The organism is Pantoea sp. RSPAM1 (assembly GCF_038816185.1).
GTDB lineage: Bacteria > Pseudomonadota > Gammaproteobacteria > Enterobacterales > Enterobacteriaceae > Pantoea > Pantoea ananatis.
This window is the reverse complement of record NZ_CP046137.1, coordinates 1,609,221-2,070,593: the sequence shown is the minus strand read 5'-3', so window position 1 is coordinate 2,070,593 and position 461,373 is coordinate 1,609,221. Positions and strand designations below refer to the sequence as shown.

408 protein-coding genes, 7 tRNA genes, 5 other RNA genes, 11 pseudogenes and 1 other annotated feature (2 of these 432 running past the window's edge) are annotated in these 461,373 nt (G+C 52.7%); of the genes and pseudogenes, 157 read left to right on the top strand and 274 right to left on the bottom strand.

Translation table 11 applies throughout. The features are described 5' to 3' along the window. A protein-coding gene (locus GKC68_RS10205; RefSeq protein WP_342656794.1) for a septation protein A crosses the window boundary here: on the top strand, window positions 1–196 show its final stretch. It extends 344 nt beyond the left edge of the window; only the last 196 of its 540 coding nucleotides appear in the window; the start codon falls outside the window, past its left edge; the stop codon is at window positions 194–196. Window positions 197–251: 55 nt separating this feature from the next. After that, entirely contained in the window at window positions 252–674 is a 423-nt protein-coding gene (gene yciA, locus GKC68_RS10200; RefSeq protein WP_028722854.1) for an acyl-CoA thioester hydrolase YciA, read from the top strand. A 115-nt stretch (window positions 675–789) separates the two neighbouring features. Here the strand turns inward: yciA and tonB are convergent, their stop codons facing one another. Then, a complete protein-coding gene (gene tonB / locus GKC68_RS10195; RefSeq protein WP_028722855.1) occupies window positions 790–1,542 on the bottom strand; it encodes a TonB system transport protein TonB in 753 nt (250 codons plus the stop codon). Window positions 1,543–1,739: 197 nt separating this feature from the next. Between tonB and GKC68_RS10190 the strand changes: the two genes are divergently transcribed. Together GKC68_RS10190 and GKC68_RS10185 are read left to right on the top strand one after the other, a co-directional pair. Then, entirely contained in the window at window positions 1,740–2,036 is a 297-nt protein-coding gene (locus GKC68_RS10190) for a YciI family protein (protein ID WP_014605725.1), read from the top strand. 70 nt (window positions 2,037–2,106) lie between these two features. Further along, window positions 2,107–2,280, top strand: coding sequence for a hypothetical protein (locus tag GKC68_RS10185; protein WP_013025956.1), 174 nt, complete (start codon window positions 2,107–2,109; stop codon window positions 2,278–2,280). Window positions 2,281–2,309: 29 nt separating this feature from the next. Here GKC68_RS10185 and GKC68_RS10180 read toward each other — a convergent pair whose 3' ends face one another. Beyond that, window positions 2,310–2,483 (bottom strand): YciY family protein, encoded by a 174-nt coding sequence (locus tag GKC68_RS10180; RefSeq protein ID WP_006119368.1) that lies wholly within the window; start codon window positions 2,481–2,483, stop codon window positions 2,310–2,312. A gap of 162 nt (window positions 2,484–2,645) precedes the next feature. Here GKC68_RS10180 and cls point away from each other — a divergent pair, with 162 nt between their 5' ends. Both cls and GKC68_RS10170 read left to right on the top strand, forming a co-directional pair. Beyond that, window positions 2,646–4,106 carry a cardiolipin synthase gene (cls, locus tag GKC68_RS10175; RefSeq protein WP_028722856.1) on the top strand — a complete coding sequence of 487 codons (1,461 nt, stop codon included), beginning with the start codon at window positions 2,646–2,648 and terminating at the stop codon, window positions 4,104–4,106. A gap of 38 nt (window positions 4,107–4,144) precedes the next feature. Then, window positions 4,145–4,474 (top strand): HI1450 family dsDNA-mimic protein, encoded by a 330-nt coding sequence (locus tag GKC68_RS10170; RefSeq protein ID WP_196247059.1) that lies wholly within the window; start codon window positions 4,145–4,147, stop codon window positions 4,472–4,474. 46 nt (window positions 4,475–4,520) lie between these two features. On the opposite strand, the gene oppF is transcribed toward GKC68_RS10170, so the two are convergent. The 7 genes from oppF to GKC68_RS10135 form a co-directional block, all read right to left on the bottom strand. Next, window positions 4,521–5,522 carry a murein tripeptide/oligopeptide ABC transporter ATP binding protein OppF gene (gene oppF, locus GKC68_RS10165; protein WP_047714988.1) on the bottom strand — a complete coding sequence of 334 codons (1,002 nt, stop codon included), beginning with the start codon at window positions 5,520–5,522 and terminating at the stop codon, window positions 4,521–4,523. Next, entirely contained in the window at window positions 5,519–6,532 is a 1,014-nt protein-coding gene (locus GKC68_RS10160; protein WP_028723500.1) for an ABC transporter ATP-binding protein, read from the bottom strand. The genes oppF and GKC68_RS10160 overlap by 4 nt, the downstream gene beginning before the upstream one ends. An 11-nt stretch (window positions 6,533–6,543) precedes the next feature. After that, window positions 6,544–7,452: an oligopeptide ABC transporter permease OppC gene (gene oppC, locus GKC68_RS10155; RefSeq protein ID WP_028723499.1), complete on the bottom strand. Its 909-nt coding sequence runs from the start codon at window positions 7,450–7,452 to the stop codon at window positions 6,544–6,546. 14 nt (window positions 7,453–7,466) lie between these two features. Beyond that, window positions 7,467–8,387: an oligopeptide ABC transporter permease OppB gene (oppB, locus tag GKC68_RS10150; RefSeq protein WP_013025963.1), complete on the bottom strand. Its 921-nt coding sequence runs from the start codon at window positions 8,385–8,387 to the stop codon at window positions 7,467–7,469. Window positions 8,388–8,473: 86 nt separating this feature from the next. Beyond that, the gene (gene oppA / locus GKC68_RS10145) at window positions 8,474–10,114 is read right to left on the bottom strand and encodes an oligopeptide ABC transporter substrate-binding protein OppA (protein ID WP_058705679.1); all 1,641 of its coding nucleotides are present in this window, start codon (window positions 10,112–10,114) and stop codon (window positions 8,474–8,476) included. Between the two features lie 158 nt (window positions 10,115–10,272). Further along, on the bottom strand, window positions 10,273–11,889 hold the full coding sequence (locus GKC68_RS10140) for an ABC transporter substrate-binding protein (RefSeq protein ID WP_342656793.1): 1,617 nt from the start codon (window positions 11,887–11,889) through the stop codon (window positions 10,273–10,275). Window positions 11,890–12,471: 582 nt separating this feature from the next. Then, complete coding sequence (locus GKC68_RS10135; RefSeq protein WP_342656792.1) at window positions 12,472–13,119, bottom strand: YchE family NAAT transporter; 648 nt, start codon at window positions 13,117–13,119, stop codon at window positions 12,472–12,474. Between the two features lie 437 nt (window positions 13,120–13,556). Between GKC68_RS10135 and adhE the strand changes: the two genes are divergently transcribed. Next, window positions 13,557–16,244: a bifunctional acetaldehyde-CoA/alcohol dehydrogenase gene (adhE, locus tag GKC68_RS10130; RefSeq protein ID WP_342656791.1), complete on the top strand. Its 2,688-nt coding sequence runs from the start codon at window positions 13,557–13,559 to the stop codon at window positions 16,242–16,244. Between the two features lie 234 nt (window positions 16,245–16,478). On the opposite strand, the gene tdk is transcribed toward adhE, so the two are convergent. Beyond that, window positions 16,479–17,102, bottom strand: coding sequence for a thymidine kinase (tdk, locus tag GKC68_RS10125; protein WP_028723495.1), 624 nt, complete (start codon window positions 17,100–17,102; stop codon window positions 16,479–16,481). Between the two features lie 416 nt (window positions 17,103–17,518). Here tdk and hns point away from each other — a divergent pair, with 416 nt between their 5' ends. Next, window positions 17,519–17,926: a histone-like nucleoid-structuring protein H-NS gene (hns, locus tag GKC68_RS10120; protein ID WP_028723494.1), complete on the top strand. Its 408-nt coding sequence runs from the start codon at window positions 17,519–17,521 to the stop codon at window positions 17,924–17,926. A gap of 93 nt (window positions 17,927–18,019) precedes the next feature. Here the strand turns inward: hns and GKC68_RS10115 are convergent, their stop codons facing one another. From GKC68_RS10115 to rssA, 5 genes are all read right to left on the bottom strand, one after another. Next, window positions 18,020–19,027, bottom strand: a complete 1,008-nt coding sequence (locus GKC68_RS10115; RefSeq protein ID WP_028723493.1) for an NAD-dependent epimerase — start codon at window positions 19,025–19,027, stop codon at window positions 18,020–18,022. A 14-nt stretch (window positions 19,028–19,041) separates the two neighbouring features. Next, window positions 19,042–20,382: a UDP-glucose/GDP-mannose dehydrogenase family protein gene (locus tag GKC68_RS10110; RefSeq protein WP_013025970.1), complete on the bottom strand. Its 1,341-nt coding sequence runs from the start codon at window positions 20,380–20,382 to the stop codon at window positions 19,042–19,044. 21 nt (window positions 20,383–20,403) lie between these two features. Further along, the gene (gene galU / locus GKC68_RS10105) at window positions 20,404–21,312 is read right to left on the bottom strand and encodes a UTP--glucose-1-phosphate uridylyltransferase GalU (RefSeq protein ID WP_028723492.1); all 909 of its coding nucleotides are present in this window, start codon (window positions 21,310–21,312) and stop codon (window positions 20,404–20,406) included. A gap of 195 nt (window positions 21,313–21,507) precedes the next feature. Continuing rightward, the gene (gene rssB / locus GKC68_RS10100) at window positions 21,508–22,524 is read right to left on the bottom strand and encodes a two-component system response regulator RssB (RefSeq protein WP_064367004.1); all 1,017 of its coding nucleotides are present in this window, start codon (window positions 22,522–22,524) and stop codon (window positions 21,508–21,510) included. Between the two features lie 99 nt (window positions 22,525–22,623). Next, window positions 22,624–23,535: a patatin-like phospholipase RssA gene (gene rssA, locus GKC68_RS10095; RefSeq protein WP_024471782.1), complete on the bottom strand. Its 912-nt coding sequence runs from the start codon at window positions 23,533–23,535 to the stop codon at window positions 22,624–22,626. A 97-nt stretch (window positions 23,536–23,632) separates the two neighbouring features. Between rssA and GKC68_RS10090 the strand changes: the two genes are divergently transcribed. From GKC68_RS10090 to xthA, 8 genes are all read left to right on the top strand, one after another. Then, window positions 23,633–24,088: a YchJ family protein gene (locus GKC68_RS10090; protein ID WP_028723489.1), complete on the top strand. Its 456-nt coding sequence runs from the start codon at window positions 23,633–23,635 to the stop codon at window positions 24,086–24,088. 56 nt (window positions 24,089–24,144) lie between these two features. Further along, window positions 24,145–24,993 (top strand): formyltetrahydrofolate deformylase, encoded by an 849-nt coding sequence (gene purU / locus GKC68_RS10085; RefSeq protein WP_013025975.1) that lies wholly within the window; start codon window positions 24,145–24,147, stop codon window positions 24,991–24,993. A gap of 144 nt (window positions 24,994–25,137) precedes the next feature. After that, window positions 25,138–25,222, top strand: a tRNA-Tyr gene (locus GKC68_RS10080). A 35-nt stretch (window positions 25,223–25,257) separates the two neighbouring features. Then, window positions 25,258–25,342, top strand: a tRNA-Tyr gene (locus tag GKC68_RS10075). A gap of 42 nt (window positions 25,343–25,384) precedes the next feature. Beyond that, window positions 25,385–25,512: non-coding RNA, RtT sRNA (locus GKC68_RS10070), on the top strand. Window positions 25,513–25,553: 41 nt separating this feature from the next. Further along, a non-coding RNA gene (locus GKC68_RS10065) (RtT sRNA) lies at window positions 25,554–25,681 on the top strand. A 41-nt stretch (window positions 25,682–25,722) separates the two neighbouring features. Beyond that, window positions 25,723–25,844: non-coding RNA, RtT sRNA (locus GKC68_RS10060), on the top strand. A 103-nt stretch (window positions 25,845–25,947) separates the two neighbouring features. After that, window positions 25,948–26,754 (top strand): exodeoxyribonuclease III, encoded by an 807-nt coding sequence (gene xthA / locus GKC68_RS10055; RefSeq protein WP_047714982.1) that lies wholly within the window; start codon window positions 25,948–25,950, stop codon window positions 26,752–26,754. A gap of 35 nt (window positions 26,755–26,789) precedes the next feature. Here the strand turns inward: xthA and GKC68_RS10050 are convergent, their stop codons facing one another. The 3 genes from GKC68_RS10050 to GKC68_RS10040 form a co-directional block, all read right to left on the bottom strand. Beyond that, the gene (locus GKC68_RS10050) at window positions 26,790–27,053 is read right to left on the bottom strand and encodes a YnjH family protein (protein WP_085980251.1); all 264 of its coding nucleotides are present in this window, start codon (window positions 27,051–27,053) and stop codon (window positions 26,790–26,792) included. Window positions 27,054–27,085: 32 nt separating this feature from the next. After that, the gene (locus GKC68_RS10045; protein ID WP_342656790.1) at window positions 27,086–29,002 is read right to left on the bottom strand and encodes a DNA topoisomerase III; all 1,917 of its coding nucleotides are present in this window, start codon (window positions 29,000–29,002) and stop codon (window positions 27,086–27,088) included. Window positions 29,003–29,250: 248 nt separating this feature from the next. Then, complete coding sequence (locus GKC68_RS10040) at window positions 29,251–29,802, bottom strand: NAD(P)H nitroreductase (protein WP_047714996.1); 552 nt, start codon at window positions 29,800–29,802, stop codon at window positions 29,251–29,253. Between the two features lie 173 nt (window positions 29,803–29,975). On the opposite strand from GKC68_RS10040, the gene sppA reads away from it, so the two are divergent. The 3 genes from sppA to pncA all read left to right on the top strand — a co-directional run bounded on the left by sppA (window position 29,976) and on the right by pncA (window position 33,562). Further along, window positions 29,976–31,838, top strand: a complete 1,863-nt coding sequence (gene sppA, locus GKC68_RS10035) for a signal peptide peptidase SppA (protein WP_342656789.1) — start codon at window positions 29,976–29,978, stop codon at window positions 31,836–31,838. An 85-nt stretch (window positions 31,839–31,923) separates the two neighbouring features. Then, complete coding sequence (gene ansA / locus GKC68_RS10030) at window positions 31,924–32,937, top strand: asparaginase (RefSeq protein WP_013025982.1); 1,014 nt, start codon at window positions 31,924–31,926, stop codon at window positions 32,935–32,937. A gap of 16 nt (window positions 32,938–32,953) precedes the next feature. Then, complete coding sequence (gene pncA, locus GKC68_RS10025) at window positions 32,954–33,562, top strand: bifunctional nicotinamidase/pyrazinamidase (RefSeq protein ID WP_047714980.1); 609 nt, start codon at window positions 32,954–32,956, stop codon at window positions 33,560–33,562. Between the two features lie 83 nt (window positions 33,563–33,645). Here pncA and GKC68_RS10020 read toward each other — a convergent pair whose 3' ends face one another. After that, on the bottom strand, window positions 33,646–33,927 hold the full coding sequence (locus GKC68_RS10020; RefSeq protein WP_013025984.1) for a DUF1315 family protein: 282 nt from the start codon (window positions 33,925–33,927) through the stop codon (window positions 33,646–33,648). Window positions 33,928–33,929: 2 nt separating this feature from the next. Continuing rightward, the gene (gene msrB / locus GKC68_RS10015; protein WP_206114817.1) at window positions 33,930–34,340 is read right to left on the bottom strand and encodes a peptide-methionine (R)-S-oxide reductase MsrB; all 411 of its coding nucleotides are present in this window, start codon (window positions 34,338–34,340) and stop codon (window positions 33,930–33,932) included. A 340-nt stretch (window positions 34,341–34,680) separates the two neighbouring features. On the opposite strand from msrB, the gene gapA reads away from it, so the two are divergent. Both gapA and GKC68_RS10005 read left to right on the top strand, forming a co-directional pair. Beyond that, window positions 34,681–35,679, top strand: coding sequence for a glyceraldehyde-3-phosphate dehydrogenase (gene gapA / locus GKC68_RS10010; protein ID WP_014593833.1), 999 nt, complete (start codon window positions 34,681–34,683; stop codon window positions 35,677–35,679). 72 nt (window positions 35,680–35,751) lie between these two features. Continuing rightward, window positions 35,752–36,630 carry a D-hexose-6-phosphate mutarotase gene (locus GKC68_RS10005; RefSeq protein ID WP_028723481.1) on the top strand — a complete coding sequence of 293 codons (879 nt, stop codon included), beginning with the start codon at window positions 35,752–35,754 and terminating at the stop codon, window positions 36,628–36,630. A gap of 8 nt (window positions 36,631–36,638) precedes the next feature. Here GKC68_RS10005 and GKC68_RS10000 read toward each other — a convergent pair whose 3' ends face one another. After that, window positions 36,639–37,490: an aldo/keto reductase gene (locus tag GKC68_RS10000; RefSeq protein WP_247103127.1), complete on the bottom strand. Its 852-nt coding sequence runs from the start codon at window positions 37,488–37,490 to the stop codon at window positions 36,639–36,641. Between the two features lie 70 nt (window positions 37,491–37,560). Then, window positions 37,561–38,310, bottom strand: coding sequence for a MipA/OmpV family protein (locus GKC68_RS09995; protein ID WP_047714977.1), 750 nt, complete (start codon window positions 38,308–38,310; stop codon window positions 37,561–37,563). Between the two features lie 420 nt (window positions 38,311–38,730). Between GKC68_RS09995 and yeaG the strand changes: the two genes are divergently transcribed. The 6 genes from yeaG (at window position 38,731) to GKC68_RS09965 (ending at window position 47,473) form a co-directional block, all read left to right on the top strand. Beyond that, window positions 38,731–40,665 carry a protein kinase YeaG gene (yeaG, locus tag GKC68_RS09990; protein WP_014593835.1) on the top strand — a complete coding sequence of 645 codons (1,935 nt, stop codon included), beginning with the start codon at window positions 38,731–38,733 and terminating at the stop codon, window positions 40,663–40,665. Between the two features lie 92 nt (window positions 40,666–40,757). After that, window positions 40,758–42,032, top strand: a complete 1,275-nt coding sequence (locus GKC68_RS09985; protein WP_013025992.1) for a YeaH/YhbH family protein — start codon at window positions 40,758–40,760, stop codon at window positions 42,030–42,032. A gap of 245 nt (window positions 42,033–42,277) precedes the next feature. Further along, window positions 42,278–44,005, top strand: coding sequence for a potassium/proton antiporter (locus GKC68_RS09980; protein ID WP_028723478.1), 1,728 nt, complete (start codon window positions 42,278–42,280; stop codon window positions 44,003–44,005). Between the two features lie 76 nt (window positions 44,006–44,081). Then, on the top strand, window positions 44,082–44,315 hold the full coding sequence (locus GKC68_RS09975) for a DUF1480 family protein (RefSeq protein ID WP_013025994.1): 234 nt from the start codon (window positions 44,082–44,084) through the stop codon (window positions 44,313–44,315). A gap of 376 nt (window positions 44,316–44,691) precedes the next feature. Continuing rightward, on the top strand, window positions 44,692–46,158 hold the full coding sequence (wbaP, locus tag GKC68_RS09970) for an undecaprenyl-phosphate galactose phosphotransferase WbaP (protein WP_047714976.1): 1,467 nt from the start codon (window positions 44,692–44,694) through the stop codon (window positions 46,156–46,158). A 121-nt stretch (window positions 46,159–46,279) separates the two neighbouring features. Then, window positions 46,280–47,473 carry a multidrug effflux MFS transporter gene (locus tag GKC68_RS09965; protein WP_028723476.1) on the top strand — a complete coding sequence of 398 codons (1,194 nt, stop codon included), beginning with the start codon at window positions 46,280–46,282 and terminating at the stop codon, window positions 47,471–47,473. Here the strand turns inward: GKC68_RS09965 and dadX are convergent. Next, window positions 47,466–48,536, bottom strand: coding sequence for a catabolic alanine racemase DadX (dadX, locus tag GKC68_RS09960; RefSeq protein WP_028723475.1), 1,071 nt, complete (start codon window positions 48,534–48,536; stop codon window positions 47,466–47,468). The two genes, GKC68_RS09965 and dadX, sit on opposite strands and share 8 nt — an antisense overlap. 18 nt (window positions 48,537–48,554) lie before the next feature. Then, window positions 48,555–49,856 (bottom strand): D-amino acid dehydrogenase, encoded by a 1,302-nt coding sequence (locus GKC68_RS09955; protein ID WP_028723474.1) that lies wholly within the window; start codon window positions 49,854–49,856, stop codon window positions 48,555–48,557. 503 nt (window positions 49,857–50,359) lie between these two features. Between GKC68_RS09955 and GKC68_RS09950 the strand changes: the two genes are divergently transcribed. Continuing rightward, window positions 50,360–51,895, top strand: a complete 1,536-nt coding sequence (locus GKC68_RS09950; protein WP_028723473.1) for a SpoVR family protein — start codon at window positions 50,360–50,362, stop codon at window positions 51,893–51,895. Between the two features lie 39 nt (window positions 51,896–51,934). Here the strand turns inward: GKC68_RS09950 and fadR are convergent, their stop codons facing one another. Further along, a complete protein-coding gene (fadR, locus tag GKC68_RS09945) occupies window positions 51,935–52,654 on the bottom strand; it encodes a fatty acid metabolism transcriptional regulator FadR (RefSeq protein ID WP_028723472.1) in 720 nt (239 codons plus the stop codon). 380 nt (window positions 52,655–53,034) lie between these two features. On the opposite strand from fadR, the gene dsbB reads away from it, so the two are divergent. After that, on the top strand, window positions 53,035–53,565 hold the full coding sequence (gene dsbB / locus GKC68_RS09940; protein ID WP_064366996.1) for a disulfide bond formation protein DsbB: 531 nt from the start codon (window positions 53,035–53,037) through the stop codon (window positions 53,563–53,565). A 41-nt stretch (window positions 53,566–53,606) separates the two neighbouring features. On the opposite strand, the gene GKC68_RS09935 is transcribed toward dsbB, so the two are convergent. The 3 genes from GKC68_RS09935 to GKC68_RS09925 all read right to left on the bottom strand — a co-directional run bounded on the left by GKC68_RS09935 (window position 53,607) and on the right by GKC68_RS09925 (window position 55,356). Beyond that, window positions 53,607–54,053: a YcgN family cysteine cluster protein gene (locus GKC68_RS09935; protein WP_058705666.1), complete on the bottom strand. Its 447-nt coding sequence runs from the start codon at window positions 54,051–54,053 to the stop codon at window positions 53,607–53,609. 63 nt (window positions 54,054–54,116) lie between these two features. After that, window positions 54,117–54,776: a fumarylacetoacetate hydrolase family protein gene (locus GKC68_RS09930; protein WP_028723469.1), complete on the bottom strand. Its 660-nt coding sequence runs from the start codon at window positions 54,774–54,776 to the stop codon at window positions 54,117–54,119. Between the two features lie 304 nt (window positions 54,777–55,080). After that, a complete protein-coding gene (locus GKC68_RS09925; RefSeq protein ID WP_013026005.1) occupies window positions 55,081–55,356 on the bottom strand; it encodes a YcgL domain-containing protein in 276 nt (91 codons plus the stop codon). Window positions 55,357–55,510: 154 nt separating this feature from the next. Between GKC68_RS09925 and minC the strand changes: the two genes are divergently transcribed. The 3 genes from minC to minE are packed head-to-tail and all read left to right on the top strand — an operon-like array spanning window position 55,511 to window position 57,328. Then, complete coding sequence (gene minC / locus GKC68_RS09920) at window positions 55,511–56,209, top strand: septum site-determining protein MinC (RefSeq protein WP_013026006.1); 699 nt, start codon at window positions 55,511–55,513, stop codon at window positions 56,207–56,209. A 33-nt stretch (window positions 56,210–56,242) separates the two neighbouring features. Then, a complete protein-coding gene (gene minD, locus GKC68_RS09915; RefSeq protein ID WP_014593844.1) occupies window positions 56,243–57,055 on the top strand; it encodes a septum site-determining protein MinD in 813 nt (270 codons plus the stop codon). A 3-nt stretch (window positions 57,056–57,058) separates the two neighbouring features. Continuing rightward, window positions 57,059–57,328, top strand: a complete 270-nt coding sequence (gene minE / locus GKC68_RS09910) for a cell division topological specificity factor MinE (RefSeq protein ID WP_010616394.1) — start codon at window positions 57,059–57,061, stop codon at window positions 57,326–57,328. Window positions 57,329–57,379: 51 nt separating this feature from the next. On the opposite strand, the gene rnd is transcribed toward minE, so the two are convergent. From rnd to GKC68_RS09880, 6 genes are all read right to left on the bottom strand, one after another. Further along, the gene (rnd, locus tag GKC68_RS09905) at window positions 57,380–58,501 is read right to left on the bottom strand and encodes a ribonuclease D (protein WP_110145575.1); all 1,122 of its coding nucleotides are present in this window, start codon (window positions 58,499–58,501) and stop codon (window positions 57,380–57,382) included. Window positions 58,502–58,600: 99 nt separating this feature from the next. Next, window positions 58,601–60,277, bottom strand: coding sequence for a long-chain-fatty-acid--CoA ligase FadD (fadD, locus tag GKC68_RS09900; protein WP_342656883.1), 1,677 nt, complete (start codon window positions 60,275–60,277; stop codon window positions 58,601–58,603). A 204-nt stretch (window positions 60,278–60,481) separates the two neighbouring features. Then, complete coding sequence (locus tag GKC68_RS09895) at window positions 60,482–61,075, bottom strand: Slp family lipoprotein (protein WP_028723466.1); 594 nt, start codon at window positions 61,073–61,075, stop codon at window positions 60,482–60,484. 60 nt (window positions 61,076–61,135) lie between these two features. Beyond that, complete coding sequence (gene tsaB, locus GKC68_RS09890; protein WP_028723465.1) at window positions 61,136–61,834, bottom strand: tRNA (adenosine(37)-N6)-threonylcarbamoyltransferase complex dimerization subunit type 1 TsaB; 699 nt, start codon at window positions 61,832–61,834, stop codon at window positions 61,136–61,138. Between the two features lie 45 nt (window positions 61,835–61,879). Then, window positions 61,880–63,790 (bottom strand): ATP-dependent DNA helicase, encoded by a 1,911-nt coding sequence (locus GKC68_RS09885; protein ID WP_028723464.1) that lies wholly within the window; start codon window positions 63,788–63,790, stop codon window positions 61,880–61,882. A gap of 112 nt (window positions 63,791–63,902) precedes the next feature. Then, entirely contained in the window at window positions 63,903–64,178 is a 276-nt protein-coding gene (locus tag GKC68_RS09880) for a hypothetical protein (RefSeq protein ID WP_342656912.1), read from the bottom strand. 44 nt (window positions 64,179–64,222) lie between these two features. On the opposite strand from GKC68_RS09880, the gene GKC68_RS09875 reads away from it, so the two are divergent. Then, entirely contained in the window at window positions 64,223–64,567 is a 345-nt protein-coding gene (locus GKC68_RS09875; protein WP_342656882.1) for a RidA family protein, read from the top strand. Window positions 64,568–64,581: 14 nt separating this feature from the next. On the opposite strand, the gene GKC68_RS09870 is transcribed toward GKC68_RS09875, so the two are convergent. Continuing rightward, window positions 64,582–64,767, bottom strand: a complete 186-nt coding sequence (locus tag GKC68_RS09870; RefSeq protein WP_028723463.1) for a YoaH family protein — start codon at window positions 64,765–64,767, stop codon at window positions 64,582–64,584. Between the two features lie 109 nt (window positions 64,768–64,876). On the opposite strand from GKC68_RS09870, the gene pabB reads away from it, so the two are divergent. From pabB to GKC68_RS09850, 4 genes are all read left to right on the top strand, one after another. Beyond that, window positions 64,877–66,235, top strand: coding sequence for an aminodeoxychorismate synthase component 1 (pabB, locus tag GKC68_RS09865; protein WP_342656788.1), 1,359 nt, complete (start codon window positions 64,877–64,879; stop codon window positions 66,233–66,235). After that, window positions 66,236–66,799: a CoA pyrophosphatase gene (locus GKC68_RS09860; protein ID WP_028723461.1), complete on the top strand. Its 564-nt coding sequence runs from the start codon at window positions 66,236–66,238 to the stop codon at window positions 66,797–66,799. Between the two features lie 186 nt (window positions 66,800–66,985). Continuing rightward, the gene (locus tag GKC68_RS09855; protein WP_028723460.1) at window positions 66,986–68,350 is read left to right on the top strand and encodes an L-serine ammonia-lyase; all 1,365 of its coding nucleotides are present in this window, start codon (window positions 66,986–66,988) and stop codon (window positions 68,348–68,350) included. 212 nt (window positions 68,351–68,562) lie between these two features. Further along, window positions 68,563–70,125 (top strand): cyclic diguanylate phosphodiesterase, encoded by a 1,563-nt coding sequence (locus GKC68_RS09850; protein ID WP_028723459.1) that lies wholly within the window; start codon window positions 68,563–68,565, stop codon window positions 70,123–70,125. A gap of 82 nt (window positions 70,126–70,207) precedes the next feature. Here the strand turns inward: GKC68_RS09850 and GKC68_RS09845 are convergent, their stop codons facing one another. Continuing rightward, a complete protein-coding gene (locus tag GKC68_RS09845) occupies window positions 70,208–71,776 on the bottom strand; it encodes a TerC family protein (RefSeq protein ID WP_028723458.1) in 1,569 nt (522 codons plus the stop codon). A 21-nt stretch (window positions 71,777–71,797) separates the two neighbouring features. Here GKC68_RS09845 and GKC68_RS09840 point away from each other — a divergent pair, with 21 nt between their 5' ends. From GKC68_RS09840 to GKC68_RS09820, 5 genes are all read left to right on the top strand, one after another. Continuing rightward, window positions 71,798–71,926, top strand: coding sequence for a hypothetical protein (locus tag GKC68_RS09840; protein WP_258378975.1), 129 nt, complete (start codon window positions 71,798–71,800; stop codon window positions 71,924–71,926). A gap of 351 nt (window positions 71,927–72,277) precedes the next feature. Beyond that, the gene (gene manX, locus GKC68_RS09835; RefSeq protein ID WP_342656787.1) at window positions 72,278–73,252 is read left to right on the top strand and encodes a PTS mannose transporter subunit IIAB; all 975 of its coding nucleotides are present in this window, start codon (window positions 72,278–72,280) and stop codon (window positions 73,250–73,252) included. A 44-nt stretch (window positions 73,253–73,296) separates the two neighbouring features. Beyond that, window positions 73,297–74,097 (top strand): PTS mannose/fructose/sorbose transporter subunit IIC, encoded by an 801-nt coding sequence (locus GKC68_RS09830; protein WP_028723456.1) that lies wholly within the window; start codon window positions 73,297–73,299, stop codon window positions 74,095–74,097. A gap of 15 nt (window positions 74,098–74,112) precedes the next feature. Further along, window positions 74,113–74,958 carry a PTS mannose transporter subunit IID gene (locus GKC68_RS09825; RefSeq protein WP_013026024.1) on the top strand — a complete coding sequence of 282 codons (846 nt, stop codon included), beginning with the start codon at window positions 74,113–74,115 and terminating at the stop codon, window positions 74,956–74,958. Window positions 74,959–75,047: 89 nt separating this feature from the next. Further along, complete coding sequence (locus GKC68_RS09820) at window positions 75,048–75,506, top strand: DUF986 family protein (RefSeq protein ID WP_028723455.1); 459 nt, start codon at window positions 75,048–75,050, stop codon at window positions 75,504–75,506. Here GKC68_RS09820 and rlmA read toward each other — a convergent pair. The 5 genes and pseudogenes from rlmA to GKC68_RS09795 form a co-directional block, all read right to left on the bottom strand. Next, on the bottom strand, window positions 75,503–76,312 hold the full coding sequence (gene rlmA / locus GKC68_RS09815) for a 23S rRNA (guanine(745)-N(1))-methyltransferase (protein ID WP_028723454.1): 810 nt from the start codon (window positions 76,310–76,312) through the stop codon (window positions 75,503–75,505). The genes GKC68_RS09820 and rlmA overlap by 4 nt on opposite strands. A 137-nt stretch (window positions 76,313–76,449) precedes the next feature. Then, window positions 76,450–76,659 carry a transcription antiterminator/RNA stability regulator CspE gene (cspE, locus tag GKC68_RS09810; protein ID WP_001062678.1) on the bottom strand — a complete coding sequence of 70 codons (210 nt, stop codon included), beginning with the start codon at window positions 76,657–76,659 and terminating at the stop codon, window positions 76,450–76,452. 21 nt (window positions 76,660–76,680) lie between these two features. Further along, window positions 76,681–76,815 (bottom strand): annotated as a pseudogene (locus tag GKC68_RS09805) (DUF2627 domain-containing protein). A gap of 520 nt (window positions 76,816–77,335) precedes the next feature. Next, a pseudogene (locus GKC68_RS09800) lies at window positions 77,336–78,339 on the bottom strand (MBL fold metallo-hydrolase). Window positions 78,340–78,357: 18 nt separating this feature from the next. After that, window positions 78,358–78,681, bottom strand: coding sequence for a YebO family protein (locus GKC68_RS09795; protein WP_028723452.1), 324 nt, complete (start codon window positions 78,679–78,681; stop codon window positions 78,358–78,360). A 170-nt stretch (window positions 78,682–78,851) separates the two neighbouring features. On the opposite strand from GKC68_RS09795, the gene GKC68_RS09790 reads away from it, so the two are divergent. Beyond that, window positions 78,852–79,088 (top strand): YobH family protein, encoded by a 237-nt coding sequence (locus tag GKC68_RS09790; RefSeq protein ID WP_013026030.1) that lies wholly within the window; start codon window positions 78,852–78,854, stop codon window positions 79,086–79,088. Between the two features lie 31 nt (window positions 79,089–79,119). On the opposite strand, the gene kdgR is transcribed toward GKC68_RS09790, so the two are convergent. Beyond that, window positions 79,120–79,914 carry a DNA-binding transcriptional regulator KdgR gene (gene kdgR / locus GKC68_RS09785; protein ID WP_028723451.1) on the bottom strand — a complete coding sequence of 265 codons (795 nt, stop codon included), beginning with the start codon at window positions 79,912–79,914 and terminating at the stop codon, window positions 79,120–79,122. Between the two features lie 185 nt (window positions 79,915–80,099). Between kdgR and GKC68_RS09780 the strand changes: the two genes are divergently transcribed. Continuing rightward, entirely contained in the window at window positions 80,100–81,461 is a 1,362-nt protein-coding gene (locus GKC68_RS09780) for an MFS transporter (RefSeq protein WP_028723450.1), read from the top strand. Between the two features lie 48 nt (window positions 81,462–81,509). On the opposite strand, the gene htpX is transcribed toward GKC68_RS09780, so the two are convergent. The 4 genes from htpX to GKC68_RS09760 all read right to left on the bottom strand — a co-directional run bounded on the left by htpX (window position 81,510) and on the right by GKC68_RS09760 (window position 86,004). Beyond that, entirely contained in the window at window positions 81,510–82,391 is an 882-nt protein-coding gene (htpX, locus tag GKC68_RS09775) for a protease HtpX (protein WP_028723449.1), read from the bottom strand. 249 nt (window positions 82,392–82,640) lie between these two features. After that, the gene (gene prc, locus GKC68_RS09770; protein WP_206114807.1) at window positions 82,641–84,686 is read right to left on the bottom strand and encodes a carboxy terminal-processing peptidase; all 2,046 of its coding nucleotides are present in this window, start codon (window positions 84,684–84,686) and stop codon (window positions 82,641–82,643) included. Between the two features lie 19 nt (window positions 84,687–84,705). Beyond that, window positions 84,706–85,407 carry an RNA chaperone ProQ gene (gene proQ, locus GKC68_RS09765; protein ID WP_013026035.1) on the bottom strand — a complete coding sequence of 234 codons (702 nt, stop codon included), beginning with the start codon at window positions 85,405–85,407 and terminating at the stop codon, window positions 84,706–84,708. Between the two features lie 96 nt (window positions 85,408–85,503). Further along, window positions 85,504–86,004 (bottom strand): GAF domain-containing protein, encoded by a 501-nt coding sequence (locus tag GKC68_RS09760; protein WP_013026036.1) that lies wholly within the window; start codon window positions 86,002–86,004, stop codon window positions 85,504–85,506. 211 nt (window positions 86,005–86,215) lie between these two features. On the opposite strand from GKC68_RS09760, the gene yebS reads away from it, so the two are divergent. The 3 genes from yebS (at window position 86,216) to rsmF (ending at window position 91,573) form a co-directional block, all read left to right on the top strand. After that, window positions 86,216–87,460, top strand: a complete 1,245-nt coding sequence (yebS, locus tag GKC68_RS09755; RefSeq protein ID WP_064366988.1) for a membrane integrity lipid transport subunit YebS — start codon at window positions 86,216–86,218, stop codon at window positions 87,458–87,460. Beyond that, entirely contained in the window at window positions 87,429–90,068 is a 2,640-nt protein-coding gene (locus tag GKC68_RS09750) for a PqiB family protein (protein ID WP_064366987.1), read from the top strand. The genes yebS and GKC68_RS09750 overlap by 32 nt, the downstream gene beginning before the upstream one ends. A 77-nt stretch (window positions 90,069–90,145) precedes the next feature. Next, window positions 90,146–91,573, top strand: a complete 1,428-nt coding sequence (rsmF, locus tag GKC68_RS09745; RefSeq protein WP_028723444.1) for a 16S rRNA (cytosine(1407)-C(5))-methyltransferase RsmF — start codon at window positions 90,146–90,148, stop codon at window positions 91,571–91,573. A gap of 148 nt (window positions 91,574–91,721) precedes the next feature. Here the strand turns inward: rsmF and GKC68_RS09740 are convergent, their stop codons facing one another. From GKC68_RS09740 to GKC68_RS09730, 3 genes are all read right to left on the bottom strand, one after another. Then, the gene (locus GKC68_RS09740; RefSeq protein ID WP_028723443.1) at window positions 91,722–91,940 is read right to left on the bottom strand and encodes a DUF1272 domain-containing protein; all 219 of its coding nucleotides are present in this window, start codon (window positions 91,938–91,940) and stop codon (window positions 91,722–91,724) included. Between the two features lie 94 nt (window positions 91,941–92,034). Beyond that, window positions 92,035–93,432, bottom strand: coding sequence for an MFS transporter (locus GKC68_RS09735; RefSeq protein ID WP_288426928.1), 1,398 nt, complete (start codon window positions 93,430–93,432; stop codon window positions 92,035–92,037). A gap of 258 nt (window positions 93,433–93,690) precedes the next feature. Next, entirely contained in the window at window positions 93,691–95,721 is a 2,031-nt protein-coding gene (locus GKC68_RS09730) for a choline transporter (RefSeq protein WP_028723441.1), read from the bottom strand. Between the two features lie 258 nt (window positions 95,722–95,979). Between GKC68_RS09730 and betI the strand changes: the two genes are divergently transcribed. The 6 genes from betI (at window position 95,980) to GKC68_RS09700 (ending at window position 101,167) form a co-directional block, all read left to right on the top strand. After that, window positions 95,980–96,573 carry a transcriptional regulator BetI gene (betI, locus tag GKC68_RS09725; protein ID WP_342656786.1) on the top strand — a complete coding sequence of 198 codons (594 nt, stop codon included), beginning with the start codon at window positions 95,980–95,982 and terminating at the stop codon, window positions 96,571–96,573. Between the two features lie 16 nt (window positions 96,574–96,589). Continuing rightward, window positions 96,590–98,062 carry a betaine-aldehyde dehydrogenase gene (gene betB, locus GKC68_RS09720; protein WP_028723439.1) on the top strand — a complete coding sequence of 491 codons (1,473 nt, stop codon included), beginning with the start codon at window positions 96,590–96,592 and terminating at the stop codon, window positions 98,060–98,062. 23 nt (window positions 98,063–98,085) lie between these two features. Beyond that, entirely contained in the window at window positions 98,086–99,768 is a 1,683-nt protein-coding gene (gene betA / locus GKC68_RS09715) for a choline dehydrogenase (RefSeq protein WP_058705652.1), read from the top strand. A 398-nt stretch (window positions 99,769–100,166) separates the two neighbouring features. After that, on the top strand, window positions 100,167–100,517 hold the full coding sequence (gene mdtJ / locus GKC68_RS09710) for a multidrug/spermidine efflux SMR transporter subunit MdtJ (RefSeq protein ID WP_047714955.1): 351 nt from the start codon (window positions 100,167–100,169) through the stop codon (window positions 100,515–100,517). Beyond that, window positions 100,504–100,833 (top strand): multidrug/spermidine efflux SMR transporter subunit MdtI, encoded by a 330-nt coding sequence (gene mdtI, locus GKC68_RS09705; protein ID WP_058705650.1) that lies wholly within the window; start codon window positions 100,504–100,506, stop codon window positions 100,831–100,833. Before mdtJ ends, mdtI begins: the two co-directional genes overlap by 14 nt. A gap of 121 nt (window positions 100,834–100,954) precedes the next feature. Continuing rightward, window positions 100,955–101,167: a hypothetical protein gene (locus GKC68_RS09700; protein WP_058707425.1), complete on the top strand. Its 213-nt coding sequence runs from the start codon at window positions 100,955–100,957 to the stop codon at window positions 101,165–101,167. A gap of 8 nt (window positions 101,168–101,175) precedes the next feature. Here GKC68_RS09700 and GKC68_RS09695 read toward each other — a convergent pair whose 3' ends face one another. Continuing rightward, window positions 101,176–101,922: an SDR family NAD(P)-dependent oxidoreductase gene (locus GKC68_RS09695; RefSeq protein ID WP_058705648.1), complete on the bottom strand. Its 747-nt coding sequence runs from the start codon at window positions 101,920–101,922 to the stop codon at window positions 101,176–101,178. Between the two features lie 181 nt (window positions 101,923–102,103). Here GKC68_RS09695 and GKC68_RS09690 point away from each other — a divergent pair, with 181 nt between their 5' ends. Both GKC68_RS09690 and GKC68_RS09685 read left to right on the top strand, forming a co-directional pair. Next, entirely contained in the window at window positions 102,104–103,237 is a 1,134-nt protein-coding gene (locus tag GKC68_RS09690; protein WP_028723433.1) for an acyltransferase, read from the top strand. Window positions 103,238–104,019: 782 nt separating this feature from the next. Beyond that, window positions 104,020–105,564: a methyl-accepting chemotaxis protein gene (locus tag GKC68_RS09685; protein ID WP_058705646.1), complete on the top strand. Its 1,545-nt coding sequence runs from the start codon at window positions 104,020–104,022 to the stop codon at window positions 105,562–105,564. Window positions 105,565–105,602: 38 nt separating this feature from the next. Here GKC68_RS09685 and GKC68_RS09680 read toward each other — a convergent pair whose 3' ends face one another. The 3 genes from GKC68_RS09680 to GKC68_RS09670 form a co-directional block, all read right to left on the bottom strand. Next, on the bottom strand, window positions 105,603–106,076 hold the full coding sequence (locus tag GKC68_RS09680) for an MEKHLA domain-containing protein (protein WP_033778020.1): 474 nt from the start codon (window positions 106,074–106,076) through the stop codon (window positions 105,603–105,605). A gap of 272 nt (window positions 106,077–106,348) precedes the next feature. Next, window positions 106,349–107,671, bottom strand: coding sequence for a 6-phospho-alpha-glucosidase (locus GKC68_RS09675; RefSeq protein WP_272843149.1), 1,323 nt, complete (start codon window positions 107,669–107,671; stop codon window positions 106,349–106,351). Continuing rightward, window positions 107,668–109,290: an alpha-glucoside-specific PTS transporter subunit IIBC gene (locus GKC68_RS09670; RefSeq protein WP_047714949.1), complete on the bottom strand. Its 1,623-nt coding sequence runs from the start codon at window positions 109,288–109,290 to the stop codon at window positions 107,668–107,670. The genes GKC68_RS09675 and GKC68_RS09670 overlap by 4 nt, the downstream gene beginning before the upstream one ends. Before the next feature lie 281 nt (window positions 109,291–109,571). Here GKC68_RS09670 and GKC68_RS09665 point away from each other — a divergent pair, with 281 nt between their 5' ends. Both GKC68_RS09665 and GKC68_RS09660 read left to right on the top strand, forming a co-directional pair. Then, window positions 109,572–110,276, top strand: a complete 705-nt coding sequence (locus tag GKC68_RS09665; protein WP_342656785.1) for a GntR family transcriptional regulator — start codon at window positions 109,572–109,574, stop codon at window positions 110,274–110,276. A 492-nt stretch (window positions 110,277–110,768) separates the two neighbouring features. Then, window positions 110,769–112,313 (top strand): methyl-accepting chemotaxis protein, encoded by a 1,545-nt coding sequence (locus GKC68_RS09660; protein WP_047714947.1) that lies wholly within the window; start codon window positions 110,769–110,771, stop codon window positions 112,311–112,313. 351 nt (window positions 112,314–112,664) lie between these two features. Here the strand turns inward: GKC68_RS09660 and GKC68_RS09655 are convergent, their stop codons facing one another. The 3 genes from GKC68_RS09655 to copC are packed head-to-tail and all read right to left on the bottom strand — an operon-like array spanning window position 112,665 to window position 114,294. Then, complete coding sequence (locus GKC68_RS09655) at window positions 112,665–113,012, bottom strand: YebY family protein (RefSeq protein WP_028723425.1); 348 nt, start codon at window positions 113,010–113,012, stop codon at window positions 112,665–112,667. Window positions 113,013–113,039: 27 nt separating this feature from the next. Further along, complete coding sequence (gene copD, locus GKC68_RS09650; protein WP_081046471.1) at window positions 113,040–113,915, bottom strand: copper homeostasis membrane protein CopD; 876 nt, start codon at window positions 113,913–113,915, stop codon at window positions 113,040–113,042. Window positions 113,916–113,919: 4 nt separating this feature from the next. Then, window positions 113,920–114,294 carry a copper homeostasis periplasmic binding protein CopC gene (copC, locus tag GKC68_RS09645; RefSeq protein ID WP_028723423.1) on the bottom strand — a complete coding sequence of 125 codons (375 nt, stop codon included), beginning with the start codon at window positions 114,292–114,294 and terminating at the stop codon, window positions 113,920–113,922. A gap of 150 nt (window positions 114,295–114,444) precedes the next feature. On the opposite strand from copC, the gene GKC68_RS09640 reads away from it, so the two are divergent. Then, window positions 114,445–114,675: a DNA polymerase III subunit theta gene (locus GKC68_RS09640; protein ID WP_019105100.1), complete on the top strand. Its 231-nt coding sequence runs from the start codon at window positions 114,445–114,447 to the stop codon at window positions 114,673–114,675. Beyond that, a complete protein-coding gene (gene exoX / locus GKC68_RS09635) occupies window positions 114,675–115,346 on the top strand; it encodes an exodeoxyribonuclease X (RefSeq protein WP_014593875.1) in 672 nt (223 codons plus the stop codon). Before GKC68_RS09640 ends, exoX begins: the two co-directional genes overlap by 1 nt. On the opposite strand, the gene GKC68_RS09630 is transcribed toward exoX, so the two are convergent. Further along, complete coding sequence (locus tag GKC68_RS09630) at window positions 115,330–117,402, bottom strand: prolyl oligopeptidase family serine peptidase (RefSeq protein WP_110983047.1); 2,073 nt, start codon at window positions 117,400–117,402, stop codon at window positions 115,330–115,332. The two genes, exoX and GKC68_RS09630, sit on opposite strands and share 17 nt — an antisense overlap. 116 nt (window positions 117,403–117,518) lie before the next feature. Next, window positions 117,519–118,163: a DUF533 domain-containing protein gene (locus GKC68_RS09625; protein WP_047714943.1), complete on the bottom strand. Its 645-nt coding sequence runs from the start codon at window positions 118,161–118,163 to the stop codon at window positions 117,519–117,521. Window positions 118,164–118,333: 170 nt separating this feature from the next. On the opposite strand from GKC68_RS09625, the gene purT reads away from it, so the two are divergent. Continuing rightward, window positions 118,334–119,512, top strand: coding sequence for a formate-dependent phosphoribosylglycinamide formyltransferase (gene purT, locus GKC68_RS09620; protein WP_058705641.1), 1,179 nt, complete (start codon window positions 118,334–118,336; stop codon window positions 119,510–119,512). 53 nt (window positions 119,513–119,565) lie between these two features. On the opposite strand, the gene GKC68_RS09615 is transcribed toward purT, so the two are convergent. Beyond that, on the bottom strand, window positions 119,566–120,204 hold the full coding sequence (locus tag GKC68_RS09615; RefSeq protein WP_028723418.1) for a bifunctional 4-hydroxy-2-oxoglutarate aldolase/2-dehydro-3-deoxy-phosphogluconate aldolase: 639 nt from the start codon (window positions 120,202–120,204) through the stop codon (window positions 119,566–119,568). Between the two features lie 186 nt (window positions 120,205–120,390). Continuing rightward, window positions 120,391–121,866: a glucose-6-phosphate dehydrogenase gene (zwf, locus tag GKC68_RS09610; protein ID WP_288426898.1), complete on the bottom strand. Its 1,476-nt coding sequence runs from the start codon at window positions 121,864–121,866 to the stop codon at window positions 120,391–120,393. A 370-nt stretch (window positions 121,867–122,236) separates the two neighbouring features. On the opposite strand from zwf, the gene GKC68_RS09605 reads away from it, so the two are divergent. The 3 genes from GKC68_RS09605 to GKC68_RS09595 all read left to right on the top strand — a co-directional run bounded on the left by GKC68_RS09605 (window position 122,237) and on the right by GKC68_RS09595 (window position 126,155). Further along, a complete protein-coding gene (locus GKC68_RS09605) occupies window positions 122,237–123,100 on the top strand; it encodes a MurR/RpiR family transcriptional regulator (protein WP_047714940.1) in 864 nt (287 codons plus the stop codon). Between the two features lie 294 nt (window positions 123,101–123,394). Continuing rightward, a complete protein-coding gene (gene pyk, locus GKC68_RS09600) occupies window positions 123,395–124,837 on the top strand; it encodes a pyruvate kinase (protein ID WP_013026070.1) in 1,443 nt (480 codons plus the stop codon). An 85-nt stretch (window positions 124,838–124,922) separates the two neighbouring features. Further along, window positions 124,923–126,155 carry an MFS transporter gene (locus GKC68_RS09595; protein WP_058707423.1) on the top strand — a complete coding sequence of 411 codons (1,233 nt, stop codon included), beginning with the start codon at window positions 124,923–124,925 and terminating at the stop codon, window positions 126,153–126,155. A gap of 29 nt (window positions 126,156–126,184) precedes the next feature. Here GKC68_RS09595 and lpxM read toward each other — a convergent pair whose 3' ends face one another. The 3 genes from lpxM to znuA form a co-directional block, all read right to left on the bottom strand. Beyond that, on the bottom strand, window positions 126,185–127,159 hold the full coding sequence (gene lpxM, locus GKC68_RS09590; protein WP_028723415.1) for a lauroyl-Kdo(2)-lipid IV(A) myristoyltransferase: 975 nt from the start codon (window positions 127,157–127,159) through the stop codon (window positions 126,185–126,187). A gap of 113 nt (window positions 127,160–127,272) precedes the next feature. Continuing rightward, on the bottom strand, window positions 127,273–128,604 hold the full coding sequence (mepM, locus tag GKC68_RS09585; protein ID WP_047714938.1) for a murein DD-endopeptidase MepM: 1,332 nt from the start codon (window positions 128,602–128,604) through the stop codon (window positions 127,273–127,275). 14 nt (window positions 128,605–128,618) lie between these two features. Next, window positions 128,619–129,578: a zinc ABC transporter substrate-binding protein ZnuA gene (gene znuA, locus GKC68_RS09580; RefSeq protein ID WP_342656784.1), complete on the bottom strand. Its 960-nt coding sequence runs from the start codon at window positions 129,576–129,578 to the stop codon at window positions 128,619–128,621. A 77-nt stretch (window positions 129,579–129,655) separates the two neighbouring features. Between znuA and znuC the strand changes: the two genes are divergently transcribed. Together znuC and znuB are read left to right on the top strand one after the other, a co-directional pair. After that, entirely contained in the window at window positions 129,656–130,411 is a 756-nt protein-coding gene (gene znuC, locus GKC68_RS09575; RefSeq protein WP_089527970.1) for a zinc ABC transporter ATP-binding protein ZnuC, read from the top strand. Continuing rightward, a complete protein-coding gene (znuB, locus tag GKC68_RS09570) occupies window positions 130,408–131,193 on the top strand; it encodes a zinc ABC transporter permease subunit ZnuB (protein ID WP_028723411.1) in 786 nt (261 codons plus the stop codon). Before znuC ends, znuB begins: the two co-directional genes overlap by 4 nt. Here the strand turns inward: znuB and ruvB are convergent, their stop codons facing one another. The 6 genes from ruvB to aspS all read right to left on the bottom strand — a co-directional run bounded on the left by ruvB (window position 131,194) and on the right by aspS (window position 136,707). Then, window positions 131,194–132,198 carry a Holliday junction branch migration DNA helicase RuvB gene (gene ruvB, locus GKC68_RS09565; protein ID WP_028723410.1) on the bottom strand — a complete coding sequence of 335 codons (1,005 nt, stop codon included), beginning with the start codon at window positions 132,196–132,198 and terminating at the stop codon, window positions 131,194–131,196. Window positions 132,199–132,206: 8 nt separating this feature from the next. Next, window positions 132,207–132,821, bottom strand: a complete 615-nt coding sequence (gene ruvA / locus GKC68_RS09560) for a Holliday junction branch migration protein RuvA (protein WP_028723409.1) — start codon at window positions 132,819–132,821, stop codon at window positions 132,207–132,209. Window positions 132,822–132,917: 96 nt separating this feature from the next. Then, window positions 132,918–133,445: a crossover junction endodeoxyribonuclease RuvC gene (gene ruvC, locus GKC68_RS09555; RefSeq protein ID WP_028723408.1), complete on the bottom strand. Its 528-nt coding sequence runs from the start codon at window positions 133,443–133,445 to the stop codon at window positions 132,918–132,920. A 36-nt stretch (window positions 133,446–133,481) separates the two neighbouring features. Beyond that, the gene (locus GKC68_RS09550; protein ID WP_047714935.1) at window positions 133,482–134,225 is read right to left on the bottom strand and encodes a YebC/PmpR family DNA-binding transcriptional regulator; all 744 of its coding nucleotides are present in this window, start codon (window positions 134,223–134,225) and stop codon (window positions 133,482–133,484) included. A 269-nt stretch (window positions 134,226–134,494) separates the two neighbouring features. Beyond that, window positions 134,495–134,926 (bottom strand): dihydroneopterin triphosphate diphosphatase, encoded by a 432-nt coding sequence (gene nudB / locus GKC68_RS09545; protein ID WP_047714934.1) that lies wholly within the window; start codon window positions 134,924–134,926, stop codon window positions 134,495–134,497. Continuing rightward, the gene (aspS, locus tag GKC68_RS09540; RefSeq protein WP_047714933.1) at window positions 134,926–136,707 is read right to left on the bottom strand and encodes an aspartate--tRNA ligase; all 1,782 of its coding nucleotides are present in this window, start codon (window positions 136,705–136,707) and stop codon (window positions 134,926–134,928) included. Before aspS ends, nudB begins: the two co-directional genes overlap by 1 nt. A 220-nt stretch (window positions 136,708–136,927) precedes the next feature. Here aspS and GKC68_RS09535 point away from each other — a divergent pair, with 220 nt between their 5' ends. The 4 genes from GKC68_RS09535 to cmoB all read left to right on the top strand — a co-directional run bounded on the left by GKC68_RS09535 (window position 136,928) and on the right by cmoB (window position 139,971). After that, window positions 136,928–137,749 (top strand): DUF72 domain-containing protein, encoded by an 822-nt coding sequence (locus tag GKC68_RS09535; RefSeq protein WP_247103170.1) that lies wholly within the window; start codon window positions 136,928–136,930, stop codon window positions 137,747–137,749. 52 nt (window positions 137,750–137,801) lie between these two features. Next, window positions 137,802–138,197: an MAPEG family protein gene (locus GKC68_RS09530; RefSeq protein WP_028723404.1), complete on the top strand. Its 396-nt coding sequence runs from the start codon at window positions 137,802–137,804 to the stop codon at window positions 138,195–138,197. A gap of 80 nt (window positions 138,198–138,277) precedes the next feature. After that, entirely contained in the window at window positions 138,278–139,006 is a 729-nt protein-coding gene (cmoA, locus tag GKC68_RS09525) for a carboxy-S-adenosyl-L-methionine synthase CmoA (RefSeq protein ID WP_047714993.1), read from the top strand. Beyond that, window positions 139,003–139,971, top strand: coding sequence for a tRNA 5-methoxyuridine(34)/uridine 5-oxyacetic acid(34) synthase CmoB (cmoB, locus tag GKC68_RS09520; protein WP_028723402.1), 969 nt, complete (start codon window positions 139,003–139,005; stop codon window positions 139,969–139,971). The genes cmoA and cmoB overlap by 4 nt, the downstream gene beginning before the upstream one ends. Window positions 139,972–139,974: 3 nt before the next feature. Here the strand turns inward: cmoB and GKC68_RS09515 are convergent, their stop codons facing one another. After that, window positions 139,975–140,598: a LysE family translocator gene (locus tag GKC68_RS09515; protein ID WP_058707419.1), complete on the bottom strand. Its 624-nt coding sequence runs from the start codon at window positions 140,596–140,598 to the stop codon at window positions 139,975–139,977. A 147-nt stretch (window positions 140,599–140,745) separates the two neighbouring features. Here GKC68_RS09515 and GKC68_RS09510 point away from each other — a divergent pair, with 147 nt between their 5' ends. Beyond that, the gene (locus GKC68_RS09510; RefSeq protein WP_089527972.1) at window positions 140,746–141,843 is read left to right on the top strand and encodes a glycerol dehydrogenase; all 1,098 of its coding nucleotides are present in this window, start codon (window positions 140,746–140,748) and stop codon (window positions 141,841–141,843) included. 3 nt (window positions 141,844–141,846) lie between these two features. On the opposite strand, the gene GKC68_RS09505 is transcribed toward GKC68_RS09510, so the two are convergent. Next, complete coding sequence (locus GKC68_RS09505) at window positions 141,847–142,692, bottom strand: hypothetical protein (protein WP_028723399.1); 846 nt, start codon at window positions 142,690–142,692, stop codon at window positions 141,847–141,849. A gap of 242 nt (window positions 142,693–142,934) precedes the next feature. Then, window positions 142,935–143,687, bottom strand: a complete 753-nt coding sequence (gene cutC / locus GKC68_RS09500) for a copper homeostasis protein CutC (protein ID WP_028723398.1) — start codon at window positions 143,685–143,687, stop codon at window positions 142,935–142,937. Window positions 143,688–143,773: 86 nt separating this feature from the next. On the opposite strand from cutC, the gene GKC68_RS09495 reads away from it, so the two are divergent. Beyond that, window positions 143,774–144,916 carry a PatB family C-S lyase gene (locus GKC68_RS09495; protein WP_047714931.1) on the top strand — a complete coding sequence of 381 codons (1,143 nt, stop codon included), beginning with the start codon at window positions 143,774–143,776 and terminating at the stop codon, window positions 144,914–144,916. On the opposite strand, the gene GKC68_RS09490 is transcribed toward GKC68_RS09495, so the two are convergent. Beyond that, on the bottom strand, window positions 144,913–145,473 hold the full coding sequence (locus tag GKC68_RS09490; protein ID WP_342656783.1) for a VOC family protein: 561 nt from the start codon (window positions 145,471–145,473) through the stop codon (window positions 144,913–144,915). The two genes, GKC68_RS09495 and GKC68_RS09490, sit on opposite strands and share 4 nt — an antisense overlap. A 628-nt stretch (window positions 145,474–146,101) precedes the next feature. On the opposite strand from GKC68_RS09490, the gene argS reads away from it, so the two are divergent. Continuing rightward, on the top strand, window positions 146,102–147,832 hold the full coding sequence (argS, locus tag GKC68_RS09485) for an arginine--tRNA ligase (RefSeq protein ID WP_342656782.1): 1,731 nt from the start codon (window positions 146,102–146,104) through the stop codon (window positions 147,830–147,832). A gap of 312 nt (window positions 147,833–148,144) precedes the next feature. Further along, on the top strand, window positions 148,145–148,840 hold the full coding sequence (gene aqpZ, locus GKC68_RS09480; RefSeq protein ID WP_028723394.1) for an aquaporin Z: 696 nt from the start codon (window positions 148,145–148,147) through the stop codon (window positions 148,838–148,840). Window positions 148,841–148,945: 105 nt separating this feature from the next. Here aqpZ and GKC68_RS09475 read toward each other — a convergent pair whose 3' ends face one another. The 17 genes from GKC68_RS09475 to otsB all read right to left on the bottom strand — a co-directional run bounded on the left by GKC68_RS09475 (window position 148,946) and on the right by otsB (window position 168,436). Continuing rightward, the gene (locus GKC68_RS09475) at window positions 148,946–149,338 is read right to left on the bottom strand and encodes a flagellar protein FlhE (protein WP_342656781.1); all 393 of its coding nucleotides are present in this window, start codon (window positions 149,336–149,338) and stop codon (window positions 148,946–148,948) included. After that, window positions 149,335–151,428, bottom strand: coding sequence for a flagellar biosynthesis protein FlhA (flhA, locus tag GKC68_RS09470; protein ID WP_028723392.1), 2,094 nt, complete (start codon window positions 151,426–151,428; stop codon window positions 149,335–149,337). The genes GKC68_RS09475 and flhA overlap by 4 nt, the downstream gene beginning before the upstream one ends. Continuing rightward, window positions 151,421–152,572, bottom strand: coding sequence for a flagellar biosynthesis protein FlhB (flhB, locus tag GKC68_RS09465; protein WP_047714992.1), 1,152 nt, complete (start codon window positions 152,570–152,572; stop codon window positions 151,421–151,423). Before flhB ends, flhA begins: the two co-directional genes overlap by 8 nt. Window positions 152,573–152,774: 202 nt before the next feature. Further along, on the bottom strand, window positions 152,775–153,416 hold the full coding sequence (gene cheZ, locus GKC68_RS09460; RefSeq protein ID WP_014593904.1) for a protein phosphatase CheZ: 642 nt from the start codon (window positions 153,414–153,416) through the stop codon (window positions 152,775–152,777). 9 nt (window positions 153,417–153,425) lie between these two features. After that, window positions 153,426–153,815 carry a chemotaxis response regulator CheY gene (cheY, locus tag GKC68_RS09455; RefSeq protein ID WP_028723390.1) on the bottom strand — a complete coding sequence of 130 codons (390 nt, stop codon included), beginning with the start codon at window positions 153,813–153,815 and terminating at the stop codon, window positions 153,426–153,428. Between the two features lie 40 nt (window positions 153,816–153,855). Beyond that, complete coding sequence (locus GKC68_RS09450) at window positions 153,856–154,905, bottom strand: chemotaxis response regulator protein-glutamate methylesterase (protein ID WP_014605660.1); 1,050 nt, start codon at window positions 154,903–154,905, stop codon at window positions 153,856–153,858. Continuing rightward, a complete protein-coding gene (gene cheR / locus GKC68_RS09445) occupies window positions 154,905–155,777 on the bottom strand; it encodes a protein-glutamate O-methyltransferase CheR (RefSeq protein ID WP_013026103.1) in 873 nt (290 codons plus the stop codon). Before cheR ends, GKC68_RS09450 begins: the two co-directional genes overlap by 1 nt. A gap of 82 nt (window positions 155,778–155,859) precedes the next feature. Beyond that, window positions 155,860–157,536: a methyl-accepting chemotaxis protein gene (locus tag GKC68_RS09440; RefSeq protein ID WP_028723389.1), complete on the bottom strand. Its 1,677-nt coding sequence runs from the start codon at window positions 157,534–157,536 to the stop codon at window positions 155,860–155,862. A 110-nt stretch (window positions 157,537–157,646) separates the two neighbouring features. Next, the gene (locus GKC68_RS09435) at window positions 157,647–159,209 is read right to left on the bottom strand and encodes a methyl-accepting chemotaxis protein (protein WP_028723388.1); all 1,563 of its coding nucleotides are present in this window, start codon (window positions 159,207–159,209) and stop codon (window positions 157,647–157,649) included. A 268-nt stretch (window positions 159,210–159,477) separates the two neighbouring features. After that, entirely contained in the window at window positions 159,478–159,975 is a 498-nt protein-coding gene (gene cheW / locus GKC68_RS09430) for a chemotaxis protein CheW (protein ID WP_013026106.1), read from the bottom strand. A 23-nt stretch (window positions 159,976–159,998) separates the two neighbouring features. After that, complete coding sequence (cheA, locus tag GKC68_RS09425; RefSeq protein WP_173647311.1) at window positions 159,999–161,993, bottom strand: chemotaxis protein CheA; 1,995 nt, start codon at window positions 161,991–161,993, stop codon at window positions 159,999–160,001. An 11-nt stretch (window positions 161,994–162,004) separates the two neighbouring features. Then, the gene (gene motB / locus GKC68_RS09420; RefSeq protein ID WP_064366964.1) at window positions 162,005–163,279 is read right to left on the bottom strand and encodes a flagellar motor protein MotB; all 1,275 of its coding nucleotides are present in this window, start codon (window positions 163,277–163,279) and stop codon (window positions 162,005–162,007) included. After that, window positions 163,276–164,163, bottom strand: coding sequence for a flagellar motor stator protein MotA (gene motA / locus GKC68_RS09415; protein ID WP_028723385.1), 888 nt, complete (start codon window positions 164,161–164,163; stop codon window positions 163,276–163,278). Before motA ends, motB begins: the two co-directional genes overlap by 4 nt. A 130-nt stretch (window positions 164,164–164,293) precedes the next feature. Next, on the bottom strand, window positions 164,294–164,872 hold the full coding sequence (gene flhC, locus GKC68_RS09410; RefSeq protein ID WP_028723384.1) for a flagellar transcriptional regulator FlhC: 579 nt from the start codon (window positions 164,870–164,872) through the stop codon (window positions 164,294–164,296). Continuing rightward, the gene (gene flhD, locus GKC68_RS09405) at window positions 164,872–165,222 is read right to left on the bottom strand and encodes a flagellar transcriptional regulator FlhD (protein ID WP_006120236.1); all 351 of its coding nucleotides are present in this window, start codon (window positions 165,220–165,222) and stop codon (window positions 164,872–164,874) included. The genes flhC and flhD overlap by 1 nt, the downstream gene beginning before the upstream one ends. 992 nt (window positions 165,223–166,214) lie before the next feature. Then, a complete protein-coding gene (otsA, locus tag GKC68_RS09400) occupies window positions 166,215–167,651 on the bottom strand; it encodes an alpha,alpha-trehalose-phosphate synthase (RefSeq protein WP_028723383.1) in 1,437 nt (478 codons plus the stop codon). Then, complete coding sequence (gene otsB / locus GKC68_RS09395) at window positions 167,648–168,436, bottom strand: trehalose-phosphatase (protein ID WP_342656780.1); 789 nt, start codon at window positions 168,434–168,436, stop codon at window positions 167,648–167,650. Before otsB ends, otsA begins: the two co-directional genes overlap by 4 nt. Before the next feature lie 880 nt (window positions 168,437–169,316). Between otsB and pmrA the strand changes: the two genes are divergently transcribed. The 6 genes from pmrA (at window position 169,317) to GKC68_RS09365 (ending at window position 172,762) form a co-directional block, all read left to right on the top strand. After that, on the top strand, window positions 169,317–169,994 hold the full coding sequence (gene pmrA, locus GKC68_RS09390) for a two-component system response regulator PmrA (RefSeq protein WP_047714921.1): 678 nt from the start codon (window positions 169,317–169,319) through the stop codon (window positions 169,992–169,994). 5 nt (window positions 169,995–169,999) lie between these two features. Next, window positions 170,000–171,067, top strand: coding sequence for a two-component system sensor histidine kinase PmrB (pmrB, locus tag GKC68_RS09385; protein WP_028723380.1), 1,068 nt, complete (start codon window positions 170,000–170,002; stop codon window positions 171,065–171,067). A 362-nt stretch (window positions 171,068–171,429) separates the two neighbouring features. Next, window positions 171,430–171,969: a peptide-methionine (S)-S-oxide reductase MsrA gene (msrA, locus tag GKC68_RS09380; RefSeq protein ID WP_028723379.1), complete on the top strand. Its 540-nt coding sequence runs from the start codon at window positions 171,430–171,432 to the stop codon at window positions 171,967–171,969. Between the two features lie 206 nt (window positions 171,970–172,175). After that, a tRNA-Ser gene (locus GKC68_RS09375) sits at window positions 172,176–172,263 on the top strand. Window positions 172,264–172,305: 42 nt separating this feature from the next. After that, window positions 172,306–172,430, top strand: a non-coding RNA gene (locus GKC68_RS09370) — RtT sRNA. Between the two features lie 208 nt (window positions 172,431–172,638). Continuing rightward, window positions 172,639–172,762, top strand: a non-coding RNA gene (locus GKC68_RS09365) — RtT sRNA. Between the two features lie 140 nt (window positions 172,763–172,902). On the opposite strand, the gene GKC68_RS09360 is transcribed toward GKC68_RS09365, so the two are convergent. After that, complete coding sequence (locus tag GKC68_RS09360; RefSeq protein WP_264238378.1) at window positions 172,903–173,850, bottom strand: sulfonate ABC transporter substrate-binding protein; 948 nt, start codon at window positions 173,848–173,850, stop codon at window positions 172,903–172,905. A 94-nt stretch (window positions 173,851–173,944) separates the two neighbouring features. After that, window positions 173,945–175,831, bottom strand: a complete 1,887-nt coding sequence (locus GKC68_RS09355) for an aliphatic sulfonate ABC transporter substrate-binding protein (protein WP_058706195.1) — start codon at window positions 175,829–175,831, stop codon at window positions 173,945–173,947. Between the two features lie 278 nt (window positions 175,832–176,109). Between GKC68_RS09355 and ssuD the strand changes: the two genes are divergently transcribed. The 5 genes from ssuD to GKC68_RS09330 all read left to right on the top strand — a co-directional run bounded on the left by ssuD (window position 176,110) and on the right by GKC68_RS09330 (window position 183,077). After that, window positions 176,110–177,282, top strand: coding sequence for an FMNH2-dependent alkanesulfonate monooxygenase (gene ssuD, locus GKC68_RS09350; protein WP_047714919.1), 1,173 nt, complete (start codon window positions 176,110–176,112; stop codon window positions 177,280–177,282). A gap of 15 nt (window positions 177,283–177,297) precedes the next feature. Beyond that, window positions 177,298–178,710 carry an FAD-dependent oxidoreductase gene (locus GKC68_RS09345; RefSeq protein WP_247103206.1) on the top strand — a complete coding sequence of 471 codons (1,413 nt, stop codon included), beginning with the start codon at window positions 177,298–177,300 and terminating at the stop codon, window positions 178,708–178,710. A gap of 68 nt (window positions 178,711–178,778) precedes the next feature. Beyond that, window positions 178,779–180,188, top strand: a complete 1,410-nt coding sequence (locus GKC68_RS09340; protein ID WP_342656779.1) for an LLM class flavin-dependent oxidoreductase — start codon at window positions 178,779–178,781, stop codon at window positions 180,186–180,188. A 233-nt stretch (window positions 180,189–180,421) separates the two neighbouring features. Then, complete coding sequence (locus GKC68_RS09335; RefSeq protein WP_028723373.1) at window positions 180,422–181,882, top strand: MFS transporter; 1,461 nt, start codon at window positions 180,422–180,424, stop codon at window positions 181,880–181,882. Further along, on the top strand, window positions 181,875–183,077 hold the full coding sequence (locus tag GKC68_RS09330; RefSeq protein WP_028723372.1) for an acyl-CoA dehydrogenase family protein: 1,203 nt from the start codon (window positions 181,875–181,877) through the stop codon (window positions 183,075–183,077). Before GKC68_RS09335 ends, GKC68_RS09330 begins: the two co-directional genes overlap by 8 nt. A gap of 68 nt (window positions 183,078–183,145) precedes the next feature. Here GKC68_RS09330 and phoH read toward each other — a convergent pair whose 3' ends face one another. From phoH to putP, 5 genes are all read right to left on the bottom strand, one after another. Beyond that, a complete protein-coding gene (gene phoH / locus GKC68_RS09325) occupies window positions 183,146–183,934 on the bottom strand; it encodes a phosphate starvation-inducible protein PhoH (RefSeq protein ID WP_013026125.1) in 789 nt (262 codons plus the stop codon). A 577-nt stretch (window positions 183,935–184,511) separates the two neighbouring features. Further along, a complete protein-coding gene (efeB, locus tag GKC68_RS09320; protein WP_110957364.1) occupies window positions 184,512–185,801 on the bottom strand; it encodes an iron uptake transporter deferrochelatase/peroxidase subunit in 1,290 nt (429 codons plus the stop codon). Beyond that, complete coding sequence (efeO, locus tag GKC68_RS09315) at window positions 185,801–186,922, bottom strand: iron uptake system protein EfeO (protein ID WP_089527987.1); 1,122 nt, start codon at window positions 186,920–186,922, stop codon at window positions 185,801–185,803. The genes efeB and efeO overlap by 1 nt, the downstream gene beginning before the upstream one ends. A gap of 49 nt (window positions 186,923–186,971) precedes the next feature. After that, window positions 186,972–187,799, bottom strand: coding sequence for an iron uptake transporter permease EfeU (gene efeU, locus GKC68_RS09310; protein WP_028723369.1), 828 nt, complete (start codon window positions 187,797–187,799; stop codon window positions 186,972–186,974). Window positions 187,800–187,989: 190 nt separating this feature from the next. Next, window positions 187,990–189,474, bottom strand: a complete 1,485-nt coding sequence (putP, locus tag GKC68_RS09305) for a sodium/proline symporter PutP (RefSeq protein ID WP_089527989.1) — start codon at window positions 189,472–189,474, stop codon at window positions 187,990–187,992. A 443-nt stretch (window positions 189,475–189,917) separates the two neighbouring features. On the opposite strand from putP, the gene putA reads away from it, so the two are divergent. Together putA and narI are read left to right on the top strand one after the other, a co-directional pair. After that, window positions 189,918–193,862 carry a trifunctional transcriptional regulator/proline dehydrogenase/L-glutamate gamma-semialdehyde dehydrogenase gene (putA, locus tag GKC68_RS09300; RefSeq protein ID WP_342656778.1) on the top strand — a complete coding sequence of 1,315 codons (3,945 nt, stop codon included), beginning with the start codon at window positions 189,918–189,920 and terminating at the stop codon, window positions 193,860–193,862. Between the two features lie 74 nt (window positions 193,863–193,936). After that, window positions 193,937–194,170 (top strand): annotated as a pseudogene (gene narI, locus GKC68_RS09295) (respiratory nitrate reductase subunit gamma); the annotation flags it as partial. Between the two features lie 94 nt (window positions 194,171–194,264). Here the strand turns inward: narI and GKC68_RS09290 are convergent. Continuing rightward, window positions 194,265–195,344 carry an acyltransferase family protein gene (locus tag GKC68_RS09290; RefSeq protein WP_342656777.1) on the bottom strand — a complete coding sequence of 360 codons (1,080 nt, stop codon included), beginning with the start codon at window positions 195,342–195,344 and terminating at the stop codon, window positions 194,265–194,267. Between the two features lie 907 nt (window positions 195,345–196,251). Here GKC68_RS09290 and GKC68_RS09285 point away from each other — a divergent pair. Continuing rightward, window positions 196,252–196,860 (top strand): annotated as a pseudogene (locus GKC68_RS09285) (NUDIX domain-containing protein). 172 nt (window positions 196,861–197,032) lie between these two features. Here GKC68_RS09285 and GKC68_RS09280 read toward each other — a convergent pair. From GKC68_RS09280 to GKC68_RS09245, 8 genes are all read right to left on the bottom strand, one after another. Next, complete coding sequence (locus GKC68_RS09280) at window positions 197,033–198,118, bottom strand: acyltransferase family protein (protein ID WP_342656776.1); 1,086 nt, start codon at window positions 198,116–198,118, stop codon at window positions 197,033–197,035. 236 nt (window positions 198,119–198,354) lie between these two features. Next, window positions 198,355–199,107, bottom strand: a complete 753-nt coding sequence (tcyN, locus tag GKC68_RS09275; RefSeq protein ID WP_013026135.1) for an L-cystine ABC transporter ATP-binding protein TcyN — start codon at window positions 199,105–199,107, stop codon at window positions 198,355–198,357. Then, the gene (gene tcyL / locus GKC68_RS09270; RefSeq protein WP_013026136.1) at window positions 199,104–199,772 is read right to left on the bottom strand and encodes a cystine ABC transporter permease; all 669 of its coding nucleotides are present in this window, start codon (window positions 199,770–199,772) and stop codon (window positions 199,104–199,106) included. Before tcyL ends, tcyN begins: the two co-directional genes overlap by 4 nt. Next, window positions 199,772–200,572: a cystine ABC transporter substrate-binding protein gene (gene tcyJ / locus GKC68_RS09265; RefSeq protein WP_014605583.1), complete on the bottom strand. Its 801-nt coding sequence runs from the start codon at window positions 200,570–200,572 to the stop codon at window positions 199,772–199,774. Before tcyJ ends, tcyL begins: the two co-directional genes overlap by 1 nt. Before the next feature lie 133 nt (window positions 200,573–200,705). Continuing rightward, entirely contained in the window at window positions 200,706–201,692 is a 987-nt protein-coding gene (locus GKC68_RS09260) for a D-cysteine desulfhydrase (RefSeq protein ID WP_264227894.1), read from the bottom strand. A gap of 201 nt (window positions 201,693–201,893) precedes the next feature. Beyond that, window positions 201,894–202,397: a flagella biosynthesis regulatory protein FliZ gene (gene fliZ / locus GKC68_RS09255; RefSeq protein WP_013026139.1), complete on the bottom strand. Its 504-nt coding sequence runs from the start codon at window positions 202,395–202,397 to the stop codon at window positions 201,894–201,896. A gap of 51 nt (window positions 202,398–202,448) precedes the next feature. Beyond that, entirely contained in the window at window positions 202,449–203,171 is a 723-nt protein-coding gene (locus GKC68_RS09250) for an RNA polymerase sigma factor FliA (RefSeq protein ID WP_006118887.1), read from the bottom strand. A 143-nt stretch (window positions 203,172–203,314) separates the two neighbouring features. Beyond that, complete coding sequence (locus GKC68_RS09245; protein ID WP_110957360.1) at window positions 203,315–204,283, bottom strand: HNH endonuclease signature motif containing protein; 969 nt, start codon at window positions 204,281–204,283, stop codon at window positions 203,315–203,317. 572 nt (window positions 204,284–204,855) lie between these two features. On the opposite strand from GKC68_RS09245, the gene rfbD (GKC68_RS09240) reads away from it, so the two are divergent. After that, window positions 204,856–205,704 (top strand): dTDP-4-dehydrorhamnose reductase, encoded by an 849-nt coding sequence (rfbD, locus tag GKC68_RS09240; RefSeq protein ID WP_058706194.1) that lies wholly within the window; start codon window positions 204,856–204,858, stop codon window positions 205,702–205,704. A gap of 454 nt (window positions 205,705–206,158) precedes the next feature. Here the strand turns inward: rfbD (GKC68_RS09240) and GKC68_RS09235 are convergent, their stop codons facing one another. The 6 genes from GKC68_RS09235 to GKC68_RS09210 all read right to left on the bottom strand — a co-directional run bounded on the left by GKC68_RS09235 (window position 206,159) and on the right by GKC68_RS09210 (window position 216,020). Next, complete coding sequence (locus GKC68_RS09235) at window positions 206,159–206,941, bottom strand: dTDP-4-amino-4,6-dideoxyglucose formyltransferase (protein ID WP_342656775.1); 783 nt, start codon at window positions 206,939–206,941, stop codon at window positions 206,159–206,161. Window positions 206,942–207,138: 197 nt separating this feature from the next. Next, complete coding sequence (locus GKC68_RS09230; protein WP_342656774.1) at window positions 207,139–210,690, bottom strand: glycosyltransferase; 3,552 nt, start codon at window positions 210,688–210,690, stop codon at window positions 207,139–207,141. A 42-nt stretch (window positions 210,691–210,732) separates the two neighbouring features. Then, window positions 210,733–211,860: a DegT/DnrJ/EryC1/StrS family aminotransferase gene (locus tag GKC68_RS09225; RefSeq protein WP_058707052.1), complete on the bottom strand. Its 1,128-nt coding sequence runs from the start codon at window positions 211,858–211,860 to the stop codon at window positions 210,733–210,735. A 180-nt stretch (window positions 211,861–212,040) separates the two neighbouring features. Beyond that, entirely contained in the window at window positions 212,041–212,946 is a 906-nt protein-coding gene (locus GKC68_RS09220) for a flagellin (protein ID WP_047713998.1), read from the bottom strand. An 858-nt stretch (window positions 212,947–213,804) separates the two neighbouring features. Continuing rightward, on the bottom strand, window positions 213,805–214,737 hold the full coding sequence (locus tag GKC68_RS09215) for a flagellin (RefSeq protein ID WP_047715009.1): 933 nt from the start codon (window positions 214,735–214,737) through the stop codon (window positions 213,805–213,807). A 344-nt stretch (window positions 214,738–215,081) separates the two neighbouring features. Continuing rightward, window positions 215,082–216,020, bottom strand: coding sequence for a flagellin (locus GKC68_RS09210; protein ID WP_342656773.1), 939 nt, complete (start codon window positions 216,018–216,020; stop codon window positions 215,082–215,084). Between the two features lie 253 nt (window positions 216,021–216,273). On the opposite strand from GKC68_RS09210, the gene fliD reads away from it, so the two are divergent. The 5 genes from fliD (at window position 216,274) to GKC68_RS09185 (ending at window position 220,896) form a co-directional block, all read left to right on the top strand. Continuing rightward, on the top strand, window positions 216,274–217,671 hold the full coding sequence (fliD, locus tag GKC68_RS09205) for a flagellar filament capping protein FliD (protein WP_110957355.1): 1,398 nt from the start codon (window positions 216,274–216,276) through the stop codon (window positions 217,669–217,671). 14 nt (window positions 217,672–217,685) lie between these two features. Continuing rightward, a complete protein-coding gene (gene fliS / locus GKC68_RS09200) occupies window positions 217,686–218,096 on the top strand; it encodes a flagellar export chaperone FliS (RefSeq protein WP_047715012.1) in 411 nt (136 codons plus the stop codon). Further along, window positions 218,096–218,455: a flagellar protein FliT gene (gene fliT / locus GKC68_RS09195; RefSeq protein WP_342656772.1), complete on the top strand. Its 360-nt coding sequence runs from the start codon at window positions 218,096–218,098 to the stop codon at window positions 218,453–218,455. Before fliS ends, fliT begins: the two co-directional genes overlap by 1 nt. A 104-nt stretch (window positions 218,456–218,559) precedes the next feature. Then, window positions 218,560–220,041, top strand: coding sequence for an alpha-amylase (gene amyA / locus GKC68_RS09190; protein ID WP_342656771.1), 1,482 nt, complete (start codon window positions 218,560–218,562; stop codon window positions 220,039–220,041). Window positions 220,042–220,221: 180 nt separating this feature from the next. After that, window positions 220,222–220,896, top strand: coding sequence for a class I SAM-dependent methyltransferase (locus GKC68_RS09185; RefSeq protein WP_264227898.1), 675 nt, complete (start codon window positions 220,222–220,224; stop codon window positions 220,894–220,896). Window positions 220,897–220,951: 55 nt separating this feature from the next. Here GKC68_RS09185 and GKC68_RS09180 read toward each other — a convergent pair. Beyond that, window positions 220,952–221,831, bottom strand: a pseudogene (locus tag GKC68_RS09180) (transposase domain-containing protein). Between the two features lie 107 nt (window positions 221,832–221,938). Beyond that, complete coding sequence (gene yedD, locus GKC68_RS09175; RefSeq protein WP_342656770.1) at window positions 221,939–222,397, bottom strand: lipoprotein YedD; 459 nt, start codon at window positions 222,395–222,397, stop codon at window positions 221,939–221,941. Between the two features lie 243 nt (window positions 222,398–222,640). Between yedD and GKC68_RS09170 the strand changes: the two genes are divergently transcribed. Next, window positions 222,641–222,964 carry a DUF6388 family protein gene (locus GKC68_RS09170; protein ID WP_047715016.1) on the top strand — a complete coding sequence of 108 codons (324 nt, stop codon included), beginning with the start codon at window positions 222,641–222,643 and terminating at the stop codon, window positions 222,962–222,964. Between the two features lie 134 nt (window positions 222,965–223,098). On the opposite strand, the gene iraP is transcribed toward GKC68_RS09170, so the two are convergent. Continuing rightward, window positions 223,099–223,395 carry an anti-adapter protein IraP gene (gene iraP, locus GKC68_RS09165; protein ID WP_014605567.1) on the bottom strand — a complete coding sequence of 99 codons (297 nt, stop codon included), beginning with the start codon at window positions 223,393–223,395 and terminating at the stop codon, window positions 223,099–223,101. Between the two features lie 175 nt (window positions 223,396–223,570). On the opposite strand from iraP, the gene GKC68_RS09160 reads away from it, so the two are divergent. Beyond that, on the top strand, window positions 223,571–223,810 hold the full coding sequence (locus GKC68_RS09160) for a DinI-like family protein (RefSeq protein WP_013026169.1): 240 nt from the start codon (window positions 223,571–223,573) through the stop codon (window positions 223,808–223,810). A 38-nt stretch (window positions 223,811–223,848) separates the two neighbouring features. Here the strand turns inward: GKC68_RS09160 and GKC68_RS09155 are convergent, their stop codons facing one another. Next, a complete protein-coding gene (locus GKC68_RS09155) occupies window positions 223,849–224,115 on the bottom strand; it encodes a hypothetical protein (protein WP_013026170.1) in 267 nt (88 codons plus the stop codon). A 285-nt stretch (window positions 224,116–224,400) separates the two neighbouring features. Here GKC68_RS09155 and GKC68_RS09150 point away from each other — a divergent pair, with 285 nt between their 5' ends. From GKC68_RS09150 to GKC68_RS09135, 4 genes and pseudogenes are all read left to right on the top strand, one after another. Further along, on the top strand, window positions 224,401–224,601 hold the full coding sequence (locus GKC68_RS09150) for a hypothetical protein (RefSeq protein WP_047715017.1): 201 nt from the start codon (window positions 224,401–224,403) through the stop codon (window positions 224,599–224,601). A gap of 428 nt (window positions 224,602–225,029) precedes the next feature. Continuing rightward, window positions 225,030–227,135 carry a sulfatase-like hydrolase/transferase gene (locus tag GKC68_RS09145; protein ID WP_058707402.1) on the top strand — a complete coding sequence of 702 codons (2,106 nt, stop codon included), beginning with the start codon at window positions 225,030–225,032 and terminating at the stop codon, window positions 227,133–227,135. A gap of 300 nt (window positions 227,136–227,435) precedes the next feature. Beyond that, a pseudogene (locus GKC68_RS09140) lies at window positions 227,436–227,513 on the top strand (hypothetical protein); the annotation flags it as partial. A 57-nt stretch (window positions 227,514–227,570) separates the two neighbouring features. Next, a pseudogene (locus GKC68_RS09135) lies at window positions 227,571–227,972 on the top strand (integrase core domain-containing protein); the annotation flags it as partial. A gap of 504 nt (window positions 227,973–228,476) precedes the next feature. On the opposite strand, the gene fliE reads toward GKC68_RS09135, so the two are convergent. Continuing rightward, window positions 228,477–228,788: a flagellar hook-basal body complex protein FliE gene (fliE, locus tag GKC68_RS09130; protein WP_028722752.1), complete on the bottom strand. Its 312-nt coding sequence runs from the start codon at window positions 228,786–228,788 to the stop codon at window positions 228,477–228,479. 234 nt (window positions 228,789–229,022) lie between these two features. Here fliE and fliF point away from each other — a divergent pair, with 234 nt between their 5' ends. The 15 genes from fliF (at window position 229,023) to GKC68_RS09055 (ending at window position 242,880) form a co-directional block, all read left to right on the top strand. Continuing rightward, a complete protein-coding gene (gene fliF / locus GKC68_RS09125) occupies window positions 229,023–230,741 on the top strand; it encodes a flagellar basal-body MS-ring/collar protein FliF (RefSeq protein WP_047714083.1) in 1,719 nt (572 codons plus the stop codon). Continuing rightward, entirely contained in the window at window positions 230,738–231,730 is a 993-nt protein-coding gene (gene fliG, locus GKC68_RS09120; RefSeq protein ID WP_013026175.1) for a flagellar motor switch protein FliG, read from the top strand. Before fliF ends, fliG begins: the two co-directional genes overlap by 4 nt. Beyond that, window positions 231,723–232,421, top strand: coding sequence for a flagellar assembly protein FliH (gene fliH, locus GKC68_RS09115; RefSeq protein WP_028722750.1), 699 nt, complete (start codon window positions 231,723–231,725; stop codon window positions 232,419–232,421). Before fliG ends, fliH begins: the two co-directional genes overlap by 8 nt. Further along, the gene (gene fliI, locus GKC68_RS09110) at window positions 232,421–233,782 is read left to right on the top strand and encodes a flagellar protein export ATPase FliI (protein WP_014593947.1); all 1,362 of its coding nucleotides are present in this window, start codon (window positions 232,421–232,423) and stop codon (window positions 233,780–233,782) included. The genes fliH and fliI overlap by 1 nt, the downstream gene beginning before the upstream one ends. Window positions 233,783–233,810: 28 nt before the next feature. Then, entirely contained in the window at window positions 233,811–234,254 is a 444-nt protein-coding gene (gene fliJ, locus GKC68_RS09105) for a flagellar export protein FliJ (RefSeq protein ID WP_013026178.1), read from the top strand. Next, window positions 234,251–235,519 carry a flagellar hook-length control protein FliK gene (locus GKC68_RS09100; protein ID WP_047714082.1) on the top strand — a complete coding sequence of 423 codons (1,269 nt, stop codon included), beginning with the start codon at window positions 234,251–234,253 and terminating at the stop codon, window positions 235,517–235,519. Before fliJ ends, GKC68_RS09100 begins: the two co-directional genes overlap by 4 nt. Before the next feature lie 129 nt (window positions 235,520–235,648). Beyond that, entirely contained in the window at window positions 235,649–236,134 is a 486-nt protein-coding gene (fliL, locus tag GKC68_RS09095) for a flagellar basal body-associated protein FliL (protein ID WP_013026180.1), read from the top strand. A 4-nt stretch (window positions 236,135–236,138) separates the two neighbouring features. Next, on the top strand, window positions 236,139–237,146 hold the full coding sequence (gene fliM / locus GKC68_RS09090; RefSeq protein ID WP_013026181.1) for a flagellar motor switch protein FliM: 1,008 nt from the start codon (window positions 236,139–236,141) through the stop codon (window positions 237,144–237,146). Beyond that, window positions 237,139–237,552, top strand: a complete 414-nt coding sequence (gene fliN / locus GKC68_RS09085; protein WP_047714081.1) for a flagellar motor switch protein FliN — start codon at window positions 237,139–237,141, stop codon at window positions 237,550–237,552. The genes fliM and fliN overlap by 8 nt, the downstream gene beginning before the upstream one ends. Window position 237,553: 1 nt before the next feature. After that, window positions 237,554–237,952, top strand: a complete 399-nt coding sequence (gene fliO / locus GKC68_RS09080) for a flagellar biosynthetic protein FliO (RefSeq protein WP_058706870.1) — start codon at window positions 237,554–237,556, stop codon at window positions 237,950–237,952. Next, on the top strand, window positions 237,952–238,683 hold the full coding sequence (gene fliP / locus GKC68_RS09075) for a flagellar type III secretion system pore protein FliP (protein WP_033765984.1): 732 nt from the start codon (window positions 237,952–237,954) through the stop codon (window positions 238,681–238,683). Before fliO ends, fliP begins: the two co-directional genes overlap by 1 nt. A 25-nt stretch (window positions 238,684–238,708) precedes the next feature. Then, entirely contained in the window at window positions 238,709–238,978 is a 270-nt protein-coding gene (gene fliQ / locus GKC68_RS09070) for a flagellar biosynthesis protein FliQ (protein ID WP_014605563.1), read from the top strand. After that, complete coding sequence (gene fliR / locus GKC68_RS09065) at window positions 238,978–239,763, top strand: flagellar biosynthetic protein FliR (protein ID WP_028722749.1); 786 nt, start codon at window positions 238,978–238,980, stop codon at window positions 239,761–239,763. The genes fliQ and fliR overlap by 1 nt, the downstream gene beginning before the upstream one ends. Before the next feature lie 628 nt (window positions 239,764–240,391). After that, window positions 240,392–241,027 carry a transcriptional regulator RcsA gene (rcsA, locus tag GKC68_RS09060; protein WP_058706871.1) on the top strand — a complete coding sequence of 212 codons (636 nt, stop codon included), beginning with the start codon at window positions 240,392–240,394 and terminating at the stop codon, window positions 241,025–241,027. A 140-nt stretch (window positions 241,028–241,167) separates the two neighbouring features. Further along, the gene (locus tag GKC68_RS09055; RefSeq protein WP_028722747.1) at window positions 241,168–242,880 is read left to right on the top strand and encodes a methyl-accepting chemotaxis protein; all 1,713 of its coding nucleotides are present in this window, start codon (window positions 241,168–241,170) and stop codon (window positions 242,878–242,880) included. Window positions 242,881–243,010: 130 nt separating this feature from the next. On the opposite strand, the gene dsrB is transcribed toward GKC68_RS09055, so the two are convergent. Beyond that, window positions 243,011–243,205, bottom strand: a complete 195-nt coding sequence (gene dsrB, locus GKC68_RS09050; RefSeq protein ID WP_014593953.1) for a protein DsrB — start codon at window positions 243,203–243,205, stop codon at window positions 243,011–243,013. A gap of 62 nt (window positions 243,206–243,267) precedes the next feature. Then, entirely contained in the window at window positions 243,268–243,426 is a 159-nt protein-coding gene (locus GKC68_RS09045; RefSeq protein WP_014605562.1) for a YqaE/Pmp3 family membrane protein, read from the bottom strand. Window positions 243,427–243,734: 308 nt separating this feature from the next. Between GKC68_RS09045 and GKC68_RS09040 the strand changes: the two genes are divergently transcribed. The 3 genes from GKC68_RS09040 to GKC68_RS09030 all read left to right on the top strand — a co-directional run bounded on the left by GKC68_RS09040 (window position 243,735) and on the right by GKC68_RS09030 (window position 246,362). Beyond that, window positions 243,735–243,959: a YodD family protein gene (locus GKC68_RS09040; RefSeq protein WP_264253509.1), complete on the top strand. Its 225-nt coding sequence runs from the start codon at window positions 243,735–243,737 to the stop codon at window positions 243,957–243,959. Window positions 243,960–244,312: 353 nt separating this feature from the next. Continuing rightward, complete coding sequence (locus GKC68_RS09035; RefSeq protein ID WP_342656769.1) at window positions 244,313–245,101, top strand: mannosyl-3-phosphoglycerate phosphatase-related protein; 789 nt, start codon at window positions 244,313–244,315, stop codon at window positions 245,099–245,101. 40 nt (window positions 245,102–245,141) lie between these two features. Next, window positions 245,142–246,362, top strand: coding sequence for a glycosyl transferase (locus GKC68_RS09030; RefSeq protein ID WP_028722743.1), 1,221 nt, complete (start codon window positions 245,142–245,144; stop codon window positions 246,360–246,362). Window positions 246,363–246,445: 83 nt separating this feature from the next. Here the strand turns inward: GKC68_RS09030 and GKC68_RS09025 are convergent, their stop codons facing one another. From GKC68_RS09025 to vsr, 5 genes are all read right to left on the bottom strand, one after another. Beyond that, complete coding sequence (locus GKC68_RS09025; RefSeq protein WP_019106597.1) at window positions 246,446–246,628, bottom strand: DUF2158 domain-containing protein; 183 nt, start codon at window positions 246,626–246,628, stop codon at window positions 246,446–246,448. Between the two features lie 171 nt (window positions 246,629–246,799). Further along, on the bottom strand, window positions 246,800–246,931 hold the full coding sequence (locus GKC68_RS09020; RefSeq protein ID WP_014605559.1) for a hypothetical protein: 132 nt from the start codon (window positions 246,929–246,931) through the stop codon (window positions 246,800–246,802). Between the two features lie 44 nt (window positions 246,932–246,975). Beyond that, window positions 246,976–247,878, bottom strand: coding sequence for a DUF808 family protein (locus tag GKC68_RS09015; protein ID WP_342656768.1), 903 nt, complete (start codon window positions 247,876–247,878; stop codon window positions 246,976–246,978). Between the two features lie 97 nt (window positions 247,879–247,975). Continuing rightward, complete coding sequence (locus tag GKC68_RS09010; RefSeq protein WP_013026197.1) at window positions 247,976–248,251, bottom strand: hypothetical protein; 276 nt, start codon at window positions 248,249–248,251, stop codon at window positions 247,976–247,978. A 65-nt stretch (window positions 248,252–248,316) separates the two neighbouring features. Then, the gene (gene vsr / locus GKC68_RS09005; protein ID WP_013026198.1) at window positions 248,317–248,796 is read right to left on the bottom strand and encodes a DNA mismatch endonuclease Vsr; all 480 of its coding nucleotides are present in this window, start codon (window positions 248,794–248,796) and stop codon (window positions 248,317–248,319) included. A 237-nt stretch (window positions 248,797–249,033) separates the two neighbouring features. On the opposite strand from vsr, the gene dcm reads away from it, so the two are divergent. Then, on the top strand, window positions 249,034–250,413 hold the full coding sequence (gene dcm / locus GKC68_RS09000; RefSeq protein ID WP_028722741.1) for a DNA (cytosine-5-)-methyltransferase: 1,380 nt from the start codon (window positions 249,034–249,036) through the stop codon (window positions 250,411–250,413). A gap of 111 nt (window positions 250,414–250,524) precedes the next feature. After that, window positions 250,525–252,141 (top strand): methyl-accepting chemotaxis protein, encoded by a 1,617-nt coding sequence (locus GKC68_RS08995; protein WP_028722740.1) that lies wholly within the window; start codon window positions 250,525–250,527, stop codon window positions 252,139–252,141. Between the two features lie 73 nt (window positions 252,142–252,214). On the opposite strand, the gene GKC68_RS08990 is transcribed toward GKC68_RS08995, so the two are convergent. Next, entirely contained in the window at window positions 252,215–252,469 is a 255-nt protein-coding gene (locus tag GKC68_RS08990; RefSeq protein ID WP_028722739.1) for a hypothetical protein, read from the bottom strand. 73 nt (window positions 252,470–252,542) lie between these two features. After that, window positions 252,543–253,247 (bottom strand): phosphohydrolase, encoded by a 705-nt coding sequence (locus tag GKC68_RS08985; protein ID WP_028722738.1) that lies wholly within the window; start codon window positions 253,245–253,247, stop codon window positions 252,543–252,545. Window positions 253,248–253,858: 611 nt separating this feature from the next. Here GKC68_RS08985 and GKC68_RS08980 point away from each other — a divergent pair. From GKC68_RS08980 to GKC68_RS08970, 3 genes are all read left to right on the top strand, one after another. Beyond that, the gene (locus GKC68_RS08980; RefSeq protein ID WP_028722737.1) at window positions 253,859–254,536 is read left to right on the top strand and encodes a hypothetical protein; all 678 of its coding nucleotides are present in this window, start codon (window positions 253,859–253,861) and stop codon (window positions 254,534–254,536) included. A 171-nt stretch (window positions 254,537–254,707) separates the two neighbouring features. Beyond that, on the top strand, window positions 254,708–255,475 hold the full coding sequence (gene mtfA / locus GKC68_RS08975) for a DgsA anti-repressor MtfA (RefSeq protein WP_233516647.1): 768 nt from the start codon (window positions 254,708–254,710) through the stop codon (window positions 255,473–255,475). A 112-nt stretch (window positions 255,476–255,587) separates the two neighbouring features. Then, window positions 255,588–255,663 (top strand) — tRNA-Asn (locus GKC68_RS08970). Window positions 255,664–255,687: 24 nt separating this feature from the next. On the opposite strand, the gene GKC68_RS08965 is transcribed toward GKC68_RS08970, so the two are convergent. The 3 genes and pseudogenes from GKC68_RS08965 to hemH form a co-directional block, all read right to left on the bottom strand. Then, window positions 255,688–256,068 carry a type II toxin-antitoxin system PemK/MazF family toxin gene (locus GKC68_RS08965; protein ID WP_050598390.1) on the bottom strand — a complete coding sequence of 127 codons (381 nt, stop codon included), beginning with the start codon at window positions 256,066–256,068 and terminating at the stop codon, window positions 255,688–255,690. After that, a pseudogene (locus tag GKC68_RS08960) lies at window positions 256,069–256,176 on the bottom strand (PbsX family transcriptional regulator); the annotation flags it as partial. A 192-nt stretch (window positions 256,177–256,368) separates the two neighbouring features. Then, window positions 256,369–257,331: a ferrochelatase gene (gene hemH, locus GKC68_RS08955; RefSeq protein WP_028722735.1), complete on the bottom strand. Its 963-nt coding sequence runs from the start codon at window positions 257,329–257,331 to the stop codon at window positions 256,369–256,371. 743 nt (window positions 257,332–258,074) lie between these two features. Between hemH and GKC68_RS08950 the strand changes: the two genes are divergently transcribed. Continuing rightward, entirely contained in the window at window positions 258,075–259,313 is a 1,239-nt protein-coding gene (locus GKC68_RS08950; RefSeq protein WP_206116581.1) for an MFS transporter, read from the top strand. Between the two features lie 290 nt (window positions 259,314–259,603). On the opposite strand, the gene GKC68_RS08945 is transcribed toward GKC68_RS08950, so the two are convergent. The 57 genes and pseudogenes from GKC68_RS08945 to GKC68_RS08665 all read right to left on the bottom strand — a co-directional run bounded on the left by GKC68_RS08945 (window position 259,604) and on the right by GKC68_RS08665 (window position 327,283). Further along, entirely contained in the window at window positions 259,604–260,221 is a 618-nt protein-coding gene (locus tag GKC68_RS08945; RefSeq protein ID WP_236709029.1) for a pentapeptide repeat-containing protein, read from the bottom strand. A gap of 11 nt (window positions 260,222–260,232) precedes the next feature. After that, on the bottom strand, window positions 260,233–264,369 hold the full coding sequence (locus GKC68_RS08940) for an RHS repeat-associated core domain-containing protein (RefSeq protein ID WP_081046468.1): 4,137 nt from the start codon (window positions 264,367–264,369) through the stop codon (window positions 260,233–260,235). Between the two features lie 10 nt (window positions 264,370–264,379). Further along, on the bottom strand, window positions 264,380–264,508 hold the full coding sequence (locus GKC68_RS08935; protein WP_110145474.1) for a hypothetical protein: 129 nt from the start codon (window positions 264,506–264,508) through the stop codon (window positions 264,380–264,382). Next, window positions 264,505–266,055: a hypothetical protein gene (locus tag GKC68_RS08930; protein WP_110957220.1), complete on the bottom strand. Its 1,551-nt coding sequence runs from the start codon at window positions 266,053–266,055 to the stop codon at window positions 264,505–264,507. Before GKC68_RS08930 ends, GKC68_RS08935 begins: the two co-directional genes overlap by 4 nt. Window positions 266,056–266,067: 12 nt before the next feature. Continuing rightward, window positions 266,068–268,281 carry a type VI secretion system tip protein TssI/VgrG gene (gene tssI, locus GKC68_RS08925; RefSeq protein ID WP_110957221.1) on the bottom strand — a complete coding sequence of 738 codons (2,214 nt, stop codon included), beginning with the start codon at window positions 268,279–268,281 and terminating at the stop codon, window positions 266,068–266,070. 322 nt (window positions 268,282–268,603) lie between these two features. Continuing rightward, window positions 268,604–269,614: an iron ABC transporter permease gene (locus GKC68_RS08920; protein WP_028722732.1), complete on the bottom strand. Its 1,011-nt coding sequence runs from the start codon at window positions 269,612–269,614 to the stop codon at window positions 268,604–268,606. Beyond that, a complete protein-coding gene (locus GKC68_RS08915; RefSeq protein WP_173647310.1) occupies window positions 269,611–270,543 on the bottom strand; it encodes an ABC transporter substrate-binding protein in 933 nt (310 codons plus the stop codon). The genes GKC68_RS08920 and GKC68_RS08915 overlap by 4 nt, the downstream gene beginning before the upstream one ends. Window positions 270,544–270,574: 31 nt before the next feature. Then, the gene (locus GKC68_RS08910) at window positions 270,575–271,375 is read right to left on the bottom strand and encodes an ABC transporter ATP-binding protein (RefSeq protein WP_064366910.1); all 801 of its coding nucleotides are present in this window, start codon (window positions 271,373–271,375) and stop codon (window positions 270,575–270,577) included. A gap of 258 nt (window positions 271,376–271,633) precedes the next feature. Next, entirely contained in the window at window positions 271,634–271,930 is a 297-nt protein-coding gene (locus tag GKC68_RS08905; RefSeq protein ID WP_028722729.1) for a hypothetical protein, read from the bottom strand. A 79-nt stretch (window positions 271,931–272,009) separates the two neighbouring features. Continuing rightward, on the bottom strand, window positions 272,010–272,498 hold the full coding sequence (locus GKC68_RS08900) for an Hsp20 family protein (protein WP_252294722.1): 489 nt from the start codon (window positions 272,496–272,498) through the stop codon (window positions 272,010–272,012). Window positions 272,499–272,716: 218 nt separating this feature from the next. Further along, complete coding sequence (locus tag GKC68_RS08895) at window positions 272,717–273,889, bottom strand: carbohydrate porin (RefSeq protein WP_252294720.1); 1,173 nt, start codon at window positions 273,887–273,889, stop codon at window positions 272,717–272,719. Between the two features lie 42 nt (window positions 273,890–273,931). Beyond that, window positions 273,932–275,839 (bottom strand): PTS sugar transporter subunit IIA, encoded by a 1,908-nt coding sequence (locus GKC68_RS08890; protein ID WP_342656767.1) that lies wholly within the window; start codon window positions 275,837–275,839, stop codon window positions 273,932–273,934. Between the two features lie 2 nt (window positions 275,840–275,841). Further along, window positions 275,842–278,475, bottom strand: coding sequence for a mannosylglycerate hydrolase (gene mngB / locus GKC68_RS08885; protein ID WP_064366906.1), 2,634 nt, complete (start codon window positions 278,473–278,475; stop codon window positions 275,842–275,844). A 25-nt stretch (window positions 278,476–278,500) separates the two neighbouring features. Beyond that, window positions 278,501–279,604 (bottom strand): PTS fructose transporter subunit IIC, encoded by a 1,104-nt coding sequence (locus GKC68_RS08880; protein ID WP_058706887.1) that lies wholly within the window; start codon window positions 279,602–279,604, stop codon window positions 278,501–278,503. A 13-nt stretch (window positions 279,605–279,617) separates the two neighbouring features. Then, window positions 279,618–279,941 (bottom strand): fructose PTS transporter subunit IIB, encoded by a 324-nt coding sequence (locus GKC68_RS08875; protein WP_342656766.1) that lies wholly within the window; start codon window positions 279,939–279,941, stop codon window positions 279,618–279,620. Further along, complete coding sequence (locus GKC68_RS08870) at window positions 279,938–280,399, bottom strand: fructose PTS transporter subunit IIA (protein ID WP_013026224.1); 462 nt, start codon at window positions 280,397–280,399, stop codon at window positions 279,938–279,940. The genes GKC68_RS08875 and GKC68_RS08870 overlap by 4 nt, the downstream gene beginning before the upstream one ends. A 635-nt stretch (window positions 280,400–281,034) precedes the next feature. Then, a complete protein-coding gene (locus GKC68_RS08865; RefSeq protein WP_089529183.1) occupies window positions 281,035–281,355 on the bottom strand; it encodes a hypothetical protein in 321 nt (106 codons plus the stop codon). 43 nt (window positions 281,356–281,398) lie between these two features. After that, window positions 281,399–281,662, bottom strand: a complete 264-nt coding sequence (locus GKC68_RS08860; protein ID WP_089529182.1) for a hypothetical protein — start codon at window positions 281,660–281,662, stop codon at window positions 281,399–281,401. A 544-nt stretch (window positions 281,663–282,206) separates the two neighbouring features. Beyond that, window positions 282,207–282,455, bottom strand: a complete 249-nt coding sequence (locus GKC68_RS08855) for a hypothetical protein (RefSeq protein WP_022623320.1) — start codon at window positions 282,453–282,455, stop codon at window positions 282,207–282,209. A 331-nt stretch (window positions 282,456–282,786) separates the two neighbouring features. After that, window positions 282,787–283,401: pseudogene (locus tag GKC68_RS08850) on the bottom strand (RHS domain-containing protein); the annotation flags it as partial. 148 nt (window positions 283,402–283,549) lie between these two features. Further along, the gene (locus tag GKC68_RS08845) at window positions 283,550–283,876 is read right to left on the bottom strand and encodes a hypothetical protein (RefSeq protein WP_342656765.1); all 327 of its coding nucleotides are present in this window, start codon (window positions 283,874–283,876) and stop codon (window positions 283,550–283,552) included. 4 nt (window positions 283,877–283,880) lie between these two features. After that, a pseudogene (locus tag GKC68_RS08840) lies at window positions 283,881–288,318 on the bottom strand (RHS repeat-associated core domain-containing protein). Window positions 288,319–288,321: 3 nt separating this feature from the next. After that, window positions 288,322–288,762, bottom strand: coding sequence for a DcrB-related protein (locus tag GKC68_RS08835; protein ID WP_028722720.1), 441 nt, complete (start codon window positions 288,760–288,762; stop codon window positions 288,322–288,324). A 12-nt stretch (window positions 288,763–288,774) separates the two neighbouring features. Then, window positions 288,775–289,560 carry a hypothetical protein gene (locus GKC68_RS08830; protein ID WP_342656764.1) on the bottom strand — a complete coding sequence of 262 codons (786 nt, stop codon included), beginning with the start codon at window positions 289,558–289,560 and terminating at the stop codon, window positions 288,775–288,777. Window positions 289,561–289,634: 74 nt separating this feature from the next. Beyond that, window positions 289,635–290,186: a hypothetical protein gene (locus GKC68_RS08825; RefSeq protein WP_193373565.1), complete on the bottom strand. Its 552-nt coding sequence runs from the start codon at window positions 290,184–290,186 to the stop codon at window positions 289,635–289,637. A 901-nt stretch (window positions 290,187–291,087) separates the two neighbouring features. Continuing rightward, window positions 291,088–291,330: a hypothetical protein gene (locus tag GKC68_RS08820; RefSeq protein WP_155301437.1), complete on the bottom strand. Its 243-nt coding sequence runs from the start codon at window positions 291,328–291,330 to the stop codon at window positions 291,088–291,090. A 395-nt stretch (window positions 291,331–291,725) separates the two neighbouring features. Next, the gene (locus GKC68_RS08815; protein WP_162287081.1) at window positions 291,726–291,986 is read right to left on the bottom strand and encodes a hypothetical protein; all 261 of its coding nucleotides are present in this window, start codon (window positions 291,984–291,986) and stop codon (window positions 291,726–291,728) included. After that, complete coding sequence (locus tag GKC68_RS08810; protein ID WP_028722717.1) at window positions 291,979–293,250, bottom strand: PAAR domain-containing protein; 1,272 nt, start codon at window positions 293,248–293,250, stop codon at window positions 291,979–291,981. Before GKC68_RS08810 ends, GKC68_RS08815 begins: the two co-directional genes overlap by 8 nt. Before the next feature lie 3 nt (window positions 293,251–293,253). After that, window positions 293,254–294,048 carry a DcrB-related protein gene (locus GKC68_RS08805; protein WP_028722716.1) on the bottom strand — a complete coding sequence of 265 codons (795 nt, stop codon included), beginning with the start codon at window positions 294,046–294,048 and terminating at the stop codon, window positions 293,254–293,256. Window positions 294,049–294,062: 14 nt separating this feature from the next. Then, window positions 294,063–296,000 (bottom strand): type VI secretion system tip protein TssI/VgrG, encoded by a 1,938-nt coding sequence (gene tssI / locus GKC68_RS08800; RefSeq protein WP_342656763.1) that lies wholly within the window; start codon window positions 295,998–296,000, stop codon window positions 294,063–294,065. 11 nt (window positions 296,001–296,011) lie between these two features. Continuing rightward, a complete protein-coding gene (locus GKC68_RS08795) occupies window positions 296,012–297,475 on the bottom strand; it encodes a protein kinase (protein ID WP_342656762.1) in 1,464 nt (487 codons plus the stop codon). A 29-nt stretch (window positions 297,476–297,504) separates the two neighbouring features. Next, a complete protein-coding gene (tssH, locus tag GKC68_RS08790; protein WP_015700022.1) occupies window positions 297,505–300,114 on the bottom strand; it encodes a type VI secretion system ATPase TssH in 2,610 nt (869 codons plus the stop codon). A gap of 53 nt (window positions 300,115–300,167) precedes the next feature. After that, window positions 300,168–301,217, bottom strand: a complete 1,050-nt coding sequence (tssG, locus tag GKC68_RS08785) for a type VI secretion system baseplate subunit TssG (protein ID WP_028715272.1) — start codon at window positions 301,215–301,217, stop codon at window positions 300,168–300,170. Continuing rightward, entirely contained in the window at window positions 301,214–303,091 is a 1,878-nt protein-coding gene (tssF, locus tag GKC68_RS08780) for a type VI secretion system baseplate subunit TssF (protein ID WP_028724763.1), read from the bottom strand. Before tssF ends, tssG begins: the two co-directional genes overlap by 4 nt. Window positions 303,092–303,093: 2 nt before the next feature. Further along, entirely contained in the window at window positions 303,094–303,669 is a 576-nt protein-coding gene (gene tssE / locus GKC68_RS08775) for a type VI secretion system baseplate subunit TssE (protein WP_013026236.1), read from the bottom strand. Next, complete coding sequence (locus tag GKC68_RS08770) at window positions 303,659–304,486, bottom strand: type VI secretion system accessory protein TagJ (protein ID WP_028724764.1); 828 nt, start codon at window positions 304,484–304,486, stop codon at window positions 303,659–303,661. The genes tssE and GKC68_RS08770 overlap by 11 nt, the downstream gene beginning before the upstream one ends. Window positions 304,487–304,502: 16 nt before the next feature. After that, entirely contained in the window at window positions 304,503–305,516 is a 1,014-nt protein-coding gene (locus GKC68_RS08765; RefSeq protein ID WP_033778159.1) for a hypothetical protein, read from the bottom strand. A gap of 10 nt (window positions 305,517–305,526) precedes the next feature. Next, on the bottom strand, window positions 305,527–306,318 hold the full coding sequence (locus GKC68_RS08760; protein WP_013026239.1) for a protein phosphatase 2C domain-containing protein: 792 nt from the start codon (window positions 306,316–306,318) through the stop codon (window positions 305,527–305,529). Further along, on the bottom strand, window positions 306,315–308,210 hold the full coding sequence (tagH, locus tag GKC68_RS08755) for a type VI secretion system-associated FHA domain protein TagH (RefSeq protein ID WP_028724766.1): 1,896 nt from the start codon (window positions 308,208–308,210) through the stop codon (window positions 306,315–306,317). Before tagH ends, GKC68_RS08760 begins: the two co-directional genes overlap by 4 nt. 134 nt (window positions 308,211–308,344) lie before the next feature. Beyond that, on the bottom strand, window positions 308,345–308,746 hold the full coding sequence (locus GKC68_RS08750; protein ID WP_047713451.1) for a lysozyme inhibitor LprI family protein: 402 nt from the start codon (window positions 308,744–308,746) through the stop codon (window positions 308,345–308,347). A gap of 94 nt (window positions 308,747–308,840) precedes the next feature. After that, window positions 308,841–309,392 carry a hypothetical protein gene (locus tag GKC68_RS08745; RefSeq protein ID WP_141240228.1) on the bottom strand — a complete coding sequence of 184 codons (552 nt, stop codon included), beginning with the start codon at window positions 309,390–309,392 and terminating at the stop codon, window positions 308,841–308,843. Between the two features lie 89 nt (window positions 309,393–309,481). Then, the gene (locus GKC68_RS08740; RefSeq protein WP_252294669.1) at window positions 309,482–309,646 is read right to left on the bottom strand and encodes a lysozyme inhibitor LprI family protein; all 165 of its coding nucleotides are present in this window, start codon (window positions 309,644–309,646) and stop codon (window positions 309,482–309,484) included. After that, window positions 309,643–309,876, bottom strand: a complete 234-nt coding sequence (locus tag GKC68_RS08735) for a hypothetical protein (RefSeq protein WP_230624163.1) — start codon at window positions 309,874–309,876, stop codon at window positions 309,643–309,645. The genes GKC68_RS08740 and GKC68_RS08735 overlap by 4 nt, the downstream gene beginning before the upstream one ends. Window positions 309,877–309,987: 111 nt before the next feature. Beyond that, a complete protein-coding gene (locus tag GKC68_RS08730) occupies window positions 309,988–310,797 on the bottom strand; it encodes a lysozyme inhibitor LprI family protein (RefSeq protein ID WP_342656761.1) in 810 nt (269 codons plus the stop codon). 155 nt (window positions 310,798–310,952) lie between these two features. Next, complete coding sequence (locus tag GKC68_RS08725) at window positions 310,953–311,504, bottom strand: hypothetical protein (protein WP_272843087.1); 552 nt, start codon at window positions 311,502–311,504, stop codon at window positions 310,953–310,955. Between the two features lie 18 nt (window positions 311,505–311,522). Beyond that, on the bottom strand, window positions 311,523–312,380 hold the full coding sequence (locus tag GKC68_RS08720) for an N-acetylmuramidase domain-containing protein (RefSeq protein ID WP_263793920.1): 858 nt from the start codon (window positions 312,378–312,380) through the stop codon (window positions 311,523–311,525). Between the two features lie 69 nt (window positions 312,381–312,449). Next, window positions 312,450–312,932, bottom strand: a complete 483-nt coding sequence (locus GKC68_RS08715; protein ID WP_028724769.1) for a type VI secretion system tube protein Hcp — start codon at window positions 312,930–312,932, stop codon at window positions 312,450–312,452. Between the two features lie 577 nt (window positions 312,933–313,509). Then, complete coding sequence (gene tssC / locus GKC68_RS08710; protein WP_028724770.1) at window positions 313,510–315,009, bottom strand: type VI secretion system contractile sheath large subunit; 1,500 nt, start codon at window positions 315,007–315,009, stop codon at window positions 313,510–313,512. Continuing rightward, window positions 315,009–315,539, bottom strand: coding sequence for a type VI secretion system contractile sheath small subunit (gene tssB / locus GKC68_RS08705; RefSeq protein WP_014605521.1), 531 nt, complete (start codon window positions 315,537–315,539; stop codon window positions 315,009–315,011). The genes tssC and tssB overlap by 1 nt, the downstream gene beginning before the upstream one ends. 80 nt (window positions 315,540–315,619) lie before the next feature. Then, complete coding sequence (gene tssA / locus GKC68_RS08700; protein ID WP_342656760.1) at window positions 315,620–316,642, bottom strand: type VI secretion system protein TssA; 1,023 nt, start codon at window positions 316,640–316,642, stop codon at window positions 315,620–315,622. Window positions 316,643–316,652: 10 nt separating this feature from the next. Next, window positions 316,653–317,366: a type VI secretion system-associated protein TagF gene (gene tagF, locus GKC68_RS08695; RefSeq protein WP_013026247.1), complete on the bottom strand. Its 714-nt coding sequence runs from the start codon at window positions 317,364–317,366 to the stop codon at window positions 316,653–316,655. A gap of 14 nt (window positions 317,367–317,380) precedes the next feature. Beyond that, window positions 317,381–321,007 (bottom strand): type VI secretion system membrane subunit TssM, encoded by a 3,627-nt coding sequence (gene tssM, locus GKC68_RS08690; protein ID WP_047713887.1) that lies wholly within the window; start codon window positions 321,005–321,007, stop codon window positions 317,381–317,383. 3 nt (window positions 321,008–321,010) lie between these two features. Next, on the bottom strand, window positions 321,011–322,252 hold the full coding sequence (locus GKC68_RS08685) for a DotU family type VI secretion system protein (protein WP_028724773.1): 1,242 nt from the start codon (window positions 322,250–322,252) through the stop codon (window positions 321,011–321,013). Window positions 322,253–322,268: 16 nt separating this feature from the next. Further along, window positions 322,269–323,609: a type VI secretion system baseplate subunit TssK gene (gene tssK, locus GKC68_RS08680; RefSeq protein ID WP_028724774.1), complete on the bottom strand. Its 1,341-nt coding sequence runs from the start codon at window positions 323,607–323,609 to the stop codon at window positions 322,269–322,271. Window positions 323,610–323,630: 21 nt separating this feature from the next. Beyond that, entirely contained in the window at window positions 323,631–324,134 is a 504-nt protein-coding gene (tssJ, locus tag GKC68_RS08675; protein ID WP_013026251.1) for a type VI secretion system lipoprotein TssJ, read from the bottom strand. Window positions 324,135–324,157: 23 nt separating this feature from the next. Further along, a complete protein-coding gene (locus tag GKC68_RS08670) occupies window positions 324,158–324,754 on the bottom strand; it encodes a hypothetical protein (protein WP_047713917.1) in 597 nt (198 codons plus the stop codon). Between the two features lie 1,113 nt (window positions 324,755–325,867). Further along, on the bottom strand, window positions 325,868–327,283 hold the full coding sequence (locus GKC68_RS08665; protein ID WP_047713918.1) for an EmmdR/YeeO family multidrug/toxin efflux MATE transporter: 1,416 nt from the start codon (window positions 327,281–327,283) through the stop codon (window positions 325,868–325,870). Between the two features lie 393 nt (window positions 327,284–327,676). Here GKC68_RS08665 and GKC68_RS08660 point away from each other — a divergent pair, with 393 nt between their 5' ends. After that, window positions 327,677–329,131 (top strand): AMP nucleosidase, encoded by a 1,455-nt coding sequence (locus GKC68_RS08660; RefSeq protein ID WP_028724777.1) that lies wholly within the window; start codon window positions 327,677–327,679, stop codon window positions 329,129–329,131. 82 nt (window positions 329,132–329,213) lie between these two features. Here the strand turns inward: GKC68_RS08660 and GKC68_RS08655 are convergent, their stop codons facing one another. Both GKC68_RS08655 and GKC68_RS08650 read right to left on the bottom strand, forming a co-directional pair. Next, window positions 329,214–329,900 carry a hypothetical protein gene (locus GKC68_RS08655; protein ID WP_230624222.1) on the bottom strand — a complete coding sequence of 229 codons (687 nt, stop codon included), beginning with the start codon at window positions 329,898–329,900 and terminating at the stop codon, window positions 329,214–329,216. Window positions 329,901–330,302: 402 nt separating this feature from the next. Further along, the gene (locus GKC68_RS08650; RefSeq protein WP_014605517.1) at window positions 330,303–331,601 is read right to left on the bottom strand and encodes an NCS2 family permease; all 1,299 of its coding nucleotides are present in this window, start codon (window positions 331,599–331,601) and stop codon (window positions 330,303–330,305) included. Window positions 331,602–332,047: 446 nt separating this feature from the next. Between GKC68_RS08650 and GKC68_RS08645 the strand changes: the two genes are divergently transcribed. Further along, a complete protein-coding gene (locus tag GKC68_RS08645; RefSeq protein ID WP_047713890.1) occupies window positions 332,048–332,791 on the top strand; it encodes a response regulator transcription factor in 744 nt (247 codons plus the stop codon). Here the strand turns inward: GKC68_RS08645 and GKC68_RS08640 are convergent. The 6 genes from GKC68_RS08640 to GKC68_RS08615 all read right to left on the bottom strand — a co-directional run bounded on the left by GKC68_RS08640 (window position 332,728) and on the right by GKC68_RS08615 (window position 338,896). Next, a complete protein-coding gene (locus GKC68_RS08640) occupies window positions 332,728–333,780 on the bottom strand; it encodes a carbohydrate kinase family protein (RefSeq protein ID WP_047713891.1) in 1,053 nt (350 codons plus the stop codon). The genes GKC68_RS08645 and GKC68_RS08640 overlap by 64 nt on opposite strands. Next, on the bottom strand, window positions 333,781–334,641 hold the full coding sequence (locus tag GKC68_RS08635; protein WP_047713892.1) for a ketose 1,6-bisphosphate aldolase: 861 nt from the start codon (window positions 334,639–334,641) through the stop codon (window positions 333,781–333,783). It lies immediately after the preceding gene. Next, window positions 334,641–335,333 (bottom strand): D-lyxose/D-mannose family sugar isomerase, encoded by a 693-nt coding sequence (locus GKC68_RS08630; protein ID WP_047713893.1) that lies wholly within the window; start codon window positions 335,331–335,333, stop codon window positions 334,641–334,643. Before GKC68_RS08630 ends, GKC68_RS08635 begins: the two co-directional genes overlap by 1 nt. 47 nt (window positions 335,334–335,380) lie before the next feature. After that, entirely contained in the window at window positions 335,381–336,319 is a 939-nt protein-coding gene (locus GKC68_RS08625; RefSeq protein ID WP_047713894.1) for an ABC transporter substrate-binding protein, read from the bottom strand. A 71-nt stretch (window positions 336,320–336,390) separates the two neighbouring features. After that, a complete protein-coding gene (locus GKC68_RS08620) occupies window positions 336,391–337,371 on the bottom strand; it encodes a ribose ABC transporter permease (protein ID WP_028724785.1) in 981 nt (326 codons plus the stop codon). A gap of 10 nt (window positions 337,372–337,381) precedes the next feature. Beyond that, window positions 337,382–338,896 carry a sugar ABC transporter ATP-binding protein gene (locus tag GKC68_RS08615; RefSeq protein WP_342656759.1) on the bottom strand — a complete coding sequence of 505 codons (1,515 nt, stop codon included), beginning with the start codon at window positions 338,894–338,896 and terminating at the stop codon, window positions 337,382–337,384. Window positions 338,897–339,040: 144 nt separating this feature from the next. Between GKC68_RS08615 and GKC68_RS08610 the strand changes: the two genes are divergently transcribed. Then, window positions 339,041–341,641, top strand: a complete 2,601-nt coding sequence (locus tag GKC68_RS08610) for an ATP-binding protein (protein ID WP_342656758.1) — start codon at window positions 339,041–339,043, stop codon at window positions 341,639–341,641. Here the strand turns inward: GKC68_RS08610 and phnE (GKC68_RS08605) are convergent. From phnE (GKC68_RS08605) to GKC68_RS08530, 16 genes are all read right to left on the bottom strand, one after another. Beyond that, entirely contained in the window at window positions 341,595–342,479 is an 885-nt protein-coding gene (gene phnE / locus GKC68_RS08605; RefSeq protein WP_064365873.1) for a phosphonate ABC transporter, permease protein PhnE, read from the bottom strand. The genes GKC68_RS08610 and phnE (GKC68_RS08605) overlap by 47 nt on opposite strands. Window positions 342,480–342,481: 2 nt before the next feature. Further along, entirely contained in the window at window positions 342,482–343,336 is an 855-nt protein-coding gene (phnE, locus tag GKC68_RS08600) for a phosphonate ABC transporter, permease protein PhnE (RefSeq protein WP_028724789.1), read from the bottom strand. Between the two features lie 130 nt (window positions 343,337–343,466). Beyond that, a complete protein-coding gene (gene phnD / locus GKC68_RS08595; protein ID WP_028724790.1) occupies window positions 343,467–344,396 on the bottom strand; it encodes a phosphonate ABC transporter substrate-binding protein in 930 nt (309 codons plus the stop codon). A 25-nt stretch (window positions 344,397–344,421) separates the two neighbouring features. Continuing rightward, on the bottom strand, window positions 344,422–345,252 hold the full coding sequence (gene phnC, locus GKC68_RS08590; RefSeq protein ID WP_342656757.1) for a phosphonate ABC transporter ATP-binding protein: 831 nt from the start codon (window positions 345,250–345,252) through the stop codon (window positions 344,422–344,424). 200 nt (window positions 345,253–345,452) lie between these two features. After that, window positions 345,453–346,223, bottom strand: a complete 771-nt coding sequence (gene phnP / locus GKC68_RS08585; RefSeq protein ID WP_028724792.1) for a phosphonate metabolism protein PhnP — start codon at window positions 346,221–346,223, stop codon at window positions 345,453–345,455. Further along, window positions 346,220–346,756 carry a ribose 1,5-bisphosphokinase gene (gene phnN, locus GKC68_RS08580; RefSeq protein ID WP_028724793.1) on the bottom strand — a complete coding sequence of 179 codons (537 nt, stop codon included), beginning with the start codon at window positions 346,754–346,756 and terminating at the stop codon, window positions 346,220–346,222. The genes phnP and phnN overlap by 4 nt, the downstream gene beginning before the upstream one ends. Continuing rightward, entirely contained in the window at window positions 346,756–347,892 is a 1,137-nt protein-coding gene (gene phnM / locus GKC68_RS08575) for an alpha-D-ribose 1-methylphosphonate 5-triphosphate diphosphatase (protein WP_028724794.1), read from the bottom strand. Before phnM ends, phnN begins: the two co-directional genes overlap by 1 nt. Continuing rightward, complete coding sequence (phnL, locus tag GKC68_RS08570) at window positions 347,889–348,608, bottom strand: phosphonate C-P lyase system protein PhnL (RefSeq protein WP_033778130.1); 720 nt, start codon at window positions 348,606–348,608, stop codon at window positions 347,889–347,891. Before phnL ends, phnM begins: the two co-directional genes overlap by 4 nt. Continuing rightward, the gene (phnK, locus tag GKC68_RS08565) at window positions 348,608–349,369 is read right to left on the bottom strand and encodes a phosphonate C-P lyase system protein PhnK (RefSeq protein ID WP_047713898.1); all 762 of its coding nucleotides are present in this window, start codon (window positions 349,367–349,369) and stop codon (window positions 348,608–348,610) included. Before phnK ends, phnL begins: the two co-directional genes overlap by 1 nt. Beyond that, entirely contained in the window at window positions 349,359–350,207 is an 849-nt protein-coding gene (locus GKC68_RS08560; RefSeq protein WP_028724797.1) for an alpha-D-ribose 1-methylphosphonate 5-phosphate C-P-lyase PhnJ, read from the bottom strand. The genes phnK and GKC68_RS08560 overlap by 11 nt, the downstream gene beginning before the upstream one ends. After that, the gene (locus GKC68_RS08555) at window positions 350,200–351,276 is read right to left on the bottom strand and encodes a carbon-phosphorus lyase complex subunit PhnI (RefSeq protein ID WP_252294645.1); all 1,077 of its coding nucleotides are present in this window, start codon (window positions 351,274–351,276) and stop codon (window positions 350,200–350,202) included. Before GKC68_RS08555 ends, GKC68_RS08560 begins: the two co-directional genes overlap by 8 nt. Continuing rightward, window positions 351,267–351,851: a phosphonate C-P lyase system protein PhnH gene (gene phnH / locus GKC68_RS08550; protein ID WP_014594010.1), complete on the bottom strand. Its 585-nt coding sequence runs from the start codon at window positions 351,849–351,851 to the stop codon at window positions 351,267–351,269. The genes GKC68_RS08555 and phnH overlap by 10 nt, the downstream gene beginning before the upstream one ends. Then, window positions 351,848–352,297, bottom strand: coding sequence for a phosphonate C-P lyase system protein PhnG (phnG, locus tag GKC68_RS08545; protein ID WP_028724799.1), 450 nt, complete (start codon window positions 352,295–352,297; stop codon window positions 351,848–351,850). The genes phnH and phnG overlap by 4 nt, the downstream gene beginning before the upstream one ends. Beyond that, window positions 352,297–353,010: a phosphonate metabolism transcriptional regulator PhnF gene (phnF, locus tag GKC68_RS08540; protein ID WP_028724800.1), complete on the bottom strand. Its 714-nt coding sequence runs from the start codon at window positions 353,008–353,010 to the stop codon at window positions 352,297–352,299. The genes phnG and phnF overlap by 1 nt, the downstream gene beginning before the upstream one ends. 164 nt (window positions 353,011–353,174) lie before the next feature. After that, on the bottom strand, window positions 353,175–353,864 hold the full coding sequence (locus tag GKC68_RS08535; RefSeq protein ID WP_028724801.1) for an isochorismatase family cysteine hydrolase: 690 nt from the start codon (window positions 353,862–353,864) through the stop codon (window positions 353,175–353,177). Then, window positions 353,857–355,161 carry a cytosine permease gene (locus GKC68_RS08530; protein WP_028724802.1) on the bottom strand — a complete coding sequence of 435 codons (1,305 nt, stop codon included), beginning with the start codon at window positions 355,159–355,161 and terminating at the stop codon, window positions 353,857–353,859. The genes GKC68_RS08535 and GKC68_RS08530 overlap by 8 nt, the downstream gene beginning before the upstream one ends. A 492-nt stretch (window positions 355,162–355,653) precedes the next feature. Here GKC68_RS08530 and GKC68_RS08525 point away from each other — a divergent pair, with 492 nt between their 5' ends. Further along, window positions 355,654–357,579 (top strand): phosphatase PAP2 family protein, encoded by a 1,926-nt coding sequence (locus tag GKC68_RS08525; RefSeq protein WP_342656756.1) that lies wholly within the window; start codon window positions 355,654–355,656, stop codon window positions 357,577–357,579. A 67-nt stretch (window positions 357,580–357,646) separates the two neighbouring features. Here the strand turns inward: GKC68_RS08525 and GKC68_RS08520 are convergent, their stop codons facing one another. From GKC68_RS08520 to GKC68_RS08430, 19 genes are all read right to left on the bottom strand, one after another. Beyond that, the gene (locus GKC68_RS08520) at window positions 357,647–358,159 is read right to left on the bottom strand and encodes an Lrp/AsnC family transcriptional regulator (protein ID WP_019106483.1); all 513 of its coding nucleotides are present in this window, start codon (window positions 358,157–358,159) and stop codon (window positions 357,647–357,649) included. Window positions 358,160–358,410: 251 nt separating this feature from the next. Further along, a complete protein-coding gene (gene gabT / locus GKC68_RS08515; protein ID WP_252294637.1) occupies window positions 358,411–359,724 on the bottom strand; it encodes a 4-aminobutyrate--2-oxoglutarate transaminase in 1,314 nt (437 codons plus the stop codon). Window positions 359,725–359,837: 113 nt separating this feature from the next. Then, window positions 359,838–360,971 carry a M20 aminoacylase family protein gene (locus GKC68_RS08510; protein ID WP_252294635.1) on the bottom strand — a complete coding sequence of 378 codons (1,134 nt, stop codon included), beginning with the start codon at window positions 360,969–360,971 and terminating at the stop codon, window positions 359,838–359,840. 1 nt (window position 360,972) lies between these two features. Next, window positions 360,973–361,899, bottom strand: a complete 927-nt coding sequence (locus GKC68_RS08505; protein WP_047713906.1) for a glyoxylate/hydroxypyruvate reductase A — start codon at window positions 361,897–361,899, stop codon at window positions 360,973–360,975. Beyond that, window positions 361,899–362,741 carry a GNAT family N-acetyltransferase gene (locus tag GKC68_RS08500; protein WP_047713907.1) on the bottom strand — a complete coding sequence of 281 codons (843 nt, stop codon included), beginning with the start codon at window positions 362,739–362,741 and terminating at the stop codon, window positions 361,899–361,901. Before GKC68_RS08500 ends, GKC68_RS08505 begins: the two co-directional genes overlap by 1 nt. A 10-nt stretch (window positions 362,742–362,751) precedes the next feature. Beyond that, window positions 362,752–364,083, bottom strand: a complete 1,332-nt coding sequence (locus GKC68_RS08495; protein ID WP_252294631.1) for an FAD-binding oxidoreductase — start codon at window positions 364,081–364,083, stop codon at window positions 362,752–362,754. Between the two features lie 93 nt (window positions 364,084–364,176). Further along, entirely contained in the window at window positions 364,177–365,841 is a 1,665-nt protein-coding gene (locus GKC68_RS08490; RefSeq protein ID WP_028724809.1) for an ABC transporter ATP-binding protein, read from the bottom strand. Then, window positions 365,838–366,686, bottom strand: a complete 849-nt coding sequence (locus tag GKC68_RS08485; RefSeq protein ID WP_028724810.1) for an ABC transporter permease — start codon at window positions 366,684–366,686, stop codon at window positions 365,838–365,840. Before GKC68_RS08485 ends, GKC68_RS08490 begins: the two co-directional genes overlap by 4 nt. After that, window positions 366,686–367,639 (bottom strand): ABC transporter permease, encoded by a 954-nt coding sequence (locus tag GKC68_RS08480; RefSeq protein WP_028724811.1) that lies wholly within the window; start codon window positions 367,637–367,639, stop codon window positions 366,686–366,688. Before GKC68_RS08480 ends, GKC68_RS08485 begins: the two co-directional genes overlap by 1 nt. 27 nt (window positions 367,640–367,666) lie before the next feature. Then, the gene (locus GKC68_RS08475) at window positions 367,667–369,274 is read right to left on the bottom strand and encodes an ABC transporter substrate-binding protein (RefSeq protein WP_028724812.1); all 1,608 of its coding nucleotides are present in this window, start codon (window positions 369,272–369,274) and stop codon (window positions 367,667–367,669) included. Window positions 369,275–369,423: 149 nt separating this feature from the next. Next, complete coding sequence (locus tag GKC68_RS08470) at window positions 369,424–370,701, bottom strand: FAD-binding oxidoreductase (RefSeq protein WP_028724813.1); 1,278 nt, start codon at window positions 370,699–370,701, stop codon at window positions 369,424–369,426. 10 nt (window positions 370,702–370,711) lie between these two features. Next, window positions 370,712–371,380 carry a haloacid dehalogenase type II gene (locus tag GKC68_RS08465; RefSeq protein ID WP_342656755.1) on the bottom strand — a complete coding sequence of 223 codons (669 nt, stop codon included), beginning with the start codon at window positions 371,378–371,380 and terminating at the stop codon, window positions 370,712–370,714. 32 nt (window positions 371,381–371,412) lie between these two features. Then, entirely contained in the window at window positions 371,413–372,882 is a 1,470-nt protein-coding gene (locus GKC68_RS08460) for an aldehyde dehydrogenase family protein (RefSeq protein WP_058705939.1), read from the bottom strand. A gap of 353 nt (window positions 372,883–373,235) precedes the next feature. Further along, window positions 373,236–374,693: an NAD-dependent succinate-semialdehyde dehydrogenase gene (locus GKC68_RS08455; RefSeq protein ID WP_029570234.1), complete on the bottom strand. Its 1,458-nt coding sequence runs from the start codon at window positions 374,691–374,693 to the stop codon at window positions 373,236–373,238. A 151-nt stretch (window positions 374,694–374,844) separates the two neighbouring features. Then, window positions 374,845–375,804 carry an HTH-type transcriptional regulator Cbl gene (gene cbl / locus GKC68_RS08450; RefSeq protein ID WP_028724817.1) on the bottom strand — a complete coding sequence of 320 codons (960 nt, stop codon included), beginning with the start codon at window positions 375,802–375,804 and terminating at the stop codon, window positions 374,845–374,847. Window positions 375,805–376,014: 210 nt separating this feature from the next. After that, entirely contained in the window at window positions 376,015–376,932 is a 918-nt protein-coding gene (gene nac / locus GKC68_RS08445) for a nitrogen assimilation transcriptional regulator NAC (protein ID WP_028724818.1), read from the bottom strand. 745 nt (window positions 376,933–377,677) lie between these two features. Continuing rightward, window positions 377,678–378,703, bottom strand: a complete 1,026-nt coding sequence (locus tag GKC68_RS08440; protein ID WP_028724819.1) for an ABC transporter permease — start codon at window positions 378,701–378,703, stop codon at window positions 377,678–377,680. Between the two features lie 23 nt (window positions 378,704–378,726). Then, window positions 378,727–380,211, bottom strand: coding sequence for a sugar ABC transporter ATP-binding protein (locus tag GKC68_RS08435; RefSeq protein ID WP_028724820.1), 1,485 nt, complete (start codon window positions 380,209–380,211; stop codon window positions 378,727–378,729). Window positions 380,212–380,241: 30 nt separating this feature from the next. Beyond that, a complete protein-coding gene (locus tag GKC68_RS08430) occupies window positions 380,242–381,165 on the bottom strand; it encodes a sugar ABC transporter substrate-binding protein (protein ID WP_028724821.1) in 924 nt (307 codons plus the stop codon). Window positions 381,166–381,668: 503 nt separating this feature from the next. Here GKC68_RS08430 and GKC68_RS08425 point away from each other — a divergent pair. Both GKC68_RS08425 and GKC68_RS08420 read left to right on the top strand, forming a co-directional pair. Then, window positions 381,669–381,744, top strand: a tRNA-Asn gene (locus GKC68_RS08425). 794 nt (window positions 381,745–382,538) lie between these two features. Then, window positions 382,539–384,083, top strand: a complete 1,545-nt coding sequence (locus GKC68_RS08420; protein ID WP_342656881.1) for a methyl-accepting chemotaxis protein — start codon at window positions 382,539–382,541, stop codon at window positions 384,081–384,083. Between the two features lie 261 nt (window positions 384,084–384,344). Here GKC68_RS08420 and GKC68_RS08415 read toward each other — a convergent pair whose 3' ends face one another. Together GKC68_RS08415 and GKC68_RS08410 are read right to left on the bottom strand one after the other, a co-directional pair. Further along, window positions 384,345–384,557 carry a 2Fe-2S iron-sulfur cluster binding domain-containing protein gene (locus GKC68_RS08415; protein ID WP_318528927.1) on the bottom strand — a complete coding sequence of 71 codons (213 nt, stop codon included), beginning with the start codon at window positions 384,555–384,557 and terminating at the stop codon, window positions 384,345–384,347. Between the two features lie 39 nt (window positions 384,558–384,596). Further along, complete coding sequence (locus tag GKC68_RS08410; RefSeq protein ID WP_342656754.1) at window positions 384,597–386,396, bottom strand: DNA/RNA non-specific endonuclease; 1,800 nt, start codon at window positions 386,394–386,396, stop codon at window positions 384,597–384,599. A 289-nt stretch (window positions 386,397–386,685) separates the two neighbouring features. On the opposite strand from GKC68_RS08410, the gene GKC68_RS08405 reads away from it, so the two are divergent. From GKC68_RS08405 to GKC68_RS08390, 4 genes are all read left to right on the top strand, one after another. Beyond that, window positions 386,686–386,761 (top strand) — tRNA-Asn (locus tag GKC68_RS08405). A gap of 392 nt (window positions 386,762–387,153) precedes the next feature. After that, entirely contained in the window at window positions 387,154–387,792 is a 639-nt protein-coding gene (locus GKC68_RS08400; protein WP_028724824.1) for a TetR family transcriptional regulator, read from the top strand. 73 nt (window positions 387,793–387,865) lie between these two features. Then, a complete protein-coding gene (locus tag GKC68_RS08395) occupies window positions 387,866–389,263 on the top strand; it encodes a D-arabinono-1,4-lactone oxidase (protein ID WP_342656753.1) in 1,398 nt (465 codons plus the stop codon). 1 nt (window position 389,264) lies between these two features. Further along, entirely contained in the window at window positions 389,265–390,092 is an 828-nt protein-coding gene (locus GKC68_RS08390) for a glycosyltransferase family 8 protein (protein ID WP_342656752.1), read from the top strand. A 79-nt stretch (window positions 390,093–390,171) separates the two neighbouring features. Here GKC68_RS08390 and GKC68_RS08385 read toward each other — a convergent pair whose 3' ends face one another. Then, window positions 390,172–391,293: a Gfo/Idh/MocA family oxidoreductase gene (locus GKC68_RS08385; protein ID WP_047714357.1), complete on the bottom strand. Its 1,122-nt coding sequence runs from the start codon at window positions 391,291–391,293 to the stop codon at window positions 390,172–390,174. 320 nt (window positions 391,294–391,613) lie between these two features. Between GKC68_RS08385 and GKC68_RS08380 the strand changes: the two genes are divergently transcribed. Then, a tRNA-Asn gene (locus GKC68_RS08380) sits at window positions 391,614–391,689 on the top strand. A 513-nt stretch (window positions 391,690–392,202) separates the two neighbouring features. Here the strand turns inward: GKC68_RS08380 and GKC68_RS08375 are convergent. Beyond that, a pseudogene (locus tag GKC68_RS08375) lies at window positions 392,203–392,316 on the bottom strand (transcriptional regulator); the annotation flags it as partial. Window positions 392,317–392,784: 468 nt separating this feature from the next. Here GKC68_RS08375 and GKC68_RS08370 point away from each other — a divergent pair. Together GKC68_RS08370 and GKC68_RS08365 are read left to right on the top strand one after the other, a co-directional pair. Beyond that, a complete protein-coding gene (locus tag GKC68_RS08370) occupies window positions 392,785–393,267 on the top strand; it encodes a type VI secretion system tube protein Hcp (RefSeq protein WP_342656751.1) in 483 nt (160 codons plus the stop codon). 20 nt (window positions 393,268–393,287) lie between these two features. Beyond that, complete coding sequence (locus tag GKC68_RS08365) at window positions 393,288–394,226, top strand: hypothetical protein (protein WP_028724828.1); 939 nt, start codon at window positions 393,288–393,290, stop codon at window positions 394,224–394,226. A gap of 322 nt (window positions 394,227–394,548) precedes the next feature. Here the strand turns inward: GKC68_RS08365 and GKC68_RS08360 are convergent, their stop codons facing one another. Beyond that, window positions 394,549–394,767: a SymE family type I addiction module toxin gene (locus tag GKC68_RS08360; RefSeq protein ID WP_028724829.1), complete on the bottom strand. Its 219-nt coding sequence runs from the start codon at window positions 394,765–394,767 to the stop codon at window positions 394,549–394,551. Window positions 394,768–395,402: 635 nt separating this feature from the next. Next, window positions 395,403–396,425: an LLM class flavin-dependent oxidoreductase gene (locus GKC68_RS08355; RefSeq protein ID WP_014594042.1), complete on the bottom strand. Its 1,023-nt coding sequence runs from the start codon at window positions 396,423–396,425 to the stop codon at window positions 395,403–395,405. Window positions 396,426–396,694: 269 nt separating this feature from the next. On the opposite strand from GKC68_RS08355, the gene GKC68_RS08350 reads away from it, so the two are divergent. Beyond that, entirely contained in the window at window positions 396,695–397,609 is a 915-nt protein-coding gene (locus GKC68_RS08350; protein ID WP_342656750.1) for a ketopantoate reductase family protein, read from the top strand. 92 nt (window positions 397,610–397,701) lie between these two features. Beyond that, entirely contained in the window at window positions 397,702–398,760 is a 1,059-nt protein-coding gene (locus GKC68_RS08345) for a LacI family DNA-binding transcriptional regulator (protein WP_342656749.1), read from the top strand. Window positions 398,761–398,859: 99 nt separating this feature from the next. Here GKC68_RS08345 and tmaR read toward each other — a convergent pair whose 3' ends face one another. From tmaR to dacD, 3 genes are all read right to left on the bottom strand, one after another. Next, window positions 398,860–399,186 (bottom strand): PTS system regulator TmaR, encoded by a 327-nt coding sequence (tmaR, locus tag GKC68_RS08340; RefSeq protein WP_013026330.1) that lies wholly within the window; start codon window positions 399,184–399,186, stop codon window positions 398,860–398,862. A 160-nt stretch (window positions 399,187–399,346) separates the two neighbouring features. Continuing rightward, the gene (locus tag GKC68_RS08335) at window positions 399,347–400,402 is read right to left on the bottom strand and encodes an FUSC family protein (RefSeq protein WP_028724833.1); all 1,056 of its coding nucleotides are present in this window, start codon (window positions 400,400–400,402) and stop codon (window positions 399,347–399,349) included. Between the two features lie 213 nt (window positions 400,403–400,615). Beyond that, window positions 400,616–401,773 carry a serine-type D-Ala-D-Ala carboxypeptidase DacD gene (dacD, locus tag GKC68_RS08330; protein WP_342656748.1) on the bottom strand — a complete coding sequence of 386 codons (1,158 nt, stop codon included), beginning with the start codon at window positions 401,771–401,773 and terminating at the stop codon, window positions 400,616–400,618. Between the two features lie 197 nt (window positions 401,774–401,970). Here dacD and sbcB point away from each other — a divergent pair, with 197 nt between their 5' ends. Continuing rightward, entirely contained in the window at window positions 401,971–403,392 is a 1,422-nt protein-coding gene (sbcB, locus tag GKC68_RS08325; protein WP_058705950.1) for an exodeoxyribonuclease I, read from the top strand. Between the two features lie 47 nt (window positions 403,393–403,439). Here the strand turns inward: sbcB and GKC68_RS08320 are convergent, their stop codons facing one another. The 5 genes from GKC68_RS08320 to ltnD all read right to left on the bottom strand — a co-directional run bounded on the left by GKC68_RS08320 (window position 403,440) and on the right by ltnD (window position 408,497). After that, window positions 403,440–404,795: a GntP family transporter gene (locus GKC68_RS08320; protein WP_047714364.1), complete on the bottom strand. Its 1,356-nt coding sequence runs from the start codon at window positions 404,793–404,795 to the stop codon at window positions 403,440–403,442. Window positions 404,796–404,925: 130 nt separating this feature from the next. After that, window positions 404,926–405,711, bottom strand: a complete 786-nt coding sequence (locus GKC68_RS08315) for an HPr family phosphocarrier protein (protein ID WP_058705951.1) — start codon at window positions 405,709–405,711, stop codon at window positions 404,926–404,928. Further along, window positions 405,711–406,337: an aldolase gene (locus GKC68_RS08310; protein ID WP_342656747.1), complete on the bottom strand. Its 627-nt coding sequence runs from the start codon at window positions 406,335–406,337 to the stop codon at window positions 405,711–405,713. Before GKC68_RS08310 ends, GKC68_RS08315 begins: the two co-directional genes overlap by 1 nt. Further along, complete coding sequence (gene otnK / locus GKC68_RS08305) at window positions 406,330–407,592, bottom strand: 3-oxo-tetronate kinase (protein WP_028724839.1); 1,263 nt, start codon at window positions 407,590–407,592, stop codon at window positions 406,330–406,332. Before otnK ends, GKC68_RS08310 begins: the two co-directional genes overlap by 8 nt. Next, entirely contained in the window at window positions 407,592–408,497 is a 906-nt protein-coding gene (gene ltnD / locus GKC68_RS08300; protein WP_028724840.1) for an L-threonate dehydrogenase, read from the bottom strand. Before ltnD ends, otnK begins: the two co-directional genes overlap by 1 nt. A gap of 264 nt (window positions 408,498–408,761) precedes the next feature. On the opposite strand from ltnD, the gene ygbI reads away from it, so the two are divergent. Next, the gene (ygbI, locus tag GKC68_RS08295; protein WP_089528754.1) at window positions 408,762–409,532 is read left to right on the top strand and encodes a DNA-binding transcriptional repressor YgbI; all 771 of its coding nucleotides are present in this window, start codon (window positions 408,762–408,764) and stop codon (window positions 409,530–409,532) included. 50 nt (window positions 409,533–409,582) lie between these two features. On the opposite strand, the gene GKC68_RS08290 is transcribed toward ygbI, so the two are convergent. Next, window positions 409,583–410,941, bottom strand: coding sequence for an APC family permease (locus GKC68_RS08290; protein ID WP_028724842.1), 1,359 nt, complete (start codon window positions 410,939–410,941; stop codon window positions 409,583–409,585). Window positions 410,942–411,316: 375 nt separating this feature from the next. Beyond that, window positions 411,317–412,735, bottom strand: a complete 1,419-nt coding sequence (locus GKC68_RS08285; RefSeq protein ID WP_196247068.1) for a glutamine synthetase family protein — start codon at window positions 412,733–412,735, stop codon at window positions 411,317–411,319. A 209-nt stretch (window positions 412,736–412,944) separates the two neighbouring features. Here GKC68_RS08285 and puuD point away from each other — a divergent pair, with 209 nt between their 5' ends. The 3 genes from puuD to GKC68_RS08270 are packed head-to-tail and all read left to right on the top strand — an operon-like array spanning window position 412,945 to window position 415,565. Further along, a complete protein-coding gene (puuD, locus tag GKC68_RS08280) occupies window positions 412,945–413,706 on the top strand; it encodes a gamma-glutamyl-gamma-aminobutyrate hydrolase (RefSeq protein WP_342656746.1) in 762 nt (253 codons plus the stop codon). Then, window positions 413,703–414,260: an HTH-type transcriptional regulator PuuR gene (puuR, locus tag GKC68_RS08275; RefSeq protein ID WP_058705954.1), complete on the top strand. Its 558-nt coding sequence runs from the start codon at window positions 413,703–413,705 to the stop codon at window positions 414,258–414,260. The genes puuD and puuR overlap by 4 nt, the downstream gene beginning before the upstream one ends. 27 nt (window positions 414,261–414,287) lie before the next feature. Beyond that, window positions 414,288–415,565 (top strand): FAD-binding oxidoreductase, encoded by a 1,278-nt coding sequence (locus tag GKC68_RS08270; protein ID WP_028724846.1) that lies wholly within the window; start codon window positions 414,288–414,290, stop codon window positions 415,563–415,565. Window positions 415,566–415,598: 33 nt separating this feature from the next. Here GKC68_RS08270 and GKC68_RS08265 read toward each other — a convergent pair whose 3' ends face one another. Beyond that, window positions 415,599–416,426: an SDR family oxidoreductase gene (locus GKC68_RS08265; RefSeq protein WP_089528751.1), complete on the bottom strand. Its 828-nt coding sequence runs from the start codon at window positions 416,424–416,426 to the stop codon at window positions 415,599–415,601. A gap of 179 nt (window positions 416,427–416,605) precedes the next feature. Between GKC68_RS08265 and hisL the strand changes: the two genes are divergently transcribed. From hisL to GKC68_RS08195, 14 genes are all read left to right on the top strand, one after another. Continuing rightward, window positions 416,606–416,653 (top strand): his operon leader peptide, encoded by a 48-nt coding sequence (gene hisL, locus GKC68_RS08260; RefSeq protein ID WP_100396937.1) that lies wholly within the window; start codon window positions 416,606–416,608, stop codon window positions 416,651–416,653. Beyond that, window positions 416,629–416,749: a sequence feature (His leader region), on the top strand. (Overlaps the previous gene by 25 nt.) A 52-nt stretch (window positions 416,750–416,801) precedes the next feature. Then, window positions 416,802–417,701, top strand: a complete 900-nt coding sequence (hisG, locus tag GKC68_RS08255) for an ATP phosphoribosyltransferase (protein ID WP_013026346.1) — start codon at window positions 416,802–416,804, stop codon at window positions 417,699–417,701. A 3-nt stretch (window positions 417,702–417,704) separates the two neighbouring features. Next, window positions 417,705–419,012: a histidinol dehydrogenase gene (gene hisD, locus GKC68_RS08250; protein ID WP_058705956.1), complete on the top strand. Its 1,308-nt coding sequence runs from the start codon at window positions 417,705–417,707 to the stop codon at window positions 419,010–419,012. Further along, on the top strand, window positions 419,009–420,079 hold the full coding sequence (gene hisC, locus GKC68_RS08245; protein WP_110957134.1) for a histidinol-phosphate transaminase: 1,071 nt from the start codon (window positions 419,009–419,011) through the stop codon (window positions 420,077–420,079). The genes hisD and hisC overlap by 4 nt, the downstream gene beginning before the upstream one ends. Window positions 420,080–420,081: 2 nt before the next feature. Further along, on the top strand, window positions 420,082–421,149 hold the full coding sequence (gene hisB, locus GKC68_RS08240) for a bifunctional histidinol-phosphatase/imidazoleglycerol-phosphate dehydratase HisB (RefSeq protein WP_047714375.1): 1,068 nt from the start codon (window positions 420,082–420,084) through the stop codon (window positions 421,147–421,149). Next, complete coding sequence (gene hisH, locus GKC68_RS08235) at window positions 421,149–421,739, top strand: imidazole glycerol phosphate synthase subunit HisH (RefSeq protein WP_014594059.1); 591 nt, start codon at window positions 421,149–421,151, stop codon at window positions 421,737–421,739. The genes hisB and hisH overlap by 1 nt, the downstream gene beginning before the upstream one ends. Further along, window positions 421,739–422,476 carry a 1-(5-phosphoribosyl)-5-[(5-phosphoribosylamino)methylideneamino]imidazole-4-carboxamide isomerase gene (gene hisA / locus GKC68_RS08230; RefSeq protein WP_047714376.1) on the top strand — a complete coding sequence of 246 codons (738 nt, stop codon included), beginning with the start codon at window positions 421,739–421,741 and terminating at the stop codon, window positions 422,474–422,476. Before hisH ends, hisA begins: the two co-directional genes overlap by 1 nt. Then, a complete protein-coding gene (gene hisF / locus GKC68_RS08225) occupies window positions 422,458–423,234 on the top strand; it encodes an imidazole glycerol phosphate synthase subunit HisF (protein WP_028724852.1) in 777 nt (258 codons plus the stop codon). Before hisA ends, hisF begins: the two co-directional genes overlap by 19 nt. Further along, window positions 423,228–423,839, top strand: a complete 612-nt coding sequence (gene hisIE / locus GKC68_RS08220; protein WP_028724853.1) for a bifunctional phosphoribosyl-AMP cyclohydrolase/phosphoribosyl-ATP diphosphatase HisIE — start codon at window positions 423,228–423,230, stop codon at window positions 423,837–423,839. The genes hisF and hisIE overlap by 7 nt, the downstream gene beginning before the upstream one ends. Before the next feature lie 113 nt (window positions 423,840–423,952). After that, the gene (locus tag GKC68_RS08215) at window positions 423,953–425,269 is read left to right on the top strand and encodes a HipA domain-containing protein (protein ID WP_028724854.1); all 1,317 of its coding nucleotides are present in this window, start codon (window positions 423,953–423,955) and stop codon (window positions 425,267–425,269) included. Beyond that, a complete protein-coding gene (locus GKC68_RS08210; protein ID WP_014594063.1) occupies window positions 425,266–425,601 on the top strand; it encodes a helix-turn-helix domain-containing protein in 336 nt (111 codons plus the stop codon). Before GKC68_RS08215 ends, GKC68_RS08210 begins: the two co-directional genes overlap by 4 nt. After that, on the top strand, window positions 425,588–426,064 hold the full coding sequence (locus GKC68_RS08205) for a YbaK/prolyl-tRNA synthetase associated domain-containing protein (protein WP_080687779.1): 477 nt from the start codon (window positions 425,588–425,590) through the stop codon (window positions 426,062–426,064). The genes GKC68_RS08210 and GKC68_RS08205 overlap by 14 nt, the downstream gene beginning before the upstream one ends. Window positions 426,065–426,130: 66 nt before the next feature. After that, window positions 426,131–426,928 (top strand): ABC transporter substrate-binding protein, encoded by a 798-nt coding sequence (locus GKC68_RS08200; RefSeq protein ID WP_047714377.1) that lies wholly within the window; start codon window positions 426,131–426,133, stop codon window positions 426,926–426,928. A gap of 104 nt (window positions 426,929–427,032) precedes the next feature. Continuing rightward, window positions 427,033–428,331, top strand: coding sequence for a succinylglutamate desuccinylase/aspartoacylase family protein (locus GKC68_RS08195; protein ID WP_047714378.1), 1,299 nt, complete (start codon window positions 427,033–427,035; stop codon window positions 428,329–428,331). 189 nt (window positions 428,332–428,520) lie between these two features. Here GKC68_RS08195 and wzzB read toward each other — a convergent pair whose 3' ends face one another. The 28 genes from wzzB to wzc form a co-directional block, all read right to left on the bottom strand. Further along, a complete protein-coding gene (gene wzzB, locus GKC68_RS08190) occupies window positions 428,521–429,528 on the bottom strand; it encodes an LPS O-antigen chain length determinant protein WzzB (RefSeq protein WP_342656745.1) in 1,008 nt (335 codons plus the stop codon). Window positions 429,529–429,623: 95 nt separating this feature from the next. Further along, window positions 429,624–431,033, bottom strand: coding sequence for an NADP-dependent phosphogluconate dehydrogenase (gene gndA / locus GKC68_RS08185; RefSeq protein WP_047713434.1), 1,410 nt, complete (start codon window positions 431,031–431,033; stop codon window positions 429,624–429,626). Between the two features lie 184 nt (window positions 431,034–431,217). Continuing rightward, entirely contained in the window at window positions 431,218–432,594 is a 1,377-nt protein-coding gene (gene cpsG / locus GKC68_RS08180) for a phosphomannomutase CpsG (protein ID WP_342656744.1), read from the bottom strand. 4 nt (window positions 432,595–432,598) lie between these two features. Further along, window positions 432,599–433,342, bottom strand: a complete 744-nt coding sequence (locus tag GKC68_RS08175) for a glycosyltransferase family 2 protein (RefSeq protein WP_342656743.1) — start codon at window positions 433,340–433,342, stop codon at window positions 432,599–432,601. A gap of 2 nt (window positions 433,343–433,344) precedes the next feature. Further along, window positions 433,345–434,760 carry a mannose-1-phosphate guanylyltransferase/mannose-6-phosphate isomerase gene (locus tag GKC68_RS08170; RefSeq protein ID WP_058705962.1) on the bottom strand — a complete coding sequence of 472 codons (1,416 nt, stop codon included), beginning with the start codon at window positions 434,758–434,760 and terminating at the stop codon, window positions 433,345–433,347. A 4-nt stretch (window positions 434,761–434,764) separates the two neighbouring features. Continuing rightward, the gene (locus GKC68_RS08165; RefSeq protein WP_058707397.1) at window positions 434,765–435,229 is read right to left on the bottom strand and encodes a GDP-mannose mannosyl hydrolase; all 465 of its coding nucleotides are present in this window, start codon (window positions 435,227–435,229) and stop codon (window positions 434,765–434,767) included. A 1-nt stretch (window position 435,230) separates the two neighbouring features. Beyond that, the gene (locus tag GKC68_RS08160) at window positions 435,231–436,196 is read right to left on the bottom strand and encodes a GDP-L-fucose synthase (protein WP_152997022.1); all 966 of its coding nucleotides are present in this window, start codon (window positions 436,194–436,196) and stop codon (window positions 435,231–435,233) included. Then, entirely contained in the window at window positions 436,196–437,302 is a 1,107-nt protein-coding gene (gene gmd / locus GKC68_RS08155; RefSeq protein ID WP_110957143.1) for a GDP-mannose 4,6-dehydratase, read from the bottom strand. Before gmd ends, GKC68_RS08160 begins: the two co-directional genes overlap by 1 nt. Continuing rightward, window positions 437,299–438,336 carry a glycosyltransferase family 1 protein gene (locus GKC68_RS08150; RefSeq protein WP_342656742.1) on the bottom strand — a complete coding sequence of 346 codons (1,038 nt, stop codon included), beginning with the start codon at window positions 438,334–438,336 and terminating at the stop codon, window positions 437,299–437,301. The genes gmd and GKC68_RS08150 overlap by 4 nt, the downstream gene beginning before the upstream one ends. 36 nt (window positions 438,337–438,372) lie before the next feature. Further along, on the bottom strand, window positions 438,373–439,557 hold the full coding sequence (locus GKC68_RS08145; protein ID WP_342656741.1) for an EpsG family protein: 1,185 nt from the start codon (window positions 439,555–439,557) through the stop codon (window positions 438,373–438,375). Further along, entirely contained in the window at window positions 439,554–440,462 is a 909-nt protein-coding gene (locus tag GKC68_RS08140; protein WP_342656740.1) for a glycosyltransferase family 2 protein, read from the bottom strand. The genes GKC68_RS08145 and GKC68_RS08140 overlap by 4 nt, the downstream gene beginning before the upstream one ends. After that, window positions 440,449–441,747: a flippase gene (locus GKC68_RS08135; protein WP_342656739.1), complete on the bottom strand. Its 1,299-nt coding sequence runs from the start codon at window positions 441,745–441,747 to the stop codon at window positions 440,449–440,451. Before GKC68_RS08135 ends, GKC68_RS08140 begins: the two co-directional genes overlap by 14 nt. Beyond that, window positions 441,695–442,258 (bottom strand): dTDP-4-dehydrorhamnose 3,5-epimerase, encoded by a 564-nt coding sequence (rfbC, locus tag GKC68_RS08130; RefSeq protein WP_110957148.1) that lies wholly within the window; start codon window positions 442,256–442,258, stop codon window positions 441,695–441,697. Before rfbC ends, GKC68_RS08135 begins: the two co-directional genes overlap by 53 nt. A gap of 72 nt (window positions 442,259–442,330) precedes the next feature. Beyond that, window positions 442,331–443,209, bottom strand: coding sequence for a glucose-1-phosphate thymidylyltransferase RfbA (rfbA, locus tag GKC68_RS08125; protein WP_058706241.1), 879 nt, complete (start codon window positions 443,207–443,209; stop codon window positions 442,331–442,333). Between the two features lie 55 nt (window positions 443,210–443,264). Then, window positions 443,265–444,161, bottom strand: coding sequence for a dTDP-4-dehydrorhamnose reductase (gene rfbD, locus GKC68_RS08120; protein ID WP_047713523.1), 897 nt, complete (start codon window positions 444,159–444,161; stop codon window positions 443,265–443,267). After that, the gene (gene rfbB, locus GKC68_RS08115) at window positions 444,161–445,246 is read right to left on the bottom strand and encodes a dTDP-glucose 4,6-dehydratase (RefSeq protein ID WP_110957149.1); all 1,086 of its coding nucleotides are present in this window, start codon (window positions 445,244–445,246) and stop codon (window positions 444,161–444,163) included. Before rfbB ends, rfbD (GKC68_RS08120) begins: the two co-directional genes overlap by 1 nt. 156 nt (window positions 445,247–445,402) lie before the next feature. Continuing rightward, window positions 445,403–446,479, bottom strand: a complete 1,077-nt coding sequence (wecA, locus tag GKC68_RS08110; RefSeq protein ID WP_047714095.1) for a UDP-N-acetylglucosamine--undecaprenyl-phosphate N-acetylglucosaminephosphotransferase — start codon at window positions 446,477–446,479, stop codon at window positions 445,403–445,405. Between the two features lie 498 nt (window positions 446,480–446,977). After that, window positions 446,978–447,991: a UDP-glucose 4-epimerase GalE gene (gene galE / locus GKC68_RS08105; protein WP_342656738.1), complete on the bottom strand. Its 1,014-nt coding sequence runs from the start codon at window positions 447,989–447,991 to the stop codon at window positions 446,978–446,980. A 45-nt stretch (window positions 447,992–448,036) separates the two neighbouring features. Beyond that, entirely contained in the window at window positions 448,037–448,933 is an 897-nt protein-coding gene (gene galF, locus GKC68_RS08100; RefSeq protein ID WP_028724871.1) for a UTP--glucose-1-phosphate uridylyltransferase GalF, read from the bottom strand. A 267-nt stretch (window positions 448,934–449,200) separates the two neighbouring features. Next, entirely contained in the window at window positions 449,201–450,541 is a 1,341-nt protein-coding gene (locus GKC68_RS08095; RefSeq protein ID WP_047714097.1) for a lipopolysaccharide biosynthesis protein, read from the bottom strand. Continuing rightward, window positions 450,538–451,761 carry a glycosyltransferase gene (locus GKC68_RS08090; protein ID WP_047714098.1) on the bottom strand — a complete coding sequence of 408 codons (1,224 nt, stop codon included), beginning with the start codon at window positions 451,759–451,761 and terminating at the stop codon, window positions 450,538–450,540. The genes GKC68_RS08095 and GKC68_RS08090 overlap by 4 nt, the downstream gene beginning before the upstream one ends. Before the next feature lie 4 nt (window positions 451,762–451,765). Further along, window positions 451,766–453,028, bottom strand: a complete 1,263-nt coding sequence (gene wcaK / locus GKC68_RS08085; protein ID WP_028724874.1) for a colanic acid biosynthesis pyruvyl transferase WcaK — start codon at window positions 453,026–453,028, stop codon at window positions 451,766–451,768. Between the two features lie 149 nt (window positions 453,029–453,177). After that, window positions 453,178–455,388 (bottom strand): phage tailspike protein, encoded by a 2,211-nt coding sequence (locus tag GKC68_RS08080; RefSeq protein ID WP_206115158.1) that lies wholly within the window; start codon window positions 455,386–455,388, stop codon window positions 453,178–453,180. A gap of 86 nt (window positions 455,389–455,474) precedes the next feature. Further along, on the bottom strand, window positions 455,475–456,509 hold the full coding sequence (locus GKC68_RS08075; RefSeq protein WP_058706237.1) for a glycosyltransferase family 4 protein: 1,035 nt from the start codon (window positions 456,507–456,509) through the stop codon (window positions 455,475–455,477). A 45-nt stretch (window positions 456,510–456,554) separates the two neighbouring features. Beyond that, window positions 456,555–457,307 (bottom strand): glycosyltransferase family 2 protein, encoded by a 753-nt coding sequence (locus GKC68_RS08070; RefSeq protein ID WP_047714101.1) that lies wholly within the window; start codon window positions 457,305–457,307, stop codon window positions 456,555–456,557. 81 nt (window positions 457,308–457,388) lie between these two features. Further along, a complete protein-coding gene (locus tag GKC68_RS08065) occupies window positions 457,389–458,306 on the bottom strand; it encodes a glycosyltransferase family 2 protein (protein WP_047714102.1) in 918 nt (305 codons plus the stop codon). 130 nt (window positions 458,307–458,436) lie between these two features. Beyond that, window positions 458,437–459,573, bottom strand: a complete 1,137-nt coding sequence (locus GKC68_RS08060; protein WP_058706235.1) for an EpsG family protein — start codon at window positions 459,571–459,573, stop codon at window positions 458,437–458,439. Between the two features lie 256 nt (window positions 459,574–459,829). After that, window positions 459,830–461,373, bottom strand: the 3' portion of a protein-coding gene (gene wzc / locus GKC68_RS08055; RefSeq protein WP_028724880.1) for a tyrosine-protein kinase Wzc. The gene runs 634 nt beyond the window's last position; the window shows 1,544 of its 2,178 coding nt (coding positions 635–2,178); the start codon falls outside the window, past its right edge; the stop codon is at window positions 459,830–459,832.

Below are 461,373 nucleotides of genomic sequence, written 5' to 3'. Positions count from 1 at the left end.
CTGGCGAAATCTCAACATTGCCTGGGCGCTGTTTTTCTTTATCTGTGGCCTGGCAAACATATATGTTGCGTTTTGGTTACCTCAGTCAGTCTGGGTTAACTTCAAAGTGTTTGGACTGACCGGCCTTACGCTGCTGTTTACGCTGCTGAGCGGCGTCTATATCTGGCGTAAGATGCCGCAACAAGAACAAAAATAAACCTGTTGTCCGCTCAGGCGGGCAACGTCTCTCTCGGACTTAAGAAACCAGAGCAATGGACGATAAACATAAATTGCCCAAGGGCGAAATGGTAATGCGCACCCTGGCGATGCCAGCGGATACAAATGCTAACGGCGATATCTTCGGTGGCTGGTTAATGTCACAGATGGATATGGGTGGCGCGATCCAGGCTAAAGAGATAGCTGAAGGCCGCGTCGTCACCGTACGCGTTGATGGTATGACCTTCTTAAAACCCGTCGCAGTGGGCGATGTCGTCAGTTGCTATGCGCACTGCATCCGCACCGGCAACAGCTCAATGACGATCAACGTTCAGGTATGGATCAAGAAGGTGTCATCTGAACCTATCGGGCAGACGTATTGTGCTACCGAAGCCGTGTTTATTTACGTCGCGGTGGACAACGAGGGGCATCCTCGCCAGCTGCCAGCAGGACGGGATAACCAGTCCTACCCTGACTGATAACAGGCTTTTGGTGCTGAATCTGCCCTGCAGATAACGACGTGTTACCGTGAGCGACGCGCAGGTTGCGATCGCTCACGGCGCCATAAGCGCGCTTCAGACAGCCTTTCTCCGGCTATTCGATGCTGGCCCCGCCGTTAATTTTGAATACGATATTCATCGTCAGGCCGCTGCCCGGTTTTCCACTCTGGTAACGCCACGTTCGCATGGCCTGCTTAACGGTACGTTCGAACATATTGCGCGGTTCGGCAGAAAGGATTTCGATATTATCGACCCGGCCGTCACTGTCTACATCAAATTTTACCCTGACGCGTCCTTCAATGCGCAAAGCCGCCGCCCGTGGCGGATAAGACGGCTTGCTGATAGTTAGCGCTTTGGGCCCGGAAGAAACACGTTGCGTGGGTGCTGCCGACGGCGTACTTTTCGGCGCGGTAGTCGGCTTGCTTTGGGTGGCGGCCGTATCATGGCTGAACGGATTGGCCTGCGGTTTCACGTCCTGACGCGGTTTCACTTCGCGCTTAGGTTGTTCACGCTTAGGCTCGTGACGGGGCTTAGGCTTTGGCTTAGGTTCAGGCTTAGGGATCGGCACCGGTTCAGCTTTTGGCGGCTCAGGCGCAGGTTGAGGCTCCGGCGCGGGTTCCGGTTCTGGCTGAGGCGTCGGTTGCGGCGCGGGTTGGGCGATTGCAGGTTCTGGCTGAACGGCCGGTGCAACCATCGTCACGCTAATCGGCTGTGATGCTTTAGGTAATTCAATGGTCTGATGAAAAGACGCATAAAGAACACCCGCAATGACTGCACCGTGCAGTGCAACAGACAAGATCATGGCGACAGGCGTGCGTTTCGGTAAGGGCATAGTCAGCGTGGTCATAGCAATCGCAGTAGTGAAATCAAGTCACGATTTTAAATGCAAATAGCAATCAGTTTCAATAACCTCCTTGTTTTGCGGCTAAAAAAGCCTGTTTAGCCCAATATGCTGCAGAGGTCATTGACGCAAGGTTTCGTTTGCACTCTACTTAACTATCCCTTACCGTGTTGCCAAATTTAAGAGTTAATGGGAGCGCCCAATTGCTTTACGTCATTTATGCTGAAGATAACGCCGATTCTCTGGAAAAACGCAACGCCGTGCGCCCCGCTCACCTGGCACGTCTGAAGCTGTTACATGAAGAAGGTCGGTTAATCGTCGCTGGTCCTATGCCTGCGGTCGACAGTAACGATCCGGGCGTTGCGGGCTTTACCGGTTCCACCGTCGTTGCCGAATTCCCGTCGCTGGAAACGGCGCAGGCCTGGGCTGCAGACGACCCCTACATCGCCGCCGGGGTTTACAAGCAGGTTAGCGTTAAGCCGTTTAAGCGCGTCTTCTGATTTAACTCCTCAGCCAAAAAAAGAGCTTCCGGGCAGCCGCTCAGAAGCTTTTTTTTCGAGATGATATTTTATGCAATCGATTATTATCACCCTGTTGCTGGTGATTATGCTGTTGGTAGGTGCGGCGCTTTATCTGTGGCGAAAACACGGCTGGCGGAATAAAAAGCACCTGATCGTCATGCTGATCGTCCTGGCCGCTGCGGTACAGCTGGTGAACGTCAAGTTATTGATGACCGGGCATTAATGTTTCAGCCGCGCCGGGCGGCTGATCGATTACAGATTTTGCGTGATAAACAGAATTGAACGACGCTGCTGCTGCGCCAGTTGATGGCGAATTCCGTGAATCCGTTTATAGCGACGTGACTGCCCCTCGAGCCAGCGTGAACGTCTGCGCTGTACCTGACGTAACATTCTCCAGCGGGCCACTTCGTTTCTGCTGCGTCTCATCACTTCCTCTCTTGCATCAAACTCACGCGCACGCATTATAAAGATCTCTGAGCGAATGCCAAATCGGATCTCTCATCGAAATGCCGCTATTATTAAGGGTTTCGCTCCCCCTCATCTCCACGTAAACTTCTCTGACTCAAGCGCGAACAGGATGTCCACTTAATGACCACGTTTTACACGCTTATCAGTTGGTTGCTGTTGTTTGGTTACTGGTTACTGATTGCCGGGATCACGCTGCGCATCCTGATGAAGCGACGGGCCGTTACCTCAGCGATGGCATGGCTGCTGATTATCTTTATTCTGCCGCTGGTTGGCATCATCGCGTATTTGTCCTTTGGCGAATTACATTTGGGCAAGCGCCGCGCTGAACGTGCACGTACCATGTGGCCTTCCACCGCTCGCTGGCTGAATGATTTAAAGAAACGCAGCGAAATTTTTGCGACAGATTACAGCGACGTCGCACGATCGCTGTTTCAACTGTGCAACAACCGCCAGGGCATTGCGGGCGTAAAAGGCAATCAGTTGCAGCTTCTGACCAGCTCTGATGACGTCATGAAAGCCTTGATTCGCGATATCCAGCTGGCTCGCCATAACATCGAGATGGTGTTCTATATCTGGAATCCAGGCGGTCTGGCGGACGAAGTCGCCGAGTCGTTAATGGCCGCGTCACGCCGCGGCGTGCACTGCCGCCTCATGCTGGATTCAGCGGGCAGCGTGGCGTTTTTCAGAAGCGCCTGGGTAGGCATGATGCGCAACGCAGGCATTGACGTCGTCGAGGCGCTCCAGGTGAGCCTGCTGCGCGTATTCCTGCGCCGTATGGACCTGCGTCAGCATCGTAAAATGGTGCTAATCGACAACTATATTGCTTACACCGGCAGCATGAACCTGGTTGATCCGCGCTTTTTTAAACAAGAGGCCGGCGTAGGTCAGTGGGTTGATCTGATGGCGCGCATGGAAGGTCCGGTTTCCACCGCCATGGGGATTGTCTACAGCTGTGACTGGGAAATTGAGACCGGTAAACGTATTTTGCCGCCGCCACCAGACCGCAATATCATGCCGTTTGAACAGGAAAGTGGGCACACGGTGCAGGTTATCGCCTCCGGTCCCGGTTTTCCGGAGGATTTGATTCATCAGGCCCTGCTCACCGCGGTGTATTCAGCGCGCGAGCAGCTTATCATGACCACGCCCTATCTGGTACCGAGTGACGATCTGCTTCATGCCATTTGCACGGCGGCCATGCGGGGCGTTAACGTGAGTCTTGTGGTTCCCCTTCACAATGACTCTTTGCTGGTCGGCTGGGCGAGCCGCGCCTTCTTTGGCGAGCTGCTTGAGGCAGGCGTAAAAATCTACCAGTTTGAAGATGGCCTGCTGCATACCAAAAGCGTGCTGGTGGACGGTCAACTGAGCCTGGTGGGAACCGTTAACCTGGACATGCGTAGCCTGTGGCTGAATTTCGAAATTACCCTGGCTGTCGATGATGCCGGATTCGGCAGCGATTTGGCCTGCGTGCAGGATGACTATATTGCCCGTTCGCGTCTGCTCGATCCCAAACGCTGGGCAAAACGTGCCTGGTGGCAGCGGATTGTCGAACGACTGTTTTACTTCTTCAGCCCTTTACTGTAAAACGAGCGAAATTACGAACTGCCCTTAGATAAACTGGACTGAGCATGGATTTGAACAACCGCCTGACAGATGACGAAACGCTGGAACAGGCCTATGACATTTTTCTTGAACTGGCTGGCGATAATCTTGATCCGGCCGATATCATTCTTTTCAACCTGCAGTTTGAAGAGCGTGGTGGCGCAGAGCTGTTTGACCCTTCCGATGACTGGCAGGATCATGTGGATTTCGATTTAAATCCCGATTTTTTCTCAGAAGTCGTGATCGGTCTGGGCGAAGCGGATGGCGAACCTATTACTGATGTTTTTGCGCGCGTACTGTTGTGTCGCGAAAAAGATCACAAGCTGTGCCATATTTTGTGGCGTGAATAGCGCAAGACATTAAATATAAAGCCGGGCGATTGCCCGGCTTGTTGTTTTACAGCGGGTCCACTTTCAGGCAGGACACCGCATGGCGGAAACTGCCCTCAAGCAGCGGTCGGGTTTTCGCACACTCAGGGCCGGCAATCGGACAGCGCGTTCTGAACACACAGCCGGAGGGCGGATTAATCGGTGAGGGTAATTCCCCTTCCAGGAGCTGGATTTGCTTATTTTTTTCCAGGTCCGGATCGGGAATCGGCACCGCCGACATCAGCGCTTTGGTATAGGGATGCTGCGGATTGGTATACACCTCGTCGTAGGTGCCCAGCTCAACGGCGTGTCCCAGATACATCACCAGCACGCGGTCGGAAATGTGTTTAACCACTGCAAGGTCATGGGCGATAAAAATCAGCGACAGGCCCATTTCACGTTGCAGTTGCTGCAGCAGGTTAACGACCTGAGCCTGGATGGACACGTCCAGGGCTGACACCGGCTCGTCGCAGATAATCAGCTTAGGCTCAAGTATCAACGCGCGCGCAATACCGATACGCTGGCACTGCCCACCCGAGAACTCGTGGGGATAGCGGTTGATCAGGTTAGGCAGAAGCCCTACCTTCATCATCATGGTCTTGACGCGATCTTTGACATCCTGACGCGACAGCTCCGGATGATAAGTGCGTAACGGCTCTGCAATGATGTCGCCGATGGTCATACGCGGGTTCAGCGAGGCCAGCGGATCCTGAAAAATCATCTGGATATCGCTTCGTGCCTTACGCCACTCTTCTTCACTCTGGCCCAGCAGGTTACGCCCGAGCCATGAAACGCGGCCGTCGGTGGCTTTTACCAGGCCAATAATGGCGCGCGCCAGCGTAGACTTGCCGCAGCCGGATTCCCCGACGACGCCGAGGGTTTCGCCTTCATACAGGCGCAGGCTGACACCGTCCACCGCCTTGAGGGATTTTGGCGGCTGCCAGAACCACTGCCTGCCATCCCTGATATCAAAATGGACTTTCAAATCGGCAATTTCGAGTAACACTTTCTTTTCTGCCAGGCTGCTCATACGAGTTCCTCCACCGGCTTAAAGCAGGCGCGCAAACGCCCTTCTGCAAAAGGTAACAGCGGCGGTGCTTTGGAGCAGATATCCATGGCGTGCGGGCAGCGCGGCTGGAAAGGACAACCCTGTGGCAAACGCAGCAGGTTAGGCGGATTACCCGGAATCGTCGTCAGACTTTCCCCTTCCGCATCCAGTCTGGGTACGGCGTTCAGCAAACCAATAGAATAGGGATGTGCGGGATGATAAAACACATCACGGGCGCGGCCATATTCCATGGTGCGTCCGGCATACATCACCAGAACTTTATCGCAAATGCCCGCAACCACACCCAAATCGTGGGTGATCATAATGATCGCGGTATTAAACTCGCGCTTGAGCTCATTCAGCAAGGTCATGATCTGCGCCTGAACCGTTACGTCCAGTGCGGTCGTCGGCTCATCAGCAATCAGCAGCTTAGGCCGGCACAAAAGGGCCATCGCAATCATCACACGTTGACGCATCCCACCCGAAAACTCGTGGGGATACATTTTCATACGTTTACGCGCTTCCGGCATTTTAACCGCATCCAGCATTCTTACTGACTCTTCAAATGCCTGTGCATTGCTCATCCCTTTATGCAGCTTCAGCACTTCCATCAGCTGCTCGCCGACCCGTATATAGGGGTTAAGTGACGTCATGGGATCCTGGAAGATCATGGCGATTTGCTCGGCTCGCAGTCGGTTCAGCTGTTTCTCGGGCAGATTCAGGATCTCTTTACCGTTGAACAACGCCGAACCACCGATGCGCCCGTTGCTGGCCAGTAGCCCCATTAACGCAAAGGCGGTCTGGGATTTACCTGAACCCGACTCGCCTACAATCCCCAGGGTTTCACCTGCCCGCAGTGAAAAGTTGAGATCGTTAACGGCGGTGACGTCACCATCGTGCGTGCCAAAGGTTACGCGTAAATCTTTCACTTCAAGCAGCAGTTCGCTTCCCGCGCGCGCAGCCTGAGCAGGCTGAAATTCATGAATAGTCATCGGGAAACTCCTTAACGATCTTTGGGGTCGAGGGCATCACGCAGGCCATCGCCAATAAAGTTGAAACAGAACAAGGTGACGACCAGGAAAGCCGCCGGAAACAGTAACAGCCACGGCGAGACTTCCATGGAGTTCGCACCATCGCTGAGCAGTGCGCCCCAGCTACTCAGTGGCTCCTGCGTTCCCAGCCCCAGAAAGCTCAGGAAAGATTCAAACAGAATCATACTGGGCACCAGCAGCGAAGCGTAAACCACCACAACGCCCAGAACGTTAGGGACGATATGGCGCGTCACAATTTTCCAGGTGGAAACACCGCCAACGTGTGCCGCTTCAATAAACTCTTTACGCTTCAGGCTTAATGTCTGCCCGCGCACGATACGCGCCATGTCCAGCCAGGACACCATGCCGATAGCGGCAAAGATCAGCAGAATATTGCGGCCAAAGAAGGTCACCAGCAGGATAACGAAGAACATAAACGGGAAGGAGTTAAGGATTTCCAGAATACGCATCATCACGGAATCGATTTTGCCACCCAGATAACCCGCGATTGAACCGTATAAGGTCCCCACGATCACGGCGATCAGCGCGGCAGCAATCCCGACCATCAGTGAAATGCGCCCGCCAATGGCTACACGCACCAGCAAATCGCGCCCTGAGGAGTCGGTGCCAAACCAGTGTCCCGACGTGGTATCGGGCGGTGATGACATCATTCCCCAGTCGGTATCGAAATAGGAGAATTGCGACAGCATAGGCGCGAAAATCACAAACAGCGTGATGAGCAGTAGCACCATCAAGCTGATTAATGCGGCGCGGTTATGAATGAAACGACGACGGGCATCCTGCCACAGGCTTCGCCCTTCGACTTCCAGTTTTTCACTGAATGCATCAAGAGCTTCGCTATTTTTCTTACTTAACATCATGGCGAACTCCAGAATCAGTAGCGGATTTTCGGGTCGATGACGGCATACAGCACATCGACGATCGCATTAAACAGGATGGTCAACAGCCCTACCAGGATGGTCAGGCTCAGCACCAGTGAATAGTCACGGTTAAGTGCACCGTTCACGAACAGCTGACCAATACCCGGCAGTCCGTAAATCGACTCGATGACCATAGAACCCGTAATGATGCCCACAAAGGCCGGCCCCATATAGGAAATGACCGGCAGCAGCGCAGGCTTCAGTGCATGTCGTAACACGATACGACGCAGCGGCAGCCCTTTCGCACGCGCGGTACGAATAAAGTTGGAATGCATAACTTCAATCATCGAGCCGCGAGTGATACGCGCAATACTGGCAATATAGGCCAGTGAGAGCGCCACCATCGGCAGCAGCATGTAATTCCATTGACCGCCATTCCAGCCGCCACCCGGCAGCCACTTAAGCGTGATTGCGAACACCAGAACCAATAGCGGCGCTACCACAAAACTCGGTATCACCACGCCGGTCATTGCCACCCCCATCACGACGTAATCCCACAGACTGTTCTGCTTCAGCGCCGCAATAACGCCCGCCGTGACCCCCAGAACCACCGCCAGGATAAATGCAGCAAGGCCGAGTTTGGCTGAAACCGGGAAAGCATGGCCGACCAGGTAATTGACCGAATAGTCTTTGTACTTGAACGAGGGCCCGAAATCGCCATGCGCCAGTTGAATCAGATAATCAACGTATTGCTTACCGATAGGATCGTTGAGGTGATATTTCGCCTCGATATTCGCCATGACCTCTGGCGACAGGGTGCGCTCGCTGGTAAAAGGGCTGCCGGGCGCCAGTCGCATCATAAAGAAGGAGATGGTAATCAGAACGAAAAGCGTCGGAATTGCTTCAAGCAATCGACGCAGTATGAATTTTAACATTGCCGTACCTACCAGGCTGGTGCTTCACATTGCATTAAAAAAGTACTGGCGGCGCGTAACGCGCCGCCGCTGTTCTTGCTGTTGTATTAGTGCTTGATGATGTACAGGTTTCTGTCTGCAACGTTATCCAGCGGATCCTTACCGGTATAACCGCCAACATAAGGTTTCACCAGACGGGTGTTAACGTAGTAGTAAAGCGGCACGATTACAGAGTCTTTATCCAGCTGCTGCTCTGCCTTCTCGTAATCAGCCGAACGCGCTTTATCATCTGTAGTGGCCAGCGCATCTTTCATCAGCTTGTCGAACGCTGGGCTCTTATAGTGCGCGGTATTGTTGCTGCTGTCAGACAGCATGGTGTTCAGGAACGATGTCGGTTCATTGTAGTCTGCACACCAGCCTGCACGCGCCACATCAAAGTTGCCCTGGTGGCGGGTATCCAGGAAGGTTTTCCACTCCTGGTTCTCCAGCTTCACTTTCACACCCAGGTTTTTCGCCCAGATAGACGACGCAGCAATGGCCAGTTTCTTATGCAGGTCAGAGGTGTTGTACAGCAGATTAAAGGTCAGCGGTTTTTCTGGCGTATAACCGGCTTCAGCCAGCAGTTTTTTCGCTTCGGCATTACGTTTTTCCTGTGACCAGGTAAACCACTCCGGCTTCACCAATTCCATACCATCTGTCGCTGGCGGCGTGTAGCTGTAAGCCGGTTTCTGGCCCTGAGCCAGGACTTTGTCCACGATAATGTCGCGATCGATGCCGAGTTTCAGCGCAGCGCGAACGCGCGGGTCGTTAAATGGCGCTTTCTGGTTGTTGATTTCGTAGTAGTAGGTACACAGATACGGGTCAACATGCAGCTCTTTACCGTTGTCACGCTGCAATTTTTTAAACAGCTCGATAGGCAGGTTGTTATAGGTCATGTCACTGCCGTTATCAGAGAAGTAACGGTTTACATCGCTGACTTCGGACGAAATCGGCAGGAAAGTGACTTTGTTCAGCACGGTATGTGCGTTATCCCAGTATTCAGGGTTACGCACAACGGTGATACGTTCGTTGATGACGTGTGATTCCAACTTAAAGGCACCGTTACCCACCCAGTTTTCTGGCTGAGTCCACTTGTCACCGAATTTTTCGATTGCAGCTTTATTAACTGGCGACATTGAGGGGTGAATAAGTAATTTATAGAAATAAGGAACCGGCTCACTTAAGGTCACTTGCAAGGTATGATCGTCAATCGCCTTTACGCCCAAGTCTGTAGCGGGCTTCTTGCCGGCGATAATATCATCGACGTTAGCCAGATGGCCGTATTGCAGATAGCTGGCATAAGGCGATGCGGTTTTTGGATCGGCCAAACGCTCCCAGCTGTAGACGAAATCCTGAGCAGTGACAGGTTCACCATTTGACCATTTGGCATTTTTACGCAAATGGAAAGTCCAGACTTTAAAGTCTTTGTTATCCCAGCTTTCAGCCACACCAGGAATGGGATGACCATCCGTATCGCTGATGACCAGACCTTCCAGCAGATCACGACTCACGTTAGATTCCGGAACGCCTTCGATTTTATGCGGATCCAGTGACTGAACCTCGCTACCGTTTCCTTTAACCAGCTCCTGCTTCGCGGCCAGTTCTACGCCGGCAGGTACTGTGGCTGCCATAACGCTATTCGCTGCGAGCGCACTCATCGCTGCAAAGACGCTGGCAGCAATCAAGGTTTTTTTCGTGATGTTGTTCATTCTTAACTCCAGTTTTTTTATTTTCACTGAGGGTGTTTGCGACCTCAGCGTTCCCCGTATTCGGGTCCCCGGTGTTTGCCACCTAGGGCGTATTGACCCTGTTGTGTGGTCTGCACGGCCACGCCCTTCCCGACTGTGCCGCCGGTTAAGCGCGTGACTCAGTGTTTTTTAATGAAATAGTATTTCAGGTCTGTCATGTCCTGCGGATCGTGGCCAGTAAACCCGCCAACCCAGGGTTTAACCAGCCGCACGCTGACGCGATAGTAAACTGGCACAATTGCTGAGTCTTTGTCGAGTTGTGTTTCTGCCTGCTGATACAATGATGCGCGGTCCGCTTCATTTTCAGCCGTTAATGTTGCGGCTAACAGACGATCGTATTCCGCACTGTGGTAAAACGCGGTATTAGTCGACGACTGGCTCTGGAACATATTCAGGAATGTTGAGGGCTCATTGTAATCTGCACACCAGGTGGCGCGCACGACGTCATATTGTGCCTGATGCCGGGTTTCCAGCAGGGTTTTCCATTCCTGATTCTGCAACGTAACCTGCGCGCCCAAATTGCGTTGCCACATAGACGCGGCGGCGATGGCCTGGGTTTTGTTTTGATCGGAGGTGTTATAGAGCAGCGTAAAGCGCAGCGGATTGTTATCGTTGTAACCCGCCTCGGCCAGCAGTTTTTTCGCAGCCGCGTTTCGCTGCGGCTGTGTCCACGCCATCCAGTCTGGAGAGGATAACGCAGCGCCTGCAATGTAAGGCGGCGTAAAGCTGTAGGCTGGAATTTGCCCTTGCCCCATGATCTTATGAGCGATGATATCGCGATCCAGCGTCATTTTGATCGCAGCGCGCACGCGGGCATCGGTGAACGGCGGTTTTTTGTTATTAATTTCGTAATAGAAGGTGCAGAGCAGCGGACTGACTTTAACCTCGTCCCCCCTCTCTTTGCGCAATTTTGCAAACAGGTCGGGCGGAACCGCGCTGTTGGTCATATCAATGTCACCGCTGCGATAGCGATTGATATCACTGTTTTCCGAGCTGATGGCCAGAAACGTTCCCTGCTCAATAACGGTCTGAGCATTGTTCCAGTAAAGAGGATTACGCTTCAGAACGATTTTCTCATTCACCACCCAGTTATTCAGCGTATAGGCGCCGTTACCAACATAGTGACCGGGTTGGGTCCAGCCCTCACCCCACTTTTCGATGGCAGGTGCGTAAACGGGTTTCATCGCGGTGTGCGCCAGCATGGCCACTAAATAAGGCACTGGCTCGCTTAAGGTGATTTGCAGATGGCGCTCGTCCAGGGCTTTCACGCCCAGCTGATCGGGGGCAACTTTACCGGCAAGAATCGCATCGACATTCGCAATATGGGCAGCCTGCAGATAGCTGGCATAGGGTGACGCAGTTTTAGGATCGGCAAGACGACGCCAGCTGTAAACGAAGTCTTGTGCCGTAACGGGCTCCCCATTGCTCCATTTCGCATTGTCGCGCAGGGTGAATGTCCAGATTTTGCCTTGCTGGTTTTCCCAGCGCTCAGCCACACCCGGCACCACATTGCCGTTATTGTCCGTGTTAACCAGCCCATCCAGCAGGTTGAGGATGATGTTTGACTCCGGTACACCTTCGACTTTATGCGGATCGAGCGAGGCAACTTCGGAACCGTTGTTAATCACAATTTGCTGTACGGCGGAGAGCGTGACGTCTGATGGCACGGTGGCAGCACAGGTGGGCAATGCGGTTAAGGTTAGTGCCAGACAAGCCAGGTAGTGCTGCGCGTTCATTTCCCACACCCTTGTTAAATGCCAATTTTTATTCTGATATCCCAGCATCAATAAGGAATAAATCTTTTGCTTTTGATGTTTGGGAAAACATTATTAATGCGCCGAAAATTAGCAGATGCTGCAAAGGGGCGCCAAAACTAAATCGCTAAAATGTTACCTGTTTCTCTTTTATCATGAGATTTTTCCCAGTGGAAGTGTTAATTTTTGCCCTAAAAATAGCTTAACAGACTGATTAATAAACAATCTCATCGCATTGATGCCAATTTAACCAAAAAACAACATTTATACCCTTGCGTTGCGTCGTTGTAGTGTAAATACACACCGTCACCTCATTTAAAAAACGGTTAAAGCGACGTAGACCAGCATTAATCATGCCAACTTGCGCTGTGGAAGCAGAATATAGTGTGATTAAAGTGACATGGCGCGATGCAGGCATTGGCGCCGTAGCAGAGGTTATTAGTGGAAGTGATAACAGAAGAAAGATGTGAAGAGAGACAAATAATTGCACTCAAATGGTGCAAAAAAACCGTCTTTTGCACCAAATGCGTTCATTTCTTTTTAAATGAGATTAAATAAGTGGGTTTATCCCACCAGACCGGGAAAAATTGCCTTGATGCCGGTTACCACAAATTCAATACCTAGCGCCATTAACAGCAATCCCATGATTCGGGTAATCACGTTAATCCCTGTCTGCCCTAACAGCCTGACCATTAAAGGCGCAGCGCGGAACAGCAGCCAACAGCTAAAGGCGAAAACAGCAATCGCAACGGTAAATCCCATAAGGTTGAGCCAGTTGTTATAACGTGTGCTCCAGACGATAGTCGAACTGATGGCGCCCGGACCCGCCATGAGCGGCAGAGCAAGAGGAACCACGCCAATACTTTCCCGAATTGCTGTTTCCGTTTTTTCCTGCTTATTTTGCTTATCCTCGCCCAGCTTGCCGCTAATCATCGACATTGCGATGGTCACCACCAGAATCCCGCCCGCAATGCGGAACGAGTCGATAGAGATCCCAAAGACATGCAGGATTGCATCGCCCAGAAACAGTGAGGTCCAGAGAATAATCGCCACCGCGAGGTTGGCCGTCAGGTTGGTTTTATTACGTTCCGCCACGCCCTGATAGCGGGTCATGCTAATAAATACCGGAATGATGCCAATGGGATTAACCAGTGCAAACAGGCCTACGAAAAACTTGATATAGCCAGACAGATCTAATAACGCAGGATTCACGGTTAACTCCCCATCCCAGATGAAAAACGCGCCTAATGTAAGTGAAAAAAGCCGTGGGCGCCAGAGGCCTAAGCAGTTATTTATGCTGTTATTTTACTTACAATTTGGTGGCATTAACCACGCATTAACTATCTTGTGGAAGATGTTACTTTTACCCCTCGTTAACTCTCCCCCACCCGGGCCGTCCTGAATGCAGGGCTGAAAGGTGTCAGCTTGGGCTTAAATTGATCCAAATCATCATTATTCTCCCCCAAACCCGATACTCTTTCTCTGTCAGTAACACAGGTCTCATTATTTCGAAACAGAGAGAAGCTCTTTTAGTAAACAATTGATAAAACGCTGCTTTATTCCCGTAAACCGTGCCGTTTGCACCATGGCTATACTCTGGGATTCAGGCTTGTTTACTAAAAAAAGTTTAACTTCCTCAGGAGAGCACAATGGCCGTTACTAATGTCGCTGAACTCAATGCACTGGTTGAACGTGTAAAAAAAGCCCAGCAAGAATTCGCCAATTTTTCTCAACAACAGGTCGATGCCATCTTCCGCGCAGCCGCATTGGCCGCCGCGGATGCCCGAATTCCACTCGCAAAAATGGCGGTGGCGGAATCGGGCATGGGCATTGTTGAAGACAAAGTCATTAAAAATCACTTCGCTTCTGAATACATCTACAACGCCTATAAGGATGAGAAAACCTGCGGCGTGCTGGACACTGACGATACGTTTGGCACCATCACAATCGCTGAACCCATCGGCCTGATTTGCGGTATTGTCCCCACCACTAACCCTACCTCAACCGCGATTTTCAAGGCGCTTATCAGCCTTAAAACCCGCAACGGGATTATCTTCTCCCCCCATCCTCGAGCCAAAGATGCGACGAACAAAGCGGCGGATATCGTCCTGCAGGCAGCGATTGCCGCTGGCGCGCCCAAAGACATCATAGGCTGGATTGATGCACCTTCTGTGGAACTGTCCAATCAGTTGATGCACCACCCTGATATTAACCTGATTCTGGCGACGGGTGGCCCCGGCATGGTCAAAGCCGCCTACAGCTCAGGTAAGCCGGCGATTGGCGTGGGGGCCGGTAACACGCCTGTTGTCATAGATGAAACAGCGGATGTTAAACGCGCCGTTGCCTCCATCCTGATGTCAAAAACGTTTGATAACGGTGTGATCTGTGCCTCTGAACAGTCGGTTATCGTGGTGGATGCCGTCTACGACGCCGTGCGCGAGCGCTTCGCCAGCCATGGTGGCTATCTGCTTCAGGGACAGGAGCTGAGTGCGGTACAAAATATCATTCTGAAAAACGGTGGGCTTAACGCCGCCATCGTGGGCCAGCCTGCGGTGAAGATTGCGGAGATGGCCGGCATCAGCGTACCCGGTGAAACCAAAATCCTGATTGGCGAAGTTGAACGGGTCGATGAATCAGAGCCTTTCGCTCATGAAAAACTGTCGCCGACACTGGCGATGTACCGTGCTAAAGATTATCAGGATGCCGTCAGCAAAGCGGAGAAACTGGTGGCGATGGGCGGTATTGGTCATACGTCATGCCTGTATACCGACCAGGACAATCAGACAGCGCGCGTGCACTACTTTGGCGACAAGATGAAAACCGCCCGCATTCTGATCAACACCCCCGCCTCTCAGGGCGGTATTGGTGATTTATATAACTTCAAACTCGCCCCTTCTCTGACACTGGGTTGTGGTTCCTGGGGCGGTAACTCCATTTCTGAAAACGTGGGACCCAAACATCTCATCAACAAGAAAACCGTCGCTAAGCGAGCTGAAAATATGTTGTGGCATAAACTTCCGAAGTCCATTTACTTCCGTCGCGGCTCTTTACCCATCGCGCTTGAAGAGATCGCCACCGAAGGTGCCAAACGCGCGTTTGTCGTGACTGACCGCTTCCTGTTTAACAACGGTTATGCCGATCAGGTCACCCGCGTTTTAAAATCTCACGGCATCGAAACCGAAGTTTTCTTCGAGGTTGAAGCGGATCCCACCTTGAGCATCGTACGTAAAGGTGCAGAACAGATGAACAGCTTCAAGCCCGACGTTATTATCGCCCTGGGCGGCGGTTCGCCGATGGATGCAGCCAAAATCATGTGGGTCATGTATGAGCATCCTGAAACCCATTTTGAAGAGCTGGCACTGCGGTTTATGGATATTCGCAAACGTATCTATAAGTTCCCCAAAATGGGCGTGAAAGCGCGCATGGTGGCCATTACGACGACTTCAGGCACAGGTTCAGAAGTGACGCCTTTTGCCGTGGTAACGGATGATGCGACCGGACAGAAATACCCGCTGGCCGATTATGCGCTAACCCCGGATATGGCTATCGTTGATGCCAACCTGGTGATGGATATGCCACGTTCACTCTGTGCCTTCGGCGGTCTGGATGCGGTGACGCACGCGCTGGAAGCCTATGTGTCCGTTCTGGCCAATGAATACTCCGATGGTCAGGCACTGCAGGCGCTTAAGCTGCTTAAAGAGAACTTACCGGCAAGCTATGCGGAGGGTGCAAAAAATCCGGTTGCCCGTGAACGTGTACATAATGCTGCCACCATCGCCGGTATCGCTTTTGCCAACGCCTTCCTCGGCGTTTGTCACTCCATGGCGCATAAGCTTGGCTCTGAGTTCCATATTCCTCATGGACTGGCTAACTCGCTGCTGATTTCCAACGTTATTCGCTATAACGCCAATGACAACCCCACTAAGCAAACCGCATTCAGCCAGTACGATCGTCCCCAGGCGCGTCGCCGTTATGCTGAAATTGCGGATCATCTTGGTCTCACCGCGCCGGGCGACCGCACTGCCCAGAAAATTGAAAAGCTGCTGGTATGGCTGGACGAAATCAAAACGGAACTGGGTATTCCGGCCTCGATTCGTGAAGCCGGTGTGCAGGAGGCAGACTTCCTGGCGAAAATCGATAAACTGGCCGATGACGCCTTTGACGACCAGTGCACTGGCGCGAATCCACGTTATCCGCTGATTGCCGAACTTAAACAGCTGATGCTGGACAGCTACTACGGACGCAAATTTGTCGAGCCCTTCGCCAGTGCCGCCGAGGCTGCCCAGGCTCAGCCTGTCACTGACAGCAAAGCGGCGAAGAAAGCTAAAAAAGCCTAATCCGCGCCGCGCCCGATGAACGGGCTGCCGAAACCCCTTGTCTGGCCCGTGCCTCAAGGGGTTTTTTATGGCGGGTTTATCGCTTGGATAAACACTGACGCCCGGTCAATCAGCGTAGTCAAGAGAATAGGGACCTGAGCCGGACGGGAAAAGGGACAGGATGCGTGATCGCATTGCCTTGCGCAGCCTTAACGAGCGCCATGGAAAAGCCGCCCGGCGCTCGCTGAGGACTCTTTATTCACCCACGGGCGTTTGCGCCCCATGGATGGCCTGCAAACAACCCTGCTCTATCGCCTTTTTATAATGCTTACGGCATACAGAGATATAGCGTTCGTTGCCGCCGATGACGACCTGCTCCCCCTCTTTGAAAGGTTTACCGTCACTGTCCAGACGCAGTACCATACTCGCTTTACGTCCACAATGACAAACCGTTTTCAGTTCAACCAGCTTATCCGCCCATGCCAGAAGATACTGGCTACCGCTGAAGAGTTCACCAAGAAAATCGGTACGCAGCCCGTAGCACAATACGGGAATATCCAGATTATCTACCACGTCAGATAAGGCTTTGACCTGCTCACGCGTCAAAAACTGGCTTTCGTCCACCAGCACACAGTGAACGGGTTGCCGCGCATGCTCCTGGGCAATTTCCACATCAAGCTGGCTGGCTGCACTATAAAGCATCGCAGGGGAAGATAATCCAATACGCGAGCTCACCTTGCCTGCGCCGAAGCGATTGTCGATCTCAGCGGTATAGACGAGCGTGCGCATCCCGCGTTCCTGATAATTGTAGGATGACTGCAATAATGCGGTTGATTTACCGGCGTTCATTGCCGAATAGTAGAAATAGAGTTGAGCCATTTGCGCCGATTCTCGGATACGATGAAAAAACAGGGCCGATTTTACCATATCTACAGGTTGCTGCTGGGGGGATTTTCACCTTCTGCTGTTCAGATTAGCACCACGCATTGATGATGCAGCAGTTAATATGGTGCGGCACTGGGTCTTAAGGTCAGGATAAATATTAAAGTACATGAGCGATTAAACATTATTTTTATACCGATAATGTGTCTGCGCTTTTTTCAGCTAAGGTCTGAATTTTTTCATTGTTTCAACCCTGGTGTCATCACAGGTTATCGGGGTAAATTAATAATTTATTAAATTTCTCGCTTACTCTTTTTAAGCTAAAAAATAATTTAATGTTGAACTTATTTTTCTCCACCACTACTATTAGCGGGCAGAACAACTCTCCTATTAATTATTCAGAGATCAGGACAATGAGCGAAGCACTTAAAAATCTTAATAACATCCGCACGCTGCGTGCCCAGGCCAGAGAGTGTTCTTTGGAAACGCTGGAAGAAATGCTGGAAAAACTGGACGTCGTGGTAAATGAACGTCGCGACGAAGAGTCAAACTCTAAAGCTGAAAACGAAGCGCGTGCGCGTAAACTTGAGCAATATCGCGAGATGCTGTTAGCAGATGGTATCGATCCCAACGAATTATTCAACACGCTGTCAGAATCAAAAACGGCTGGCAAAGCCAAACGTGCTGCCCGCCCGGCCAAATATCAGTTTGTTGATGAAAATGGCGAAACCAAAACCTGGACGGGTCAGGGTCGAACGCCAGCCGCAATCAAGAAAGCCATGGAAGAACAAGGTAAGCAGTTAGACGACTTCCTGCTGTAATGCATAGCCTGTTTCGCTTATTGTTGGCTTTACTTTAGCTTTACGATTATCCGCACCAGAAAAAAAAGGAAGCGATCGCTTCCTTTTTTATTTTCAGATCGAATAGAAATTTCGATACCAGTCTACAAAGCGCCTTACGCCTTCATCGACACTGGTCTGAGGTTTAAATCCAATGGTATTAAATAATGCGGTTGTGTCCGCACTGGTTGCCAGTACGTCCCCCGGTTGCATAGGCATCAGATTCTTATTTGCCTTCACACCCAGCGCTTTCTCAATCGCTTCAATGTAGTGAATCAGACTCACCGGCTGGCTATTGCCAAGATTATATATACGATAAGGGGCAGAGCTTGATGCGGCAGAACCCGTTTCCACGGTCCAGTCCGCGTCCACCTGCGGGATAACATCCTGCAAGCGAATAACTGCCTCCACAACATCATCGATATACGTAAAGTCGCGCTTCATTTGCCCCTGGTTATAAACATCTATCGCCTCGCCTGCAAGCATTGCGCGAGTGAATTTAAACAACGCCATGTCCGGACGTCCCCACGGGCCATAGACCGTGAAAAAACGTAAGCCAGTAGTAGGCAATTGATAGAGATGTGAATAGGTATGCGACATCAGCTCATTGGCTTTTTTCGTTGCGGCATACAATGAAACAGGATGATCGACGCTGTCTTCTGTTGAGAATGGCATCTTGTTATTCAGACCATAAACCGAACTGGATGAAGCATAAAGCAGATGCTCGATTTTATGGTGGCGGCAGCCTTCAAGAATATTCAGGTGCCCAATGACGTTTGCATCGGCATACGCATGGGGGTTTTCAAGTGAGTAACGCACCCCTGCCTGAGCAGCCAGATGAATAACGCGCTGAAAATTGTGCTGTTCAAAAAGTGTGGCAATAGCCTGACGATCGGCCAAATTGGCTTTGATAAAGGTAAAGGATGGATTGTCACCGATGATATCAAGGCGAGCTTGTTTAAGGTTTACATCATAGTAGTCATTCAGGTTGTCAATACCGACAACCTGGTGACCGGCGGCCAGCAGGCGTTGACTGACATGAAAGCCAATAAAGCCTGCTGCGCCGGTTACCAGAAAATTCATAAATCCCTCGTTAATCACACAGCCTGGATAGATGCTCCGCGGCCGATTGCATAATAAACGAAGCCGCGTTTGCTGATACGCTCTGGATCATACAGGTTACGTCCATCAAAAATCACGGGTTCTTTCAGTGCGCTCTTAATCACGTCAAAGTCAGGTGCACGGAAATTTTGCCATTCCGTACAAATTACCAGGCCGTCTGCACCGTGCAACGCCGCCTCTTTGGTTCCCATTAGCTTCAGATCATCGCGATGACCATAGATGCGCTGCGCTTCGTCCATCGCTTCCGGATCGAACGCCTGAACAGAGGCACCCGCTTCCCACAGCGTTTCCATCAACACGCGACTGGAGGCTTCGCGCATATCATCTGTGTTGGGCTTGAATGACAGGCCCCACAGCGCAAACGTTTTACCTTTCAGATCGTCACCGAAGTGGCGTTTAATGAAGGTGGGCAGCTTTGTCTTCTGGCTGTCGTTAACGTCTTCCACCGCCTTCAACAGGCGCGGTGTATAACCAATAGACTCCGCTGTGCGGATCAGCGCCTGGACGTCTTTCGGGAAGCAGGAACCGCCGTAGCCGCAGCCTGGGTAGATAAAGTGGTAGCCGATACGTGAGTCAGAACCAATCCCCTGGCGCACTTTTTCGATATCCGCACCTAAACGTTCTGCGAGATTGGAAATTTCGTTCATAAAGCTGATTTTCGTCGCCAGCATGCAGTTGGCGGCGTACTTCGTCAGTTCTGCACTGCGAATATCCATCAAAATCATACGATCGTGGTTACGGTTGAATGGCTCATACAGCTCACGCAACAGTTCCACCACGTCATCATTGTCGGTGCCGACAACGATACGCTCAGGGCGCATACAGTCGTTAACGGCCGCGCCTTCTTTCAGGAACTCAGGGTTGGACACCACATCAAAGCTGATGTTGGCATCGCGCGCCTGCAGCGTTTCTGTCATGACAGCACGAACTCTGTCGGCAGTACCGACCGGCACCGTTGACTTATCAATCACGACTTTGTGGTCGGTCATGTGCTGCGCAATGGTACGCGCTACGGCAGTAACATATTTCAGATCGGCCGAGCCGTCCTCATCAGGCGGCGTGCCGACAGCAATAAACTGCATTACACCGTGGTTCACGCCCTGAGCAGCATCGGTGCTGAACTTCAGGCGACCCGATTCGTAATTTGACATAACCAGCGGCGTCAGACCCGGCTCAAAAATTGGGATCTTGCCTTTTTTAAGGTTCTCGACCTTGTTTTCATCAACATCAATGCAGAGAACGTCATGTCCGACTTCGGCCAACACCGCAGCCTGAACCAGACCGACATAGCCGATACCAAATACAGTGACTTTCATTGAGCTATCCTGTGTTTAAAATTACTTTTTATCGCTAACAGTATTGTTGAGCCATTCAGTGAACTCTTTACCCAATACCGGATGGCGGACACCGTATTCAACGAAAGCCTGCATGTAACCCAGTTTGTTACCACAGTCGTGGCTTACCCCTTTCAGGTGATAGGCTTCGACGGTTTCTTTCTCCATCAGCATGGCAATTGAGTCGGTAAGCTGAACTTCGCCACCGGCACCTGGAGGCGTTTTCGCCAGCAGTGGCCAGATATCCGCAGACAGAACATAACGACCGACAACCGCAAGGTTGGATGGCGCTTCAGACGCTTTAGGTTTCTCAACAACCCCGACCATAGGCGCGCTGTCACCAGGATTCAGCTCTGCACCCTGACAATCCACCACACCGTATGCCGTCACATCGCTGACGGGCTCAACCATGATCTGACTCCGGCCAGACTCTTCGTAACGGCTCAGCATTTCTGCCAGGTTATCTTTGGTTGGGTTAGATTCGTATTCGTCGATGATCACATCAGGCAGGATGACTGCAACAGGTTCATCGCCGACCAGAGGATGGGCACACATGACCGCATGGCCCAGACCCTTCGCAATGCCCTGGCGGACCTGCATGATGGTCACGTGAGGAGGACAGATGGACTGGATCTCGTCCAGCAGCTGACGCTTAACGCGTTTTTCCAGCATGGACTCCAGTTCAAAACTGGTATCAAAATGGTTCTCAATGGCGTTTTTAGAGGAGTGGGTAACCAGCACAATCTCATTAATACCCGCAGCAATACACTCGTTAACGACATACTGAATTAACGGCTTATCAACCAGCGGCAACATTTCTTTTGGAATCGCTTTGGTAGCAGGCAACATACGTGTACCCAAACCCGCTACTGGAATTACCGCTTTTTTTACTTTGGTCTTATAGGCAGACATCAAAATACCTCTCTTATAGGCCGTTCAAGTTTTAATGCTTGATATGTCGGTTTAAATTCGGAAATGAGTATATCAGTTAGTCGTGAACGGATTTATCCTGGAAGACCGCTATCCGTAGAATTTAAGACTATTACCCAAGTGTAAAGCTAACTTCTGGCCCTGTCTCCCGTCAGATAATAAACTATCCATTCGGGTTTACTGGTCAGACGATAACATCAGTCGTATGCGGCCTCCGGCCCCCCAAATATGGCATTGCCAGTCATCAGCGCGCTGGCTTATTTGGTTAGTATGTGTACTGCCCATAGTGCCAAGTGGCACACCGTTACTGAGTTGTATTTGATGGGCCTGAACGTGCAGCGTTGCATTTAATCCGGCAGAAACCAGTACCAGGTTTTTTAATCCGCGGTGATAGTAGCCCACCAGCAACGGGAACTGACCGGTCAGATCGGCCTGGCGCAGCAGCAAATTAACCTGTCTGAGCAGACTGCTCAGCTCAGGTAAGCGTTGTTTTTGGCCAGATAACTGTTCCTGAAGGAGCCCGTTAAATAAGGCGCGCAAAAGCAAGGCGGCCAGTACGCCGTTGTCGCCAGCGCGAGTAACGTCAAGACAATAAAAGGCGAGATCGTTGTCCGACAGCGCCGCGATATCCAGCACCAGACCCGGCTGCTCGGCCATCGTCAGTTGCCGATAGTTAATCCGACAGTTAGCAATGCGTTGCTGTACGGGTGGCTGAAGTTCTTTAAGGAGTTTTGCCGCCGCAGAGGGATCGCGGACCAAAGCGTCCCAGTCCTGAAAAAGCTGCTCGTCCTCCTCCACCTTTGAAGTAAACATCGAAGGATAGAGGCATTCATAAACTGCTTCACGGAAACGTTCAAAGTTTTTTAGCGGCTTAAGCAGCACATCCTGTACGCCAAGACGTAAAACCTGAGCGATATCGGACATATTTTCTGTGGCGGAAATAATCAAAATCGGGACGCTGTTACCACGGCTGCGCACATGTTCAACGAATTTGATGCCGTTCATGCGCGGCATCTCAAGATCACAGATTACCAGCTCCACGGAATGCTGCATCAGTTGCTCAATAGCCTCGAGGCCATCTTCAGCCTCAACTGTGACAGCCCCCATTGATGACAGAAATTGGTTTAAAAGCGAACGGAAAACGGCCTCATCTTCGACAATGAGTATCTTTTTGCCGATCAGTGGTTTTTCCATTCCATCCCCCTGCGTACCCGATAATTCAATAGTGGTTCATAAAACGCAGTTGCGCCTTTCAGAATAGACCGAAGTAACATCTGTGCGTGAACAACCAGATTATCTTCTACGGACCAGCGGTAATAATTCATCCATTTGTTTCTCAACGGCAACCTTCCCAGCCGCAATAGCTTCTTCTGCACGATGAAAATCCAACGTGGATATTTGTGGACAAAACGGCTGGATGAGCACATCGGGCGGATCGCCTGCCATCCTGTTTCGCTTCAGGCGATTTTCCAGCACCTGAATTGATGTTGCCATGATCTCCATCGCGCCCGGCACTTGTGATGCCCGGCGCTGGGTAAAACTGACCAATCTCTGGCGCAGCTTTCCGCGCCAGTCGAGATTCAGCGCGACAGCCGCGGCATGCTCTTCAGAACTCTGCGGCGTCAGTACCATTGAATCAGGCTGCATCAGGTGCGCATCGTGTTGGAGATCGACGGCAATAACCACATCAGCGCCCAGTGCGCGCGTTAGCGAAACCGGCACCGGATTTACTACGGCACCATCGACCAACCAATATCCATTGTAGCCGACCGGTGGTAATAAACCTGGCATACTGCAGGAAGCGCGAACCGCCTGATGCAATTCTCCCTCAGTGAGCCACAATTCACGCCCGGTGCTCAGGTTAGTCGCCACCACGCCAAAGGGCTTATCGCATGACTCAAGCGCATCATTCGTGATGAGCTGGCGGACATGGTTAAATACGCGTTCACCGCGAAGCAGTCCGCCGCGCTGCCAGGAGAGATCCATCAGGCGGATCACATCCCAGTAGCTAAAAGCGCTGACCCATTTTTTCATATGGGGCAAGCGGTGATTGACATAAGCTGCGCCGACCAGGGCACCGATTGAACACCCGGCGACGACGTCAATTTCAATGCCTGCGCTTTCCAACGCTTCGATGACGCCGATATGCGCCCATCCTTTGGCGGCACCGGAACCCAGAGCCAATCCAATCTTTTGCTTTCTCATCTTGCTCGGTTCCTGGCGTCAATACGTAGCGTCATAAGCATGGGTCAGATAAAGTAAACGATATCATCAACAACGACCGTGATTAACAGGAGAAAGTGTGTCCGAATCTTGCCCTTGCTGTAGCGGCAAGCAGTATAGCCTATGTTGCCAGCCCTTTGTTAAAGGAGCAGAAATTCCCTTATCGGCTGAACAACTTATGCGCTCTCGCTACTGCGCTTATGTCAAACATGACGTCAACTACCTGGTGTCTACCTGGCATCCTACCCGGCGCGATCCGGCACTTGCGGGGCTGTTGTCTGAAAGTTTTGCTGGTACTGAATGGTTGAGCCTGAACATCACGCAGCGTGAACCGGGGCGTGATGATGACGAATCGTTTGTGACTTTTTTCGCCCGTTATCGTGAAAACGGCGCCGATCGGGCACTGTACGAACGTTCACGCTTTCTTCGCGAGGATCAACGCTGGTACTATGTAGACGGAGAGACGCCCGCCATTGGGCGTAACGATCGCTGTCCTTGTGGCGCCGATAAAAAATACAAAAAATGTTGCGGCTAAGGCAGTTGCCTGCGTAACGGTTTTACCCTTAATGCTTTGACAGGACTCTGATTGAGATGCAAGCGCAAACCATGCAAAGAAAAGTTTTACGAACCATTTGTCCCGATGCAAAAGGTCTGATCGCCAAAATCACCAATATTTGTTACAAGCACGAACTGAATATCGTGCAAAACAATGAGTTTGTTGACCATCGCACCGGGCGTTTTTTCATGCGCACAGAGTTGGAGGGGATTTTTAACGACACCACCCTACTGGCCGATCTCGACAGTGCCCTTCCGCAAGGTTCCGTGCGTGAACTGCATAGCGCAGGCCGTCGCCGTGTTGTGATTCTCATTACCAAAGAAGCACACTGCCTTGGCGACCTGCTGATGAAGAGTGCATTTGGCGGCCTCGATATGGAGATCGCTGCCGTTATCGGTAATCACGACACGTTGCGTTCGCTGGTAGAGCGTTTCGATATTCCGTTTGTTCTGGTCAGCCACGAAGGCTTGTCGCGCGAAGAGCATGACAACCGTATGGCGGACGAGATTGATCGTTATCAGCCCGACTATGTGGTGCTTGCCAAATACATGCGCGTGCTGACGCCGGGCTTTGTGCAGCGCTACCCAAATCAGATTATTAACATTCACCACTCTTTCCTGCCGGCCTTTATCGGCGCACGGCCTTACCATCAGGCTTACGAACGTGGTGTAAAAATCATTGGCGCAACCGCACACTACGTTAACGATAACCTTGATGAAGGCCCGATCATCATGCAGGACGTGATCAATGTCGATCACAGTTACACCGCCGAAGAGATGATGCGGGCCGGACGCGACGTCGAAAAAAACGTGCTGAGCCGCGCGCTGGATAAAGTATTAGGCCAGCGTGTTTTTGTTTATGGTAACCGCACGATTATTCTTTAAGCGTAAACGGCGCTGGATTGGCTGACATTCCAGCGCTACGGGCAAAAAGTGGGCAAACGATTTACCTTTTGCCAGTCGTCGCTTTACAGTCATGGCGCATTTGGTATGATGCGCCCCGCTTCAGAGCACAACAATTCAGTCCCTGGTGGGATTCCCGAGCGGCCAAAGGGAGCAGACTGTAAATCTGCCGTCACAGACTTCGAAGGTTCGAATCCTTCTCCCACCACCATCTGAACCTGCTGCCTGAACACACAGATTATCCCCGGTGGGATTCCCGAGCGGCCAAAGGGAGCAGACTGTAAATCTGCCGTCACAGACTTCGAAGGTTCGAATCCTTCTCCCACCACCATCATGAAAATTCTGCCCTTCTGCCCAAACAAAACCAAACCATCATAGTACTTCGGGGAGAGGGATGAGAACCTTCGATCAAGGTTCGAGTCGAGCAGAGCGAGACAACGCGCGTCAGCGCGGCCCGCAGGGTGAGGCGCAACGCGCCGAATCATCCTTCTCCCACCACCATCTCGTATATTGCACTCCCTCCCAAATAAAGACATTTATTATCATCTTCTTCGGGGAGAGGGATGAGAACCTTCGATCAAGGTTCGGGTCGAGCAGAGCGAGACAACGCGCGTCAGCGCGGCCCGCAGGGTGAGGCGCAACGCGCCGAATCATCCTTCTCCCACCACCATCTCGTATATTGCACTCCCTCCCAAATAAAGACATTTATTATCATCTTCTTCGGGGAGAGGGATGAGAACCTTCGACTAAGGTTCGGGTCGAGCAGCGCGAGACAACGCGCGCAAGCGCAGCCCGCAGGGTGAAACATTCTTCTAAACCTGCTTCCCGCTTTTCTGACTGAGCCTGTCCACCACTCGCTGAAATTGCCCTGCACTGCCATGACTTTTCCTGTAAAAATCGCTACCATCCTGCCTATCATTCGCTGAAGGTCATCTCATGAAATTTATTTCATTCAACATTAACGGCTTGCGGGCTCGCCCTCACCAACTTGAAGCGCTGGTAGAAAAACATCAGCCGGACGTCATCGGACTGCAGGAGACCAAAGTTCATGACGATATGTTCCCCTTAGAAGACGTGGCTAAGCTGGGCTACAACGTGTTCTACCATGGCCAAAAAGGCCACTACGGCGTGGCGCTGCTGACCAAAGTCCAGCCGGTATCCGTACGACGCGGCTTCCCGGGAGATGACGACGATGCTCAGCGTCGGTTGATCATGGCGGAGATCCCCAGCCCGATTGGCGATATTACGGTAATTAACGGCTATTTCCCTCAGGGCGAGAGCCGTGACCACCCGACAAAATTTCCGGCGAAAGAGAAGTTTTATCGCGATTTGCAAAGCTACCTGAGCGACAGCCTGGCGGCCGATAAACCGGTACTGATCATGGGTGATATGAATATCAGCAGCACCGATCTTGATATCGGTATCGGAGAAGACAGTCGCAAGCGCTGGTTGCGTACCGGTAAATGTTCTTTTCTGCCGGAAGAACGTGAATGGATGGAGCGCCTGCTCAGCTGGGGCCTTGTTGATACCTGGCGGGCACAAAACCCTGAGATTAACGATCGGTTTTCGTGGTTCGACTACCGTTCAAAAGGCTTTGATGACAATCGCGGTCTGCGTATCGATTTGCTGCTGGCCAGCACCGGGCTGGCCTCACACTGTATTGAAACAGGCATCGATTACGAGATTCGCGGTATGGAAAAACCGTCCGACCATGCGCCGGTCTGGTCAACCTTCCGCTTCTGACAGGTTCCTGACGCGTGGTGAAATGCCACGCGTCCTTATTTCACTATTTTCCAAATCAGATTATTGGTTCCCAACGACTTCTCATCGCGCGCGCACTGTAGCAGAACACCTTCCGATTTCACCACTGCGCCTTCTGTGTAATTTCGGTTTTCAAAAATACAGCACTGCAGACAATTTTGCTGTCGGTTTTGCCCCTGCGTCCAGACTTCCGGTGGCATATCCACGATCACATCGGTATTGGTGCCACCTGCTGCGCCCTGCTGATGATAGTTAGCATGCGCGGGGCTGCAGGCAGCCATTGCAACCAGAATTAGCCAGGCTGATTTACTCATTATTCAGTTTCCTTCGTTTTACGCCCTGCTTTACGCGGTGGACGTTTTTGGCCGGTGGACGGTAAACCACGAAACGCCTGTCCCGAGGGCTGCTGTCGCGCCTGCTGAATAAGCCCGCTCAGCGTCTGCACCAAGGGTTGCATAAATTCATCATAGCGACAGGCCTTTTCACTGATACGCGTCAGGGTTGATTCCCATTGCGCCGTCATATCGGGCCTGGCAGCGAGATCCGGTAGCGAGTGGATCAGCGCTTGGCCTGCCTCAGTAGAATGAATATAGCGCCCTTTCTTATGCAAAAACGAACGACGGAACAGTAATTCAATAATGCCTGCGCGCGTGGCTTCCGTTCCTAAACCATCGGTCGCACGGAGCACTTTCTTTAATTCTTTATCCTGCACAAAGCGCGCAATGCCGGTCATGGCCGACAGCAAGGTCGCGTCGGTAAAGTGGCGCGGCGGTTGAGTCTGTTTCGCCAGCACCTCACCCCGCTCGCACAGCAGCTCATCGTCTTTCGCCACAACAGGCAGCGGCATGCCATCGTTTTCTTCATCGCGCTCTTTGCCCCCCAATAGCGCACGCCAGCCCGCTTCCGCCAGAAAGCGCGCTTTAGCCACGAATTTACCGCCCGCGATATCCAGATCGATGGTGCATTTGCGGTACACGGCATCCGGACAAAACTGCATCAAATACTGACGCGCAACCAGTCCATAAATCTGCTGTTCGTTTTCATTAAGTTTTACTGCGCTGGCGCGCGCGGTAGGAATAATGGCGTGGTGCGCATCCACTTTTTTGTCATCCCAACAGCGATTTTTTCGGTCTGCATCAAAGTCCGCTGGCGGCGTAAGATCGGGTTGATGGGACTGGATCGCATTGAGCACCGCATGACGGCCGGCAAAATGCTCATCGGGTAAGTAACGGCTATCAGAACGTGGATAGGTGATCAGCTTGTGAGTTTCATATAACCGCTGGCAGATATCCAGAACCGCCTGCGCACTCAAACCAAAGCGCTTTGCCGCCTCGATTTGCAGGCTGGAGAGTGAAAACGGTAACGGCGCAATGTCGTTTTCTCGCTTGTCACTGTAGGCGGTAACCAGGGCGGGCTGACCGCTGATGCGCGCCACCACATGTTCCGCCAGTGAGCGTTTCAGCAGGCGACCTTCTTCATCCTGCCAGGGTTCACAGGCTTCACTGGGGATCCAGTTGGCGGTAAACCGGCTCTCATCCGGCGTGACGATGTGCGCTTTCACTTCAAAATAGTCCTTCGGGATGAAATTCGCGATCTCTTCATCCCGTCGCACCACCAGCCCCAACACCGGCGTTTGTACTCGTCCAACGGACAGCACGCCATCATAGCCCGCATTCCGGCCCAGCAGCGTCCAGGCGCGGGTCATATTAATACCGTAAAGCCAGTCGGCACGTGCTCGCGCCAGAGCGGACACGCAGAGGGGAATAAATTCGCGATTCTCACGCAGCCGGTTGATAGCCCGCTCCACAGCCTGTGGGTTGAGGTCGTTAATCAGACAGCGCTGCACTTTGCTGCGTTTCTCGGCGGGAAGCTGCAGGTAATCCAGCACTTCATCCACAAGCAGTTGGCCTTCCCTGTCCGGGTCGCCAGCGTGGACCACTTCATCGGCTTTGGCCAGCAAGCCCTCCACCACTTTGAGTTGTTTTGCCACCGAAGGGCGTGGCTGCAGACGCCATTTCTCAGGAATAATCGGCAGATCGACCAGCGACCAGCGCGCATAGCGGCTGTCGTATACATCAGGCTGCGCCTGCTCCAGTAAATGCCCCACGCACCAGGTGACAATCTGGTCATTGCCGCAGGCGATAAAGCCCTCACCACGCCGGTGCGGTTTCGGCAGTACATCGGCAATGGCCCGTCCAAGGCTGGGTTTCTCTGCAATAAACAAACGCATTAAATCGGGTAATCCTTAACGTCAGCAAACAACAATGATGACAACGCACTACCGGTCAACGAACAGTCGGCAACATGATGCCTGCGCCTTAGCCTCAGGACCGGTTACATCATGCGCACAGGCTGGAAAAGCGTATGCGCTGCCAGATGAAGCAGCGCTATGGTAGCCTGGCAGCACGCTGCTGATAAGCGCGCCGGGTACAATGCTGAACTGTTCGCACAATAACCGCGCAAAGCCGCTCAGGGCGATCAGAAATAGCGCACAAACGGCGCAGTGTCGGGATGAATTACGGTGGTGCTGGATTTCAGCTGGGGCGTGCCTAAATAGAGAAAGCCCACAATCGCATCCTGCTCGCGGCAGCCAAAGGCATCGCGGACCTGGGGATCGTCAGTCCAGGCGCCACTTCGCCAGATACCATTGAATCCCTGTGCGACCGCGGCCATTTGCATGGCCATCACGGCACAGCTAGCAGAGGCAATTTGCTCCCAGCGTGGCACCTTGTGGTTCAGTTCACAGTGGGCCACAACCGTGATGATCATTGGGGCACGATATGGAGCCTGGCTGGCTTTATTAATGGCCTTTTCATCCAGTTGATTGTCACGTGCCGCCTTTTCCAGAAGCTGACTTAAGCGATCGCGGCCACTGTTTTCAACTATGATAAAGCGCCACGGTTGTAAGGTGCCGTGATCGGGCGCGCGCATGGCTGCGCGCAGAATGTTATCCAGCGCCTCGCCGCCGGGAGCCGGATCCGCCAGACGGGAAGCCGAACGGCGATTAACCAGTAATTCAAGTGCATCCATGTTTTTCTCCAGTGGGGTAAAAGCATGCATAATCCTGGCACAGGTGGATTTTTTGTAACAGTCCAGGGTGATTTCCTGCTGACTTTTGTTGCGCCGCTCTTTAGGATGAGGTCGTCAACGGAGACCTGGACCGCTAGGCGGCGATTTCCGGTTATATCAATATGGAGAGTGTGATGCGCACATTGTGGCGAATAATTGCTGGCCTGTTCCGCGGGATCTGGCGAGTGCTAAACTTTATCAGGGAATTAATTCTTAATTTATTCCTGATTTTTTTAATTGTCGTGTGTGTCGGGATCTGGCTTCAGGTCAGTGGCTCAGGCAGTCATTCTGCTCCTGTACAGCAAGATGCGTTAAAAGTTGACCTGACAGGTGTGCTGGTCGATAAGCCTTCCGTCAGTAATCGCCTGAGCAAAATTGGCCGTCAGCTGTTAGGCACCAGCAGCGACCGGCTGCAGGAAAACTCCCTGTTTGACGTGGTCGATGCGATTCGTCAGGCAAAGGATGATAACAATATCAAAGGTATGGTGCTGGACCTGCGGGACTTTGCCGGTGGCGATCAGCCCTCGCTGCAGTATGTGGGCAAAGCGCTGCGCGAATTCAGGGAAAGCGGTAAGCCGATTTATGCGTTGGGCGACAGCTACAGCCAGGCTCAGTACTACCTTGCAAGCTACGCAACAAAAATCTACCTCTCGCCTCAGGGTACGGTTGACCTGCATGGTTTCGCCACCAACGGGTTGTACTACAAAACGCTGCTTGAAAAGCTGAAAGTCAATTCACACGTCTTTCGTGTTGGAACCTATAAGTCTGCCGTTGAGCCTTTCCTGCGCGACGATATGTCACCTGCAGCGCGCGATGCAGATACCCGTTGGGTTGGTCAACTCTGGCAAAATTACCTGAACACCGTATCGGCTAACCGTCAGATTACGCCTGAGCAGCTGTTCCCCGGCGCAACGGCCATTATCGCCGGTCTGCAGGCCGTTAAAGGTGACACGGGTCAATACGCGCTGGATAACAAACTGGTCGACGTTCTGGGTTCACGGGCCGATGCCGATCAGATGTTAATCAAAACTTTTGGTTTCGATAAGCAGAGCAGCGATTATCGCAGCGTCAGTATTTATGACTACAACGTGAAACCGGACGCCACCCAGCAGAAAGGCAATATTGCCGTGATCCTGGCCAGCGGCGCCATCATGGATGGCGATGAAACGCCGGGCAACGTCGGGGGCGATACCACGGCGGCGCAGATTCGTGATGCACGTCTGGATCCGAAGATCAAAGCGATCATTCTTCGGGTCAACAGCCCGGGCGGTAGCGTGACGGCTTCGGAGGCCATTCGTGCCGAACTGGCTGCAGCGAAAGCGGCCGGGAAACCGATAGTGGTGTCAATGGGCGGCATGGCGGCATCCGGTGGATACTGGATTTCAACACCAGCCAGCTACATCATCGCCAGCCCAAATACCCTGACCGGCTCTATTGGCATCTTCGGCGTAATTAATACCCTGGAGAACAGTCTGGCCAGTATTGGTGTGCACACGGACGGCGTAGCGACATCGCCGCTGGCGGACGTCGCCAGCACTAAGGCGCTGCCCTCCGAAGTTCAACAGCTCATGCAGTTGACCATCGAAAACGGCTATCGCAACTTTGTTGGTCTGGTTGCCGCCTCGCGCCATAAAACGCCAGAGCAAATTGACGCTATCGCCCAGGGACATGTGTGGACCGGCAGTGATGCCAAAGCCAATGGCCTGGTCGATGCGCTGGGGGATTTTGATGACGCGGTGAAAAAAGCCGCCGAACTGGCAAAGGTTTCCCAGCCGCAGCTTGACTGGTACCAGGAAGATCCCGGCTTTATTGATTTGATGCTGAATCAAATGAATGCTTCCGTTCAGGCTGTTCTGCCTGACCCGCTCAAAGCCTGGCTGCCTGCGCCGATGTTCGACGTCATGAGTGCAATGCGACGCCAGCCCGGCCTGTTCGACCATATGAACGATCCACAAAACCGTTATGCCTTCTGCCTGACCTGCGGCGAAGTGCGATAAACCTCTCAGCCCGACCGCTGGTCGGGCTGCTTTTCCCTGCCATTGCCCTTATACTGCGCGTTTTACGGCAAGTCTGAGTACACCTATGCAAAAGAAAAACATTTACGTTGCCTATACGGGCGGTACTATCGGTATGCAACGTTCCGCTCAAGGGTATATTCCGGTTTCGGGTCACCTGCAGCAAGAGCTGGCAAAGATGCCGGAATTTCACCGCCCGGAAATGCCTGACTTTACGATTCACGAATATCAGCCCCTGATCGACTCGTCCGATATGACGCCTCAGGACTGGCAGTCAATTGCTGAAGATATCCGGCGTAATTACGATCGCTACGACGGTTTTGTGATTCTGCATGGCACAGATACCATGGCTTTTACCGCCTCCGCCCTGTCGTTTATGCTGGAGAACCTGGCCAAGCCTGTCATCGTAACGGGCTCGCAAATTCCCCTGGCAGAACTGCGCTCTGACGGTCAGCAAAACCTGCTGAATTCACTCTATGTCGCCGCTAATTATCCGGTTAATGAAGTGACGCTGTTTTTCAACAACACGCTCTATCGCGGTAACCGCACCACAAAAGCGCATGCCGATGGGTTTAATGCCTTTGCCTCACCCAACCTTTCTGCGCTGCTGGAAGCCGGTATCCACATTCGTCGTCTGAACACGCCACCCGCGCCTCAGGGCAAAGGTGAACTCATCGTGCATACCATTACGCCCCAGCCGATTGGCGTGGTCACCATTTACCCCGGCATTTCCGCCGATGTGGTGCGCAACTTCCTGCGCCAGCCGGTCAAAGCCCTTATTCTGCGCTCTTATGGCGTGGGGAATGCGCCGCAGAACGCAGAGTTTCTCTCTGAACTGCAGCAGGCCAGCGAGCGCGGCATTGTGGTCGTTAACCTGACGCAGTGTATTTCCGGCAAAGTTAATATGGGCGGCTACGCGACGGGCAATGCGCTGGAGCATGCAGGCGTGATCAGCGGGTTTGATCTGACGGTGGAAGCGGCCCTGACCAAACTTCACTATCTGTTAAGTCAGGATCTTTCAAGCGAGCAAATCCGTGCCAAAATGCAGCAAAACCTGCGTGGCGAACTGACAGAAGACTAAAACGGAGCAAACGGGAATGAAACGGGCACTGATCATTATCGATATTCAGAACGACTTTTGCCCCGGCGGCCCAATGGCCGTTAAAGAAGGCGATCACACTGTCGCGGTCGCAAATCGCTATGCCCGAGCCTTTCACGATAAAGGTGAATGCGTAGTGGCCCTGCAGGACTGGCACCCGGCCGATCATGGCAGTTTTGCATCTGTCTCGGGCGAGCCGGTTTATACCCAGGGTGAGCTCAACGGTTTGCCTCAAATCTGGTGGCCAGATCATGGTGTTCAGCATTCGGCGGGGGCTGATTTTCATCCTGGTCTTGATCGCAGCCTGTTTGATGCTGTTTTTCACAAGGGCCAGGATCAGGATGTCGACAGCTACAGCGCTTTTTTTGATAACGGTCATCGCCGTAAAACGGAGCTGGACAGCTGGTTACGTGAACGCGGCATCAGCCATCTGGTTATGCTGGGGCTGGCAACCGATTACTGTGTGAAATACAGCGTTCTGGATGCACTGGAACTGGGCTACCAGGTAGAGGTAGTCGCCGAAGGCTGCCGTGGCGTGAATTTGAATCCTGAAGACAGCGACATCGCACTGGCTCAGATGGCCGCGCAGGGGGCGGTCATTATCTGACGTGCGCCGGGCTGGCAGCGTGCCAGCCCGTTACACACGCTAAACGCTTCTGTCAGCCCCCTGGCAGAAGCACCTAATCAGACTCAATGCAGGTTGATACGCGTGACGTCGGGTTCGATACCAAACTCTTCTTTCAGCTGTCTTTTCGATTTAGTAACCATCTCACCATCTTTCCCGATGGTCATATGCTGAGGTGCATCGTTATGACGTGCCTGCCACATCATCACCAGTTGCAGGCTGTTATCACGCTGCTGCTGGGTAAGCGCTACGCCGTCCGGCCATTTTCCGGTTTCAACGGCCACAACCAGACGCTCATAAATTTCAGGCGTCAGGGCTTCAAGCATGGCTTCAAGTTGCTGTTTCATGATTATCCTTGGGTCTCCTCACCCTGCTGATCCGTAAAGTTCAGCGAGGCCGAATTGACGCAGTAACGCTCGCCTGTCGGCTGGGGGCCATCCGGGAAAACATGCCCCAAATGCGCATCACAGCTGCCGCAGCGGATTTCGGTACGCTGCATACCATGGGAATGGTCGTCCAGATAGCGAATCGCCTCGTCGCTGACTGGCTGATAAAAACTCGGCCAGCCACAACCTGAATCGTACTTGGTTTCAGACAAAAACAACGGCGCATTGCAGACCAGGCAGTGATAAATCCCTTCCTGCTTGTTATGCAGCAGGGCACCGCTGTAAGGCGGCTCCGTTCCCCTCTGCTGCGTCACATAGCGTTGCATCTCAGTCAGTTGGGCAATTTTTGCTTCGGGTGCGGTTTCTTTAGGCATTTGAGCAATTCCGGGGTGTCATTCTGTAAAAATCGACTAGTATTCTAACAAACGATCAACATTAATCGGGTCTTTTTTTGTGCTCAACCCTTCAGTCAGTATCTCGCAAGGTGGATTTGTGAACTTGATCACCTTTTCTCTGACATATCCCTATATATTCGGCGAAGGATTCAACAGAGCACGCCATTTGCCGATGAGCGCAAGCGGTTGCGCCTCAAATAATTCCTGTCTGGTGGATTGACCTGTCGCAACAATTGACACGATTCCGCTTGACGCCTGGTAAGGTTTTTGTAATTTTACAGCCAACCTTTTATTCACTAACAACTAGCTGGTGGAATATATGACTATCAAAGTAGGTATCAACGGTTTTGGCCGTATCGGTCGCATCGTTTTCCGTGCTGCTCAACAGCGCTCTGACATCGAAATCGTTGCTATCAACGACCTGCTGGACGCTGATTACATGGCGTACATGCTGAAGTACGACTCTACTCACGGCCGCTTCGACGGCACCGTTGAAGTACAGGACGGCGCTCTGGTTGTTAACGGTAAGAAAATCCGTGTTACTGCTGAGAGAGATCCGGCAAACCTGAAGTGGGATGAAGTCGGCGTTGACGTCGTTGCTGAAGCAACCGGTATCTTCCTGACCGACGAAACCGCACGTAAGCACATCACTGCAGGTGCTAAGAAAGTTGTTCTGACCGGTCCGTCTAAAGATGACACCCCAATGTTTGTTCGTGGCGCAAACTTCGACAAATACCAGGGCCAGGACATCGTGTCTAACGCCTCTTGTACCACTAACTGCCTGGCACCACTGGCTAAAGTGATCAATGACAAGTTCGGTATCGTGGAAGGTCTGATGACCACCGTTCACGCAACGACTGCAACGCAGAAAACCGTTGATGGCCCGTCTCACAAAGACTGGCGTGGCGGTCGTGGCGCGTCTCAGAACATCATCCCTTCCTCTACCGGTGCGGCTAAAGCCGTAGGTAAAGTGCTGCCTGAACTGAATGGCAAGCTGACGGGTATGGCGTTCCGCGTTCCGACGCCAAACGTTTCTGTTGTTGACCTGACCGTTCGTCTGGAAAAAGCCGCTTCTTACAAAGAAATCTGTGCAGCGATCAAAGCTGCAGCAGAAGGCGAAATGAAAGACGTTCTGGGCTACGTTGAAGACGACGTGGTTTCTACCGACTTCAACGGCGAAGTGCTGACGTCAGTATTTGATGCTAAAGCGGGTATCGCGCTGAATGACAACTTCGTTAAACTGGTTTCCTGGTACGATAACGAAACCGGTTATTCAAACAAAGTTCTCGACCTGATTGCGCTGGTTTCTGCTAAATAAGGCAGCCAGACACCAGATAATAAGGGTGACTTCGGTCACCCTTTTTTTGATCCCTTTCGAAAGGAGTCAGGCATGCAAGACAAACTTTTTTCTCTTCCCGTCATTAAACAGATTACGCCGTACCTGTCACAGCGCCAGGTGGGCGAACTTCCGGCTATCGTCGTCAGTCATCCCCGCGTGCGGGCAGCCATCACGTTACAGGGCGCGCATCTCATCGCCTGGCAGCCTAGCGGGGAGAAACCTGTCCTGTGGCTAAGTGACAAAAGCCCCTTCTCACCAGGCAAAGCGATTCGAGGCGGCATTCCAATCTGCTGGCCCTGGTTTGGCCCCGCAGGCGAACCCGCACACGGTTTTGCTCGTAACCAGTCGTGGACGCTTTCTGCCCATGACGAAAACGAAGATGGCGTTATCTTGACGCTGGTGCTGGAAAGCCAGCCGCAAACCTTAAAGCTATGGCCACATGAATTCACACTAATTGCCCGTTTCCGCCTCGGGCAGCACTGTGAGATCGAACTGGAAGCCTATGGCGACTACACGTCCACCGCCGCCCTGCACAGCTACTTTAACGTGGCGGATATCAACGGCGTAGAGGTATCGGGACTGGGTGAGCACTATATCGACAAGGTTAACGACAATCAGCCCGGCACGGGCGAGGGCAAACAGCGCTTTACCACCCGGGTTGACCGTATTTTCACCTCGGCTAATGACTGTTCGGTGATTAACGATCAGGCTGGAAAGCGCCAGATTGAAGTCTATCATCACCATCATAGTGACGTTGTCACGTGGAACCCCGGCGTGGAACTCTCCTGCAGTATGTCGGACATGCCCAACGAAGGGTATAAAACCATGGTGTGCGTGGAAACGGCGCGAATCAGCAAGCCGTTGCGCAGCGCGGGCGAAAAACCGGCCCGGCTGGCCACCACGATCCGTCTGAAAGGGAAAGCGAATTAACGCTTAATTCACACCACGTCCAGGGGCATTTTATGCCGCGGTGGCGGGAAAGCCTTGTCAATCAGGAAACGCGCCTCATCACTTAGGGTGATATCCAGTGCCGCGGCATTTTCCCGGACGTGCTGAAGGGAACTGGCTTTAGGAATAGCCATCACGCCGGGCACGCGGATGACCCATGCCAGAAGCAGCTGTGCAACCGTCACGCCTTTCTGCTCAGCCAATGCGACCAGCGTGGGCTCAGAAAAGAGCTGGCTGCGCAGCCGCCCTGCCTGGGCCAGCGGACAATATGCCATGACCGGCACAGCACGCTGCTGACACTGCGGTAGCAGGTCATACTCGATACCGCGAGAGCCGAGATGGTAAAGGACCTGGTTCGTCGCACAGGCTTCGCCACCGGGTTCAGCCCAGAGCGCGTCCATGTCATCGCTGTCAAAATTTGAAACGCCCCAGTGAACAATCTTCCCCTGCTGCTGAAGCCTTTGCATGGCGCGAATCGTCTCCTCCAACGGGACGCTGCCGCGCCAGTGCAGCAGATAGAGATCAATACGGTCGGTTTGCAAACGGCGCAGGCTGGCTTCGCAGGCCGCTATCGCATCCTCTTCACCGGCATTCCATGGGTAGACTTTCGATACCAGCAGCGCGCTATCGCGGCGCCCTTTTAAGGCCTCGCCGACCACCTCTTCCGCCCTGCCGTCGGCATACATTTCTGCCGTATCGATAATTTTCAGGCCCGCATCCAGACCCGCCTGAAGCGCGGTGACTTCCTGCTGACGGCGAGCGCTGTCCTCGCCCATATACCAGGTTCCAAGGCCAATAGCCGGGATACCCTGATGACCCGCAACATTGAGACGTTGTGCCATTTGACTCTCCTGCACTGTTGTAGAGCAGACAAACGTTCAGAGGGCAATGCCTGCCCTCTTAAGGTGCAAATCAGAAGCGGTAACTGACACCGGTCCAGATTGTAAACTGGCCACTTTTGTCGACCATAGGGCTGTCTTTGATTTCACTGGCAAAACGTGTGTAGCGACCGGACAGGTTGGCATTCCACTGCGGCGTAATACTGTAGCTGGCATTCAGCTCAGCATAGGGCGACCAGCTGTCATCTGGATGGTAGCGGCTGATGCCGGTGCGATCGCTCTCATTGCCGGAAACACCATAGTAGTAGCGGTTTTGGTTCGCGCTATTCCACATCGCCCCGATGCCCGGTGTCAGGGTAAAGTCACCGAAGTTGAAGCGGTAGAGATAGGTCAGGTCCCAGATGATCCCGTTGCTGTTGTTGAGCAGGTCGCCCAGCAGTGAGGTACGGATAATTCCCCAGTCTGCAGTATGTCGGTAGGTTGCCCCGCCCATCAGCGTCATACGGCGCTTATCCAGCCCTTTCATATCCCCCAGATCGTTATCACCTGGGTCATATTCCTGGGGCGAGCCGAGCAGGGTCAGAGACAGCTGATCCTGCGGGTCTTTCCACAGGTAATAGCCGCCCTGCAGCGTGTTAAACCAGAAGTTTTCGCCTTCATAATTGATGATGGGCACCGGCAAATAGCGGTCCTGCCCACCCCGGTAGGGCGACTGGGCATAAATCACTGATGCGCCAAGCGATAAAGGTGCGGCCTGTACTGAATGCCCCAGAAAATAACAAGGTATAAGCGCGATAAGCGTGTTAAGTTTGAATTGGTTCACAATTTATTCATTCCATAAATATAACAATCACACATACAGTCTAACCCTTTTTACAGACTGAATTAACCTTATATGAAAATCATCTACCGCATTTATGGCGGAATGTGGCATAACCGGGTTGGAGGCATCACAGATTCGCCATTACGCTGTCAAAAAGGTTTCGCAACAAAATGATTTTGTTATTGATATGTGGCTCACTAATCAAAAATCTATGATGAAATTTTCTGAATGCCTTCTACAGTTAAACTTAATACCCGAGGTTTTGTTGCAAGAGTGTCGTCATAAATGTTGTGCATCCCGATAACAATGATCAGGTTGGCATAAGGGTTGCTGTACTAACAGATAATATCTTCCGGGAGCTGTACGAGCACTGATTATTGCTCCTTTACCTGTGCTAAAAACGAAAGGACGGGCATCGCTATGAATATATTCGATCATTATCGTCAGCGTTATGAAGCTGCCAAGGACGAAGAGTTCACACTGCAGGAATTTCTGACAATCTGTAAACAGGATCGCAGTGCATACGCCAACGCCGCAGAGCGACTGTTAATGGCAATCGGTGAACCCGTGATGGTGGACACCGCTCAGGAGCCACGTCTTTCCAGAATCTTTTCTAACCGGGTAATGGGCCGTTACCCGGCGTTCGAAGAGTTTTACGGTATGGAAGAAGCGATTGAACAGATCGTCTCTTATTTGAAACACGCGGCACAAGGCCTTGAAGAGAAGAAACAAATTCTCTATCTGCTGGGTCCGGTCGGGGGCGGTAAATCCTCGCTGGCGGAACGTCTCAAATCCCTGATGCAACGCGTTCCTATCTATGTGTTGAGCGCTGATGGCGAACGGAGCCCGGTTAACGATCATCCACTGTGCCTGTTCAATCCTCAGGAAGACGCCAATATTCTGGAGAAAGAGTATGGCGTGCCGCGTCGCTACCTTGGCACCATTATGTCGCCATGGGCGGCTAAACGCCTCCATGATTTCGGCGGGGATATCACCCGCTTTAAAGTGGTGAAAGTGTGGCCGTCGATTCTGGAGCAGTTAGCCATTGCTAAAACAGAGCCGGGCGACGAAAACAACCAGGATATCTCCGCGCTGGTCGGCAAGGTGGACATTCGTAAACTGGAAAACCATGCCCAGAACGATCCCGATGCTTACGGCTACTCGGGCGCGCTGTGCCGGGCTAACCAGGGCATCATGGAGTTTGTGGAGATGTTTAAAGCACCGATCAAAGTGCTACATCCCCTGTTGACCGCCACTCAGGAAGGTAACTACAACGGTACCGAAGGCATTTCCGCCCTGCCGTTTAACGGTATCATTCTGGCCCACTCGAACGAATCGGAGTGGGTGACGTTTCGCAACAACAAAAACAACGAGGCGTTCCTTGACCGTGTTTATATTGTCAAGGTGCCTTACTGCCTGCGCGTGTCTGAAGAGATTAAGATTTACGAGAAGCTGCTGAACCACAGTGAGCTCTCTACCGCGCCTTGCGCACCAGGCACCCTGGAAACGCTGGCGAGATTCTCTATTCTTTCGCGACTTAAAGACCCGGATAACTCCAGTATCTACTCAAAAATGCGCGTGTATGACGGTGAAAGCCTGAAAGATACCGATCCCAAGGCGAAGTCCTGGCAGGAGTATCATGATTACGCCGGCGTTGACGAAGGGATGAACGGGCTGTCAACGCGTTTCGCCTTTAAGATTCTGTCCCGCGTCTTCAACTTCGATCACACTGAAGTGGCAGCTAACCCTGTTCACCTGTTTTATGTGCTGGAGCAGCAAATTGAACGCGAGCAGTTCCCACAAGAGCAGGCGGAAAAATACCTTGAGCACCTTAAAGGTTATTTAATTCCTAAATACGCTGAGTTTATTGGCAAAGAGATTCAGACGGCTTATCTGGAATCCTATTCCGAATATGGTCAGAATATTTTCGATCGCTATGTTACCTATGCCGACTTCTGGATTCAGGATCAGGAATATCGTGACCCTGACACCGGACAGCTTTTTGACCGCGAATCGCTTAATGCTGAACTGGAAAAAATCGAGAAGCCTGCGGGGATTAGTAATCCTAAAGACTTCCGCAATGAAATTGTCAATTTTGTGCTGCGTGCGCGTGCGCACAATAACGGCCGCAATCCAAACTGGACCAGTTATGAGAAACTGCGTACGGTGATTGAGAAAAAAATGTTCTCAAACACCGAGGAGCTGTTGCCGGTTATTTCGTTTAACACGAAAACCTCTACGGATGAGCAGAAGAAACACGATGATTTTGTCGATCGCATGATGGAAAAAGGCTATACCCGCAAACAGGTTCGCCTGCTGTGCGAATGGTATCTGCGCGTGCGTAAATCGTCCTGATCAGAGTCTGTAAGCAAACCGGTGCGGGATAGCACCGGTCTCTTAAGGTCGGGACAACCCGGCCTGCTTGCAATGTAGTTTGGGGGAACATCATGGCCTATTTTATCGATCGCCGACTAAACGGTAAAAACAAGAGCGCGGTCAACCGCCAGCGCTTCTTGCGTCGTTACAAGTCTCAGATTAAGCAGTCGATCTCCGAGGCCATTAACAAACGCTCGGTCACCGACGTCAGCAGTGGCGAATCCGTTTCTATTCCGATTGATGACATCAACGAACCGATTTTCCATCAGGGACGCGGCGGGCAGCGCCATCGCGTCCATCCCGGCAACGATCACTTTGTGCAAAATGACCGCGTGGAGCGGCCGCAGGGCGGCGGTGGCAGCGGTTCAGGCCAGGGCAACGCCGGTCAGGACGGTGAAGGTCAGGACGAGTTTGTTTTTCAGATTTCCAAAGACGAATATCTGGACCTGCTGTTTGAAGATCTGGCCCTGCCCAACCTGCGTAAAAACCAGCATCGTCAGCTGAATGAGTATAAAACCCACCGCGCCGGTTTTACGTCTAATGGCGTTCCGGCCAACATCAGCGTGGTACGCTCGCTACAGAACTCGCTGGCGCGCCGTACGGCGATGACCGCAGGTAAGCGCCGCCAGTTGCATGAGCTTGAGGATGCGCTGACGACGGTTGAAAAATCTGAACCGGCTCAGTTGCTCGAAGAGGAGCGCTTACGCAAAGAAATTGCCGAGCTGCGAGCACGTATCGATCGGGTGCCTTTCATTGATACGTTTGATTTACGCTATAAAAATTTTGAAAAACGCCCTGAGCCGTCCAGCCAGGCCGTCATGTTCTGTCTGATGGACGTTTCGGGTTCAATGGATCAGGCCACCAAGGACATGGCAAAACGTTTTTATATTTTGCTCTATCTGTTCCTGAGTCGAACCTATAAAAATGTCGAGGTGGTCTACATTCGCCACCATACTCAGGCGAAAGAAGTTGATGAGCAGGAGTTTTTCTATTCACAGGAAACCGGCGGGACTATCGTGTCGAGTGCCCTTAAGCTGATGGATGACGTGGTGAAAGAGCGTTACGATCCGGCACAGTGGAATATCTATGCCGCGCAGGCGTCCGATGGCGACAACTGGGCCGACGATTCCCCCTTGTGCCATGAGATTCTGGCAAAGAACATTTTACCGGTCGTCCGCTACTACACCTACATTGAAATTACGCGTCGCGCGCATCAAACACTGTGGCGCGAATATGAACACCTGCAGTCTGTATTTGATAACTTTGCGATCCAGCACATTCGCGAGCCGGAGGATATCTATCCGGTCTTCCGTGAACTGTTTCACAAGCAGGCGATGGAAGCCTGACACATCAAGCCGACGCTCTGTCGGCTTTTTTTTGCGTAATAACCTGTTAAAACATGGCCTTTCCTGCAACAACTCCTCCAACTCCTCTATTAATATCGTTTAACCGGATCAACCAAGGCATTAGCAATCGATATAAATTGCAAAATGACCATGACAACTCATTGATAAAACATTATCTTGCAAAGATAGCATGGATGTTTCTACACATTAGCTGACATTGACTGCCGAATCTCAGGAGACCGCGTTTGAACCACACTATTGTTTATAGTCTTTTTATTATTGGCTCCGTGCTGGTTGCGTCGAGTATCTTACTCAGCTCTTTTTCATCTCGTCTTGGCATTCCTATTCTGGTGATATTTCTGGCACTGGGCATGCTGGCCGGCGTGGATGGCATTGGCGGCATCGCCTTCGATAACTATCCCGCCGCTTACCTTATCTCTAACCTTGCGCTGGCGATTATCCTGCTGGACGGTGGAATGCGTACCAAAGCCAGCTCCTTCAAGGTGGCGCTGGGGCCGGCCCTGTCACTGGCAACGGTAGGCGTAATAATTACGGCTGGCCTGACCGGCCTGGTCGCAGCCTGGCTCTTCAGACTGGATATGATGCAGGGCTTTCTGATCGGTGCCATTATCGGCTCAACCGATGCGGCAGCCGTTTTTTCACTGCTTGGGGATAAAGGCCTTAACGAGCGCGTCAGCGCAACACTGGAAATTGAGTCAGGCAGCAACGATCCCATGGCCGTGTTTTTGACCATTACGCTGATTGAAATGATCGAACAGGGCAAAACCGGTCTCGACTGGATGTTTATCGTGCATCTCATCCAGCAGTTTGGCCTGGGCATCGTGCTGGGACTGGGCGGCGGCTGGGCCCTGCAGCAGCTCATTAACCGCATCAATCTGGCACCCGGCCTGTATCCCTTGTTGGCACTCAGCGGCGGAATTCTGGTGTTCGCCCTGACAACGGTGCTGGAAGGCAGCGGCATTCTGGCCGTATATCTGTGCGGCTTTTTATTGGGTAACAGCCCCATCCGCAACCGCTTTGGCATTCTGCAAACCTTTGACGGTATGGCCTGGCTCAGCCAGATAGGGATGTTTATCGTGCTGGGCCTGTTAGTCACGCCTTCCGATCTCTGGCATATTGCGGTTCCGGCAATGATCCTCTCCCTGTGGTTGATTTTGGTCGCGCGTCCCCTCTCAGTATTTATCGGCCTGTTGCCCTTCCGCGGTTTTACAGGGCGTGAACGGATTTTTATCAGCTGGGTAGGCCTGCGGGGCGCGGTTCCAATTATCCTGGCGGTATTCCCGATGATGGCCGGACTTGAAAACGCATCCCTCTATTTCAACATCGCCTTCTTTGTCGTGCTGGTCTCCCTGATGCTGCAGGGCACCTCTCTGGGCTATGCGGCAAAAAAAGCCAAAGTGGTGGTACCACCCACGGCATCGCCTGTCAGCCGAATTGGGTTAGATATCCACCCGGAAAATCCCTGGGAGCAGTTTGTTTACCAGCTCAGTGCCGACAAATGGTGCGTAGGCGCTGCGCTGCGTGATTTACAGATGCCGCGTGAAACCCGCATTGCTGCCCTGTTTCGGGATAATGTGCTGATGCATCCCAACGGGGCGACGCGATTAAAAGAAAACGACGTTATCTGCGTAATTGGACGTGAGCGTGACCTGCCTGCACTAGGAAAAATGTTCAGTCAGTCGCCGCCCGTCGCGCTGGATCAGCGCTTCTTTGGTGACTTTATTCTGGATGCCGACGCGCGCCTGAACGATGTGGCGCAAATCTACGGCCTTGAACTGGACGAACAAACCAATGCTCAACAATCGCTCGGGCAGCTGATGCTTGGCATGCTGGGTGGCACGCCCGTCGTGGGCGATCAGGTTGAATGGAATCAACTGACCTGGACCGTGGCGGAAAAAGAAGATAATCAGATTGTGAAAATTGGTGTGCGCCCAAGTGAAGACAAAGAATAATCTTACTTCGCTGGCGCGTTAAACAGGCTGAATTGCACTACGCTTTTATAACATTCAGTGAAAACGGGAGTTATCCATGGGTCACGTGGTTAAAATTGGTCGCTACGAAATTGTCGATGCAGAATTCAGCAGCGAAAAACCGCTGACAGTGAGTATTCCCTGCCACACCAACCCCGGTCTGAGCTATCAGCTCGACGGCTGGGATCACGACACCAGCGTGCCGGCATGGATCGACGATAAAGAGGTCATTTTACATATCGCTCACTACGACAAGCAGCAAGACCGGTGGGTATTAAAAGAACCGGCCTGAGCCTGAGTATTACCGCCAGTCAGTTGATTTGGCGGTAATTCCTAAAAAGTGGCCCTGGCCGTACTGCTTACAGGTTATACTTTTAAAATATTATTTTCCAAATCAGCCATTTAAGCCCATCCTGCGCAATTATCACCTGGTTTTTTAAGAATTCTTCCGTATTAACTCTGTCAAATATCTCCTGCATACTCTCTTTCAGTGCTGCAATTTTACGTGATTCAAATCACGCTTAGTAACGGTTTATTTGTAGCATCAATGGCTCTAATGACTGTAACAAACTGAAAACATCCCGGTTTGGGGTTTTCAGTCGTTAACCCCTGAACGCGTACTTGATTCTGGTCAGGCCATCTTTTACTTAATTAAGAGAGCAGGTTTTATGGCAAGTACAATGGTAATAAACAATGCGAGTCGCTCATGGAGCGGTCTTCGTAAGAATATTCTGGTAAAATTTGCACTGAGTTTTTCAGACCTTATTGCGCTGAATCTGGCGCTGTTTCTCTCTGCCGCTACCGTGCAGGGTATTTGGGGAGATTTGGATGCGTTTATTCCGCCGCATCAAATTGAAAACCGTTTTATTGCGCAGTTTATTATGTCGGTATTATGTACCGGCTGGTTTTGGATGCGCCTGCGTCACTACACCTACCGCAAACCCTTTTGGTTCGAACTGAAAGAAATTGTGAAAACACTGGTTGTTTTCTCCCTGCTCGATCTGGCATTAATCGCGTTTTCTAAATGGGACTTCTCGCGCATGGTGTGGGTGTTCAGCTGGAGCTATGCCTTGCTGCTGCTGCCGCTGCTGCGTGCAGGCGTGAAAAGTGCCATTAATAAAGCCGGTCAGTGGCAAAAAGAAACCATCATTATCGGCTCTGGCCGCAACGCTACCGAAGCCTATGCGGCCTTACAAAGTGAAGAAATCCTGGGATATAACGTTCAGGCATTTATTTCCGTAGAAGATGCGCCGCTGCAGCAAAGCGTGAATGGCGTACCGGTCATTTCTGCCAACGATATTAACTGGAGCACCATCGATCGCGACAACGTGCAGTTTATTGTCGCGATGGAGTACGAGCAGCAGCCGGAGCGCGATCGCTGGTTGAAGTTTCTGTCAAAAATGAACTGCCGTTCAGTATCGGTCATCCCGACCCTGCGTGGCGTTCCGCTTTACGGCACGGACATGTCGTTTATCTTTAGCCATGAAGTGATGATTTTGCGCGTCAGTAATAACCTGGCAAAGCATTCGTCACGTTTCCTGAAGCGCAGTTTCGATATTGTTGTGGCGTCGTTACTGCTGCTGTTCCTGGCACCGGTCTTTGCCCTGCTCTGCTATATGGTCAAGCGTGATGGGGGCAATGCCATCTATGGTCACGAACGTATCGGGCAGGATGGCAGAAAGTTCAAGTGTCTGAAGTTCCGCTCAATGGTGACCAATTCCAAAGAGGTGCTGGAACGCTTGCTGGCAACCAGTGAAGACGCGCGTCGGGAATGGGACAAAGACTTTAAGCTCAAGAAGGATCCGCGTATTACCCGCATCGGCGGCTTCCTGCGTAAAACCAGCCTGGATGAGCTGCCCCAGCTGTGGAACGTGATCCGCGGGGAGATGAGCCTGGTGGGGCCGCGTCCGGTGATTGAGGCTGAGCTTGAGCGCTACGCCGGCGATGTGGATTACTACCTGATGGCGAAACCGGGTATGACCGGGCTATGGCAGGTCAGCGGACGTAACGATATCGATTACGACACCCGCGTCTATTTCGACTCCTGGTATGTAAAAAACTGGGCGTTATGGACAGACATCGCCATCCTGTTTAAAACGGCCGGTGTGGTTTTCCGCCGCGACGGCGCGTACTGATTTAGCATTCGATGCCTGTTTCCGCAGGCATCGCCATTTCTCCAGGTAATTTGCTTTCCTTTTTCGCTGTTAATCATTACCCTTTTTCCTCGCCTTATCGAACGTTTACCCTCTGGTTGCTATGCAAAAATATACCTTATTGCTATTGAGCCTGGTGCTGCTGGCACCTTTAGGCATTGATCTCTATTTACCCACGCTGCCGCAGATCGCTGAAGGCTTATCGACGCCCGTCGCCCTGGTACAAACCACGATCCCGCTTTTCTTACTGATTATGGGGCTGGGACAATTGGTCAGTGGGCCGCTGGTCGACAACTATGGCCGTAAGCCTGTCGCCTTGCTGGGCCTGGCGCTCTACATCGTCGGCAGCGCCATCGCTGCCACGGCGACCGCCTTCCCGCTGTTTTTAATTGCCCGCCTGGTTCAAGGCTGCGCGGTCTGCTGCAGCGCGGTTGTGGCTTTTAGCGGCGTGCGTGACCGACTCAGTGGTGATGACGCCGCCCGGGCTTACGGCTTCCTGAACGGGGCACTGAATATTGTGCCGGCTCTGGCGCCGTTGCTGGGTGGCATTCTGGCCAGCGCCTTCGACTGGCGTGCGCCGTTCTGGTTCCTGTGCGCCTATGCGGCAGTCGTGATGATGATGGTCATCATCTGGCTGCCTGAAACACGTCCGGCGGATACGCTGCGCGTGAAGGGCCTTCCGGTAAACCAGTATGCCGCGATTCTCCGCCAGCCGCGCTTTCTGGCCTTTGCCTTTGCCAATGCTGGCGCGCTGGGGATGGTGCTGACCTATGTCTCGCTGGCCCCACAGGTGTTAATGACTGAAGGGGGACTTTCGCCTCTGGCCTTCTCGTTTGCCTTTGGTGCAAATGGTTTTTGGATCATGCTGGTCAGCGTGGTGGTGAATAAAGCGATTCGCAAAGCGGGCCGACCGTTTTGCCTTGCCATCGGTTTTATCACCATGTTGACGGGTGCCGTTCTGCTCGTGGCGGGAATGACCTTGTTGCCTGACAGCCTGCAATACCATTGGGCGCTGTATATGTTCCCGGTGGCGGTCTCCGTAGCCGGGCTGGCTTTCACCGTTGGGCCAGCCACCAGCTATGCGCTGGAACCCTATCAGCAGCAGGCAGGCGTGGCCTCGGCGCTGCAGGGATTTATCCAGATGGCGGGAGGCGCCGCAGGCAGCCTGCTCGTGGTGGCTCTGCCGGTAGCGGAGAAACTGTCATTAACGTTGATGATGCTGCTGGGCGCAGCGCTGGCCTTCCTGGCCTGGCGCTGCAGTAAGAAAATGCAAAGCCGGATTACCGCCGTTAACTGATTTTAACCGGAACGCGAGGGGCCAGCGCGCACATCAGCTCATAGCCCACCGTTCCGGCTGCTTTCGCCACCTGATCGATTTTGACATTTTCTCCCCATAACTCCACGGGCGAGCCAATGCCAGCCTGCGGGCACGGCGTGAGATCCACCGTTATCATATCCATCGAAACCGCACCGACAACCTGCGTCATCATCCCGTCAACGGCAACCGGGGTTCCTGTCGGCGCATGACGTGGATAGCCGTCTGCATAACCGCAGGCAACCACGCCGATACGCTGCGGCTGGGTTGCATGATAGCGATAACCATAGCCGACGCCATCACCGGCCTGCAGCTGCTGTACGCCGATAATCTCACTGCTCAGCGTCATGACCGGTTTGAGTCCGCTGCTGGCGATATCCTGCCAGTTCCCGCTTGGCGAAGCGCCATACAAAATGATGCCCGGACGTACCCAGTCGTAATGCGCTTCAGGATGCCATAACGTGCAGGCCGAATTGGATAATGACACCGGACTGTCCAGCCCTTCCGTGGCCTGGGCGATGCGCTTAAGCGGCTCGACGATACCGTCAGGATTTTCCGCATCGGCAAAGTGCGCCATCAGAGTAATGTCTCCGACATTTTCGAGCGCACGCAGCTTGTGCCAGATTCCGTTGACCTGTTCAGGACGAAACCCCAGTCGGTTCATGCCGCTGTTGATCTTGAGATAGAGATCAACGGGCGCAGAGAGCGTGGCGTTTGCCAGGGCATGAATTTGCCAGTTGCTGTGCACGCTGGTCGTCAGCCGGTAGCGATCAATCAATGCCAGATCGTCAGGGTGAAAAAAGCCTTCAAGCAGCAATATCGGCTTCTTCCAGCCCTGCTCGCGCAGCAAAATGGCCTCTTCCATGTTGAGTAGCGCGAAACCATCCGTGGCGGACAGGCTTTCCCACACGCGGGCAATGCCATGACCGTAAGCGTTGGCTTTTACCACTGACCAGACGCGTGACGTCGGGGCCGCCCGGCGCACAATCGCCAGATTATGTCGCAACGCCTGTTGATCGATGGTCGCGACAATTGGACGTGACATATTCCTCTCCCTGAAGGCTTAACGTACTGCGTTAACGTTACGAAGCGGCGATCGGGCTGCCGCAAATCCGGGTAAATAACGAAAGACGGTAAGATCGTCCGCGGCTATCGCGGATGAGGTACCGGATATGACGTCAGCCAGTAACTGACCGGAGCCGCACGCCATTGTCCATCCCAACGTGCCGTGGCCGGTATTCAGGAAAAGATTCGAAAGCGGCGTGGCACCGACCACCGGCGTCCCGTCTGGCGTCATGGGACGCAGACCGGTCCAGAAGCTGGCCTGACTGACATCTCCCCCTTCAGGATAGAGATCTGTGACCACCATCTCCAGCGTTTCGCGACGCGCCTCAAGCAGTTTGGTGTTAAAACCCACAATCTCCGCCATACCGCCGACGCGAATACGGTTATCAAAGCGTGTCACCGCCACTTTATAGGTCTCATCGAGGATCGTTGAAACCGGTGCTGCATCGGGATTGGTCACCGGTAGGGTCAGGGAGTAGCCTTTGAGCGGGTAAACAGGAATATCGACGATGTTTCTCATCAACGAGGTGGAGTAGGATCCCAACGCGACCACATAGCTGTCACCCTTGATCACCTCCTCACCGCACTTCACCCCATAAATACGATTACCATCACGCAGGAGCTGATCGATCGGCGTATTAAACCGGAAGACAACGCCAGCTTCCTCAGCCATTTTGGCCAGACGCTGCGTAAAAAGCTGGCAATCGCCCGTTTCATCGTTAGGCAGGCGCAAGCCGCCAGTAAGTTTATGCTGTGTGGCTGCCAGTGCCGGTTCCACGCTGGCCAGCTGGTGCGCCTCCAGCAATTCATACGGCACACCGGCTTCACGTAGCACCGCAATGTCTTTACTGGCGCTGTCGAACTGCTGCTGGGTTCGAAACAGCTGCAGCGTGCCGCCCTGACGGCCTTCATAGGCGATGCCGGTTTCCGCACGCAACGCTTTGAGACAGTCACGGCTGTATTCGGCCAGGCGGACCATACGGCTTTTGTTTTGCTGGTAGTGACGCATATCGCAATTGCGCAGCATGTTCCACATCCATTCGAGCTGGAAGCGACTGCCGTCCAGACGGATAGCCAGCGGCGCATGGCGCTGAAACATCCACTTCATCGCTTTAAGCGGCACGCCCGGCGCCGCCCAGGGGGCAGCATAACCGGGGGAGATTTGCCCGGCGTTAGCAGCACTGGTTTCCATCGCAGGCTGAGGCTGACGATCGATCACGGTGACCTGGTGTCCGGCACGCGCCAGATACCATGCGCTCGTTACCCCCACTACGCCACTCCCAAGAATCACTACGTGCATAAGTCCCCCGCGAAATTAAAAAGCATAATCCACTGTGCAATGGTTTACATTCAGTGTGATCACAAAGTGGAAACATCCTCTAAACAATTCAACTATTTCACCTCTTTTTTCACCCTCAGGTAACTAAAATCATTTCACGAACGTAAATTCAGAGAGTTATGCGCCAATAGTGAAAAAAGCAGGCATAAATGACATTGTCTACAGTTAATTCCACCGCTTTCAGGAGAATCCTTCAAAGCGCGCCCTTTAGCTCAATTACAGGATATTGTGCTAATAAATACCTGCAATATAGTCGGTAGAGCTATTTAATCCCAACCCCTTAAACCTGAAATGATTTTTCTGCCAAAGAATTCGTTTGAGTTCCCGGATCGGATAAGCGACAGTGAACTATCATTGATATGTTCACTCAGTTTTTTTGGGTTCCCTTTCTCAGGAAGAGCCTTAAATAAATCGCAACGGGCAACCCCACCGCGTGAGCCCGTTCGCCAAAACAGAGGTGCGCTATGACAACAATCTTTGACGATTCACTCATGGACAGCAAACGCATCAGCGATGGACCCGACTGGACCTTCGACCTGCTCGATGTCTATCTCGCTGAAATCGACCGCGTCGCCAAACTCTACGGTCTGGATACCTACCCGCACCAAATAGAAGTGATCACCTCAGAGCAAATGATGGACGCCTACTCAAGCGTGGGGATGCCCATCAACTATTCGCACTGGTCATTTGGCAAAAAATTTATTGAAACCGAGCAGCGCTACAAGCACGGTCAGCAGGGCCTGGCTTACGAAATCGTGATCAACTCCAATCCCTGCATCGCCTACCTGATGGAAGAGAACACGATGACCATGCAGGCGCTGGTGATGGCGCACGCCTGCTACGGGCACAACTCCTTCTTCAAGAATAACTACCTGTTTCGTAGCTGGACCGATGCCAGCTCCATCGTCGATTATCTGTTGTTTGCAAAGAATTATATTTCTGACTGCGAGGAGCGTTACGGGGTTGAAGAAGTGGAACGCCTGCTTGATTCCTGCCACGCGTTGATGAACTACGGTGTTGATCGCTACAAGCGTCCCCAGAAAATTTCGTTGCAGGAAGAGAAAGCGCGGCAAAAAAGCCGGGAAGAGTATCTTCAGAGTCAGGTGAACACGCTCTGGCGTACGCTGCCGCGAAAAGAGAAGGAAGCCACGCTGGTTGAAGCCGCGCGTTACCCTTCAGAGCCGCAGGAAAACCTGCTCTATTTTATGGAAAAAAACGCGCCCCTGCTCGAATCCTGGCAGCGGGAGATTCTGCGCATAGTCCGTAAGGTGAGCCAGTATTTCTATCCCCAGAAACAAACTCAGGTCATGAATGAAGGCTGGGCCACCTTCTGGCACTACACCATCCTGAACCACCTGTATGATGAAGGCAAAGTGTCTGAGCGCTTCATGATGGAGTTTCTCCACAGCCATACCAACGTCATCTATCAGCCACCCTATAACAGCCAGTGGTATAGCGGGATTAACCCCTATGCATTAGGTTTTGCGATGTTCCAGGACATCAAGCGCATTTGCCAGTCGCCAACCGAAGAAGATCGCTACTGGTTCCCGGACATCGCCGGCTCTGACTGGCTAAAAACCCTGCATTTTGCAATGCGGGAATTCAAGGATGAAAGTTTTATCAGTCAGTTCCTGTCGCCAAAGGTTATGCGTGATTTCCGACTGTTTACCGTACTGGATGACGATCGTAATAACTTTCTGGAGATCGCTGCCATCCACGATGAGGCGGGCTACCGTGCGATTCGTCAACAGCTCTCAGCTCAGTACAACCTGAGTAACCTGGAGCCCAACATTCAGGTGTACAACGTCGACCTGCGCGGCGATCGTTCCCTGACGCTGCGCTATGTCCCGCAGAGCCGTGCGCCGCTGGACAAAAGCCGCCGGGAAGTGCTTAAACACGTGCAACGATTATGGGGATTTGACGTTATTCTGGAACAGCAAAACGAAGACGGGAGTGTGGAGCTACTGGACCGTAATCCACCGCGTAACGCCCCACTTTAAGCGGAATAAAAAACCGGACGCCATGTCCGGTTTTTTTTATTAACGTTTGCTACCTAAATCGTCCGGCAGCGTTTTTTGCATCGAATGCCAGATATCGCCACTCTGACGACCATAGCGACGGACACATTCAACGATCTCGTCCTGGGTCGGTTCTTTGTCACACAGGTTAAGCAGCGTTTGATAAAAATCGCGTGCCACCTTACGCGCTTCCGGGTTGGAAAAGTAGTGGCGTCCAACGCGGGTGTAAAGCCCTTTCAGCCCGTTCAGGATCAGGCCGTAAATTGGGTTGCCGGATGCGAACGCCAACCCGCGAAACACCCTGTAATCGAGTTCAGTATAGGTGTCTACCTGATCTTCAGCACTGTTTACGGCTTCCAGTACCTCTCGAGCCTTCTCTGGATAATGGCGTAAGGCGCGGCTGATAAAGATCGAAGAAATATTGGTACGGACGGATAACAGGTTATCGATCAGGGCGGGTACGCTGTCATGATCGAGACGCGCCAGGGTTTCAAGAATATTAAGACCTGAGGTTTCCCAAAAATTATTCACGCGAGTGGGTTTGCCATGCTGAATGGTCAGCCAGCCGTCACGCGCCAGACGCTGCAGCACTTCACGCAATGTGGTACGTGTTACACCAATCAGTTCAGAAAGCTCACGTTCAGCAGGAAGAATGGATCCAGGCGGAAAACGGCTGTTCCAGATGCTTTCAATTATATACTCTTCAGCAAATCCGGCTGGACTCTGCGCCTTAATAACCATAACTGTGTGTTCTCGTTGCTTTCTGGATCGTAATGGGCACTCATCATACCAGACGCCCCATAGCGGATACAGACTGCACATCGATTAAAAGCGCGGTTTAGCACAAAATTAAGACAGAATACCGCGATTATTGCAGCTGTATTTACGCCGGCCTTCACTCAGGGTTTTGGGCTGGCGCATTGCTACATCAACGTTTCCCGCCCTGCGGGCTTTGACGCGCAAAAGAACATCAATATCACAGGCTTATCAGAATTTTCGTTAGGTCATTAATCTGGATCAGTGCCAGGTCATGTTTGTACATAATTTTTACCCAACGCAGGATGGCGCGCAGCGACTTTTGGTTTACACTGCGGGGCATTAACGTTTACAGGGAATGCAATATGTTGCGATATTTAAACCAATGTTCGCGTGGTCGCGGGGCCTGGTTATTACTGGCCCTCTCTGCACTGGCCCTGGAGCTTACGGCGTTGTGGTTCCAGTATGGTTTGGGCTTTAAACCCTGTGTGATGTGTATTTATGTGCGCTGTGCGCTGTTTGGCGTAGTGGCTGCAGGGCTTATCGGGTTTCTTCTGCCACGTTCGCCTTTACGGCTGGTGGCCATTCTGGTCTGGATCTACAGCGCCTGGGAAGGCCTGCGGCTGTCTTACGAACACACGATGATCCTGCTGCATCCCAATCCTTTTGTGACCTGTGATTTCGCCGCGCGTTTTCCGACGTGGTTGCCGCTGGATAAATGGCTACCTTCGGTGTTCGTCGCCAGCGGAGACTGCTCAGAGCGTGGGTGGGAATTCCTGTCGCTCAGTATGCCACAGTGGATGATCGGTATTTTCGCGGCCTATCTGCTGGTCGGCATTTTGGTTCTGATCGCGCAGCCGTTAAAACCTAAGCGCCGGGATTTATTTGGTCGCTAACGGTAAAAAGGCTGCTCCTCGCAGCCTTTAATTCATGTGCCTCAGCCGTTACGGTCCGGTCGATCAATGATATGATCTTCCCAGTCACGCACTTCACTTTCCCGCACCGCAATATAGCGCACCGAAATACGTTGAGCATGCATCTCGGTTTTGGAACCCGTGCGCAGCGGATGCCAGGCCGGGAGCGGTTTCCCCTCGCCCAGCAGCCGGTAGGCGCAGGTGCGGGGCAGCCAGTTGAAGGTAGTCAGGTTTTCGCGCGTCAGCTTGATACAGTCTTCTTCAAATTCAAACCGACGTTCGTAATTACGGCACTGACAGGTCTTTATGTTGAGCTGGTTACAGGCGACGTTGGTGAAATAGATTTCATCCGTATCGGCGTCCTGTAATTTGTTCAGGCAGCACTGACCACAACCATCACACAAGGACTCCCATTCCTCATCGCTCATTTGTGCCAGGCGCTTATGTTGCCAGAAAGGGGTTTCAGTCATGATGATTGTCCAGATTTAGCCTAAACCGCACCTTATAAAGATATTGACGCGACGATGCAAGTTTTAGAGTACTCGCGTGCTGATGCCGTGGCCTGCAACAGAAACCTCAAGCATATCGCCCGAACGCATCGGCCCCACGCCTTCAGGTGTGCCGGTCAGGATGACATCCCCCGCATGCAGGGTAAAATACTGACTCATATGGGCAATCAGCGGCAGAATTTTGTGGATCATATCGGCGGTGTTGCCCTGCTGGCGAACCTCACCGTTGACCACCAGCTTCAGCTCGGTATTCTGCGGGTCGCCTGAGAACTCAGCAACCGGAATAAATCCCGACACCGGACAGGCGTTATCAAAGGCTTTCGCTTTTTCCCACGGCTGCCCGGCTTTTTTTAAGCCTGCCTGCAGGTCACGCAGGGTTAAATCCAGCGCCACACCGTAACCGGCGATCGCTTTCGCCACGTGCGCTTCTGAAGCCTGCTTCAGGGTGGTGCCTATCAGTACCGCCAGCTCAACTTCGTGGTGCACGTCGCCGAACGCATCAGGAACAGATAAAGGCTGGCGCAGATCGCACAAGGCCGTTTGCGGCTTAATAAAGATAACCGGCTCGGTCGGTGTCGCACTGCCCATTTCTTTAATGTGTTTCGCATAGTTGCTGCCCACGCAAACCACTTTGCTCACGGGATAATCTAACAAAGCGCCTTGCCAGTTACGATGCTGATACATGCTAATCCCCTGCTTAGAGTGCCGAAATGCCAGTCATGTCGGCGGGTTGAGGTGACTGACAGACGGCACCTGTCGCCAGCCTGCCCGTCATCCCTGAGATGAGTAAACCTGACAGATGCGCGAGAATTGTCAATAAGTCAGCCTGGCTATTTGTGCGTCTTGTGCGTCGCCGCCTTCATCTGACCGGTCAGGTTGCAAACAGCGCGGCGCAGCGGCGCGACTGTGCAATTATTATTCAGCTTCACGGGAATATAAATCTGCTGATGACGGCCCTGCAAATTTTATATTAAAGGAACAATCCGAGTTAATCTTTTCTATCCAGTTCAAGATGCGTTTTTAACAAACTTTCGATGGGTGGTGGAATTTGCAAATAATATCCCTGCTCGCTTAACCCCTGCTTCACTTTATTGATGTCCGCATTGGCCAGTTTGTCGCGCTGGGCAAGGTTCACCACCATCGCTAACTGAGGCTTACCAAAGCCTTTCAGCAGGGCCTCAGGAACGCGCGAAAAATCGTCTTTTTTTTCAACATAAAGGTAAGTCTGGTCGCGAACGGGACTTCTGTAGATCACACAAAACATATTTTTTACTCGAATTAACCAGCCGTGAGGCTTGTTTGAATATAGCGGTAACTATAACATGCTTGCAGTACTTCGAATATTCGCCGATCGCGCTTTAACGATGCTTTTATGATCGCTTAGCACAGGGTAGTAAAACAGGACTGAGTCGGGACAGATGCCGCAATCGCCAATCGAATTTAAGGGAAGCAGTTTTACCTTGTCCGTTGTTCATTTGCATCACCATGAGCCAGAGGTGATCCGCAAAGCGCTTCAGGACAAAATTGACCAGGCTCCAGATTTCCTGAAAAACGCACCCGTGGTGCTGAATGTTGCGGCCCTTGATGCGGCCGTAAACTGGAAACAGATGCAGCAGGCCGTCAGCGCAACGGGGCTCCGTATTGTCGGCGTCAGTGGATGCAAAGACGAAGCACTGAAAAAAATGATCGCCCGCGTCGGTCTTCCGGTGCTGGCAGAAGGTAAAGAGAGCCACAAGCGCGAAGCGCCGGAGCCGGAGTCAAAACCCGTGGCGACGGAAGCGCTGGTGGCGAAAACACGCATCGTTAACACGCCGGTGCGTTCTGGTCAGCAAATCTATGCCCGCAATGCGGATTTGATTGTCACCAGCAGCGTCAGCGCCGGCGCGGAACTGGTTGCCGATGGCAATATTCATATCTATGGCATGATGCGCGGCCGCGCGCTGGCAGGTGCCAGCGGTGACAGAGATTGCCAGATTTTTTGCACCAACCTGGCAGCAGAGTTGGTTTCTATCGCCGGGGAGTACTGGATCATGGATCAAATCCCCGAAGCGTTTTTTGCTAAAGCGGCACGCCTCTGCCTTCAGGACGGCGCGCTGACTATCCAGACACTTAATTAGGCCCCTTTTCTTTCGTTAAGGAAATCAACATTTATGGCACGCATTATTGTAGTTACATCCGGTAAAGGGGGCGTTGGTAAGACCACGTCAAGCGCGGCCATCGCCACCGGTTTAGCGCAGAAAGGCAAAAAAACGGTTGTCATCGACTTTGATATCGGCCTGCGTAACCTTGATTTAATCATGGGCTGCGAACGCCGTGTGGTTTATGATTTTGTTAATGTCATTCAGGGTGATGCCACGCTGAACCAGGCATTGATTCGTGATAAGCGCACAGAACAACTCTATATTCTGCCTGCCTCGCAGACCCGCGACAAAGACGCCCTTACCCGCGAAGGTGTTGAGAAGGTGCTGAACGATCTGGCAGAGATGGCGTTTGATTTCATCGTTTGTGACTCGCCGGCCGGCATCGAAACCGGTGCGTTAATGGCGCTCTATTTTGCCGACGAAGCCATTATCACCACGAACCCGGAAGTTTCCTCTGTACGCGACTCTGACCGTATTCTCGGTATTATTTCTTCCAAATCCCGCCGTGCGGAAACCAGCCAGGAACCGGTTAAAGAGCATCTGCTGCTGACCCGTTACAATCCTGGCCGCGTGAATCGTGGCGATATGCTGAGCATGGAAGATGTTCTGGAAATCCTGCGTATTCCTCTGGTCGGCGTCATCCCGGAAGACCAGTCGGTTCTTCGTGCCTCCAACCAGGGTGAGCCGGTAATTCTCGATGGTGAGTCTGATGCTGGTAAAGCCTATGCCGATACCGTTGACCGGTTACTCGGTGAAAGTCGCCCCTTCCGCTTTATTGAAGAAGAGAAGAAGGGTTTCCTGAAACGCCTGTTCGGGGGATAAACCATGGCATTACTTGATTTCTTTTTATCCCGGAAGAAGAACACTGCCAACATAGCCAAGGAAAGGCTACAGATTATTGTGGCAGAACGGAGAAGGGGCGACAGTGAGCCCCACTATCTTCCGCAACTTAAGCGCGACATTCTTGAAGTGATTTGCAAGTACGTGAAGATTGATCCGGACATGGTGACGGTTCAACTCGATCAGAAAGGGGATGATATCTCCATTCTGGAACTGAACGTCACGCTACCTGAAACGGAAGACGTGCCTAAATGACGTTGACCGTTTCCTGATTTTCCCCTGCGCTGTACTGGCAGGGGAAATGTCTTACATCTCGGCAAGGATGGACATAATGCCGGGTTTCAGCACGTCGCCTCGCCAGCCTGTTAACAGTTCAGGTTCGCGGTTTTGTGGCTTCAGCCCCCAGTGCTGACTCAGTACCTGATTGATCTGTCGGCGCGATGCCAACAGCTCCTGACTAAATCCGCTCTGCTCACTTACCTGCAGCACCAGTGCTTTGATCGCTTTAAACGCCCGCTTATAGTTCACATGATCGACCAGATTGCTTAACGGCGGCGGCAGCTCGCTTTCAGCCAGTCCGGCTGCGTCTGCGACCTGCGCCAGCATCGCCCTGCCGTGAAAACGAATCTCATGGCCAGATAAGCCCAGGTGATCTAACTCACCCTGCGAGCCCGGCATGAAACGTGCGACTTTCCACAGGTTCTCTTCCCGCACCACAAAATTCACTGCCATGTCTTTTTCTCGGGCAACCCTGAGCCGCCAGGCAGCAAGGCGTTGCAGCGCAGCCAGCTGGCGCGGACGTAACTGCCAGGCATTGGTGATATCGCGCCAGGCATCTTCTGGCGCTAAGCTATCCAGCCGACGCTGGCACAGGTTTTCACATTCGCTCAGCGCCGCGCCCATATTCCCTGCCTGCTCAACCTGTTGCATGAGTTGATGCGCAATCGGTAACAGGTAATGCACATCGGCAGCGGCATACTGGCACTGCCGTTCCGTCAGCGGACGCGCCAGCCAGTCCGTGCGCGCCTCACTCTTATCTAATTCGACCTGAGTAAAGTGCGCCACCATGGAGGCAAATCCCCAGGAAAGCGGTTGACCGCTAAAGGCCGCCAGAATCTGAGTATCAATCATCGGCTGTGGCAGTACAGCAAAACGGTGCAGGAAGACTTCCAAATCTTCGCCGCCCGCGTGCAAAAATTTCGTGACGCGGGTATCCGTTAACAGTTCGATAAACGGTGACCAGTCACGGACAGGTAACGGATCGATCAACACCAGCTGTTCGCCATCAAACAGCTGAATCAGTCCCAGCTGTGGATAGTAGGTACGGGTACGGACAAATTCCGTATCCAGGGCGACGGCCGTATGCTGGCGTGCTTTGTTGCACACGTCGGCCAGGCGATCATCGTTATCGATCAGGGAATAGTTCACGTTCAGTTTTCACCGCAGCCGACAACGTGCGGTGCTCCATGTTAAAAGCAATAAAAACGCCGGACAGCGCCGGCGTACAACCTGAATCCTGACGGTGAATCAACCCCCGTGGGTTTTCACCTCGTCGCGCAATTCACGACGCAGAATTTTTCCTACATTCGTTTTGGGTAGTTCATCGCGGAACTCAACGATTTTCGGCACTTTGTAGCCGGTGAGCTGACGACGACAGTGATCGATCAGCTCTTCTTTGGTCAGCGAGGGATCTTTCTTCACCACACAAACCTTCACCGCCTCGCCCGACAGTTCGCTGGGCACGCCAATTGCAGCCGCTTCGCGCACTTTGGGATGCTGCATCAGAACGTCTTCAATTTCATTCGGATAGACGTTGAAACCTGACACCAGAATCATATCCTTTTTGCGGTCCACGATACGGATAAATCCTTCGTGGTCAACGGTAACAATATCCCCGCTGTGGAGCCAGCCATTTTTCAGGACTTCTGCCGTGGCCTCCGGATGCTGCCAGTAGCCATGCATCACCTGCGGACCACGGATGCACAATTCGCCGGGCTCTCCGGTTGGCACCTCATTGCCGTTTTCATCCAGAATGATCACGTCCGTAGAGGGCACCGGTAAGCCAATACTGCCCGTGTGGCAGCTGATATCATAAGGATTGACGGAGACCAGCGGCGAGCACTCGGTCAGACCGTAGCCTTCCAGTAAATAGTGGCCGGTGAGTTTTTCCCAGCGCTCAGCGACCGCCTTTTGTACCGCCATGCCGCCCCCGGCAGAGAGGCGCAGGGTAGAAAAATCGAGTTTGGTAAAGCCATCGTCATTAAGCAGTGCGTTAAACAACGTATTCACGCCGGTAATGGCGGTAAACGGATATTTCGCGATCTCTTTGACAAAACCAGGAATATCACGTGGATTGGTGATCAGCAGATTCTGCCCACCCAGCTCAACAAATAGCAAGCCGTTAACAGTCAGCGCAAAGATATGGTAAAGCGGTAACGCTGTAACAACACACTCCTTGCCATCCCGTAACAGCTTGCCGTAGGTGGCTTTCGTCTGTTCGAGGTTTGCCTGCATATTCCGGTGCGTCAGCATGGCACCTTTCGCCACGCCGGTCGTGCCGCCCGTGTATTGCAGAAACGCCAGGTCCTCATTACTGACTTCCGGGCGCTGATACGGCATTTTCTCCCCGGCTTCCAGTACGTGGCGAAACGCTATCGCACCCGGCAAATGGTACTTTGGTACCAGTCGCTTCACATACTTCACCACAAAGTTTACGAGGGTGGCTTTGACCGGTGCAAGCTGGTCGCCCATCCGGGTCAGAACAACGTGTTTGATCGCGGTCTCGCTGACGACTTTTTCTAACGTATGCGCAAAGTTAGAGACAATAACGATCGCGCTGGCACCGCTGTCATTAAGTTGGTGTTTTAATTCGCGCGGCGTATAGAGTGGGTTGACGTTGACCACGACCATTCCGGCCCGCAAAACGCCAAAGAGCGCAACCGGATATTGCAGCAGATTCGGCATCATCAGGGCAACACGGTCGCCCTGTTTCAGTTTTAACTCATGTTGCAGATAGGCGGCAAAGGCGCGACTTTTTTCGTCCAGTTGGCGATAGGTCATCTTTTGACCCATGTTGTAAAAAGCAGGTTGCACGGCGTATCGGGCAACGGCCTGCTCAAACAGATCAACCAGAGAGCGGTAACGATCAGCATTTATTTCGGCAGGGACGTCTGCCGGGTAGCGTTTTAGCCAAACCTTATTCAAGGATTCACCCCGATAATCTTGTTGTGTACTCATCGCCGCCTCGACAATCGCATTTGTTAACAATATTTTAACTGATTGTACCAGTTTGCTCTTCTTGTCATGTTGAGGTTGCGAAGTCCATCACTAAATTTCGTCTTTGCAGACAATACAAATAAAAAGCCCGGCAGCGAGCACCGCTACCGGGCTGAATAAAAAAGATGATGCTTACTGTGTCAGGATAGTTTCAACCTGTGCGGGCCCGCTGTTATACATTCCCCAGTACGGGTTGGGTCCCCAGTAGCCCCCACGATGGCGCGTCGGGCCATACCAAATCCACGGGTCAATGGGCTGCGGAGGTGCAACAATCTGGCGCGTCAGATGCCAGCGCTGATAGCCACGAACGTCAATGACCACAAACTGATAGGTGGCCTCGCCAATTTTGCCCTGCTCCGTACCCTTGATCGTACCGAGCACCGTAACGAACTGATCTTTGACATCCGTCGGATCGACGAAGCCGGGAATGTCGGCATAGATGCGACCCACAGAGCTGGCGCCCAGCACGGGACGCGCGCCCTCATCCAGCGGCTGCGTCGCTATTTCCAGCCGGGTTTTGCCGTTACGGTTGAACACGTTAACCACCTTGCCGCCAAAGCGCGATTCCTGACCGACATAGATGGCCGGATCTTTCATCACCCGCAATAAGTCCTGTTGGGGCATGGCGGAATTGCCCTTAATATTATCCGGCACTGAAACACAACCACTTAAAACCAGGGCGCAGGCCAGTATCAGACCGGCAACACCGTGACGACGAATTGACATGGGTATTCTCCTGAAAGTTGCTGTTTAGAGTGCTCCGATAACAATAAGTTGCGTCACGTTTCAGCGTCCAGGCAGTTTTTTCCAGGCCACCTCGTTTCTCAGATAGGTTGGCTCTGCGTTTTCAGGCAATACCGTCGCGCCCTGCTGCAAAGCAGCGACGGCCAGCGGCAACATATCTTCTGCCGCAGGCAGTTCCACATGGCTGTTAACCAGTTGAAGGGCATGGCCCTGCTGGAGATCCGGCCAGGCCTGCCAGCCGGTTCCGGCAGTAAACCATTCACCCTCCAGCGCCTGCATCCGCGTCAAGGCCGCGGCGGGCGACAGTACGCTCTCGCTCGCTTCACCCTGCCAGTGCCCCTGCTCATCACGCTGATACTCGGCCCAGTAGACTTCACCCATACGGGCATCTATCGCGGTTAATACCCGCGTGGCCCCCTGCAGCCGCCAGGCGCCCTGCGCCAGCGTGGCCAGTGTAGAGATCCCCGCCATGGGCAACGCCGCGCCCAGTGCCAGCCCCTGAGCGATTCCAATACCAATACGCACGCCGGTGAAACTGCCCGGACCACGGCCAAATGCCAACGCATCAAGTTCTGTGAGTTCCAACTGCTGAGACTGCAGCAGTTCTGCCACTAGGGGTAAAATTCGTTGGGTGTGATCGCGCGGCGCGATCTCAAAGCGCGCATCAATCTGCTGCCCGTTGAGCAGGGCTGCAGAACAGGCTTCTGTCGCTGTATCCAGCGCTAAAATTCGGACCGACATAACGACCTCAGAAGATTCAAAAACGGCGCGCATCTTAGCACAAAATTACGCGTCAGGTTGCTGACGAATAAAGGCAATAGCCTGCGCGATATCCCGCGTGCGTGGAGTAGGCGGCAGGCTGTTAAGAAACAGCGCGCCATAAGGCCGGGATACCAGACGCTGGTCGCAGATCACCAGCACGCCACGATCGTCGGTATCGCGAATCAAACGGCCAACGCCCTGTTTCAACGTAATCACGGCGTCGGGCAGTTGCACGTCACTGAAGGGATCGCCTCCCCGCAAACGGCAGTCTTCCATGCGGGCTTTTAACAGCGGATCCTCCGGTGAGGTAAACGGCAGCTTGTCGATGATGACCAGCGACAGCGCATCGCCACGTACGTCCACCCCTTCCCAGAAGCTGCTGGTCGCCACCAGCAGGGCATTGCCCTTTTCGATAAACTGTTTCAGCAGTTGCCCTTTACTGGTTTCGCCCTGCACCAACACCGGCAACGTCATGGAGGCCCGAAACTCGGCCGCCAGCTCACGCATCATCAGATGTGAGGTACATAAGAAGAAGCAGCGGCCTTTGTTTGCATCAATCAGCGGCTTCATCATTTTAGCCAGCTGACGTGCGCCACCGGGACGATTCGGTTCCGGCAGATTGCGGGGAACGCACAGTAATGCCTGCTGTGAGTAGTCAAACGGACTGCTGAGAATCAAACTCTTCGCCTTGCTCACGCCTAGCCGATCGGCAAAATGGTCCATCTTTTCATCGACGGCCAGGGTCGCTGAGGTGAAAATCCATGCCGCTTTGCGGTCATCCATCATTTCCCGGAAGCGTTCGGCCACGGATAACGGCGTGAGCGCCAGTACAAAGTGACGCGATGTGCATTCATACCAGTAACTGAATCCCGGTTCGCTGATGGATCGTATGCGCTTCAGACGCGTACGGTAAAGCGCTGCGCGTTCAAAGGCCGCATCAAGCAGCGCAGAACGCCCGAGGGAGAGTTTAATGACGTCATAGCACAGTTCCAGGGCATCATCGAGCAACGTGAACATACGCATGATGGTGTTATCACTGAGTAAGTCCCGCAGATTTCCGCGATAGCCGGGTTCGCCCAGCGCCAGCCGAAAATCCTGAGCGCACTGAGCCAGCCTGTCGGCCGATTTTTGCAGTTGCTGAACGTCACGCACTTCAGTGCGATACGCAATGATAATGTCTTTCGCCAGATCGGCTAACTGACGGCTGGAGATCTGCTGACCAAAATACTGGCTGGCGATATCCGGTAACTGATGGGCTTCGTCAAAAATCATGACGTCCGCTTCAGGGATCAGCTCACCGAAGCCCCCCTCTTTCACCACCAGATCGGCAAGAAAAAGATGATGATTGACCACGACCACATCGGCATCCATGGCCTTCTTGCGCGCTTTGACGACAAAACACGCTTTATACTGCGGGCAATCGCTCCCCAGACAGTTGTCGTTGGTACTGGTCACCAGCGGCCATATCGGACTGTCTTCCGTCACGTCTGCACAGGTGCTGATATCGCCGTCGACGGTGTGCGAGGCCCAGGCGCGCAGCGTCACCAGGTCGGTAAGCGACTGAACGCTCAGATCGCCGCCGGTGGCAGACTGCTGCTCCATCCGCTCCAGGCACAGGTAGTTAGATCGCCCTTTAAGCAGCGCCGTTTTACCGGTAAATTTTAGCGCGTTAGCGATGGTGGGCAAATCGCGAGCATAAAGCTGATCCTGCAGGGCTTTTGAGCCCGTGGACACAATCACTTTTTTATTGGCGCGCAACGCCGGCGCCAGGTAAGCATAGGTCTTACCCGTCCCCGTGCCCGCTTCAACAACCAGCTCACCGCTGCTCTGCACGGCCTCGGTGACAGCCTGGGCCATTTCACGCTGTGCTTCACGCGGTTTGAACCCCGTAATACGCTTTGCCAGCGCGCCATCTGATGCAAAATCGTCTGCCACGTATCCTCTCAACTCCGGCAAAAAACACTGTATATTATGTCAGTCTTTCCCGCCTTAAGGAAATTGCTGACGCGGGCGTCTCCCTCCTGCTGGCTGGATGCAGGGAATGCCGCTAATGGCTGATATAAAGCGCACCCGCCGCCAGGATCACCCATAAAACCGCCAGCGTAATAAACCCCTGTCTGGCCGAACGCGACATGCCCACAAAAGTTGACGCCACCACAGACAGCAGCGCCAGTGCGCCAAACATCACCCAAAACAGATATTGCGTATTCGCCATGCCTTCTTCCCAAGAGTCCTGAACCGGTAAGCGACGTTTTATACCATTTTTCTGGCCGCGATGCGCGACCGACGCCCGCAGGCGTTTTGCAATGGATGACAATGGCATCGGGAATATGCCAGGCTAGGCGTCCAAAAAAAAAGGAGAAGATGATGAGCATTACGCGCATTGATCCCGAACATCGTATGTCCGAAGCGGTTGTTCATAACGACACAATTTATTATACCAGCGTGCCTGAAAACCTTGATGCGGATGCCGAAGCGCAAACCGCCAATGCGCTGGCGGTGATTGACGCCCTGCTGGCACGCGTGGGCAGTGACAAAAGCAAAATCCTGGATGCCACCATTTTTCTGGTTGATAAAGCTGATTTTGCGGCAATGAACCGCGCCTGGGACGCCTGGGTTTCACCCGGCGATGCCCCGGTGCGCTGCACGGTTCAGGCAGCCTTGATGAATCCGAAGTATAAAGTCGAAATAAAAATTATCGCCGCGCGTTAACCCCTGTCCGGGCGTCAGCCTTCGTCGTCTTCATCTTCGAAGCGCGCCCGAATTAGTTCTCCTGTGTGGCTTTCACGAATTTCCTGTGCCACCAGGGTTATCGCCTCGCCGCTGGACATGCCCTCTGCCATTAACTGTTGAATGCGTTCTACCGCGCGTTGTTGCTGGTCGTGTGAAAGTGCGGGTAATCCTGTAAACATCTTTTACTCCTGCTTTAGGGCTGCCATTATTTCATGGGGAACAAACAGGTGCCAGTCAGGAAAAAATATGTCAGTCTAACGGCATTACTGATGTCAGATTTTGTGCTCAATGATCGTTCAAACTCATAACCTGCGTTATTCACCTGACGCCCTTACGCACTATTTTTCCCGTATTGCGCATCTGCCATGGGCAATGCTGCTGTCGTCGGGGCACGCCGATCACAGTGATAACCGTTTTGATATCCTGACCGCCGATCCCCTTACTACACTGACGACGCGTGGCAGGATAACAGAAATTCGCCATGGACATGGCCATGAAAACAGTGAGGACGATCCTCTCTCTCTCGTGCAGCACTACTGCAACGCGTTGGGTATCTCCCCAACACGCCATCCGGATTTGCCCTTTGTGGGCGGCGCGCTGGGGCTGTTTGGCTATGACCTGGGACGCCGCTTTGAGCAGTTACCTCAGATCGCCACCGCCGATCTGCAGACGCCGGATATGGCGGTGGGCATCTACGACTGGGCGTTAATTGCCGATCATCATCGTCAGACATTGACCCTGGTTGCTGTTGAGGATGTTGCGCAGCGGCTCAGTTGGCTGGAAGGCTGGCCACCACGCGAAAGCGCGCCATTTTCACTGACCAGCGAATGGTCCGCTAACCTCAGCGTTGATGACTACGCGGAACGTTTTCGCAAGGTACAGGCCTATATCCAGGCGGGTGACTGCTATCAGGTCAACCTGTCACAGCGCTTCAAGGCCGGTTATCAGGGTGACGAATGGCGTGCGTTCTGCTTGCTGAATCAGGCTAATCGCGCGCCTTTTAGCGCCTTTTTACGCCTGCCGGAGAGCGCCATTCTCAGCCTTTCCCCCGAGCGCTTTATGGCGCTGGATCAACACGTCATTACGACCCGCCCGATTAAAGGTACGCGCCCGCGTGACAGCGATCCGGCGCGTGACGCCGCCCAGGCCGAAAGTCTGCGAACGTCCGCCAAAGACCGGGCAGAGAATCTGATGATTGTCGATCTGCTGCGTAATGATATAGGTCGGGTCGCCGTGGCCGGTTCCGTAAGCGTACCCGAACTGTTTGTGGTGGAACCCTTTCCGGCAGTGCATCATCTGGTCAGCACCGTTCGCGCCACGCTGCCCGAAAACCTGCAGGCCTGCGATCTGTTACGCGCCTGCTTTCCCGGCGGTTCGATTACGGGTGCGCCAAAAATTCGTGCAATGGAAATTATCGATGAACTGGAACCGCAACGCCGTAACGCCTGGTGTGGCAGCATCGGATATCTGAGTTTGTGTGGTCGCATGGACACCAGTATTACGATTCGTACGTTGATTGCCGAAGATCATCACCTCTACTGTTCGGCTGGCGGCGGTTTAGTGGCCGACAGCGAGCTGGAATCGGAATATCAGGAAACCCTGGATAAGGTCAGCCGCATTTTGCCCGCGCTGGAAAAAGGGGCCTGAATGGCGTTGACGCTGGCGGATTTCCGCACCCGCTTTCTGCTGCAGCTTCCTCAGCAACCTGCGCAGCCGCTTTTCGGGCGCCATGCGGCGGTGTTAATTCCCATTGTTGCACGTCAGCAGCCCGGTCTTCTGCTGACACAACGTTCACACGGGCTACGTAAGCACGCCGGTCAGGTGGCCTTTCCCGGCGGCATGCAGGACCCCGAGGATGGTTCGCTGGTGGCTACCGCTTTGCGGGAGGCGCAGGAAGAGGTCGGCATTTCACCCGCTCAGGTGGAGGTTTTGGGCTGCCTGCCTGCGGTGACCAGCAGCACAGGATTTCAGGTTACGCCTGTGTTAGGCATCATCCCGGACCGCCTCGCGCTGCGCATCAACCCGGATGAAGTGGTGAGTACTTTTGAAATGCCCCTGACCGAAGCGTTGCGTCTCAGCCGCTACGCAGAGCTTGACTACTACCGCGCCGGTGTTCGCCATCCTGTGTGGCTGTCGCGCTATCAGGATTATCTGGTCTGGGGTATGACAGCAGGCATTATTCGTTCACTGAGTCAGCAAATTGCGTTTTAGTTGACACAGCTTTCATTTTTAAGCCTGTTTACGGGCTTCCGCGCGATATCACACTATAATTTTTTTTCGTGGTTTTAATTAGTTTATTTCATGCGAAAAGCAGCGCGTTCCCCCTGCTTCGCCGTTTACTATTAGCGCCATAAACTGCCACGGCAGGGTAAGTTTTTTTTGTGAGGAGTGTCACCCATGATTTCGGTTTTTGACATGTTTAAAGTGGGCATTGGCCCATCCAGTTCTCATACGGTCGGTCCGATGAAAGCGGGTAAGCAGTTTGTGGATCTGTTGTCTGAACAGGGCAAACTGCATGAGGTGACACGCATCGCCGTCGATGTCTATGGTTCTCTGTCATTGACCGGTAAAGGCCACCATACCGATATCGCTATCATCATGGGCCTGGCGGGTGAGTCACCTGACAGCGTAGACATTGACTCCATTCCTGCATTTATCAAAGACGTGCAGCAGCGGGAACGTCTGCTGGTTGCGAAAGGCGCGCATGAAGTCGATTTTCCTCGCGAAGGCGGCATGGTCTTCCGCAGTGAGAACCTTTCTCTGCATGAAAATGGCCTGCGCCTGCTGGCGTTTTCGGGCGATTTGCTGGTGTTGTCAAAAACCTATTACTCCGTTGGCGGCGGCTTCATTGTCGATGAAGAGCATTTTGGTCAGTCTGCGCTGGATGAAGTTTCGGTTCCCTGGCCTTTCCATTCGGCAAAAGAGTTGTTGTCACACTGCCGTGAAACCGGGCTTTCCCTGTCAGGGCTGGTGATGAAAAATGAACTGGCACTGCATTCGCGTGACGAAATTAACGCCTATTTCGCAACAGTCTGGCAAACCATGCAGGCCTGTATCGATCGCGGCCTGAATACCGAAGGCGTGCTGCCCGGTCCCTTGCGCGTGCCGCGTCGCGCCGCATCACTGCGCCGCCTGCTGATCGCCTCTGCCAAGCACTCTAACGATCCCATGGTCGTGATTGACTGGATTAACATGTTTGCCCTGGCGGTAAATGAAGAGAATGCCGCCGGGGGGCGCGTGGTTACCGCACCAACCAACGGTGCCTGCGGCATCGTGCCAGCCGTGCTGGCCTACTACGACCACTTTATCGAACCGGTCACGCCCGATATTTTTATTCGCTATTTTCTCGCCTCTGGCGCAATCGGCATTCTTTATAAAATGAATGCCTCTATCTCTGGTGCCGAAGTGGGCTGTCAGGGCGAAGTGGGCGTTGCCTGTTCTATGGCTGCAGCGGGTCTGGCGGAACTGTTAGGTGCTAGTCCAGAGCAGGTCTGTGTCGCTGCGGAGATCGGCATGGAGCACAATCTGGGTCTGACCTGCGATCCCGTGGCGGGTCAGGTCCAGGTGCCGTGCATTGAACGCAATGCCATTGCCTCCGTGAAGGCCATCAACGCTGCGCGTATGGCCCTGCGTCGTACCAGCGAGCCGCGCGTTTCGCTGGATAAGGTCATTGAAACCATGTACGAGACAGGAAAAGACATGAATGCCAAATATCGCGAGACCTCCCGCGGCGGGCTGGCGATTAAAGTTCAGTGTGATTAATATTTTTTGAGATTTGTTTCTAATTTTCTGCTTTTCAACCAGTGCATTAGTCAGCCCTGCCTGCTATAAATATTAACAATGCTAAAGCGACCTTCGGGTCGCTCTCCTTTTTTATGACCTTTCATTTTACGCTCAGGTCCTAAATTTGCTTCGGGCCGTGCCGATAACAACCCAGCTATATCTATTTTCTGGTTTTGGGAAGGTGATTCTTGATATTCATGGCCCAGCAATATGTTGGACAATACAGACGTAAGCGATTGCTTATTGCGCTGGTGATTGCTTCAATTGTTCTTACATTAACGCTGGCTTTTCGCTATTTTGAAGAAAAATCACGTATTCAACAGCGAGCAATCAGCTTTGCCGACACGGCGATCACGCGTTTCGATCGCATGTTTTCACCTCTCGACGTCTCAGCAAACAACATGCTGGGCCTGGTGGGTATGTCCTGCCAGGATGCCCGTTTTCCATTAATTGAAAAGATTTCATCACTACAAACGGTGCGCGCTGTTCTGTTGGTTGATGGGGACACGCTCTACTGTTCCAGTATTTTTGGCACCCGGGACATCTCATTTAGTCAGACCTACCCCGAACTGGCCCTTAACGGTCGGCGCATGGTGTTGTCCACCGATGACTATCTGCTTAAAGGTTCGCCCGTTTTATTACTGTGGACGCCAACGACGCTGGATAACCGTTCTGGCATTCTTCAGGCCATTAATATTGAATTAATGAGCAGGTACCTGCTGGAGCCGCAGGCGCCCTGGGTTGAACGGGCCATTTTCAACGTCAACGGTAAAAGCCTGGAATACGGTAATCCGTTGATTGAGTCCACGCAGCCTTCCGAGGATGAAGTCACCTATACCGAGGCCTCACTGCGTTATCCTTATACCGTGACGCTCTATGGTCCGTCACCTTCCCGCCTGGCGCTCAAATCTTTGCCCTCGCAGTTGCCGCTGGCGCTGATGCTGAGTTTATTGATTGGCTACGTGGTCTGGCTGGCGACCGCCAATCGCATGAGTCTGAGCTGGCAGATTAGTTACGGCATTACGGCCAGGGAGTTTATGGTGTACTGCCAGCCGTTGATCAATGCCCGCACGTCTGAGTGTGAAGGCATTGAGCTACTGTTGCGTTGGCACAATCCTCGACAGGGCTGGATTCCGCCTGACGTCTTTATCCCTCTTGTTGAGCGTCAAAATCTGATTAAGCCTTTGACCCGCTTTGTACTGAATCGCGTTGTCGAAGCCTTACCCGACCTTCCGCATAGCCCTCATTTTCATATTGCCATTAACGTGGCTGCCAGCCACTTCCGCGATCGCGCCATTCTGGAAGACCTGCAAACGCTTTGGTGGCCCGCCGAGCCCGTTCCCACGCTGGTTGTTGAATTAACCGAACGTGATGCGCTGCCCGTCGTCGATCAGGCCGTAATTTCTCAACTGCACAACATTGGTGTACGTCTGGCGATTGATGATTTCGGCACCGGGCACAGCTCTTTGTCCTACCTCAAAGATTTACAGCCAGACGTGTTAAAGCTGGATAAAATTTTTACCGCGTCAATTGGCACAGATGCCATCAACGCCACCGTGACGGATATGGTGATTTCTCTGGCACAGCGCCTGAACATTAGTCTGGTTGCGGAAGGCGTTGAAACCGAGGAGCAGGCCCATTACCTGCGGGATCGGGGCGTGGAACATTTACAGGGCTATTACTTTGCCCGCCCCATGCCGCTGGAGGATTTTCCGGAATGGTTACGTCAGCATCAGCTCTCTCTCGGGCTGTAATGCGTTAAAAGTGTGCCGTCACGTTTGTTCCGCGCAAAAAAAACGCATCACTCCGTGATGCGTTTTATCTTCAGGCGTGGCCTTAACCTTCTTCTTCGTCGTCGTCACGCTGATCTTTGGTTACACGCACCAGATCAATGCGGTACTCCGTCGCGTCGATAATCTGAAAGTGCAGCGGTTCGATATCGATCACGTCGCCGGGCTTGGGTAACTGCCCTTTTTGCGCAATCAACAAACCAGCCAGTGAAGCATGATCTTCCTCCGGCTTCACCAGCTCATGGAAGTCCAGAAGCTGCTGCAGAGAATGCAGGTCAGTGCCGCCTTTCACTAACCAGCCGTCGCCATCCATGATGATATCCGGCGTTTCATCTTCATCCGGGAATTCACCGGCAATCGCTTCCAACACGTCCAGCGGCGTAATTAAGCCCTGCACCACACCAAACTCGTTAGTCACGATCACGAAGCTACCTTTGGCACGACGCAGCACGCCAAGCAGGTTAATCGGGTCAAGCGTTTCCGGCACAATAATCGTCGGCGTGCTGGCGGCAAAGGTCGCGACGTCAACGCCGTGATCCAGTGCCACCAGCAGCTCTTTAGCCCTGACCACGCCGATGATCTCATCCAGTTCACCCCGACACACCGGGAACAGGCTGTGCGGCGTATCCAGAAGTTGAATACGAATTTCATCCACAGGACGGTTGGCATCCACCCACGAGATATCGCCGCGCGGTGTCATAATGCTGCGGATGGAACGTGACGCCAGCGTCAGTACGCCGTTAATCATGTAGCGCTCTTCATCTTTAAACGCTTCCTGCGGCATCGCGACGGCAATCGCCTGCTCTTCGGTGCTCGCAGGCGCGCTCTGCACCCGGTTACGTCCACCCATCAAGCGCAGAATGGCCTCGGCGGTGCGCTCACGCATGGGGCGATGGGACTGATGACGAAGGAAGTTGCGACGGGCAATCTGATTGAACAACTCGATAAGAATCGAGAAACCAATCGCCGCATACAGATAGCCTTTCGGAATATGAAAACCAAAGCCCTCAGCGACCAGTGACAGGCCGATCATCAACAGGAAACTCAGACACAGCACCACAACAGTAGGATGCGCGTTAACGAATTTGGTTAGCGGCTTGGAAGCCAGTAGCATCACCACCATCGCAATCACGACCGCAGTCATCATGACCGGCAGGTTATTCACCATCCCTACCGCGGTTATCACGGCATCCAGTGAGAAGACCGCATCCAGGATGACAATCTGGGTAACCACCGCCCAAAAGCTGGCGTAGCTACGGTTACCGCTGTTTTCCAGCTGACGGTTTTCCAGCCGCTCATGCAGTTCCATGGTGGCCTTAAACAACAGGAATATCCCGCCTGCCAGCAAAATCAGATCGCGTCCGGCAAAGCTGAAATCCCCCACGCTGAACAGAGGGCGCGTCAGGGTTACCATCCAGGAGATAAGCGACAACAGCCCCAGGCGCATCACCAGTGCCAGAGAAAGACCAATTAACCGCGCTTTATCACGCTGCTTAGGCGGCAACTTATCCGCAAGAATGGCAATAAAGACCAGGTTATCAATGCCGAGTACGATTTCCAGCACGATGAGCGTGAGCAATCCCGCCCAAATTGAGGGGTCGAACAGAAATTCCATTAGTGACTCCAGAAAAAGGATGTGATTACGCTAAGGCATGCCAGCGTCGAAAGACGTGACAGAGAGAAGCCCGGAAAAGCAGAGAAAACGCGGTTTGGCGTGAACTGGCGCGCTGAAGAGCGCAAAGACAAGGTTAAGCAACGTCGGTGACGATCCATAAGGGTGGGCTGCTGCCCGCTACTCCTGAATAATAAACAGATCGCTAATGTATCAGTTCGTACAACGAGGTCAAAAAATTTTCCTGTTTTTACATTTTCATCAGGCGGCATGGACGTGTCATAAAAAACCAACTTCCCTCTTTCATGCTGAAATAACCAACCAATATCACAAAATTTATTTTTTCGGACACTAAAATAAATCCGGCATCACGTAGTGAGTTAGTTATCCCTGCAATGTTGAAGTCAGGTTAAATCACATTAACAAGATTTGGATATTGTTAACGCGATAATTCTTAACGGTTCCTCAGGTTATGAGGAACTAACAAGCGAACGGAGGTAGCACGTGACCATTGCTCTTGTAATTGGTACACACGGCTGGGCAGCGGAGCAACTGCTAAAAACGGCAGAGATGCTTTTAGGCGAACAGGACAATGTGGGATGGGTCGATTTTGTCCCAGGAGAAAACGCGGACACGCTGATTGAGAAATATCAGGCAAGACTAACAGAACTGGACACCTCACAGGGCGTGCTTTTTCTGGTTGATACCTGGGGCGGCAGCCCTTTCAATGCAGCCAGCCGGCTGGTCGTTGATAAAACACATTATGAGGTGGTCGCCGGGGTAAACATTCCTATGTTGGTGGAAACCCTGATGGCGCGGGACGATAACCCGTCTTTTGACGAACTGGTGGCCGTTGCGGTAGAAACCGGTCGCGAAGGCGTCAGAGCGTTAAAAGCACAACCTGAAGAAAAACCCGCAACGGTTGCCGCCTCGCCTTCCACCCCGCCCAGCGCCCCGCCTGCCAGTCGTCCTCTCACCCCCGACGACCATATGATTATTTGCCTGGCGCGCATCGACGACCGCCTGATTCATGGGCAGGTCGCTACACGCTGGACCAAGGAAACCAATGTCAGCCGCATTATCGTTGTCAGCGATGAAGTGGCCAACGACAACGTGCGCAAAACGCTGTTAACCCAGGTGGCCCCGCCGGGCGTCACCGCGCATGTGGTAGGCGTCGATAAGATGGTGCGCGTCTGGAATAACCCCAAATATGCCCGGGACCGGGTCATGCTGCTGTTTACCAACCCGACGGATGTCCTGCGGATTGTTGAGCAAGGGGTTGATATCAAGAGCGTTAACATTGGCGGCATGGCTTTTCGCCAGGGTAAAACCCAGGTCAACAATGCCGTCTCGGTCGATGAAAAAGATATCGCCGCATTTCGCCAGCTCAACGCGCGCAACATCGAACTGGAGGTGCGTAAAGTTTCGGGCGATCCAAAACTAAAAATGATGGATTTGGTGGCAAAGGTGAGCGCATAACGCGCCAGCTGTCTTTTTCTATCCTGTAGAGGACAAGCAGTATGATGGAAATAACCACACTTCAAATTGTATTAATCTTTATCATCGCCTGTATTGCCGGGATGGGTTCTATCCTGGATGAGTTCCAGTTTCATCGTCCGTTAGTCGCCTGTACGCTGATTGGTATGGTGCTGGGTGATATGAAAACGGGCATCATCATCGGCGGTACGCTGGAGATGATTGCGCTGGGCTGGATGAACATTGGTGCTGCGGTAGCCCCGGACGCTGCGCTGGCCTCGATTATCTCCACCATTCTGGTTATTGCCGGTGGACAGAGCGTCGGTGCCGGTATCGCCCTGGCTATCCCGCTGGCGGCAGCCGGTCAGGTGCTGACTATCATCGTGCGTACGCTGACCGTAGCCTTTCAGCATGCGGCTGACAAAGCGGCAGAGAAAGGCAACCTCACGGCAATCTCATGGATCCACGTTTCTGCCTTACTGCTTCAGGCCATGCGCATCGCGATTCCGGCGCTGATTGTGGCTATCTCGGTAGGAACGGATGCGGTTCACTCCCTGCTCAGCTCTATTCCGGAGGTGGTCACCAACGGCCTGAACATCGCGGGTGGTATGATCGTGGTGGTGGGTTATGCCATGGTCATCAACATGATGCGCGCGGGCTACCTGATGCCGTTCTTCTATCTGGGTTTCGTTACTGCCGCGTTTACCAGCTTTAACCTGGTTGCGCTGGGCGTGATTGGCGTGGTGATGGCGGTGCTCTATATCCAGCTTAGCCCGAAATATAACCGCACCGCCGGCGCGCCTGCGGCATCGCCGTCAGCTAACGACCTCGACAACGAACTCGATTAAGGAACAGGTGACAACATGGTTGATATAACAAAAGTCGAAAAGAAACTGACGCCGGGTGACGTACGGGCTGTGTTTTTACGCTCAAACCTGTTTCAGGGCTCCTGGAACTTTGAACGTATGCAGGCGCTGGGGTTCTGTTTCTCAATGGTGCCGGTCATTCGCCGTCTTTATCCTGAAAATAATGACGATCGTAAGCAGGCGATCAAACGTCATCTGGAGTTTTTTAACACACATCCTTACGTCGCCGCGCCTGTGCTGGGCGTGACGATGGCAATGGAAGAGCAGCGCGCCAACGGTGCCGCGATTGATGACGGAGCCATCAACGGCATTAAAGTGGGCCTGATGGGCCCGCTGGCTGGCGTAGGTGATCCGATTTTCTGGGGAACCGTTCGTCCGGTGTTTGCGGCATTAGGCGCGGGGATTGCAATGAGCGGCAGTCTGCTCGGTCCGCTGCTGTTCTTTATCCTGTTTAACCTGGCGCGTCTGTTAACCCGTTATTACGGCGTCGCTTATGGTTACCGTAAGGGAATTGATATCGTCAGCGATATGGGCGGCGGCTTCCTGCAAAAACTGACCGAGGGGGCATCCATACTCGGCCTGTTTGTCATGGGGGCGTTGGTCAATAAGTGGACGCACGTCAACATTCCGTTGGTGGTTTCACGCATCACCGATCAAACCGGTAAAACCACGGTGACAACCGTGCAGTCGATTCTGGATCAGCTGATGCCGGGGATTGTACCGCTCCTGCTGACCTTCGCCTGTATGTGGCTGCTGCGTCGTAAGGTCAATGCCCTGTGGATCATTGTGGGCTTTTTTGCTATCGGTATTTTTGGCTACTGGATTGGTTTGCTCGGGCTGTAACCGGCATCACATCGGGAGCTGCGGCTCCCGATGTTTTCAGATTGTGGTCGCGTAATTCACGCCCGGCTTTACTCAGTAAAGGAAGAAGAATGTCATTGACCGACATCGTCATCGCCCTCTGTATCGCTGCCCTTCTGTTATTGGCTATTTACGTTGAAGCCGTGCTGCCACGTCGTCATGGCCCTGCGCTTTTACGTGTTCCGCTCCAACGCCAACACAAAGCAGACAGCCTGATTTTTATTGGCTTACTGTTCATTCTGTTGTGGAACAATCTGACCCATCAAGGGCCGAAACTCACGACTACGCTTTTGATGGTGCTGTGCTTTTTATCGTTCTGGCTTTTCTGGGTGCGCCGCCCCAAATTGCTGATGAAAAGTCAGGGGCTGTTTTATGCCGGCAGATGGACAGCGTATCCACAGATACAGAGCATCAATCTTTCCGAGGACGGTATTTTAGTGATGCAGCTTGAGCAGCGGCGATTGCTTATCGCCGTGCAACAGCTTGACGATCTGGAACGCATTTACCAGACCCTGGTAGAGGCACGCTAATCGCGTTGCCACAGGGTGATCATAAAGTCTGCATCGCAGGAAAACTGCGTACTTTCCGCTAAGCACTGCCATACATCAGGTCGCGCGCGCCAGGCAAAGGGCGTCATCTGCAACAAGGTGGTAGCAGCCTGCCCGCTCAACGCCATGGGATACGTTAAACGGTGTTGGGCCCGTTGACGAAAACCCTGGTAGCTTTTCTCTTCCGAGGCGTGGAGTTGAACGTCGCAGTATATCAGCGCCTTAAGCTGCTGAAGATGATGAGGGCCGGGCGTGACCGTGAGTAAAAAGCCGCCCGATTTAATGACCCGGCTGAGTTCAGTCTCGTTACAGGGCGCATAAATGCGGACCACCGCATCCAGCGAAGCATCACCAAACGGCAGGCGGTGGCTTGATGCCACGCAAAACAGAACCTGGGCGTAACGCTTTGCCGCCAGCCTGACGGCCAACTTCGCCACATCCAGACCATAAACCTGGCCCTCAGGCGCGAGCTCGCTGGCCAGTGCGCCCGTGTAGTACCCTTCGCCACAGCCGATATCCAGAATCTGCGCAGCCGGTTGGTTCAGATGCTCGTTAAGGACGGCAACCACGTTGTCCCGCAAAGGCTGATAGTGACCGGCCTGCAGAAACGCACGACGCGCCTGCATCATCTCTGCACTGTCGCCCGGTTCACGTGAACCTTTATGTTGAACGGGCAGCAAATTGACGTAGCCCTCTTTAGCCTGATCGAACTGATGGCGATTTTCACAGCGCCAGCTGCGGTCAGTCAGGGTCAGGGGGAAGTGACAAAGTGGGCAGTTCAAAGACATCAGGCGCTCCGGCAAAGATTAACGCGCGGAAGTGTACTTGACGGGAAACAATAGCGAAAGCGTAAAAAAAGCCTCGGCCAGTTGGCCAAGGCTTTAATATCTGAGACTGTGGTGCCTGGCACCCGTCTGAGGCGAAATCAGATAGCAGTAACGTTAACAGCTGCTGGGCCTTTCTGGCCGTCCTGAATTTCGAACTCAACGTTCTGGCCTTCGGCCAGCGTTTTGAAGCCGTTGCCCTGAATAGCAGAGAAGTGTACGAATACATCTTTGCTACCGTCAGCTGGAGTGATAAAACCGAAGCCTTTAGACTCGTTGAACCACTTAACCTGACCTTTAATCTTTGCCATTTTACTAATTCCTTAAAGTGTTTATTTTGCCCGGAGGCTAACCTACAGATAAAACAGAGACATTACTGAATGAGGCACTGATTAAAGTTCGGCAAGGAAGCGGTATTCAACGTCAACGTCTTTACTCGTAACTTCTTTACTGAAGATGCCATACATAAACAGAACTGTACCTCGTTTAACCCACGAATTGTTATCACATATCCGCTAAATAATGGCAAGCCATTTTTATAATCACGGCTGGCGCTTTTCACATATTTGCAAGACAGCTCCCAGAGAATGTACTTTCTGGTACATAAGCCTGTGTGCTGAACGCCATTAATAGTCACAACAACCCTATAATATAATGCTTTTCTGCCCGGACAGGGTGATATCTGACGCCGTCTCGGCCGTCCAGCCAGAGGGTTAACATTAAAAAAATAACATTGCACTAATATGGCAAAGTTGCACCAAATAAAGGAGCCAATAAGTGAAGCGCGGGTGAACTATTGCAGCAGGCTTGTACAATAAATCTTATTTCGTACAAATATAAATTTTATTTCCAGTAAAATCATAAGTTGAGCGTTAACGCAATCACTTACAGCTTGCATGCAGGCGTTTTTCGAATGACGGGCACCGGGAGTGAATATTGATTCAGCCAGAATACCGTCACGTCATAAGGCGAGATTATCACCCCGGACTACGTCTGGCCGATATCGCTCAGGCTGCGGCTCTCCCCTATTTGCCAGGGCGTAAAATGCCGGCTTGCTTCCCCACGTTGTTGTAAGACCCGCAGCAACTCTGCCGGGGGGCATCCAGCGATTCATCAGCCAGTTCAAAGACGCCCCAATGAACAGGGATTGTGAGAGGCTGCCCTATTGCATGCCAGAGCGACACCGCCTGTTGAGGATCCATATGTTGCCCCGCCATAAACCAGCGGGGTTCATAAGCACCGACCGGCAGCGCGGCAAGATTAAACGGCCCGAGACGCGCGGCAATTGCATGAAGGTTTTCAGTGTAGCCACTGTCCCCGGAGAACCAAAATCGCAGCGACGCGGTGTGAATGACCCAGCCGCACCACAATGACCGGTTGCGGTCTGTTAACGTGCGCATACTCCAGTGGCGGGCCGGAACCGCATGAAACTGAATGCCCTCGAAGGCTTTCTGCTGCCACCAGTCAAGCTGATGTATCTGCTTCACGCCACGGCGTTGACACCAGTCTGCCAGACCCAGCGGAACCACAAAAACCGCTTCTGGAAAGTGGCGTACGATCTGCTTAATGGTCGGCTTGTCCAGATGATCGTAATGGCTGTGGGAGATCAGCACGTAATCCAGATGTGGCAACTGGTCGATCGTCAGCGGCGAAGGGGTTTTGCGTTCCGGCCCCAGAAACGGTAATGGCGATGCCCGCCGGGAAAGTGCGGGGTCAATCAGAATATAGCGTTGATTCAACCGCAGCAGCAGCGCAGCATGGCCCAGCCACCAGATGCGATCGTCGTCACCGCTCAGGTCGGCAGGTTGCCACCACTGCGCCCTGAAACCATCATAGCCCTGCTGAGGCGGATGCGGTAATCCCTGCGCTTTACGTTCCTTACGCCAGCGCTTCAGGTCACCCTGTTGGCGCATATCAGGTTCAGGGTTACGAAACCCCGCCGGCGTATGATGAGCTTTACTGCTGTCATACCAGGGATTTTTCCAGGCCATCCGGCCTCCATGCAGGATTTAACGTTCCGGGATCAGGCGAATAAAATCGTTGCTTTCCGCCTGCGCTTCCGCTTTTTGCTCGGCGGCACCCGATTGCTTGTCGATCAGCCGCTTGAGCTGCGCGTTTTGTTTCTTTTGCTCTTCTAACAGTGACGCCAGCAACGCAATCTGTTCATTTGCCCGAACGCTGGCGCGGTTAACATAGAACCATAGCATCAATGCCACAATCAGCACGATTCCCATCACGCAAAAGATGACCACAGGACCCGCATTAGCGGCTAACTCATTCATAACTGCCTCAAGATACCAGGTGAAATCCCAATAAAGGGGACGACCCGCCATTCTACTCTGTGGCGCGGTAAAAGATAATGGTGACGTAAATGATGTGTATCAATCTGCTTCTTTCAGTTATCTCTGATCGCATCCCTTTTCAAAGCGAGGCATGCTGCCTCTGTACATCAGGTTAAGCAGCAGTCACCGGAACGCTGCGTTGGGTATCATAAGGAGATACAATGAAACTGTTCATTCGGGCAATTGTTGTTGTGGGAATTATCTGGCTGGCCATGCTGTTTACTGGCTATGGCGTGCTGGCCGGAAGTAACAAGAATGCCGCAGGTCTGGGCCTGAAGTGTAACTACCTCACCGCTCGTGGCATGATCACGGCACAATATCTGCATACGGACAGCGGCGTCGTGGGCGTCACCGACTGCCCGCTGTTGAAAAAGAGTGGCGATGTGATTGATAACTGATCGCACTGAAGAGCGGGCCACGGCCCGCTCTTCAGTTTACGGGGTAATCGTGATAACCAAGCTCAGCGGAAAGACGGCGTCCCGCCTCATGCAGCATTGCCACGTAAGTGTGCTTGTTCGATGCCGGGAAGCGCAGCGTAGGAAAAGAGAGACTCAGCCCCGCTACGGCCACGCCGAAACGATCGAAAATAGGCACGGCGATGCAGCAAACGCCCTCTTCCTGCTCTTCATTATCCTCACCGTAACCCTGCTTCCTGACCTGACTCAGGGCGTCAATAAGCGCGCCGGCGTCAGGAAGCGTATTCGCGGTATTAATGGTAAAGGTTATCCGCTGCAAAATGTCGTTAATGTCTTCCCGACTGCGCCATGCCAGTAACACTTTACCCAGCGCGGTTGAGTGCAGCGGATTGCGGCGGCCAATACGTGACGACATGCGCAGGTTATACAGCGAATCGATCTTATGGACATAGACAATACTGTCCTCGTCCAGCGCGCCCAGATGGATTGTTTCTTTGGTTAACCGTGAAAGTTCACGCATCTGCACATCGGCACTGCGGATCAGGTCAATGTTCTGCAGCGCTTTTGATCCCACCTCAAACAGTTTTAACGTCAGTGAGTATTTTTCGCTTTCCCCTTCCTGGGCGACATAGCCCAGTGATTTCATGGTTTGCAGAAAACGGTAAACGGTGCTTTTAGACATCATCAGCCGCTGAGCCAGTTCGGTAATACCGTGATCGCGCTCTTCGCTTAAGGCCTGCAAAATGCCAAACACCTTTTGTACCGAAGAGACAGAATCAGGTTGTTTATCCTTTGAATCTGGAACCATTGCTCACCTTGAATACGTGTTTCAAAAAAAATGGAACGGGGTTGCAGTATAGATTGCAGCGCCTCATCCCGGCAAACTTTCAAGGTCTGTAACATCTGTAAAATATATTTTTCACTCCGGCGCGGTGCATTTTGTCGGCCAATTGATTAGCATGATGATATTCACACTCTTTAATATTAGCCTCTATGTCACTCTCTTCTTCTGACGGCGGACTTCCTGTGCCAAAACGGTACTGGGCTATTCTGACGATCGCCATTGGCCTCATCATGGCGGTGTTAGACGGCTCAATTGCCAATGTGGCTCTCCCAACCATTTCACGTGAGCTGCAGGCCAGCCCGGCCCAGTCGGTCTGGATCATCAACGCCTATCAGATCGCGATTGTGGCTTCACTGCTGTCGCTGTCCTTTTTAGGCGATATCGTTGGATACCGCCGCGTTTATCAGTTCGGCCTGGTGGTGTTTGCCGCGACATCGGTGTTCTGCGCGCTGTCATCCACGCTGACGATGCTGACCGTGGCGCGTATCCTGCAGGGGCTTGGCGGTGCTGCGGTCATGAGCGTTAATACAGCGCTGATACGCATTATCTATCCTCCTCGCTATCTGGGTCGGGGCATTGCCATCAATGCACTGCTGGTAGCAATCTCAACCGCTGCCGGTCCTACCGTCGCGGCAGCCATCCTTTCTGTTGCCAGCTGGCGTTGGTTATTTCTGATTAACCTGCCGCTGGGTGCAGTGACCCTCTGGTTGGCGTTGCGTTATCTGCCCGATAACCCACAACGGGCGAAAACCCAGAAGTTCGATGTCACCAGTGCGGTGATGAATGCGCTTTTTTTCGGGCTGTTGATTTCGGCTCTGGGCGGCTTTGCGCAGGGACAGCCCCACTGGCTGATCGCCAGCGAAATTGTGGTGATCATCCTGGTCGGTTATTTCTTTATCCGCCGTCAGTTAAGGATGGAGGTGCCGCTGCTGCCGGTTGACTTGCTGCGTATTCCCATTTTCGCGCTGTCGATCTGCACTTCTGTCTGCTCTTTCTGCGCACAAATGCTGGCGATGGTCTCTCTGCCTTTTTATCTGCAAAGCGTACTGGGTCGCGATGAAGTCGCAACAGGTCTGCTGCTGACGCCCTGGCCTCTTGCCACCATGCTGCTTTCACCGATTGCGGGCCGTTTGATTGAGCGGGTCCATGCCGGTCTGCTCGGCGGCATTGGTCTGGCACTGTTTGCCAGCGGGCTGTTCCTGCTGGCCCGGCTGCCTGCCCAACCTGACGATATGGATATAATCTGGCGCATGATGCTGTGCGGAGCCGGTTTTGGCCTGTTTCAGTCACCAAACAACCATACCATCGTCACTGCTGCGCCGCGCAACCGCAGCGGCGGTGCCAGCGGTATGTTAGGCACGGCGCGATTACTGGGCCAGAGCAGCGGCGCGGCGCTGGTCGCATTGATGTTCAATCTGATGGGAAATGGCGGAACCCATGCCTCGCTGTTGTTAGCAGGAGGATTCTCTACCGTCGCCGCCCTTCTCAGCCTGTCCCGAATGAAAGCCTGAGTTCAGCGACAAAAAAAGGCGACGTTGTCGTCGCCTTTTTCGTCAGGGTTACTTCAGGTATTCACCGCTGCGCAGCGCTTCGATACGTTTATCTAACGGTGGATGCGACATAAAAAGTTCGCTAAATGATTTACCTTTTCCGTTAATACAAAACGCCATCATGCTGCTGGGTTCCTGCGGCTCATAGCTGGTTTTCAGACGCTGCAAAGCCGCAATCATTTTTTCGCGCCCCACCAGTTTGGCCGAGCCGGCATCGGCATGGAATTCACGATGACGTGAAAACCACATCGTAATGATGCTGGCCAGAATACCGAATACCAGTTCAAGCACCATCGATACAGCAAAGTAGACCAGCGGATTTCCGTTGCTGCTCTCCTCGCCATCACGGTTGCCGGACATAAAGCCCGCCGCAATCTGTGCCAGGATACGTGACACAAAGATAACAAAGGTGTTCACCACGCCCTGAATCAGCGTCATGGTGATCATGTCGCCATTGGCGATGTGCGCGACCTCGTGCGCCAGCACCGCCTCCGCTTCATCACGACTCATGTTTTGCAGCAGGCCAGTAGACACCGCCACCAGCGAGGCATTACGTCGCGCACCGGTTGCAAACGCGTTAATATCCGGCGCGTGATAGATAGCGACCTGGGGCATAGCAATACCGACCTGCTGTGCCTGTCGGCCAATCGTGTCAACTAACCAGCGCTCGGTTTCATTGCGCGGTTGCTCAATCACTTCACCGCCAACTGAACGTAGCGCCATCCACTTCGACATCAGCAGTGAGACAAACGCACCGCCGAAGCCAAACAAGCCTGCCATTATCATCAGGCCCTGAACACTGCTTGACTGGATTCCTGTCAGGCTGAGAATCAGCCCGAATACCAACATCACAGCCAGGTTGGTCAGCAGGAAAAGAGCAATACGCATCATAACGGTTAATCTTCCTCAGTAGTTCATGCGCTCATGCGCGGATACATATCCTATGAGCATTGTGCGTGTTTTCAAGCAACCTTAACGTTTAAGTGTCTAAAAAGACATAACTTTACAATATGACACAACCTTTGGCGTAACCTGTCGGAAACCGCTCAGACAGACACATTAACGACGCTAATCACTGCCAAATTAATAATAAAAAAAAGCACCGCGCTGGGCGGTGCTTTGGTAAACCAGGTTTTGCCGTTAGTGGGTTTTAGCGGCCGGTACCTCAGGTGAGGATTTTTCCAGCTGCGCCAGGTCATTGGCAATTTTTACCGTTTCATCCAGATAAGGATCGGGCTCTTTATAGTCTTTCGGCAAATCATCAAGGCTCTTCAGCGGCTTTTTACCTTCAGCCTGATAGCGCGCGTTAATGCGTTCCAGACGTAGCGCATCTTCCTCGTGGTTCTCTTTCTCGCGCTGGGCAAGATTGAGCGACACAATGTTGCGCTTGTCTTTCATGGCGTTAAAGCGGGCGATGTCCTTCATGATGTACTGGAACTCGCGATCGTTAGCGATGCGCTCAGCGTGCTCTTTGGTCAGCTGGGGCACCAGCGCTTTGACATCACCCGTTCGGGTATAGGTCGCCGCCGTAATGCTGTCCCACGGTAACGCATTGTCCTCGAACTTCTCGCCCGTTTCCGCCGCTTCAACACCGGTTGGCATCAGCAGATCCGGCGTCACGCCTTTGCGCTGCGTGCTGCCGCCATTGATACGATAAAACTTCTGAATCGTATACTGCACTGAGCCCAACGCAGGCCATTCCGGACGCAGCATCTGATCGTAAATGCGGTTCAGTGACCGGTACTGTTGAACGGTGCCTTTACCAAAGGTGGGTTCGCCGACGATCAGCGCACGGCCATAATCCTGCATTGCCGCTGCAAAAATTTCTGATGCAGAAGCACTGAAGCGGTCAACCAGCACCACCAGCGGGCCTTTGTAATAAACGATGCCGTCGTTGTCGCTGTCCTGACGCACGTGGCCATTATTGTCACGGACCTGAACAACCGGGCCACTTGGAATAAACAGGCCAGAAAGCGAAACCGCCTCGGTCAGTGCGCCGCCGCCGTTGGTGCGCAGATCGATGACGATGCTGTCAACGTTCTGCTTTTGCAGCTTCTGCAACTGCACTTTGACATCATCGGTCAGGCCAACGTAGAAGCCCGGAATATCGAGCACGCCGACTTTTTCTTTACCAACATTGTGAATGCTCATTTTAACCGCGCGATCTTCCAGACGGATTTTCTCGCGCGTTAAGGTCACAATGCGGGTCTTTGTGCCTTTGCCGGCAGGCAGGATCTCAAGGCGAACCTTGCTGCCCTTCGGACCTTTGATTTTGGCGACCACATCATCCAGGCGCCAGCCGATAACGTCTTCCATTGGCTTGCCTGGCTCACCGACGCCGACGATGCGGTCGCCAACGGTGATCGCTTTGCTCTTCGCCGCCGGACCACCGGCCACCATAGAGTTGATAACGGTATAGTCATCATCCATCTGCAACACGGCACCAATCCCTTCGAGCGACAGGCTCATTTCGGTATTGAACTGCTCTGTATTACGCGGTGAAAGGTAGTTGGTGTGCGGATCGATTTCGTGGGCAAAAGCGTTCATTGCCAGCTGGAATACATCTTCACTGTTGCTTTGTGCCAGACGACGGATGGCAAAGTTATAACGTTTGGTCAGCACTTCACGGATTTCTTTTTCGTCTTTACCGGCGAGTTTAAGGCTCAGCTCATCGTATTTGACCTTGGCGTCCCACAGCGCATTCAACTCACTCTGGTCTTTCGGCCAGGGCGCTTTAGCACGGTCAATATCGATGGTGTCATTGCCGGTAAAGTTCATCGGACGCGCCAGCACCGTAAGCGCATACTGATAGCGCTCAAAGCGGCGTTTTTGCGCCAGATTATAAAGATCGTAAAAAATATCCAGCTTACCGCTACGCAGCTCATCACCCAATTGGGTCTTCTTGCTGGCAAACTGTGCAACGTCCGACGCCAGCAACACGTTGTGACTGTAGTCGAGCATATTGAGATAGCGGTCAAAAATCTTGGCTGAGAAGGCGCCGTCAAGATCGAACTGACGATAGTGAGAACGGGTAAAACGTGACGTCACGCGCTCGCTTACCGTCGCATCCTGCGGATCTTCATGCAGCTGTGGAATTTGATCGGCACGTGTGATGTTTTCGGCCGCAAAGGAAGGGCCTGACAACAGCAGGCCCGCAATCAATCCAACTTTTAAAAGGGTGTTCATGCCGGGGTCAGCCTCCGTTTCAGAACTGCAAATGTTCTGCGCGCACAATCATTGCCATGCCGGAAGCGAGCTGTACCCGGACGCCGTCTTTCGACACTTCCAGAACGGTTGCGTCCATCGCACTTTTGCCTGCTTTAACTTTAATACTCTGGCCGGGTTGCAAAGTTGAGGTATCAGTGATGGGTTTAGCCTGCTGCTCCGGGCGTGGTGCCGGTTTGCGATTCTGCGATGCAGTGGGACGCTCAGCAGACTGTGGACGCGGCTTACGCGCGGCCTCACCTTCTGCCGGTTTACGCGGAGCAGGTTTGCGTGGGCGACGTGGTGCGCTGGCACCCTCTTCGCCTTCACCGGCTTCACGACGAGCGGCTCGCTGCTGGTCGCGCTGTGCCTGAACACGCGCTTTGGCATCTTCGAGTTGCTTACGGGCATGCTCCACGTGCTGCTCATCAAGAACACCACAGGGGTTTCCATCGAGATCCACACGGGTGGCACCCGCTTTGATACCGTACAGATAGCGCCAGCTAGAGGTATAAAGACGCAAGGCCGAACGCAACTGCGTTTTGCTCAGGTTCATTTCGCCCTGAACGCGCTCGACCAGATCCTGAAAGATACCGATTTTGAGCGGACGCGCTTCGCCTTCAGCGCTAAAGCAGTGCGGAAAGCGCTCCGCCAGAAAGCTAATGACTTCTTTACTGCTATTCAACTTAGGTTGATTTTCCATGAAATTTCCTGATTACTACGGGTTTGCCGACCAGAGCAGGCATGAACAGGCGACATTATAATGACAACATCGCCAAATGCCATGCAATCCAGTCGATTAGCTACGCGTCAGCTGCAAATATTTTTCTAAGTCACTGTTCGCGAGCACGTCGCAAAGCCCGTTAGTCAAGGCGACCAGCCCTTTTTCATCTTCACTATCAAAGCGATTGTATTCCACACTGTCGATATCCAGTACGCCGACAACCTGACCGTTTATTTTCAGAGGAATCACAATTTCTGCATTACTGGCGGCATCGCAGGCGATATGCCCCGGGAAAGCATGGACATCATCAACACGCTGCACCTGTTGTTGCGCCAGTGCGGTGCCGCAAACCCCTTTGCCCACGGGAATACGCACGCAGGCGATTTTCCCCTGGAACGGGCCCAGGACCAGCGTATCGGCTTCCGTCAGCAGGTAGAAACCTGCCCAGTTCACGCCTTCGAGACGTTCATACAACAGCGCGCTAAAATTACCCATTGCAGCGAGGAACGCCGTTTCTCCCGCCAGTAAGGCGCGCATATCGCGATCTAAATCGGCGTAAAAGGCAGTTTTGTTCATTATTCAACCGTTACCAGTGACATCCGAGCGGCTAACCACTCCGCTTGTTAAAAATAAGCACTAAAAATCCATAGCCATAAGGTGAATCATAGCGTTAGTTACTATAACCTTAACATTCTGTGGATCGAAGCGTGATACCCGAGACAGGTACCCAGGCGATGTCTTACTGACCCTTTGCGTTAATTACAATAAGCGAAACATACACTCATTTATGAAAATTCACGCTATCAGCCAGACATTGCCTCAGGCACGTTATCAGCGTTGTCCGCAATGCGATACCCTTTTTTCCTTACCAGATGTGAAATCGTATCAGTCAGCCCACTGTCCCCGCTGCAACGCGCAAATTGTGAGCGGCCGCGACTGGTCAATGACACGTTTGCTGGCGATGGCGGCCACGATGCTGGTGCTGATGCCTTTTGCTTTTAGCATGCCCCTTATCGACATTCGCCTGCTGGGCATGCGCATTGACGCCAGCGTACTGGAAGGTATCGTTCAGATGACGCTACAGGGCAATGTCCTGACCGCCTCGATGGTGGCGTTCTGTACTATCGGCGCGCCGGTGACGCTGGTGGCAGGCATTGGCTATCTGGCCCTGGGTGAGCGTTTAGGGATGAATCTGCGCCCGGTGCTGCTGATGCTCGATAAACTCAAAGAGTGGGTGATGCTGGATATTTTTTTGATTGGCATCGCCGTCGCCTCCATAAAAGTTCAGGATTACGCCGACCTTGAATTAGGCTATGGGCTGGTCGCCTACGTGGCGCTAACCGTGCTGAGCGTTATTACGTTGATTCATCTGAACATGGAGCAGCTTTGGGAGCACTTTTATCCCCAACCGCACCAGGTCACGCGGCGTGACGATCTTCAGGTCTGCCTTAACTGCCACTACACCGATATTCCTGACGCTCGCGGCCGCTGCGCACGCTGTCATACGCCGCTTGATTTTCGGCGCCGCCACAGCTTACAAAAGTCCTGGGCCGCCCTTATCGCGTCAATTGTGCTGCTGATTCCCGCCAATCTGTTGCCGATTTCGGTGGTGTACCTGAACGGATCGCGCCGTGAAGACACGATCTTCTCCGGCATCCTGTCTCTGGCATCCGGTAACGTGCCCGTGGCAGCCGTGGTGTTTATCGCCAGTATTCTGGTTCCCTTCACCAAAGTGCTGGTGATGCTGGCGCTGCTGCTCAGTATCCATTTCCGCTGCGAACAAGGCCTGAAAACCCGCATTCGTCTGCTACGTTTTGTGACCTGGGTTGGGCGCTGGTCTATGCTGGATCTGTTTGTCATTTCACTAACCATGTCGTTGGTCAATCGCGATCAACTACTGGCTTTTACCATGGGACCCGCTGCGTTTTATTTTGGCGCGGCAGTGATCCTGACCATTATGGCCGTTGAGTGGCTGGATAGCCGCCTGCTCTGGGATGCACATGCAACAGGAAACGCCGACTACACCGACTAATGCTACGCTGCGCAACAAGCGTAAAATTTCACCTTTTTGGCTTCTGCCCATTATCGCAATGCTGATTGCGGGCTGGCTGCTTTGGACCAATTTTCAAGAGCGCGGCACGACCATCACCATCAATTTCCAGACGGCCGATGGCATCGTGCCCGGCCGCACGCCTGTCCGCTATCAGGGCGTGGAAGTCGGTACTGTGCAGGGCATCAATCTTAGCGACGACTACAAAAAGATTCAGATCAAGGCCAGCATTAAAAGCGACATGCGCGATGCGCTGCGGGAAAATACGCAGTTTTGGCTGGTGACGCCAAAAGCCTCACTAGCCGGCGTTTCCGGTCTTGATGCGCTGGTGGGGGGGAACTACATTGGCATGATGCCAGGCGATGGTAAAGAAAGTGACACCTTTACCGCGCTGGATACCCAACCGAAATACCGCGTGAATACCGGTGAGCTGATGATTCACCTGCATTCATCCGACCTCGGCTCGCTGAACACCGGTTCGTTAGTGTATTACCGCAAAATCCCGGTGGGCCGGGTCTACGATTACAGCATTAACAATCAGAACAACGGCGTGTCGATTGACGTCCTGATTGAGCGGCGCTTCGTGAACCTGGTGAAAACCAACAGCCGCTTCTGGAATGTGTCAGGAATGAATGCAGACGTCAGCCTGAGCGGGGCCAGGGTACAGCTTGAAAGCCTGTCAGCCTTAGTCAACGGCGCTATCGCCTTTGACTCGCCTGAGGGCGCGGAAGCCGCAAAAACCGACCAGAACTATCAGCTCTATCCCGACCTGGCTCACAGCCAGCGTGGCGTGCTGATATCGCTGGATCTGCCCAGCGGGGATAATCTCTCAGCCAACCGTACGCCGCTGATGTACCAGGGCTTAGAAGTCGGCACCCTGACCAAACTGAACCTGCAGGATGGCGGTAAAGTGACCGGTGAGATGACGATCGATCCCTCTGTCGTGGGACTGATGCGTGAAGGCACCCGTATTGAGATGCGCAGCCCCAAACTCAGCCTCACGGATACCAGCCTGAGCAGCCTGCTGACCGGCAACACCTTTGAGTTGGTGCCTGGCGAGGGTGCACCGCAGCAGCATTTTACGGTGGTCGCACCCAATAAAACGCTGCTGCAGCAGCCCAATGTTCTCACCGTGAAACTGAGCGCCCCCGAAAGCTACGGCATCGATGCCGGCCAACCCCTGATGTTGCACGGACTGAAAATTGGTCAGGTGATTTCCCGGGATCTGGATGCAAACGGCGTTAATTTTGTTGTCGCGGTCAATCCTGACCAGCGCCACCTGGTCCACGGCGACAGTAAATTCATTGTAAACAGTCGCCTTGACGTGAAGTTCGGCCTGGATGGCATGCAGGTGCTGGGCGCCAGCGCCCGCGAGTGGGTCGATGGCGGTATTCGTCTGGAGCCGGGTAAGCAAGGCGCACCTAAGACGGCCTATCCCCTCTTTGCCGATGCTGAACGCGCCGAAGAAGGCATTACCGGCGATGGCCCATCTACAACGCTGATGCTGACGGCAAAAAGCCTGCCAGACGTTCAGGCCGGCTCGATTGTGCTCTATCGTAAATTCCAGGTCGGTGAGATTACGCAAGTCACCCCGCGTGCCGATGCGTTTGATATCGCGGTCCACATCAAACCGGAATACCGCAAACTGCTCTCTACTGAAAGTGTGTTCTGGGCCGAAGGCGGCGCACGCGTTCAGCTTAACGGCAGTGGGTTAACCGTTCAGGCTTCGCCGCTAAATCGCGCGTTGAAGGGCGCTATCAGCTTCGACAACCTGACGGGCGCGAAAATTGATAAAGGCGCGAAGCGGGTGCTTTATCCGTCTGAAACGGCTGCACGGGCCGTGGGCAGCCAGATTACGTTACATACCTATGACGCCAGCAAGCTGTCTGCCGGAATGCCAATTCGTTACCTCGGTATCAACGTGGGACAAATCGAGTCGCTGTCGCTGAGCGATGACAACAATCAGGTGGTGGCGAAGGCCGTACTCTACCCTGAATATGTGCAGAGTTTTGCCCGTGTCGACAGCCGTTTCTCAGTGGTATCGCCAGAAATTTCTGCCGCTGGTGTAAATCATCTGGAAACGATCCTTCAGCCTTATGTCAACGTCGATCCGGGTAAAGGCCGTGGCGCACGCACCTTCGAGCTGCAGGAAAGCACCATTACTGATTCACGTTACCTCAATGGCCTGAACATCTATGTGGATGCGACCGAAGCGGGTTCCCTGTCGTTAGGTACGCCGGTGCTGTTCCGCGGGGTGGAAGTGGGCACGGTGACCGGTACATCGCTGGGGAATATGGCAGACCGCGTACAAATCGCGCTGCGTATCAGTAAGAAATACCAGCACCTGGTCCGCAACAATTCGGTATTCTGGCTGGCCTCGGGCTATAACCTGGACTTTGGCCTGATTGGTGGCGTGGTGAAAACCGGCACCTTCCAGCAGTTTATCCGTGGCGGTATTCAGTTTGCTACGCCGCCGACCGTGCCGCTGGCACCTCAGGCAACGTCAAACAAACACTTCCTGCTGCAGGATGAACCGCCTAAAGACTGGCGTAACTGGGGCACGGCAATCCCCGACCCTAATCAACCTTAAGCCATACGGGCAGCCCAGGCTGCCCGTTTTCTTTTGGCGTGCTAAACTGCCGCCTTTGCCTCAAAGAGAACTTATCCGTGTCCGACTCCGCCTCACGCTTCCCTGCCGAATTCCTCAATCTGATACGCCAGAGCTTGCCCGATGATACCGACCTGCAGCAGTTTATTGACATCAGCCTGCAGCCATTACGTCGCAGCCTGCGCGTGAACACCTTAAAGATCGGCGTCAGTGACTTTCTGACTCAAACCGCGCATTACGGCTGGCAGTTGACGCCGGTTCCCTGGTGTGCGGAAGGATTCTGGATCAATCGCGAGGACGAAAGCCTGCCGCTGGGCAGCGTTGCGGAGCATCTGAGCGGCCTGTTTTATATCCAGGAAGCCAGCTCAATGCTGCCGGTGACAGCCCTGTTTGCGGCCCAGCCCGATGCCATGAGCGTCATGGATATGGCTGCTGCCCCCGGCTCCAAGACCACCCAGATTGCCGCCTGCATGCACAACCGCGGCGTTATTCTGGCTAACGAGTTTTCCGCCAGCCGGGTCAAAGTGCTTCATGCCAACATCACCCGTTGCGGCGTAACCAACAGCGCCCTGACCCACTTTGACGCCCGCGTCTTTGGGCCTGCGCTGCCGGAACAGTTTGATGCCATTTTGCTGGACGCGCCCTGCTCGGGTGAAGGCGTGATGCGTAAGGATGCGGACGCGTTAAAAAACTGGTCGCTGGCCAGCACGCACGACATCGCTCAAACCCAATGCGATCTGATCGACAGCGCTTTTCACGCTCTAAAGCCCGGCGGTACGCTGGTGTATTCCACCTGCACACTCAATCAGATTGAAAACCAGCAGGTTGTGGCCTGGCTACTGGCGCGTTACCCCGCTGCGGTTGAGGTGATGCCGCTGGCGTCACTTTTCCCGGGCGCTGAGCGGGCTGCAACGCCAGAAGGTTACCTGCACGTCTTCCCTCAGCGCTTTGACAGCGAAGGCTTTTTCGTCGCGCGATTACGCAAAACTGCCTCCGTTGAACGGCTGCCTGCGCCTACCTATAAAGTGGGCAAGCTGCCCTTTAGCCCTGTGAGCCGTAAGCTGGAAAACGACATTGTGCAGGCGGCAGCAAAGGTTGCGCTTCAGTGGGATGACAGCCTGCAACTCTGGCAACGTGACAAAGAGATCTGGCTGTTTCCCACCGACGTGATGCCGCTGTTGGGCAAGGTCCGCTTCTCACGCATTGGCCTGAAGCTGGCAGAAACCTTTGCAAAAGGCTATCGCTGGCAACACGAGGCCGTCATTGCCCTTGCCTCACCGCGTCCCGATCAGACGTTTGCGCTGAACGAAGCAGAAGCCGAAGAGTGGTATCGCGGTCGCGATATCTACCCTGAAAGCCTCCCAGCGCGGGATGAAATAATAGTAACCTATCAGGATCAGCCGCTCGGGCTGGCTAAACGTGTTGGCAGCCGTATTAAAAACAGCTATCCCCGCGAGCTGGTGCGCGACGGCAGGCTGTTCCGGTAACCGCCCCACCCGCCTTTTGTGACACTGTCACGCGACGATCCCACTTTTCACCTTGCAAAGGGGATGATTCGTGGAGGCGAGCGGGCAAGCCAGGCGGCAATAAGAACCGAAGAACGCCGGCAGAAGCCGGCGTTTTGATGTCATGACCTCAGACGGGACGCGTTTTGGCCGGATGCGTCAGCAGTTTAGCGGCAGGCCGGACAGGACGCCGGACCAGTTCCCCACCACAGTTCGGACACCGCCCTTGAAGGTGCTGCTCAGCACAGGCGGCGCAAAACGTGCACTCGAACGAACAGATGCGCGCATCATGGGATGCCGCAGGCAGATCAACATCACAACGTTCACAGTTTGGGCGCAGCTCTAACATGGCATCCTCCATAGCGGTAACGGCTTTCAGCGTGGCAAACCCCGCACAACTTGTCGAGGCTATTTAGCGTCCATGAGATAGCGGTTACCCGTGATTATGGGTTACGAGACGATGATCCGGGTGTGGCCTGACTGTCACGTTCATCATCCTGTGCGTCCGTCTCTCTGCCCTCGTCGTCGCCCTCATCCTCGTCGTCGCCCTCATCCTCATCGTCTTCGTTTTGCTCATCAGTGTTAACCATCGCTGCCTGAATGGCCTCATCTTCCAGTACCGGATTGAGCGCCGCACCCAAAGGCGAGGTGGCCAGGCTGTCGGGTAAAACCACATGGGGCAAGGGCACTTCGGTCGTGGGCAAAGGTAGCGGCGCTTTCTTCACGAAGCTCAGCGCAGCGATCAACAGGGTGCACACCGTAAAGAACAGATAAAGCATATTGCTGCCAAACGGCTGCATTAGCGCCCCCACCAGCAACGGACCCACACTGGCGCCAACGCCAAACGCCATCAGCAGACAGGCCGTCAGCGAGACGCGCTGTTCGGCAGCCACCTGATCGTTCGCCAGGGCTACCTGCAAGGGATAAAGGGCAAACTGCACCATGCTGGCCAGAAAGGCGATGCCCAGTACCCAGTCAAAGGACAGACTGGGCAGCAGCACCAGCGGCAAACACGTCAGCGCCAGCACTGTCGCAATGTAGAACAGCAGCCGCTGACGATCGTAGCGGTCAGACAGCCAGCTCAGAGGAAATTGTGCGACCAGCCCGGCAAAGATCGTCAGGCTCATAAAAATACCGGTTTGCCCGTCGCTGAATCCCTTACTACTGGCGTAAACCGGTGCCAGGCCGTAAAAGGCCCCCACGACCATGCCTGTTAATAAGGTGGTGCTCAGTAATTTAGGGATGGTACGCAGAAAATAGCCCAGCTCCATTGGCGCGGGTGACATGGCGCGGACGTTCGTGCGCGTCGTCAGCGCAATCGGCACCAGGCAGAGCGCAAAGCAAAGCGCCACAATTAATAATGTCTGGAGGCCAAAGTCACTCTGCAACGTCAGCACCACCTGGCCACTACTCAAGCCGAGGTAGGTCGCCACCATGTAAAAGCCAAAGATCAGGCCACGCTGTGAAGATTCAGCCTGATCGTTGAGCCAGCTTTCCAGCACCATATACTGGCACATCATGCATAACCCGATGATCAGGCGCAGGAAAACCCACAGAGGAATAAAATCTGTTAGCCCATGTCCGATGACTGACGCGGTGATAATGCCGGCACAGGCGACATAGGCACGAATGTGCCCTACGCGCGCAATCAGGTTGTGGCCGACCTTACCGCCGATCACCAGTCCGATGTAGTTTGCGGCAATGATGGCACCAATCAGTGCGCCATTTACCTGATCGTGGGCCAGACGCAGTGATACGTAGGTGGTCAGTAACCCCGAACCCAACAGCATCAAAAAGGTGGTGGTGTAAAGCGGCAGAAATGTTCTGAGAATTTTTCGCATACGACTCCCTGTCCACAACGGTCATCGGTGTCCTGTAAAATGTAAAGATAGCTGATTTTGCCACGCTTTAGGTCGGGAGGATTCCGACTGTAAACGTCACGTTTCACAGGTCGCGCCATGAGATGACGTGAATCTCTTTTACTGACACCTTAAGGGGTGACGCCAAACCGCCACGGACCGGCAGCGGTGCTCGCCGGGCACTCTTAGCCCGTCAGTGATAAAAAAGCCCGTCAACCTGGCGGTTAACGGGCGATGGGATCAGGCGTTAGGGAACGTAATGTTACTGCCTGGCGCCTCACGATGCAGATGGATAAAGTTCAGGTGGCGTTCATACTGATCGAGAATATCGATGATCACCTGCTCTTTACTGTAGTCCATCAGGTCATTGCCCTGGCTGCCTTCCAGCAGGAAGGTCTCCAGCCGGTAATAGGTTGATTTACCGCTGCGCGCGCGGTAGGTAAAGCCAGGAATCGAATACTGCTGCGGCCAGACCTGATAGAGGAAATCCTGCTCCTCGCCTAGCTGTACGCGCAGATCCAGATACCCCAGCGGATGCTCATCATCGGCGGTCACCCTGTCCAGCGAGACGCGCGCTCCGCGCAACTCCAGCTCTTTTGCCACGTCCTGCATGGCAGGAAAGATCGTTTCATCCATCATTTTTAAGGTGTAACGAGAACCCGGGTAGTTCATCAGGCGCGACAAGCGTTTTTTCCAGGTCAGTCGGTCAGTCGCATGAGCCAGATAAGGAGCCGTATCACGCGTGGCACTGACGCGACGATAGTCTTCTACCTTGAGCGATTTATACAGCCCTGCCATGACAAAGAAAATAACGAAACTAAACGGCAGCCCCATAATTACCGTGGTGTTTTGCAGCGCGGTAATGCCGTTGGCCATCAGCATGCTCAGCGTCAGCACACCGATAGCCACTGACCAGAAAATACGCAGCCAGTTGGGGGCATCACTGTTGATGTCTTTGAGTTTCGAGGTGAAGTTACCCAGCACCAGCGAACCGGAATCCGCCGAAGTAACGTAGAACAACATCCCGGTAATGGTTGCAACAGAGGCACTCAGCTTGAATGCCGGATACTGCGCCAGCAGGCTGTAGAAGCCGCGCTCCGCATGGCCCATCACTTCCTGTGCAAACCCCGCATCACCGTGGATGATTTCATACAGGGCGGCGTTGCCAAATACCGACAGCCACAGCAGCGTAAAGGTAAACGGAATAACCAGCGTGCCCAGCACGAACTCACGGATGGTACGGCCACGAGAGATACGCGCCAGAAACAGGCCGACGAACGGCGACCAGGCAACCCACCAGGCCCAGAAAAACAAGGTCCAGCTGTTCATCCACTCGGTTGGCCGGTCAAAGGCAAAGGTGTTCAGCGTCATGCCCATAAAGCGATTAATATAATCACCCACATTGAGCACCAGCGCGTTAAGCAGAAATTCGGTATTGCCGGCGAACAGGACGAACAGAATCAGGCCGAGGGCCAGCGCCACATTCAGTTCAGACAAAATTCGAATGCCTTTGTCGACGCCCGAAGTGACTGAAATGGTGGCAATGATGACCGACAGAATAATCAATGCCGTTTGCGCCGTTAAGCCTTCTGGAATATCAAACAGGACTTTCAGCCCGTAGTTTAACTGCACAACACCAATGCCGAGCGTGGTCGCAATACCAAAAATCGTTCCAATCACCGCGGCGATGTCTACGCTGTGCCCGATCGGGCCATTAATGCGTTTGCCAAAGATGGGATACAGGGCAGAACGAATGGTTAACGGCAGATTATAACGGTAGCTGAAGTAACCAAGTGCAATGCCCATCAGCGCATACATCGACCAGCCGGTTAAACCATAGTGGAACAGCGTCCAGACCATGGCCTGACGCGCCGCTTCCAGCGTTTGCCCTGCCCCTTCTGGCGGCTTCATATACTGCGAAACGGGTTCGGCTACAGAGAAGAACATCAGGTCTATCCCGATGCCCGCAGCGAACAGCATCGCTGACCAGCTCAGTATGCTGAATTCAGGTTTGGACTGCTCAGGCCCGAGTTTGATTGAGCCAAAGCGGGAACAGGCAATATACACCACGAATACGATGTAGAGCGTGGCGGCGAGCATGTAATACCAGCCAAACGCTTCGGATACCCAGTTAACTGCACTCAGTATCCAACCGGCGGCGTCTTTACTGAACAAAATAGTGATGAGTGAAAAGGCCAGAATCAATCCTGCGGAGGTGTAAAACACCACGGGGTTGATTCTGTCTTTTTCACTGGCAGGTGGACTCATCATCGTTTACCTCTGGTTGTTGGCTTATCAATTTTGCAAGGGTTCTATCCGGTATCGTTACCCGGCTTCCTGTCAGTACGTGTGCTTTGCGCTTCGTTTCCTGTTGTTACATTCTGGTCAAAACTAGCAAATCTGCCACACTTACCGCTTCACTTACTCAACTTTTAAGACACAGCATCCTAACAAGGTTTCTATTTATATTGAACATCCAATCAAAAAAAGACTAAAATAGATGCTCAGTTACAGGTTAGGGTGAACATCATGCCTAAAGTAGGGATGCAGCCAATACGGCGTCGGCAGCTGATTGATGCGACGTTGGCAACGATAAACGATGTCGGCATTAACGATGCCACTATCGCGCAGATTGCCCGACGCGCGGGCGTCTCGACCGGGATTATTAGTCACTATTTCAAGGACAAGAACGGTCTGCTGGAAGCTACCATGCGCGACATCACCCGACAGTTGCGTGAAGCGGTCGCACAACGCTTGCTGCCGTTGGTTGACGCCGCTGCCGAAGAACGACTGTGCGCCATCGTCGAGGGAAACTTCGATGAAAGTCAGGTCGAACGCGCCGTGATGAAAGCCTGGCTGGACTTTTGGTCGAGCAGTATGCACCAGCCGCAGCTTCGACGTCTGGAACGGGTTAGCCACCGACGTCTGTTTTCATCGCTGGCCGTCGAGTTTCGTCGCCAGTTACCTAAGGACAGGGCCCGACTCGCTGCTCACGGGCTGGCCGCAATGATTGATGGCCTGTGGCTTCGTGCAGCACTCAGCGGCAAGCCCTTTGACCCGACGACAGCGCACACCCTGACCACCCAATTTATTCGTCAGCAGTTAGCGGGCGAACATGCGTAACGAACCAGGAGAAATTATGTCCCGATTCAACGAGCAACAACTCTACATCAATGGTACCTACGTTGCCGCCACCTCTGGAGAAACCTTCCAGAGCATCAATCCGGTCAACGGTGAGGTTCTGGCTGATGTTCAGATCGCCGGACGCGAGGATGTCGATCGCGCCGTTGCCGCGGCCAGAAAAGGACAAAAGATCTGGGCAGCGATGACCGCAATGGAACGCTCACGTATTCTGCGTCGTGCGGTTGATATCCTGCGCGAGCGCAATGATGAGCTGGCTGAGCTGGAAATGCTTGATACCGGTAAGCCGTTCAGTGAAACCTCCAGCGTGGACATCGTGACCGGTGCCGACGTACTGGAATACTACGCTGGGCTGATCCCTGCGCTGGAAGGCCAGCAAATTCCGCTGCGTGATACCTCGTTTGTTTATACCCGCCGCGAACCGCTGGGCGTTGTTGCAGGCATCGGTGCCTGGAACTATCCGATCCAGATCGCGCTGTGGAAGTCGGCGCCTGCTCTGGCCGCCGGCAACGCCATGATCTTCAAGCCCAGTGAAGTTACGCCACTGACGGCCCTGAAACTGGCTGAAATCTACACGGAAGCGGGCGTGCCGGATGGCGTGTTCAACGTGCTGCCGGGAACGGGCGCGGTGACCGGTCAGTTGCTGACCGAACATCCCGGCATTGATAAAGTCTCGTTCACCGGCGGCGTCGTCAGCGGTAAGAAAGTCATGGCGAATGCTGCAGGCTCAACGCTGAAAGACGTCACCATGGAGCTGGGCGGTAAATCGCCGCTGATCATCTTTGATGATGCCGATCTCGATCTCGCCGCGGATATCGCCATGATGGCCAACTTCTACAGTTCCGGCCAGGTCTGCACCAACGGTACCCGTGTTTTCGTGCCCGCCGCATTGCAGTCGGCTTTTGAAGCCAAAATCCTTGAGCGCGTGGCACGCATCAAAGCAGGCGACCTGCGCGATTCAGAGACCAACTTTGGACCGCTGGTCAGCTTTAACCATCGTGACAACGTGATGCGCTTTATTGAGTCCGGCATTGCCGAAGGGGCTCGTCTGCTTTGCGGGGGCAAGCGCATGACGGGAGACGGGTTCGATCAGGGCGCCTGGGTTGAACCCACCGTGTTCAGCGACTGCCGTGATGACATGAAAATTGTCCGTGAAGAAATCTTTGGTCCTGTGATGTCAATTCTGAGCTACACCTCTGAAGACGAAGTGATACGTCGGGCCAATGACACCGAATTCGGTCTGGCTGCTGGCCTGGTCACGCAAGACCTTAACCGCGCACATCGCGTTATTCATCAGATTGAAGCCGGTATTTGCTGGATTAACACCTGGGGTGAATCTGCCGCCGAAATGCCGGTGGGTGGATACAAGCATTCTGGCGTGGGACGTGAAAACGGCCTGATGACGCTGCAAAATTACACCCAGGTGAAGTCGGTTCAGGTGGAACTGACGCGCTTTCAGTCTGTCTTTTAATCCCCCTACCTGAGGAGCGACGAATGGAATTTGATTACATTATCATTGGAGCCGGATCCGCAGGGAATGTCCTGGCCACCCGACTGACCGAAGACAGCAATGTGAATGTCTTACTGCTGGAAGCGGGCGGCCCCGATTATCGTTTTGATTTTCGAACCCAGATGCCTGCGGCGCTGGCTTACCCTTTGCAGGGAAAACGTTATAACTGGGCCTACGAAACGGAGCCTGAGCCTTACATGAACAACCGCCGGATGGAGTGTGGCCGGGGCAAAGGCCTGGGCGGTTCATCACTGATTAACGGCATGTGTTATATCCGCGGTAACGCCATGGATCTGGACAACTGGGCGACCATGCCCGGTCTGGAAAACTGGAGCTACCTGGACTGTCTGCCCTACTACCGTAAATCAGAAACCCGTGATACGGGTGCCAACGATTACCACGGTGGAGAGGGTCCGGTCAGCGTGACCACGCCGAAGAAAGGCAATAACGTTCTGTTTGAGGCGATGATTCAGGCAGGTGTTCAGGCTGGCTATCCGCGTACCGATGACCTTAACGGCTATCAGCAGGAAGGCTTTGGTCCAATGGATCGCTTCGTCACGCCGGAAGGCCGTCGTTCAAGCACCGCGCGCGGTTATCTTGACCAGGCAAAACGCCGTCCGAACCTGAAAATCGTGACCCACGCCACCACGGACCGGATTGTGTTTGAAGGAAAGCGCGCGATTGGCGTGGAATACATGATAGGTGACAGCAATACGCTGCATACGGTTCACGCCCGCCGTGAAGTCTTGCTGTGTGCAGGGGCCATTGCCTCCCCTCAAATCCTGCAGCGTTCCGGCGTGGGTTCAGCCGAGTTGCTGAACCAGTTCGATATTCCGGTGGTACATGACCTGCCCGGCGTGGGCGAGAACCTGCAGGATCACCTGGAAATGTACCTGCAGTACGAGTGCAAAGAGCCGGTTTCCCTGTATCCGGCTCTCAAGTGGTGGAACCAGCCTAAGATTGGCGCAGAATGGCTGTTTAATGGCACCGGCATCGGGGCCAGTAACCAGTTTGAAGCCGGTGGGTTTATTCGCAGCCGTGAGGAGTTTAGCTGGCCGAATATTCAGTATCACTTTCTGCCGGTGGCCATTAACTACAACGGGTCAAATGCGGTCGATGCGCACGGATTCCAGTGCCATGTGGGCTCTATGCGGTCGCCGAGCCGGGGTCATGTGCGCCTGAAATCGCGCGATCCACGTCGCCATCCTGCCATTCTGTTTAACTATATGTCTCATGAGCAGGACTGGCACGAATTCCGCGATGCCATCCGCATTACGCGTGAGATCATTAATCAGCCGGCCCTCGATAAATACCGTGGCCGCGAAATCAGCCCGGGCATTGAGTGCCAGACTGATGAAGAACTGGATGAGTTTGTGCGTAATCACGGCGAAACGGCCTATCATCCCTGCGGCACCTGTAAAATGGGTAACGACGAGATGGCGGTGGTGGACGGCGAGGGCCGCGTCCATGGGCTGGAAGGCCTGCGCGTAGTGGATGCATCCATTATGCCGTTGATCATTACGGGTAATCTGAATGCGACCACCATTATGATCGGTGAGAAGATAGCCGACTGCATTCGTGGTCGTCAGCCGCTGCCACGCAGCACCGCAGACTACTATGTCGCGGGGGATGCGCCCGTTCGCATTGAACCCGCGCGCCCTGCGTAAGGTTTTATTCGACTTCATAGCCGGACTGCTGTCCGGCTTTTTTTCTACCGAAACGCAACCGTGCCTAAATCAGAGCGATATTGACTTGATATTTGTCAAAATTCCAAACAAACAGGCTGTGTTCTGGCAGGTTTTAATGATATAACGCTACTGTGTTAATTACCGGAGGCTTTCCCCGTCCACTGAAGAGAAGCAATAACGTGGATGCATTGTTTAATTATGAGCAGGATGTTCATTACGCTTTTCAACCCCCTTTTTGCCCTCGCGCCTGTCAGCGTTAACGCCGTCGATCAGCACTGGCGCAGCGCCCTATAGTCCCCTTTCTGCCAGCCAATTTCTTTTCTGCCGTTGCGTTACGCATCACGGTAAATCATGACGTTGATTAATGGAGAAAACCCATGCGCGCCTGGGGATTATTAGTACTCGCTATTGTTACGGAAATTATCGGTACCCTGACCATGAAATGGTCCAGTCTCAATCAGAGTCAGCTGGGTTATGTGGTCATGCTGGGAATGATTGCCTGTTCTTATTTTTTTTTAAGTTTCGCCATCAAGCGCATTGCGCTGGGTGTGGCTTACGCACTCTGGGAGGGGATCGGCATTCTGCTGATCACCTTATTTAGCGTGCAGCTTTTTGATGAAACCTTATCGTTAATGAAAATCTGCGGTTTGATCACGCTGATTACCGGCATCCTGCTCATTAAAGTCGGCAGCGGTGAGGTGAAGGAGGCAGAACATGATCCTGCCTGATCTGATCCATTTTGCCTGGCTGGCACTGGCGGTCCTGTTGGAGATAGCTGCAAATATTTTGCTTAAGTACAGCAACGGCTTTAAAAAAATTCTCCCGGGGATGCTGTCTCTGGCCTGCGTGCTGCTGGCATTTAGCGCGCTGTCTCAGGCGGTTAACGGCATCGATCTGTCGGTTGCTTACGCCCTGTGGGGTGGTTTTGGTATCGTCGCGACCGTGGCAGCAGGATGGATACTGTTTGGTCAGCGGCTCAACCCCAAGGGCTGGGCGGGGCTGGTGCTGTTATTGCTGGGCATGGTCATTTTGAAACTGGCCTGATAACAGGGGGACGCTGACGTCCCCTTTTTCATCTTTACCCCTGGATTCGCAAAAACATGCCCGCACGTTCTGGCAGCAATGCCGGTTCGAAACCATAACGGGCATAAAAACCCGGCGAGCCATGACTGGCAATCAAACTGATGTAGGTATTGCGCTGTTTGCGCGTCGTAATCGGAAAGTCTGTCTGACAGAAGCAGGTGAACAGCTGGCTCATGCGGTCAGTCACGGCTTCGCCATGATCTTCCGCAGCGTAAACCGCTTGCGCGCGGGAACGCGCCAGCGCGTGCTGTCATGTGGACCCACGTTATTAATTGCGTTGTCGCCTCGCGCCTGAGCCGGCTCTTAGCTGTATTGCACCAGCATCTGCAATGCCTCATCAAACTGCCCTTTCGCTTCGGCCTCGCGAAAGTAGCGCACGCGTTCCACACAGACTTCGGTGGGCGTTGTGCCGCTATGCAATAACGTCATAACCTCATCGGCGAAGGCATCAAGCGGCATGCTGTCAGGATCCTTAGACTGCCCGGGTGCTAATTCGGTTTGTACCTGTGGCGGGACAATCTCAATCACCTCAACCTTCCCTTTTAACAGCGGCCGAAGGGCTGCGGTATAGGAGTGAAGTGCCGCTTTAGTGGCGCTGTAGGTCGGCGACGCCGGGAAAGGGACAAATGCCAGCCCGGACGAGAGGTTAATAATGGCCGCAGCAGGCTGAGCGCTCAGGTGATCGATTAGCGCATCGGTGAGCCTGACGGGCGCAATAAAATTGGTTTCCGTCATTCTCACAACATCGCTCATGTCGCGGCGAGAAGTGATGTCCTCCGGGCTAAAGACGCCAGCATTGTTGACTAAAACATTCAGGTGCGGATACGTCTGGATAAGCAGAGGAATGGCGTGACTGACGTCATCCGCATTGGTGACATCTAAAACCCAGGTCGCTATGCCTTCTCGTCCGGCCGCCGCTTCCTCCAGCACGTCCTGACGACGTCCGGTAATAATCACCTTGTTCCCGGCATCATGCCGGCGATGCGCCAGTGCGCGCCCAATGCCCGTTCCCCCATCGGTGATCAACATGGTATTGCCGTGCTTATTCATACTGCGTGCTCCCGTTTGAACCGCCATAAATAATCAGCAAGCATATTATCTCGCCGATCAATTATTAATCATGGTGTCAGAATCCTCTTACTTTTTTCTCAACGGGTGGACTTAACCACCACGTTAGGGCTTAGTTACCGCCTTAGTGCAAGTATAACTAACTGATTAACGGGGTTTTACCATGTCTGCGACACGAGGTTGGTCCACGGAACTGGAGGGGTTACGCGGCATCGCTTCTCTTTGGGTACTGCTGGGACACATAAGTCTGCTTATCCATTGCCATATTACCTTGATCTCCTCACCCGGCATTGGCGTGGATCTCTTTATCCTGCTATCGGGCTATCTGATGGCAAAAAACTATGTGGAACGCCAGCACAAGGAGCCCTGGCAACACGCGGAAACCATCAAAAAATTCTGGTTACGCCGTTTTTTCCGCATTGCCCCGCTTTATTATCTGCTGCTGGCGGTTGCCCTGATCTATGGCCCCTGGTTTGGTGAGATGCGCGATACCATTGCCCAGTTTTATTCCGGGACCGCAACAGAATCTTCACGCTATGCGGATCAGTCGTTCATGAACGTGCTGACGCATCTGTCATTCCTGTTTGGCGTGCTGCCCGCCTATGGATTCAATACCACGCTGCCCGACTGGAGCATTGGGCTGGAAATGCAGTTCTATCTGCTGTTTCCATTTATGATGCTGGCGGTGATGCGCTTCGGATACGCGACCGCCCTGCTGAGCATGATGGCGCTGAGTTGCGCAGGCCGTTACCTGCTGCCCGACTACTACGAAGCCTTTGAAATGCCGTCAATGATTCTGATTAAACTGAATATGTTTATTTCAGGCATGCTGCTGGCTGAAGCGGTACGTCGTAAATCCCTGCTGTACGTGCTGTTTGCTCTTGCCGGACCGGCCGTAAGCGTGCTGATTGGGCTGGGTGCCATTAAGCTGCAGGTGATGCTGGAAGCCTTTATGATTATCGGTATGGCGGCCGTACTCTGGCAGTATCAGGAAAGCAGCCTGATGGCAAAACTGATCCGCATTCCGCGTAAGGTGTTAAACAACCGTCTGAGCACATGGCTGGGCGATGTGTCGTTTTCGGTCTACTTGCTGCATCTGCTGATCGTGATCCCGGCCATTGCGCTGTTGCTCAATCAAACCGACATCGAGTATCAAAATGACCTGATGCGCTTTTTAATTGTTTGCGCCGTATCAATGCCAGTGACCTACGCGCTGGCATCATTACTGTTTAACTATGTGGAAAAACCGGGAATAAAACTGGGTAAGAAGTTTCTGGCGCCCAGAGCTGCACGCTGACGAAAAGATGGCTCGCACTGGCGAGCCATCTTATCACTTCACAATGCGTTACCCTCGTTATGCTGCCTCTCCCTTACATGCTCATCCGGTGATTCCGGCGTATCTGCGATGCTGGTGTGCGTCTTTAATCCCGCATAATGGGCGGGATCGGCCCTGCTGTGCGTCAGACTTTGCGCCGTTGCGCCGAATGAAATGATCAAAAACAACCAGGCCACTGCTAACGGTTTCCTCATTGTGCTTTCCCATGCTGTGAATGGAGTCGCTATAGTGAAGAAACTGGCGTAAGGAACTGTCTGATAAACTTAAAATTCATGTCAAGATTGTTACCCAGATCACATATTTATCGGCTGTACAGGCGCTGTGTTCGTCGCACAGGCATACCTTACCCAACACCGTATTTCAGGGTGTTATCTGTAGGGTAGCGAAACGGGATAACGAATGAGCAAGATAGTGGCGAGCGCATATCCCGTCTCACTACGAGGTCGTGCCTGCCCTTTGCTGCCAGCCGATCAGGGTTAGTGGCATCCACCATTTAAATTTATGATTTAATAAAAAATCCCGCCTAAACCCGACTCAAAACATCAACCCTTTGCATATTTTTCGGCCATTCCCTTGCGATATTCAAGACATAACAAAAATATCGTCATTTATTGATTAAGATCATTTTTTAAATTCAAAATAATAATATTAACGATACTTATGTAAATTTTGGTTTTTTTGTTAATCATTTTCCTGACTCGTGCCGATAGAGAACAAAACAGCAATCCATCGGGAACATATCCATGAAAATCTCCACTCGTCTTGCAACCGGTTTCGGTTTGTTAATTTTACTTTCCATTATTTGCACCTCTGTCTCAGTTAACTCGCTGCATCACGCTAAAACCGGAATGGATGAGGTCGTGAACGTTAAAATGCGGAAGTACCAGCTAATTCTCGATATGCGCGGCGAACTCAGGGATTTAGCAATAGCCGTGCGAAATCTGGCCTTGTTTAGCGACGTTAAGGAAATGCAGCCTGAATGGGAGCGTGTTGAAGCGCAAAAAAAACTGTTCACGGAAAACCGTGCAACGCTTGAGGTGATCATGCAGAGCCAGTCCACGGCTGAAGAACAGGCTGCCTTAAACCGCATTAAAGAACTTGAAGGCACGGTGATGAGTGCTTTCGAAGCTGCAGGACAACTGGGGCTGAAGAATGAGCGAGATGAAGCGACGCGTTATCTCATGGAGACCTTGCGCCCTTTGCAACGCAATATGCTGGATGCGCTAAACAAAACCTCAGACATTCTCATGCATAGCAGCCGTAACGCGGTGGAAGTTAACAGCGCGGCAACCAGCCGGGCGTCCTTGACGCTGGTGTTTTTATCCGTGCTTTCGGTGCTGTTCTCCATCGCCACCGGCTATGTCATCACCCGGGTGTTAATGCGCCAGTTGGGCGGTGAGCCTGCGCAGGCTCAGGAACTGGCGGCCGCGATTGCCTCTGGCGATTTGACCGCCAGCGTCACGCTCCGCCGTAATGATTCCACCAGCCTGCTGGCTTCACTGGATGATATGCAGGCTAAACTGCGTGCTCTGGTGTCGGAGATCAAACAGACCTCGGGTAACGTTGCGCTGGCAGCGGAAGAGATTGCCCAGGGGAACACGGAGCTGTCCTCACGGACCGAACAGCAGGCAGCCGCCCTGCAGGAAACCGCAGCCAGCATGGAACAGCTCACCGCCACGGTGAAAAGTAACGCCGCCGGTGCGCAAAGCACGGCATCAACTGCCCGAGAGACCGCCGTGCTGGCGCGCAGTGGCGAAAATGACGTACACCGGATGTCGGAAACCATGAACGACATTTCGCTAAGTGCATCTAAAATTCGCGATATCACCGGCGTTATTGAGGGCATCGCCTTTCAGACCAATATCCTGGCCCTCAATGCTGCAGTAGAGGCCGCGCGTGCCGGCGAACAGGGCCGGGGTTTTGCCGTTGTCGCAGGTGAAGTCCGTACCCTGGCCCAGCGCAGCGCGACTGCAGCAAAAGAGATTAAGTCGCTGATTGAGCAGGCGGTTAAACAGATTGGCAGCGGCGTCAACGTCGCCAACGGCACAGGTGAAAGCATCCTCAAAATCGTCAGCATGGTAGGCGACCTGGCCAGCGCGATGGATGAGATCTCACTGGCCTCCTCCGAACAAATGCAGGGCATTTCTCAGGTGAGCGTCGCCGTCAGCCAGATGGACAGCGTCACGCAGAACAACGCGGCGCTGGTTGAAGAGTCATCCTCTGCTTCTCAGTCCCTTTCTGAACAGGCGCACGCATTACGCGGCATGGTAGAAGCGTTCCGGGTATAAACCTGTCGGCACACGGCAGAAAGGCGTTGTCGCGCCGATCAGATCGCTGCCAACCCGTGACGGGGGCTGGGCCAGAACAGTGCGGCCTGGCCCCATCCCGCCTCATCCCGTCCGTCTGACTGCCACACTTCGCCATCGTAAATAATGAAGCTTTTGCCCTGCTTATCGACACGCGGTCCGCTGTAGCCGGTGGCAATGCCATCGCGTCTGACCATATCCAGCAGGTGCTGTCGTGCTTCCCTGTCGAAAGGCCCGGCACTGAGTCGTGACGGCAGTTGCCGTATCTCTTCCGCACTGTATTTGAAGCAGTTCAGCGCACAACGATTGGCATAGACAAACACGGGATCGGCTGCGCTACTGTGGGCAAGAATGCTGTACGGCGCCTGTTCATGCAGCCACTGATACCGGTCATCGATATCATGAGGACAGTAAAGCCCATGTCCGGTGAGCGATCGGTAGCGTTCATCAATGCGCTTCAGTAAGGTCAGTGGGGTGACAGTCGACACGATCATCTCCTTTGCAAGCGGCAGGATACGAGGTGCTAATGTGGCGGGATGCGCGCTGAAAATCAAGCATGCGCAACGGTGGAGAGGCATGACGCGCTGGAGTTTTTCCGGCACGCCGGGCTCAGGCGTGCACGGCCGCGCAATGCACCCTGGAATATTGACGACTCTCTCGCGGCATCCCCAGGGTTATCCCTCACGGCATTCGATTCTCCTGGTTTGCCCTGTTTGCGCTAAAGAGAGCCAGCCTGAACCCGAACCCAGGCTGGCTGACGGGCGGTCTAGCTCAACGGCGGCCAGAAGGCTTTGTTTGCCTCGATAAGATCGTCGAGAATCGCTTTTGCAACGGCGGCACTTGGTACCGTTTTAGATAAGGTAATAGCCTGCCATAACTTGTGCCGGGAGCGCTGTTCCCATGCCTCCACCACGAGTTTTTCGACCGCAACCTGCTGACTCATTAACCCCTTCTGGAAAGTCGGAATGTCGCCAACCTGAAGGGGTTCAGCACCGTTGCGCCCCACCAGACAGGGAATTTCCACCATCGCGTCCGCATCAAAGTTGGGGATAGCGCCCTGATTAGGCACAATGAGCAGCATACGCTCCTGGGTATTGAAGGCGATCGCGGTCGCCAGATCGACAATATAGGAAGCATGTTCGTCTGTCTCCAACTCCCCGGCGGATGAATGCCCGGCATCGGTGATTGCCCTGCAGGCGCTGAACACCTGCTTTTCACGATGCTCCATGACCTCATTCGCGCGGGTGCGTTCAGGGTTGGAATGCGCGACCACATAATCTGGGAACAAATAATATTTCAGATAGGTATTGGGCAACGTCTGGGGGTCCAGCGCTTGCACATCGCGCGCCTTCAGGAAGGTATCGTTCCAGCTGGACTCCACTGACGAGGATCCTGAGGGCGGAACATAGCCGTACTTTGCCACGTACTCGCGCAGTTGTGGCATCAAATCATTTCCCTTCAAATCTTCAACCGCGGTCCACCAGCCAAAATGATTGAGCCCGTAATAGCGCACCCGCATTTGCTTGCGGTCTTGCAGACCGACAATTTTTGCCATCCGATTTTCTATACCAATCGGCATGTCACAAATATTCAGGATTTTCGCCTCAGGTCGCAGGCGTCGCGTTGCCTCAGCCACGATGGCGGCCGGGTTGGAATAATTCAGCATCCAGGCGTCGGGTGAGTACTGTTGCATATAATCGACGAGCTCAAGAACACCGCCGATTGAGCGCATGCCATAGGCAATACCACCCGGCCCACAGGTTTCCTGGCCCAGAACACCATGACGCAAGGGGATTTTTTCATCTTGCTCACGCATGGGATATTTACCCACCCGAATATGCGCCATGACAAAATCGACATCGCTGAATGCTTCCTGCGGATCGGTGGTATAGCTGAACGCAATATCAGGTGCCTGTTCCTGCAAAATAATCTTACAGGCCCGGGCAATGGTTTCCTGACGGGCCGCGTCATTGTCGTAAAACTTCAGCTGGCGTAAAGGAAAGCGGTGTCGGTTCGCCAGGAGCATTAGCACAATACCCGGGGTAAAGGTGCTACCGCCGCCCGCAATTAAAACTGAGAATGTCTTCATAAAGGTTTCTCCATGGTAAGTGTTACTTCAGACCGGGCCGGGTCTTTCATTTGGCTTTCGAGTTGCTCGCGCACCTGGGGGACCTGTAAGCCCACAATGATCTGAATACCGTTGCCACGCCGGACGACACCGTGCGCGCCCAGCGCCATAAACGCGGCATCATTCTGCGTTTTGGCCTCATCGACCAGTGTTATGCGCAGGCGCGTGGCGCAGTTATTGATGCTGGCTATATTGCTGGCCCCACCCAGCGCATTCAGAAAACCCCAAGCCTGATCGCGTTGCGGGTTATGCCCGTCAGGGAAAGCTGGCGCTGCTCGCGCTGCCCGATAGTCGGCCTTGTTGTAAAGCCTGACTTCACTGTCGTCCCGACCGGGTGTTTTCAGGTTCAGCCGCAGGATGAGTTGGTGAAAAATCACGAAGTAGAGCCCCGTGAAAACCAGGCCTATACCGATTTGGGTAAAGATCATGCCGGCATGGTTAGGGAACATTGGGATCCAGTTTTGCGGCAGAAACTGGTCCAGTAAGCCGCCACCGTAGTTCCCCACCACGCCGCACATATACATTGCTGTCGCCATGCTGGCGGCCAGCACAGCGTGCACGGCAAACAGCAGAGGCGAAATAAATAGGAAGGTAAACTCCAGGGGTTCAGTAATGCCGACCAGGACGGCAGTCAACGTGGCCGGAATTAACAACCCTGCGACTTTGACCCGGTGACGCGCTGAGGCTGTCGAATAGAGCGCCAACGCAATCCCCACTGCGCCGAAGACTTTTGCGTTGCCATGAAGCGCGAAACCGCCCTGAGGAAACAGTTGCTTGAGTGGTTGCGTACTCTGGCTGAACGCCTGCAGATGCTCTGCCCAGTAAACCTGGATGCCGCCTTCAACCACTGCCGGGCCAAAAATAAAAGGCCCATAGATAAAGTGGTGCAGTCCGGTTGGGATCAGAATGCGTTCCAGAAAGGTATAAACCCACACGCCAATCGCGCCCGCTTCGCGTAAAAACTGTTGAAGCGACTCGATGCCCATTTGAATTTTGGGCCAGCCAAACAGCGTTAACCAGGCACAGGGGATCATCGCAAAGAAGGCAACAATGACGACAAAAGATGAGCCCTGAAAAATACCCAGGAAAACCGGAAGCGGCTTTTCAAAATAACGATTGTGGAGCGCCGTCACCAGACCGGCAATGACGATGGCACCGATGATGCTGGTATCCAGTGTTTTTATCCCCGCGATCATGGCCAGTCCGCTTCCGGCTTCTGTTCCTTTGGAAAAATCGACGGCAAAAAAATCGCCCCAGGTGCTCCCCATGGCATTAATTAAATAATTCCAGGTTAAAAAACTGACGACAACGGCCAGACATGCTCGTCCCTGAGCCTGTTTTGCCAACCCCACCGGGAGGCCAACCGCGAATATTAACGGCATGTTTCTAAAAACCGTCCATCCGCCCTCTTCAATAATGAAGATAATTTGGTTAAATAAACTCTCTGGATGCGTTAATGCTTCCCCTACAAATAAAGGGTTGCGTAACATAATGGAAACACCAACGATGATGCCGGCAAAGGGAAATAATAATACCGGCGTAAACATGGCGCCGCCAAAGCGCTGTATTTGACTGAGCATTTAAGTTCCTCACGTAACGATTCCAAGGATATATCGTTAAAGTCAATGTAAACGCAGCCAAAATAAGGCAATCATGCCTCTGGCGGAGGGGGGCATTATCGACTTCGTGAGCGCCCTCATGGTTTTAATTTTCATCATGACGTCTATTTTAATGGTAATAACTAGACATCTCACATGTGCAGCCATAGAAAATAAAAAATGTATTTATTACTCCCCCGTGCACGCATTAACTTTATGCTAAACCTGTTGACGGTGATGTCCCCCTCTCAGGAGGTACAAAAGTGATCTATAAATTTATCGCTGAAAAACTGCGTCTCCGACTCAATTCACCTTTTATCGCGGTCGGGAGTGCTATTCCGGCTGAAAAAGTGCTCGCCACCAAGTTTGGCGTGGCGAGAATGACCCTGCGTAAGGCAATAGACGTACTGGTCCGTGAGGGGTTGCTGGAGCGACGGCATGGCAGCGGAACCTACGTGTCAGCAAAGGATATCAGTCATGAAACCAGTTCGCTCACCGGGCTGGCAGAAGTCTTACGACTGCAGGGAAAGGAGGTGATCAGTAAGGTACTGACGTTCGAGTTAATCGCCGCGCCTCCTGCCATAGCAGGCCAATTACGCATAAACAGTGGTGAACGCCTCTTTTTCTCACGTCGGTTACGTTATGTTGATGAAAAGCTGCTAATGCTTGAAGAAAGTTATATGCCAGTAAAAACATTTCCTGACCTTAGCCTGGCCCATTTGGAAAAATCTAAATTTGACTATATCGAGCAGGAGTGTGGCATTATCTTGGAGGGCAGTTATGAGTCATTAAGACCGGTTTTATCCGATAAGCACCTGTCGCTTCTGATGGATATCGCTGAGAAAACCCTGCTACTCAGAGTCGACTCGCTTTCATACAGCAATACGGGTTCATTTATCAACTATGCCGTGATGTACAGAAACACCCACGATTATCAGGTTAACTACCATTTACGACGCACGGGCTGAATGTCCAAAGATGTGAGTACGCATCAAAAATGCCCCCTGGCGTTTCTCTCAGGTGTAATATCATCGCCCGTTCAAATCACAGGTGCCTTGCGTGAGAGTGAATCTGGCTAACACACTGCAGCATGGTGTTATATTTTTTGGGGAGGGGTGAACGTGTCGTCTTATCTGTCATTTACGAAAAGCGCCACACATCAGGAAAATGACAAGACTTATTTCAAATCCGGGTCAACGCGGTGCTGCTCTCGCCGTTCGTATATCGCGCCCAGCGCGCTGCTGTGTTAACTAAAAGCATTTGAAAATGCCTTTACCTCCCTCCTGATCACCTGCACTCAATTGATTAATTGAACTTATAAGTCCTTTTAAAGGACCATTACTCTGGAAACTTTTACCCTGCTTGCCAAATATACTATTTCAGAAATATGTCTGTTTTATTAATTTTTTACACGTCTTTTGCCGATAAGAAATCTGAACTTAACTTTCAGGAATTCTAAAATGAAAATCTCCACGCGTCTGGCAATTGGTTTTGGCCTGTTAATTCTGCTTTTTGTTATCTGTATTACTGTTTCTTTTAAAGCACTTCATTCCGCCAGCAACGGTATGGATGATGCGGTCAATGTTAAGATGCGAAAATATCAGCTCGCCGTGGATATGCGAGATGAACTGAGAGACATGGCGATTGCCGCGAGAAACCTCGCGCTTCTTAGCGATGTGAAAGCCATGCAGCCAGAGTGGGAAAGGCTAAAACTGCAAAAAGCAGCTTACTTAAAAAATCGTGAAGCGCTTGAAACAATTATGCGTACGGATTCCACGCCCGCCGGACGTGCTGCCCTGGAAAAACTTCAGGCTAATGAAGCGCTGGTGATTTCCGGTCTGGAAAAGGCCGGTCAGTTTGGCCTGGATAACCGCCCTCAGGAAGCCACAAATTATCTGATGGTGACGGTGCGTCCTGCTCAGCGTGCGTTACTCAGTTCACTCAGCGAAATGACCAACGTTCAGTTGAATAACAGTCGCAACGCGGTGGAAGAGAATAATCGTTCAACCCGAACCTCAACACTCGTTTTGGTTATCCTGGGCCTGCTTTCCATTGTTTTTTCTGTCGTCACCGGATGGATGATTACCCGTTTACTGATGCGCCAGTTAGGTGGCGAGCCTGCTCAGGCCCAAACCATTGCGGCGGCCATTGCTAACGGCGATCTGACCTCGGCGGTGCACCTGCGTCCTAAGGATACGTCAAGTTTGCTGGCATCCCTTGACGGAATGCAGGCTAAGCTTCGCGGCCTGGTTTCAGAAATCAAAGATTCTTCGGCTAACGTTGCGCTTGCCGCTGATGAAATCGCGCAAGGAAATACCGAATTATCTTCCCGTACGGAAGAGCAGGCTGCCGCGCTTCAGGAAACCGCTGCCAGCATGGAACAGTTAACCGCGACGGTGAAGAGCAATGCTTCCGGGGCACAGCTTACAGCTACATCAGCTCGCGAAACGGCCAATCTGGCTCAACGCGGCGAAGCAGATATGCAACGGATGTCGGCAACCATGAAAGACATTTCAGACAGTGCTGCGAAGATTCGTGATATAACCGGCGTCATTGAAGGCATTGCTTTTCAGACCAACATTCTGGCGCTCAATGCTGCCGTTGAGGCCGCGCGTGCCGGCGAGCAGGGGCGCGGGTTTGCCGTGGTGGCTGGCGAAGTCAGAAATCTGGCCCAGCGGAGTGCTACCGCAGCGAAGGAAATTAAAACCCTGATTGAACAGGCCGTTCAACAGGTTGAAACCGGCGTAACCGTCGCGAGTGGAACCGGGCAAAGTATCCTGAAAATCGTTAACATGGTGGGTGAACTGGCCACGGCTATGGATGAGATCTCGCTGGCCTCTTCCGAACAGATGCAGGGGATTTCTCAGGTGAGCGTCGCGGTGGGCCAGATGGACAGCGTTACTCAGAACAACGCCGCACTGGTTGAGGAATCATCGTCCGCTTCACAATCCCTTTCTGAGCAGGCGCACGCGCTACGCGGTATGGTTGAAGCGTTCCGGGTGTAAACGCCCTTTCGCACAGGGGGGAGAAACGCGATCGCGTCGGTTTCGTTTCTGCCATCCTGTTGCGTGAGCCGGGCCGGTACCGCGCGGCCTGGTGAACACCATCCCCGCTGTCTGGCCGTCATGGAGAACGCTGAAAGGCAAAAAAAGACCGAACACGATTCCTGTATTCGGTCCAGGGAAATGGCTCTCAAGGAGCCGTGCGCTAAAAGTTGGCATTGATAGAGGCTTTCGCCTTGCTTTTAAAGCGTAGGACAACGCGCCAGATTTTCCAGCCAGCGCCGCGGCTCAGACCATAAACCCGACAGGTTTGTGACCCGTAAGACAAATTTGCGCACTCTTACCTGCGTCGTCTTATTTTGTGCACAGCGCCTGTGCACGATCCACGACAGGTTGCAGACTCATCATCCGCTCCGGATGCGCTTTATCCGGCGCCTGAATCACGCTGATGGGCTGTGCCTTCACCCGCTTAGCGTTGACCTGAGCCTCCGCCTTCTCATTAAGCGGGTACTGCATCAGCGTGCTGGGATTGATGGCAAACAGCGATCCATCTTTCTCACAGGTCAGCATCACCTCTTCACGATTAAACGGCCACTTGTCTTTACCAATTTCGAAACGGCTGACGGTGATGATTTGTGCCGCTGCTGCCTGACCAGCCAGCGTTAATAACAGCAGTGTGGGGATCGCTTTCTTCAGCAACATAACTTACCTTTATGGGGTTTTCATCATTCAGGTTGGTGACAACGTAGCAAACACGCTGACCAACCCCACTACGCCGCATGCCAGCACAATTTCCAGCTGGGTCATGCGAATAAACAGTCGTTGTGCGGCAAGGCCCGCGATGTGAAAGCGCGGCACCAGCCAGTAACGATTCCAGAGCGCAATCAGTACCATAAGCATGACCAGCCCTGCTTTGCACACTAACAGTACAACATAATCGTTGAGATGCCAGTTAGCTGGCACCCCGGCAATCAGCAGGCTGTTAACGACACCGGTAATTATCGTTAAGGCGACGGCAACGTGACCATAACGGGAAAAACGCATCATGGTGCGGATTGCGGCTGTCCGGTATTCGATGTTACGCGCCATCCGCATCAACACCAACACAGGCACTAACCCGCCCGCCCAAAAAGCGGCGGCGAGGAGATGTAAGGCCTGGTTACTTTGTTGCAGGAGCCCGGCGATACCTTCGCGCATGGCGGCATGGCCCGTTAGTGCCAGACAGCCTGTCTGTAGCAAGCCAGTTAACAGCCAAACCTGCTGACGGGGGCGGTCACGCATGATAATCGCAGCCACGCTACACAGCGAAAAGAGGAGCTGCCATTGCCACACGGCGCCCCAGCGGGTTGAAAATACCGCCAGCCACACAGCCGTCTCTGACAAATTGTGCCAGTCACCGCTCATCATCACATTTTGTGTGGCCAGCATCGCCAGTGCCGACAGCAGGGCCAGCCATGTACTCCACTTCATTAGCGGAAACAATCGCGCGGCCAGCGAGGTTCGAAAGGCAACGGGTGCCAGCAACCTGCTGTAAATGGCACTGCCTACCAGCAACATTAATGCCGTAAAATGCAGTGCGCGCAGCACCAGCCACAACAGGGTCACGGTTTTATTTCACGGTGAAGGTATAGCTTCCGTGCGTTTTGTGCCCGTCAACGGACAGCACGTGCCAGTTTACCTGATAAGCGCCCTGCGCCAGCGGCTGGGCAAAATCAACCCGCAGGCGGTCGTGCTGCTTGCCATCCAGCCGGGCCTTTTCACCCACGGCTTTATGCTGTGCATTCATGACGTCAACGCCACTGAATGCGGCTTCAACGTCTTCGGTGAAGCTCAGCGTAATGTGTTGCGGCGCAGGCGTTACCGCCGCTTTAGCTGCCGGCACCGAAGACGCTAAGTGGGCGTGCGCCAGTGCAAGCTGACTAAACATCAGTGTGCTGGCGGCAATCAGAGCCAGCACCCCACGTGAAATCGCGGTTTTTTTCATCTCTTCATCCTGTTAACGGCGGCAAAGGCCACGAACGTGGCGCAAGAATACGCCGCTGAAATTTAACTGTCGAGGCCAGCAATGCTATCCTGTCCCTTGCGCCAGGAGGAGGAAAACATTACTTTTGGTCACGCTTATCGGGAGAATATCATGAGTCACAACCTTGCCTTGCTGTCGCAGGAAGAGAAAGACAAAGTCAATGTCGATCTGGCTGCAGCAGGCGTTGCTTTTAAAGAGCGCTACAACATGCCTGTCGTGGCAGAAATGGTCGCCAACGAACAACCTGAAGCCCTGCGGGACTGGTTTCGTCAGCGTTTAATGCATTACCGCCAGGCCTCTCTCAACCTGTCACGCCTGCCCTACGAGCCTAAACAGAAATAATGATGCTACGCGTAATTGATACGGAAACCTGCGGACTGCAGGGCGGCGTGGTGGAGGTTGCCTCGGTAGATGTGATCGACGGCCAAATCGTCAATCCAATGAGCGATCTTGTCTCACCCGATCGCCCTATCAGTCGTCAGGCCATGGCCGTGCACCGCATTACTGAAGCCATGGTGATGGGCAAACCGCCGATTGAAGAGGCCATCCTGCGCTACCACGGCAGTCCCTTTTACGTGGCCCACAACGCCAGCTTTGACCGCCGGATGTTGCCGGAGATGCACGGCGAGTGGATCTGTACCATGACGCTGGCTCGTCAGCTATGGCCCGGCATTAAATACGGTAATCAGGCGCTCCGGCACAGCCTCAAGCTGGATGTGACGCCGCCAGCGGATTTGCATGCTCACCGGGCGCTGTACGACTGCTACGTGACGGCCGCGCTGCTCATTCGGATTATGGATCTGTCCGGCTGGCGTGCGGACGAAATGAGTCTGCGCTCGCAGCCTGCCGCGCAGCGTGATGATGTGCTGCCGTTTGGTAAATATCGTGGTCAGGCGCTGGCCGTGGTGGCCCGAAAAGATCCGGGTTACCTGAAATGGATGCTGGATAACGTGAAAGATTTGCGCCCACCGTTACGGCAGGCGCTGCGCAAGTGTCTTAGTCAGCTTCCGTAAGCGCGGCCGGAGGCAAACTGCCCTGAGCAAGGGCGATGATGAAGGTGAGCTCCAGGGCAACGCCTTCATAGGCCTTGTAGCGCCCAGACTTACCGCCGTGCCCCGAGTCCATATCGGTGCAGAGCAGCAGCAGGTTATCATCGGTTTTATATTCACGCAGCTTAGCCACCCATTTTGCCGGTTCCCAGTATTGCACCTGTGAATCATGCAGGCCGGTTGTCACCAGCAGATGGGGGCAGGTTTTCGCCTCAACGTTGTCATAGGGGCTGTATTGCCGGATATAACGATAATACTCTGCGTCATTTGGATTACCCCACTCGTCATATTCCCCGGTCGTCAGCGGAATAGACTCATCAAGCATCGTGGTGAGCACATCAACAAAAGGCACCTGCGCAACCACACCGTGATAGCGCGTGGGCGCCAGATTCATGACTGCGCCCATCAGCAATCCCCCTGCACTTCCTCCCATCGCATAGAGCCGGTCCGGGTGCCCGAATCCACGCGCCACGAGCCCGTTTGTCACGTCGATAAAATCGGTGAAGCTGTTCATCTTGTTGAGCAGGCGACCACCGTCATACCACTGCTGCCCCATCTCCCCGCCGCCTCGCACATGCACCAGCGCATAGATGAACCCGCGGTCCAGCAGGCTGAGCCGACTGACGCTAAAGTCAGCGTCCATGCTACTGCCATAGGCGCCATAGCCATACACCAGCATGGGGTTCTGCCCTTTCTGAAAATGGGTGCGGTGATACACCAGCGAGACCGGCACTTCTGTGCCGTCAGAAACGGTGATCCAATGGTGCTCGCTTTTGTACTCATCCGGATTGAAGTCTTTGACCGCACTCTGTTTTAAGATGCGACGTTCCCCCGTATCCATATCCAGTTCAAACAGCGTGGCGGGCGTGGTCATGGACGAATAGCCATAGCGCAGCTTACTGGTACGCGGCGTAGGATTGTAAGCCAGCCAGGTAACGTAAGTGGGATCGTCAAACGCAATGCCGCTGGTTTCTCCCGTCTCCCAGTTGATTTGCCGCAGGCTGGTCAGCCCACGCTGGCGCTCCTCTACCACCAGCCAGTCACGAAAAAGCTGGAAATCCTCCATTACGATATGGTCGCGCGCGGGGATCACGGTTTGCCAGCGCGCTTCATCCAGATAATGGCTACGGTAGAGTCCGAAATTTTTTCCCTCGCGATTCGAGCGGATGAAGAACGTGTGATCATAATGATCGAGACTGTATTCATGATCGCGCCGCCGGGGCAAAAATACCTGCGGTAGGGCGTCCGGGAAATCCGCATCGATCAGCTGAATCTCGCTGCTGCTGGTGCTGTATAACACGATCAGGATGAACTGTTTTGACGTGGTTTTATGAATGCTGAGGTGGTAGGTATCGTCTTTTTCTTCGTACACGAGCCGATCGTCGTGCTGGGGCGTACCCAACTCATGCCGCCATAGCTGATAAGGCAGCAGGGTTTGCGGATGTTTACGAACGTAATAAAGGGTGCGTGAATCATTCGCCCACGCAAAACTGGACGAGGCATCGTTAAGCACCTCCGGATACCAACTCCCGCTGTCCAGATTGCGAAAACGAATGCCGTACTGGCGCCGGGAAAGGAAATCCTCTGCCACTGCCAGCACCCGGTTATCCGGGCTGATGTGCAGTGCGCCCATAGTATAAAAATCACTGTGCGATGCGCGCTGATTCGCATCCAGCAGCAGTGTCCACGGGTCGCTCTCATCGCTACCCGCGGGCTGTCGATAATAGGCGGCATATTCATTGCCGCTTTCATACCGGCTTTGATAGCGATAACCATTTTTCACATAGGGTACTGAGTGGTCCTGCGGCGGAAGGCGATCGATAATCTCATGCAGAATGCGATTCTGTAAGGGCTGCTGAGAGCCCATGATTTTCTGGCCGTAATTGTTCTCAGCGCGTAAATAGTCCAGCACCTCGCTGCTTTCACGCCTGTCGTCACGTAGCCAGTAATAATTGTCGATGCGCGTTTCGCCATGCAGCGATAATTCGTAAGGGATTTTTTTTGCGCTCGGTGCTTTCATGTCATCCGTCCCGCTGAATGTAATGAACACTAAGCGTGGCACTAATGTAAAGAGATGCCAAGTAAAGTGAAGGCAATGTGAGGTTGTGCAGGGCCATATCGCTGGCCCTGCGCGGATTAGCCCGCTTTCTGCTGCAGGATATCCTGCTGAATGCCGTCCCGCACATCCTGCGGGATTTTTAGCGCATCGCCCAGGGCAGAAAGATAGCTGCGCTCCATGAAGTGGTCTACATCAATGGCGGCACAGCTCAGAAAATAGAGTTCAAGCGCCTCTTCTTCATTTTTGACGTCCGCCGCGAGCCACTCGGGGTCCAGCGGTCGCTGCATGGCCTGCTGGATGAGTTTTTCGGCATCCTGACCATAGCCAGCCTCGTGAATATTATGCTCAATCGCTGCGCGTTCCCGATCGTCAATATGACCATCGCTTTTAGCAGCAAAAACCAGCGCGGTCACCAGCCGCTCCGCCCGCTGATCCACTGGCGTTTGCAACTCACCAAAGCCGGGATCGTGCTGATGTGTTTCGCGTACCCGCTGCTTGTATTTGTTCCACAGCACGGCACCCGCCGCGGCCCCGCCGCCGATAATCAAAGCCTGACCGCCATATTTCGTTAACAACTTTCGGGATGACTTACTGGCCACCAGCATGGCTGCCAGCCCGCCTAATGCGCCCGGTGCCAGCATATCGCTTAATCCTCCGCTGGATTTACCCTCGCTGCTTTTTTTAGCCAGTACCGATTGAATCTGTTGCAGCCAGTTATTCATCATCATCTCCCTTTACCATTCAGAAACAACATCATTACCAAAAAGATGTCAGGAAACGTCAGAGCAGGAAAAGTAGCGCAAAACCAGGCAAACAAGCTGAAGGGTGAGAACGCAAACGTTTTCGTATATACTGCGCGCGCATTTTGACTGCTTCGATTTTAGGGGAATTTATGACGACTCTTGGAACTGCGCTGCGCCCTGGTGCAACGCGTGTAATGCTGTTGGGCTCTGGTGAACTGGGGAAAGAAGTTGCGCTGGAATGTCAGCGCCTGGGTGTGGAAGTGATTGCCGTTGACCGTTACGCTGATGCACCTGCCATGCATGTTGCTCATCGCAGCCACGTAATTAATATGCTGGATGGTGACGCGCTGGCCGCGGTGATTGCGCAGGAAAAGCCTCACTTCGTCGTACCCGAAATTGAAGCTATTGCGACTGAAAAACTCCTGGAGCTGGAGCAGCAAGGCCAGCACGTCGTGCCGACCGCCCGCGCGGCGCGCCTGACCATGAACCGCGAGGGCATTCGCCGTCTGGCAGCAGAAGAGCTCGCGCTTCCCACTTCCCACTACCGTTTTGCGGACAGCAAAGAGAATTTCGTGTCTGCCGCCGCGGAAATTGGTTTTCCGTGCATCGTGAAGCCAGTGATGAGCTCTTCAGGTAAAGGTCAGAGTTTTATCCGGGATGCCAGCCAGTTGGAAAAAGCCTGGGACTATGCGCAGCAGGGCGGCCGTGCGGGTGCCGGGCGCGTTATCGTGGAAGGTGTGGTGAAGTTTGATTTTGAAATCACTCTGTTAACGATCAGTGCCGTTGACGGCATTCATTTCTGTGCCCCCATTGGTCATCGTCAGGAAGACGGGGATTACCGTGAATCATGGCAACCTCAGCAGATGAGTGAGCTGGCGCTGCAGCGTGCGCAGCACATTGCGGAAACCGTGGTGAAAGCGCTGGGTGGCTATGGGCTGTTTGGCGTAGAGCTGTTTGTCTGCGGCGACGAAGTGGTGTTCAGCGAAGTCTCCCCTCGCCCGCACGATACCGGTATGGTGACGCTGATTTCACAAGATCTGTCTGAATTCGCGCTTCATGTGCGTGCATTTCTTGGCCTGCCGATTGGCGCCATTCGCCAGTATGGTCCTTCCGCGTCAGCCGTCATCCTGCCGCAGTTAACCAGTCAGAACGTGCAGTTCGTCAATGTGGAGGCGGCGTTGGGGTCAGGATTGCAGCTGCGCCTGTTTGGCAAACCTGAAATCGACGGTCAGCGCCGTTTAGGTGTTGCCCTGGCCTGTGCGGATACAACTGAAGAAGCCGTAGCGCGTGCCGTTGCCAGCGCGGCGGCTGTCAGCGTTCAGGGATAGTGCCATTGCGGTGAGTCAGTGACTCACCGCTCGCGTTTGACTCTCGCCGGAGATCACTCCGCGCCAGCGACAGCGTCGCGCGCCAGTTGCGTGATTCGCTGCCAGTCGCCCGCTTCCAGTGCATCGTTTGGCACCAGCCAGGAACCGCCGATACAGAGCACGCTTTTGAGAGCCAGATAGTCACGGTAATTTGCCGGTGAAATACCGCCCGTCGGGCAGAAGCGTACCTGAGGGAAAGGCCCCCCGATGGCCTGCAACGCTTTGACTCCACCGTTCGCTTCCGCAGGGAAAAACTTGAATTCCCGTAAACCATAGTCCATACCGGTCATTAATTCTGACACCGTGCTAATGCCGGGAATCAGCGGAATCGGGCCTTCAACGGCGGCCTTAAGCAGAGGCTCGGTAATCCCTGGGCTAATGACGAACTGGGCACCCGCCTGCGTAACTTCCTGCAGCTGTTGGGTGTTAAGCACGGTGCCGGCCCCCACAATGGCGTCGGGGACGTTTTTGATGATGGCGCGCAGGGCATCCATCGCCACAGGGGTGCGCAACGTGACCTCAAGGACTTTGACGCCACCGGCGACCAGCGCCTGGGCCATAGGAACGGCATGTTCCAGCTTATTAACCACAATCACCGGCACGACCGGTCCGGTTTTCAGAATCTGTTCGGCACTCGTTTTCCAGTTTTTCATCACGTCCCCTGATGGATAACAATGGGAGCAGCACGGCGAGGACTTCGCTACGCCAGCCCGGTTAACAGCGCTACTACCATACAGGATCCGCCGTTTCCCCGTCTATGACCGGAAAAGATTTTTAAAACGGCAGTTCATTTTTGAGAGTTGGTGCAAAAAAAAGCCCGCTCGCGGCGGGCTGAGGGGTTATTCAAATTCGTTCCAGGAGCGGCCATCACGCGTAATCATTGCCACAGAGGCCACCGGTCCCCATGTTCCCGCCTGATAAGGCTTGGATGAGTCGCCGTCGGCTGCCCAGGCATCGATGATGGAATCCACATAGGTCCATGCCGCTTCCACTTCATCGCGACGAACAAACAGCGCCTGAATACCACGCATGGATTCCAGCAACAAGCGCTCATAGGCATCGGCCAGATGAGACTGATTGAAGGTTTCTGAGTAGCTCAGATCCAGCTTGGTGGTTTGCAGTTTGTGTTTGTGATCAAGACCCGGCACTTTGTTCAGGATCTCAATATCCACACCTTCATCAGGCTGCAGACGAATAGTGAGTTTGTTCTGCGGCAACTGGGAGTAGGAATCCTTAAACAGGTTCATCTCCGGGTTTTTGAAATACACCACGACTTCTGAGCATTTGGTCGGGAGACGTTTACCGGTACGCAGGTAGAACGGCACGCCTGCCCAACGCCAGTTATCGATGTCCACGCGAATAGCCACAAAAGTTTCGGTGGCGCTGGTCTTATTGGCCCCCTCTTCTTCCAGATAGCCTGGCACTTTCTTGCCCTGAACGAAGCCAGAGGTGTACTGACCACGCACCGTTTTCTCGCGGACGTTGGTTTGATCGATAGGACGCAGCGAGCGCAGCACTTTCACTTTTTCATCACGAATACTGTCGGCGCTGAGATCGGAAGGCGGTGACATGGCGATCATCGTCAGAACCTGTAACAGATGGTTCTGAATCATATCGCGCATCTGGCCCGCTTTATCAAAGTAGCCCCAGCGTCCTTCAATACCCACTTCTTCCGCCACGGTAATCTGCACGTGATCGATCGTGCGGTTATCCCAGTTATTAACAAAAATGGCATTAGCAAAGCGCAGCGCTAACAGGTTAAGAACCGTCTCTTTGCCCAGATAGTGGTCAATACGGAAAACCTGACTCTCATCAAAGTATTCGCCCACGCTGTCGTTAATTTCTTTAGAGGTTTCCAGCGAGGTACCAAGCGGTTTTTCCATGACAACACGCGCGGGTTTAGCGTTCAGCTTTGCCGTGCCCAGTCCATGACAGATCGCACCGAAGGTGCTGGGCGGCATGGCAAAATAGTTAATGGTGGTGCGGCTTTTCTGGTCCAGCATCTTACCCAGGCGTGGGAAGTGCGACGTATCGTTTACATCAAGGTTACAGAAATCGAGACGGTTGCTGAGCTTATCCCAGAGTGCTTCATCGATCTTTTCCTTCATGAAGGTTTCTAACGCCTCACGCACCACTTTGGTGTATTCGGCTTTATCCCACTCGGCACGACCCACGCCGATAATGCGGGTTTCTTCATGAATCTGGCCCGCTTTCTCTAACTGATACAGCGAGGGCAACAGTTTACGACGGGCGAGATCGCCTTTGGCGCCGAAAATTACCAGATCGCATGCCTGGGCTATTTGTGTTACCGCCATTTTCCTCTCCTCGTTGCAGGATTGTCCCGGTGGCGTTGCGTCCTGAGCACCGGGTCCAAGTTGTCATTTTCTTTCAGCACAATGTACTTTTTTCCCCAGGCCAGGTAAACCTGCCTACGGCGTCACGACGCTCACTCTGCACCCAATTAGCGTCTGAGGTATGTTGACACGTGCGCTTTCCGTTATTTTTCTGTGTCAAATATTGTCTGGCTAAAATCCAGTACGGGCCTGATTATCACAAAAAAAAGGGCCGCGGACTTATCAGACCTTGCGCCCACCTCGGTCAGGCGGGGTATATTCTCCGTTAATTTCCTGTAACAACAGTAGTTATTCATATTAACAGATATTCCACGCTTATCAGGTCAGGGCCATGTTGGATAAAATTCGGGTGCAGATGAATGCGCTCAGTAAGTCAGAGCGTAAAGTGGCACAACATATCCTTGCTTCTCCGGAGCAGGCGATACATTCCAGTATTGCTACGCTGGCACGGGCGGCGGAAGTGAGTGAGCCTACCGTCAACCGGTTTTGCCGCCATCTTGGCACGGCGGGTTTTCCCGACTTCAAGCTTCAACTTGCTCAGGCGCTGGTAAAGTCCCCTAACTGGCTCAGTCGGGACGTGCAGGAAGATGACAGCGTTGAGCGTTACAGTGAGAAAATATTCGATTCTGCCCTGGCCGGGCTTCAGCAGATGCGGGAGCGTCTCGATCTTGCCGCGCTGCAGCAGGCCGTGAACCATCTGACGCAGACCAATAAAATCACTTTTTTTGGTTTAGGTGCTTCCGCTGTGGTGGCACACGACGCCTTCAACAAGTTTTTACGCTTTAACCTGCCGGTTATCTGGTCAGATGATGTGGTGATGCAGCGAATGAGTTGTATCAACAGCCGCGACAACGAGGTGTTTGTTTTGATCTCTCATACTGGCCGTACCCGCAACATGGTTGAGCTAGCGCAGATGGCAAAGGCCAACGGCTCCACCGTTATCGCCATTACCTCAGCCGGATCGCCCCTTGCCCATGAGGCCTCGCTGGCGCTGCTCGTCGATGTGCCCGAGGATACCGATATCTATCTGCCGATGGTGTCCAGGCTGGCTCAACTCACCGTGATCGACCTGCTGGCAACCGGTTTTACCCTGGAACGGGGGCCCGCTTTCAGGCAGAACCTGAAGCGGGTAAAAGCGGCGCTAAAGTCATCTCGTTACGACAAACCCGCCATTGCCGATAACGATAGCGTCTGATCTCTTCGCCCTGGATTCACTTTCCTGATACCGCGTAAAAGCGATCGGAAAAGTGACATCCTATGCGCCTGGTCAATTAAGCTTTCGCTAATGCCGTGCGGGGGATGACTTCCTTGATGAGTCTCAGTATTGTATCTAACAAAATCGCCCTTTCTCGACAGGGTTATGGCGCAGTGCCACAGTTCTGACACACTCGAATGTATAATAATACCTCTGTGTGGTAAGCAGTATCTGATGGGCTAACACCTTAAAATGTAACGATTCAGCTTAGTTCCAAACTCCAAAGGAATCCCTATGTCTCGACGTTTAAGAAGAACCAAGATCGTAACTACTCTCGGCCCAGCCACTGACCGCGACAACAACCTCGAAAAAATCATTGCAGCTGGCGCCAACGTCGTGCGTCTTAACTTTTCCCACGGCACGGCTGAAGATCATCAGTTGCGTGCTGATAAAGTCCGTCAGATTGCCGCAAAACTGGGACGTCATGTTGCCATTCTGGGCGATTTGCAAGGTCCTAAGATCCGTGTATCGACCTTCAAAGAAGGCAAAGTGTTCCTGAACGTTGGCGATCGTTTCCTGCTCGACGCGGCGATGGGTAAAGGCGAAGGCGACAAAGAGCGCGTGGGCATCGACTATAAAGGTCTGCCTGAAGATGTGGTGCCCGGCGATATTCTGTTGCTGGATGATGGCCGCGTACAGTTAAAGGTGCTGGAAGTTCAGGGCGTAAAAGTCTTTACTGAAGTGACGGTAGGCGGCCCGCTCTCCAATAATAAAGGTATCAACAAACTGGGCGGCGGGTTATCAGCCGAAGCCCTGACCGAAAAAGACAAAGCAGACATTATCACCGCAGCCAAAATCAATGTGGATTACCTGGCTGTTTCTTTCCCGCGCTGTGGTGAAGACATGCACTATGCGCGCCGTCTGGCGCGCGACGCAGGCTGTGATGCGCTGATGGTGGCGAAGGTTGAACGTGCTGAAGCCGTTGCCTCGCAGGAGGCGATGGACGACATTATTCTGGCCTCAGACGTGGTCATGGTGGCCCGTGGCGATCTTGGCGTTGAAATCGGCGATCCCGAACTGGTGGGTATTCAAAAGGCGCTTATCCGCCGCGCCCGTCAGCTTAACCGTACCATCATCACGGCAACCCAGATGATGGAATCTATGATTACCAACCCGATGCCCACCCGCGCTGAAGTCATGGACGTTGCCAACGCCGTACTGGACGGCACCGATGCTGTGATGCTTTCTGCTGAAACCGCCGCAGGTCAGTACCCGGCTGAAACGGTCGCGGCGATGGCAAAAGTGTGTCTGGGTGCAGAAAAAATCCCCAGCGTGAACGTCTCTAAACACCGTCTTGACGTGCAGTTTGACAACATCGAAGAAGCTATCGCGATGTCAGCCATGTACACGGCCAACCATCTGCAGGGCGTGACCGCCATTATTACGATGACGGAATCAGGCCGTACGCCGTTGATGACCTCGCGCATCACCTCTGGCCTGCCGATTTTCGCCATGTCGCGCCACGAGCGCACGCTGAACATCACGGCGCTGTTCCGTGGCGTGACGCCGGTTTTCTTCGACAGCAATAATGAGGGCGTAGCGAACGCGCACGACGCGGTTAATCTGCTGCGTGATAAAGGCTTTCTGCTGTCGGGTGACCTGGTCGTGGTCACTCAGGGTGACGTGATGGGCGCAACCGGAACAACCAACACAGGTCGTGTGCTGCGCGTCGATTAATTCCGCCTTTTTCTCATCACCTGTATTACCATTGGAAACGCGACTGCCCTGCAGTCGCGTTTTTGTTTTTTCACAAGGAGGCCAGATGGCCCGTTACCAACCCATCAGCCAGCTTACGGGTCGCATAATGCTGTTCCCACTGGCTATGGTGCTCTACGAGTTTGCAACCTATATTGCGCACGACATGATCCAACCAGGCATGTTACTGGTCACCGCCGAATTCAACGTTGGCGCAGAATGGGTATCAACCTCTCTGACGGCCTACTTACTGGGTGGCGTCGTGCTCCAGTGGTTACTCGGCCCGCTGTCGGATAAATATGGCCGCAGGCCCGTGTTGCTATTCGGTATTCTCTTTTTTGCGTCCGCCTGCATTCTCACAACCTGGGTAAGTGATATTCAGCAGTTTGTCAGCCTGCGTTTTGTGCAGGGCATCAGTCTGTGCTTCATCGGCGCGGTGGGCTATGCCGCCATTCAGGAAGCGTTTGAAGAAGCCTTAGCGGTGCGAATTATGGCGCTCATGGCGAATGTTGCCCTGCTCGCCCCGCTCGCCGGACCGCTGGCGGGTGCAGCCTGGCTAACGGTAGGCAGCTGGCGCAGTATGTTTTGGCTGTTTGCCGCCTGCAGCGCCGTGGCGTTTCTCGTTTTATGGCGGGTAATGCCTGAAACCGCAGGCGATCGCACTCAGTCTGTTGCGCTGCCCGTGCTCGCACGTAATTACGGCCGTCTTTTGAAAGATCGCCAGGTGATGTATGGCTCCTTTGCTATCGGGCTGGTATTCATTCCCATTCTGACCTGGGTTGCCTTGTCACCCGTGATTTTAATGCGCGATGAGGGCCTTTCCCGCATGCAGTATGCCCTGCTTCAGCTTCCGGTTTTTCTGGCGATGATTGCGGGCAATGTAACGCTGAGTAAGGTGGTAGGCCGGATGCCGATTGAGCAACCGGTAAAGTTTGCCGCATGGCCGATCTTGCTGGGCCTGAGCCTCGCGCTGCTCGCCACGCTGATGAACAGCCATAGCTATTTATTGATGACCGCTGGCTTAAGCCTGTATGCGTTTGGCGGCGGAATGGTGAATGCCGGCCTTTACCGACTGACGCTCTATGCCAGCGATGAGGGCAAAGGCAGCGTTGCGGCCATGTTGGGCATGATCAGCATTTTGACGCTGGCTGTCGGCATTGAACTGGCTAAGCACTTCTATTTTAGCGAGGGTGTGATCTGGTTTAGCCTGATCAACTTTATGAGTGGTGTGCTGTGGTTTGGCCTGGTGCTGCTGTTCCTGCGGGAACGTCAGCGCCACGTTAAAGTGACGCCCGTTTGATATCAGAAAGGCCGCGATGCGGCCTTTTTTTATTTTCGTGGATAGAGCTCGTCACGCGAGTAGGGTTCGATGTCACCCTCTTTGCGCGTTTTTAGCAGCTTGAGTATCCAGGTGTATTGTTCCGGATGCGGACGCACAAACACTTCCACCTCCTCATTCATCCTGCGCGCCAGTTGGCGGTCATCCGCGTCAAGCAAGTCGTCCATGGGGGGGCGAACATAAATTTCCAGTTTGTGACGTTCACCGTTATAGACCGGAAACAGGGGAACAACCCGGGCACGGCAGACTTTCATTAATCGCCCTACCGCGGGCAAAGTGGCTTTGTAGGTCGCAAAGAAATCGACAAACTCACTGTGCTCCGGACCGTGATCCTGGTCAGGCAGATAATAGCCCCAGTAGCCCTGACGAACCGAACTGATAAACGGCTTGATGCCATCATTGCGCGCATGCATACGGCCGCCAAAGCGGCGACGGACACGGTTCCAGACATAGTCCACCAGCGGATCGCTCTGATTGTGGAACATGGCTGCCATCTTTTGGCCCTCTGAGGCCAGCAGCATAGCTGGAATATCGACAGCCCAGCCATGCGGTACCAGAAAAATAACGTTCTGCTTGTCGGCCTGCAACTGGTCAATAATTTCCCGACCGTGCCACTCAACACGCTGACGAATTTGTGCCGGATCGCGCATCCCCAACTCAGCCATCATGGCCATCGCCTGTGGCGCAGTGGCAAACATCTGATCAACGATCGCATCGCGTTGAGATTCGCTTAATTCAGGCAGGCAGTAATAGAGGTTGATTAGCGCACGACGACGCGCCCCTTTCGCCAGCTTTCCGGCCATTTTGCCCAGCCGCCCCAGAAGCGGATCGCGCACAGTGGCAGGCATCAGCGCGATGCCAGCCAGTGCACCAATACCCAACCAGCTGCCCCAGTATTTAGGCTTTAAAAAAGATCGTTCAAAAACGGGAATAAATTCGCTGTTATTTTTTTTACGGGTTTCCATGCACTCGCCTCAATCAATGACGGGCTAATGATAGTGGCGACGAGTAAATTTGCAATCATCCTGCGCCAGAGATAAAAAAATCGACGGCAATGCCGTCGATTTTAACGAAAAAATTACTTAAGCCCTAGCTGAGGTAACCAGCCTTTAACCTGGGTAAGGTACTGCGTCCGTTCTTTACCGGTGAGGCCTTCCATACGCGGTAGCTTAGCCGTCAAGGGATTGACCGCCTGGTTATTGATCCAGATCTCAAAGTGCAGATGCGGGCCAGTAGAACGGCCTGTGTTGCCTGACAGTGCAATGCGGTCACCACGCTTCACTTTTTCACCAGGCTTCACCAACACTTTCTTGAGGTGCATGTAGCGCGTCATGTACTGACGACCATGCCGGATAGCCACATAGTTTCCTGCGGCGCCGCCGTTTTTCGCCACCACGACCTCACCATCACCCACCGCCAGCACAGGCGTACCGATCGGTAAGGCGAAATCAACGCCTTTGTGCGGCGCGATGCGCCCCGTCACAGGATTAAGGCGGCGGGGATTAAAGTTTGAGGACACCCGATACTGTTTGACGGTGGGGAAGCGCATAAAGCCGCGCGCCAGCCCTGCACCGCTGCGGTCATAGAACTTGCCATCATCAGCACGGAAGGCGTAATAATCTTTACCGCCACTGCGCAAACGCACACCAAGCAACTGGCTTTGTGCGCTCTTGCCGTCCATCATTTCACGCGACATCAGCACGCTAAACTTATCGCCTGCCCGCAGCTTACGGAAATCCATCTGCCACTGCATCGCTTTGATCACACTGCTGGCTTCGCTACTGGTTAAACCGGCCCGACGGGCACTGGCGGCAAAGCTGCCGTGTATCTCACCCTGCATCACGCTATTGCGCCATTCGCCCTGCTGCATCTGCGACTGCATGTTAAAGCCACCGCTATCCGTGCGCGTATAGGTGCGGGTTTCACGGCGCGAAATTTCCCAGCTAAAGGTATTCAGCGCGCCATCATCGTTTAATGTCCAACTGAGCTGCTGCCCGACCTGCAAATTACGCAGATCGCGATCGCTGGAGACAAGGGCATTAATGTCGCCCATATCAATGCCGTACTGATTAAGTGCACTGCTCAGGGTATCGCCAGAAGAAACCGTGTATTCATGCGTGCCGGCACTGTCGGCGACGTCCTGATCGACATCATCTGCAGGGAGTTCTTCATCCGGTTCTGGGGTACTTTGGTCGATGGGTTCACTGGCTTCGGGAAGCAGTGTACGAAATTCGTTTTTGTCCAGTTCGATGGTTTTGACGATGGGCGTCACATCATTACTGGGATGGTAGACGTAAGGCCGCCAGACGGCGACGGCCAGAGTCACTACGGTTAACGATCCCAGCATAACGCGGTGGGGGCGCGGCAAATTATTAAATGCGAGGGCGACAGAGCGGGCTATCTGCTGCACGTTGAACTATTCCTCTATGCTCCTTTCAGGCAGGTCTCATACTGGCTCGACAGCTGTGAGAGGAATTTCACATAGCTGTCTTTTCCTAAGCTGATGTCTGTCCCCAGCGGATCAAGCGTGCCTTTACGCACCTCGGTTCCACGGGCAACAGCATCGATGACCGCCGGCCTGAATTGTGGCTCAGCAAAGACGCAAACGGCCTTTTTCTCAACCAACTGTGTTCGAATTTGATGTAAGCGCTGTGCACCCGGCTGAATCTCAGGGTTAACGGTAAAATGCCCGGTGGGCGAGAGACCGTAGTGTTTTTCAAAGTACGTGTAAGCGTCGTGAAAAACGAAATACCCTTTATCTTTAACGGGGGCAAGCTGTGAGATAATGCGCTTATCTGTGTCCGCTAATTCTGCCTCAAAATGCTGCAGGTTGGCGTCAAGTTTGGCTTTATCCTGCGGCATAAGTTCCAATAATTTTCCATGGATTGCAACCGCGGTTTTTTTCGCTATCTCTGGTGACATCCACAAGTGCATATTAAACTCACCATGATGATGATGATGGGCTTCATCATCATGGTGATCATGATTGTGCTCTGCTGCCTCATGGTCATCGTGATCATCGTCTTCACCGCCGCGCAGTAGCATTGTTTTTACGCCGGGAATTTGGACTATCTCAAGATTCTTTTTCGCGGGCAGGTCTGCGGCAGATTTGGTCATAAACGCTTCCATTTCTGGTCCCACCCAGACAACTAAGTCTGCGTTTTGTAAGCGTTTTACATCAGACGGACGCAGGGCATAATCGTGTTCGGACGCGCCATCAGGCAGCAAAATCTCCACGGGTGTGACGCCGTCAGCAATGGCCGAGGCGATAAACCCAACGGGCTTAATAGAGGCCACAATATCGGCGTGCGCGGGTAAGGCAGCAGAGGTGGCGAAAGCCATCGTCGTCAGGGTCAAAAAGACCCCTTTTTTATTATGTAACATAATGCGTCATTCCTTCGTCATCAACAGATTGGATGTGATATTATAACATTCGAAATTCTGTGCAACCTGTAAATCTTATGCCATCACTTGTCACACTTGAAAACGTATCCATCAGTTTTGATCAACGTCAGGTCTTATCTGGCGTGAGTCTGGAACTTCATCCCGGTAAAATTTTAACCCTGCTCGGCCCTAACGGCGCGGGCAAATCGACGCTGGTCCGGGTGGTGCTTGGCCTCCTGGCGCCCTCCTCCGGTCGGGTTAGTCGCAGTGCAGGCTTACGCATCGGCTACGTGCCACAGAAGCTGCATATCGATCCCACGCTTCCGGTCACGGTCGAACGTTTTATGCGTCTGTCGCGCGGTGCGCGCAATCAGGATATTTTGCCTGCCCTGAAACGCGTTCAGGCGGGTCACCTGTTGACATCGCCGTTGCAGAAACTGTCGGGCGGCGAAACGCAGCGCGTGTTACTTGCACGCGCCTTGCTCAATCAGCCTCAGTTGCTGGTGCTTGATGAACCAACGCAGGGTGTGGATGTCAACGGGCAGGTCGCGCTTTACGATCTGATCAATCAACTGCGACACGAGCTGAACTGTGCCGTGCTCATGGTTTCCCATGATTTGCATTTAGTCATGGCGAAAACGGATGAGGTCCTGTGCCTTAACCATCACATTTGCTGTTCAGGTACGCCTGAGGCGGTGTCGCAGCATCCGGAATTCATTGCCATGTTCGGCCCGCGCGGTGCGCAGGAACTGGCTATCTATCGTCATCACCATAATCACCGTCACGACCTTCAGGGACGTATCGTATTACGCAAAGGACCGGGTACATCATGATTGAATTACTGCTTCCGGGCTGGCTGGGCGGCGTGATGCTGGCGCTGGCGGCGGGCCCCCTGGGCTCTTTTGTCGTCTGGCGCAAGATGTCCTATTTCGGCGACACGCTGGCGCATGCCTCACTGCTCGGCGTCGCCTTGGGTTTGCTGCTCAACGTCAATCCTTACTATGCCGTGATTCTGGTCACGGTCTGTCTGGCACTGGGTCTGGTCTGGCTTGAGCGTCGCCCGCATCTGGCGATAGATACACTGCTGGGCATTATGGCGCACAGTGCGCTTTCGCTCGGGCTGGTCGTGGTCAGCCTGATGTCGAACGTCCGGGTAGATTTGATGGCCTACCTGTTTGGCGATTTGCTGGCGGTAACGCCCAGCGATCTCTGGGCCATGGCTGCAGGTGTGATATTGGTGCTGGCCGTTATGGCCTGGCAGTGGCGCGCACTGCTGTCGATGACAATCAGCCCCGAGCTGGCACAGGTCGACGGCGTGAATATTCAACGCACCCGGCTGATGCTGATGCTGGTAACCGCACTGACGATTGGTGTGGCGATGAAGTTTGTGGGTGCGCTGATCATCACATCGCTGCTGATCATTCCCGCTGCCACCGCCAGGCGCTTTGCGCGCTCCCCCGAAATGATGGCGGCGGTGGCCGTACTGATTGGCGTGATTGCGGTGACGGGCGGCTTAACCTTCTCGGCGTTTTATGACACGCCCGCCGGCCCTTCCGTCGTGCTGTGCGCCGCCATTCTTTTTCTCTTCAGCATGGTGCGCAAACCCGCACTGTAATTACGCTTCTTTGGTGATACCAAAGTGGCGATAAGCATGCTGCGTGGCCATCCGGCCGCGCGGCGTGCGTTGAATAAAGCCCTGCTGAATTAAAAACGGCTCAATCACGTCTTCGATGGTTTCCCGCTCTTCGCCAATCGCCGCCGCCAGGTTATCCAGCCCGACCGGCCCACCGGTGAATTTATCAATAATGGCCAGTAACAGTTTACGATCCATATAATCGAAGCCTTCGCTGTCCACGTTAAGCATATCCAGCGCCGTCACCGAGACATCACCACTCAGTAAACCGTTCGCGCGCACCTCTGCAAAATCCCGTACCCGACGTAGCAGGCGATTGGCGATACGTGGTGTTCCGCGAGAGCGGCGGGCGATTTCCAGCGCGCCCTCCTCGCTCAGCGCCAGGCCCAGACAGGCGGCGCTGCGTCCTACAATGTGCTGCAGATCTTTAACCTGGTAGAACTCCAGACGCTGCACGATGCCAAAGCGATCGCGCAGGGGTGACGTCAGCGAGCCAGCCCGCGTTGTAGCGCCAATCAGCGTAAAGGGCGGCAGATCCAGTTTGATGGAGCGCGCAGCCGGGCCTTCACCAATCATAATATCCAGCTGATAGTCTTCCATGGCCGGATAAAGTACCTCTTCCACGACCGGTGAAAGACGATGGATTTCATCAATAAACAGCACGTCGTGCGGTTCAAGGTTGGTCAGCATCGCGGCCAGATCGCCCGCTTTTTCCAGCACCGGACCAGAGGTGGTGCGCAGATTCACGCCCATCTCGTTGGCCACAATGTTGGCCAGCGTCGTTTTGCCCAGCCCGGGAGGGCCAAAAATCAATAAATGATCCAGCGCATCACCACGCAGTTGTGCCGCCTTAATGAAAATTTCCATCTGCTCACGCACCTGCGGCTGGCCGACATACTCGGTCAGCATCTTCGGACGAATGGCGCGGTCAAGGCCCTCTTCTTCGTTAATGCTGGCAGCGGAGATCAGGCGATCGGCTTCAATCATGAATTACCTCAAATAGCGGCGCGGAGCGCTTCACGGATTAACGTTTCGCAATCCGCGTCAGGACGGCCAACTTTACTGATCATGCGGCTCGCCTCCTGCGGTTTATACCCCAGCGACACCAGCGCTGCAACCGCTTCCGATTCTGCATCGTTGGTCTCTGGCTCCGGGCCCGGCGTGGTCAGCGTAAAGGCCGAATCGCCGCCAAACAGATCGCCATGCATGCCTTTAAAGCGGTCTTTCATTTCCACCACCAGACGTTCGGCGGTTTTCTTGCCCACGCCCGGCAGTTTAACGAGCGCGGCGATCTCTTCTTTTTCAACCGCCGTCACAAACTGCTGAGCCGACATGCCTGAAAGAATGGCAAGTGCCAGTTTAGGACCGACGCCGTTCACTTTGATTAACTCGCGAAACAGGGCGCGTTCCTGTTTGCTGTTGAAGCCAAACAGCAGTTGCGCATCTTCACGGACCACAAATTGCGTGAAGATGATCGCTTCGTGATTAAGCTCAGGCAGTTCATAAAAACAGGTCATTGGCATATGGATTTCATAACCCACGCCATGCGCCTCCAGCAGGACCAACGGTGGCTGCTTTTCCAGAATGGTTCCCCGTAAACGACCTATCACCTGATGCCTTCCTTATTCAACGTATGTGGCGGAATTTATATCATAAAAAAGGCTGGATGAATATCCAGCCTGACGGGCATTCTGCTGCAGTTGTCGTTAGCGCTGTCGCAACCGGCCGCGTGTCAGCACCAGCGTGCTCTCGCTCATGCGCGCAGCATTCTGTGCAACATGGCAGTGCGTGATGGCGATTGCCAGCGCATCGGCGGCATCGGCCTGAGGATTGGCTGCCAGTTTAAGCAAGGATTTAACCATGTGCTGCACCTGGCTCTTCTCTGCCCCGCCTGTCCCGACAACCGTCTGCTTGACCTGCCGGGCTGCATATTCAAACACCGGCAAATCATGGTTTACTGCCGCGACGATGGCAGCACCACGCGCCTGTCCGAGTTTCAGTGCCGAGTCGGCATTCTTCGCCATAAACACCTGTTCGATAGCGAAAAAGTCCGGCGAAAACTGCGTGATAATTTCGCTCACGCCCGCATAAATCAGCTTCAGGCGCGCTGGCAGCTCTGTTGTATTGGTTCGGATACAGCCGCTGCCCAGATAAGTGAGCTGGCGACCGATCTGACGAATAACCCCGTAACCGGTGACGCGTGAACCTGGGTCAATCCCCAAAATAATCGACATCACGCGTCTCCAGCCAGCGATGAACGCAATACAGCATTACAGCGTTTCCGCCACCTCGTCGGAGATCTCACCGTTATGATAAACCTCCTGCACGTCGTCACAGTCTTCCAGCATATCGATCAGACGCAACAGTTTCGGTGCGGTTTCCGCATCCATTTCTGCTTTGGTTGACGGGATCATGGCAACTTCAGCGGTATCGGCTTTCAGTCCTGCGGCTTCGAGCGCATCGCGCACGGTGCCCATCTCTTCCCAGGCAGTGAAGACATCCATCGCGCCATCGTCGTAGGCAACCACATCCTCTGCCCCGGCTTCCAGCGCGGCTTCCATTACGGCATCTTCGTCCTGACCCGGCGCATAAGAAATGACGCCTTTTTTACTGAACAGGTAAGACACGGAACCATCGGTTCCCAGGTTGCCGCCGGTTTTCGTGAATGCATGACGCACTTCACCTACGGTACGGTTACGGTTATCACTCAGGCACTCGATCATAATGGCAGAACCGCCCGGACCGTAGCCTTCATAAATGATGGTTTCCATGTTGGAATCATCTTCGCCGCCCACGCCGCGTGCAATCGCACGGTTCATCGTATCGCGCGTCATGTTGTTGGACAGCGCTTTATCCATGGCAGCACGTAAACGTGGGTTAGAGCCGGGATCGCCGCCACCCAGCTTCGCGGCGGTCACCAGCTCGCGAATGATTTTGGTGAAGATTTTACCGCGCTTGGCATCCTGAGCAGCCTTGCGATGCTTGGTATTCGCCCATTTACTATGTCCAGCCATCTTGCATATTCTCCGATCTTAACAATCGCCCAGGCTATCTGACTTACGATCCCCCGCCCGACAGTCCCTGCACCCGAAACGTCACCAGGGACGTTCCGGGTGCAGGGCACTGACGGTCAACGACGTCGCAGTACTAATGATGCCCGACTCTTCAATTTTAACGGTGCCGGTTTACCACCAGCACCGAGTTTAGGGAACGAAAGCTGCGCTTCGTCGAATGATTGAAATTTAGCGTAATTGCCGCCCAACAAACGCGTTACGGCGGGCATTCAGATAAATTCCTCTATTGCCTGGCGGTTACTCCAGGACTTTGTCAGGGCAGCGGCAACGGCGGGCTCTAGCCAGCGGGCAGCAAGATGCTCGCTAAGGAGCAGGTCACGTTCCGCGGGCAACGCCAACCGGAACCAGTGTTCGCGGTTATGCGTGATACCTGGTGCGTAACGGTGGCGATAGTGCGGGAAAATTTCAAACTCAATCTGTTTGTGACAATCTTCCAGCACTAACCCTTCGTCCGCAATATGGATGTCCAGCTCCTCTGACACTTCACGTTCAGCCGCCTGGCGCGGGGTCTCCCCAACTTCCAGGCTGCCCGTGACCGATTGCCAGAAGCTGTCATCATCACGTCGCTGCAGCATTAACACCCGGCCCGTATCTTGCGCATAAATGACGACCAGCACCGATACCGGATGTTTATTGCCCATTACTTGTTCTCTGACTTTTCTTTCTTCGGTGCCACCAAAATGCCCAGATCCAGTAACGCAGCCGGATTGGCTTCGCTCGGTGCTTCGGTCATCATGCACGCAGCGGCGGTGGTTTTCGGGAACGCGATAACATCGCGAATGTTATCGGTGCCGGTGAGCAACATGGTCAGACGATCCAGACCAAATGCCAGACCTGCATGCGGTGGCGTGCCGTATTTCAGTGCATCAAGCAGGAAGCCAAACTTCAGACGCTGCTCCTCTTCGGTGATACCAAGAATGCTGAACACCGTCTGCTGCATTTTGCTGTTGTGGATACGTACCGAGCCACCACCGACTTCGTAGCCGTTAATCACCATATCGTAGGCATTCGCAACGGCCTGAACCGGATCGCTGGCCAGCGCCTCTGCGGTCATGTCTTTCGGGGAGGTGAACGGATGGTGCATTGCCGCCAGGCCGCCTTCCTCGTCTTCCTCAAACATCGGGAAATCGACAACCCACAGTGGTGCCCACGCTTTTTCATCGGTGATTTGCAGATCGCGGCCCACTTTCAGGCGCAGCGCACCCAGTGCATCAGCAACCACTTTGGCACGGTCGGCCCCAAAGAAGATCAGGTCGCCATCTTGCGCACCCGTGCGGTTCAGGATCGCTTCTACGATGTCGGCACTCAGGAATTTGGCAACCGGACTCTGCACGCCCTCGAACCCTTTGGCGCGTTCGTTGATCTTCATCCACGCCAGCCCTTTGGCGCCGTAGATTTCAACAAACTTGCCGTACTCATCAATTTGCTTACGCGTCAGCGCCGCACCACCCGGTACGCGCAACGCCGCCACGCGGCCTTTGACATCGTTCGCCGGGCCAGCAAACACCTGGAATTCGACACTTTTAAGCAGATCACCGACGTCCACCAGCTCCATCGGATTGCGCAGATCGGGCTTATCCGAACCGTAACGATGCATGGCTTCAGCAAAAGTCATCTGCGGGAACTGGCCCAGGTCCACGCCTTTGATGTCCATCCACAGCTCACGGATCAGGCGTTCCATCTTCTCACGTACCTGCTCAGCGGTCATGAAAGAGGTTTCAACGTCGATCTGGGTAAACTCTGGCTGACGATCCGCACGCAGGTCTTCATCACGGAAACACTTAACAATCTGGTAATAGCGGTCAAAGCCCGACATCATCAGCAGCTGTTTAAACAGCTGCGGTGACTGCGGCAGCGCGTAGAACTTGCCTTTGTGTACCCGGCTTGGCACCAGATAGTCGCGCGCACCTTCCGGTGTTGCTTTTGTCAGCATGGGCGTTTCGATATCGAGGAACCCTTCGTCGTCCATGAAACGACGCACGAAGCTGGTGATTTTGGCACGGGTTTTCAGCCGCTGCGCCATCTCCGGACGACGCAGGTCCAGATAGCGATAAGTCAGACGCGCCTCTTCACTGTTGGTCTGGTTTGAATCCAGCGGCAGCGGTTCAGCACGGTTGATGATGGTCAGCGCGTGGGCAAAGACTTCAACGTCACCGGTCGCCATGTCGCTGTTTCTGTTTTTTTCGTCACGGGCACGGACGGTACCGGTGATCTGGATACAGAATTCGTTACGCAGTTCAGAGGCCAGCTGGAACGCCTCTTGATGATCGGCATCAAAAAACACCTGAGCGATGCCTTCGCGGTCGCGCATGTCGATAAAGATCAGGCTTCCCAGATCGCGACGGCGATTGACCCAGCCGCAAAGCGTAACTTGCTGACCCACATGAGACAGATTGAGCTGTCCACAATACTCTGTACGCATAACACTATCCTTTTAACTTCGCCGCTGCAGCAGACAACACCAGGCCGCGTAACCTTATCAGGTGCTGTCGCAAAAAAGGCCGCTATTATAATGGAAAAAGGCTGACAGGATAAGTGGAGCCATGCTAAAGCACGGCATTTCCTGTTCCCTTTTCACCGGGTTGCGTCAATATACTGCCTTACAGGATAATTACCATCACACTCAACGACGGGAGTCAGGCGTGACACTTCGTATTGGTTTGCCGCAATGGCACCATGCTCACTGGAAACGATGGGGCATTGAAACCCTGGCGGATTATGCCCGTTACTTTCAGACCGTTGAGGGCAATACCACGCTGTATGCGCTGCCGGATAACGAAACCGTGTTGCGCTGGCGAGACATGACGCATGACCAGTTTCGCTTTTGTTTTAAATTCCCCAGTACGATCAGTCACCAGGCTGCACTAAAAAACACCGACGACCTCGTGACGAATTTTTTTCGCCTGATGCACCCGCTTGCCGACCGCATTGGTCAGTACTGGCTACAACTGCCCGCCAGCTTTTCGCCTGCCCAGCTCAGCGACCTGTGGCGGTTTCTGGATAGCCTGCCAGCCAACTTTTCCTATGGTGTGGAAGTACGACATCCCGCCTTTTTTGCCAAAGGCGAAGCCGAACGCGCACTGAATCGCGGCCTGCTGCAGCGCGGCGTTAACCGCGTAGTGCTGGACAGTCGCCCGGTGCATACGTCTACCTCACAAAGCCCGGCGGCGCTTCATGCCCGCCAGCAGAAACCGCGCGTCCCGCCCCATGCCCTGTTAACAGGAATGCGCCCCATGATCCGCTTTGTCGGCAGCGACAGGCTGGAAGAGAGCCTGCCGCTGTTTCGCATCTGGCTGACTAAACTGGCTGAATGGCACAAAGAAAGCGAACCGTTTGTCTTTATTCACACGCCCGACATGGGCCAGGTTTTTCCACTGGTGCAGGCCTTGTGGCCTGAACTGCAAAAAATTGATGCCAGCATTGGTCCCGGACCCGACTGGCCGCAACAGGATTCGCTATTCTGATAGCGACAGACAACATCACACCTCTGGTACAGGTAATAATAAGGAATCAACGATGATAAGCGCGTTATATGCGGTGATCGGCGCCTTACTGATCATGAAATTTACACTGAATGTCGTGCGATTACGGCGTCAGCATCATGTGGCTTATGGCGATGGTGGCCGCCACGATTTGCACATGGCTATCCGGATTCACGGTAACGCCGTTGAAACTGTCCCACTGGCGTTATTACTGCTGATTGTGCTGGAGATGAACGGCGCGGCTATCTGGATGGTGCACCTGACCGGCATCCTGTTTTTTATTGGCCGTTTTTTCCATGCTTATGGTCTGCGCCACGATGCCATGAGTGGACGTAAATACGGCATGATGCTGACGTTATTTTCGCTGTTTGGCATGGTCGTTTTTAACCTGATTTATCTGCCCTGGCCGCTGTTGTTCGGCGTGCGTTAATGTTAACGGCTTAAAGGGTGCAGGCCGCGGCCGTTTCTGCCAAAATAGCGCCCTTTCCGCCGTCTCTTCGGATTTTCGTTATGTCTGATCGCGATCAACTCTTTTCTGCGCCCATCGAAAAACTGGGCGACTGGACGTTTGACGAGCGTGTCGCTGAAGTGTTTCCCGACATGATTCAGCGCTCGGTGCCAGGCTATTCCAACATCATTTCGATGATTGGCATGCTGGCAGAGCGTTTCGTCCAGCCCAACAGCCAGGTCTTCGATCTGGGCTGTTCGTTAGGCGCTGCCACGCTCTCGGTGCGCCGCAATATTCATGTGCCCGGCTGCGAGATTATAGCCGTGGACAATTCCCCGGCTATGGTGGAGCGCTGCCGCCGCCACATTGATGCCTTCCGCGCTTCGACGCCGGTGACTGTCGTCGAAGCGGATATCTGTGATATCGCGATTGAGAATGCCTCCCTGGTGGTGCTTAATTTCACCCTGCAGTTTCTCGAACCGCCCGCCCGTCTGGCCTTGCTGAGCAAAATCTGGCAAGGGCTGAATCCTGGCGGTGCACTGGTACTCTCAGAAAAGTTCAGCTTTGAAGATCGTGACGTCGGTGAACTGCTGTTCAACATGCATCACGACTTTAAGCGTGCCAACGGTTACAGCGAGCTGGAAATCAGCCAGAAACGCAGCATGCTGGAAAATGTGATGCTTACCGACAGCGTAGAAACGCATAAAGCACGCCTTAAGCAGGCCGGTTTCTCTCATGCTGAGCTGTGGTTTCAGTGTTTTAATTTTGGTTCGTTGGTGGCATTAAAATGATCGACTTTGGCCGTTTTTATCAGCAAATCGCCGTAGGTCCCCTGGCAAAATGGCTGGAGGTGCTGCCTGCGCAAATTAGCGAATGGCAGCGTGAAAATCTGCACGGGCACTTCCGTGACTGGTATAAATCGCTGGAATACTTACCTCAACTGGAACCTCAGCGACTGGATCTGCTGCACAGCGTCAGTGCCGATCGTGATGATGTCAGCGAACGTCATCGTCAGGGCATTGAGAAACTGTTGCGCAACCTGATGCCCTGGCGTAAAGGCCCTTATTCGCTTTATGGCACCGAAATCAACACAGAATGGCGCTCGGACTGGAAGTGGGACCGCGTGCTGCCGCACATCTCTCCGCTGGCCGGACGCACCGTGCTGGATGTGGGCTGTGGCAGTGGCTACCATATGTGGCGCATGATCGGTGCGGGTGCGCATCTGGTTGTCGGTATCGATCCCATGCAGCTGTTTCTGTGCCAGTTCGAAGCCGTGCGTAAGTTGTTAAATGACGATCGCCGTGCCCATCTGCTGCCGCTGGGTATTGAACAGCTGCCGGTGCTTCAGGCCTTTGATACCGTCTTTTCCATGGGCGTGCTTTATCATCGTCGTTCACCGCTTGACCACCTCCTTCAGCTTAAAAATCAGCTGGTCAGCGGCGGCGAGCTGGTCCTGGAAACATTAGTGATTGAGGGCGATGTGAATCAGGTGCTGGTGCCGGGCGAACGCTATGCCCAAATGCGCAACGTCTATTTTATTCCCTCTGCCGAGGCGCTGAAAAGCTGGCTGGAGAAGTGCGGTTTTGTCGATGTGCGCATTGTGGACTTTGCCGTGACGACCACAGATGAGCAACGCCGTACCAGCTGGATGACCAGCGAATCGCTGGCAGAATTTCTGGATCCTGCCGACTCTGGCAAAACCGTCGAAGGTTATCCGGCGCCGTTGCGCGCCGTGCTGGTTGCAACGAAACCCTAATGTTTAGCGGCGAGACAGCGCCAGTTTCGCCGCGAATCCAATAAACACACAGCCCGTTAACCGATCCATCACGGTTAACACGCGCGGTCTTTTGAGCTGCGCCGCAAAGTAGTGGCTGCTGCCTATGAGTACGCTGCTCCACATTAACCCTATCACCATATGTGTCAATGCCATCAGGCTGCACCAAATCGGCACCGATCCCCCCTGAGGAATAAACTGCGGTAAGAAGGTGACGTAGAAAACGCCGACTTTAGGATTTAGCAGATTTCCCAGCAACCCCCGCACAAAACAGGCCAGATGCGTTTGCTGCGTAGGGGGTTCAGTGGGTAATAATGCACGCTGGGTGCGCGGACGCCATAGCAGTTTACTCCCCAGACAGAGCAGATAAGCCGCCCCCATCCACTTAAGCAGGTTGTAAGCCATTTCAGAGGCCAGCAGCAGCGCACCTAAGCCCAACCCCACCGCAATGCCCCATAACAGACAGCCTGTCGCTACGCCCAGCGCCGTCGCGCTGGCGCGACGCCAGCCCTGCGCGGCTGCCGATCGCAGGATTAATGCCGTATCAAACCCTGGCGTCAGGGTCAGCACGGTGATCGCCAACAGAAAAGAGAGAACGGAAGCCGTCATGGGCGCACTCCTGATTAGGGACGCTTAACAATAACAAGCGTTTTTGTGGCTGTACAGGTACCCCGAGGCAATTCGCTGCTACGCTTTTTAATGGCTTTATTAGCGGGCCGGTAACGGCCTCGATTGAAGAAACCAGGAGCTACGATCATGAGTAAATTTATTTTCTCTTCGCCCCGCAAATATGTGCAAGGTGCGGGTGTGCTCGATGAACTGGGAAAGTATGTCAAGGAGTTAGGCAATCACGCTTTCGTGGTCGCTGACGATGTGGTCTGGGGACTCATCGGTGAACGCGCGCAGTCCACGCTGGAAAATGCGGGCATCACGTTGAGCCGTCAGCAGTTTAATGGCGAGGCATCCACGAATGAAATTACCCGCTTAAGTCAGCATGCGCAGCAGCAAGGCTGTAATGTGGTGATTGGCCTGGGTGGCGGTAAAACGTTAGATACCGTAAAGGCCGTGGCTGATGAGCTTAAACAGCCGGTGGTGATTGTGCCCACGATAGCCTCAACTGATGCGCCCTGTAGTGCACTGTCTGTCATCTATTCCGACAGCGGCGTTTTTGAAAGCTACCGTTTCTACAGTAAAAACCCCGATCTGGTGTTAATTGATACCGCCGTTTGCGCCGCTGCGCCTGCCCGCCTGTTTGCGTCAGGGATTGCGGATGGCCTGGCAACCTGGGTGGAAGCCCAGGCGGTGGCCCGCAGCCATGCAAAATCAATGGTTAATGGCGACCCGACCATTGCCGGCCTGGCGATTGCCCGTGCCTGTGAAGAAACGTTATTAACATGGGGCTACAGCGCCTACATTGCCGTTGCGGAAAAGCGCGTGACGCCCGCTGTAGAAGCGGTGGTAGAAGCCAACACATTGTTGTCAGGTTTGGGCTTTGAAAATGCCGGGCTGGCCGCTGCGCATGCTATTCACAACGGATTTACCGCGATTGATGGCGATATCCATCACCTCACTCACGGTGAAAAAGTGGCTTACGGCACGCTGACCCAGATGGTGCTTGAGCAACGACCCGATGAAGAAATTGCCCGCTACATCCGCTTCTACCGTTCCATTAACATGCCGACCACGTTAAAGGAGATGCATCTGGAAGGGGAAAGCTGGGAGAACCTGGTAAAAATTGGCGCACTGGCAAACAGCGAGGGGGATACGCTGAAAAACCTCAATCCTCACCTGGCACCGGAACAGATTGCCCATGCGCTGCTGGGTCTGGACGCATTCAGTAAAACGGTGAAATAGGGACTAGTCTGTCGCCTCGGTGGGTTTATCCCAGTACTGGTATTTATAAACCGCACTGAGGTGACGCTGTATCGTGCCTTTATCAAAGACTTCAGTTTCATTCAGATAACTCAGGGTACAGTTGCCCTTGTCATCCCAGAACTGGCATTCATCCACGGTGCGCAATGTGCTGACGTCTGTCGTTGCGCTGCCATTCAGGCGCAGCTCCCGCCACTGGTTATCATAGGTATAGGTATCTTTGCGGCGGGCAGAGGTCGAACGGGTGACAAGGCCTTGTGGATTCCACTCATAACGGTATTCCCCGTTACTGACGGGATCGGTACCTCGCGCGATACTTTTTAGTAAGCGGAAACGTTTATCATAACGGTACGTCGTATCCGTAAACCCGTCTTTACCCATGCTGATAAATTTATCCGATGCGCTGATGATGTTGCCGTTTTTGCCCTTCTGCCACTGAATAGTGCCCTGACGGTTATCGACCACCACTTCACTGCCCTGCCTGATGACTTTAACCAGATAGGCATATTCCGCAACCCAGCCGTTCTGAACCCTAACCAGGTGCTGTTCCATGCTCAGGATGACGTTGCGCTCATTTTTGTTATAGCTGATGTCCGCCACCAGCAGATCGCCACAGCGATCAAACTGCCCCAGTACCCGTTTCTGTGAGTTGACGTCTTTACCAAACTCGCCGGCAATCACCTGACGCACCTGACCTTTGGCACTGCCGCCCAGCAGGATCCAGTTATTGCTGTTGGTCACCGCTTTACTGTATGGCGGACATGAGGCTGCGGCCCAGGCGGCGGGAAAAGAGAACAACGTAATCACAGCGGACAGCAGAACGCATCGCATGGTGTGCACCTCGGACGTCAATGTCGTAAACGGTTTACCCGAAATAGCAGGAACCGACGGATGATGGAAAGCGGAATTCTTCTCTCAGCGCCAGCAGCGACTAAATTCAGTTTCGCAGGCACGACGATAAAGGTCGCTGAAGGAATTTTGGGCAAAAAATACCCCAGCAAATTTACTGGGGTTTGGTACTTGCAAACATCACGTCATCAATCGGCGTGCTGCGCGGCAAAACTGGTCATGAGTCAGGCCACCCGGGCGGTATTCATTTGCATCACACTTTTCATTGCCTCAACGACATCGCCATCGACGCAGTAGCGGCTGAACTCATCAATTTCGGCTTCGGAACACATGGAGACGCCCACTTTACGGTAGCGCATCGGGGATGCCACATGGTGGCTGGCCGAGCTGTGTACCTCGCGAATATCCGCATCCAGAAACTTTTGCAGGTTGCTGAGGCGAACGCCAGCACCGGCCATAATGATTGGACCTGCACTGTATTCATTAAGTTCCCTCAATAATGCAATTCCGCTTTCCGCGCTTTGCTGCTGGCCAGAGGTCAGGATGCGACTGACGCCAAAATCCGTCAGCACATCAAGCGAACGCTTGGGCCGATGGCACAGATCGAAGGCGCGGTGAAACGTCACCGCCATCCCGTCGCACAGGGCCATGATTTGTCGCATCTGACTGGCATGGATATTGGCATCTTCGTCCAGCATGCCCAGAACGATGCCGGGAAAACCCAGTTCACGGATACGCGCCACGTCTGACTTCATCGTTTCAAATTCACGGCTGGAATAGCAGAAGTCGCCACCGCGAGGGCGAACAATAGGATGCACCGGAACTGTGATGTCACGACGGGCGACCTCCAGCATGCCTGCAGAGGGCGTCAGCCCGCCTTCACGCGGCGCGGCGCAAAGCTCTATGCGATCGGCACCCGCCTGCTGGGCAGTTAATGCACAATCCACCCCATAGCAACAAATTTCCAGTGTCGTCATTGTCTTCTCCTTTACATGGCTTCCTGTTCACGCCAAATTCGTCAGGTACGCTTATCCCTTAGAACAGTTTACGTGGAAAACTAACAATGACATTCAATTTTGACCAACGGATAGACCGCCGTCACAGTGATAGTCTTAAATGGCACAAATATGCGGGTCAGGATATTCTGCCACTGTGGGTCGCCGATACGGATTTCCGATCGCCTGAGCGTATCATTGAAGCCATTAAAGCCCGCGTTGAACACGGCGTTTTCGGCTATGGCGATAAGCCCCAGGGATTGATTGCGGCGCTTATCGCCCGCTGTGCATCACGTTATCACTGGCAGGTCGATCCCGAATGGGTTGTTGTCTTGCCCGGCGTTGTCTGCGGCTTAAATCTGTCGGTCCGCGCGTTTACTCAGCCATCGCAAGGTACCGTCGCGCCCTTACCGATTTATCCCCCTTTTCGCTCGGCCGCTAAACTGGCGGAACGCGACCAGCTGAGTCTGCCATTAACATTACAAGACGGGCGTTGGGTCATGGACCTCAGCGCCGCCGAAGGGAAAATGCAGGACAAAAAGCTGTTGATGCTGTGTAATCCCCAGAATCCTGGCGGTACGGTTTATCGCCGGGACGAGCTGGAGGCCCAGCTGGCGTTTGCCCAACAGCATGACCTGATTGTCTGTTCTGACGAAATCCATTGCGACCTGCTGTTAACACAGGGCCTGCAACACATCCCGTTCGCCTCCCTGAGCGACGATGCCGCCCGGCGCAGCGTCACCCTGCTTTCGCCCTCGAAAACCTTTAACATCGCAGGCCTGGGCGCATCCGTCGCCATCATCCCTGACCCGGCACTGCGTGCACGTTTCAACGCCGTCCGCCAGGGTATCGTTCCCTCTGTTGATATTCTGGCGCTGGTAGCCGCAGAGGTTGCCTGGCGCGACAATGATGACTGGCTTGACGCACAGCTGGACTATCTGCGCGGTAATCGTGACTGGCTGGTTGCACAGGTCAATGCGCTCCCCGGACTCTCGATGGTGTCACCGGAAGGCAGCTATCTCGGCTGGATTGATGCCAGCGCATTACCGGTTGCCAGCCCGGCACTTTATTTTGAAAAATACGGGCTGGGTTTCTCACCGGGTCGCGATTTTGGCGATGACCGTTTCGTGCGCATCAATTTCGGTTGCCCACGCGCGCTGTTGGAAGAAGCGGTCAGACGGCTTAAACGCGCGGTTGACGCTCAGGGTTAAGACTGCTCACTGGCCACGATCTCTTCCAGGCTCCACGGGTGAAACTTTATCGTGGTTTCCCCGTCGGTTACAGCGAGAGTGGGATTAGGCAAACGTTCATTTTCCCCTTTTGGCGAGCTGGTTTTGAACGAAATACCGGGCTGAGACAGCGCATGGTCGGACAGCAACGCCATGGCCCGCATCCCAAGCGTTTCTGGCTCGCCCCTTAATACCACTTCCACATGCTCCCAGCCTTCATGGCGATAGCGTTTCTCGCCAGGCCAGGGTAACTCCACCACGTCGATCTGCCAGCCGGCAATCTGGAGGGGCTGATGCAGTTTGAACAGGCATACAGGACGACCATTGATCATCGCTGCCGAAAATTGCTGGCCCATTTTCGCCAGACCCTGCTGCCAACGTTCGGCGGTGGTGTTCTGGTGACAGCGAACCGCGACATGATCGACATCAAGCTCGGCATTATCTAAACCGAGTCGCTGAGAAAAAATTTGTAACCGTTGTTCGAAAGCGGTCAAATCTTCGCGTAAATCGTCCAGTTCTGGTGGAAAGGTGGTGCTCACGGTTGCCTCTGTCCTTCTAAAATTCACAGACTTAAATATCGTAACTCATTGTTAGCATTAAATCCTAAACGACATAATGGTAAGATTCATCTTATTTGGATGATTTTTTTCCATTAAGGCAGATAAATTACGCTTTTAATTCAGACTTATCTTCTTTTTAGATCCACAATTAAGTTGACAAAAACCACTTAACCATCTGTTTAAATTGATGTTAATTAATACAATAAGACAATTCTCATTTACCCACAACATGATTGCAGCCGCGTCACCTTTCTTATAAATTTGCATCAATACCATTATAAGGAACGTTTTTATGACTATGCTCATCGTAGTGGCAACATTAATCGCACTGATGGGATTTGCCCTTGCGCGCCACTGGAAGGTGCGAGAAGACAAGAGCGTTAAAAATGCGCGTCGCGCGCGCCGTCGCTAATCCTTTGGCAAACATCCTCGGCGCTGTTTCTCCGCGTTTATCCAGTTACTGACTCAGGCTGACAATTCACGTATACTTTTTCCCTCTTTTTTTCCGTTCTGCCTGGTGATGACGCTGGTCATCGCCTCCGGCAGAATGAGGATGAAGCACGCTGCGCTGTCAGCGTGCTTTTCTTAGCATATGTAAGGTAACCCGGTGAATATTCAGGCGCTTCTTTCCGCAAAAGTCAGTCAGGCTATGGTGCTGGCTGGTGCTCCCTCCGATTGCGAACCTCAGGTTCGCCAGTCGGCCAAAGTTCAGTTTGGTGATTATCAGGCAAACGGCATCATGGCCGTGGCCAAAAAACTGGGCCAGGCGCCGCGACAATTAGCTGAAACTGTTATTCAACATCTGGATCTTAGCGGTATTGCCAGTAAAGTTGAGATTGCCGGACCCGGGTTTATTAACATCTTTCTCGATCGTGGCTGGCTGGCAGAACATGCCAGGAATGCCCTGCAGCATCCGCGACTCGGCGTCGCCAGCGTTGAACCTCAGACTATCGTCGTGGATTACTCTGCCCCGAATGTCGCGAAAGAAATGCACGTCGGGCACGTCCGCTCCACCATTATTGGTGATGCCGCTGTCCGCACTCTGGCGTTTCTGGGCCATAACGTCATCCGGGCCAACCACGTTGGCGACTGGGGAACGCAGTTCGGAATGCTGATAGCTTTCCTTGAGAAACAGCAGAACGAAAACCATGCCGAAATGGCGCTGGCTGACTTAGAAGGGTTTTATCGTGAAGCCAAGCGCACCTACGATGAAGATCCGGAATTTGCAGAGCGCGCACGTCGCTACGTGGTGAAGTTACAAGGCGGCGATGACTACTGTCGTCAGATGTGGAAAAAGCTGGTCGATATCACCATGAGCCAGAACCAGCATATCTATGACCGCCTTAACGTCACGCTGACCCGCAAAGACGTCATGGGCGAGAGCCTTTACAACGACATGCTGCCGGGTATTGTTGCCGACCTTAAAGCGAAAGGGTTAGCCGTAGAGAGTGAAGGGGCGACTGTGGTCTTTCTGGATGAATACCAGAATAAAGAAGGTGAGCCTATGGGCGTCATCATTCAGAAGAAAGACGGCGGCTATCTTTACACTACGACTGATATTGCCTGCGCCAAATACCGCTACGAAACGCTGCATGCCGATCGGGTGATTTACTACATCGATTCGCGCCAGCATCAGCATTTACAGCAGGCGTGGACCATCGTGCGTAAAGCCGGTTATGTGCCTGAATCTGTGCCGCTTGAGCACCATGCATTTGGCATGATGCTGGGTAAAGACGGTCGTCCGTTTAAGACCCGCAGCGGCGGCACCATCAAACTTTCTGACCTGCTGGATGAAGCTTACGATCGTGCTTACTCGCTGGTTAGCGAAAAAAATCCGGAGATGAGCGAAGAAGAGCGGGCTGCACTTGCGGAAGTCGTCGGCGTCAGCGCGGTAAAATACGCCGATCTGTCAAAGAGCCGCACCACGGATTATATCTTTGACTGGGACAACATGCTGGCGTTTGAAGGTAACACCGCGCCTTATATGCAGTACGCTTATACGCGTGTCCTGTCGGTATTCCGTAAGGCCGGTATTGACGCCGACGCGATTCAGGCCGACATCACCCTGACGGACGACCGTGAAGCCCTGCTGGCTACGCGCCTGTTACAGTTTGAAGAAGTCATTACTCAGGTTGCCCGTGACGGCACGCCGCATGTGATGTGTGCGTACCTCTATGACGTGGCTGGCCTGTTCTCCGGCTTCTACGAGCACTGCCCGATTCTGGCGGCCGAAGATGAAGCGACCCGTCAAAGCCGGTTACAGATTGCTGCCCTGACCGCCAAAACCCTGAAACTGGGTCTGGACACGCTGGGTATCGAAACCGTCGATCGTATGTAACCTCTTCAGGCGCTGAGTGCCCACCGTGGCCCGGCGCCTGTCTCTCTGCCTTCCCCGCCTTCCCCGCTGCCGCGTCATGATTTTCGCGATCGCTGTTTTCGCCACCTGCTCTGCCCACGATATGAATCGGCCCGCTATCGCCTGAAAACCAGACATCATGATGCATAACAACGGACAAACTGTCCTGTGCAGCCATAATGTCCTGTTTATCTGCGTAAGATCATGGGGTTATTCCTTTCTGATGCGCGCGCTCTACTATAAGCCCGCATTTCATCAGGTCTTGACCTGTTAACGAGAAAGGAAACTAAGATAATGATTAAAAAAGCGTTTGCCGAATTCATCGGCACATTCTGGTTAGTATTGGCGGGTTGTGGAAGCGCTCTGCTGGCGGCAACCTTTCCGCAAACCGGGATTGGCTTTGCCGGCGTGGCTCTGGCTTTCGGCCTTGCCGTGCTGACGATGGCTTTTGCTGTGGGTCATCTTTCGGGCGGCCATTTTAATCCTGCCGTTACGCTGGGTTTATGGGCGGGCGGCCGTATCGGATATCAGGCCATTTTGCCCTATATCATTATGCAGGTCGCGGGCGGTATCGCGGCGGCGGCCGTGCTGTATGTGATTGCCAGTGGGCAATCTGATTTTGATGCCACCACCAGCGGGTTCGCGGCTAACGGCTTCGGCGAACACTCCCCCGGGGGCTACACCCTGTGTGCAGCAGTGGTCACTGAACTGGTACTCAGCGCCTTTTTCCTGATCATCATTCAGGGGGCGACCGATAAACGCGCGCCCGCGGGTTTCGCGCCCATCGCCATTGGCCTGGCCTTAACGCTCATTCATTTAATTAGCATCCCCGTAACCAATACGTCGGTAAACCCGGCACGCAGCACGGCGATGGCGCTGTTTCAGGGAACCTGGGCCTTACAGCAGCTGTGGGTGTTCTGGCTGGTGCCGATGGTGGGCGGTGTGGCTGGCGGGTTGATCTCTCGTTTTCTGCTGCGAAGTACGGACTGATTCAATACGGTAATAACCTAACCTGCCCGCTTCAGGCAGACCGGCTGCAATGCTCCACGCCTGCACGATTGCAGCCAGTCTGTCTTCGCAATGGAATCATCAGGCTTACTGGTAATTAACCGTCACGTCTGTGCTGACCACTTTCAGCCCGGGCGGTAAGCTGCCGCTCCCGGCGAAACCAAACACCATATGCAATGTTTCATCCGCGGTCACCCCAGTCAGCCCCCGCGTCGCACCGTTGGCACCGTCCAGTTCGGTACAGCGCTGCGCCGCACAAAGCCGGACCTGCAGGCCCGATGGCGCAGGCCGGGTAAGCTGATAGCGCCAGTTCACCACAGTCATTGCCCCTTTTACCTCGTCCGGCGGCGTTAAGGGCTGTGAGGATTGCCAGCTACCGCGATTGGCCATCAGCGGGCCCGCCGCGCTCGCGCTCCAGGCGCCGTCAGCGGCCTGGGCAAACAGCGGCAGGAACAGTGCAAACAGCATCATCGATCTCATTGTTTGCCTCCGATGGTGGCGGTCATGCGAATCTGACGATTGTCGCTTAATTCCATGTTAGAGAGCACCACCAGCTGCGGCATGTTACGACGCAGGAAGCGCGCCAGTAAGGCACGTAATGGATGGTTTACCAGTAAGACCGGCGGCGCGCCCATCATCTCCTGACGCTGTAAGGCTTCCTGCGTCTGGGCCAGCAGACGATCGGCAAGCCCCGGCTCCAGTCCACCACCGCCCTGCAGGGCCTGCAGTAACAGGCGTTCCAGCGTAGCATCCAGGCCAATGACCTGAACTTCACCGTTGCCCGGGAACCATTGTTGGGTGATGGCGCGACCCAACGCGACACGCACCACGCTGGTCAACTCCTGCGGATCGCTTTGAACCGGCGCGTGCTCTGCCAGCGTTTCAATGATGGTGCGCATGTCACGAATAGAGACGCGCTCCACCAGCAGGTTTTGCAGCACTTTATGCAGGGTTGTCAGGGTAATGACGCCCGGCACCAGATCTTCAGTCAGTTTAGGCATTTCGGACGAGACGCGATCCAGCAGCTGTTGCGCCTCCTGGCGACCAAACAGCTCGCTGGCATACTGACCAATCAGATGATTAAGATGGGTTGCCACCACCGTACTGGCTTCGACCACGGTAAAGCCTTGAATCTGGGCCTGTTCTTTCAGCGCGCCATCAATCCACACGGCGGCCAGGCCAAACGCCGGATCGACGGTGGCTTCACCCGGCAAGGTGCCCGCTGCGGTGCCGGGGTTGATCGCCATCCAGCGCCCCGGATACGCGTCACCACTGCCAATTTCTACGCCCTTCATCAAAATGCGATAGCGGGCCGGCGGCAATTCCATATTGTCACGGATATGCACCACCGGTGGCAGGAAGCCGACGTCCTGCGCCACCTTCTTACGGATACTGCGGATACGCCCCAGTAGTTCACCGTTTTGATTATGATCGACCATCGGAATCAGGCGATAGCCCACTTCCATTCCCAGGGTATCTTCCAGCTGTACATCGGTCCAGGACGCCTCGGCCGAGGCAGGTGTTTCCATCGATTTGGTGAGGCTGCTGGGTGATTCGACGCTCTTTTTCGGCTGCATTTCGCGGCCGCGTAACCACCATGCCAGCCCCAGTAAGGCCGCCGTAAACAGCAGGAAAACGAAGTTCGGCATGCCCGGCACCAGGCCCAGCAAACCGATTACGCCGCCGCTCAGCATCAGTACGCGAGGATCTTTAAACAGCTGGCCTACCATCTGCTCGCCGACGTCCTGATCGGTTGCCACGCGCGTCACAATAACACCCGCCGCCGTCGAGATAACCAGCGCCGGGATCTGGGCAACCAGACCGTCACCGATAGTCAGCAACGTATAGGTTTCTGCCGCCTGTCCTGCATCCATGCCGTGCTGCACGATACCGACCAACAGCCCGCCAATCACGTTGATGACCATGATCAAGATGCCCGCGATGGCATCACCACGCACGAACTTACTGGCACCGTCCATTGAGCCGTAGAAGTCGGCTTCCTGGGTGACTTCAGCACGGCGGCGTTTCGCTTCATCTTCACCAATCAGACCGGCATTCAGGTCGGCGTCGATGGCCATCTGCTTACCGGGCATCCCGTCAAGAACAAAGCGCGCGCCTACTTCAGCGATACGGCCGGCACCTTTGGTGATAACCATGAAGTTGATAATCACCAGGATGATAAACACCACAATACCGATGGCAAAGTTGCCCCCGACCAGGAAATGGCCAAAGGCTTCCACCACCCGTCCGGCGGCGGCAGCGCCAGTATGGCCTTCCAGCAAAATGATACGGGTTGAGGCAACGTTGAGCGCCAGGCGCAGCAAGGTCGAAAACAGCAGGATGGTTGGAAACGCTGCAAACTCCAGCGTGCGCTGGGTAAACATCGCCACCAACAGCACCATGATCGACAGGGCGATGTTAAAGGTAAACAACAGATCGAGGATGAATGGCGGTAACGGCAGAACCATCATCGACAAAATCATGATGATCAGCACCGGACCAGCAAGCACCTGCCACTGCATATCTTTGACGTTGCCCGGTAGGCGTAATTTAGCGGCCAGATTAGCCATCGTTTGTGTTCTCTCCTGCAAAGTCCATCTCTGCCGGGACCGGCAGGTCTTTAGGTTTTACGGGGATCAGGCCGCCTTCGCGCTTCCAGCGACGTAGCTGCCAGACCCAGGCCAGCACTTCTGCGACGGCGCCATACAGCGCGCCCGGAATGTGTTGTCCAATTTCAGTATGTCGATACAGCGCACGCGCCAGTGGCGGCGCTTCCAGAACCGGGATACGGTGTTCCGCGCCCAGTTCACGAATGCGTAAGGCAATATCCCCTGCGCCCTTGGCGATGACCTTGGGCGCGCTCATCTTTTTCTCGTTATATTGCAAGGCAACCGAGTAGTGCGTTGGGTTGGTGACGATAACGTCAGCTTTAGGAACATCGGCCATCATGCGACGCCGGGCGGCGGCACGCATCTGCTGGCGAATACGCCCTTTCACGTGCGGATCGCCCTCTTGCTGTTTGTGTTCGTCACGTATTTCCTGACGCGACATGCGCAGCTTTTTAAAATGGCTGTAGAGTTGCCAGAAAACGTCATAGCCCACCATGGGGATTAACCCGAGCATGACCAGCGAGCAGCAGATGGCAATCATATCCATGCCGTGAATCAGTGCCGTTGTCGGTGATTCGGCAATCAGACGCAGCATATCGGGCCAGTGGCTCCAGACGTACCAGCCGGCAACACAGCCGACAAGAATAGTCTTCAGGATGCCTTTAAACAGTTCGGTCCAGGCCTGAGCGGCAAACATACGCTTTAAACCAGACAGCGGGTTCAGTTTGCCAAAATCGACCTTAATGGATTTTCCACTGATTACCACGCCGCCCAGCAGCATTGGCGAGGCAATCGCGACCAGAACCAGCCCGCCCAGCAGCGGGAGCAGCGCCGCAATGGCCTGCATAATCAGATTGCCCACATGCGCAATGATGATTTTGTCATCGGTCACCATGGCATGGTCAAACCGCAATCCGGTTGACACCATCGCGGCCAGCCGGTGGGCCATCATGGCACCGCCGACCCATAAAATCATGATGCCGGCCAACAGCATCAGTAATGAGGTCAACTCGCGCGAACGCGGAATCTGGCCTTCTTCACGTGCTTTCTCAAGTCGGTGGGCCGTGGGCGATTCTGTTTTGTCTTCGTCGCTATTTTCTGACACCACAAACCTCGGTTGGCAGGAATTCTGAGCATAGAATGCCAAATTTGGGTTTGGTTAAAGCGTGGATAAAACGTGAAAAATGCGCGCTCTTTCACGGATGGCAAAAGAGAAAAGCGAAGTGGCCTGTCAGAAACAGGCCATCTTAGAAGGGGCGGCAATCGCCGACCGTTAACCGATCGGCGATGACCAGACAGACTGACGGTTAAAAACCCAGGCTGTCCAGCAGGTCATCAACCTGGTCCTGATTCGCCACAACGCCTGGCGCAGCGGCATTAACCTGAGGTCCGTTAAGCAGCGTGGTGCCAACCTGACGTTTCTCGGCGCTCACTTCTGGCATGTTTTCCAGCAGCACCATTAACAGCTGGCGCTCGATCTCCTGGATAACATCCATCATGCGTTTGATGACCTGACCGGTCAGGTCCTGGAAATCCTGCGCCATCATGATGTCGAGCAACTGCTTGTTGGTAAAAGAGGTGTGCGTAGGCACTTCCCCTAAATACTCACGCGTATCCGTCACCAGCTCGCGCGCGTCGGCAAGTTCAATTGGATTTTCAAACCACGCATCCCAGCGTCCTTTCAGCGCAATTGCGCCCGCTTCCATTTTGTCCTGGTGCGGTTGCGCTGCTTCGACGCTGTTCAGCGCCCTGTCGGCCGCCTGAGCGGTCTTTTGCACTACATAGTCCAGACGGTCGCGGGCGTCAGGAATGGCTTCAGCAGCTTCTGCAATGGCCTGATCCAGCCCCAGCTCACGCAGACTGTCACGCAGCATGCGGGTCAGTGAACCGATGCGGGAAATAATATCGTGTGCCGCGGCTTGCTCAGCTGATTTCGGAAGGTCGCTCATCACATCTCCTTACATACCCAGTTTTTCAAAAATTTTGCCCAGCTTTTCTTCAAGCGTGGCTGCCGTAAACGGCTTAACTACATAGCCGCTTGCACCCGCCTGAGCGGCAGCAATAATGTTTTCTTTCTTCGCTTCCGCCGTCACCATTAAAACTGGCAGGTTCGCCATGGCAGCATCGGCACGAATAGTCTGCAACAGTTGCAGGCCATCCATATTTGGCATGTTCCAGTCAGAGATAACGAAATCGAAACCACCTGCTTTCAGTTTGCCTAGCGCATCAACGCCGTCTTCCGCTTCTTCAACGTTATTGAAACCAAGCTCTTTCAGCAGGTTACGTACAATACGACGCATCGTATTGAAGTCGTCCACTACCAAAAAGCGCATGTTTTTATCAGCCATATCTACTCCTGTGTTATCTCGCCCGGCAGGACGGGCCTGGTTATATACGCAATGCCTGTCCGGCGCTAATTTTCGCCAGCATGTGCTGGCTGATGTTGCTTAAATCCACTACTTCGCTCACGCCGCCGCTGGCTATCGCCTCGCGTGGCATGCCAAAAACGACACAACTTGCTTCATTTTGCGCGATGGTCCAGGCGCCGGCACGATGCATTTCCAGCATGCCTGCTGCTCCATCGTTACCCATACCGGTCAGGATGACGCCGACAGCATTACGCCCGGCGTTAATCGCAACCGATTTAAACAAGACATCCACTGAAGGTTTGTGCCGGTTAACCGGTGGGCCTTCATTCAGCTTCACCACGTAGTTCGCCCCGCTGCGCCCCAGTTCCATGTGCATTGCGCCAGGCGCGATGTAGGCATGCCCAGGAAGAATACGCTCGCCATCTTCCGCTTCTTTCACTGTTATCTGGCACAGCTTGTTCAGCCGCTCGGCAAAAGATCGGGTAAAGCCCGGTGGCATATGTTGCGTAATCAGCAGTGCCGGACTGGTGGCCGGTAACGGCTGTAAAACGTGACGAATCGCCTCTGTGCCCCCGGTTGATGAACCAATGGCAATCAACTTTTCACTACTCAGCAACGGGCCGGCTTTCAGCGTGACCGGCGCGGGCATGACGTTACGAACATGCAGGCGCGCCCGGGCCGCCGCGCGAATTTTGTCACCAATCATCTGGCTGTAGGCCAGCATGCCTTCACGAATGCCTAACTGCGGCTTCGTCACGAAATCGATCGCACCTAACTCCAGTGCGCGCAGCGTGATTTCTGAGCCCTGTCCCGTCAGCGATGACACCATGACCACGGGCATAGGCCGTAAACGCATCAGTTTTTCAAGAAAGTCCAGGCCGTCCATGCGCGGCATTTCAACATCCAGCGTTAACACCTGCGGATTAAACTGTTTAATCAGATCGCGTGCCACTAACGGATCCGGGGCCGTAGCCACCATTTCCATATCAGGATGACTGTTGATGATTTCGGTCATCAGTTGCCGCATCAGCGCAGAATCATCTACGCACATCACGGTAATTTTGCTCATCATCTTTCCTTCGTCAGTCCATAAACGGTTTGCCCACGCAGCCAAAACTCTTTGCTAATCTGGCTGAAGTTCTCTGAGTGTCCGGCAAAGAGAATGCCGCCGGGCTTCAGCAGAGGAACAAAACGACGTAGAATTTTTTCTTGTGTTTCTTTATCGAAGTAGATCATTACGTTGCGGCAGAAGATCGCATCGAACGGTCCCGGTAAGGCCCAGTCATTTGCCAGCAGGTTAAGCTGGGTATAGTTCACCATGTTCGCCAGTTCGGAACGGACACGAACCATGCCAGCATGTGGACCTGTACCGCGTAAAAAGAAACGCTGTAACTGCGCGGGCGACAGCGTACGCAGCTCTTCCTGGCGGTAAACGCCCGCCACGGCTTTCTCCAAAACCTGGGTATCAATATCACTGGCATGTACCTGGAATTTACCCGGTCCCATGCCTAAGGTTTCAGCCAAGGTAATCGCGATAGAGTAAGGTTCTTCGCCGGTGGAAGCTGCCGTACTCCAGACGCTGAAATTTCCCTGACGTTTACGTGCATGCTCCGCAAGGATGGGAAAATGATGCGCCTCGCGAAAAAACGCTGTCAGGTTAGTGGTTAACGCATTAATAAACGCCTGCCACTCAGCACTGTTTGGATCATTTTCCAGCAGGGCCAGATAGCGACCAAAATCATCGATATTCAGCGTGCGCAGACGACGAACCAGACGGTTGTAAACCATCTCGCGCTTGTGATCGGCCAGCACGATCCCCGCACGCTGATAGATGAGCTGGCTGATACGGCGAAAATGGGTATCGGACAGGGGCAGGCGCTGCACCATTTGTGACAGCAGCGTCGTCGCTTCCGGTTGATCTAATAACGTCGATTTCTTCATCTTTGCACCTGGCCTGAACTAAACCTGTTGAACGTCTGCTGCTACGCCCAACCGCGTCTCAACGGCTGGGCTATCCAGGCAATTAAAAGGTTTCCCAGTTCTCGTCACCGCGCGGTGATGTCTGGCGAATGCCTTCTGACGGACTTTCTAAACGTAAACTTTTTGCCGCCGTAGTCTTGTTAACGGCCTGCGTGACAATTTCTTTACCAATATTAAAGGCAGAAACCGCTTGTTTTAAGTTACTGGCCTGATCTTCCAGCGCCGCAGCGGCTGCAGCAGACTCTTCCACCAGCGAGGCGTTCTGTTGTGTCACGCGATCCATCTCGGTCACCGCCTGACCCACCTGGTCAATGCCACGGCTCTGTTCGTCCGACGCAGAAGCAATTTCACCCATGATGTCGGTGACGCGCGTTACCGCACTGACGATCTCATTCATGGTATCGCCCGCGCTCTCAACCAGCACTGAGCCGGTGTTAACGCGACCAACGGAGTCTTCAATCAGGCCTTTAATCTCTTTTGCCGCCTGTGCGCTGCGCTGGGCCAGGTTACGAACCTCACCGGCTACCACGGCAAAGCCCCGTCCCTGTTCGCCCGCTCGCGCGGCTTCAACCGCTGCGTTCAACGCCAGGATGTTGGTCTGGAAAGCGATACCATCAATGACGCTGATAATGTCCGCAATTTTCCGTGAGCTGCCGGCAATTTCTTTCATGGTCGTGACCACGCCATCAACGACTTTGCCGCCCTGCTGTGCGGTTTCAGAGGCATTCAGCGCCAGCTTTGAAGCCTGACGGGCATTTTCCGCATTTTGTTTTACGGTCGCGGTCAGTTCTTCCATGCTGGCCGCCGTTTGTTCCAGCGATGCCGCCTGCTGCTCGGTTCGGGAAGAAAGATCGTTATTACCGACGGCGATTTCGCTGGCCCCGGTATAAATTGCATCTGCGCCGTCTCGCACGGTGCTGACGGTGCGCACCAGAGAACGTTGCATGTCCTGCAGCGAGGTCAACAGATCGCCAATTTCATTACGTACGCTAATGTTGATGGGCTGGGTGAGATCGCCGCCTGCGATGTGCTGAATATGTTCAATGCTCTCTTTGAGCGGTCGAATAAGCAGGCTGCGCATCAGGTTCCAGACCAGCACAATGACCAACAGCGTGACCAACAGCGTGCCTGCAACCAGCATAATCATGCGTTGATAGGCGGCATTGTTGGCATCCACGCCCTGCTGACTGAGTTGCAGGTTGTAGTTAAGCCAGGCATCGTAGTCTTTCTGGAATTTGTCCTGATAGCTCTGCGTCGGTTGGTCTACAAACCCTTTAAAGTTACCGTTGCCAAGAAATATGATCAGCTCCGCGAGTCCGTCATGGAATTGCTTATAGTTGGCCTGCAGCGTCAGTACGTTTTCAGCACTTTTACCTTTCTCAGAAAGATTGGCATTGAACATGGCATAGCCTTCTTCCGCACGCTTTAATTCACTATCTGCCAGCGCCAACAGCTCTTTAACGGTGGCACCTGAGCCGGCCATTTGCCCATCCTGCAAATAACGGATCCCGGCGCGGTTTAAGGTATTTCGCGCCTGTACCAGTGCGACCCAAGAGGTGCCCATGGCGCGTTGAAGCGTACTCAGACGTTGGTTATAGGCAAAATTTTCTTTATCTTCTGTCACCGTCTTGAAGAAGACGCCACCCGAAAAAATTTGCAGTAGCGCGAACAGTGCCAATACACAGAGAAGACCGGAGACAACACGTACTCGACTAAACATAGAAACCTCATTCATTAGCAATTCGATTCTGTTTATCGGCCCGGACGTGTGGAACTTTACGGCCAGCGTGAAGACAGGTTCACGCTGGCCGTAAAAAGAGATTGGAAAACTTAAACGCGCGAGATTTTGAAGACGGATACGGCCTGGGACAGCGCGCTGGCCTGTTGCTCCAGCGCGGCGGCCGCGGCGGCTGACTCTTCGACCAGCGAGGCGTTCTGCTGTGTCACGCGATCCATTTCCGTTACGGCCTGGCCCACCTGATCGATGCCGCGACTTTGCTCGTCAGATGCAGAGGCGATTTCACCCATGATATCGGTCACGCGTGTTACCGCGCCCACAATGTTATTCATGGTGCTGCCCGCGCTTTCAACCTGGAGCGAGCCGCTGTTAACGCGCGCCACCGAATCTTCGATTAACGCTTTGATCTCTTTTGCTGCCTGAGCACTGCGCTGTGCCAGACTGCGGACTTCACCCGCCACCACGGCAAAGCCACGTCCCTGCTCACCGGCACGCGCCGCTTCTACGGCAGCGTTAAGCGCCAGAATATTCGTCTGGAAAGCGATACCGTCGATAACGCTGATAATGTCTGCGATTTTCTTCGAACTGCCGGCAATCTCCTGCATGGTGGTCACCACGCCATCCACCACTTTACCGCCCTGAAGCGCGGTTTCGGATGCGGTTTGTGCCAGTTGAGAAGCCTGACGTGCGTTATCTGCGTTCTGTTTTACCGTCGCCGTTAATTGCTCCATGCTGGCTGCCGTTTGTTCAAGCGACGCTGCCTGCTCTTCCGTACGCGCAGACAGATCGGTATTCCCGGCCGCAATTTCACTGGCGCCGGTGAAAATGGCATCACACCCGCTGCGAACCTCACCCACGGTCGACACCAACGAATGCTGCATCTCATGGATGCCGGCGGCCAGTTGACTCATCTCATTGCGGCCTTCCACCAGAATGGGTTGCGTCAGGTCGCCAGAAGCAATGGTGCGAATGTCCACCAGCAGACGTTGAAGCGGTTGAATCAAGAGCTGACGCAGTCCAAACCAGCAGCCCAGAATAACCACAATCACCAGTACGCCCACCATGCCGAGCATCCACATCATCTGCGTGAAGGCCTGTTGATTCTGCTCTGCGCCGTGCGCGGACAGTTCGCTTTGCTTCAGACGCCATGCGGAATAGGTGGCCTGCATCGCCTGCTGCTTCTGTTCAATATTTTGTTTAAACATGCCTTCCAGATCTTTCGCTTTCAGGCTGGCGATCATGCCGCGCAGACCGGTCAGATAGGCCTTAAAATCGTTTTGCAGTCGATCGCGCATTTCCGTATCTGCGCCCGGTGTTTCCGGAATCGCGTTAAATTCTGCCAGATACTGCTCACCTTTAGTCGCCTCGTTAACGGCTTTCTCTGTCAGGCTGTCCAGCTGGCCGCCGTTCATTTGAGATGCCATGCTGGTTTGCAGGCGCAACATTGCGCGGTTGAGGGTGGTACGAGACTGGTTCAGCGCCATATAGGCATCGGTCATCGCCGCAACGTTCCGGGTGGAAATTTGTGACAGCGCAAAGGCTTCTTTATCATTATTCAGCGCTGACCAGAACAGGCTGCCTGACAGCAGCTGCATGGCACCAAAAAGCATCAGTACCGCGATAAGACTGGTCACGACTTTTATTCGTTTAAACATCTTTTTCCCCGAGCATAAAAAGTAAAGTGCAGGGGCTGTATCGGCGTGAAAGAGAGAGGGTTTAGTCAGCTTCAGTGAAAAAGCGGCAATCGGGACTTTTGTAATTATTGATATCAGTTGAGGGTGCTTTTTAGTGGCTCAGGTCACAGACAACAGGGGAAAAATGAGACCTGGAAGCGATGCGTGGCGTAAGCGGGTCACACTGATTCAGGCTGTACACAAGACACAGAATCTCACGGGCCAGCCTGCGCTGACCCGTGAAGATGAATTATGCCGTACGCAGGTTGTCGACCAGCGCCATCTCTTCGCTGCTGAGCAGCTTCTCGATGTCAACCAGAATCAACATGCGGTCGCCGAGTGCACCCAGACCGGTAAGGTACTCGGTAGACATTGTCACGGCAAACTCAGGTGAAGGACGGATCTGTTCCTGCGTCAACGACAGCACGTCAGACACGCCATCAACCACGATACCGACGACACGGTTTTCCAGATTAAGAACGATTACGACCGTATTCTCATTGTACTCAACGTCTGCCTGTGCAAATTTCACACGCAAATCGATGATAGGCACAATTACGCCACGCAGGTTTGTTACGCCGCGAATAAAATCCGGCGTGTTGGCAATGCGGGTTACCTGATCGTAACCACGAATTTCCTGAACCTTAAGGATATCGATGCCGTACTCTTCATCACCCAGCGTGAACACCAGGAACTCCTGGCCAACGGTTTCGCCAGCAATTTTTGTCACGGTTGCCATTCCACTCATGTTATTTACCCTTTCGTTATCAATCAGGCGGCAGCGCCGGCCACACGTTTTTCACGGTTAAGTGACTGCAACGCCGAAACGTCAACAATCAGCGCCACGCTGCCATCGCCGAGGATGGTGGCGGCTGAAATCCCTGGTACTTTGCGATAGTTGCTTTCCAGGTTTTTAACAACAACCTGATGCTGACCAATTAACTGGTCTACCAACAGGGCATAGCGTTTGCCCGCGCTTTGCAAAATGACCACGATGCCCTGCGTCGCTTCTGTTTTGGCATCTTTCACATCAAAGACGTTCCACAGTTCAACCAGCGGCAGATATTCGCCACGGACTTCCAGAACACATTCGCCACCCGCCAGCGGTTTCAACTCTTCTGCACGAGGCTGCAATGATTCCATCACCGCGTTCAGCGGCAGAATAAAGACTTCATCCGCGACGCGAACAGACATGCCATCAAGGATGGCCAGCGTCAGCGGCAGCAGGATACGGATTGTGGTGCCTTTGCCCTGTTTAGAGGCAATTTCGACATGACCACCCATTTCCTGGATATTCCGTTTCACAACGTCCATGCCCACGCCGCGGCCAGACACATCCGTGACCTGTTCTGCGGTGGAGAAGCCTGGCGCGAAAATCAACATGCCGACTTCTTCGTCGCTCATGTTTTCATGAACCGGCAGACCGGATGACAGTGCTTTAGCAAGAATACGCTCACGGTTCAGGCCCGCACCGTCATCGGAGACTTCGATACAGATGTTGCCGCCCTGATGTTCTGCGGAGAGCGTCAGGTTGCCCGTCGCGACTTTTCCTGCGGCAATACGCTTATCAGGCGATTCAATGCCGTGGTCCAGGCTGTTACGCACCAGGTGCGTTAACGGATCGATAATGCGTTCAATCAGGCTCTTATCCAGTTCGGTCGAGCTGCCGAGTAAGGTCAGTTCAACTTCTTTGCCCAGTTTACTGGCCAGATCGCGAACCAGACGCGGGAAGCGGCTGAATACGTATTCCATCGGCATCATACGAATCGACATCACCGACTCTTGCAGGTCACGCGCGTTACGCTCCAGCTGGCCCATGCTGTTCAGCAGCTCGCCGTGCGCCACCGGATCCAGTTCGCCAGAGCGCTGTGCCAGCATTGACTGCGTGATCACCAGCTCACCCACCAGGTTAATCAGCTGATCGACCTTCTCAACGGCAACGCGGATGCTGCTGGATTCGCTGGTCTTCGCCGGTGCGGCAACGCGCTTGCTTTCGCGTTTGGCTGCGGCAACGGGCAATTCGGTAACGGTGGCGGTCTGTACTTCGGCTACCTCAGGCTCAGCGGCGCGCGCTGTCGAGGCTGGGGCTGCGTCGCCCGCCTCCGGGAAGCGAATCTGGGATTCATCAATCACAAAACAGAGCACGGCGACGATATCGTCTTTGCCAACGCCCGTAATGTGACACTCAAGCGAGTTGCTGCCTTTCCTGACATCGCTGATTGTGCCGAGGTTACCCAGCTCTTCCAGCATCAAATCAATGTCTTTTTCTTTCAGTTCGACCAGTTGCAGATGAACGCCGTCGGCGCCTGCTTGCGCGGACTCTGCCTGACTGACCGGTGCATCAATGGCAACCACCACCGGCGCTTCAACCGGTAGACCTTTAGCCTCTAACGCCAGCTGGCGTAATGCTTCACAGATATACTTGAAGCTTTCCGCGTTAGGCTCTTGCGCGGTTTTATAAGCATCGAGCTGTTCCTGCATAATATCTTTAGTTTCCAAAAACAGATTGATGATGTCGGTGCTGAGCTGCATTTCGCCGCGACGAGCACCATCCAGAATGTTTTCCAGGATATGGGTTGTTTCCTGTAAAACCGTAAAACCAAAGGTTCCTGCCCCGCCTTTAATGGAGTGGGCGGCGCGGAAGATGGCGTTAAGCTGTTCAGAGTCAGGTTCCTGGGGATCGAGTCCCAACAGGTGTTGCTCCATATCCGCTAACAGCTCATCGGCTTCATCAAAAAACGTCTGGTAAAAATCGCTGATGTCCATGCTCACGGGAATCACCTCTGCTGTGAGGGGGCTGCTGTAGTGACCGCACCAGCCGACGAAGCTGACGGCGCGGAGGTTGTTTTAACCGCACCAGCCGATGACGCTGGCGGTGCAGAGGTTACTGTTATCACCGTACCCGTCGGTAAGGCTGACGGCGCGGGAGATACGGTTGTTACCGCACCAGTCGAAGACGCTGGTTGTGCGGACGTTGCTGTTTTCACCGCACCCGCTGAAGACGCGGGCTGCGTGGAAGTGCCTGTTTTCACTGTGCCGTTTGCCGGGGCGGACGGCGAAGACGCTGTCGCTTTCATCGCACCGCCTGCCGAGGCGGAGGGTGCTGAGGTTGCGGTTTTCACTGCACCTGCTTTATCTGCTGCTGAACCGATGGAGGCTGAAGGTTCGGTGATTTTCTCAAACGCAGCCGGATCGCTAACCTGCACGGCATCACTTTCAGCATTCTCTTTTTCAATGGCGGCTTCGGTATCGTGGTTCAACACCAGCAAACTAATACGGCGGTTCACGGCATCATCCCCCCCGCGGTTTTTCAGCTTCATCGTGTCAGCCATGCCCACAATACGCAGAACCTTTCCACCATCCAGTCCGCCAATCACCAGTTCCCGACGGGAGGCATTGGCGCGATCTGCAGAGAGCTCCCAGTTGCTGTAGCCTTTATCACCACCGGCGTACTGAATATCATCCGTATGCCCCGCAATACTGATTCGGTTTGGGATGTCGTTCAGAACCGGGGCAATCGCGCGCAAAATGTCGCGCATATAAGGTTCAACTTCTGCGCTGCCGGTTTTAAACATTGGGCGATTCTGACTGTCGATAATCTGAATACGCAGCCCCTCTTCCACCATGTTGATGATCAAATGCGGGCGCAGTGCTTTCAGGCGCGGGTCGGCTTCAATCAGCTGGTCGAGCTTTTCACGCAACCGGTTGAGACGAATCTCATCCAGCTTGCGTTTCTGCGCGTCCATATCCACAACCTTCTTAACTTCACCCTCTTTCTTCGTTGGGTCGTCACCGCCACCCGGAATAGGGCTGCTGCTGTCGCTGCTGCGTTGTCCGCCCGTCAGCGCCACTTTTAAGGGCGTCTGAAAATATTCCGCTATCTGAATCAACTGCTGTGGGCTGGCGATCGACAGCAGCCACATCACCATAAAAAATGCCATCATCGCCGTCATGAAGTCGGCATAAGCGATTTTCCATGAACCATGCCCTCCTTCATGTTTCTTATGTTTGCGCTTTCTAATCAGCACAATTGGGCGATTGCCATGTTTCATGAGGTCTGATCCGAAGTCTGTTTAGCCGGGTTTTTCGCGTTGCGTACGTGCTCTTCAAGCTCACTGAACGAAGGACGCTCGGCGGAGTAAAGCGTTTTACGGCCAAACTCGACGGCGATTTGTGGCGCATAGCCGTTCAGGCTTGAAAGCAGCGTCACTTTTACGCACTGCATCATCTTGGTTGTTTCTGCACATTTCTGACGTAACACTGACGCCAGCGGCGAAATAAAACCGTATGCCAGTAAAATCCCGAGGAAGGTTCCCACCATTGCATGGGCAACCAGCGCACCTAACTCTGCGGCTGGGCGGTCGGCTGACGCCAGGGCATGCACTACGCCCATCACCGCGGCAACGATACCGAAAGCCGGCAGGCCATCGCCCACTGCTGCGATACTTTGCGCAGGAACTTCACACTCGTGTTCGTAGGTTTCAATCTCTTCATCCATCAATGCTTCGATTTCGAAGGCATTCATGTTGCCGCTCACCATCAGGCGTAAATAATCGGTGATGAAGTCGACTAACTGTTTATCGGCTAAGATGCGGGGATAATTAGCAAAAATTTCGCTCTGAGCGGGATCTTCAATATCGCGCTCCAGTGACAACATGCCTTGCTGGCGTGATTTCGCCATCAGGCGATACAGCAGCGCCATCAAATCCATATAGACCGCTTTATTGTATTTCGAGCCACGAAACAGCAGCGGCAGGGCCTTCAGGGTTTTCTTAATCGATTTACCGTTGTTACCCACCAGAAACGCACCGATGCCGGCCCCGGCAATCATCAGCAGTTCTGCAGGCTGGTATAGCGCGCCAAGATGGCCGCCCACTAAAGCGTATCCGCCCAACACGGAACCTAATACCACGATGTAACCTAAAATTATCAGCACAAAAAATCCTTACGTCCGTAACGTGTTGGTCGACGTTAAGCCAGAAACTCAGGTGATGTTCACCACGTGGAGGCAAAAAAAAAGCAGCGGGATTAACCGCTGCTGGATGACTTCCACATTGCGAACAAATTTAAACGGCGTGTTTAACCTGTTCATCCAGCAGTTGTGGAAAGATATCGGCAGTATCTGCAGAAAGTTTACGTCTTTTTACGGCACGTGATGGTGGCTGGCACAGGCTGCAGACAAAGCTGCCAACAGGCTGATGTGCATGATTAATAAAGCTGCCGTTGCAGCATTTACAATCCGATAATTCCAGCATACCACTTTCGACAAATCGCACCAGGGTCCAGGCGCGTGTCAGCGCCAACAGCGGGCCCTCGTCCGATTGCGGGCACTGCTCAAGATAGAGGCGGTAGGCTTTGATTACCGCATCAATTCCTGTGCTCAAACCGGTTTTGAGTAAGAAAGTCCAGGCGTTACAGAACATAGAAGCATGAATATTTTGTTCCCACGTCATGAACCAGTCAGTAGAGAAAGGCAACATGCCTTTAGGTGGTGGACTACCACGCAACTCTTTATACAGTTTAATCAGGCGACCGCGGCTAAGCTGGGTTTCACTTTCCAGCATTTGTAAGCGCGCACCCAGGGTGATCAGCTCCATGGCGAGCTGAATATCACGCGCTTCCTGAACAATACTTTTCTCACCCATTATACCGCCCTCTTTTTAGTAGGCGCGGCGTCTTTAGACGCGCTGCGTAATAAACGGCTGGATAACAAAATCCCGGTGTGGATTTGTTGCAAATCATCCACGCGAGATTCCTGCGTCAGGCGATTAATAACGGTGCTATCGGTAAAACGAAACTGACACACAAGTTGATTGGTCTCAGCTAATTTTACCATTTCAGGTAAGGTTAATTCAGACAACGCATCTGCCATCTTTTCATCAATCCCGAGGCGAAACATTGCCGAAGCTTTTTCCTGGTTAATTAATCGCTGCGCGAGCAGTAAATATGACAAGTTGATATCGTAAATATGTTTTAGTAATTCAGATGTACCCATTTTTCCATCCTGAGAGACGCGACGTAACTTACCGCAGATGACATCTCTGCGTATCGAGCTGCTGGTTGGTAAATCTAAAGATGGCAAAAATAATTAAACATAAAAGGCAAATGGTTCTGAGTGCTGCTTCTTTTTACGACCTTGTGTTTTGGGTCAGAAGTCAATTTTTTCAGTCCACCTTATTCTTAAGTCGTCAACCTTCTTCCGTGAGGCCTTCATACATTTTTTAAGACTAATCCGAAAACAAGGCAAATCTATATCGTCTGATCCTCACATACAACGACAGTTCAGTGAAATTTTAGATAAAGTGTGACGCAGATCACACTTTTTAGCTTATTTTCTTCAGAAATACTTTATGATCACATTTTAGCTGTGTGTTTTATGACCTATATTACGTTTTTTTTGTAGGGATTTGTCCTAACCAGGACTTAATTAGCAACAAAACCGTCGCAAAAACCAAATCAGACCGTTGAGGTCAGGTTTATGTTCACGAATGCAATTTGCACCCTATTTAGAACCATTCAAAACCATAAAAGCAGTAGAATGTGCTGCCAAAGGAAACAATTATTTGTTTTTAAATTAGTCAGTTAGCGTTTTAGTGCAGGCTCAGGGCAAACAGCCATTTGCGGCAGGCAAAGTGTATTAGGCGCGTCCTGGCAATCAGTCGTAAAGGGTGACAGCAAGGTGTTTAGAGGGCGATCGTCGGTGTAACAAGGAGTTACATTAATAACGTGAATGAATTGCAGGCAAGATAGTTTTGTGCACTGAGAGTATCGGCGCAGATCGCCAGAACTTTAGCTTAACCAGGTAAAAATAGTGTTTTGACATTTTAATAGGTCACTTTGACAGCAAACGTGCCTTAATAGTGTCCTGCCGGGCTACGGGGCCGCTTTTGAGTTAAGGGTAACTGATTAAAACTTAAGGAGAGTTTGTACACGGCAAGTAAGGGTCAAATACGACAAACAGCAAGCCATCCCTGGCTTGCTGCGGCATCAGGCGAGTTTTGGAAATGTGGCCACTTTATTCGCCATTCCATGATCGGCGCTACGTGGCGCAATCTTTTCGAGATCGCGTAGGAAGCTTTCGCGCCATGCAGTGATGTCGTTCTTACGCAGAACAGCCATCATATCGTTATAGCGAGAAATTCTTTCCGTGCGCGGCATAGTAATGGCCTTGTCCAGCGCAGCGGCCACCTCATCCCGGTCATAGGGATTCACGATCAATGCCGAGGTCAGCTCATTCGCCGCACCGGCAAAGCGGGACAGAACCAGTACGCCAGGGTCATCCGGGTCCTGCGCGGCAACATACTCTTTCGCAACGAGGTTCATGCCATCACGTAACGGCGTCACCAGCCCCACGTCAGTCAGGCGGAAGATTTTCATCAGCAGACGACGTTCAAAGTGCTGGTTAAGGTAGTAGAGCGGCGTCCATCCCAGCGTCCCGTATTTACCGTTAATGCGCCCTGCTTCGGTTTCAAGCTGATGACGAATATCCTGGTAAGCCTGCACGTCACCGCGTGACGTGGGCGCAATCTGGGAATAACGAATTTTGCCGTGGTGCTGAGGGAAGTTTTCCAGTAACGCCTCATAAGCCAGGAAACGTTCTGGTAACCCCTTGGAGTAGTCCAGACGCTCACAGGCGATGATGTTGCGGGCATCGCCCAGCTCTTTTTTCATCGCGGCCATCTTCGGTGGCAACGGCCCTTCTGCCATCTCTTTAATACTGTCGGGTTCAATCCCTATCGGATAGACCTCCGTCATAAAGGTATTGCCATAAGCGCGGTGTTTCTTGTCACCCTTATTCTGCAATTGGGTTAACTGGCTGACACTGTCGAGGAAAGCCACACGATCTGATTCTGTCTGGAAGCCCAGCAGATCGTATTCGCACAGCATCTCCAGCAGTTCCTTATGAGGAGGCAACGCGTTGAAAATTTCCGGCGTAGGGAAAGGAATATGCAGGAAGAAGCCGATGCGGTTGTTAATGCCAGCCCGACGCAATGCCGCGGCAAACGGTAAAAAGTGGTAATCGTGGATCCACAGAATGTCATCCGGCTTGATCAGCGGCTTTAACCGCTGCGCGACCGCATCATTGACATCACAGTAGCCTTCCCAGGCTTCGCGCTGGAACTGAACTAAGTCTAACCGGTAGTGAAAGGCGGGCCAGATTACGGTGTTTGAAAACTGGCAGTAGTAAAGATCGTATTCGTTCTGGCTCAGAGGGAAAGAGGCATATTCAATACCGTCATGTTCCATTACCGATACCGGATTTTCTTCTTCACCTGAAAACTCACTGATCTCACCGTTCCAGCCAAACCAGAGTCCACCTGTGCTCTTCAGCGCGTCCAGAATGCCGACGGCCAGGCCGCCAGCACTGGTTTTGTTCCCATTTGGCATGGCGATACGGTTAGATACAACCACTAAACGACTCATAACCTACACTCCTTACCAATGTTTTCTTGCTCTAATTGTAATCGTGTTGTTTCAAGCCAGGCATAGACATCCGTAACGTCATGTAAACGATAATGCGCCTGACTGGGGCCTTCCCCCACTTTTATAGAGATTCCCTGCAGGGCATTCACCGCAGCGAATCCTTTTTCATCGGTCAGGTCATCCCCGATAAACACCGGGATACGGCCTGAGAATGGGGCTTCCTGCATAAATTTATGGACGGCTGCGCCTTTATCAATCCCGGTGGGTTTGATTTCTACAACGCATTTGCCGGGTTGCAGCGCAAGTCCGTCAAAGCGCGCCACCGCAGCCTGAGCCAGTTGCAGGACATCCTGTTCGTGCTGCGGCGCGCGACGGTAATGAAGCGCGAAAGCCATGCCTTTGGCTTCCAACTGCGTACCCTGCCACGGCGCCATCGCCTCCTCAAGCAGGCGTTTGAGCGGACGTTCAACATCTTCTGGCAAGGTCACCCGATGCAGTTTGCCTTTAGCATCACGCCGTTCAGCGCCATGCACGCCCGCTGCCGGTGCCCGAAGGGGCGCCGCCAGTGCATCCAGTTGTTCAACAGGTCGGCCAGAAACCAGCGCCAGTGCGCCATGGCATAACGATGAGAGCCGTTGCAGTTCTGCGACGACATTTTCTGGAATGAAAACGGCATCGGGCTGGGATTGAATCGCTGCCAGCGTGCCATCGACATCAAAAAAGAAGGCATACAGACCGCCGCTCAATGACGGAAATGAGGCATCACTATCTGCCATCTGGGTCACGTGTCTTCTCCTGTAAATAGGTTCATCATCAGGACATCACAGCAGAGGACGTTTCAGCAAGAGGTTGGCTCAAGGCCAAGTGAAGTAAGGAGACTGCGTGGTAAAACCCTGCAATTCAACAACCCTTTTTCAAAAACAAATGTGTTTTGATGCTGATAATTCCGCTGGCTGCTATTGTCGCCCGATAAAGTATAGTCGCTAAATTTCGTTCTGCCAGAAATATGCATTTCCTGTGCCAGCCGTCCCGCTTTCCAACGTCTCAGACTGGTCCGGATCTATCCCTGAGCGCTTCCCGTCTTTTTATCCAGCGCTCAACATTGAAATAAAAGTGTAATAAATGGCCCTGTTTAAGGTATTCTTAATCTTTCGTCATCAGACTGTTTAAAATTATTGTCAACTCATTCGCGCGTACAGGGATGGGCCTTATTTTGATGATTTCATGAACGCTTTGGCATGGGTGATAATAGTCATTAATGACTTTTCATCCGTCCCGGATTAATAATTTTTTTCGTGTGCAATTATTTTTTTGCGTCACTTTCCTTATTACTGATTACGTTTTTTGGCAATGCGGCATGTTATATTTTGCTGTATCGCGACAGCTTTATTGCCCTGGCAAGGTTTTCGTTATGCGGCGTTGCCATTGGTCTCCATGTCGCATTGCGTCAGGCAGTGTCTCAGCGTTATCGCGGCATTCGATAAAGGTTACGCGTCGTTCGCCATTGCTTAATAGAGTAAGATTCCCTGACGCAACAGGCTTTTACGCTGTTCTCGGTTAAACGAGCCGGGGCGCTTGTCCTGTTCACCCACCCGATGGGGACACAAACACGCTTTATCTGTCTTTCTCACTGCCAGCGCCAATTGGTAAAGGTATTCAGAACGTATGAAAATATTGATTGTTGAAGACGATGCCCTGCTACTTCAGGGGCTGGTACTGGCGCTGGAAGGTGCAGGCTACGTGTGCGATGGTGTTCCAACGGCCCGCTCTGCCGAAGCCCACCTTGCCAGCGGACTTTACAGCCTGGTGGTGCTGGATATCGGCCTGCCGGACGAAGACGGCCTGCATTTACTGCAACGCCTTCGTCGTCAAAAACAGATGCAGCCCGTTTTAATCCTGACCGCACGCGATACCATTGAAGAGCGCATAGCCGGACTCGATGCCGGCGCTGATGACTATTTAATTAAGCCTTTTGCGCTGGATGAGCTGCTGGCGCGGATTCGCGCCCTGATCAGGCGTCACGTTAACCAGGGCGATTCCCGCGTCGAAGTGGGTAATCTGTCACTGGATATGACCCACCGCCAGATTCATCTGGATGACGTGCTGCTCGACCTGACGCCCAAAGAGTTCTCCATTCTGTCCCGGTTGATGTTGAAAGCAGGCCATCCGGTTCACCGTGAGTTGCTGTATCAGGACATCTACAACTTTGATAATGAGCCCTCCACCAATACGCTGGAAGTCTATATTCATAACCTGCGCGACAAAGTGGGCAAAGCCACGATCCGAACCGTGCGCGGTTTTGGCTATGCCTTATCTCAGCCACGCACAGAAAACGAGTCATAACCCGAATGAATCCCTACCATTCAGGCAATACCATGCGTTTCCGGCTGATGCTCACGATCGGCATGATCATGCTGTTTTTTCAGGTGCTCAGCGTGGCCTGGCTCTGGCATGAGAGTAAAGAACAGGTTCAGTTTTTGGTGGAAGCCAACCTGCTTAACCGCAACATGGATAAGCACGTGGATAAAGAGGTCCGTGAAGCCATCCTGAGTCTGGCGCTGCCCAGCGTGGTCATGATTAGCCTGACGCTGCTGCTGTGCTATCAGGCGGTAAGATGGATTACGCGCCCGCTTTATCAACTGCAGCATGAGCTGGAAAGCCGGAGTGAGGTGAACCTGGAGCCGATTATCTTTGAAGGCTCCGTTCAGGAGATTGATGCCGTCACACAGTCCCTTAACCGACTTGTTGCGCGGTTGACCGCCAGTCTTGAACGCGAACGCCTCTTTACAGCCGATGTTGCTCATGAACTGCGTACGCCGCTCGCAGGACTGCGTTTACATCTTGAACTGTTACAGCGCAACCAGGCCGTCGATACACAACCGTTATTGCAGCGGCTTGATCAGATGTCTGGCAATGTCTCTCAACTGTTGCAACTCACGCGTGCAGGTCAGCAGTTCACCTCTGGCAGTTATCAGAATGTTGAAATCGTAGAGGAAGTTATCCTGCCAATGGAGGCTGAGTTGAGTGCAATGCTGGAGACGCGCGAGCAGACACTGACCCTGGAGGTCGAGGACATGTTCCGGGTTAAAGGCGATGCCATCTTGCTGAGAATGCTACTGCGTAACCTGGTAGAGAATGCGCATCGCTACAGTCCATCGGGCGGAAATATTACGGTGCGTGTTGAGACTACAGCCGGGCTGTCGCTGATCATTGAGGATGAGGGGAACGGCATTGATGAAAGTATGCGCGGTGAACTCAGTAAAGCCTTTGTGCGCATGGATACCGGCTACGGCGGCATTGGCTTGGGGTTGAGCATTGTCAGCCGGATTGTCCAGCTCCATGGCGGACAGTTCCTGCTGGAAAATCGCCCCGACCGTTCAGGCTGCCGCGCCAGGGTAAACTTTACTGCTGCGTGATTTAGCCGTTGAACCAGCAGACCAGAAACGCAATTACTGTTCCGACGGCAACAAACACGGCAAAATATTCGCTGAGGCTGCGAGACGGAACAGAACTGACGGATACAGTGGGGGTTTTCATCGATCTCTCCAGTGATGTTTTATGCAGTATCGCTTCCTTATATTAAGGAAACATTAACCTGCCGCGCCTTCAGGCTGCCCGCCAGGCGCAGGCGATTGATCCCTGCTACGCTAAATTATTCGTCTCACGCCATGTCATCACCCCGCTAAAGCCTGGCAACGGCCTGAAATGCCTTGTGTGACGTTGAAAACGCGCGATCTCATCCCCACCTCTTTCCTTCAGACCAGACAGGAGTAACTTTATGGCTATCGAATATGCAGTGATCGCAGGCGGCTGTTTCTGGTGTACAGAAGCGGTCTTTAAAGATGTGATCGGCGTTGAGTCAGTGGAAAGTGGTTATACCGGCGGTGCGCGCCCTAATCCCACTTACGAGCAGGTGTGCAGCGGCGCAACCGGTCATGCCGAAGCCATTCGTATTGGTTTTGATCCTGAAAAGATCAGCTATGGCGATTTGCTGGACATCAGCTTTGCGACCCACGATCCGACCCAGCTCAATCGTCAGGGCAATGACATCGGTACACAGTATCGTTCCGCGATTTTTGTTGAGACGCCGGAGCAGGAAGCCGAAGCCAAAGCGGCCATCACGCGTGCCCAACAGGATCATGCTGAGCCTGTTGTGACCACCATTGAACCGTTAAAAGCCTGGTATCCCGCCGAAGGTTATCATCAGGATTACTGGGAAGGCGCCGGTCAGCGCAACGGTTACTGCATGGCGGTGATTCCGCCCAAACTGCAAAAGCTGCGCAAGAGTTTTGCCAACCGCGTAAAAAGCGCGCAGTAAGCTCAGGCAACCCAACGAATCTTCCCTTCTGTTACGCTGTGCAATATCGCGTTTTTGGTGCCAAAAAACCGCGATTTGCGCAGCCTTAACGCGATTCGTTCAGAGCTTAAGCGAATAGAAAAAAAGAGAAAAATAGTGCTTGACCGTTTCAGGCCGACTCCCTATAGTAGCGCCCCGTTGACCCAGCGCGGTCAGCAACAAATTGCGGTGAGGTGTCCGAGTGGCTGAAGGAGCACGCCTGGAAAGTGTGTATACGGCAACGTATCGGGGGTTCGAATCCCCCTCTCACCGCCACATTCAAAGAAGAGTCCAGACTAACCTCTGGACTTTTTTTTTGCATATTCTCCGCCGAGGGGGATGAGAAGCCCCGACCGGGGTTCGACAAAACGGCCTGCCGTTTTGCATGGCCGTCAGGCCACCCGAAGGGCGAGCGCAGCGAGTGAATCCCCCTCTCACCGCCACATTCAAAGAAGAGTCCAGACTAACCTCTGGACTTTTTTTTTGCATATTCTGCGCCGAGTGGGATGAGAAGCCCCGACCGGGGTTCGACAAAACGGCCTGCCGTTTTGCATGGCCGCAGGCCACCCGAAGGGCGAGCGCGGCGAGTGAATCCTCCTATCACCGCCACATTCAAAGAAGAGCCTGAACTCACGTTCAGGCTTTTTTTTTACATATTCTTCGCCGAGGGGGATGAGAAGCCCCGACCGGGGTTCGACAAAACGGCCTGCCGTTTTGCATGGCCGCAGGCCACCCGAAGGGCGAGCGCAGCGAGTGAATCCCCCTCTCACCGCCACATTCAAAGAAGAGTCCAGACTAACCTCTGGACTTTTTTTTTGCATATTCTGCGCCGAGGGGGATGAGAAGCCCCGACCGGGGTTCGACAAAACGGCCCGCCGTTTTGCATGGCCGCAGGCCCTTTAACACATTCACCCGTTACTTTTTATCCAGCGACCATGTCGCGCTGCGGACATCGACCTTCACCGGCAATAAACCGATTTGTGTAAATTTATCTGCCAGTGCCTGCTGCTCTTTAAAGACATCCGGCGTCATGCGCTCGGCCCCTAAGGGCATTCTTGCCAGCGCGCGCTGCCAGATAGGTTCGGGCAAGCCAGTCGAGCCAGACAGAATTTTAGCGGCTTCGCTCTGGTTTTTATTCGCCCAACTGCTCAGCTTTTGCAGCTCTGAAAGAACCGCTTTGGCCTCGTCTGGATGACCTTCCGCAAATTTACGGCTGGCCAGATAAAAGGTGTAGTGCGGTACCAGCCCCTCGGCATTTTTAAGCAACCGCGCGCCGGCGGTGGTTTCCACTTCCGCCAGGTAAGGGTCCCAGATGACCCATGCATCTACGGCGCCTCGCTGGAAAGCCGCTCGCGCATCGGCAGGAGGAAGATAAACCGGCGTGATATCCTTGTATTTTAGCCCCGCCTGCTCAAGGGCTGATACCAGAAGATAATTCACATCCGATCCTTTGTTCAGGGCGACCCGCTTGCCTTTTAAATCCTTGACACTTTTTATCGTCGAATCCGCAGGCACCACTATGGCTTCGGTTTGTGGATTGGCCGGTGAATGGCCCAGATAAACCAGGTCAGCCTGCGCGGCTTGCGCAAAAGTTGGCGGCGCATCGCCCGTTGCGGCCAGATCGATGCTGCCTATATTGAGCCCTTCCAGCATTTGCGGTCCCGCCGGGAATTCCACCCAGTGCACGGCAATCCCCTGCTTTTTAAATTCACTGTCGAGCGTGCCCCGGTATTTCAGTAAGGCAAAAATGTTGGCTTTCTGAAAACCGATATTCACTACCCTGGGTTTCTCTTCTGCGTGTGCCGTCACGATACTGCTAATGTACGCGGCCGCAAGCAGTGCGCTGAATATGATTTTTTTCATGTCTCTTTCCTGAGTGGTGTTGTCATCAGCGCAACATAGCAAATCAGGCCTCAACGCCTTAATGCGTAAAACTTCTATCTTTAGTCATAAAACGTCATTGCGACCACACCGCGTCACGGACGTTAATCGCGCGGGGAAACAGGCCCAGCGCGTAGAAACGATCCGCGATTCTCTGCTGCTCACGAATGATCGCCAGATTCATTGGTTGCGTCTGGTGGCTCCGCCGGGCCAGCGCCAGGCGCAGCGCGCGATCTGACATCCCCAGCTCCCCGGCCAGCAGCCCGGCGGCCTCTTTAGGATGGGCATCAATATAGCGCCCCGTCTGCTCCAGCGCGGTTACCAGTATTTCTAAAAGGTCTGGAGACTGGTTCGCGAAGTGGCGATCGGCAAGATAGAACTGATGGTTATTCACCCGTCCTACGCCGTCGGCAATAACCCGGAGCTGTTCCCCTTTTTCTGCCTCGCTCAGCAGAGGATCCCACATCATCCATGCATCAACGGCATTCAGATCGCTGGGCGTGAGCGGATATTTAGGCGGCGCGTACACAATCCGCACGTCCTCTGGCGCCATCCCCGCCTCATCAAGGATTTGCAGCAGCAGAAAATGCACGTTGGAACCTTTATTTACGGCAATACGTTTGCCTCTTAAGTCTGCCAACTGGTTTATCTGACTGTGCTTAGCCACCAGCAACGCCACGCTCTGTGGCGCGGGCGGCTCCCAGGCGACGTACACCAGAGAACAATGACTGGCCTGGGCAAATAAAGGCGGCACTTCGCCGGTGGTGCCAAAATCAATTTCCCGATGGCTCAGCGCGTGCAGCAGCTGAGGCCCGGCGGGAAATTCACTCCACAGGATGCTGACATTTTGCCCGGCCAGCTGCTGTTCAAGCTGCTGGCGCGCTTTGAGGATGCCAAGGTTGCCAAACTTTTGATAACCAATGCGCAACTCGCGCTCCTGCGCGCCCGTTGTTGACGCAGTGCGAAGGGTTGACGTCAGGCTGCGACGCGGCTTGATGATGCCGTAATGGCCAAGATGCGTACGCAGGCTGTTACGGCTAATCCCCAGCAACGCCGCGGCCTGTAACTGGTTGCCCTGGCTTAGTTCATAGGCATTTCTCACCAGTGCCTCAATGACGCGGGGATAAAGTGGCGTGTCACTGCACTGGATCTGCTGGCGAATAAAATCATCAAGCGCATCCTGCTTTTGTACCTGTCCCGTGCCCCTAATCGTGCCCAGCCGCAGCTGTTGGGGTTCTACCTGCGGTGTTTCACAGAGCAGCACCGCGTTGTGTAATGTATTTTCCAGCTCCCGTATATTCCCCGGCCAGGAATGGGCCTTGAGCGTTTCCATTGCCTCGTCGCTCAGGCGCAGCTGCGGTCGTCCCAGTCGGCGCGCATAGCTTTGCAGAAAATAGTTAGCCAGAACCGGGATATCCTCACACCGCTGGCGCAGCGGCGGTAAGGCAACGCTGGCGACGTTTAGCCGGTAGTAGAGATCCTCGCGAAACCGCCGCTCGGCTATCGCGGTCGTCAGATCGCGGTTCGTCGCGGCAATCACCCGGACGTCAACCTTTACTGCGCGAGAAGATCCCACGCGGGTAATTTCCCTTTCCTGCAGTACGCGAAGCAGTTTGACCTGAAGGGGCAGGCTCAGCTCGCCGATTTCATCCAGCAGTAACGTCCCGCCCTGCGCGGCCTCAAACCAGCCACGATGACGGTCGGTCGCGCCGGTAAATGCCCCCTTCTCATGACCAAAGAGTTCTGATTCTGCCAGGCTCTCCGTTAGCGCACCGCAGTTCACTGCCATAAAGGGCGCATGGCGGCGCGGGCTGTGATGATGCAGATAGCGCGCCATCACCTCTTTGCCCGTGCCGGTTTCACCAATGATTAATACGGTCGCGTCCGTGGGCGCCAGCTGATCCAGGATATGCCTGAACGCCAGGGAAGCAGGGTCAATTAAATCGGGGCCAGCGTGTTGCATAGCGCGTTCCTGCTGAGTGAGTGAGAGAGCGCTAAAGATATCCCTTGCTGCAGCCAGAAACGAGCCGCTGCCCAGCGTGAATTGCTGCAAATACAGCAGTATCCGTCACACATTGCTGCATTTGCAGCAGTCGCTGCCGCCGCAGTAAAAACCTATCTTATTGATATTAAAAAATAAAAAACACATAACCTGTTGGCACGTATCCTGCTTTAGGCTTTATAACTGAAAATGAAATTTCTAATTGCCAATTTCAAATAACGTTATAAAGGAATCTGCTAATGCCTGATACCGCTGAAAAAAACATCAATCTTTTTTGGTTCTTACCGACGCATGGTGACGGGCGTTATTTGGGAACCACCCAGGGCGGCAGAGCGGTAGACCTGCCCTATCTGCAACAGGTGGCCCTTGCCGCCGATAATCTGGGTTTCTATGGTGTTTTAATTCCCACCGGAAAAAGCTGCGAAGATGCCTGGCTGGTAGCCTCTGCGCTGGTGCCGATTACCAAACAGCTTCGTTATCTGGTCGCTGTCCGGCCGGGATTGCAGCCACCCAGCCTGGCGGCGCGCATGGCAGCTACGCTGGATCGTCTGTCTGACGGACGTTTGCTGATCAATGTGGTGACCGGCGGCGATCCGGTTGAAAACAAGGGCGATGGCATTTTTCTCAGCCACGCAGAGCGTTATCAGGTTACCCGTGAGTTTCTTGATGTCTATTCCCGCCTGCTTAAAGGAGAGAAAGTGGACTATCACGGGGAGCATATTCACGTGGAAGGGGCTGAGATCCTCTTTCCTCCGGTACAGGCCGAAGGTCCACCGCTTTATTTTGGCGGCTCATCTGATGAAGCGGTTGACGTTGCAGCCCGTCAGGTTGATACCTACCTGACCTGGGGCGAACCCTTAGCGCAGGTTGCCGCTAAACTTGAAGGGGTGCGGAAGCGCGCAGAGGAACGCGGCAGGACGCTTTCCTACGGTATTCGTCTGCACGTCATCGTGCGGGAAACCGAGGAAGAAGCCTGGGCCGCGGCGGATAAGCTGATCGCCCATCTGGATGAAGACACCATCGCCGCCGCCCAGAAAATCTTTGCCAGAATGGATTCGACCGGACAGGCTCGCATGAGCGCACTTCACGGTGGCTCGCGTGATGGACTGCGCATCGGTCCCAACTTATGGGCTGGCGTCGGTCTGGTACGCGGCGGCGCGGGTACCGCGTTGGTGGGAAATCCGCAGCAGGTCGCGGAACGGATTCGGGAATACCAGGCGCTGGGCATTGATAACTTTATTCTGTCCGGTTATCCGCATCTCGAAGAAGCACACCGGGTTGCCGAATTACTGATGCCGCTGCTGCCGCTTTCAACCCCTGCAGGAAATAAACAGCGCACGGTTAATACCGGTCCTTTTGGCGAAACCATCGGAGGCGACCGTCGTCCCGAAAAACAGGCCAGTGCAAGCTAATCAGAGAGGCAGTGTATGTCCGAGCAGCATATTGTCATTGTGGGTGGAGGATTCAGCGGAACGGCGCTGGCCGTTCATCTTGGTCGTCTGGGCGGCCCTGGCCTGCGCGTCACGGTCATCGAACCCCGCGCGCAGCTGGCCCAGGGCGTGGCTTACTCGACCACCGACCCGGCGCATCGCACCAATGTGCCCGCCTCGCGTATGCAACTCGCCGGCGACGAAGAAGGCAGCTTTGAGCGCTGGTTCCGTGCCTCTGCCGCATTTGCCAGGGATGCGGCGGCTGAATGGCACGACGGCACGGTTTTTCCGCAGCGCAGGCAGTTTGGCCAGTGGGTCAGTGAACAGTTTGATGCAGTAAAACTGCATTCCCCTGTTGAGCTGTTGCATGTGCAGGACCGCGCCGTTGCGCTGCGACAAGGTACGGTCAGCACCGCATCCGGCGCACATCTCGATGCTGATATCGTGGTACTGGCCATCAGCCATCCCGCGCCGCAACTTCCCTCAGCCCTGGCTTCGCTGGCATCTCACCCGGCACTGATTGCCGATCCCTGGCGGGAAGGTGCCCTGTCACAGATTGCGCCTGACGACCGGGTTGCCATTGTGGGTACCGGCTTAACCATGTCAGACATGGTTGCGACCCTGGACCGTCAGGGACATCGCGGGCCAGTCACCGTCTTTTCCCGACGCGGTCAGCTTCCGCGTTCCAGCCTCTCTGAAGACAATTTCAGCTGGCATCTTGGTATTGATTTCAGCAAACCTCTGGGCGTTCGCGCCTGGCTACGCCGCATCAGACAGGATATTCGCCAGGCCGCGGCCAGGCACATCCCGTGGCAGGTGGTGTTCGATGAGGTCCGTCACAACGGTCAGGCGATTTGGCAAAGCCTGTCGCTGGATGAACAACGGCGTTTCCTGCGGCATCTGCGGCCATGGTGGGACGTTCACCGTTATCGGATTGCCCCCCAGGTTGGGCAGGTGTTAAAGCACCACCAACGCAGCGGCACACTCCGCGTGCTCGCCGCACGACTGACCGCGGCGGCGGCGTTGCCCAATGCCGTCAGGCTCAGCCTGCAACCGCGTTCCGGCGGCGTACAGGCGCTGGAGGTGGACAAGATCATCGTCACCACCGGTCCTGCGCATGGCGCGTTGATTGAGCGCGATGCGTTACTCAACCAGCTGGCTCAGGATGGCGTTATTCAGTCCGATCCGCTGGCGCTGGGAATTCATGTTAATACCCGGTCACAGACGCTAAATCCCCAAGGCCAGGCGAATCCTTACCTGTATGTGGTCGGGCCTGCGGCGCGCGGACGTTTTGGTGAATTAATGGGCCTGCCGCAGGTTGCCACACATGCTGAGGCCGTCGCGCGCCAGTTGCTCAATCTCACTGATGACACGCGTCATGAGCGATGTCCCCTTTCTCTGACTAATTAACTTACACCCCTTTTTCATCCCAACGACGTGGGCGGCCCGACAGTGCCGCATCCGCTCAGGAGTTTGCTATGCCTAAACAACGTGAAATCCGCCTTAATGCGTTTGATATGAACTGTGTGGGTCACCAGTCACCTGGCCTGTGGGCGCACCCGCGCGACCGCTCGTGGCAATACAAAGATCTGGAGTACTGGACAGATTTGGCGGTCCTGTTGGAACGCGGTAAGTTCGACGGCCTGTTTATCGCCGACGTGTTGGGGATTTACGATGTTTTCAACGGGAATAATGATGCCGCTCTTCGCAGTGCCGCCCAGGTACCGGTTAATGACCCCCTGGCTCTGATTACGCCGATGGCGATGGTGACAAAGCACCTCGGTTTTGGCCTGACCGCTTCACTCTCTTTTGAGCACCCCTATCCATTTGCCCGGCGCATGTCGACGCTGGATCATCTGACCAAAGGTCGGATCGGCTGGAATATTGTTACCTCCTATCTGGAAAGCGGAGCCCGCAATCTGGGACAGGTCAGCCAAACCAGCCACGATGCCCGTTATGACTACGCCGACGAATATCTGCAGGTGGTATACAAGCTGCTGGAAGGCAGTTGGGAGGATGATGCCGTGATACGCGATCGCCAGCGTCATATTTTCAGCGATCCCAACAAGGTGCATCCCATTAATCATCAGGGAACATTTTTCCAGGTACCGGGCATTCATCTGTGTGAGCCTTCGCCCCAGCGCACGCCTGTACTGTATCAGGCAGGCGCATCCAGCCGTGGTAAAGCCTTCGCCGCACAACACGCCGAGTGCGTATTTGTTGCCGCGCCGTCTAAAGTGCTGTTGAAGAAAACCGTGGCCGATATACGTCGTCGCGCAGAGGAGGCCGGTCGCGATCCGCGCAGTATTCTGATTTTCAATATGCAAACGGTCATTGTGGGGGAAACCGATAAAGCAGCCCAGGCCAAGTGGCAGGATTACAAACGCTATGTCAGCCATGAAGGCGCACTGGCGCTAATCTCCGGCTGGACCGGCATCGATTTCAGTCAGTACCAACCCGATCAGGTTTTTAAGCATCTGCATACCGATGCCATTCAGTCTGTTGTAGAGAGCTTCTCCACAGCCGATCCACAGCGTGAATGGACCGTTCAAAGCATGGCCGAATGGGTGGGCATTGGCGGCTTTGGGCCCCTGCTGGTGGGCAGCACAGAAACCGTTGCCGATGAACTGCAAAGCTGGGTGGAGGAGACGGACGTGGATGGCTTTAATCTGGCCTATGCCCTCACGCATGAAACCTTTGCTGATGTCGTCGATCTGCTGGTGCCGGAACTGCAAAAACGTGGCGTTTATAAACAGGATTACCAACCCGGTACGCTGAGGGAGAAGCTGTTTGCTAAAGGCGCCCGCCTTGAACATCCTCATCCCGGCGCAGGATATCGACGCACAACCTCGGTATCAGGCCGGGCGGTGCCTGCGGAGGCATCATGAAGGGATTAATCGATCTGGTCGGATAGCCCGTCTGCCGCTGAGCAGACTGACATCACGTCCCCTTGCCCACTTATTTTACCGGATGCGTAACAGCGCACCCGGTATTTTTCCTGCCTAAAAAAATCAAATTAACTTATTGAAATTAAAGTAATAGTTATCACTTTTTGTTGTTTGTTTACATCGCGATTCCTGCATATAAAGGCGTCACCTGTACAGACAATAACGAGGATAAAATGAGCACACTAAATATCGATGACGATGCCGCGATCCCCTTGCCTCACTCAACACCCATTCGCTCCGTCAGTGACGTTGCAAAGTTGATTAATACGCAAAGTGAGAAAAACAGCTACGCGCGCTGGATCGTGTTTCTGGCGTTGGGCGGCGTATTTCTGGATGCCTACGACCTGACCACCCTGTCTTACGGCATTGATGATGTCGTGAAAACATTCAGCTTAACGCCCACATTAACCGGGCTGGTCACCTCATCCATTATGATTGGCACCCTTGTCGGTAATCTGGTCGGGGGCTGGCTGACGGATAAATATGGCCGCTATTCCGTCTTTATGGCGGACATGCTTTTTTTTGTGGTGTCCGCTATTGCGGCCGGCCTCGCGCCGAACGTCTGGGTACTGATTGGCGCGCGCTTTTTGATGGGCGTTGGTGTGGGCATTGATTTGCCTGTCGCGATGGCCTATCTGGCCGAATTTTCGAAATTCTCTGGAAAAGGGAATAAAGCGTCGCGGCTCGCCGCCTGGTGCCCCATGTGGTATGCCGCGTCTTCGGTATGCTTTCTGATTATTTTTGGCCTTTACTTTCTGCTGCCTGCAGAGCACCTCGACTGGCTGTGGCGCGCTTCATTACTGTTTGGCGCAGTGCCTGCCCTGCTCATCATCGCCGTGCGCAGCAGGTTTATGAATGAGTCTCCGCTGTGGGCCGCAAACCAGGGGGATTTAAGCGGCGCAGTGCGAATCCTGCGCGATTCGTACGGCATCCACGCGCACGAAGATAAGCGCGCTGAGCCGGCGGCCAACCCCGTTGCCCCGGCGGTCAGTTTTCGCGTCTTGTTTCAAAAACCTTACCGGGAGCGCACCGTTGTAGCGGCGGTAATGAACGCCTGTATTTCATTCGAATATACGGCGATCGCCTTTTTCCTGCCCTCTATCCTGGCGCAGTTTCTGGGGGCGGGCGTCTTTGAAACGATCTCCGCTTCGCTAGGACTAAACGCGCTGTTCGCCTTTACCGGCGGCCTGCTTGGCATGCGTCTGGCCTGGCGATTTCCGTCACGCCATGTTGCGATTGCCGGATTTGCCCTGCAGTTTATTGCGCTGATCTCACTGGCTCTGATCGGCCATCCTGTTGCAACCTACGGCGTCGTGTTCGCCATTTTACTGCTGGGGCTGTGGTTGTTTGCTGAGGGTTTTGGGCCAGGCGCGCAGTTAATGATCTATCCCGCCCTCTCCTATCCCACGCATATTCGGGCCACCGGCGTCGGTTTTAGTCGTTCCGTCTCGGGCATCGGGAGCGCGCTGGCGCTGTTCATTCTGCCCATCTTGCAGGCGGCTTATGGCACCAATATGTTCTGGATCGTGTCACTGGCCGCCCTTATTCCCATCATTTTCCTGTTAGTCGTCCGGTTTGAACCCACTCGTCACGATATTGATGACGAGTCAACACACGGAGAACACCATGTCTGAACCCGATTACACCTCACTGGCGGCGCGTTTCCGCCCCATATTTGCCCGCATCGCCGAAGGCGCTGCCGATCGCGAACAGAATCGTACCCTGCTTCACGAGCCGGTGCGCTGGCTGAAGGCGGCGGGTTTTGGCACGCTGCGTATTCCACAAGCAAACGGCGGATTGGGTGCCTCGCTGCCACAGCTGTTCCGCTTACTGACCGAGCTGGCAGAAGCGGATTCTAACCTGCCTCAGGCGCTGCGCGCGCACATGGCCTTTGTCGAGGATCGTCTTAACCAGCCCGACAGTGAGGCGCGCCAGCGCTGGTTTAATCGATTTATCGACGGTGATATTGTCGGGAGCGGCTGGAGTGAAACAGGCAGCGTTCGATTAGGAGACGTGAATACGCAGGTGTCGCCCGCCGCTAACGGCTGGCTGCTTGAGGGCGAAAAATTTTACAGCACCGGCACGCTGTATGCCGACTGGATTGATGTCTACGCTAAGCGTACAGACAATCATCGCGATGTCATTGCGGTTGTCAGTACGCATCAGGATGCGGTAGTGCGAGAGGATGACTGGGACGGATTTGGTCAACGTCTTACCGGTAGCGGAACCACGCGTTTTCGTCAGGCCGTTGTGGAACCTGCCCATGTCTATGATTTCAGCGAGCGCTTCCGATATCAAACCGCCTTCTATCAGCATGTCTTACTGGCGACGCTGGCCGGGATCGGCCGGGCTATCGTGCGGGACGTGTCACAGGGCGTAGCAAACCGAAAACGAATCTACAGCCACGGTAATGCCCGTCAGGTCAGCCAGGACGTGCAGGTCTTACAGGTGGTGGGACAGATCAGCAGTTGGATATGGGCAACCGATGCCGCCGTGCAGCGGGCCACGCACGCGCTGCAACAGGCTTTTGATACGCACGTTCAGGGACAAGATGAAACGCAGATTCATGCCGCCAACGTCCGGGCAGAAGTGGAGGCTGCGAAGGCGCAGGTCGTGGCCGTGGATTGGGTGACGCGTGCGGCCAGTGAGCTGTTTAACGCGCTTGGCGCGTCAGATACGCGAGTGAGTAAAGCGCTGGACCGTCACTGGCGCAATGCCCGAACAATTGGCTCGCACAATCCGGTGATCTATAAAAGCCGTAACGTGGGCGACTGGGAAGTTAACGGGCGCGATCCTACCTTTATCTGGCAAATCGGCAGCGGCGAATAGCGCCCCATAACGGAAATAAAAAACCCGGCCGAAGCCGGGTTTTGGTCGCTACATGACTCAATCGAACGCTAGCTGTAAGCATGCAAAGTGCGCTGACACAGCGCGGAACGCACGCAATCCTCTTTGCCGAAACGGACTATGCCCACCATCTCGTCCTCTTCAAAACGCGCCAGCGCGTCCGCAAGACCAGAAGGCACCCCAGCGGGCAAATCGCACTGGGTTATATCGCCGTTAACAATCACCGTGACGTTTTCGCCAAGGCGGGTCAGAAACATTTTCATTTGCGCAGCGGTAACGTTCTGCGCTTCATCGAGAATCACCACTGCATTTTCAAAGGTACGACCGCGCATATAAGCAAAGGGCGCGATTTCGACTTTGCCAATTTCGGGACGCAGACAATATTGCATAAAGGATGCGCCAAGACGTTTAACCAGAATGTCGTAAACCGGGCGGAAATACGGGGCGAATTTTTCTGAGATATCCCCGGGAAGGAATCCCAGATCTTCATCCGCCTGCAGCACCGGGCGCGTAACGATAATCCTGTCGATATCCTTATGAATCAGGGCCTCTGCCGCTTTCGCAGCACTAATCCAGGTTTTGCCGCAGCCTGCCTCGCCGGTCGCGAAGATAAGCTGTTTTGATTCTATGGCGTTGAGATAGTGCGCCTGAGCTTCATTGCGGGCTTCAATCGGAGCACGATCGCGCACATCGCGCGCCATGCCAATCGAGTCCAGCCCACCCATTTGCACCAGCGAAGTGACCGATTCTTCTTCACGCTGACGATGACTGCGGGAGTCATTGCGAAGCACTCGTCTTGCTTCTCGACGCGCTTTGATCACTGCTTTCTGTCTTCCCATAGTGGCACCTTACAGTTGGTTTCATTTCCCGCTCAGGCAACAAGCCCGATGCGATTACGTGAACGCTTTAGAGGTTTCAGTTGGCTTCCTTTAGAGCCGTGACAGGCCATGACGATTGATATCCGGCAGCAAAACAGCCTGGCCGTATACCGGTAAAAAAGGAGTGAGGTTGAAAAGAGAAAACACATTGAGGTGTAAAAGCGGTTGAGGAAGGAACCTCCTCACGGGTAAATGCGATATTTTTTACTGCTGAACGGCTGTAAAAACATCTATCCATGCGCGAACTCCAGTGTGAGACATCAACACGCCCGATTACGCTTTCATAGTAAAGTGAACCATCTTATTGGTATTTTGCAACAGTATTTTCACTTTATTGAAAAATAAATATTCAACCATGCGTTAACGCTAACCTTACTTAAATTAAATTACGCATGTATTACAGAGAGTTAGTTTATTTTTTAATGCGGCATCAACGGTTTAAAACGGAGCGCGAAAACACAGGCGGGGGATAAAAATCCAGAGACAGAAATACGGCACGCTGGGCGGTCAGGCACAGAATGCCGTGATTAAAATTTAATCAGCTTTCAAGTAAGGACTGGCCCAAATAATGATTTTCATTGATAACGCCAGGTAATACAAAAAAGTATCCACCGCCAAAGGGACGTATATACTCTTCCAGCGCTTCACCATTCAGACGATTTTGTACGGTCAGAAAACCCAATTCTAAATCATGTTGATAACAAACAAACAGCAAGCCCATTTCTAACTGGCCTGACGCTGAAATACCCGCCGAATAACTGTAGCCCCGGCGCAGCATCAGGCTGCTTTCGGTCTCAGGCGTGCGCGGGTTCGCCAGCCGGATATGCGCATCCAACGCAATGACATCGCCATCAGGATCCTGGCGATAATCCGGCACGTCGTGCTCGTTCTTCATGCCCAGTGGTGCGCCGCTTAATTTCTCGCGACCAAAGATCGTTTGTTGCTCACCCAATGGCGTGCGATCCCACATTTCCACATGAAAACGGATCAACCTGACTGCCTGATAGCTGCCGTGGCGGGCCCACGCGGGTTCCGCCTGATCTTCCGTTACCCACAGCAGCTTATCCATCAACGCCATGTTATGCGTATCGGGGTTGGCCGTACCGTCTTTAAAACCCAGCAGATTAATGGGCGTTTCTTTTCCCGCGCTACGCGCGGCATGATCGGAAATAAAACCTTCCCGTCGCCAGCGAATGCCGAGCAAATCAGGCGTATGTTTCACCACATCACGGAGTGCATGAATCACCGTGTCCTGCGTGTTAGCACAGATTTGCAACAGCAGATCGCCGTGGCACTGATTTGCATCCAGAGAGTCGTTAGGGAAACGGCTCATGGCCTGCAGTTTGGCCGGCTTAAGCGCCGCCAGACCAAAGCGCGAATCAAACAGGGAATGACCAACGGAAACCGTCATCGTCAGGTTGTCCGGGGCAATCTCGGCGCCCAGAATGCCTGAATCCAGCGGCGGCAGCTGTGGGTTGGTCACAGCGGGCGCCATCCCGCCCCGGGTCAGAAACGCGATGCGCTGGGTAAGCAGTTTGAATAAACGCTGCAGTTCCTGCTTATCACGGGTCAGCACATCGAACGCGACCAGCATCATAGACGCCTGCTGTGGCGTCGTAATGCCGGATTGATGCACGCCATAAAAGGGCTGCACTTGCTGACGCGCATTGGGCGTTACCGTGCCGGGCGAAAAGCTGTCCGGGTTTTCGGCGGCGGCGGCATGAAACGGACACCCACCGCTGACGGCCGCCGCGCCGCCCAACATCCCCAGACCTTTCAATAAACGGCGGCGCGATGGCTGGCTTAACGCCTTATCCTTATCCATCATCAATCCAGGCCTAGGGTGCCACGCAGCAGAGAAAGATCTTCCGCCAGAGCAGTAATCGGCCCTTTCAGCGCGGTTCGATCGGCTGGCGTTAGTTTTTCATAAGATTCATAACCCTGACCGCTGCGGTATTTATCCAGAATCGCGTCAACTTTCGCGAAGTTGGCATCCACTTTTGCCAGAAGCGCTGGATTTGCCTGCTTCAGGACGGGCCGCAACAGCTCGACAATTTTTTGCGCGCCATCCACGTTCGCCCGGAAATCCCACAGGTCGGTACGGCTGTAACGGTCTTCTTCGCCGGAGATTTTACTGGAAGCCACTTCTTCGATCAGCCCTGCGGCGCCGCCCACGACCTTGGTCGGTGGGAACGCCAGCTCGCTAACGCGTTTCTGTAAGTCGCGCACGTCGTTGTTTAACTGCTCGGCATAGCCCACCATATCTTTGGTGCTATTATCGGCAAACAATGCTTTTTCAAGCCGGTGAAAACCGGTGAATTTCGGGTCTTCAGCCTTTTTCTCATAATCATCTTCACGGGCGTCAATGCGACCATCCAGATCTGAGAACAGCTCAGCTATCGGTTCTATACGTTCGTAATGCTGGCGCGTGGGGGCAAACAGCGCTTTGGCTTTTTCGATATCTCCGGCTTTCACCGCATCCGTAAAGGCCTGGGTTCCCGCCACCAATTGGTCAACTTCGGCCGTCACGTAGGCTTTGTAGGCGTTGATTGGACCCGCCAGCTGCATCAGTTCTGTTTTACCTTTCTGCACGTTTTTGCCCGCGCCGCCCTGAACAATCAGCTTGCCTTTGGGGTTTGTCAGCAGGCCGCAGGTCATTTCATATTCGCCCGCTTCGAGGTTGGCGGTCAGTTTTTGACTGAAGCCGGGCGCAATATTTTCACGCTCCTCAACCACCATCACCCCTTTCAGGATTTCCCATTCCAGCGCCTTTTGGCTGTTGTTTTTGATCAGAAACTGAGTCTTTCCCGCCTGAACCGTGAGCGACATCGGCTCGCACTGTGTGTCAGTCACACTGACGCTTACCTGTGGAATGGCCGCAGCCAGGGTGGAGCCGGAAACCGCCAGCAGCGAAGCCAGCACCGCGTGACGACAAAAACGCTTCTTCATATTTTTCCCTATTCAGTCAGAGGCGCGCCTGACGCGCCCGGTAAACGCCCTAGCGCGTAGCAGCTGAGGTTCCAGCACGTGCAGGCATAACAAACAGAAATAATGCCGGAATCAAATAAAGCAGCCAGACGGCCACTTCACTCACGCTGGGGGCTTCCTGATAACCCAGAATGCCTTCAAGCAGCGTGCCAAACAGTGAATGGGTCGATAAGGTGTTACTCATATCAAACGCCACCTGCTGAAAATGGTTCCACAGCCCGGCTTCATGAAAAGCGCGGATGGCGCCAGCTGCCAGCCCCGCGGCCACCAGAAGAATAAAAAGGCTGGTCCAGCGGAAAAAGTGCGCCATATTCAGACGCACCCCGCCCCAGTAGATCAACATGCCCAGCACAACGGCCGTGGCCAGGCCAAGCACGGCACCCAGCGGCGGCGCATAACCGACGTCCTGAGTGAAGGCGGCCAGTAAAAAGAACACTGACTCCAGCCCTTCGCGAGCGACGGCAAGAAACACCATCAGGACCAGGGCCAGGCCGCCCCCGGCTGATTTCTGTAAAGCCTGATCGACCGCCTGCTCCAGCTCCAGTTTGATATTGCGCGCGACGCGGCGCATCCAGAACACCATTGAGGTCAGGATCACGACAGCAATCACCGCCACAATGCCTTCAAACAGCTCTTGCTGCTTCTGCGGAAACTCACCCGTGGTCTGGTTGATAAAGATACCCAGCGCAAGGCAAAGCGCGGCGGCAATAAACACGCCCGCCCACATCGCTGGAAACCATTGGGTGCGCTGCGTCCTTTTCAGGTAGCTGGCAATAAGGCTCACGATGAGCGCTGCCTCCAGGCCTTCACGCAGCATGATGAGAAAGGGAACAAACATTGCCGACCTCTTGAATGTTAAGCAGCGTCAATGGGACGTAAATTTACGTAAAAACGAACGATACCGATTATCATTACCACTCAGAAAAAAACAAGTTCCCCCGTGAAATAATTTCGTAACTGTCTGTGCCAGACGCAGGCCAAAAAAAAGCCCGCCCTTAGCAGGGCAGGCTTTTCAATACGTTCACGCCTTATTTAGTCTGGAATTCTGCCTCGGCAGCATCGAAGCGTTCAATGGCGGCTGCAGAAGGTGCCCGGCCAGCCAGGCTGAAGACCACAATGGCAATACTGGCAAAAATAAAGCCCGGAATGATTTCATACAGGCCGAGCCAGCCATACTGTTTCCATACCAGTACCGTGACCGCACCGACAATCATTCCCGCCAGCGCACCATTGCGGTTCATGCGTTTCCAGCACACGCCAAACAGGACTACCGGTCCAAATGCGGCGCCAAAACCGGCCCATGCATAGCTGACCAGGCCTAACACCCGGTTTTCGGGATTCGACGCCAGCGCAATAGCCACTAATGCCACCAGCAGCACCATGAGGCGCCCTACCCAAACCAGTTCTTTCTGGCTGGCATTCTTGCGTAAAAAGCCTTTGTACAAATCTTCCGTCAGCGCACTGGAGCAGACCAGCAGCTGGCAGCTGAGCGTGGACATGACCGCCGCCAGAATGGCAGACAGTAAAATACCGGCAATCCACGGATTAAACAGAATACGTGCCAGCTCAATAAAAACGCGCTCTCCATTCTGTGAAACGCCCGCAGCCAGAGAAGGATTATTGTGGAAATAGGCGATTCCAAAGAAGCCCACGGCCACCGCGCCCGCCAGACAGAGAATCATCCACGCCATGCCGATACGGCGCGCGGTACGAATGGAACGATGTGAATCCGCCGCCATAAAACGTGCCAGGATATGAGGCTGACCGAAATAGCCCAGGCCCCAGCCCAGCAGTGACAGCACGGCCACGAAATTCAGGCCTTTAAACATATCCACGTTTTCAGCGTTTTTGGCCTCAATCACCGCCATCGAATCGCTCCAGCCACCTACGGCGATCACCACGATGACTGGCGTCAGAATCAGCGCGAAGATCATCAGGCTGGCCTGAACGGTATCCGTCCAGCTCACCGCCAGGAATCCCCCCACCAGGGTATACAGAATGGTGGCGGCGGCCCCGGCCCAGAGGGCGGTGGTGTAATCCATACCAAAGGTGCTTTCAAACAGACGCGCGCCCGCTACCACGCCTGATGCGCAGTAGATGGTGAAAAATACCAGAATCACCACGGCAGAAATGACCCGTAAGATTTTGCTGCGATCTTCAAAGCGGCTGGTAAAGAAGTCAGGCAGCGTCAGGGCGTTATCGTGATGTTCCGTCTGAACCCGTAAGCGCCCCGCGACAATCTTCCAGTTAAGCCATGCACCAATAATCAGGCCAATGGCGATCCAGCTTTCAGAGATACCGGAAAGAAAAATGGCGCCCGGTAATCCCATTAGCAACCATCCACTCATATCGGAGGCTCCGGCGGACAACGCAGTCACGACACTGCCCAGGCTGCGTCCGCCCAGAATATAGTCGTCGAAGTTTTTCGTTGAGCGCCAGGCAATAAAACCGATAAGCACCATCCCAAGGATATAAATTAAAAAGGTCACCAACATTGGCGTACTTACTGTCATTTGTTTCTCCGTTATTATCCGATCTCTTGAGAGAAATCTTTTCCCTGCCCCCTTCGGAACGTGAAGGCGTCAGGCTGTTACCGCATCAAGAGAAGGCGATTTCCCTTAAGGCGCGGTATCCTGCCGTAAAGGCACGGCGCACACAATGCATTTAACACATCCGTCACATCAGTTTCACCTCTTAATCCCTTCTTAATACTCACAGGTTGCGCCCGCTCACAATAAAGTTGCACCTTTGCAATAATTTCACCCTTGAAATTGAAGGGGGTTGCAACGTTGGCGAGTTTCTTGCAGCAAGATTTGTGCCGCTTTGAAATGTTAATTAAAAAAGGGGTTTCCAAGTGTGCAGCCGAGGTCACATTTAACCTGGTTGCACAAAGTTGCAACATGGGTAATAGTGCAGCCCATGCCTTGATCAAAACCGTTTTAAGGAAGAGAAAATAATGGGAACAACAACCATGGGGGTGAAGCTGGATGAAGCCACCCGCAACCGTATTAAACTGGCGGCGCAGAAACTCGATCGCACGCCACACTGGCTGATTAAACAGGCGATCTTTAATTATCTGACCCAGTTAGATGCGGGTGAAACGGTGGATGAGATCCCTCTGCAGCTTAACGACTCAGCGTCCGATGAGCTTGCCCCGGAAGAGATGGTTCAGCCCTTCCTTGAATTCGCCGAAAACATTTTACCTCAGTCGGTTGCCCGCTCTGCGGTGACAGCCGCCTGGCGTCGGCCTGAAACGGATGCGGTTCCCATGTTGCTTGAGCAAGCGCGCCTTCCCGCCCCACTGGCAGAGAAAACGCAGCAGCTGGCGCATCAGCTGGCCGATAAGCTGAGGCACCAAAAAGGGGCGACCGGGCGTGCCGGCATGGTGCAAAGCCTGCTGCAGGAGTTTTCACTCTCCTCTCAGGAAGGTGTGGCTTTAATGTGCCTGGCTGAAGCCTTGTTGCGTATCCCTGATAAGCCCACCCGCGATGCGCTGATCCGCGACAAGATCAGCAACGGCAACTGGCAGTCACATCTTGGCCGCAGCCCGTCACTGTTTGTAAACGCCGCGACGTGGGGATTACTGTTTACGGGCCGTCTGGTCTCAACGCACAATGAAGCCAACCTGTCGCGCTCGCTCAACCGAATTATTGGCAAGAGCGGCGAGCCGCTCATCCGGAAAGGCGTGGATATGGCGATGCGCCTGATGGGCGAACAGTTCGTGACCGGTGAAACGATTGCCGAAGCGTTAGCCAACGCCCGCAAGCTTGAAGAAAAAGGCTTCCGTTACTCCTACGATATGCTGGGTGAAGCCGCCCTGACGGCCAGCGATGCCAGGGCCTATCTGGTTTCTTATCAGCAGGCGATTCACGCCATCGGTAAAGCCTCAAACGGTCGGGGCATCTATGAAGGCCCGGGCATTTCTATCAAGCTGTCCGCACTCCATCCGCGCTACAGCCGCGCACAGTATGATAGGGTGATGGATGAGCTGTATCCGATTCTGAAGTCACTGACCCTGTTGGCCCGCTCTTACGACATCGGCATTAACATTGATGCGGAAGAGGCCGATCGTTTAGAGCTGTCTCTCGATATGCTGGAGCGGTTGTGTTTTGAACCCGAGCTTGAAGGCTGGAACGGAATAGGTTTCGTGATTCAGGCTTATATGAAGCGTTGCCCGTTTGTCATTGATGAGCTGACCGATCTGGCCCAACGCAGCCGTCGTCGTCTTATGATTCGCCTGGTGAAAGGCGCTTACTGGGACAGCGAGATCAAACGCGCCCAGGTGGAAGGACTGGAAGGCTATCCGGTTTATACCCGCAAGGTCTACACCGACATTTCTTATCTGGCCTGCGCCCGTAAACTATTGGCGGTGCCCAATCTGATCTATCCACAGTTTGCCACACACAACGCGCACACCCTGGCCGCGATCTATCAACTGGCGGGCAATAACTATTATCCCGGACAGTATGAGTTCCAGTGCCTGCATGGCATGGGTGAACCGCTCTACGATCAGGTGGTAGGCAAAGTGGCAGACGGCAAGCTCAATCGTCCCTGCCGCATCTATGCCCCCGTAGGTACACACGAAACCCTGCTGGCTTACCTGGTGCGTCGCCTACTGGAAAACGGTGCGAATACCTCTTTTGTTAACCGTATTGCCGACACGTCCATGCCGATAGACGAGCTGGTCGCCGATCCGGTGAGTGAAGTTGAAAAACTGGGTGCCAGCGAAGGCACCCTGGGCCTGCCACATCCGAAGATCCCGCTGCCGCGAGACTTATATGGCAGCGACCGGGTTAACTCTGCGGGTCTGGATATGGCTAACGAGCACCGCCTTGCTTCCCTGTCCAGTGCTCTGCTGAGCGGCGCAAGTGAGCCTTATCTGGCACAACCGCTTATTGACGGCCCTGCTGGTAGCGGAGAAAGCCAGAATGTGGTGAACCCTGCCGCGCCGTCGGACGTCGTCGGCACGGTTCGCCATGCCTCAGAACAGGAGGTTTCCCAGGCCATTGAGGCGGCAGTCAATGCCGGTCCTATCTGGTTTGCCACTCCGCCGCAGGAACGCGCGGCCATCCTTGAGCGGGCAGCACAGTTAATGGAAGGTCAGCTACAGCCGTTGCTGGGCATTCTGGTGCGCGAAGCCGGTAAAACCTACAGCAACGCCATTGCCGAAGTGCGTGAGGCCGTGGACTTCCTCTATTACTACGCTGGCATCGTGCGCCATGATTTTGACAACGAAACGCACCGCCCACTGGGACCTGTGGTCTGTATCAGCCCCTGGAACTTTCCGCTGGCCATTTTTACCGGTCAGGTTGCCGCTGCGCTGGCGGCCGGAAACAGCGTGCTGGCGAAGCCTGCCGAGCAGACGCCGCTGATTGCCGCGCAGGCCGTCGAGATCTTACTGAGTGCCGGTGTTCCGGCTGGCGTCGTGCAACTGCTGCCGGGCCTCGGTGAAACCGTGGGCGCACAGCTTACCGGCGACGAACGCATTCGTGGCGTAATGTTCACCGGCTCCACGGCGGTCGCCACCCTGTTACAACGTAATCTGGCAGGCCGGTTGGATCCCCAAGGCCGCCCCACTCCGCTGATTGCTGAAACCGGCGGCATGAATGCCATGATTGTCGATTCATCCGCCCTGACAGAACAGGTGGTGATCGATATCGTCGCCTCGGCCTTTGACAGCGCGGGCCAACGCTGCTCTGCGCTGCGCCTGCTGTGCGTACAGGAGGACGTCGCAGAACATACGTTGAAAATGCTGCGTGGCGCGATGGCGGAGTGCCGTATGGGCAATCCGGAGCGCCTGTCCACCGATATCGGCCCGGTGATCGATAAAGAGGCCAAAGCCAACATTGAGCGCCATATTCAGGCCATGCGCAATAAAGGCTTTAAGGTGTTTCAAACGGCGCAGGATAATCCACAGGACAGCAAAGAGTGGGCAACCGGAACCTTTGTGAAACCGACGCTGATTGAACTGGATAAGGTCAGCGATCTGACGCAGGAGGTATTTGGTCCGGTGTTGCACGTTGTGCGCTTCACCCGCAGCGGCCTGCCGCAGTTGATCGAACAGATTAACGCCTCAGGCTATGGGCTGACGTTAGGCGTACATACCCGCATTGACGAAACCATCCTGCAGGTCACCGCAGCGGCCAAAGTGGGCAATCTGTACGTTAACCGCAACATGGTTGGCGCGGTGGTGGGCGTGCAACCGTTCGGCGGTGAGGGTTTATCTGGTACCGGTCCGAAAGCGGGTGGCCCGCTTTATCTGTATCGCCTGCTGGCGAATCGCCCGGACAGCGCACTCAGCACCACCCTCAGCCGTCAGGATGCTGAGCGCCCGGCCGACCATGCCCAGCGTCAACTGCTGCTGGCCGCGCATCAGGCATTAAGCGAGTGGGCAAAAGATAAGCCTCAGCTGTCCTCACTGTGCCAGCATTATGCCGGGCTGGCTCAGGCAGGTACGGTACGCCTGCTGCCTGGCCCAACAGGCGAACGCAATACCTTCCTGTTGCTGCCGCGTGAGCAGGTACTCTGTCTGGCGGATAACGAGCAGGATGCTCTGATTCAACTGGCCGCGGTCACCAGCGTAGGCAGCCAGGCACTGTGGCAGGACGATGAGCTGCACCGCGCACTGCTGGGCACCTTACCGGCAGTGGTGAAAAGCCGCATTACGCTGGCGAAAGATCCGCTGTCAGCGCATTTTGACGCCGTTATCTATCACGGTGATGCCGACCAGCTCCGCAGCCTGTGCGAACAGGTCGCGGCGCGCGAAGGTGCCATCGTGTCGGTGCAGGGTTTTGCGCGTGGCGAAACCAATCTGCTACTGGAACGTCTGCTGATTGAACGTTCGCTCAGCGTGAATACCGCTGCGGCGGGCGGCAATGCCAGCCTGATGACTATCGGGTAACGTCCTTCAGACCGATCGCTTTCGTTGAAGGTTCATGCCCAGGCATGAACCTTTTTTTTGCGCTAAGCATAGGGCGATATATGGACGGCCTTGGCATGATGAAACTCGTCGGCTGGGCACAGGCGGTAGTCACGTTCCAGGGTAACGCCGCGCAATGGCTTGACGGCGTTGAGTGGATTTATCGCGTTCACTTAGTGTTGGGAATGACGATCTTCCTGGTATTTCCGTTTACCCGCCTTGTTCACATCTGGAGCGCGCCGGTCGAGTATTTCACGCGCCGCTATCAGGTAGTACGCTCACGTAAATAAGTGCGCTATGCCCCGGAAGTTCGGGGCATTCCTCTGTATTTCTGCCGCTTCCTCTTTCTGTATGATTCGCCACAGGGTAAAACGCATAACGCGCTTACGTCGCCGGACGGACAGGCCGTTTTATCAGGGTCGGAAAGATAAACAACGCACGCCCTATACCCCGATTTGTTAACGACCAGACGACCACGGAGCACAGAGAGCAAAGGGCGACGATCGCCAGTGGATAAAGGCAGGCCCAAAGCCATGAAAACCACGCCTGTTCAAACAGCTGGTGACGCTGCGCGAACAAAATAGCCGTCATCCCGAAATACTCAATGAAGATGCGGTGAATAACGTAAATGGGTAAGGTGTGACGACCCATCCAGTTTAGCCACGCCACGTTGCTGACCTGGCTCAGGAGACGGCAGGCAGCAATGCTAACGAGTATGGCAATCACACATAAGAAAAGGTTTTTATCCAAATCAAACAGCGCGTGCAGGCCCGCCGTCAGCAGCAGTAACAACCACAGCAGCCCGTTTTCACGTCGCCATTCGCTCAAACGTAGCATCTGTGAACACCAGAATGTTCCCAGCATAAAGAACACAAAATACTGCGCCAGACTCTGTGGACCCCAGTAGGGAATAATTTTTTCAACCGCCAGGTAATTGAGCACCGCCGCCGCGATAAGCAACGGCATCTTATAGCGCTGAAAAAGTTTGGCACACAGAAAATAGAGTCCCAGTCCGTATAAATACCATGAGCCACTCATCGCCAGAAATGTCAGTGTTAGAAACTCGGTGAAGGTACCCGAATAGGCCGCATTGAGGTTTTGTGAAATCCGCTGCCCGGTAATTTCCGTGGAAATCCCCTCGATATACCACCACTGAATGGTGCCCCATAAAAGATACAGGTAAAAAAGATTTGTGATGCGGCGGGTAGCGATTTGCTTCCAGGGACGGGTAATGATGGCATTACGAGCCAGCAGGCCCGATACAAAGAAAAATGCGGGCATGCGCAACGGCGATAATAACGTATTAAACTGCACCCACATCTCCGCCACCCATTCACCTGCGGCCAGGTCTTTCACCTGGCTTTGAAAACCGGGTAACACCGTGTGATACAGGACGACCAGCAGGATACAGATTCCCTTTAGGGTATTAATCCAGGCAATATCTTTTTTTTCACTTTTCGTCATCAGGCTTTTCCCGTCGCTGCGCCATGTAAAAATAAGTCATTCGAACTGCCGACGTTATCGTTATACGAAAAGTATTCCCTATGCTCACGCGCCTGAATGTAGCGAAAGTCTTAAAGTCCTCTTCCCGAAGGGGTTTAAAACCGTACTTTACAATACAGGATGTTTTTTGACATTTATTCCGTATTTAATTTCAACGCAGGTAATCATTGTCAGAAGGCGGAATAAATAAGTCGCTCTTATCTAAATAAATAAGAAATATTCAGGTATTGGTGCTCGTTAATATTCATGTCACTTATTAAGTCAGCTGGCATGTATCGCACAGGACAGGCGAGATATTTTATCCCCTGGCCCAAGGCTGTTGCGTCAACGTGCGCTGCAAAAGCCGAGCGGTGCTACGCAGGCATCCTGCTGCAAAGGCTCCAGGGCCCCGCGCATCCTGCTCCACCAGTGCGATGACTTTATCGTTGCGACAGTTTCATCGCGCGATGCCACACAGTACGATGACGTCCCGGCGAATTTTCACACTCAACCCTTGCTTAACCTTATTTCTGGCTTTATGTTAGGTCAGATGACTCATCTTAAGTAAAGGTAACGTTACTATGCGTGTTTAATTAGCACGAGTGACTTATACAGCCAGGTCAATTCGGTCATATATGCCCTTTCGGCTAAATTTTTCCCTGCATTATCGCCTGTATCTTTATTTCAGGTTCGAATAGGGCCTTAAAACAGACAGGGTTAGGATAAAACAGCGCTAAACGTTATTCGCTTAGGTGTTCCTTGCGGAAATATCGCTGACAGGTGAAAAGTGCATTTTTACATTTAGGTTTAGGGGTGATTTTTCCAATGTCCACTCGGCACGCTGTGTCTGAATGACTCTTCAGGACTTACTTACCAATGGAATCTCAGTATGAAGCATGCGCATTATACGCCCGTTTCCACCACTGCCACCGTTAACCATCAGCAGATACTGGCAAATGACTGGGGCACCCTGACCAAATACGATATGACCTAGGTCCGTTCCGATGGTACACAACAGCGTTTCACGCGTGAGGCTTAGGATCGCGGCCACGGTGCGACTATTCAGCTCTACAACCGCGATGACAGAACGGTCATCCTTACCAGTCAGTTCCGCCTGCCTGCGTTTTTGATCGGACATCACTATGAACTGATTGAAGCCTGCGCCGGTTTGCTTGATGAGCGGGATCCTATCCAGGCAATAAGAAGCGAAGCCGAAGAAGAGACCGGATATAAGCTGAATGAGGTCACTAAGATTGGCGAGATATTCATGAGCCCGGGTTCCGTTACTGAGCGTCTGCACTTTTTCATCGCCCCTTTTACCCGCGAAATGCGGATTAACGAGGGCGGAGGCCTTGCGGCTGAAGGTGAAGATATTAAAGTCATTGAACTGCCGATTAACGAGGCGCTTGCGATGATTGATGCCGGCATCATCATTGACGCGAAAACCATTATTCTGATTCAGCACCTGGTCATCAAAGGCATTTGTCTCCCGGCATAACACGGCACGCAAAGAGCAGCCTCACATGAAGTGTCCCTTCTCAGAGGCGACTGCAGCTTCTCACCCTGTCAGCTGACGCGACAAAACGGGCTAACAGGGGGAGAAATGCGCCCTCCCTGCGTTGCCCGCCAGAGAAAGGATACGAAACGGGCCAGCATGCTGGCCCGGTACGTCAGGATGATGAGGCTTGCGTTTCTGGCTGCCGTTTACTGATTAAACGTGGATGAATAAACAGCATCCGTCCCGGCCCCCGGTTCAGCAGCGACCAGACCATCAAAGACAGGAGCGTGCAGACCGCCACGCCGGTTAACGGCATCAGCAACGCCCATGCCCAGCTAAAACCCGCGTTGCCAAACCAGCCGTAGTGCAGCGCCAGTGAGATGGCGCTCAGCCCCACCAGTTCGATAAAGATACGGTGCAAAACATAAATCTGCAGCGTGTTACGCCCTATATAGTTCAGCCACGCCATATTGAAATGCGCATTAAGAAAACGGCACAGCACAATACCAAAGACGATGGTCAGCAGGCTGTAGAACGGGTTTTTATATATCCCGCCCAGATGATGGGCAATGCCGATCGCGGCGATTGCCCCCAACCAGAGCCAGTGACGACCTTTTAAACCGCTCAGTTCGATTAACGTTACGCTAAAAAATACGCCCAGTAAGAAATAGAGATAGTTCTGTGCCACGCTGGCCGGGCCCCATCCGGGGATCAGGCTAAACTGCGCGGCGTAGTTTGCCGCTATTGCCGCCGCCACCAGCAGCATTTTCTGCCGATGGAAAAGTTTAGTGACCAGAAAAAAACCCGCCAGAGCATACAGGTACCACAGGCTGGTCATCGACAGCATCAGCAGTTTAATGAACTCCATTGGCGAATCCGCATAGGCGGCGTTTTTGCTGCTGGACAGCCGCTCGCCCAGGTGGGTTGAAATGTAGTGGATACTCAGCCACTGGATTACGCCCCACAGCAGATAAAGGTAAACAATGTTGCTGAACTTTTTAGTGAAGACCGCTTGCCAGCGTTTATTGATCACCGAGTTACTGGCCAGCAGGCCGGATACAAAGAAAAATGCCGGCATCCGTAAGGGGGAAAGCCAGGTATTAAACGCCACCCACGCCTTAGCCGGTACGATACCGGCTGTCAAATGGTGAAGCGCTGGCGCGAACGTTGTAATGATGGAGTGATGCAGTACCACAAGTAAAATGCATCCCCCTTTTAGGGTATTGATCCAGAGGATTTCCTTCCTGGGTTGGTTCATTATTTCTTCCCAATCGTGCAATGAATTTGTGAAGAATTATTAATATTTTACAGCAGGTCTCAATCAGGCGGCTCTTAAAAGTTACAATCTGTTACCTCTGGACGCGAGGCGATAACAGTTAACGTTTAAAATCAGATAATTAAACCGATGCTAAATGTAAATTTTCGGAAGAAACTGAGAAGGAAAAAGGCGGGATACAGCGAAATAAGCGCCGCCAACTTCTGGCGGCACCGGGTTTATTGATTAAGAAATTTATTGAGAAACTGCCGGGTACGCGGCTCCTGAGGATCGCTGAAGAGTGCCTTAGCAGGGCCCTGTTCAACAACACGGCCCTGATCCATAAAAATGGCGCGGTCGGCGACGTCACGGGCAAAGCTCATCTCGTGCGTCACGATAACCATAGTGCGTTTTTCCTGGGCCAGTGCGCGAATGGTGTTCAGTACTTCACCCACCAGTTCCGGATCCAGCGCAGAGGTCGGTTCATCAAACAAAATGACTTCTGGCTGCATCGCCAACGCACGGGCAATGGCAACACGCTGCTGCTGACCACCGGACAGGCGCCGTGGGTAGCTGTCTTCCTTGCCGTTGAGTCCCACTTTTTCAAGCAGGCTGCGCGCACGGGCAACCGCGTCCGCTTTCGCTTCCCGCTTCACAATCACCGGACCTTCAATAATATTTTCCAGCACCGAACGATGCGGAAATAAATTGAAGTTTTGAAAGACAAAACCCACCTGCTGACGCAACAGCCGCACCCGCTCTTTCTGTCTGTTCATGCCGAGGCTGGCGTCAATGGTGATATCACCCACTTTAATGCGGCCCGCATCCGGGACCTCAAGGAGGTTGATGCTGCGCAACAGCGTGGTTTTACCTGAGCCGCTGGGGCCGATTATCGCGACGATTTCGCCCGGGGCGACATCAAGATCGATGCCGTGCAGTACCGTTTGTCCGTTAAACTTTTTCACCAACTGGCGAACTTCAATAGCACTCATTTCGCCTCCTGATCCTGACGGTTAACGTGCGCTTCCAGTCGGTTCTGTAATGCTGACAGTACGGTTGCCATCACCCAATAGATCAGCGAAGCCGCCAGATACATGGTGAACACCTCCAACGTGCGAGAGGTAATCAACTGCGCCTGACGAAACAGTTCCGGAACCTGGATCGTGGCAGCCAGCGAAGTATCTTTTACCAGACTGATAAAGCTGTTACCCAAAGGCGGGAGTGCGGTGCGGGCGGCCTGCGGTAAAACAACCCGACGCAGCGTTTGCCACGGCGTCATGCCGATACTGGCCGCCGCTTCCCACTGGCCGCGCTCGATGGCCGCAATCGCGCCGCGCAGCGATTCTGAGGCATAGGCCGCCATGTTAAGCGACAGCCCAATCATCGCCGAGGGAATGGGATCCAGCTCAATGCCAAACTGCGGCAGACCGTAGTAGATCATAAACAGCTGGGCGATAAGCGGCGTGCCACGAAAGATGGACACGTAGATACGCGCCAGCCAGTTCACGGGCCAGAAGCGGGACAGGCGCATCAGAGCCAGCAAAAAGCCCAGTATCAGCCCGAAAAACATACCGCCAATACTGAGCTGCAGCGTGAACAGCGCGCCTTTAAGAAGAAAAGGTGCTGAGTCCAGCACCAGTTGTAAACTTTCCTGCATTATTTAGTAACGTCCGCGCCAAACCATTTTTCTGACAGCTTTTTGAGTGTGCCGTCTTTCTGCATTTCCGCAATGGCCTGATCGATTGCCTTCAGTAAATCTTCGTTACCCTTGCGCAGCGCAACGCCCGCTTCCAGACGCGAGAATGCCGGACCGGCTACCGCCATGGTATCGCCCGTTTTCTTCACCAGATCCAGAGCCGCCAGGCGATCCACCAGAATCGCGTCAACGCGACCAGAACGCAGATCCTGATATTTGGTTGGGTCATCATCATAAGTGCGGATATCCACACCTTTTACGTTCGCGCGCAGCCACTGCTCGTAGTTGGTCCCCAGGCCCACACCGACTTTCTTCCCAGCAAGGTCTTCTGGCTTAGTGATGCTGCCCGCGTTTTTCTTCAGCGTCAGCGCCTGCACCCCTGAAATGGTATACGGCGTAGAGAAATCATATTTCTTTTTACGCTCATCGGAGATCGTCACCTGATTGATGACCACATCGATGCGTTTCGAATCCAGCGCCGCTAACATGCCATCCCACTTGGTCGGCTTCAGGACGGCTTTAACCCCCATGTGTTTGGCCAGATCCTGAGCAAACTCCACTTCAAAGCCCGTCAGCTTGCCCTTTTCATCCTGAAAACTGAAAGGAGGATAGGTGCCTTCCAGACCGACGCGCAGTTCGCCTTTGCTTTTAACCTGCGCCAGTAAATCGTCTGCCGCAAACGTTTTAACGCTGAAGCCTGCCACCAGCGCTACCGCCATCATTCCCGTCACCACCTGGCGACGAATCTGTGAGAAAGCCATGTTTACCCCTTTTATTATTTGTCAGTGTGCTGTTGAGCGGCGCATCACGGCCTGCCGCTCTGTCATTATGGGCGTTATTTTACCTAAGGCATTAAAATAACGGCTGAATTATAACCCTTTTTTGCGCGGCGTCTCAGACCGAAGGGTGATAAGCAAATAACGCTGGCGCGCCGCCTGTATGCACAAACAACAGCGGCCCTTCCCGACGAAAACGATTCTGGTTAACACCATCGATCAGGCCCGCCATGGCTTTACCGGTATAAACAGGATCGAGAAAAATCCCTTCAAGACGCGCCAGCAGTTTGATCGCCTCGATACCTTCTTCATTCGGCTCGCCGTAGCGCGGCGCAAAATAGTCATCCCATAGCGTGACCGGGGCCTTCACTTCTATGGCCAACTGCGTTGCCAGGGCCTGGCATAGCGCATCAACCTTAGGCCGCTGCTCAGCGACGTTACGCGATACGGTTACGCCAACCAACTCAGTTTCCGGCAGCAGCTGTTCAAGCCCAACCGCCAGACCGGCATGCGTTCCGGCACTGCCTGATGCGACCAGGACTGCCGCAAAATCCACTACCCCTTCGCTCTGATGCGCAATCTCCTGGGCACATTCCACATAGCCCAGCGCCCCCAGCGCATTCGAACCGCCCACCGGCAGAATGTAAGGCCGGAAGCCCTGCGCTTCAAGCCGCTCCGCCTGTTCCGCCAGTTGCACGGCGGGTTGGGTCAGCGCATCGACCATCACTACCTCGACATCCATGAGATCCAGCATCAGGCGGTTGCCATTGGTCAGGTAGTTTTCACTGTGCGTTGCTATCGGGTTCTCCAGCAAGGCCACACATTTCAGGCCGAGTTTAGCCGCAACGGCCGCCGTTTGACGCACATGGTTAGACTGAATGGCGCCGGCGGTCAGCAGCACGTCAGCACCTTCACGAAGGGCATCCGCGGCTAAAAACTCCAGCTTGCGCAGCTTGTTACCGCCCAGTGCAAGCGGTGTCACGTCATCACGCTTGATGAAGATATCACGACCGAGATAGTCGGATAAACGGGGCAGATATTCCAGCGGCGTGGGCGCGCCCAGAAGTTCGATACGAGGAAACTGATGAATAAGATGTAAAGACAATGCGGCCTCCCGTTGGGCATAAGGCAGTGATCTTTACAGTGTTACAGAAGATGCGGAAAGGATCATCCAGAATTCAAATGTGTGGGAAGAGAGAGCTCAGCCTGCTGCAGCGCAACATCCCCATTTTCCCCCGCGAAGTGGGAAAATGGGGTGGGAGACACCATGTCAGTGGCAACGCGCTCTGACATTTCACTGGGTCCCTTAACGTTGCTGCCAGCCTAAAAACTGATCGTACTTTCGCAGCGCAATACGATAATTATTATTGCCAGCATCAGGTAAGTCTTCTTCCAGGCATTGATGCCAGCTATTGCCTGTCAGTTTTTCAGCCGGAAAGTTTCTGGCTTTCAGCATATCGTCAAGACGACGTAGGCGAACCACGTATTCACGGATCGTGCTCGGGCTCATTTCCGTCTGTTCGAACAGATATTGTTTAAACGCCATAATGTCAAAGTAGTTAGGATGTGTATTACAAAAAATATCGCTGCAAAAACGGCAAAGCGCCGTTAATTCAGGCTGAAGTTTTAGCCAAAGCGGCTCATCAATCATTTGGTCCATGCGTGCGATGGCCTCTTTATTGATGATCTGACCTCGGAAGACCAGCGCCATACGATCTAAAACTTTGCCACAGTGTGAACAATTGGTTTGGCTGTGTTTGTAGTCTTTAAGATAACGACTTAAAGGTCTGGCTTTGGTTTTGGCTCCCACTGTTGAGTCCCCGATTTCTTATTATTTATAGATCGCCAGGAACTGAGCCTTCTAGCGCGCTCCCGTAAGTCGGGCACGCAAGCGTTTTATCGCCTGACTGTGCAGTTGGCTGACTCGGGATTCCCCCACGTCAAGAACCGCGCCAATCTCTTTCAGATTCAGTTCTTCCTGGTAGTACAGTGTCAGCACCATCTTTTCGCGTTCGGGCAAGGCCTCGATCGCTTCAATGACGCGTTCACGCAGACTCCCTTCCATCAACTGATGAAGTGGATTGGCCTCTTCGTGCCCTTCCGTCACCAGTTCCGCACTGTCACCGTGTTCTTCCCGATACTCGTCGTACGAAAAGAGTTGGCTGTTGTTGGTATCCAACAGAATCTGCCGGTACTCTTCTATCGAAACATTCAGCTGTTGCGCGACTTCCTGCTCAGAGGCAGCGCGGCCCAGCATCTGTTCAACCTGATGCATGGCTCCCGCAACCTCGCGAGCATTTCGTCTGACGCTACGTGGTGCCCAGTCCCTGCTGCGAAGCTCATCAAGCATGGCTCCACGGATGCGCTGTACTGCATACGTGGTAAAGGCGGTCCCCTGGAGTGCGTCATAGCGCTCCACCGCATTCAACAGACCAATGCCCCCGGCTTGAAGCAGATCGTCAAGTTCAACACTGGCTGGCAGGCGGACCTGCAAGCGCAGTGCTTCATGACGTACCAGTGGTACGTAACGCTGCCAGAGCGAATGTTTGTCCATCACGCCTTCGGCGGTATAGAGATCGTTCACGTTGACTACCCTGCGTTAATGAAGTTATCGGCATGATTATGCAATTCTGTAGGGCTTTTGATTGGCAGAATAGGCGGGATAAACCGAGGTTATTTCAAATTTGTGATGTTTCAGAGCGGAAGTCTCCGCTCTGAACAGGAAGGCTAACGTAACGTCAGCAAACGCTGCCGCGTGGCTACGGGGACGTTTTCCCATAGCGCGCAAACCCGCCCTTCCATCTCCTGATAAAACGGGCTAATGCTTTCACGTATTTTATCATCCGTGTGAAAACGGACCTGCCCGGAATCACCATCAATACTAATCATTCTGTTGATGAAAAGCCGCTGTAAGTCGCTGCGCAGGAACAGCCCATTATCCACGCTATTGTCTGCCAGAAATCCCTCTTCGTTTTCGCGTGTATCGATATGGCAGGCTTCGACCCAGGGCCATTGATGCTGATCGAGAAGGCTGGTTCCGGTAATGATACAGGCCCCATAGCGCGCCTTAACCGCCGCCATAAACTCTGACTGGCTGGCCTTCTGCAACACTTTGGCTTTCACCCGCCGCCCGACTTCCGTACCAGGCATAACTGCAGCGGGCGTTCTGTGCTCAGGCGTACTCAGTACCACAATAAACTGGATGCGGCGTGACTGTGGAAAGCAAGGATTAGACTGAACGTTGAACAGCTGCCACCAGGCATCCTCTTCGTCCTCGCGCATCAGAACCAGCTTATAGCCCCGGCTGTTGATAAGGTTTTGCGCCTGAGCGGAGTGCGGATCGACCATCGCATAGACGTAACTCTGCCCAATCACTTTCCACCGGTTGTTCTCTTTATCCTCGTGTCCCCGACGAAAATAGTGAAAAGGCTGCTGCTGTTTCAGATAGTGCTCAAAACGGCGCAGATAATTTTTTCGTTCGTTATCGTTGGCGATGAACAACAGGTCTTCCAGCGGACTGTTACTCTCTTCCTGAGCAAAGACAGCGCGAATTTTTAACGTCCGATAGCTGGTGGAAGGACTCAGCAACGCACGCGCGGTCAGTTCTTTCTCATCAGGGTATTGTTGTGCATAACGTTGGGCGATCTCTTCAAATGAGAGACGTTCGCCCGGTAGCAGGTCATAGTTAAAGCGCATAACCACCCCAGAACATGAAAAGTAATATCAAAAGTAGAGCCATTCTGAAGGGAATTATCGGCATAGCGGAGATGAACTGTAACGCTGAGTTCACTTTTTTATTGTTTATGGCCCAGACCAAAATCCGTTCGTTTTGCCCTGCAACATTTGCATTAGTGCAACACAAAACACGCCTGTTTGTTTTATCTCCCTCCCTGTTCAGGGCCGCGCGGCGTTCTTATCCTTTACTTTACCTGCTTTTTTATCGGTTATTCTTGCCATTAATTTCACTTGCACACTCGTATTCTTTCACCATCACTCTGCAGATGCAGATCGGTTTATCAGGAAATAAATGATGGGGCGTTATGCACTCCCATCCTCTTCAGTTTGATGACTGAACGGGCGACAATTTCCAGAAAATCTAGTGAACAGGCTAAGACCTGGCCCTTCAGGAAACTACGCTGAAACCATTACCCAAAGGATAACCCCTGCCAAATGAGGAAGAACCGCAAAGTGACTTTTCTATCGCCAGTACAGCTGTTGATACTGTGGGCTAACGATCAGCCGGGAACATCACTGCAGGAGTCGCTCTAATGCGTGTTTTACTTACAGGTGCTTATGGTCAGTTAGGCCGCTGCTTACTTGATCGTTTTCCTGCCGACTGGATCACGTTGGCGTGTGGCTCAGCAGAACTGGATATTACTGACCGCTGTGCGGTTATGCGCGTCGTCAAGAAATTTAAACCTGATGTCATTATGAATGCTGCGGCCTACACGGCCGTCGATAAAGCAGAAACCGATCGTACCCGCGCGCTGAAGGTGAATGCGATTGGTCCCGAAAATCTGGCACAAGCAGCAAAACTGGTCAATGCACGCCTGATTCAGGTTTCAACTGATTACGTTTTTGATGGCAGTAAAAAAACTGCTTACACTGAAAGCGATCAGCCCTGTCCGGTTAATTTTTATGGCCTGAGTAAGTGGGAGGGTGAAAAGCGCGTATTGGATATTTCATCCGAAGCCGTCATCCTTCGTACCTCTTGGGTTTTCAGCGAATATGGAAATAACTTTGTTAACACGATGCTCCGTTTAGCAGAAACGCATCATGAGATTAAGGTGGTCAATGATCAGTATGCTTGCCCTACCTACGCAGGCGATCTGGCTTGGGCTATGATTCGTCTTGCCTTACAGCAAGATGCGCGGGGTATCTATCATTACTGTGGTGATGAACCTGTTAGCTGGTGTGAATTTGCACAAGCTGTTTTTATTGCAGTTAAAAAAGAGATTTCAGTATTTGGTATTTCTGGTAGAGACTATGCGTCTGCGGCGGTTCGACCAACAAACTCACAATTATGCTGTGATAAAATCAAAGAATTTAATATCCCCCCTTCAGACTGGCAAAGTTATCTCCTTACAATTTCTAAAAATTATAAAATAGCCTCTTAACAGAGGAACATTACTGCAGTATTCATACTTAAGGATTATCAGTCAGTTAAATGTTAAAAACTGACTGATAAATAAATATCACATCAGAAATGTCATCATCTAATTCTGTTGCGAGCAAAATTTCAACCTTCCTTTTTTTAGCCTCCGTAAACTTAGAAAAGCCTGACTTAATCTATTAAAACTGATTTATAAACGTTGTTACTTGAGTGGGGAAATGCTGTAATATTATAATTAAAAAATTGTTCTATGCTGCTGGAAGAGACTGATACTATTGATAATAATTAAAAACCCGCAATAAAAGCCAGAAAAGCCAAGGATAAAAATTGATTATTTCATAAAAATGAGATTATTAATGTATGGAATGCATAACGCGTCCCCTTAGAGTATTTAAAACACGAAGCAGTCACTGGGAACGCACATTATACTTTAAACTCTTTTAATAAAAAAATAATTATCAAAACGCTTCATCGATGACTATTCTAACAAAATACTTCTTCCCTTTTTCATCACAAAAAAAAGCATTTTTAAAATCACCATGTGTGGTTGCACGCAATATTTTCAAATGTTCATCAAGCGTACCTATAGAATTCAAATCTAATTCACACAACGCACTGAAGTCCTTAACCCCGTTATAATTACCCTCTGCCTGTGGTTTTTTTGTCGTATACGATTTTGTGATTATAGAAAAAATATTCCTGCTTATAAGGTGCTTTTCGATTGCAATGACTTTCCTGTAAACTGTCAATGATGTATCTGACATTTTTACTTCAACTTCCTGTTGCTCGATAATATCACCATGGTCAACTTCGGCATCCATCACATGAATTGTCGCCCCTGCAGGCAAACCATTTATGATTGAAAAAGCCTGAGGATACCATCCGCGATTATAAGGATTAAGGCCGGGGTGAAAGTTAATGCAGCATACGTTATCAGTAAGTCTGGCAGGAAAAATTTGCTTACAGTGCAAACTAAAAACTAAATCATACTCATTGATGATCCTTTCAACTGTGAATTCATCTTTGATATTAATTTTCGTCGCCCCCATGGCCATCATCTGCCGCGGATTCGTATTAAATGACGTGTAGCAAAAGTCAGCGCTGAAAGGCTGCTCAAAAGATTGTTTTTCAAGTTCTTCTTTTAGATAAAGGGAAAGTTCCTGATTGTCGGATACAACAAGTAAACGTTGAGCCTGGCCGGTTAGCCGTACATCCGTTGCCACTTGAGAGACTTGAGTCATTGTCTTGATCCTTTATCGATACTAAATATCAAAAACGCGTTTTTGAGAGTACGGGAAAATTTGGTTTATCATACATCGACGGTTAAAGATGATGCTAACTCAGGACTGAGTCCCATCGATTTGGATTATGTGTAAACAATCAAGAGGGCTTACCTGCGGTAAGCCCTCTTTTTAATTTTCTAGCATGTGCACACGCATTAATCAGGCAGCCACATCTTCATCCAGTGCCGGAGAGGCTCTCCTGTAAGCATCCAGTCTTTATGGATTGCCTGTCGTAATGCCTCACCCGAACGACGGGAGGCTTCCGGATCGTCAAGATGCATCTCGATTGCCTCAACCCAGTCTTTGAAGCGATTTTTTACGCGTGTGACGGGTAAATCATAGTGGTAACACTCTACGTCACTGCAAATGACGGGATAACCGCATGCGCCGTATTCGAGTAATCTTAAATTACTTTTACAGCGGTTAAATAAATTATCCTCAACCGGTGCCAGTGCTAAATCAAGATTCAGCGAAGCCAGTTTTTCAGGGTATTTCTTTATCTCCACTCCGCTGTAGTATTCATGAATATATGGACGGAGTTTTGGTGGGCACATGCCAAAAAAGACCCATTCAACCCGATCAGCAAAGGCGCGAACAACATCCGCAATCATTTCCAGGTCGCCCGTATGGCTCGACCCGCCAGCCCAACCGACGCGCGTTTTTTTCCCCTGGCCACGTAAGCTGGTAAGATGTGCCCACGTTTCAACAGGTAAGCGATTTTCAGCAACACGGATATCGTGATGATTTCCGTCGAATGCATTAGCCAGAGCCGGTGTTGACACAACAAAACGATCTGCAAGGCTCAATGCTTTGCGGAGAGATTTTAAAATATCTTTCGGCATACTAGCACGATGGATACTTTTCATTGGCAGATTAGGTAAATAATCGTCCAGTTCAAAGATTTTAAAAGTGTTTTTTAAAACACCCAGTCGACGCTGCCATTCCAGAGATTCCTGAGTAATTTGTCTTTGTAAGACGATACTGTCAGGAGCATAGCGGGCAAGTTCCGCAGTATGATGCATATAATCCGAAAGACGCCCTTGTACCAGCCCTTCGGCCTTCATTGCTTTCAAAGGCTGAATAATTCGGTATTGGCCGCAACCAGTGAAATCCGCCATCATTGCAATAATGGTCGGCACCGGTTTCCATGACAATGGCTTCCAGGTCATATCCAAAGCCTGTTCCAGCTCAAAACCGCTGCCGTTGAGTGACAAGTTGGCGTTATAAGAGGGATCGTTTGCAATAAGCGGCAGCCACTTTTTATAAAAACTATCCTGCTCATCTGTAAATCGTTTGATCTTTTTTTCTTGTGTGGACTTATCCACTTTTTTCTGGCTGACGCTTCCTTCGTGCATCACGATGGCGTGCGGGGTCCATACAGTCAGATAGCCTTGTTCACGGACTTTGAGACACAGGTCGACATCGTTATAGGAAACTTTAAAATTGTCTTCATCCAGTCCGCCAACCGACTCGTAAACGGACTTACGAATCATGAGACAGGCTGCAGTCACCGCAGTGTAGTTTTGATCGACCATCAAGCGGCGCATATAGCCCTTTGCATCTGCGGGCTCACCAATAAAGGGATGTTCCGCGGGCCCTCTCAGGCCTAGTAAAACGCCCGCATGTTGTATCGTATTGTTAGGGAAAAGAAGTTTAGCGCCAACGATACCTACTTCAGGACGCTGGGCATGATTGAGAAGCTCATCAAGCCATGCGCCCTCAATAATGGCTGTATCGTTATTTAACAGCACCATGTATTCCCCCCGCGCTTCGCGCGAAGCCAGATTATTCATAGCAGAATAGTTAAATGGGTAAGGGAATCGCAGGACCTTTATGCGTTCGGGGTCAATCGTTTCTAATCCCGACAACCACTGTTTCGCTTCAGCCGTTTCACTATTATTATCGACGATGAGAAGCTCATAATTTTTATAAGCCGTTTTTTCAAGCAGTGACGTGACACAGGTTATCAGAATGGGTAACTGGTCTTTAGTCGGAATAATAATTGACACCAGTGGCTTTTCTGTATGCTCATATCGAAGATTATACAAGCCTGGCCAGGTATTTTTGACCCAGCCATTTGGATATCCCCTCTGACGCAAATGGGCGCTCAGAATATCCAGATGCTCTGGATCGGTGTTAAGTGAAAAAGTATGAGAAATCACAAGAGGTTCAGGGAGGTGGCCAATACTGTTAGTACCATATTGTTCAATAAGTTTGACTATGCCTGCAAACTCCCATGCATTCACATAGCGCGTATCAAAAAGGCCTAAGTTAATAATACACTCACGGTTAAAGAGCCAATGGCGTGCCATTTCAGCGGGATGACTTAACAGTAAGTCCAGATTAAAATCCGGGCGGAAAGAGGTTCCTGTAATATCACCTTCTTGCTGATACATTTCATCAGCATAAACAGCGCTACAGCCAGTTGCAGAAGGCAATGCCAGCGTAAGCTGCAGCAGGCCACTCTCAGTCAGCACACTTCCCGCGTTAATCACCAGAACCCATTGTTCCTGACATTGCTGTAGATGTAAATTTATTGCCTCAGCATCATTTCTTCCAGATACGGCTTCAGCATTGCACGATAAGGGTTTGCTATTGTTAACAATAACAGGGACTAGCGTCAGGCCTGAAATGCGTTTTTCATTAATATCATCTACTGACTGTTCAACTAAGAACGGATCCGCCCCATTCGATAAGATATAAACCGCAATCTGCGTACTAAACATCTGACTGCCGATGTAATCATTAATTCTTGCTGAATCCAGCTCGGTGACCGTGCGTAATGCCAGCCACTCTTTTAAGCTCTTATTCGCGCGATTGCCGTCAGACAGGTGTAATGCACTGCTCATCGCAGCCAGAAGATTACAATTGATATAATTCTGAGGATGAGTGAGGGCCGTAACGCGCACTGACTGATTCTCATTAGGATCGCCCTTATACAATCCTAACTGCTCAATCATTAACGGAAACTGCTGATAAGTATTAGAAACAATATCTGCCTGTGACGACGCCTGATGGCTGACCTGGCTTTCAGACACCCTGAATTGTGAAAGCGGCTCACTGATAAACGCCAGATTACCTTTGACTAACAAGTTTACATAAATGCACAGATCATAAAGATAAGGCAGAACCTGACCGTTCAGGTAAACAGGATTGTGATTTAATTCTATTAAGGCCTCGCGGCGACAAAGTACACAGGAAGGTTCACCAATGAAATTGATGATGTAATCACAAAGGAATGAAATAACATCCCGCCCTTCTAAAATAACATCGCCACGGAACGGATAGGCTGTGGCCATGATATCAGCCATGACATAACCCGATTCGTCAATACGCTGTCGCCGCGAGGAGGCAAGAACGATATCGGGAGAAGCATTAAGTGCTTTGACTAAGCGGCTTACACAATCAGAACGCAGTATATCATCGTCATATAAAAATTTAACATATTCGCCCTGGGCAAATGATAAACACCGCTCTATGTTACCCAGTTCAAGAAGCCGTGTTTCATTTTTATAATAGCGAACTTGATGTAGGCTCCCCTGACTGACTCGCTCGACGACACGAGCAAGTTCATCGCTGCTACTGTCATCACAGATGATGATTTCAATTTCAGGGTAATCCTGCTGCATAGCACTTTTTAGTGCATCCTCAATAAAATCACTTTTATATGCAGGGATCAGGATAGACACCAGATTACTTTTTGACATACTAAGCCTCAATGACGATGTGGTAACATCGCAAAATTTTATTTACGCTGCTCTGACATGACCGGCTGCCAGAATGACGTGAATAATCTCATTCTGACTCTCTTCACTTAAAGTCGGATAGATCGGCAAGCATAGAACTTGCTTAGACAGTAAGGATGCTTCAGGAAGATTATCAGGAGATGAAGACGAATAGCCTTTATACATTGGGAATTCGGAAATCAATGGATAAAAATAGCGGCGGACATAAATATTTTTTTCTTTAAAAAGCGCATACATAGCATCGCGAGAAAGTGGGAACTGGTTTTCATCGATAAAAATCGCACAATAAGCATAATTCCAGTCCACGTTAGCAGGGATGAAGCTAAAAGAAATGCCCTTGAGGTGACTTAAGGCCGCAACATATCTCTCGAAAATTTTCCGGCGACAGTCCAGTGCATAATCAATATGTTTTAGTTGCAATACGCCAAATGCAGCCTGGATCTCATTCATTTTTCCGTTAATGCCCGGAGCAACAACTGTTGTTTCATCTGCAAAACCAAAATTTTTCAAATAATCGATGCGACGCTTAATTTTTTCATTGGGACAAATGATTGCCCCACCTTCAAAGGTATTAAAGACTTTAGTCGCATGAAAACTTAATACTGAAAGATCGCCATGATTCAGTATGCTTTCGCCATTCTGCTTCACCGAAAAGGCATGAGCTGCGTCGTAAATAACTTTAAGACCATACCTGTCGGCTATTTCCTGAATAGCGTCCATGTTGCAGGGGATACCATAGCAGTGAACTGGCAATATAGCTGTCGTTTGAGGCGTGATCGCCGCCTCGATTTTAGCCGGATCGAGATTGCACGTTATCGGTTCGATATCGACGAATACAGGCTTTATGTCATTCCAGAGTAAAGAGTGTGAGGTGGCAACAAAGGAAAAGGGAGTAGTGATAACTTCGCCAGAAATACGCAACGCCTGTAAGGCAGTAACCAAGGCGAGAGTACCATTTGCAAACAGGCAAAGATGCTTGACATCCAAATAATCTGCCAATGCCTGTTCAAGCTGCTGGTGAAAAGGGCCGCCATTCGTCAATTGCTTGCTCTGCCAGATCTCTTCAAGATAAGGCATAAATTCTTCCAGAGGCGGAAGCAATGGACTGGTCACCATTATATTGTTTTTCATACCCTCTCCTGCTGACCGCACGTCATTAAAATAACCAGATAGATTTATTCTACTCAGGTCAAGAGGAGTCAATCGGCGCAAAAACACTATAAAAGCGCACCATTCTTGCTTATCAATAGCGATGAAAAGCCCAAAAAAAACCCTGCCAAAAGGCAGGGTTCGCTTGCATCATGTAGAGAATTAACGCAGCAGAGACAGCATGGTCTGTGGCACCTGGTTGGCCTGGGCCAGTACCGAAGAACCGGCCTGCTGCAGGATCTGCGCGCGGGACATGTTCGATACTTCGGTCGCGTAGTCCGCATCCTGAATACGGCTGCGGGCAGCAGTCAGGTTGGTTACGGTGTTGTTCAGGTTGCTGATGGTGGACTCAAAACGGTTCTGAGAGGCACCCAGCAGGCTACGTTGGTTATCAACAGCCTTAATCGCCGCATCGACATCCGCTAATGGATTGCCATCCGTCGTGCCACCAGAAGTCACAGTACCCTTCAGAACGTCAAAGCCCTCTGCGACGGTTGAACGTGCGTTACCGTTGATAGTCTGGCCTGAAGTTTGTGCGGTTGCGCCGCTGGTGTTGAACAGGTTGAAGCCGTTACTTGCGCTGATAGTGATCCCGATAGTTTCGCCGTCTTTCGCACCAACCTGGAAGTTATAAGTGGTGCTGCCAGAACCGGTGTTCAGCACTTTGATGCCGTTAAAATCGGTCTGCTGAGTAACGCGGTTGATCTCTTCCATACGCTGGTTAACTTCAGCCTGAATCGAGTCGATGTCAGAGGCTGAGTTTGAGCTGTTCTGCGCCTGTACGGTCAGGTCACGTACGCGCTGCAGGTTGTTGTTGACTTCGGTCAGCGCGCCTTCAGCGGTCTGCGACAGAGAGATACCGTCGTTGGCGTTACGGGCAGCAACGGTCAGGCCGTTGATGTTAGAACTGAAGCGGTTAGCGATAGCCTGACCCGCTGCGTCATCTTTGGCGCTGTTGATACGCAGGCCAGAAGACAGGCGCTCAATCGCAGTACCCAGTGAAGACTGAGATTTTGTCAGGTTATTCTGGGTAACCAGTGACAGGGTATTGGTATTAATAACTGCCATGATAAGTATCCTTCATAAAGAGATTTAGGTTTGGTTCTTGGCCTGCGGCTTAATTGCCTTCAATAATGTTATCGCCCGCTCAGCGCAAAACTTTAAGCCTTACTGGTGATTTTTTATCTCAATAAAGCAAAAAACAGGTTTGCGAAAAATCAATCGACCGAGTTTTAGAATTATCCTTACTGACAGTCAGCCCCACCTCACTGAAAAATCATAACCTTATGTTTTTAAGATAATTATTGAAAATATAAAGAAAAATCACCGTATCTGATCAGCATGGAAACCTCTACCACTACCGCATTTCTGTAGAAGAGAAAGATGCTAAGCCATTGAATTACCGTAAAACCCTGAGAATCTAATAGTATTAATAATGAAACGGACGAAATAATACTTTATCGCGCAATTGAAACACTCCCCCCTATTCCATCTATGCATCACCTTTTTTATGCATGTTATAATCACACCAGGTGAATAAACGCGGTTCTGGCAGTTAATTAAAACAAGCTATCTTTACGACATTATAAAAAGAATCAACGACAGTAACGCACAGGATGACAGTTGCAGATTATGCGCTGAAAAATCTTCGCCGCGGTAATAAATCTACAGAGAGGAATACAAGGTAGCTGCGTGAGGTTTCAGGCGTCAGAAGACGGAGCTATCTTTTTGCAGCTTCCTACACGCAAGACCCTATCTAAAAGCCACTTAGCATAATCAGAATGGTTGAAGCCTAAAAAAGTAATGCTTTACTTGAGCTAATATTCGGCCATCGTAAAATTGTGATTAGCCTGGTATAGGCTTGCATAAAATAAAAAAACGCCCTCATTATTGAGGGCGTTTTTATTAATAGAAGTTTTGCGGCAATTAACGCAGCAGAGACAGCATGGTCTGTGGCACCTGGTTGGCCTGGGCCAGTACAGAAGAGCCGGCCTGCTGCAGGATCTGCGCGCGGGACATGTTCGACACTTCCGTTGCGTAATCCGCATCCTGGATACGGCTGCGGGCCGCGGTCAGGTTGGTTACGGTGTTGTTCAGGTTGCTGATGGTGGACTCAAAACGGTTCTGAGACGCACCCAGCAGGCTGCGCTGGTTATCAACCGCTTTGATCGCTTTATCGATATCAGCCAGCGGCGTGCTTCCTGATGCTGTTCCGCCTGAACCGCCGGTGACGGCGCCTTTCAGCACGTCGAAACCGATGGCTGAGGTGGTACGCGCGTTGCCGTTAACGGTGTCGCCAGTACCCATAGCACGGGTGTTCTGGGTGGTGCCAGACTGACCGGCTGAGGCCAGATCAAAACCATCGCTTGCGCTGATGGCAATACCGATTGTTTCGCCGTCTTTGGCGCCAACCTGGAAGTTGTAAGTGGTGCTGCCGGAACCGGTGTTCAGGACTTTGATGCCGTTGAAATCGGTCTGCTTGGTGACGCGGTCGATTTCCTGCATACGCTGGTTAACTTCAGCCTGAATCGAATCAATGTCAGACGCTGAGTTAGAGCTGTTCTGCGCCTGAACGGTCAGGTCACGTACGCGCTGCAGGTTGTTGTTGACTTCGGTCAGCGCGCCTTCAGCGGTCTGTGACAGAGAGATACCGTCGTTGGCGTTGCGGGCAGCCACGGTCAGGCCGTTGATGTTAGAGCTGAAGCGGTTGGCGATAGCCTGACCCGCTGCGTCATCTTTGGCACTGTTGATGCGCAGGCCGGAAGACAGGCGCTCGATGGCAGTGCCCAGTGAAGACTGAGACTTGCTCAGGTTGTTCTGAGTAACAAGAGACAGGGTATTGGTATTAATGACTGCCATGATGAATATCCTTTAATAAGAAAGTCAGGGTCAGGTATTTGGCCTGCGGCTTTATCGCCTTCAATATTGTTATCGTCCGTAGTGAGCAGAACTTTACGCGAGATGTCTGTTTTTTTTCGTCTGCTGGAACACGGGGATCGAGCGTTCTGTCAGAAAACATCAGTAAAGGTCGTAGGGCCATTGCCCCCTTCCGCATTTGCCTTGAATTTTTGATACCTCAAAAGCAAGGGGTTAGGTTGAATGCCAAGAGAATGAATACGCGTTTGAAAATGATTCTGGCAGGCTATAAATGAAAAACGCCCTCATTGCTGAAGGCGTTTTTATTAATACAGGTTATGCGACGATTAACGCAGCAGAGACAGCATGGTCTGTGGTACCTGGTTGGCCTGAGCCAGTACAGAAGAGCCGGCCTGCTGCAGGATCTGCGCGCGGGACATGTTCGACACTTCTGTTGCGTAATCCGCATCCTGGATACGGCTGCGGGCCGCGGTCAGGTTGGTTACGGTGTTGTTCAGGTTGCTGATGGTGGACTCAAAACGGTTCTGAGACGCACCCAGCAGGCTGCGCTGGTTATCAACCGCTTTGATCGCTTTATCGATATCAGCCAGCGGCGTGGTTCCTGATGCTGAGCCAGTAGCACCACCGGTTACGGCGCCTTTCAGCACGTCGAAGCCGATCGCTGAAGTGGTACGCGCGTTACCGTTAACGGTGTCGCCAGTACCCATAGCACGGGTGTTCTGAGTCGTACCAGTAGAGGAGTTACCTGCTGCTGCCAGGTCAAAGCTGTCGCTTGAGCTGATAGTGATGCCGATGGTTTCGCCGTCTTTCGCGCCAACCTGGAAGTTATAAGTACTGTTACCTGAACCGGTGTTCAGCACTTTGATGCCGTTGAAGTCGGTCTGCTTGGTGACGCGGTCGATTTCCTGCATACGCTGGTTAACTTCAGCCTGAATCGAGTCGATGTCAGACGCTGAGTTAGAGCTGTTCTGCGCCTGAACGGTCAGGTCACGTACGCGCTGCAGGTTGTTGTTGACTTCGGTCAGCGCGCCTTCAGCGGTCTGCGACAGAGAGATACCGTCGTTGGCGTTACGGGCAGCAACGGTCAGGCCGTTGATGTTAGACGTAAAGCGGTTAGCGATCGCTTCACCGGCTGCATCGTCTTTCGCGCTGTTGATGCGCAGGCCGGAAGACAGGCGCTCAATCGCAGTACCCAGTGAAGACTGAGATTTGCTCAGGTTGTTCTGAGTAACCAGAGACAGGGTGTTAGTGTTAATCACTGCCATGATGTTTTTCCTTTAAAAATTGAGCCAGATTAAGGCGTCTGAATTCGGTTTGCTCACCGACAACCTGATTATCGTCAGCCTCTGCGCAACCTTTAGGGAAAAATTTCAGGAATTTTCTGCCAGGCAAACCCGCGAAGACAATTAAAGAAGCGTTCTTTATTGGCGCATTAAATTTATCAAAAACAGGCTAATCTTTTGCCACTCGCTGCCGATACCCAATCTACTTAGCGTATAACCCGTAAAGGATTAACCCATGGCAAGTATAAGTTCACTCGGTGCTGGTACTAACCTCGATCTCAATACTCTGTACAATAGTCTGGAAACAGCTGAACAGACTAAGCTGACGCCAATTACTAAGCAACAGTCCTCTTACAATGCCCAGCTTACCGCCTGGGGCGTGGTCAAAACAGGCCTGTCAAAATTCCAGACTGCTGCTGCGGCATTGCAAAATGCATCGACTATTGCCGCCACTAAAGTGACCAGCACAAACACCGCGTTTACTGCTACGCTGGCGAGTAAAGCCTCCGCAGGTAACTATTCTGTAGAAGTGAGCCAGTTGGCCTCTGCTCAGTCCCTGCTGTCTAAAGCTGCCACCAGTAAAGATACCGATCTGGGCGATCAGAGCCTGGCTTCACGCACCATTACCATCTCGCAGTCCGGTCAAAAATCACCGCTAACCGTGACACTAACGAAAGATCAAACCAGCCTGGCTGATATTCGCGATGCGATTAATAAGCAGCAAGGCAGCGTCAACGCGAGCATCATTAAAGCCGATGATAATACCTATTATCTGTCCCTGACTGCGCGTGACAGTGGCACGGCGAATGCCATGACGGTAAGCTCAAATGATGGCAGTCTGTCGCAGTATATTAATTACAGTCAGGGCGGCAGCAGTAACGCGATGACCGAACAGGTTGCCGCAAAAGATGCACAGTTAAAGATTAACGGCGTGTCCATCACACGCAGCAGCAATACCATTACTGATGCCCCCGAAGGCGTTACGCTCAACCTGACGAAAACCACCGCAGCAAATACGCCAGAAACCTTAACGGTGGCCACGGATAATCAGCCCATGACCGCGGCGATTCAGGCCTATGTTGATGCGTACAATTCGCTGCAGACCACGATCGGTAACCAAACGAAATATACTGCCGTTAAAGCGGGTGAGTCGCAGAGTACGGGCAATGGGGATTTGTTAGGGGATAACACGCTGCGTAATATTCAGACCAGCCTGCGCAGTCAGTTATCCAGCCCACAGTCTGGCGGCAATCTGACCACCCTGTCACAGCTGGGCATCACCCAGGATGTCAACGGCAAGCTGACCGTAGACAGTACCAAGCTGAACAACGCCCTGACCAATCAGCCGACAGATGTTCTGAACTTTTTGACGGGTGACGGTAAAACCACCGGTTTTGCAACCCAAACCAATAACAAGCTGACACAAATTCTGGCCAGCGACGGACAGGTACAAAATGCCACCAACGGCATTAATACGTCACTGAAAAAGCTGTCTGATCAATATGACAATGTGAACAGCCAAATCGCTGCAACGATGGCGCGTTACAAAACGCAGTTCACCAGCCTGTCAACGCTCGTCAGCTCTATGACGCAGACCGGCAACTATCTGACACAGCAGTTCGCTAAATTATAACAGGAGTGGTAAGCATGTACGCTAAGTCCGGTACCCAGGCCTATGCCCAGGTCGGCGTGGAGAGCGCAGTGTTAAGCGCCAGCCCGCACCAGCTGGTTGTGATGCTGTTTGATGGCGCGCTGAGTGCCATGAAAAAAGCAGCTATCTTGATTGAGCAAGGCGATATCCCGGGTAAAGGAAACGCCTTATCTAAAGCCATTAATATCATCACTAATGGCTTACGTGCAGGCCTGAATCATGACGTAGGCGGTGAAATTTCTGCCAACCTTGATAACCTGTATGAATATATGACTCGCCGTTTGTTACAGGCCAACCTCAATAACGACGTTGAAGCCATTGCGGAAGTCGAAGGCTTGCTGAATAACATCGCCGATGCCTGGAAACAGATTGGTCCTAACTATCAGCCACAGCAGGATACGTTTTAATGAGTCACCCTCTCTCGCTGCTAAAAGAGTATCAGGAATTACTCACGCTCAGTAATGCTATGCTGGAAAATGCCAGACAAGGGCAATGGGAGGCATTACTGAGTTGTGAATCCACTTATGTTAGCAGCGTTGAGCGTGTGGCTCGTGATAACGATGCCGGTGTGCTTTCGGCGTTACAACGGGCACAGATTCGCCCCGTACTTGAGCAAATTCTCAATAACGAAACTACGCTGAAAACTTTATTAGGTGAGCGCATGCAAGAGCTGCGCTCGCTGGTCACGACGTCAACGCAGCAACAGAACATCATGACCTCTTACGGTAATATGGCCGGCAATATTCTTTATCCTAAAGAGCAGTAAAGCCCGGCTTTAGCGGGTGGTAACTATATTTTTAATTCCCCCGCGTAATTTCTCTCCTCTTATCCCATACTTCCAGTTCCCTCTCCTCTGACTGGAAACGCGTCATGCACAACCCAACCCTATTGCAGTTTTTCCACTGGTATTATCCCGATGGCAGCAAACTGTGGCCGGAAGTTGCGGAAAAAGCCCCACTGCTCAATGATATAGGCATCAACATGGTATGGCTCCCCCCCTGTTATAAAGGTGAATCCGGTGGCTATTCGGTGGGTTATGACAGCTATGATTTGTTCGATTTAGGCGAGTTCGAACAAAAAGGCAGTAAAGCAACCAAATACGGTGATAAACAACAATTGCTGGATGCGGTAAATGCGTTACGCAGTCACGATATCGGCGTACTGCTGGATGTGGTGGTGAACCATAAAATGGGCGCTGACGAAAAAGAGCAGATTCGGGTCAATCGGGTTAATCCCGATAATCGCGATGAAATATACCCTGATGTTATAGAGTGCGAAGCCTGGACACGATTTAACTTCCCTGCCCGGGCAGGACAGTATTCTAAATTCATCTGGGACTATAAATGTTTCAGCGGTGTCGATCATATTGAAAACCCCGATGAAAACGGCGTTTTTAAGATCATCAACGATTACACCGCAGAGGGCTGGAACGACCAGGTAGACAGCGAGCTCGGTAATTTCGATTACCTGATGGGTGCCAATATTGACTTCCGTAATAATGCCGTAAGCGAAGAGCTTAAATACTGGGCACGCTGGGTGATGGAACAGGTGCCCTGCACCGGATTCAGACTGGATGCCGTAAAACATATTCCGGCGTGGTTTTATAAAGCGTGGATCGACCACGTTCAGGAAGTCGCCAACGAACCTTTATTTATCGTGGCGGAATACTGGTCTTTTGAAACCGACAAACTGCAGGAGTATATTCACCAGGTTGACGGCAAAACGATGCTCTTTGACGCACCCCTGCATATGAACTTCCATCAGGCCTCCAAAGCGGGCAGCGCCTATGACTTGAGCAAAATCTTTGATAACTCACTGGTTCTGGCCGATCCCTGGCATGCCGTAACTATCGTCGCTAACCACGATACGCAACCATTACAGTCGCTGGAAGCCCCTGTTGAAGCCTGGTTTAAACCGCTCGCTTACGCGCTTATTCTGTTACGCGAGCAAGGTGTACCGACCGTCTTCTATCCCGATCTTTTCGGTGCCAGCTATCAGGATGAGGGCGGTGATGGCGACGTTCACCAGGTCGATATGCCCGTTATTCCCGAACTCGAAGGTCTGATCCGAGCCCGCCAGCTATTTGGCTGGGGCGCACAAACCGATTATTTCGATCATCCAAACTGTGTCGCCTTTAGCCGAAGCGGCACCGCGGAAAAGCCTGGTTGCGTGGTGATCATGTCAAACGGTGAGGCGGGAGAAAAACACATTGCGATGGGTGAAGGCTATGCCGGAAAAGTATGGCGAGACTATCTTGGGCACAAGTCCGAGACCATTACCACCGATGATGATGGCAGTGCGCTGTTTAGCTGTAATGGTGGCAGCGTGAGCGTCTGGGTGGTTAGCGAATAAAAACATATCGGCGGTCTTCTGGACCGTCGAACTCCACTGGTCAGTGATAAAGCCCAAATTTAGATAGCAAAACATGGCATGTTTATCGGCTAGATATAACTCATCTGTGGCAAATTGAGAGCAGGATAATAGCCAGTCAGCATGGCTATTCATTGTGATAATTTCCAGAAAGGTAATAACATGCTTGAGCTTGCAGACTTAAAGGTATTTTTCGAAGAGCCCGAAATTAAAAACCTGATCGACCATACATGGGATAAAGTCGGCGAATCGCTTGCTCAGGCACAAGCACAACTGCCTGCCGACTTAGCAATGCCACGCAGAGAGCTTTCTTTTCATAACCAGGTGAAATGTCTCGGTTACCTTTGCTGGTTGTTGCAACATAATAATGTTGAAGGTGACATTATTGAAATCGGCGTGTGGAAAGGCAAGTCCACATCGTTTATGAATGAGATTTGTCAGCATAAGCGTCGAATTATCAGTGTCGATCCGATGGAACTGCCAAATCAGGAAAATGAACTCCGTTTTTATCATCAACGTCTTTTCCCGGAAGTCGCATTGGTTCGTGGTTATTCTGAGCTCAGCATTGAGCGGGTACGTGCATTAAATCCAAAAACGGTATTGCTTCATATTGATGGCGGTCATGAAGGCCGCCATGTCTTACTCGATTTCTTGCTCTATTCTCCTACCGTTGTTAAAGGCGGATTTATCGTGTTCGATGACTACCGCGATCATCAGTATTCACCCGAGGTGGGTCCTGCAGTTGATCTGCTGCGTGCTGGCGGCTATTTTAAAGATTTTGATGTTATTGGTAGCTTACCTGGATTTGAAAACAGCTATTTATTGCAAAAACGCTAATCACATCGTGGCTACCGCACATTAAAAGCGGCCCAAGGGGATTAATGCCAGTCAGTTAAGCAACTGACTGGTACTTTTTCGGGGACGTGTGATAGTTCCAGGATCTCTCCTTTACCACTCTCGGTAAGGCTCTTTCCCTCCTGGCTGATAACTTTACCCGATGCCTCATACTTTCAAGATCACGCATCAGCTCCGGGATACGACCCGGTGAAGCGCCCTGAAGGGTCAACAGGACCCGCACTACCATTCCACATTCTGAGAAGTTCACTTGATTCGGCCAGCATCCTTTCAGATGTCCCGCCATTTTAATCATCTTATATCTCACCAGGTTACAGGCCAGTAATACGCCCCACAGTTCCTGCTCCACAAGCTCCGGCTTTTTACTGCTCAGCGTCAGCCTGCTCAGTTGCATCGTCTGTTTTATCTCCTGGTATCCCAGTTCAGTTTCCCAACGGTGGCTGTACAGGTCTGCCATTTCTCCACCGGGGGAAGGCCGCATCGTTCTCTGGTGTGTCCAGTGTACGCCAGAATACACCATCGATGGCCAGCAGGGTCAGGTCGCACCAGTTCGGATGGGACGTAGCGCCATGCCAGAGCGTCGCTGTCTGCGTGAAGACGAGGCGGAGGGCTTCGCTTCCCAGACGCTGCCAGTCCTGGTTAACCGCGCTGGGAGCGACGAAGGGACGATTGCCCGGCAGCATGATGTCCAGACGGTTCACGACCTGATGAAGGGATTCTTTACGTTCAAGCGCCATGCCGACATTGCACCAGACCTTCATCTCCAGCGGCAGGCGGCGCTTGCGCAGGGTGACGGTGCCAGATTCTTCAAGACAACGGGAAATCAGTTCCGGGTCCAGATAACTCCCCTGAGAAGTCAGCGGGTTACGCAGAGAATCGTAACGGGATAGCAGATCAAGAGCCTGTCCAACGTGCATAAAAAATCCGGAAACGGGTGAGCATTTCCGGATTCTTACACAGCCACCAGATCGATCAACCGATCCTTAACTGATCGGCATTAGTCCAAAAGGACCGCTTTTATCTTTTATTTCGCCCGACCTGGACGCATGCTCTCAGGCTCGATATTTTGAATAACGTCGGCATTAGGCTGTTTTGCCACTTCCTGCTCTGCTTCCTGGCATTCAACGGTCGGCTTATCGACCTTGCGCAGGGTAAGACCGTCGTATTCCAGCTCACCGTTATCGACGTCTAGCGGCATTACCCGCATCTGACGCGTCACATTGACAAAATCGCCATTGAGTTGGGTCAGCTTGCCTGGTTTTGCAATGACACGCTGCCACTGGCGGCAATCCAGCGTGCTACCATCGGCATTGACGATGAGACTGGCAATCGCCTTATCGCTAATCAGATCGCTTTGTGGCCCTACTGTCTGCCAGTTACCCTGCAAATTTGCCGGAGCAGGCGTTTGCACCGCACTCTCATAACTATCGATTTGTGCGCAGCCACTTAACGCCACAGCAGCAATCAGCATCCAGTTTTTCATCTTTTAATCCCTAAAATCCGGTCGATGGCGGCTACGTTATAATTTTTACGGTAAGGTGCGCAAGCTATCTGAATGTCGCCCTCCGCCTAAAACTGCATTTTATGACGCTTTCATCGCGCACGGGCAACATTTATCAACATCAGCACCGCGAACTGACCGTTTTTCATCCTGCCCCGCTTAGCCTGACAAGCCAGACGCAACAGGCTACACTGTCGCCCTGCACTACCTATCAGGAAACCTGCAATGAAAACTCCAGAAGTGTATTACGCCGAGGCACGCGCACTGTTTTTTACCGCCCACGCTGATTTCCAGGCAGCGTTAAACGAACTCACAGAAAGCGATGCCCGCGCCGCCAATATGTCACTGCGTGAACTCCGTGAATGGCATGCTGAACGCATCTACGCGGCTTTTTTACGCCAGAAGAACCTTGATGGTATGATTTTCTCGATCCAACTGGCTGAACCGGATAAAGCTGTCGCTGCTGAGGCCATAGAAAGTTATCTCAGATCGCATGCGGAATCACTGGGAATGAGCTGGGAAGAATTCTGTATTAAAAATGAACTGTAGTGAGCAGGTCTTAGCGGGACAGTGAAAATACCTCGGATCTCGTCGCCCTGCTAATGATCAGGATCGGTTAGCTGAGCCTCTCTTTTTTCGGCGTCGCTGGCGACAGACAACGCACTTATCGCCAGCGTTTGCCACTACTCTTCCTGCGCCATTTTGCCTCTCACCTCAACATACTTAGCGACAGCCAGCAGCCGGTTAATGTGAGTAAGCAGTAAATCAATATCCGACTGCATAAATTCAGATGATGAACGTGATGCCGTCACTATCGCATCCTGAACCGTTTCGGAGATGGTTAATGCGTTATCTTGTTTCGCCTGAACTAATAAAGCTGCTACCAGCAATGACTGTGCTTCTATCTGCGCAGTCAGTTCCTTGGCGTCGACATCCATTTTTGCCAGTTTGAGTAGAATATCTATAACCAATTGTCGCATTGCACTTCTCCTGGTGAGTGAGCGCACAGAGTGTTGTTAACGCACTCAGAGTAAACCAGATGACGGTGCTTTTCTACGCGACGCGGAAAAAACGAATTAAGACAAACATCAGCTTGATACTGTTTTTATTTACAGTAAAATGGCACGGCGATTTTGCCCTTAAGGGATTGTTAACATGTTTGTAGAGTTAATTTACGATAAACGTAATGTCGCGGGCCTGCCAGGGGCGCGTGAGATGATTTTAGCTGAACTTGAGAAGCGGGTGCATCGCGTGTTTCCTGATATCGAGGTTAAGGTCAAGCCCATGGAGCGGAATGCGATAGAGACCGATCTCAGCAAAAACGAGAAGGCGACAATAGCGCGCCTTGTGGAAGAGATGTTTGATGAAGCAGAATTCTGGCTGGTGGCAGATTAATCCGTTAACCGCCACCGCCTCAGTCAGCAGGAGATCGCTTAACTCTCCTGCTCGCTGTGGTTAATTTCGATTTCGATATCCTGAATGGCCGTCTCCAGATCTTCCAGTAACGTACCCTGTTTGTTCAGCAACGCGTCAATGCGGGCTGCGTTTCCTTCATCTTTGTACTCGCCAGCGTCAAAGGCTAACCAATGTGCAGAAAGCGTCTCAGTGTTCGTCTGAGCATAGTGACGCATTTCTTTCAACTGAGATGCCACGTCACGCAGATAATCTGTTTTGCTTTTGGTTTCGATTGAATCAGTCATGCTGTGTTTCCTTATGGTTGTTTATCCAATGAAAATATCGCCTGGATATTTAAAGATAGAACAATATAGCGACTTTGCATTAGGAATAATCGGAACTCACTAACGTGAGTGACATGAGCCGAAGACGTGAGGATGAGTGAGCACCGTGAAAGCAAAGCGTCAATGTGTAAGCTTAATCGTTATCAGGTAAGGCTGTCTGTTTTGAGCGTGACCCACTGATTGAGGGGAATTGTGACGGTCTGGTTTAGCTGGACTAGACTTAACAGACTCAAAAAGGAGCGAAGCATGCATAAACATCACAGTAACGAACAGCGTAAAAATGAGGGCGATGTCAGCAAAGGTTTACCCGAAGCGGCACCTAATGCAGGCAATGCCTATGAGGAAGACGATCATCCCGCTAAGGATGCACCTAAGGATCACGGGGAAGTCCCAAGAAAAAATGATGACAGTCAGGATGATAAAAAAGATCCTTACAAGGCATCTTAGAACATAACACCCTGCCCTTATCAACGGGGCAGGAATACCTCGTTTTCTATAGCAGTTAGTGTAATTAATGGAGTTTATTCTTATCTTATAACGCAACACAAGCTATTGAATAAAAACCCTTACAAAAATAACTCAATATTGCAACAAAAAACACATATTATACATGGACATAAGAAAATCAACAACAAATATTAAGTATAAAAATTTTGGGACCTAATGACATAAAAAATCAACGAGAGTATTTTGATATATGAAAAAAAATGTAATAATTTGCAGCCCTAATACTTTTGATTTACTTAAGAAACATGACATATTTTTTATTGATTGCATTAATTGTATCAACATTTTTATCTAATAGATTTATAGTTAGCAAAACAATTATCACATGCGCAATATTATTGCTATTTTGTTTCTGGTCTGTGTGCAATATGTTTACAGGTAATGGCATAACAGATGCAGTTTTTTATCATTTATTCAACAGCGCTCATGGGACATCATTTGAAGACTTATACCCGAAGATAGAATTAGCAATACCATTCTTAATTGCATCTTTAATACTTATCAGTGGTTGCTTTCTGTTTAAAAAAAATAAAATAAAAATTATCAACAGTGAAAAGGTAAATTATTTTTTTGTTTTTTCATTGGTTTTAATACTCGCAATGCCTTTTTCAAGAAATATCTCATCTTCAATTTTTTACACTTTACTACCTCAAGGTAATGCAGATCGCGTCTCACTTGAATATAAAAACTTAAACTCTAACATAAATAAAAAATACAACTATGTTTTTATCTATGCTGAAAGCCTTGAAAAAAGTTTTGAAAATCTAAATGGAAAAAATTATCTACCAGAACTATCGAAAATTGCAAACAACTATGCGCAATTCACTAATATAACACAACCGACAAATGGCGGCTTTGGTTGGACCATGGCTGGGATGGTAAATACACAATGCGGCGTGCCATTGGTGATGGCCCAAGGAAACACCGGAGGAAACACGGCTAATTTTTTACCGAAGGCTAACTGTGTAGCTTCATGGCTTAAAAATAATGGTTACCTCACCCACTTTATAAGAGGCAGCAATAAGCAGTTCGCTGGTGCTGATAAATTCTTCTCACAGCATGGATGGAGTCGTCAAGACGATTTAAATTTTTTCATTGAAAATAAAATTGCCAGACCTGAGAAAATAAGTGGATGGGGAGTCCATGATGATGTCTTGTTAGACTACGCATGGGATGAGTTTCTTAACTTATCTAATGCCAGACAACCCTTTATGTTGTCTCTGCTTACTGTTGGGACCCATGCGCCTGATGGTAACACCTTAGCAATATGTGATAATAAAATTGAAAAAGAATCAGAAGTTAAGATGCTATCCGCAGTGCGATGTGCGGATTATCTTATTTCTGACTTTATCAAAAAAATAATTAACAGTGAGCATTTTGATAACACAATTATAGTGTTAGTTTCTGATCACTTGATGATGCGTAATAGCGCCAGCCAACTTCTTGATGCAAACTCAAGCGAACGTAGAAACAACTTCATTGTAATCAAAAAAGGGTTGAATAGTTATAAAACTGATAAACCTGGTTCTTTAATTGATGTTTGGCCAACCGTTCTTGAAATTTCAGGAATAAAAGAAAGTTCACTTGGATTTGGAGTGAGCCTGCTTTCCGAAAATGAAAGCTCTTTTTACAAAAATTTATCAATAGATAATGCTTATGACTATACCAGTTTTTCTTCAAAACTATGGAATTTACCATCATTAAATGAAGGTTTATCTAAATCCGGAGATCGCATTCAGATAGGAACAGAAACTTATTCACTGCCTGTTTTTGCTGAGTTATCAAATGACAAACTGGGTTCGGTTTGGTTTGAAGGTTTTGCAAAAAATGTAATACAATTCACGTCTAAGGGTAAATCAATTTTTTACGCAAATCTGTGTAAAAATATTGGCATTCAAAGTGAAATGATCTGTACATACATTGTTACTCCCGAAAAAATTAAAAAAGTTTTAGTAACGCCAACGGGCTTAAAATCCATTTATGAAAAAGATGCAACGAGCATATTATACAAAGAGCAAATAATAGGTGTTTCTTCAGGACCTTACTTTATTGATAGTGGGATTTCCTCAAGCGCTGGTAAGCGTATGGCTACACCTTTTGGCTTTTCCTTTCTCCAAAAAAAGGACGATGATTTTAACGTAGCTCTAAGCTTTGAAACTTGCCATAATAAATTTTTGGATAAAGATCAAATCAACTCTCTTCTGAAAAAAAATAATGATTTAATTTATACGTCTAACGATTCAATTAATTGTAATGATGATAAAACAAGTAATGAGCTTAGCTCACTATTGGCAGATAATAACTTTAAAAACCTTGCATTCCGACAGCAAATCATTGGAATTATTAGTGAAGGCAAAAGTTTTTCCGTGAAAGGATTGCCTGATATGCCACTTGATACATTCATCGATTTTGATAAAAAAGAGATTTATCCTGTATGTGAAGCCTTCCTTGACTGCCCTGATTACAGTAGTTAAAAGTGTAAAAGGTACAACACTTGTGTTGTACCTTTTAAAACTAATACATCCTTGTCATTTTTGTTCTTACAATTTAAATAAAAGCATCGCACATGCTTTACATTAAAGAACGTATCCTGATCACCCCCTACTTTTTTAACTTTCTACAACAAACATAAAATTCAACGCGTTTATTTTTATGAACAGAATAGTCGTATAATTATCTCTGCAATCCGAACAATTTGTAAGTATCCCGGCAAACCGGAACATTCACATCCAGAAACCTTCCGGCATACTGACTATGTCCCGGAGGAGTTCGCCATGCGTAAAGCACGATTAACCGAACAGCAGATTATCGCCATTCTGGAGTCCATCAAAGCCGGACGCACCGTTAAGGATGTCTGCAGCGAGGCCATGATCTCTGAGGCCTGGTACTACAACTTGAAAGCGAAGTTCGGAAGGCGCTTCAGGACCTTCAACGTGGTGGATGATTGCAATCGCGAATGACTGGCGACCGAAATTGTCCTGAATACTCCGGCTCAGCGGGTCGTGAGACTGCTGGAGAGGGTCGTGGTAAATCGTGGCTATCCGCTGAAGATGCAAATAGACAACGGGCCGGAACGGGTCTGAGTGGTGCTGGCTCAATGGGCTGCAGAGCATGGTATGATGCTGAAATTTAATGAGCAGGCAAACTAGTGACGAATGCCTTTATCGAACAGTTTAACCGGACGTACCGGGCAAAAATACTGGATTTTTATCTGTTCAGGACGCTAAATGAAGCACGGGAAATCAGAGCACTGGCTAGCTGAATATTACAGCGAGCGACCTTATGAATCCCTGAATAATCTGACACAGTAAGCGTACCCGCTGATCGCTGAAACCCGAAAATCTCAAAAGTGCGAAGAACGAAAAAAATGTTCTTACAGCATGATGCCATAGAAGACTCATTTTACAGAAAATTGTGCCAGGGGTAATTAGATTAAGCTTGTTACATTTCAAGGGAGAATTAACAAATGTAGAATTGAAGCCAATATAGGTTGATAACAGTTATAATTATTAAGTCTCAATCAGCAGGTTTTCTATAACAGAAGTTATAAAAACGTTATTCAGTCTATGGATATATGTTTACTCATGCATGCTATATGCCTGTCATTACTGATGGCGATTAACTATTCGGTGTTAACATGAGTAAGCACAGTCTAAATCAGATTGTCTTGCACTCGGCTGGCTCTAAGCCACAAAAAAATTTTTTATACTTCAAACCAGCTTCTTTTTTTTGGTGAAAATGAACGATCTCGATCTACCGCCCTTCTTTGTCAGGTGGCTTCTCAATCATTCATTTTGTTTAAATAAGTTGGCCTTCTACACCTGCATATTCATGATGTCGGTATAAGCCGAAACCAGCTTGTTCCTGACCTGAATCCCCATCTGCATTGAGATAGACGATTTTTGCAGATCGACCATCACATCATTCAGCGCGATCCCGGGCTTACCCATTTCGAAATCCTGCGCCTGGGCGCGTGCAGAGGTCTGCGTTTCGCTGATTTTATCCAGCGCGGCCTTCATGGTCGCACCGAAGTCGATGTGGCTGGTGACGTCGTTGCTCTTGTTGTTGGCCTGGAGCGACGTCATCTGTAACTGCTGTAAAACACCCTCGATTGCCTGCACTGACATGGCTGTTACCTCACTGAAAAGAGATGAAGATTTTTGATGTGCGGAGAAGTTAGCACATTGTCAATAAGACAAAGCCCCTAAATGGCGCTAAAAACCGTGGCTTATTCACCCATCGAATTTTGCGTTTCATCAAATAATGCCAGGCATTGAAGTGGAAATTTTATTTATGCAGGTCAGGGAGTCTGTTTTGCCATCACAACTAACCCGGTCAATTACGTCAGGCAGGAATCGGTCATGAATGCGAGTGCAGCCGCCACACAAGATCAAGACAAGAAAGGCTTCGGTGACCTTCTCGCTCGCCTGCGTGCTAATCCACGCATACCGTTAATCGTCGCCGCCGCCGCTGCTATTGCAGTGGTGTTTGCATTGGTCCTCTGGGCCAAGACACCTAACTACAGCGTGCTGTTCAGTAATCTCTCTAACGAGGATGGCGGCGCCATTGTCACGCAGTTGACGCAGATGAATGTACCTTATCGTTTTGCCGATAACGGTGGCGCATTGATGGTTCCTGAGGACAAGGTGCATGAGCTGCGTCTGCGTCTGGCTCAACAAGGCCTGCCTAAGGGTGGCAATGTCGGCTTTGAGCTGCTGGATAAAGAGAAATTCGGTATCAGCCAGTTCAGTGAGCAGGTTAACTACCAGCGCGCACTCGAAGGCGAGCTGGCCCGTACCATCGAATCACTGGGGCCGGTAAAGAGCGCGCGCGTGCATCTGGCCATGCCAAAACCGACGCTGTTCGTGCGTGAGCAAAAAGCCCCTTCTGCTTCAGTGACCTTAACATTGCAACCGGGTCGCGCCCTGGACGAAGGTCAGATTCAGGCGATTACCCACATGGTTTCCAGCAGCGTGGCGGGTTTACCACCGGGCAACGTCACCGTCGTCGATCAAAGCGGTCATCTGTTGACGCGTTCTGATGCCGTGGGTCGTGACCTCAATGACGCACAACTTAAGTATGCAGCCGAAGTGGAAGCCCGTTATCAGCAACGCATTGAAGCTATCCTGAATCCGATTCTGGGCCAGGGCAATGTGCATGCACAGGTTACCGCGCAGATTAACTTTGATACCCGCGAGCAGACAGACGAGAAGTATCAGCCAAATGGCGATCCCAAAAATGCGTCGATCCGCTCACAGCAGACCAGCACCAGCGAGCAGTCTGGCAGCCCTTATCCTGGCGGCGTGCCTGGCGCGCTGTCTAATCAGCCAGCGCCAGCGAATACTGCGCCGGTGAATACGCCGAATACCAATGCGGCCAATGGTCAGAATGCAAACGGACAGAATAACGCGGCAAATGGTCAGCGCACCAGCACGGCCTCGACCAGCAGCGTGCCAACTAACTCTCGCCGCGATGATACGGTGAACTATGAGCTGGATCGCACCATTCGCCACACCAAGATGAATGTGGGTGATGTACAGCGTCTGTCTGTAGCCGTAGTGGTGAACTACCGCGAAGACGATAAAGGCAAAGCGATTGCCCTTAATGAGCAACAGCTAAAACAGATTGAAGACCTGACGCGTGAAGCGATGGGCTATTCGCAGACACGCGGTGACAGCGTCAACGTGGTGAATTCACAGTTCAATACGACCGAGCCGACGTCCACTGAACTGCCCTTCTGGCAACAGCAGTCGTTCTTTGATCAGCTGATGAGTGCGGGTAAATGGCTGTTGGTGGCACTGGTGGCGTTCATCCTGTATCGCAAAATGGTACGTCCGCATGTACTGCGTAAGAAAGCCGCAGAGCAGGCCGCCGCAGAAGCACAGGCTGCACGTGCTGCTCAGCAAAGCGATCAGGAAGCGTACAGCGTTCAGCTCAGCAAAGATGAGCTGGAGCAAGAACGTAAATCTAATAACCGCATGAGCGCTGAAGTCATGAGCCAGCGTATCCGCGACATGTCTGAAAACGATCCGCGCGTCGTGGCGCTGGTTATTCGTGAATGGATGGGTAACGAACTATGAGTCTGACCGGTACTGAAAAAAGCGCCATTCTGATGATGACCATTGGCGAAGAACGCGCGGCGGAAGTGTTTAAGCATCTGAACCAACGTGAGGTTCAGCATCTGAGCTCGGCAATGGCCAGCATGCGTCAGGTATCTCATAAGCAGCTGACTGAAGTGTTGCGTGAGTTCGAAGCCGATGCCGAGCAGTTCGCGGCGCTGAGCCTGAACTCCAACGATTACCTGCGTTCGGTGTTGACGCGGGCCCTGGGTGAAGAACGTGCTTCAAGCCTGCTGGAAGATATCCTTGAAACCCGTGATACCACCAGCGGGATGGAAACGCTCAACTTCATGGAGCCGCAGGCGGCTGCCGACCTTATTCGCGACGAGCATCCCCAGATTATCGCGACCATTCTGGTACACCTCAAACGGGGTCAGGCTGCAGATATCCTGGCGCTGTTTGATGAACGCCTGCGTCATGACGTTATGCTGCGTATTGCGACCTTTGGTGGCGTACAGCCTGCCGCACTGGCAGAACTGACCGAAGTGCTGAACAGCCTGCTCGACGGCACCAACCTCAAGCGCGCGAAGATGGGCGGCGTAAGAACGGCGGCAGAAATCATCAACCTGATGAAAACGCAGCAGGAAGAAGCGGTCATCGAAGCGGTACGCGACTTCGACGGCGAGCTGGCACAGAAAATCATCGACGAGATGTTCCTGTTCGAAAACCTGGTGGAAGTGGACGATCGCAGTATCCAGCGTCTGTTGCAGGAAGTGGAGTCCGAGCAGTTACTGATCGCCCTGAAAGGTGCAGAGCAGCCATTGCGCGAGAAGTTCCTCAAAAACATGTCGGCACGTGCAGCAGATATTCTGCGCGACGATCTTGCCAACCGTGGCCCGGTGCGTATGTCTGCGGTCGAGAACGAACAGAAAGCGATCCTGCTGGTGGTTCGTCGCCTGGCAGAGTCCGGCGAGATGGTAATCGGTGGTGGCGAGGAAACCTATGTCTGATGCATTTTCTGCCCGTCCATGGCAGTTGTGGCAGCCGGTTGAGCTGGGGCGTCCTGAAGAGCCCGTTGTCATGTCAGCAGAGCCAGCCGAGGTTGACATCTTTGAATCTGAAGAAGATGAGCAACAGCAGCAGTTTGAACAAATGCAGCAGCAGTTGCGTAAAGAGGCGCACGGGCAAGGCTATAGCGAAGGTCATCTACAGGGGTTTGCTGAAGGCCAGAAGGCCGGTTACGACGCGGGCTTTCAACAAGGTCTGGCTGATGCACAGCAGCAGCAGGCGCCGTTACAGGCACGCATGCAGCAGCTGGTCACCGAATTCCAGAACACGCTGGAATCCCTGGACAGCGTGATCGCCGCCCGTCTGATGCAGCTGGCGCTGGAAGCCGCACGCTCAGTCATTGGGCAGGCAACCACGGTGGATGGCAGCGCCCTGCTTCGGCAGATCCAGGGGCTGCTTCAGCAGGAGCCGATGTTTAGCGGAAAACCTCAACTGCGCGTTCATCCGGACGATCTGCTGAGAATCGAACAAACCTTAGGACCGACGCTTGACCTTCACGGCTGGCGTTTACTGGCGGATAACACGTTGCACCCCGGCGGCTGCAAGCTCAGCGCCGAAGATGGCGATCTCGACGCCAGCGTCGCCACTCGCTGGCAGGAACTGTGTCGCCTGGCGGCGCCGGGAGAATTTTAATGACCACACGTCTGAACCGCTGGCTTGGCTCGCTTGATGCCTTTGAGAGTCGTATTTCTCAGGTACAACCGATTCGTCGTTATGGGCGTTTGACCCGTGCCACCGGCCTGGTACTGGAGGCGACCGGCCTGCAGCTGCCCCTGGGTTCAACCTGTGTGATTGAACGCAACGACGGTAAGAGCATCAGCGAAATCGAAAGTGAGGTCGTCGGTTTCAACGGTCAGAAACTGCTGATGATGCCGCTGGAAGAAGTGGACGGCATTCTGCCGGGGGCGCGCGTTTATGCACGCGCTACCGGTGAAAACCCGCAGGCCGGAAAGCAGCTTTTACTCGGACCGCAACTGCTGGGCCGTGTCCTTGACGGCAGCGGACGGCCGCTTGATGGTTTACCGTCACCGGAAACGGGCTACCGTGCGGCGCTAAATACTCCGCCGTTTAACCCCTTACAGCGCACGCCCATCACTGATGTTCTGGATACGGGCGTTCGGGCTATTAACGCCCTGCTCACCGTTGGCCGGGGTCAACGTATGGGCCTGTTTGCCGGTTCAGGCGTCGGTAAAAGCGTGCTGCTCGGCATGATGGCGCGTTACACCCAGGCCGACGTGATCGTTGTCGGGTTAATCGGTGAGCGTGGTCGTGAAGTTAAAGACTTTATTGAAAACATTTTAGGCGCGGAAGGCCGCGCCCGTTCCGTGGTGATTGCGGCGCCTGCCGATGTTTCGCCGCTGTTGCGTCTACAGGGGGCAGCCTATGCCACACGTATTGCAGAAGACTTCCGCGATCGCGGTAAGCACGTCCTGTTAATCATGGACTCCCTGACGCGTTACGCCATGGCCCAACGTGAGATTGCCCTGGCAATCGGTGAGCCACCGGCCACTAAAGGTTATCCACCGTCTGTTTTCGCTAAGCTCCCGGCCCTGGTTGAGCGCGCTGGTAACGGTATCGATGGCGGCGGCTCCATTACGGCTTTTTATACCGTTCTGACCGAAGGCGACGACCAGCAGGATCCGATTGCAGACTCTGCCCGCGCAATCCTCGACGGACACATCGTGTTGTCACGTCGCCTCGCGGAGGCCGGTCACTATCCGGCTATTGATATTGAAGCGTCAATCAGTCGTGCCATGACATCACTGATTGATGAAAACCACTATGCACGCGTACGCCAGTTCAAGCAGTTGCTTTCGAGTTTTCAGCGCAACCGTGACCTGGTCAGCGTCGGCGCCTATGCCGCAGGCAGCGATCCCATGCTGGACAAAGCTATTCAGCTTTACCCGCAGATGGAAGCCTTTCTGCAACAAGGCATTTTTGAACGCAGTGAGTACGACGACGCCTGCCTGCATTTGCACGCCTTGTTTGGCTAGTCAGCGCGTTTGATACGAGGACATCGTAATGAAAACAGCCAATGCTATTGACACGCTTCGCGATTTAGCAGAGCAGGATCTGGAGCGCGCCGCCGTATTGTTGGGCGATATGCGCCGTGGTCAGCAGGCGGCTAACGAGCAGCTCTCCATGTTGCTCGATTACCAGGACGAGTACCGCAATAAGCTGAACAGTGACATGTCCAGCGGAATTGCCAGCAATCGCTGGACCAACTATCACCAGTTTATCCAGACGCTGGAGAAGGCGATTGAGCAACACCGCAGTCAGCTACAGCAATGGAACCAACGGCTGGAACAGGCGCTGGTCAACTGGCGTGAGAAACAGCAGCGCCTGAACGCCTATCAAACTCTGATCACCCGGGCAGAGGAAAATGCATTACGACAAGAAAACCGTCTCGACCAGAAACGGATGGATGAATTTGCCCAACGGGCCGCACTGAGGAAAGGCGAATGATTACGCTGCCAAACACCGCGTTGACGACGAAAGCCATCGGCACTGCTGACACATCAGGCGCAACAGACCTGCTAAGCAGTGGTGAGACGCTGCCACAGGACTTTATCACCGCTCTGGGAAATCAGCTGCTTTCCCTGGCGAAGCTGCACGCTAAAACCCCTGCGGCTACAGATAAAAATGTCACGGCAGAGACCGAGCATAAAACAGCCACCTCGTTGAATGCACTACTCTCTTCGCTGGAAACGCCGACTGCGCTTAGTGCGTTGTTTACACCGGAAAAGATTAAAGCCGGGACAAAATCAGCCGATGATAAAGATGAGCTGACCGCCACCGCGCTTAACAATACCGACATACAAAATATACAGGCGCTCTTTGCCATGCTACCCGCGGCGGGAATGCAGCAGGCGGTAAAAGATAACGCAGCGAACCGTGGCGCGGATTTGCAAGGGGATGCGCCCCGTTCAGCGCTGTCAGCATTGACGCAGGCGGTCACTACGGCACTAACAAGTGATGGCAAAGAGAGCCAAAACACCAAGGTGCAGGACGGCAACCTGGCCAATAAAGCCAGTCTGGTTAGCCAGAGCGTGACCGGTCCAACCGCCGCGACAAGTCATAACACCGCAGTGACGCCTGCGGCTCTGACCACCGACGGCAGTTTTCAGCAGATACTGAGCAGCGTTAGTAAGCAGGACGATCGTCCGTTAGCGGCAGCCAGCGACAACCAGGCCATTCTCAGCGCGCCGGTGAGCAGTACCAGTAGCGTGCTGCAGTCATCTGGCGCCTCAGCGACGATGAACTCACCGTCAACGCCGACGCTGAATGCCCACCTGGGCAGCAACGAATGGCAGCAGGCACTGGGGCAGCAAATTGTGATGTTCAGCCGCAATGGCCAGCAGAATGCAGAGCTGCGATTGCATCCTGAAGACCTGGGGGCGATTCAGATCAGCCTGAAACTGAATAACGATCAGGCACAGTTAAATATGGTTTCCAGCAATAGCCATGTCAGGGCCGCGTTGGAAGCTGCGCTTCCCCAGTTGCGTCATGCCCTGGCGGAAAGCGGAATTAACCTGGGTGAGAGTCAGGTAAGCAGTGAGAGTTTCTCGCAGGGACAGAGCTTCCAGCAGCAACAGGAGGCGCGTCGCGACGGACAGCACGGCAGCTTCTCCCTCACCCAGGACAGTGATAACGACATGACGCCCATTGCCGTACCGCAGTCTCTTCAGGCCCGGTTAACCGGCAAAGGTGCAGTCGACACATTTGCCTGACAGCGACAAACGCTGAAGGTAAGCGTAAAACCCGTGTCTTTTCTTGCCATTGTTTGACTTAAGACACGCGATAATCTGTTCAGGCAAGCCGAGAGGCTTGCCCATAATTCACAGGAAGTTACTGCAAAAATGTCTGATAACGCGAAAGCTAAAGGCCGCAAACGAAAACTCTTAATACCAGTGTTACTGATTGTCGCACTGGCCGCTTGCAGCGTGGCAGGCTATGCAGTCTGGCGAATGATGAATAAACATGAGGGCGATAAGCCGGAGGTCGCGAAAGTTGAACCGCCTCCCGCCCCGGTCTTTTTTGCACTTGATACATTTACGGTTAACCTGGTCAATCCCGACAACGACCCAGACCGCGTACTGTACGTAGGCTTTACGCTACGTCTGCCGGATGAAGAAACGCGTCGTCGGATGAGTGACTACCTGCCTGAGGTTCGCAGTCGTCTGTTACTGCTGCTGTCTCGTCAGAACGCAGCTGCACTGGCGACGGAGCAAGGAAAGCAAGCGCTTGTTGATCAAATCAAACAGGCGCTGGCACCACCACTGGTAAAAGGTCAACCTCCGCAGGTCGTAGACGACGTACTGTTTACTGCCTTCATTTTGAGGTGAATCAATGGGCGACAGTATTCTCTCCCAGGCTGAAATTGACGCGCTACTTAACGGCGACAGCGGCAGCGCGGAAGAAGAAAAGAAACAAAACGGACCTGAGGGCGATATTCGCCCTTATGATCCGAATACCCAGCGTCGCGTGGTGCGCGAGCGTCTGCAGGCGCTGGAAATTATTAACGAGCGTTTTGCCCGTAGTTTCCGTATGGCGCTGTTTAACCTGCTGCGTCGTAGCCCGGATATCAGCGTAGGCGCGATCAAGATTCAGCCTTACCATGAGTTTGCACGTAATCTGCCGGTGCCAACTAACCTGAACCTGATCCATCTGAAGCCCCTGCGCGGTACGGCATTAGTCGTGTTTTCGCCAAGCCTGGTGTTTATTGCGGTCGATAACCTTTTTGGCGGTGATGGCCGCTTTCCAACTAAAGTTGAAGGACGGGAGTTTACCCATACCGAGCAACGTGTCATTCGCCGCATGCTGAAGCTGGCGCTTGACGGATACAGCGATGCGTGGAAAGCCATTTATCCGTTGGATGTGGAGTATGTGCGTTCGGAAATGCAGGTGAAATTCACCAACATCACCACATCACCTAACGATATTGTTGTGAATACGCCTTTCCAGGTTGAAATCGGTAACCTTGTGGGTGAGTTCAACATCTGTATTCCGTTTTCGATGATTGAACCGCTGCGTGAAATGCTGGTGAATCCACCGCTGGAAAACTCGCGGTCAGAAGATACACACTGGCGCGACAATCTGGTGAAGCAGGTTCAGCACTCTGAACTGGAACTGATTGCCCATTTCGCCGAAACGTCGCTGCGCCTGTCGCGCGTTTTACAGCTGAAACCCGGTGATGTCCTGCCGATTGAAAAGCCAGAGCGCATTATTGCCCACGTGGACGGTGTGCCCGTTTTAACCAGTCAGTATGGCACGCTTAATGGCCAGTATGCCCTGCGTGTTGAACATTTGATTAACCCGATTTTGAATTCGCTTAACGAGGAACAGCCCCATGACTGACAGCAAGAAACCGTCCGATGATACTCTCTCTGCGGACGATCTGTGGGCTGAAGCAATGAATGAGCAGGTTGGCTCCGCGACGACTGCCTCACAGAGTGATGACGTTTTTAAAAGCTTTGAAACGAGTAATGCGTCTGGTTCGTTGCAGGATATCGACCTGATTATGGATATCCCGGTGAAGCTCACCGTTGAGCTTGGCCGCACCAAAATGACCATTAAAGAGTTGCTGCGTCTGACGCAGGGCTCCGTGGTGTCCCTGGATGGGCTGGCGGGTGAACCGCTGGACATCCTGATCAACGGTTATTTGATCGCACAGGGTGAAGTCGTCGTGGTCAACGACAAATATGGCGTTCGCATTACCGATATCATCACGCCGTCAGAGCGTATGCGTCGTCTGAGCCGTTAAGATGAATAACCAGAATCATACGCTGCAACCTGCCACACCTCAGGCACCGCCCATTTCGGCAGGTTCAGTATTGACCCAGGTCAGTGGCGTATTGGTCGTTATTATTGTGTTGATTCTGGCATGTGCCTGGCTGGCACGCCGCATGGGTTTTGCCCCTAAGAAAGTGGGCAGCCGTGAGCTGACACTCACGGCCAGTGTGCAGGTCGGCCAGCGCGAACGCGTTGTGATTGTTGATACGCCGGATGCGCGTTTGGTGCTGGGCGTGACAGCGCAACAAATTACTCACCTGCATACGTTGCCGCCAGGTGCACCTGATGAAACCGCACCGGTAAAGGCTGCGCCGCAGGATTTTCGTCAGCTATTACAAAATCTGGTTAAACGTCCCGGAAAAAATCCATGATGCGTCGACTGCTTCCTCTCCTGCCGCTGCTGTTGCTGGCACCGGTTGCCCATGCCCAGTTGCCGGGCCTGGTTAGTCAGCCATTAGCTAACGGTGGTCAAAGCTGGTCACTGCCGGTACAAACGCTGGTCTTTATTACCTCGTTAACATTCCTGCCAGCCATTCTGTTAATGATGACCAGCTTTACCCGCATCATTATTGTTTTTGGCCTGCTACGTAATGCGCTGGGCACGCCTTCCGCGCCGCCTAACCAGGTATTACTTGGCCTGACCTTATTTTTAACGTTTTTTATTATGGCACCGACCTTCGATAAAATTTATCAGGATGCCTACCTGCCGTTTAGCCAGGATAAAATCAGCATGGATGTGGCGATTGATAAAGGCGCACAGCCGCTGCGGGAATTTATGCTGCGGCAAACCCGTGAGGCTGATTTGGCGTTATTTGCCCGCCTGGCAAATACAGCGCCGATTGCAGGTCCGGAAGCCGTACCTATGCGTATTCTGTTACCGGCTTACGTGACCAGCGAATTAAAAACCGCATTCCAGATTGGCTTTACCGTATTTATTCCTTTTTTAATTATCGACCTGGTGGTTGCCAGCGTGTTAATGGCACTCGGGATGATGATGGTCCCCCCGGCAACAATTGCGCTGCCGTTTAAATTAATGTTGTTTGTTCTGGTGGACGGCTGGCAATTGCTGGTTGGCTCGCTGGCACAAAGTTTCTATTCCTGACCTCTCTATTGCACAGGAGAAATTCATGACACCTGAATCGGTAATGGTAATGGGACAGGAAGCCATGCGCGTTGCCCTGCTGCTGGCTGCCCCTATGCTTCTGGCCGCGCTGGTCAGCGGTTTACTGGTGAGTTTGCTGCAGGCAGCGACCCAGATTAACGAACAAACGCTGTCTTTCATTCCAAAAATTATTGCAGTGGCCACCACAGGTATCATTGCCGGCCCCTGGATGCTGAACGTGCTGTTGGATTACATCCGCACCGTCTTTTCTAATCTGCCTTACATCATCGGCTGATGATCACTCTCGACAGTAGCCAACTCGTACACTGGGTCAGTCAGTTTTTCTGGCCACTGGTGCGTATCCTGGCACTGCTTGCTACCGCGCCGGTACTGAGTGAAAAAGCGGTGAGTAAACGGGTGAAGATTGGTCTTGCCGCCATGATCACCTGGATACTCATCCCCAATTTACCCCCGGTGAACGTGACGCTGTTTTCACCAGCCGGCTTTATGCTGCTGATTCAGCAGATGCTGATTGGGATTGCCATTGGTTTTACCATGCAGTTCGCCTTTGCCGCGGTTCGTACCGCCGGTGAACTGATTGGATTGCAGATGGGTCTGTCTTTCGCCACCTTTTTCGATCCCGCCAGTCGACTGAATATGCCCGTACTTGCGCGCTTTCTCGACATGCTGGCGATGCTTTTATTTTTGACTTTCAACGGTCACCTGTGGCTTATTTCCCTGCTGTCGGACAGTTTTCATACGTTGCCTGTCGGCGGCGAGCCTCTTCAGGCAAATGCCTTTATGGCTTTGGTGAAATCTGGCGGCATGATTTTCCTTAATGGCATGATGTTAGCGCTTCCGTTGATCGTTCTGCTACTCACGATAAATATGGTCCTGGGTTTGTTAAACCGTCTTTCACCACAGTTATCAATCTTCGCGATCGGCTTCCCAATTACCTTATCAGTAGGCATTCTGACCATCAGCCTGCTGATGCCTCTCCTTGCCCCCTTCTGCGAGCACCTGTTCGGCGAAATATTCGATCTTCTGGCCCAGTTCCTGACAGAACTGTCCCCTGTCTGAACATTAAGTATCTAACTATTATCCTGAATTGATACTTAAGAAATGCATAACTATCCGCACATTTTTCAAACCACATTTCCCAGAAATCAGCTAAGGATATTCTGATAAACGTGCGGAAAGTCTTAAAATTATTCTTATTAAACCGCGCTTCGCGTATTTTAGTGAGGCGGTTAACCGAGTCGTCAACAAAGTTTTTTTGGTGATAAAATCGGCAATGCATTGAAATTACTGAAGAAAAATTATTATGTGATTTTTCTTGTCAGAAAATGTTTTTTCCGGCATTGTCAACTCGCTAACCGACTTCACACTTTCGTGAAATAAATGTTTTTAAGATTTGTCCTATCAGAAAACTCTGGGTTTTCAGCGATAGTGACAACGCTCCCAAAAAACGGCATTTCGCTCAGTCCGACTTTGTATCGACTTATCGTGTTGATATCAGGTCAGGTGTGAGGTCAGAGCAATACAAATTTTTTGCAGACCGGGTCAGGGAAGAGGACTTTTATGGGCTATTGCCCATTGCCACGCTGCATCAGCAGAATAAAAAAAAGCGCTTTGGAAATCTTCTCGTACCGCAACGCGTAATTCATCGTTGATTTAAACGGATAACAAATTGGTGAGGGTCGCTAACATGCCAACGATTATTATGGATTCCTGCAACTACACACGCCTGGGATTATCAGATTATATGTCTTCTAAGGGAGTTAAGAAGAAAAATATTACTTCTGTGTCTGACATTGAACAATTACAGCAAAGATGCGAGCAGTTCAAACCTGGCGTTGTCTTTATTAACGAAGACTGTTTCATTCATGAAACCGACTCCAGCGAACGCATTCGCAGCGTTATTAACCAGCATCCCGAAACACTGTTTTTTATTTTTATGGCTATTAGTAATATTCATTTCGAAGAATATTTGTATGTTCGGAAAAATTTGATTATTACATCCAAAGCAATTAAGCCTTCGACGCTGGATTCATTGTTAAGTACTTATTTGCAGAAAAAACTCAATTTGTCGCCGCGCATTTCTTCGGGTCTTGATGTCCACCCTCTCACGCTAAGCCAGACAGAGTCAAATATGCTGAAAATGTGGATGTCAGGCCATGATACCATCCAGATATCAGATAAAATGCAAATTAAAGCGAAAACCGTTTCGTCGCATAAAGGCAATATAAAGCGAAAAATTAAAACGCATAATAAGCAAGTGATCTATCATGTGGTGCGTTTAACCGATAACGTGACGTCCGGTATCTATGTCAACGTAAGGTAACCCCCTCCCCTCTAAGAACTGGCCCAAAAGGCCAGTTCTTTTTATGAATTAGCGATCCAGATCTCACTTTCAGACGTAAACCTTTCTCTTCTTTTGCCGATGTTTTGTTCAACAGAATAACTTCCCAAGAGAGCAAGGAAATGAACACAACGCTGGTTAATGAAGGGCATCCCAAACTTAGTCTTTGGCAAAACATCCGCCTCGTTCCTCTGTTTAGTTTAATATTCGGCGGGATACTGTTTCTGTTCGCACTCTGTATTGCTATCTCAAGCTACTTTCTTATTCTCAGTAATCAGTCTCTTAAAGATGCTACCGATGAGATCCAGGTCAGAAACGGGCTTATCGACAGCTCATCGCATATGCGCTCTGCCCGTTTGAATATCATTCAGGCAGGCGCCGCGGCACGTATCGGTGAGATGGATGAATTCAACGCCAACCTTGCGGCGACGGCCGATCGTATCAAACAGGCTGAAACCGGCCTTAAAATCTACCTGAATCGTAAAAGCAAAACACCAGAAGGCATCAAGCTGGATGAGCAGTTACAGGCGCGTTTCAAAGAGTATGTGACGAAAGGTTTGATGCCGATGATCGAATCGGGTAAACAGGGCAGCTTTGAAAGCATTATTGCTCAGGAAACCGATACGACACGCAAACTGGATAACGCCTATAAAGCCGTTCTGATGGAAGCGATTAAGCTGCGTGATATTCGCTCCGCTCAGATCAACGATCAGGCGGCTGAGCAGTCACAGATTGGATTTATCGCAATGGGCTCCGCGTTTGTTGCCGCGCTTGTGCTGGTGCTGCTCACCTTTGTGTTTTTACGTCGTGTCGTTATTAACCCACTGCGCAATTCAGTGGCGCACATAGAACGTATTGCTCAAGGCGATTTAACGGCACCCACTGTCCCGCACGGCCGTAACGAAATCGGTCTGTTGCTCGACAACCTGCAACGTATGCAGCAGTCGCTAATCAAAACGGTAGGTACGGTCCGCGAAGGGGCTATCGCCATTTACCAGGGGTCAAGTGAGATTTCTGCGGGTAACACCGACCTGTCATCGCGCACCGAGCAACAGGCTGCCGCGCTTGAGCAAACTGCGGCCAGCATGGAACAGCTCACCGCGACGGTGAAACAGAACGCGGATAACGCCCATCACGCCAGCCAACTGGCAGCCGATGCGTCCGGCAAGGCGCGCAGCGGCGGCGACATGGTGAGCGGCGTGGTGAAAACCATGAACGATATTTCCGGGAGTTCGAAGAAAATTGCTGAGATCACTAACGTGATCAACAGCATTGCCTTCCAGACGAACATTCTGGCGCTGAATGCCGCCGTCGAGGCTGCCCGCGCGGGCGAACAGGGCCGCGGTTTTGCCGTAGTCGCCAGCGAAGTACGTAACCTGGCTCAGCGCAGTGCGCAGGCGGCAAAAGAAATTGAATCGCTCATTGCTGAATCAGTGAAGTTAGTCAGCAGCGGTTCACATCAGGTAGGTGAGGCCGGGACGACCATGAGCGAAATTGTTGAGGCCGTGCGTCGCGTGACCGATATCATGTCGGAAATTGCCGCCGCGTCCGACGAACAAAGCCGGGGTATCCAGCAGGTTAGCCAGGCCGTAACAGAGATGGATAACGTGACGCAGCAAAACGCCTCACTGGTTGAGGAAGCCTCGGCCGCCGCTGCCTCTCTGGAAGATCAGGCAGGTAAGTTGACCAAGGCGGTTGCGGCTTTCCGTTTGCAGGATACGCCAGCAGTAAAACCTGTACATCAGTCGGATAGCGCACCTAAGGCACCTGCGCCTGTCATGCGCCCCGCTCCCGCTGCCGCCACAAGCGGCAATGAGAACTGGGAAACGTTTTAGCCAAAGAAGAGCTGTGAGTCAGCGACGTCGCTGAAGCGCGTTGCCTCACGGCGCTGTCAATAACACTCGCCCTCTGAGCCGAACAGGCCAGAGGGCGATTTTGTGCTGGTCTGGCTGTTAAATATGAAGGTCAGTCGGCAGGATAAGGCTCAACAAATACACCATCCTGATGACCGCTCTCGTTAAAAAACCAGATGCCCTGCGGATAATCTTCCAGGGCCACCAGAAACATGGTGCCTTCACTAAATGGCTCAACAGCCAGTATGGTGCCTGTACGACGGGGGCCACCATCCGTTTTAACACTGACGCGATCGTCAACCTTCATTTACCACTCTCCCGATACATTGCTGATAACAGTTTAATCGAAGAGCCCGGGTAATGCAGGCGTTAGCGACGCGCGATGACCCACACGGCGTGAATGATGCCTGGAATGTATCCACACAGGGTCAGCAGGATGTTAAGCCAGAATGCTCCCCCGAAACCTACCTGCATAAAAACACCAAGCGGGGGCAGTAAGATTGCGATTAGAATTCGAAGTAAGTCCATAACCATTCCTTTAGGTATTGATAAAAAGCCGTTTTGTTATCAAATATAGTCTCTTTTCGGCAGATTACTGGGAAAGTCAGGTAAATCTGAGTAATACGCATTTTCAGTTTCCTGACACTTCACTGCGAGACGTTTAACAGGAACAACAGGTAAACTTTCTTTTGTTGCTTTCCTCCCCAGGAAAGACAACACACCCAAAGTAACAAGGATCATTTGCCCGCGCAGCGCGGGCTTTTTTTTCTGTCCCACCCTCGCATTTTCCGCTAAATTGTATATTTATTACCCAACCCAGCCGATGGAGGTTTGCGATGTCGCTTCCCCACCTAGTCGAAAAGCCTGAGCGGGATAAAGAAATGGACGCCCTGCTGCAGGCTATTGAACCCGGTAGCACCGGTGAACTTCAGGACTACTTTTCCCCACACTCGCAGTCAGTGACGGGGGTAGATGCCCCCCGGCAAGGGCTGTGCCGTGAACCTGCGGAGCAGTGCGAAATGGATATTCATGATTGTCGTTATACAGAGATAAATCGATAGGCAGCGCAGCCGCACTGAATTCGGCGCAAAAAAATACCCGGCGCGAGCCAGGTAAGCAGTCAATTCGTTACACCAGGGAATTCATATTGCCCGTTCAGAGTACGCTTCCAGTTGATCAAAACAAGCCTTTCCCGTGCGCGCTTCACTCATTTCGCCCTACCCCGAACTGGCCACTTTACCCCTGGGCCTTGTTATTTCAGCGAAATTCGCTGCACGAAATGACGGCGTCGCCGATTTTATCCTTTAGGTTTTAGGAATCCTCCTGGTTGTGGGGGTTGCAGTACGCAATGCTAAGCCTGCTGTAGACTCAACTACACTAAGACTAATGTCGAACTGGAGTGAAGGAGACCAGGATGCCGAATCTGAATGAATCGCTAATGATAGTGACCGACCTCGATGGATCGCTGCTTGACCACCACGACTACAACTGGGATGCCGCAGCAGACTGGCTTGATACACTCAACGCGCACGCCATTCCCTTAATTATTTGCTCCAGCAAAACCGCCGCCGAGATTCTGCCACTGCAGCGTAAGCTCGGTATTGCCGGCACCGCCTTCATTGCTGAAAACGGCGCCGTGCTGTACCTCAACGGCAGTCAAAGCGTGCGCATTCCGGACGACAAGATGCACTATGCCGCAATCTGTCGGGTGCTGGCAGCGTTACAAAAGCAGTTTCGCTTTACCGGCTTCCATGACTTCAGCGATGTCGATGTTTCCGCTATGACCGGCCTGAGTGAAGCGGATGCCGCCCTCGCCCGTCAGCGTGATGCCTCAGAGGTGATTGTCTGGCGGGATACTGATGAGGCCTTTGACCGCTTTCGCACGGCGCTGGCCGACTATCATCTTTCCCTGACGCAGGGCGGCCGCTTCTGGCATGTCATGCCTGCCAGAAGCGGCAAAGGAGAGGCCTTGCGCTGGCTGTTGTCTCACACCGACCGGGAAGACTTTATCACTCTTGGCCTGGGCGATGGCCCGAACGATGCCCCGATGCTGGATGCGGTTGACTATGCCGTGGTGATCAGAGGCTTCAGTAAAACACCGGTTACCTTACAGCGCGCGGAAGATGCCAACGTATTCCGCACGACACATCACGGCCCTGAAGGCTGGCGTGAAGGGCTGGACCATTTTTTGACTCAGCCATGAAAGGCTGTTGTTCCTCTCGCAAAACCATAAGGATGATGCAATGAGTGATTTCTTTCAGAATGGCGTAATTACTAACTTTCATAATCTTACGCACCGCAGCGTTGAGTCGCTGGAGAAAGAAATGGTGCGTTTTGCCCGTAAACGCAAAATGGGATTGATCCTGCCTTCCCTCTTTTCCGAGCTGGAAGGTCCGGCATTGACAAAAATTGTTGATGAACTGGCTAAGGTTCCGTATCTGGATGAAATCGTCATCGGGTTAGATCGGGCTGACCGTGACCAGTTTCTGCATGCCCGCGAGTTTTTTTCCCGACTGCCGCAGCGGCACCGCATCCTGTGGAATGACGGTCCCAGACTTAAAGCCATTGACGCGGAACTGGATAAAGAGGGGTTGTCGCCCACTCATCCGGGCAAAGGACGCAACGTGTGGTTTTGTACCGGTTATACGCTGGCCTCGGATCGCACCAGCTGTGTTGCGCTGCACGACTGCGATATTGTCACCTACGAACGCGGCATGCTGGCACGCCTGCTTTATCCGTTGGCTAACCCCGCTTTTCAGTATGAGTTCTGCAAAGGGTTTTACGCACGCGTTGCTGACGGTAAACTCAATGGCCGCGTGGGCCGCCTGCTGGTGGGCCCGCTGCTGCGCTCGTTACAAAAAGTCTATGGCCACTCTGAATACCTTGATTACCTGTCCAGCTTCCGTTATCCGCTCTCGGGCGAGTTTGCGATGCGCACGCACGTACTCAACGGCATTAAAATCCCCGGCGACTGGGGACTGGAAATTGGCGTGCTCTCTGAAATTTACCGTAACTACACCACGCGCCAGTCGTGTCAGGTGGAGATTGCTGATAACTATGATCACAAGCATCAGCCGCTGGCAGAAGATGATGGCACCGGTGGCCTTAAGCGCATGAGCAACGATATTGTCCAGTCGCTGCTGCGTAAGCTGGCAACCATGGGCGTGCCGCTGACCAGTGACTCATTCCGGGTACTGAAAGCGACCTATTACCGTAATGCGCTGGATATGATGGAAATCTATAACCATGAGGCGGCAATGAACGGCCTGAAATTCGACCAGCATGTTGAAGAAGCAGCCGTTGAAATGTTCACCCAGTCGATTCTGGATGCCGGTCAGTCCTTTATCGAGCGTCCGAACGACAAGCCGTTTATTCCCAGCTGGAGTCGGGTTCAGTCGGCTTTTCCGGATATCCTGCAGCGTATTTATAAAGCGGTAGAAGAGGATAACGACGGCAACGTATAAGGCTGCAGAGATCGCGCCAGTGAGGATGGAGAGTGGGATAAGTTCAGCCAGGCCGCCGTCGTTTACGGCCTGACTGACAGAAATCAGGAAGTAAACTGGGGCTGCGATTCGCTGGAATGGCTGAGCTCATCGGTGCGAAAAGCCTCATTCCTGACCGCATAACCATCGTACCATCGACATTCAACCATGCCGCTGGCATGTCCGGTCACCACCATCGTTTGCCCGCCTTCCTTATGCTGTACTTCATCACTGATTGCAAAAACCATGTTGCGCCCTCTTTGAGAAATGACTGTCATTGAAACCATTTCTTTATAGCATGGTAAAAGAGTTGCTGCTGTTAAGACGCGCATAAAAATGGCGAATTCGGAATAACGTAGAGTGATATGTCGAAAACAAATCAGGCGGATAAGAATTATCCGCCTGGGGCGCTGAGTGGATTAGATTTTGCAGCCTTCACAATCGGCATCATCAATCAGGTCTTCTGGCACTTCGCCCGCCTTTTTTTCTGCCTTCGCTTCGGCCTGCTCTAACTGAGCATCAATATCAAATTCAAACATGTCATCGCTCATCGTTTTCTCCCCTGAACGCGTTAAAGAATGCGCTTTTATACCGATTACTCACGCAGTTTGGCAATAAGGTTAACCACTAACAGCACGATCGACCCAATGATAAAACCCATCACCAGGTTTGCGCCGTTGCTCAGCAGGCCAGCAACCAGGCCACTAAAGGGTGCGATGGCGTTTTCAATCAGATGATGCAACGGCGCAAGGCCGTGGACGATAATGCCGCCCCCGACCAGGAACATGGCCAGCGTACCGACAACGGTCAACACTTTCATCAATACGGGGGCAGCGGCCAGTAATACTGCGCCCAGCGCCTGGGCCACGCGTGACGATTTATCGCGTAGCCAGAACCCTAAATCATCGATTTTAACGATGCCGGCGACAATGCCGTATACGCCAATCGTGACCAAAATCGCAATACCTGACAGGATCAGCACCTGATTCAGCAAGGGCGCTTCAGAGACGATGCCGAGGGTAATGGCCACGATTTCAGCCGACAGAATAAAATCGGTGCGCACTGCGCCTTTGATCTTTTTCTTTTCGAAATCGCGCGGGTCCTGTTTAGACAGCTTATCCAGGCGTTGCTGACGCGCCTCTGGCGAGTTCTGCTGTTTACCATGTTGCAGGCTGTGCAGGACCTTTTCCACCCCTTCATAACAGAGGTACGCACCGCCAATCATTAACAGTGGCGTAATCAGCCAGGGGGCAAACGTAGAGATAATCAACGCCAGCGGCACGAGTATCAGTTTGTTGAGGAACGAGCCTTTGGCTACGCCCCATACGACCGGCAGTTCGCGATTGGCTTTCACGCCACTCACCTGCTGCGCATTCAGTGACAAATCGTCACCCAGCACGCCTGCCGTCTTTTTCGCGGCGACTTTTCCCATTACCGAGATATCGTCCAGCAGCGTGGCGATATCATCGAGCAACGTTAATAAACTGGTTCCTGCCAAAGTATTTCCCTTATTCGGTTATCAGCAACGAGTTATGTCTGCATCAGCCGCAACGCGTCATCCTCGACGAAGCGCGTGACAGTGCAGCCCGTCGTGCCTATTCCGGTTCGTTATGTTGACAACATGGGCATCGTTCAATTTCTGTCACGGTCATATCAGCGATGCCCTCACAATCCCATTCGACGCGCACCGCTTGTCCTGCGAGTCCATCCATGTGCAGATATTTACTGACCGGGCTTTCCGTCATGCCGGTTATCTCTTCCGTGGCCACCAGCGTTTCCCCGGCATAAATTCTGGCGGTCGCTTTGGTATTCACCATGCGCTCATCACGAATCTGATACAGGCGTTTAACCGTCAGTTTTATGCTGCTCATTGCGGGCTCCCGGTCACGGAAAAGCGTCTATCTAACATTTTATGTTACTGATTAGCAAGGTGGGATCATTCATCCTCTCGGTAATGATGAATTCCCTGATGATCGATTTCCGCGCTGTCGTTCATCGCCAACAGCCACTCTTCGAGACGTTCAAGCAGGGCTTCATCGTCCAGTTTGAGTTTACCGCGTAGCGCGCATTCCCAGATAATCAGCACCTTCCAGCCATTCTCCCGCAGCTGCCGGACATAACGCCGATCCCGTTCTACATTACTGTTTATTTTGCCCGTCCAGAACTCGGTGCGCGTGGCGGGGATCTTAAACAAATAACAGTGGTGGCGGTGCCAGAAGCAGCCATGCACAAAGATAATCGCCTGATGCGAGGTCACGACAAAGTCAGGGCGGCCTGGCAGGTTTTTGTCCTGTACCCGATAGCTGAATCCACGATCTTTGAGCAGCAAGGCGATTCGCTGCTCTATGGCAGTGTCCTGTTGACGAATTGCGCGCATATTTTTACTGCGCGTTTCGCTGGAGTGAACGTCGGCCATAGCACCTCCTTAATAGCGGCTTATTCAACTTTAGTCGTCACTCTGAAAAGTGAAAGTCGGCCCGATAAAAGCAGAGAAAATATTTTCATCGCCAGCCTGTGCCGTTTCGATCTGACGCGGGCAATGGTGTCTTTTTGACGCTGGTGCACACTGAAAGACTATCCTGACCTGCGCCCGCAGATTTCCTCCTCGGGCAAGGAGTGTTAGCATACGCGCTTCACTGTTAAGGATATTTGCATGCACGCTGTCGCAACCGCTGAACCTCTTCTCCCTGCTGCTCTGCATTCCGATGAACTGAACATGTTACAACAGGTGCTGTCGATCTATTCCGTTAAGGACGTTGTCGCACGTTTGCATCAGGCCGGCTTTCCGCACTGGACGCCGCCGCGGCTGAACGCGATTCGTCAGGGCAAGCGCGCGTTACCCTCGCTGGCCGCCGCAGAACTGTCCCTGTTGCAGGGTTTGTTGCCTGCACGTCCTGCACATTATGATTCTCCCGATTTCCGCTTTATCGATTTGTTTGCCGGCATCGGCGGTATTCGACGTGGTTTCGAGCGCATCGGCGGTAAATGTGTATTTACCAGTGAGTGGAATAAAGAGGCGATTCGCACCTATCGGGCGAATCACTACAGCGATCCGGCAGAGCACCACTTTAATACAGATATTCGCCAGGTCACGCAGCCGGCCGGCCTTACTGACGAACAGGCGATCTATCAGTCGATTGATGCGGCCATTCCCGACCATCAGGTCCTGCTGGCGGGCTTTCCCTGCCAGCCCTTTTCTCTGGCGGGCGTCAGTAAAAAAAATGCGCTGGGCCGGGCTCATGGCTTTGAATGTCAGGCGCAGGGCACGCTGTTTTTTGACGTCGCCCGCATTCTGGCGGCAAAGAAACCGCCATTCTTCGTCCTGGAAAACGTGAAGAATCTCAAGAGCCATGACAAAGGCCGGACGTTTGCGGTGATTATGGAAACCCTGGACGAGCTGGGCTATGACGTGGCGGATGCCCAGGCTGGCGCGCCCGATCCCAAGGTGATTGATGCACGCTTTTTTTTGCCGCAGCATCGTGAACGTATCGTTCTGGTCGGCATCCGGCGGGATATTGCTGGCTCAGCACAATTTAGCCTGCGCGACATTCACCAATTTTTCCCTGCTCAGGTGCCCAGCCTACAGAGCCTGCTCGAGCCGCAGCCCGATGACAAATACATCCTGTCGCCCGTATTGTGGCGTTACCTCTATCAGTACGCTAAGAAGCATAAAGCACGGGGTAACGGGTTCGGCTTTGGCCTGAATGATCCACACAATGTGCACTGCTGCGTGCGCACCCTGTCAGCCCGATACTATAAAGATGGCTCAGAAATTTTAATCGATCGCGGCTGGGACAGGGAAAAAGGGGAAGCCGATTTTCTTGATGCCGCCAATATGGCGCGGCGCCCCCGTCGGTTAACACCGCGAGAATGCGCGCGAATCATGGGATTTGATAGTGCAGACAGCCAATCCTTCCGTATCCCGGTATCCGATACCCAGGCCTATAAACAGTTTGGCAATTCGGTGGTTGTGCCGGTGTTTGCCGCCGTGGCACAGTTGCTTTTGCCCTATATCCGCCAGTTAAACGCATAATTTCCGCTAAAAGTTGCGCTTAGGCGCAACTATTCCTCCTTTTTCCTGCCGTCCGGCGGGATTGTCACAACGCCGTCATGCAAGCCCAGAATACTGCTGCTTTTTCAATGGATGGGTAGAAAGATGTCACCTCTCACTTTGTTGTCGCGGCACGTGCTGAAAAGACGTTCCCGCTTTAACTTTCCGGCGATCCCCACCTGGCTAACCAGCCTGCGCGGGAACTTTATTTTGTTCGTGGTGCTGTTTTGTTTGCTGCAGTCCATCGGGATTGTTCTGCTGAGCGCTCAGGTGAGCCAGAACAAAGTCAACCTCACCCAGGCCAGCGCCATGCGTGACCGACTGGCCTTGCTGGACCGCGCACGCGTGGAGCTGCTTACGGCCAGTGATAACAGCCACCGCGCCGGGCTGTATTTAATGGAAGATCAGAAAAGTGGATCGGTTGACAGCTGGAAAAGCCTGGCAGAAACGGCCAAATCGTCTTTGCTTCATGCTGAACAGCTTTTTGCTCTCTATCACGCCGTACCCGGCGGCGAACTGCAGCAGGGCTTTACGTTGCTAAAACAGGGACTGGAGGAGCAGCTAAAAGGTCTGGAGGGAAATAACATTGACGCCTTCTTTATGGTACCGATGCAGGCTTACCAGCAGCAGTTCAATAGCGCCTGGTTTAACGAGATTACGCAGACCAATAAACAGCTCACGGCGGTTAACAGCCTGACCCTTCACACACTCCTGGCAAGCCGCAACCTGGCGCTTATGGTGACAGGACTGCTGTTTGTCCTGCTGCTGACCGGCGGCGTATTGCTGCTGCGTGGTGTGATCGTTCCCTTGCGTCTGGCCAGTCGACAGTTACAGGACATTGCGACCGGTGATTTAATCAACTGCCCGGTTCCACCGCGTTTGCAATCGCTGGAAACGTCCAGACTCTTCAACGCAGTGGCGGAGATGCGCCAGGGGCTGCGCACCATCGTGGCTGAAATTAACACGATTGCAGCAAGCGTGGCCGAGGGTACGCGTGAAATGCAGCATACTAATGAGCAGGTCAGCGAACAGTATCAAGCGCAAAACAGCAGCTTTAGACATATCTCCCAGCGCCTGCATCGCGTGTCTGAAGAAGTCGAAAACAGCACCCTGTTTTCTCAGCAGGCCTCAGAACAGGCGCATTTCGCTGACGACCTGATGCAGCAATGTACGCTTCAGGTGGATGAGATGGAGGTTCAGATGCGCCATATCGTCGCCTCCTCCGGCGAAATCGCGGGTATCGTTGAGATGCTGGACGGCCTGTCACTGCAGACGCGCTTGCTGGCGCTCAATGCCGCCATCGAATCCGCTCATGCGGGCGTTTATGGACGAAGCTTTGTCGTGGTCGCGAAAGAGATGGGCAGCCTGTCAAACAAGAGTGGTGAATCGGCGCAGCAGATCAACGGTCTCGTTAATCATACACAACTGCACATTTCTGAGGGCTTCAATAAGGTGAAATCGCTTGAGGCGCTGTTTAACCAGATAAGCCAGTCGGTCAGCGCCGTGGTGACACAGTTGCAGGAGCTACAGGAAAACGCCACCGCACAAAGCCGCCGCGTGACGGGCATTGCTGCAGAAGTGGTCGAGCTGGATAAACAGCTTCAGACGAACGAAAACCTCACCGCCCGGCAGGGCCGGACGGTCAATACGCTACAGCAGCAGGCCGCGCGCCTGGCCGAAAGCGTGCAGCAGTTCCGCATCACCCTGTAGTCAGCTTTGGTCGTAAAAAAGCCGCCAGTGTTAAAGGCGGCTTTTAGGCGTTTTGCGCGGACAAACACCGAATTTATGATTTCTTTTTCTTGCTCTGCTTCTTCAGCAGCGTGCGCAGCTGCTTGATTTCGCTGGAGCTTAATGCATCCGATGTGTCTTCCTCTGTATTCTGGCTGTCAATGGCAGGCTGCGCAGGCGCATCAAGGCTGGCCTGAAGCCGTTGCACGATTTCCTGACTCATTGACACCTGATTCTCAAGCGCCAACTGTTTGATATGTTCTTTCAGTGCAGGATCAATTTTAATCGTTAAATTAACAGTTTCGGTCATTTCATCACTCCTTTATTGTTATTACTACCACGCTACCGGATGACTGTATCGATTCCTATACTGTCATAAAAATTTAATATTCAGCGTGTATAGGGCTAAAGTCACGGAGGACTGACTCATCCAGACTGACTAAGTTGCCCTGCAGTTCGGCACACAGCTTAGCCATATAGCGCACCAGAAAGTCAGCATTCTGTTCTGCCAGCCTGCGCCCTGCTTCGGTTTGCATGGTTTCTGGTAACCGCAGTAGCTTGGTCTGGAAGTGATCCAGCGTCCACTTAACGTCATTGAGCTCCCGATTTTTACCGAGCGGATCCTCGCTGTTAAACAAGGGGCGATTCATGGAACCTGCCGTATAAAACACCCGCGCCAGACCGATAGCACCGAGCGATTCCAGCCTGTCGGCATCCTGTACAATTTTTGCCTCCAGCGTTTTTGGCGTAATGGCGGCACTAAAGCTGTGCGCCTGAACCGCATGCATGACCCGCTCCATCAATTCCTCAGGGAAATCGATGAAATCCTGTTGTAAAATGCGCTGCGTTTCACTGGCGGCATAGGTGGATGCCTTGTGACGTTCAGGGTGATTTTTCGGTAAATTCACCACATCGTGAAAGTAACACGCGGTCAGGACCACCAGCGGATCGGCCTGGGTGCCGGCCATAATGCGTTGAGCGCTCATCCATACGCGGCGTAAATGTGCGATATCGTGCGCGCCATCATCATGAATCCAGTTGTTTTCAAACCAGGTCTCATAGCGAGCCTGCCAAAGCGTAAGTGACATATTCTCATTCCTGTTGGGTTGACGTCCGTCCTGACTGACGATGAATTACGCGCTCAGGCCCCACCATCATAGCGAATGGCTAATGACATTTTCTTTACACAGCAGCGGAATATCGCCCTTGCCCCGGGATAAATTCGAAAAAAAATGCGACGCTGATCATTTTTGTCGCATTTTGCCGTAATTAAAACGTCAGTTTGTTGCTTTTTCAGCCTTGACTGATTTAATTGCGGGCAGGTTAATTAGTTTAATAAATGTAATGATTAATGACAGGCATTTTCTCGGGGAGTAACAAAAAACATGACATAACCTGTTCTCACTTATCATTAAAACCGGCGAAAGTTACACACAGATAAATCTGAAAAGGTTCCTATTTTTGCCGATATAACGTACTGTATTCACACTATCAGATGTTCCGGAACGCGCATTAACAACAGCATTGTTGATTTTTTATCCACCCCCTTTTTTTGGGACAAAAATCACCAATGCTCAGATGACTATGAGACGGCAAATCGTTAAGGGTAATGATTTATAGTTTTTATGATATTGCCACCATTTAGATGCACTTGTTGTTTTAGCAGTAACCGGGTTCTACTAATAAAAAGAGGTAATCCATGAAAGAGCGGCCGATTCTTTTTTCCGAACAGCGGGTTCGTGCCCTGTTAGTTGGCCAACAAACGCAAACCCGGCGCATAATGAAAACGCAGGCTTTTGGCCCGGGGCAGGATCACCACGAAGGGGTTCATGCTTTTGACGTTCAGGCTAACCATCTGCATGGCGATAAGATGATGTCGATGAATGACATTCGCTATCACTGCCCGTACGGTATGCCTGGCGACGTGCTTTGGGTGCGCGAAACCTGGCGTGGGCCAATTGTGCCGCAGGATGCCCTGGCGGATTACGAGCGCGATCCCGTAACGTTCCGCACGCCGGAATTTTGCCAGTACCGTGCTGACAGCAATGAACTGGGACAGCATACGCTGAGCGATCCGAATGACGAGCAGTTTGGCTGGCAGACGGCCATTCATATGCCGCGCTGGGCCAGCCGTATCAATCTGGTCATTACCGATGTGCGTGCGGAGCAGATTCAGGATATCAGTGAAGATGACATCATGGCTGAAGGGGTTCAAACCGACTCGCACTTTCTGAATAACTTTTTCACCATGAATGTGAATTCAGAAATGCCAAAAGAAGCCTATCGCAAGGCATGGCAGAAACAGTACGGTGCAACCAGCTGGCAGGTAAACCCGTGGGTGTGGGTCATTGAGTTTGAGCGCGCCGGGCGTGAGTAAATTTAGCCTGCGCTTTGCGGGCTAAATCACAGACAATCTCCTCGCTAACGGGTTGAATATATCGTCTTCATCCCTGAAGCCCGACAATGCCAGCATGACGTTTCGATGCTGGCATTTTCCTGTCTGGTCTCTCAGGATTCTGCGACAGCAGCATTCAGTGCGGAACTTACGATGTTAAAATGGCCATGGAAAACGCATAGCGATACCGCCGTCACCGAATTGCCCTGGCAGGCAGGTCTGGCACAACCCATCTTTACCCTTCTCACCCAGGATGAACAGCAGTCGCTGACAGAACTGGCCCAGCGCTTTCTGCAGCAAAAAAAGCTGGTGCCGCTTGAAGGCTGCCAACTTGATGCGCTGCGTAGCGTGCGTATTGCTCTGCTGTTCTGCTTACCCGTATTGAAACTGGGTCTTGACTGGCTGGACGGCTTTCATGAAGTGCTCATCTATCCTGAACCCTTTAATGTGGCGGATGAGTGGCAGGATGAAAACGGCCTTGTACATCACGTGCCTGCCGTTCATGCGGGCCAGAGCTGGACTCAGGGCCCGGTTATCCTTAACTGGCTGGATATTCAGGATTCCTTCGATCTGTCAGGGTATAACCTGGTCATTCATGAAGTAGCACATAAGCTGGATGCCCGCGGTAGCGGCTACACCAGCGGCGTTCCGCTGATTCCTCTGCGTAGCGTCGCCCAGTGGGAAAAAGACCTGCGTGAGGCCATGGACGAGGTTGAAAATGAGGTTGAGCTGGTCGGGGAACAGGCCGCCAGTATCGATCCTTATGCCGCCAGCGATCCTGCGGAATGCTTCGCGGTGTTATCCGAGTATTTTTTTACCGCACCGGTTTTGTTAGCTGAACGCTTTCCCGCCATGTACGGGCATCTCCAGCAATTTTATCAGCAGGATCCGTTAAGCAGAATGCAGATGACCGATCGGTGATTTGTTTACTTCGCGAACGCTTTGCATTAAAGCTAGCCAGTTGAATGCTAAACGCTTTTTTACAGTTGACACCTTGAGGCGACCTCGTTACTATTCGCCTCGTTCACACGATTCCTCTGTAGTTCAGTCGGTAGAACGGCGGACTGTTAATCCGTATGTCACTGGTTCGAGTCCAGTCAGAGGAGCCAAATTTAAGAAGCCGGCTTAGGAAACTAAGCAGGTTTTTTTGCTTTTCTGCGCTTACCTTTACATCTAAAATCTCCGCTCAGAATGGCCTCCAGTCTGGCCACCACTTCGTTCACAATAACTTCAGGTATTCGTTCAAGATATTTGCCGTTCCGGGCTTCCATATCAATGCTTCTGGGCTGGTCACAACGAATGCCCCACGTTGTTTTTGTTCCTGCGCCATCCAGTGAAACAGTAAACCCCGCTGCGCGGGCAAAGTTTCCGCCGTTGATCACGGGAACAACCACAGGTACCCACGTAAACTGATTAAAGGACGCCGGAGAAACAATCAGTACTGGACGCCTTCCGCTTTGTTCATGCCCGGCAATCGGATCTGGTGAAACGAGCCAGATTTCCCCTCTGTCCATCTACAGGAGCGCCTTGCCCACCGCAGGCGCATCAATCCATTCCCGACCCTCTTCGCTCATTTCAGCGTGCGGATCGCACTGCGCCAGTAGTTCTTCGAGTGAATAGCGGTAGAAACGTTACGCACCAAACTCAAGTTCTGGTTTGTTACGAACCGTCCAGCACTGCGTTTCCGGTACGAACCGGCGGCCTGCATCCGGCCAGCATGGCGCGTTTAAAAAGACGGGGCCAGAATGCACACATTCTGGCCCCGTCACGGCTGGCGTTATAGCCGGATGGCTGATGTCAGCACGCGCCGGAGGCTATTTCGCGCCCTCTGCCAGCTGTCGCAGCATCTCAATATGAACAGGCTTGTCGTTGAGCGCAGGGATATAGGTAAAGGACGTTCCCCCTGCATGCATGAAGATTTCCCTGTTCTGCTCATCCAGTTCTTCCAGCGTTTCCAGGCAGTCTGCCGCAAAACCCGGACTAATCACCTGCAGGCTTTTTACGCCTTCCGCAGGAAGATTTTTGATGGTTTCATCGGTGTACGGCGTTAACCAGGGCTCTCTGCCAAATCGTGACTGGAAGGTCATCACAATCTTCAACGACGGCATGTTAAGAGCTTCGGTGAGCAATTTGGTGGTTAACGCACAGCGTTCCTGGTACTTATCCCCTTCGTTAGAAAATCTGACCGGTATGCCATGGTAGGAGACCAGTAGCGTATCCGGCACGCCATTGGCCTCGAATGATTCCAGCACAGAGGCTTTCAACGCCTCAATGTAGGCAGGATGATCGGCATAGTCGTTAATGAAGTTGATCGCCGGCGTGTAGCGGTTTTTCATCGTCTGCAGGTGACGACTGACGCTGTCCCAGACGGAAGAGACGGTGGACGAGGAAAACTGCGGATACAACGGGATGACAATAATTTTATCGACACCTTTCGCCAGCAGTCTGTCAATGGCGCCGCCAATGCTGGGCTCGCCATAGCTCATTCCTAACTCGACAGGCATGCCCGTCAGCGCCTCGAGTGCGCGAGCCTGGCGCACGCTGTAGACCATCAGCGGCGAACCTTCGTCCATCCAGATAGAGGAGTACAGTTTGGCCACGCGTTTGGCGCGCAGCGGAATAATCACGCCATGCAGGATTGGGCACCACAGGATCCTGGGTAAATCGACCACTCTGTAGTCGTGCAAAAATTTAGATAAAAACGTTTTAACCGCAGCGGTTGTGGGTTCTTTTGGTGTTCCAAGGTTAACAATTAAAACACCCTGTTTATTCGTCATTAGCTGGGACCTCTGAAAACCCATGGAAAAAAAGTGCCAGAATACTGTAGCACACTCAAGGACATCATCACCTCCGTCCTGGCCGCTGGCGTGTAAGGAGGCGAAACGAAAAACCAGGTTAACTCGCCCTTTTGATCGGCGATGCATGCTGAGTCAAAATTCAACGCCCTTTGCAGTCTCCAACACGACCCTATGCCTCGGGCTGTCGGGTACAGACCTTCAATAAAAACACGCAAGCGCACCTGGCAGATTGCAAAAAAGTCAATCTGGCTCACTGCGCGTCAATGCATTTTCGCGCAGTGAATACCACCACGTGCAGCAACACCGTTTTTTTGTTTTTAACTCTGCGTTGCCTGACGAGTCAAAAACAGTGGGTCGTATCTTACCATCGCCCTGTCGGCAAACGACCGATAGCTCTGATAAGTGCTGTTGCCCTCCAAACCGGTTCGTGCTTTCGTTGCCCTAACTGATAACAAGACGAACGGGTAATCCCCTGGCTATTAAGGGGGACTATCACATCTTGTCGATATTTCGATTGATTAAAATGAATATTGAGCATGCTAATATTTAGACGTCTATGCTCTGCTTCCCGATTCCGCTTAAGTTCGTAAAGGTCTGGCGAGCGAGTCAGATCATGCAGACACTCTCTGTGCTCCAGCCAGGAGAAAATAAGACCGAATACGGTCATGTATCAGACGGATGCAACCACTTTCGCCAACAGGCGTTTCGGGACAGGAATCATTATGCATAAAGAGGTTTCTACAGGCGGAGACGCATTGCTGCAACACAGGCCATTTGTGGCATTCTGGCTGGCCCGTACCTGTTCTTCGTTTGGCTTTCAGATGTTTTCCGTGGCCGTCAGTTGGCAGATCTATGCGATTACCCACAGCGCCATGGCGCTGGGCATGATTGGCCTGATGCAGTTTCTGCCCTCGGTGCTGTTAGCCTTGCCCGCAGGGCATCTGGCTGATCAATTCGATCGTCGTCGTATCGTGGTGATTGGACAACTCATCGAATGGGCCGCGCTGCTCGCCCTGGTGGCGCTGACGCTACTGCACTGGGCAGATAAGATTGAAATTTGGGGGCTGGTCTTCCTGATCGCCCTGGCTAAAGCACTTGAGTGGCCTGCTATTACCTCAATGCTGCCTGCGCTGGTCCCACCATCGATTCTGGCGCGCGCCATGGCCGCCAGTTCCGTTGGCGGCCAGGCAGCGGTGATTATCGGGCCGACGTTAGGCGGACTGCTTTACGTGGCCGGTCCCGAGGTTGTTTACGGGGTTTCAGCGCTCTTTTATTTGCTGTCGCTGATCTTAGTCAGTCGCTTACGTTACGAACGTCCTCCCCAGGAACGTATGCCAATGACTCTGTCGAACATGTTTATGGGCGTGCGCTTTATTCGTGAACGCAAAGACGTGCTCGGGGTGATATCGCTCGACCTGTTTGCCGTGTTACTGGGCGGTGCTACCGCCCTGCTCCCTATCTTCGCCCAGGATATTCTGCACACCGGGCCATGGGGCCTTGGCCTGTTGCGCGGTGCGCCGTCGGTAGGGGCGCTGTTGGTCGGTGTCTGGCTGAGCCGCCACAAGCTGGAAAAGCACGTCGGCATGATTATGTTTGGCTCCGTTGCGGGTTTTGGCCTGGCAACGCTGCTGTTTGCCCTTTCCACCAAACTGTGGCTCTCACTGCTGGCGCTGGCGGCGCTGGGCGGTTTCGATATGGTGAGCATGGTGATTCGCGGCGCGCTGGTTCAGCTGGATACACCGGATACGATGCGCGGCCGCGTCAATGCGGTTAACGCCATCTTTATCAACACGTCGAATCAACTGGGTGAGTTTGAATCTGGGCTGCTCGCGGCATGGATGGGCGCGGTGCCCGCCGCGGTGATTGGCGGCGTCGGGACGCTGGTGGTGGTCGGGCTCTGGATGACGCTGTTTCCGAATCTGCGCAAGAGGCAGAAGCTTGAGAATGAAACGGTGGAGTGATTGGGATGTTAAAGGCTGCAGCACTGAGAAATACGCTTACTGACTGGCAAAGCCAGGCTGCAACATTGATTGAATTCTGCAGGCTTTATCGCTATAGCCCAACCGCAAGTCGGCTAAAATATTAGCCGATACACTCCGTAGTGGTGGGTAACAATGAAGTGTGCGAATATTTTAATTTTACTGAGCAGATGATCAGGAAAATTAAACGCAGGTATATTCAAAGGATCCAATCACGCTAAATTATAAGGCCGAGTAAGGCTGAGTTCTCTTTCTCGGCTTTATTTGCGAAATCAAACAAACTGAGAAGGTATATCCATATTTTCAAACTGGGTTGTTGTTGGTAAAATTCCTCCCTCAAACTTAACGCCACGAAAGTCACATTTTTTAAATTTCGTTTCGGTAAAGGTGCAATTAATAAATTTCGTTGCTCTAAACTCAACGCGATCAAAAACAGCACCGGTAAAATCACAGTCTACAAATTTTACGCGACGACCACCGTACTCAATTCCGGAGGATCCAGCCACAAACTTTGCTTTGGCAAAATGACTTGTTTCACACACTGCATCATCCATATTGATTACTAGTTTACTTTTTGAAAAATTGCATTTTTTTATTTCTGCTTTGCACAAAAGAGCGCTATCTAAACATGCGTTTTCAAAGTCTACATTCGTAAGAATACTATTGTTAATACTTCCTGATACTTTCGAATAAGACATATTAGTATTCGTTATCTTTGATTCGAAGAGGTTTACAGCTTTTAATTCATTCAATAGCGCAAAGGGGCCAATTGTCACACCTGAGAGATCAGCATCATCAATAACTGGCTGCCCAGCAACAATTGCTTTAATGATATCAGTTATACTGTCCAAATATTTAGCGTCTTGCCATTTTTCTTTTATCTTTTTCACGAATCAACACCTCAATGATAAATCGGTATTATTACATCTGCAACGCCGTTATATTTGAGTATATCTGTGGCCTTGGATGCACCACCTATATCAAAAATAACAGACTTGCCATCTAAATCAGGGAAATAGGCATCTGGTCTTAACTTACCCGATCCAGGTACTGTTGTATCAAACGTTGCCCCAGGGATATTTCCATATTTACCTTTCATCCACCTATTCATTCTTCTGTCAACGATTCTTCCCTTAATCAAACTTGCAAAATTTGGATTTGACACAGAATAATCTCTGTATGCTTTTGCAAGACGACTATTACTTGCCCCTAACCAGCGGTCAACTACAGCTGAAACCCTCGTTGTTCGCTCTTGAATCTCATTATGAATTTTTGAGATTGCAGAATTCTTTGCACCACAAGTGGCTAGACCTAAAGGATCAACGTATGACAACGTATTAGGTGCATACTCATAAAGGTTAGCTCCTCCCAACAGCCCTATCGGATCCTGACTGATATACCCTGCAATCTCAGGATCATAGTATCGGTGACGGTTATAGTGCAACCCCGTCTCGGCATCAAAATACTGCCCCTGAAAACGCAGTGGGTTTTCAATCTGGTCAGCAAATACCTGGCCTTTTTCACCCCAGACACCGGTTTTTTCTGCCCAGACAATCTCGCCGCTCAGAGACGTCAGCCTGACAGGTGCGCCATTCGGGTCGCAGTGATAGTGCCAGCTTTGCCTGCCGCCGCCCTGTTGCGTCAGTAAAGCCAGCGGACGGAAGGTGTCGGGATAATAAACGTATTCTCGCATCGTACCGAACAGCGCCGCCTGCGCTTTTTGTCGCTTAAGGCGACTGCCGGTATCGAAGAGACTCAGCGCTGCGAAGGATTCATGCGTGCGGGTCACCGTTTCGCCCACCAGCGCATCCTCCTGCCAGTAGAACCAGTGGGTTTCGCTGTCGGTTTGCTTAAACACCCGGCGGCCCAGCCCGTCGTAGCCATAGCGCACCTGACGGTTGCCTTTACGCACAGCAATCAGTTGCCGATTCTCATCCCAGAGAAAATCTTCTTTTTCGTCCTGTTCGCCTGCCGTCTCTGTCATTCGACGTCGCTGACGCAGCTCGCCCGCGCGGTCAAAGACATAACGTACGCCCTGATGCACGCCTTCACGGAACCAGCCTTCCGCACTGTCGTTCACCTCACGGGTTTGCGTTTGCATGTGGTTACCTGTTGCATCCTGCACAAACTTTCGCAGTGTGCCGTCTGGGTCAATATGGGCGGTTAGCCTGCCAACAGGATCGTAACGGTAGCGATCGCAGCCCCACTGGCTGTCCTCGCGCGCGGTGATATTCCCGCTTTTGTCGTAGACAACGCCGCTGGCAAACAGCGGTAAATCATTTTGTTGTACCTGTTGTGAGGTGAGCCGTCCCTGCTGGTCGTAACGCAGGGTGCGCGTAAGCGTTTCAGACAACTGCTCATGGATACAGCGTCCTGCTGCATCGTAGTCAAACGTGATCGGCGTATCATCATTCAGTTGCACCGTGCGCAAGCGTTCGTGCGCATCGTACCCATAAATGACTTTGTGGCCGCTATCGCTCTCTCGCTCGCTCAACCGTCCCTGTGCGTCGTACTGGTAGCGCAGTTGAAAGCCGTCCTGATCTTCTGTCAGTAGCCGTCCCGCGTCATCGTAGCACCAGCTGAGTCGTCGCCAGGGGTTCTGGCAGAGCACCAGTCTTCCGCAGGGATCGTAGTGGAACGTTGTCTGTAAGGTATCGCCGCTGCGCCGTTCACTCAGGCGCCCAGCCTTGTCATAGGCATAGTGTACTTCACGCCCTAGCGCATCACGACGTGTGACTAAGCGGCTGCCCTTATCCCAGCTGTACTGCGTTTTTTGCCCCCAATAATCCCGCTCTGCGATCACGCGTCCAAGCCCATCGCGCTCCATCTGCCAGCGTTGACCAGATTGATTGATCACGGCCAGCAGGCGGTCCTCAGGATCGTATTCGTAGCCCAGCCGGGTGCCATCAGGAGTTTCACAGGCGGTGAGCATTCCTGTGCCGTTGTAGTGAAAACGTGTGGTCTGGCCCACTTCATCGGTAAACGCGACCGGCTCATCTTCCAGATCATAATCTATCCGGACGTCGCCGCCCGTGGGGTCAACGGTGGCGATGAGGCGATCTTTCGCATCCCAGTAAAAGCGGGTGACGCCGTGACCGGCATCGGCACGTTCAAGAAGATTGCCGCGCACATTGTGCCTGAAATGCGTGGTGCCCGCCCCCGCCTCACTGACCGCAAGCAGGAAGCCAAAGCGGTCATAACGGTAATCGGTTTGCGGTGAGCCCGGCACATTGGCCTGTGTCAGTTGCCCAAGACGATCGAACTGATACGTTGCCGTTACGCTACCCGGATCGACACGGGCAATAAGATTGCCGCTACTGTCATAGTCGGCGTGCCAGACTGCGCCTTTCTGATCGGTAATCGCCAGCGGCAGGCCATCCTCGTTGTACACGGCATGCACCGAGCTGCCGTCCGGCGAATGCTCAGCCACCATGCGGCCCTGCGCGTCGTAATCCCAGCGATGAACGCTGCCGTCGGGTTCAATCACTTCTACCGTGCGGCCCAGGTCGTCGTAATGAAATACCGTATTCCCGCCACAGGGATCGATTTCAGCAATCGGCAGCCCAGTATCGTCAAAGGTGATGCGTGATACATGGCCCAGTGAATCGGTTACCTCAACCTCATTGAGCAGCGGTTCGTACGCAAAGTGATAATCCCAAACGCCGCCGTCGCCCCAAGCATGAATGACGCGCCAGTCTTCATTGTACTGGTAATGAAATCCCTGGCCGTTCCGATCAAAGTGACTGACCAGGTAAGCGTGTTGATACTCGAAACGCCGGGGATATGACAGGGCATCAATCTCGGCGCTGAGTTGGCCATTTGCGTGATATTCGTAGCGTGTTAAGGGCGTAATTTCACCGTCCAGCGCATTGTGCAGGCGCAGCGAACGCAGACGGCCTTTATCCAGACTGACAAGCAGCTCGCGCCCGGTTGGCCCGTCAAGACTGAACTCACGAAGCCGCGTCAGGAACTGATCCTGCCAGTCGAAAGTCCAGCCGTTTCCGTTACGATCGGATAATCGCTGTATCTTAAGCCGTCCATCGATACCGGTGAAATGCCACAGGCTGCCCGCGTCCTGCTCAACGCACCAGGTCACACGGCCGTCCACGCTATCCCGCCACAGGCGACTACCATCCGGCAAGCCCATCACAGCATGTTCGCGCCCTTCTGCCTGCGGCAGCGCGGCGAACAGCGTCATCCCTTCCGGCTGGGTGAAGCGCGCAACGCCCTCTTCACCCAGGATATCCAGTTGGGTATCAGCGGGCGTCAGCCAGCCATAACCGCAAAGCCCTGCCGTTTCAATATCGGCCGAGGAATAGGTCCGGTTCCAAACCAAAGGTAAGCGCCCCGGCAACATAAAATCCTGTTGTTCAAGACTGACGCTGCCATCGCGGATATCAACCGGTTCGGCACGCAGCACGCGGCATTTGAGAAAACCGGGTTCCATGTTGCGAAACAATTTGCGCCTGTGTTGGCCAAAACGCTTCATGAAACTTTGCCACTTCACCGATTTCCTGAACGTCTTTAGCCCTTTGCCCAGTCCGCTTAACCCGGCACGCATCAGCAGCGCCATCAGGTTGATGGTGGGCGGGCCCCCTACGATTACGTTGTTAGGAATGGCAAGGTTGAAGGTCAGCGGCAGCGTCAGAGAGAGCGGTTTGGGCTTGGTGGCGCGCTTGAGACGGAACGGCGGGATCATGCCGACAATGTTGCAACTCAGCACCGGCATACCGATGCGTGAAAAGGGTTCGCCGTCCACTGAGACGGTTTTACTGCCCATGAACAGCTCGTCTTCAATCTGCGGGCCGCCCGGCATACGCAGCGGCGGCACCCAGGCGCCGCCAACCGGAATATGGACCGACATTCCGCCCGTTCCGGCGCTGGCGCGCTTGATGCTGTTGACATGAACCGTGGTGCCAATTAACGGCAGGTAGTCGAACACGTCAAACACAATGCCAATATGTGGCGTCGGTAACGGCCAGGGGTAGGTATGAATATCCAGCCCTAACTGCGGATCAAAGTGCGCGCCGGAATGCATGGGTTATGCCTCAGAAGATGGCACGCAGCAGCGCGCGTAGAAAGGTTCTGACTTCGGTCGCCAGACCGCTGTCGGAAAGGCTCAGGAACAGCAGTGCGAGTATGGTGACGACGACGATAAAAATGATGCGGTTTTTCATAGTGGGTTGCTCCCTGCATTTTCAGGTGATGATGGATGTGCATCTCCCCACGCAGGCAGGCTTTGCCATTCACCTGGAGGTGCATCAAAAGGATGGGCGATATCCGGCAAACCGTTCCACTGCGGATGCAATTGCTCCCGTGCCAGCCGGATCACGCGACGAAAACTGTCGTCGGCGTTGCGGATCAGCGTTTCTCTCTCCTCGCGAATCAATAGAAAGCTGGCCTCGAGCTGCAGTTGCAAACGGCTTTCCGTTTTTCTTACCGCCTCAGTGCCAGGAAGCGGCGGTAGCCCCTGTTCTGCCTGCTGAATAAGCCGCTGTTTATCTTTCTGCCAGCGCGTCGCGCAGGCTTCGATTGCCTCAGCCCGGCGCTTATCGTGCATGCGCAATAAATCCTGAAAGACCAGCGGGAGCGTGGTTGCCCCGCGTTCAACCAACGGAATACTGTCTGCCGCCTGTACCGCCTTGCCGTATGCTTCCATAGCGGCGGAATGGTGACCCGACAGCCACAGACAAAACCCCGACATGCGCCAGCCTTCAAGGGTAAAAACCGGATGCGGGATCGTCTGGGCTTCCAGCGCGGCCTGACGATAGGCTTTTGCGGCCTGTAAATAGGCTTTACTGGCAAACCATGCACCGGCTTCGCCAAACGTACTTTGGGTTCGAAGCTGGCCTTTTACGCCGGGATCGTCGATGGCGCTGGACACGTTTTGCGCCTCACGGTAGTGCCCGACGGCTTTGCCCGTGTCTTTTCCTTTGAGCCAGCCGCCTGCAATCAGGTTGTGCAGCATCGCCTGCTGATCGTGCCAGCCGCGCCGCTGTGCCACGGCCAGCGCCCGTTCCCCCCGGGAAGCGACCTGAGCAGCACTGCCTCTCTCCAGCAGCAGCATGGCATCGGCCAGATAACGACGCAGAAGCAAACGATCGGAATCGGTATCGCTTTGCTGCTGTGCTGTCTGATGCATCACCTTCATGCCGTCAACCTCATCGACAATCAGCTGCACGCATTCAGAATAGGCCGCGTACAGCGGCTGCCAGATCGGCTGCTCGATGGTGTCGATCAGCAGTAAACGCGGTGCTGGCTCAACGTCCTGTAGCCAGTTTTCAAGCCAGCGCATCAGGGCACGATCGTCGCTGACCGCTGAGGGCTTGAGCACCAGCATCAGATAACGTAAGTCGTCAGGAAAATGGCGGGCGAAATCCTGCAGCAACAGGCGTAACTGTGCAGCAGAATAACAGGGTTGCAGCAATTCGCTGTTCCAGTCGGCGACGTCGGGCGTGGCTTCGTAATGTTCAATAAACTCGCGTGCCAGCGCATCGCTGTAGCCGTAGCCTGTTTCAAAGGTCGTCGTCAGGCCCAGAAACAGGTCAGGCAGCGAGCGTCCTTCGGGATGCTGTTGCAGAGCAAGAAAGGCGTCAAGCAGTGACTCGCCCGAGGCCGGTACGCGCCAGATAAACAGACGCGCGTCGCGGTTCTCACTGGCCGAGAGCCAGCTCAGCTCCAACTCACTCATCACGCGTTCAGTGGGGTTCTTTGCGGCGCTCATCTCTCATCCCTGTCAGGCATTCAGCTCAATTTTCTTTCCATTTACCATCACACCAGCGGCATTAATGGTAATGGTCGATCCACCAGCAGTGATTTGCACGCTGCCATTACTGATTAAAATGCCGCTCTCACCGACGTTGATGTGAAACGTATCGGTGGCGCTGTCCGCCACACTTCCTTGGGTAAAACGCGTGTCCCCCCCGGTAATACTGAGCGTTCGTCCGGCACCGATCGTCACGTCTTGCTTTTGCGTAATCGTGCAAACCTCATTGCTGTTCACGGAGACGTGACGATTGCCCGTCACGTCAAGATTCTGATTGCCCGTCACCTGCACTGACCGGTTTTGCTGCACGCTGACCTTTTCATTGCCCTGAACCGTGCGCATCCGGTCCTGAATCACCGTCAGCGTTTGTTTGCCTTCTACCGTGCCGGTATTGTTACTTTTCACCGTCGTCGTATGATTGCCGGTAATGGTTTCATTGCGATTTTGATCCACGCTCAGGGTTTCGTTGCCCTTTACCGTTTCTGTGCGATTTTGCTGGATCGTCGTGGTTTCATTGCCGTTGATCGTTTTACTGCGATCCTGGCCGACAGTCACCGTCTCGTTGCCATCTACCGTCCGGGTGCGGTTCTGTTTGATATGGCTGATTTCGTCTTTGCCGACGGTTTTAGTCCGGTTGCTGCCAACATCATGGGTTTCGTCGTTTTCTACTTCGGTGTCCATGTTGCGTTCGGCATGCAGCCAGAGCTGCTCCTGACCTGGCTTATCCTCAAAACGTAGCGCATTGGCGTTATCCGGCGATCCGTCTTTGGAACGGCTCATAAAGCCCATTTGCGTTGCCGCGGCCGGTAACGCCCACGGCGGCATACTGGCTTCGTTATAGACGCGCCCGGTGATAATCGGACGGTCGGGGTCACCATTGATAAAGTCGACCACCACCTCGTCGCCCACGCGCGGAATCTGAACGCCACCGAACCCCTGGCCAGCCCAGGCGCTTGAGACGCGCACCCAGCAGGAGCTGGTATCGTCCCCTTTTGCCAGCCGATCCCAGTGAAACTTCACTTTCACCCGACCGTAGCGGTCGGTCCAGATGCTTTCGCCCTTCGGCCCGACCACCTTCGCCGTCTGGGGCCCGCCGGTGCGCGGCCACGGGGTTTTCTGCTCTGGGCGAAATACCACACTCGCAGGAATCACTGAGAAAGTGGTGCGATGGACAGTGGCGCTGTCGGGGCCGCTGGCGTAACGATTCTCTTCGAATTCGTACTCGGCACTGGTAACCAGGTACTCTCCGGCGTCGCTGAAGAAGGCGGCCTGGGTGAGTTGAAAGGTGCAGCCCGGCACAATGCCCATGGCGGTGGCTGTGCCCTGCGTTTGCTGATGCTCCACCTGCCAGCGCTCCTGACGGACACGGGCGTAAAACTCACCGTGGCCGTGCTCGACAAATCGCCCCGGCCAGTCATAAACGTCGATGGTGCCGGGAGAAGGAGACTGCGGGTTCTGTCGCGCCTGAAAAAGCCAGGCGTTGGGTTTGCGGAAATCGTAGTCGTCCAGGCTGTATAACCCCGGCGTCACGCTGTCCGTCAGTGCCCACTGGCTGATGCCCTCTTCGCTGGTCGTGCCGCCTGAGGGCGTTTGATGGTAGGGAATAAATTCGTAGCCGCTAAAGGGCTTGTATTGTGCAACAGCATCGGTGAGCACGATGGTGTGCTTGCCAGCCTCGTGGCGAACGTGCCAGGCGATGCCTTCCAGCTCCATCAGGCGGCTGATGAAATCAAAACTGCTTTCCTGATACTGAACGCAGTAATCCCAGGTGCGGTAACTGCCCGACAGGTTATTTTCCATATTAACCTGATACTCGCCGAGCAACGTTTGTACGATTTGTGGAACGGTTTGTTCCTGAAAAATACGTAGGTTTCGGTCACGTTTCATCGGCCACAGGTCGGGCTCAAGGGTGAGCTGATAAACCGCGTAGCGCGTGCCCGATAATTCCACTGCGCTGACCGCAACCCGGGTGATCTTGCCGTTGAGAAAGCGTTGACTGGTCAGGGTCTGGGTGGGAATAAGAATTGTGGCGGATTTGCCGAGCAGCGCGCTCCGTTCAATGCGCGCATCCGTGCCCAATACCTGCAAATTCAGCGTAAAAGATTCGGACAGGGCTTCGCGTCCTGAGAGCTTCCAAAACAAGAGGCCTTCAACGGGTAACTGAACAGTAATACGATTAAGCATAAACCGGACCCTGACGTCAGACGAAAGCCGCTCCGGGCTTCGTTGGTGCGTTTATCGTTGTCGCCTAGTGATAGCCTGATGAACAGTTAAAGTAAATAAGACAATGTCCAATATGTTACTTAAATGCTAAGAACTGTGAGAGGCTATTACATTTAACGTAGGGTCCTTGCATTTCCTGGGATTCACGACAACATCTACGCGCAGCCGCGTGATAAAATCCGGCGTCTGCCGCGCAGTAGTCGGCTGGAATAGTGAAATTTTGCTACTTAGTGACAGGCGGTGAGCATCCGTATGTTCCGGGCTGAACTGGCCTCGTTTTGCTTTAGGTGTTCGATGCACGGGTCAGCAGCAGAATCACAAAAACGCCCCCGATGCCTGCCGTAATAATCCCTATCGGCAGCTCCTGCGGTGCCAGCAGCGTTCGGCTGATGATATCTCCGCCACAGAGCAAAACCGCGCCGCCCAGGCCACACAGCGGCAACAGCAGACGGTGCTTTACCCCTGTGACCGGTCGACACAGGTGCGGTACCATCAGGCCGACAAAACCAATCACCCCGGTGAGCGCGACCAGCATTGAGGTCGTCAGCGCGCAACAAAGAAAGACTTCAATCCGCAAACGACTGACGTTGATCCCCAGCGACAGCGCCGTTTGATCGCCCGCCAGCAGACCGTCCAGCGAGCGGTGACGCATCAGAGCAAAGCCACTCAGCAGCACAACACCGGCAAGCGCAACAGGCAGATTTTGCCAGCTGGCCAGCCCCAGGCCACCCAGCGACCAGAACATCACCGAACTGGCCGCTCGCTGATCGCCAGAGAAAATAAAATAGCTGGTGAGCGCGCCAAACAGAAAAGACACAGCCAGCCCACAGATGATCAGGTGCGCTGGGCTGCGCAGTTTTTTGAAGTAGAAAAGCAACATGACCGCAGCGGCAGAACAGAGCCCGCCCGCAAAGGCGGCAACCGGCAAGGTCAGCTCACCCAACCCGTTCCCAAAACGGGTGATGACCAGCACCGCACCTGCCGAAGCACCAGAAGAGAGACCAAAAAGAAAAGGATCGGCCAGATCGTTGCGGGTGGTGGTTTGCAGTAGCGCTCCCACCATCGCCAGCCCGGCACCGGTCAGGGCTGCAAGCAACGTGCGCGGCAGGCGGAGATCGATCACAATCCGGCTAATCATTTCTGACTGAGGCAGGGAGATCAGTTCCAGTGCACCCAACACCTGCGTCAGGGATAACGCGACCGTGCCTTTGGCAACGCTGATTAACATCAGCACCGCCAGCAGAAGGACGCAACAGCAGAGGATGCAAAAAAAACGGTAAGATGCAGCATTCACGGCGCGCTTCCTGAATAAAGGGCGCGCGCCAGTTTCTCTACCGCCGCAATATTAGCCGGGCCTGGCGTCAGCTCAGCATACTGCAGCTTCAGATAACGATGATGCTTGACGGCTGGCGTGAGTTTCATCAGCGGATGACTTTCCAGGAAATGCCGAAGAGCATCCGCCCCGCCGCCGGTTTGATAATCCAGCAAGATAATGAAATCAGGTTCGGTTGCCGCCACACTTTCCCATGACGTGGTGCCCCAACTGATATCCAGCCCCTCCAGCGCATTGGTTCCGCCAGCGGCTTCGATGATGGCGGTAGGCATGGCATATTTTCCGCTGGTAAACGGCTTATCTTCCCCGGAGTCGTAAACAAAGACCTTTAACGGTCGGACCGCGCTGGGCCGTTGAGGGATCATTCTCAGGCGCTGCTTCCAGTGATTAACTAAAGCCTGCGCCTCAGCCTGTTTGCCAAAGATTTTACCTAACGTCAGCTCATCGTGATAAAGCAGATCCATGCTGGCTTTATGCTTGTCTTTTTGGGTAAAAACGCAGCTTTCACTCAGCACCAGCGTCTTGATGCCGTACCGACTTAACGAGGCTGGTGTCACGTCGCCGCCCACCTTCATGCCATAATTCCAGCCGGCAAAAAAGAAGTCAGGATTCACCGCCACCAGCGTTTCCAGAGAGGGATACTTAGGCGCCAGCTCAGGAATGGCCCCCATCGCCTGCTTAAATTCCGGTGTCATCTTGTACCAGCCACTGATGCCCGTCAGCCCGACGATGCGATCCTGCAAATGCAGCGCAAAGGCCATTTCTGACATGTTGAGGTCGTTAATGACCGCCCGCTCGGGCGGTGCATTAAAGGTAACCGGCTGACCACAGCTCTCAATGGTGACAGGGAAATCGGCCGCGAGGGTTTGTCCAACAGGAATGCTCGCCAGCCATGCCGCGCAGCAGAGCGTTAACAACGAATCAGGCACAGTCTGGCACCTCGAAAATGCGTAAATGGCTCCCGTTGGCGGGATGCGATACGGTAAAACTGTTTAAACCGAATACCGGCCGGAGATAGCGGGATGACAGGGCGCGAGCGGGGGCATCACAGACTACCTGCTCCCCCTGTGACAGAACCAGCACGCGGTCGGCAAACGTATCTGCCAGTGATAAATCGTGCAAGACTGCCACGGCCGTGACGCCTTTGTTTTTGATTAAGGTCAGCAGCGCATGTCGTCCAAGGGGGTCAAGGTGATTGGTCGGTTCATCCAGCAGAATCAACTGTGGCTTTTGGGCCAGAACGCGCGCCAGGGCCGCTCTTTGTCGTTCACCGCCTGATAACGCCTCTAACGAACGTCGCCGAAACGCCGCCAGCCCTGTTTCCTCTAGCGTCTCACTGACAACGCGCTGATTGACAGAATCTGGACAGGCGCGCACATGAGGAAGACGACCGAGTGCAACGTAATCCTCAACCGACAGCCTCAGGTCAGGCACGTCGTGTTGCGCCATGACGGCGATACATGTGGCTAATTCCTGCCGTGTGTAAGTTTTGAGGCAGCGACCGTTTAGCGTTATCTCATCCTTCTGCACCGCCAGCTCACGGCTGATCGCCCGCAGCAATGAGGTTTTGCCGCTGCCGTTCGGCCCGATAATTGCCAGGCGCTCCCCTGTCCCGATGCCGAAAGTGATGTTATTGAGCAGGCAGCCGCCATCAGGTTTGCACAGCGTCCCAATGCCCACCCGCAATATTGATTCACTGGCATGTAGTATTTCTGGCTGCATCAGATCACCTCAATTTTATGTTACGTTATAACATAACAACGACGGAGTGAAATAACAAGCGACCAGGTGACATGAAAAAAAGTGCCGACGACGCGGCACTTAGATTAAAGACAGGGATAACGAATAACAGAACAGGCTATTTAAATCGGTTTTGCAACAGGCTGGCCGTCATCGCTAACATGCCTGCCCCCAGAGCGCTATGCAGCATCAATATATTTAACATAACGACTTCCTCGCGTTTACCGCTGTCCTGAGCGGTCATACTGCTTCAGCCAACTTCTCCTCTCGGGCCTCTTTCTCAATCAATCGCATCAGCAACGATACCCGGCGATCGGTACGCTCTGGCGTATCCGGTGGCAGGTTGTAGCGCAGGGTGTAGAGCTTGCCCTTCTCGTTGTAAAAATCCACCACCAGCACAGGCAGAATTCCGCCCGGCACTTTATTGTAATTCACCGACAGGCGGGTCCTGCCCAGCTGCAGTTTGGCAGCCATGACGGTCTCGCCAACCAGTTTAGGATACAGGCTACGATCTTCGGGCACGCTGATGACTCTCATAACAGCCTCCTGATTCTTCGCTTGATAACAGAGTGCGGAGAGCGCTGTTCACGCTCCCCGCTGTCGGGTCAAACTGCCATTAGGCCTGATGTTCAATCGCCTCTGAGGTGCGGTGTTCAATCGGAATGCGGCGAGGTTTCTCGCTTTCTGGCACCTCATGATGCAAACCGACCCGCAGCAGTCCATCCTGCAGCCGTGCGGTGGTGACTTTCATATGTTCAGGCACGCTGTAGCTAAGACGGAAGTCTGAACGACTGATGCCCCGATGCAGCCAGCCGCTGTTCTGGCCTTCTTTGTCCGCCTCATTATCCGTAACCTCCTCTTTCTGGCCGGTCACCGTCAGGCGACCGCCCGCCACCTCGATCTCCAGCTCGTGTTCTTGCCAGCCGGGAACACTGACGGTGAGCTCATAGTGCTCATTATCCGTTTGTCTGAGGTCATAAGAGGGTGAAACCGATACGGGCGCATCACCGGTCAACTGGCTGAAAAGCCGATCGATACGGTTAAACCGGTCTGAGAATGCAGAATCTGCAACAGAAGGAAACAGTGGAAAATGACGTAATGCCATGGTGATAACCTCCTGAATTAATCGTTCATTCAAAAGCTCATCTGAGTGGGGACCCTCCCCGTTGCTCACAAAAATTTATAGGATCTTTTTGGATGATTTCAAGGGATGAAAATGAAATTTTTTGGTAGCTGGCGGGCCACCTTTTTGACGATGTTGAGTGACGCGCCGCGCCCTGTAAAAATGCCATGTTATCTCAACCGGGAGCGGCTTGATGTTTATCAGAAATGGTATTTAAACCGGACCCGCGCCCCGTAACGTTCGTTATCGCCACTGTGCCGTTCGGCATTAATCTGCGACCAGTAAGCGCCAAGGTAAATATCGAAATTTTGCATCTTCATGACATTGCGAAAACGGTATGAGGAGTGGATGGTATGGAGATCATACTTGCCTAAGATAAAGTCACTCAGGCTGGCCCCGCTGATATACTGCATCGTAAAGGCTTTCACATCGTTGCGCGCGTAGATATAGCCAAGCTGAAAGTCGCGCCATAGTCCATTCAGGCCAGCACTGAAGTTTTGTTCTTCCGTCGCATCCATATAGGCCGTGCTGAGATTGATGACCGCTCCTGAATCTGGATTCGCACGTTGCCCGTCCCAGCTCAGCGTGGCGCCATATCCATTGCGCTTAGACTGATCCTTAAACTGCCCCCGGTTATCGGTATAACCATAGGCATTGTTCACCACGTTGCTTTCCATGCCGACAGCCGCCGTGACGTCGCTATGGCGCCAGGCGATAACCGGGCGCAAATAAATAACATTCTTTTTATGCTCCAGTGTATTCCCATGGTATTCCCCATTCTGGAACAACTTCGTGCCGTCATTCGCCATGGCATTGAGTTCAAAATAAAAACGTTGCCATGTTTTACTTAGCTGAATAGCCCCCGCCGATCCCCGTCCGCGAGCCTCTTTCATCATATAAATATAGCCATAGCCATCTTCGTAGAGATCGTTGGCCGTGTTGCCGGAATATTCGATAAGCGTGTCCTGATTGAGCGGAAACATATCGAAGGCTTCATAGCGGCCCACTTGCACTTTCCAGTCTTTTTCCTGACCAAAGAAGAAAGCCGCGTCGTCTAATTCAAGCCCGCCAGAGAGATCGGCCAGCGGTTGCACGGTAAAGCCTGCGAAGGATTGATCCGCCATGCTTCGGTAACCGTCCAACCCGATTAAGATGCGGCCATTGACGTCCCAGCGTTCCGCTTCTCCTGCCTTCCAGTTTTTATCGGCACGGGTTTTTAATGAGGTAATTTGGCCCGTTCTGCTTGCGCCATCGAGATTGAACTCAACATCACCATAGAGTGTAAGCGCGCCTTGTTCTGTATCAAACGTTATCGAGGCAAATGAAGCGGAAGAGATAAAAATCATGCCCCAGACATAATGCCGGTATTTCATAGCCAACTCCTTATGCTAAATAACCCTGAGTGAATAAATTTCTTAAAGGAAGTACTTTTTTGAAGCTGTAATAAATTCGTTATAATTTTCACACTGACTTATTTTTTCGATAATATCGTCATCCAGAATATTGGTGAGGAAATCATATATCAGCATACTGTCAATGAACTGGTCCTCACTAATGGCCAACATGAAAACAAGTTTTACCTGTTTACCACTATCCCACTCAATGCCCTCGGGAAAGATGGCGACAGAGACTGCGGTGCGAACCGCAACAGGCCCTAACGGATGCGGGATGGCGATTTTATCATCCAGCAGCGTTGACGCCCGCGCTTCACGATCTAATACCGACGATAAGAAATGATCGGTAACCCGCCCTTGCGCGGTTAACCTGTCGCAAAGAAAAGCAATTAATGATGACCGGGTGTAATCTCCCGCATGTAATACAAAAAAGTTATCAGCAGAAAAATACGCCAGCATCGCGTTGACAGGCTGTGTTTCAGACACCAAATAATATTTTATATTTTCGAGCTGCCCTCTCTCTGGAAACGGGGGCAATAGAATAATACGTTTATTCTTCTCAACAATATTGACCAGGCTGATGACAATATCTTCGTCAACCTCAGGCAGCAGACTATATTGCTCAACGGAGATCTGCCTGACGATATCTAATCCCGGGTACATGCTAAGAATTTTTTGACAGACGACTCGCGTCGAGGCCATCCCCTGATCGCTAACCACCAGCGCCCGCATCCCCTGCCCACTCTGATGGCTGATACTGTCTTCCAGAATGGCGCCAATATGCATAACCAGATAACCGATTTCATCGGCACTGACGGTCGCCTTGAAGAACTGATCCAGTTCACTGAACGCACTCAGCGTTAATTCATACATTAATGGATAGTGGCGTTTTATTTGTTCCAGTAAGGGATTAACAATGGTAATTGCGTTGTTGACGCGAATACGCATGGCTCTGATATGGCTTAGCAGCGTCGCCTGGGACAGCGCCTCATAATTCACATCAATAAACCACGATGTGCTCACGTAGCTCAGGAAGTGATTCATTATCGTGCGTTCAACAGCGTATTGTTCAGAGACCAGATTGTGGCTGGAGGTTGTGGTACAGAAGGCGACAAGATTCATGGCCATGAAGTCAATTTCACTTTGCGAAAACGGCATCGCCGGGTTAACGCATAAAGACTGGAGTACAGCTTCAGCCAGCGTTTTCCAGCCAGGTTCCGCATCGCAAAATTCAAAATCCCGTAGCCATTTGCCTCGCGCCATCCTCTCTTGCGCAATCCCTGTGATCAGGCTTAAAAAGCGAAGATTTGCATCACTTATCGCGATCCTTTTCTCTGCAAGGCACTGGCTCAATGCGTTTTTACAGTCCGGGTATGCCGTAACCGGGCCGACATAACTCTCCTCGTCAGTGGCCTGAGTCAGGCGCAGTCGGTGGTCGTAAATGCAACGCCGAAAGGCAATTTCGCTGCCTTTAAGCGTAAAGATGTCTTCACCCTCAGGCACAATTCGCAATTGATAGAGAGAGACGTGACGCTTCAGTAACGTAATATCATTTCTTAAGCTGTAGATACTGATAAACCATTCGGCTTCCCGCTCAGCAAGCCTCACGCCCTGCTCATCAAACAGCAGTGCCTCCAGCATGGCAGCGCGACGTTGTGCCCCTGAACGTGTTTCATTCCATGGCCGTTGGCACTGATTCAGTAAAACCTGCAGAGCCTCAGGCTCGCTAATCTGTAATGAGAAGCCGTTTTTTCGCGAATAGATAAGACGGTTACCAGACTGGCTGACGATGTCACCCACTTCTTTGAGGTCAGTACGAATGGTTCTTGTTGACACCTTCATCTCTTTTGCCAGGGCGGCCTGCGTGATATCGCCCTGCGCGAGTGTCATGAAGATGTCCCTGACCCGTTTGCTGGTGAACAGTCTCATGGTTATATCCGTTTAATCAGCACCGTCTGCACATCGTCAGGCTTGAGCGTCTGCCGTGCCTGCATGGGCGTCATCTCATCGAGCATTACGCAGCGCGCGTCCTGCAGAGGCGGAATCACGACTTCGGTTTTCAGGTGGGGATTATAAAATCTGACGATGATTCCGCTGTGGTCTTCCGCACATTTCACCGCACTGACCAGAGCATCGCGGTGTGTTGCTGGCAGGTTGAGCGCGCTGTAAGTTTCGGGATAATCCCGCACCTCGTCATTCAGACAAAAACGCAGTCGTCCGTTCAGGAAGTCGCTGTCCTGATAAACGGGAAACCCGGTCAGCCACGTTTTCGACACGCGCGCATGTTGGGCCTCATCGAATGTGCCGCGGTAAGTTCGCCAGCCAAAAGCAAATGACAACGTTTTCAACAGTTGGGCATCGGGCGTTTCTACGATACTTTCACCGGACGCACGGCCCGGCCGATAAAGCAGATTTTCTTTACCCATAAAACCAAATGTGCGGAACAGCGTCAGCGAAAGCGTATTGAAATCATCCCCGACGATTTCGTATTCACGCACACCATTGGTGTGCAGCGTAAAGCCGTGCTGCTCATCGTGGAGATTGACGTAGCTTTGCATCGGTTCAATCGAGATCGGTTTTTCCTGCCAGCGCTCTTCTTCCCAGCACTGCAGCGCCTTGCCAAGTTGAACCGGTCGGGTGACCGCGCCAAACAGCTGATCGGCACAGGAAACGCGGGCCGCAATATCAGTGGCAAAGTGCACGCAAAGACGATGACTCAGAACGTTGTTATCCACTTCCACATTAAAACGAATAAGATCGTCATTCTGCAGAACGACGTTTACCTTGAGGTTCAGGGTTGTCGTGGCAGTGCCTGCCGCCCTTTCGGCTAAATCAGCCGGGACCTTGAGCGCGTAGTGAAGTATCAGGCCTTGACTGACGCTACTCTTTTGTTTCTGAACGCTCGTCATGGCGCCCTCAGACGTAATCATCCAGTCGGCCCGAGGCGGCGAATAATTGTATGAATCCCCATCATCACCGTTTTCCACAAACAGCATTTGCCGCGGATAGCGTTTACCGCTCCGTTTATCAGTAATGGTTAACAGGCCATCGACTTCCGCCTGAATATGGTAAACGTCATTTTCAGCCGTTGTCTCCTGGCTCAGCGCTGGCCTTGCGGCGTTATCCTCACTGAAATCAATGTACCAGCGGTCATAGCCCAGTGCCGGTAATACCGGGCTTTTAACGGTCAGACGCGTACGGCAGACTTTTTCAGGTTTATGCCAGGCTTTACCCGGATCGAGGCGAATCGTCTGATTAAGTACGTATTGCGTCAGATCTTCTTCAGACTCGATAACACAGGGGATTGCTTTGCCGTTGCCGTCACGCAAGGTAAACGGCAGCCCCGGCAGCCAGGCCTCAAAGGTTATGTCTGGAGCAACACTCCACGGCAGTGGATTAAAAGCGGTGAAGGTAAAATCATGTTGGCGCGGAATGCGCTGTGTGATCAGTCGGGTATGTAACTCCAGTAAATTCTGCGCCAGCCCTTTGGCTTCTTTATAACGAGACAAGACATCCTGATTCGTCTCGTCGCTGTTACATCCGCCGATGCTGTCATGGGCGGCGTTGTAAAACATCAGTTTCCATATCGTTGCGACAATATGTTTGGGATAGGCATTGCCCAGGCTCTGACTTATCGCCAGCACAGGCTCAAGCGTATTCACCAGCAGCGATTCAATTTCATTGTTGAGTAGCTTCAGATCGGCACGACAGGAGAAGATTGTTTTATGTACCCGTGAATGTTTGGCTTCGGTGAGTTCACCTTCTAATGTTCGCGCGTCGGTGCCCACCTCCTGCTCCAGCGCCTTGATAAATGTCAGCGGGTTGCTGATTTGATAATGGCGGCTATCATCACAGGCATTAAACTGCCCGACCAATTCTGGCAAGTTGCGGCGCACGGGAGCCTGGTCGAAGCCATGAGGAAACAGCAGGTGCTGGCGATGACTGCGCGCTTCTATAGCAGCCATCTTCTCATCAAGAAAGGCTTTCATGGTTTCAGGCGTTTCATCCAGCAAGCCGCCGTAGTGATAACCCCACGGCATCTGCAGTGCAAAAACCCGGTCGCCGTTATCGCCCTGCCAGAAGAACTCTGTTTCGTGCAGCGTGTTGTCAGCAATGCCGCGCCAGAATAAGGCGTGATGGATGCCAAACTGGCGATAGAGTTGCGGCATATTGCCGCCCTGCCCAAAGCAGTCCGGCACATAGCCCAGTTTCATTACGTTGCCATGGCGTTGAGCCACTTCCATACCGTAAAACAAATTCCTGACAACAGACTCCTGATGAATCACCAACTGATCCGTTTGGGTAAACCACGGCCCCGTCAGCAAACGTTCATCGGCGATCAGTTTCGTGAGTCTGGCGCGATCCTCAGGAGCCCACTGAAGATAGCTTTCGATAAGGGAGCTTTGTGCGTCTAATAAATAACAGGGAAACTCAGGATGGGTTTCCAGTACCTGAATAAGATTTTTAATATGGTTGTAAAGGTAAATCCGCGAGCGTGAAGACGTAAAATACCACTCCTGATCCCAGTGCGTGTGCGTATAGAGATGAACTGTCCGCTTTTTCATATTATTAACCTTACTAAAAACCGCTTTAGTCGAATTTAATTTCAATATCGTCCGGGGAAGTATTGATGCTCTCGCTGTTCGCATCCGTCTCATTAAAATTCACTAAAATGTTAGCGCCTATTGCGATCACCAAGGTGCCCACCAGCGCGCCAAGAAAATAGGCCCACGGATTCCCGACGGTGAAACCACCGTACAAGCCCCCCAACGGCGGCATAATGGGATAGGCTTTAAACAGCGCCACCGTCATTGAGCCCATCGCGCCCGCCAGTATGTTTAACGGAATTAATCGCGCGGGATTTTTTAACGTAAACGGTATTGCCCCTTCGGATATTCCCAGAATGCCCATAATCACCGAGCCATTACCGGCTTCTTTTAGGGTTTCACTGAAGTTATGTGGCCGGATAAAGCGAGCAGCGGCATAGCCTAATGGCGGAATAATAATCGCAACATTAACCAAAATAGCTGGTAAATAAACGCCACTCATAAACAACACATTTCCCGTGCCCCATGCCGCTTTATTAACTGGCCCGCCAAGGTCAAAACAGATCATGCCGCCCAGTACCGCAGCCAGCACAACGGTATTGGTACCGTCTTCGGTCATGCGCTGCACCCAGGCCATCAGCGAACTGTTGAGCCAGTGCAGGACATCGCCCAGCAGCAACAGCATCACGACAACCTGCAGCCCAACGGTAATAAACGGCAGGATGATGAGGGGCACGGACGAAGCGGCAGAACCGGTGATGCGGATTTTTCGTGATACCCATTCCGCAGAGTAGCCTGCAAGCAAGCCGCCCAGTACGGCCCCCAAAAAACCGGATCCGGTGACAGAGGCAATCAAACCCGCCGCAAAACCTGGCGCCAGCCCTTTTTTCCCGGCTATTGAATAGGCAACGTAAGCGCCTAATACGTAATTCATTAATCCAATGATTTTGAAGCCGATATCCTGGGCAAGATACAGCCATTTTTCCAGCCCGCTACTGTGGGCAAAGCTGTCCAGATTGGGTTCACCTAGCATGATGCCGATAATCTTCGCCACGGCGACGACTAACGAGCCGGCAATAATGACGGGCAGCGCAAAAGAGATCCCTGTCATTAAATGGTTTTTGATATTGACCATAGTTTTTTTCATAGTGTCACCAATATCACGGGTTACGGCGCGCCTCGACAGCCGCCACGCATTTTGCAATGACCTCGGCTGCATGTCCGACGCACTGACTGATTTTCACCCTAATGACAATCTTACCGGCAAAGCGCTCTTCTTCTTCAATCGAGCGATCGGCGGCAATCAGCACAAAGTCCGCTTCAGCAATATGTTGCGGGGTTAATTTATCGATCATCCCCATCGCCCCTTGCTGTTCGATATGCACCTGATGGCCCAGCGTTCTTCCCGCTTTCTCAAGCGATTTGGCTGCCATTGGCGTATGGGCTAAGCCCGCAATACAGGACGTGACGCCTACGATATTCATGCTTCCTCCTTAAACTGGATTCGTTGCACCATAAACTGGAACAGGGCATCCCTGTTTTCGAGCGTAAATAAGGCTCGCCTGAAATCATCATCAACAATCTGGCTTGCCAGCGCGTTAATGATTTTTAAATGCAGAAGACTGGCGCCAGATTTTGGTACCAACAGCGCGAAGATTATTTTGATGGGTTCGCCATCCAGACTTTGCCATTCAATGGCGTCATTCAGCCGAATAAAAATCACGCCGGCTTTTATTACGTTGTCCGTTTTGGCATGAGGCATGGCGATTTGACTTTCAAAACCCGTGGAATATTCATGCTCGCGCTGCCAGAGATCTGTTTTAATGTCATCTGCACTCAGCGCCCATCCCTGTGCAACCGCGTGCGAAGCAATAAAATCAAAGACCTCGTCTTTGCTGGTAAATGCTTTATTTAAGAATATGCTTTCGCGATCAATAAGCATGTTTTCCCTCTTGCCGGATTGTTCCGTACCTTGATGAAAATCCTAACGGAAACCTAAGGTATGTAAACACAAGCGGTTTCCGGTAAGGTGCGGAAGATGTCTGCGGCAGAGCGGGCCAGAAATGGGAGGCAGGTCTAAATAATAACTTTCTTTGAGATATGGATCACGTGGAGGAATAAGGAGAGGTTTTAGAGGTGTTTGTAAGGTGGTAAAGAATAGGGATATTTGAAAAGGGGATTGGAGGGAATAAAAGAATTCAGCTGAGTGATTATGGCAAGAGGGAATGGTGTTTTGTTATATGTTAAATAATCTTATGTAGCCCCCCTGAAAGGTAATACAAAATTGAAGTAGTACTTACAATCAAGATTGATTGAAACCCTATATAGATAAAGAAGTCTTAAATACCAACTTTATAGATTCTTTCTTGAAATTATCATTAGAGAGCATACACTCTAACTTCCTGATACAACCGAACAATCCATAAGTATTTAGCTATTAAAACTACAGCATCTGCAATTACCCTCTTCGCACACCACTTGAAAGTTCGCTAATAACCTCTAGGAAAAACGATATTTCAAAAACCCCTTCAAAAAATTCAATTAAAGTAGCGCTATAAAAAGTTGGCAACTGAATTCTTACCTTTCCCTCACTACGAAGTCTCCCGGGCCATTCCAGGCTACCTCCTTATAAGGCATATTAATTTCACCTCTTTCCTTAAGGTAACCCATAACCTGAGATGGAGCCCACCCCTGTCCGTATGAAAACAATGCTCCCATCTCAATAAGTTTTTTCAATACAGTAATCTTATCATTTCCATCTTTAAAATTAACACAGTAAGAACATCCCGCCTCAAGATAACCACGCATCGATAAAATAGAAATATCATGACCGCAACCTACTGATTTAATCACAACTCTTTTATCTTCCAATATAGTCACAACAATAGCCTTCAACATTTCACTCCTTAAATAATTTCGACCGTCTTATTTTCACCAACATTTACTTAAGCTTAGATAACTCCTTTTTAAACTTTGCTATCAACTCCATCCAATCGTTGTATGAATTATTTTTAACATAACAATCACCCAACCATTTTGGATGACAACGTGAAAGTAAACTTTCGATAGCGCTCAACCTCTCAGGATCACTTTTACTTAATTTCAATACCTTACCCATTAGACTTTTTATTTCATTCGCTTCATCTACGTAAGAAGAAAACATCAATGCTTCGTATATTTTTAAACTAGTTTTATCTATACTCATGGCGTTTTTGGTGCATCTTTAATACTCATCACCTGTGAAGTTTATTCGCTACTCTCTGCTGACTTTCTTAATCGCCATTTAGAATTTAACATTCCATTGTTATTGATAATAAACCGCCAAATAACCTCAGATCTTAATGCTTATATAAACCAGAAATTTGAGCTCGCTGCTATTATTAATGTCGAATTTTTTTGAACGGTTTATCCCACCCGCCAGCCCTATCGGGTAATGCTGGGTAAACCGGCCGCTGTCCGGGCCATTGTAGCGGAACAGATTATAGTGCAGCCTGGTTAATTCGGCACCTGTGGCGCCTCACCCCTTGGGCTATCGCTAAAGCGATGTTCAAATTTGCTTGAGCAAATTAGGTACTGGCCCTGCATGCCCAGGTTCTGCTCTACCACCTGAATTCGCTGGTTAGACTCGCGCAGCAGTTTGCCCCACGGGCTGTTCACACCTTCCCATACTTTTTGCCTTTATTAAGTTCGTCATAATATCTACCGTAAAATCAATGCATAATTCAAATTAAATTTAATTAATTCAAGTTTCACTGCCAAATATTAAATAACTTTTTCCAGATTTCCATCTCTTCATCTGTAGCAAGACTATAATCGCCAGTAACCTTTCGATAATTCATGAAACAAACGTCAATGGCCCGAATGGAAACTGTTTTATTCTTGCGACTTCCATCAATGATAAATTTCATCTCCTCGCGATATGCTTCATCTTTAATCATTTTTTGAAAAAAAATCTCAAGAAAATCTAAAACTTCATTGTAGGAAAATAGATCTATCATTCTCTCCCCTATAAAATATCAACTTTATCGAACTCTATTACACTTGAATTAGCATGCATTTTTTGATTTCTCCAGCACCATATTCTGGGGAGGCTTAGATGAATGGTCAAGAGGGGGCTCCCTCTCTATCACCAAACATTCGAGGATGACGCACTTGTGGCACGCCGTTTCCAAAAAATTGCAACGTATCACCCCCTAAATTTGATATAACTCTATGATTTGTAGATTAATATCAAAAAATAAATTGTAAACTCCTTGAAATCGGCACCTGCGGTGCCTCATCCCTTGGGGCCATCACTGAAGCGATATTCAAATTTGCTTAAGCAAATTAATCCCGGTCCAGATACTTGCCCTGCATACGCAGGTTTTGCTCCACCACCGGAATTCGCTGGTTAGACTCGCGCAGCAGTTTGCCCCATGGGCTGTTCACACCTTCCCAGGTCTTTTGACCTTCAGCGTCGGTCAGTAGTTCTGGCGTGCCGTTAGCCGCGCAGTGGAACCAGAATATTTCTGGGCTTTCCACGCCATCAATACGGACCAAAGGCTCATAGCTCTGGCTGTCGCTGTAGACGTAGGTCAGCGGAATGCCGTCGTGGATCTCCTGCAGCAGGCGGTAGCCTTCCCAGACAAAGCGCGTCGTGACGGCGTTGCCAGATGGTCTCCACTGTAACAGCTGCTGGCGGGTTTTACTGATGCGACGTCCCAGCGGATTGTAGCGGAAACTCACCTTAGTACGCGGCCTATTACGGTCACGTGGCTCGCTGATCACATCCGTCAGGCGGTGCTCACCATCGTAACGGTAGCGCCAGCGGGTCTGGCCGTCATCCTTTTCAGTGGTACGACCATGAATGTAATATTGCCAGCGGATTCCGTTCAGCCCGGTCACGCGGTTATGCATGATGTGGGAAGCGGCATGGCGATCCAGCGGGTTGCCAGCACTGTCCCAGCAGCAGTGACCTTTACCAAGTTGCACGCCATCCTGAGAAAATAGCCAAATAACATTTTAATATTGCTGGGTATTCCTCACTATCAGCACTCACAATAATAACTTACGTCTGACTTTAGGCTTTACAATTTTTTTACTCATTTAAAACTTAAAGATTATTATCATTTATTATTTTCCATATTTTGCTCTTTACAGAATCCAAAAATTTATTAGCTTCACTCCTTTCTTTTTCATCATCGCGCCAAATATAAAAATCAGTAAAAGAACCATTCCCCTGTTCCATTGTTTTCCATGTATCACAAGCTTCCTCTAAGCTCTCTTTTTCAGAAGCACCTTCCTTGTTTAAGCAAATATCAATTTTTTCAATTATTGCCAACACTCCTCTCATCCAATTTTTTTCATGTTCTTTCTCAAGGATTTTTTTCAGAATTCCAAATTCAATCAATAAATCGGCAGATATCTTTCTATAATCCATATAATTACCTCAACGGCCAACTATCAAGCACTTCTACTCCACTTAGTCGCCATGGTTGCTCAACAAATATTTGAGTTATATTTTGCCCACCGAGATAGGCCCCACCTTGATAGCCGACAGGTCCTTCATAAATAGTAGTTCCTTTAGGAATAACTATCTTATATACAGACTCGATTGGAGAAGTACCTGTCAATGTACCATTCTTATCTATCCACTGCGGCTTTACAGCTAAGTCTATATGTACTTTTGCTACAGAATCAGCAGGATTTCTAGTAAACCATTGTCCTAAAGCATTTTTACCACCGCCAGCTTTACCTGCTCTGTAAAGTACTAAATCATGTTCCAAAACATGAACGTTATATTTCCCACCCGCAAAGTTTGCGGCTGGATTCCCATTTATTTTTGCCAAAGGACCAGGATTGTTAACCATGTCATATTTATAATCATTTTTACATCGATTTAAACCTAATTGATCAGTCCAGCTTAAAGCATTTGGTGCGTAGCTATATAAATTAATCCCGCCCGCCAGCCCTATCGGGTCATGCTGCGTAAACCGGCCGCTGTCCGGGTCATAGTAGCGAAACAGATTATAGTGCAGCCCGGTTTCACGGTCCAGGTACTGGCCCTGCATACGCAGGTTCTGCTCCACCACCGGAATTCGCTGGTTAGACTCGCGCAGCAGTTTGCCCCACGGGCTGTTTACACCTTCCCAGGTCTTTTGCCCTTCAGCGTCGGTCAGCAGTTCCGGCGTGCCGTTAGCGGCACAGTGGAACCAGAATATCTCCGGGCTTTCCACGCCATCAATACGGGCCAGAGGCTCATAGCTCTGGCTGTCGCTGTACACATAAGTAAGTGGAGTATCGTCGTGGATCTCCTGCAGCAGGCGGTAGCCTTCCCAGACAAAGCGCGTTGTGAACGCCTTGCCAGACGGCCTGCCCTGTAACAGTTGCTGGCGGGTTTTACTGATGCGACGTCCCAGCGGATCGTAGCGGAAACTCACCTTAGCGCGTGGCTTATTGCGGTCCCGCGGTTCGCTGAACACATCCGTCAGGCGGTGCTCACCATCGTAACGGTAGCGCCAGCGGGTCTGGCCGTCATCCTTTTCGGTGGTGCGGCCATGAATGTCGTACTGCCAGCGGATACCGTTCAGTTCAGTGACGCGGTTATGCATGATATGGGAAGCGGCATGGCGATCCAGCGGGTTGCCTGCGCCATCCCAGCGCCACTGCTCATTACCCGGCTGCGCGCCTTCCTGAGACAGCAGCCGACCGGCGTTATCGTAGTGCCATAATGTCTGGCTGAACGGGTTATCGTCGCGCTCTTCACGAATCAGGTTGTTGCCGTAATCGAAGTCGCGACGGCGGGACCAGACGCGCGGTGCAGGACGCTGTGCTTCCCCTTTGAAAACGTCACGGCGGCGCAGCCTGCCTAAGCGATCGTACTCACTGCGCGTGGTCAGGCCGCCCTGCGTGCGGCTGAGTTCCCGATGCAATGTGTCACGGGTAAACTCGGTGACCGGCAGGTTGTCCAGCGCGATGCTCAGTAAATGGCCACTGCCATAGTATAGCTGCTTCAGGTTGCGACCATCCGGCAGGGTTAAGGACGTGCAGTTACCCAGCGCGTCGTAATCCCAGGCCAGCGTGCCCTGTTCACCCTGCTCACCTACGATGCGGCCCAGCGCATCATAGGTAAACGTAATCTCCTGCTCAGCCTGCTGGCTCCACGCGCTGTCAGACAGCGGCAGATGCTGCGACACTTTACTTAACTGCCCACCACCGCTGTAGTGATAGCGCGTCTGGCCTTCCGGCGTGGTCCGCGCCAGCAGCTGTCCCGCCCGGCTCCAGTGATAGCGATGGGTAATCGCCTGAGGATGACCGGCGGCAAAGGTGCGAGATAACGTGCGTCCTGCCGCGTCATACTCGTATCGCGTGGCAACGCCATCCAGCCCAACCTGGGCCAGCAACAGGGAATCTGCGCCCCACTCGAACTGATACTGCTCGCCGTTCTCGTTTTGCAGCGCCGTCAACCGACCACGGCTGTCCCAGCTGCGCTGAACCGTCTCACCCTGGGCATTGCGGTTAGCAATCAATCGTCCGACGTTGTCGTAGCGGAATTCACTACGTTTACCATCCGCTGACTCGTGGACCAGTGGCAGGCCGTTGTCGCTCCAGCGCAACCGCTCTTCCCAGCCCTCTGCCCGCTCCAGCAGAACAGGACGGCCCGCAGCATCATAGTGATACCGGGTTTCTTCACCATCCGGCGCAGTCACACAGCTGAGCCAGCCAAGGGGATGATAGCGGTAGCGTGTCGTCAGCCCTGAACAGTCTGTTTCGCGGATAACCTGGCCGGCATCATTGAATTCACGGCGATAGCTGTTGCCTGCCGCGTCAATCTCTTCGACAACCAGCCCAAACTCATCCCGCTTATAGAAGGTACTCTGCCCGAGCGCATCAACCACGCGCTCAAGGCCGTGATGAGGATCGTAATAGTATTTCGTGGTGGCACCGTCAGCCCCAGCAACGACCGTGGGCAGAGAACGGTGTGACAGCCATTGCACCGACTGTACACCGCCGTCCGCATCTTTCTCTTCAACGCGGTTGCCGAGATCGTCATAGGCGAAGCTCACCGCATTACCCAGCGGATCGATACGGCGCGTCAGGAGTTCGTTTTCATCCCACTCATAGCGCCAGGTCTCGCCCCGCTCATCAATAAAGCAGGTAATGAGCCCTGCAGCATTCCAGTGATGTTCGCGCTGCTGACCGTCATAGGTCGATACGCGCGTGATGCCAGCATCCAGATCATAATGCATATGGCAGCCGTCACCAGTATTGGTGCGGTTCTCAACAACGCGCCAGTGATCCAGCTTCTGCCAGCGATATTCGCTTTCCAGCCCGCCGGGCAGTTGATGCCAGACCATTAACCCGTCATCGTTGTACCGGAAGCGCCGCGAGACAACGCCTGCGGCATCGGTGACGCTGGCAAGCTGGCCCTGTTCATTGTAAGTCCAGTGCGCTAATGGCCAGTGCTGCTCACCATCAAAATGGCTGGCATAGGTCGGGCGCTGTGCATGCTGTTTGTCGTCGTAATGCAGGGTAACGTCAATGGCCAGCGGCGCGTCATGAATGCGCACCAGGCGAGCCTGCTCATCCCATCCCATCTCCAGCGCATTGCCGTACTCGTCGCTCAGTGAAGCCAGCCGCAGCACTTGCGGATCGGCGGCCGTGCGTCTGTACAGACGCCATACCGCACCGTCGTCGTCGGCAATGGCGATATCACCCAGTTCGTTGCGCCTTACCATCAGCCCTTCGCTGATGCTGTAGAGCACCTCTTTTTCACCGGGAACCGCAAAGCTCAGCTCGCGCCCGTTGTCATCAAACCAGGTCGCCTGATTGCCATCCAGCGTTAAATAGCTGTCAAACACTGTCGCCCAGCCCTGACCAAATAATCCGCAGCGCTGGGTCAGGCTGTTATAGCTACGCTGGAAACTGAGCGGGAAACGGCCTGGAAGGGAGAAGTCGCGCTCGGCATCATCATTAAGCACTTTGACGCCGGTGGAAGCATGAACGGGGAAAAGCGAGGAGAAGGCGGCGTTAATCGCCATATCCGCCATCATCCCACCGACCGCGCCAGCAAGTGCGCAGGGCATGTTTTTCAGGATCTGGCTGGGGCGACCACGAATCAGGGAAAGGCCGATCATCATCACGGCCAGACCTGGCACCTTGCCACTTTTAATCTCTCTTACTGTGACGGTTTCACCACCAATGATGACATTGAGGGAAACATCGTCACTCACGGTGGCATCACAGGTGGTTTTATCCTTTGCGCGCACCGCAGGCTGGCCATTGATAAAGACGCTTTTCGATCCCTGCGCCAGATATTGCGGTGCGCTGAGCTTTTCACAGGCCACTTTGTCCTGTTCCAGCGGAGAGGTGCCCGCGTCGGCGGAGGCTACCGTGGGTTGCCACATTGCACTGCCAAACTGGCCCACCGCAGAGAGCAGCATGCCGCCATAGTCTGAAACTCTTGGGCGATTGCGGCTCCGGTGGCGGCGTATCTCCGGGCGTAAGCATCCCGGCTGCGCGTGCAGCTAAAAGACCATTAACGTGAACATTCTCAGAACCACTGGCGATCACACCGGCTGGAGAAGGCGGGAATATCATATTTCCCAGCCCATCGGCCGCTTTAGTGATGTCATCCGAAATGCCCGCAGCGTTCGCTAATACACCGCCGATAATGCCGCTGAGCAGACAACTGGAACCAATGGCTGCCACGCCTGCCGCAGCCATTCCTGCACCTAACAGAGGCGCCGCCGCAGTTGCTGCCGCACCGACCGCCGCACCGATCACCGCGTAGGCTGCGCCCTCAGCGACAATACTGGTGATATCAGCGAAAATACTGGAGTGAATGATCTCATCGCCCACGCGGGCCGCACGGTTATCCATAGCTTATGCTTTCTGTGGGTTGTTAAGACTCAGGCTTTGTTTGAATGCATTCCAACGCTGTCCGTCTTCTTCATTGAAAGCGCGCATCGCGGAGAGGGTAAAAATCATCAAGATGTTGCTATCCGGAACCCGGGTCGCCAACTGTCGCTGCCACACGGCTTGTCCGTTACGATCGAATGCGGTTTCAACTTCTACCGCACGCAAAGCGTTATCCGCGCCAGCCGTAACCCGAACAAATTCAGTCTGCTGAATATGGCCCATCTGGCTGCGCAACGTGTCCCACTGGCGCTGAAACTCTTTTTCCGCATCGCTGTCTTCAGGAATCACACCTCGGCTCACCACTAATGCCAGTCCGCTGGCGTCATCCCGCAAAATATTCATGGTCGTGTCCTGCCAGGCAGCAGGAAACAGCGCAAAAGCGCCTTCATTAAACTGATAATTCATAGTATGTCCGTTTTATTGATTGTTTGTGGCGGGTGGAACCAGGCTACGATAATCGCCATCCGCGTTATCGGCATTTGTGAGTAACTGTGTGTTGTCACGAGCAACTTTGATATCAAAAAGACGGGGAGAAATATCCGGGTCCCCGCCGCAACTGACGTCATGGTTGTCTTCACGAACCGTAATGATGTAGAACGCCTTCTCACTGGTGTCATCCAGGTCGTATCTCAGACATTGATCATCAAGCGCGGTGAGGTGATAAGTATGAATCGCGTTCGTCGCTAGGGCGATAGCCTGATCAGCGCTGATTTCATGTTGCTCTGCACTCATGGTGGTATTCAACATGATGTGACTGACTTTTTGCTGGTCAATTTCGAACATCAACTGCTTCTCACCCATCTTATAGATAAGCCAGTGCTGATTATCACTGTTATCTTCTTTTCCGGGCCCATAGGCTTTCTCAACCTGTTCCACGCTATCGCCGACGATGATGTTACGAGCCGTCGGCACGCTGGCACCGTCCAATAGGATCTCTGCCAGAATTGCATGGCTGGCGTTTCCTACCGCCGTCGCGCTGAATAACTCAAAGCCTTCATAGGTATGTTGGTAATAGTTGTACCGCTGCTCATTGATGACGACTTCTCCGGCCACAACGGAACTCAGGGCTTTGCCTGCGCGTATGAAGCTTTGGTTGTTCCATGCGTCGCCGGGCGTGAAAGCGTAGTCGTTGAGCAGAACGGAAAAATCTCCCTCATTAAGAGCTGCAACTGAGATGCCCGTGCTGGATTCAGCCCTGGCCATGCATGATACAAACATAACGACAGGCACAAAAAAAACGCTGCCGAAAAAACGATTTATGGTCATTGTGTTTTTAATCAGGGTAAAGGCACGAGAGTATCAAATGAAACTGGTGTTGGCATTAGGTTACCATCAGGATCTTCAACAAGTTGCCACGAAAGATTTGCCCCTTTTAAGGTGACTTTGACTTTCCTGCGGTCGGGTTCGCCTGACGACGAAGGGAATGAAAGCATAACAGTGTTGCCACTCACGCGTCCGTGTAATATATGGGGATTATCATCACCAGGGCAATCAATTTGGTCGGCGTCCTTCATGTAACAATAGGTGCCAGTGACATTCTCATCGTGCTGAACCAAACTTACCGTTAACACTCCATCCCGGTCACTTTCGCCACGCCAACGTCCAGTGAAATGTTTTGAAGAATTTGACTCTTCTTCGCGAATGGTCATCAATCTCAAGGAACAGCGCTGGCTTGAAGACAATTCAGCCTCATTATCCGCCGCGCTAGAAATCAGTGCATTGTAAGCGAAGCCATCGGAAAACTTTACTTGTTGAGCGATACATGCATTGGTGATAAAAACTGATGCTGATAAGACTAACGATAAGGAAAAAAATTTAAACATGATCATTATTTGCTCAGCTAATATCGGAATGAACTTAAAGCCCTGGAATGAACAATGGATAAACTGAAGATGGCTTTAGTTAAGTTAATAAGTTAGAAGCTCGCAATCAAACAGCTAATAAATAGGAAAATGAACATTCATACAAGATGTAGATGAAGAAAAAGACCACCATAACAGAACAAAAAAAACCAAATAAAACTCACCTTTTATAATTTTTATTACTAACTTTCTTTATAAAGGATTGACACCATCATTCCCACTCCCCACTTTGCTCAAGAATTACTTCCTTATCCTGATCCACTTTTAAAATAAGTGGGTTAAAAATTACAGTATAACCCATATTACTATTACTGAAAATCATTCCTTGCGCTTTATTAGAGTTTTCAGGCTGGAAGATTTTACCGTCAAGCGTTATTTTCTTCCCATTTTTTATTTTTTAGACCTATGTATTTAACTTTATCACATATAATATAAAATCAGCCGTAGGTGTTCAATAAATCAACTGTAAAGCAGGGCGTTGAAAAAACTTTCATATCGGAGTTTACATTTATTTCTTTTACTTCTTTAGTCAGTACATCATTTTTTGGAGCATAAAACTCTCCGCTTTCTGGGTTTTTAGCTAGCTTCCATAAAACTTTACCGCCTTTTAGTTCTAAACCAGCCTTCCCGTTTACCCCGCCGAAACTTAGGTCAAATTCGTATAATATTGCTCTCTGATTTTAGCAATGCATTTTGTTAGACCTTTCGAATCTTCAACATTATTGCCCACCACGATATTACACGCCGTTGGTACACTGGGTTTGTCCAAAAGAATCTCTGCCAGCACAGTCTGGCTGGCGTTTCCAACCACCGTTGCGCTGAATAACCGAAAGCCTTCATAGGCACGTTGGAAGTAGCTGCACCGCTGTTAATCGATGACCACTTCTCCAGCCACAACTGAACCCAGAGCTTTGCCTGCGCGTACGAAGCTTTGAGTGTTCCATTCGTCTTCTGGCGTGAAAGCGTAATCATTAATTAATACTGAGGAGTCGTTGTTATTAAGAGGGGGAGCTATTAATGTTTCAGTATAAGCCACCGCATAGACATTCCATGCTGGCATAATCATCATTAATATAAATAATGGTAGTACTAAAAAACGATTTAATTTCATATATCACATCCTAGAAACAAAATAATCAGCTAAAAATAGTCTTATGGAATCATTTCAGGGACGGACGATTTACTACCACTTAAACAAAACATTAAAGCAACATCTGACATCAAAATACTTCCAGATGAGCAAGAGTACCAACCAAATAAAAATTAACGGACACCTTGAACACTTCAGAATGTATTAACCAGCAAGCATCATCAATGTATCAAAGCACTGCAAGCAATTCAATTAATATTGAAAATTAAATTTTCTTCTTTCTAGAACTCGCCTGCCTGACTCTGTTTTTAAATACAGAAACCACCAAAAAAACGCCCTATAGCAATTCAATATAAAAACATTAAAATGCGCTTTTTTGGGGAAAAATAAGTATTTTTTAATTACCTGATAAGAAATCACTTCACGACTTTAATATTTTTAACTTCTCTATCAGAGAATTTAGTCCAATCCTTACGGATAGACTCGGCCAACCTGATCAAATAGTCAAAATCATCTTTATGAAGAAGATCATTTTCATCCAATATAAACTTCTTACTAACATCAAAATGTGAATTTGGGTAGAAATTTGGAATAAGAACGCCTATAAACCATTCACTACCCGAACGCAGTAAATTAAAATCACCCTGGCGTGACTTAACAATCTTAGCTTCAATCATAAACCTCTCCTGTTTTTAAGTCATAAACTTGATAGTCTATCCCTTTATCTAAATTCTTCATGGAAATAACCGCTTCATAATCACCATTAGGCAATTTACCACCAGGTAACCATAAGGGTTCAACATCTCTCGCTCCCCATTCGTTTCCAGAGGGTATTTTAGCATTATATTTTTCAGTTGGGTAAAATTCAACTTTAAGCAGATCTCCACTTTCCAACTGTTCTTTAGGAATACCTAATCTATCAGACATTATTGAATAATCACCATCAGATTCTTTTATAATAGCTTCCATATTACGCTGTGAGCTTACAAACTCTGATCTAAATTCATCTGGCTTACCTAAACCGTACTCTTCGTAGTCAGACCTTGATACGATTCTGGTAGCACCATCCGAGAATTCTTCAGCGTGTTGGCGTATATATTCTTTGGGCAAATATGTTGATGGATCAGGTTTTTCACCCTTTGGTATCCTAACTATTTCATCAAACTTTGATTCACTTATTGGAACACCGTTTGTTTTCTCGTATAAGCTTGATCGCCAAGCATCAAACTTCATCCCACCCTTGCCGCCGGCATATCCTCCAATGAAACTTCCCGCCAGCATAGACCATTTTTGACCATCGCTGCCTTCGCCAAATATCTTCCCACCCAGCCAGCTTCCTGCATAACCGCCACCAAACGCGCCCGCCACCCCCAATAAAGCAATAGCTGGTGAGGCAATAACAGCAACAGCTGCAGTCCCTACGCCCATCATCACCCAGTTAACCCAGCCCGGAATTTCAGGATTAATTACATCAGTTTGGTATTTACCACCGCCGATAAATACGTTACCAGAACCACTACTGATCTCTGCACTACAAGTTAAACGATCACCTATGCGTGCCGCCGGAAAATTGTTAATAAAAACCTTATCTGAACCTTCTGCAACTAACTGAAGCGAGCCACTATGTTCATCGCAATTTCCTTTAGACAAATGTGCACGTATTGCTGCTCTGCTATTCACAAACACGTTGAGAGAGCCGGATGTAAGTTTGCCTGTATTGTGCCGTGGAGCCCAGGTCATACTTCCCAGTACCTCTCCTATTCCGCCTGCGGCACAAGCCCCCGCCGCCGCCGCTGAGACAACGGCCAGTGCCGCACCACCTGTCACCACTACAGCTGCCGCACCCAATATAGCTCCGCCGATTAGTCCCGCAACCATCCACCCCTTTGACGCGGTGTGTGCTATATCGTCAAGGTCTCTCGCCGCATTAAACTCCGCCATTCGCTATGCATCCTTCTGCCTCAGTAAAAATGCAATGACTTGCTCCTCACTGGACAATCTCTCCGGTCCATCGAAACCTTTAGCAATACCAATATTGTTCAAAAGTGACGATACTTTTCTACCTTGTGAACGCCAAAGAGCGTAGCGTATTGGTTCTTCATCGTTCAATGCAGCGATATGCAAGGGATTACCCGTTGAATCAAAAAATAAGTAACTTCCATTTAAAGCTCTTTTTAAATCTACGTGTTGATAAAGAGAGTTGACGCCTTCGTGCGCAGAAATGATTTTTGTATCATTATCAAGCGAAAAGAAAATTTCAGGAGAGTCTGATGCCACGGGGGTGGATTCGCCCTCTTTCTCAACATGATTAAACTTAATGCTGTTGATTATCGATTGATACTGTTTTTGGTAGTATTCGCTAAATTGGGAAGGGCATGTACCTATATAGCAAACAATTTTCTTACCACCCAGTGGTTCATCAAGCAAGACAACTGTTTGTTTTTGCCAAATCTGAACCCCACCATTCTCAAAATGATAAAAAATCTCAACAGCTTGCAAGCCATCTAACATGGTGACTTGAGATGTTATGTGGGTAAATGCCTCAACAGTCGTGCCCATTTCTTTTATTATTCGTGCCGCAACCTTTTGTACCGAATCATCACTCGATGCGGACGCACGCGATACCACAAACGTAAACTCACTTGCACTATTTTCACTTAGTGTAAATAAATTCATGGTACGATCTTTATATATATCGGGTAATTCCAGCGAAGCTTCCTGAAGTGTATAAATTGCCATTTCAAACCCTGCAATTATTTATCTGAAGAAGTGAAATAACTGTTTATTTCACTCTCAATTTTGGTTTTTTGGCCGCCGCCTGGAGCTACAATTTCTGCTACCCCACCTGTGGGATTTAATTGCAACTTGCCACTCGAGGTGTTTATCTCACCGCTTTGGCCGACTGTCAGGTTGAAATTTTTGCCAATGAAGTTGATATCACCAGCCTGAGTTAACTCAATCGCACTTTCTCCACATTCGATTCTGATTTTATCGCCAGCAGCGATAATATAAGCGCCAAGAGCACTTTCAGAACGGTTCCCGGATGTTAACGTTTTACTGTCACCCTTCACGCCTAATGTATGGTTGCCCTGAACACGCGTTTCATGATCCGCGCCAACCGTCACACTCTGATTATTCACGACATTATGGCTTTCATCGTTCTTAACATTGGTATCAAGATTACGTTGTGCCTGAAGCCATACTTGCTCCTCGCCCGCCTTATCCTCAAAGCGTAATGCGTTCGCGGTATCCGCCGTGCCGTCTTTCGAGCGACTCAGAAAGCCCATTTGCGTGGCGGCAGCCGGCAGCGCCCATGGCGGCATACTGGCTTCGTTATAAACGCGGCCAATGATCAACGGACGGTCTGGATCGCCGTTGATGAAGTCCACGACGACCTCATCGTTGACGCGCGGGATCTGCACCCCGCCGAAGCCCTGGCCCGCCCAGGCACTCGATACGCGCACCCAGCACGAACTCGTGTCGTCGCCCTTCGCCAGGCGGTCCCAGTGGAACTTCACCTTCACCCGGCCGTATTTGTCCGTCCAGATGCTCTCACCTTTCGGCCCCACCACCTTCGCCGTCTGCGGGCCGTGCGTCTTCGGCCACGGCGTCTCCGGCTTCGCACGGTACGTCACCGCCGCCGGCAGCACCCTGAAGTCGATGTTGTGCCGCGTGGCGCCCACGTCGCCGCTCGCGTAGCTATTCTCTTCAAAGTCGTAGTGCGCCGACGTCACCAGGTATTTGCCGTTGTCGCTGAAGTGCGGTGCGTTCAGTAGCGCGAAAGTGTAGCCCGGCGCGATGCCCGTCGCCGTGCCGCTGCCGCTCACCATGTGGTGCTCCACCTGCCACACCTCCTGGCGGACGCGTGCATAGTATTCGCCATGACCGTGCTCCACGAAGCGACCCGGCCAGTCGTACACGTCCACCGAGCCCGGGGTCGGCGACGCCGGGTTCTGCCGCGCCTGCAGCATCCACGCGTTCGGCTTGCGGAAGTCGTAGTCGTCCGTGCTGTACATCCCCGGCGTCACGCTTTCCGACAGCGCCCACTGGCTTACGCCCTCTTCCGTCACGCTGCCGCCCGACGGCGTCACGTGGTAGGCGATTGTCTCGTAGCCCGGGAACGACTGATGCTGGTCCGGCGCGTCGCACAGCACCAGCGTGTGCTTGTCCGCCTCGTGGCGGAAGAAGTAGTAAATCCCCTCCAGCTCCATCAGCCGGCTGATGAAGTCGAAGCTGCTCTCCTGATACTGCACGCAGTATTCCCACACCCGGTAGCTTCCCGCCAGGCGCGTTTCCACGTTCACCCCGTACTCCTTCAGCAGCGTCTGCACTATCTGCGGCACCGTCTGGCTCTGGAAGATGCGCAGGTTGCGGTCGCGCTTCATCGGCCACAGGTCCGGCTCCACCGTCAGCCCGTACACCGCGTAACGCACGCCGCCCAGCTCCTCGCTGCGCACGCCTATCTGCGTAATTTTGCCGTTGATGTAGCGCGGATTCACCGCGCTCAGCAGACCGTCCGTCGGCAGCGTGAAGGTCACCGGCTTGCCCAGCAGCGACTTACGGTCAATGCGCGCGTCGGTGGAGAGCAGCTCCGCTTGCAGCACGAACGACTGGGACAGCGCTTCGCTGCCGCTCAGACGTCGGAACAGCAGTCCTTGTGCGGGAAGTTGTACAGTAATACGTGAGAACATAGACATACCTGTTAAATATGGGGATCAAGTAACCAGACGCCTTGCTGATTAATGGTCAACGTTTGTTCACGTTCGCCACCCTGACCTGTTACAGAAAACGTGTAGTTGCCGGGTGCCAGCTGCAGCGCAGCAAAACCATTGGCTGCCGGTACCACTGCCTGAGGCTTGCCATTCACCTGAACACGCTCGCCGGGCTGGAGTTTAATATAAACCTGCGCCACAGGTTCAGGCGGTGGTGCAACCGGCTCCTGAGGTTTTTCCGGCTCGGCCTGGGCAGTCTGGGTTTGCGCAGGCGTGGCAGCAGGTTGTTCAGCCGGTGCCTGAGTGGCTGGGGCCGTTTCGGTCTGTGCCACATTGGCAGGTGCATCACCGTCTTTGTCGCCGCCCGCCATCAGGACACCGACGCAAACTCCCACCAGCACACCTGCAGCGACCAGACCCGGCAGTGCAAAGCGGTTACGCATCAGTTTTTTAAACGGCGTCGCGGGCGCGGCGGCCGCTTCATCTTCTTCCTCAACCGGTACCAACATAGTCCCCGGCCCGCTCTGCTTCATTTCAGGCAGTGGTTCAGGCGCTTTCTCTGGCAGCACCATTGAGGCCGCGAAGGCATCAATGCTCTGTGGACGATCTTCCGGCTTAAGAGACAAGGCGCTATCGACCGCTGCCAGCAGCGTTGCGCTGTAACCCGCAGGCGCGCGTTGCACGAGCGGTTGATAATTATCTTCAATACTGCGCACCACGCTGACCGGCGGCGGTGAGCCGGTGATTAACGTGTGCAGCACAGCACCCAAGGCGTAAATGTCCGTCCACGCGCCTTGTTCGCTTTCATCGTTATCGCTGTACTGTTCAATCGGCGCATAGCCCGGACGCAGCATGGTTTCACTTTCATCAGAAAGGTTACCGATGGTTTTGCGTGCGGAGCCGAAATCCAGTAATACCGGATCGCCATTGCTCTGAATTTGAATATTATCCAGCGAGATGTCGCGGTGCAGATAGCCTGCATCATGAATGGTCTTGATGGCACCCAGCAGCGGTGGCAGCAAGCGGCGGATCCAGTTCTCATCAATTAAATGGGGATGCCGTTCACGCATATTAGACAGCGTGGTGCCGCTGTAGAACACCGTGCCCATATAGGCCGTATCGTTTTGCACCCAAAAGCGCAGAACGTGAAGCAGGTTCGGATGATTAAAACGTGCCAGCAGACGGGCTTCCTGAATAAAGCTGTTCAGGCCCGCATGGAAGGTTTTACTGAATCGCTCGCTCCGCAATACCAGGTTCAGGTCGTCGCTGCGCACGGCCAGCGACGCGGGCATAAACTCTTTAATCGCGATATCGCGCTCCAGTTGGTGATCCCAGGCACGATAGACAATGCCGAAACCACCACCGCCTATAACATCTTTGATTTCAAACTCATTAAACCGGTAACCAATCGGGAGGGCATTGGGTACATTCGGGTGATTATCATTTTCCGACATATTCGAAAGCTCTCTGATAACAAACGGCTTTAGACAGCAAACTGGCAAACAAACTCGCCCTGATCACAGCTGACCTGCACGCGACGATAACGTTCATCACGAGCATGGGCGCTGAGCAGTATCTGGCTCATCTGCGGCAACAGGGTATTGGTCAGGATGGCATCGACCATGCGACCTCCAGACTCCACTTCCGTACAACGCTGCACGATCTGGCTTACGACCGAATCGTCAATAATGGCTTCAATACCGTGGTTCTCTTCCAAGCGGCGTACAATGCGCCCCAGTTGCAGCTTAACAATCTCTGCCAGCATCTCGTCACTGAGGGGATAGTAAGGCACCACCAGCAGACGGCCCAGCAGTGCTGGCGGGAACACCTCCAGTAAGGGTTTACGTAAAGCGGTGCTGAGCGCATCAGGATCCGGCATCAGTTCCGGATCGGCACAGAGCGCACTGATCAGTTGCGTACCGACGTTAGAGGTGAGGATGATAATGGTATTGCGGAAATCAATGTGGCGCCCTTCGCCATCTTCCATCCAGCCTTTGTCGAACACCTGGAAAAACAGCTCATGCACATCAGGATGGGCTTTTTCAATCTCATCCAGCAGCACCACACTGTAAGGACGACGACGCACGGCCTCCGTCAGCACACCGCCTTCACCGTAACCTACATAGCCTGGAGGCGCCCCTTTCAGCGTTGAAACGGTGTGCGCTTCCTGGAACTCGCTCATGTTGATGGTGATGATGTTTTGCTCTCCACCATAAAGCGATTCGGCCAGCGCCAGCGCGGTTTCGGTTTTCCCGACGCCTGACGGGCCACAGAGCATAAACACACCGACCGGTTTATTAGGATTGTCCAGTCGGGCGCGTGAGGTGCGAACGCGTTTGGCAATCAGATCCAGCCCGTGACGCTGCCCAATCACGCGCTGATTCAGCGTGTCCGCGAGGTTAAGCACGGCGTCAATTTCGTTTTTCACCATCCGGCCCAGCGGAATGCCGGTCCAGTCGGATACCACTGCGGCAACGACGCTGGCGTCAACGGCAGCAAACAGTAACGGCGCTTCGCCCTGAACCGCGTGCAACTTCTGTCGGGTTTCATCGAGCTGCTCGCGCAGGGAAGTTTCCCCTTCGGTCACGCAACGCGCGCGCAGGGCAATCAGCTGTTCGACCAGCTCACGCTCCTGCTGCCAGCGGGCGTCCAACGCATCGCGCTCTGCTTCCAGGGCAGCGCGCTGGGCGGCAATCGTGGCCTGGCGGGTTTCATCACCCAGCCCCACTTTAACTTCACGTTCGGCGATCTCCGCTTCGATTTCCAGCGCGGCCAGACGGTGCAGGCAGTCTTCCAGCGCGGCAGGCTGTGCGCCCTGGCTGACGGCAACGCGTGCACAGGCGGTATCCAGTAAGGCTACGGCTTTATCCGGCAGCTGGCGGGCAGGAATGTAACGGTGAGAGAGCTTAACGGCGGCGCTGACGGCTTCATCCAGTAACAGCACCTGATGGTGTTTCTCAAGCGCGCTCACGGTGCTGCGCAGCATCAGGATCGCTTTTGCTTCATCCGGCTCCTGCACCTGAACGGTCTGGAAGCGGCGGGTCAATGCAGGATCTTTTTCGATGTATTTCTTGTATTCTGCCCAGGTCGTTGCGCCAATCGTGCGCAACTGTCCGCGAGCCAGGGCCGGTTTTAACAGGTTGGCGGCATCGCCTGTGCCCTGCTGGCCGCCTGCGCCGACCAGAGTGTGAATCTCATCAATGAACAACACAATCGGCGTGGGGCTGGATTGCACTTCATTGATCAGCGCCTGCAAACGCGCTTCGAACTCGCCTTTCATTCCTGCACCGGCCTGCAACATGCCAATGTCCAGCAGCCACAGTTGCACATCACGCAGCGGTGCCGGCACATCACCGGCGGCAATGCGTAGCGCCAGCCCTTCTACCACTGCCGTTTTACCCACGCCAGCTTCACCGGTGAGTAACGGATTGTTCTGGCGACGGCGCATCAGGATATCCACCATCTGGCGGATCTCTTCATCACGGCCCGCAACCGGGTCGATCTTGCCGTCGCGCGCTCGCGCGGTCAGATCCTGCGCATACTGCGCTAACGTGCTGTCGCCCGCCGCCGGAGGGGCGGCAGCATCGCCTGCGGGCTGAACCAGCGCCTGCTGAACTTCTTTGCTGTTGGCCAGTAAGGTATCGAACTGCTCCAGTAAAGCATCGGCGTTCACGCGTGAAAACTGAGGTGAAATGCCTTTCAGGACGCTGGCGAGCGTAAAGGTCTTCAGCATACCTATCAGCAGGTGACCACCGCGAATGCGGGTCGCACCGTATTTGAGTGATGCATAAACCCAGGCGCGCTCAACGGCGCTGTCGATGTGTTCTGCGAGATCGGACACCGCACCCGCACCGCGCGGCAGGCGGTCCAGTGCAGCGACGATATCCCGCGTCAGCGCGTTTTCATCCAGTGAAAAATGCTTAATCACCTGCTGAAGATCGCCATCCTGCTGCTGCATGAGCTGATGCAACCAGTGCACCAGTTCAACGTAGGGGTTGCCACGCAGTTTACAAAAGGCGGTCGCACTCTCAAGCGAGGTAAATAACAGCGTATCCAGTTTGCCGAATAGCACGGCACGGCTGATCTCTGACATATCGGTTCTCTTTATTGAAAGAAGCGGGCTAACTATCGGGGAAAGCGGTTGGGCTATGACGGCGTAGCTTCAACCTCAAAGGCAAAATCTTCACGATCGACAGGCTGCGGTTGCTGTCCAAGCCAACTGGTGTAGCCCAGCCGCGCCTGACCGCCAAGGGTAACGCCCTTAACGGCATCGGCTGCCAGAATCAGGCTGAGATCCCACTGCATCTCAATACCCAGATAGTGGCGCACCCAGTCACGCACTTCGCAAGCGCCTTGCGCGTTGGGTAAAAAACGTTCGTACTGCTCGGCGCTCAGTGGACCGATGCGCAGACGAAAACGATGCTGTACATCACGAACGGCTACGCCGAGAAAGGCCGATTCACCCAGGCGCGGCATATGGCGACCGGCCGACAGACGGGCCTGATCGCGGCTGTCCAGGGATAACCACTGCGGCACGTTCTGTTGCAGCTTAACCGGAACGGCAAAGTAGTGACGCAAAATGCGTACCAGCCCTTCGGCATCGTGACCGTGGCGGCTGAGATGCCCTGACAGCATGAGGCGCGCATGCAGGCTCAGCGAACTGGCTTTCTGCTGGGCCGGTAACCCAATACCGGCCACGCAGGCCAGGTAATCCTGGAAGCGCCGATCGTCGCGGCGATCCAGAGAGCTGGTTGGCTGTGAATTAGCCCAGGCACGATAGAACAACAGCGTGGCACGATGATGAAACAGATCGGCGAAAGCGCTCAGGCTGTGATCCTGATGGTGATCGATACGTCCGCGCACATATTCCGTCAGGTGCGTAGGGAGAGGACCGTTAGGACCAAACAGCCCAAAGCTGTAAATGGAGACGTCGTAGCGTTCGTCATGCTCACGCGCTTTAACCTGTGACACGGTCGATGGTGCAAAGGCCAGAGATGGCTTTTGCCCGATACGCACGGCCTCAAATTTGGGCAGTGGCGCTTTACCTAAGGCATAACGCTGCCCACTCTGGGCGTCGAGCTTGCGTAACAGCTGAAACAGATCATAGCGCCAGGGTGCGGCCATCACGGCCTGCCAGAAACCGTCAGGCAGACGCACCGCCCGCTGTAGGGGAATAACGTGCGCCGTCTCACTCATAGCAGCGCCTTTTTGCCCATGCGCGGCGGCCAGTAGCCCACTTCGCCGCGCTGCTGGCTGCTCAGGGTGAATTCGGTAAAGCTGTTAAGCGCCACAAGGCGAGAAAAGACCCGCTCCAGCACGCTGCCGAACAGCCAGGGGCTGGCACCGGAAAACGCCTGCTCATCTACCTCAAGCGCAATGCTGACCCCGCGCGCAAACACTACGGGGCCCGGCTCGGGCACACGGCGGTGAACGGCTTTGAGGTTGCAGTGACGAATTCCGTCAATCTGACGCGTTAGCGGCGTTTCGGCCAGGCTGGCATACAGGCTCAGCATCTGGCGCAGTGCCGCAGCCCCTTCGCCGTCGCTGCTGTCCATCAGGCTCAGATAGTTCATCTGCAGATGACTGATGAGTCGCCATGCTGAAAGCCCTTCAGCCAGTGCCGGACGCGGTGGCGTCGGGCCTTTGCACAGTTTAAGTTGCCCGACAGGAATGGAATCCGGCATCACAAAGTTGCCCTGCTCCTGCTGTAGCAGCATTAAAGGCAGGTCACGGCTGGTGCACATCACTTCCGCAGACAAATAGCGGATATCGCTGTTCCACGGCGTATGATTTTGATCCACCAGGGAGAGAAAGACTTCAGAACCGATATAGCCTGTTCGGGTGCCATAGCGCAACGCGTGCTCAGAGAGCGTGCGCTGCTCGCGCCGCAGTGAGAAGTAAGCGCCATAATCCCCGCCGTCATGGCTGAAGGTGCTCCAGAACGGCCGGAAGATCTGCTCTTCGCGCTGCCCTTCGACAGAGGCAAACAAGCGCTTCACCGAATGAATCTCATAGTCCAGCGGACGAATGTTATCGACCACCAGGTGATACTCGTGCTGACTGTCACTGACCTTAAGCCGCTCGGCGGTTTTCGGGAACAGGTTAATGACCGGCGTGCAGTGCAGGGCCAGATGGGCGATGTCGACAACGCTTTCCAGCGCCGCATCGGCCTTATCCAGCAAGATGACGATGTCAAACGACAGGGCGTTATCGCAGCGCTGCAGGAAAGGCGACAGCTGACGCAGGCTGATAAACTGGAAGCGTGCCGGGAATGCAAAATACTCCTGCAGCAGGCGGTAGCCGTCAAAATTACGCAGATCGTCGGGCAGCAGGGCCTGCTCAGTCGAAAAGCCTTCCTGCTGAAGCGCGTCATCCGGCAGAATCTGACGTTGCGGTTTTTCTTCCACGGACTGCAGGATGATTCCGACGCGATGCTGCATCAGCAGCTCCATCAGTTTCAGGGCCTGAATATCGGGTCCGCTCAGGAAAAACATCACGTCATCGAGACTGAGCTGGCTTAACGATGAAATGCCTTCGCAGGTGATGCGGATACGGAGGGCGCTGGACGCCGCCGTCGAACCGCCCGCTTTCAACTCGCCTAACGGGATATCCGCCGGCACGCCACCTAATGACACATCGCTGATGCGCAGGGGCTGTAACATCACATCGTGCGCGGTGGTATAGCTGCAGGTGACGCCCGTTTTTTTCAGGTTCTGGCTTTCCATCATTGTGCCGCGCGGCACCAGGAAACCGTTGCTGATATCGCCTTTGCGGCTGTCTGGCGTGAGCTGGGCGATGGCCATCGACGGCGTAGGTGAAAGGTAGCCCGGTGCCACCATTTCCAGCATCCGCTGAGAAAAGCGTGGAAACTCGGCATCCATCTTTAACTGTACGCGTGAGGTCAGAAACGCGAAACCCTCCATAAGTCTTTCGACATAAGGATCGGCGACGTCAATGCCGCGCATACCAAGCCGCCCGGCGACCTTAGGATACTGGGCAGCAAACTCCGCGCCCATCTCGCGCAGATAGGCCAGTTCACGGTTGTAGTAATCAAGCAGCTTGCTGTCCATGATTAACCTGCATCCTGTAGTTCAAAATGGCCGCTCTCTAAATCAACCTGAGTGCGGAACAGAAACTCCAGCGGGTACGGCACACACCATAACCGGCCTTTAATCTCAATCGATAGTACGTTGTGCAGACTCAGAGAGGTCAGGTCGCTTACGCAGCGAACCTGTAAGCCCTGGGGTAAAATGCGTGGCTCAAAGTGCAGAATGGCGTCGGTCATTTTCCGTTGCATATCCTGCCATTCGATGTCCGAGATATTTTGTCCCGCCAGGGGGGCCACGCCAAAATTCAGCACGGAACGCTGGACCTCCGTCAGGTCGCTCAGATCGTGCTGTGCCTCATTATTGATGGTGTTGAATAACCACTGCAGGTCGCGCAGAACGTTACGCCGCAGCGTACTGTGGGTAATGATCGAACTGTTGCCTGACTCGGTAGTTTTATCTGGCGCGTCGTCTGTCAGCCTGTCCAGCAGGGACGACTGCAGTTTGTCACGCGCCGTCAGCGTGTCGCGATTTTTGCGCGCACGATAGCCGCCGTGCAGCTGCGAATAGCCGTCACCGGACGAATTGTCATTACGACTCATGAGGTAACTCAGTTTCGTTGAAAATAAGCTGCTGCAGCGTCAGTAAGGGATATTCCGCCTCATCGCTGAGCCACATCTTTTGCCCGTGACCGATAAACTGACCGTCATCGCTGCCTGATTCCTGCCACTCTGTTACGCTTGCCCGCAGGAAGCGTTCATCAGCCTTATCCTGAAGCGGGTAGCGCACCGGAATCTGACAAATTTGCTCACTTCCGTCCACCAGCTGCAGGCGAGTATGGCGCCAGACCAGATCCGTGACGCTTGCCGGTGCCTGAAACTCTATTTCGCTGATGGCAGCAAACGGGATCCAGTAATAATGCCCATTGGCGATGGCTTCACAGACCGGTCCGAAGCGACTGTCACCGTCCATTATCCAGGCGAACTGGCTTTCCCCCTCGTGGGTTGTGGCCGAACCGGCGCTGGCCTCTGCGCTTTCCAGCGCCTGAGCACGCAGTGCCGCACCGACGGCCTTGTCGCCCGCTATGTCCGCTTTCAGCGCGGCCAGTAAGACCTGGCACCACGGCCAGGCGCTTCCCGGCAGTTGCGGCTCGGCTTCACCGCGCATAACCGCTGCACGTTTCTGTTCGCCCTCGATAGCCTGTTGCAGCAAAGTCACGGTGGGCTGCGCCTGAGGGAGCATGGCCAGCCAGGATTTCAGCTGTGTCTGCGCCCTGCTCCAGTTACCGTCAAGGCACAGGAGTTGCACAAACGCCGCCCGTAAATCCGCATCAGCCGGATTGGCCTGGATTTGCGCAGTGATGCTGGACAGGTTTTCTGCCAGGCTGGCATTCGCCAGTCGCTGTTGTAATGAGTCCATTCAAACTCCTTATGCCTTAGTTGATGGTGCGATACACGGCTGCGGCCGGATCTTTGAGTTCCGGATGCAGTTTTTCCACCAACTGCACCTTAATGGATGCAGGGCTACTTAACCAGGGTGACCAGATCTTACGCACTTCCTGCAGGCGCGCACGCAGCGCATTTTCGTCTGCCGCTTCACTGGCGGGCATCTCAACCACCACCTGGTTTATCGCCTGCCAGCCGTTAAACTGCTGGCTAAATGGCAACACCAGCCAGCTGTCGGGTGACTTTTCATCACTCAGCACCATGCGTTCGCTGTTAACCGTGGTAATGGTCAGTTCATCAACCTGCTGTTTATCGTTCAGGCCCGCTACCGGGAACCCCTGCAGAAAACTCACGGAAACGGATTTGGTCGCGTCTTTGCCCGTCTGGGTCAACGTGCTGTGCCCGCTTAACCAACCATCTTTGCCGCAGGTGACGCCCTGTTTAGCCGGCACAAACAGGGCGCTGGCCTGCGAGGGCTGGTGCCACCAGGTGCGGAAATGGCAACCGTCCAGCAAGCTAAACTGAAGCCAGGGTGTGGTATCCGCTGCTGGCGAATTCAGCACGACAGGGGCGGCGGGCTGGTTGACGGGCGCCTGCTGCACCGGCGCCTGTTGGGCGGGCTGAACCGGTTGAACGGGCTGTGCAGCGGCAGGCGGAGTCACCACCGATTTCCACTGCTGCGCTTTCGCGGCCGTACCATTGGCCAGAGCGCCGCCGTCGGTATCGGTTAATTGCCAGTGCAGCTGCTGTAACGGCTTACATTGTGAGGCCATCAGGCCCGCAACGCGCGGCAGGAAATCACTCAGCACCGACGCATCTTTATCGCCATGCGTCACAATGCGCAGGTTTACGGTGCTCTTACACCAGCTCGACAGCTGGTTATCTTTTACATCATCAATCCAGACATCCAGTTTCTGAGTTGGCGACTGCACAATGCGATAGTTCTCTGCAAAGGCATGTGTACTCAACAGCAATGCAGTCAGGCCCACTAATCCATATTTCATGTTGGCGTTCTCAATCTCGAAGAGGGAAAAACTGCGCCGCATCAGACAGCGAGTGCAATAAGGTGGTGTCTTCTGGTGAACCTACCCACACAGCCATGGCGCTGAAGTTGTCCTGTTGACCCCCCTGCGGTTGGCTGTTTTTGATAATTTGTTGCATCAGGGTCAGCCACTCTTCTGGCGTATTCACCATATGCAATGATTGCTGCATTTGTTCCAGCGTCACGCCATGCCAGAAACCATCCGTACACAGCAAAAAGGCATCCCCATCCTCAATAGGCACCACATCGCTGTAACTGGCATCCCGCTGTTCATCGCCCATGCCTAATGCAAAATAGAGCAGGTTACTGTTAATGCCTTCTGTCTGGTGCCCGGCATCTTTCATTTGCTGAATCAGGCTGTGGTCGGTGGTCACGTGGTAGAGATAGCCCCGACGAAACAGGTAAAGCCGACTGTCGCCTGCATGCGCCCAGTAGGCCAGTTCATAGTCTCTGTCGATAAACAAACTCACCAGCGTGGTGCCCATCCGGCTGTGCTGACTGTTTGCCTTTTGCTGTTGCCGAATGGCGCCATTGGCATAATTTACGTAATCGCGAATGGTTTGCGCATCGAGATGCGCATTGCCATCAAAGGCTTCCATCAGGCTACTGCGTGCAATTTTTGCTGCCACGTCACCGCCGGGAAACCCTGCCACACCATCACACACCACAAAGCAAGCCGAACGCTCGCCGATGCTCTCACCGGTTTGATCCTGATTGCTGGCGCGGTCGCCCTGATTCGACGTAGAAGCAGTAGAGATATTCATGCGTCATCCGTGTGGGTTTGTGAGTCTTTATACTGATTTACTTCCATGTCGTACGCGTGCAAGAAGGCTTCGCCAAACAAGGTATGGAAGTCATCTTCAATTTCGCCCGCGGTTTCGCCATAGCGCTGAATAAAATGCTCCCACAGCGCGGCTTTACGGCTGCCGGGTAGTCCAATGCGCGATACGGAACCGTTTTGACGCGCTTCTTCTTCGAGCTGATCGGGGTTAAAAGACTGCAGCATGGAAGCAATAATGGCGCGAATACCGGCAATCATCCCTAACTGGTGCGCCTGGAGATCGATTAGCGCGTCACGCACGGCCTGGCGCGGCGGCATAAAACCTGGCATCCGGCTGCCAAACATCTGCATCAATACGGTTTTACCTGACGGCAGCAGCTTAAACGGGTTATTAGCATCATCCAGAATCACGGTCATGTCGGCTTTTACACCGCGTTTTAAAATCGACCGGGAAGACAGCAGTGCCACCGTTCCCTGCGAGAACATGCTGAGCATCTGGCCGAACTGCCGCATCTGCTCACGATCGAACTGCGGTGTCGGTTGCAGATCCTGCAGGCCCATACCTTCCAGCAGTGCATCCAGCAACTCGCCCTTTAAGGCATCACCGCTGCTGGCGTTGCCACTCTGCTCGGTCCCAGCACTGTTATTGTGCGAGGCAACCGGATCGATGCGCAGCCGCCCTTTTGGCGTGGGCGAAGGTGTGCGTTGCACCGCCTGCGGTGTTGGCAAGGTGATGCCGCCGTAATCAATCGGGCTTTGCGCACCTTCAGGCTGGGCAGGCTGCGGTTGAGGATCGAAAGCGGGATCGTGAGTGACCTGCGTTTCAGTGTGATCAAACAGCGGTGAACTGCTTAATTCAGCCAACTCAACCGGTGCAGTATCCAGGATATCTGGCATCGGCTGGTGATTTTCTTGCGGCTGTAATGGCACCGCTTGATAGGGCTCTTTCTGCTGCAAGGATGCAGACTGATGGTTTTCTTTCGGCTGCGATGGCGCAGCCACAGGTTGCGAAACCGGCATATCTGGCTGAGCCAGCGGCACTGCACCGCTCATCATTAACCCCAGCGGATCGTCATGATGACGCGGGTCCGGCGTGGTCTGGCTGCCAAACAGATTTAACGGGTCCACATCCGTGGAGGTTTCCTCTGTTTTGGGCTGCCCTTGCGCATTTTGTTTTGCCGACAAGGTGCTGGGCGTGCGGTCATCAAAAATGCTTTCCTGAGCAAACAGCGCATCCTCTTCATCAAACAGGCTACTTGTCTTAGGTTGCTGACCGATATCCAGCGGTTTATCGCTCATTAACTGAGCCAGCGGATCTTCGGGATTACGGTTTGCCGCTGTAGAGGTTAACGGATTTGCCTCCGGCATTTCTGGCGCAGCACTTTTACGTTTCGATAAGTCATCAGAAATTGAAAACTCTTTGGCCAGGCTGTCCCAGATCTCGCTGGGAATGGCAGCCGTGCTGGCAGTCGGCGCCTGTACAGGGACCGCATTGGGTACGGGCTGCGGCTTAGGTGCGGCTGCAGCGGTCAACGGAGGCTGCTGCGATGGCTGCTCGCCATTAAGATCGTTAACCAGCAGGCGATAGTCGTCGATGCCGAGAATATCGCCGTCCTGCAACTCCACCTGACGTCCACGTTCAAGCGGGATGTCATTCAGCAGCACGCGCGTAACGTTACCGCGGTTGGTCAGGCGACATTCACCCTCTGCAGTAATGTGCACGATAGCCTGCAGGCGAGAAATAGTGCGATCGTCGTCGGGCAATATCAGATTATTATCCACGCCTCGACCAATAGTGCCGCCTGGAGGAAGAAAATCGAAACTGATTTGCGGCGGTTCATGGCCGGGTTTAGCGGTTATTATCGTAAAGCGCATCACGGATTCCTGCGGTTAGCTGTTCGACATCTATATCTCGCGTCTCTCGGGGAGAAAGGCGGGATATAGAAGCCTGTTCAATGGTGTAGAAGATAAACGCAACGCTAATGTTGCAGATAGCCACCCCGTGAAAGTTAATCGTAGGGCATTTCTGATAATTCTTTCGTGCGCAACTCATCAAGCCTGGCGACACACTCGTTGTTAAATACGGTATGCGCGTTGGCGCCTTTATCAGCGGGATGCGCATATAACTGGCACTGCTCGTCACGGTAGGCTAACCAGTGACGCTGGGATTGAATAAACAGGCTCTGGTAGTTCTTTTTAGCTTCTGGTTCATTTTGAAAAACATGTTCGATACGTTTTTTCGTCGCCCCGTAGGCCTGATTTAAATCGTCTTCTGCACGTGCCCGGTTATTCTCGGCACAGCTAAACACATCGGCATCACTGGTCTTTTTAGCGCAGTCATCAAGGGCGTAGACGGCGGAAGAAAAGCCAAACATGATTAAAGTCACACATCCCAAAAAAGATAGCTTCATTTTTTATATTGACCTGTTTTACAGATGTAAAAGCGCATTGTTTAACCGAGGTCAGACTACGGTGAGGAACTCGCCTGTCAGGGCAAGGCGCAACTCAGGGCGTTGTCCTGTAAAGGGTTCGCAGTTCCTTGATCGATTTTGCTCCTGAAGCTCCAATTTTCCTCGTCAACGGCTCATTGATAGTAATTGAGTGATTGGTCAGGTCGACAGAAACGATGATGGCTTCCTGCGCTGTCGTATTGGGAGACGCAACGTCATATATCACCGCGATGATGACTTTATTCTCTTTTTCATCGAGCATGCCGACAGAGCGAGTCGCATAACATGTTTCCGCTTCCCAGTCACCGAATCCAATTGTTGGTAAAACACGCTCTACCTGATGAGCGTTGTTTGACCAGGCGACAAAACACACGTCCTTATCTTGTGAGTCGAAACCCTGCCCGGCAATAAAACTGCCCAGAACTTTGCCTTCATTAACCAGATGAAAACTTTGGTGTGGAACGGGAGAACCGCCCTGAATGCCTTTATCAGACGATAATTTATAAATACTTTTCTGATAGGGCGCATCTGCTACAGGAGTCAGGGAAAGCGCAGCCAATACCTGATAAGGGGTTAACAGCGATAAAAACATTAGTACATAGCGCATGATATTTTATGTATCCATTGACGTAATGACCACTTGAATGGTGAAAATATCATTGCACCACGATAACGTCATATCAGCCTGTTAAAAAATCAGTATGGCAGCAGTTTAAGTACGGCCGTACGCTCAGTATCCATTCGATAAATGCAGAGATTCGTTGCGACAGCATATGGATTACTGCCTTCTTCTGCAGCAAAAGCTTCAAGATGACATTGACCATCCCTGAATTTAAGCCAATTACGCTGCGTATCTATCATAACCCCGACATACTGCTCACCCAGTTTTTTTGAGAGCCGTACATTTTTACGATGCGCTCTCTTGCAAGACCGTATTCGTGATGTAACGCTTTTTCAGCCTGGCTTTTATATTTAACAGAACATTGATAGGGTTCGACATCATTACTTGTTTTACAACACGGTGTTTCTGCGAAGCAGCTAGCTGAAAAAGCAGCGATTGAAGTTACGAAAAAAGCTGCGTAAATTTTCATTATTCACTCAACTCCGAAAATTACAGATCTCATCTCATCAACAAGCCTGTTAAGGTAAAGAAAGCACGCTCGCTTATCTCAAAAGACGCACTTAAACAGGCACTGATCATTTTATTGCTTTGCCAACTCAACGAGTTCATCAACACGGTCTTGCATTTTTTTCTTCAGACACGCTGGATTAACAGAACACGCATTTCTTTCGTTCAGCCAGCGTTTCTGTGCCTGACGGAGCTCGACTGAACGAGATTTGACATCAACCCCTGTATTCACAATTTGCTTTAACGCTACATTGTATGCCTGGGCCACGCTTACATCCCAGGAAGACAGATCCGAATTATGACAGATGGTTTTTTCACTGTCGCTTGTAGCTTTTGCGCAGGCGAACGAAGGTTGCACTTTGGCATCATCAGCGAGCTTTTTTAGTAAAAGATAAGACTGGTTATCCCAGTTCAGGAATATTGACTCTTCATCAAGTTTTACAAGCCAATGTTCGCTATTTTCACCCGACGGGGTGATTTTTCCATTCTGACAATGAATGCGATAAGGACGAATTGCTAACGTTCCTTTGACGGGAAGAGCATAGCTTTTAGCCGGATCGGAGAGCTGCCCTTCTGTCGTCCTGCTCATCAAAGCGTTTATTGATGTCACGTCCATGGAATCATAATCTGGCAAGTCGCAGTGACTGGCTGTTGGTATTGACGTTTTTATTATATTCGGCGTGAATTCAAAAATACGTTCTCTCAGCGTCGGGTCATCAGAAATTAGCGCCATCAGGTTTGTGGAAGTGATATCTTCGCTAACATAAACATGTTCAACTTTCCATTTTCCGTCAAATTTTAAAACACGTCCCTGTTCAGCAGAACACAGTAACGGTGTAACCAGCGAAGCAATAAAAAGTAACAAAAAGCCGTTTCTCTGCATGATGGACGCCTGAGAGTGAGATACAGAAAAGATATTTATTTTTAAATTCACATTGGCTGTAAGAAACTTTTTTAGCTTGTTGATTCTTTTTTACTTCTTCATTTAAATAAGTATAAAGCCTCCTTCTGTTTTCTAAAGAGGCTTCATTAAAAAATCTATTTCTGATAAGCCTTACGAAGTTGAGAGATATTTTTAATATATGAATTTTGAAACTTCTCAGTAGCACCTTGGTCGTAGTATACGCTGTCACTATCATCTTTTAATCCCAAGATGTAGTAATCATTACCATAGTGATCAGGAGCTTCGGTTGTATAAATAACCGCGATTTTTGTAGCAGGATCGTCTTTTTTTGAAATCAGACCAACCGAATCAACTTTATGGCAACCCACAGTTTCCCAATCCCCCTGACCGATTGTCTGAATAAATTGATCAGATTTTTTGCTATCCTTAGTCCAGGCAATAAAACACACAGGTTGAACTTGTCTTATCCATCCTTTGCCTTGCACAAGAGTGCCTAATACTTTGCCATCTTTTACTAAATCGAAGGTTTGAGCTTTATCTAATTCAACTCGCTCAAGGCCTGCATGCTGAGCCTCTTGAACAATACTTTTTTCGTAATCACTGGAATGAGGTTTAGAAAGGATTACTGAAGCATTTGCTAAAGGACTGATAACAAGTAATGACAGAACTAAATTGATAATTTTCATTTTTTATAAAACCCTTAATTAATTATGTAGAGCCCGGTCATAATTTTGTGATAAGTGAACATCATAGTTATTCTTTTTATAATCACTACCATTATAATATCTTGCAAAACTTGCCCAGTTTTTAGTACGGATTGCATTCAAGAGCGTGGGTGTATGAGAAACATGATTTACAAAAGCGTATACTTGGCCCGAAATAGTATTCATTCCTTTGACAAACTCTTCAATATTCGCATAACCTGAAGTAACATAGTTACTTCCCATAATTTGGAATGCTCCCCAAGAGGCTGATTGAAGTGCAGCTGCACGATCAAGCGCTATGGCTTTATTTAACTTATCGTATTGCTCGCTAAATTTACCATAGTGATCATATCTTTTCCCCGATATATCAGGGTGAGTTGCATCATACTTGTTATGGGTCAATCTGCTGAAATAATGTCTTTCATATAAAATGGTCGGCCGACCAGACGAATCGAATGGACTTTGCTTCGTCTCCGACATCACTACGGCTTTTATTGCTGCTGGCTCACAATTTAATGCTTTGGCCATACTGATATACATTTCATCAGTCACTGCAGATGCCGTGGTGTCAAGATTTAACTTAATATTGCTGGCTGGAGTGATATTTCCGTGCAGTCTACGCATCGTAGGACCCTTGGGAGAAATAATACCGTCAGGGTTACGGAGTCCAACAACCTTCTCCTGAAAAACTTTTATTTTAGCAATGGTTTTTTCGCCCATGAAACCATCAACTTTTAATTCATTACCTGGAGAGGTAATAGCCTTATTGGCGTTTAGTAATGATTGAACGGTTTTAACATCTTGTGGTTTATTCGGTTGTCTTATGCCAACACCTTGGCTTATCTGTATTGTAGTCACGTAAAATCCCTCTTGATCCAACCTTAACAGATCATATGAAAGTGCGCCTCCTGATGGAGGCGCATTCCATTACGCTTCTTTGTTCTCTTTGATGTTCCAGCCAGCGCTGCTTTCTGCGCCTTTGCCACCGGAAGAACTCTGCTCCCAGTACTGCTGTTTCACTTTCGCAGCCTGGAATGCATAGGTCACGCCCAGCGTATCGTCGTGTTCAGAGCCCACGAACTGCACGTTGGTGACCAGCACGTCTTCCAGGGTAATGCGAGTGTACTCGATTTGTGTACCGCCAGCCTTACAAACTGAAACTTCAACTTTGGTGACGTGCTTACCGCTGGCACAGTTTTTCAACAGTGCAGTGACAGCCTTATCGATTTTGGCATTAATGTGCAGGTCGTTAAAGTTTACTTTACCAGCACCGCCGCCGCCGCCCACGCTCATATTACCCGGCTGATTAGCGCCCCAGGAGAAAGAGGTAATATCAATCCAGCCGGTATGGTTTGAATCTTTAGATTCACCAGTAACGCCGTCTACCTTCAAATACATATCAATAGCCATAATATTTACTCTTCGTTATGAAAAAAGTTGTCGCTTTCGAAAAAGCATCTATATGGCAAAGAGAAAAGCATGGGGCTGAATAAAACAGTCCATATTTTACTTTTGCCTCGACTCCGGGGGTTGCTACAGGCTCCCCGAAGTATCCCACCACAATTAACCGCAATAGCAGGAGATTTTTTGCTGCATTCGTATTTCAAATTAATGTCATTGTGCAAAAAGCCACGACAATTATGGGGCAACCCGATTATGTTGCGCACTTTGTTTCAAGAAAATTACTCTGCTGGAACAAAGTAAAAAAACGATTAATGAAGCCCAAATAATTTTCAGATCGCCAAAGCCGACATTTTTATATTTTAAAACACAGGTCGATCATTATACTGATAAATCTATGATGAAAGCTTTCAGCCATTCGCCAAAGACATCACTTTAGGAAAAGGTTTATTCAGTTTCATCAGCATAATCAAAGTGTGAACGACGACATGCTTATGCCATATTTTTATATACGGCACGCTTTCATGCTTTAGTGCAGTTTCTTGCAAGAAGCACGCTCCGAAGAGCGTGCTTAGCGTTTCAACGATTAATTCTCGTTCGACTTCAGCGAAGGCAGTTTCGATACCAGACGCAGCGAAACGGTTAACCCTTCCAGCTGGTAATGCGGACGCAGGAAGAATTTCGCGGCGTAATAACCTGGATTGTCTTCCTGCTCTTCCACATTCACCTCAGCCGCAGCCAGTGGCTTGCGTGACTTGGTTTCCTGTGAGGAGTTGGCTGGGTCACCATCGACATAATTCATGACCCAGTCATTCAGCCAGCGCTCCATTTCGTCGCGCTCGCGGAAGGAACCAATCTTGTCGCGCACAATGCACTTCAGGTAGTGAGCGAAACGGCAGCAGGCGAACAGATAAGGCAGACGCGCGGCCAGACGCGCATTCGCGGTGGCGTCCGCATCGTGATACTCCGCAGGCTTTTGCAGCGACTGCGCACCGATAAAGGCGGCAAAGTCAGAATTTTTGCGGTGTACCAGCGGCATAAAACCATTCTTCGCCAGCTCGGCTTCACGGCGATCGCTGATAGCGATTTCCGTTGGGCATTTCATGTCCACGCCGCCGTCATCGCTTGGGAACGTGTGGCAAGGCAGATCTTCAACCGCCCCACCCGACTCCACGCCGCGAATGGATGTACACCAGCCGTATTCTTTGAACGAACGGTTGATGTTGGCCGCCATGGCATAAGCCGCGTTGGTCCAGCTGTAGTTGTTGTGGTCGGAACCGTCGGTCTGCTCTTCAAAATCAAAGCTGTCCACGGGATTGGTGCGAATCCCATAAGGCAGACGAGACAGGAAGCGCGGCATCACCAGGCCCAGATAGCGCGCGTCTTCAGACTCGCGCAGACTGCGCCAGGCCGCATATTCGGTATTCTGGAAGATTTTGGTCAAATCGCGTGGGTTTGCCAGTTCCTGCCAGGATTCCATCTGCATTACGCTTGGAGCTGTCCCGGTGATAAACGGACAGTGTGCGGCAGCACCGATGCGCGCCATTTCGCCCAGCAGCTCGACGTCCTGCGGGCTGTGATCGAAATAGTAGTCGCCCACCAGGCAGCCAAAAGGTTCACCACCAAACTGGCCATATTCCTGTTCGTAGATTTTCTTGAACAGCGGGCTCTGATCCCAGCCCACGCCTTTGTAGCGCTTCAGGGTGCGGCTCAGTTCCTGCTTGGAGATGCTCATAAAGCGAATCTTGAGCATCTCATCAGTTTCGGTGTTATTCACCAGATAGCTCAGACCACGCCAGGCGCTTTCCAGCTTCTGAAAGTCATCGTGGTGAATAATTTGGTTTACCTGCTGAGACAGCTTTTCGTCAATCTCAGCGATCAGCGCCTGAATGGTGCGGTAGGCGTCGCTGGACATGGTCACGGTGTTTTCCAGCGCCTGCTGCGCCAGGGTTTTTACCGCGCTTTCTACAGCTTCACGTGCCTGGTCGCTTTTAGGACGGAATTCTTTGTTCAGTAACGCGCTGAACTCATCCTGACTAAAGCTGGCGCCGCCCTGCGATTGTGGTTGTTGAGAAGTCTGGTTCATTACTGCTCCTCCTTACCTTCAGGGGCATCCGTTTGCTTAGGCACGTGTGACAGCGCCTGCAGCAGTGTCGGATCCTGTAAAATCTTGCCGATTAGCTCTTCGGCGCCGTTTTTGCCGTCCATATAGGTCAGCAGGTTGGAGAGCTGGGTACGTGCTTCAAGCAGGCTATTCAGTGGATCGACTTTGCGGGCAATGGCATCAGGAGAAAAATCGTCCATGCTTTCGAAGGTCAGATCGATGTTCAGTTTGCCGTCACCGTTCAACGTATTGTCTACCTGGAATGCCGCACGTGGCTTCATGGCTTTCATACGCTCATCGAAATTGTCGATGTCGATTTCCATGAATTTACGGTCGTCAACGCTGGCCTGCGGCTCCAGCGGTTTACCGGCTAAATCGGCCAGAACACCCATGATGAATGGCAGCTGAATTTTACGTTCTGCGCCATAGACTTCCACGTCATATTCAATCTGAACGCGTGGCGCGCGATTGCGGGCGATAAATTTCTGCCCACTGGACTTCATTGTTGGCATGGTTCTCTCCATAAATAATGCGCGGGTATAGGCTCGCAGGAGGCGCGCAGGTCTCGCTGCGTAAAGGCTTGACTGTTAGCTTAGTCGCGGCGTCCAAAAATGTTTTCTAACTGATGAACACCATCGGGCGCGAGATCGCGAATGATGTCCATAAAATCGAGTTCGATAAGGCGCTGTACCCTGTCAATCATCAGCGGTGCCGGGTGGCTCGGCTCATGCTGACTAAAGTACTGTTTGACTTTTTCCAGCATAAGCTGGGCTTCTGCCCGCGAATTCAGTTGAGCACTGCGCCAGTCGGTAGCCGCACGGGGTGCAGCGACGCTGGGCTGCTGCTCCGTTGCGGGTGCGGATTGCATCGCCGCCGCCAGGGAGTGTAACGATTCCATATCCGTGGCCTGACAGCGCTCATTCAGCATTGCCATGCTGCGTTGCAGCTGGCTCATATCCGGCAAGGCCGTTTCATCCAGTTTGTCAATCACGATGCGGCGAATGTTTTGCAAACGCTCGGCAATGTTTTGAATCGCTGCGATGCCCGGTTGTTCCCCTCGTGCCAGTTCGTCATTCAGACGCGGCAGTCCACCTGGATAATCTGGCACCTCTGTTTTACTGCCGTCACACAGCGCCGAAGCATCACGCAGCGTAATACCGTCGGACGCATAGCGCATGAGCCATGACTGACGAACGGCGGCCGTCAGTGCCGACTGGTCGCCCAGCACAGCCAGCGCATTGATGCGGTAAAACGGGTCGTGCTCGCCGTCTTCTTCAAGGCGAGGCCAGAGCGGTTCCCAGAACTGCGACATCGCCTGTTCAATCAGTTGCAGGCCCTGTGCATAGCCCGGTAACCCTTTCAGACGCGTCCAGGCATGTGTCAGGGTCAGCATGACACGCAGGTCTTTGCTGCGGCTCATCAGTTCCAGCGCAAGCTTTTCAACTTTGTTCCAGTCCGCTGGCTCAGCCGGAATAATGGTGTTACCGAACTGCTGTTCGGCTTTTCCCACGCTGGCCTGCTCCATCGCCTGAAAGTCCGCGTCGTACTCCAGATTTTCACCGCACGGATTATCGTGGCTTACCGGTATCAGCAACGTGTCAATATCAATACTCATCCGCTTCGCCTCAGGATTCAAACATCGGGGGATAAAGTCCGTTTCGTCCCGGCTTTGCACCGCCTGCCGGATCAAACAACAGGGAAAATAACTGCGCGGTTAAATTTCCACTGTGGACATGGGTATAAAGCGGAAAACCGTCGCTCTGATTCGTCCACCAGAAACTGGTCTGGAACTGCGGATCAAAGCTTTGGGACGGCAGATGCCAGCTCAGTGTTGAATCCTGCTCACCGTTGCCGATCACCGCCAGAATATCTGATGACGCCTCATCCTGCTGAGGCTGCGGCAGTGGAATGCTCAACAGCGCCTGATCAAACTGTTCGGGCGTACCGCCATCCTGAACCGCCCGCAGTAAGGTGTTTCCCATTTGGTGATACCAGTCGCCCGAACGCGTCAGCAACAAAGGCATCCACTCCGCTGGGGTAAAATAGCGGAGAGCACAGAGAGGATAATGACGACCCACGCTATCGCGTGCGGCCGTCAGACAGCCCATTTGAATCAGTTGCGTGCCCAACATCGGTGGTACCACAAAATTCCACACCGGGGCTTTAAGAAAAGCCCGAGAAGGCGCATTTTCGCCTTCAGCACTGGTTTTCCAGTGATGCAATCCCACCTGAAACCAGTTAGACCACTGGCGCTGCAAGGTATCGGGAAAGCGTCGTTTAACAAAATCACCCGAACTAGGCAGTTTGCCGTACCAGCCAGGTGCTGCGTAATGGGTCATAGTCAGATCCTGTTTCAGGGACAGCTAAATGCGGGTAGCTGGAAAGGATTACGAATGCTGCCTGGCGTGAATGACAGCGTCACGTTATGGCCGTCCACACTAAAGCTGGCTTCGCGAGTCAGTCCACCTACCGACGTCACCCGTGCGCGATCAAAGAAGCGATTAAGCGCCCATGGGCCGCTGGTGGTCAGGGTTGAGGTCGTGCCGTTCGTTAGCCCCAGTTGCATACGCACCTGACTGGTTCCACCTGGTCCGGGCCAGCTCACTAACTGCACTGCCTGTGGTCCATGACTGTAGCGCAAAATCTGTCCATCGACATCCAGCGTCATATTCAGGATGTCGTTATCCATCTTCACCGTCCGTAACGTGACGCGGAAGGATGGCGTAGTGGCCCCATTGGCAAAGAAGGCGTCGCGAATCGACTGCGCCTGCTGGAAAGGACGCAGCAAGGCTTCGCCACCTGGCAAGGTTTTGCCATCAATGCCGGGCGTGAAACGCCATGCCGCACGCGTGGTGTCCACTTTGCTGGCCAGATTATCGCGGAAGAAGCTGTCCATCAATCCGGTGCCCGGCGCAAACATGCGCGCCAGGTCATCAGGCGTGACTTCGCTGCGTGCATTGCGGACCAGCGGGTAGCGGCCTGCTATCGCCTGACGGCAGAAGCTGCCGACTTCCATGGTGATGCGCTTGCGAACGTTATCCATGTCGCGACGCTGTGCATCGCTGCTGGCGCCCACTGCCATGCCTGACACCATATTTTGCAGTGAACCGGGCAAACGTCCGGCGCTGGCCTGCAAACGGCTAATGGCATCACCCGCCGGCGGTGGCATACCGCTATTCGCGGCATCCTGCACGGCGGTGAGATAGCGATAGAGATCGTCGATCTGCTTAAGAAAATCATCAACGGCCAGGACCTTACTGCCCTGCTGTAACGGCTGTGCCAGTTCGATAACAGGTGCAAAGTGCGCGGTCACCGCCTGCTCAGGCGTTTGCTGCACCACCGCCTGTTCGCCGTTTGCGCGCGGCGAGGTAAACAGCGCCTGCAGCGTTCGTGTGGCGCTGTTATCCGATGACGCGGCCGTATCTTTGGCATTCTTGTCTTCAGGCTGCGCCCGGGTGAGCGTGAGCTGTTTGCTCAGGTTAATCACTAACTGCCGCAGCGGTGAATGATTCCCTGACAGCAGGCGCGCCGTATTAATACGTTGGGTCAAATCGGCGCTGCTGTTGAGTTGAATATCGCTGAGAAACTGCTCCCACTGGCGGATGTAATCCTGAATATAGAGCTGGCGCACCGCAAGGTCGGTTTGTTTGCTGTCTTCATGGGCCGTTTCTGCACCCAGCACCCAGATATCGTCTTTGTAGAGCGCATCGGTGACCGGCGCGATCTGTTTATCCACATGGTTCCAGTAACCGTCTGGCGTAAAGAGCCCGGAAACACCTTCATTGACAGACTTACCGCTTTTACGGGAAAACACCAGTTCACTTTGCGGTCCACCCAGCGCGGACAAGGTCACCGGTGACATTGAGCCATCGCGTTCCAGCAGGCGTTTCAGGCGTCCGTAAACGCGCTGTGACAGCGGCATCTGACTAATCAGCGCCTGCTCGCGCTTTACCAGCGCATCATCCTTCGCATAGGGCGAGGACTGAATCTGCGTTTCCAGTAGCTGTTGCAAATGCCACGCCAGCTGTTTCACCTCAGCCTGAGTCACGTCCTGCGGCAATTCACGCGAGATGTTTAACATCATCCACGCCTGAAGAAACTTACCGTCATAGTGTTTTGGCTGGTACAGCATCTGATAAGCCTTGAGCGCCTCATAGCTGTAGTCAGCGTCACTTCCCGTATCATTGCGTAACCAGCGGGTAATATTCTGCGCAACCTGCGGCATCAGCAGCTGTTTCAGCGCCCTTTCATACAAGGCCTGGGTCGCATCACTGACTTCCGTGCCGCGATACAGCCCCATCCGGCGCGTGAGCGGCGGATGCTCCAGAGAAAAGGAGGCGCTTTCAGGCAGGTGCAGCAGCGTATTGAGGTAAGGCACCAGAGCAAAGAGGTTGCCGTTCACCTCTTTTTGTAACTTGTCACCGAGCTGCTCAACCTGGGGGCTTTTCGCCGCCATCTCCTGCAGGTAGGTTTTGTTTTTGTTATAGCTCACCAGCCACAGTGCACCGGCAATGAGTACGATAACCAGTAACGCCAGATAACCCGACCACAGGCCCACGCGGTTGCGTAGCTCCCACCAGCGGTTACTGCCGGCCAGACCGGACTCCTGGAAGATGACATTTTCCAGCACGCCCTTAAGGAAAAAGCTCTGGCCTTTGTTTTGAGGGATCGGCGCGTCTTTATCCACTTTGTCCCAGCTGCCCGACTCACTCTGCTGCTGGCCTGGCAGATGCAGGGCGCGCGTCAGTTCACCCATTACGCGGTCAAAGGGCAAGCCTTCCTGCGTACCACTGGCAAAGTAGATGCCGCGCGGGGCGAACTGCGTTTCGAAATCGGAACGCGCAAACAGAATATCCAGCGCCTCAGCCAACTGAGGGCGCAATGCCGCAAACTCCTGTGGAAACAGGTAGCTTTCGGCACGTGCCTGGGCATCACTTTCCGCCAGCAGCACATCGGCAAGTCCGGCATCCAGGCGCTGTTGCAGCAGCGAATATTCCTGCTGAAACTGGCTGCTGAGTTCAAATTCAGCCGTGGATGCTTTGGCCCAGGGAAAGGTAAAGCCCCAAATCTGCTCGCGCTGTGCCTTATCCAGGCTGGCAAAATAGCTGCGGAACCCCTTTAACAGGTCGGTTTTGGTGACCAGAACATACACCGGAAAGCGAATACCAAGCCGATCGTGTAACTCCATCAGACGCTGACGCAGCGCCACGGCCTGATTGCGCATGGCCTCGGGCGACTGTGATAACAGGTCTGCCACGCTCAAGGTGACGATGACGCCGTTAACCGGCTGACGGCCACGGTATTTACGCAGGAGGTCGAGAAACTGATGCCATTCGCCTGCATCGCGCTCCTGCTGGCTCTCCTGGGTGGTATAGCGCCCCGCCGTATCCAGCAGAACGGCTTCGTTAGTAAACCACCAGTCACAGTTGCGCGTCCCGCCGATCCCACGTAGCGCAGCTTTACCAAACTTGTCCGCCAGGGGGAACTGCAGGCCGGAATTGACCAGAGCGGTGGTTTTACCGGCACCTGGCGCGCCGATGATCATGTACCAGGGCAATTGATAGAGATATTGATGACTGAAGCGCTGCGCCCAGAAAGGCGCCCCCTTGCTGCTCTGCCGCTGAAAGTGTGCTTTCTTCAGCATCTCAGTCGCTTCAGAGAAACGGCTGGCCAGCACCTGATCTTCACTGGTCAGTCGCTTGCGGTCTTCTTCCGGCGTATCCGATTTGCTGGTTTCCAGGCTGGACATCAGCTTACGGTTGAGCCAGTAGTTGTAGACTCGCGGAATCGCCTGACTCAGGCCCCAGACAACATAGAGCAACGCAATACTAATGACGCGGTTCTGTTCTGACTCCAGCGGACGGGAGTCGACAATCGAGAACACCGGGCCAATGACCCAGATAATAAACGAAAGTGCGGTGATACCGACAAAGCCCCAGGCCAGACGGCTGGTCAGTACCGCAAATAGTACATTCAGCATGGATTAGTTCCCTCTCGCCAGGCCGTTAACTTCAGCTTGCGTCGTTTCAGGTGCAACCTGCAGCGTAATTTCAACACGACGATTACGCGCGCGATTTTCTGCACTGGTATTCGGCACCAACGGATGCGTTTCACCCCGCCCTTCCGCTTTCACGCGTGAGGGTTTTGCCAACTGTTTTTGTAACAGCGTCTGAACAGACTGAGCACGGGCCAGAGACAGCTCATAGTTGGAGGCAAACCGGGCACTGCGAATCGGTACGTTATCGCTGTAGCCTACCACCAGGATTTTCCCGCTGACGTTATTCATGGCTTCTGCTACACGCTGGATAACGGCATCATAACGTCCGCGAACCTCTGTCGAACCCGAGGCGAACAAGCCATCGCCTTTCAGCGTCACCACACTTTGATCTGCCTCATCGCGCACGGCCACCAGGCCTTCGTCGATTTCAGGTTTCAGGAATGACTTCAGGTTTAGCGACGGCGGCGGCGGCGGTGCCGGATTACGAATCTGCACTTCTGGCAGCGTCGTTTGGTAGATTTTGGCCAGCACGGGCGAGGTGTAATCCCCCAGACGCCAGTTCAGCACGATATAGAACAGGCAAGCAGCCAGGCCCGCCAGAGCCGCACAGGCCCACAGCGGAATCATGGGGCGCCAGAGTTTACGCAGAACCGGCTGATCGGTCGGATGCGGCGACAAAGCGGCGGCAAAGCTGCCCCTGACGCTGCGGATCATCTGCAACAAACGCTGTTTAATCGTATCCAGCTGCGAGCGTCCATTATCCAGAACCCGATAGCGCCCTTCAAAACCAAGCAGTAAGCAGAAATAGATCAGCTCCAGTAACAGGATATGCTGACGTGGGTTTTGCGACAGTTTCGCCAGCAACTGGAAGAATTTCTCCCCGCCCCAGGTTTCGTTGTGGAAGGTTACCAGTAAGCCATTACTGGTCCACACGCCACGGCTTCCCCAGGGCGTCAGTGCTGCGGCTTCATCAAGCGCCGTACACAGACAATAGCGCGCGCCAACGATCACCTCATAGCTCAGTCCGGACTGCTGGCAGGCCAGCTCGAAACGGCGAATCTGATCAATAAGCTGTTGACGTAAACGTGCGGGATCGTCATGGGAGACGGAGTGACGAATCTGTGGGATCGCGTTGATCAGCGGATTCGCTGCTGCCACCAAACTATTCTGATGGCTAAGATCCTGCTGAAAAGCATCACTGTTCGGTTTATTTTGTTCCTGCATCATGCCTGCTCAGTTTGAATTATTCTGACTGACTGCGAATGGCCCAGAACTCCATGTTCAGGCCCGGAAACTCACCGGCAAGGTGCAGCGCGAAGGCACCCGATCGCTCCATCTCCTGCCACAGCTCGCTGTTCTTATCCAGCTCAAAGTAGCTGTATCCTGCATGCCATGGGATCTGCGGTGGCGCACCCGGCATGGCTTTCAGGGCAAGGCCCGGCAGCTGCAGTTGGACGAGATCGCGAATTTTGGTGACGGGAGCGACTTTCATCTGCGCCGGGAAATGCGTTTTCAGCGCGTCGGCCGGGACGCTGGCTTTGACTGCCAGTACAAAACCGAATTCACGCACCATGCTGTTATCCGGCACGGTCGCTACATTCAGGCCGTGTGAGCGTTGCGTCAGCGGCAACTGAATGGCGCTCTCTTCCATCACCTGCGACAGGCCCTGACGAAGCAATAGCGTCAGGCGCGAGAAGCAGCCCTGGAGATCGTCGTGGTCATAGAGAGGAAAAGCATCCGGCGTGCGCGCTTCTGTCCACGTTGCCAGCTCAGCAGCCAGCTGCAGCCAGTGGCTGTAGAGGGTTTCGGGATGTAACAGCGGCAGATGCTGCAGATGCGCATGAAGGCCCAACTGGCGGTTAAGCAACGCCAGCAGCATGAAATCAACCATATCCGCGCTGTTAAAGCGGCCCGTTCCGGGTGCGCGCTGGCTCAGCTGCTGGCTACGTTGTTGAATCATGCCGTGCAGGTCGGTCATCATGCTCTGAAGCGGACGACTGCCAGCAAGGGTTAACGTGGGAGGGATATAATCATTGTCTAAACGGATATGGTTATCACTGCGCTTCTCAACGATCTGAGCAACGCCCATCGCCGTCCATTCCGCCGTGAGATCCTGCTCCAGCATCAAGCGGAGGCGCAGCTTGCCAAACTGAACGGTGGCGGTTCCGACAGCCTGCGCATTGTCATCTTCAACTTCCGCTTCCCAGGCCAGATAGCGAGCCAGCGAATCAGGCGCGTCCTGAAACGTCACCGCCTCGCGACCATTGCGGCGAGCAGGAATGGCCAAAACCACTTTGGCACGGTCAGTATTGCTGGGAATGTCGAGCGGCGCAGGGCCGTGTTGTGGCTGACTGAAGGCAAAAAACGTTCCATCCGGCAGGCATCCACTGGCGGCGCTCAGTGCCAGTTTACCCTGCCGCAACAGCGCTTCATCAAATTCGAGATCGAAAAATCCCCAAACGTAAGGACGTTGCGACTGGCCCCATTCACGCAGCGAGCTTTGCAGAAAGTTTTCTGCCTGCTGGAAATGGTGAGGACGTAAAAACATCCCTTCCGCCCAAACAACCTTTTCGGCTCTGTTCATAATCATCCTTTGAAGACGGTTTTATTGCTTAACGGGACGCATGCCGGCATCGTCAACGATAATGTTGGCGTTTAACTCACCATCATTGCTTTTCCAGAACTGCCAGAACGAGCTGCTGTCACTGTCTGGAAAAGGCAGCGCAAGTCGCCACACCTTGCCATCCAGTTTTTGATATTCCGCCATGATGCCGATAAAGCGCGCGTCGGGGAGGCTTTTGGCACTCAGCGTTTTACTGAGCTGACCGGACATCAGGAAAAACTGCTGATTATTGAGCAGCGTATTTCCCAGTGCGGTAGCGGGTTGATTCTGCAAAGTGAAGAAGTCGGCGGACATAAATTCTGCATCAGACGTCAGCAACATCACCCGGACTTTGAGCGGTGCGCCCGAATTGATGGAAGGATGTGCCTGAAAGTGCAGGTTGTATCGCGCGATATCAGGCTTACTGCTACTGCATGCCGTTAGCAGAAGCAGCAGGAAGGGCCAGATCCATTTTGCCAGGCCAACGCGAAAGTAAGTTTGTGCCATTTCTGTCCCTCCCTGCCCCTGACTTAGTTAATGATCCAGGTACCGTTATTTTTGTTCTGGCACGCCTGGCTGTTTCCATCTACAGAAACACAGGTTTTTTTCTTGGCGGCGGCACGCGCACGACGTTTCGGCTGATCGGCTTTAACGGTCTGATCGTACAAATCGCTTTTCACCACGGCGCGGAAAGGGACATAACCAACAACTTTTACCGCGCTGGTGGTGGCCTGGGCCGCTGCCGCTTTGCTGTCAGCAGTTTTGGCATCGCTGGCTGGTGGCGCTTCAGCCTGCGCTTCTTCACCTAATGCCAGCCAGTTATTTTCAACCTGACCCACAACGGTGTAGTTTTCGCCGGTTTTTAGGGTTTCGACGACTTTGCCGCCGAAGTCCGGACGCGTCATAACAGATGCAGGATATAAAGCGCGATAGGATTCATTTAATGCGGAGAACTGCGCCGGCGCAGCAACGGCATGACGATGGATCAGGGTTGTGCCATCAACGGTGCTGCTCACCATTGTGTCATCAGTCATTTTTGGCGGTGTTTTACAGCCTGCAACAGCAAAAACGAACATCAGGCTTAATGCAATTCGAAAGTTCACCATTTTCTTCATATTTAGTTCCATTAATACCCAAACAAGTGGCCATTGGCCGGTGTTAAGCAAACCCTGTTGCAGAACGAGCGATGCTGGCCGCCATCTGGAGCCAATACGCTGATTAACAACACAATTTGCCTGAATGAGATGAGCTAGTGAGTTTAAAATTTTGTATTCGATGAGAGTGAGCAGGTGTGAAACTGCCCGTGAAAACCTGATGACCGGAACAAGACGGCTGAATTCGCGATTAAACATTCAGCAAACTGACAAATTCCTAAACGTAAACGTCATTAAGGCAGCCTGGTTAAGCGTTGCGCAAAACCGATTCATATAGCTGAATCGTTAAGTTTAATAAGGCTGATTAATCGTTATAAGTGTGGGGAGAATGACAACATCCTGCTTAAATTCCAGTCGATCTCACACAAATAGCAATAAATCAATGGGTTACAAATTAAACTGCAGCACCATAGCTACCGCACGAGCCTCAACATTCCGCTCGCTTGTGTAAAGTTCTTTTCCATTTCTTAACATCTTACACAGCTTTACATAATGCCTTAAAAAATTCAACACAGGCCCGAGCGGGCTTAAATAGTAAAAAAATTTATGTATATTGTTATCTCAAACTCAAAGCATTTGTTAGTCTACTGCTATCGAGGCGATAAAAAATCCCGTTCCAGCCCCCATCAGCCGCTTCGTTTAGATAATTAAACATTAGTAGCATGAATATTTAATTGTGATAAAAAGGGAGAATACGGCCCGTGAAGCCACCTGATGCGAATTTTCTTAAGTCTGAAACCGTAATTAAGTCAAATTTTCAGAAAATTCAACGTGTGTCATTTATTAAAAAATAAATAAAAACAATACCTTATTTATCATCGTCACGAGAAAATTAGGAGTTTTCTTATTAGATGTATCGCAGGGGCAGTGTGGGTTTTAGCCGCAAACTGGATCAATAACAGGCAATATGAGTGATTTTGATACAGCCAGAGACTAAGCCGCAACGGACTGCACAAGCGCAGACCGCGCCAATGGCCTGATGTGAACAGCGGTAAGGGCTGAAATCACTCAGGCATTGTATGGCACAGTATTTATCGTCACCATCCCGGTTAAAGCAGCCACAGCGTTAACAAACCAGGAAAGGAATCAGGATGGCCCGGCTTTCGCGACCATTTTGCGGTAATTATTTAGCCACTTACCGCTGGTGAACCTTCCCCAGAAAAACAGCCCTCTCACTGTCCAGTCGAGGAACATGCCAAGCCAGACGCCGATGACGCCCATTCCCAGTTCAATGCCCAGCAAATAGCCAGCAACGACCCTTGCACACCACATACTAAACATAGAGACGTACATCGTGTAACGTGCGTCACGCGCGCCTTTCAGCCCAGCCGGTAAAACCCACGACGCTGCCCAAATCGGCATAAACAAGGCATTGAGCCAGAGGAGGTGTTTCGTAACATTTATCACCTCAGGGTCGCTGGTATAAAAACGTGCCAACAAGCCCGCCAGCGGAACGGTCAGGGCTGCAACGCACGACAGGCAAATGGTGGCCAGCCAAAAAACATGCCTCGCCTGTCGTTCAGCCTGAAATACCTGGTATTTACCCAGCCGCTTTCCGGTGATGATAGTTGAAGCCGATCCTAGCGCGTTACCCGGCAGGTTAATCAGCGAGGCAACAGAAAACGCAATAAAGTTACCCGCAATCTCATTGGTCCCCATGCCAGCCACAAACACCTGAGTCAGCAATTTACCGCCATTAAATAGCACAGATTCAATACTGGCAGGCACGCCAATACTCAGCACTTCATAAAGTATGCTGCTGTTCCAACGGCGAAAATAGCTGGTTAGCGTGATTTTAAGCGAGGCGTTGAATCCAATCATCAACACATAAATAATGGCGAAAGCGCCGATATAACGGGTAATAGTCAACCCCAGGCCAGCCCCGACAAACCCTAATCCATCCCATGAAAAACAGCCGTAAATAAGTACGCTACTGATCATGATGTTGAGGATATTCATCCCACCATTAATCAACATCGGGATCTTCGTGTTGCCTGCGCCACGCAGTGCCCCGCTACCGATTAAGGTGATGGCCGCTGCCGGATAGCTCCATGCCGAAACCTGGAGATAGCTCAGCGCCAACGCTTTTACTTTTGGTTCGGCAGCGCCGGCAATTGCGTCAATAATCAGATGGCCCCAGAACTCAATCGCAATAACCAGAATTAACGCCAGAATGGTCATCATCGCCAGCGACTGCCGCGTAGCGGCACGCGCCCGTTTACCATTACGCCTTGCCAGACTGAAAGCAACCACTACCGTGGTACCCAGATCGATGGCGGCAAAAAAGGAGATGATGACCATATTAAAACTGTCAGCCAGGCCAACGCCTGCCATCGCCTCTTTACCCAGCCAGCTCACCAGGAAGGTACTGAGCACGCCCATTAACAGCACGCAGGCATTTTCAAAAAAGATCGGGACTGCAAGAGGCGAAATTTCACGCCAGTACAGCGTGCGGTAAGTACGACGTTTGGGATACCACGCCGTACGCTTAATCGCCTGCACCACTGCTACGCCGGGATTTTGCAAAGGAGTACCAAATATGAAGATGTCGGGGAAAGAACGTTAATGATGGTAGCCGGCGAGCAAATATGCAAAACGTTTTGCATTCCTGTTAAATCATCGTTACACACTTTTTTTCCCTTTTTCCCCACCTCATTGAATCATCGCGTTGACGATGTCATCGCACGATCATGCCCAAAAACGGCCCACTTCTTTAGAAAAAACGCTGGCAGGCGTCAGGTTTGTCTGTAATTTGATGAAAAATCATGCACCCGCGCTAAGCCTCGCCCATAACTGACGGCAGCAAAATGCGCTTGATCATAGATTCTTCACCCAATCCGGCGTTAAACCCGTTAAGCTTGGGGAAATTGTCGTAAGAACGTTAAAGGAGAGGTTATGCCAGCCCAACGGAAAAATCTGACTCGTCAGCAGGCACTTGATACGCTTGAGCAAATGTATGATGAAGCCGTCAACGCTCTGCGCGCATCTATTAAGGCCTATACGGAAGAAGGCTCGCTACCCGATCCCGTTGCCCGCGCGCAAGGTCTGTTTGTTTATCCTGAACTACGCATTACGTGGCAGGGCGACGGGCCTCAGCAGAATCGTACCCGAGCCTGGGGCCGCTTTACCCATACTGGCAGTTACAGCACCACGGTGACGCGCCCTGCTCTGCTGCGCCATTACATCGCTGAACAGCTGGCCATGCTGGAAAAAGAGTACGAGGTGACGATCGACGTCGGCCCTTCGCGTCAGGAAATTCCCTATCCTTACGTCATAGATGGGTCCGATCTGTCGCTGGACCGCACCATGAGCGCGGGGATTGCGCGTCACTTTCCAACGACTGAACTGTCGCAGATTGGTGATGAAACGGCAGATGGTTTATTTCATGCCGATGCGACCTTTCCTCTGTCTCACTTTGACGCGTTGCGTACCGATTTTTCGCTTGCCCGCCTGCGCCACTATACGGGCACGGCGGTTGAGCATTTTCAGCCCTTTGTCCTGTTTACCAATTACACGCGCTATGTAGACGAATTCGTACGCTGGGCCATTGAACAGGTTCGCGATCCTTCAACCCCTTTCGACAGCCTGGTCTGCGCGGGCGATGTCGTTCTGACAGCGGACACCGAAGGCAATGAAGCCATGCTGTCTGACCTGGCCTGGAAAAAGCATCAGATGCCAGCCTGGCATCTGACCTCACCCAATCGCCGGGGCATTACGTTGATCAATATCGGCGTGGGCCCGTCCAATGCTAAAACAATCTGCGATCATCTGGCGGTCATTCGTCCTCACGCCTGGCTGATGATCGGCCACTGCGGCGGCCTGCGTGAGAGTCAGCGTATTGGTGACTACGTGCTGGCTCATGCTTACCTGCGCGACGACCACGTGCTGGACAGCGTTCTGCCACCCGACATTCCGATTCCAAGCATTGCCGAAGTTCAGCGAGCGTTGTATGACGCAACCAAGTCCGTGAGCGGTATGCCAGGAGAGGAGGTAAAAGAACGGCTACGCACCGGAACCGTTGTGACAACGGACGATCGTAACTGGGAGCTGCGCTATTCAGCCTCTGCCCTGCGTTTTAATCTGAGCCGGGCCGTGGCTGTCGATATGGAAAGTGCAACGATTGCTGCTCAGGGATACCGTTTCAGGGTGCCTTACGGCACCTTGCTGTGCGTTTCGGACAAGCCACTGCACGGTGAAATCAAACTGCCGGGCCAGGCAAACCGCTTTTACGACGGCGCGATTTCAGAGCATTTACAAATTGGTATTCGTGCGGTTGAATTATTGCGCGCCGAAGGTGATAAGCTGCATTCACGTAAGTTACGTACGTTTAACGAACCGCCTTTCCGTTAAACAATAATGAATAAAAAAGACGGTATTCATGCGAAAACCCTTCCCGCTAATACCGTCTTGTTAATTAGGACGATATTCCGAATCAGGCCGCGTTCAGAACGGCGGTATTAATGAACCAGGCAAACACCGCAAGAATAGCCGGTACCATCAGCGTCCAGATAAGGCGGTTATTAAGGCTTTCAAAGCGTAAATCCAGTTTATCGAATCGTTCATCAATCCTGTCGAATCGCTGGTCCATGGCCTCCATTCTCCGGTCCATCGCATCCAGTCGCCGATCGATACCATCGAGCCTGATATCAATACCATTCAGTCTCATATCAATGCCGTCCAGTCTCTTGTCAATGCCATCAAACCGTATATCCATTGCGTCGAGCCGGGCGTCAATGCCGTTAAATCTCACCTCATTAGCCGCGAATTCTTTGTAAACATCATCAAACTTCGCGTTGATAATGTTAAAACTTACCTCGATAGCATTAAATTTATTAGCAAAATTGAATAAGATGCCATCGATGGCTGAAAGTTTGCCTTCAATACTGACCAGCCTGCCATCAACATCGTCAAACCGGATGCTAAACTGTTGGACTTTCTCTTCCAGCAGCGTATATCGCTGAACCATTTCAACGTGAAACACCGCCTGTTCCGCACCCAGAAGCTCAAGATCGGCTTTGGTCGCGAACGCCATAGCCTGCCCGCTAAAAAGCGCCAGGTCGATTTTTATTTGATGGTTATCTTCTTCAAGCCGCTCAAAGCGCGCCTCAAAATTTTCCATTTTTTTGCCTCCTGTCCAGCGCTGACTGAGGGTCAAATGCGGATTACCGCGATTCCGTTTTCCATACCGATTGCCCATGAGCGTTTCCTGACAGGCGGATTAACGTCATCCATTAACGTGAGCTGCAACCTGCTTCAGCATTATTGAAGCAAAGTCCTGCGCAATAAACATTACCTGATTGATTAAAAAGGAAAAATAAAATGGAAATTGTTCTTTTCCTTTATTCACAATGTTGAATCAAAGAATAAAAGCACGGCCGCGCGAAGAAAAGAAGGTAGATCGATATTCTGGAAGGGTGCGCACAATGATGGAAAATAACCGAGAAAACAACCGCAAACGCTTTTTGAAATCTAATGTTAAAACCGTTACAGCATATTCAATATGCTGTAACGGTTGGATTAATCAGGCGCTCAGCCAGCCGAGCTTAATCACAAATAATACAGACAGAACAATCAGTGCCGCGTTGATCTCTTTGGTGCGTCCGCTGAGCAGCTTTACCAGGGTCCATGTAATAAAGCCAAAGGCAATACCGTTAGCAATGGAGTAGGTCAGCGGCATCGTCAGCGCGGTAACGGTTACCGGGGCAGCCGTGGTGATGTCTTTCCAGTCAATTTCGGCCAGCCCGGACGTCATCAAAACCGCAACAAACAGTAATGCTGGCGCGGTGGCATAAACCGGCACGCTTGACGCCAGAGGAGAAAAGAACAGCGCAAGCAGGAAAAGTACCGCAACCACAATCGCCGTCAGGCCGGTACGGCCGCCTGCGCTCACCCCGGCGGCAGACTCGACGTAACTGGTGGTCGTAGAGGTGCCCAGCAGCGAACCAAACAGCGCAGCAGCACTGTCGGCAACCAGCGCGCGTCCCATTTTGGGCACATTGCCCTGCTCGTCAGCCAGTCCGGCGCGTTTGGTTACACCCAATAGCGTGCCGGTGTTATCAAACACATCCACGAACAAGAACGCGAAAATCACGCTAATTAAGCCAACGTTAAAGGCACCCGCAATATCCAACTGCATGAACGTCGGTGCGATTGAAGGTGGTGCAGAAAATACACCGCCAAATTTCGTCAGGCCAATGCCCATAGAGATAAAGGTGATGATCAGAATGCCTATCAAGACCGCGCCCGTGACGCGACGCGCTTCCAGTACCACAATGATGATAAACCCTAACATCGCCAGTAAGGGGCCCGGCTTGGTCAGATCGCCAATCCCCACCAGGGTAGCCGGATTATCCACAACGATACCCGCACCTTCCAACGCGATAATCGCCAGGAAGAGACCGATCCCTGCGGCGATACCGGCGCGCAGCGGCAGCGGAATGCTCTTGATAATCCACTCGCGAATCTTAAATATCGATAAGGCGAAAAAAATCACCGCGGACAGGAATACCGCGCCCAGCGCAATCTGCCAGCTGTAGCCCATGTGCAAGACAACGGTATAGGTGAAAAAAGCATTCAGCCCCATGCCTGGCGCCAGCGCAATGGGATAGTTGGCAATCAGTCCCATTAACACTGAACCAATGGCGGCGGCCAGACAGGTCGCGACGAAAACAGCACCTTTATCCATGCCGGTTGCACCCAAAATACTGGGGTTAACAAACAGAATGTAGGCCATTGCCAGGAAGGTGGTGATACCGGCGATGATTTCAGTGCGTACAGTGGTGTTGTGCGCTTTTAATTTAAATAGTTTTTCTAACATCATTATCTCTCGATGATAGAGACGTCACTCAGGTGCGCGTTCTCTTGCCAGGGTTATGGTCATGCTGTTTGTTGTGATACTGAGGGATCGCCAGTGCTGCCGCATGCCAGCCCGGCCACCCGAAATACTGTTTTGCTTTCCTTAGTCATATGAGCAATTGCAAAGGCTTAAGCAATTGCTGTGCCAGCCCGACACGCAATCGATTACCTGGATGAGCGCAAGCGAGCCTTAAGAGAATTCTGAACCGAATCAGGGCGCGATTATGGTGCATTGCCCCCTAAATGCGCAATCGTTTTCCTTTCCCCGCCCTGCCCGGCAAAATTATGCGTTTCCGCACGCTTCAGCATTTTGTCAGGCGACGCTGGTCACGTTTCAGCTGCATCAATCAGCAGGCAATGTTGGAACGTGTAAACTCCCATTTAACTCTTCAGTAACATTGAGGTCACACGATGAAGCCAGCAATTTTGGTGGTGGATGACGATCATGCCGTCTGCGATTTATTGCAGGACGCACTCAGTGAACATGCGTTGTTGGTTTATCGCTGCCATCAAGGGAAAGATGCCCTGACGATGGTGCGCGAACATCCGGATATTTCCCTGGTTATGCTTGATATGATGTTGCCCGACACCAACGGTTTACTGGTTTTGCAGCAGCTGCAGCGACTGCGGCCTGATATTCTCGTGATTATGTTGACCGGTATGGGTTCGGAAGCGGAAATGGTGGTAGGCCTGGAGATGGGGGCGGATGATTATATCGCCAAGCCCTTTAATCCACGCGTTGTGGTTGCGCGGGCGCGGGCGGCTCTACGGCGCAGCGGGCGCGTGGTGATGCCGGAAACGGGCCATGAGGGATGGCGCTTTAATGGCTGGCTGCTTGATGAAACGCGCTGCCAGTTGCTTAATCCGCAGCGCGAAACCGTGCCGTTAACGCAGGGTGAATATACCTTGCTGCGCGCGATGGTGCGGCACGCGCGTAAGGTCCTGACGCGTGACCAGTTACTGGAACTCACCCACAGCGAAACGATGGACGTGTTTGACCGCACCATCGATGTGCTGATTATGCGGTTGCGGCGCAAAATCGAAGCAAACCCCCATCAGCCCGGCCTGATCCGCACGATTCGCGGGCTGGGTTATGTTTTCTCGGCGGACGTAGTCAAACCTGAAGGTTCGCGGCTCTCCACGCAGACGGCCTGAGCCATCCACTGCCGCATGTCGGTCAACGGGCGAATACCGTCGACTGCATTGGCCGCGCGCAAATTAAACCGGGCGCAGGTATGCGCAAGCTGCAGCGTTGCCAGCATGTCATCCCCTTCATGGCTGGCATACAGTACGCCCGCACAAAATGCATCACCTGCGCCAACGCTGCCCACAATCTCGTCGGGTGCCAGCTGCCACGCAGGCTGCCAGATGCCCTCGCCGCCGACTTCCTGCCCCCATGCGCCTTCGGGCGCGTGTATCACAACGCGCTGACGCACCCCCTGCCCGGCCAGCCACTGTGCAGCCAGGGCAAAGGCTGCGGGTGGTTGGATACCGTTATCATCCCGCAGAACGACGCCAGACAACGCCTGGGCTTCCAGTTCGTTAATAACCAGGTAATCTAACCAGCGCAACGCAGGCAATACCTGTGGTCGGTAATCCCCGGCACGGGACGCCAGATCGAGCGAGGTAAAATAGCCACGCTGCTGCATCTGGGCCAGCAAACGGGCGCTGCGCGTGCCGAACTCGCTGTCCGCGCCGTCCAGCGTTTCAAGCAACAGCAAATAGCCCAGATGAAAGATGCGCTGCGCATCGTCTACAGCGGCGAAATGCGTTCTGTCCAGCAGGGCATTTGCGCCAGGGGAAAAGAAAAACGTTCGTTGCCCGTCCGGTGCGGTCATAACCTGCGTCATCGCGGTGGGTTTATCGCCGGTACGTTGAACCCACCGATGATCGATCTGCGACGCCTGCATGATAGCCAGCAGGTAATCGCCGTCGGCGTCATTGCCCAGCAGGCCAATCGCCACCAGCGGAAGCTGACACTGCATGCGCGAAAGGGTGAGTAAAACATTCAGCGGTGCGCCGCCTGCCGCCTTTTCGCTATGCTGTACCTCAGCCAGCCAGCCCTGTTCCGGCCAGTGGCTAATACGATGAACGTAATCCACCAGCATCACGCCAGCGGCCAGAATGCCGCGCCGCGCCCCCATCTACGCCTGCCCTACGCTGCCGAAAATCTTCATCTGCTGCATCACGGTGTCACAAATTGCGTTCTCCACCGCCATCAGCAGCTCGGCAAACTCGTCATAGCGGGTGTTGCGTGAGGCCAGGCTGCGTTCCACCGCGTCGAGTGCCGCCTGCGACATGCCGGTATAGAAGTTGATTTTATGGATCCCGAGTGAGATCGCCCGCCGGAAATCCGCGTCGCTGATGCCTGAGCCACCGTGCAGCACCAGCGGTACGCCGGTTTGCCCACGGATAGCCGCCAGCCGGTCAAAGTCAAGTTTAGGCTCTCCTTTGTATTTCCCGTGGGCGTTACCGATGGCCACCGCCAGCGTATCAATGCCGGTTTCACGCACAAACTCAGCAGCCAGCCGCGGATCGGTAAATTTTTCGCTGTCGGCTTCGCCAAATAACGCGCCCCCTTCGTCTCCGCCCACCGCGCCCAGTTCCGCCTCAACCGACACGCCGACAGCATGTGCCGCTTTGACCACTTCACGCGTCTGGCGAATATTTTCTTCATAACTCAGCGTTGAGCCATCGAACATTACCGAGGTGAATCCCAGACGGATTGCCTGCATCACCGCCTCAAAGTGCAAACCGTGATCCAGGTTGAGCACCACCGGAATCGCGTGCTTCGCCGCTTCAAACTTTATCGCCTCAACCAGCTGGTCGAGCGTGACGTATTTAAAATGCACTTCCGCAATATTGATGATAAAAGGCGAGCGTTGCTGCTCTGCGGCCGCAAACAGCGCGCGCAGAAAATGCGTGTCCAGGACGTTAAAGGCGCCCAGCGCGTACCCCTGCTTCTGCGCATGGGCCAGCCCCTGTGCCAGAGAGATCAAAGCCATTATTCACTCCTCAGATTGAGCCAGTGGGAATAGTCGTTACAGAGCAGCCGATGCGGTTCCTGATCCTCATCAAGGGCGTTGAAGCGCGCCAGCGGCGTCAAAAATACGTTATCGTTGTCATCATCGTTAGGCATTGAGACTTCGCCAACCAGCACATCGCCAAAGCCGTTTTCGCCCCAGAAGCTGTGCCAGACGCCGGCGATTAACGTCACGCTTTCGCCCGGAGACAGCCTGAGTTGCGAACCCGCCGCATGGGTTTGTGTGAGGCCATCCAGCGATACCGTCACCGGCGAGTTCGCCTTCCCGTCGCCTTCACGGTTATACAGTTCGACGATCAGATTGCCGCCCCCGCGGTTGATGATGTCTTCCATCTTGCGCGGGTGGTAATGCATCGGAGTTACCTGCCCTTCACGCACGTGCATGACTTTTTCAGCATAAGGCTTGTGCCAGGGCTTGCCGCCTGACGAGCCGTTGCGCAGCGTAAAGAGCGTCAGGCCGGTTTGCAGAAAATCATCGGCGCCAAAGCTGGTGAGGTCCCAGCCCAGCCGTAACGCGATAATTTCATCAATGTCGCCCTGCTGCTGACGCCACTGACTGAGGTCGTAATCAGCCCAGGGCGGCAGATGGATATCCTGGCGTGTAAAAAAGTCCTGCGTGTTTTGCAAAAACACATTCACTTCGGAGCGTTGCATCGTCAGCTCTCCCGTTAAAGCGGCACCCGACGATGCCGCGCGCCGGTTTATTTCACTGTCCAGCCCTTGTAGCTGCTGACGTTATTGCGGTCGATTAATTTAACCGGGATCAGCACGGGTTTATCCGGTGCCGGTTTGCCCTGCAGAATGTCGTAACCGATCTCGACGGCTTTGGCTGCCATCACCTGCGGATCCTGGGCTGGCGTAGCGGCGAACAGCGAGTTCTTACGTTTTAGCGCTTCCTCACCATCCGGCGAACCGTCCACGCCGACAATAAAGAACTCGTTACGCTGGGCCTGTTTTGCCGCCAAATCGGCACCGATCGCGGTCGGATCGTTAATCGCAAATACCGCGTCGATTTTTGGATTGGCTGACAGCAGGCCGGTCATGACTTCCAGCCCCCCTTCACGGCTGCCTTTGGCGTTCTGATTAGAGGAAAGCAGCTTAATATCCGGATGGCGTTTCAGTTCGGTCATGCAGCCTTCCACGCGGTTTTGTACGGCAGAGACCGGCGGGCCGTTGATGATCACCACATTGCCTTTGTCTTTCAGACGATCGGAAATATATTTACAGGCCATTTCACCGGCCTGGGTGTTATCAGAGGTGATAGTGGCGTTAGCGCCATCTGCGGCGACGTCGACCGCAACCACAACGATACCCGCATCACGCGCGCGCTTGACCGCAGGGGCAATCCCTTTTGAGTCGGCGGCATTCAGGATAATCATGTCCACTTTTGCCGCAATGAAGTTATCAATCTGTCCTACCTGCTGCCCGAGATCGTAGCCACTCGACACCAGCGTGACTTTTACGTTATCTCCCGCCAGCTGACGCGCCTTCATCTCTGCACCTTTGGTGATCTGCACAAAGAATGGGTTAGCGAGGTCGCCTACCGTTACGCCAATCGATTTCAGTTCTTTTGCCTGAGCCACGCCGGCACTGAGCAGCGTTGCCGCCAGCAGCCCGGTTACAATCGGATTAAAACGCATAGATCTTCTCCTGCTGTGATTTATCTGCCAACTGCTCAATGGCGCTTTGTTTGCTCTGCGCATGGGGGCTGTCAGCCCACATGATGACGAGTACGATATTTATCGATCAGGACGGCGATGATGATGACCGCACCTTTAATAACCAACTGCCAGAAGTACGAGACGCCCATTAACGTCATGCCGTTATTCAGCGTGGCGATAATCAACGCCCCAATCAGCGTGCCGGTGATGGTGCCGATGCCGCCGACGAAACTGGTGCCTCCCAGAATCACCGCGGCAATAGCATCCAACTCATAACCCACGCCCAGATTGCCGTTGGCGCTGTAGAGGCGCGAAGCACTCATCAGCCCGCCCAACCCCGACAGCAATCCGCTCATACCGTAAACAAATATCAGCACCAGGCCCACTTTGATGCCGGTCAGTCGTGCGGCCTGAATATTGCCGCCCACCGCATAGATATGAACGCCCAGCGTGGTGCGACGCAGAATGAACCAGCAAATCGCGATAACGGCGAACGCGATCACGATCAGCCAGGGCACCGGCCCCAGGTAGCCATTGCCAATCCACTCAAAGTTAATATCGGAATTGATCACCGTGGTGCCGTTTGCCAGCAGATAAGCCGCCCCGCGCAGTGCGGTATAGGTGCCGAGCGTGACGATAAACGGAGGCAGTCCGGCCCAGGCCACGAGAATGCCGTTAAACAATCCCATTACCAGCCCGGCGCCAAGCGCCATCGGAATAGTTAGCGACGCCAGCATCGGGTCCAGCGAGGTCAGCAGCGCCACCACCGCCGTGGTGCCCAGCATCGAGCCCACGGACAAATCGATACCGCCCGTCAGGATGACAAAGGTCATGCCAGCGGCCAGCACGATATTGATGGAGGCCTGACGCGTAATGTTGAGCAAATTGGCTTCGGTAAAGAAGTTAGGCGTGACAAAGCCAAAGACCGCTACGATTAAAATCAAAATCGGTAAAATGCCCACGGTCTGCATGATGTCGCCCATCAGCGCGCGTTTGACTGTCGGTGGATTAACAGGTGCCGTTTGTGTCATTGTTTTATCCTCATACTTCAAGCGGTGATGCACTGTGTGCACCGGTTGCCAGCGTCATGATGTTTTCCTGAGTGATCGTATCGCCCGCCAGCTCACCGGCGATGGCACCTTCATGCATCACATAAACCCGATCGCTCATGCCAACAATCTCCGGTAATTCGCTGGAGATCATGAGAATGGCTACGCCCTGACGCGCCATTTCCTGCATCATGCGATAAATTTCGCTTTTTGCGCCGACGTCAACGCCGCGCGTTGGCTCATCCAGAATTAAAATGCGGGGACCGATGGCGATCCAGCGGGAAATCAACAGCTTTTGCTGGTTGCCACCCGACAGGCCGCCCGCGCGTACCAGCGCGTGGGGCACGCGAATATTGAGCGAGGAGATCGCTTCGCTGGCAATCTTCCGCGATTTACCGCGGTTAAGCATGCCGTAGCGGGCATCACGCTCCAGCGTGGCCATGACGATGTTTTCCTGCGCGGCCATTTCCAGAAACAGCCCCTGCTCTTTACGGTTCTCGGTAAGAAACCCAATGCCTTGCGCAATCGCCTCACGTGGCGAGTGAATATCCACCTTTTGACCATCGATCCAGACGTCGCCCTGTTTAAGCCGCTGCACGCCAAAAATCAGCTGTGCCAGCTCGCTCCGTCCCGCGCCCACCAGGCCGGCCAGGCCGACGATTTCGCCCGCGCGTACCTCAAGGCTGGAGGGATGCACTTTGTCGCCGTCGGACAGATCATTGACGGCCAGCCGCACGGCCCCGCGCGCTATCGTGCGGTCTTTATTAAACAAGTCGCTGAGCGGTCGCCCCACCATCATGCGCACCAGTTCGCTGGCATTCAGATTGTCGCGCGTCAGGCTGCCGACATACTGTCCGTCACGCAGTACGCTGACGCGATCTGACAGCTCATACACTTCCGCCATACGATGACTGATGTAAATAATGGCCATGCCTTCGCTACGCAGGCGCTTGATCAGGGCAAACAGTTGTTCGGTTTCGCGGTTCGAGAGTGCGGCGGTTGGCTCATCCATCACCAGAATCCGGCTGTTACGGTGTAAGGCGCGCGCAATTTCCACCTGCTGCTGCTCAGCAATACTCAGCCTGCTGACTTTGTCGGTGGCGCTGAACTGCGCGCCCAACCGGTTGATCACCTGCTGTGCCTCATCCGCCATCTGATGACGTTTCACCATGCCTGCACGGGTAATTTCACTGCCCAGAAAGATGTTTTCCGCCACGGTAAGATTGGGCGCCAGATTGATTTCCTGATAGATCAGCGTGATTCCGGCGGCTAACGCCTCTTTAGGGCCTTTCAACTGCCAGGGTTTACCATCAATGAGCACCTCTCCGCTGCTGGCCGCATAGGCCCCCGCCAGGATCTTCATCAGGGTGCTTTTACCCGCGCCATTTTCGCCCATCAGGGCATGGACCTCACCGGGATACACCGTGAGATCCACCCCTTTCAAGGCGTAAAAATGACCAAAGCGTCGGGTGATCTCGCGCATTTCGAGTATCGGCTTTGCTGTCATCTACCCGCTCCTGCTGGTTATGGATAGCAGCGAGTTAAGCAGTGTCAGATAAATGGAAAATGTCAGAGGCCATTCATATTTGTCATATTTCGCCTCGTCCTCACTTCTATACTCGGCTCATCGTCGCACGAGCGGAGAGTCTTTATGCAACGCAGTTCACCGTGGCAGGTCGGGGCGCGCGGTCGCCTGTTGCTGTCTCATTTATTGGTGGTGTGCGTCACCCTAATGGTGAGCGTGGTGGCGGTGACCAGTTTTCGCCATGCGGGCACCATTCAGGCCCAGGCCCAGGCGCAGACGCTGGCTGATATGAACGGCAGCCTTGCCCTGGCGCGTGATACGGCCAATGTGGCCATCACGGCAGTGCGGTTGTCCCAGGTGGTCGGTGCGCTTGAGTATCAGAGCGAATCACGACGTTTACAGCAGAACCAACAGGCCCTACAGCACTCACTCTCTTTACTGGCGAGCACGCCGCTTGCCGCACGTGAGCCTGAGCGTGTGGCGCGCCTGCGTGCGCGTAGCCTGATGCTTGAGCAGTCGGTGAGCATGCTGCTGCGTCAAGGCCATGAACGCCATTTACAGCGCAACATCGTGCTAAGCGGATTATGGCAGTCGCAGCTGCTGCTGGAACGCATTAATGATCTGGTTCAGCGCGATGGCAGCCCTGTACCCGATTTCGCGCTACGTCAGCAAACCGGCAGGCTACTGGATATTGCGATTCGCACGCCGTCATCGACGGCGGTCATCGAGCACCTGCAACAGGTGATGATGCAATGGCGCAGCGTGGTCGCGCCAGGTGCACTGGGCGACAATGTACAGCAGCTGCTGGAAACACAACGCGGCCTGGTCCCGTTGGCCGCAGAGCTGGAGGAGAGTGACCTGGCGATTGCCTATGCGACTTACCGTATCAAGGCGCTGGTGGCGGCGCTGAATGATGACATTACCGCTTACGTCCAGCAGGTCGGGCAACAGACGGAAAGGCGTAACATCGCCACCCATCATCAACTCGACTCGGTTAGCGGCTTTATCATGCTGTCTGCCCTGCTGGCGCTGGCCATCACCCTCTATACCGGGTACTACATTTACCGCAATCTGGGCTCCAGCCTTACTGCCATTGCCGGTGCGATGACCCGGCTGGCACAGGGAGAGCAGAACGTCAGCGTGCCGGGATTACAGCGTCGGGACGAACTGGGTGAGCTGGCGCGCGCGTTTAACGTTTTTGCGCGAAATACCGCTTCTCTGGCCCAGACTTCTCGCCTGCTAAAAGAAAAAAGCACCCAACTGGAATCAACCTTCCTGGCCATGCGTGACGGTTTTGCCCTGTTTGATAACAGCGGAGAACTGGTGGTGTGGAATGCGCAGTATCCGGCGCTGCTGGGCATCGCTCCCCGCGATCTGCAGCGCGGTTTGCACTATCAGCACTTGCTGGAGCCGCTTAAGGTGCCGTTGCAGGATTTAGCGGAACCCCAGGAAGTGAGGCTGGCAGACGGCCGCACGCTGGAACTGCGTTTCAGTCCGGTACCACGGCGCGGAATGGTCAATACGGTGCTGGATCGCACTTCGCGTAAGGTGCTGGAAGAGGCACTCGTGCACAGTCAGAAAATGAAAGCGGTGGGCCAGTTGACCGGCGGCATCGCCCATGATTTTAATAATCTGCTGGCCGTTATCATCGGCAGCCTGGCCTTAACCGAGGGGCAACTGGCACCCGGCCCCGTCGCCAGCCGGATTGAACGAGCCCGCCAGGCGGCGGACAGAGCGGCGCTTCTGACCCAACGGCTGCTGGCCTTTTCACGCAAACAAACCCTGAATCCCCATGCGGTGTCTGTCGTGTCGTTGGTGGAAAATCTACAGGGGTTGCTGCAACACTCGCTGTTGCCCGGTCAGCATCTGGTCATCGACGCTCAGCGCCCCGGCTGGCCGGCCTGGATAGATGCCAGCCAGTTGGAGAATGCGGTGATGAATCTGGTGGTCAATGCCAGAGATGCGATGGGTGGCCAAAGCGGCGAAATCCACCTGCGCATCTGGAATCAGCGGCGTAGCGAGCAAGGCGAAAAACGTGACAGGGTGACCATCGAAGTGATCGATCACGGCTGCGGCATGTCCGACGAGGTGCGTGCTCAGGTGTTCGAACCCTTCTTCACCACTAAGACCACCGGAACCGGGAGCGGGCTGGGACTGTCGATGGTGTACGGTTTTGTCCGCCAGTCGGGTGGACAGGTGGAGCTGGAAACGGCCCCCGGTCAGGGCACAACCGTGCGGCTGTTGCTGCCGCGCGCGCCTGATGCCGTAGCCGCCCGGCCCCCCGTCTTTGCCCCGACTCACCACGCGGCTGCAGACGATCGTTTGATTTTGGTACTGGATGATGAACCGGCGGTACGGCAAACCCTGTGCGAGCACCTGCATCAACTGGGTTATCTGACGCTGGAGTGCGCGACCGGCGAAGAGGCGCTGGCGCTGTTGCACCAGACGCCCGATATCGATTTGTTAATCAGCGATTTGATGTTGCCCGGTGAGATAAACGGCGCAGAGGTGATTCGTCAGGCGCAGCAAAAGTGGCCCAAGCTGGCAACCTTGCTGATCAGCGGTCAGGACCTGCGCCACCAGCCCGTTACGCTGCCGCTGTGTGAGCGGCTGGCAAAACCCTGGCAGGCGGCACAGTTGGTGCAGGCGCTGCAGCGCGCCTGGCAGCGGAGTGCAAGGCTTAATCGTGCCCGCCAGGCTGCCATAACGGCACCGGTTTCCCGATGATATAACGTTTACGCAGGCAGCTTGAGATGGCATCCATGATCATCACCACGACCACCAGAATCAACGTCAGGAACATCACCACATCCCAGTTCCACAGACGCATATTCTCAGCATAAACCAGGCCGACACCGCCCGCGCCAACAAAGCCGAGCACCGCTGCTGAGCGAGTATTCGACTCGATTTGGTAAAGGCTGAGCGCCAGAAACTGCGGAAAAGACTGGGTGAAAATACCGAAACGGTGTTTCTGCAGGCTGTTCGCCCCCAGTGCACCCAGCCCGCGACTCGGCGAACGCTCCACCGCTTCATGCCCTTCCGAATAGAGCTTACCCAACAGGCCTATGTCCTGCAGGATAATTGCCAGCACCCCGGCTAACGGCCCCATGCCGACAGCCCGCACAAAGATCAGGCCCCAAATCGCCATATCAATGCCGCGCAGCATGTCGAACAGACGACGCACCAGGAAGGCAACAGGCCTGGCAACCTTGTCGTGCATTACGTTTCGTGCGGCCAGAAAGGACAGCGGCAGCGCCAGTAGCGTGGCGGTCAGCGTGCCGGCAAACACGATTGCCAGGGTAATCCCGACCTGAGAGAAATAGTAGCCAAAAGGCCAGTTGGCAAAGTCCTGCCAGACAAACATACGCAGAAAGTAGCGCCCCAGCTGCTGGCAGCCAACCAGCAGGCGGCCCCATTCAATGCCGTACACCAAAAAGAAAAAGACGTAATAGAGCATCAGCGCCAGCGCCAGCATGGCCAGACGACGCAGATAGCGGTGCTGCGTGGCGAAGAGTTCAGGGTGCTGCTGCTTCATCACGGTGATATCAGGAGCCAGTGTGACCATCATTATTCCTCCACGACGCGGCGGCGCAGGCGGCCAGAAACCGTGTCCAGCAACGACACCACAATCAAAATCAACAGCAGCGTCATGCTGACCTGATCGAAGCGATCCAGTTTAATATTGGTCATCAGCTCCTGGCCGATCCCACCTGCCCCAACGAGCCCCAGAATGGTCGACGAGCGGAAGTTAACCTCCAGGCGCATAAAACTGTAAGACAAAAAGGTGGGTTTGACCTGGGGCCAGAACGCAAAGCGCATCCGTTGCAGCTTGCTCGCGCCGCAGGCCGCCAGCCCGCGCACCGGCTTGTCCGATGCCGATTCGATGGCTTCATAAAACAGTTTGGTCAGGCTGCCAATGGTGTGCAGGGCCAGCGCCAGAAAGCCGGGAATCGCCCCAATACCAAACGCCATCACAAACATCACCGCCCACGCCAGTTCCGGCATGGTGCGTAAAAACGCGACGAAAGCGCGAATACCCATGCGCAGGCTGGCAGGCGTTTGCGTGTTGTCCGCTGCAAAAAACGCCAGAATACCTGCTATAACCACGGCAATCAGCGTGGAGGCCAGCGCCAGCTGCAGGGTTTCCCAAATCAGCGGCAGCTGAATATTCAGACGATAGCCCCAGTAGGCCAGCGACCCTTCCGTCTTGCCATCGGCAAACAGGAGCGGCAGATGTAAAACAGGCATGATTTCACGGATATAATCAAAAAAGTGCGGCAACGACTGCCAGATGGTCACGAGATTGAACTCGGCCATATTGGCCGCCGCCAGATAAATCACGACCAGCAACAAAGACCAGATAAGCGAATCACGCTTCTGTTGGCGGCGAATACGTTGGTAATAGCGTTCGAAGTCGGTCACGTGAAGTGTCTCGGATTGATGTGTTACAAAGCCATCCAGGCAATGTTGACGCGCAGGCTAGCCCGCCGGTGAGGTTGTGCCGCCCCCTTATTCAGGGCGGCACGATGGCTGCAAGCAAACTGCCCTGCCGTTAACCGCGCGCGCCTTTCATCAGCTCGCGCTTCATATCAATGATGTTCTGGAAGTCCGCTACCGAGGTTTTGCCAATGTGCTGCTGGCCCCCTACGGCTTTGGTGAAACAGGCGTGATCGTCTTTATCCAGTTTTTTGATCGCGGCGATGACTTTCGCTTTGAAATCCGCTGGCAGTTTATTGCTCACCAGAATCGGACCATTAGGAATTAACGGCGACTGCCAGATAATCCGAATCTGCTTCATCAGGTCAGGATGATCCATACGGATCAGGCGGCCAAAGGCACCTGAGGTATAGCCCGTGTTGTAATCACCGACCATAGAGGTCCAGGTCACCGCGCCGTCGAACTGATTGTTCAGCACGCCCAGAATGTCCTGCTCGTGACCGCCAGAGAAGGTTACGCTGGAAAAGAAGTTGTTGTATTTATTGTCGATGTTGCCGCCAAACATTTTCTTAAACGCCTGGTTTGGCACGAGGAAACCGGATGTAGAATCTGGATCCGCCATACCAAAAGATTTGCCTTTCAGATCTTCCAGCTTCTTATAAGGGCTGTCGGCTTTCACAATCACCACGGAGTGGTAACCGCGAGACTGATCTTTGTCATCCACCACGATGCCCACTAAATCGACGGCTTTAGGATCCTGAATATACACAGACGCATACGAGGAAGGAGACATACTCAATACCAGATCCACTTTCCCGCCCAGCAGCCCCTGAATCACGCCTGAATAGTCTGAAGAATTGCGGATTTTGGTATCCACGTTCAGTTCTTTATCAAAGAACGTTTTCACACACTGGTTATCACCAATCTGCTGCGTCGCGTTCTGACCACCCAGAATACCCAGATTCAGCTCTTTTGGTGCGTCCGCTGCCTTAACGCCAAAGGTAAGCAGTGCTGTCGTCAATAACGCGAAAGATCTCATTTTCATTAGCCTTGTTCTCTTGCTGTGATAGTTAGTGGATCTGGTTAAATTCATCGCCGTACAGCTGATGCAGTAAGTCGTCCGTCAGGTCAGAAGGATGGCCGTCAAAGATCACCACACCGCGCTGAATACCTATCACACGCGTGCAGTAACGTTTTACCAACTCAATGGAGTGCAGATTCACCATCACGCTGATGCCCTGATCGCTGACCTGGCGCAGCACATCCATAATACGGGTGGTATTTTTAGGATCGAGCGAAGCGACCGGCTCATCGGCCAGCAGAATTTTGGGGTTTTGCATCAGCGCCCGGCAAATTGCCACGCGCTGCATCTGACCGCCGGAGAGATTCTCGGCCCGCTGTAACGCCTGCGGCAGCATATTCATCCACTCAAGCAGTTGAATGGCGCGAGCACGGTCGGTGTCAGAGAACACTTTGAAAAATGATTTCAGCGTTGACGTCTGACTGAGGCGACCCAACAGCACGTTGGTTAACACATCAAGGCGAGGCACCAGGCAGAAATCCTGAAAAATCATCCCGCACTGGGTGCGCAATTCACGCATCTGGCGGCTGCTGAGATTCACCACATCGCGGTCGGCTTCGCCGTGATGCAGGCTCACAATTGCACCCTGCGAGGCGGAGATTGTGCCGTTCAGCATATGCAGCAGCGTCGATTTGCCTGCGCCAGAGCGACCAATTACCGCAACTAATTCACCCGCATGCAGATCGAAACTGACATTATCGAGGACCTTATTGTTGCCATAGGCCTTGCTCAATCCCTGAACAGATAACACTTTTTGCCCGCCTGAGTGGGTCGATGAGGGGACGTTATCGACCACCGTTTTAAGCAGTGCCTGTGCCATGATGTTCTCCGTTGTTCCAGTTTACGTTCTGTGACCTGCCCCAGAATCCCGGGGCTGACTTACCCTGTCTGGCTCGTACCCATCGGTTCAGTGCGTTATCGGGCGACAGGAACAGCAGTCCCTGCTCGCGCCGCAGGAACCTGACGAGAGACCGCTATATTAAGAACACAGGGGATGAAAGCTGTATTACGGTTAGATGATTAAACTGTGACAGGCAAATCGGCCCCCAGAGACAGCGACAAGCCGTCACAGGCTGCGCGAACCCCATCGGGTAAGGCGTGCTCTGCCAGCCAGCTATCCATGTGATGGCTGAGATGAATCAGCCAGGCCTGGTGCGGTTTCAGTTCATCAATGATGTTTAGCGCGGCGGTCAAATCGTTATGGTTGCGCCCGCCCTGCCCGGGGGGATCGTTACAGTCTACCAGCAGGTGATCCAGCCGTTGTCCACGCAGGAAATCGGCGGTGTCCGGCGGCAGGCCGCAGGTATCGCACAGCCAGGCCAGACGCGATCCATGCCAGTCAAACAGGTAGCCGTGGGTCAGTCGTGAATGCTGAAGCGGCAATGGTGTCACCTGTAATTCACCGAACTGATGTGCCACGTAAGGCGTTAAGGCGGGGCGAAAATCCAGCAGTCCGGGATGCTTAAACAGGTCATCGCAGCCCTTGTCGTCCGGCGGTCCCCACACAGGAAGAGATTCGCCCTCGCCCCAGCGCAGAGTGAACAGCCCCTGCACATGGTCCATATGATAGTGGGTCAGCAAAATTCGGTTGATTTCGCCAGGCTGAAAGCGCTCGGCCAGCAATGGCAAACCGGCATCCAGTAAAATACGTTCGCGTCCGGCCTCAATTAACGCGCAGGTGGGCGCGCGGCGATAGCGGGCAGACTGGCGGGCGCGCAAACAGGCATGACAGTCACAACCAAACACCGGCGCGCCTGTTACGCCGCCGGTACCAAGCAAGGTCAGTTTCATGGGAACTCCGCCAGCAGCTGTCGTAACTGTTGTACCGTATCCACCAGCGCACCATCGTTATTCAGCCGCAGGCAGCCCTCTGGCTGATGCTGGGCCGCGCGCGCCAGTCGTTGAACGATCTCGTCTTCGCTCTCGCGCCCCCGCTGCCGGAGCCGCGCAGCAAGCACCGATGGGGAAACCTCAATACACAGCGGCAACAGCCGTGCGCCATAACGCGCACGAACCTGTTCCAGATGCTGGCGGGAGCCGTTTACCAGCACGTTTTGCCCGCACGCCAGCCAGCTATCGATTTCACTCCCTATACCGTAATGAAAACCGTGGGCCTGCCAGCTGACCGCAAATAACCCCAGCGCCTCGCGCCGGATAAACTCCGCTTCCGTCAGGGCCACGTGGTTTTCGCCCCCCACATCGTGAGGGCGGGTGATATAGCGGTGCGCAATCAGCAGGCCGTCAGGCGGCGCCTCGCGCAGCAGATCCAGCAGGCTGTCCTTGCCTGAGCCGGACGGGCCGATAAGCCAGATGAGCCGGGCCATCAGTACACCTGCCGGCCTTTGCTCCAGACATGGCGGATGTGGGGATGACCATGTTGGGTATGCGCCAGTACCAGGTCCGCGCGGCAGCCTTCCGTAATCACGCCACGATCCTCCAGTCCCAACGCGCGCGCCGGATTACAGGTGACCAGCGCAACAGACTGGGACAGTGACAGCGTGTTCCGCTCATCCGCCGCTAAGCGGAAGGCCGCATCTAACAGGCTGCCGGGATAATAGTCCGATGACAGAATATCCAGCATCCCGTGTGATGCCAGCTCCCAGGCGGCTACGTTACCCGAGTGCGAGCCACCGCGAACAATATTCGGTGCGCCCATCAACACCTGCATATTGCAATAACGTGACGCCTTCGCCGCCTCCAGCGTGGTGGGGAATTCAGCTATTGCGCTGCCTACGCCGTGCGACTCTTCCACGTGTGCTGCGGTCGCGTCATCGTGGCTGGCAATCGCAATACCATGATCCCGGCACAGCGCGGCAATCGCCAGGCGGTTGGGTTGCGACCACTCTTTCGCCAGCGCCAGCTGATCGCGTTCAAACTCGTCCATCTGCTCGTCATTAAGCTGATATTTTCCCTGATAGTACTCGCGATACTTTTCCAGCGACGCGTACTGGCGCTGGCCCGGTGAATGGTCCATCAGCGAGACCAGTGACAGCTCCGGTGACGAGATCAGCGCTTCAAACAGCGGCAGCGTGGTGTGATGCGGCAGTTCGCAGCGCAGATGTAATAAATGCTCGGCGCGGTTGAGCCCCTTGCGGTTACTGTCACGAATCGCGCCAATCATTTTGCTGAGGTTTTCCAGCCGGTGTCCCCCATCGCGTACATCACCCACACCGATGGCATCCAGCACGGTAGTGATGCCGCTGGCCACCATCAGCGCATCGTGGCTGCTCATGGCGGAATGGGCTGGCCAGTCAACCTTGGGCCGCGGGGTGAAGAACTTGTCCAGGTTGTCCGTGTGCAGCTCGACCAGTCCGGGCAACAGAAACGCGCCCTCTCCGTCCAGCGCGCTGGCGAGCTGGCTGGCGGTTTCGCTAAAGTTGGTAATGCGGTCTTCACGAAACTCCAGCGATCCCGCTACCACTTCGTTTTCCAGCACCAGCTTTACATTATTGATGATCATGCTTCTGCCCCTGTTTTGAAGGGCTGCATCACGTGCAGGCGATCGGCCACACGCTCCCGCACCGCTTCGTCATGAAAAATACCGACAATGGCCGCGCCACGCGCGCGCGCCTGTTCAATCAGACTCACAACTGCGGCGCTGTTAACGCTGTCGAGCGACGCCGTAGGCTCATCCAGCAGCAGTACGGGATAATCGGCAATAAAGCCACGGGCGATGTTGACGCGCTGCTGCTCGCCACCGGAGAACGTTGAAGGTGCCAGGGACCAGAGGCGTTGCGGGACGTTGAGCCGGGTCAGCAGATCTTTGGCGCGCGCTTCACAGAAGCTGCGCTCAACGCCGCGTTCCAGTAACGGCTGCATCACGATATCCAGGGTCGGCACGCGCGGGATAACCCGCAGAAACTGACTGACCCAGCCGATGGTATCCCGACGAATGGCAATAATCTGGCGAGCGGGTGCCTGTGCCATATCGACCCATTCGCCCCGATGCTGCACCCAGATACTGCCGCTGTTGGCCTGATAGTTGCCATACAGGGCACGCAGCAGGGTGGATTTGCCGCTGCCCGAATGACCGTGCAGCACCACGCATTCGCCCTCACTGACTTCCAGGCTGGCATCCTGCAACACTGGCAGAGCCGCCCCATTCTGATTGTGCAGCACAAAGGTTTTGCACAAATTTTCTACGCGCAGTTGCGTCTTCATAGTCGCTGTCGCCATTAGTTAAGCACCGATGAAACCAGCAGTTGCGTATAAGGATGGTGGGGATCATCCAGCACGCGGTCGGTTAACCCACTTTCCACTACCCGGCCTTGCTTCATGACCAGCAGCCGATGCGCCAGCAGACGGGCCACGCCCAGATCGTGGGTCACAATGATCACCGCCAGATTCAGTTCGCGCACCAGCGTACGCAGCAGATCCAGCAAGCGCGCCTGCACCGAGACGTCCAGCCCGCCTGTAGGTTCATCCATAAACACCAGTTTCGGCTGGGTGACTAAATTGCGGGCGATTTGCAGACGCTGCTGCATGCCGCCGGAAAACGTCGTCGGCAGGTCATCGATACGGTTCGCAGCGATTTCCACCGCCTGCAGCCAGTGACTCGCCTCGGCGCGGATCTCGCCATAGTGACGGTGGCCGACGGCCATTAAACGCTCACCGATATTGCCGCCTGCCGAGACCTGGGGACGCAGTCCTTCCAGCGGATGCTGGTGTACCACGCCCCACTCCGTGCGCAGTAAGCGGCGACGGTCGCTTTCGCTCATCTGGTAAAGATCGCGCTGCAGGTAATGAATTGCGCCTGCCTGCGGGGCCAGCCGGGCAGACAGGCTCCGCAACAAGGTGGTTTTACCCGAACCGGACTCTCCCACAATCCCCAGCACCTCGCCCGGGTAGAGATCAAAGCTGACCTCCTCGAAACCTTTGCCCGGTGCATAAAGGTGCGTGAGGTTATGGACCGCGAGCAGCGGTTGTTCACTGTGCATGTTGTTGTTCCTGCTGCTGGTGGCAAAAATCGGTATCTGAGCACACAAACATGCGCGTTCCCTGATCGTCCATCACGACCTCGTCCAGATAGCTGTGACGCGATCCGCACAGCGCACAGGGTTCGTCCCACTGCTGCACGGTGAAGGGATGATCGTCGAAGTCGAGGCTTTCAACTTTGGTGTAAGGCGGCAAGGCATAGATGCGCTTCTCGCGTCCGGCACCAAACAGCTGCAGGGCGGGCATCATGTGCATCTTCGGGTTATCGAATTTGGGAATCGGCGACGGATCCATCACATAGCGATCGTTGACCTTCACCGGATAGGCATAGGTGGTGGCGATGTGGCCGAAACGGGCAATATCTTCGTACAGTTTGACCTGCATGATGCCGTACTCTTCCAGCGCATGCATGGTGCGGGTTTCCGTCTCGCGCGGCTCAATAAAGCGCAGCGGCTCGGGAATCGGCACCTGAAAAATCAGAATCTGATCTTCTTCCAGCGGGGTTTCCGGAATACGGTGACGCGTCTGAATCAGCGTGGCATCCACCGTGCGTTCCGTGGTGGCCGCGCCGCTCACTCGCTGGAAGAAACGACGGATGGATACGGCGTTGGTCGTATCGTCCGCGCCCTGGTCGATGACTTTCAGGACGTCTCTGTCGCCAATGACGCTGGCGGTGATTTGAATCCCGCCGGTGCCCCAGCCGTAAGGCATCGGCATTTCGCGTCCGGCAAAGGGCACCTGATAGCCTGGAATCGCCACCGCTTTTAAGATGGCGCGCCGGATAGTGCGTTTGGTTTGTTCGTCAAGGTAGCCGTTGTTATAGCCGCTGAGTTCAGCCATTTTGCTGCTCCTGATAGTCCTGACGCAGACGTTTCAGCAGTTCCAGTTCCGCCTGGAAATCGACGTAGTGCGGCAGTTTTAAGTGGGAAACAAAGCCTGCGGCTTCAACGTTATCCGCATGGGACAGAACAAATTCCTCATCCTGCGCCGGGCTGGTGATACGTTCATTATGCTCGCGCGTCTGTAAGGCGCGATCCACCAGCGCCATGGACATGGCTTTACGCTCTGCCCGACCAAAGACCAGGCCATAGCCGCGCGTAAAGTGCGGTGCGCTTTCCCCATCGTGGGTAAAACCGTTGACCATTTCACACTCGGTCAGCAGCATTTCCCCAATCTCCAGCTCAAATCCCAGTTCTTCCGGGCAAACGCTGACGCTGACATAACCGGTCCGGATTTCTCCGGCAAACGGATGGGTGCGGCCATAGCCGCGCTGGGTGGAATAGCCCAGCGACAGCAGAAAACCTTCATCGCCTCGCACCAGCTGTTGCAGTCGTGCGGCACGCGAGGCGGGAAAGCCCATTGGCTCTCGGGTGATGTCGGTGGGTTCGCTGCCGTCGTCGCTTTCACGCTCTGCTAAGCCTTCGTCGCTCATCATGCTGAACATGTGCGGGCAGTGTTCGGGTAGCGCCTGCTCACTGCGCGGCGGCAAAGGCGTTTCCCCGTTAGCCATCAGGGTAAAGTCCAGCAGCCGGTGGCTGTAGTCATAAGTTGGGCCTAAAACCTGACCGCCAGGCAAATCCTTATAAACCGCGGAGATACGCCGCTCGATCCGCATATTGCCGGTGTCCAGCGGCGTGCTTTGCGCCAGACGTGGCAGGGTTGTGCGATAGGCGCGTAGCAAAAAAATGGCCTCAACCAGATCGCCGCTAGCCTGTTTAATGGCTAACGCCGCCAGCGCGGGATCGTAAATGCCGCCTTCGGTCATCACGCGATCTACCGCCAGGCCAAGCTGCTGCGCGATCTGATCGCAGGATAACTCCGCGACCGTACGGTCGCCCCGGCGCAGATCGGCCTGAAGATGATGGGCATTGGCAATGGCTTTTTCGCCCCCTTTGACCGCTACGTACATGAGCACACCTCAACATGGGTTGTCCGTGGCACCGCCATCATCGCTTCGCCACAGGTAAAGATGAGATCCACGCCCTGAGGGAACGGATGCGGTCGGGCGCGCAGGTATTCGAGCACGCTTTCTGGCAACTGGGGCGCAATGGCGCGCGCCTCTCGCAGGCCCGGACCAGACAACCGTAGCGCCAGCCCACCGTTCAGTGCGGGCACCTCAATAATCAACGTGGTGCTTTTTTCCGGTGCCAGATTGTCGCCTGCGGCGAAGTCTGCAGGATTGGGCTGAGCGGTCGCGTGGCTGAGCGCAAAGGCTGCGTCATTGCTGTCGGTAAGGGGCGCACCCGTATGGAAACGCAGGTTATCGCGCAGTTCCTGATTATCAACCTGGGGATCCAGCCACAGCGGGCTTTCCTGATCCACCAGCGTCAGCAGCACGGCGGTGGCGGCAGGCGAAAGTGCGCCCCAGCCCTGTTGCAGCGGCAGGGAAACCATCACGCCAGGCTCGCTCATGGCTTTCAGAATGCGGCGGAAGGCATGCTGTGCATCCGCAACCGGGTGATTAAAACTTGCCAGTAAAGTCATTCATTGTCTCCGCGTACCAGCGTAAAGAAGTCCACTTTGCTGCTGGCGATTTCACGTGCACGCAGCTGACGCTGTTCTTCACGCGAGGCCGCCAGCGGGATAATTATTTTTTCCTGCAGCAGTTCAGCGGTGTCCGCCTGTTGCAACAGGGCATCCATCAGAGCGCAGCGTTCGGCATGGTCTTTATCCCGACCGAGAAGATAGCTGTAACCCAGGGTGCCGTCGTTCAGCCGCACCACTGCACGCGTCACGGTGGCATCGCCCACTACAAAGCGTTTGCCGGTGGCGCCCATGCGGGCCTGCAGGCGCGTCAGACCAATCTCGGCCGGGCGAATCAGGGTAAATTCGGGCTTGAGGTTGAGCGGCTGCCAGTACGCGTCAAGCTCGGCTGCGCTGCTGTGTGCCAACACCGAAAGCCAGTGCTGGCGGGCCGTTTGCTGTTTCATTAATGCTCCAGAGTGAGTTCGATCATGTCGCCACGCGTGAGGCTAACGGAGTATTCCGCCATTGCGCCATCGGTGGTTTTATTCAGCGTCCGCACGCACAACAGTGGAGAGTGCAGCGCGATTTCCAGCTGCTTACACTCTTTAGCCTGCGCCCGGCGGGTGCTGATGCGCGTCTGGCTGCGCACCAGCTGCTTACCGGTGTGCTGCTGCAGATAGTCATGAAGTGAGCCGCTGTTGAAGCGCTGCAGCTGTGGCCACCAGCTGAGATCGGCAAGGAAGTGGTTGATCAGGCAGACCGGCAAGCCATTCACCCGGCGCAGGGTTCGCAGATGAATAACGTTAGCGCCTTCGCTGACGCCAAGCGCGGCGGCCACGTCGGCACTGGCCGGGCGCAGCACCGCCAGCAGGCGTTCACTGGTGGGGTCGCTGCCCTGCTCCATCAGGTTCTGGCTGAAGCGAGCCTGAGCGTGTAGCGGATAGTCGTAGGGGCGCATCAGCACTAAAATGCCGACACCATGGCGACGTTGCAGCAGGCCCTTATTCACCAGTTCGTCTACTGCCCGACGAAGCGTATGGCGGTTCACCGCATAGTGATCGGCCAGCTGCTGCTCAGAAGGTAAATAGTCACCGCTGCGGTAGCGTTCCTGAACAGCCTGCTCCAGTTGCGCGGCAACAGCCTGATAAACAGTGGTCGGATGTCTGGATAACTCCATCACAATTAAATCCTCACATCAGTAGAGGGATTTCACAGCGAAGATGCTGCGGGATGGAAACAGAGTGACGAGATCAGATGACAGCGAGGTGACGAGACGGTGACGTAAAAATGAATTTGCGCCAGCCTGTCCCGCTCAGGGCGACAGGCTGGCAGAACAGCCTATTAAGGCTGACCGAGCGTGTCCAGCAGCGCGGCAGAGGTAGCAACGGCACCAAAGATGCCGCCCTGCATGTGGATCATGCTCAGCGCGGCTTCATGATGGCGTTGCTCTGTGGCGGCACAACAGTCGGACAATACCAGGCACTCATATCCGCGATCGTTGGCCTCTCTCAGCGTCGTATGAACACATACATCCGTCGTGATACCGGTAATAATTAAATTCCGAATGCCGCGACTGCGTAAGACCAGCTCAAGGTCTGTGGCATAAAAGGATCCTTTACCGGGCTTATCAATGATCACTTCTCCTGCTAAGGGGGCGAGCTCGGGGATAATCTCCCAGCCCGGCTCACCGCGCACCAGGATACGGCCGCACGGCCCTGTACTGCCGATCTCCGCCTGCATCCTGGCCGAACGCCAGCGCTTGTTTGCCGGTAAGTCACTCAGGTCCGGGCGGTGCCCTTCCCGGGTATGAATGATGGGAAACTGAAGCGCCCGCATACGTGCCAGTAACACTTTAAGGGGTTCGACAGGCGCACGCGTCAGGCCAATGTCGTAGCCCATCCTGTCAACGTAGCCCCCCGGGCCACAAAAATCGATTTGCATATCAATGACGAGGAGAGCCGTGTCGGCCGGACTAAACTGGCCGTCAAACGGCCACGGATACGGGGTTGAGTTCACGCTGTACTCAGGCATTCTTTTTCTCCAGTAAGGGTGCCGGGGCACGTAATTTCATCATCAGGGTGTAACTCAGTGCGGCGGTCACCAGACCGATCACCGCTTCACCAAACTGTGGGAACGCGAGATGTGCAATAACGGCGCACAGACTGCCCAGTGCCCAGGCCGCAAACGCCACGCCACGAAAACGCTGCGGAGCACGCTTCTCACTCATCTTTGCCATGAAGATCAGATCGACAATCATTACCGCACCAAACGGCGGCACCACCACGCCCAGCAGACTCAGCCATTCGAGAAAATATGACCAGACGCCTGCCAGTGCCAGCAGACCGCCGATGGCGCCAAGAATCAGGGTCCAGCGGCGCATCTTGCTGTTAAAAAGATGGCTAAACCCGACCGCACCGTTATAAAGACAGTGCGTACATACCGAGCCAAGGTTGATAAACACAAACAGGAAAGCCACCAGGGTCAGGACATCACCATGGCCCATCAGCATGGGCAGAAAGTTGCCGCCGTTCGTCAGCGGATCGACCGCCGCGCCAACTGAAACGATAATCACGCCAAACAGATAGGCGATCAGGTTCGCAACCGGAAAGGCCGAAAAGGCGGCAATGACCGCAGCGCGTCCACTCTTCGACCAGCGGGTGAAATCGGCGGTCATGGTGCCGGAATCGGCAAAACCCGCCACCACCATGGTGACCGCCGTACCCATGCTCATGGCCCCCGCCACCGCCGGGCTACCTGTCCAGTGGAACATGCTGGCAAAGTCATGCGTCTGACCGATGAAGTAGAGCGCCACAAAGCCGAGTACAATAAATAACGGTGCGGCGATCATGCCCAGCACCGAGAGCGCGCGGACGCCCAAAAAGGTGACGGCAGTAAACAACACCATGGAAAACGCCGTCACGCCCAGCGCATTCCAGCCGAACGTCTCATGAATCACCGTACCGGTCAGTCCGGTCTGAAAGGCGTACCAGCCAATCACCACGGTCGAGAGGAAGCCCGACACGAGGATGTAACCTTTGCTGCCAAAGGTTCTTTTCGCCTGCAGGGCAAAATTCATACCGGTGTTACCGGCAAACCAGCTCAGCGCACCGACGTAGGCAAACAGCACCAGATTGCCCATCACAATCGCCAGCAGCGCAGGCCAGAAGCCAAGGTGCCAGGTGATGATGCCGCCAAACAGCGCATTCGTGAGGATCATAGGAAAACCAAACCAGACGGCCGAAACCGACCGGGTCGGATGGCGATGTGAGAGCGGCACGGGTTCGTGCTCAAACTCCTGCTCTAACGTTGGGGAAGCCTGTTTTTTCATTTGTCAGTTCCTGGTCAATGTCAGTCTACGGATAGCCGCGTCAGCGCACTGTTTTTCATCCCGTACTCGCCATCGTTATGACGAAAAACGTGCCGTATCGCTGCCGACATGTGTGCATTGCGTGGCGTTGATGTGCCGCCTTGCCGGGCTGTTAATCCGTTTTCCACGCATGTGTTCTTCTGGATAGGGCTTACCGGACAGGATTTGCATGAAGCATGCCAAAAATCGCCGCCCCGACGTCATAGGGCGTGAATGCCCGTCGGGATACGGCCTTGGATACAAGATCGAATTCTTATGATAAGACGCGCTGCTCCCCCGGCCGCGTCACGGCGGTTCAGGGCACGTTTATGGGGCAGACTGCACAACAAATGGGAAACTTTACAGCACCATCTGGAAAGCTATTTTCACGTCAGATCGTCACGGGATTGTCATGTGTCATTAACGCTTTGCGGCCACAATACCGGGTCACCATTCGCCCTGAAGGTTTTCATCATGTCTGCTGCTGTTCGTTTTGGCCTTTATCTGGCGCTGTTTTCTGGCATGGTTTCGACACCTGTATTGGGTCAGGATCGGCCCGCTACCGCACTGCCTGTCCCGCCGAGGGATCCGGGCTTCACCGACAGCGCGCCTGCCGCAGACGTGCCCGCGTTTATCGACAATATCGCCACGAACCAACGTGGTGATGCCCGGTTTGCGACGCTCGACACCAATGCCGGTGTGCGCGTGGTATCCGGCTTTCTTGCCCTGTGGCGCCCACGCACGCTAAAGGTCGATGCGGGGATTACCGCGCCGGCCCGTGAGGGTTTTGCAGCCATTACGCCTTCTGACTGCACGGGACTGCCTGATAAGGCCCCCGAGTGCGGCACAATCCTCAATTCTCACGTCCTGGCCGCGAATGTTCAGTATGTGGTGACAACGACACGACGGCGCACGGCAGCCCAGGCTGAGGCGGCCTATTACGACGACCGTCGTGGCAAAGGCTACAGCGTCACAGATGGCATGGGGCCACTGACGGGCGCATGGCGCAGTGCGGCCCAGCAGGTCACAACCCTGACACGCATTCCGGCTGATGCCACCACCGTGCTGTACGTGGATAAAGGCAACAATACCGGTGTGGGCAGTCAGGAAGGCAATCGCGACTTTGGTCTGGTGGTGGATTTTCTCAATGAAATGGGCAACAACGCCTCGACCGAACCGGTGAAGCGCTTCTATAAATATGCGCGTCCGTATCGCTGGCGTTCGGCGGTAGAGGTTGTTCCTGCGCTTGTGCCTGCGGAGAATTCACAGCCCTCCATCGACGGCGGATTTATCAGCGGCCACACGGCGGAAGCCGTCAGAGATGCCCTTACCATGGCGTGGCTGGTGCCGGAGCGCTATCAGGAGATGGTCAGCCGCGGGATGGAGCTGGGCGAAAACCGGATCGTGGCCGGAATGCACTCGCCTCTGGACGTCATCGGCGGGCGCATGCTGGCGCTGGCGGTAACCACCGCCAATCTGACGGCTTATCATGAGGCAGCCAGGCGTGCCTTCACCCAGGCGCATCAGGCATTATGGCAACGCACCGCGACGCAACCGGCCACCTTCTTTGCCTATGCCCATGCCGCACCGCCGAGCGCCGATCGCTTCGCCGATCCCACCCTTAATCGCCTTCAGGCGCTGCGGCGCATGACCTTTGGGTTCGCCCCCATCGGCCCTCGCCACCGTTCCCCCGTGGTGCCCAAAGGGGCCGAGATCTTGCTGGAAACCCGGTTTCCCTATCTGAGCGCCCTGCAACGGCGCGTGGTATTAAAAACTACCGCGTTGGCCTCAGGCTACCCGATCATGGACGATGCTGAAGGCTGGGGACGCCTGAACATGGTGGCCGCCGCCGACGGATATGGTCAGTTTACCGGCAACGTTAAAGTGGCAATGGACGCCGCTAAAGGCGGTTTTAATCAGTCCGACAGCTGGCGGAATGCGATCGACGGTCAGGGAAAGCTGACCTTACAGGGTTCAGGCACCCTGAGGCTCACTGGCGCGAACCGCTACAGCGGCGGTACGGAGGTGCAGGGTGGCGTGCTGGAAGCCGGTTCAGCCCGCGCCTTCGGCGTGGGTGATCTCTATGTGGGCAATCAGGGCCGCGTGCGCATTGCTGCCCTGTCGCCGGTACAGGTGAAAAGCTACACGGCACTGCCCGAAGCCGGTCTGGAACTGGATATTGATGGTCAGGGTGGTGGCCGTCTCATCGTGAACGGGACCTTAGTGGCTGGGGGGACGCTGTGGGTGAAGTTTGTCAAAGGCTATCGCCCAGCAGCGGGCGATCTGATCCCGTTGATGCAGGCGGGCTCACTTGCGGCGCACTTTAGTCGCATCATTGTCGAAGGCTATCAGGCCAGACCTGTCAGCAGCGCGACGCGACTCAGTATTACGCTGCTCTGAACCTGATAAGCCCCGGCAAGGCGCGCAGGGAATGAGGTTGTCAGGTTCCTGCGCGCTTAACCAAACGTCAGACGCCGAACTCCATTGGGTTATGCTTGCTAATCAGGGAGCGCAGCGGCACGCTGCTTTTCATGACGGGTGATTTAATCACGATATAGCTGAAGTACTTATCGATACCAATTTGCGCATCCAGCATCTTCTCAATCACATCCTGATAATGCTCAATGCTGCGGGTAATAAAGCGCAACAGGTAATCGTAGCCACCAGTAATCAAGTGACACTCCATCAGTTCATCAACTTCACGCATCGCTGCTTCGAACTTCATAAAGTCTTCGCGACGATGTCCGTTCAGGGTGACTTCGGTAAACACGGTGACGGAATCGGTAATTTTGGTGAGATTGACGTGCGCTTCATAGCCGGTAATAAAGCCGGCCTGCTCCAGCCGTTTTACCCGCTGCAGGCAGGGACTCGGGGACAGCCCCACTGCATCGGCGAGATTGACGTTGCTGATACGGCCATCTTTTTGGAGTTGCACCAGAATATTGATATCGATGCGGTCGAGTTTCATTAAGCCGTTCATAGCACCCCTCATTGTTTACAGCTGTACTGGATGTTCGTTACTACCCAGAAAGGTTCTGTGTGTGTCAGCGCAACGCGCATTCTGCGTGATACTTAAAATACGCCTTTTAAAATAACAACTACGCTACTTTTTTGTAACACAAAAAATCCCGGGCTTATCACGCTTTGCAAAAAATGCGCCAGCGTGACACCCGGTTGCGGCGTGGCAGGCCGCAGGCCGGGTGGTTGCTTTGTCAATGAGAGCAGCGAGGGTTACAAACGACCGGTCGCGCGCGCCAGCGCGATATCGAAAATATGCAGCGCCTCTTCAAGTTGCGAGTCGGTGGTCACTAACGGTGCAAGGAAACGTATGGTGTTGCGATGTAAGCCACATTTAATCAGCAGTAACCCCTCCTGACAGGCGCAGTCGAGGATCTTTTGCGTCAGTGCACTGTCAGGTTTATGCGTATCCACATCCAGAATCTCAACGGCCTGCATAAAGCCCACGCCGCGTACATCGCCGATGCAGGCATATTTATCCGCAAGCTGGCGCAGACGCTGGTTTAACTGCTCGCCTAACTGGCAGGAACGCGCCAGCAGGTTTTCCTGCTCAAAGATATCCAGTACAGCCAGTGCCGCCGCACAGGCCAGCGCGTTACCGCCATAAGTACCGCCCAGGCCGCCAGGGGCCGGACTGTCCATAATCTCGGCTTTGCCCACCACGCCCGAAATCGGCAGACCACCAGCCAGACTTTTCGCCGTGGTAATCATGTCAGGCTTGATGCCGAGTTGCTGGAAGGCAAACATGGTGCCGGTACGGCCAAAACCGCTCTGGATTTCATCACAGATCAGCAGGATGCCATGCTGGGTAGTAATCCGACGCAGCGCCTGCATAAACGCCGGGCCTGCAGGTAAGAAGCCGCCATCGCCCTGAACAGGTTCAATGATAATCGCGGCGACGCGCTCCGGCAGAATTTGCACAGCAAACAGCTGATCAAGTGCTTTCAGACAGTCGGCTTCCGTCACACCGTGCAATGGATTCGGGAACGGCAGACGATAAACATCACTCGGGAACGGACCAAAATTCTGCTTGTACGGTGCAGACATGCCGGTCAGCGTCACGCCAAGCAGGGTGCGGCCGTGGAACGCGCCATCAAAAGCGATGATGCCTGGACGCTGTGTATGCGCACGGGCAATTTTTACTGCGTTCTCCACGGCTTCCGCGCCACTGGTGAAGAAAACACTTTTATAATGGTCGTCACCGCCGACCAGTTTATTCAGACGCTGCGCCAGTTCGATATAACCCGGGTAAGCCACCACCTGAAAACAGGCATGTGACACCAGACCCAGTTGGCGGGTTACGGCGTTAACCACGGCCGGATGGTTATGGCCAACGTTAAGGACGCCAATACCGCCCACAAAATCCAGGTAGCGGTTGCCTTCCACATCCCATACTTCACTGCCTTTGGCTCGCTCAATCACCAGCGGATGCGCGGTAACAATGCCACACGGCACATGATGTTCACGGACATCCAGCAACAGGCTGTTATCCGAATAAGTTTGCTTTTCTGCCAGGACATTCTGCATTTCTCTACCTCATCCACGTCGTGTTCGGTTGGCTTCAGTATCGCAATCTGTCGATTGGTTACGGTGCCGTAATTCCGCCAGTAGCGGCATTAAGTGTTAAAATCCCACAGGTTTCAGCAAGGAAATGTTGCCCCCAGCCCGTGGCAGGCCAGCGTGATAAATGCCCGTATTCCATGCGGTATCAACGCGTCGTTAAAGTCATAGGCCGCATGATGCAGCGGCTTAGAGGGTGCGGATCCGATCCACAAATAAGCACCGGGTTTCGCCTGCAACATAAACGCAAAATCTTCTGAGGTCAGCGCAGGCTGTGGTGCCGGCTCTGCGCGCATTCCCGCCGCCTGCAGGGCGGCAAGTGCCTGAGTGGCTTCCGCGTCGCTGTTAATCGTGGCCGGGTAATAGCGCACATAGTTGACCTCGGCCTGTAAACCGTGCGCAGCCGTGATATGTTCCGCCATCTGCCGCAGACGTGATTCGATGATGTCCTGCGCCGCCGGGTTGAAGGTGCGTACCGTGCCGGTGATGTTGGCTTCTGCAGGGATCATATTATGAGAAAATCCCCCCTGCATGCGCGTCACGGTCAGGAGCGCAGGTTCGCAGGGATCAAGCGCACGCGGCACCAGGGTGTTGAGCTGGACGACCAGCTCACTCAGTGCCAGCAGCGTGTCGTGGGTCAAGTGGGGCTGGGCAGCGTGGCCGCCTGCGCCTTTGACAGTGATATCAAAACGGTCGGCCGCGGCCATAATGGGCCCGGGACGGGTTTGAATCTCGCCGAGCGGGAGCTCCGGCCAGTTGTGCAACGCAAACACCCCATCGCAGGGAAAGCGCTCAAACAGGCCATCGTCGATCATGGCTTTCGCCCCCGCCAGCCCCTCTTCTGCCGGTTGAAAGATAAAGCACACTGTGCCGTCGAACTCAATTTCGCGCGCCAGCTTTTCCGCTGCGCCCAGTAGCATCGTTGTGTGCCCGTCATGACCACAGGCATGACTGCGGTTTTGTTCCAGGCTGGTCCAGGCGACCTCACCTTTATCCTGCATGGGAAGCGCATCCATATCGGCGCGCAGCCCAATCATGCGCGGACTCGTGCCTTTCTTCAGCACGCCCACGATACCGGTTTTGCCTATACCGCGATGCACTTCAATGCCCAGGTCGTGCAAGAAACGGGCGACAATCTCACTGGTACGCTGCTCGTGAAATCCCAGTTCCGGGTGGCGGTGTAAATCCCGGCGCAACGCCACTAAATGGTCCATCTCAATATCCTCGTGAACGATCGATAACGCCGTGCAGCGGCTCGCCGCGTTGAAAGCGCCGCAGGTTGGCAACCAGTGCGCTCACCGCGCTGTCGTTTTGGGTTCGGCTGGCAATGTGCGGCGTCAGCCAGATGGCAGGATGTGTCCAGAACGCATGACCGGCAGGCAGCGGCTCTGGTTCCGTCACATCAATCACGGCGGCGCGTAACTGACCGCTGTCCAGCGCGGCAAGTAAATCGTGCTCATTAAGCTGTGGCCCACGTCCCGCCTGCACCAGTGCTGCCCCAGCGGGCAGTTGGCTGAACAGTCTGGCATTCAGCAGGCCCTGTGTGCTGGGCGTCAGAGGCAACAGACAGACCAGAATGTCGCTGCGTGACAGAAACGCGTCAAGCTGGTCGTCGCCGTGCCAGCAGGTTGCGCCCGGTATCGCATGCGGCGTCCGGCTCCAGCCGCCACAGTCAAAGCCTAACGTCTGAAGCTGCGTCAGTGCGGCGCGCCCCAGTTCACCCAGCCCCATGATCCCAACGCGACGCTCACTGGCCGGTAGGGCTGAATGGACGTGCCACTGCTGTGCCCGCTGTTGCTGAAAATAGCATGGCATATCGCGATGAAGTCCCAGCACAGCGAAGGTAATGTATTCCACCATGCCCTGTGTCAGACCCGGTTCGATCATCCTGACTAACGGCAGGTGCGCAGGGAGTGCGGACAGATCAAACTGCTCCGCTCCGGCCCCCACGGAAAACAGGATTTTCATGTTGGGGAAGCGGCTGGCCATGTCCTCCGGCGGCAGCCAGGCGATTACGGCATCAACCTGATGCGGATCGCCCGTTTCAGGCCAGAGATGTAAATGGATATCCGGCGCATGCGCCGCCAGCCAGCGCTGCCACATCAGGCCGCGCTGAGGCTCCGATTTGTAGACAATATGCATCAGGCCATTGCCTGGGTCATTAAGCCAAACGCCTGCATCCCTTGTGGCATCCAGACGTCACCACGCACCATCGTGACTGGCGAATCCACATTACTCAGCCCCAGGCTTTCAAACCAGGCGGCCATCGGCAGCGCGGCATCCGTATCCATGCGCAGGTATTCGCCTTTCAGGCCCTGCATCAGCGCGGCGGTCAGCGCCTGCGCCACGGGAAAACTGTCCGCGATAATCGGACCAATCACCCAGCCGCGACCAAAACGGCGCAGACTGGCAAAACCGCGGGCCTGTTGTGCATCGTCCCGCAACATCACGGTCTGGTTATCGTCAATCAGATGGGCAATCAGTTCAGGGCGATAAAGCCCATGGGCCGCCTGATCCATTTGCACCAGCCTGTCCTGATCGTCTTGTGTCGCGGTAGACAAGGTTAATCCCGTGGGAATCTGCACGGTCGGCACGCTATTCAGGGACGGCGTTTGGTACTGCATGATTTTGCCGCAGGTCACAAAGCCCAGTTTCTCATACAGGCCCTTGCCCATTTCGGTTGCATGCAGGCGCACGTTATAGCCCGGTGCTTTTTCCAGCAGCGCCAGCATCAGCTGTTTACCCAGCCCACGTCCCTGATGCTGATTCGCCACGATGACCAGCCCAATCGTGGCGGCCTCATCACCCCAGCGCCAGAGAATCGCGCTGCCGATGACCTCGCCCTGCTCCTCTATCACCACCCCTTCGCCGAGTTGGATGCCGATAGCCCAGTCCTCCCGACGGTGTGGCCAGTTAAGCGCCTGGCTCATCGCGTAAACCTGAGGAATATCATCTGTGGTCATCGTACGAATATGAAATGTCATTTTGCTTTCCTTACATCATGCCAGGTGCATCAAGTTCGCTGCCGTCAGTAAAACGGCTGTAGCGATAAGGTGTCGGATCCACAACCGGCGTGGCGTCCGTCGCCAGTTCAGCGGCGAGGCGGCCCGCGCCGGGGCCAATGCCAAAACCGTGTGCGCTGAACCCCGCCGACAGCACCAGGCCAGGCAATTTTGCCACCGTTGAAATAACCGGAATGGCATCCGGCGTACTGTCAATCATGCCGCCCCAGGCCTGGGCGACTTTGAGATTCGCCAGGGCAGGAAATTCGCGGCGCATCGCGGCCAGTCCGCTTTCCACGACCCAGGCATCGGCAGCCGGATCCAGAATACGCATCCGCTCAAACGGCGAAACGGCATCCAGATCCCAGCGCCCCATCGCCTCAGGACCTTGAAAGAACGGCTTCACCCCCAGATTCAGGGTAAGATTTTTACGGCGGCTTTTGAACGTGGGGTAAAACTGACGCAGATATCGCAGGCCCTGCGCGCCGGGCTCCAGCCTACCGCGACCGGACACAGAAACGGTATAGCTGCCATCCAGCTGCGGCCGACAGGCGAAACTTTCGGTATAAAACGGCACGGCAATGGCCTGCTCAATGGGCTGCGTGCGAAAGGCGGTGCCAATCACATTCCCCAACGGCAGATCGATGCCGTGCCGGCGGCAAAACATGGATGTCCAGGCACCAGCCGCACAGATCACGCGGGGGGTTTTGATCAGGCCGCGTTCCGTAACGACACCACTCACACGTCCGGCCGCGATATCCAGCCCGCGCACGGCACATTGCTGAAAGACCAGCGCCCCCTTTTTCTGCGCGCCAATCACGATACCCGGCGCGGCCAGTCTGGGTTCTGCTGCACCGTCGTCGGGGGCCGAAACGCCGCCCAGCCAGTTTGTCGTGCTGCCCGGCGTCAGGGCTTTTGCCTGCTGCGCGTTCAATATATCGCTGCGCACGCCGTACTGCTTTGCCATCTGCCCCCACGCGTCCCAGGCGGCAATGTCCGCTTCATTGCGGGTGGCATAGACCAGGCCGCTACGTCGGAACCCCAGCTCCTCGCCGGTATCAAGGCTTAATTGTTCCCAGCCGCGCAGGGCTTCAATCACCAGTGGCAGTTCACGCTCATCGCGGTTCTGCTGACGGCACCAGCCCCAGTTACGACTGGATTGCTCGGCCCCGACCAAGCCCTTCTCAATCAGTACCACCTTCAGGCCTTGTTTAGCCAGATACCAGGTGGCAGCAGCACCGGCGATACCGGCACCAATCACCACCACATCAGCGGTATCCGGGAAGTTCGGGCTGTCCTGTACATAACGAATCGGTGCGGGCATAGCGATACAACCTCGTCTTGTGTTGGGGCATGCTGGCGATGACCTGCCGTCCTGCTCCTGAACAGGTTTCACTTACCGAAAGAGCCGTGTCGGTTATTCGGCTTTCAGAATCTCTTCATGCTCGTCCAGCCAGCCCTGACGGAGCTCAGGCACAGCACGTTTCAGGCGTTCGAAATAAAGTTCGCTGGTCGGCTGTTCATAATTACCGCGAGCCAGTTGGGTCACGATAGCGCCATTGCGCATCACCACAATCTCATCACACACGGCTCGCACCGCGTGCATATCGTGACTGATGAAGATGACCGACAGGCCCAGCTCGCGGCGCAGCTCACTGATCAGATCCAGCACCGCCGAAGCCACAACGGTGTCGAGTGCCGAAGTCACCTCGTCACAGAGAATGACATCCGGCTCTGCTGCCAGGGCCCGCGCCAGATTCACGCGCTGCTTTTGCCCACCCGAGAGCGACCAGGGACGGCGCGAAAGAACAGTGCGCGGCAACTTCACCAGATCCAGAAGTTGATACAACCTGTTTTGTCGGGCGATGCCGCTTAGTCCATGAAACAGCGTCAGCGGACGCGACAGAATGCGCTCCACGCTGTGCGCGGGATTAAGCGCCGTATCCGCCATTTGAAAAACATACTGAATCCGGCGCAGCTCGTTATCCGTGCGCTTTTGCATCTGGTCGGCCACCATGTGGCCGTTAAACAGGATGTGCCCCTGACAGGCCGGATTCAGACCGGCTATCGCATGAGCCAGCGTGGTTTTCCCCGAGCCGGACTCGCCGATAATGCCGATCGCCTGGCCTTTCCAGAGCGTCAGGTTGATGTTTTCCAGAATGCGCACTTTGGGCAGGCCATCGCTGCCTTTTGGCCCGTAACCGGCAGACAGATCGCGCACTTCCAGCAGCGGCAGTTCCTCCGGCTTCGCCGGGCACCAGTTGCTGGGGCGCTCTTTTTGCTGTGCCGCATCCATCAGCAGGCGCGTATAGTCTGCCTGCGGCGCACCAATAAGATGTGCGGTCGTGCCGTATTCGGCTATTTTGCCTTGCAGTAAGACCAGAATCCGGTCGGCCATTTGCGCGACGACGGCCAGATCGTGGCTGACATAAATCGCCGTCACGCCACGCTGTTTCACCACGCGGCGGAATGCTTTGAGCACCTCGACCTGGGTGGTGACATCCAGTGCAGTCGTGGGCTCATCAAGAATCACCACCTCTGGGTCGCTAATCAGCGCCATGGCCGTCATTAAACGTTGCAGCTGACCGCCTGAGACCTGGTGCGGAAAGCGATCGCCAATGGTGTCGGGGTTTGGCAACGCCAGCTCACGGAACAGGCCCAGCGCTTTGGCTTTTGCCGCCTTGCGCGTCATCGTGCCATGAATCACCACCGGCTCGATGACCTGATCGATAATTTTCATGCCGGGGTTAAATGAGGCCGCCGCACTCTGCGCAATGTAGGACACCTTGTTGCCGCGGAAAAAGCGCAACTCGGCGGGCGTTAACGTCATGATGTTGGTGCCGGCGACGTGGATATTGCCTTCGCCGATTTTACAGCCGTGACGGGCATAGCCCATCAGTGCCATCGCGATGGTGGTTTTACCCGAGCCGGATTCACCAATCAGCGCCAGCACTTCTCCCTTCTGCACCGTGAAGCGGATATCGGAGACGATATCCAGTTCATCGCCGTTGTCGTTGTGCGCCGTTACGCGCAGCTTGTCGACCGAAATCACAGGCATCGCCGTATGTGGTGTCACGTTCATGCCCCCTCCTTTGCCAGCGTCAGCGGACGCATGCTCTGCAAACTGTCAATAAACAGGTTGACGGCAATCGTGAGACTGGCAATCGCCACGGCAGGCATTAACACCGCCGGCGATCCGTCAAACAGCCCCTGAATATTTTCACGCACTAAGGTCCCCCAGTCGGCATACGGCGGCTGAACACCCAGCCCCAGGAAACTCAGCCCGCTTAACAGCAAGACGATGTACACAAAGCGCAGACCGAAATCGGCCAGCACCGGATGCAGCATATTCGGCAGAATATCGTGAATAGCAATGTACCAGCGGCTTTCGCCGCGCAGACGCGAGGCCCGAACGTAATCCATGTTGCGTAGACTACTGGCTAACGCAAACGCAATGCGGAAGGCACCCGGCCAGTAGGTAAACACCGCTGTTATCAGCAGCATCGGCAGTGAGGAGCCAAAGACCGCCACAATCATCAGCGCCAGGATTTTGCCCGGCAGCACCAGCATGGCATCGTTAATGCGGCCCAGCAGCTCTTCCAGCCAGCGTCCGGTGACCGCGGCAATTAAGGCCAGCATCGTGCCAATCAGGCTGGCGAGAATGGCCGCGCCCAGCGCCAGTCCTAGTGAGAACTTCGCGCCATACATAATGCGCGTGAGCATGTCTCGTCCCAGATAATCGGTGCCTAACAGGTTCTCCGGGGTGAATCCGCCCATCAAGGGGCCGGAGCCGATATCGTCAAGGCTGTGCGGTGCCCACCAGGTGCCAAACAACGCGATGATCAGCCAGAACAGCGTCACGACCAGGCCCAGACGGCCTGACAACGACAGTGACTGAAAAATTCGCCAGGGAAGCAGTAATTTCATCAGCTCCTCCATTTCGGGTTAAAGGCGATAGTGACAATATCCGCGGCCAGCAGCAGTAACAGATAACAGCCGGCAAACAGCATGACGCAAAGCTGTACGACAGGCAGATCGCGGTTACTGACCGCATCCACCATCTGACTGGCCAGACCGGGATAGCTGAAGATGGTTTCAATAATGATGACGCCGCCAAACAGGTAAGAGAGGCTGAGCGAGATGGCGTTCGCAATCGGGCCGACGGCGTTAGGCAAGGCGTGACGCAGTACTGCGCGCATCGGGGAAACGCCTTTCAGCAAGGCCATTTCCAGATAAGGGCTGTCGAGCTGGTTGATGATCGCTGCGCGCGTCATGCGTGCCATTTGTGCGACCAGCCCGCAACATAAGGTGATCACCGGTAACGCATAAGCTTTGATATAACTGGCGAAATCCATATTGGGACTGCCCAGTGACATGGCAGAGACCCAGTGCAGTTTCACTGCAAAAATCAAGACCGCCACGGTGGCTACGAGAAACTCTGGCACGGCGACCGTAGCCATCGTGCCAATCACCAGCGTCCGATCCAGCTTCGACCCCCGGTTCATGGCCGCCGCAATGCCGATAATCAGTGCAAGGGGCACGCAGATGGCGGTCGTGGTAGCCGCCAGTTCAAACGTCGCCGGAAGCCGTTGAGCCACCAGCTGTGCCACCGGAAGATGACTGGCAAATGAGGTGCCAAAATTTCCTGTCAGCATACCGCCGAGCCAGGTGAAGTAGCGCACCAGCAGGGGCTGATCTAAGCCCAGTTGCTGGCGCAGGGCCGCCACGGTTTCCGGCGTGGCGTTTTGCCCCAGAATCATTTGCGCCGCATCGCCCGGCAGCAGGCTGGTGATAAAAAACACCACCGCCGAGACGATAAGCAAGGTCAGGATGCCGGCGCCAATGCGCCGGGCAATCAGGAACATCATGTATCGGTTCATCGGCGAACTCCTCTTACAGACGCGTGATCAGGCAGACAGCCAGGCAAACTCGTGGAAGCGATAACCCATCAACATGCCTGATGGCCAGGCTTCCAACCCTTTCAGCTTCTTGCTGTAACCGTCCATTGAGCTGATGAACGCCGGGATCAGCGTGCCACAGTGGTCATAGATCAGGGTTTGCATGTCGCCGTACATCTGCTTACGTTTGGCTTTGTCACGTTCGCCGCGCGCCGCAATCACCAACTGATCGAACTGGTCGTTTTTCCAGCCACTTTCGTTATTTGGCGCGCTGGAGAGATAGAACTGCGAGAACAGCATATCCAGCGTGGGACGTGGATTGATGGAGCCATAGCCAATCGGATCCTTCATCCAGTGCGTACCCCAGTAGCCTTCATAAGGCACACGACGCACATTGACGTTCAGCCCCGCATTGCGGCCCACCTGCTGAATCAGCTGTGCGCCTTCGGTTGCCCCTTCCAGCGGCGGCGACGTCACGATCTCAATGGTCTGCCCGGACATGCCCGCTTTATTGATATAAAACTTGGCTTTTTCCGGATCCAGTGGACGTGGTTTGAGATCGGCGTTGTACAGCGGATGCCATGGCGGCACGGGTGTATCGTTACTGACGTCACCAAAGCCCTGCAGTACGGTTTTCACCACGATTTCTCTTGGTTGCAGGTATTTCATCGCCAGCACGAAATCCGGGTTGCTGCCGGGTTTAATGTCCGTGCGAATAATCAGGTTGGTGTACATGCCGCCCTTGGTTTCCAGCACGGCATGATCCGGCGTACGGCTGATGCGCATGCTGTCTGGGGCTTTCAGACCTGAGGCGACCTGGATATCGTTTGACAACAGCGCATTCACGCGGGCCGCCTGATCGGTGACGCCCAGCAGTTCCACCTGGTCCAGATGCGGCAGTCCCGGTTTAAAATAGTTGGGATTTTTCGTGCCGAGCGTGCTGACGCCAGGCGTGAAGCTTTTGCACACGAACGGCCCCGTGCCGATGCCTTTACTGAAGTCTTTGGTACCGTCCTGCACTATCAGGAAAGGCGACGTGGCGAGCATATAGGGGACGTCAAAATTGGGGGCGGCCAGAATCAGCTGAACTTCGTTGTCGTTGACGGCAGTAATGGTTTTGAACTGCTCAGCCAGTTTAAAGGCGCTGGACGCGACAGCCGGATCTTTGTGGCGATTCAGAGAGTAAACCACATCTTTGGCCGTAAAGGGTTTACCATCATGGAACGTCACCCCTTTGCGCAATTTGATGCTCCAGGTGGTGCCATCGTCAGAGTCAATAGATTCTGCCAGCGCAGGCTTCACCGACAGAGTTTTATCCACTTCAGTCAGACCGCTGTAGAACATAAACTGACGCGTAAAGTCGGCACTGTTGTTACCTTTTGCCGGGTCCAGCGTGTCAGTCGCCGAGGCGTTGGACATGCCTACACGAATTTTGCCACCCTGAGTCGGCTTGTCTTCTGCCAGCGCCATACCCGGGAAGCCGATCAGCCCGGTACTCATTGCTGCGCCTGCGGAAAGCAACTTCATCAAACTGCGGCGGGACAGCGTCCCTTCCGTGATCATCCGCGTCAGAGCAGGATTGGTTACGTCAGATTCTTTATTATCAATTTTACTCATCTGTACACCCTCATTACGTGTTCTCGCGAACGGTGAAATTCCCTGCGTTTATCAGACGACAAAGCGGTGTGACTATCATCGTGCAGGCGTGACTTCGGTCGCGATTGCGCGACACGGCAACGCCTGGCTGTCTGAAAAACAACGTGAAGTTATGAAAGGCGATCCTTTGCTTTGTAGTAGAGCCCGGCGAGCGGCAAAAACCACGGTTTACCGTGATAACCCGGCAGTGCAGGCCATGCCTCGCGCTGCCAGGGGTTTTCACGAGATTTCTCACTTATCAGATCGGCCATCACCCGGCCCATCCATACCGACATCTGCGTGCCATGCCCGCTGTAGCCCAGCGAATAAAACACACCATCCTGTTCACCGGCATGCGGCAGGCGATCGGCGCTCATATCCACCATGCCGCCCCAGCAGTAGTCGATCTTCGTGTTAGCCAGTTGGGGAAACATTTTCGCCATTGCCGCATGCAGGATGTCGCCGCTGCGGGAATCCGACGTCGGGTTACTGATGGCGAAGCGCGCCCGGCCACCGAACACCAGACGGCTATCCGTCGTGGTCCGGAAGTAGTTGCCGATGTTCATTGAGGTCACGTAGTTGCGGTTTTCGGGCAGCAGCGCATGAAGCAGCGCGTTATCCAGGGGCTCAGTGACGACAATAAAACTGCCCACCGGCACAATACGGCGCTGAAACCACGGGAACGGGCCTTCGCTGGAGCAGCCGGTTGCCATCAGCACTTTGTCGGCCAGGATTTCGCCCTGGCTGGTGACTACCCGGTGACGATAGCCGTCGAGCCGTTCCAGCTGAGTGACGTGATGATGGGTAAAGATTTTTGCGCCACTGCGCACCGCAGCTTCGGCCAGGCCCACACCAAACTTGCCCATGTGCATCTGGCCGCCATGCTGTTGCAAAAGTCCACCATGAAAGTCGCCACCGCCAATTTCACGCTGAACCTCATCTTTGCTCAGTAACTGGATATCGGGGTCCACGGTGCGGCGCATCAGTGTCCAGGCGTCCTGCAGGCCGGAGAAGTGGGATGCTTTGCTGGCCAGTTTGAGCTTGCCGCACAGACGAAAATCGCAGTCGATCTGCTCTTGTTTAATTAACTGCTCAACATAGGTTACCGCATCGTCAAATGCCTTGTAGAAGCGACTGGCCTGGTCAAGTCCGTGGCTGCCAACCAGCGAGGCAAAGTTTTGCGCCACGCCGGTGTTGCAATGGCCGCCGTTGCGTGACGAGGCCTGACTCATCACCTCTCCGCTGTCCAGCACCACCACATTGATGCCACTGCGCGCCAGTGATAAAGCCGCCGAGACACCGGTGAAGCCCGCCCCGATCACGACCACATCAGCATGCGCGGGTAACGGGCCGCTGGCGGCGGCGCGAAACGCCGGAGCGGTCGCTTGCCAGTACGATTCCAGTTTCATGACAGTGACCTCACAGACCCACGACGCCAGGCAGGCCGCCAATATCTTTAATTTCGGTGTATTGGTAATAAGGATTGGCCGGTTCATGTCCGCGGTTGACCCAGACCTTGTGTTTGATACCAAGATCGTGCGCTGTCATCAGGTCATAGCGAAAACTGGAGGACACATGCAGGATTTCATCCGGACGGCAGTCCAGTTTTTCCAGCATGTATTCAAAGCCTTTCATCTGCGGTTTATAGGCACCGGCCTCTTCGGCCGTAATCGTCATGTGGATGGGCGCGCCAAGACGAGGAATGTGATGCGGAATCAGATCGTTCATCGAGTTGGTCAGCAGCACCAGCGGGAATTCTTCCGCCACTTTGGCTAATCCGGCGGGCACATCCGGATGCGGTCCCCAGGTGGCGCAGTCGGTATAAATGTAATCGCTGTCTGCCTGGGTCCATTTCACGCCCCACTTTTTACAGGTGCGCTGAATCGCGTTGCTGACCACATCGTAATAGGGCTTCCAGGCACCCAGCGCTTCGTCCAGACGGTAGCCCGAAAAGTCAGCCACAAAGGCATCCATGGCATTCGCGTCCACCCGATCCGCAAAACAGCGCTTTGCTGCACCTGCCATATCAAAAAAGATCAGCGTGCCGTAACAATCAAAAGTGATGAATTTGGGTTTAAACAGTGCCATGGAATTAACCTCGTTATTGTCAGGTGTGGTGCTTAAAAATCGATAAGTACGCTTTTCTGGCGCTGGCAGGCCTGGAACGCCTGGCGTCCCAAATCTTTACCAATACCCGAGCCCAGAAAACCGCCGGTTGGAATGATGAAATCGCCGGAGCGTCCATAGCGATTGACCCACACGGTACCGGCTTCAATCGCCCGTATCGCCCGCATGGCCCGTGGCAGGCTCAGCGTGTGTACACCGGCACACAGGCCGTACGTATCATGTGCAGCCAGCGCCAGCCCCTGCTCTTCATCATCGAAGGCCTGAATGGTCAGTACCGGACCAAAAATTTCCTGCTGTACCGCCGGATTATCCTGTTTCACCTGGCTTAACAGCGTGGGTTGCCAGAACCATCCCTCATCGGTGTCCGCGAAGCGTTCGCCGCCCACCAGCACCTCAGCGCCCTGCGCTTTGGCATCTTCAATGACCGAACGCACTTTATTGCCCTGGCGCGCATCAATCAGCGGTGCATAACGCGAGGTGTCCTGCCATGTCACGCCTGGCCTGGCCTCACGACATAACGCCGCCAGCCGTTCCGTCAGCGCATCGGCAATGCCGCGCTGCACGATTAAGCGCGTACCTGCAACGCAGGCCTGCCCACCATTGGCGGTGAAGCCGCGCAGAATACGCTGCGCCAGCACCTCAATATCCCCTGCATCATCGAAAACCAGTTGGGGACTTTTACCGCCCAGCTCCAGCGTCACGGGCTTCATGCCAAACTGTGCGGCATCGCTCATAATGCGCGCGCCGGTCGATGTTGAACCGGTAAAGGACACTTTACGTACCAGAGGATGTCTGACGAGCGCGCTGCCCGTTACCGCTCCGCTGCCTTGCACGATATTCAGGATGCCAGCGGGTAAACCAGCCTGTACGGCCAGCTCTGCCATGCGCACGGTAGAAAGCGGCGTGAGTTCAGAAGGTTTCAGCACCACCGCATTTCCTGCTGCCAGGGCCGGCCCGCATTTCCACGAGGCCATCGACAGGGGAAAATTCCAGGGCGTAATCGCCCCGATCACGCCATAGGGTTCGGCAATCAGCATTCCCAGGCTGCTATCCCGCGTGGGAAACAGGTCACCGCTGTATTTGTCAGCACATTCGGCATAGAAGCGAATGGCTTCGGCGGTGAAGGGAATTTCATGCTGTACCACGTCGGCGATCGGACGCGTTGAGCCAAGTGCTTCAAGCTGGGCCAGCAGCAGATCCTGTTCAATTAGGTCCGCCCAGCGGCGCAAAACCCGACCGCGTTCACGGGGGGCACAACCTGACCAGCCGCTGGTTTTTAATGCCTGGTGCGCCGTCATCACGGCACGATCCACATCGTCCGCCTGGGCTTCATGCAGGGTGGCAAAAACACGACCATCTGAGGGGCGTTTAACGACAAAAGATTCGCCTTGTGTTTGCACATGTTTCCCGCCGATATAATGGCCTGACGGGAGTGGCACGCTTTCCGGGTCGAAACTCAACATGGAAGAATCCTTATTTGTTACACCCATCACACGCTGAATTGGTTAAATTTCAGCAATGCTTTTCTGAATAAGTAATTAGGTAATGCAGAAAGTATGCCAGCCGTTAAAAAAATAAAAATGCGTTTAAAACGACGCAAAAAAATTTTTCTGCCGTATTAATGACGTATTTATTGCGGAATTGCCGAAGCGTTAAACAGATGATTTACCTCACAAAAAACCCGCCTTGCTTTGGTGCATTGCGCATGAAACTTGCACTAAAAAGGAGAAAAGGCGCAAAAACCAGATCTGGCGCACAAAAAAAACGCCAGCATAACGATTATGCTGGCGCCTGAATTCAGACATGACGACTTAAATTACAAACTGCCGAGATGGAATGTTTTTTGTTCCAGATATTCATCAATACCGTAACGTGAACCTTCACGACCGATTCCCGATAATTTAACGCCCCCAAAGGGTGCCACTTCTAAAGAGATTACGCCCGTATTAAATCCTACCATGCCAAATTCCAGCGCTTCCGCTACCCGCCAGGCGCGTCGGATATTCTCCGTGAAGAAATACGCGCCCAGACCATAAGGTGTGTCGTTCGCCATCGCCAATGCCTGCGCCTCATCGTCAAACACAAACAGGGGTGCCACCGGGCCAAAGGTCTCTTCCTGTGCAATGCGCATCTCACTCGTCACCTGCCCCAGAACGGTAGGCTGAACCCAGGTTCCCGCTCCGCTGCTGATGCCGCCCGTTAACAGCGTCGCGCCTTTCTGTAAGGCGTCGTCGATATGGGCATTGACCTTTTCAACCGCGGCGGTATTGATCAGGGGCCCGAGGGTGCTACCGGCCGCAAATCCGTCGCCCACCTTGAGGGTAGCCACGGCTTCCAGTAAACGGGCGGAAAAGCGTTCATAGATGTTGCGCTGTACCAGAATCCGGTTGGCGCAAACACAGGTTTGCCCGGCGTTACGGAATTTGCTGGTCATGACGCCAGCCACCGCGATCTCAATATCGGCGTCATCGAAAACGATTAATGGCGCGTTGCCGCCCAGTTCCAGACTCAACCGTTTTACGCTGTCGGCACATTGTTTCATCAGTAACTGACCCACACGGGTTGAACCGGTGAATGAAATTTTACGCACAAGGCGGCTTTCGGTCAGTGCGGCGCCAATTTCCGTCGGCATACCGGTAACCACCTGCAAAACACCGGACGGAAAACCGGCGCGCTCTGCCAGTACCGCCAGCGCCAGGGCAGACAGCGGCGTCAGGTCAGAAGGTTTAACGATAATCGGACACCCCGCCGCCAGCGCAGGGGCCACCTTGCGGGTAATCATGGCAATCGGAAAGTTCCACGGCGTAATGGCTGCCGCCACGCCGACCGGCTGTTTTAACACGATGATTCTGCGGTCGGACGTGGGCGCGGGAATGGTATCGCCGTAAATGCGACGCGCCTCTTCGGCAAACCACTTAACGAAACTGGCTCCATACAGGACTTCGCCTCTGGCTTCTGCCAGCGGTTTACCCTGCTCGGCCGTCATGATGATGGCAAGATCGTCGGCGTTATCGACAATCAACTGATACCACTTTTCAAGCAGTGCGGCGCGTGTGGCATTGGGTGTTTTGGCCCAGTCATGGCGTACCGACTCCGCATGATCGATCGCCGCCTCGGTTTCCTTTCGCCCTAGCGCCGGAACCGTCGCCAGCGTCTCACCGGTTGCCGGATCGATAACCGGCAGCGTTTCGCCCTGATAACCGTTCTGCCATTGACCCGCAAACAGCGCCTGCTGACGCAACAGCGTGTGATCTTTTAGTTGTATACGTGACATCGCATCCCCCTTTGTTCAGATCTTTCCACTTTATCGGGAGGGGAGAAGCGCAGGATGTTGTTGTTGCCGGCCAGAAAGCGTTCGCTGTGAGGATTTACGGCAGAAAAAAAATTTTATGCCGTTGCGCCAGGTCGCACGATGTCGAGGGTCGCTAAATCTGAAAATCGATGACCGGCTCATCGTCACCCGCGGAGGACAGTGCCTGCGCTTTAATTTCTTCCAGCGATAAGTTGGCGTTGCACAGCTCCAGAAATTGCCAGACATAGTTGCGCTGCAGTTGGCCCCGTTTCAGCCCCAGCCACACGGTATTAGCCTCAAACAGATGCGTGGCATCCAGCCTGACCAGCTCACCGCCCGGTTCGGTTTCGCAGGCCTGATCGGCCAGAATACCGACACCAAGACCAAGTTTGACATAGGTTTTCACCACATCAGAATCCTGTGCGCTGAGCACGATGTCCGGCTTTAAGCCTGCCCCCTGGAAGGCCCGGTCCACACGTGAACGCCCGGTAATCCCCTGGCGATAGGTAATGAGCGGATGGTGACTGAGCGCATTGAGCGATACCGGCTGTTGCTGCACCAGTTCGTGATCGTGCGGCACCAGCAGGGCATGATGCCAGCTAAACCACGGAAACGCCGCCAGGCTACCGTTATTCACCAGCATCTCACTGGCAATTCCGACATCCACCTCGCCTGCCAGCAGCATGTTCACAATCTCCTGCGGCGAGCCCTGGTTCAGTTCAAGCCTGACGTTGGGATAAAGCTGACGAAACGCCTTGATGACGGGCGGCAGACTGTATCGCGCCTGCGTATGCGTGGTGGCGATGGAAAGGATACCGCTGGATTCATTGGTAAACACGTCAGCCAGACGGCGGACTTTACCGGCTTCGTCCAGAATGCGCTCCGCAATGGTTAATAACGCTTTCCCGGGCTCTGTCATGCCAAGCAGCCGCTTGCCGCGCCGGATAAAGATTTCAACCCCGAGCTCATCTTCCAGATCGCGAATATGGCGGCTGACGCCCGATTGTGAGGTAAATAGCGTGCTTGCGACCTCTGTCAGGTTGAACTCCCGTCGTGCCGCTTCGCGGATGATTTTAAGTTGCTGGAAATTCACACTATTTACCTCTCTTTACACAATCTGATAAACAGAGGGTAAAAAGGATTTTCGATAACTGGAAATACTAAAAAAGTTTTATTTATGCATTTGAAGCATATATAACGGGGCGGGAGACGTTGAACTGCATCCTGATGGACAGTGACAGAAAGGGCAGCGGCGCGATATCTACGCGCCCTGCTTCAGAGAAAGAGGGTCAGGACAGGCGTTCTAGCTGACCAGGGTGAGTTCCCGTTTTTCTGTCAGCGGTTTGTTCAACAGCGACAGCAGGATATTTTTAACGGCCTGCGCCGGCGGCGATAAAGGTAACCGATGTGAAAGGTTAAGCGATAACGGCAGGCTGATCGTCGGGCTGGTGATACGCGCCATCCAGGCCTGGGTGGATCCCACCAGCGCCCGGGCGGCGGATTCCGGCAATACGGTAACGCCCATCCCGCTGGATATCGCGGCGGTCAGCGTGGAAAGCGACTCTATTTCACCAATAATACGCGCACTCAGGCGGCGCAGTGAAAACGCCTCATCAACGCGCTGACGCACGGCACTGTAATCGCGTGGCAAAAACAGGCTCATCTGTGCCACTTCAGCCAGATCCACATTGGTACCCGGACAGGCCGTGGTGCCCACCAGATACAGATCTTCTTTGAGCAGCGGTAGACTGTTGATCCCTGCCGTCGGCGCACGGTCATACAGCACGGCCATGTCCAGCTGTCCGCTAAGAATGTTTTCATTCAGGGCGCTGCTGCTGTTTTCATGCAGGTAAACAATGATATCCGGATACTGTTCCCGTACCGTTTGCAGCAATGGCATCGTCAGCGAGGAGGCGGCCGTTCCAGGCGCCAGCCCAATGGAAACCTGCCCTTTCACCACTTCACCGGCATTCATTACCGCTGACTGTGCCAGCTCACACTGTCGCAGAATAACGCGCGCATGGCTGTAAAGTAATTTTCCGGCTTCCGTGGGCGTTACGCCGCGTTTGGTGCGATTCAGAAGCTGCTGCTCCAGCTCACCTTCAAGCGTAGCAACCTGCTGGCTTAACGCAGGCTGGGCAATATGCAGCACTTCTGCTGCCCGCGTCAGGCTACCGATATCGACGATTTTCACAAAGTATTTCAGCCGTCTTAAATTCATCTTGCCTCCGTTGCTACGTCAAGGTTTCTGGCTGACCCGTATCAACCAGCCCGTATACAGATGAATTGCAATATGCAGACCAGGTTTATTCAGATCGCGAAACATGTGGGCAAATAATTGCTAAGCACAGGAATAAACAGCGTTTCTCTTTACCTCCAAAGAGGTAAGTCTGGTAGCACCGCCGCATTCCGGTGGCGACACAGGGTGAACTGCACCGCAACAGTGCGCACTATGTCAAACCAGCGTGCAGCGTCGGCCCTGTGCCAGCAAAGGTCATCGACGTGCCAGCGTCCAGCCCGGTTATGCAGGAGAAAAAGCAGAAAGAGAGTGAGATCCGTTGCTGCATTACTGCGTTGCTGCGTTGCTGCGTAAAAGTCCAAGACGGTGGGCTGAGGAGAAACAGGTTTATTGCCTGAGCGGTTGATCAATTCGAAACGTCTTCCCACCTGTAACGCTCAATACGCTCACGTTTTTAAAAGGTCAGAAAGGCGAATACGCAAACGCATTTGTGTTGTAGCAAGGTGGCGATCCTCTGGTACCAAAGAAAACCCCCGGCAGATTCCGTTTAAAAACTTTTTGGGTTTACTGTCTTATGTTCACCACCGCCAGCAAAGCGCGAATACGCAAACGCATTTGTGTTGTAGCAAGGCGGCGCCAGGCGCTTAGGCCCAGGCGCATAGTAAACTATGTGACTGGGATAAGCGCCTGGTGCCAACGCCGCTACGGCGCAAAGGCGGCAGCGTATTCAGCGTTTGGCACGGTTGCGTCGCATATCGATGGTAACTGCGGCGACGATGATGATGCCTTTGATGATGTCCTGGATATACGCATCCACCCCAACAAAGGTGAATCCGCTTTTAATCAGACCAAGAATTACCGCACCAATCAGCGTGCCGGTAATACGGCCCACGCCGCCCATCAGGCTGCTGCCACCGATCACCGCTGCGGCAATCGCATCCAGTTCATAGCCCACGCCCATGCTTGACTGGCCGCTGCTGACGCGTGCCGCCAGTACTACGCCCGCCAGGCCTGACAGCGCACCCGCAATGGTGTAAACGATGATCAGGTATTTATTGACGTTAATGCCAGACACTTTGGCCGAGGTCATATTGCCGCCGATGGCATAAACATATTTGCCATAACGGGTATGTTTCAGCGCAACGTGAAACACCAGCGCCACAACCAGGAAAATCACCACTGGCATGGCGCCCTGACCAATAGCGGTGAATCCATCGGACAGGAAACTGATGGGGTTACCCTGAGTGTAATACTGCGCCAGCCCGCGCGCAGAAACCATCATACCCAGTGTGGCAATAAAAGGTGGGATACCGGTGCGGGTAATCAATACGCCATTGATCAACCCGCACAGTAAACCGACGCCAATGCCGGCTGTAATCGGCACGGCCGCAGGCATATTCACGAGGGATGGAAACATCGGCGTCAGGCTGTCTGAGGTTTGCGCCAGGCTGGCAGCCACCACCGCGGTCAACGCAATCACCGATCCGGAAGAGAGATCGATACCGGTCGTAATGATCACCTGGGTTACACCCACGGCGATGATACCGATGATAGCGACCTGCAAAACGATCAAAATCAGGCGGTTGGTGTTCATCAGGAACGACTGATCGCGAACATACCAGCCAAAAATTTCAAAAATTAAGGCAATCCCCACCATCACCACAAAGATGCCGGTATCCTTTGGAACCCGGTGACGCAGGTTTGTCAGGAAAGAGGGTTGTTGCTGAGAAGCCTGAGTGGCCGTGGCTTTCATATTACTCATCGTGGTTTCGCGCCTCATTCGGATGCTAACGACAAAATAGTTTCCTGATCGGCCTCTTCTTTATCGAGGATGCCGGTAATGCGCCCACCATGCATCACCATGATGCGGTCACTCATGCCCAGAATTTCAGGCAGCTCTGAGGACACCATAATGATGGCAACGCCACGGTTGGCCAGCTCACTAATCAAACGATAAATTTCTGCTTTTGCCCCAACATCAATGCCGCGCGTCGGCTCATCCAGGATCAGAATTTTCGGTTGAGCCAACAGCCAGCGGGCGATAAGCACTTTCTGCTGATTGCCGCCACTCAGGTTATTGATGATTTGATCCATGGTAGGGGTTTTAATATTGAGACGGCGGATTTGATCCATGCAGTCCTGAGCCATTTTGACATGGCTGACAAAGCCGCTTTTGCCGCTGTATTCCGGCATGTTGACAATGCTCATGTTCTCCAGCACCGACAGCACCAAAAACAATCCTGACTTTTTACGATCTTCTGTCAAAAACGCCATGCCCTTTTCGATGGCGACCGACGGCGAGTCAATTTTCGCCGGGATGCCGTCAATCAGAATTTCGCCACTGTCAAAATGCGCCATGCCAAACAGGCTTTCCATGACTTCGCTGCGCCCGGCTCCAACCAGGCCCGCCACACCGAGAATTTCTCCCCGGCGCACACCGAAACTGACGTCGGTAAAGCGGTCTTTGCAGCTCAGATGACGAACGGTCAGCACCTCTTCCCCGATGGCACTATTGAATTTCGGGAAAAGCTGCGTCAGTTCACGCCCGACCATTTTAGTGATCAGAGACTGACGCGTGAACGCACTGGTGCTGTCGCTGCCCACCCAACTGCCGTCACGAAACACGCTGATCTCATCCGTGATGGAAAAAATCTCGTCCATTTTGTGACTGATATAAACGATGGCTTTACCCTGCTCGCGCAGATCGCGAATGATGGTAAATAAATGTGCGACCTCGGTTTCCGTCAACGCGGAGGTGGGCTCATCCATAATGACAATGTCGGCATTCCAGGACACCGCTTTGGCAATTTCCACCATCTGCTGTGAGGCGATGCTCAGTTCGCCTACCATGCGGTCGGCTTTCAGTTTGATATTGAGCCGGTTAAGCAGCGCCTGCGTGTCTTTATTCAGCCGGGCATGATCGACAAAACCAAATTTCATCGGCTCCCGCCCCAGCCAGATATTTTCGGCCACGGTCATGTGCGGCACCAGATTCAACTCCTGGTGGATCATTGACACCCCCGAACGTAACGCATCCATGGTGTCCCTGAACTGCACTGGCTCCCCTTTAATCTTGATGGTGCCCTGATCGGGACGGTAAATCCCGATCAGGCACTTCATTAAAGTGGATTTGCCCGCGCCATTTTCACCCATCAAAGCATGTACCGTTCCGGAACGGACGCGCAGCGACACATTGTCCAGTGCCTTCACACCCGGAAAGAACTTGCTGATGCCTTCGGCTTCAAGCGCAAAAGCGGTCATACATCACCTCCCTACTACGGGTTCAGACGTTTATTTTTGGTTCATGCTGGTATATTTGGTGTAGTTGTCTTTGGTGATCAGCTGGAACGGGATATCAACAATCTTTTGCACTTTTTCGCCGTTTGCCAGTTTGATTGCGGTCTGAACAGCGCCTTCACCCTGGCCTTTACCGTCCTGGAATACACTGGCCACCATTTTGCCGTTCTTGATCATCTGCAACGCATCCGGTGTGCCATCCACGCCTGCCACCAGAATGTGTTTATCGTTCTTGCCTAATGCCTGAATGGCCCCAATCGCCATTTCATCATTGTTTGACGCGATAGCATTGATATCATCGCCAGCGGTCATCCAGTTACTCACGACATCAACAGCATCGTTGCGGCTGAATTTCGCCGTCTGCTTTTGCACCACTTTAATATTCGGGTATTTCGCCACAACGGCTTCCACCCCTTTGGTGCGTTCGCGGGTCGATTCGTTAGCCAGGTCACCTAATAAGATGGCAACGTTGCCCTTGCCGTTCATGGCCTTCGCCAGGGCTTCCATCTGGAGACGGCCCGCCAGTTCAGAATCCGAGCCCACGAAAGCCATCTTGTCACCCAACTGCGCCTGCGGTTTACGGTTCACGAACACCAGCGCAACACCGGCTTTAGCGGCCTGATCGATAATCGGTTTCACTGCATTCGTATCGACTGGCGCAACGATAATTGCGTCAACGCCCTGCCCGATAAAGTTTTGGACCTGCTGGAGCTGCTGGGCCACATCGCCTTTGGCGTCTTCTACCTGGCCTTTAACGCCATCTTTTTGCATCTCTTTTTGCATGGCGGTACGCACAATCGTCAGAAAGTTGTCGTCGAACAACGCCATTGAAACGCCAACGGAAACATCTTTCGCCATTGCGGCGGCGGGTAACATGCAGGCTAACAGTGAGGCAACAATCGTTTTTTTGATGTTCATAGGGACCCTTCTTATTTGTTAACTTGCTAGCGATTCACGTTTTGAATGAAAAATATCTTTTACATTCACACCGCCTCGCCGGCGTTTTTTATGGAAATTTGAGGTAAGACAACTACGTTGACGCTTTTGCTAAAATCACCATTACTTTTCTTATCCGCCTGATTTTACTTAACATACTAAGGAGACAATCCAGGTACTGGTACGACTATCCCACTTTCAGACGCCATTCAGTTCATTTATTCCATATATTTATTTTTTGAAATTTTTATCATAAAAGCACTGAAACAAGCGTTTTGATATCTTCAAATAACAAAACTTTGACATGCGTCTAACATCTACGGAGAAATGGGTTTAAATTGAGATCCTGTTAGCAGTTTGAAAAGCAAGCGTATGTGTCTGATATTCGCCAATACGCTGCTTTTACGAGCACTTGAACGCAAAGCATGAAAGAGAGCTTTGACATACCGAACTGACGTCGCTACTATTCGCCCCGTTCTAGCAATTCCTCTGTAGTTCAGTCGGTAGAACGGCGGACTGTTAATCCGTATGTCACTGGTTCGAGTCCAGTCAGAGGAGCCAAATTTTTGTTTTCAGGCAGGCTTTAAAGCCTTTCAACGCGGTTTTATTCCGTCTGCGTGAGAAATGTTCCGATGCGTAGTGGGGTTCACCTGCGCATTCTGCGAAACAGTGAGTCTGATTGGCGTCATTTCCGTTCGATAATAGCGTCTTAAATCTGTTCCCCCTGCCGTACGTGAGAAGCCCCAGCATCCCTCTTGTGCTCGCCTTTTATACTGACTGATTCACAGCGTCTTTCTCTGCTTGTCCATCCGGAGAGTTCACGCCTCTGCCCTCACCCAAAGTGCCTCGAGCAAAAAGAATCCTGCATTGCAACCTGTGCCGTCATTGACTCCGTTCGCCAGCCGCGCGACGCTATGTGTAAATGGCTGAAAAAGAAGCTCAATCCTGCATAACCGCACAGAACTGGAAACGTTGACTCAGATTCCGACCTGCAGGCTGGCGCAGTAAAAGGAGGGATCCTGTTGAACGCTGTGTTCTTCCACCTGTTCTGCGCCCGGTTTGGCTAACGCCTACACGGCTAAAGCTTTCTGTTTGTGAAGCGTGGCGCTCTCCGCGACAGCAATGGGCAAGGAAGCGCTCCCCGTAGCGCTGGCGTGGTCAGGTATGTTTACAGGTAACAGCAGTCTTGAGTCAGTTGTTGATATAAAACGAATGGCTTTTATGGCGTCAGCTCCTACCGATATGCCCTCGTCTTAAAAAAGCGCCGTTGTGCGGTTTCTGAAAAGGACACTTAGGTTCACTCGTTCTTTGCCGAAAACAACATGGGTACGACAACACCATAACCGGAGAGAATGATGAAAGTATCGACACGACTGTCTGCTGGTTTTGCTTTTTTGATACTGCTTTTTGTCATCAGTTCAGCGGTTGCGATCGGCAACTTGCTTGAGACACGTCAAAAAATTGATGAGATCGTTAACACCAACCTCAAAAAAGTGACACTGGCTAATGATGCGGGTACGGCGCTGAGAAACATGCTCGTTGAGGTGAGAAACATGGCGCTCTTCTCTGATCAAAAAGCAATTGAGAATGAGTGGGGCCGCTTTGAAACTCAGAAAGGGGTTTATAGCCAGAAACGCACTGAGCTCGCCGCCATGATTGAGCGCGACCATAACCAGCAGGAAATTGGTCTGCTCAGGAAAGTGCAGGAGAATGAACAGGCCGCGCTCACGACACTCGCGACGGCGGCAAACATGGGCAGGCAGAGGCAACTGAATGGCCTCGCAGATTATCTGACCAACGTTGTTCGTCCTCCTCAGCAAATCCTTATCTCCAGTCTCAACGAACTCACAGACATGCAGCGTACCTTTGCTGAAAACACCGCCGTGGAAAGTCACGCATCCGCCAGCCGCGTTATGAAAACCTTTATTGTTCTCATCATTGCAACCGTCATGTCCGGCGCCCTGATTTGTCTCTTCATCTGCAGGAAGCTGATGCGCCAACTGGGCGGTGAACCTGCACAGGCTCAGGCGCTGGCCGCGACCATCGCCGCCGGGGACCTCACCTCCACCGTGCTGCTGCGTCGCAACGACAGCAGCAGCCTCCTCGCCTCACTGGACAGCATGCAGGCCAGGCTGCGCGGCCTGGTATCGCAGATAAAGGATGCTTCCACTTCGGTGGCGCTGGCGGCCGACGAAATCGCCCAGGGCAACACCGAGCTGTCGTCCCGCACCGAGCAGCAGGCCGCCGCCCTGCAGGAAACCGCTGCCAGCATGGAGCAGCTGACCGCCACGGTAAAGAGCAACACCGCTGGCGCGCAACAAACCGCCGAGTCAGCCCGCGATACGGCCCGCCTGGCCCGTTCGGGTGAGGCTGACGTGCAGCGGATGTCTGGCACGATGCAGGATATTTCCGTCAGTGCCGCTAAAGTCCGGGACATTACCTCGGTCATTGAAAGCATCGCGTTTCAGACCAACATCCTGGCCCTGAACGCCGCGGTGGAGGCGGCGCGCGCCGGTGAGGAAGGCCGCGGTTTTGCCGTGGTGGCCGGTGAGGTCCGTACGCTGGCGCAGCGCAGCGCCACGGCGGCCCGCGACATCAAGGCGCTTATTGAGCAGGCCGTTGAGCAAGTGGAAAGCGGCGTTGCCGTGGCCTCCTTGACCGGGCAGAGCATCATCAAAATTGTCGGTATGGTCGGGGAACTGGCAGAGGCAATGGACACTATCTCTCAGGCGTCGTCCGAGCAAATGCAGGGGATTGCGCAAGTCAGCGTGGCGGTGAGCCAGATGGACGGCGTAACGCAGAACAATGCGGCGCTGGTCGAGGAGTCGTCTTCGGCCTCGCGTTCGCTGTCTGAACAGGCACAGGCGCTGCGCGGTATGGTCGCGGCGTTTCATGTCTGAGAACGGGTTGTGGGTTCATGGTGAAGCATATTTTCTGTTTTCGTAGAGCATCCCGGTTCAACGGGTGCCGGCACATGAATTCAGCCCTGAGCCACAGCACAGAAAATCACAGGCTTCAGGCTGGCATTGCTGCCGTTGTTGCGCACGTATGACAACAATCGCCACACCCGGAGTAGCCAGCCCCTTTTCACGCTCTCTCGCCTGATTTTTACGATGGCATGACACAGCGAATCTCGATGAGGTTCGCTGTTCACTAACGCCTCAACGTCGGAAAAAAGAGGATGCTCCCGGCAAGCCTTCGTCTACATGGGTTTTAAACCCGACGACCATATTGCCTTTGGGCATGCCACAGCACGACAAAATATCGTTCTCGTCGGTGATGCCGCCGTTATGGTTCATCTCTCCTTCCCCTTCCACGCATTTCACCTTGCAGGAGCCGCAGATCCCCATCCCGCACGACCAGGAAACAGGCAGCCCAGCTTAAGGTGTCAGCCAGTGACGTTTTCTTCGCGTTTACAATAGCTCCGGCCACGTCATAATCAGCTTTGCCTGCACAGGCTCGGCCAGCAGGCTGGGATCGGGCTGCCAGCTGTCCCAGTCGTGGAAAGCACTGAAATCAAGCCCGGTCAGGGTTTCCAGTGAACGAACCGCCACGCGGTATTCGTCCACCTGCGGCACCGCTTCCGGTTGTAAAAGCGGCAACACGCGGCGCGGCTCATCCAGCAGCTTATCCTGACTCACCAGCAACGCGGTGGCCTGCGGCGTACCCTGTGGCCCGATGCGCAACACCACCTTCCAGAACATCAGCGGGACCTGTAAATCCCCGTACTGCCGATGTTGATCGTTCAGTACCGGGCCGGTCAGCACACTTATTTGCTGTTTAGTCTTTAACACACCGTATTCCAGAATATAGCGCTCAACCCCTTGCCAGTACTGCACACTCTGGTTAAAGCGAAAATGCTGCGGAGAGCAGTTAGTGAAGTGGAACGTGTCTTTATTGGCGCGCACCGCTTCCGCCGCCGTGCCCCAGGTGGGATCGCTGCGGCGGGTAAGATGACCGCGATCGAACCAGCGGCTGAACGCGCTGTAAAACGACTGACCAGTAACATAGCGGCTGTCGATGCGGCTGTCTTCATACCAGCGGTCACCTTCGGGCAGCAGAGAGGGCTGACCGCTGCCGCGATCAACGCTGATATAGCGTGCGCCATCAATGTTGGTGGCGGTAAAAAAAGCCAGCCGTCGTTCGGCATTCATCAGCAGAGAAAAGTGCTCATAATTCAGCCTGGCGTCAGCGCCGTTGCGCCCGTCACGCAGAGGGGCAACTTCCCCTGCCCGCGGCGCAATAATCTGTGCCATATCGACAGGATTGTCCGCCAGAAAGTCTGCCTGGAAACCGTCGCGATTAGGGTAATTTTCATCTGGCGCGGCGGCACTGGACTCAGGCAGTAGCGGTGCAGTACTGGCCGTGAGCGCCTGCATCAGGATTGCCTGCCCATGAGGGAACAGCGCTGGCAACTCGCCCTTCAGCCAGTCGGTGAGCGCACTCATGCGAATGCCTTCGTTAACCCATTTTCCGTTCTCTTCCACGCCGCCGTGATGCAGCGCCACCAGTTGCCAGCTGTCATTAAAAACCGGGGCGCCTGACGAACCGCCATCACTGTCGGCTTCGTAATGCAGAAACTGTTCATGACGTGCCAACAATGCATTATTGCGCAGCGAGACCTGCTGCGGTGCGCCACCGGGATGATGGATGAGATTGAGGCCGATGCCCAGCGCATGCTTATCGTTACGATCGTTAAGTGCCAGCGGCAGCGGTTGCTCACCGCTGTCGGTAAGCGCCTCGCCAAGCGCTATTAACGTACAGTCAAACGCTTCCGTTGGGCTGGTGAGCCAGAAGCTGTCGGCATCCACCGCATAGAGACGTCCTGGACGAATTTCGCCGGACTCGCTCTGGCGATAACCGAACTGCAGCGTGATGCGCCCCGAAATGGGGGCTTCAGGCAGCACGTGATGATTCGTGACGAAGAGGTTGCCATAGGTCAGAAATCCACTTCCCTTAGGTATGCCATCTTCTCTGACCAGCGCGACGGCGCGGGCTGCGCGTAACCCCTGCTGTAAAAATGATACCGGCAGCAAGTCGTTAGCGCCAATAATGACGCTCTGGCGGGCCCGCTGTTGAAATGCATAGCGCTGCGCGCGTCGTGAGTCCGGTTCCGCCTGCTGGCCCTGGCTGAGCGCAGTGCGCGTCTGCTGCCGTTGCCCGGCCGTGATCGCCAGCCTTGAGGCTATCTGCGCTTTCAGTTGCTCGTTCATTCGCATCTCCATGGTTGGGTTTGCACCCTTTAACCATAGCTGTTTATCACGGAACAGGCGGCACATTGCGGCGCTGCGACACAGCGGCTAACCTGCAGAAAACAGGGTCTCAATAAGACGGTTTCGGCGTCTTAAACTGGCCTTGCCTGACGATTTGAACGGCTCTCCATGCGCTAAACTGTGGATGAAATAACCAGGCTGCTGAATCCTTCAGCAAACGATCCAAAAGTGGGTAAAACCGCTTTGACTCAGCGTGTCACCTCCATTACTATGCGCCCTGTAGCACGATTCCTCTGTAGTTCAGTCGGTAGAACGGCGGACTGTTAATCCGTATGTCACTGGTTCGAGTCCAGTCAGAGGAGCCAGATTAAAGAAGCCCGCTCAGGGAAACCTGAGCGGGCTTTTTGCTTGCACTCGTTACCACACTGCGCAGCCCGGTATGTTCTACCGGGCTTTTTTCAGTTCATCGCAGGTTAGCGTGAACCAAAAGAAAACGGCAGCCAGAACGTTTAGGTTTGTATGCGCCAAAACACACCCTGAACCTTCAAAGCCGCCGTTGCCATGAAGGATTCAGTGTCTCTTCATACACTGAAATTTCCCACGACACGTTGCGGTAGGTGACGTGGATGACGGGGCTTCAGAACAGGCTGAATCATCCTGCTAAACGGGGATTTTACTGCTATATCCCCACCCGCATGATTACGCTGTGGTAATATCGCCCCTTACCTTCTCGTCACCTGGCAACTCACTGAGCACTATGACGGACACGACAAAACGCAAAAACGATCCCGAAGGGCTTAAAAAACGCATTGTGGCTGGCGCACTTAAAATCTTTGCGGAGTTCGGCATGCAGGGCGCCCGGCTGGAACAGATCGCCGAGCATGCTCAGACGACGAAACGCATGGTGGTCTACCACTTTGGCAATAAAGAGCAGCTCTATATTGATGTGCTGGAGCAGGTTTATCAGCAGATCAGGGAACATGAAACCGGCCTGAATCTGGCGGCAATGGAACCCGGACAGGCCATTACGAAACTGGTTGAGGCCAGCTTCGATTATCACGTTTCGCATCCTGATTTTATTCGGCTGATCTGCATGGAAAACCTCTCGCGTGGACGCTACATCTCACAATCCGTGCGGCTGAGCCAGCTTAACCGCAGCGCGCTGGATCTGCTGGATGACATCCTGACGCGCGGTCAGCAGCAGGGGCTGTTTATTCAGCCGCTGGACACGCTGGATGTACATCGCCTTATCAGTAGTATCTGCGTCCACCAGGTTTCTAACCGGTTCACGTTTAATACGCTGTTTAGTCCGGACAAAAGTGAAGAGGATATTATCAGTCGCAACCGCCAGTTAGCGGTGACGGCCACGTTGCGTTACATCTGTCAGCAGCAGTAGGCACACAGGGTGTTCAAAGCCATAGTCTATGCTTAAGCGGTATTCTTAATATTACTTAAGTAAGGAAAGCAGCTTGAGCAAAGACGCCAGTCTCTATCCACTTCGCCAGACCCACCTTGATCCACAAGATGATGCAGTCTGGAACTGGGCGCAAAACGCACAGATTGGTACGCAGCAGCAGGTTAAACGCCCTGCTGATGAGGCCGCACTCCGGCAGTTACTGCGTGAGTCCAGCGGCAAGGTGCGCGTAACCGGTAAAACCTACTCTCCTGGCAGAATGCTGGCCGTGCACCCCGATGATTTGCTGCTGGATCTGAGTGCACTTTCCGGCCTGATCCGCAGTGATGCACACAGTGTCACGTTCGCCGGCGCGACCCCGCTGGAACAAATCTACAGTACCTTAACGGAAATGGATCGTATGCTCGCCTCTTCACCCGGCGTGATTTCGGTTCAGACGCTGGCTGGCGCAATGGCTACCGGCACTCACGGTCAGGGCCTGCACCAGAGCTCGATTGCCGATGAAGCTGAGCACATTCGCATGGTGCTGAGTGACGGCTCGGTCCGGGAGCTGTCACGTGGCGACGCAGATTTTCCTGCCGCGCTGGTGTCGCTGGGCGTGCTGGGCATCGTGACCGAAGTGACCCTGAGTACGCAGCCGTTTCGTATTTTCACCTGCCATAAAAATGCGGTGTCGGCGGACAGCCTGGAAAGTGATTTGCTGCGCTGGAATGAGGAGTACGAACTCAGCAAAGCCTGGTGGTTTGTGGATGACAACCTCATGCACGTCTGGAATGCACATCAGGCCAGCGAGGAGGAGATCCAGCATTATACGCTGAACGATCGTGAGGTAGTGGAGCACGCCGACGAAGGCGATGACAGCCTTAACGACACGATTGATCAGACGCTGGAACACATGCACCGTGACACCCAAATTCACGGCAAGGGCGGCAAACAGTTCCGGACCGTTACGCGTTTTCGGGATTTTACCGATGTGACAGGCGACATTTATCAGCTGTTCTGTCGCGGTATCGCCGTGCCGCAGATCAACGTCGAAATCGGTGTGCCGCTGGAAAAAACGCCAGCGGTGATCAGCAAGATTAAACGCTGGTACGCCGAGAATCGACCGCATATGCACTATCCCATCATCCTGCGTTGTACCGGTGCGTCATCGGCATGGCTGAGTCCGTCCTTTGACCAGCCTACCTGCTTCTTTGGCTTTGTGGTGTATTACGCTGATGACGGCTCCCTTTCAGAAGCGGGCCTGCACTTTTTAAGTGAGGTGGAGAAGCTGCTGGCAGAAGAAGGCGGTCGCCCTCACTGGGGCAAGTATTACGACGCCTCGCTGTACCGCTGGCAGGATCTCTACCCGCACTGGGCGTCCTTCCGTGCTCTGCGTGAGCAGTTCGATCCGCAAGGCCGTCTGAGCAACGACTACACCACTGACCTGTTTAATCAATTCGATGAGGGATGATATGTTTGCCTGGGTAACTTTACTGACGCAACCGGATTATCTGGTCGGCGTAAAAGCGCTGCACCGTTCACTCACTCAAAGCCAAACGCGTTGGCCCCTGGTCGTGATGGCAACCGCTGCCATTGATGACCAAGAGTGCGCGATCCTGGAAGAGGAAGGCTGCGTAATCCAGCGTGTGGAAGGGCTTTATCCGCACAGCGATTTGAAACCGCAGTATGCATCTGAACGTTTTGGTGAAGTCTGGACCAAACTGCGCGCCTGGCAGTTAACCGACTATCAGCGGGTGGTCTTTCTGGATGCCGATATGCTGGTACTCCAGAACATGGATGAGCTGTTCTCGCTGGATCTGGGTGGTCATACGCTGGCCGCCTGCCATGCCTGTCGCTGCAATCCGAATCAGATCGAGGCCTATCCAGATAGCTGGCAGCCCGAGTTTTGCCACTACACCTGGCAGGAACGTGAGGAGTCGCCACCCGCACATGTGGATTATTACCTCAACGGCGGCTTTCTGGTGCTGGAGCCTGATAACGCCGTTTTTGAAAAACTTGAAGCGCGCATTGCCGCTATAGAAGACCTGAGCCAGTACGCCTTTTCAGAGCAGGATTTGCTGAACGAGGCTTTTGAAGGCCAGTGGCTGCCGCTCCCCTATGTCTACAATGCCCTAAAAACGCTGCGCTTCCAGCACGACAAGCTGTGGGAATGTGAAGATGTGAAGAACCTGCATTACATTCTGGATAAGCCGTGGCAGCGCGATCTGTTTCAGCCTGTTAGTCAGCGTGACCGCTATTATGCGATGGATAAGCTGTGGTGGGAAAAAGTCTTAGCCTGATCAGCATTAACCGGCCCCGGCATTACGAACGGGGCCACATCCGGGTCATAGACGGATTTTGTATAATGTCACTCAAAGGCTATACCGCCATCCAGCGCCTTTCTGTCGCCGATAGCGCGATGGCCTCAAGCACCTTCTGCACCTGCAATCCCTCTGCAAAATCAGGCCACATAGGGTCGCCAGCGGCAACGCCATTAATGAGATCGCGAATTTCTACCGTTTTCTGATCGTTAAAGCCAATACCATGTCCCGCTGAGACGCAGAAGTTAGCATAGTCCGGATGCGCGGGCCCGGTCAGCAGGGTTTTAAAGCCCTGCCGCCCCGCCGGTTCATCATGGATATAGAGCTCCAGCTCAGCCATGCGCTCCTGAGTGTAACGTAGCGTGCCTTTGGTGCCGGTCACAACATAGGTCAACCCCATTTTAGCCCCGCAGGCGATACGCGAGGTTTCAATCACACCGTGCGCACCGTTGTGAAAGCGCAGCAAGGCACTGGCCTGATCTTCATTTTCAACCGGTAACTGACGGCTGTGATCCTTTGGGTCAGGACGGGTTTTAATCACCGTCATCATGTCCCCACTGACTTCCGCAATATTGCCCACCAGGTAGTGCGCCATATTGACGATGTGCGCCGCCAGATCGCCCAGCGCACCTAACCCGGCCAGCGCTTTCTGGCAGTGCCAGTCAAGTGGCGTTTCCGGCCTGGCCAGGTAGTCTTCGTTGTGCGTGCCGTAAAAGTGCACCACCTCGCCAATTTCACCGCGCGCGATGATCTCTTTTGCCAGCTGACTGGTCGGATTCTTCATATAGTTGAAGCCCACCAGGGTTTTAACCCCTGCTGTATTGGCCGCTTGAACCATTTCCCGCGCATCGGCCACCGTCAGGGATAAGGGCTTCTCGGAATACACGTGTTTGCCGTTAGCAATGGCGGCCAGCGCCATCTCTTTATGCAGGAAATTGGGCGCGCAGATGTCCACGACATCAATATTCGGGTCGCTCACCAGCTCGCGCCAGTTACCCGTAGAGCGGGAAAAACCAAAGGTGGCGGCCTGCTTTGCGGCCAGTTCGGGATTAATCTCTGCCAGCATTTCACGCACGATCTCCCCTTTTAACGCAAACACCGCGGGTGCCTGGGCATAGGCAATCGCGTGGCAACGACCGATATAGCCGCTACCGATCATGCCGATTCTGACTTTGTTCATTTTAACTCCGGGCTGACAGAGGAAGGATTAAATGAAATTTAAATTCCATTTATGGCTAATTCAAATTAAAAATGAAATAAATGTGACGCACCTAAAGAACATTCGTCAGGGAATGTCGGTCAAGGCTTTATAAAAATGAAACGGAGATTCTGTTTACTGAATAAAAGGTGCAAGCTTACAGCTATTCGATTGCGTCAGTACGCTAAGCGAAGCGGGTAAAACGCGGGAGTTGGCGAGTATTTCAGCAATTAGACAGTTTTGTGAAAAAGAGCTTTGACAAGCCTGCGGGACGTCGATAATATGCGCCCCGTTCAAACGATTCCTCTGTAGTTCAGTCGGTAGAACGGCGGACTGTTAATCCGTATGTCACTGGTTCGAGTCCAGTCAGAGGAGCCATCTTCCTGTTTTCAAGCCTGCTTATACGTTCCTGCTCAGCCAGGTTGCCGTAAGTTAGCGTGAAAATCTTCCCCGACGCATATCGACCTAACCTGCGCGTCCGGCGAAATGAGTCGTACGATTTCTTTCATTTCAATTCGATAATGGCATGACAAACCTGTCCCCTGTCAGCCCTGAAAATCCGTCGTATTACGTCTTGCAAAACCCCTGAACTGACCGATTCTAATGGTCCGTCTCTGCTTGTTTATTCAGGCGATTCACATCTTTAGTATTCAACTGTCGCTTCATCCGAAAAGAACCCTGTATCCTGCGGGTGCACCTCCGCAGGTTTTACTTTTTTCCGGTGCCCGCCAGCAGCGCGAGTTTATCCGTTAACGACTGACAAAGAATAGCAGTCTCGCGCGGCAACCCCTGGCTGAGAGCGTCGCCGCGCGAGCGAATAATACGTTGAGGCCGTCGCGCAGGCATCGTGCAAAACCCGTAAGAAACGATTCGTTGCACCGCCCTGCGGGTTTAAAGCACAAAACCGTAGTGAGAACCATTCGGCAGTTCGACATCCAGGCGAAGCTTGCCACCGGTCGCTTCAACATAGCGTTTGAGCGTAGACAGCTTCAGGTCGCGCCCTGGTTATGGCGGTACAGTATGAAGGTATTAGCGCTCTCGGGCCTGCAGGTTTGTGACAACATGCGCAGGAAGCATGAGGCTTCGCCATGCAGACATGCAGCCATGCAGTGGTAATGCTGAAAGCGTTGAAAACAGTCAGATGATATCTGCCCTGACTACGAATTTTTCTTTACCGGCTGTCATAATGCCATTAAGGCGGCGAGTGACAACACCGTCAGCAAATGTGCTACGACACGGAAACTGCCTTTTAAGGTCTTGATTTATTGATCATAATGACCATTTCTTATCTCCCGGTTCCGCGCCTTTTTACTTTGTCAGAGAAGGTTATTTCAACCGCTTTCATCACGTCAGAAAGTTAAGATTATTCCTGTTTTTCATTTCAAAATGATTAAATTATTTAAATATTTGAAACTTTCTTTAGATTAGAAACCTCATCTTTTTTACTCGCATAACGCAATATGGGGATTTTTCATGGCTATTGATATGTTTCTGAAAGTTGATGGTGTAACAGGCGAATCTAACGACTCAAATCACAAAAACTGTATTGATGTGTTGTCATTTAACTGGGCAGCTGAACAACCCGGCAATATGAGTGTTGGCGGGGGCGGGGGCGCAGGTAAAGTCAATTTCCAGGACCTTTCTGTTCAGGCGTTAATTGACAAAGCCACTCCAGCGATTCTCAAATTCTGCGCCAGCGGTAAGCACGTTAATAAAGTTGAGCTGTCCATTTGTAAGGCTGGCGGTTCACAAATCGAGTATTCCCGAATCGTGCTTGAAGACGTTTTGGTGACAAAGACGAATTTTAGTGGCGTTGGCCATACCGACACTATTATGGTTAATTATTTATTTCAGGCGTCGAAAGTTAATCTGCATTACTGGGAACAGTCTTCTCAAGGTACTAAAGGCGCTGAAACTAAATCTGGCTGGGATATCAAACAGAATAAAGAAATTTAATCAATGTTGGAGATCCAGCGATGTCAGATATTACATCCGAGATAACGAGCGTTCTCTCCGATCATTCCCGGTTTAATGCAAAGCAATTAGATATTATCATCGCGTTCGTTAATGAACTGGATAATGATACTTTGCATCAGTTTGAAAACGGTTCTGAGCGGTCAATTATGTCCAGCTACGAGCAGTTATTGGCTGCAAGCAAGCGGTCGGGCAGACGACAATATGATGAAGAATATGAGCTGGAATCTCTGACAGGTTCCGATCGACCTAACATCACAATGCGAAGCAATTCTGCCTTCTTTAATCGCTTCAAAACGTCACCGGCGAATTTGATGGGTTATGGCGGCAACATCTACAGGGATCAGACAAAAAGTTATTACGATATGGCCGGCAAAATATTGACAACCGTAGGAGGGGCTGCCACTTTCGGTGCCGGTACAGCCGTCATTGCCGCAACGCAAGTGGGTTCATCCCTGACCAGCTTAGCGGTACGTTATGCCCTCTCTTCCGTCGGCGCCACGGGCTTAGCAGGCGGCGCTATGGTTGCAATGCGTAATAACTTTTCAGACATACAGGTTGCCACGAATAAAGATTTTCTGGAAACCGTGAAATCTGTTGCCAAGCTACGTAACAAGCTAAACGATTTCTTTCGAGGACTTTATAATAAGGTCTTAAAAGATACGGGAAAAGCAGAGACAGCACTCAATGATGAAATGGGCTCACATCCGTTACGTTATTCGGCCGGCTCGGAAAACCAGCTGGTACGAACAAATCTCACGCCTATCCAAAGCCTGATAACGCAGGATTTTGCGAATCCGAATTACGATATTAACGCCAAAATTCTGCCGCAAGGGACGGATGCCGAATGGCGTATTGCTGTTGTCAGCATGCGTGGTGGTGAGCGGATATTGAACCGTACCAATGTGGACGTGCTGCAACAAGTGGTTAATCGACTTTAGCGGCGTTCTGTTCTTCGCGGTTTGAACACGCCATTGGCAGTAATGCGGCCCATGGCGTTTCTAAACTTGTCAGCCAGCCCCGGGTGACCCTCTTGTAGCACAGCGCTCTCCTTTCGTCTGTTATCAAAGGTAAATTATCCTGAATCGTGACGAAGAACAGAAATTACCCATGGCGTTCGAGTTGATACAGAGAATGCAATTTTAGAGAAGCCCGCTTATATGAACCCGAGCGGACTTTTTATGTTGAATGTGTTCTGGAGCGCGCAAAAACTACCCTACGTTGAAGCTCATGCGTGCTTTGCGCAGGCTGACATTCTGGCTGTCACGACTCAACCTCTAATATAATACGCCCTTCACTGATCTCCGCTTTCACCCGTGTTCCCGTCTCGAATCCCACTTCACGTAACCATTTGCCGCATAAATTAAGCGCAGGCGTACTGGTGTCCCCAAATTTCGGCACATAACCCACGGTGTAACAACGCTGTTTTTTAAAAGAGGCTGTATCCGGGCGGGTTTTTGGCGATGTCGGTATCGTTGTCATTGGGCAAACTCCTGTAAGAAATTGTGATGCCTCTTCAAGGCACGACGTCCACAAAAATTGTGCGGGATCAGGGGAGCGACTAAATCGGTCGTTAACCGGCCTGACATATTCCTGCTTGCGCGCAGGGATGACGCGGCCTGAAGGTAACAAGGATGGCCACCGGGGCTATCCCCTGACAGGTTACCCTGTAAATAGCCAAAAAAGACAGGGCGCAGCCCACTTAATGTAACGTTATCAACTCATTACAACAAGATTAGTTGTGGAAGACTGCTCGCAAAAATTCGACGCAGTTGACGTTATAGTTGGTGATGTAAAGCCATGCGTAAGAGGCATAAAAGCGAGCGGCTTAAGGTTCGCAAAGCGTAGCGCCGGGATTTATCGCGTAAAGCGGCAGATTGAGCCTCACCCTGATACCGCCTGGCCATTAATGCGATAATGTTTTTCACAGGGCCAGGTGTGAAGTCAATGATTGCCGTCTTGTGTAACGTTTACACGCGATGATGTCAGTGCAGTCTTGCTATCAAAGCAATGCAAAAAAAACGGGGTTTAGAGATGAATGCTTATTCAAAGCGTGAGATGGCTCTCCCCGGCGTTACAACGGCTCGGGGAGAGCGCTTTACAAAAAGCACAGAGGCTTAACGCCAGCCCAGCTCCGGTGCCACGTACTTCAGAATCGATTCAATGACGTGCGCATTGTAGTCCACGCCCAACTGATTCGGTACAGTGAGCAGCAACGTATCCGCTTCGGCAATCGCCTCATCCTCTGCCAACAGTTTGATCAGTTTTTCCGGCTCGGCGGCATAGCTGCGGCCAAAGATGGCACGGGTTTTCTCATCCAGAAAACCGACGGAATCCTGATCCTGTCCACTGCGGCCAAAGTAAGCCCTGTCCATATCGTTCACCAGCGCAAAAATACTGCGGCTGACGGAAACCCGTGGCTTACGCGAGTGCCCTGCCGCTTTCCATGCTTCACGGTAGGCGCGGATCTGTTTCGCCTGCTGGATGTGGAACGGCTCGCCGGTTTCATCATCTTTCAGCGTAGAACTTTGCAGGTTCATGCCCATCTTCGCCGCCCATACTGAGGTGGCGTTGGAGCCCGAACCCCACCAGATGCGATCGCGCAGGCCTTCAGACAGCGGCTCAAGACGCAGCAGGCCCGGTGGATTCGGGAACATCGGCTGTGGATTCGGTTTGGCAAAACCTTCGCCACGCAGCGCATCCAGGAAAACTTCTGTGTGGCGACGGCCCATGTCCGCATCCGTCTCACCTTCCTGCGGCGCATAACCAAAATAGCGCCAGCCCTCAATCACCTGCTCCGGCGAGCCGCGGCTCAGGCCCAACTGCAGGCGACCGTTGGAAATCAGATCGGCAGCGCTGGCATCCTCCACCATATAGAGCGGATTTTCATAGCGCATATCGATAACGCCCGTACCTATTTCAATTTTTTTGGTGCGCGCGCCGACCGCTGCCAGCAGCGGAAACGGCGAGCTAAGTTGGCGGGCGAAGTGATGCACACGGAAATAGGCACCATCGGCCCCGAGTTCTTCTGCCGCTACCGCTAAATCTATAGACTGCAGCAACACGTCCTGAGCAGAACGCGTGGCGGACTGCGATGATGGCGTCCAGTGGCCGAATGAGAGAAAACCAATCTTTTTCATCTGTAACGTCTCCTGACGAAAGAACAATGCTTTCGCGTGATAAACCTCAATGAAACAAGATTACGCCAGCCGCGCCGTGACGAATAGTGAATATCCTTAAGCGCTACATTCAAGAATTTTGACAGAGCCTGCGCTGACCTGACTGCGGTCAGTGCACTATTCTGTGTGGATGCAGATTGTAATAATGCTTGCGGGAAGATTGGGTTTTAACGCATAACGTAAATTACTGCCCTGCATCTGGGCTGATGCGTTCAATGGAGGAAGAAGGGATGCGTATTTTGATGGTAGGTGCGGGGGCAACCGGCGGCTATTTTGGCGCGCGGCTGATACAGGCCGGGCAGAATGTGACCTTCCTGGTCCGAGAAGGCCGTTTTAATCAGTTACAACAAACCGGTCTGGTGTTGCAAACCCGCTCAGGGCAGGAAACGCTTGAACCCCAGTTGGTCACCGCCGCCAGGCTTGACGCGCATTACGACTTAATCATCTTAACGGTTAAAAGTACCGGCCTGGCGCTGGCGATTCAGGACATCCAGCCGGCTGTCGGGCCACAAACCCTGATCATGCCGATTCTGAATGGTATGCGGCATATTGACACCTTGCTCGCCCACTTCGGTGCCGATCGGGTGATCGGTGGCTTGTGCAAAATCAACGCCACGCTGAACGATAAAGGCCATGTGGTGCAGTTGACGCCCTTACACCAGATCTATTACGGCGCACTGGATAGCAACAACGATGACCGACTGCAGCAGGTCGATGCCGCGCTACGTGGGAGTGCCGTGGAAACCTTTTTTTCCGACAATATTATCGGCGAGTTATGGGAAAAATGGCTGCTGTTAAGCACGCTCGGCGCGGTGTGTTGTCTGGCGCGGGGGAATACGCAACAGATACTGGCCCAGGCCGGTGGCGAGATGCTGCTTCAGGGCATTTACAGCGAGGTGCTTCAGATTATCTGCGCGGAGGGCTATCAACCCCGCCCTGCCGTTACCGCAAAAATCTATGAATTCCTGAACGACCCGTCAACACCGATGACCTCCTCCATGTATCGTGATTTGACCCAGGGTTTTGCTATTGAAGCCGATGCGATCATTGGCGACCTGCTACGACGAGCCAGCCATCATAGTATGACTGTGCCGCTGTTGAATGCGGTGAATGTTAACCTGCAAATCTATCAACAGAACCGTTAAGCACGGATGTGATGGGAAAGCAGCCGCGTCGTCGCAGGACGCGCGAGTAACGGAATTTTGTTACACTCGCTGCCTCATCTTATGGAGGAATAATGACGTCCCGCTCTGTGACCCTTGATAATGTTGCCCAACTGGCTGGCGTTTCCTATCAAACGGTTTCTCGCGTGCTTAACCGCTCTGAGCAGGTTTCCCCTCGCACCCGTGAAAAAGTTGAAGCGGCGATGCAGCAGCTTAACTACGTGCCCAATCGGGTCGCGCAGCAGCTGGCGGGAAAAGCGACCCGAACCTTAGGCCTGGCAACCAGCAACCTGGCCCTGATGGCCCCGGCGCAGATTGCTTCGGCCATTCAGCAGCGCGCCGCCAGCGCCGGTTATCACCTGGTGATCGCGATGGACAGTGAGGATAATGCGCAAGCGACAGTGAATGAACTGATGGCCCAGCGCGTGGATGCAGTGCTGATCAATATGCCGTTAGAGGCGGCCGAGGCGGAGAAAATCCGCGTGATGTGCGGTAAAAAGCCGGTGCTGTTTCTGGATGCCGATCCCCATGCTCGCGTATCGCATTGCCAGTATTCAAACGAACAAGGGGCGCGTGCCGCCGTTGCACATCTGATTGCGCTCGGGCACCGGCAAATTGGCCTGCTGAATGGCCCGGTGCGCTCAGTGTCGGCTCGTCAGCGCGAAGCGGTCTGGCGTCAGGCGCTGGCAGAGCATCAGTTATCTCCCTGCTGCGTACTGCGCGGCGACTGGAGCGCCAAATCCGGCTATCTGGCGATGCTGGCGCAACTCCCCGATGCCCTGCCCCAGGCGCTTTTAGTGGCGAATGATGAGATGGCGCTGGGCGCGATGCGGGCGCTACATCAGCACGGCGTGGCGATTCCGGGCGATATTTCTCTCGTCGGCTACGATGACACGGCAGAAAGCGCCTGGTACCAACCGCCACTGACCACCATTCGCCAGGATCTTCAGCAGCTCGGCACCCACAGCGTGGATCAGGTGCTTGCCGAACTGCGCGGTGAAGCGGTGGCGTCTCGTACCCTGGAGCCGATGCTGGTGATCAGAGAAACCACCGCAACGCCCGCCAGCCAAAACCCGGACTTATCGGATCTGGCGCGTCAACTCCAGCAGATTGCACGTAAGCTGACCGGCTAAGTGTTCACCGACGTCTTTCAGCCATAAAAAAGCCCGCGCAACCTGAAGGTTGTGCGGGCCGGTTATCCGCAGCGAAGGGTTTCCGTTATTTGCGCGCCCTTACGGCGCTTTGGTTTCACCCACGCCCATGGTCTTGAGCTTTTTAGACAGCTCACGGCGCTCTTTCGAGAGGTCGGCGTTTTTGATGATGTATTCATCCACGCGATCTTCATAGTCCGCACGCATGCTGGCGATGATTTCCTGTATCGCTTCCACGCTCATGCCGGGTTTAATGTATTCGCTCAGGTTGTCCAGCAGCAGAACACGCTTTTGGTTGTCACGAATTTTCTTCTCATTATCGACAATTTCACGCTGCAGTTTGTTCTTGCGGCGAAACGTACGAACAAACTCAAGTACGTCCTGAAATGATTGCTTGGCATTTTCCATGATGGCACCTTTCTTTAAGCCTGCTAAAGCAGGGAGAGAGTCAAAACGATCAGCTTAGCGGCTAGCCAGCCTTAAGGGCAATTCTCACAGCTAAATTCGGACTGGCTCTTATCTTAGCGCAAAAAAACCGGGTTTCGCATTAAGTCATTGTCTGAGGTGATTATTTACGCAGCGCCAGACGCATCAAATCTGTCATGCGCTCCAGCTGCTTCGCCAGCTCCAGACTCAACCAGACATAACCATAAATTGGCGTTTCCTCCAGACGGTCACTGCCGCTGGCGATCAACTGCTTAAGTTCGTTGACGATTTCCGTTAACTCATGGTTGGCCGCGATGATGTCATAGGTTTCCCCTTTCACCGCCATCTCCGACAACGTCCGTAGCGCGTTTTCCGTCATCTGCTGGGTACGGCGCAGCGTTGGCGCATTCAGCATAATCAGATGGCTTTCCCGCGATGCCCACCAGGCATTAATTTGCATCTCAATGGTGTACACCATATTACGGTTTATGGTCTGAATCGCTTCAAATACCGATCTGGGAATACGCGTTTCTTTGCTGGACGGTTCCAGCAGCGCGCGCATTTTGATGACGCTGGAAAGCAGCTTGCCAAAAGGCTTATTCAGTCGCGGCTTTTCCACCAGGTTAGCGGAAAACCCTGCATGATAGATTTTGGCCATCTCGCCCAGCGTATCCGAAAGCTGGATACGCCAGTGAATGTAGGCGCGCTGTGCCCAGACAGCGGTAAATATCAGCGCCAGCAGCGAGCCTAAAATCACATCGCCGCCACGCCACATGGCGACGGTGAAATCCCCCATTGGCGCGCCGACCACGACGCAGAGCGTGATGCCAATCAACAGCGCCATATAGGGATGCTTTCCCAGGGTCAGATAGCCGCTGATAAACATAATCAGCGCGCACCAGGCCAGCATGCCCGGTAGCGAAATCATCTCCAGCTTGAGCGCAATCAATCCCGAAATTGAGCCGGCAATCGTGCCGCCAATGCGCTGAATGGCGCGGGGAAACACATTGCCCCACGTGGAGATCGGCCCCATCACCACCACCAGCGTAATCAGCGGCCAGGTGCCTTCGGGAATGTCGGTCATCCGCACAAACAAAAAGGCGAAAAGAAACGCCACCGCGATGCGCAAGCCGTGCACGCTGCGGTAATGGCGATATAACCAGAATTCCAGATTAGAGATGGGCTTATCAGAGCGCAAGATAGCTGTCCGCGGGTAAAGAGGTGATTCTACGCGATGCGCCGTGTGAGTCCTGGCGCGCCGTCAATATTTTAGTCAATGCGTGACACATTGGGCCATTATCACCAACCTGTGGCGGTAAATCAGCAAAATAAACCGTTAAGGTGGCGATACGTTTCTGTGATTCGTGCCCTCGCGGCACCTGCCCGGCAGGCAGGTGCGCGTGACCTGAGATTAAAACTTACGTTTCAGATAGTCGGAGAGGCGGCTAAACATACCGGCTTCGTTAACGGCACTGAGCGCCACCAGCGGATAACTGGCAATCTGCTTGTCTTTATCCATGACCTGAATCTCGCCAATGTTCTCATTGGCTTTCAGCGGGGCTTCCAGATCGCTACGGTTAATCACGTATTTGGCTTTCACGTTTGGAATTTCACTGCGCGGGAGCGACAGGTAGACATCGTTTGCCGTGCCCACATCCACCTGATGCGGATTGCCGTACCACACGTGTTCGCTGCCGATTTTTTTGCCGGCATGGAACAGTTGCACAGTATCAAACGTGTTCTGGCCCCAGACCAGCAGTTTGCGCGCCTGCTCTTCGCGCCCTTTCGCGCTTTTACCGCCCATGATGACGGCAATCAGGCGATGCTGCCCCACGATATTAGAGGCAATAATGTTGAAACCGGCTGTTTCAGTATGGCCCGTTTTTAGCCCATCGACGTGCAGGTTGTTGTCCCACAGCAGACCATTGCGGTTGTTCTGAGTGATGCCATTCCAGCTCAGGGTTTTCTCACGGTACATGGCATAGAAATCCGGCTCGCCGTCGATGATAGCCCGCGACAGCTTTGCCATGTCCAGCGCGCTGGAATACTGCCCCGGCGCATCCAGACCGTGTACGGTTTCAAAATGGGTATTGGTCAGGCCCAGTTTCTCCACGTAATGATTCATCAACTTCACAAAGTTGTCCTGGCTGCCCGCGACATAATCGGCCAGCGCCACGCAGGCATCGTTACCCGAATCGATGATGACACCGCGGCTTAAGTCGCGCACGCTCAGCTTATCGCCCGGTTTCAGGAACATGAGCGATGACCCTTTAAAGACCGGATTGCCTGCGGCCCAGGCGTCTTTCCCCACGGTGACCATATCGTCGCGCGTAATTTTCTTTTGATCGATGGCGCGGTCAACGACATAGCCCGTCATTAACTTGGTCAGGCTGGCCGGATTGCGGCGTTCGTCGGGATTGCCCGCCGTAAGCACCTGCCCCGTGGTGGCATCCATTAGCACCCATGATGCGGCATCGATCGCCGGTGGCGTCACGGGAAACGGCATATCGTCGGCCTGTGCCAGCGAAGCCCAAAAAACAGTTACGGTAATTAACAGACGCCTTTTCAACACTTCATCCTTAGTTGCGCAAATAAAACAGACGGGAACAGCCGGACGTTTTACGGCAAAAGCCTTAAGAAGGTTTAATTAAATTGAAAAAAAATATGAACTGCGGGTGCCAGCACGCAGCGTTGGTCAGCACGGTTGTGCTGGCGAGCGCAGAAGACTATCCTGAACGTTGATTTTTTTGCAGACAGGACAGCGACGTGCCCGCCTCTGAATTCACTTTCTTATTCCATGATTACGAAACCTTCGGCACCAGTCCGTCACGGGATCGTCCGGCGCAGTTTGCCGGGTTACGTACCGACAGCAACTTTGATCCGGTTGGCGAGCCAGAGGTGTTTTACTGCCGTCCGCCGGACGACTATTTGCCCCAGCCTGAAGCGGTGATGATTACCGGTATTACGCCGCAAGTTGCCGCCTCGCGGGGCGTCAGCGAGGCCGAGTTTGCCGCCCGCATTCATGCCCTGTTCACCGCCGAACAAACCTGCGTGGTGGGCTATAACAACGTGCGCTTCGACGATGAAGTGACACGCAATATTTTCTACCGCAACTTCTACGATCCCTACGGCTGGAGCTGGCAAAACGGTAATTCGCGCTGGGATTTACTGGACGTGATGCGTGCCTGCTATGCGCTGCGGCCCGAAGGCATCAACTGGCCCGAAAATGAAGACGGCTTTCCCAGCTTCCGGCTGGAGCACCTGACCAAAGCCAACGGCGTCGCCCACGAAAACGCCCACGATGCGATGTCGGATGTCTATGCCACGCTCGCCATGGCGAAACTGGTGAAAGAAAAGCAGCCAAAGCTGTTCGAGTTTTTGTTTACGCATCGCAACAAAAACAAACTCATGACCCTGATCGATATCCCGCAGATGAAGCCGCTGGTGCACGTTTCCGGGATGTTCGGTGCCGCACGCGGCAATACCAGTTGGGTGGTGCCGCTTGCCTGGCATCCGGACAACCGCAACGCGTTAATCGTGGTCGACCTGGCCGGCGATATGACGCCGCTATTAACGCTGGATGCCGACAGCCTGCGCGAACGTCTGTATACGCGTAAAAGCGAGTTGGGCGATCAATCAGCCATCCCCGTCAAGCTGGTGCACATCAATAAGTGCCCGGTGCTGGCGCCGGCGAATACCCTGCGACCTGAAGATGCCGGGCGGTTGGGCATCGATCGCCAGTCTTGTCTGGATAATCTGGCGACGCTGCGTCAGCATCCTGAAATACGTGAAAAGCTGGTGGCGATATTTGCCGATGCGGAACCCTTTACACCGTCAGATGATGTGGATACCCAGCTCTACGATGGCTTCTTTAGCGATGCCGATCGGGCGGGCATGAACATTATTCGCCAGACGGCGCCGGCTAACCTGCCCGCGCTGGATCTGACGTTTGACAGTCCGCGCGTGGCGAAGCTGCTGTTTCGTTATCGGGCGCGGAACTTCCCCGGCACCCTGGACGATGCTGAACAACAGCGCTGGCTGCAGCACCGGCGTGAGGTACTGAGTCCGGATAAAGTGCAGTCGTTTCTGATGGAGCTGGAGTCGCTGGCCAGCCTGCATGAAAGCGATCAGGAAAAGCTGGCCCAGTTAAAAGCGCTGTATCTGTATGCGCAGGAACTGGTGTCCTGACGCTCAGACTGGCCGGGAAACGCGAATCGCCTTTCCCGGCCAACACATCAAATCACAAACCACAGCGCCCAGGTCAGAATAAAACCGCTCAGCCCCATCAGCGTCGTCAACACCGTCCAGGTTTTTAAGCCGTCCGCCACGGACAGCCCCAGATAGCGCGTTACCACCCAGAAGCCCGCATCGTTGACATGAGATAAACCCAGACCACCGAAGCAAACCGCCAGCGTGACCAGCACCAGGTGCATATCATCAATGCCGGTCACGGCCTGCGTCAGTAGGCCGCTGGTGGTCAAAATCGCGACGGTGGCCGAACCCTGTGAGGCGCGCAGGGCCAGCGAGAGAATAAATGCGGCGGGGATTAACGGCAAATGCAGCGTTTCCAGCGCCAGCGCCAGCGCTTTACCGACCCCGGACTCCACCAGCACCTTACCAAATGCACCGCCCGCACCGGCCACCAGAATCACGCTCGCCGATCCGGGAATGGCCCGCCCGGTCAGATCCTCCAGCTTATCCTTGCTCCAGCCGCGACGCAGGCCCAGCAGCCAGGCGGCCAGTCCCAACGCAATCAGCAGCGCGATCGGTGGTGTGCCAATGACGGTCATCACCTTGCGAACCAGGCTGTCTTCAGCCAGCAGCGAGTGAGACAGCGTACCTAATACAATCAGCACAATCGGCACCACGATCAAACCGCTGATGGTCAGCGCACCCGGCGGTGCAGGTTCATTTTTCTTCTGCACGCCTTCCGGCTTCGCCATCTGCAGCTGCTCCAGCACCTCAACCGACAGATGATACTGACGACGGTTCATCACCTTAGCGACGTAATAGCCTAAAATGCCGACCGGCACCGAGACCAGAATCCCCAGCATCATCAGCCAGCCCATATCGGTGTGCAAAATGGCCGCAGCGGCCGCAGCACCCGGATGGGTGGGTAGCGCCACGTGTACCGTTAACATCACACCGGCCATTGGCAGGCCAAACTTCAGGGGAGAAACCCGCGCCACTTTGGTAAAGCCGTAGATCAGCGGGATAACAATGATAAAACCCACTTCAAAAAACACCGGGATGCCCAGAATAAAAGCGGCCATGGTCAGTGCAGCAACGGTGCGTTTCAGGCCGAGGGTTTTGCTGAAGCGCTGCGCCAGCGACTCGGCGCCGCCCGAGGCTTCGATGATCGCCCCGAGCATGGCTCCCAGCACGATAATGATGGTGATGTGCCCCAGCAGTCCCCCCATACCGCTGATGATGGTTTCCATGATTTTTTCAGCCGGAATACCGGTGGCGATTGCCACCAGCAGGCTGACAATCAACAGGGCGACAAAGGGATGGACTTTGGCTTTAATGACCAGCAACAGCAAAATCACAATGCTGGCGGTCGCAATAGCTAACAGCAACGCAGTCGTCATAGTAAACCTCTGGAATAGTTATCTTTTTTAGCGTTTTTTGGCTACAGCTTTACCTGGTGCTGGTCTGTTTTAAAGACGACCAGAACTGCACCGCTGCCGCAGCACCGGTGTGATTTTTTTAAACCTTAACTCAGCGGTGTTTCGCCCAGGGCGCCAGCCAGCTCAGCCCTTCCACGGTGTCCCCACGCGGGAAATATTCGCAGCCGATCCAGCCCGCGTAACCCACCTCATCAAGCAGGCTGAACAGCCAGGGATAGTTGATCTCACCCTCGTCAGGTTCATGACGACTGGGCACGGCGGCGATTTGCACATGCTGATAACGCCCGGCGTAATGGCGAATGAGGTGGCTGAGATTGCCGTCCACGATCTGGGCATGGAACAGATCCAGTTGGGTAAAGACGTTGGGACGATCGATGAGCTCAACCATCTCCAGCGTCTGATACTGGCTGGCATAGAGATAATGGGGTTTGGTGGTGGGATTTAACGCTTCGATTAACAACCTGATATTGTGTGGGGCGAAGCGTTCTGCCGCGTAGCGCATATTACTGATGAACGTCTCAACATAGCGCTGGCGATCTGCGCCTGGCGGCACGGTGGCCGCCATGATATGCACCTGCGGGCAATTCAGCGCCCGTGCATAGTCCAGTGCCCTGTCGATATCGGCTCTTGCCTCCGCTTCCCGGCCGGGAATGGCTGAAACGCCCCATTCGCCTGCGGCCACGTTGCCCGGTGCGGTGTTAAACAGCACCAGTTTAAGCCCGTTGTCATCCAGCAGCGTTTTCAGTTGCTCAGCCGGATAGTCGTAAGGAAACAGAAATTCAACCGCGTCAAAGCCCGCCTGTGCAGCGGCGGCAAAGCGCTGCAGAAAGGGCACCTCATTGAACTGGGTAGATAAGTTAGCTGCAAACGTTGGCATTATCGGCTCCTGAGTTCGGCGACTTCGTCGGCGGTGAGATAACGAATGGCGCGATCGCCCAGGGTAAACATCAGGCGTGCGGTTTCTTCCAGCTCTTCAGTATTGTCTGCGGCTTCCTGCAGGGATTTGCCCACCACAACCGGACCATGATTCGCCAGCAGAAAGGCACGGTAGCGCGGTGCCAACTGGGCCAGATCCTCCGCCAGTCGCGCGTCGCCGGGTTTATAGTAGGGCACCACCGGCACGTCCCCCACCCGCATCACCACATAGGGCGTGAACGGGCGGATGCAGTTCTGGCTGTCCAGATTTTGCAGGCATGAGAGCGCGGTCAGGTAGTGACTGTGCAGGTGAACCACTGCCCGGCAGTCGGGATTATTCAGGTAGAGCGCCCGGTGAAAGGCGATCTCTTTTGAAGGTTTATCCCCGGCAATCCACTCCCCGTGTAACGTCACTGTAGACAGGCGCTGGGCATCCAGTTCGCCCAGGCAGGAGCCGGTAGGCGTCGCCAGCAGAGTGCCATCATCCAGCAGTAGCGACAGATTACCGGCCGAACCGGTGGCATAACCGCGCTGGAAGAACGAGGCGCCCAGCCTGACCATCTCTTTACGGGCCTGTTGTTCAGTCATGGGAAAACTCCGTTTGTGCGCGGCGGAAAAACTGTTCATCACCAAAATTGCCTGACTTCAGCGCGAGTGACAACGGCTGCCCGATATCTCTGACCCAGGGCACGCCGGGCGAAATCACCGGACCAATATGGAAGGCGGTCACGCCCAGGCTTTGAGCGACCACGCCAGAGGTTTCGCCGCCTGCGACGATAAAGCGCTGCCAGCCACGGGACTTCAGCGTGCGAGCTATCTGGGCAAACAGCTGCTCCACCGCCTCACTGCTGCGCTGTGCGCCATAGTGCTGTTGAATCGACTGCAGCTGCTGCGCATCCGCGGTGGCATAGAGCATGGGCGCGAGGGGCTCATCAGCATGCTCTGCGACCCAGTCGCATAACGCCTCGGCGTACTTTTCGTCGCTGAGGCAGCGCGACACGCTGATCTCCTGGGCGGATGCCTGCTGGCGATAGGCATTGACCTGGCGGTTGGTCATTTGCGAGCAGGAACCCGAGAGCACTACCGCCCGTTGGCCTTGTGGGTAACCTGCGCGCTGCGCTTGCGGGTCATCGCGGTGGGTCGTTGACCACTGGCGCGCCAGGCCAATCGCCAGCCCGGAGCCGCCCGTGACCAACCGCATCGAGGTGAGTGCTTCGCCCTGGTTCAGCAGATGTTGCTCAGTGAGCGTATCAAGCACCGCGTAATTCACCCCCTGGGCACGCAGCTGCTCAAGTTGCCGTGATATCGCGTCTGCGCCCTGCTCTACCGTGGCCGCAGAGATGAGCCCGGCTTTTCCCGTGCTCTGGCTCTCCATCAGCCGTAGCAGGTTACTGTCGGTCATTGGCGTGACCGGATGATGGCGCATGCCGGAATCCGACAGCAGCTGTTCACCCACAAACAGATAACCCTGATAAACGGTGCGCCCGTTCACCGGCAATGCCGGGCAGATCACCGTCAGCGTCTCATCCAGCGCGGCCATGAGCGCATCCGTCACCGGACCGATATTGCCCGCGGAGGTACTGTCGAACGTGGAGCAGTATTTAAAATAAAAGCGCTCACAGCCTTGCGCCTGCAGCCAGCGCAGCGCGTCAAGCGACTGGCTGACGGCCTGCGCGGGCGGGCAGGATCGCGATTTCAGGCTGACCACAATAGCCTGTGCATCCGGAACAGCGGCCTGTTTCGGGATGCCGTTAAACTGCAGGGTAGAAAGCCCGTTCTGCACCAGAAAGCTGGCAATGTCGGTTGCGCCGGTAAAATCGTCGGCAATGACCCCTAACCGCATCAGATTTCCCCCTCGCGTTGAGGCAGCGTAATGCCGCTGAAGATTTTAATGACCGCACTGTCATCCTCACGGCCATAACCGGCATTGCTGGCCTCGGTGAACATATTCAGTGCGGTGGAGGCCAGCGGCAGCGGGAAATGCAGGGCTTTCGCCGTCTCGGCGACCAGGTTGAGATCTTTGACAAAGATATCTACCGCGGATGTCGGTCGGTAGTCGCCATCGACGACATGCCGCATACGGTTTTCGAACATCCACGAGTTGCCGGCCGCATTGGTCACCACCTCATACATCGTCTCCAGCGGGATCCCGGCGCGGGCGGCCAGCGCCATGGCTTCGGCCCCGACGGCAATGTGCACGCCAGCCAGCAGCTGATGAATGATCTTAACCGTCGATCCCTGACCGATTTCCGTGCCGACGCGATAAACCTTCGCGGCCACTGCATCCAGTACCGGTTGCAGGGCAGCAAACGCCTCGTCGCTGCCGGACGCCATCACGGTCATCTCGCCACTGGCGGCTTTGGCCGCCCCGCCGGACACCGGTGCATCCAGCATCAGGAGGTGATAGTCCGCCAGTTTTGCGGCGATCTGCTGTGCATCCTGCGCAGACAAGGTGGAGGAGACCATCACCGCCGTGCCCGGCTTCAGCCTGGCGGCCAGCCCCTGCTCGCCAAACAGGATTTGGTTAACCTGTTTGGCATTTACCACGAGCAGCAGCACAGCATCAAGTTGGCTGGCAAAGGCATGCGCAGACGTCTGGGCATCGCGCCCGCCCGCCTGGCGCAGCGCATCCAGCGCCTGCGGATTCAGATCCACGCCCCAGGTTGACAGCCCGGCACGAATGCAGGACTGCGCGGCGCCCATTCCCATTGAGCCTAAGCCGATGACACAAATATGTGAAGCTGGCATTGCTGGCCTCCATTGTTAATTTAAGTGAATTTTTGATTTCTGTTGTTAATACTGCCAATAAACGACGCGCAAAAACGTGTTCTTATTCACATAAATTAACTAACAGAGGACACTGTAGAACATTTTTTCACATCATTCACCGCTTGCTATTCCCCATGCAGGGCGGTAAACGCGCGGTTTTTCAGGAAAAATGGAGTCAAAATTTCCATGTTTCTTCACATGACGATGCTCTACAATGTGAAAAAATGATAAAACGAGGTGGTTATGATTCCGGTCGAGCGTCATCAACAGATTCTGGCTCTGGTGGCAGAGCGCGGCGTAATGAGCATTAACGAGCTTACGGAGCGTTTTGGCGTGTCACATATGACCATTCGCCGGGATGTGCAAAAGCTGGAAGAACAGGGCGCGGTCCTCTCAGTGTCGGGCGGTGTTCGTTCCGCCAACCGGCTGGCGAGCGAGCCCTCGCACCTGACCAAAACGGCCCTGTTCAATGAAGAAAAAAAAGCCATTGGCCAGTTAGCCGCTCAGCTTATTCCGCCTGACAGCTGCATCTATCTGGATGCCGGCACCACCACGCTGGCGCTGGCGCGGGAAATTGCCGATCGGGAGGATCTGCTGGTCGTCACTAATGATTTTATGGTGACCAATCTGCTGATGGAGGCGAGTCGCTGTCGGGTGATTCACACCGGCGGTACGGTGTGCCGGGATAACCGCTCCTGCATTGGCGATGCGGCGGCACGCCACCTGCGTCAACTGGCGATAGATATCGCCTTTGTGTCCACCTCAAGCTGGGGGCTGCGCGGATTGTTTACGCCGGATGAAGACAAGGTGGCGGTTAAACAGGCCGTTTGCGAGGTCAGCAGCAAACGCATCCTGCTCAGCGACAGCTCTAAGTACGATAAAATCGCGACGTGGCTGGCCTTACCGTTGGAGAAGTTTGATGTGATCGTAACGGATGATCAATTGAATGCCGCAGGACGAAACGCGTTACAGGCAGGAAGTTGGGAACTGATGATGGCCGGAAAAAGCGGATAAGAACAGCCCTGCTCTGTCCCGTTATTGGGCACAGAGCAGGACCGGGGGGATTACACTTCTTCGCTAAACTGGGGAACCGGATTGCGGAAACTGCGGGTCACAAAAGCCAGATAGAGAATACCAATGGCGGCCCAGATCAGGCCCAGAACCATCGAGCTCTGCTCCAGGTTAACCCACAGCGCACCAACGGTCAGCGCGCCCAGCATCGGCAGAACCAGATACTGGAAGTGATCTTTCAGGGTTTTGTTACGTTTTTCACGCACCCAGTACTGCGCAATCACCGACAGGTTAACGAAGGTAAACGCCACCAGCGCACCGAAGTTAATCAGCGCAGTCGCGGTAACCAGATCGAAGTTAATGGCCATCAGCGCGACGGCACCGACCAGAATCACGTTCAGTGACGGCGTGCGCCATTTCGGATGGATATAGCCGAAGAAACGCTCCGGGAATACGCCATCACGGCCCATTACGTACATCAGACGCGATACGCCCGCGTGCGCCGCCATGCCGGAAGCCAGTACGGTGACCACGGAGAAGATCAGGATACCGACCTGCAACGCTTTGCCCGCGACGTAGAGCATGATCTCCGGCTGTGAGGAGTCCGGCTCTTTAAAGCGCGAGATGTCCGGGAAGTACAGCTGCAGGAAGTAAGAGGCCACGATAAACATCAGGCCACCAATCAGCGCGGTCAGGAAAATCGCACGCGGAATGGTACGTTCTGCATCTTTCGTTTCTTCCGACAGCGAACTGATGCCGTCAAAACCCAGGAATGAGAAACACAGGATGGTCGCTCCCGTAATCATCGGCACCACGTGGGCGTTCTCCGACCAGAACGGTTTGCTGCTTACCACTGTTCCTGCACCTTCACCGTGCGCCACACCGTAGATGACCATGGCAGTAATACCGATCATCACCACAACCTGCAGGATCACGATCACGCTGTTGAAGTTGGCGACGGTTTTGATTCCCTTAAGGTTGGAGAGCGTCATAAAGCCCACCAGCAGCACCACGAAAATCCACGAGGGGATACCTGGCACCAGGGTTTCAAAATAGTTTTTTGCCAGCAGGATGTTGATCATCGGCATAAACAGGTAGTCCAGCAGCGATGACCAGCCCACCATAAAACCGACGTGCGGACTGATTGCCTTTTGAGCGTAGGTATAAGCGGAGCCCGCAGATGGGAAGCGGCGTACCAGCTTACCGTAACTCACGGCAGTGAACAGAATCGCAATCAGGGCGAAAGCATAGGCGGTGGCAACGTGACCATCGGTCAGGCCCGATACAATACCAAAGGTATCGAACAGGGTCATAGGCTGCATGTAGGCTAAGCCCATCATGACGACCGGAAGTAAAGTCAGCGTTTTTTTCAGTTGAGCACGTTGTGGTGCAGCAGAGGTATTAAGCGACATGCTTCAGTCCTCCTTGCGCAGCAACCTGACTGGGTTGATTCACAAGGATACTGCGCATTAAGCGACAGGGAGTATGGTTTGCGGCAGCAGCGGCGCCGTAGTCATCACGAAAACGTGTACCAGCCTGCGCTGGCAGTGTGTTAAACAACCCCATCTTTACATCCTCTATCTCACGCGGGTGCGTGTTTTCAGTGTTTATCTATCCGGGTACGCGCCCGGCCTCGTTTGTGTCAGTGAAAATTCACTCTGTTGTAACATGCAAAAAAATAACCGACGCGGTGAGCGTCGGTTATGTTCTGAATTTGCAGGAGGCGTATTTTGCCCCAACCCAACGCATTATTTCAAGACGTTGTCGCAGAGAATGCAAAAAATTAATCAGGCATTCTTTAACATCCAGTCGATTTCTGTGGCAGTGATTAATCTTTCAAACTGCATTAGCTCATAATTTTTACAGCTAAACCACACTTTGGCAAATTTCTCACCCAGTAATTTTTGTAAAGGATAGCTGCTTTCAAACTCGGCCAGGGCATCACTTTGACGGATGGGTAACGCTAACCCTTCCGCCTCGTGACCGTTGCCTTTAACCGGCTGCGGCAAAGGCAGTTGCGTATCCAGCCCGTGCAACATGCCGGCTAAAATCGCGGACATCACCAGATAGGGGTTAGCATCCGCTCCCGCCACTCGATACTCGATTCGGCGGCTTTCAATATCCCCGCAAGGAATGCGCAACGCCACCGTGCGGTTGTTATGCCCCCACGAGGCCTGCAACGGCACGTACGCCTCTGGGACAAAACGGCGGAAGGCATTGACGTTAGGGGCCAGCAACGCCATGGAGGCCGGCATTAAATCGATCATACCGGCCAGGGTGCGCTTCAGCAGCGGAGAGTCGCTGCCGTCGTCGCAGGCAAAGGCGTTGTGATCGGCCGCGTCCAGCATACTGATGTGTACGTGCATCCCACTGCCCGCATAGTCTTCATAGGGCTTGGCCATAAAGGTGGCGGTCATGCCGTGATTCTCAGCCACCTGCCGGATAAGGCGCTTAAGCTGGATGGCATGATCGCAGGCGCTCAGGACATCCCGGGTGTGATGCAGGTTAATTTCAAACTGCCCCGGTGACGCCTCCGCCAGCGCGCCGTCGGCAGGAATGCCCTGTAGACGAGCCAGGGTATCGATATCCCGTAAGACTTCAGAGAAGTGATCAAGATTGTCCAGAGAATAGACCTGGCTCTGCATATTGCGCTCTTCGCTGCCCGGTGCGCAGGGCGGCTGAATAAAACCTTCCGCGTCGCGCTTTTTATCGACCAGATAGAACTCCAGCTCTACCGCTACCACCGGAAACAGTCCACGGTTACGCAGCTGTTGCCACAGCCGGTTCAGGACATTTCGGGGTTCAACGTCAAAGGGAGTGCCATCTTGGTTGCACATGGTTAGCAGCAGTTGTGCAATGTGTTGCGGATCGGCGGCGGAGGGAACAAGCGTGCCGGGCACAGGAAGGCAAAGGTTATCGGGCTCACCGAGGGATTGCCCCAGTCCGGCCTCTTCAACGGTATTGCCAAGAATATCCATGGCAAAGACTGAGGCGGGAAAGTAGCAGCCCTTTTCCAGCTTAGCCAGCGCGGAGACGGGAATGCGCTTACCGCGAAAAACACCATTTAAATCATTGAGTAAAATATCAACGTACTGAGTTTCTGGGTGGCGCTCCAGCCAGTTTTTAACCTCTTGCTGGAACGCGCTGGTTCGTCTCTCTTCACTGTGCAACGTGAAGTCTTCTACTTCTACCAGGTTAGTCATGATTTCATCCGCCTTTAACCACAAAATGGGAATGCGTAATGCTCAAAAAAACCGCCACATCTCTAACATAGCGCTAACACAAAAAGTGTGCAAATGTAACAAATCTGTTTGAAGATCCGGCAGTGGGTTGCTAGATTGACAAAATATTGCACACTTAACCATCAGATATGCCCTTTTCGTCAAATATTTCGAACAGCTGTTGAGGGGGAAAGATGGGCATTATTTTTGACAAGCCGTTGATCGGCGTAGTGATGTGTCAGACGCATCATCACGGGCATCCGGTTCAGTCAGTGCACAATAAATATCTTGATGCCGTCGTTACCGCCGGTGGCGTGCCGCTTGCGCTGCCTCATCAGCTTATGGCTGCCCCTCATCTATCAGAAAACGCTATGGCTGCGCTGGACGGCATTTTACTGACCGGCAGCCCCAGCAACCTTGAACCCTGGCTATATGGTGAAGCAGGCGAAGAACCCAACGCGGATGCCGGACGGGACCGGCTGGCCTTTAATCTGATTACTCACGCCGTGGGTAAGCAACTCCCGCTCTTTGGCATCTGCCGCGGCATGCAGGAGCTGGTAGTCGCCAACGGCGGCGCACTTTACCGTCATCTTAATCAGCATCCACAGTTTCAGCGCCATCACCACGATGACGCAGCCCCGCTGTCGCAACAGTATGCTCCCGCTCATGATGTGAATATTGAACCCGGAGGGCTACTGGCTGCACTGCTCGGCCCGGCGCCGTTAACCGTGAATTCCGTTCATCATCAGGGGATACGCGAAACCGGGCCACAGCTGCGCATTGAAGCCCGGGCGCCAGATGGCCTGGTTGAGGCGGTCAGCCTCACACGGCATCCTTTTGCGTTGGCAGTACAGTGGCATCCCGAGTGGCAGTTGAAACCTGCAACGCCGTCCTTTGCGCTGTTTAACGGCTTTATCCAGGCCGCGCGACATTATCAACGGAAAAAGCAGCAATGAATGATGCGAATCAGGCGCCCGGACGTCGGCTGTCGCAAATTCGCCAGGCGATGGGATTATCTCAACGGCGCGTCGCTGAACTGGCTGGCCTGACGCACAGTGCCATCAGCACCATCGAGCAGGACAAGGTCAGCCCGGCGGTCAGCACGCTGCAAAAACTGTTGAAAGTTTATGGTCTGTCGCTGTCGGAATTTTTCTCCGAACCTCACAGCCAGGATGCGCCCAACGTGGTTGTCCGGCCCGAGGATCTGCTGGAGATCGGCAGCCAGGGCGTCTCGCTTAAACTGGTTGATAACGGCATGAAAACGCGTGCGTTAGGCATGCTGCTGGAAACCTATCAACCCGGTGCCAGCACGGGCGAAAAATTACGTCATGCCGGCGAAGAGACCGGCACGCTGCTGGAGGGCCAGATTGTACTGGAAGTTAACGGTCAGCAATTTCATCTGACGGCCGGAGAAAGTTATGTGATCGACACGGGCTTGCCGCACAGCTTTACGAATCATGCCGATGTGCCCTGCCGCATCGTCAGTGCCCATACGCCCGCCAATTTTTGACTGGGGCCGTCTGCCAAGGAGCTAAATATGAATTATGTGGAAAATTACTATACCGCAACAATGAATCCACATGCGCCCTGGCCAGTATTACAGGAAAGCATTCAGTGTGACGTCTGCATTATCGGCGCGGGCTTTACCGGCCTGTCAGCCGGTTTGTTTTTAACCGAGGCGGGCTATGATGTGGTACTGCTTGAAGCCGCGCGAGTCGGTTTTGGTGCCAGCGGTCGCAACGGCGGACAGGCTGTGAACTCCTACAGCCGGGACGTGGATGTGATTGAACAGCGTTATGGCAAAGACACCGCGAAAATGCTGGGCAGCATGATGTTTGAAGGCGGGGATATCATCCGCGATCGTATCGATCGTTATGCGATCGCCTGCGACTACCGCCCGGGTGGCATTTTTGCCGCCTTTAATTCTCGTCAGATGGCGCATCTGGCTAAACAAAAAGCGGCCTGGGCGCGCTATGGCAACAATGAGCTGGAACTGCTGGACGAACGGGGCATTCGGCGGGAAGTCGCGACAGAACGCTATGTCGGCGGACTACTCGACAAACGTGGTGCGCATCTGCATCCACTGAATCTGGCGCTGGGCGAAGCCGACGCGATTCGTCGTCACGGCGGACGCATTTATGAGCATTCCGCTGCGTTAAGCGTTGACTATGGTGCGCCAAACCGGGTGAAAACAGCACAAGGTGAAGTGCGCGCCACTTTTCTGATCTTCGCGGGTAACGCCTATTTACCTTCGGAGCTGGAACCACGCCTGAGCCGGAAAAGCATGCCGTGCGGCTCGCAGATAATCGCGACCGAGCCGCTGTCGCGCGATCGGGCGCTTGCGCTGTTACCCAATAACTATTCGGTCGAGGACTGTAACTATCTGCTGGATTATTTCCGCCTGACCGCAGACAACCGCCTGCTATACGGCGGCGGGGTCGTTTATGGCGCGCGGGAACCCGGCGACGTGGAGAAAATGATCCGTCCCAAGATGCTGCGCACCTTTCCGCAGTTGCATAACGTAAAAATTGATTTCGCCTGGAGCGGCAATTTTTTGCTGACGCTGTCGCGCATGCCGCAGTTTGGTCGGCTGGAAAACAACGTGTATTTTATGCAGGGCGACAGCGGTCACGGCGTCACCTGTACTCACCTTTCCGGCAAGCTTATCAGCGAAGTGCTGCGCGGCGATGCGGAGCGCTTCGACGCCTTTGCGAAGCTTCCACATCTGCCCTTCCCTGGCGGACGGCGGTTTAAAGTGCCTCTGACGGCGATGGGCGCCGCCTGGTATGCGCTGCGCGACCGGCTCGGCGTATGAATACCGCTTGACGCGTGCAGGGCAGCGCCAGCGTTATTCCAGCGGCATTTTTTGGGGATCGTCGTAGCGGTACTCAAAACCCAGCTCATGACAGATACGCGAACCGTCTATCAGCTTACCGCTGTCGTCACTCGCCTCTGCGGCGAAAGTCGGCGGCGTCATGCCGAGCTGGCGCGACACGCCGGGATAAAAGTGCGCGCGGGACGGATGTTTCAGAGAGCACAGGTTAAAGGTCCGGCCGCCCCTGGGCGTTTGCAGCAGCAGCATGATCGCTTCCACCACATCATCAAGGTGAACCAGATTGACCCCGTGGGAACCGTTGGGTAGCGCCTGCTTACCGGCCAAAAAACGTCCCGGATGACGCCTGGGCCCCACCAGCCCCGCCAGACGCAGAACATCCACGCTGGTACCGGGCAGATCGTGCAGCCAGTTTTCCAGATCCACCAGCGTTTTGCCCGCTGTGGTTTCCGGCTGCAGCAGGCTTTTTTCCGTTTTGATCCCCGAACTGCCGCCGTAGACGGAGGTTGAGCTGGTGAAAATAATGCGCGGTACGCTATGGGCCAACGCCGTATCTACCACGTTTTGTACCGCCTGGACGTAGGCGTCCCCGCCCTCTGCCGTGCGGCTGGCGGGTAAGGTGACGACCAGGGCGTCAACGTCGAACAGCACATCCAGATCTTCAGCATCGCAGATAAGGTCGGGCGTCAGTTCCAGTTGAAACGCGTCTAACCCGCAGCGACGGGCCGCGTCAACGCCATCCGGCGTGGTTTTGCTGCCAGTCACCTGCCAGCCTCGAGCGCTCAACGCCATGGCTAACGGCATGCCCAGCCAACCCAGTCCTACTATTGCGACCTTTTTCATGTTGTCTCCTGCTGCAGACTCAAAGATTCTTTCATCTTAAGCTCCCCCTGAGTTGCAAACCAGTTCAAAGTGTTTCGGCGCTTTGCGAATATCAACATTAAAAAAGAGTTGCCAATTTCAACTATCTTCGTTAGGTTAATTCCACACAAATGAATAATATTTCATTAAACGAGAATTTTATGACACGCGTTCAGTTCAACCATCATCACCACCATCACCCTGACTAGTCTTTCAGGCGATGTGTGCTGGAAGACGTCTAGGATCTTCCAGTGGTGCGAACGCAAGAGAACCCCCGGAAGATCGTCTTCCGGGGGTTTTTTTATGGGCTGACGCAAATCAATCATTCAGGACAGGTCAATCAAGGGGACAGGAACGATGTTAGACAATAGCCGTTTACGCATAGCTATGCAGAAATCAGGTCGATTAAGCGATGATTCACGCGAACTGCTGGCGCGCTGCGGTATCAAAATTAATCTCCAGCAGCAGCGTCTCATCGCCTTTGCGGAAAATATGCCCATTGATATCCTGCGGGTGCGCGATGACGATATTCCGGGACTGGTAATGGACGGCGTAGTGGATCTGGGCATTATCGGCGAGAACGTGCTGGAAGAAGAGATGCTGGACCGCCGCGCTCAGGGCGAAGACCCGCGTTACTTCACGCTGCGTCGCCTGGATTTTGGCGGCTGCCGCCTGTCGCTGGCGATGCCGGTTGATGACGAATATACCGGCCCACAGTGCCTGAATAACGCCCGTATCGCCACCTCCTATCCTCACCTGTTAAAGCAGTACCTCGACAAGCAAGGCATCAATTTTAAATCCTGTTTATTAAACGGTTCGGTCGAAGTGGCCCCGCGTGCCGGTCTGGCCGACGCCATCTGTGATCTGGTCTCCACCGGCGCGACGCTGGAAGCGAACGGCCTGCGCGAAGTCGAAGTCATCTATCGCTCGAAAGCCGTGCTGATTCAGCGCGACGGCGAGATGCCAGCGGCTAAGCAGGAGCTGATTGATAAGATGATGACCCGTATTCAGGGCGTGATTAAAGCGCGCGAATCCAAATACATCATGCTGCACGCGCCGAGTGAGCGTCTGGAAGACGTGATCAGCCTGCTGCCTGGTGCCGAGCGCCCTACCGTTCTGCCGCTGGCGGGCGATGTCAGCCGCGTGGCGATGCACATGGTAAGCAGTGAAACGCTGTTCTGGGAAACCATGGAAAAACTCAAAGCGCTGGGTGCCAGCTCAATTCTGGTGTTGCCAATCGAAAAAATGCTGGAGTAAACGATGAGCAGAATCATGACGCCCGTGAACTGGGAAGCCTGCAGCAGCGAGGCGCAGCAGGCGCTGCTGGCACGCCCTGCGCTCGCCTCGTCTGAGAGCATTAGCCAGATCGTGCGCGATGTGTTGGTCAGAGTGAAAGAGGAAGGCGATGCGGCTTTGCGAGAATTCAGCGCGCGCTTTGACAAGGTTGAAACAGACGACCTGCGCGTTACGCCACAGCAGATGCAGGCGGCCAGCGATCGCCTTAGTGACGCGCTGAAACAGGCGATGGCCGTGGCCATTGGCAATATTGAAACCTTTCACCGTGCGCAGATCCTGCCGCCAGTGGATGTGGAAACGCAGCCCGGCGTGCGCTGTCAGCAAATTACGCGCCCGATGAAATCGGTAGGCTTATATATTCCGGGCGGTTCTGCTCCGCTGTTTTCTACCGTTCTGATGCTGGCTACTCCGGCGCGTATTGCAGGCTGTGGTCGCGTGGTGCTGTGCTCGCCCCCGCCGATTGCTGATGAAATTCTCTATGCGGCCAAACTTTGCGGTGTGGAAGAAGTGTTCCAGGTGGGGGGATCACAGGCGATTGCCGCCCTGGCCTTTGGCACCGAAACCATCCCGAAAGTGGACAAAATTTTTGGTCCGGGTAACGCATGGGTTACCGAAGCCAAACGCCAGGTCAGCCAGCGTCTTGATGGCGCGGCGATTGATATGCCCGCCGGCCCGTCGGAAGTGCTGGTGATTGCTGATGAAGGCGCTACGCCGGCCTTCGTTGCCTCTGATCTGCTGTCGCAGGCGGAACACGGCCCTGACTCGCAGGTGATTTTACTGACCCCGTCGCTGGCGCTGGCCGAGCGCGTCGCCGAGGCGGTGGAGGATCAGCTGGCCCTGTTGCCACGTGCGGCGACAGCCCGCCAGGCACTGGAAAGCAGCCGACTGATCGTCGCCCGGGACATGCAGCAATGCATTGCGATCTCCAACCGTTATGGTCCGGAGCACCTGATTCTGCAAACCCGCACGCCACGCGATCTGGTGGAACAGATTACCAGCGCCGGTTCGGTTTTCCTGGGCGACTGGTCACCGGAATCCGCAGGCGATTATGCTTCGGGCACCAACCACGTGCTGCCGACCTACGGCTATACCGCGACCTGCTCCAGCCTGGGCCTGGCCGACTTTCAGAAACGCATGACGGTACAGGAGCTGACTCCGCAGGGCTTCCTGAACCTGGCGGCGACCATCGAAACCCTGGCGGCCGCTGAACAGCTGCATGCCCACAAAAATGCCGTCACCTTGCGCGTTGCCGCACTTAAGGAGCAAGCATGAGTCTGGAAATTGAACAGCTGGCACGCGCTAACGTGCGTGCGCTGACGCCCTATCAGTCAGCTCGCCGCCTGGGGGGCAATGGCGATGTCTGGCTGAATGCCAACGAATTTCCGCTGCCGGTGCCCTTCGAGCTGTCGCAGCAAACCCTGAATCGCTACCCGGAGTGCCAGCCCAAACAGGTTATCAACCGCTATGCGGCCTATGCCGGGCTTACGCCAGAGCAGGTACTGGTCAGCCGTGGCGCAGATGAAGGCATTGAGCTGCTGATGCGTGCCTTCTGCGAGCCAGGCAAAGATGCCATTCTTTTCTGCCCGCCGACCTATGGCATGTACAGCGTCAGTGCCGAAACCATCGGCATTGAATACCGTACCGTTCCGGCGCGGGAAGACTGGCAGTTAAACCTGCCCGCCATCGCCGAACAGCTGGACGGCGTGAAAGTCGTCTATATGTGCAGCCCGAATAATCCCACCGGTAACCTGATCGATCAGGACACTATCCGTCAGCTACTGGCTATGACCGCCGGCAAAGCCCTGGTAGTGGCGGATGAAGCCTATATTGAATTCTGTCCCGAGGCGACGCTGGCGGGCTGGTTAAAGGATTACCCGCACCTGGTGATCCTGCGTACGTTATCAAAAGCCTTCGCGCTGGCGGGCCTGCGCTGTGGCTTTACGCTGGCCAATAAGACGGTTATCGATCTGCTGATGAAAGTGATTGCGCCCTATCCGCTTGCCACCCCGGTCGCCGACGTGGCAGGCCAGGCATTGAGCGAAGAAGGCATTGCCCTGATGCGTCAGCACGTAGGTGAGCTGAATGCCAATCGCAGCTGGCTGTTTGAGCAGTTACCGCGGATTCGCGCGGTGGAGCAGGTATTTCCCAGCGAAACCAACTATATTTTGGTGCGCTTTACTGACTCGCCCAGGGTATTTAAAACCTTGTGGGATCAGGGCATTATTTTGCGTGACCAAAACAAGAACCCCGGCCTTGCAGGCTGTCTGCGTATCTCTGTAGGAACCCGAACAGAGTGCGAGCGCCTGATCGCCGCGCTGCAAGCCTTATCTCTGGAGTAAGCATGAGTCAGAAGACCCTTTTTATTGACCGCGACGGCACGATTATCTCTGAACCTCCGCAGGATTTTCAGGTAGATCGGATGGATAAGCTGGCGTTCGAACCTGATGTCGTCCCCGCCTTGCTGGCATTACAGGACGCAGGCTATCAGCTGGTCATGATCACCAATCAGGACGGCCTGGGCACGGACAGTTTTCCTCAGGCCGATTTTGATGGCCCGCATAATCTGATGATGCAGATTCTGGCTTCCCAGGGCATTCGCTTTCGCGATATTTTGATCTGTCCCCATAAGCCAGAAGATGACTGCGACTGCCGCAAGCCAAAAACCAAAATGGTGGAAGCCTGGCTGGCAGAAGGCGCTCTCGACATGTCTCAGAGCTATGTGATTGGCGACCGTCAGACCGATATTCAGCTGGCCGAGAATATGGGCATTCAGGGTATCCGCTATGGTGCAGAAGGTCAGGACTGGAAGGCCATTCAGCAGCAGCTGACGCAACGCGATCGTTACGCACTGGTGCAGCGCAACACCAAAGAAACCCAGGTTCGCGTTGAACTGTGGCTGGATCGCGAAGGCGGCAGCAAGATTAACACCGGTGTGGGCTTCTTTGACCACATGCTGGATCAGATTGCGGTGCACGGCGGCTTTCGCATGAATATCGAAGTGAAAGGCGATCTGTATATCGACGACCACCACACGGTTGAGGATACCGGCCTTGCGCTGGGCGAGGCATTGCTGAAAGCGCTGGGCGACAAGCGCGGCATTGGCCGTTTTGGTTTTGTGCTGCCAATGGACGAGTGCCTGGCGCGCTGCGCGCTGGATATCTCTGGTCGTCCACATATCGAATTTAAAGCCGAATTCAGCTACCAGCGCGTGGGGGATCTCAGCACGGAGATGGTGGAACATTTCTTCAGTTCACTGTCCTACGCCATGATGAGCACCCTGCATCTCAAGACGAAAGGTAAAAACGACCATCACCGCGTAGAGAGCTTGTTTAAAGCCTTTGGCCGCACGCTGCGCCAGGCCATTCGCGTTGAGGGAAATACCCTGCCGAGCTCGAAAGGAGTGCTCTGATGAACGTGGTGATCCTGGATACGGGCTGTGCCAACCTGTCGTCGGTCAAATGGGCTGTTGAGCGCCTGGGCTACGCGCCGGAAGTCAGCCGTCATCCTGACGTGGTATTGCGCGCCGATAAGCTGTTTTTGCCGGGCGTGGGAACCGCGCAGGCCGCGATGAATCAGCTGCAGGAGCGCGAGCTGATTGAGCTGGTCAAGGCCTGTACGCAACCGGTATTGGGTATTTGTCTGGGTATGCAACTGCTGGGCAGTCACAGTGAAGAGAACGGCGGGGTGCCGACGCTGGGCATTATCGACCATCCTGTCTCGTTAATGGATACACAGGGATTACCGCTTCCCCACATGGGCTGGAATCAGATAACCGCTCAGGCGGGCAATCATCTGTTCCGCGGCATCGACGAAGGCAGCTATTTCTATTTCGTCCACAGCTATGCCATGCCGGTGAATGCCAGCACGATTGCCCAGTGCCACTATGGCCAGGCCTTTACCGCCGCAGTGCAGAAAGATAACTTCTTTGGCGTGCAGTTCCACCCGGAACGCTCTGGCAAAGTGGGCGCACAGTTGCTGAAAAACTTCCTGGAGATGTAATGATTATCCCCGCTTTAGATTTAATCGATGGCAAGGTCGTTCGCCTCCATCAAGGTGATTATGCGCAACAGCGTGATTACGGCAGCGATCCGCTGCCCCGGTTGCAGGACTACGCCGGCCAGGGTGCAACGGTATTGCACCTTGTTGACCTCACCGGTGCCAAAGATCCGGCTAAACGCCAGATTGCCTTACTGAAGACGTTGCTCAACGGCGTTGAGGCGGTCGTGCAGGTTGGCGGCGGTATTCGCAATCGGGATGACGTAAAAGCGTTGCTGGATGCTGGCGCCAGCCGGGTGGTGGTCGGTTCGACTGCCGTCAAACAGCCTGAGGAAGTCAAAGCCTGGTTTAACGAATTTGGTCCGGACGCCATCGTGCTGGCGCTGGACGTGCGCATCGACGCGGCGAACCGCAAAGAGGTCGCCATCAGCGGCTGGCAGGAAGCAGCGGGTGTGACGCTGGAAGAGGTCATCGAACAGTTTCAACCCGTTGGCCTGAAGCATGTTCTGTGCACGGATATTTCCCGTGACGGTACGCTCAGCGGCTCGAACGTCGACCTGTATAAAGAAGTGACCGCACGTTTTCCACAGATCGCGTTTCAGTCTTCGGGCGGTATTGGTGAACTCAGTGACATTGCCGCCTTACGCGGCAGCGGCGTTCAGGGCGTGATTGTCGGACGTGCGCTGCTGGAAGGCAAATTTACAGTTTCGGAGGCAATAGCATGCTGGCAAAACGGATAATTCCCTGTCTTGATGTACGCGACGGTCAGGTGGTTAAGGGCGTTCAGTTTCGCAACCATGAAATTATTGGCGATATCGTGCCGCTGGCGCAGCGCTATGCGGAAGAAGGTGCCGATGAACTGGTGTTTTATGATATCACTGCCTCATCGGACGACCGCGTGGTAGACAAAAGCTGGGTTTCACGCGTGGCGGAGGTTATCGACATTCCTTTCTGTGTGGCCGGCGGCATTAAAACCCCGGAAGATGCGGCCCGGATTCTGGAGTTTGGCGCGGATAAAATCTCCATCAACTCCCCTGCTCTGGCCGATCCTTCGTTGATTACCCGCCTGGCTGACCGCTTTGGCGTGCAGTGCATTGTGGTAGGCATTGATACCTGGTTCGATGATGCCAGTGGTAAATATCATGTTAACCAGTATACGGGCGATGAATCCCGGACGCGCGTCACCCAATGGGAAACGCTGGACTGGGTACAGGAAGTGCAAAAGCTGGGCGCAGGCGAAATTGTCCTGAATATGATGAATCAGGACGGCGTACGCAACGGCTATGACCTGGTGCAGCTCAAGAAAGTCCGTGACGTGTGCAAGGTGCCGCTGATTGCTTCTGGCGGCGCCGGTACCCTGGCCCACTTCCTTGAGGCCTTTGAGCAGGCCAACGTTGACGGTGCCCTTGCGGCCTCGGTGTTTCACAAACAGATTATTAATATCGGCGAGCTGAAACGCTTTCTGATCGACAACGGTGTGGAGATTCGCGCGTGTTAACTGAACAACAGCTGTCCCGGTTAGACTGGGAAAAGACCCAAGGCATGATGCCGGTTATCGTCCAGCACAACGTGTCGGGTGAAGTTCTGATGCACGGTTATATGAATCAGGATGCGCTGAATAAAACCCTGCAGGACGGTAACGTGACGTTTTTCTCACGCACCAAAAACCGCTTGTGGACCAAGGGTGAAACCTCAGGCCACTTTTTGCAGGTCGTCAGCATCACGCCGGACTGCGACAACGACACGTTGCTGGTGCTGGCGAATCCGATTGGCCCAACCTGCCACTTAGGCACCTCCAGCTGCTTCTCGCCTGCAGCACCGGACTGGACGTTCCTGTATCAGTTGGAACAACTGCTGGCGTCACGCAAAAGCGCCGACCCGGAAAGCTCTTACACCGCGAAACTCTATGCCAGCGGCACCAAGCGCATCGCGCAGAAAGTCGGTGAAGAAGGCGTGGAAACCGCGCTGGCGGCGACGGTGAACGATCGCGAAGAGCTGACTAACGAAGCCTCGGATCTGATCTATCATCTGCTGGTTCTGCTACAGGACCAGGATTTAGATCTCAGCACCATCATCAGTAATCTGCGCGCCCGTCATCAATAACGGTGCAATATACTGCTCAGAATTCCACTTTCATGCGGATTCTGAGCAGCATCCTTCTCAAAAAATTAATTAAACGCTATTATTGAGCATAATGTTGCTCAACAGGAGTTGTCATGCTCACACTCCAGCTGTTTATTAAGGGCCGCTGGCATGATGCTGCCCAGCTCAATATCCAACATCCCCACCAGGGACGTGAAAGCCCCGCTTTACTCGCCTATAACTTTGACTACGCTGTTGATTATCTTGATCGGAAAGATTATGCCAGCTGCAGTCTGAATTACCCGGTCATGCTTATCGGCAGCTATGCGGCGCGTCCGTGGTTTACCTTTCTGGATGACATTATGCCTGCAGGTGCCAGTAGACGTTACTGGATTCAGCAGCTTGGATTACAGGGAAAATCTGCCGCTGAGCAGGATTTCTGGTTGCTGAAATCTGGCACAATTGCACCAGTAGGAAACCAGCGCATCAAAGAGTCGATACCCGCGTTACCCGCGCAAAGTCAGCTACGTGACCGACGTTTTCCGTCTGAATGGGCCATCGAACGTGACAGTGATTTTCTGGCGTACGCTCAGCAAATGGGTGCAGCCAGCGGTGGAGCGACCGGGGCTGGCGGTGAAGCGCCAAAACTCTTATTGCGCTATACGCCACAGGATGAGGTATGGATAGATACCTGGCAGGATGATGTACACAATCAGGATGCGCATTATCTGGTGAAGTATCCGCGCGGTGCGCGCAGCGCGATCGATTGCGACATACTTCGCGCCGAATACCACTACTATCATGAATTAGCGTCGATGGGTTTCGACACCATTCCCTGTGAAAACATGAAGTTGTGTGAAGGTAGCCGTTATCCTTCCTTATGGTTACCCCGCTTTGATGTGTCTTACATCGCGGGCGAAAAAATGATGTACGGCCTGGAATCTGTCTATTCAATAATGCGAAAACCGCCAGGCAGCTACCTCAATCATTTTGAGGTAATTAGCACGCTGATTACACACCTTAATCCTGACAGACGCGCGCAAGAGGCGTTCGTCATTGAGTGGGTAAAACGTGACATGCTGAATATTGCGTTTGGCAATTCTGATAATCATGGTCGTAACAGCGCGATTCTGAAAAAGGACACCGGCATGTGGCTTGCACCCATCTATGATTTTGCGCCGATGAAAGCGGATCCTGAAGGCGTGGTACGCACGACGCAATGGGGGGCGCCTTTTGAGGAGGGGGGACAATATCAATGGCAACAGATTGCTGCCGCATTGGATGACCTGGTGCCATCAGACAGATTACTGGCTGAACTGGCCGTACTGGCCCGACAGCTTATCGGACTCAAAGAGCGTCTGCTTCAGCGAGGTATACCAGCATCGATTCTGACTATGCCGGCTCTTGGCTTTGATTATCTGGATCAGCGTATTGAAGGCTGGCAACTATGAAGAAAACGCTGTCACCGTTTGAACGCGAGGCAATGCTGCTAAACCTTCTTCAGCAGTTTCTTGAAGAAAAATTGTCACAGGGTGAACTCCTGATGCAGCTTCGCAAAAACGTGCTGGGATTTTCACAAGAACGCTATGCAGCGCTGGCAGGGATTAGCCGCCGGACACTATCAGATATCGAGCAGGACAGAGAAAATACAACCCTGAGTACGCTCAACCGGGCCTTAAGACCGCTGGGTCTGAAAACTGGCGTGCTACCGCGTCAACCACATATGCTGCAGACACTGATGCTGCAACTCACTGCTCAGGAAGAGAACCGTGACTACTCATGAAAAATTAATTGCCCTACTCGACCAAAATCGCGCACGTTATCGCCTGATGCAGCACGAAGCGACCGGCAAATGTGAAGCCGTCGCAACGATTCGCGGCACGGAAATCGGTCAGGGAGCAAAGGCGTTGGTGTGCCATGTAAAAGGCAATGGGATTAGACAGCATGTTCTGGCGGTACTGCCCGCCGACCAGCAGGCCGACCTCACTAAAGTGGCCATAGCGGTGGGAGGTCGTCGGGCATCCCTTGCCTCGCCTGCGGAGGTCGATGCGCTGACGGGCTGCGTATTTGGCGCGATTCCCCCGTTTAGCTTTCATCCTGATTTACTTTTGATTGTCGATCCGCTGCTGTTTGCACGTTACGATGAGATTGCGTTTAATGCGGGCGTGCTGGACCACTCAGTGATCCTGAACATCCAGGATTACCGTGCACTTTGTGGGGCTAAAACTGTGAAAATCATCCTCTAATTGCCATCACCCCGGTCGGAGGGTACTCTGCGTAATACAACATTACGACAACAGAAGACCTTAACTATGGCAACGAAAACCCTCAAAATTCGCCTGCGCGCTGCGCTGGTACTGGCCGTGCTTGCTGGTTGCGCCTTCAGCGCACAGGCAAAAATCGAACAGGTCCGCTTCGCCGTCGATCCCACCTATCCGCCTTTTGAATCAAAAACCCCGCAGGGCAAACTGGTGGGATTTGATATCGACTTAGGCAACGCCCTGTGTACACAAATGCAGGCGAAGTGCGTGTGGGTGGAAAGTCAGTTCGACGGCATGATCCCGGCGCTTAAAGCCCGTAAATTCGATGCCATCCTGTCTGATATGGGCATTACAGAAGAGCGTTTGAAGCAAATCGACTTTACCCAGCCGCTTTACGATACCCACGCTCAGCTTATCGCACGCAAAGGGTCTGGCCTGTTACCGACACCGGAATCGCTGAAAGGGAAAACGGTGGGTGTTGAACAGGGCACGGTGCAGGAACGTTATGCCCGCGCAAAATGGCAGCCGCATGGCGTGACTGTGGTGCCTTACGGCGATCAGGCTCAGGTGGAAAGCGATTTAGTGGCCGGACGCCTCGACGCGGTCTTTACCGACGCGGCGCAGGCCGCCAATGGTTTTCTGAAACAGCCGCAGGGCAAAGATTTTGCGCTGGCAGGCCCGATTGTTCAGGATCCGATTATTGGACCGGGCACGGCGATTGGTCTGCGTAAAGGGGATGCCGAGCTAAAGACCGCGCTGGATACAGCCTTTGATGAAATCAAGAAAAACGGCACCTTTGATAAGATTCAGAAGCGCTATTTCTCAACCGATATTTCGATTCAGAAGTAACGTCACGGCGGCCTTTTTCGCTCTCCTGCCTGTGCAGGGCTATACTCAATGACTTTATGGGCGGCCCTTGCCGCCCTGAACCGACAAAAGGACATTAACACGGTATGTACCAACAACATCACCCCTTGTTAAGCGCCTCTCTCGGCACCCAGCGTGAAATCATCAGTTTTCATTTTGGCGATGACGCGACGCGACAGGTTTATATCCAGGCTGCCTTACACGGCGATGAAATACCTGGCATGGCGGTTGCGTGGTACCTGAAACAACGTCTGCAAACGCTGGAGTCAGCCGGACGGTTAAAAGCCTCCTTCACCCTCATCCCGGTTTCAAATCCTCTTGCGCTCGGCCAGCACTGGCATGGCACCCATTTGGGACGCTTCCATACGCAGACTGGACAAGACTTTAACCGTAAGTTTCCATCACTCGGCACCACGCTGGCTAACGACCTGGCTGGCGTACTGACGCCAAACGAAACCCAAAACAAGCGACTGATTCGTGATGCAATCGATCGCTACTACCGCGATACCGTGCCGAAAACGGAACTGGAAGCGCAGCGGTTCACGCTCATGCGCATGGCGAGCCAGGCGGATTTAATGATCGATCTACACTGCGACTGGGAAGCTCTGCCGCACCTCTATACCACACCGCACGCATGGCCTGCGGTCGAACCGCTGGCACGCTGGTTAGGTAGTGAAGTTCAACTGCTGGCACAAGTTTCCGGCGGAGAACCCTTTGATGAAGCCTGTTGTGAACCCTGGCTGATGCTGGCAGAACGTTTTGCCGAACAGTTCCCCATGCCGCAGGGTTTATTACCCGTCACCCTTGAACTCCGTGGCGTACGTGACGTGTCACCCGAGCAGGCGGAACAGGATGCCGATGCGATTATCAGCGCGCTACAGGAATCGGGCTACATTACCGCCGATGAGGCGGCCGTTTCTGTCGAGGTCGCGGCACCGGTGATTGGCGGCGATGAGCTGGCATCCGTCGCCAGCGGAGGCGAAGATTTAGTCGGCGTTGACGAGAGCGGTACCGGGCTCGGCGCACCGGGTCTTGCTCAGGTTACCGATGAAAGCAGGATTATTAAACAGCGTCACACCGAGGGTACGTCGGCCTCATCGCCTACGCTGAAAAATCCCCCTACCCCGCTTGCCGGTTGCGAATACGTTCACTCGCCGGTGTCGGGACTGATTCTGCATCGTAAACCGCTGGGCTCCTTAATCAGGCCAGGCGAAGTGGTCGCGGAGATTGTCGATCCGGTAACGGACCATATCACGCCATTGGTGGCGGAGTTTGGCGGGATACTTTATGCACGGCACTGGGCCAGATTTGCCACGGCAGGGATGTTGGTGTTGAGGCTGGCGGGTGAGAAATCGGTGCGGAGTGGGGATTTGTTGGTGCAATAAGGTAAAAACTACAATCTTTAATAAAAGTTCAGGATGTGAAGGTAATTTATAACCTATTAACGGATTTTATGAAAGTCATCTTAATCCTGATTTCATTAAAATAGAAAAAGCTCATTTTACAATGAGCTTTTTCTAACAAGTACAATATCAGCCTGTCTTTTTTAGAATTCTTGAATGCATCAATCGCCTTTAATCTTTTTTCTTGTAATTGTAAAAAGCATTACGTGTAATAACAAACAATGCCCCAACAATTGCACCGCCTATGATAGCAAGAAATAATATAAGGGCCTTTTTAGGACTGTCTCGCCTAAATGGCAGATCCGCTTGAGAAATGTATCGATAGGATTGGAGGTTTTCAACCTCTACTTTTAGATGCGTCACAGCCAGCAAAGCGCGCTGAGCTTCATAATACTCTTTGCTATAATCAAGAGGTTTAGAATTCTCATTTGTCACCATAGCGTTCAGTGCATCAGTACCCAGTAAATATAAGGTATCATCAGAAAGAAAATCTGCCTGATTAACTTGCAGCTTATCTACGTTAGATTCCTGAGCAACTTTGAGAGCCTGTTTGATTACATCAAGTCGGTGCTCTTTTTGATTAATGGCAACCTGAGTATATGTATCGAGCGTATTTGTCAGTTCCCTGGTTTTCACGCTAAGGTTACGCTTAATATCATCACCATAATCTTTCACAACATCAGCATTAACATTATCAATATACTTTGAAAGTTGTGATTGTGCTTCTTTAGCCGTGCTTCCAACAAATGAAATATTGAGTGAATCATCTCTTCCTTTGATGGGTTCTACGCGTAACGACAAAGGATCCTCAAGATTGGCAAGTGCGCCTGACAAGGCATTTAGAGAAGCGCTGAATCGGCCAAAAAGTTGATTTTGTAACCCACTTAATGAAGGTTTATCTTGTGGTGTATCTGCATATACAATAGCTAAGGCAGCATTATAGTTAGCAACCTGCCCTGCAGCGGGTAAAGTTACTGTAGCTTGCGATGTCCATTTTTCCTTAACCACACTCACATAGACTATTGCTATAATAAGCGCCGTTATCATCCCAATGATAATAAACTTCTTACCTTCCCACAGCTGAAAAACAACATCTACTAAGTCAAGCTCATTGTTTGAAAAAGGATTATTTTCACGGGCTGCTGACCCTTTATCTTTGGTGGAAATATTTTCATTCATAAAAATTCTACTCGGGATAGACTGTTTCCAATCGCGTTATATGCAAAAAAGCGAACTAAAAAACGAAACCTCCCATAGGGAGGTTTCGTTATAAATCAATCTAACCATTCAGTATGGAAAACGCCATCTTTATCAATGCGCTTATAGGTGTGCGCACCAAAATAATCACGTTGAGCCTGTATCAGATTAGCAGGCAGAACCTCTGAACGATAGCTATCGTAGTAAGCAATAGCGGCTGAGAAAGTCGGTGTTGGAATACCATTTTGTACGGCATAAGCAACCACATCACGCAGCGCCTGTTGGTACTGGTCAGTAATATCTTTGAAGTAAGGTGCCAGCAGGAGGTTAGCGATGCCCGCATTCTCTGCATACGCATCCGTAATTTTTTGCAGGAACTGCGCACGGATAATACAGCCAGCACGGAAAATCTTCGCGATTTCACCATACTGCAGATCCCAGTTGTTCTCATCTGATGCTGCACGTAGCTGTGAGAAGCCCTGTGCATAAGAAACGATTTTACCCAGGTACAGCGCACGACGTACTTTTTCAATGAATTCAGCTTTATCGCCGGTAAAAGCTTTAGCCTGAGGACCCTTCAGGACTTTTGAGGCCGCGACACGCTGAGTCTTCAGGGAAGAAAGGTAGCGCGCAAACACAGATTCGGTAATCAGCGACAGCGGCTCACCGAGATCCAGTGAACTCTGGCTGGTCCATTTACCCGTACCTTTGTTGGCTGCTTCATCAAGAATGACATCAACCAGGTAGTGACCTTCTTCATCTTTCTTAGTGAAAATGTCCTTGGTGATATCGATCAGATAACTGCTCAGTTCACCGTTATTCCACTCAGTAAAAGTTTCAGCCAGTTCTTCATTGTTCAGGCCGAGTGCCCCTTTCAGCAGAGCATAGGCTTCGGCAATCAGCTGCATATCGCCGTATTCGATACCGTTATGAACCATCTTAACGTAATGGCCAGCACCGTCCGGACCGATATAAGAGACGCAAGCCTCACCGTCCTCAGCACGAGCAGCAATCTTATCAAGAATAGGCGCAACTAACTCATACGCTTCTTTCTGACCACCAGGCATGATTGAAGGCCCTTTCAGTGCCCCCTCTTCGCCGCCGGAAACACCGGTACCGATGAAGTTGAATCCCTGATCCGAAAGTTCTTTATTGCGACGGATGGTATCTTTATAAAAGGTATTACCCCCATCGATCAGGATATCACCCTTATCAAGGTGGGGGGTTAAAGAGGCAATCGTCTTATCTGTTGCCTCTCCTGCTTGTACCATCAGAAGGATACGACGCGGCTTTTCAAGTGAATCGACAAACTCTTCAACGGTATAGAAAGGCGCAAGCTTCTTCCCTGGATTCTCAGCAATCACTTCATCAGTCTTCTCACGTGAGCGGTTAAAGACAGAAACGGTGTAGCCGCGGCTCTCAATGTTAAGTGCCAAGTTGCGCCCCATTACTGCCATACCTACAACACCGATTTGTTGCTTCGACATATCTACTCCTGTCTTGATGTGAAATCAGCAGTACACGACTGCTTTCAATGTGTTGACATGTTATCCCATGATAACGAGATGAGGGAAGTAATTGATGGTTTCAGCATATATCTACAAACCACGAAAACTTAAAGTTAAAGGTGTACTAAACACATCTAAACTTAAAGGATTTTTCACCTTATGACTAATTCGATGGATTTAAAAGGTTCAATATTTCAGATGTTTTAGATTGCATCAATTGAATATTGCCTCGTGATTCTACATTCAAACGCACCACAGGCTCTGTATTCGATCTTCTCAAATTAAAACGCCATGTTCCAAAATCAAGACTAATTCCATCAGTAAAGTCGTTACTTTCTGCAATATCTTTGTAGTGATCGAGCACACGTTTGATCGATGCGTCAGGATCAGCTAATTTTATATTTATTTCACCCGACGAAGGATAGGCGGCGATCCTTTCTGAAACCAGTTCGCCTAGAGAGACGTTTTTAAGACTAACCAGCTCAGCAATCAACAACCACGGGATCATTCCACTATCACAATAAGCAAAATCTTTGAAATAGTGATGCGCGCTCATCTCTCCACCATAAATTGCATCTTCTTTGCGCATGCGTTCTTTAATGAATGCATGGCCTGTCTTAGACATGATCGCCTGCCCCCCGACTGAGGTAACAATGTCAATAGTGTTCCATGTTAACCGAGGATCATAGATTACTTTTTCACCAGGATTTTTCTTGAGGAAAGCCTCAGCAAGTAATCCAACGATGTAATAACCTTCAATAAACCTTCCTTTTTCATCGAAGAAAAAGCAGCGATCGAAATCGCCATCGAAGGCTATTCCAAAGTCAGCGTTGTGCTCTATAACAGCTTTTTGCGTATCTTCACGACATTCAGGCAAGAGTGGATTCGGAATCCCATTAGGGAAATGGCCGTCGGCATTATGATGAATTTTTACTATTTCGACAGGTACATTATTTTCTACAAATCTTTTTTCGATAGCATCAATAACATGCCCTGCTACACCGTTACCGCTATTGACTACCAACTTAAGGGGTTTTAAGTTTTTAAGATTGATACTGCTTATGATATGAGAAACATATTCATTTAATGTTGATATCTTCGAATAAGTCCCTTTAGCGCTACTCTCTACAGGACTAAAAATAGCGGACTCAGCAAGGGACTGAATCTCTCTCAAGCCGGTGTCACCACTAACGGGCTTTGCGCCTGCCCGGACAAGCTTCATACCATTATAATTTATAGGATTATGGCTCGCCGTTACTTCAATACCGCCATCGCAGCCTAAGTGAAATGTGGCAAAGTAAATTTCTTCTGTACCAACCATACCCAGATCAAGTACATCAACACCTGAATCCTGGAGGCCCTGAGCAAGAGCAAGTTTAAGCTCTTCACTTGTAAGTCTTACATCGCCACCTACAACCACTGTTTTAGGTTGCAAAAACTGGCCGAAAGCGCGACCAATCTTATAAGCAATATCATTATTAAGTTCGTCGACAAGTTTCCCACGAATATCATATTCTTTAAAGCAAGTTAATTTTTTCATATCATTACTTGATGAATTGAGGAAGTTTAGAAAGATTTTTACATATCAGAACAACTGGCCAGAACAAGCCATTTTTTTTGATAACATCAATATCTTCTCTGGATTTCTTAATAATGTTGCTCAATGACCTATTACTTTCTCCGCCCACCCTCATCGAAATCAGTACTTTTGGGAGATAAAAAACTGAGGCTTTGTGAATATATAAATATCGCAACAAGGAATCATAATCTGCTGAGATTCTGTATGAAATATCAAATGCACCCCATTCATCATATTTTTTCTTTTTCATGTAAAAAGTGGGATGCGGGGGCATCCATCCAAATTTCAGTTTTTTGATATCGAAGACGCCACTATGCCATTTACGGACTACTTTATTCATGTTCTTTTGAGAAACATAATTAAGGTCAGAATATACAGCGTCAACATCATTATTACTAAAACTTTTTACAATATCCGATACCGCGGAAGGGTATGAAAAAATATCATCCGAGTGAAGAAAACCTACAATATCACCTGTTGAATGAAGGATGCCTTTATTTAAAGCATCATAAATACCTTTGTCCGGCTCGCTAATTATTTTAGCAATCCGTGAACTGTGTTCTTGTGCAACAGCGAGTGTGTTATCTTTAGAACCGCCATCAATAATAATAAACTCAATGTTATCATAATCTTGAGACTCTAATGATAAGATAGTATCTTTGATTGTTTTTTCACTGTTATATGTTGCTGTAATTATAGAAACTTTCATTCTTAATATCCTGTCCCGTCATCACCAATACGGATGACATCGTCTTCAGACAAGTATGTTCCTGTACGAACTTCAATGATTTCAAGAGGAAGAACACCAGGATTTTCGATAGCGTGCGCTTCCCCTATAGGAATATATATAGATTCGTTTTCTGTAATTAGATAGCTTTGTTCGCCTTTGTATACTCTTGCAGTACCAGATACAACAATCCAGTGTTCGGCACGATGATGGTGAATTTGCGTTGCAGTACGCTGCCCCTGTTTTATAGTCAATTTCTTAACATGAAAACGGGCACCTTCACTTATAGTATCATGTGAACCCCATGGTCTGAATACCTCACGGTGCTGCAGATGTTCACAACGGTCATCAATTTTCAATTGCTGTACAATATTTTTAACGCCCTGCACTTTATCTTTATGTGCAATTAACACTGCATCTTTAGTTTCGACGACGACTAAATTATCAATTCCAACAGTAGCAACAAGTTTATTTTGAGAATATATATAACTATTGGATGTATCTGAAGTAACGACATCACCTCTGATAGCATTATCATTTTTGTCTTTAGTGTTTATTTCCCACAAAGCAGACCATGAACCTACATCACTCCATGCAGCATTCATTGGAACCAGGACAGCGTCCTGGGTTTTTTCCATTACAGCGTAGTCAACCGATTCATCTGGGCAATTTTTAAATGCGGTGTCATCTAAACGTATAAAATCAAGATCGGTATGTTGACCAAGTAAGGCCTTTTCACAATGTTCTAAAATTTCTTTATGAAACTTTCTTATTTCTTTTAAGAAAACGGAGGCGCGAAATAAAAACATTCCGCTATTCCAGTAATACTTTCCAGAGGATAAGTACTCTTGAGCAGTTTCAAGATCTGGTTTTTCTACGAAAGAATCTACCTTAAAAGAGTAATCATTTACATTTGCGCCTTGCTTGATATAACCATATCCCGTTTCAGGGCGGTCAGGTACTATACCAAATGTCACCAGTTTACCAGACTCAGCCAGAGGAATAGCATTTTCGACTGCGGTTAAAAATGCTTGCTCATCCTTAATTACGTGATCTGCAGCCAGTACTAACATAACAGGATCGTCTAAATTCTTAACTGCCTGTAATGCGGCTAATGTTATTGCAGGTGCTGTATTGCGCCCCACAGGCTCCAGGAAAATCCCTCCATGTTTTATGTTATGCTGGCGAAGTTGTTCAGCAACAATAAACCTGTGCGATTCGTTACATATTAAATAAGGTGAAAGATGAGGCAAAGATTCAACACGCTTAATCGTTTCCTGCAGCATGGTTGCATCAGAGGTAAGTGCTAGAAATTGTTTAGGATATAATGTTCTCGATAATGGCCATAAACGACTACCCGAACCTCCAGCCATAATAACAGGTAACAATTTTACTGACATAAGATCAATGCCTTTCTTGAAAATAATTTTTAGTATACGTGTGAACGGAATCAGAAACTAAAAGTTCTTCTTTGCTGAACCATTTAAATTTAGCATGCTGTATGTCAGGCATACTTTCTGAATCAGATACATTAAATATAGCGTAAGCGATAACAATATAATGCGTTTTAACATCGTCACTGACGAATGAATCGTCATAATGATGTTCATAAACACCTTTGAAGGTAGCAAGATCAATATCTAAGTTAAGATTTAACTCATCATAAGCGATCCGTTTAAAGGCATTAGGGATTGTCTCAGATTTAAATATCCTGCCACCCGGTACAAACCAATAGTTTTGTGCAGGTTTATTATTTCTATATCCTAGTAAAAATTCACCTTTAGAATTTTGAACAATAAGATCAATAGAAATTAACGGCGCATTAGCGATAACACACTCAAATAAATCTTCGCTTAGTCGGTGTACCATTTCACTTCCTAAAAGAGTTTTGATTCTCTAAAAACCAATTATATGTTTTTGTAAGACCAACATTAAGATCGGTAGAGTAGGACCATCCCATATCTTTTAGACGCTGTACATCGAGTAATTTTCTCGGTGTTCCGTCAGGCTTTGAACTGTCGAATTTTATTTCGCCCTTGTAACCAACTACTTCAGCAACTGTTTGCGCCAATTCTCTTATAGAGCAATCAATACCTGTTCCTACGTTTATATGTGAAAGCATAGGCGCAGTATTGTTTGCGTAAGTAGCATTATCAAGCTCCATGACAAAAATTGAAGCTTCCGCCATATCATCCACATACAAAAATTCACGCATAGGATTACCGCTTCCCCATACAATGACTTCTGAATCGTCATTGAGCATGGCCTCATGGAAGCGACGCATCAAAGCAGGAACAACATGTGAATTTTCGGGATGAAAATTATCATTTTCACCGTACAAATTAGTGGGCATTACGCTTCGATAGTCTCGCCCAAATTGCCTGTTGTAAGATTCACACAATTTAATACCTGCTATTTTAGCAATAGCATACGGCTCGTTAGTTTGTTCAAGCTCGCCAGTAAGAAGAGCAGATTCTTTAATTGGTTGAGTGGCAAATTTTGGATAGATGCAACTTGAACCTAAAAAAAGCAATTTTGGTATGTTGGCAAGATGCGCTGCATGGATGACATTGCATTCAATCAGCATGTTCTCATAAATAAACTCGGCTGGAAATTGATTATTCGCATGAATCCCACCGACTTTTGCCGCAGCGAGATACACCTCGTCAATTTCAGAAGACTGGAAAAATTCTTCGACATCCTTTTTTGAGAGTAAATTTAACTCTTCTTTTGTTTTTGTGATAATTTCGATGTCTGTTCTCTTGGATAGTTGGCGCAGAATTGCGGAGCCAACCATGCCGCGATGACCTGCAATAAATACTTTTTTAATCATAATTAACTTTCCACAGAAATTGAAACGTTGAAGCCATGACTTTTTAATAATGCATGTTGTTTAGCATTATTTAAATCGTGCTCTACCATTTCTGCACACATTTCTTCTACAGTAATTAAAGGTTCCCAGCCAAGTAGCTCCTTCGCTTTCGATGGATCACCCAGAAGCGTTTCTACTTCCGCAGGACGGAAATAACGGGGATTCACTTTAACAATAACATCACCAACTTTTACTTCAGGCGCATTATCACCTGAAACAGAAGTTACCGTAGCAATTTCATCAACACCGTTCCCCGTGAAGGCCAGCTCAATGCCAAGCTCACGCGCTGACATTCTTACAAATTCACGGACTGAAATTTGTTTACCTGTAGCAATAACGAAATCGTCAGCCTGATTTTGCTGCAGCATCATCCATTGCATGCGTACATAATCTTTTGCATGACCCCAATCACGTAGTGAATCCATATTTCCTAACTCTAACTGCTTCTCCAGCCCCTGCGCGATGTTAGCCAGTGTTCGAGTAATTTTACGGGTAACGAATGTTTCACCACGACGTGGAGATTCATGATTAAAAAGAATACCGTTACATGCGTACATACCATAGGATTCACGATAATTAACGGTGATCCAATAGGCATACATTTTAGCAACGGCGTAAGGCGATCTAGGGTGGAAAGGCGTAGTTTCCTTCTGCGGAATTTCTCTTACCTGACCATATAATTCCGAGGTAGAAGCCTGATAAAATCTGGTTTTTTTCTCAAGGCCACAAATACGAATCGCTTCAAGCAAACGAAGCGTACCAATCGCATCTACATCTGCAGTATATTCAGGTGATTCGAATGACACTGCGACATGGGACATTGCGCCAAGATTGTAAACTTCATCAGGACTGATATCTTTCATTAATCTTATTAAATTTGAAGAATCAGTTAAATCACCATAATGAAGGTACATATTACGATTTTTACTCAAAGCATTATCAATTCGTTCAGTATTAAACGATGATGTGCGTCGAATGATTCCATGGACTTCATATCCTTTTTCCAGCAAAAAATCTGCCAGATAAGATCCGTCCTGACCCGTTACGCCTGTAATTAATGCTTTTTTCATTTTATATCTCTTATTTCATCATAAAAATTTAATGTTTCCTGAGCCATTTTTGTCCAGGAAAATTTGGTAGAATTAACTAATCCCGATGAGATTAATTTCTCTCTTATTACGTTATCACCGAGTTTTAACAACGCATGACTGATATCGTCTTCGGTGATTTTATCTAATAGAATTGCTGAGCCAGTAGCGATTTCTTTTACAGAAGAAGAGTTCGACGCTATAACAGGACAACCAGAACGCATTGCCTCTATCACAGGAATTCCAAAGCCTTCATACAAGGATGGATAAACGAGGCAATAGGCATTTGAGTAAAGTAAGTTGAGTTCTTCCTCACTCACAAATCCAGCATGATTAAAGCGACCTGGAATATATTCGTTTAACAAAGTTATTTCTTCAGAATTAAATTTACCGCCACCCACGACTACAAGTTTAATATCTTCATGCTTTTGAAGTGCTTTTACACAGGAAGTGAAATTTTTATAACCATTTCTTGCTCCTACAAAAACCACATATTTACCGTTGCTGGACGTTTTCTCTAAAGGAGTAAAATCACTAACGCCATTGTATATGACTTTTGTGGGAATACCTCGCGCTTCAGGGATGTATTTAAGCATATCTTTTCGTGTTGATTCAGAAATACAAATAATCCCATCACTGTTGAGTATTGCACGTTTTTTTTGCCAATGATGAACGCTTGTTTTAAGTCCCTTCGGGAAAACTTCATATGTGAAGTCGTGCACCGTCGTGATTATTTTTACATTTTTTTTGTTCACCGGGAGTCGATAATAACTGGAATGGAAAATATCATCTTTTGTTTCAGGTGAAATAGCCACGTCAATGTACCTTTCTATGCTGAGACTCATCCGCGGAGTTCGATTTACATTTAAGTCTCTGGCATAGGGATTATTATTAGGATAAATAATCAGTTCACTTTCAATCTTACTATTTTTCAAATATTTCAAATACTCATCAAAATAAACAGATATTCCACCTGAGTTTTGTAGAGAATAGATAATTCCATCAATAAAAATCATTACGCTGCCTTAATCGGTTATTCCACATGTTAACCATTATATTGAACACAGGAATTCAAGCCCCATCTCATGTAAAACTGCGCATTTTTTTTGCGCTTTAATGTAAAGCCCTTCATCATTGAGGTAATTAACTGCCTGAAAAATAGTTTCCTGATTCATTATTCCATATCGAGAATGCTCATAAAGCATAGGGCGCGCAGCTTGCGCGATAAGAAAAAGATAAATCATCAATTTTGTAACAGGAAAAGACGCTGTGCTTTTAATTTTGTCGAAATAAATAGAGTCTGAAATTTTCGTATTAAGCATAATTATAATAAATGGCAATCCATACCAGCCTATTCTTGTCATAACAGGCATCATTTTTCCTATGATTATGGAAAAACTTATATAAAGGACAATTCCTGGTAATACAAAATTCAGTCGTTGTAAAATAAAAGGTTCTTTTTTACGCTTTAGTTCTTTATAGCAAATAAAAATTAGTGCAATTAGTATCAAGTCAAATATGGAACCTATTCCGGCTGAAAGCTGTGGTCGATAAGCTTCAGAGTTTAGGTAGAAATTTAACTTTTCGTACGCAAGTGAACCAGGCTGCAAAACTGAGAACGCTATTTTTAAAATAATAAATGGTATAAATAAAAATGCGAGCGAAACCGCTAATGTCGATATTGAACTTAATCGTGATAATCTCGGGGATATTACTGGCAATATAAAGATTAAACATATTATTGCTGTTGTATGTATGGTACTTGCAAGCAAAACCAAGATGATATAATTTAATATTTTTCTTTTAAAAAGAAAAGGGATAGCCAATAATAATAGTGAAACTGCTATCGATTGCCTTATAGCTTCTACATATAACATCCAATACATAAATGTCAGCATAGAAAAATATATAAAAGCTTTATTTTCAAACTGTTTTGAAAATTTATCCAAACAATAAACATTGAATAGGACTATTATTATATTATAGCCTATAAATCCTAAATTACCAAAAATGTAAACTATTAAATTAAAACCAGGCTCAAAACTCGGTGTATTTTCATCGCATTGACTATTCTGAATACAATCATAATTTAAGAGATATCCAATCCAGTCGCCACCGGCTGGATATGAAAAACAAAAAACCAATAAAGTAATAATAAGGCATGTTATTCTTTCGCTTTTTTTATGCCTAAACAATGAAAAAACGAGTGTTATTGCAAAATAAGTAAAATAAATCATCTGCTTACCACAAAAGCTAAGAACATAGTAAAGGCAAAGCCTTTCCTGTTCTCAAATAAAACTGCGGGCATAATGTATTTAAAAGCAAAAAAAACGTCCGATAACCACGAATTACAAACAGGATGAAGGGAATCATTTCCTTTGATTTTTTTTGCTGCTGCGATCAGTCGCGTTATTTTTTTTCTGTAATTTATTATCTTCTTAACTGTCAAAGGAAGCGTAGTTATCTTTGCCCATAAAGTTTTACCCGCCCCGCCTACAACGTTATTGCTGTGTTGACGGTATAATATAGTCTGATTATTGTAGAAATAGAGTCCACTCTCTGTGGCAGCGTTCAGCGCCAGCCAGTTATCATGCATTGTAATTCCTTCGGGCATAGGCAAGCATTTTTCAAGCAGTTTTCTATTAACTATTACGGAACAACCGTACACACTGCATTTCCAAATCAGCGAATTACAGTTAATATTTTCTGTTGGATTTATTGATCTCGATTTATAAAAACTTTCAGATACAACATTTAAATTCTCATCCACCAAAGTAAGATCGCTGAACACCATTGCGACATTATCTTGAGGCTTTTCCATCATTGCTGTTAATAAATTATTGATCCGCTGCTCTGGCCAATAGTCATCCTGATCAGAAAGCAACACATACTCTGCATCCGTAGCCAGTAAAGCTCTGTTGAAATTGTTGACTACACCGCCTTGCCTTTCTGTATTAATTAATTTTATTCTAGAATCAGTAGATGCAAATTTTTTTATGATTTTAATCGTGTTATCGGTAGATGCATCGTCACTGATATACAAGGTCCAGTAAGGATAGCTTTGTTTTTGTATGGACAATAGTTGTTCAGCTATAAACCTTTCACCGTTATAGGTTGCCATTGCTATGTCAACGTTCAGCATCTAATTTCCTTGAAAGATAAAATAAAGCAAAAAAATCTACAATTACCCTTAGGCTCCATGCGATGGCAGTCCCTGTCAGTGCATAATTAACAGTTAAATAATAAAGCATTAGCAAATAAGGTACTAATTCTAACATATGAAGACTTGCTGTAATATGTGCCTTGCCAATAGCTTGTATTTTCGAAAATGGAATTTGTGCCATTGCATTAAATAAAAAGCCAATTAAAAGGATCTTTAATATTTTAGCAGGTTCACCGGCATAATCATTTCCCATCCAGACAACCAGTATCTTTTCGGCAAATGGAATGCCGATGATAAGTATAGGCAAACAACATACTGCCATTAGTAAATAACTCAATTTCTCAAGTTTTTTTCTGTCAACGTTGCCCGCACTTAGTTTAGGAAAAAGCGCTCTGGAAAGTGCTGTAGGAATGTTTAAGAGACGAGAGACGGCTTCTGAAGGCGCTGTATAATATGCTATTTTGTTTGCGCCGAGCAGATGCGATATCACAAACCGGTCAAAATAGACCATGACAGGCGATATTACATTGCTTATTGTAATCCATCCACCAAACTTTAATAGCCGAAGATAAGTTACTTTACTTAATTTAAAGTCTTTGAGAATAATTTCACGGCTAAAATAAAAACTCATTATTAGTGAAATAACCCGTCCTACTAGTAACCCTAAAATTGCATAATAAAGACTATTATGCAGCAACACTAAAAACGCAGGTATTGCTGCTATAGAGGAGCTACTTAGTGCGCGCTGGATATTAATCACAGCGAACCTTTCGTGCCCTTCCAGATAAGCTAACCATATCTGATTTAATAAAAAAACGGGTATTGTTATCGCTAGCACTTTAAATGACGATTGAACATCACTCACATTTCCTGTTGAAACATTTAGAAAGCCCGGGACATAAGAAGTAATAAAATAAAGAATTATTCCCGCTATACATCCCAATGCCAAAACAGAAACTGATGCTGTCGATATTATTTTAACTTGCTCATCGTCATCATGTCTGTATAAGGATATTTCTCTAATTACCGCACGTGTTAGCCCTGCATCAAATATGCTTGCATAGCCCACAACAGCAAATGCTAACGTAAAAATTCCAAAAAGCTCAGTTCCAAGCGCACGTGCTAAAATACCCAAACTCGGAATAGCTACAACAGTCGGTATTATGAACCCTGACAGATTAAATATGCTATTTTTTATCAAACTCATTGTGTTATACAGATATGAAATTAGTAAAATTTGATTTAAAAGAACTTCCTTTTTCATCTTTTACTGATAATTCAGGCATAACATTATCCATAAGAGGCCAGGTAATATTCAAATCCTTATCATCCCATTTTATGCATCTTTCATTTTCTGGGGAATAATAGTTTGTTGCTTTATAAACAAATTCTACCTCCTCAGTTAGTGTATAAAATCCATGGGCAAAACCCTCTGGAATCCATAACTGTTTTTTATTTTCAGCTGAGAGATAAACACCTATCCACTTACCAAAAGATACTGAGTCCGGTCTGATATCTACTGCAACATCATACACTTCACCCTTAACACAGCGAACTAATTTACCCTGTGACATGGGTGATTTCTGAAAATGAAGCCCGCGCAAAACATTTTTCTTTGATTTAGAATGATTATCTTGAACGAAGTTTACTTCGTAGCCGACGGCCTCCTCAAAAACTTTTTTATTAAAGCTTTCGAAAAAAAAACCGCGATCATCACCAAATACTTTTGGTTCAATAATTAGCACATCATTAATATCTGTTTTTAGGATATTCATATTTTCAATCTATATGATAATTTTCTTAAAGGCTGATTTTATTCAAGATGATAATACTAGCTAAATAATCAATTATGACTGGTTTATCATTCTCATCAGATACTGGCCGTATTGATTTTTTTCAAGCGGTTTTGCAAGTTTTGCAACCTGGTCTCGATCAATAAAACCTTTCCTGTATGCGATTTCCTCAGGACACGAAATTTTTAATCCCTGACGTTCTTCAATTGTCTGTATAAAATTACTCGCTTCAATCAAACTCTGATGTGTGCCGGTATCAAGCCAGGCAAAGCCTCTTCCCATCATTGCTACAGATAAATCACCTTGCTTGAGATAAAGACGATTAATATCCGTAATTTCTAACTCACCACGAGATGATGGTTTGAGATTTTTTGCCATGTCCACTACCCGATTGTCATAAAAATAGAGACCGGTTACAGCGTAATTGCTTTTTGGATTAACTGGTTTCTCTTCAAGGCTAATGGCTTTCCCGTCTTTATCAAATTCAGCAACACCGTAACGCTCAGGATCGTTGACGTGATAAGCAAATACCGTCGCTCCGCTTTCTTTTTCTATTGCTGTTTCCATTAATTTTGGCAAGTCATGACCGTAAAAAATATTGTCGCCTAAAACTAATGCACAATTATCATTGCCTATGAATTCTTCACCAATAATAAAAGCCTGAGCAAGTCCATCTGGGCTTTGTTGAACCTTATATTCAAGATTCAGTCCCCATTGACTTCCGTCACCTAAAAGTTGCTCAAAACGTGGCGTATCTTGGGGAGTGCTGATAATTAGAATGTCACGAATACCCGCCAGCATTAATGTTGACAGCGGATAGTAGATCATGGGTTTATCGTATATAGGCAGCAATTGTTTACTGACGGCCATTGTAACGGGATAGAGGCGTGTTCCAGATCCACCTGCAAGAATAATTCCTTTACGCTTTGCCATTCATTTATCTCTTTAAGCACAATCAGCCTGAAATCAGGCAATCAATTGGTTATTGTTACGGAATCGCTGCAAAAACTTCACTTAGCATGCGCTTAACACCTAACTGCCATTCAGGTAACCTTAACCCAAACACCTCTTGAAAACGGGTATTGTTTAACCGGGAATTATTAGGTCGTCTTGCTGGAGTCGGATAAGCGCTGGTGGCTACAGCATTGAGTTTTTCCAATGACAGCACAACACCTGTTTTTCGTGCCTCATCAAATATCAATGATGCATATTCATACCAGGACGTCGTACCACTTGCAGCCAGATGATAGATACCTGCGACGTCAGGCTGACTCAATGCCATTCTAAGAGCATGAGCAGTACAATCAGCCAGCAGTTCCGACCCGGTAGGGGCACCAAACTGATCGTCTATTACAGAAAGTTCGTTTCTTTGCATGGCCAAATTCAGCATAGTCTTTGCAAAGTTGTGTCCTTTCGCTGCATACACCCAACTGGTTCGAAAAATCAGATAGTTAGTTGAATAGGTACTTAAAGCCCGCTCACCCGCCAGTTTACTTGCACCATAAGTATTTATTGGGCTGGTAACATCGGATTCAGACCATGCGCTGTCGCCTGTGCCTGAAAATACATAATCAGTAGAATAATGGACAACCCAGGCATTCATTTTTTGCGCTTCTTTCGCAATCATTTCAACGCAGTGAGCATTAATCAAATAAGCTTGTTCAGGTTCAGATTCAGCTTTATCTACTGCTGTATAAGCTGCGGCATTGACGATAATACTCGGTTTAATATGGCGAATTGTTTTTATTAGTTCTTCGGGCTTACTTAAATCGCCACAATATTCCCTTGAGTGTCTGTCCAGCGCTATTACATTTCCCAAAGGAGCCAGAGCACGCTGAAGTTCCCAACCTACCTGCCCCGATTTCCCCAACAGCAGGATATCCATTACTGACGATCTCCGTAATTCTCTTCAATCCAGCTTTTGTAAGCACCACTTTTAATATTGTTTACCCATTGCGTATTTGCTAAATACCATTCTACTGTTTTACGAATCCCGCTCTCAAATGTCTCTAATGGCTTCCATCCCAGTTCTCGCGCTATTTTGCTTGAATCAATCGCATATCGGCGATCGTGGCCTGGACGATCTTTTACATAAGTAATTTGTTCACGATAAGAGACATTTTTGGGGCAGATTTCATCAAGTAAATCGCAAATAGTATGCACTACATCGAGATTTTTCTTCTCGTTGTGACCACCAATGTTATATGTCTCACCCGCTTTGCCCATTTTAACTACGACGACAAGTGCTCTGGCATGATCTTCTACATATAACCAATCGCGGATTTGATCACCTTTGCCATAAACCGGCAACGGCTTACCTTCAACCGCATTAAGAATGACTAACGGGATGAGTTTTTCAGGAAAATGATATGGGCCATAGTTATTCGAACAATTCGTTACGATTATGGGTAGCCCATACGTACGTGACCAGGCTCTGACCAGATGATCACTCGATGCTTTTGACGCAGAATAGGGACTGCTTGGCTCATAGGCAGTATCTTCAGTGAAGAGTGGCAATTCAGCCCCAGACTCAACCTCGTCAGGATGTGGCAAATCGCCATAAACCTCATCCGTTGAGATATGATGAAATCTAAATTTTTCTTTTTTAACACTATCAAGTTGAAGCCAGTATTGTCTGGTTGCCTCAAGTAAAGTGTATGTACCTACGATATTCGTTTCAATGAACGCCGCCGGACCTGTAATAGAACGGTCTACATGACTTTCAGCAGCCAGATGCATGATGGCATCAGGTTGGTGACGCTGAAGAATACTCGCCATCTCACTTGCATTGCATATATCCGCTTTTTCAAAAGCATAGCGTTCATGGCTATCGATTTCTTTTAGAGATTCAAGATTGCCTGCATATGTCAGTTTATCAACATTAACCACAGTATCTTGAGTATTTTCGATAATATGTCTTACTACAGCAGATCCAATAAATCCCGCACCACCGGTAACTAAAATTTTCACGTTCGCTATCCAGAATATTGTTTTAGTACTACATTCTGAAAAGATTTTGATACATCTAACATCTAATTCAAAATGCCGTTGATTTTTTACATGAAGATAAACTTCAAGCCACAAAAAATTCGTTATCGTATTTAAAAATATTTATAAAAACACGCATCAATATTTGTCTGCAAATACATTATTATCATTCTGATTTGCCAGAGTAATTTGATTAACCCTATGGAAACGCGCTGACTTATAAATGATAGCGTTGAATGTAAAAAAGATACCAATGAAAAAGATCAGTTGCCAACAGTCACTGAGGCCAAAAGCATCAAAGCCAATTCCTGTTGCTGCGAGCATCGCCGCACATGCAACCATAACAACTAATGTGCCACGCCCGGTCAAACCACCCCGCATAAGGAGATGATGTAGATGTTCACGATCGGGTTTAAATGGGCTTGTACCACGACGAATGCGTGCTGTCATAACTCGCACCATGTCCATTAGAGGTACGGCAATAAGCCACAGTGCGGTAATGGGTCGCATCACCGGGTCCGCTCCCTGAGTGGCCAACATCAGTAACCAAATTACTGTGAAACCGATTAGCGTACTTCCTGCATCGCCCATGAAGACTTTAAACTTTTTACCCCATGGGATACCGAGATTTAACAATATATAAGGCAGACAAGCGGCCATGAGGCAGGTACACCACAGCGCCAGATGCTGGTTACCACCGAGTTCAAACACAATGCCTAATCCGCCAAAGGTCACACATGACAATGCCCCCAATAGCCCATCGATTCCGTCAACCATGTTAAACGCGTTAATTGCACCTATAACAGCGAATAGTGTGACAGCATAACCAAAGATCCCTAAAACTAGCTGAAAACCAAAGAGAATATTTCCTAGCGAGTAGAGATAGTATCCATTCCACATCATGATGCAAGCCATGAGTGCCTGAATCATTATGCGTGGCATTACGGGCAGGTCGAAACGATCGTCAAGGACGCCTACGGCTAAAAGCACAGTAGCGCAGAACATATAAATGGTGAAGTCGGGTAACCAACCCGGCTGCATGATATACAGTATCCATAATGACAGGTAGACCGAAACGCCACCAACCAGTGGAATGTGTCCTTTATGCTGTTTTCTGTCGTTGGGCTTATCAACCAGCCCGACCTTGCGTGCCACTTTGCGCGCAATGAAGAGCAACGCAAATGCACTTAGAAAAACGCAAACGATCTCTTGCATGTATGCACCACTGGTGAGTTGTCATATTTAACCACGCTACCGCCCCTGGCTATCGCAACCACCTGCGTGAACGTAGTTTAAGCCATCATTAAGCATAGACTGCATTACTCAATGGCGTTGTTTTGCCGGATTATTATTTTGATAACCCAGCGCTATCGATAAAACTTTACGATTCTCGTACTATCCAGGCTGTGAAACAAGTTTTAAAAAGCGAGTTTTTGACAAATTTGTAATTCCAACGTTGCGATTGATACAAAATTAAACAGTTCACGCACTTATTTTAATATTTTTTTCTCAAAAACACCAAGTCCCGTCTCTTTAACCTATTGAGTGTTGTATAAATAACAGACAGTGCTTCGCCATTTTGGGGCTGCCGGGTCCAGTCGAGTCAGTCATGACTGTGTTGCATGACAATGATAATTAACAAAAAAACCCCATTTGTTCAATTAACCATTAAGCTATTGAACAATATGGGGTTAATGATTTTATTACAGTACTCTACCTAAATCCTTCCGGATTCTTCGACTGCCAGTTCCACGTATCGCGCATCATCGCATCAATGCCACGCGAAACCCGCCAGTCTAGTTCCTGGTTGGCCAGCGACGCATCCGCCCAGAACGCCGGCAAATCGCCATCGCGGCGCGGCTTGATTTCAAACGGAATGGGCTTGCCTGAGGCTTGCTCAAACGCCTTGATCATTTCCAGCACCGAGAAGCCTTTCCCACCCCCCAGGTTATAGGCTTTATAGCCTTCAATTTTATCGAGGTGGTCCAGCGCTTTCAGGTGGCCTTCAGCAAGGTCAACGACATGGATGTAGTCACGCAGACAGGTGCCGTCTGGCGTATCGTAGTCACCACCAAACACGCCGAGTTTATCCAGACGACCGATGGCAACTTGGGCAATGTAAGGCAGCAGGTTGTTGGGAATACCGGTTGGGTCTTCGCCAATCTCGCCCGACTCATGCGCACCGACCGGGTTAAAGTAGCGCAGCGCAACGGTTTTGAACTTCGGCTCAGCTTTGGCGAAATCACGAATGATAAATTCGACCATGAGCTTAGAGGTGCCATAGGGGCTGGTTGTGCCGCCAATCGGTGTGGTTTCCACGTAAGGCACCGGAGCATTGGCACCATAAACGGTAGCGGAAGAACTGAAAATGAAGTTCCAGACGCCCGCGTTGCGCATCTCTTCCAGCAGTACGACCGTACCGGATACGTTATTTTCGTAGTATTCCAAAGGCATACGCGTGGATTCACCCACCGCTTTAAGAGCGGCGAAGTGAATCACGGCAGAAATGCTGTGGGAGGCAAACAGGTCACGCAGGCAGGCGCGGTCAAGAACGTCACCTTCGATAAACGTCGCTTTCTTGCCGGCGAGTTTCTCAACCCGAATGATGGCCTCACGCGAGGCATTGCACAGATTATCCAGTACCACCACATCATCACCGCGCTCAAGCAGTGCCAGCACTGTGTGGGAGCCGATATAACCTGCCCCGCCCGTTACCAAAATAGCCATCTCTTCTCCCTTTCTGCCGCGTTAGCCGCGGCGAATGATAGTTGATTACTTCGCCAGAATTTTCTCGATCGCTTCGCGGAAGTCGCGTCCCTGCGCGTTATTGCGCAGACCGTAGGAGACAAACGCCTGCATGTAACCCATTTTACGTCCGCAGTCGAAACTGTGACCGGTCATGAGTGAGACATCGACCGTTTTCTTCTTGCTCAGGCTGGCGATAGCATCCGTTAACTGAATACGGCCCCACGCACCCGGCTCGGTACGCTCCAGCTCAGGCCAGATATCGGCTGAAAGCACGTAGCGTCCCACCGCTGCCAGGTCTGAGTTTAATTCGGCCGGATGCTCAGGTTTTTCAACGAAGTTAGTAATCGTGCTGACATCACCTGGGTTTTCCAGTGGCTGCTCAGTGGTGATCACAGAGTATTCAGACAGGTCGTAGTCGGTAAGGTGTTTTGCCAGCACCTGGCTGTGACCGGTCTCCTCAAAACGCGCAACCATCGCCGCCAGATTATATCGTAAATGGTCAGCGGTGGAATCGTCCAACAGCACGTCAGGCAGGACAACCACAAAAGGATTGTCGCCGATCATAGGACGCGCGCAGAGAATCGAATGCCCTAGGCCCAGTGGCTGTGCCTGACGCACGTTCATAATGGTGACGCCCGGCGGGCAAATTGACTGGACTTCACTCAGCAGCTGGCGTTTAACGCGTGCTTCCAGCAGGGCTTCGAGCTCATAGGTAGTATCGAAGTGGTTTTCTACCGCATTCTTGGACGCATGGGTGACCAGCACAATCTCTTTGATCCCTGCCGCAACACACTCATCAATGATGTATTGGATCATTGGCTTGTCCACGACAGGCAGCATCTCTTTCGGAATGGCTTTAGTCGCCGGAAGCATATGCATACCGAGACCCGCAACCGGGATTACTGCTTTAAGCTTGGTCATAGTTATTCCATCTAATGAAGTGAAGACATGCGTCAATTATGCCGGATGGACCGGAAAAGGAAGTATAATCTTTATCTGAAAAGCCGACACTAACTCGCTGTGAAATCTTACAAATTCGGGATTTTACCTAGAGTAAACATCCCCATAAACTGAGTTAACACAAACAGTAAAGGCCGACCCTGTGTGCGGCAGAGAAATTAACGTCGCGGTTTTTGGTGCCAGCCATAAAAAGAAACGGGCGACCTGAGTCGCCCGTTGTTATTGGCATCACAGCCACTGTTCAAACCATTCTGGCATCACGAAAAGGTTAAAGTGATTCACCAGCAGCATCAGCCCCACAAACACGACCGATACCGATACCCACTGTCGGGCATAGGGGATGAAGCGGATACCAATGACCGGCTTGATAAAGAACGGATGCGCCAGCGCTGAAATCAGCACCTGTGATATCGACAACGTCAGGGCGACGTAGAGCACGTTTGGCCAGATAAAGGTGGTCGCAAGCACGGCCATGACGACCAGGCTGGCCACGATGTTCCAGTAAAACTCCACGTTGGTTCGGCCATTCGCCTGTGAAATGGCGCCGGTCAGCCCACCCATCGGACGCAGCATGCCAAACAGCAGCATCAGCGGGATAAGATGATAAACCTGCTCGTGAGACGCACCATACAGAATGCGTACTATGACCGGAGACAAGATACCGATAGCAAGGTACATGGCGCTGCTAAAGAACATAATCACCAGCGTGCCTTTCAGGAACAGCTTCTTCAACTGCTCGGGATCCTGCTGTTTTTCCGCGAAGCGTGGTAGCGCCAGGCGGTTAATCACCGGCGAAACCAACTTCAGGGGCTGCAGCACCAGCTCTTTCGCCAGAGAATAGACGCCGAGCATTTCTGCCCCCATCACTTTACCTACCACCAGCGCATCGGCCTGAGTACGAAGCTGGTTTATGGTCTGCGAACCCAGTTGATAGATACCGTAACGAATCGCACTAAAAAAAGTCTGTTTATCGAACTCCCATGTAGGACGCCATGACTTCTCACCCAGCGCGATCATGCACAGGATGCGGGTAAAGGCGTTAATAAACAGCCCCAGAATCGCGGCGGCAACCGTCAGCGAGGTAAACTCCAGCATCGCCACCACGCACAGGAAAGCAAACAGTTTGGTGCCCATTTCGATCTTCGCCAGCGACACCATGCGTTTGGTTTTTATGTAGTGGGCCTGATATTGCGAAAGATGCCCCAGCACCAGAAAGTTCAGGCTGGTCAGCATAATCAACCCTACCAGTTCCGGCAGATGGTAGAACCAGGCAACAGGCCAGGCAATCAGCAGCATGACAACGCCGGTGCATAAGCTGAGCGAGACGTTGACCCAATAGATGGTGCTCTGTTCGCGTCGGGTAATATTTTGGCGATGGACCAGATAACTGCTCATGCCCATGTCCTGCAACACGCCCGCCACCGCTAAAACAGCGTTGATGATCGCCAACAGCCCCAGCTCATGGGTTTCGAGTTTACGGGCGAGAATACTCAGTTGAGCAACCTGTAAGACAGCAGAGAAACAGGTACTGCCAAACAACCAAATCGCCTGTGACTTTATTCCACTCAAACCATTTGCTCCAGAATCTGTGCCAGCTCGCGATACGCGATGTGCTGATTAAACTCGGTTTCAACTTTCTGTCTGGCAGCGGCAACAACCGGTGCCACATCCACCGCGCCTTCTGACAATTTCAGCAGCGTCTCGGCCAGCGCCTCTGCGTCATCTTCTTTGACTAACCAGCCAGAAACGTCATTTTCGATCAGTTCCGGGATGCCGCTGTGGAAGGTTGAGACCACTGGCAGCCCTACCGCCATCGCCTCCATCAGGGCAACCGGGATGCCTTCCATATCGCCATCTGCGGCCGTTTTAGAGGGCAGCAGAAAGATATCGGCTTGGTTGAGGGCCTGACGGATCTCTTCCTGAGGTTTGAAACCCGGCATCGTCACGCAGTCGTCCATCTCTTCGCGCGCAATAAAGTCGCGCATCATCCGATCCTGATCGCCATTGCCAATGATGGTGTACTGGAACCGGCCACCGCGCTGTTTCAGAATGGCGCTGGCTTTCACCGCCACATCCAGTCCTTTCTTTTCGGTCAGACGGGCAACGGAAACAATACGCAACGGCGTGTGGAAGGCATCACGCGGCTGGAAATTGAATTTTTCAGGTTCAATTCCCATGCGGGTAACGTGAATTTTTTCAGGCGGGCAGCCCATTTCAATCAGCTTGTTCTGCCAAAGATGGCTGATGGGCAACATCAGCTCACTTTGCTGAAACAAATTACGGTAATCCTGCTTATGCTCGTCGAGGATGTGACGACGAGAGATATCCGCCCCGTGAAACACCGTTGCCTGTTTGCCTTTCAGGATACCCAGTTCACGCAGTTTATTCGCCAGCGCCCCGGCATAGCCAAAATGCACCAGGAAAATATCCGCGACATAGGTCTGACGCGCATTGGCAACGATCGCCGGCAGCAGCAGCTTACTGGATTGTGCGCCATAACGGCGCACGTTAAGGGAACGGAGTAACGACACTTTGGTGATTTTGGGCAGAACCAGCTTCAGCCGCTGTCCCAGCTTGTCCTTCAGAGAAATTTTTTCTTCGGGTAACAGGTAATGCGTTTTTGCCGCCAGACCATATTCGTCAAATGCGCCGTGGCGGTTGACCAGGTCTCCCGGAAATACCGAGATAATCTCAACGTCGTAACCGGCATCAATAAAATGAGTGACCTGGTTGAGAACAAAGGTTTCAGAGGCAACCGGGAAACGCATCGTGAAAAAAGTCAGTTTCATCACATCATCCTATTACGTTTAGAATCTCTTCAGTGATTCTGTTACCTACTTCCCTTTCATGCGCCACGGCGGTTTCGACGTTTTGCTTGATCGTGTCGTAGTCGGCCAGGATAGCCTGAACTTTCTCAATCAGCGAACCGTCCATCAGGCTCTGGACATCGGTAGCCATTTGCGGCAGACCGAGCTGATTCATGACGCCCATGGATTTGTGTTCATAGTTGATGGCGACCGCTGGCGTACCAAAGTTCATTGAGATGATGGCAGAGTGCAGACGGGTCCCGATGGTCAGGTGACACTCGCTGAGGAGAACACCTAATTCGAGGTCATTAAATTCATCCATGACAACGTGGTAGTGCTCTGGCTGCTCAACGCGATCGCGCAAAGTGAGCGCCACCATACGGTCATCTTTGGCATAGCTGTCGATGCCCGTGCAGGTTGATAACGCCACAACCTGATAGCCGCTGGCGATCATGGCGTTGATCACGCGACCAAAAGCGGCTTCGTATTCCTGCTGCGTGACGCCCAGACGCTTATCAAACGGCGCCAGTTCACGGACCGTAATCGCGATGGTTTTGCGGGTGCGAATCACGCTCTGCCAGTGCTGCAGACTGTGGCTGGGGTTTTCAACGTGACGGGCACGTACCAGGAAGGCTGTATCCACACCGGGCATCACCTTTGAGCTGGTCACGCCATCGCGCTTCATCAGGTCAAGGCTGACGGACTCACGCAAGATAAGACGGTCAACCCGGTCAAACACAAAGTTGGCCAGTTGATTAGTACGGGCGTTCTGGAAAGGTCCAACGGAATGGCCAATCAGGTAAAGCGGCTTCTTAGCCAGTAACGCGCAGAGCGCATGGTCAAACTGAGTCACGCCATACAGATCAACAAAGAATGAACCGCCCACCTGAATGACCGCATCGTACTGCGCCAGACTTTCCGTGAAGGCTTTGAGGTGTGGCGGCACGGAGAAGGATTTGTAGGGTCCACCCTTGCCGAGATGCGCCATCATGATATTCGGCATCAGTCGGTTAGCGACTTTGCGTTTAACAGAGCCAATCAGGCCCTTACCCGAGGAATTATTGTGCAGGAACAGTTTATCCTGCTGAATATGTTGCTGAAGCAGATAACCGGAGCTGGTTGGATAACGGCTAATTACATCAATATCCACATCGTTGCGCGCGGCCTGAATTGAATCAATCAGTCCACGCAGAATCGCGCCATCCCCACGATTCCCACAGGTATGGTTACCCACCAATAAAATTTTCATAAAAACTCCGAATTAAATTTTTTCTAATTCTGACAACCGCCCAGTTCCGAAACGGGCAAAATGAACACTGATAAACACAGCAATAACGTGCACGCCAACAGCCCAGACTCTGTTGGTGTTGGCTGCCGGTCTGGGCAGCCCTCTCTCAATTACGCTTTAATGGCAAAATAGGGTAATGCGACGGGTTTACCGTTAATGACCACCGAGACAAACCCTTCAGGCTTGCTGGTATCTACCTTGTCTGCCGACAACGCACGCGAAGCCAGCAAGAGATCCCCTTGCTCATTGGCCCCGACGCCCGCTTTGCCGTTGTGCAGACTAAAGCGTTGCGGTGCGGCATGGCTGCTGCTGTCCGGCGTGGCTTTCGCCATTTTGGCATCCACCCGCGCACAGCGACCGGTCACAAACCGGTCTTTCGCGGTACTTTTGATCATGATGGCGGCAGAGGGCGTCCAGCCTGCCAGCTTGACAAAGACCTGCGTATCGGTGTCGGTTTTGGCAACGTAGCGCACATCCAGCACCGGGCTGCTGCCTTCCGCCGACCAGCTGGCTTCGGCGTGATCTTTTTTACGCTGAATGTGAATCACGGTGCGACCGCCGGTGTTCTTGCCCGCGATCAGATTCATTAGCGGCTCGCTGTCGGTGCCGTTGTTAAACTGCGACTGACCAAAGACCTCGATTTCCCATGAGTCGCCGACGGTAGGGGAATACAAATTAGCCAGTTCATACCACACCGGCTGATTGGTGTTGTTTTCCAGCAACCAGCGTGAAGTGAGATAGTTGTATTTCAGGCTGCCATCAATCGCGACGCCGTAGGATTCCACGCGGGTTGATCCCATTTCCCAGGCACTTAACCAACGGTCGCCCTGCTCTGAGTTGTCAATCCAGCTGCCGGATTGCAGGTTGGTCTGACGCGTATTCAGCCGCGAGTGCCAGGCGATTAATGGATTCTTACAATCTTCCAGGCTGAGCGCGTCGATAATCCACTGGCCGTTGGAGATGTCACCGGGATTGTCACAGTGCTCAATCCAGCCATTGTGAATCAGCGACTGGCTGCAGCGCGGCAGATTCAGAACTTTGCCGCCCTTACAGTGCTGGGCATTGAAGTTTGACAGCTCAATCGCCGTGCTGTGATCCCAGTTACCCTTCTTCTGACCCGACCAGCCCGCCTGAATCACATCACCAGTACAGGCCGAGGCGTACCACTGGTCAATTTTGCAATCCAGCGTATCCAGCAGGCTCAGTGCGGTGCCGCCGACGTTATTGAAACGCAGACAGGCGCCGCGGAAAAACTGTCCACCCGGACAGGTGTTGCGGAACAGGCCCTGCTTATTGGGGTGGGAATCCGTGTTCCCGTTGAAAATCAGGTTAGAGATCTCCACCCAGCGAGCGCTGACCTCAAAGAGGAACGCGGATTTGCCATCAGAAACAAGCGTGGTGGCCGGAAAATAGCCGAAGTTGACCATTGCCCCCGAAATACGGAAGAAGCGGCGCTGTTCCTGGCCAAAATCACAGCCGGAGACAAAGAAGGTGCCTGCCGGGAACTGGACACAGATCGGCTGATCGCTCTGTTGCGACCACTGATACATGGCTTTAATCGCGGGCGCACTGTCCGTCTTACCGTCAGCGATGGCGCCGAAGTCAAACAAGGAAAGCCGGTTATAGTCGTCGACGACACGGCGCCAGTGAAAGCCGTCGCCGCTGAAAATCACCCCCTGGTCGTCCTGTGCAGGCTGAAAGCTGCCCACAAACTCGCCGCCACCGACTTCCAGACCAGCATGCCAGCTTTTGAGCTTAATCTTGGCCCCTTCAAACAGTGGCCGGGTTTTGCGCAGATCATCAACGGAAGGAATCTCGCCGATTAACTGGTAACCAGCAGGCTGTGCCAGACGTTGGCTAAAGGCGGCCTGGCCCGGCTGACTGACATCGGGGATGTTAAAGACCATCTGCCCGTTGCTGTCTTCCAGCGCCATAGCGTGCGACGGATTGGCAATCAGCGCCGCATTGTCTTTAACGAACTGATCAAAATTGCCCTTGTTCAGCGTAATAGGCTGGGTGATTTGCGCAAGGTTGCCATTCGCATCGCGCAGAAATACCGGAATTTGATTACCGGGCTGACTGGCATCACTGCCTGATTTGCCAATCCACAGCTTGCCCTGAAAATTTTGCCAAAACTGCGGCGGCATGGCGTAGACATTTTCAGGCGTCAGAATCGGTACGTCGCCTTTGGGTACCGCACTTGCATCAACCGATTTCAATGCCAGGCCACTGTTTTTGGCGGCGTAGCTGGAAAAAGTGCTCACGGAGAGCGCACCGACCAGGGCGGAGGCTGCGGTTTGCAAGACTTCTCTTCTTTTCATGCAATTAATCCCGTCGTCATGAAGGCCATGAATTCAGCCATAAAAGGTGTCCCATGAGGCACAGCAAAAGTGAGCGTCTTCAGCCCTTACACCAACGCCAGCCAGCTTTGTTTAATCTGTTTACCGTCAAACTTCAGTGCGGTTTGCTGGGTTTTTTCGCTCATGGCATAGAACAGTGCATCGTCGCTGGCCAATTGTTCCATCCGCGCCAGAAATTCGCTTTTCTTGTTCATCGGCACCAGGAAACCGTCTTCCCCGTGATTAATAATCTCCTGTGGACCTGTCGGACAGTCATAGGCCACCACCGGCAGCGACCAGGATTTGGCTTCCAGCAGCACCAGCGGCAACCCTTCGTAACGGGAGGTCATCAGCGCCATATCGCTGTCGCGGTAGTAATCGTTGATGTTGCTGACCTTACCGACGAACTTCACGCTGGTGGTAATGCCCAGCACGGCTGCCTGATCCTGTAGTTGCTGGCGCAGCTCACCGTCGCCGGCAATCACCAGCGTCCAGTCAGGATGCGCTCTGGCAAAATCACGCCAGATATCCAGTAACAGGTCGAACCCTTTCTGATTGTCCAGGCGGCCCACCGCCAGCGCCTGACGATGGCGCGTGGTACGCTGCCAGGATTTGTACACTACCGGATTAGGAATAGCCTGACTGGGGATGTGCCAGCGCTGAAAGACCTGATGATCTTTATCCGTCAGGACAATAACGCGGTCATAGAAGCGCAGTAGCAGGAACTTGAGGAACTTAATGGGTTTACTGAAGGAGTTGATGGCAACGTGCTCACAGGCATAGGCCTTGAAGCGCTTCTTTTTCAGCGTCATCAGGTTCCAGAACGCGAACATCACGCTCAGACGGCCCATGCTGATTAAAAACACGGTGTCGAAGCCTTCCTGCTGAATACGCGCCACAGCACGTTTGATGGGATTGCTCTCCCCTTCAAAGCTGACGATCTGTTTTACCTTTTCAAATGGGTAAAAGGGCTGACCGTGCCCCTCCAGCGAGTAAATAGTGACGTCGTGCTCATCCCCGAGACATTCCGACATAAAATTACAGATGTTCTCGGTGCCGGCATACGAGTAAGCGTCTTTGATCACCAGGACAATTTTTTTCATGAAACGTTATCCACCTCAAATTTATACACAATCCTGCCGATCGGCTTAACGGTGTTTCAGGCTAAACAGCACACCGTTCACCATATACCAGGCGTAATAGTAATAGATTTTTAACGGATTGTTTTTATAGATAATTCTTAATAGTTCGAGGTGCCATTTGGCGGCTTTGTTTTTATTACGCGACAGGGAATCACCCAGCTCATAATAATTCACCAGAATTGTCTGAATTACGCGAGCCTGTTTATAACGGCTAAACAGTTCATAAAGGAAAAGGAAGTCTTCGTGCCCTTTGCGCTGAAAGAAAATACCGCCAGGTGGGCGGCGGAAGCACACAGAAGAGAAGCAAACGCGGTACTGTTTTTTTACGAAGTTGTCCTGCTGCAAATAGGGCTTTGAATAGCAGATATCGTGGTCAGCTTTGCGGGTTTTATAGTGATATTCGGTGATAACCAGATTATCCCCGTCGGCTATCGCCTGCATCTGCTGACGCAGTTTGTCGCTGTGCCATTCATCATCGCTGTCAAGAAAAGCGATCACTTCTTCTTGCGAAGCACGTAATCCAACATTACGGGTTTCGGCCGCGCCCATATTGACCGCATTGTCGAGAATCGTAATACGCGGGTCCTGGCACTGCTCGCGCACCCACGCGAGTGAATCATCGGTGGATTTATCGTTGATCAGATACAGGTGCCAGTCCTGATAGGTTTGATTAATGACGGACTGTACAGCGCGTAATACCGTCTCGCGGGCATTATACATAGGCATGACAATGCCGACGGTACCAGAGTGATTATTCATTTTCATACCTGAATAAATAAAACAGACGGGGCCACCAGATAACGTTCCGGTAGCGTTAAAACGTCACGACATTCAAGAGAATCAGGAGAGTGCCTTTTCGCCCCCAAGCCGCGCTTTCAGTTTGTCTTTCACGCGGTTCAGGAAGTAGGCGCGATTATCTTTATTGGTGAGCAGGAAGTAGCGCGCGAAGCTGACGCTTGCCATTAGCGAGTTACCGTCCATTTTATAGCGCAGGGGCAGCTTGAACGCTTTGTAGGTGTGAATATCTCGTGCGGTAAGGTGCGGTTTCATCGTATCCAGCCAGAACAGGGAGTACTTGACCGATTCGCCTTTGTGTTTGGAGCCAAACTTCGTCACCAGGTGGTAGTTGGCCAGCGGGGCGGCAATCATTTCAAACCGGTAACCCATGCGGTCGGCACGAATGCAGAAGTCATAGTCCTGATGGCGGATAAAACGCGCATCGAACTGAATTTTAGCGGCATCTTCACGCTTCAGCACGATGGTGCTGGTTTGAATAAAGCCATAACAGCCAAACAGATACTCTGCGACAGTTTCATTTTTTGCCGGAGGCTGCATCGGCATAACCTTCAGGAACGCACCGTCCTGATAGATATTTACCTGGCTGAAGATAATGGTATTGTGCTGTCCCTGCGCGTCCAGCTCCGCAATCTTTTCACTGACCTGCAGAAGCTTGTCGGCATGCCACTCGTCATCGGCATCCAGAAAACTGACATAGTCACCCGTTGCCAGCTCAATGCCTTTGTTACGCGCACCGGCACCGTTGAGTTTAACCTCAGACAAGACCAGATTGATGTCCAGGTCCTGATAGCGCTCACTGCGCACCACTTCAGCCAGCGCGGCGGCATCGGCAGATTTGTCATCCACGATGATGACTTCGAAATGGCGATACGTTTGTGCTTTAACGCAATCCAGCGTCGTGACAATCGATTCTGACGCGTTATAAGCCGGAATTACGATGGAGAAACGAATGTCCTTCATTGCCAGCACCTCATTAAAATAGTTCAAAAATAAACAATTCAATCGACAAACGCCGAAGAAAAACCTGTGTTGTTACAGGCGACCGCCCCGGGAAGTGAAGCCGTTCACTGGGGGCACGCCGCCGGGTCCGTTACCGGATCAGCCAGAACTCCTGTGCCACTTCGTACCCTACAACCGCCTGCTTGGTTGAGATGGTGTTGTAGTAGAGGTAATAGAGCAGGAAGAAAAACAGCATGCCAAACAGCGCTGGCTTCCAGACGCGTCGGGCCTGATAGATAAGCGAGGTCAGAATGATGGGTTCAACCTGTTGCAAATAGTTGGAAAGACGCGAACCTGACGGGAAGTTATACAGGAAGATGCGGATCGCCCCGCCGATAGCAAAACTTAAAATCAGCAAGTAGTTCAGACGATACTGGGCATAGTTTTCGCGCTTCAGTTCTTCAGTCAGCATGAAATAGAAGAAAATAAACACCAGCATGATGTTCTTCAGGTTCGAGACTGACAGGATGCTGCCATCCATTGCATACGAGGGATCGTTGTTATAGCCCGATGCCCTTTCCCCCAGCGATCCGAGGTGTCCGGCAATCAGGGCGATGAAGCCTGAACCCCCGACGACCGAGAGCGGCAGGCTGACAACGATGATCACCACCGGCCACCAGCGCCAGTCACGAATAAACAGAAAAGGCACCAGCGTTATCACCATAACGGCGGTGTTGTGACTCATGAACGACAGGATAAAAAAGGTAAAGGCCCACCAGTAACGCTTCAGGTAGATCGTCCACAGCACGCCGAGAAACAGGGCGGAGCTTAAGCCAAAACGGATCTGATTGATGTCTTTGTTAATAAAGATGTGCGCCGAATACAGCGCCAGCGCCAGTACCGGATAAGGCGACATCTTCTTGAAAAATAAGGCGTTAATGGATACCGCAATCGCACAGAAGACGAAAAGAAACACGCTGGCGTTATGCGAAAACAGACTTGTTATCCACGCCATCGCGAAAATCAGCGGTTCGTAGCGGAAAAACGCGACGGTATTGAAAAAACCGTTGATCTGAATACGCCGTACAAAGTCCTCGAAGAAACTGCGGTACTGGAAGTCATCCATACCGGTGCCCAGACCACGAATCCCCCCGAATACAATCAGAATAATGGCGGCAAAACACAGCAGCCAGGTCAAAATATAATTTGTGCGTTCGTCTTTTTTAACCAGGATTTCAAACAGCGAAAGCAGCAGCAAAAACCCTGATATAGACCAATATGGAGCCATGGTGTGATTCCTTAAATCCACAAGTTCACATGCCAACAGCGGCCTGTGCTGATGACCTTCCGGGTTGATCTCTCAGCAGGTCTGCGCCGACATCGCGACAGACAAAAGCGTGTTGATGATGAATTCTGATGATTGACGTGAGAACGTCGCTTATTGTGCGTTGTATCCAGAATCACCTGTGCAAATCGTTGCGTGTCGTTATCTCAAGCGCGCGATCAAAAGGGGCGGTCAAACCCGCCCCTTTTTCTTTCAGCTCTTAGCTTTTTGTTGGTTTACCGTACTCGTAGTCATAGTAGTCATAACCATAACCGTACGAGTTAGCCGCTTTACGTACCACGGCGTTCAGGATAACCCCTTTGATTTCGATACCGTTCTGCGCGAAGCGTTTGAAGCTGACATCAACTTCTTTTGTGGTGTTGGTTTCAAAACGCGCCACCATCAGCGAGGTACCGGCCAGCTTACCGATGATGGACGCATCCGTTACGGCCAGAATCGGTGGTGTATCAATCAGGACTAAATCATAGTTTTTGCTTGCCCACTCCAGCAGCTCACCCATGCGGCGGTGCATTAACAGCTCTGACGGGTTCGGTGGAACCTGACCGCGCGGCAGGAAATCAAAACTGTATGGCCCTTGCTGAATCATGGTCGGCGTAAACTCGGTTTTGCCAGACAGGACGTTGGACAGACCGGATTTATTGTCTGCACCCAGCAGTTCGTGGGTGTAACCGCGGCGCATGTCACCATCGATAAACAATACCTTTTGACCGGCCTTGGCCACCAGGGTAGCGAGGTTAACGCAGATAAAGGTTTTACCAATACCCGGGCTGGCACCGGTGATCATCAGAATGTTGTTTTTCGCTTCCATCATGGCGAAGTGCAGGCTGGTACGCAGGCTACGAATCGCTTCAATGGACAGATCGGTGGGATTACCCAGCGCCAACAGCGTGTCATGCGGATCGGTTTTGCTTTTGTGACCGCGACGTGCCAGCGCTTCGGTATCTTTCTTACGCTGCCATTCAGAGAGCGGTACGCTGGCGTAGACGTTCATGCCCAGCTCTTCCAGCTGTTCCGGGTTCTCGATTCCATGATGCAGCAGGGCTTTCAGCAGAACCACGCCAACAGAAACCATCAGGCCCAGGATGAAGCTGGCGGCGATAATCAGCAGTTTCTTCGGTGCGACCGGCGCGTTAGCGGTTGCCGCCTGGTCGATGATGCGAACATCACCTACAGTACTGGCTTTGCTGATGCTCAGCTCTTGCTGACGATTGAGCAGTTGCATGTAGATTTCCTGACCTGACTGCACATCGCGGGTCAGACGCAGAATCTCCTGCTGGGTTTTCGGCATCTGAGCAATTTTCTTGTTTAACTGAGCCTGCTCGTCTTCCAGCGTTTTGCGCTTCTCAAGCAGCGCCCGGTAAGTTGGGTGATCCTTGGTGAACAACTGCGACACTTCAGCTTCACGGAAGGTCAACTCATTAAGCTGGCTCTGCACACTAACGGACGAGTCCAGGGCCGATTTGGCCTCCAGTGACAGGTCAACCGATTCGTTTGCCCGGCGGAAAGCGTTAAGCTTGTCTTCCGCCTGATCCAGCTTGCCACGCACTTCCGGCAGTTGCTGTTTCAGGAACTCCAGGCTTTTCTCGGCCTGTTCGGATTTACGCTGCACGTTCTGTAACAGGTAGTTGTTGACGATCTGGTTCAGTACCTTGCTGATCTGTTCCTGATCTTCCCCTACGTACTGTAAGCCCAATACGCCGGTGTCTTTTCCTTTGTCTGCCACAGTCAGGTTAGACAGGATGC

What these genes read in the sequence shown, in the direction of transcription:
- yciA (WP_028722854.1), top strand. Translation starts at nt 252, where the DNA reads ATGGACGATAAACATAAATTGCCCAAGGGCGAAATGGTAATGCGCACC.
- tonB (WP_028722855.1), bottom strand. Translation starts at nt 1,542, where the DNA reads ATGACCACGCTGACTATGCCCTTACCGAAACGCACGCCTGTCGCCATG.
- GKC68_RS10185 (WP_013025956.1), top strand. Translation starts at nt 2,107, where the DNA reads ATGCAATCGATTATTATCACCCTGTTGCTGGTGATTATGCTGTTGGTA.
- GKC68_RS10180 (WP_006119368.1), bottom strand. Translation starts at nt 2,483, where the DNA reads ATGAGACGCAGCAGAAACGAAGTGGCCCGCTGGAGAATGTTACGTCAG.
- cls (WP_028722856.1), top strand. Translation starts at nt 2,646, where the DNA reads ATGACCACGTTTTACACGCTTATCAGTTGGTTGCTGTTGTTTGGTTAC.
- oppF (WP_047714988.1), bottom strand. Translation starts at nt 5,522, where the DNA reads ATGAGCAGCCTGGCAGAAAAGAAAGTGTTACTCGAAATTGCCGATTTG.
- GKC68_RS10160 (WP_028723500.1), bottom strand. Translation starts at nt 6,532, where the DNA reads ATGACTATTCATGAATTTCAGCCTGCTCAGGCTGCGCGCGCGGGAAGC.
- oppC (WP_028723499.1), bottom strand. Translation starts at nt 7,452, where the DNA reads ATGATGTTAAGTAAGAAAAATAGCGAAGCTCTTGATGCATTCAGTGAA.
- oppB (WP_013025963.1), bottom strand. Translation starts at nt 8,387, where the DNA reads ATGTTAAAATTCATACTGCGTCGATTGCTTGAAGCAATTCCGACGCTT.
- oppA (WP_058705679.1), bottom strand. Translation starts at nt 10,114, where the DNA reads ATGAACAACATCACGAAAAAAACCTTGATTGCTGCCAGCGTCTTTGCA.
- GKC68_RS10140 (WP_342656793.1), bottom strand. Translation starts at nt 11,889, where the DNA reads ATGAACGCGCAGCACTACCTGGCTTGTCTGGCACTAACCTTAACCGCA.
- adhE (WP_342656791.1), top strand. Translation starts at nt 13,557, where the DNA reads ATGGCCGTTACTAATGTCGCTGAACTCAATGCACTGGTTGAACGTGTA.
- tdk (WP_028723495.1), bottom strand. Translation starts at nt 17,102, where the DNA reads ATGGCTCAACTCTATTTCTACTATTCGGCAATGAACGCCGGTAAATCA.
- hns (WP_028723494.1), top strand. Translation starts at nt 17,519, where the DNA reads ATGAGCGAAGCACTTAAAAATCTTAATAACATCCGCACGCTGCGTGCC.
- GKC68_RS10115 (WP_028723493.1), bottom strand. Translation starts at nt 19,027, where the DNA reads ATGAATTTTCTGGTAACCGGCGCAGCAGGCTTTATTGGCTTTCATGTC.
- GKC68_RS10110 (WP_013025970.1), bottom strand. Translation starts at nt 20,382, where the DNA reads ATGAAAGTCACTGTATTTGGTATCGGCTATGTCGGTCTGGTTCAGGCT.
- galU (WP_028723492.1), bottom strand. Translation starts at nt 21,312, where the DNA reads ATGTCTGCCTATAAGACCAAAGTAAAAAAAGCGGTAATTCCAGTAGCG.
- rssB (WP_064367004.1), bottom strand. Translation starts at nt 22,524, where the DNA reads ATGGAAAAACCACTGATCGGCAAAAAGATACTCATTGTCGAAGATGAG.
- rssA (WP_024471782.1), bottom strand. Translation starts at nt 23,535, where the DNA reads ATGAGAAAGCAAAAGATTGGATTGGCTCTGGGTTCCGGTGCCGCCAAA.
- purU (WP_013025975.1), top strand. Translation starts at nt 24,145, where the DNA reads ATGCAAGCGCAAACCATGCAAAGAAAAGTTTTACGAACCATTTGTCCC.
- xthA (WP_047714982.1), top strand. Translation starts at nt 25,948, where the DNA reads ATGAAATTTATTTCATTCAACATTAACGGCTTGCGGGCTCGCCCTCAC.
- GKC68_RS10050 (WP_085980251.1), bottom strand. Translation starts at nt 27,053, where the DNA reads ATGGCTGCCTGCAGCCCCGCGCATGCTAACTATCATCAGCAGGGCGCA.
- GKC68_RS10045 (WP_342656790.1), bottom strand. Translation starts at nt 29,002, where the DNA reads ATGCGTTTGTTTATTGCAGAGAAACCCAGCCTTGGACGGGCCATTGCC.
- GKC68_RS10040 (WP_047714996.1), bottom strand. Translation starts at nt 29,802, where the DNA reads ATGGATGCACTTGAATTACTGGTTAATCGCCGTTCGGCTTCCCGTCTG.
- sppA (WP_342656789.1), top strand. Translation starts at nt 29,976, where the DNA reads ATGCGCACATTGTGGCGAATAATTGCTGGCCTGTTCCGCGGGATCTGG.
- ansA (WP_013025982.1), top strand. Translation starts at nt 31,924, where the DNA reads ATGCAAAAGAAAAACATTTACGTTGCCTATACGGGCGGTACTATCGGT.
- pncA (WP_047714980.1), top strand. Translation starts at nt 32,954, where the DNA reads ATGAAACGGGCACTGATCATTATCGATATTCAGAACGACTTTTGCCCC.
- GKC68_RS10020 (WP_013025984.1), bottom strand. Translation starts at nt 33,927, where the DNA reads ATGAAACAGCAACTTGAAGCCATGCTTGAAGCCCTGACGCCTGAAATT.
- msrB (WP_206114817.1), bottom strand. Translation starts at nt 34,340, where the DNA reads ATGCCTAAAGAAACCGCACCCGAAGCAAAAATTGCCCAACTGACTGAG.
- gapA (WP_014593833.1), top strand. Translation starts at nt 34,681, where the DNA reads ATGACTATCAAAGTAGGTATCAACGGTTTTGGCCGTATCGGTCGCATC.
- GKC68_RS10005 (WP_028723481.1), top strand. Translation starts at nt 35,752, where the DNA reads ATGCAAGACAAACTTTTTTCTCTTCCCGTCATTAAACAGATTACGCCG.
- GKC68_RS10000 (WP_247103127.1), bottom strand. Translation starts at nt 37,490, where the DNA reads ATGGCACAACGTCTCAATGTTGCGGGTCATCAGGGTATCCCGGCTATT.
- yeaG (WP_014593835.1), top strand. Translation starts at nt 38,731, where the DNA reads ATGAATATATTCGATCATTATCGTCAGCGTTATGAAGCTGCCAAGGAC.
- GKC68_RS09985 (WP_013025992.1), top strand. Translation starts at nt 40,758, where the DNA reads ATGGCCTATTTTATCGATCGCCGACTAAACGGTAAAAACAAGAGCGCG.
- GKC68_RS09975 (WP_013025994.1), top strand. Translation starts at nt 44,082, where the DNA reads ATGGGTCACGTGGTTAAAATTGGTCGCTACGAAATTGTCGATGCAGAA.
- wbaP (WP_047714976.1), top strand. Translation starts at nt 44,692, where the DNA reads ATGGCAAGTACAATGGTAATAAACAATGCGAGTCGCTCATGGAGCGGT.
- GKC68_RS09965 (WP_028723476.1), top strand. Translation starts at nt 46,280, where the DNA reads ATGCAAAAATATACCTTATTGCTATTGAGCCTGGTGCTGCTGGCACCT.
- dadX (WP_028723475.1), bottom strand. Translation starts at nt 48,536, where the DNA reads ATGTCACGTCCAATTGTCGCGACCATCGATCAACAGGCGTTGCGACAT.
- GKC68_RS09955 (WP_028723474.1), bottom strand. Translation starts at nt 49,856, where the DNA reads ATGCACGTAGTGATTCTTGGGAGTGGCGTAGTGGGGGTAACGAGCGCA.
- GKC68_RS09950 (WP_028723473.1), top strand. Translation starts at nt 50,360, where the DNA reads ATGACAACAATCTTTGACGATTCACTCATGGACAGCAAACGCATCAGC.
- fadR (WP_028723472.1), bottom strand. Translation starts at nt 52,654, where the DNA reads ATGGTTATTAAGGCGCAGAGTCCAGCCGGATTTGCTGAAGAGTATATA.
- dsbB (WP_064366996.1), top strand. Translation starts at nt 53,035, where the DNA reads ATGTTGCGATATTTAAACCAATGTTCGCGTGGTCGCGGGGCCTGGTTA.
- GKC68_RS09935 (WP_058705666.1), bottom strand. Translation starts at nt 54,053, where the DNA reads ATGACTGAAACCCCTTTCTGGCAACATAAGCGCCTGGCACAAATGAGC.
- GKC68_RS09930 (WP_028723469.1), bottom strand. Translation starts at nt 54,776, where the DNA reads ATGTATCAGCATCGTAACTGGCAAGGCGCTTTGTTAGATTATCCCGTG.
- GKC68_RS09925 (WP_013026005.1), bottom strand. Translation starts at nt 55,356, where the DNA reads ATGTTTTGTGTGATCTACAGAAGTCCCGTTCGCGACCAGACTTACCTT.
- minC (WP_013026006.1), top strand. Translation starts at nt 55,511, where the DNA reads ATGCCGCAATCGCCAATCGAATTTAAGGGAAGCAGTTTTACCTTGTCC.
- minD (WP_014593844.1), top strand. Translation starts at nt 56,243, where the DNA reads ATGGCACGCATTATTGTAGTTACATCCGGTAAAGGGGGCGTTGGTAAG.
- minE (WP_010616394.1), top strand. Translation starts at nt 57,059, where the DNA reads ATGGCATTACTTGATTTCTTTTTATCCCGGAAGAAGAACACTGCCAAC.
- GKC68_RS09895 (WP_028723466.1), bottom strand. Translation starts at nt 61,075, where the DNA reads ATGTCAATTCGTCGTCACGGTGTTGCCGGTCTGATACTGGCCTGCGCC.
- tsaB (WP_028723465.1), bottom strand. Translation starts at nt 61,834, where the DNA reads ATGTCGGTCCGAATTTTAGCGCTGGATACAGCGACAGAAGCCTGTTCT.
- GKC68_RS09880 (WP_342656912.1), bottom strand. Translation starts at nt 64,178, where the DNA reads ATGCCATTGTCATCCATTGCAAAACGCCTGCGGGCGTCGGTCGCGCAT.
- GKC68_RS09875 (WP_342656882.1), top strand. Translation starts at nt 64,223, where the DNA reads ATGAGCATTACGCGCATTGATCCCGAACATCGTATGTCCGAAGCGGTT.
- GKC68_RS09870 (WP_028723463.1), bottom strand. Translation starts at nt 64,767, where the DNA reads ATGTTTACAGGATTACCCGCACTTTCACACGACCAGCAACAACGCGCG.
- pabB (WP_342656788.1), top strand. Translation starts at nt 64,877, where the DNA reads ATGATCGTTCAAACTCATAACCTGCGTTATTCACCTGACGCCCTTACG.
- GKC68_RS09860 (WP_028723461.1), top strand. Translation starts at nt 66,236, where the DNA reads ATGGCGTTGACGCTGGCGGATTTCCGCACCCGCTTTCTGCTGCAGCTT.
- GKC68_RS09855 (WP_028723460.1), top strand. Translation starts at nt 66,986, where the DNA reads ATGATTTCGGTTTTTGACATGTTTAAAGTGGGCATTGGCCCATCCAGT.
- GKC68_RS09845 (WP_028723458.1), bottom strand. Translation starts at nt 71,776, where the DNA reads ATGGAATTTCTGTTCGACCCCTCAATTTGGGCGGGATTGCTCACGCTC.
- GKC68_RS09830 (WP_028723456.1), top strand. Translation starts at nt 73,297, where the DNA reads ATGGAAATAACCACACTTCAAATTGTATTAATCTTTATCATCGCCTGT.
- GKC68_RS09825 (WP_013026024.1), top strand. Translation starts at nt 74,113, where the DNA reads ATGGTTGATATAACAAAAGTCGAAAAGAAACTGACGCCGGGTGACGTA.
- GKC68_RS09820 (WP_028723455.1), top strand. Translation starts at nt 75,048, where the DNA reads ATGTCATTGACCGACATCGTCATCGCCCTCTGTATCGCTGCCCTTCTG.
- rlmA (WP_028723454.1), bottom strand. Translation starts at nt 76,312, where the DNA reads ATGTCTTTGAACTGCCCACTTTGTCACTTCCCCCTGACCCTGACTGAC.
- cspE (WP_001062678.1), bottom strand. Translation starts at nt 76,659, where the DNA reads ATGGCAAAGATTAAAGGTCAGGTTAAGTGGTTCAACGAGTCTAAAGGC.
- GKC68_RS09795 (WP_028723452.1), bottom strand. Translation starts at nt 78,681, where the DNA reads ATGGCGGGTCGTCCCCTTTATTGGGATTTCACCTGGTATCTTGAGGCA.
- GKC68_RS09790 (WP_013026030.1), top strand. Translation starts at nt 78,852, where the DNA reads ATGAAACTGTTCATTCGGGCAATTGTTGTTGTGGGAATTATCTGGCTG.
- kdgR (WP_028723451.1), bottom strand. Translation starts at nt 79,914, where the DNA reads ATGGTTCCAGATTCAAAGGATAAACAACCTGATTCTGTCTCTTCGGTA.
- GKC68_RS09780 (WP_028723450.1), top strand. Translation starts at nt 80,100, where the DNA reads ATGTCACTCTCTTCTTCTGACGGCGGACTTCCTGTGCCAAAACGGTAC.
- htpX (WP_028723449.1), bottom strand. Translation starts at nt 82,391, where the DNA reads ATGATGCGTATTGCTCTTTTCCTGCTGACCAACCTGGCTGTGATGTTG.
- prc (WP_206114807.1), bottom strand. Translation starts at nt 84,686, where the DNA reads ATGAACACCCTTTTAAAAGTTGGATTGATTGCGGGCCTGCTGTTGTCA.
- proQ (WP_013026035.1), bottom strand. Translation starts at nt 85,407, where the DNA reads ATGGAAAATCAACCTAAGTTGAATAGCAGTAAAGAAGTCATTAGCTTT.
- GKC68_RS09760 (WP_013026036.1), bottom strand. Translation starts at nt 86,004, where the DNA reads ATGAACAAAACTGCCTTTTACGCCGATTTAGATCGCGATATGCGCGCC.
- yebS (WP_064366988.1), top strand. Translation starts at nt 86,216, where the DNA reads ATGAAAATTCACGCTATCAGCCAGACATTGCCTCAGGCACGTTATCAG.
- GKC68_RS09750 (WP_064366987.1), top strand. Translation starts at nt 87,429, where the DNA reads ATGCAACAGGAAACGCCGACTACACCGACTAATGCTACGCTGCGCAAC.
- GKC68_RS09740 (WP_028723443.1), bottom strand. Translation starts at nt 91,940, where the DNA reads ATGTTAGAGCTGCGCCCAAACTGTGAACGTTGTGATGTTGATCTGCCT.
- GKC68_RS09735 (WP_288426928.1), bottom strand. Translation starts at nt 93,432, where the DNA reads ATGCGAAAAATTCTCAGAACATTTCTGCCGCTTTACACCACCACCTTT.
- GKC68_RS09730 (WP_028723441.1), bottom strand. Translation starts at nt 95,721, where the DNA reads ATGATGAGTCCACCTGCCAGTGAAAAAGACAGAATCAACCCCGTGGTG.
- betI (WP_342656786.1), top strand. Translation starts at nt 95,980, where the DNA reads ATGCCTAAAGTAGGGATGCAGCCAATACGGCGTCGGCAGCTGATTGAT.
- betB (WP_028723439.1), top strand. Translation starts at nt 96,590, where the DNA reads ATGTCCCGATTCAACGAGCAACAACTCTACATCAATGGTACCTACGTT.
- betA (WP_058705652.1), top strand. Translation starts at nt 98,086, where the DNA reads ATGGAATTTGATTACATTATCATTGGAGCCGGATCCGCAGGGAATGTC.
- mdtJ (WP_047714955.1), top strand. Translation starts at nt 100,167, where the DNA reads ATGCGCGCCTGGGGATTATTAGTACTCGCTATTGTTACGGAAATTATC.
- mdtI (WP_058705650.1), top strand. Translation starts at nt 100,504, where the DNA reads ATGATCCTGCCTGATCTGATCCATTTTGCCTGGCTGGCACTGGCGGTC.
- GKC68_RS09700 (WP_058707425.1), top strand. Translation starts at nt 100,955, where the DNA reads ATGACTGGCAATCAAACTGATGTAGGTATTGCGCTGTTTGCGCGTCGT.
- GKC68_RS09695 (WP_058705648.1), bottom strand. Translation starts at nt 101,922, where the DNA reads ATGAATAAGCACGGCAATACCATGTTGATCACCGATGGGGGAACGGGC.
- GKC68_RS09690 (WP_028723433.1), top strand. Translation starts at nt 102,104, where the DNA reads ATGTCTGCGACACGAGGTTGGTCCACGGAACTGGAGGGGTTACGCGGC.
- GKC68_RS09685 (WP_058705646.1), top strand. Translation starts at nt 104,020, where the DNA reads ATGAAAATCTCCACTCGTCTTGCAACCGGTTTCGGTTTGTTAATTTTA.
- GKC68_RS09680 (WP_033778020.1), bottom strand. Translation starts at nt 106,076, where the DNA reads ATGATCGTGTCGACTGTCACCCCACTGACCTTACTGAAGCGCATTGAT.
- GKC68_RS09675 (WP_272843149.1), bottom strand. Translation starts at nt 107,671, where the DNA reads ATGAAGACATTCTCAGTTTTAATTGCGGGCGGCGGTAGCACCTTTACC.
- GKC68_RS09670 (WP_047714949.1), bottom strand. Translation starts at nt 109,290, where the DNA reads ATGCTCAGTCAAATACAGCGCTTTGGCGGCGCCATGTTTACGCCGGTA.
- GKC68_RS09660 (WP_047714947.1), top strand. Translation starts at nt 110,769, where the DNA reads ATGAAAATCTCCACGCGTCTGGCAATTGGTTTTGGCCTGTTAATTCTG.
- GKC68_RS09655 (WP_028723425.1), bottom strand. Translation starts at nt 113,012, where the DNA reads ATGTTGCTGAAGAAAGCGATCCCCACACTGCTGTTATTAACGCTGGCT.
- copC (WP_028723423.1), bottom strand. Translation starts at nt 114,294, where the DNA reads ATGAAAAAAACCGCGATTTCACGTGGGGTGCTGGCTCTGATTGCCGCC.
- GKC68_RS09640 (WP_019105100.1), top strand. Translation starts at nt 114,445, where the DNA reads ATGAGTCACAACCTTGCCTTGCTGTCGCAGGAAGAGAAAGACAAAGTC.
- exoX (WP_014593875.1), top strand. Translation starts at nt 114,675, where the DNA reads ATGATGCTACGCGTAATTGATACGGAAACCTGCGGACTGCAGGGCGGC.
- GKC68_RS09630 (WP_110983047.1), bottom strand. Translation starts at nt 117,402, where the DNA reads ATGAAAGCACCGAGCGCAAAAAAAATCCCTTACGAATTATCGCTGCAT.
- GKC68_RS09625 (WP_047714943.1), bottom strand. Translation starts at nt 118,163, where the DNA reads ATGAATAACTGGCTGCAACAGATTCAATCGGTACTGGCTAAAAAAAGC.
- purT (WP_058705641.1), top strand. Translation starts at nt 118,334, where the DNA reads ATGACGACTCTTGGAACTGCGCTGCGCCCTGGTGCAACGCGTGTAATG.
- GKC68_RS09615 (WP_028723418.1), bottom strand. Translation starts at nt 120,204, where the DNA reads ATGAAAAACTGGAAAACGAGTGCCGAACAGATTCTGAAAACCGGACCG.
- zwf (WP_288426898.1), bottom strand. Translation starts at nt 121,866, where the DNA reads ATGGCGGTAACACAAATAGCCCAGGCATGCGATCTGGTAATTTTCGGC.
- GKC68_RS09605 (WP_047714940.1), top strand. Translation starts at nt 122,237, where the DNA reads ATGTTGGATAAAATTCGGGTGCAGATGAATGCGCTCAGTAAGTCAGAG.
- pyk (WP_013026070.1), top strand. Translation starts at nt 123,395, where the DNA reads ATGTCTCGACGTTTAAGAAGAACCAAGATCGTAACTACTCTCGGCCCA.
- GKC68_RS09595 (WP_058707423.1), top strand. Translation starts at nt 124,923, where the DNA reads ATGGCCCGTTACCAACCCATCAGCCAGCTTACGGGTCGCATAATGCTG.
- lpxM (WP_028723415.1), bottom strand. Translation starts at nt 127,159, where the DNA reads ATGGAAACCCGTAAAAAAAATAACAGCGAATTTATTCCCGTTTTTGAA.
- znuA (WP_342656784.1), bottom strand. Translation starts at nt 129,578, where the DNA reads ATGTTACATAATAAAAAAGGGGTCTTTTTGACCCTGACGACGATGGCT.
- znuC (WP_089527970.1), top strand. Translation starts at nt 129,656, where the DNA reads ATGCCATCACTTGTCACACTTGAAAACGTATCCATCAGTTTTGATCAA.
- znuB (WP_028723411.1), top strand. Translation starts at nt 130,408, where the DNA reads ATGATTGAATTACTGCTTCCGGGCTGGCTGGGCGGCGTGATGCTGGCG.
- ruvB (WP_028723410.1), bottom strand. Translation starts at nt 132,198, where the DNA reads ATGATTGAAGCCGATCGCCTGATCTCCGCTGCCAGCATTAACGAAGAA.
- ruvC (WP_028723408.1), bottom strand. Translation starts at nt 133,445, where the DNA reads ATGTCGATTATTTTGGGGATTGACCCAGGTTCACGCGTCACCGGTTAC.
- GKC68_RS09550 (WP_047714935.1), bottom strand. Translation starts at nt 134,225, where the DNA reads ATGGCTGGACATAGTAAATGGGCGAATACCAAGCATCGCAAGGCTGCT.
- nudB (WP_047714934.1), bottom strand. Translation starts at nt 134,926, where the DNA reads ATGGGCAATAAACATCCGGTATCGGTGCTGGTCGTCATTTATGCGCAA.
- aspS (WP_047714933.1), bottom strand. Translation starts at nt 136,707, where the DNA reads ATGCGTACAGAGTATTGTGGACAGCTCAATCTGTCTCATGTGGGTCAG.
- GKC68_RS09530 (WP_028723404.1), top strand. Translation starts at nt 137,802, where the DNA reads ATGATAAGCGCGTTATATGCGGTGATCGGCGCCTTACTGATCATGAAA.
- cmoA (WP_047714993.1), top strand. Translation starts at nt 138,278, where the DNA reads ATGTCTGATCGCGATCAACTCTTTTCTGCGCCCATCGAAAAACTGGGC.
- cmoB (WP_028723402.1), top strand. Translation starts at nt 139,003, where the DNA reads ATGATCGACTTTGGCCGTTTTTATCAGCAAATCGCCGTAGGTCCCCTG.
- GKC68_RS09515 (WP_058707419.1), bottom strand. Translation starts at nt 140,598, where the DNA reads ATGACGGCTTCCGTTCTCTCTTTTCTGTTGGCGATCACCGTGCTGACC.
- GKC68_RS09510 (WP_089527972.1), top strand. Translation starts at nt 140,746, where the DNA reads ATGAGTAAATTTATTTTCTCTTCGCCCCGCAAATATGTGCAAGGTGCG.
- GKC68_RS09505 (WP_028723399.1), bottom strand. Translation starts at nt 142,692, where the DNA reads ATGCGATGCGTTCTGCTGTCCGCTGTGATTACGTTGTTCTCTTTTCCC.
- cutC (WP_028723398.1), bottom strand. Translation starts at nt 143,687, where the DNA reads ATGACGACACTGGAAATTTGTTGCTATGGGGTGGATTGTGCATTAACT.
- GKC68_RS09495 (WP_047714931.1), top strand. Translation starts at nt 143,774, where the DNA reads ATGACATTCAATTTTGACCAACGGATAGACCGCCGTCACAGTGATAGT.
- aqpZ (WP_028723394.1), top strand. Translation starts at nt 148,145, where the DNA reads ATGATTAAAAAAGCGTTTGCCGAATTCATCGGCACATTCTGGTTAGTA.
- GKC68_RS09475 (WP_342656781.1), bottom strand. Translation starts at nt 149,338, where the DNA reads ATGAGATCGATGATGCTGTTTGCACTGTTCCTGCCGCTGTTTGCCCAG.
- flhA (WP_028723392.1), bottom strand. Translation starts at nt 151,428, where the DNA reads ATGGCTAATCTGGCCGCTAAATTACGCCTACCGGGCAACGTCAAAGAT.
- cheZ (WP_014593904.1), bottom strand. Translation starts at nt 153,416, where the DNA reads ATGAGCGACCTTCCGAAATCAGCTGAGCAAGCCGCGGCACACGATATT.
- cheY (WP_028723390.1), bottom strand. Translation starts at nt 153,815, where the DNA reads ATGGCTGATAAAAACATGCGCTTTTTGGTAGTGGACGACTTCAATACG.
- GKC68_RS09450 (WP_014605660.1), bottom strand. Translation starts at nt 154,905, where the DNA reads ATGAGCAAAATTACCGTGATGTGCGTAGATGATTCTGCGCTGATGCGG.
- cheR (WP_013026103.1), bottom strand. Translation starts at nt 155,777, where the DNA reads ATGAAGAAATCGACGTTATTAGATCAACCGGAAGCGACGACGCTGCTG.
- GKC68_RS09440 (WP_028723389.1), bottom strand. Translation starts at nt 157,536, where the DNA reads ATGTTTAGTCGAGTACGTGTTGTCTCCGGTCTTCTCTGTGTATTGGCA.
- GKC68_RS09435 (WP_028723388.1), bottom strand. Translation starts at nt 159,209, where the DNA reads ATGTTTAAACGAATAAAAGTCGTGACCAGTCTTATCGCGGTACTGATG.
- cheW (WP_013026106.1), bottom strand. Translation starts at nt 159,975, where the DNA reads ATGAGTGGAATGGCAACCGTGACAAAAATTGCTGGCGAAACCGTTGGC.
- cheA (WP_173647311.1), bottom strand. Translation starts at nt 161,993, where the DNA reads ATGGACATCAGCGATTTTTACCAGACGTTTTTTGATGAAGCCGATGAG.
- motB (WP_064366964.1), bottom strand. Translation starts at nt 163,279, where the DNA reads ATGAAACATGGCAATCGCCCAATTGTGCTGATTAGAAAGCGCAAACAT.
- flhC (WP_028723384.1), bottom strand. Translation starts at nt 164,872, where the DNA reads ATGGGTGAGAAAAGTATTGTTCAGGAAGCGCGTGATATTCAGCTCGCC.
- flhD (WP_006120236.1), bottom strand. Translation starts at nt 165,222, where the DNA reads ATGGGTACATCTGAATTACTAAAACATATTTACGATATCAACTTGTCA.
- otsA (WP_028723383.1), bottom strand. Translation starts at nt 167,651, where the DNA reads ATGAGTCGTTTAGTGGTTGTATCTAACCGTATCGCCATGCCAAATGGG.
- pmrA (WP_047714921.1), top strand. Translation starts at nt 169,317, where the DNA reads ATGAAAATATTGATTGTTGAAGACGATGCCCTGCTACTTCAGGGGCTG.
- pmrB (WP_028723380.1), top strand. Translation starts at nt 170,000, where the DNA reads ATGAATCCCTACCATTCAGGCAATACCATGCGTTTCCGGCTGATGCTC.
- msrA (WP_028723379.1), top strand. Translation starts at nt 171,430, where the DNA reads ATGGCTATCGAATATGCAGTGATCGCAGGCGGCTGTTTCTGGTGTACA.
- GKC68_RS09360 (WP_264238378.1), bottom strand. Translation starts at nt 173,850, where the DNA reads ATGAAAAAAATCATATTCAGCGCACTGCTTGCGGCCGCGTACATTAGC.
- GKC68_RS09355 (WP_058706195.1), bottom strand. Translation starts at nt 175,831, where the DNA reads ATGCAACACGCTGGCCCCGATTTAATTGACCCTGCTTCCCTGGCGTTC.
- ssuD (WP_047714919.1), top strand. Translation starts at nt 176,110, where the DNA reads ATGCCTGATACCGCTGAAAAAAACATCAATCTTTTTTGGTTCTTACCG.
- GKC68_RS09345 (WP_247103206.1), top strand. Translation starts at nt 177,298, where the DNA reads ATGTCCGAGCAGCATATTGTCATTGTGGGTGGAGGATTCAGCGGAACG.
- GKC68_RS09340 (WP_342656779.1), top strand. Translation starts at nt 178,779, where the DNA reads ATGCCTAAACAACGTGAAATCCGCCTTAATGCGTTTGATATGAACTGT.
- GKC68_RS09335 (WP_028723373.1), top strand. Translation starts at nt 180,422, where the DNA reads ATGAGCACACTAAATATCGATGACGATGCCGCGATCCCCTTGCCTCAC.
- GKC68_RS09330 (WP_028723372.1), top strand. Translation starts at nt 181,875, where the DNA reads ATGTCTGAACCCGATTACACCTCACTGGCGGCGCGTTTCCGCCCCATA.
- phoH (WP_013026125.1), bottom strand. Translation starts at nt 183,934, where the DNA reads ATGGGAAGACAGAAAGCAGTGATCAAAGCGCGTCGAGAAGCAAGACGA.
- efeB (WP_110957364.1), bottom strand. Translation starts at nt 185,801, where the DNA reads ATGATGGATAAGGATAAGGCGTTAAGCCAGCCATCGCGCCGCCGTTTA.
- efeO (WP_089527987.1), bottom strand. Translation starts at nt 186,922, where the DNA reads ATGAAGAAGCGTTTTTGTCGTCACGCGGTGCTGGCTTCGCTGCTGGCG.
- efeU (WP_028723369.1), bottom strand. Translation starts at nt 187,799, where the DNA reads ATGTTTGTTCCCTTTCTCATCATGCTGCGTGAAGGCCTGGAGGCAGCG.
- putP (WP_089527989.1), bottom strand. Translation starts at nt 189,474, where the DNA reads ATGACAGTAAGTACGCCAATGTTGGTGACCTTTTTAATTTATATCCTT.
- putA (WP_342656778.1), top strand. Translation starts at nt 189,918, where the DNA reads ATGGGAACAACAACCATGGGGGTGAAGCTGGATGAAGCCACCCGCAAC.
- GKC68_RS09290 (WP_342656777.1), bottom strand. Translation starts at nt 195,344, where the DNA reads ATGACGAAAAGTGAAAAAAAAGATATTGCCTGGATTAATACCCTAAAG.
- GKC68_RS09280 (WP_342656776.1), bottom strand. Translation starts at nt 198,118, where the DNA reads ATGAACCAACCCAGGAAGGAAATCCTCTGGATCAATACCCTAAAAGGG.
- tcyN (WP_013026135.1), bottom strand. Translation starts at nt 199,107, where the DNA reads ATGAGTGCTATTGAAGTTCGCCAGTTGGTGAAAAAGTTTAACGGACAA.
- tcyL (WP_013026136.1), bottom strand. Translation starts at nt 199,772, where the DNA reads ATGCAGGAAAGTTTACAACTGGTGCTGGACTCAGCACCTTTTCTTCTT.
- tcyJ (WP_014605583.1), bottom strand. Translation starts at nt 200,572, where the DNA reads ATGGCTTTCTCACAGATTCGTCGCCAGGTGGTGACGGGAATGATGGCG.
- GKC68_RS09245 (WP_110957360.1), bottom strand. Translation starts at nt 204,283, where the DNA reads ATGCGCTTTAACTATGACCTGCTACCGGGCGAACGTCTCTCATTTGAA.
- rfbD (WP_058706194.1), top strand. Translation starts at nt 204,856, where the DNA reads ATGCGTGTTTTACTTACAGGTGCTTATGGTCAGTTAGGCCGCTGCTTA.
- GKC68_RS09235 (WP_342656775.1), bottom strand. Translation starts at nt 206,941, where the DNA reads ATGACTCAAGTCTCTCAAGTGGCAACGGATGTACGGCTAACCGGCCAG.
- GKC68_RS09230 (WP_342656774.1), bottom strand. Translation starts at nt 210,690, where the DNA reads ATGTCAAAAAGTAATCTGGTGTCTATCCTGATCCCTGCATATAAAAGT.
- GKC68_RS09225 (WP_058707052.1), bottom strand. Translation starts at nt 211,860, where the DNA reads ATGAAAAACAATATAATGGTGACCAGTCCATTGCTTCCGCCTCTGGAA.
- GKC68_RS09220 (WP_047713998.1), bottom strand. Translation starts at nt 212,946, where the DNA reads ATGGCAGTTATTAATACCAATACCCTGTCACTGGTTACCCAGAATAAC.
- GKC68_RS09215 (WP_047715009.1), bottom strand. Translation starts at nt 214,737, where the DNA reads ATGGCAGTCATTAATACCAATACCCTGTCTCTTGTTACTCAGAACAAC.
- GKC68_RS09210 (WP_342656773.1), bottom strand. Translation starts at nt 216,020, where the DNA reads ATGGCAGTGATTAACACTAACACCCTGTCTCTGGTTACTCAGAACAAC.
- fliD (WP_110957355.1), top strand. Translation starts at nt 216,274, where the DNA reads ATGGCAAGTATAAGTTCACTCGGTGCTGGTACTAACCTCGATCTCAAT.
- fliS (WP_047715012.1), top strand. Translation starts at nt 217,686, where the DNA reads ATGTACGCTAAGTCCGGTACCCAGGCCTATGCCCAGGTCGGCGTGGAG.
- fliT (WP_342656772.1), top strand. Translation starts at nt 218,096, where the DNA reads ATGAGTCACCCTCTCTCGCTGCTAAAAGAGTATCAGGAATTACTCACG.
- amyA (WP_342656771.1), top strand. Translation starts at nt 218,560, where the DNA reads ATGCACAACCCAACCCTATTGCAGTTTTTCCACTGGTATTATCCCGAT.
- GKC68_RS09185 (WP_264227898.1), top strand. Translation starts at nt 220,222, where the DNA reads ATGCTTGAGCTTGCAGACTTAAAGGTATTTTTCGAAGAGCCCGAAATT.
- yedD (WP_342656770.1), bottom strand. Translation starts at nt 222,397, where the DNA reads ATGAAAAACTGGATGCTGATTGCTGCTGTGGCGTTAAGTGGCTGCGCA.
- GKC68_RS09170 (WP_047715016.1), top strand. Translation starts at nt 222,641, where the DNA reads ATGAAAACTCCAGAAGTGTATTACGCCGAGGCACGCGCACTGTTTTTT.
- iraP (WP_014605567.1), bottom strand. Translation starts at nt 223,395, where the DNA reads ATGCGACAATTGGTTATAGATATTCTACTCAAACTGGCAAAAATGGAT.
- GKC68_RS09160 (WP_013026169.1), top strand. Translation starts at nt 223,571, where the DNA reads ATGTTTGTAGAGTTAATTTACGATAAACGTAATGTCGCGGGCCTGCCA.
- GKC68_RS09155 (WP_013026170.1), bottom strand. Translation starts at nt 224,115, where the DNA reads ATGACTGATTCAATCGAAACCAAAAGCAAAACAGATTATCTGCGTGAC.
- GKC68_RS09150 (WP_047715017.1), top strand. Translation starts at nt 224,401, where the DNA reads ATGCATAAACATCACAGTAACGAACAGCGTAAAAATGAGGGCGATGTC.
- GKC68_RS09145 (WP_058707402.1), top strand. Translation starts at nt 225,030, where the DNA reads ATGTTTACAGGTAATGGCATAACAGATGCAGTTTTTTATCATTTATTC.
- fliE (WP_028722752.1), bottom strand. Translation starts at nt 228,788, where the DNA reads ATGTCAGTGCAGGCAATCGAGGGTGTTTTACAGCAGTTACAGATGACG.
- fliF (WP_047714083.1), top strand. Translation starts at nt 229,023, where the DNA reads ATGAATGCGAGTGCAGCCGCCACACAAGATCAAGACAAGAAAGGCTTC.
- fliG (WP_013026175.1), top strand. Translation starts at nt 230,738, where the DNA reads ATGAGTCTGACCGGTACTGAAAAAAGCGCCATTCTGATGATGACCATT.
- fliH (WP_028722750.1), top strand. Translation starts at nt 231,723, where the DNA reads ATGTCTGATGCATTTTCTGCCCGTCCATGGCAGTTGTGGCAGCCGGTT.
- fliI (WP_014593947.1), top strand. Translation starts at nt 232,421, where the DNA reads ATGACCACACGTCTGAACCGCTGGCTTGGCTCGCTTGATGCCTTTGAG.
- fliJ (WP_013026178.1), top strand. Translation starts at nt 233,811, where the DNA reads ATGAAAACAGCCAATGCTATTGACACGCTTCGCGATTTAGCAGAGCAG.
- GKC68_RS09100 (WP_047714082.1), top strand. Translation starts at nt 234,251, where the DNA reads ATGATTACGCTGCCAAACACCGCGTTGACGACGAAAGCCATCGGCACT.
- fliL (WP_013026180.1), top strand. Translation starts at nt 235,649, where the DNA reads ATGTCTGATAACGCGAAAGCTAAAGGCCGCAAACGAAAACTCTTAATA.
- fliM (WP_013026181.1), top strand. Translation starts at nt 236,139, where the DNA reads ATGGGCGACAGTATTCTCTCCCAGGCTGAAATTGACGCGCTACTTAAC.
- fliN (WP_047714081.1), top strand. Translation starts at nt 237,139, where the DNA reads ATGACTGACAGCAAGAAACCGTCCGATGATACTCTCTCTGCGGACGAT.
- fliO (WP_058706870.1), top strand. Translation starts at nt 237,554, where the DNA reads ATGAATAACCAGAATCATACGCTGCAACCTGCCACACCTCAGGCACCG.
- fliP (WP_033765984.1), top strand. Translation starts at nt 237,952, where the DNA reads ATGCGTCGACTGCTTCCTCTCCTGCCGCTGCTGTTGCTGGCACCGGTT.
- fliQ (WP_014605563.1), top strand. Translation starts at nt 238,709, where the DNA reads ATGACACCTGAATCGGTAATGGTAATGGGACAGGAAGCCATGCGCGTT.
- fliR (WP_028722749.1), top strand. Translation starts at nt 238,978, where the DNA reads ATGATCACTCTCGACAGTAGCCAACTCGTACACTGGGTCAGTCAGTTT.
- rcsA (WP_058706871.1), top strand. Translation starts at nt 240,392, where the DNA reads ATGCCAACGATTATTATGGATTCCTGCAACTACACACGCCTGGGATTA.
- GKC68_RS09055 (WP_028722747.1), top strand. Translation starts at nt 241,168, where the DNA reads ATGAACACAACGCTGGTTAATGAAGGGCATCCCAAACTTAGTCTTTGG.
- dsrB (WP_014593953.1), bottom strand. Translation starts at nt 243,205, where the DNA reads ATGAAGGTTGACGATCGCGTCAGTGTTAAAACGGATGGTGGCCCCCGT.
- GKC68_RS09045 (WP_014605562.1), bottom strand. Translation starts at nt 243,426, where the DNA reads ATGGACTTACTTCGAATTCTAATCGCAATCTTACTGCCCCCGCTTGGT.
- GKC68_RS09040 (WP_264253509.1), top strand. Translation starts at nt 243,735, where the DNA reads ATGTCGCTTCCCCACCTAGTCGAAAAGCCTGAGCGGGATAAAGAAATG.
- GKC68_RS09035 (WP_342656769.1), top strand. Translation starts at nt 244,313, where the DNA reads ATGCCGAATCTGAATGAATCGCTAATGATAGTGACCGACCTCGATGGA.
- GKC68_RS09030 (WP_028722743.1), top strand. Translation starts at nt 245,142, where the DNA reads ATGAGTGATTTCTTTCAGAATGGCGTAATTACTAACTTTCATAATCTT.
- GKC68_RS09025 (WP_019106597.1), bottom strand. Translation starts at nt 246,628, where the DNA reads ATGGTTTTTGCAATCAGTGATGAAGTACAGCATAAGGAAGGCGGGCAA.
- GKC68_RS09020 (WP_014605559.1), bottom strand. Translation starts at nt 246,931, where the DNA reads ATGAGCGATGACATGTTTGAATTTGATATTGATGCTCAGTTAGAGCAG.
- GKC68_RS09010 (WP_013026197.1), bottom strand. Translation starts at nt 248,251, where the DNA reads ATGAGCAGCATAAAACTGACGGTTAAACGCCTGTATCAGATTCGTGAT.
- vsr (WP_013026198.1), bottom strand. Translation starts at nt 248,796, where the DNA reads ATGGCCGACGTTCACTCCAGCGAAACGCGCAGTAAAAATATGCGCGCA.
- dcm (WP_028722741.1), top strand. Translation starts at nt 249,034, where the DNA reads ATGCACGCTGTCGCAACCGCTGAACCTCTTCTCCCTGCTGCTCTGCAT.
- GKC68_RS08995 (WP_028722740.1), top strand. Translation starts at nt 250,525, where the DNA reads ATGGGTAGAAAGATGTCACCTCTCACTTTGTTGTCGCGGCACGTGCTG.
- GKC68_RS08990 (WP_028722739.1), bottom strand. Translation starts at nt 252,469, where the DNA reads ATGACCGAAACTGTTAATTTAACGATTAAAATTGATCCTGCACTGAAA.
- GKC68_RS08985 (WP_028722738.1), bottom strand. Translation starts at nt 253,247, where the DNA reads ATGTCACTTACGCTTTGGCAGGCTCGCTATGAGACCTGGTTTGAAAAC.
- GKC68_RS08980 (WP_028722737.1), top strand. Translation starts at nt 253,859, where the DNA reads ATGAAAGAGCGGCCGATTCTTTTTTCCGAACAGCGGGTTCGTGCCCTG.
- mtfA (WP_233516647.1), top strand. Translation starts at nt 254,708, where the DNA reads ATGTTAAAATGGCCATGGAAAACGCATAGCGATACCGCCGTCACCGAA.
- GKC68_RS08965 (WP_050598390.1), bottom strand. Translation starts at nt 256,068, where the DNA reads ATGGACAGAGGGGAAATCTGGCTCGTTTCACCAGATCCGATTGCCGGG.
- hemH (WP_028722735.1), bottom strand. Translation starts at nt 257,331, where the DNA reads ATGACGAATAAACAGGGTGTTTTAATTGTTAACCTTGGAACACCAAAA.
- GKC68_RS08950 (WP_206116581.1), top strand. Translation starts at nt 258,075, where the DNA reads ATGCATAAAGAGGTTTCTACAGGCGGAGACGCATTGCTGCAACACAGG.
- GKC68_RS08940 (WP_081046468.1), bottom strand. Translation starts at nt 264,369, where the DNA reads ATGCATTCCGGCGCGCACTTTGATCCGCAGTTAGGGCTGGATATTCAT.
- GKC68_RS08935 (WP_110145474.1), bottom strand. Translation starts at nt 264,508, where the DNA reads ATGAAAAACCGCATCATTTTTATCGTCGTCGTCACCATACTCGCACTG.
- GKC68_RS08930 (WP_110957220.1), bottom strand. Translation starts at nt 266,055, where the DNA reads ATGAGCGCCGCAAAGAACCCCACTGAACGCGTGATGAGTGAGTTGGAG.
- tssI (WP_110957221.1), bottom strand. Translation starts at nt 268,281, where the DNA reads ATGCTTAATCGTATTACTGTTCAGTTACCCGTTGAAGGCCTCTTGTTT.
- GKC68_RS08910 (WP_064366910.1), bottom strand. Translation starts at nt 271,375, where the DNA reads ATGCAGCCAGAAATACTACATGCCAGTGAATCAATATTGCGGGTGGGC.
- GKC68_RS08905 (WP_028722729.1), bottom strand. Translation starts at nt 271,930, where the DNA reads ATGAGAGTCATCAGCGTGCCCGAAGATCGTAGCCTGTATCCTAAACTG.
- GKC68_RS08900 (WP_252294722.1), bottom strand. Translation starts at nt 272,498, where the DNA reads ATGGCATTACGTCATTTTCCACTGTTTCCTTCTGTTGCAGATTCTGCA.
- GKC68_RS08895 (WP_252294720.1), bottom strand. Translation starts at nt 273,889, where the DNA reads ATGAAATACCGGCATTATGTCTGGGGCATGATTTTTATCTCTTCCGCT.
- GKC68_RS08890 (WP_342656767.1), bottom strand. Translation starts at nt 275,839, where the DNA reads ATGAGACTGTTCACCAGCAAACGGGTCAGGGACATCTTCATGACACTC.
- mngB (WP_064366906.1), bottom strand. Translation starts at nt 278,475, where the DNA reads ATGAAAAAGCGGACAGTTCATCTCTATACGCACACGCACTGGGATCAG.
- GKC68_RS08880 (WP_058706887.1), bottom strand. Translation starts at nt 279,604, where the DNA reads ATGAAAAAAACTATGGTCAATATCAAAAACCATTTAATGACAGGGATC.
- GKC68_RS08875 (WP_342656766.1), bottom strand. Translation starts at nt 279,941, where the DNA reads ATGAATATCGTAGGCGTCACGTCCTGTATTGCGGGCTTAGCCCATACG.
- GKC68_RS08870 (WP_013026224.1), bottom strand. Translation starts at nt 280,399, where the DNA reads ATGCTTATTGATCGCGAAAGCATATTCTTAAATAAAGCATTTACCAGC.
- GKC68_RS08865 (WP_089529183.1), bottom strand. Translation starts at nt 281,355, where the DNA reads ATGTTGAAGGCTATTGTTGTGACTATATTGGAAGATAAAAGAGTTGTG.
- GKC68_RS08860 (WP_089529182.1), bottom strand. Translation starts at nt 281,662, where the DNA reads ATGAGTATAGATAAAACTAGTTTAAAAATATACGAAGCATTGATGTTT.
- GKC68_RS08855 (WP_022623320.1), bottom strand. Translation starts at nt 282,455, where the DNA reads ATGATAGATCTATTTTCCTACAATGAAGTTTTAGATTTTCTTGAGATT.
- GKC68_RS08845 (WP_342656765.1), bottom strand. Translation starts at nt 283,876, where the DNA reads ATGGATTATAGAAAGATATCTGCCGATTTATTGATTGAATTTGGAATT.
- GKC68_RS08835 (WP_028722720.1), bottom strand. Translation starts at nt 288,762, where the DNA reads ATGAATTATCAGTTTAATGAAGGCGCTTTTGCGCTGTTTCCTGCTGCC.
- GKC68_RS08830 (WP_342656764.1), bottom strand. Translation starts at nt 289,560, where the DNA reads ATGGCCAGGGCTGAATCCAGCACGGGCATCTCAGTTGCAGCTCTTAAT.
- GKC68_RS08825 (WP_193373565.1), bottom strand. Translation starts at nt 290,186, where the DNA reads ATGATCATGTTTAAATTTTTTTCCTTATCGTTAGTCTTATCAGCATCA.
- GKC68_RS08820 (WP_155301437.1), bottom strand. Translation starts at nt 291,330, where the DNA reads ATGAAATTAAATCGTTTTTTAGTACTACCATTATTTATATTAATGATG.
- GKC68_RS08815 (WP_162287081.1), bottom strand. Translation starts at nt 291,986, where the DNA reads ATGATTGAAGCTAAGATTGTTAAGTCACGCCAGGGTGATTTTAATTTA.
- GKC68_RS08810 (WP_028722717.1), bottom strand. Translation starts at nt 293,250, where the DNA reads ATGGCGGAGTTTAATGCGGCGAGAGACCTTGACGATATAGCACACACC.
- GKC68_RS08805 (WP_028722716.1), bottom strand. Translation starts at nt 294,048, where the DNA reads ATGGCAATTTATACACTTCAGGAAGCTTCGCTGGAATTACCCGATATA.
- tssI (WP_342656763.1), bottom strand. Translation starts at nt 296,000, where the DNA reads ATGTTCTCACGTATTACTGTACAACTTCCCGCACAAGGACTGCTGTTC.
- GKC68_RS08795 (WP_342656762.1), bottom strand. Translation starts at nt 297,475, where the DNA reads ATGTCGGAAAATGATAATCACCCGAATGTACCCAATGCCCTCCCGATT.
- tssH (WP_015700022.1), bottom strand. Translation starts at nt 300,114, where the DNA reads ATGTCAGAGATCAGCCGTGCCGTGCTATTCGGCAAACTGGATACGCTG.
- tssG (WP_028715272.1), bottom strand. Translation starts at nt 301,217, where the DNA reads ATGAGTGAGACGGCGCACGTTATTCCCCTACAGCGGGCGGTGCGTCTG.
- tssF (WP_028724763.1), bottom strand. Translation starts at nt 303,091, where the DNA reads ATGGACAGCAAGCTGCTTGATTACTACAACCGTGAACTGGCCTATCTG.
- tssE (WP_013026236.1), bottom strand. Translation starts at nt 303,669, where the DNA reads ATGAGTCGTAATGACAATTCGTCCGGTGACGGCTATTCGCAGCTGCAC.
- GKC68_RS08770 (WP_028724764.1), bottom strand. Translation starts at nt 304,486, where the DNA reads ATGGACTCATTACAACAGCGACTGGCGAATGCCAGCCTGGCAGAAAAC.
- GKC68_RS08765 (WP_033778159.1), bottom strand. Translation starts at nt 305,516, where the DNA reads ATGAAATATGGATTAGTGGGCCTGACTGCATTGCTGTTGAGTACACAT.
- GKC68_RS08760 (WP_013026239.1), bottom strand. Translation starts at nt 306,318, where the DNA reads ATGAATATCTCTACTGCTTCTACGTCGAATCAGGGCGACCGCGCCAGC.
- tagH (WP_028724766.1), bottom strand. Translation starts at nt 308,210, where the DNA reads ATGCGCTTTACGATAATAACCGCTAAACCCGGCCATGAACCGCCGCAA.
- GKC68_RS08750 (WP_047713451.1), bottom strand. Translation starts at nt 308,746, where the DNA reads ATGAAGCTATCTTTTTTGGGATGTGTGACTTTAATCATGTTTGGCTTT.
- GKC68_RS08745 (WP_141240228.1), bottom strand. Translation starts at nt 309,392, where the DNA reads ATGCGCTATGTACTAATGTTTTTATCGCTGTTAACCCCTTATCAGGTA.
- GKC68_RS08740 (WP_252294669.1), bottom strand. Translation starts at nt 309,646, where the DNA reads ATGATAGATACGCAGCGTAATTGGCTTAAATTCAGGGATGGTCAATGT.
- GKC68_RS08735 (WP_230624163.1), bottom strand. Translation starts at nt 309,876, where the DNA reads ATGAAAATTTACGCAGCTTTTTTCGTAACTTCAATCGCTGCTTTTTCA.
- GKC68_RS08730 (WP_342656761.1), bottom strand. Translation starts at nt 310,797, where the DNA reads ATGCAGAGAAACGGCTTTTTGTTACTTTTTATTGCTTCGCTGGTTACA.
- GKC68_RS08725 (WP_272843087.1), bottom strand. Translation starts at nt 311,504, where the DNA reads ATGAAAATTATCAATTTAGTTCTGTCATTACTTGTTATCAGTCCTTTA.
- GKC68_RS08715 (WP_028724769.1), bottom strand. Translation starts at nt 312,932, where the DNA reads ATGGCTATTGATATGTATTTGAAGGTAGACGGCGTTACTGGTGAATCT.
- tssC (WP_028724770.1), bottom strand. Translation starts at nt 315,009, where the DNA reads ATGAACCAGACTTCTCAACAACCACAATCGCAGGGCGGCGCCAGCTTT.
- tssB (WP_014605521.1), bottom strand. Translation starts at nt 315,539, where the DNA reads ATGCCAACAATGAAGTCCAGTGGGCAGAAATTTATCGCCCGCAATCGC.
- tssA (WP_342656760.1), bottom strand. Translation starts at nt 316,642, where the DNA reads ATGAGTATTGATATTGACACGTTGCTGATACCGGTAAGCCACGATAAT.
- tagF (WP_013026247.1), bottom strand. Translation starts at nt 317,366, where the DNA reads ATGACCCATTACGCAGCACCTGGCTGGTACGGCAAACTGCCTAGTTCG.
- tssM (WP_047713887.1), bottom strand. Translation starts at nt 321,007, where the DNA reads ATGCTGAATGTACTATTTGCGGTACTGACCAGCCGTCTGGCCTGGGGC.
- GKC68_RS08685 (WP_028724773.1), bottom strand. Translation starts at nt 322,252, where the DNA reads ATGATGCAGGAACAAAATAAACCGAACAGTGATGCTTTTCAGCAGGAT.
- tssK (WP_028724774.1), bottom strand. Translation starts at nt 323,609, where the DNA reads ATGAACAGAGCCGAAAAGGTTGTTTGGGCGGAAGGGATGTTTTTACGT.
- tssJ (WP_013026251.1), bottom strand. Translation starts at nt 324,134, where the DNA reads ATGGCACAAACTTACTTTCGCGTTGGCCTGGCAAAATGGATCTGGCCC.
- GKC68_RS08670 (WP_047713917.1), bottom strand. Translation starts at nt 324,754, where the DNA reads ATGGAACTAAATATGAAGAAAATGGTGAACTTTCGAATTGCATTAAGC.
- GKC68_RS08660 (WP_028724777.1), top strand. Translation starts at nt 327,677, where the DNA reads ATGCCAGCCCAACGGAAAAATCTGACTCGTCAGCAGGCACTTGATACG.
- GKC68_RS08655 (WP_230624222.1), bottom strand. Translation starts at nt 329,900, where the DNA reads ATGGAAAATTTTGAGGCGCGCTTTGAGCGGCTTGAAGAAGATAACCAT.
- GKC68_RS08650 (WP_014605517.1), bottom strand. Translation starts at nt 331,601, where the DNA reads ATGATGTTAGAAAAACTATTTAAATTAAAAGCGCACAACACCACTGTA.
- GKC68_RS08645 (WP_047713890.1), top strand. Translation starts at nt 332,048, where the DNA reads ATGAAGCCAGCAATTTTGGTGGTGGATGACGATCATGCCGTCTGCGAT.
- GKC68_RS08640 (WP_047713891.1), bottom strand. Translation starts at nt 333,780, where the DNA reads ATGGGGGCGCGGCGCGGCATTCTGGCCGCTGGCGTGATGCTGGTGGAT.
- GKC68_RS08635 (WP_047713892.1), bottom strand. Translation starts at nt 334,641, where the DNA reads ATGGCTTTGATCTCTCTGGCACAGGGGCTGGCCCATGCGCAGAAGCAG.
- GKC68_RS08630 (WP_047713893.1), bottom strand. Translation starts at nt 335,333, where the DNA reads ATGCAACGCTCCGAAGTGAATGTGTTTTTGCAAAACACGCAGGACTTT.
- GKC68_RS08625 (WP_047713894.1), bottom strand. Translation starts at nt 336,319, where the DNA reads ATGCGTTTTAATCCGATTGTAACCGGGCTGCTGGCGGCAACGCTGCTC.
- GKC68_RS08620 (WP_028724785.1), bottom strand. Translation starts at nt 337,371, where the DNA reads ATGACACAAACGGCACCTGTTAATCCACCGACAGTCAAACGCGCGCTG.
- GKC68_RS08615 (WP_342656759.1), bottom strand. Translation starts at nt 338,896, where the DNA reads ATGACAGCAAAGCCGATACTCGAAATGCGCGAGATCACCCGACGCTTT.
- GKC68_RS08610 (WP_342656758.1), top strand. Translation starts at nt 339,041, where the DNA reads ATGCAACGCAGTTCACCGTGGCAGGTCGGGGCGCGCGGTCGCCTGTTG.
- phnE (WP_064365873.1), bottom strand. Translation starts at nt 342,479, where the DNA reads ATGGTCACACTGGCTCCTGATATCACCGTGATGAAGCAGCAGCACCCT.
- phnD (WP_028724790.1), bottom strand. Translation starts at nt 344,396, where the DNA reads ATGAAAATGAGATCTTTCGCGTTATTGACGACAGCACTGCTTACCTTT.
- phnC (WP_342656757.1), bottom strand. Translation starts at nt 345,252, where the DNA reads ATGGCACAGGCACTGCTTAAAACGGTGGTCGATAACGTCCCCTCATCG.
- phnP (WP_028724792.1), bottom strand. Translation starts at nt 346,223, where the DNA reads ATGAAACTGACCTTGCTTGGTACCGGCGGCGTAACAGGCGCGCCGGTG.
- phnN (WP_028724793.1), bottom strand. Translation starts at nt 346,756, where the DNA reads ATGGCCCGGCTCATCTGGCTTATCGGCCCGTCCGGCTCAGGCAAGGAC.
- phnM (WP_028724794.1), bottom strand. Translation starts at nt 347,892, where the DNA reads ATGATCATCAATAATGTAAAGCTGGTGCTGGAAAACGAAGTGGTAGCG.
- phnL (WP_033778130.1), bottom strand. Translation starts at nt 348,608, where the DNA reads ATGGCGACAGCGACTATGAAGACGCAACTGCGCGTAGAAAATTTGTGC.
- phnK (WP_047713898.1), bottom strand. Translation starts at nt 349,369, where the DNA reads ATGCACAGTGAACAACCGCTGCTCGCGGTCCATAACCTCACGCACCTT.
- GKC68_RS08560 (WP_028724797.1), bottom strand. Translation starts at nt 350,207, where the DNA reads ATGGCTGAACTCAGCGGCTATAACAACGGCTACCTTGACGAACAAACC.
- GKC68_RS08555 (WP_252294645.1), bottom strand. Translation starts at nt 351,276, where the DNA reads ATGTACGTAGCGGTCAAAGGGGGCGAAAAAGCCATTGCCAATGCCCAT.
- phnH (WP_014594010.1), bottom strand. Translation starts at nt 351,851, where the DNA reads ATGACTTTACTGGCAAGTTTTAATCACCCGGTTGCGGATGCACAGCAT.
- phnG (WP_028724799.1), bottom strand. Translation starts at nt 352,297, where the DNA reads ATGAAACAGCAAACGGCCCGCCAGCACTGGCTTTCGGTGTTGGCACAC.
- phnF (WP_028724800.1), bottom strand. Translation starts at nt 353,010, where the DNA reads ATGGAGTTATCCAGACATCCGACCACTGTTTATCAGGCTGTTGCCGCG.
- GKC68_RS08535 (WP_028724801.1), bottom strand. Translation starts at nt 353,864, where the DNA reads ATGCCTGAGTACAGCGTGAACTCAACCCCGTATCCGTGGCCGTTTGAC.
- GKC68_RS08530 (WP_028724802.1), bottom strand. Translation starts at nt 355,161, where the DNA reads ATGAAAAAACAGGCTTCCCCAACGTTAGAGCAGGAGTTTGAGCACGAA.
- GKC68_RS08525 (WP_342656756.1), top strand. Translation starts at nt 355,654, where the DNA reads ATGTCTGCTGCTGTTCGTTTTGGCCTTTATCTGGCGCTGTTTTCTGGC.
- GKC68_RS08520 (WP_019106483.1), bottom strand. Translation starts at nt 358,159, where the DNA reads ATGAACGGCTTAATGAAACTCGACCGCATCGATATCAATATTCTGGTG.
- gabT (WP_252294637.1), bottom strand. Translation starts at nt 359,724, where the DNA reads ATGCAGAATGTCCTGGCAGAAAAGCAAACTTATTCGGATAACAGCCTG.
- GKC68_RS08510 (WP_252294635.1), bottom strand. Translation starts at nt 360,971, where the DNA reads ATGGACCATTTAGTGGCGTTGCGCCGGGATTTACACCGCCACCCGGAA.
- GKC68_RS08505 (WP_047713906.1), bottom strand. Translation starts at nt 361,899, where the DNA reads ATGCATATTGTCTACAAATCGGAGCCTCAGCGCGGCCTGATGTGGCAG.
- GKC68_RS08500 (WP_047713907.1), bottom strand. Translation starts at nt 362,741, where the DNA reads ATGACATTTCATATTCGTACGATGACCACAGATGATATTCCTCAGGTT.
- GKC68_RS08495 (WP_252294631.1), bottom strand. Translation starts at nt 364,083, where the DNA reads ATGCCCGCACCGATTCGTTATGTACAGGACAGCCCGAACTTCCCGGAT.
- GKC68_RS08490 (WP_028724809.1), bottom strand. Translation starts at nt 365,841, where the DNA reads ATGAACGTGACACCACATACGGCGATGCCTGTGATTTCGGTCGACAAG.
- GKC68_RS08485 (WP_028724810.1), bottom strand. Translation starts at nt 366,686, where the DNA reads ATGAAATTACTGCTTCCCTGGCGAATTTTTCAGTCACTGTCGTTGTCA.
- GKC68_RS08480 (WP_028724811.1), bottom strand. Translation starts at nt 367,639, where the DNA reads ATGAACCGATACATGATGTTCCTGATTGCCCGGCGCATTGGCGCCGGC.
- GKC68_RS08475 (WP_028724812.1), bottom strand. Translation starts at nt 369,274, where the DNA reads ATGAGTAAAATTGATAATAAAGAATCTGACGTAACCAATCCTGCTCTG.
- GKC68_RS08470 (WP_028724813.1), bottom strand. Translation starts at nt 370,701, where the DNA reads ATGAAACTGGAATCGTACTGGCAAGCGACCGCTCCGGCGTTTCGCGCC.
- GKC68_RS08465 (WP_342656755.1), bottom strand. Translation starts at nt 371,380, where the DNA reads ATGGCACTGTTTAAACCCAAATTCATCACTTTTGATTGTTACGGCACG.
- GKC68_RS08460 (WP_058705939.1), bottom strand. Translation starts at nt 372,882, where the DNA reads ATGTTGAGTTTCGACCCGGAAAGCGTGCCACTCCCGTCAGGCCATTAT.
- GKC68_RS08455 (WP_029570234.1), bottom strand. Translation starts at nt 374,693, where the DNA reads ATGTCACGTATACAACTAAAAGATCACACGCTGTTGCGTCAGCAGGCG.
- nac (WP_028724818.1), bottom strand. Translation starts at nt 376,932, where the DNA reads ATGAATTTAAGACGGCTGAAATACTTTGTGAAAATCGTCGATATCGGT.
- GKC68_RS08440 (WP_028724819.1), bottom strand. Translation starts at nt 378,703, where the DNA reads ATGAAAGCCACGGCCACTCAGGCTTCTCAGCAACAACCCTCTTTCCTG.
- GKC68_RS08435 (WP_028724820.1), bottom strand. Translation starts at nt 380,211, where the DNA reads ATGACCGCTTTTGCGCTTGAAGCCGAAGGCATCAGCAAGTTCTTTCCG.
- GKC68_RS08430 (WP_028724821.1), bottom strand. Translation starts at nt 381,165, where the DNA reads ATGAACATCAAAAAAACGATTGTTGCCTCACTGTTAGCCTGCATGTTA.
- GKC68_RS08420 (WP_342656881.1), top strand. Translation starts at nt 382,539, where the DNA reads ATGAAAGTATCGACACGACTGTCTGCTGGTTTTGCTTTTTTGATACTG.
- GKC68_RS08410 (WP_342656754.1), bottom strand. Translation starts at nt 386,396, where the DNA reads ATGAACGAGCAACTGAAAGCGCAGATAGCCTCAAGGCTGGCGATCACG.
- GKC68_RS08400 (WP_028724824.1), top strand. Translation starts at nt 387,154, where the DNA reads ATGACGGACACGACAAAACGCAAAAACGATCCCGAAGGGCTTAAAAAA.
- GKC68_RS08390 (WP_342656752.1), top strand. Translation starts at nt 389,265, where the DNA reads ATGTTTGCCTGGGTAACTTTACTGACGCAACCGGATTATCTGGTCGGC.
- GKC68_RS08385 (WP_047714357.1), bottom strand. Translation starts at nt 391,293, where the DNA reads ATGAACAAAGTCAGAATCGGCATGATCGGTAGCGGCTATATCGGTCGT.
- GKC68_RS08370 (WP_342656751.1), top strand. Translation starts at nt 392,785, where the DNA reads ATGGCTATTGATATGTTTCTGAAAGTTGATGGTGTAACAGGCGAATCT.
- GKC68_RS08365 (WP_028724828.1), top strand. Translation starts at nt 393,288, where the DNA reads ATGTCAGATATTACATCCGAGATAACGAGCGTTCTCTCCGATCATTCC.
- GKC68_RS08360 (WP_028724829.1), bottom strand. Translation starts at nt 394,767, where the DNA reads ATGACAACGATACCGACATCGCCAAAAACCCGCCCGGATACAGCCTCT.
- GKC68_RS08355 (WP_014594042.1), bottom strand. Translation starts at nt 396,425, where the DNA reads ATGAAAAAGATTGGTTTTCTCTCATTCGGCCACTGGACGCCATCATCG.
- GKC68_RS08350 (WP_342656750.1), top strand. Translation starts at nt 396,695, where the DNA reads ATGCGTATTTTGATGGTAGGTGCGGGGGCAACCGGCGGCTATTTTGGC.
- GKC68_RS08345 (WP_342656749.1), top strand. Translation starts at nt 397,702, where the DNA reads ATGACGTCCCGCTCTGTGACCCTTGATAATGTTGCCCAACTGGCTGGC.
- tmaR (WP_013026330.1), bottom strand. Translation starts at nt 399,186, where the DNA reads ATGGAAAATGCCAAGCAATCATTTCAGGACGTACTTGAGTTTGTTCGT.
- GKC68_RS08320 (WP_047714364.1), bottom strand. Translation starts at nt 404,795, where the DNA reads ATGACGACTGCGTTGCTGTTAGCTATTGCGACCGCCAGCATTGTGATT.
- GKC68_RS08315 (WP_058705951.1), bottom strand. Translation starts at nt 405,711, where the DNA reads ATGCCAACGTTTGCAGCTAACTTATCTACCCAGTTCAATGAGGTGCCC.
- GKC68_RS08310 (WP_342656747.1), bottom strand. Translation starts at nt 406,337, where the DNA reads ATGACTGAACAACAGGCCCGTAAAGAGATGGTCAGGCTGGGCGCCTCG.
- otnK (WP_028724839.1), bottom strand. Translation starts at nt 407,592, where the DNA reads ATGCGGTTAGGGGTCATTGCCGACGATTTTACCGGCGCAACCGACATT.
- ltnD (WP_028724840.1), bottom strand. Translation starts at nt 408,497, where the DNA reads ATGCCAGCTTCACATATTTGTGTCATCGGCTTAGGCTCAATGGGAATG.
- ygbI (WP_089528754.1), top strand. Translation starts at nt 408,762, where the DNA reads ATGATTCCGGTCGAGCGTCATCAACAGATTCTGGCTCTGGTGGCAGAG.
- GKC68_RS08290 (WP_028724842.1), bottom strand. Translation starts at nt 410,941, where the DNA reads ATGTCGCTTAATACCTCTGCTGCACCACAACGTGCTCAACTGAAAAAA.
- puuD (WP_342656746.1), top strand. Translation starts at nt 412,945, where the DNA reads ATGGGCATTATTTTTGACAAGCCGTTGATCGGCGTAGTGATGTGTCAG.
- puuR (WP_058705954.1), top strand. Translation starts at nt 413,703, where the DNA reads ATGAATGATGCGAATCAGGCGCCCGGACGTCGGCTGTCGCAAATTCGC.
- GKC68_RS08270 (WP_028724846.1), top strand. Translation starts at nt 414,288, where the DNA reads ATGAATTATGTGGAAAATTACTATACCGCAACAATGAATCCACATGCG.
- GKC68_RS08265 (WP_089528751.1), bottom strand. Translation starts at nt 416,426, where the DNA reads ATGAAAAAGGTCGCAATAGTAGGACTGGGTTGGCTGGGCATGCCGTTA.
- hisG (WP_013026346.1), top strand. Translation starts at nt 416,802, where the DNA reads ATGTTAGACAATAGCCGTTTACGCATAGCTATGCAGAAATCAGGTCGA.
- hisD (WP_058705956.1), top strand. Translation starts at nt 417,705, where the DNA reads ATGAGCAGAATCATGACGCCCGTGAACTGGGAAGCCTGCAGCAGCGAG.
- hisC (WP_110957134.1), top strand. Translation starts at nt 419,009, where the DNA reads ATGAGTCTGGAAATTGAACAGCTGGCACGCGCTAACGTGCGTGCGCTG.
- hisB (WP_047714375.1), top strand. Translation starts at nt 420,082, where the DNA reads ATGAGTCAGAAGACCCTTTTTATTGACCGCGACGGCACGATTATCTCT.
- hisH (WP_014594059.1), top strand. Translation starts at nt 421,149, where the DNA reads ATGAACGTGGTGATCCTGGATACGGGCTGTGCCAACCTGTCGTCGGTC.
- hisA (WP_047714376.1), top strand. Translation starts at nt 421,739, where the DNA reads ATGATTATCCCCGCTTTAGATTTAATCGATGGCAAGGTCGTTCGCCTC.
- hisF (WP_028724852.1), top strand. Translation starts at nt 422,458, where the DNA reads ATGCTGGCAAAACGGATAATTCCCTGTCTTGATGTACGCGACGGTCAG.
- GKC68_RS08215 (WP_028724854.1), top strand. Translation starts at nt 423,953, where the DNA reads ATGCTCACACTCCAGCTGTTTATTAAGGGCCGCTGGCATGATGCTGCC.
- GKC68_RS08210 (WP_014594063.1), top strand. Translation starts at nt 425,266, where the DNA reads ATGAAGAAAACGCTGTCACCGTTTGAACGCGAGGCAATGCTGCTAAAC.
- GKC68_RS08200 (WP_047714377.1), top strand. Translation starts at nt 426,131, where the DNA reads ATGGCAACGAAAACCCTCAAAATTCGCCTGCGCGCTGCGCTGGTACTG.
- GKC68_RS08195 (WP_047714378.1), top strand. Translation starts at nt 427,033, where the DNA reads ATGTACCAACAACATCACCCCTTGTTAAGCGCCTCTCTCGGCACCCAG.
- wzzB (WP_342656745.1), bottom strand. Translation starts at nt 429,528, where the DNA reads ATGAATGAAAATATTTCCACCAAAGATAAAGGGTCAGCAGCCCGTGAA.
- gndA (WP_047713434.1), bottom strand. Translation starts at nt 431,033, where the DNA reads ATGTCGAAGCAACAAATCGGTGTTGTAGGTATGGCAGTAATGGGGCGC.
- cpsG (WP_342656744.1), bottom strand. Translation starts at nt 432,594, where the DNA reads ATGAAAAAATTAACTTGCTTTAAAGAATATGATATTCGTGGGAAACTT.
- GKC68_RS08175 (WP_342656743.1), bottom strand. Translation starts at nt 433,342, where the DNA reads ATGAAAGTTTCTATAATTACAGCAACATATAACAGTGAAAAAACAATC.
- GKC68_RS08170 (WP_058705962.1), bottom strand. Translation starts at nt 434,760, where the DNA reads ATGTCAGTAAAATTGTTACCTGTTATTATGGCTGGAGGTTCGGGTAGT.
- GKC68_RS08165 (WP_058707397.1), bottom strand. Translation starts at nt 435,229, where the DNA reads ATGGTACACCGACTAAGCGAAGATTTATTTGAGTGTGTTATCGCTAAT.
- gmd (WP_110957143.1), bottom strand. Translation starts at nt 437,302, where the DNA reads ATGAAAAAAGCATTAATTACAGGCGTAACGGGTCAGGACGGATCTTAT.
- GKC68_RS08150 (WP_342656742.1), bottom strand. Translation starts at nt 438,336, where the DNA reads ATGATTTTTATTGATGGAATTATCTATTCTCTACAAAACTCAGGTGGA.
- GKC68_RS08145 (WP_342656741.1), bottom strand. Translation starts at nt 439,557, where the DNA reads ATGATTTATTTTACTTATTTTGCAATAACACTCGTTTTTTCATTGTTT.
- GKC68_RS08140 (WP_342656740.1), bottom strand. Translation starts at nt 440,462, where the DNA reads ATGCTGAACGTTGACATAGCAATGGCAACCTATAACGGTGAAAGGTTT.
- GKC68_RS08135 (WP_342656739.1), bottom strand. Translation starts at nt 441,747, where the DNA reads ATGAAAAAGGAAGTTCTTTTAAATCAAATTTTACTAATTTCATATCTG.
- rfbC (WP_110957148.1), bottom strand. Translation starts at nt 442,258, where the DNA reads ATGAATATCCTAAAAACAGATATTAATGATGTGCTAATTATTGAACCA.
- rfbA (WP_058706241.1), bottom strand. Translation starts at nt 443,209, where the DNA reads ATGGCAAAGCGTAAAGGAATTATTCTTGCAGGTGGATCTGGAACACGC.
- rfbD (WP_047713523.1), bottom strand. Translation starts at nt 444,161, where the DNA reads ATGGATATCCTGCTGTTGGGGAAATCGGGGCAGGTAGGTTGGGAACTT.
- wecA (WP_047714095.1), bottom strand. Translation starts at nt 446,479, where the DNA reads ATGCAAGAGATCGTTTGCGTTTTTCTAAGTGCATTTGCGTTGCTCTTC.
- galE (WP_342656738.1), bottom strand. Translation starts at nt 447,991, where the DNA reads ATGGCTATTTTGGTAACGGGCGGGGCAGGTTATATCGGCTCCCACACA.
- galF (WP_028724871.1), bottom strand. Translation starts at nt 448,933, where the DNA reads ATGACCAAGCTTAAAGCAGTAATCCCGGTTGCGGGTCTCGGTATGCAT.
- GKC68_RS08090 (WP_047714098.1), bottom strand. Translation starts at nt 451,761, where the DNA reads ATGAAACTGACTTTTTTCACGATGCGTTTCCCGGTTGCCTCTGAAACC.
- wcaK (WP_028724874.1), bottom strand. Translation starts at nt 453,028, where the DNA reads ATGAAAATTTTATTGGTGGGTAACCATACCTGTGGGAATCGTGGGGAT.
- GKC68_RS08080 (WP_206115158.1), bottom strand. Translation starts at nt 455,388, where the DNA reads ATGAAAAGAAGAGAAGTCTTGCAAACCGCAGCCTCCGCCCTGGTCGGT.
- GKC68_RS08075 (WP_058706237.1), bottom strand. Translation starts at nt 456,509, where the DNA reads ATGAAAAAAATTGTCCTGGTGATCAAAGACGCTTACTCGTATGCCGGC.
- GKC68_RS08070 (WP_047714101.1), bottom strand. Translation starts at nt 457,307, where the DNA reads ATGAATAATCACTCTGGTACCGTCGGCATTGTCATGCCTATGTATAAT.
- GKC68_RS08065 (WP_047714102.1), bottom strand. Translation starts at nt 458,306, where the DNA reads ATGAAGGACATTCGTTTCTCCATCGTAATTCCGGCTTATAACGCGTCA.
- GKC68_RS08060 (WP_058706235.1), bottom strand. Translation starts at nt 459,573, where the DNA reads ATGGCTCCATATTGGTCTATATCAGGGTTTTTGCTGCTGCTTTCGCTG.